The 456,239-nt window shown below is 65.2% G+C and carries 421 protein-coding genes and 9 tRNA genes (2 of these 430 only partly in view); 202 read left to right on the top strand and 228 right to left on the bottom strand.

Annotated features, from left to right (window positions below):
* Positions 1-690: the 5' portion of an AEC family transporter gene (locus QTH91_RS05280; protein ID WP_286658959.1), read on the bottom strand. Its footprint begins 258 nt before the window's first position; the window shows 690 of its 948 coding nt (coding positions 1-690); the start codon lies at positions 688-690; its stop codon lies off the left edge, out of view.
* A gap of 163 nt (positions 691-853) precedes the next feature.
* Between QTH91_RS05280 and QTH91_RS05275 the strand changes: the two genes are divergently transcribed.
* From QTH91_RS05275 to QTH91_RS05250, 6 genes are read left to right on the top strand one after another with little or no spacing between them, the layout of a single operon-like run.
* A complete protein-coding gene (locus tag QTH91_RS05275) occupies positions 854-1,537 on the top strand; it encodes a TetR/AcrR family transcriptional regulator (RefSeq protein WP_286658958.1) in 684 nt (227 codons plus the stop codon).
* Positions 1,534-2,718, top strand: a complete 1,185-nt coding sequence (locus tag QTH91_RS05270) for an efflux RND transporter periplasmic adaptor subunit (protein WP_286658957.1) — start codon at positions 1,534-1,536, stop codon at positions 2,716-2,718. Before QTH91_RS05275 ends, QTH91_RS05270 begins: the two co-directional genes overlap by 4 nt.
* A gap of 24 nt (positions 2,719-2,742) precedes the next feature.
* A complete protein-coding gene (locus QTH91_RS05265) occupies positions 2,743-5,937 on the top strand; it encodes an efflux RND transporter permease subunit (protein ID WP_286658956.1) in 3,195 nt (1,064 codons plus the stop codon).
* Positions 5,938-5,966: 29 nt separating this feature from the next.
* Positions 5,967-6,638 (top strand): protein-L-isoaspartate O-methyltransferase family protein, encoded by a 672-nt coding sequence (locus QTH91_RS05260; protein ID WP_286658955.1) that lies wholly within the window; start codon positions 5,967-5,969, stop codon positions 6,636-6,638.
* Positions 6,639-6,658: 20 nt separating this feature from the next.
* Complete coding sequence (locus tag QTH91_RS05255; RefSeq protein WP_286658954.1) at positions 6,659-6,997, top strand: rhodanese-like domain-containing protein; 339 nt, start codon at positions 6,659-6,661, stop codon at positions 6,995-6,997.
* 23 nt (positions 6,998-7,020) lie between these two features.
* Complete coding sequence (locus QTH91_RS05250; RefSeq protein WP_286658953.1) at positions 7,021-8,514, top strand: TolC family outer membrane protein; 1,494 nt, start codon at positions 7,021-7,023, stop codon at positions 8,512-8,514.
* Here QTH91_RS05250 and QTH91_RS05245 read toward each other — a convergent pair.
* Both QTH91_RS05245 and QTH91_RS05240 read right to left on the bottom strand, forming a co-directional pair.
* Positions 8,477-9,877, bottom strand: coding sequence for a 3-deoxy-D-manno-octulosonic acid transferase (locus QTH91_RS05245; protein ID WP_286658952.1), 1,401 nt, complete (start codon positions 9,875-9,877; stop codon positions 8,477-8,479). The two genes, QTH91_RS05250 and QTH91_RS05245, sit on opposite strands and share 38 nt — an antisense overlap.
* Positions 9,878-9,882: 5 nt before the next feature.
* A complete protein-coding gene (locus QTH91_RS05240) occupies positions 9,883-11,265 on the bottom strand; it encodes a phosphomannomutase/phosphoglucomutase (RefSeq protein WP_286659624.1) in 1,383 nt (460 codons plus the stop codon).
* A 135-nt stretch (positions 11,266-11,400) separates the two neighbouring features.
* Here QTH91_RS05240 and QTH91_RS05235 point away from each other — a divergent pair, with 135 nt between their 5' ends.
* The 5 genes from QTH91_RS05235 to QTH91_RS05215 all read left to right on the top strand — a co-directional run bounded on the left by QTH91_RS05235 (position 11,401) and on the right by QTH91_RS05215 (position 16,579).
* Positions 11,401-12,954, top strand: coding sequence for an Ada metal-binding domain-containing protein (locus tag QTH91_RS05235; protein WP_286658951.1), 1,554 nt, complete (start codon positions 11,401-11,403; stop codon positions 12,952-12,954).
* Complete coding sequence (locus QTH91_RS05230; RefSeq protein ID WP_286658950.1) at positions 12,951-13,454, top strand: methylated-DNA--[protein]-cysteine S-methyltransferase; 504 nt, start codon at positions 12,951-12,953, stop codon at positions 13,452-13,454. Before QTH91_RS05235 ends, QTH91_RS05230 begins: the two co-directional genes overlap by 4 nt.
* Positions 13,451-14,413, top strand: a complete 963-nt coding sequence (locus tag QTH91_RS05225; protein WP_286658949.1) for a DMT family transporter — start codon at positions 13,451-13,453, stop codon at positions 14,411-14,413. Before QTH91_RS05230 ends, QTH91_RS05225 begins: the two co-directional genes overlap by 4 nt.
* Before the next feature lie 78 nt (positions 14,414-14,491).
* Entirely contained in the window at positions 14,492-15,283 is a 792-nt protein-coding gene (locus tag QTH91_RS05220) for a c-type cytochrome (RefSeq protein WP_286658948.1), read from the top strand.
* 9 nt (positions 15,284-15,292) lie between these two features.
* On the top strand, positions 15,293-16,579 hold the full coding sequence (locus QTH91_RS05215; RefSeq protein ID WP_390368722.1) for a c-type cytochrome: 1,287 nt from the start codon (positions 15,293-15,295) through the stop codon (positions 16,577-16,579).
* Between the two features lie 14 nt (positions 16,580-16,593).
* Here QTH91_RS05215 and QTH91_RS05210 read toward each other — a convergent pair whose 3' ends face one another.
* The 15 genes from QTH91_RS05210 to folC all read right to left on the bottom strand — a co-directional run bounded on the left by QTH91_RS05210 (position 16,594) and on the right by folC (position 30,492).
* On the bottom strand, positions 16,594-17,781 hold the full coding sequence (locus QTH91_RS05210) for a thiolase family protein (protein ID WP_286658946.1): 1,188 nt from the start codon (positions 17,779-17,781) through the stop codon (positions 16,594-16,596).
* A 17-nt stretch (positions 17,782-17,798) separates the two neighbouring features.
* On the bottom strand, positions 17,799-19,610 hold the full coding sequence (locus QTH91_RS05205; protein WP_286658945.1) for a feruloyl-CoA synthase: 1,812 nt from the start codon (positions 19,608-19,610) through the stop codon (positions 17,799-17,801).
* Between the two features lie 135 nt (positions 19,611-19,745).
* Positions 19,746-20,366: a TetR/AcrR family transcriptional regulator gene (locus QTH91_RS05200; RefSeq protein WP_286658944.1), complete on the bottom strand. Its 621-nt coding sequence runs from the start codon at positions 20,364-20,366 to the stop codon at positions 19,746-19,748.
* A gap of 123 nt (positions 20,367-20,489) precedes the next feature.
* On the bottom strand, positions 20,490-22,538 hold the full coding sequence (locus QTH91_RS05195) for a TonB-dependent siderophore receptor (RefSeq protein ID WP_286658943.1): 2,049 nt from the start codon (positions 22,536-22,538) through the stop codon (positions 20,490-20,492).
* Between the two features lie 352 nt (positions 22,539-22,890).
* A tRNA-Asp gene (locus QTH91_RS05190) sits at positions 22,891-22,967 on the bottom strand.
* Positions 22,968-23,033: 66 nt separating this feature from the next.
* Positions 23,034-23,109 (bottom strand) — tRNA-Glu (locus QTH91_RS05185).
* Between the two features lie 49 nt (positions 23,110-23,158).
* Positions 23,159-23,235, bottom strand: a tRNA-Asp gene (locus QTH91_RS05180).
* 68 nt (positions 23,236-23,303) lie between these two features.
* Positions 23,304-23,379 (bottom strand) — tRNA-Glu (locus QTH91_RS05175).
* A gap of 48 nt (positions 23,380-23,427) precedes the next feature.
* Positions 23,428-23,503, bottom strand: a tRNA-Ala gene (locus QTH91_RS05170).
* Between the two features lie 109 nt (positions 23,504-23,612).
* Positions 23,613-25,007: a glutamate--tRNA ligase gene (gene gltX, locus QTH91_RS05165; RefSeq protein ID WP_286658942.1), complete on the bottom strand. Its 1,395-nt coding sequence runs from the start codon at positions 25,005-25,007 to the stop codon at positions 23,613-23,615.
* A 14-nt stretch (positions 25,008-25,021) separates the two neighbouring features.
* Positions 25,022-26,236 carry an O-succinylhomoserine sulfhydrylase gene (locus QTH91_RS05160; protein ID WP_286658941.1) on the bottom strand — a complete coding sequence of 405 codons (1,215 nt, stop codon included), beginning with the start codon at positions 26,234-26,236 and terminating at the stop codon, positions 25,022-25,024.
* A gap of 14 nt (positions 26,237-26,250) precedes the next feature.
* Positions 26,251-27,771, bottom strand: coding sequence for an amidophosphoribosyltransferase (purF, locus tag QTH91_RS05155; RefSeq protein WP_286658940.1), 1,521 nt, complete (start codon positions 27,769-27,771; stop codon positions 26,251-26,253).
* A 13-nt stretch (positions 27,772-27,784) separates the two neighbouring features.
* Positions 27,785-28,270: a CvpA family protein gene (locus QTH91_RS05150; RefSeq protein ID WP_286658939.1), complete on the bottom strand. Its 486-nt coding sequence runs from the start codon at positions 28,268-28,270 to the stop codon at positions 27,785-27,787.
* 15 nt (positions 28,271-28,285) lie between these two features.
* A complete protein-coding gene (locus tag QTH91_RS05145) occupies positions 28,286-29,119 on the bottom strand; it encodes an SPOR domain-containing protein (RefSeq protein ID WP_286658938.1) in 834 nt (277 codons plus the stop codon).
* A gap of 77 nt (positions 29,120-29,196) precedes the next feature.
* Entirely contained in the window at positions 29,197-30,492 is a 1,296-nt protein-coding gene (gene folC / locus QTH91_RS05140) for a bifunctional tetrahydrofolate synthase/dihydrofolate synthase (RefSeq protein ID WP_286658937.1), read from the bottom strand.
* 48 nt (positions 30,493-30,540) lie between these two features.
* Between folC and QTH91_RS05135 the strand changes: the two genes are divergently transcribed.
* The 5 genes from QTH91_RS05135 to QTH91_RS05115 all read left to right on the top strand — a co-directional run bounded on the left by QTH91_RS05135 (position 30,541) and on the right by QTH91_RS05115 (position 34,199).
* Positions 30,541-30,894 carry an ArsC family reductase gene (locus QTH91_RS05135; RefSeq protein WP_286658936.1) on the top strand — a complete coding sequence of 118 codons (354 nt, stop codon included), beginning with the start codon at positions 30,541-30,543 and terminating at the stop codon, positions 30,892-30,894.
* A 94-nt stretch (positions 30,895-30,988) separates the two neighbouring features.
* A complete protein-coding gene (locus QTH91_RS05130) occupies positions 30,989-31,381 on the top strand; it encodes a hypothetical protein (RefSeq protein WP_286658935.1) in 393 nt (130 codons plus the stop codon).
* A gap of 83 nt (positions 31,382-31,464) precedes the next feature.
* A complete protein-coding gene (ppnP, locus tag QTH91_RS05125; RefSeq protein ID WP_286658934.1) occupies positions 31,465-31,791 on the top strand; it encodes a pyrimidine/purine nucleoside phosphorylase in 327 nt (108 codons plus the stop codon).
* 183 nt (positions 31,792-31,974) lie between these two features.
* Positions 31,975-32,922 (top strand): alpha/beta fold hydrolase, encoded by a 948-nt coding sequence (locus QTH91_RS05120; protein WP_286658933.1) that lies wholly within the window; start codon positions 31,975-31,977, stop codon positions 32,920-32,922.
* Between the two features lie 44 nt (positions 32,923-32,966).
* The gene (locus QTH91_RS05115; RefSeq protein ID WP_286658932.1) at positions 32,967-34,199 is read left to right on the top strand and encodes a sterol desaturase family protein; all 1,233 of its coding nucleotides are present in this window, start codon (positions 32,967-32,969) and stop codon (positions 34,197-34,199) included.
* 41 nt (positions 34,200-34,240) lie between these two features.
* On the opposite strand, the gene murB is transcribed toward QTH91_RS05115, so the two are convergent.
* The gene (gene murB / locus QTH91_RS05110) at positions 34,241-35,293 is read right to left on the bottom strand and encodes a UDP-N-acetylmuramate dehydrogenase (RefSeq protein ID WP_286658931.1); all 1,053 of its coding nucleotides are present in this window, start codon (positions 35,291-35,293) and stop codon (positions 34,241-34,243) included.
* 54 nt (positions 35,294-35,347) lie between these two features.
* Here murB and QTH91_RS05105 point away from each other — a divergent pair, with 54 nt between their 5' ends.
* On the top strand, positions 35,348-35,833 hold the full coding sequence (locus tag QTH91_RS05105) for a YajQ family cyclic di-GMP-binding protein (protein ID WP_286658930.1): 486 nt from the start codon (positions 35,348-35,350) through the stop codon (positions 35,831-35,833).
* Positions 35,834-35,850: 17 nt separating this feature from the next.
* Positions 35,851-36,498 carry a retropepsin-like aspartic protease family protein gene (locus QTH91_RS05100; RefSeq protein ID WP_286658929.1) on the top strand — a complete coding sequence of 216 codons (648 nt, stop codon included), beginning with the start codon at positions 35,851-35,853 and terminating at the stop codon, positions 36,496-36,498.
* Between the two features lie 42 nt (positions 36,499-36,540).
* On the opposite strand, the gene QTH91_RS05095 is transcribed toward QTH91_RS05100, so the two are convergent.
* From QTH91_RS05095 to QTH91_RS05080, 4 genes are read right to left on the bottom strand one after another with little or no spacing between them, the layout of a single operon-like run.
* Positions 36,541-36,894 carry a RidA family protein gene (locus tag QTH91_RS05095; RefSeq protein WP_286658928.1) on the bottom strand — a complete coding sequence of 118 codons (354 nt, stop codon included), beginning with the start codon at positions 36,892-36,894 and terminating at the stop codon, positions 36,541-36,543.
* A 23-nt stretch (positions 36,895-36,917) separates the two neighbouring features.
* Positions 36,918-37,565: a glycerol-3-phosphate 1-O-acyltransferase PlsY gene (gene plsY / locus QTH91_RS05090; protein ID WP_286658927.1), complete on the bottom strand. Its 648-nt coding sequence runs from the start codon at positions 37,563-37,565 to the stop codon at positions 36,918-36,920.
* A 26-nt stretch (positions 37,566-37,591) separates the two neighbouring features.
* Complete coding sequence (gene ybaK, locus QTH91_RS05085) at positions 37,592-38,083, bottom strand: Cys-tRNA(Pro) deacylase (RefSeq protein ID WP_286659623.1); 492 nt, start codon at positions 38,081-38,083, stop codon at positions 37,592-37,594.
* A 20-nt stretch (positions 38,084-38,103) separates the two neighbouring features.
* Complete coding sequence (locus QTH91_RS05080) at positions 38,104-39,177, bottom strand: aldo/keto reductase (protein WP_286658926.1); 1,074 nt, start codon at positions 39,175-39,177, stop codon at positions 38,104-38,106.
* A gap of 60 nt (positions 39,178-39,237) precedes the next feature.
* On the opposite strand from QTH91_RS05080, the gene QTH91_RS05075 reads away from it, so the two are divergent.
* The 7 genes from QTH91_RS05075 to QTH91_RS05045 all read left to right on the top strand — a co-directional run bounded on the left by QTH91_RS05075 (position 39,238) and on the right by QTH91_RS05045 (position 46,127).
* A complete protein-coding gene (locus QTH91_RS05075; protein ID WP_286658925.1) occupies positions 39,238-40,155 on the top strand; it encodes an alpha/beta fold hydrolase in 918 nt (305 codons plus the stop codon).
* A gap of 76 nt (positions 40,156-40,231) precedes the next feature.
* Entirely contained in the window at positions 40,232-40,744 is a 513-nt protein-coding gene (locus QTH91_RS05070; protein ID WP_286658924.1) for a hypothetical protein, read from the top strand.
* A gap of 71 nt (positions 40,745-40,815) precedes the next feature.
* Positions 40,816-41,920, top strand: a protein-coding gene (prfB, locus tag QTH91_RS05065) for a peptide chain release factor 2 (protein WP_286658923.1) whose coding sequence is annotated in 2 segments (ribosomal slippage) — positions 40,816-40,896 and positions 40,898-41,920 — 1,104 coding nt in all. Because the reading frame shifts where the segments join, the coding sequence is not laid out codon by codon here.
* Between the two features lie 62 nt (positions 41,921-41,982).
* Positions 41,983-44,640, top strand: a complete 2,658-nt coding sequence (gene pepN / locus QTH91_RS05060; protein WP_286658922.1) for an aminopeptidase N — start codon at positions 41,983-41,985, stop codon at positions 44,638-44,640.
* 32 nt (positions 44,641-44,672) lie between these two features.
* Positions 44,673-45,686: a class 1 fructose-bisphosphatase gene (locus QTH91_RS05055; RefSeq protein ID WP_286658921.1), complete on the top strand. Its 1,014-nt coding sequence runs from the start codon at positions 44,673-44,675 to the stop codon at positions 45,684-45,686.
* A gap of 19 nt (positions 45,687-45,705) precedes the next feature.
* A tRNA-Thr gene (locus tag QTH91_RS05050) sits at positions 45,706-45,781 on the top strand.
* A gap of 79 nt (positions 45,782-45,860) precedes the next feature.
* Complete coding sequence (locus QTH91_RS05045; protein ID WP_286658920.1) at positions 45,861-46,127, top strand: hypothetical protein; 267 nt, start codon at positions 45,861-45,863, stop codon at positions 46,125-46,127.
* Between the two features lie 9 nt (positions 46,128-46,136).
* On the opposite strand, the gene QTH91_RS05040 is transcribed toward QTH91_RS05045, so the two are convergent.
* The 5 genes from QTH91_RS05040 to QTH91_RS05020 form a co-directional block, all read right to left on the bottom strand.
* Positions 46,137-46,898 (bottom strand): ABC transporter ATP-binding protein, encoded by a 762-nt coding sequence (locus tag QTH91_RS05040; RefSeq protein ID WP_286658919.1) that lies wholly within the window; start codon positions 46,896-46,898, stop codon positions 46,137-46,139.
* Positions 46,895-47,650: an ABC transporter ATP-binding protein gene (locus QTH91_RS05035; protein WP_286658918.1), complete on the bottom strand. Its 756-nt coding sequence runs from the start codon at positions 47,648-47,650 to the stop codon at positions 46,895-46,897. The genes QTH91_RS05040 and QTH91_RS05035 overlap by 4 nt, the downstream gene beginning before the upstream one ends.
* Before the next feature lie 4 nt (positions 47,651-47,654).
* Positions 47,655-48,935, bottom strand: a complete 1,281-nt coding sequence (locus QTH91_RS05030; protein ID WP_286658917.1) for a branched-chain amino acid ABC transporter permease — start codon at positions 48,933-48,935, stop codon at positions 47,655-47,657.
* Complete coding sequence (locus tag QTH91_RS05025; protein ID WP_286658916.1) at positions 48,936-49,952, bottom strand: branched-chain amino acid ABC transporter permease; 1,017 nt, start codon at positions 49,950-49,952, stop codon at positions 48,936-48,938.
* A gap of 81 nt (positions 49,953-50,033) precedes the next feature.
* Positions 50,034-51,374, bottom strand: a complete 1,341-nt coding sequence (locus tag QTH91_RS05020; RefSeq protein WP_286658915.1) for a substrate-binding protein — start codon at positions 51,372-51,374, stop codon at positions 50,034-50,036.
* A 225-nt stretch (positions 51,375-51,599) separates the two neighbouring features.
* Between QTH91_RS05020 and QTH91_RS05015 the strand changes: the two genes are divergently transcribed.
* The 4 genes from QTH91_RS05015 to QTH91_RS05000 all read left to right on the top strand — a co-directional run bounded on the left by QTH91_RS05015 (position 51,600) and on the right by QTH91_RS05000 (position 56,705).
* Positions 51,600-53,189, top strand: a complete 1,590-nt coding sequence (locus QTH91_RS05015) for a helix-turn-helix domain-containing protein (RefSeq protein WP_286658914.1) — start codon at positions 51,600-51,602, stop codon at positions 53,187-53,189.
* 150 nt (positions 53,190-53,339) lie between these two features.
* The gene (locus tag QTH91_RS05010; RefSeq protein WP_286658913.1) at positions 53,340-53,711 is read left to right on the top strand and encodes a response regulator transcription factor; all 372 of its coding nucleotides are present in this window, start codon (positions 53,340-53,342) and stop codon (positions 53,709-53,711) included.
* A gap of 4 nt (positions 53,712-53,715) precedes the next feature.
* Positions 53,716-54,000 carry a hypothetical protein gene (locus tag QTH91_RS05005; RefSeq protein WP_286658912.1) on the top strand — a complete coding sequence of 95 codons (285 nt, stop codon included), beginning with the start codon at positions 53,716-53,718 and terminating at the stop codon, positions 53,998-54,000.
* Positions 53,997-56,705, top strand: coding sequence for a sodium:solute symporter family transporter (locus QTH91_RS05000; RefSeq protein WP_286658911.1), 2,709 nt, complete (start codon positions 53,997-53,999; stop codon positions 56,703-56,705). Before QTH91_RS05005 ends, QTH91_RS05000 begins: the two co-directional genes overlap by 4 nt.
* Before the next feature lie 9 nt (positions 56,706-56,714).
* On the opposite strand, the gene QTH91_RS04995 is transcribed toward QTH91_RS05000, so the two are convergent.
* From QTH91_RS04995 to QTH91_RS04970, 6 genes are all read right to left on the bottom strand, one after another.
* Positions 56,715-57,173, bottom strand: a complete 459-nt coding sequence (locus QTH91_RS04995; protein WP_286658910.1) for a hypothetical protein — start codon at positions 57,171-57,173, stop codon at positions 56,715-56,717.
* A gap of 5 nt (positions 57,174-57,178) precedes the next feature.
* A complete protein-coding gene (locus tag QTH91_RS04990; protein ID WP_286658909.1) occupies positions 57,179-57,643 on the bottom strand; it encodes an EVE domain-containing protein in 465 nt (154 codons plus the stop codon).
* 125 nt (positions 57,644-57,768) lie between these two features.
* Positions 57,769-58,611 carry a carbohydrate ABC transporter permease gene (locus tag QTH91_RS04985; protein WP_286659622.1) on the bottom strand — a complete coding sequence of 281 codons (843 nt, stop codon included), beginning with the start codon at positions 58,609-58,611 and terminating at the stop codon, positions 57,769-57,771.
* Positions 58,612-58,637: 26 nt separating this feature from the next.
* Positions 58,638-59,543 carry a carbohydrate ABC transporter permease gene (locus QTH91_RS04980; protein WP_286659621.1) on the bottom strand — a complete coding sequence of 302 codons (906 nt, stop codon included), beginning with the start codon at positions 59,541-59,543 and terminating at the stop codon, positions 58,638-58,640.
* Between the two features lie 196 nt (positions 59,544-59,739).
* Complete coding sequence (locus QTH91_RS04975) at positions 59,740-61,071, bottom strand: ABC transporter substrate-binding protein (protein WP_286658908.1); 1,332 nt, start codon at positions 61,069-61,071, stop codon at positions 59,740-59,742.
* A 69-nt stretch (positions 61,072-61,140) separates the two neighbouring features.
* On the bottom strand, positions 61,141-62,214 hold the full coding sequence (locus QTH91_RS04970; protein ID WP_286658907.1) for an ABC transporter ATP-binding protein: 1,074 nt from the start codon (positions 62,212-62,214) through the stop codon (positions 61,141-61,143).
* Between the two features lie 162 nt (positions 62,215-62,376).
* Between QTH91_RS04970 and QTH91_RS04965 the strand changes: the two genes are divergently transcribed.
* The 4 genes from QTH91_RS04965 to QTH91_RS04950 are packed head-to-tail and all read left to right on the top strand — an operon-like array spanning position 62,377 to position 66,674.
* A complete protein-coding gene (locus QTH91_RS04965; RefSeq protein WP_286658906.1) occupies positions 62,377-63,216 on the top strand; it encodes a FadR/GntR family transcriptional regulator in 840 nt (279 codons plus the stop codon).
* Positions 63,213-64,229 carry a D-erythronate dehydrogenase gene (denD, locus tag QTH91_RS04960; RefSeq protein ID WP_286658905.1) on the top strand — a complete coding sequence of 339 codons (1,017 nt, stop codon included), beginning with the start codon at positions 63,213-63,215 and terminating at the stop codon, positions 64,227-64,229. Before QTH91_RS04965 ends, denD begins: the two co-directional genes overlap by 4 nt.
* Positions 64,230-64,282: 53 nt before the next feature.
* Positions 64,283-66,133 (top strand): IlvD/Edd family dehydratase, encoded by a 1,851-nt coding sequence (locus QTH91_RS04955; protein ID WP_286658904.1) that lies wholly within the window; start codon positions 64,283-64,285, stop codon positions 66,131-66,133.
* 25 nt (positions 66,134-66,158) lie between these two features.
* The gene (locus QTH91_RS04950) at positions 66,159-66,674 is read left to right on the top strand and encodes a thermonuclease family protein (RefSeq protein ID WP_286658903.1); all 516 of its coding nucleotides are present in this window, start codon (positions 66,159-66,161) and stop codon (positions 66,672-66,674) included.
* A gap of 18 nt (positions 66,675-66,692) precedes the next feature.
* Here QTH91_RS04950 and QTH91_RS04945 read toward each other — a convergent pair whose 3' ends face one another.
* Together QTH91_RS04945 and QTH91_RS04940 are read right to left on the bottom strand one after the other, a co-directional pair.
* The gene (locus QTH91_RS04945; protein WP_286658902.1) at positions 66,693-66,965 is read right to left on the bottom strand and encodes a hypothetical protein; all 273 of its coding nucleotides are present in this window, start codon (positions 66,963-66,965) and stop codon (positions 66,693-66,695) included.
* Between the two features lie 124 nt (positions 66,966-67,089).
* Positions 67,090-68,403 carry a hemolysin family protein gene (locus tag QTH91_RS04940; protein WP_286658901.1) on the bottom strand — a complete coding sequence of 438 codons (1,314 nt, stop codon included), beginning with the start codon at positions 68,401-68,403 and terminating at the stop codon, positions 67,090-67,092.
* Between the two features lie 109 nt (positions 68,404-68,512).
* Between QTH91_RS04940 and QTH91_RS04935 the strand changes: the two genes are divergently transcribed.
* The gene (locus QTH91_RS04935) at positions 68,513-69,361 is read left to right on the top strand and encodes a symmetrical bis(5'-nucleosyl)-tetraphosphatase (RefSeq protein ID WP_286658900.1); all 849 of its coding nucleotides are present in this window, start codon (positions 68,513-68,515) and stop codon (positions 69,359-69,361) included.
* A gap of 31 nt (positions 69,362-69,392) precedes the next feature.
* On the opposite strand, the gene QTH91_RS04930 is transcribed toward QTH91_RS04935, so the two are convergent.
* The 4 genes from QTH91_RS04930 to guaD all read right to left on the bottom strand — a co-directional run bounded on the left by QTH91_RS04930 (position 69,393) and on the right by guaD (position 73,912).
* Complete coding sequence (locus tag QTH91_RS04930) at positions 69,393-70,856, bottom strand: DEAD/DEAH box helicase (RefSeq protein ID WP_286658899.1); 1,464 nt, start codon at positions 70,854-70,856, stop codon at positions 69,393-69,395.
* A 134-nt stretch (positions 70,857-70,990) separates the two neighbouring features.
* On the bottom strand, positions 70,991-71,863 hold the full coding sequence (ypfJ, locus tag QTH91_RS04925; RefSeq protein WP_286658898.1) for a KPN_02809 family neutral zinc metallopeptidase: 873 nt from the start codon (positions 71,861-71,863) through the stop codon (positions 70,991-70,993).
* A 113-nt stretch (positions 71,864-71,976) separates the two neighbouring features.
* Positions 71,977-72,543 (bottom strand): dCTP deaminase, encoded by a 567-nt coding sequence (gene dcd, locus QTH91_RS04920; RefSeq protein ID WP_286658897.1) that lies wholly within the window; start codon positions 72,541-72,543, stop codon positions 71,977-71,979.
* A gap of 79 nt (positions 72,544-72,622) precedes the next feature.
* On the bottom strand, positions 72,623-73,912 hold the full coding sequence (guaD, locus tag QTH91_RS04915; protein WP_286659620.1) for a guanine deaminase: 1,290 nt from the start codon (positions 73,910-73,912) through the stop codon (positions 72,623-72,625).
* A gap of 109 nt (positions 73,913-74,021) precedes the next feature.
* Between guaD and QTH91_RS04910 the strand changes: the two genes are divergently transcribed.
* The gene (locus tag QTH91_RS04910; RefSeq protein ID WP_286658896.1) at positions 74,022-75,200 is read left to right on the top strand and encodes a glycosyltransferase family 4 protein; all 1,179 of its coding nucleotides are present in this window, start codon (positions 74,022-74,024) and stop codon (positions 75,198-75,200) included.
* A gap of 16 nt (positions 75,201-75,216) precedes the next feature.
* On the opposite strand, the gene QTH91_RS04905 is transcribed toward QTH91_RS04910, so the two are convergent.
* From QTH91_RS04905 to QTH91_RS04845, 13 genes are all read right to left on the bottom strand, one after another.
* On the bottom strand, positions 75,217-76,326 hold the full coding sequence (locus tag QTH91_RS04905) for a BMP family ABC transporter substrate-binding protein (RefSeq protein ID WP_286658895.1): 1,110 nt from the start codon (positions 76,324-76,326) through the stop codon (positions 75,217-75,219).
* 120 nt (positions 76,327-76,446) lie between these two features.
* The gene (locus QTH91_RS04900) at positions 76,447-76,905 is read right to left on the bottom strand and encodes a hypothetical protein (RefSeq protein ID WP_286658894.1); all 459 of its coding nucleotides are present in this window, start codon (positions 76,903-76,905) and stop codon (positions 76,447-76,449) included.
* Positions 76,906-77,060: 155 nt separating this feature from the next.
* Positions 77,061-78,110, bottom strand: a complete 1,050-nt coding sequence (locus QTH91_RS04895; protein ID WP_286658893.1) for an adenosine deaminase — start codon at positions 78,108-78,110, stop codon at positions 77,061-77,063.
* Positions 78,111-78,224: 114 nt separating this feature from the next.
* Positions 78,225-79,397, bottom strand: coding sequence for a BMP family ABC transporter substrate-binding protein (locus tag QTH91_RS04890; RefSeq protein WP_286658892.1), 1,173 nt, complete (start codon positions 79,395-79,397; stop codon positions 78,225-78,227).
* 55 nt (positions 79,398-79,452) lie between these two features.
* On the bottom strand, positions 79,453-80,373 hold the full coding sequence (locus QTH91_RS04885) for an ABC transporter permease (RefSeq protein WP_286658891.1): 921 nt from the start codon (positions 80,371-80,373) through the stop codon (positions 79,453-79,455).
* Between the two features lie 8 nt (positions 80,374-80,381).
* On the bottom strand, positions 80,382-81,536 hold the full coding sequence (locus QTH91_RS04880) for an ABC transporter permease (RefSeq protein ID WP_286658890.1): 1,155 nt from the start codon (positions 81,534-81,536) through the stop codon (positions 80,382-80,384).
* Positions 81,523-83,067, bottom strand: a complete 1,545-nt coding sequence (locus tag QTH91_RS04875; protein ID WP_286658889.1) for an ABC transporter ATP-binding protein — start codon at positions 83,065-83,067, stop codon at positions 81,523-81,525. Before QTH91_RS04875 ends, QTH91_RS04880 begins: the two co-directional genes overlap by 14 nt.
* A 61-nt stretch (positions 83,068-83,128) precedes the next feature.
* The gene (locus QTH91_RS04870) at positions 83,129-84,430 is read right to left on the bottom strand and encodes an NCS2 family permease (RefSeq protein ID WP_286658888.1); all 1,302 of its coding nucleotides are present in this window, start codon (positions 84,428-84,430) and stop codon (positions 83,129-83,131) included.
* A 38-nt stretch (positions 84,431-84,468) separates the two neighbouring features.
* A complete protein-coding gene (locus QTH91_RS04865) occupies positions 84,469-85,410 on the bottom strand; it encodes a LysR family transcriptional regulator (RefSeq protein ID WP_286658887.1) in 942 nt (313 codons plus the stop codon).
* A 105-nt stretch (positions 85,411-85,515) separates the two neighbouring features.
* A complete protein-coding gene (gene xdhB, locus QTH91_RS04860; RefSeq protein WP_286658886.1) occupies positions 85,516-87,939 on the bottom strand; it encodes a xanthine dehydrogenase molybdopterin binding subunit in 2,424 nt (807 codons plus the stop codon).
* A gap of 2 nt (positions 87,940-87,941) precedes the next feature.
* Positions 87,942-89,564 (bottom strand): xanthine dehydrogenase small subunit, encoded by a 1,623-nt coding sequence (xdhA, locus tag QTH91_RS04855; RefSeq protein ID WP_286658885.1) that lies wholly within the window; start codon positions 89,562-89,564, stop codon positions 87,942-87,944.
* Between the two features lie 217 nt (positions 89,565-89,781).
* The gene (locus QTH91_RS04850; protein WP_286658884.1) at positions 89,782-90,858 is read right to left on the bottom strand and encodes an OmpA family protein; all 1,077 of its coding nucleotides are present in this window, start codon (positions 90,856-90,858) and stop codon (positions 89,782-89,784) included.
* Positions 90,859-91,131: 273 nt separating this feature from the next.
* Positions 91,132-92,043 carry a LysR family transcriptional regulator gene (locus QTH91_RS04845; RefSeq protein WP_286658883.1) on the bottom strand — a complete coding sequence of 304 codons (912 nt, stop codon included), beginning with the start codon at positions 92,041-92,043 and terminating at the stop codon, positions 91,132-91,134.
* A gap of 104 nt (positions 92,044-92,147) precedes the next feature.
* On the opposite strand from QTH91_RS04845, the gene QTH91_RS04840 reads away from it, so the two are divergent.
* The 8 genes from QTH91_RS04840 (at position 92,148) to QTH91_RS04805 (ending at position 101,422) form a co-directional block, all read left to right on the top strand.
* Positions 92,148-93,356 carry a PQQ-dependent sugar dehydrogenase gene (locus tag QTH91_RS04840; RefSeq protein WP_286658882.1) on the top strand — a complete coding sequence of 403 codons (1,209 nt, stop codon included), beginning with the start codon at positions 92,148-92,150 and terminating at the stop codon, positions 93,354-93,356.
* On the top strand, positions 93,353-94,000 hold the full coding sequence (locus QTH91_RS04835; protein ID WP_286658881.1) for a c-type cytochrome: 648 nt from the start codon (positions 93,353-93,355) through the stop codon (positions 93,998-94,000). Before QTH91_RS04840 ends, QTH91_RS04835 begins: the two co-directional genes overlap by 4 nt.
* Before the next feature lie 105 nt (positions 94,001-94,105).
* Positions 94,106-96,259, top strand: coding sequence for a thiamine pyrophosphate-dependent enzyme (locus tag QTH91_RS04830; protein WP_286658880.1), 2,154 nt, complete (start codon positions 94,106-94,108; stop codon positions 96,257-96,259).
* Between the two features lie 10 nt (positions 96,260-96,269).
* A complete protein-coding gene (locus QTH91_RS04825; protein WP_286658879.1) occupies positions 96,270-97,961 on the top strand; it encodes an indolepyruvate oxidoreductase subunit beta family protein in 1,692 nt (563 codons plus the stop codon).
* Positions 97,962-98,059: 98 nt separating this feature from the next.
* Entirely contained in the window at positions 98,060-99,109 is a 1,050-nt protein-coding gene (locus tag QTH91_RS04820) for a TRAP transporter substrate-binding protein (protein ID WP_286658878.1), read from the top strand.
* Positions 99,109-99,654 (top strand): TRAP transporter small permease, encoded by a 546-nt coding sequence (locus QTH91_RS04815; protein ID WP_286658877.1) that lies wholly within the window; start codon positions 99,109-99,111, stop codon positions 99,652-99,654. The genes QTH91_RS04820 and QTH91_RS04815 overlap by 1 nt, the downstream gene beginning before the upstream one ends.
* Positions 99,651-100,949 (top strand): TRAP transporter large permease, encoded by a 1,299-nt coding sequence (locus QTH91_RS04810; protein ID WP_286658876.1) that lies wholly within the window; start codon positions 99,651-99,653, stop codon positions 100,947-100,949. The genes QTH91_RS04815 and QTH91_RS04810 overlap by 4 nt, the downstream gene beginning before the upstream one ends.
* Positions 100,950-100,993: 44 nt before the next feature.
* On the top strand, positions 100,994-101,422 hold the full coding sequence (locus QTH91_RS04805) for an acyl-CoA thioesterase (RefSeq protein WP_286658875.1): 429 nt from the start codon (positions 100,994-100,996) through the stop codon (positions 101,420-101,422).
* Positions 101,423-101,650: 228 nt separating this feature from the next.
* Here the strand turns inward: QTH91_RS04805 and QTH91_RS04800 are convergent, their stop codons facing one another.
* From QTH91_RS04800 to QTH91_RS04790, 3 genes are read right to left on the bottom strand one after another with little or no spacing between them, the layout of a single operon-like run.
* Positions 101,651-102,628 (bottom strand): Bug family tripartite tricarboxylate transporter substrate binding protein, encoded by a 978-nt coding sequence (locus tag QTH91_RS04800; RefSeq protein WP_286658874.1) that lies wholly within the window; start codon positions 102,626-102,628, stop codon positions 101,651-101,653.
* Between the two features lie 26 nt (positions 102,629-102,654).
* Positions 102,655-103,026, bottom strand: coding sequence for an AtuA-related protein (locus tag QTH91_RS04795; RefSeq protein WP_286658873.1), 372 nt, complete (start codon positions 103,024-103,026; stop codon positions 102,655-102,657).
* Entirely contained in the window at positions 103,023-104,441 is a 1,419-nt protein-coding gene (locus QTH91_RS04790; RefSeq protein WP_286658872.1) for an acyclic terpene utilization AtuA family protein, read from the bottom strand. Before QTH91_RS04790 ends, QTH91_RS04795 begins: the two co-directional genes overlap by 4 nt.
* Before the next feature lie 81 nt (positions 104,442-104,522).
* Between QTH91_RS04790 and QTH91_RS04785 the strand changes: the two genes are divergently transcribed.
* Positions 104,523-105,437 (top strand): LysR family transcriptional regulator, encoded by a 915-nt coding sequence (locus tag QTH91_RS04785; protein ID WP_286658871.1) that lies wholly within the window; start codon positions 104,523-104,525, stop codon positions 105,435-105,437.
* Here QTH91_RS04785 and QTH91_RS04780 read toward each other — a convergent pair whose 3' ends face one another.
* From QTH91_RS04780 to xdhC, 5 genes are all read right to left on the bottom strand, one after another.
* The gene (locus QTH91_RS04780; RefSeq protein WP_286658870.1) at positions 105,438-107,264 is read right to left on the bottom strand and encodes an ABC transporter ATP-binding protein; all 1,827 of its coding nucleotides are present in this window, start codon (positions 107,262-107,264) and stop codon (positions 105,438-105,440) included.
* Between the two features lie 20 nt (positions 107,265-107,284).
* A complete protein-coding gene (locus QTH91_RS04775; RefSeq protein WP_286658869.1) occupies positions 107,285-108,676 on the bottom strand; it encodes an NUDIX hydrolase in 1,392 nt (463 codons plus the stop codon).
* Between the two features lie 63 nt (positions 108,677-108,739).
* Positions 108,740-110,080 carry a glycerate kinase type-2 family protein gene (locus tag QTH91_RS04770; RefSeq protein WP_286658868.1) on the bottom strand — a complete coding sequence of 447 codons (1,341 nt, stop codon included), beginning with the start codon at positions 110,078-110,080 and terminating at the stop codon, positions 108,740-108,742.
* A gap of 150 nt (positions 110,081-110,230) precedes the next feature.
* A complete protein-coding gene (locus QTH91_RS04765; protein ID WP_286658867.1) occupies positions 110,231-111,436 on the bottom strand; it encodes a urate hydroxylase PuuD in 1,206 nt (401 codons plus the stop codon).
* 198 nt (positions 111,437-111,634) lie between these two features.
* Complete coding sequence (gene xdhC, locus QTH91_RS04760) at positions 111,635-112,462, bottom strand: xanthine dehydrogenase accessory protein XdhC (protein ID WP_286658866.1); 828 nt, start codon at positions 112,460-112,462, stop codon at positions 111,635-111,637.
* A 59-nt stretch (positions 112,463-112,521) separates the two neighbouring features.
* On the opposite strand from xdhC, the gene QTH91_RS04755 reads away from it, so the two are divergent.
* Complete coding sequence (locus QTH91_RS04755) at positions 112,522-113,040, top strand: hypothetical protein (RefSeq protein ID WP_286658865.1); 519 nt, start codon at positions 112,522-112,524, stop codon at positions 113,038-113,040.
* Between the two features lie 16 nt (positions 113,041-113,056).
* Here the strand turns inward: QTH91_RS04755 and uraH are convergent, their stop codons facing one another.
* On the bottom strand, positions 113,057-113,407 hold the full coding sequence (gene uraH / locus QTH91_RS04750) for a hydroxyisourate hydrolase (protein ID WP_286658864.1): 351 nt from the start codon (positions 113,405-113,407) through the stop codon (positions 113,057-113,059).
* Between the two features lie 119 nt (positions 113,408-113,526).
* Here uraH and QTH91_RS04745 point away from each other — a divergent pair, with 119 nt between their 5' ends.
* From QTH91_RS04745 to QTH91_RS04730, 4 genes are read left to right on the top strand one after another with little or no spacing between them, the layout of a single operon-like run.
* Entirely contained in the window at positions 113,527-114,195 is a 669-nt protein-coding gene (locus tag QTH91_RS04745; protein WP_286658863.1) for a GntR family transcriptional regulator, read from the top strand.
* Between the two features lie 26 nt (positions 114,196-114,221).
* Positions 114,222-115,175, top strand: a complete 954-nt coding sequence (gene puuE, locus QTH91_RS04740; RefSeq protein WP_286658862.1) for an allantoinase PuuE — start codon at positions 114,222-114,224, stop codon at positions 115,173-115,175.
* 26 nt (positions 115,176-115,201) lie between these two features.
* On the top strand, positions 115,202-116,998 hold the full coding sequence (uraD, locus tag QTH91_RS04735) for a 2-oxo-4-hydroxy-4-carboxy-5-ureidoimidazoline decarboxylase (protein WP_286658861.1): 1,797 nt from the start codon (positions 115,202-115,204) through the stop codon (positions 116,996-116,998).
* Positions 116,999-117,008: 10 nt separating this feature from the next.
* Positions 117,009-118,235, top strand: coding sequence for a M20 family metallopeptidase (locus QTH91_RS04730; RefSeq protein WP_286658860.1), 1,227 nt, complete (start codon positions 117,009-117,011; stop codon positions 118,233-118,235).
* Between the two features lie 67 nt (positions 118,236-118,302).
* Here QTH91_RS04730 and QTH91_RS04725 read toward each other — a convergent pair whose 3' ends face one another.
* On the bottom strand, positions 118,303-120,000 hold the full coding sequence (locus tag QTH91_RS04725; protein WP_286658859.1) for a SulP family inorganic anion transporter: 1,698 nt from the start codon (positions 119,998-120,000) through the stop codon (positions 118,303-118,305).
* 59 nt (positions 120,001-120,059) lie between these two features.
* On the opposite strand from QTH91_RS04725, the gene QTH91_RS04720 reads away from it, so the two are divergent.
* Both QTH91_RS04720 and QTH91_RS04715 read left to right on the top strand, forming a co-directional pair.
* Positions 120,060-120,758, top strand: coding sequence for a hypothetical protein (locus QTH91_RS04720; protein WP_286658858.1), 699 nt, complete (start codon positions 120,060-120,062; stop codon positions 120,756-120,758).
* Between the two features lie 110 nt (positions 120,759-120,868).
* Positions 120,869-123,559 carry a winged helix-turn-helix domain-containing protein gene (locus tag QTH91_RS04715; protein WP_286659619.1) on the top strand — a complete coding sequence of 897 codons (2,691 nt, stop codon included), beginning with the start codon at positions 120,869-120,871 and terminating at the stop codon, positions 123,557-123,559.
* Between the two features lie 19 nt (positions 123,560-123,578).
* Here the strand turns inward: QTH91_RS04715 and QTH91_RS04710 are convergent, their stop codons facing one another.
* From QTH91_RS04710 to QTH91_RS04700, 3 genes are read right to left on the bottom strand one after another with little or no spacing between them, the layout of a single operon-like run.
* On the bottom strand, positions 123,579-124,730 hold the full coding sequence (locus QTH91_RS04710; RefSeq protein WP_286658857.1) for an acyl-CoA dehydrogenase family protein: 1,152 nt from the start codon (positions 124,728-124,730) through the stop codon (positions 123,579-123,581).
* 57 nt (positions 124,731-124,787) lie between these two features.
* Complete coding sequence (locus tag QTH91_RS04705) at positions 124,788-125,894, bottom strand: CaiB/BaiF CoA transferase family protein (protein WP_286658856.1); 1,107 nt, start codon at positions 125,892-125,894, stop codon at positions 124,788-124,790.
* A gap of 8 nt (positions 125,895-125,902) precedes the next feature.
* Entirely contained in the window at positions 125,903-127,546 is a 1,644-nt protein-coding gene (locus QTH91_RS04700) for a long-chain-fatty-acid--CoA ligase (protein WP_286658855.1), read from the bottom strand.
* Between the two features lie 145 nt (positions 127,547-127,691).
* Between QTH91_RS04700 and QTH91_RS04695 the strand changes: the two genes are divergently transcribed.
* From QTH91_RS04695 to QTH91_RS04680, 4 genes are all read left to right on the top strand, one after another.
* A complete protein-coding gene (locus tag QTH91_RS04695; protein WP_286658854.1) occupies positions 127,692-129,245 on the top strand; it encodes an acyl-CoA synthetase in 1,554 nt (517 codons plus the stop codon).
* A 398-nt stretch (positions 129,246-129,643) separates the two neighbouring features.
* Positions 129,644-130,252: a hypothetical protein gene (locus tag QTH91_RS04690; RefSeq protein WP_286658853.1), complete on the top strand. Its 609-nt coding sequence runs from the start codon at positions 129,644-129,646 to the stop codon at positions 130,250-130,252.
* A complete protein-coding gene (locus QTH91_RS04685; RefSeq protein WP_286658852.1) occupies positions 130,236-131,318 on the top strand; it encodes a helix-turn-helix domain-containing protein in 1,083 nt (360 codons plus the stop codon). The genes QTH91_RS04690 and QTH91_RS04685 overlap by 17 nt, the downstream gene beginning before the upstream one ends.
* Positions 131,319-131,487: 169 nt before the next feature.
* Positions 131,488-132,453 (top strand): hypothetical protein, encoded by a 966-nt coding sequence (locus QTH91_RS04680; RefSeq protein ID WP_286658851.1) that lies wholly within the window; start codon positions 131,488-131,490, stop codon positions 132,451-132,453.
* Positions 132,454-132,535: 82 nt separating this feature from the next.
* Here the strand turns inward: QTH91_RS04680 and QTH91_RS04675 are convergent, their stop codons facing one another.
* The 6 genes from QTH91_RS04675 to QTH91_RS04650 form a co-directional block, all read right to left on the bottom strand.
* Complete coding sequence (locus QTH91_RS04675; RefSeq protein ID WP_286658850.1) at positions 132,536-133,051, bottom strand: hypothetical protein; 516 nt, start codon at positions 133,049-133,051, stop codon at positions 132,536-132,538.
* A gap of 127 nt (positions 133,052-133,178) precedes the next feature.
* On the bottom strand, positions 133,179-133,610 hold the full coding sequence (locus QTH91_RS04670; protein WP_286658849.1) for a hypothetical protein: 432 nt from the start codon (positions 133,608-133,610) through the stop codon (positions 133,179-133,181).
* A gap of 810 nt (positions 133,611-134,420) precedes the next feature.
* Positions 134,421-135,110: a DUF8453 domain-containing protein gene (locus QTH91_RS04665; RefSeq protein WP_286658848.1), complete on the bottom strand. Its 690-nt coding sequence runs from the start codon at positions 135,108-135,110 to the stop codon at positions 134,421-134,423.
* A gap of 238 nt (positions 135,111-135,348) precedes the next feature.
* Entirely contained in the window at positions 135,349-135,477 is a 129-nt protein-coding gene (locus tag QTH91_RS04660) for a hypothetical protein (protein WP_286658847.1), read from the bottom strand.
* A gap of 683 nt (positions 135,478-136,160) precedes the next feature.
* Positions 136,161-137,603, bottom strand: a complete 1,443-nt coding sequence (locus QTH91_RS04655; protein ID WP_286658846.1) for a heavy metal sensor histidine kinase — start codon at positions 137,601-137,603, stop codon at positions 136,161-136,163.
* Entirely contained in the window at positions 137,593-138,276 is a 684-nt protein-coding gene (locus QTH91_RS04650; RefSeq protein WP_286658845.1) for a heavy metal response regulator transcription factor, read from the bottom strand. Before QTH91_RS04650 ends, QTH91_RS04655 begins: the two co-directional genes overlap by 11 nt.
* A gap of 250 nt (positions 138,277-138,526) precedes the next feature.
* Here QTH91_RS04650 and QTH91_RS04645 point away from each other — a divergent pair, with 250 nt between their 5' ends.
* The 5 genes from QTH91_RS04645 to copD all read left to right on the top strand — a co-directional run bounded on the left by QTH91_RS04645 (position 138,527) and on the right by copD (position 143,460).
* Positions 138,527-140,416 carry a copper resistance system multicopper oxidase gene (locus tag QTH91_RS04645; RefSeq protein WP_286659618.1) on the top strand — a complete coding sequence of 630 codons (1,890 nt, stop codon included), beginning with the start codon at positions 138,527-138,529 and terminating at the stop codon, positions 140,414-140,416.
* 74 nt (positions 140,417-140,490) lie between these two features.
* On the top strand, positions 140,491-141,432 hold the full coding sequence (locus QTH91_RS04640) for a copper resistance protein B (RefSeq protein WP_286659617.1): 942 nt from the start codon (positions 140,491-140,493) through the stop codon (positions 141,430-141,432).
* Between the two features lie 50 nt (positions 141,433-141,482).
* Entirely contained in the window at positions 141,483-142,058 is a 576-nt protein-coding gene (locus QTH91_RS04635) for a DUF411 domain-containing protein (protein ID WP_390368398.1), read from the top strand.
* A gap of 91 nt (positions 142,059-142,149) precedes the next feature.
* The gene (gene copC, locus QTH91_RS04630) at positions 142,150-142,536 is read left to right on the top strand and encodes a copper homeostasis periplasmic binding protein CopC (RefSeq protein ID WP_286658844.1); all 387 of its coding nucleotides are present in this window, start codon (positions 142,150-142,152) and stop codon (positions 142,534-142,536) included.
* Positions 142,537-142,542: 6 nt separating this feature from the next.
* Positions 142,543-143,460: a copper homeostasis membrane protein CopD gene (gene copD / locus QTH91_RS04625; RefSeq protein ID WP_286658843.1), complete on the top strand. Its 918-nt coding sequence runs from the start codon at positions 142,543-142,545 to the stop codon at positions 143,458-143,460.
* Positions 143,461-143,490: 30 nt separating this feature from the next.
* Here the strand turns inward: copD and QTH91_RS04620 are convergent, their stop codons facing one another.
* From QTH91_RS04620 to QTH91_RS04600, 5 genes are all read right to left on the bottom strand, one after another.
* Entirely contained in the window at positions 143,491-145,737 is a 2,247-nt protein-coding gene (locus tag QTH91_RS04620; RefSeq protein ID WP_286658842.1) for a copper-transporting P-type ATPase, read from the bottom strand.
* 44 nt (positions 145,738-145,781) lie between these two features.
* Positions 145,782-146,063 (bottom strand): heavy-metal-associated domain-containing protein, encoded by a 282-nt coding sequence (locus tag QTH91_RS04615; protein WP_286658841.1) that lies wholly within the window; start codon positions 146,061-146,063, stop codon positions 145,782-145,784.
* Positions 146,064-146,176: 113 nt separating this feature from the next.
* Positions 146,177-147,040 carry a methyltransferase, TIGR04325 family gene (locus QTH91_RS04610; RefSeq protein ID WP_286658840.1) on the bottom strand — a complete coding sequence of 288 codons (864 nt, stop codon included), beginning with the start codon at positions 147,038-147,040 and terminating at the stop codon, positions 146,177-146,179.
* 607 nt (positions 147,041-147,647) lie between these two features.
* Positions 147,648-148,112, bottom strand: coding sequence for a DUF305 domain-containing protein (locus tag QTH91_RS04605; RefSeq protein WP_286658839.1), 465 nt, complete (start codon positions 148,110-148,112; stop codon positions 147,648-147,650).
* A 675-nt stretch (positions 148,113-148,787) separates the two neighbouring features.
* A complete protein-coding gene (locus QTH91_RS04600; protein ID WP_286658838.1) occupies positions 148,788-149,627 on the bottom strand; it encodes a terminase small subunit in 840 nt (279 codons plus the stop codon).
* Positions 149,628-150,050: 423 nt separating this feature from the next.
* On the opposite strand from QTH91_RS04600, the gene QTH91_RS04595 reads away from it, so the two are divergent.
* The 4 genes from QTH91_RS04595 to QTH91_RS04580 are packed head-to-tail and all read left to right on the top strand — an operon-like array spanning position 150,051 to position 152,641.
* Positions 150,051-150,281, top strand: coding sequence for a helix-turn-helix transcriptional regulator (locus tag QTH91_RS04595; protein ID WP_286658837.1), 231 nt, complete (start codon positions 150,051-150,053; stop codon positions 150,279-150,281).
* The gene (locus QTH91_RS04590) at positions 150,278-151,030 is read left to right on the top strand and encodes a phage antirepressor KilAC domain-containing protein (protein ID WP_286658836.1); all 753 of its coding nucleotides are present in this window, start codon (positions 150,278-150,280) and stop codon (positions 151,028-151,030) included. Before QTH91_RS04595 ends, QTH91_RS04590 begins: the two co-directional genes overlap by 4 nt.
* Entirely contained in the window at positions 151,027-151,956 is a 930-nt protein-coding gene (locus QTH91_RS04585; protein WP_286658835.1) for a YdaU family protein, read from the top strand. Before QTH91_RS04590 ends, QTH91_RS04585 begins: the two co-directional genes overlap by 4 nt.
* Positions 151,943-152,641, top strand: coding sequence for a DUF6475 domain-containing protein (locus tag QTH91_RS04580; protein ID WP_286658834.1), 699 nt, complete (start codon positions 151,943-151,945; stop codon positions 152,639-152,641). The genes QTH91_RS04585 and QTH91_RS04580 overlap by 14 nt, the downstream gene beginning before the upstream one ends.
* Positions 152,642-152,751: 110 nt before the next feature.
* On the opposite strand, the gene QTH91_RS04575 is transcribed toward QTH91_RS04580, so the two are convergent.
* From QTH91_RS04575 to serS, 4 genes are all read right to left on the bottom strand, one after another.
* A complete protein-coding gene (locus QTH91_RS04575; protein WP_286658833.1) occupies positions 152,752-153,693 on the bottom strand; it encodes a hypothetical protein in 942 nt (313 codons plus the stop codon).
* 97 nt (positions 153,694-153,790) lie between these two features.
* Complete coding sequence (locus tag QTH91_RS04570; RefSeq protein ID WP_286658832.1) at positions 153,791-155,011, bottom strand: tyrosine-type recombinase/integrase; 1,221 nt, start codon at positions 155,009-155,011, stop codon at positions 153,791-153,793.
* 175 nt (positions 155,012-155,186) lie between these two features.
* A tRNA-Ser gene (locus QTH91_RS04565) sits at positions 155,187-155,277 on the bottom strand.
* A gap of 49 nt (positions 155,278-155,326) precedes the next feature.
* Positions 155,327-156,658 carry a serine--tRNA ligase gene (serS, locus tag QTH91_RS04560; RefSeq protein ID WP_286658831.1) on the bottom strand — a complete coding sequence of 444 codons (1,332 nt, stop codon included), beginning with the start codon at positions 156,656-156,658 and terminating at the stop codon, positions 155,327-155,329.
* Positions 156,659-156,736: 78 nt separating this feature from the next.
* Between serS and QTH91_RS04555 the strand changes: the two genes are divergently transcribed.
* Positions 156,737-157,138, top strand: a complete 402-nt coding sequence (locus QTH91_RS04555) for a VOC family protein (RefSeq protein WP_286658830.1) — start codon at positions 156,737-156,739, stop codon at positions 157,136-157,138.
* A gap of 24 nt (positions 157,139-157,162) precedes the next feature.
* On the opposite strand, the gene QTH91_RS04550 is transcribed toward QTH91_RS04555, so the two are convergent.
* Genes QTH91_RS04550 through QTH91_RS04540 form a run of 3 tightly spaced genes read right to left on the bottom strand, consistent with a single transcriptional unit; the run spans position 157,163 to position 159,533 of the window.
* Positions 157,163-158,098 (bottom strand): threonine/serine dehydratase, encoded by a 936-nt coding sequence (locus QTH91_RS04550; protein ID WP_286659615.1) that lies wholly within the window; start codon positions 158,096-158,098, stop codon positions 157,163-157,165.
* 38 nt (positions 158,099-158,136) lie between these two features.
* Positions 158,137-159,102 carry a 4-hydroxy-3-methylbut-2-enyl diphosphate reductase gene (ispH, locus tag QTH91_RS04545; RefSeq protein ID WP_286658829.1) on the bottom strand — a complete coding sequence of 322 codons (966 nt, stop codon included), beginning with the start codon at positions 159,100-159,102 and terminating at the stop codon, positions 158,137-158,139.
* On the bottom strand, positions 159,099-159,533 hold the full coding sequence (locus tag QTH91_RS04540; RefSeq protein ID WP_286659614.1) for an FKBP-type peptidyl-prolyl cis-trans isomerase: 435 nt from the start codon (positions 159,531-159,533) through the stop codon (positions 159,099-159,101). Before QTH91_RS04540 ends, ispH begins: the two co-directional genes overlap by 4 nt.
* Positions 159,534-159,673: 140 nt before the next feature.
* Between QTH91_RS04540 and radC the strand changes: the two genes are divergently transcribed.
* From radC to QTH91_RS04510, 6 genes are all read left to right on the top strand, one after another.
* Positions 159,674-160,354, top strand: a complete 681-nt coding sequence (gene radC, locus QTH91_RS04535) for a RadC family protein (RefSeq protein ID WP_286658828.1) — start codon at positions 159,674-159,676, stop codon at positions 160,352-160,354.
* Between the two features lie 160 nt (positions 160,355-160,514).
* Positions 160,515-162,314 carry a ShlB/FhaC/HecB family hemolysin secretion/activation protein gene (locus tag QTH91_RS04530; RefSeq protein ID WP_286658827.1) on the top strand — a complete coding sequence of 600 codons (1,800 nt, stop codon included), beginning with the start codon at positions 160,515-160,517 and terminating at the stop codon, positions 162,312-162,314.
* Positions 162,315-162,325: 11 nt separating this feature from the next.
* Complete coding sequence (locus QTH91_RS04525; protein WP_286658826.1) at positions 162,326-171,172, top strand: hemagglutinin repeat-containing protein; 8,847 nt, start codon at positions 162,326-162,328, stop codon at positions 171,170-171,172.
* Positions 171,173-171,191: 19 nt separating this feature from the next.
* Positions 171,192-171,905 (top strand): response regulator transcription factor, encoded by a 714-nt coding sequence (locus tag QTH91_RS04520; RefSeq protein WP_286658825.1) that lies wholly within the window; start codon positions 171,192-171,194, stop codon positions 171,903-171,905.
* 113 nt (positions 171,906-172,018) lie between these two features.
* Positions 172,019-173,788, top strand: coding sequence for a sensor histidine kinase (locus tag QTH91_RS04515; protein WP_286658824.1), 1,770 nt, complete (start codon positions 172,019-172,021; stop codon positions 173,786-173,788).
* Between the two features lie 93 nt (positions 173,789-173,881).
* Positions 173,882-174,559, top strand: coding sequence for a Smr/MutS family protein (locus QTH91_RS04510; RefSeq protein WP_286658823.1), 678 nt, complete (start codon positions 173,882-173,884; stop codon positions 174,557-174,559).
* A 49-nt stretch (positions 174,560-174,608) separates the two neighbouring features.
* Here the strand turns inward: QTH91_RS04510 and QTH91_RS04505 are convergent, their stop codons facing one another.
* Complete coding sequence (locus QTH91_RS04505) at positions 174,609-175,835, bottom strand: NAD(P)/FAD-dependent oxidoreductase (protein WP_286658822.1); 1,227 nt, start codon at positions 175,833-175,835, stop codon at positions 174,609-174,611.
* A gap of 38 nt (positions 175,836-175,873) precedes the next feature.
* The gene (locus QTH91_RS04500) at positions 175,874-176,296 is read right to left on the bottom strand and encodes a group II truncated hemoglobin (protein ID WP_286658821.1); all 423 of its coding nucleotides are present in this window, start codon (positions 176,294-176,296) and stop codon (positions 175,874-175,876) included.
* A gap of 154 nt (positions 176,297-176,450) precedes the next feature.
* Here QTH91_RS04500 and QTH91_RS04495 point away from each other — a divergent pair, with 154 nt between their 5' ends.
* Both QTH91_RS04495 and QTH91_RS04490 read left to right on the top strand, forming a co-directional pair.
* Positions 176,451-176,978, top strand: coding sequence for a hypothetical protein (locus QTH91_RS04495; protein ID WP_286658820.1), 528 nt, complete (start codon positions 176,451-176,453; stop codon positions 176,976-176,978).
* Positions 176,979-177,148: 170 nt separating this feature from the next.
* Positions 177,149-177,955: a phosphate/phosphite/phosphonate ABC transporter substrate-binding protein gene (locus tag QTH91_RS04490; protein ID WP_286658819.1), complete on the top strand. Its 807-nt coding sequence runs from the start codon at positions 177,149-177,151 to the stop codon at positions 177,953-177,955.
* 9 nt (positions 177,956-177,964) lie between these two features.
* On the opposite strand, the gene QTH91_RS04485 is transcribed toward QTH91_RS04490, so the two are convergent.
* The 3 genes from QTH91_RS04485 to QTH91_RS04475 form a co-directional block, all read right to left on the bottom strand.
* Positions 177,965-180,499: an ABC transporter permease gene (locus tag QTH91_RS04485; RefSeq protein ID WP_286658818.1), complete on the bottom strand. Its 2,535-nt coding sequence runs from the start codon at positions 180,497-180,499 to the stop codon at positions 177,965-177,967.
* 110 nt (positions 180,500-180,609) lie between these two features.
* Complete coding sequence (apbC, locus tag QTH91_RS04480; RefSeq protein ID WP_286658817.1) at positions 180,610-181,701, bottom strand: iron-sulfur cluster carrier protein ApbC; 1,092 nt, start codon at positions 181,699-181,701, stop codon at positions 180,610-180,612.
* A 177-nt stretch (positions 181,702-181,878) separates the two neighbouring features.
* The gene (locus QTH91_RS04475) at positions 181,879-182,346 is read right to left on the bottom strand and encodes a GNAT family N-acetyltransferase (RefSeq protein ID WP_286658816.1); all 468 of its coding nucleotides are present in this window, start codon (positions 182,344-182,346) and stop codon (positions 181,879-181,881) included.
* Between the two features lie 150 nt (positions 182,347-182,496).
* Here QTH91_RS04475 and metG point away from each other — a divergent pair, with 150 nt between their 5' ends.
* Genes metG through QTH91_RS04460 form a run of 3 tightly spaced genes read left to right on the top strand, consistent with a single transcriptional unit; the run spans position 182,497 to position 185,726 of the window.
* Entirely contained in the window at positions 182,497-184,602 is a 2,106-nt protein-coding gene (gene metG / locus QTH91_RS04470) for a methionine--tRNA ligase (protein WP_286658815.1), read from the top strand.
* A 51-nt stretch (positions 184,603-184,653) separates the two neighbouring features.
* Complete coding sequence (locus tag QTH91_RS04465; protein ID WP_286658814.1) at positions 184,654-184,860, top strand: DUF3460 family protein; 207 nt, start codon at positions 184,654-184,656, stop codon at positions 184,858-184,860.
* Positions 184,861-184,883: 23 nt separating this feature from the next.
* Complete coding sequence (locus tag QTH91_RS04460; protein WP_286658813.1) at positions 184,884-185,726, top strand: segregation and condensation protein A; 843 nt, start codon at positions 184,884-184,886, stop codon at positions 185,724-185,726.
* 3 nt (positions 185,727-185,729) lie between these two features.
* On the opposite strand, the gene QTH91_RS04455 is transcribed toward QTH91_RS04460, so the two are convergent.
* The 4 genes from QTH91_RS04455 to QTH91_RS04440 form a co-directional block, all read right to left on the bottom strand.
* Positions 185,730-186,758, bottom strand: coding sequence for an NAD(P)H-dependent glycerol-3-phosphate dehydrogenase (locus QTH91_RS04455; protein WP_286658812.1), 1,029 nt, complete (start codon positions 186,756-186,758; stop codon positions 185,730-185,732).
* A 33-nt stretch (positions 186,759-186,791) separates the two neighbouring features.
* Positions 186,792-187,250 carry a protein-export chaperone SecB gene (gene secB, locus QTH91_RS04450; RefSeq protein ID WP_286658811.1) on the bottom strand — a complete coding sequence of 153 codons (459 nt, stop codon included), beginning with the start codon at positions 187,248-187,250 and terminating at the stop codon, positions 186,792-186,794.
* Between the two features lie 175 nt (positions 187,251-187,425).
* A complete protein-coding gene (gene grxC / locus QTH91_RS04445) occupies positions 187,426-187,692 on the bottom strand; it encodes a glutaredoxin 3 (RefSeq protein WP_286658810.1) in 267 nt (88 codons plus the stop codon).
* A 90-nt stretch (positions 187,693-187,782) separates the two neighbouring features.
* Entirely contained in the window at positions 187,783-188,133 is a 351-nt protein-coding gene (locus QTH91_RS04440; RefSeq protein ID WP_286659613.1) for a rhodanese-like domain-containing protein, read from the bottom strand.
* A gap of 209 nt (positions 188,134-188,342) precedes the next feature.
* On the opposite strand from QTH91_RS04440, the gene gpmA reads away from it, so the two are divergent.
* The 4 genes from gpmA to QTH91_RS04420 all read left to right on the top strand — a co-directional run bounded on the left by gpmA (position 188,343) and on the right by QTH91_RS04420 (position 191,940).
* Complete coding sequence (gene gpmA / locus QTH91_RS04435; protein WP_286658809.1) at positions 188,343-189,089, top strand: 2,3-diphosphoglycerate-dependent phosphoglycerate mutase; 747 nt, start codon at positions 188,343-188,345, stop codon at positions 189,087-189,089.
* An 82-nt stretch (positions 189,090-189,171) separates the two neighbouring features.
* The gene (locus QTH91_RS04430) at positions 189,172-190,608 is read left to right on the top strand and encodes a S41 family peptidase (RefSeq protein ID WP_286658808.1); all 1,437 of its coding nucleotides are present in this window, start codon (positions 189,172-189,174) and stop codon (positions 190,606-190,608) included.
* 7 nt (positions 190,609-190,615) lie between these two features.
* The gene (locus QTH91_RS04425) at positions 190,616-191,395 is read left to right on the top strand and encodes a HesA/MoeB/ThiF family protein (protein ID WP_286658807.1); all 780 of its coding nucleotides are present in this window, start codon (positions 190,616-190,618) and stop codon (positions 191,393-191,395) included.
* Positions 191,396-191,532: 137 nt separating this feature from the next.
* Positions 191,533-191,940, top strand: a complete 408-nt coding sequence (locus tag QTH91_RS04420) for a response regulator (protein ID WP_286659612.1) — start codon at positions 191,533-191,535, stop codon at positions 191,938-191,940.
* Between the two features lie 80 nt (positions 191,941-192,020).
* On the opposite strand, the gene QTH91_RS04415 is transcribed toward QTH91_RS04420, so the two are convergent.
* The gene (locus QTH91_RS04415) at positions 192,021-192,653 is read right to left on the bottom strand and encodes a response regulator (RefSeq protein ID WP_286658806.1); all 633 of its coding nucleotides are present in this window, start codon (positions 192,651-192,653) and stop codon (positions 192,021-192,023) included.
* Between the two features lie 119 nt (positions 192,654-192,772).
* Between QTH91_RS04415 and QTH91_RS04410 the strand changes: the two genes are divergently transcribed.
* The 6 genes from QTH91_RS04410 to QTH91_RS04385 all read left to right on the top strand — a co-directional run bounded on the left by QTH91_RS04410 (position 192,773) and on the right by QTH91_RS04385 (position 196,481).
* On the top strand, positions 192,773-194,230 hold the full coding sequence (locus QTH91_RS04410) for a CHASE3 domain-containing protein (RefSeq protein WP_286658805.1): 1,458 nt from the start codon (positions 192,773-192,775) through the stop codon (positions 194,228-194,230).
* 122 nt (positions 194,231-194,352) lie between these two features.
* On the top strand, positions 194,353-194,517 hold the full coding sequence (locus QTH91_RS04405; protein ID WP_286658804.1) for a DUF1328 domain-containing protein: 165 nt from the start codon (positions 194,353-194,355) through the stop codon (positions 194,515-194,517).
* Between the two features lie 75 nt (positions 194,518-194,592).
* Positions 194,593-194,967 carry a hypothetical protein gene (locus QTH91_RS04400; RefSeq protein ID WP_286658803.1) on the top strand — a complete coding sequence of 125 codons (375 nt, stop codon included), beginning with the start codon at positions 194,593-194,595 and terminating at the stop codon, positions 194,965-194,967.
* 119 nt (positions 194,968-195,086) lie between these two features.
* Positions 195,087-195,467, top strand: a complete 381-nt coding sequence (locus QTH91_RS04395) for a hypothetical protein (RefSeq protein ID WP_286658802.1) — start codon at positions 195,087-195,089, stop codon at positions 195,465-195,467.
* The gene (locus QTH91_RS04390; protein WP_286658801.1) at positions 195,457-195,930 is read left to right on the top strand and encodes a hypothetical protein; all 474 of its coding nucleotides are present in this window, start codon (positions 195,457-195,459) and stop codon (positions 195,928-195,930) included. The genes QTH91_RS04395 and QTH91_RS04390 overlap by 11 nt, the downstream gene beginning before the upstream one ends.
* Positions 195,927-196,481 carry a ferritin-like domain-containing protein gene (locus tag QTH91_RS04385; RefSeq protein ID WP_286658800.1) on the top strand — a complete coding sequence of 185 codons (555 nt, stop codon included), beginning with the start codon at positions 195,927-195,929 and terminating at the stop codon, positions 196,479-196,481. Before QTH91_RS04390 ends, QTH91_RS04385 begins: the two co-directional genes overlap by 4 nt.
* Positions 196,482-196,551: 70 nt before the next feature.
* On the opposite strand, the gene QTH91_RS04380 is transcribed toward QTH91_RS04385, so the two are convergent.
* The 18 genes from QTH91_RS04380 to serA all read right to left on the bottom strand — a co-directional run bounded on the left by QTH91_RS04380 (position 196,552) and on the right by serA (position 215,341).
* A complete protein-coding gene (locus QTH91_RS04380) occupies positions 196,552-197,049 on the bottom strand; it encodes a BON domain-containing protein (protein ID WP_286658799.1) in 498 nt (165 codons plus the stop codon).
* 123 nt (positions 197,050-197,172) lie between these two features.
* Positions 197,173-198,021 carry a DUF429 domain-containing protein gene (locus QTH91_RS04375; protein ID WP_390368416.1) on the bottom strand — a complete coding sequence of 283 codons (849 nt, stop codon included), beginning with the start codon at positions 198,019-198,021 and terminating at the stop codon, positions 197,173-197,175.
* Between the two features lie 24 nt (positions 198,022-198,045).
* Complete coding sequence (locus QTH91_RS04370; protein WP_286658797.1) at positions 198,046-198,468, bottom strand: BLUF domain-containing protein; 423 nt, start codon at positions 198,466-198,468, stop codon at positions 198,046-198,048.
* A 4-nt stretch (positions 198,469-198,472) separates the two neighbouring features.
* Entirely contained in the window at positions 198,473-199,204 is a 732-nt protein-coding gene (gene folE, locus QTH91_RS04365; protein WP_286658796.1) for a GTP cyclohydrolase I, read from the bottom strand.
* Positions 199,205-199,284: 80 nt separating this feature from the next.
* Positions 199,285-200,046 (bottom strand): endonuclease/exonuclease/phosphatase family protein, encoded by a 762-nt coding sequence (locus tag QTH91_RS04360; protein ID WP_286658795.1) that lies wholly within the window; start codon positions 200,044-200,046, stop codon positions 199,285-199,287.
* Entirely contained in the window at positions 200,043-200,516 is a 474-nt protein-coding gene (gene nudB / locus QTH91_RS04355) for a dihydroneopterin triphosphate diphosphatase (protein ID WP_286658794.1), read from the bottom strand. The genes QTH91_RS04360 and nudB overlap by 4 nt, the downstream gene beginning before the upstream one ends.
* Positions 200,517-200,634: 118 nt before the next feature.
* Positions 200,635-202,440, bottom strand: coding sequence for an aspartate--tRNA ligase (aspS, locus tag QTH91_RS04350; protein WP_286658793.1), 1,806 nt, complete (start codon positions 202,438-202,440; stop codon positions 200,635-200,637).
* A gap of 55 nt (positions 202,441-202,495) precedes the next feature.
* Positions 202,496-203,113, bottom strand: coding sequence for a DUF502 domain-containing protein (locus QTH91_RS04345; protein ID WP_286658792.1), 618 nt, complete (start codon positions 203,111-203,113; stop codon positions 202,496-202,498).
* A gap of 20 nt (positions 203,114-203,133) precedes the next feature.
* Positions 203,134-203,490 carry an FmdB family zinc ribbon protein gene (locus QTH91_RS04340; RefSeq protein WP_286658791.1) on the bottom strand — a complete coding sequence of 119 codons (357 nt, stop codon included), beginning with the start codon at positions 203,488-203,490 and terminating at the stop codon, positions 203,134-203,136.
* A gap of 143 nt (positions 203,491-203,633) precedes the next feature.
* Positions 203,634-205,073 carry a high affinity choline transporter 1 gene (locus tag QTH91_RS04335; protein WP_286658790.1) on the bottom strand — a complete coding sequence of 480 codons (1,440 nt, stop codon included), beginning with the start codon at positions 205,071-205,073 and terminating at the stop codon, positions 203,634-203,636.
* A gap of 40 nt (positions 205,074-205,113) precedes the next feature.
* Entirely contained in the window at positions 205,114-206,679 is a 1,566-nt protein-coding gene (gene ubiB / locus QTH91_RS04330) for a ubiquinone biosynthesis regulatory protein kinase UbiB (protein ID WP_286658789.1), read from the bottom strand.
* The gene (locus tag QTH91_RS04325) at positions 206,676-207,227 is read right to left on the bottom strand and encodes a ubiquinone biosynthesis accessory factor UbiJ (protein WP_286658788.1); all 552 of its coding nucleotides are present in this window, start codon (positions 207,225-207,227) and stop codon (positions 206,676-206,678) included. Before QTH91_RS04325 ends, ubiB begins: the two co-directional genes overlap by 4 nt.
* 128 nt (positions 207,228-207,355) lie before the next feature.
* Positions 207,356-208,387 carry a Tim44 domain-containing protein gene (locus QTH91_RS04320; protein WP_286658787.1) on the bottom strand — a complete coding sequence of 344 codons (1,032 nt, stop codon included), beginning with the start codon at positions 208,385-208,387 and terminating at the stop codon, positions 207,356-207,358.
* 28 nt (positions 208,388-208,415) lie between these two features.
* Positions 208,416-209,147 carry a bifunctional demethylmenaquinone methyltransferase/2-methoxy-6-polyprenyl-1,4-benzoquinol methylase UbiE gene (gene ubiE / locus QTH91_RS04315; protein WP_286658786.1) on the bottom strand — a complete coding sequence of 244 codons (732 nt, stop codon included), beginning with the start codon at positions 209,145-209,147 and terminating at the stop codon, positions 208,416-208,418.
* A gap of 82 nt (positions 209,148-209,229) precedes the next feature.
* The gene (locus QTH91_RS04310) at positions 209,230-209,655 is read right to left on the bottom strand and encodes a gamma-butyrobetaine hydroxylase family protein (protein WP_286658785.1); all 426 of its coding nucleotides are present in this window, start codon (positions 209,653-209,655) and stop codon (positions 209,230-209,232) included.
* A 2-nt stretch (positions 209,656-209,657) separates the two neighbouring features.
* The gene (locus QTH91_RS04305) at positions 209,658-210,086 is read right to left on the bottom strand and encodes an HIT family protein (RefSeq protein WP_286659611.1); all 429 of its coding nucleotides are present in this window, start codon (positions 210,084-210,086) and stop codon (positions 209,658-209,660) included.
* Between the two features lie 44 nt (positions 210,087-210,130).
* Positions 210,131-214,027 carry a DUF3683 domain-containing protein gene (locus QTH91_RS04300; protein ID WP_286658784.1) on the bottom strand — a complete coding sequence of 1,299 codons (3,897 nt, stop codon included), beginning with the start codon at positions 214,025-214,027 and terminating at the stop codon, positions 210,131-210,133.
* 84 nt (positions 214,028-214,111) lie between these two features.
* Positions 214,112-215,341 (bottom strand): phosphoglycerate dehydrogenase, encoded by a 1,230-nt coding sequence (gene serA / locus QTH91_RS04295; RefSeq protein ID WP_286658783.1) that lies wholly within the window; start codon positions 215,339-215,341, stop codon positions 214,112-214,114.
* 144 nt (positions 215,342-215,485) lie between these two features.
* Here serA and ugpB point away from each other — a divergent pair, with 144 nt between their 5' ends.
* The 6 genes from ugpB (at position 215,486) to QTH91_RS04265 (ending at position 223,090) form a co-directional block, all read left to right on the top strand.
* Complete coding sequence (gene ugpB, locus QTH91_RS04290; RefSeq protein WP_286658782.1) at positions 215,486-216,796, top strand: sn-glycerol-3-phosphate ABC transporter substrate-binding protein UgpB; 1,311 nt, start codon at positions 215,486-215,488, stop codon at positions 216,794-216,796.
* A 125-nt stretch (positions 216,797-216,921) separates the two neighbouring features.
* Positions 216,922-217,803, top strand: a complete 882-nt coding sequence (ugpA, locus tag QTH91_RS04285) for a sn-glycerol-3-phosphate ABC transporter permease UgpA (protein WP_286658781.1) — start codon at positions 216,922-216,924, stop codon at positions 217,801-217,803.
* Between the two features lie 11 nt (positions 217,804-217,814).
* Complete coding sequence (gene ugpE, locus QTH91_RS04280) at positions 217,815-218,663, top strand: sn-glycerol-3-phosphate ABC transporter permease UgpE (protein WP_286658780.1); 849 nt, start codon at positions 217,815-217,817, stop codon at positions 218,661-218,663.
* A gap of 71 nt (positions 218,664-218,734) precedes the next feature.
* Positions 218,735-219,748 carry a sn-glycerol-3-phosphate ABC transporter ATP-binding protein UgpC gene (gene ugpC, locus QTH91_RS04275; RefSeq protein WP_286658779.1) on the top strand — a complete coding sequence of 338 codons (1,014 nt, stop codon included), beginning with the start codon at positions 218,735-218,737 and terminating at the stop codon, positions 219,746-219,748.
* Positions 219,749-219,760: 12 nt separating this feature from the next.
* Positions 219,761-220,498, top strand: a complete 738-nt coding sequence (gene ugpQ / locus QTH91_RS04270) for a glycerophosphodiester phosphodiesterase (RefSeq protein ID WP_286658778.1) — start codon at positions 219,761-219,763, stop codon at positions 220,496-220,498.
* Between the two features lie 54 nt (positions 220,499-220,552).
* A complete protein-coding gene (locus tag QTH91_RS04265) occupies positions 220,553-223,090 on the top strand; it encodes a DUF3772 domain-containing protein (RefSeq protein WP_286658777.1) in 2,538 nt (845 codons plus the stop codon).
* Positions 223,091-223,112: 22 nt separating this feature from the next.
* Here the strand turns inward: QTH91_RS04265 and QTH91_RS04260 are convergent, their stop codons facing one another.
* The gene (locus QTH91_RS04260; RefSeq protein WP_286658776.1) at positions 223,113-223,388 is read right to left on the bottom strand and encodes a hypothetical protein; all 276 of its coding nucleotides are present in this window, start codon (positions 223,386-223,388) and stop codon (positions 223,113-223,115) included.
* A 94-nt stretch (positions 223,389-223,482) separates the two neighbouring features.
* Here QTH91_RS04260 and hemA point away from each other — a divergent pair, with 94 nt between their 5' ends.
* The 7 genes from hemA (at position 223,483) to paeA (ending at position 230,277) form a co-directional block, all read left to right on the top strand.
* Positions 223,483-224,754 carry a glutamyl-tRNA reductase gene (gene hemA, locus QTH91_RS04255; RefSeq protein WP_286658775.1) on the top strand — a complete coding sequence of 424 codons (1,272 nt, stop codon included), beginning with the start codon at positions 223,483-223,485 and terminating at the stop codon, positions 224,752-224,754.
* Between the two features lie 105 nt (positions 224,755-224,859).
* A complete protein-coding gene (prfA, locus tag QTH91_RS04250) occupies positions 224,860-225,945 on the top strand; it encodes a peptide chain release factor 1 (RefSeq protein ID WP_286659610.1) in 1,086 nt (361 codons plus the stop codon).
* Entirely contained in the window at positions 225,942-226,787 is an 846-nt protein-coding gene (gene prmC, locus QTH91_RS04245) for a peptide chain release factor N(5)-glutamine methyltransferase (protein ID WP_286658774.1), read from the top strand. Before prfA ends, prmC begins: the two co-directional genes overlap by 4 nt.
* Positions 226,788-226,814: 27 nt before the next feature.
* On the top strand, positions 226,815-227,141 hold the full coding sequence (gene grxD, locus QTH91_RS04240) for a Grx4 family monothiol glutaredoxin (RefSeq protein ID WP_286658773.1): 327 nt from the start codon (positions 226,815-226,817) through the stop codon (positions 227,139-227,141).
* A 19-nt stretch (positions 227,142-227,160) separates the two neighbouring features.
* On the top strand, positions 227,161-227,643 hold the full coding sequence (locus tag QTH91_RS04235) for a cupin domain-containing protein (protein ID WP_286658772.1): 483 nt from the start codon (positions 227,161-227,163) through the stop codon (positions 227,641-227,643).
* A gap of 164 nt (positions 227,644-227,807) precedes the next feature.
* Positions 227,808-228,803, top strand: a complete 996-nt coding sequence (locus QTH91_RS04230) for an AAA family ATPase (RefSeq protein WP_286658771.1) — start codon at positions 227,808-227,810, stop codon at positions 228,801-228,803.
* A 103-nt stretch (positions 228,804-228,906) separates the two neighbouring features.
* Positions 228,907-230,277 carry a polyamine export protein PaeA gene (paeA, locus tag QTH91_RS04225; protein ID WP_286658770.1) on the top strand — a complete coding sequence of 457 codons (1,371 nt, stop codon included), beginning with the start codon at positions 228,907-228,909 and terminating at the stop codon, positions 230,275-230,277.
* Here paeA and QTH91_RS04220 read toward each other — a convergent pair.
* From QTH91_RS04220 to QTH91_RS04205, 4 genes are all read right to left on the bottom strand, one after another.
* Positions 230,232-230,810, bottom strand: coding sequence for a GAF domain-containing protein (locus QTH91_RS04220; RefSeq protein WP_286659609.1), 579 nt, complete (start codon positions 230,808-230,810; stop codon positions 230,232-230,234). The genes paeA and QTH91_RS04220 overlap by 46 nt on opposite strands.
* Positions 230,811-230,957: 147 nt before the next feature.
* On the bottom strand, positions 230,958-232,139 hold the full coding sequence (locus tag QTH91_RS04215) for an MFS transporter (protein WP_286658769.1): 1,182 nt from the start codon (positions 232,137-232,139) through the stop codon (positions 230,958-230,960).
* A 146-nt stretch (positions 232,140-232,285) separates the two neighbouring features.
* A complete protein-coding gene (locus QTH91_RS04210) occupies positions 232,286-232,924 on the bottom strand; it encodes a lytic transglycosylase domain-containing protein (protein WP_390368428.1) in 639 nt (212 codons plus the stop codon).
* Positions 232,925-232,987: 63 nt separating this feature from the next.
* Entirely contained in the window at positions 232,988-234,733 is a 1,746-nt protein-coding gene (locus QTH91_RS04205; protein WP_286658768.1) for a proline--tRNA ligase, read from the bottom strand.
* A 154-nt stretch (positions 234,734-234,887) separates the two neighbouring features.
* Between QTH91_RS04205 and QTH91_RS04200 the strand changes: the two genes are divergently transcribed.
* Together QTH91_RS04200 and QTH91_RS04195 are read left to right on the top strand one after the other, a co-directional pair.
* Complete coding sequence (locus tag QTH91_RS04200; protein WP_286658767.1) at positions 234,888-235,562, top strand: RNA pyrophosphohydrolase; 675 nt, start codon at positions 234,888-234,890, stop codon at positions 235,560-235,562.
* Positions 235,486-236,055, top strand: coding sequence for a CNP1-like family protein (locus QTH91_RS04195; RefSeq protein WP_286658766.1), 570 nt, complete (start codon positions 235,486-235,488; stop codon positions 236,053-236,055). The genes QTH91_RS04200 and QTH91_RS04195 overlap by 77 nt, the downstream gene beginning before the upstream one ends.
* A 22-nt stretch (positions 236,056-236,077) precedes the next feature.
* Here the strand turns inward: QTH91_RS04195 and proB are convergent, their stop codons facing one another.
* From proB to rplU, 4 genes are all read right to left on the bottom strand, one after another.
* Positions 236,078-237,214 (bottom strand): glutamate 5-kinase, encoded by a 1,137-nt coding sequence (proB, locus tag QTH91_RS04190; RefSeq protein ID WP_286658765.1) that lies wholly within the window; start codon positions 237,212-237,214, stop codon positions 236,078-236,080.
* An 82-nt stretch (positions 237,215-237,296) separates the two neighbouring features.
* A complete protein-coding gene (cgtA, locus tag QTH91_RS04185) occupies positions 237,297-238,361 on the bottom strand; it encodes an Obg family GTPase CgtA (protein ID WP_286658764.1) in 1,065 nt (354 codons plus the stop codon).
* 75 nt (positions 238,362-238,436) lie between these two features.
* A complete protein-coding gene (gene rpmA, locus QTH91_RS04180; RefSeq protein WP_286658763.1) occupies positions 238,437-238,697 on the bottom strand; it encodes a 50S ribosomal protein L27 in 261 nt (86 codons plus the stop codon).
* Positions 238,698-238,712: 15 nt separating this feature from the next.
* On the bottom strand, positions 238,713-239,024 hold the full coding sequence (gene rplU, locus QTH91_RS04175) for a 50S ribosomal protein L21 (protein WP_286658762.1): 312 nt from the start codon (positions 239,022-239,024) through the stop codon (positions 238,713-238,715).
* A gap of 420 nt (positions 239,025-239,444) precedes the next feature.
* Here rplU and QTH91_RS04170 point away from each other — a divergent pair, with 420 nt between their 5' ends.
* Together QTH91_RS04170 and QTH91_RS04165 are read left to right on the top strand one after the other, a co-directional pair.
* Complete coding sequence (locus QTH91_RS04170; protein WP_286659607.1) at positions 239,445-240,374, top strand: polyprenyl synthetase family protein; 930 nt, start codon at positions 239,445-239,447, stop codon at positions 240,372-240,374.
* 46 nt (positions 240,375-240,420) lie between these two features.
* Positions 240,421-240,497, top strand: a tRNA-Pro gene (locus QTH91_RS04165).
* Positions 240,498-240,661: 164 nt separating this feature from the next.
* On the opposite strand, the gene QTH91_RS04160 is transcribed toward QTH91_RS04165, so the two are convergent.
* Together QTH91_RS04160 and orn are read right to left on the bottom strand one after the other, a co-directional pair.
* Complete coding sequence (locus tag QTH91_RS04160) at positions 240,662-242,473, bottom strand: DEAD/DEAH box helicase (protein WP_286658761.1); 1,812 nt, start codon at positions 242,471-242,473, stop codon at positions 240,662-240,664.
* 327 nt (positions 242,474-242,800) lie between these two features.
* Entirely contained in the window at positions 242,801-243,412 is a 612-nt protein-coding gene (orn, locus tag QTH91_RS04155) for an oligoribonuclease (RefSeq protein ID WP_286658760.1), read from the bottom strand.
* A 37-nt stretch (positions 243,413-243,449) separates the two neighbouring features.
* Here orn and QTH91_RS04150 point away from each other — a divergent pair, with 37 nt between their 5' ends.
* Genes QTH91_RS04150 through rsgA form a run of 3 tightly spaced genes read left to right on the top strand, consistent with a single transcriptional unit; the run spans position 243,450 to position 246,046 of the window.
* Positions 243,450-244,709 carry a M48 family metallopeptidase gene (locus QTH91_RS04150; RefSeq protein WP_286658759.1) on the top strand — a complete coding sequence of 420 codons (1,260 nt, stop codon included), beginning with the start codon at positions 243,450-243,452 and terminating at the stop codon, positions 244,707-244,709.
* A gap of 25 nt (positions 244,710-244,734) precedes the next feature.
* On the top strand, positions 244,735-245,073 hold the full coding sequence (locus tag QTH91_RS04145) for a 4a-hydroxytetrahydrobiopterin dehydratase (RefSeq protein ID WP_286658758.1): 339 nt from the start codon (positions 244,735-244,737) through the stop codon (positions 245,071-245,073).
* Between the two features lie 22 nt (positions 245,074-245,095).
* Positions 245,096-246,046 (top strand): ribosome small subunit-dependent GTPase A, encoded by a 951-nt coding sequence (gene rsgA, locus QTH91_RS04140; protein ID WP_286658757.1) that lies wholly within the window; start codon positions 245,096-245,098, stop codon positions 246,044-246,046.
* A gap of 1 nt (position 246,047) precedes the next feature.
* Here the strand turns inward: rsgA and hisC are convergent, their stop codons facing one another.
* The 7 genes from hisC to rpsP form a co-directional block, all read right to left on the bottom strand.
* The gene (hisC, locus tag QTH91_RS04135; RefSeq protein ID WP_286658756.1) at positions 246,048-247,139 is read right to left on the bottom strand and encodes a histidinol-phosphate transaminase; all 1,092 of its coding nucleotides are present in this window, start codon (positions 247,137-247,139) and stop codon (positions 246,048-246,050) included.
* Entirely contained in the window at positions 247,139-248,140 is a 1,002-nt protein-coding gene (locus QTH91_RS04130; protein ID WP_286658755.1) for a CobD/CbiB family protein, read from the bottom strand. Before QTH91_RS04130 ends, hisC begins: the two co-directional genes overlap by 1 nt.
* A gap of 73 nt (positions 248,141-248,213) precedes the next feature.
* Complete coding sequence (locus QTH91_RS04125; RefSeq protein ID WP_286659606.1) at positions 248,214-248,918, bottom strand: CoA pyrophosphatase; 705 nt, start codon at positions 248,916-248,918, stop codon at positions 248,214-248,216.
* Between the two features lie 149 nt (positions 248,919-249,067).
* On the bottom strand, positions 249,068-249,445 hold the full coding sequence (gene rplS, locus QTH91_RS04120) for a 50S ribosomal protein L19 (RefSeq protein ID WP_286658754.1): 378 nt from the start codon (positions 249,443-249,445) through the stop codon (positions 249,068-249,070).
* Between the two features lie 109 nt (positions 249,446-249,554).
* Positions 249,555-250,304: a tRNA (guanosine(37)-N1)-methyltransferase TrmD gene (trmD, locus tag QTH91_RS04115; RefSeq protein WP_286658753.1), complete on the bottom strand. Its 750-nt coding sequence runs from the start codon at positions 250,302-250,304 to the stop codon at positions 249,555-249,557.
* 29 nt (positions 250,305-250,333) lie between these two features.
* Positions 250,334-250,900 (bottom strand): ribosome maturation factor RimM, encoded by a 567-nt coding sequence (gene rimM, locus QTH91_RS04110; RefSeq protein WP_286658752.1) that lies wholly within the window; start codon positions 250,898-250,900, stop codon positions 250,334-250,336.
* A gap of 24 nt (positions 250,901-250,924) precedes the next feature.
* Positions 250,925-251,188 carry a 30S ribosomal protein S16 gene (rpsP, locus tag QTH91_RS04105; protein ID WP_286658751.1) on the bottom strand — a complete coding sequence of 88 codons (264 nt, stop codon included), beginning with the start codon at positions 251,186-251,188 and terminating at the stop codon, positions 250,925-250,927.
* A gap of 156 nt (positions 251,189-251,344) precedes the next feature.
* Here rpsP and QTH91_RS04100 point away from each other — a divergent pair, with 156 nt between their 5' ends.
* On the top strand, positions 251,345-251,872 hold the full coding sequence (locus QTH91_RS04100; RefSeq protein WP_286658750.1) for a GNAT family N-acetyltransferase: 528 nt from the start codon (positions 251,345-251,347) through the stop codon (positions 251,870-251,872).
* The gene (locus QTH91_RS04095) at positions 251,869-252,315 is read left to right on the top strand and encodes an NINE protein (protein WP_286658749.1); all 447 of its coding nucleotides are present in this window, start codon (positions 251,869-251,871) and stop codon (positions 252,313-252,315) included. The genes QTH91_RS04100 and QTH91_RS04095 overlap by 4 nt, the downstream gene beginning before the upstream one ends.
* A gap of 45 nt (positions 252,316-252,360) precedes the next feature.
* Here QTH91_RS04095 and QTH91_RS04090 read toward each other — a convergent pair whose 3' ends face one another.
* From QTH91_RS04090 to hda, 5 genes are all read right to left on the bottom strand, one after another.
* Positions 252,361-253,371 carry an inorganic phosphate transporter gene (locus QTH91_RS04090; protein WP_286658748.1) on the bottom strand — a complete coding sequence of 337 codons (1,011 nt, stop codon included), beginning with the start codon at positions 253,369-253,371 and terminating at the stop codon, positions 252,361-252,363.
* Between the two features lie 13 nt (positions 253,372-253,384).
* On the bottom strand, positions 253,385-254,029 hold the full coding sequence (locus tag QTH91_RS04085; protein ID WP_286658747.1) for a DUF47 domain-containing protein: 645 nt from the start codon (positions 254,027-254,029) through the stop codon (positions 253,385-253,387).
* A gap of 167 nt (positions 254,030-254,196) precedes the next feature.
* Positions 254,197-254,679, bottom strand: a complete 483-nt coding sequence (gene folK / locus QTH91_RS04080; RefSeq protein ID WP_286658746.1) for a 2-amino-4-hydroxy-6-hydroxymethyldihydropteridine diphosphokinase — start codon at positions 254,677-254,679, stop codon at positions 254,197-254,199.
* 11 nt (positions 254,680-254,690) lie between these two features.
* Positions 254,691-256,334, bottom strand: coding sequence for a polynucleotide adenylyltransferase PcnB (gene pcnB, locus QTH91_RS04075; protein ID WP_286658745.1), 1,644 nt, complete (start codon positions 256,332-256,334; stop codon positions 254,691-254,693).
* A 39-nt stretch (positions 256,335-256,373) separates the two neighbouring features.
* Positions 256,374-257,060 carry a DnaA regulatory inactivator Hda gene (gene hda, locus QTH91_RS04070; protein WP_286658744.1) on the bottom strand — a complete coding sequence of 229 codons (687 nt, stop codon included), beginning with the start codon at positions 257,058-257,060 and terminating at the stop codon, positions 256,374-256,376.
* A gap of 134 nt (positions 257,061-257,194) precedes the next feature.
* Here hda and purM point away from each other — a divergent pair, with 134 nt between their 5' ends.
* The 5 genes from purM (at position 257,195) to QTH91_RS04045 (ending at position 261,638) form a co-directional block, all read left to right on the top strand.
* Entirely contained in the window at positions 257,195-258,235 is a 1,041-nt protein-coding gene (gene purM / locus QTH91_RS04065; protein WP_286658743.1) for a phosphoribosylformylglycinamidine cyclo-ligase, read from the top strand.
* Positions 258,236-258,261: 26 nt separating this feature from the next.
* Positions 258,262-259,326, top strand: coding sequence for an AI-2E family transporter (locus QTH91_RS04060; protein ID WP_286658742.1), 1,065 nt, complete (start codon positions 258,262-258,264; stop codon positions 259,324-259,326).
* A gap of 120 nt (positions 259,327-259,446) precedes the next feature.
* Positions 259,447-260,022 carry an isochorismatase family protein gene (locus tag QTH91_RS04055; RefSeq protein WP_286658741.1) on the top strand — a complete coding sequence of 192 codons (576 nt, stop codon included), beginning with the start codon at positions 259,447-259,449 and terminating at the stop codon, positions 260,020-260,022.
* Positions 260,023-260,031: 9 nt separating this feature from the next.
* A complete protein-coding gene (locus QTH91_RS04050) occupies positions 260,032-260,652 on the top strand; it encodes a DJ-1/PfpI family protein (RefSeq protein ID WP_286658740.1) in 621 nt (206 codons plus the stop codon).
* Positions 260,634-261,638 carry a GlxA family transcriptional regulator gene (locus QTH91_RS04045; protein WP_286658739.1) on the top strand — a complete coding sequence of 335 codons (1,005 nt, stop codon included), beginning with the start codon at positions 260,634-260,636 and terminating at the stop codon, positions 261,636-261,638. The genes QTH91_RS04050 and QTH91_RS04045 overlap by 19 nt, the downstream gene beginning before the upstream one ends.
* A gap of 10 nt (positions 261,639-261,648) precedes the next feature.
* On the opposite strand, the gene QTH91_RS04040 is transcribed toward QTH91_RS04045, so the two are convergent.
* The 7 genes from QTH91_RS04040 to murJ form a co-directional block, all read right to left on the bottom strand.
* Complete coding sequence (locus tag QTH91_RS04040) at positions 261,649-262,077, bottom strand: universal stress protein (RefSeq protein ID WP_286658738.1); 429 nt, start codon at positions 262,075-262,077, stop codon at positions 261,649-261,651.
* 21 nt (positions 262,078-262,098) lie between these two features.
* Positions 262,099-262,815: a TerC family protein gene (locus tag QTH91_RS04035; protein WP_286658737.1), complete on the bottom strand. Its 717-nt coding sequence runs from the start codon at positions 262,813-262,815 to the stop codon at positions 262,099-262,101.
* Between the two features lie 147 nt (positions 262,816-262,962).
* Positions 262,963-264,348, bottom strand: coding sequence for a sensor histidine kinase (locus QTH91_RS04030; RefSeq protein WP_286658736.1), 1,386 nt, complete (start codon positions 264,346-264,348; stop codon positions 262,963-262,965).
* The gene (locus QTH91_RS04025) at positions 264,341-265,009 is read right to left on the bottom strand and encodes a response regulator (protein WP_286658735.1); all 669 of its coding nucleotides are present in this window, start codon (positions 265,007-265,009) and stop codon (positions 264,341-264,343) included. The genes QTH91_RS04030 and QTH91_RS04025 overlap by 8 nt, the downstream gene beginning before the upstream one ends.
* A gap of 73 nt (positions 265,010-265,082) precedes the next feature.
* A complete protein-coding gene (locus tag QTH91_RS04020) occupies positions 265,083-265,556 on the bottom strand; it encodes a bleomycin resistance protein (RefSeq protein ID WP_286658734.1) in 474 nt (157 codons plus the stop codon).
* Positions 265,553-266,416: a SirB1 family protein gene (locus QTH91_RS04015; RefSeq protein ID WP_286658733.1), complete on the bottom strand. Its 864-nt coding sequence runs from the start codon at positions 266,414-266,416 to the stop codon at positions 265,553-265,555. The genes QTH91_RS04020 and QTH91_RS04015 overlap by 4 nt, the downstream gene beginning before the upstream one ends.
* Positions 266,417-266,489: 73 nt before the next feature.
* Positions 266,490-268,055, bottom strand: coding sequence for a murein biosynthesis integral membrane protein MurJ (murJ, locus tag QTH91_RS04010; protein WP_286658732.1), 1,566 nt, complete (start codon positions 268,053-268,055; stop codon positions 266,490-266,492).
* Positions 268,056-268,159: 104 nt separating this feature from the next.
* Between murJ and rpsT the strand changes: the two genes are divergently transcribed.
* A complete protein-coding gene (gene rpsT / locus QTH91_RS04005; RefSeq protein ID WP_286658731.1) occupies positions 268,160-268,459 on the top strand; it encodes a 30S ribosomal protein S20 in 300 nt (99 codons plus the stop codon).
* A gap of 206 nt (positions 268,460-268,665) precedes the next feature.
* On the opposite strand, the gene QTH91_RS04000 is transcribed toward rpsT, so the two are convergent.
* Positions 268,666-269,019 (bottom strand): DUF3579 domain-containing protein, encoded by a 354-nt coding sequence (locus QTH91_RS04000; protein WP_286658730.1) that lies wholly within the window; start codon positions 269,017-269,019, stop codon positions 268,666-268,668.
* Between the two features lie 200 nt (positions 269,020-269,219).
* On the opposite strand from QTH91_RS04000, the gene QTH91_RS03995 reads away from it, so the two are divergent.
* Together QTH91_RS03995 and argF are read left to right on the top strand one after the other, a co-directional pair.
* Positions 269,220-270,413 carry an aspartate aminotransferase family protein gene (locus QTH91_RS03995; RefSeq protein ID WP_286658729.1) on the top strand — a complete coding sequence of 398 codons (1,194 nt, stop codon included), beginning with the start codon at positions 269,220-269,222 and terminating at the stop codon, positions 270,411-270,413.
* A 9-nt stretch (positions 270,414-270,422) separates the two neighbouring features.
* Positions 270,423-271,352, top strand: a complete 930-nt coding sequence (gene argF, locus QTH91_RS03990) for an ornithine carbamoyltransferase (protein ID WP_286658728.1) — start codon at positions 270,423-270,425, stop codon at positions 271,350-271,352.
* A 1-nt stretch (position 271,353) separates the two neighbouring features.
* Here the strand turns inward: argF and QTH91_RS03985 are convergent, their stop codons facing one another.
* Positions 271,354-273,303 (bottom strand): S9 family peptidase, encoded by a 1,950-nt coding sequence (locus QTH91_RS03985; protein WP_286659605.1) that lies wholly within the window; start codon positions 273,301-273,303, stop codon positions 271,354-271,356.
* A gap of 94 nt (positions 273,304-273,397) precedes the next feature.
* On the opposite strand from QTH91_RS03985, the gene QTH91_RS03980 reads away from it, so the two are divergent.
* The 6 genes from QTH91_RS03980 to kynA all read left to right on the top strand — a co-directional run bounded on the left by QTH91_RS03980 (position 273,398) and on the right by kynA (position 278,668).
* A complete protein-coding gene (locus QTH91_RS03980) occupies positions 273,398-274,054 on the top strand; it encodes a response regulator (RefSeq protein ID WP_286658727.1) in 657 nt (218 codons plus the stop codon).
* The gene (locus tag QTH91_RS03975; RefSeq protein ID WP_286658726.1) at positions 274,051-275,451 is read left to right on the top strand and encodes a sensor histidine kinase; all 1,401 of its coding nucleotides are present in this window, start codon (positions 274,051-274,053) and stop codon (positions 275,449-275,451) included. Before QTH91_RS03980 ends, QTH91_RS03975 begins: the two co-directional genes overlap by 4 nt.
* Positions 275,448-275,786: a YkgJ family cysteine cluster protein gene (locus tag QTH91_RS03970; RefSeq protein ID WP_286658725.1), complete on the top strand. Its 339-nt coding sequence runs from the start codon at positions 275,448-275,450 to the stop codon at positions 275,784-275,786. Before QTH91_RS03975 ends, QTH91_RS03970 begins: the two co-directional genes overlap by 4 nt.
* 95 nt (positions 275,787-275,881) lie before the next feature.
* The gene (gene kynB, locus QTH91_RS03965) at positions 275,882-276,535 is read left to right on the top strand and encodes an arylformamidase (protein ID WP_286658724.1); all 654 of its coding nucleotides are present in this window, start codon (positions 275,882-275,884) and stop codon (positions 276,533-276,535) included.
* 1 nt (position 276,536) lies between these two features.
* A complete protein-coding gene (gene kynU, locus QTH91_RS03960) occupies positions 276,537-277,814 on the top strand; it encodes a kynureninase (protein WP_286658723.1) in 1,278 nt (425 codons plus the stop codon).
* On the top strand, positions 277,811-278,668 hold the full coding sequence (gene kynA / locus QTH91_RS03955; RefSeq protein WP_286658722.1) for a tryptophan 2,3-dioxygenase: 858 nt from the start codon (positions 277,811-277,813) through the stop codon (positions 278,666-278,668). The genes kynU and kynA overlap by 4 nt, the downstream gene beginning before the upstream one ends.
* A 128-nt stretch (positions 278,669-278,796) precedes the next feature.
* On the opposite strand, the gene QTH91_RS03950 is transcribed toward kynA, so the two are convergent.
* Positions 278,797-279,612 (bottom strand): IclR family transcriptional regulator, encoded by an 816-nt coding sequence (locus QTH91_RS03950; RefSeq protein WP_286658721.1) that lies wholly within the window; start codon positions 279,610-279,612, stop codon positions 278,797-278,799.
* A gap of 135 nt (positions 279,613-279,747) precedes the next feature.
* On the opposite strand from QTH91_RS03950, the gene QTH91_RS03945 reads away from it, so the two are divergent.
* From QTH91_RS03945 to QTH91_RS03890, 12 genes are all read left to right on the top strand, one after another.
* Positions 279,748-281,502: an FAD-dependent oxidoreductase gene (locus tag QTH91_RS03945; RefSeq protein ID WP_286658720.1), complete on the top strand. Its 1,755-nt coding sequence runs from the start codon at positions 279,748-279,750 to the stop codon at positions 281,500-281,502.
* A gap of 29 nt (positions 281,503-281,531) precedes the next feature.
* The gene (locus QTH91_RS03940) at positions 281,532-282,305 is read left to right on the top strand and encodes an SDR family NAD(P)-dependent oxidoreductase (protein ID WP_286658719.1); all 774 of its coding nucleotides are present in this window, start codon (positions 281,532-281,534) and stop codon (positions 282,303-282,305) included.
* A 73-nt stretch (positions 282,306-282,378) separates the two neighbouring features.
* Positions 282,379-283,572 (top strand): ABC transporter substrate-binding protein, encoded by a 1,194-nt coding sequence (locus tag QTH91_RS03935; RefSeq protein ID WP_286658718.1) that lies wholly within the window; start codon positions 282,379-282,381, stop codon positions 283,570-283,572.
* A 59-nt stretch (positions 283,573-283,631) separates the two neighbouring features.
* On the top strand, positions 283,632-284,555 hold the full coding sequence (locus QTH91_RS03930) for a branched-chain amino acid ABC transporter permease (protein WP_286658717.1): 924 nt from the start codon (positions 283,632-283,634) through the stop codon (positions 284,553-284,555).
* Positions 284,552-286,342 (top strand): branched-chain amino acid ABC transporter ATP-binding protein/permease, encoded by a 1,791-nt coding sequence (locus QTH91_RS03925; protein WP_286658716.1) that lies wholly within the window; start codon positions 284,552-284,554, stop codon positions 286,340-286,342. The genes QTH91_RS03930 and QTH91_RS03925 overlap by 4 nt, the downstream gene beginning before the upstream one ends.
* A 10-nt stretch (positions 286,343-286,352) precedes the next feature.
* Positions 286,353-287,063 carry an ABC transporter ATP-binding protein gene (locus QTH91_RS03920; protein WP_286658715.1) on the top strand — a complete coding sequence of 237 codons (711 nt, stop codon included), beginning with the start codon at positions 286,353-286,355 and terminating at the stop codon, positions 287,061-287,063.
* A gap of 40 nt (positions 287,064-287,103) precedes the next feature.
* A complete protein-coding gene (locus tag QTH91_RS03915; protein WP_286658714.1) occupies positions 287,104-288,060 on the top strand; it encodes an MBL fold metallo-hydrolase in 957 nt (318 codons plus the stop codon).
* 68 nt (positions 288,061-288,128) lie between these two features.
* Complete coding sequence (locus QTH91_RS03910; RefSeq protein ID WP_286658713.1) at positions 288,129-289,316, top strand: MFS transporter; 1,188 nt, start codon at positions 288,129-288,131, stop codon at positions 289,314-289,316.
* Between the two features lie 47 nt (positions 289,317-289,363).
* On the top strand, positions 289,364-290,245 hold the full coding sequence (locus QTH91_RS03905) for a DMT family transporter (protein ID WP_286658712.1): 882 nt from the start codon (positions 289,364-289,366) through the stop codon (positions 290,243-290,245).
* 20 nt (positions 290,246-290,265) lie between these two features.
* Entirely contained in the window at positions 290,266-291,441 is a 1,176-nt protein-coding gene (locus QTH91_RS03900) for an NADH:flavin oxidoreductase/NADH oxidase (protein ID WP_286658711.1), read from the top strand.
* Between the two features lie 11 nt (positions 291,442-291,452).
* A complete protein-coding gene (locus QTH91_RS03895) occupies positions 291,453-292,148 on the top strand; it encodes an EthD domain-containing protein (RefSeq protein WP_286658710.1) in 696 nt (231 codons plus the stop codon).
* Positions 292,149-292,166: 18 nt separating this feature from the next.
* Positions 292,167-292,811, top strand: coding sequence for an EthD domain-containing protein (locus QTH91_RS03890; protein ID WP_286658709.1), 645 nt, complete (start codon positions 292,167-292,169; stop codon positions 292,809-292,811).
* A 59-nt stretch (positions 292,812-292,870) separates the two neighbouring features.
* Here QTH91_RS03890 and QTH91_RS03885 read toward each other — a convergent pair whose 3' ends face one another.
* Together QTH91_RS03885 and QTH91_RS03880 are read right to left on the bottom strand one after the other, a co-directional pair.
* Entirely contained in the window at positions 292,871-293,110 is a 240-nt protein-coding gene (locus QTH91_RS03885; RefSeq protein WP_286658708.1) for a hypothetical protein, read from the bottom strand.
* A 55-nt stretch (positions 293,111-293,165) separates the two neighbouring features.
* The gene (locus QTH91_RS03880; protein WP_286658707.1) at positions 293,166-293,783 is read right to left on the bottom strand and encodes a DUF4136 domain-containing protein; all 618 of its coding nucleotides are present in this window, start codon (positions 293,781-293,783) and stop codon (positions 293,166-293,168) included.
* Between the two features lie 156 nt (positions 293,784-293,939).
* Here QTH91_RS03880 and QTH91_RS03875 point away from each other — a divergent pair, with 156 nt between their 5' ends.
* Positions 293,940-295,166, top strand: a complete 1,227-nt coding sequence (locus QTH91_RS03875; protein WP_286658706.1) for an SMI1/KNR4 family protein — start codon at positions 293,940-293,942, stop codon at positions 295,164-295,166.
* Positions 295,167-295,175: 9 nt separating this feature from the next.
* Here QTH91_RS03875 and QTH91_RS03870 read toward each other — a convergent pair whose 3' ends face one another.
* From QTH91_RS03870 to QTH91_RS03855, 4 genes are read right to left on the bottom strand one after another with little or no spacing between them, the layout of a single operon-like run.
* Complete coding sequence (locus tag QTH91_RS03870; RefSeq protein WP_286658705.1) at positions 295,176-296,372, bottom strand: FAD-dependent monooxygenase; 1,197 nt, start codon at positions 296,370-296,372, stop codon at positions 295,176-295,178.
* 8 nt (positions 296,373-296,380) lie between these two features.
* Positions 296,381-296,698, bottom strand: coding sequence for a DUF6587 family protein (locus tag QTH91_RS03865; protein ID WP_286658704.1), 318 nt, complete (start codon positions 296,696-296,698; stop codon positions 296,381-296,383).
* A 15-nt stretch (positions 296,699-296,713) separates the two neighbouring features.
* Positions 296,714-298,591 (bottom strand): ferrous iron transporter B, encoded by a 1,878-nt coding sequence (gene feoB / locus QTH91_RS03860; protein ID WP_286658703.1) that lies wholly within the window; start codon positions 298,589-298,591, stop codon positions 296,714-296,716.
* Positions 298,584-298,874: a FeoA family protein gene (locus tag QTH91_RS03855; protein ID WP_286658702.1), complete on the bottom strand. Its 291-nt coding sequence runs from the start codon at positions 298,872-298,874 to the stop codon at positions 298,584-298,586. The genes feoB and QTH91_RS03855 overlap by 8 nt, the downstream gene beginning before the upstream one ends.
* Positions 298,875-299,190: 316 nt before the next feature.
* Here QTH91_RS03855 and QTH91_RS03850 point away from each other — a divergent pair, with 316 nt between their 5' ends.
* Positions 299,191-300,099, top strand: a complete 909-nt coding sequence (locus QTH91_RS03850) for a peptidoglycan-binding domain-containing protein (protein WP_286658701.1) — start codon at positions 299,191-299,193, stop codon at positions 300,097-300,099.
* 6 nt (positions 300,100-300,105) lie between these two features.
* Here QTH91_RS03850 and QTH91_RS03845 read toward each other — a convergent pair whose 3' ends face one another.
* A complete protein-coding gene (locus tag QTH91_RS03845; RefSeq protein ID WP_286658700.1) occupies positions 300,106-302,970 on the bottom strand; it encodes an aconitate hydratase in 2,865 nt (954 codons plus the stop codon).
* Positions 302,971-303,121: 151 nt separating this feature from the next.
* Here QTH91_RS03845 and QTH91_RS03840 point away from each other — a divergent pair, with 151 nt between their 5' ends.
* Positions 303,122-303,958, top strand: a complete 837-nt coding sequence (locus tag QTH91_RS03840) for a helix-turn-helix domain-containing protein (protein ID WP_286658699.1) — start codon at positions 303,122-303,124, stop codon at positions 303,956-303,958.
* Between the two features lie 61 nt (positions 303,959-304,019).
* On the opposite strand, the gene QTH91_RS03835 is transcribed toward QTH91_RS03840, so the two are convergent.
* The 6 genes from QTH91_RS03835 to QTH91_RS03810 form a co-directional block, all read right to left on the bottom strand.
* A complete protein-coding gene (locus tag QTH91_RS03835) occupies positions 304,020-305,231 on the bottom strand; it encodes a serine hydrolase domain-containing protein (RefSeq protein WP_286658698.1) in 1,212 nt (403 codons plus the stop codon).
* A gap of 123 nt (positions 305,232-305,354) precedes the next feature.
* Positions 305,355-307,949 (bottom strand): bifunctional aconitate hydratase 2/2-methylisocitrate dehydratase, encoded by a 2,595-nt coding sequence (locus QTH91_RS03830; RefSeq protein WP_286658697.1) that lies wholly within the window; start codon positions 307,947-307,949, stop codon positions 305,355-305,357.
* An 89-nt stretch (positions 307,950-308,038) separates the two neighbouring features.
* Positions 308,039-308,620: a hypothetical protein gene (locus QTH91_RS03825; RefSeq protein ID WP_286658696.1), complete on the bottom strand. Its 582-nt coding sequence runs from the start codon at positions 308,618-308,620 to the stop codon at positions 308,039-308,041.
* A gap of 64 nt (positions 308,621-308,684) precedes the next feature.
* Positions 308,685-309,677 carry an HpcH/HpaI aldolase/citrate lyase family protein gene (locus QTH91_RS03820; protein ID WP_286658695.1) on the bottom strand — a complete coding sequence of 331 codons (993 nt, stop codon included), beginning with the start codon at positions 309,675-309,677 and terminating at the stop codon, positions 308,685-308,687.
* Positions 309,674-310,456, bottom strand: coding sequence for a trans-aconitate 2-methyltransferase (tam, locus tag QTH91_RS03815; RefSeq protein ID WP_286658694.1), 783 nt, complete (start codon positions 310,454-310,456; stop codon positions 309,674-309,676). Before tam ends, QTH91_RS03820 begins: the two co-directional genes overlap by 4 nt.
* A 13-nt stretch (positions 310,457-310,469) precedes the next feature.
* The gene (locus QTH91_RS03810) at positions 310,470-311,456 is read right to left on the bottom strand and encodes a malate dehydrogenase (protein ID WP_286658693.1); all 987 of its coding nucleotides are present in this window, start codon (positions 311,454-311,456) and stop codon (positions 310,470-310,472) included.
* Between the two features lie 235 nt (positions 311,457-311,691).
* Here QTH91_RS03810 and QTH91_RS03805 point away from each other — a divergent pair, with 235 nt between their 5' ends.
* The 19 genes from QTH91_RS03805 (at position 311,692) to accD (ending at position 331,412) form a co-directional block, all read left to right on the top strand.
* Positions 311,692-312,453 carry a GntR family transcriptional regulator gene (locus QTH91_RS03805; RefSeq protein ID WP_286658692.1) on the top strand — a complete coding sequence of 254 codons (762 nt, stop codon included), beginning with the start codon at positions 311,692-311,694 and terminating at the stop codon, positions 312,451-312,453.
* Positions 312,454-312,580: 127 nt separating this feature from the next.
* Positions 312,581-313,024: a succinate dehydrogenase, cytochrome b556 subunit gene (gene sdhC / locus QTH91_RS03800; protein ID WP_286658691.1), complete on the top strand. Its 444-nt coding sequence runs from the start codon at positions 312,581-312,583 to the stop codon at positions 313,022-313,024.
* A gap of 18 nt (positions 313,025-313,042) precedes the next feature.
* Positions 313,043-313,408, top strand: a complete 366-nt coding sequence (sdhD, locus tag QTH91_RS03795) for a succinate dehydrogenase, hydrophobic membrane anchor protein (RefSeq protein WP_286658690.1) — start codon at positions 313,043-313,045, stop codon at positions 313,406-313,408.
* A 5-nt stretch (positions 313,409-313,413) separates the two neighbouring features.
* Positions 313,414-315,225, top strand: coding sequence for a succinate dehydrogenase flavoprotein subunit (gene sdhA, locus QTH91_RS03790; RefSeq protein WP_286658689.1), 1,812 nt, complete (start codon positions 313,414-313,416; stop codon positions 315,223-315,225).
* 31 nt (positions 315,226-315,256) lie between these two features.
* Positions 315,257-315,958 (top strand): succinate dehydrogenase iron-sulfur subunit, encoded by a 702-nt coding sequence (locus QTH91_RS03785; protein WP_286658688.1) that lies wholly within the window; start codon positions 315,257-315,259, stop codon positions 315,956-315,958.
* A gap of 21 nt (positions 315,959-315,979) precedes the next feature.
* Positions 315,980-316,264, top strand: coding sequence for an FAD assembly factor SdhE (locus QTH91_RS03780; protein WP_286658687.1), 285 nt, complete (start codon positions 315,980-315,982; stop codon positions 316,262-316,264).
* A 58-nt stretch (positions 316,265-316,322) separates the two neighbouring features.
* Entirely contained in the window at positions 316,323-317,633 is a 1,311-nt protein-coding gene (gene gltA, locus QTH91_RS03775; protein ID WP_286658686.1) for a citrate synthase, read from the top strand.
* A gap of 174 nt (positions 317,634-317,807) precedes the next feature.
* Positions 317,808-317,948 carry an entericidin A/B family lipoprotein gene (locus tag QTH91_RS03770; protein ID WP_286658685.1) on the top strand — a complete coding sequence of 47 codons (141 nt, stop codon included), beginning with the start codon at positions 317,808-317,810 and terminating at the stop codon, positions 317,946-317,948.
* A 155-nt stretch (positions 317,949-318,103) separates the two neighbouring features.
* Positions 318,104-319,075, top strand: coding sequence for a LysR family transcriptional regulator (locus QTH91_RS03765; RefSeq protein ID WP_286658684.1), 972 nt, complete (start codon positions 318,104-318,106; stop codon positions 319,073-319,075).
* A 52-nt stretch (positions 319,076-319,127) separates the two neighbouring features.
* Positions 319,128-320,549, top strand: a complete 1,422-nt coding sequence (gene leuC, locus QTH91_RS03760) for a 3-isopropylmalate dehydratase large subunit (protein WP_286658683.1) — start codon at positions 319,128-319,130, stop codon at positions 320,547-320,549.
* A gap of 16 nt (positions 320,550-320,565) precedes the next feature.
* On the top strand, positions 320,566-321,216 hold the full coding sequence (gene leuD / locus QTH91_RS03755; protein WP_286658682.1) for a 3-isopropylmalate dehydratase small subunit: 651 nt from the start codon (positions 320,566-320,568) through the stop codon (positions 321,214-321,216).
* A gap of 35 nt (positions 321,217-321,251) precedes the next feature.
* Positions 321,252-322,322 carry a 3-isopropylmalate dehydrogenase gene (gene leuB / locus QTH91_RS03750; protein WP_286658681.1) on the top strand — a complete coding sequence of 357 codons (1,071 nt, stop codon included), beginning with the start codon at positions 321,252-321,254 and terminating at the stop codon, positions 322,320-322,322.
* Positions 322,323-322,678: 356 nt separating this feature from the next.
* Positions 322,679-323,809 carry an aspartate-semialdehyde dehydrogenase gene (gene asd, locus QTH91_RS03745; RefSeq protein WP_286658680.1) on the top strand — a complete coding sequence of 377 codons (1,131 nt, stop codon included), beginning with the start codon at positions 322,679-322,681 and terminating at the stop codon, positions 323,807-323,809.
* A gap of 165 nt (positions 323,810-323,974) precedes the next feature.
* The gene (locus tag QTH91_RS03740; protein ID WP_286658679.1) at positions 323,975-326,782 is read left to right on the top strand and encodes a FimV/HubP family polar landmark protein; all 2,808 of its coding nucleotides are present in this window, start codon (positions 323,975-323,977) and stop codon (positions 326,780-326,782) included.
* A gap of 26 nt (positions 326,783-326,808) precedes the next feature.
* On the top strand, positions 326,809-327,621 hold the full coding sequence (gene truA, locus QTH91_RS03735; RefSeq protein ID WP_286658678.1) for a tRNA pseudouridine(38-40) synthase TruA: 813 nt from the start codon (positions 326,809-326,811) through the stop codon (positions 327,619-327,621).
* A gap of 12 nt (positions 327,622-327,633) precedes the next feature.
* Entirely contained in the window at positions 327,634-328,311 is a 678-nt protein-coding gene (locus QTH91_RS03730; protein ID WP_286658677.1) for a phosphoribosylanthranilate isomerase, read from the top strand.
* Positions 328,312-328,372: 61 nt separating this feature from the next.
* The gene (gene trpB / locus QTH91_RS03725) at positions 328,373-329,650 is read left to right on the top strand and encodes a tryptophan synthase subunit beta (RefSeq protein WP_286658676.1); all 1,278 of its coding nucleotides are present in this window, start codon (positions 328,373-328,375) and stop codon (positions 329,648-329,650) included.
* Positions 329,647-330,492 (top strand): tryptophan synthase subunit alpha, encoded by an 846-nt coding sequence (gene trpA / locus QTH91_RS03720; protein ID WP_286658675.1) that lies wholly within the window; start codon positions 329,647-329,649, stop codon positions 330,490-330,492. Before trpB ends, trpA begins: the two co-directional genes overlap by 4 nt.
* Positions 330,493-330,539: 47 nt before the next feature.
* On the top strand, positions 330,540-331,412 hold the full coding sequence (gene accD, locus QTH91_RS03715) for an acetyl-CoA carboxylase, carboxyltransferase subunit beta (RefSeq protein ID WP_286658674.1): 873 nt from the start codon (positions 330,540-330,542) through the stop codon (positions 331,410-331,412).
* A 53-nt stretch (positions 331,413-331,465) separates the two neighbouring features.
* Here the strand turns inward: accD and QTH91_RS03710 are convergent, their stop codons facing one another.
* On the bottom strand, positions 331,466-332,023 hold the full coding sequence (locus QTH91_RS03710) for a YggT family protein (protein ID WP_286658673.1): 558 nt from the start codon (positions 332,021-332,023) through the stop codon (positions 331,466-331,468).
* Between the two features lie 53 nt (positions 332,024-332,076).
* On the opposite strand from QTH91_RS03710, the gene QTH91_RS03705 reads away from it, so the two are divergent.
* The 4 genes from QTH91_RS03705 (at position 332,077) to QTH91_RS03690 (ending at position 336,291) form a co-directional block, all read left to right on the top strand.
* Positions 332,077-332,724, top strand: coding sequence for an LON peptidase substrate-binding domain-containing protein (locus tag QTH91_RS03705; RefSeq protein WP_286658672.1), 648 nt, complete (start codon positions 332,077-332,079; stop codon positions 332,722-332,724).
* Positions 332,725-332,948: 224 nt separating this feature from the next.
* On the top strand, positions 332,949-334,484 hold the full coding sequence (gene lysS, locus QTH91_RS03700; protein WP_286658671.1) for a lysine--tRNA ligase: 1,536 nt from the start codon (positions 332,949-332,951) through the stop codon (positions 334,482-334,484).
* 125 nt (positions 334,485-334,609) lie between these two features.
* Positions 334,610-335,773 (top strand): Hsp70 family protein, encoded by a 1,164-nt coding sequence (locus QTH91_RS03695; protein ID WP_368389455.1) that lies wholly within the window; start codon positions 334,610-334,612, stop codon positions 335,771-335,773.
* On the top strand, positions 335,770-336,291 hold the full coding sequence (locus tag QTH91_RS03690; protein WP_286658670.1) for a YgjP-like metallopeptidase domain-containing protein: 522 nt from the start codon (positions 335,770-335,772) through the stop codon (positions 336,289-336,291). Before QTH91_RS03695 ends, QTH91_RS03690 begins: the two co-directional genes overlap by 4 nt.
* Here the strand turns inward: QTH91_RS03690 and nagZ are convergent.
* The 21 genes from nagZ to QTH91_RS03585 all read right to left on the bottom strand — a co-directional run bounded on the left by nagZ (position 336,288) and on the right by QTH91_RS03585 (position 355,731).
* Positions 336,288-337,376: a beta-N-acetylhexosaminidase gene (gene nagZ / locus QTH91_RS03685; RefSeq protein ID WP_286658669.1), complete on the bottom strand. Its 1,089-nt coding sequence runs from the start codon at positions 337,374-337,376 to the stop codon at positions 336,288-336,290. The two genes, QTH91_RS03690 and nagZ, sit on opposite strands and share 4 nt — an antisense overlap.
* The gene (acpS, locus tag QTH91_RS03680; RefSeq protein WP_286658668.1) at positions 337,373-337,768 is read right to left on the bottom strand and encodes a holo-ACP synthase; all 396 of its coding nucleotides are present in this window, start codon (positions 337,766-337,768) and stop codon (positions 337,373-337,375) included. The genes nagZ and acpS overlap by 4 nt, the downstream gene beginning before the upstream one ends.
* On the bottom strand, positions 337,765-338,517 hold the full coding sequence (locus QTH91_RS03675) for a pyridoxine 5'-phosphate synthase (protein WP_286658667.1): 753 nt from the start codon (positions 338,515-338,517) through the stop codon (positions 337,765-337,767). Before QTH91_RS03675 ends, acpS begins: the two co-directional genes overlap by 4 nt.
* Positions 338,514-339,284, bottom strand: a complete 771-nt coding sequence (recO, locus tag QTH91_RS03670; protein WP_286658666.1) for a DNA repair protein RecO — start codon at positions 339,282-339,284, stop codon at positions 338,514-338,516. The genes QTH91_RS03675 and recO overlap by 4 nt, the downstream gene beginning before the upstream one ends.
* Positions 339,285-339,290: 6 nt before the next feature.
* Complete coding sequence (gene era / locus QTH91_RS03665) at positions 339,291-340,241, bottom strand: GTPase Era (protein WP_286659603.1); 951 nt, start codon at positions 340,239-340,241, stop codon at positions 339,291-339,293.
* 119 nt (positions 340,242-340,360) lie between these two features.
* Positions 340,361-341,056 (bottom strand): ribonuclease III, encoded by a 696-nt coding sequence (rnc, locus tag QTH91_RS03660; RefSeq protein ID WP_286658665.1) that lies wholly within the window; start codon positions 341,054-341,056, stop codon positions 340,361-340,363.
* 26 nt (positions 341,057-341,082) lie between these two features.
* The gene (locus QTH91_RS03655) at positions 341,083-341,445 is read right to left on the bottom strand and encodes a DUF4845 domain-containing protein (RefSeq protein ID WP_286658664.1); all 363 of its coding nucleotides are present in this window, start codon (positions 341,443-341,445) and stop codon (positions 341,083-341,085) included.
* 38 nt (positions 341,446-341,483) lie between these two features.
* Entirely contained in the window at positions 341,484-342,455 is a 972-nt protein-coding gene (gene lepB, locus QTH91_RS03650; protein ID WP_286658663.1) for a signal peptidase I, read from the bottom strand.
* 8 nt (positions 342,456-342,463) lie between these two features.
* Entirely contained in the window at positions 342,464-344,275 is a 1,812-nt protein-coding gene (lepA, locus tag QTH91_RS03645; protein ID WP_286658662.1) for a translation elongation factor 4, read from the bottom strand.
* Positions 344,276-344,784: 509 nt separating this feature from the next.
* Positions 344,785-346,263 (bottom strand): DegQ family serine endoprotease, encoded by a 1,479-nt coding sequence (locus QTH91_RS03640; protein WP_286658661.1) that lies wholly within the window; start codon positions 346,261-346,263, stop codon positions 344,785-344,787.
* Between the two features lie 62 nt (positions 346,264-346,325).
* Entirely contained in the window at positions 346,326-347,378 is a 1,053-nt protein-coding gene (locus tag QTH91_RS03635; RefSeq protein ID WP_286658660.1) for a MucB/RseB C-terminal domain-containing protein, read from the bottom strand.
* 25 nt (positions 347,379-347,403) lie between these two features.
* Entirely contained in the window at positions 347,404-348,012 is a 609-nt protein-coding gene (locus QTH91_RS03630) for a sigma-E factor negative regulatory protein (RefSeq protein ID WP_286658659.1), read from the bottom strand.
* Positions 348,013-348,028: 16 nt separating this feature from the next.
* A complete protein-coding gene (gene rpoE, locus QTH91_RS03625) occupies positions 348,029-348,682 on the bottom strand; it encodes an RNA polymerase sigma factor RpoE (protein WP_286658658.1) in 654 nt (217 codons plus the stop codon).
* 491 nt (positions 348,683-349,173) lie between these two features.
* Positions 349,174-350,418, bottom strand: coding sequence for a beta-ketoacyl-ACP synthase II (gene fabF, locus QTH91_RS03620; RefSeq protein ID WP_286658657.1), 1,245 nt, complete (start codon positions 350,416-350,418; stop codon positions 349,174-349,176).
* Positions 350,419-350,508: 90 nt separating this feature from the next.
* A complete protein-coding gene (gene acpP, locus QTH91_RS03615) occupies positions 350,509-350,748 on the bottom strand; it encodes an acyl carrier protein (RefSeq protein ID WP_286658656.1) in 240 nt (79 codons plus the stop codon).
* 100 nt (positions 350,749-350,848) lie between these two features.
* Complete coding sequence (fabG, locus tag QTH91_RS03610) at positions 350,849-351,595, bottom strand: 3-oxoacyl-ACP reductase FabG (RefSeq protein WP_286658655.1); 747 nt, start codon at positions 351,593-351,595, stop codon at positions 350,849-350,851.
* 4 nt (positions 351,596-351,599) lie between these two features.
* Positions 351,600-352,550 (bottom strand): ACP S-malonyltransferase, encoded by a 951-nt coding sequence (gene fabD, locus QTH91_RS03605; RefSeq protein ID WP_286658654.1) that lies wholly within the window; start codon positions 352,548-352,550, stop codon positions 351,600-351,602.
* Between the two features lie 55 nt (positions 352,551-352,605).
* Positions 352,606-353,583 (bottom strand): beta-ketoacyl-ACP synthase III, encoded by a 978-nt coding sequence (locus QTH91_RS03600; protein WP_286658653.1) that lies wholly within the window; start codon positions 353,581-353,583, stop codon positions 352,606-352,608.
* Complete coding sequence (gene plsX, locus QTH91_RS03595) at positions 353,583-354,674, bottom strand: phosphate acyltransferase PlsX (RefSeq protein WP_286658652.1); 1,092 nt, start codon at positions 354,672-354,674, stop codon at positions 353,583-353,585. The genes QTH91_RS03600 and plsX overlap by 1 nt, the downstream gene beginning before the upstream one ends.
* 59 nt (positions 354,675-354,733) lie before the next feature.
* On the bottom strand, positions 354,734-354,916 hold the full coding sequence (gene rpmF, locus QTH91_RS03590) for a 50S ribosomal protein L32 (protein ID WP_286658651.1): 183 nt from the start codon (positions 354,914-354,916) through the stop codon (positions 354,734-354,736).
* Between the two features lie 257 nt (positions 354,917-355,173).
* Entirely contained in the window at positions 355,174-355,731 is a 558-nt protein-coding gene (locus tag QTH91_RS03585; RefSeq protein ID WP_286658650.1) for a YceD family protein, read from the bottom strand.
* Between the two features lie 59 nt (positions 355,732-355,790).
* Between QTH91_RS03585 and QTH91_RS03580 the strand changes: the two genes are divergently transcribed.
* Both QTH91_RS03580 and QTH91_RS03575 read left to right on the top strand, forming a co-directional pair.
* On the top strand, positions 355,791-356,375 hold the full coding sequence (locus tag QTH91_RS03580; RefSeq protein WP_286659602.1) for a Maf family protein: 585 nt from the start codon (positions 355,791-355,793) through the stop codon (positions 356,373-356,375).
* Positions 356,372-357,136, top strand: a complete 765-nt coding sequence (locus tag QTH91_RS03575; RefSeq protein WP_286658649.1) for an SAM-dependent methyltransferase — start codon at positions 356,372-356,374, stop codon at positions 357,134-357,136. Before QTH91_RS03580 ends, QTH91_RS03575 begins: the two co-directional genes overlap by 4 nt.
* Positions 357,137-357,193: 57 nt before the next feature.
* On the opposite strand, the gene QTH91_RS03570 is transcribed toward QTH91_RS03575, so the two are convergent.
* The 4 genes from QTH91_RS03570 to QTH91_RS03555 are packed head-to-tail and all read right to left on the bottom strand — an operon-like array spanning position 357,194 to position 360,350.
* On the bottom strand, positions 357,194-358,225 hold the full coding sequence (locus tag QTH91_RS03570; RefSeq protein WP_286658648.1) for a S49 family peptidase: 1,032 nt from the start codon (positions 358,223-358,225) through the stop codon (positions 357,194-357,196).
* A 7-nt stretch (positions 358,226-358,232) separates the two neighbouring features.
* Positions 358,233-358,607, bottom strand: a complete 375-nt coding sequence (locus QTH91_RS03565) for a Rieske (2Fe-2S) protein (RefSeq protein ID WP_286658647.1) — start codon at positions 358,605-358,607, stop codon at positions 358,233-358,235.
* Positions 358,608-358,630: 23 nt separating this feature from the next.
* Entirely contained in the window at positions 358,631-359,305 is a 675-nt protein-coding gene (locus QTH91_RS03560; protein ID WP_286658646.1) for an HAD-IIIA family hydrolase, read from the bottom strand.
* Positions 359,292-360,350 carry an RluA family pseudouridine synthase gene (locus QTH91_RS03555; protein WP_390368483.1) on the bottom strand — a complete coding sequence of 353 codons (1,059 nt, stop codon included), beginning with the start codon at positions 360,348-360,350 and terminating at the stop codon, positions 359,292-359,294. The genes QTH91_RS03560 and QTH91_RS03555 overlap by 14 nt, the downstream gene beginning before the upstream one ends.
* Positions 360,351-360,892: 542 nt before the next feature.
* On the opposite strand from QTH91_RS03555, the gene QTH91_RS03550 reads away from it, so the two are divergent.
* The 7 genes from QTH91_RS03550 (at position 360,893) to QTH91_RS03520 (ending at position 370,961) form a co-directional block, all read left to right on the top strand.
* Positions 360,893-363,850: an Rne/Rng family ribonuclease gene (locus tag QTH91_RS03550; protein WP_286658645.1), complete on the top strand. Its 2,958-nt coding sequence runs from the start codon at positions 360,893-360,895 to the stop codon at positions 363,848-363,850.
* A gap of 393 nt (positions 363,851-364,243) precedes the next feature.
* On the top strand, positions 364,244-364,969 hold the full coding sequence (locus QTH91_RS03545) for a sugar transferase (protein ID WP_286658644.1): 726 nt from the start codon (positions 364,244-364,246) through the stop codon (positions 364,967-364,969).
* Between the two features lie 96 nt (positions 364,970-365,065).
* Positions 365,066-366,049 (top strand): GDP-L-fucose synthase, encoded by a 984-nt coding sequence (gene fcl / locus QTH91_RS03540; RefSeq protein WP_286658643.1) that lies wholly within the window; start codon positions 365,066-365,068, stop codon positions 366,047-366,049.
* Positions 366,050-366,070: 21 nt separating this feature from the next.
* On the top strand, positions 366,071-367,081 hold the full coding sequence (locus tag QTH91_RS03535) for a hypothetical protein (RefSeq protein ID WP_286658642.1): 1,011 nt from the start codon (positions 366,071-366,073) through the stop codon (positions 367,079-367,081).
* On the top strand, positions 367,078-368,427 hold the full coding sequence (locus QTH91_RS03530; protein WP_286658641.1) for a hypothetical protein: 1,350 nt from the start codon (positions 367,078-367,080) through the stop codon (positions 368,425-368,427). Before QTH91_RS03535 ends, QTH91_RS03530 begins: the two co-directional genes overlap by 4 nt.
* A 7-nt stretch (positions 368,428-368,434) precedes the next feature.
* Positions 368,435-369,631, top strand: coding sequence for a glycosyltransferase (locus QTH91_RS03525; RefSeq protein WP_286658640.1), 1,197 nt, complete (start codon positions 368,435-368,437; stop codon positions 369,629-369,631).
* Entirely contained in the window at positions 369,624-370,961 is a 1,338-nt protein-coding gene (locus QTH91_RS03520) for a glycosyltransferase WbuB (RefSeq protein WP_368389454.1), read from the top strand. Before QTH91_RS03525 ends, QTH91_RS03520 begins: the two co-directional genes overlap by 8 nt.
* A gap of 93 nt (positions 370,962-371,054) precedes the next feature.
* Here the strand turns inward: QTH91_RS03520 and QTH91_RS03515 are convergent, their stop codons facing one another.
* The 6 genes from QTH91_RS03515 to hemC all read right to left on the bottom strand — a co-directional run bounded on the left by QTH91_RS03515 (position 371,055) and on the right by hemC (position 378,679).
* Positions 371,055-373,319, bottom strand: a complete 2,265-nt coding sequence (locus QTH91_RS03515; RefSeq protein WP_286658639.1) for a polysaccharide biosynthesis tyrosine autokinase — start codon at positions 373,317-373,319, stop codon at positions 371,055-371,057.
* On the bottom strand, positions 373,316-374,362 hold the full coding sequence (locus QTH91_RS03510; RefSeq protein WP_286658638.1) for a polysaccharide biosynthesis/export family protein: 1,047 nt from the start codon (positions 374,360-374,362) through the stop codon (positions 373,316-373,318). The genes QTH91_RS03515 and QTH91_RS03510 overlap by 4 nt, the downstream gene beginning before the upstream one ends.
* 265 nt (positions 374,363-374,627) lie before the next feature.
* Entirely contained in the window at positions 374,628-375,908 is a 1,281-nt protein-coding gene (locus tag QTH91_RS03505; protein ID WP_286658637.1) for a heme biosynthesis HemY N-terminal domain-containing protein, read from the bottom strand.
* Between the two features lie 7 nt (positions 375,909-375,915).
* Positions 375,916-376,989, bottom strand: a complete 1,074-nt coding sequence (locus tag QTH91_RS03500; protein WP_286658636.1) for a uroporphyrinogen-III C-methyltransferase — start codon at positions 376,987-376,989, stop codon at positions 375,916-375,918.
* Positions 376,986-377,768: a uroporphyrinogen-III synthase gene (locus tag QTH91_RS03495; protein WP_368389453.1), complete on the bottom strand. Its 783-nt coding sequence runs from the start codon at positions 377,766-377,768 to the stop codon at positions 376,986-376,988. The genes QTH91_RS03500 and QTH91_RS03495 overlap by 4 nt, the downstream gene beginning before the upstream one ends.
* Positions 377,765-378,679, bottom strand: coding sequence for a hydroxymethylbilane synthase (hemC, locus tag QTH91_RS03490; protein WP_286658635.1), 915 nt, complete (start codon positions 378,677-378,679; stop codon positions 377,765-377,767). The genes QTH91_RS03495 and hemC overlap by 4 nt, the downstream gene beginning before the upstream one ends.
* Positions 378,680-378,798: 119 nt before the next feature.
* Here hemC and ppc point away from each other — a divergent pair, with 119 nt between their 5' ends.
* On the top strand, positions 378,799-381,642 hold the full coding sequence (gene ppc, locus QTH91_RS03485) for a phosphoenolpyruvate carboxylase (protein WP_286659598.1): 2,844 nt from the start codon (positions 378,799-378,801) through the stop codon (positions 381,640-381,642).
* Positions 381,643-381,680: 38 nt separating this feature from the next.
* On the opposite strand, the gene QTH91_RS03480 is transcribed toward ppc, so the two are convergent.
* From QTH91_RS03480 to QTH91_RS03455, 6 genes are all read right to left on the bottom strand, one after another.
* Positions 381,681-383,045, bottom strand: a complete 1,365-nt coding sequence (locus QTH91_RS03480; protein WP_286658634.1) for a UDP-glucose dehydrogenase family protein — start codon at positions 383,043-383,045, stop codon at positions 381,681-381,683.
* A complete protein-coding gene (locus QTH91_RS03475) occupies positions 383,042-384,061 on the bottom strand; it encodes a UDP-glucuronic acid decarboxylase family protein (RefSeq protein WP_286658633.1) in 1,020 nt (339 codons plus the stop codon). Before QTH91_RS03475 ends, QTH91_RS03480 begins: the two co-directional genes overlap by 4 nt.
* A gap of 8 nt (positions 384,062-384,069) precedes the next feature.
* Positions 384,070-385,020 carry a glycosyltransferase family 2 protein gene (locus tag QTH91_RS03470; RefSeq protein ID WP_286659597.1) on the bottom strand — a complete coding sequence of 317 codons (951 nt, stop codon included), beginning with the start codon at positions 385,018-385,020 and terminating at the stop codon, positions 384,070-384,072.
* Between the two features lie 9 nt (positions 385,021-385,029).
* Positions 385,030-385,596 carry an LbetaH domain-containing protein gene (locus tag QTH91_RS03465; RefSeq protein WP_286658632.1) on the bottom strand — a complete coding sequence of 189 codons (567 nt, stop codon included), beginning with the start codon at positions 385,594-385,596 and terminating at the stop codon, positions 385,030-385,032.
* Between the two features lie 140 nt (positions 385,597-385,736).
* Entirely contained in the window at positions 385,737-386,486 is a 750-nt protein-coding gene (locus QTH91_RS03460) for a LytR/AlgR family response regulator transcription factor (protein ID WP_286658631.1), read from the bottom strand.
* Between the two features lie 22 nt (positions 386,487-386,508).
* A complete protein-coding gene (locus QTH91_RS03455) occupies positions 386,509-387,588 on the bottom strand; it encodes a sensor histidine kinase (RefSeq protein ID WP_390368491.1) in 1,080 nt (359 codons plus the stop codon).
* An 84-nt stretch (positions 387,589-387,672) separates the two neighbouring features.
* Between QTH91_RS03455 and argH the strand changes: the two genes are divergently transcribed.
* From argH to QTH91_RS03415, 8 genes are all read left to right on the top strand, one after another.
* Positions 387,673-389,082, top strand: a complete 1,410-nt coding sequence (gene argH, locus QTH91_RS03450) for an argininosuccinate lyase (RefSeq protein ID WP_286658630.1) — start codon at positions 387,673-387,675, stop codon at positions 389,080-389,082.
* Positions 389,083-389,109: 27 nt separating this feature from the next.
* Positions 389,110-390,357 (top strand): glycosyltransferase family 4 protein, encoded by a 1,248-nt coding sequence (locus QTH91_RS03445; protein ID WP_286658629.1) that lies wholly within the window; start codon positions 389,110-389,112, stop codon positions 390,355-390,357.
* Between the two features lie 67 nt (positions 390,358-390,424).
* Entirely contained in the window at positions 390,425-391,084 is a 660-nt protein-coding gene (locus QTH91_RS03440; protein ID WP_286658628.1) for a response regulator, read from the top strand.
* Positions 391,081-392,409, top strand: coding sequence for an ATP-binding protein (locus tag QTH91_RS03435; protein ID WP_286658627.1), 1,329 nt, complete (start codon positions 391,081-391,083; stop codon positions 392,407-392,409). Before QTH91_RS03440 ends, QTH91_RS03435 begins: the two co-directional genes overlap by 4 nt.
* 64 nt (positions 392,410-392,473) lie before the next feature.
* Entirely contained in the window at positions 392,474-393,967 is a 1,494-nt protein-coding gene (locus tag QTH91_RS03430; RefSeq protein WP_286658626.1) for a DegQ family serine endoprotease, read from the top strand.
* A gap of 122 nt (positions 393,968-394,089) precedes the next feature.
* Complete coding sequence (locus QTH91_RS03425; protein WP_286658625.1) at positions 394,090-394,371, top strand: DUF2277 domain-containing protein; 282 nt, start codon at positions 394,090-394,092, stop codon at positions 394,369-394,371.
* A gap of 92 nt (positions 394,372-394,463) precedes the next feature.
* Positions 394,464-394,820, top strand: coding sequence for an SHOCT domain-containing protein (locus QTH91_RS03420; protein WP_286658624.1), 357 nt, complete (start codon positions 394,464-394,466; stop codon positions 394,818-394,820).
* A 17-nt stretch (positions 394,821-394,837) separates the two neighbouring features.
* The gene (locus QTH91_RS03415; RefSeq protein WP_286658623.1) at positions 394,838-395,353 is read left to right on the top strand and encodes an SHOCT domain-containing protein; all 516 of its coding nucleotides are present in this window, start codon (positions 394,838-394,840) and stop codon (positions 395,351-395,353) included.
* Positions 395,354-395,417: 64 nt separating this feature from the next.
* Here QTH91_RS03415 and QTH91_RS03410 read toward each other — a convergent pair whose 3' ends face one another.
* From QTH91_RS03410 to QTH91_RS03400, 3 genes are read right to left on the bottom strand one after another with little or no spacing between them, the layout of a single operon-like run.
* Entirely contained in the window at positions 395,418-397,979 is a 2,562-nt protein-coding gene (locus QTH91_RS03410) for a branched-chain amino acid ABC transporter ATP-binding protein/permease (protein WP_286658622.1), read from the bottom strand.
* Positions 397,976-398,854, bottom strand: coding sequence for a branched-chain amino acid ABC transporter permease (locus QTH91_RS03405; protein ID WP_286658621.1), 879 nt, complete (start codon positions 398,852-398,854; stop codon positions 397,976-397,978). The genes QTH91_RS03410 and QTH91_RS03405 overlap by 4 nt, the downstream gene beginning before the upstream one ends.
* Before the next feature lie 43 nt (positions 398,855-398,897).
* Complete coding sequence (locus tag QTH91_RS03400) at positions 398,898-400,082, bottom strand: ABC transporter substrate-binding protein (RefSeq protein WP_286658620.1); 1,185 nt, start codon at positions 400,080-400,082, stop codon at positions 398,898-398,900.
* A gap of 202 nt (positions 400,083-400,284) precedes the next feature.
* Between QTH91_RS03400 and QTH91_RS03395 the strand changes: the two genes are divergently transcribed.
* Together QTH91_RS03395 and QTH91_RS03390 are read left to right on the top strand one after the other, a co-directional pair.
* Positions 400,285-401,226, top strand: coding sequence for a polysaccharide deacetylase family protein (locus tag QTH91_RS03395; RefSeq protein ID WP_286658619.1), 942 nt, complete (start codon positions 400,285-400,287; stop codon positions 401,224-401,226).
* Positions 401,227-401,228: 2 nt separating this feature from the next.
* Positions 401,229-401,978 carry a GntR family transcriptional regulator gene (locus tag QTH91_RS03390; RefSeq protein WP_286658618.1) on the top strand — a complete coding sequence of 250 codons (750 nt, stop codon included), beginning with the start codon at positions 401,229-401,231 and terminating at the stop codon, positions 401,976-401,978.
* Positions 401,979-402,007: 29 nt separating this feature from the next.
* Here the strand turns inward: QTH91_RS03390 and panE are convergent, their stop codons facing one another.
* Positions 402,008-402,952 carry a 2-dehydropantoate 2-reductase gene (gene panE / locus QTH91_RS03385; protein WP_286658617.1) on the bottom strand — a complete coding sequence of 315 codons (945 nt, stop codon included), beginning with the start codon at positions 402,950-402,952 and terminating at the stop codon, positions 402,008-402,010.
* Between the two features lie 132 nt (positions 402,953-403,084).
* On the opposite strand from panE, the gene QTH91_RS03380 reads away from it, so the two are divergent.
* On the top strand, positions 403,085-404,242 hold the full coding sequence (locus tag QTH91_RS03380) for an alpha-hydroxy acid oxidase (protein ID WP_286658616.1): 1,158 nt from the start codon (positions 403,085-403,087) through the stop codon (positions 404,240-404,242).
* A gap of 101 nt (positions 404,243-404,343) precedes the next feature.
* Entirely contained in the window at positions 404,344-405,675 is a 1,332-nt protein-coding gene (locus tag QTH91_RS03375; protein WP_390368497.1) for an MFS family transporter, read from the top strand.
* A 14-nt stretch (positions 405,676-405,689) separates the two neighbouring features.
* Here the strand turns inward: QTH91_RS03375 and QTH91_RS03370 are convergent, their stop codons facing one another.
* Positions 405,690-406,604: a LysR substrate-binding domain-containing protein gene (locus QTH91_RS03370; RefSeq protein ID WP_286658615.1), complete on the bottom strand. Its 915-nt coding sequence runs from the start codon at positions 406,602-406,604 to the stop codon at positions 405,690-405,692.
* Between the two features lie 182 nt (positions 406,605-406,786).
* On the opposite strand from QTH91_RS03370, the gene QTH91_RS03365 reads away from it, so the two are divergent.
* Positions 406,787-407,779: a Bug family tripartite tricarboxylate transporter substrate binding protein gene (locus QTH91_RS03365; protein ID WP_286658614.1), complete on the top strand. Its 993-nt coding sequence runs from the start codon at positions 406,787-406,789 to the stop codon at positions 407,777-407,779.
* A gap of 34 nt (positions 407,780-407,813) precedes the next feature.
* Positions 407,814-409,136: a sulfatase family protein gene (locus QTH91_RS03360; RefSeq protein WP_286658613.1), complete on the top strand. Its 1,323-nt coding sequence runs from the start codon at positions 407,814-407,816 to the stop codon at positions 409,134-409,136.
* Between the two features lie 8 nt (positions 409,137-409,144).
* Here the strand turns inward: QTH91_RS03360 and QTH91_RS03355 are convergent, their stop codons facing one another.
* Positions 409,145-409,789 carry a putative glycolipid-binding domain-containing protein gene (locus tag QTH91_RS03355; protein ID WP_286658612.1) on the bottom strand — a complete coding sequence of 215 codons (645 nt, stop codon included), beginning with the start codon at positions 409,787-409,789 and terminating at the stop codon, positions 409,145-409,147.
* Between the two features lie 48 nt (positions 409,790-409,837).
* Here QTH91_RS03355 and QTH91_RS03350 point away from each other — a divergent pair, with 48 nt between their 5' ends.
* The gene (locus QTH91_RS03350) at positions 409,838-411,022 is read left to right on the top strand and encodes a Y-family DNA polymerase (RefSeq protein ID WP_286659594.1); all 1,185 of its coding nucleotides are present in this window, start codon (positions 409,838-409,840) and stop codon (positions 411,020-411,022) included.
* A 10-nt stretch (positions 411,023-411,032) separates the two neighbouring features.
* Positions 411,033-411,680 (top strand): TIGR02117 family protein, encoded by a 648-nt coding sequence (locus QTH91_RS03345; protein ID WP_286658611.1) that lies wholly within the window; start codon positions 411,033-411,035, stop codon positions 411,678-411,680.
* Between the two features lie 55 nt (positions 411,681-411,735).
* Here QTH91_RS03345 and QTH91_RS03340 read toward each other — a convergent pair whose 3' ends face one another.
* The 5 genes from QTH91_RS03340 to yaaA form a co-directional block, all read right to left on the bottom strand.
* A complete protein-coding gene (locus tag QTH91_RS03340) occupies positions 411,736-412,419 on the bottom strand; it encodes a hypothetical protein (RefSeq protein WP_286658610.1) in 684 nt (227 codons plus the stop codon).
* Positions 412,420-412,492: 73 nt separating this feature from the next.
* Positions 412,493-413,350: an NADPH-dependent 7-cyano-7-deazaguanine reductase QueF gene (gene queF, locus QTH91_RS03335; RefSeq protein ID WP_286658609.1), complete on the bottom strand. Its 858-nt coding sequence runs from the start codon at positions 413,348-413,350 to the stop codon at positions 412,493-412,495.
* Positions 413,347-414,255 carry an alpha/beta fold hydrolase gene (locus tag QTH91_RS03330; protein ID WP_286658608.1) on the bottom strand — a complete coding sequence of 303 codons (909 nt, stop codon included), beginning with the start codon at positions 414,253-414,255 and terminating at the stop codon, positions 413,347-413,349. The genes queF and QTH91_RS03330 overlap by 4 nt, the downstream gene beginning before the upstream one ends.
* Positions 414,252-415,142, bottom strand: a complete 891-nt coding sequence (locus QTH91_RS03325) for a 2OG-Fe(II) oxygenase (RefSeq protein ID WP_286658607.1) — start codon at positions 415,140-415,142, stop codon at positions 414,252-414,254. Before QTH91_RS03325 ends, QTH91_RS03330 begins: the two co-directional genes overlap by 4 nt.
* Entirely contained in the window at positions 415,139-415,927 is a 789-nt protein-coding gene (yaaA, locus tag QTH91_RS03320) for a peroxide stress protein YaaA (RefSeq protein WP_286658606.1), read from the bottom strand. The genes QTH91_RS03325 and yaaA overlap by 4 nt, the downstream gene beginning before the upstream one ends.
* Before the next feature lie 197 nt (positions 415,928-416,124).
* Between yaaA and QTH91_RS03315 the strand changes: the two genes are divergently transcribed.
* Both QTH91_RS03315 and galU read left to right on the top strand, forming a co-directional pair.
* A complete protein-coding gene (locus tag QTH91_RS03315) occupies positions 416,125-419,007 on the top strand; it encodes a valine--tRNA ligase (RefSeq protein ID WP_286658605.1) in 2,883 nt (960 codons plus the stop codon).
* A gap of 68 nt (positions 419,008-419,075) precedes the next feature.
* Positions 419,076-419,966 (top strand): UTP--glucose-1-phosphate uridylyltransferase GalU, encoded by an 891-nt coding sequence (gene galU, locus QTH91_RS03310; protein WP_286658604.1) that lies wholly within the window; start codon positions 419,076-419,078, stop codon positions 419,964-419,966.
* Here the strand turns inward: galU and QTH91_RS03305 are convergent.
* Genes QTH91_RS03305 through cysM form a run of 4 tightly spaced genes read right to left on the bottom strand, consistent with a single transcriptional unit; the run spans position 419,947 to position 422,811 of the window.
* Positions 419,947-421,068 carry a GDSL-type esterase/lipase family protein gene (locus tag QTH91_RS03305; protein ID WP_286658603.1) on the bottom strand — a complete coding sequence of 374 codons (1,122 nt, stop codon included), beginning with the start codon at positions 421,066-421,068 and terminating at the stop codon, positions 419,947-419,949. The genes galU and QTH91_RS03305 overlap by 20 nt on opposite strands.
* Before the next feature lie 3 nt (positions 421,069-421,071).
* Positions 421,072-421,311, bottom strand: coding sequence for a sulfurtransferase TusA family protein (locus QTH91_RS03300; RefSeq protein ID WP_286658602.1), 240 nt, complete (start codon positions 421,309-421,311; stop codon positions 421,072-421,074).
* Between the two features lie 29 nt (positions 421,312-421,340).
* A complete protein-coding gene (locus tag QTH91_RS03295) occupies positions 421,341-421,892 on the bottom strand; it encodes an NUDIX domain-containing protein (protein ID WP_286658601.1) in 552 nt (183 codons plus the stop codon).
* A gap of 16 nt (positions 421,893-421,908) precedes the next feature.
* The gene (gene cysM / locus QTH91_RS03290) at positions 421,909-422,811 is read right to left on the bottom strand and encodes a cysteine synthase CysM (protein ID WP_286658600.1); all 903 of its coding nucleotides are present in this window, start codon (positions 422,809-422,811) and stop codon (positions 421,909-421,911) included.
* A gap of 43 nt (positions 422,812-422,854) precedes the next feature.
* Here cysM and QTH91_RS03285 point away from each other — a divergent pair.
* Positions 422,855-422,939, top strand: a tRNA-Leu gene (locus QTH91_RS03285).
* A 48-nt stretch (positions 422,940-422,987) separates the two neighbouring features.
* Here QTH91_RS03285 and QTH91_RS03280 read toward each other — a convergent pair.
* Entirely contained in the window at positions 422,988-424,001 is a 1,014-nt protein-coding gene (locus QTH91_RS03280; RefSeq protein ID WP_286658599.1) for an SDR family oxidoreductase, read from the bottom strand.
* A gap of 158 nt (positions 424,002-424,159) precedes the next feature.
* On the bottom strand, positions 424,160-425,107 hold the full coding sequence (locus QTH91_RS03275) for an SDR family oxidoreductase (RefSeq protein WP_286658598.1): 948 nt from the start codon (positions 425,105-425,107) through the stop codon (positions 424,160-424,162).
* 36 nt (positions 425,108-425,143) lie between these two features.
* Here QTH91_RS03275 and QTH91_RS03270 point away from each other — a divergent pair, with 36 nt between their 5' ends.
* Together QTH91_RS03270 and QTH91_RS03265 are read left to right on the top strand one after the other, a co-directional pair.
* A complete protein-coding gene (locus tag QTH91_RS03270) occupies positions 425,144-426,205 on the top strand; it encodes a CDP-6-deoxy-delta-3,4-glucoseen reductase (protein WP_286658597.1) in 1,062 nt (353 codons plus the stop codon).
* A 38-nt stretch (positions 426,206-426,243) separates the two neighbouring features.
* Positions 426,244-427,224 (top strand): Bug family tripartite tricarboxylate transporter substrate binding protein, encoded by a 981-nt coding sequence (locus QTH91_RS03265; protein WP_286658596.1) that lies wholly within the window; start codon positions 426,244-426,246, stop codon positions 427,222-427,224.
* Between the two features lie 84 nt (positions 427,225-427,308).
* Here the strand turns inward: QTH91_RS03265 and QTH91_RS03260 are convergent, their stop codons facing one another.
* From QTH91_RS03260 to QTH91_RS03240, 5 genes are all read right to left on the bottom strand, one after another.
* Positions 427,309-428,028 (bottom strand): ABC transporter ATP-binding protein, encoded by a 720-nt coding sequence (locus QTH91_RS03260; protein ID WP_286658595.1) that lies wholly within the window; start codon positions 428,026-428,028, stop codon positions 427,309-427,311.
* 3 nt (positions 428,029-428,031) lie between these two features.
* Entirely contained in the window at positions 428,032-428,802 is a 771-nt protein-coding gene (locus tag QTH91_RS03255; protein WP_286658594.1) for an ABC transporter ATP-binding protein, read from the bottom strand.
* 15 nt (positions 428,803-428,817) lie between these two features.
* A complete protein-coding gene (locus tag QTH91_RS03250) occupies positions 428,818-430,008 on the bottom strand; it encodes a branched-chain amino acid ABC transporter permease (protein WP_286658593.1) in 1,191 nt (396 codons plus the stop codon).
* Positions 430,009-430,021: 13 nt separating this feature from the next.
* Positions 430,022-430,951, bottom strand: a complete 930-nt coding sequence (locus tag QTH91_RS03245; RefSeq protein ID WP_286658592.1) for a branched-chain amino acid ABC transporter permease — start codon at positions 430,949-430,951, stop codon at positions 430,022-430,024.
* A gap of 256 nt (positions 430,952-431,207) precedes the next feature.
* Positions 431,208-432,521, bottom strand: coding sequence for a replication-associated recombination protein A (locus tag QTH91_RS03240; RefSeq protein WP_286658591.1), 1,314 nt, complete (start codon positions 432,519-432,521; stop codon positions 431,208-431,210).
* A 162-nt stretch (positions 432,522-432,683) separates the two neighbouring features.
* On the opposite strand from QTH91_RS03240, the gene QTH91_RS03235 reads away from it, so the two are divergent.
* Positions 432,684-433,349 (top strand): dihydrofolate reductase family protein, encoded by a 666-nt coding sequence (locus tag QTH91_RS03235; protein WP_286658590.1) that lies wholly within the window; start codon positions 432,684-432,686, stop codon positions 433,347-433,349.
* A gap of 15 nt (positions 433,350-433,364) precedes the next feature.
* On the opposite strand, the gene lolA is transcribed toward QTH91_RS03235, so the two are convergent.
* The 3 genes from lolA to QTH91_RS03220 form a co-directional block, all read right to left on the bottom strand.
* Positions 433,365-434,009 carry an outer membrane lipoprotein periplasmic chaperone LolA gene (gene lolA, locus QTH91_RS03230; protein ID WP_286658589.1) on the bottom strand — a complete coding sequence of 215 codons (645 nt, stop codon included), beginning with the start codon at positions 434,007-434,009 and terminating at the stop codon, positions 433,365-433,367.
* A gap of 10 nt (positions 434,010-434,019) precedes the next feature.
* Positions 434,020-436,422, bottom strand: a complete 2,403-nt coding sequence (locus tag QTH91_RS03225; RefSeq protein ID WP_286658588.1) for a DNA translocase FtsK — start codon at positions 436,420-436,422, stop codon at positions 434,020-434,022.
* 254 nt (positions 436,423-436,676) lie between these two features.
* Positions 436,677-437,354 carry a Crp/Fnr family transcriptional regulator gene (locus QTH91_RS03220; protein ID WP_286658587.1) on the bottom strand — a complete coding sequence of 226 codons (678 nt, stop codon included), beginning with the start codon at positions 437,352-437,354 and terminating at the stop codon, positions 436,677-436,679.
* 176 nt (positions 437,355-437,530) lie between these two features.
* Between QTH91_RS03220 and trxB the strand changes: the two genes are divergently transcribed.
* The 3 genes from trxB (at position 437,531) to rpmG (ending at position 439,132) form a co-directional block, all read left to right on the top strand.
* On the top strand, positions 437,531-438,481 hold the full coding sequence (gene trxB / locus QTH91_RS03215) for a thioredoxin-disulfide reductase (RefSeq protein ID WP_286658586.1): 951 nt from the start codon (positions 437,531-437,533) through the stop codon (positions 438,479-438,481).
* A gap of 218 nt (positions 438,482-438,699) precedes the next feature.
* Positions 438,700-438,933, top strand: a complete 234-nt coding sequence (gene rpmB / locus QTH91_RS03210) for a 50S ribosomal protein L28 (RefSeq protein ID WP_068640873.1) — start codon at positions 438,700-438,702, stop codon at positions 438,931-438,933.
* A 25-nt stretch (positions 438,934-438,958) separates the two neighbouring features.
* Complete coding sequence (rpmG, locus tag QTH91_RS03205) at positions 438,959-439,132, top strand: 50S ribosomal protein L33 (RefSeq protein ID WP_007830291.1); 174 nt, start codon at positions 438,959-438,961, stop codon at positions 439,130-439,132.
* Positions 439,133-439,390: 258 nt separating this feature from the next.
* On the opposite strand, the gene QTH91_RS03200 is transcribed toward rpmG, so the two are convergent.
* The 4 genes from QTH91_RS03200 to purN form a co-directional block, all read right to left on the bottom strand.
* Positions 439,391-440,608 (bottom strand): DesA family fatty acid desaturase, encoded by a 1,218-nt coding sequence (locus tag QTH91_RS03200; RefSeq protein ID WP_286658585.1) that lies wholly within the window; start codon positions 440,606-440,608, stop codon positions 439,391-439,393.
* A 145-nt stretch (positions 440,609-440,753) separates the two neighbouring features.
* The gene (locus tag QTH91_RS03195) at positions 440,754-442,025 is read right to left on the bottom strand and encodes an RsmB/NOP family class I SAM-dependent RNA methyltransferase (RefSeq protein WP_286658584.1); all 1,272 of its coding nucleotides are present in this window, start codon (positions 442,023-442,025) and stop codon (positions 440,754-440,756) included.
* Between the two features lie 49 nt (positions 442,026-442,074).
* Complete coding sequence (locus tag QTH91_RS03190; RefSeq protein WP_286658583.1) at positions 442,075-443,934, bottom strand: M48 family metallopeptidase; 1,860 nt, start codon at positions 443,932-443,934, stop codon at positions 442,075-442,077.
* 110 nt (positions 443,935-444,044) lie between these two features.
* Positions 444,045-444,635: a phosphoribosylglycinamide formyltransferase gene (gene purN / locus QTH91_RS03185; RefSeq protein ID WP_286658582.1), complete on the bottom strand. Its 591-nt coding sequence runs from the start codon at positions 444,633-444,635 to the stop codon at positions 444,045-444,047.
* A gap of 88 nt (positions 444,636-444,723) precedes the next feature.
* On the opposite strand from purN, the gene QTH91_RS03180 reads away from it, so the two are divergent.
* The 3 genes from QTH91_RS03180 to gltS all read left to right on the top strand — a co-directional run bounded on the left by QTH91_RS03180 (position 444,724) and on the right by gltS (position 448,408).
* Positions 444,724-445,905: an acyl-CoA dehydrogenase family protein gene (locus tag QTH91_RS03180; protein ID WP_286658581.1), complete on the top strand. Its 1,182-nt coding sequence runs from the start codon at positions 444,724-444,726 to the stop codon at positions 445,903-445,905.
* 14 nt (positions 445,906-445,919) lie between these two features.
* On the top strand, positions 445,920-447,035 hold the full coding sequence (locus tag QTH91_RS03175) for an acyl-CoA dehydrogenase family protein (RefSeq protein ID WP_286658580.1): 1,116 nt from the start codon (positions 445,920-445,922) through the stop codon (positions 447,033-447,035).
* Positions 447,036-447,199: 164 nt separating this feature from the next.
* A complete protein-coding gene (gene gltS / locus QTH91_RS03170; protein ID WP_286658579.1) occupies positions 447,200-448,408 on the top strand; it encodes a sodium/glutamate symporter in 1,209 nt (402 codons plus the stop codon).
* Positions 448,409-448,463: 55 nt separating this feature from the next.
* On the opposite strand, the gene QTH91_RS03165 is transcribed toward gltS, so the two are convergent.
* Positions 448,464-449,021, bottom strand: a complete 558-nt coding sequence (locus tag QTH91_RS03165; protein ID WP_286659593.1) for an HNH endonuclease — start codon at positions 449,019-449,021, stop codon at positions 448,464-448,466.
* A 152-nt stretch (positions 449,022-449,173) separates the two neighbouring features.
* Here QTH91_RS03165 and QTH91_RS03160 point away from each other — a divergent pair, with 152 nt between their 5' ends.
* The 4 genes from QTH91_RS03160 to QTH91_RS03145 all read left to right on the top strand — a co-directional run bounded on the left by QTH91_RS03160 (position 449,174) and on the right by QTH91_RS03145 (position 455,466).
* Complete coding sequence (locus QTH91_RS03160) at positions 449,174-450,199, top strand: bifunctional riboflavin kinase/FAD synthetase (RefSeq protein WP_286658578.1); 1,026 nt, start codon at positions 449,174-449,176, stop codon at positions 450,197-450,199.
* A gap of 195 nt (positions 450,200-450,394) precedes the next feature.
* Entirely contained in the window at positions 450,395-453,256 is a 2,862-nt protein-coding gene (gene ileS / locus QTH91_RS03155; RefSeq protein ID WP_286658577.1) for an isoleucine--tRNA ligase, read from the top strand.
* Positions 453,253-453,771 (top strand): signal peptidase II, encoded by a 519-nt coding sequence (gene lspA / locus QTH91_RS03150; RefSeq protein ID WP_286658576.1) that lies wholly within the window; start codon positions 453,253-453,255, stop codon positions 453,769-453,771. Before ileS ends, lspA begins: the two co-directional genes overlap by 4 nt.
* Before the next feature lie 36 nt (positions 453,772-453,807).
* Positions 453,808-455,466, top strand: a complete 1,659-nt coding sequence (locus QTH91_RS03145) for a Na/Pi cotransporter family protein (protein ID WP_286658575.1) — start codon at positions 453,808-453,810, stop codon at positions 455,464-455,466.
* A 32-nt stretch (positions 455,467-455,498) separates the two neighbouring features.
* Here QTH91_RS03145 and QTH91_RS03140 read toward each other — a convergent pair whose 3' ends face one another.
* A complete protein-coding gene (locus QTH91_RS03140; RefSeq protein ID WP_286658574.1) occupies positions 455,499-455,798 on the bottom strand; it encodes a hypothetical protein in 300 nt (99 codons plus the stop codon).
* 338 nt (positions 455,799-456,136) lie between these two features.
* On the bottom strand, positions 456,137-456,239 hold the 3' end of the coding sequence (locus QTH91_RS03135; RefSeq protein ID WP_286658573.1) for a hypothetical protein. It continues 134 nt past the right edge of the window; 103 of the gene's 237 nt are visible here — the last part of the coding sequence; its start codon lies off the right edge, out of view — the gene reads right to left on this strand; the stop codon is at positions 456,137-456,139.

Genomic DNA, 456,239 nt, shown 5'->3' with positions numbered 1-456,239 from the left:
GCGCCAGTAGGTACCGACCGGCGTATAGGCCAGCGTTACGCCGACCATCACCAGCGCAATCGGCCCGAAGGCCTGGCCCAGAAGCATCAAGGGCTTGTCGACCCAGCCGGGCAAGGCCAGGCCCGTCTGCGCGAACAGCAGCCCCGCAATGATCGGCAGCGGCACCGGATGGATGATGGCGTTGCGCAGCGCCTGTGCCACCGTGCTGGTCATGGGTCGCTTCTCGCGCTTGCCGGAGCGCGTCTCCTCGTTGGCGACAGCCAGTTCAATCACCACCGTGGCGCTGGTCAGGAGGATGAGCGAGTGCAGCGAAATCAGCGTCAGCAGCACCACCATGCCTGGCGGCCCATAGGCCAGGCCGACGAGCGGAATGCCGATCATCACGCTGTTGCTGTAGGTGTTGGACAGCGCCAGCACCGCGGCCGTGCGGTTGAAGCCGCGAAGCGCCATCGTCAGGCCGAAGAGCAGGAACGAGCCGGCGAAATACGCGGCCACCGGCTTGAAGTGCAACTGCCCCACGTCCACCGTGCTCATGGCGCGAAACAGCAAGGCCGGCGCCAACAGCAAGAAGATGAGGTTGGCCAGGTCCTTCACCGACGCAGACTTGATCCAGCCCAGGCGGCCCGCCATGAAACCGGCGCCGATCAGCAGCACGACCGGCAGCAGCGAACCGGCAACCACGCCGTTCATGGACATCCTCCCTCGCTCCATTGCTGGCAGCCGGTCGGTTTGGAGGGAAGGGTCATCGCATGCGTTCCGTGGCATCCCTCCAACGAGGGCAAACCCGGCATTGTCGCGGCTTGACGCTGCGGATGCGGCTCACTACATTACTAACCCGCCAGTCATTAAAAACATGCCCGCCTCGAAGTTCCTCAGCGACAAGTTCTGCGCCGTGCGCGCCAAGCGCGAGCGGCGCAAGGAAGCGCGGCCCGGCGAACTGCTCGATGCGGCGCTCGACCTGTTCGTCGAGAAGGGCTTCGCGGCCACCAAGTCCGAAGAAGTGGCAGCTCGTGCCGGCGTCTCGAAGGGCACGCTCTTCCTGTATTTCCCGAGCAAGGAAGAACTCTTCAAGGCCGTGATCAGCGAAAACCTGGCCGGCCGCTTCGACGACTGGAATGCGCGATTTGCCGCGTTTCAGGGCGGCACGCCCGAGATGCTGCGCGAATGCATGAACATCTGGTGGGATCACATCGGTTCCACCAAGGTCTCGGGCATCACCAAGCTGATGCTCTCGGAAGGCCGCAATTTTCCGGAACTGGCCCGGTTCTATCGCGAGCAGTTCGTGTCCCCGGCGCACGTGCTGCTGCGCCGCGTCCTGCAACGCGGCATCGACCGCGGCGAATTCGCGCCGGTCGACGTCGACCAGGCCGTCTACACGGTCGTGGCCCCCATGGTGTTTCTCATGCTCAACAAGCACTCCGCCGACGTCTGCGGCACCGCCGACGCACCGCTCGACCCCAAGCGCTTCCTCGATCTCCAGACCGACTTCATCCTGGCTGGCCTGGCTGCCAAGCCGGCGCAAGGTCGCGCATCATGAAGCGCTGGATGGGCTGGACCATCGCGCTGCTGGCCATCGTTCTGGTCATCGGCGGCGGACTGCGCGCGGTGAAGGCAAGGCAAGCGCAAAAGCAGGCGGCAGCGCAGCCGCTGGCGGAAGCAACGCTGAGCCTGCTGCCGTCGGACGTGCTGTCGGCGCAGACACGCGAACTGGCCCGCAGCCTGCCCATCTCCGGCAGTCTGCGCGCGGTCGAGTCCGCCATGATCAAGGCCAAGGTGGCCGGCGAGATCATCGGCCTGTCGGTGCGCGAGGGCGATACGGTCAAGGCTGGCCAGGTGCTCGCCCGCATCGACTCGGCCGAATACGCCGCTCGCGTGCGCCAGGCCCAGCAGCAAGCCGACTCGGCTGCCGCACAGGCGCAGGTGACGCAGCGCAACTACGACAACAACAAGGCGCTGGTGGAGCAAGGCTTCATCTCGCGCACCGCGCTCGACACGTCGCTTTCGAACCTCAACGCGGCGCAAGCCACGCATCGCGCCGCGCAGGCGGGCGTGGAAGTGGCCCGCAAGTCGCTGGACGACACCACCGTGCGCAGTCCCATCGATGGCCAGGTGGCCAGCCGGGTGGTGCAGCCGGGCGAACGCGTCGGCATCGACGCCAAGCTGCTCGAGGTGGTGGATCTGCGCCGCCTCGAACTCGAAGCCACGGTGTCGGCGGCGGACTCCGTCGCCGTGCGCGTCGGCCAGCGCGCCTTGCTGCAGATCGAAGGCGGCTCACCGGGCTCTGCCAACGATTCGCGCAGGCAGGTGGGTGCGGTGGTCACGCGCATCAATCCCAGCGCGCAGGCCGGCAGCCGGAGCGTGCTCATCTACCTGACGCTGGACCGCGCCGAAGGCTTCAGGCAAGGCCTGTTCGCACAAGGCGCGCTGGAGATCGAGCGCGATCAGGCTCTGGCGCTACCGCTATCGGCAGTGCGCGTCGACCAGCCCCAGCCTTACGTGCAACTGATCGAGGACCAACGCATCGTGCATCGCAAGGTCACGACGGGTTGGCGCGCTCAACTCGACGGCCAGACCTGGGTCTCGGTCGAGGGCATCGCCCCTGGAGCGCAGGTCCTTTCCGGCAGTGTCGGCACGGTGCGGGAAGGCAGCGCGGTGCGCTTGGCCCCTGAAGCGCCGGCCGCGCCTTCCGCGCCGGCCGCGACGCGCCCCGCCGCCTGAGGCGCCCACCGGACACGCACGACCATGTGGTTCACCCGCGTCAGCCTCAAGAACCCGGTCTTCGCCACGATGGTGATGCTGGCCCTGGTCGTACTGGGCGCCTTTTCCTACCAGCGGCTGAAGGTCGACCAGTTCCCCAACATCGACTTCCCGGTGGTGGTCGTCCTGACCGAATACCCCGGCGCGTCGCCCGAGATCGTCGAAAGCGAAGTCAGCAAGAAGATCGAGGAAGCGGTCAACTCCATTGCCGGCATCAATGCCCTCACCTCTCGCAGCTACGAGGGGCAGTCGGTCGTCATCATCGAGTTCCAGCTGTACGTGGATGGCCGCCGTGCGGCCGATGACGTGCGCGAGAAGGTGGCCTCGGTGCGACCGCTACTTCGCGACGAGGTCAAGGAGCCGCGCGTGCAGCGCTTCGATCCAGCGTCGCGGCCGGTGTGGTCGGTGGCGGTGCTGCCCGATGCGCAGGGCAATGGCCGCGCACCTGATGCGGTGGAACTCACCAACTGGGCCGACCAAGTGCTCAAGAAGCGGCTAGAGAACGTGCGCGGCGTGGGCTCGGTCAACCTGGTTGGCGGCACCAAGCGCGAGATCAACGTCTACCTCAATCCTCAAGCGATGGAGGCCTACGGCATCGGCGCCGATCAGGTCGTCAACGCCGTGCGCAGCGAGAACCAGGCCCTGCCTGCCGGCGCGCTGCGCTCGGCCGAGCGCGAGCGCGTGGTGCAGATCGACGCGCGCATGGAGCGACCGGAAGATTTCGGCCGCATCATCGTGGCGCGAAAAGCCGGAGCGCCGGTGCGCGTCGACCAGCTGGCCCGCGTCAGCGACGGCGCGCAGGAACTCGACAGCCTGGCCCTCTACAACGGCCAGCGCACCCTCCTGCTGACCGTGCAGAAGGCGCAGGACGAAAACACCATCGAGGTGGTCGACGGGCTGAACGCCGCGCTGGGCGAGCTGCGCGCCCAACTGCCTGCCGGCGTCAAGCTCGAGGCCATCGGCGACACCTCGCGCCCCATCCGAGTGGCCGTCCAGAACGTGCGCCAGACGTTGATCGAAGGCGCGGTGCTGACGATCCTCATCGTCTTCCTGTTCCTCAACTCCTGGCGCTCGACCGTCATCACCGGGCTGACCTTGCCCATTGCGCTGATCGGCACGTTCTGGATCATGCAGATGTTCGGCTTCTCGGTGAACATGGTCACGCTGATGGCGCTGTCACTGTGCGTGGGCCTGCTGATCGACGACGCCATCGTGGTGCGCGAGAACATCGTGCGCCACGTGCAGATGGGCAAGTCGCCCTACCAGGCCTCGCTCGAGGGCACGCAAGAGATCGGGCTGGCGGTACTGGCCACCACGCTGTCGATCGTCGCCGTGTTCCTGCCCATCGGGTTCATGGGCGGCATCATCGGCAAGTTCTTCCACGAGTTCGGCATCACCATCGTGGCAGCGGTGGTCATCTCGATGTTCGTCAGCTTCACGCTCGATCCGATGATGTCCAGCGTGTGGCACGACCCCGCCATCGACCGGCATGGCAAGCCCAAGGGGCCGCCGGTCGGCTTCTACGACCGCACCATCGGCCGTGTGACGGGCTGGTTCGACAGCGCGACCGAACGCATGGCCGAAGGCTACCAATCCATCCTGCGCTGGTCGCTGGCCCACAAGCTTTCGACGCTGATGATCGCGGCGGGCATCTTCGTCACCAGCATCTTCATGGTGCCGCTGCTGGGCACCGAGTTCGTGCCCAAGGCCGACTATTCGGAAACCACCATCAGCTTCTACACGCCGGTCGGCTCCTCGCTGGAGGTAACCGAACAGCGCGCCCGCCAGGTGGAAACGGTGCTGCGCGAGATGTCCGAGGTGCGCTACACGCTCACCACCATCAACAGTGGCGACGCGCAGGGCAAGAACTACGCAAGCGTCTACGTGCGCCTGGTCGACCGCAAGGCGCGGGCGCGCAGCGTGGACCAGATGTCGGTGGTGCTGCGCGAGCGGCTGCGCGCGGTGCCCGGCATCACGGTCACGCACGTCGGCCTGCGCGACGCGGTGGGCGGCAACAAGCCGATCGAGTTCTCCTTGCAGGGCCCCGACCTGGGAGAACTGCAGCGGCTCACGCAACTGGTGAACGAACGCATCCGCCACATTCCCGGCCTCGTCGATCTCGATTCCAGCCTCAAGGCCGACAAGCCGACGGTGAGCGTGGTCCTGCGGCGCGATGCAGCCTCCGACCTCGGCCTGGGCGTGGCACCCGTGGCCGCCGCTCTGCGCACCCTGGTGGCCGGCACCACGGTCGGCAACTGGCGCGCGCCAGACGACCAGACCTACGACGTGAACGTGCGCCTCGCGCCGGAAGTGCGCAACACGCCGGCCGATCTGGTGCGGTTGCCCTTCATCAGCGCCGCCGCCGGCGCCAATGCCGATGGATCGAGCCGCATCGTGCGCCTGTCGCAGGTGGCCGAGGTGCGCGAATCCACGGGGCCCAACCAGATCAACCGCCGCTCGCTGGCGCGCGAGGTGAGCATCAATGCCAACACGGCCGGTCGCTCGGCCGGCGAGGTCTCGGCAGACATCCGCAAGGTGCTCGAAGGCATTGCCTTCCCTCCAGGCTACGGCTGGCAGTTCAGCGGCTCGACCAAGAACATGCAGGAATCCTTCGGCTACGCGATGTCGGCACTCGCGCTGGCGGTGATCTTCATCTACATGATCCTGGCCAGCCAGTTCAAGAGCTTCCTGCAGCCGCTGGCACTGATGACGGCGCTGCCGCTCACGCTCATCGGCGTCGTGCTGGCGCTGATGGGCTTCGGCTCGACGCTGTCGATGTTCTCCATCATCGGCGTGGTGATGCTCATGGGCCTGGTGACCAAGAACGCCATCCTGCTGGTGGACTTCGCCATCCGTGCCCGCGAGGGTGAGAAACCTCTGCCGCGCGAAGAAGCCCTCTTGCTGGCGGCCCGCGTGCGCCTGCGACCCATTCTGATGACGACGCTGGCCATGATCTTCGGCATGGTCCCGCTCGCGTTCGCGCTCAGCGAAGGCGCCGAGCAGCGCGCGCCGATGGGCCAGGCCGTGATCGGCGGCGTCATCACCTCGTCGCTTTTGACGCTGGTGGTGGTTCCCGTGGTCTATTGCTACCTGGACGATCTCGCAAATTGGCTTCGCCGCAAGCGAGGCGCCCAGCCGGATCGGGCCGCCAGCCTGCCTAAAATCGAAGGTTTGCCCTGATACGGCCCCCAGAACCCGGAAGGAAGCCCATGAACACCCCCCAAGACCTGGAGCGCCTGCGCTTCAACATGATCGAGCAACAGATCCGCCCCTGGGACGTGCTCGAGCGCGACGTGCTGGACCTGCTTGCCAACATCCGCCGAGAAGACTACGTGCCGGCCGAGCACCGCGCCCTGGCCTTCTTCGACATGGACATCCCCCTGGGCGATCTGCCCGGCGAAGTCATGCTCTCGCCCAAGGTCGAGGCCCGCATGCTGCAGGACCTGCACATCCAGAAGCACGAGTCCGTGCTCGAGATCGGCACCGGCTCCGGCTTCATGGCCGCCTTGCTGGCCCACCGCGCCGCTCAGGTGCTGACCCTCGAAATCAACCCGAAGCTGGCAGCGACCGCCGCCGACAACCTCAAGCGCAATGGCGTGACCAACGTCGAGGTTCGCACGGCCGACGGCGCCAAGCCGCTGCCCAGCGGCCCCAGCTTCGACGTCATCGTGCTCAGCGGCTCGGTGGCGCGCGTGCCGCAGAACCTGCTGGGCTCGCTCAAGATTGGCGGACGCCTGGGTGCCATCGTGGGCAACGAACCCATGATGCGCGCCCACTTCATCACCCGCACGAGCGAAGGCCAGTGGGATACGCAGCAGCCATGGGACATCGTCGCCCCGCGCCTGCTGAACTTCCCCGAGCCCTCGCGCTTCAACTTCTGAATCCGCAGGCAGCCAAAGTCATGATCGAGCAAGTCCTCCCTGCGAATCTTGGCGACTGGTTCGCCCGCGACGCGCAGGCGAAGCCGTTGCTGCTGGATGTGCGCGAGCCCTGGGAAGTGCAGACGGCCAGCGTCAAGCCCTTGGGCTACACGCTGCTGGCCATTCCCATGAACGAGATCCCTGCCCGGCTGTCGGAACTCGGGCCCTACGACCGCATCGCCTGCCTGTGCCATCACGGCACGCGCAGCCAGCACGTGGCCTCATTCCTGCATCAGCGAGGCATTTCGAGCATCGCCAACGTGGCCGGCGGCATCGACGCCTGGTCGCGGCAGGTCGACCCCTCGGTACCGCGCTACTGAATTCCATCAACCCAAGGACGCTCATGCCCCGGCTCCGGCTTGTTTCCCTCTGCTGCGCACTCATTGCCCCTCTTTGCGCCGCAATGCCCGCGCAGGCCCAGAGCCTGATCGAACTCTACGAAGCAGCCCGGGGCTTCGACGCCACCTACCAGAGCGCCCGCTCGGCCTACGACGCCGGGGTCGCCCGCGCCGAGCAGGCCCGTGCCGGGCTGCTGCCGCAGGTGGGCCTGTCGGCCAGCGCATCGCACACCGACCAGGAACTGCGCACCGACATTGGGCCGGTGCAGGGCCGAATCGACCGCAGCATTCCGCAGGAATCGGTGGGCATCAACGCCACGCAGCCGCTCTACCGCCCGGCCAATTGGGCCACCTGGGAACAGAGCCGCCGCCAGCTCGACATCTCCAAGGCGCAGCTTGACCTGGCCGAGCAGGACCTCATCGTGCGGGTGAGCCAGGCGTACTTCGACGTGCTCGCCGCGCAAGACGCACTGGCCCTGGTGCGTGCGCAAAAAGCAGCCACAGCCGAGCAATTGGCCTTTGCCAAGCGCAACTTCGAGGTGGGCACCGCCACCATCACCGACACCCGCGAAGCCCAGGCCCGCTACGACCTGGTGCTGGCACAAGAGATCGCCGCGCAGAACGACCTGCAGATCCGCAAGGTCGCGCTCGACCAGTTGGTGGGTCGCGTCAACGCCACGCCGACGCCGCTGGCCGCGCCGGTGCAGCTACCCGCGCTGGCACCCGCCAATCTCGATATCTGGGTGCAGCAGGCGCAGGACGGACATCCGTCCATCCTCACCGCCGAGCGCAACATGGAAGTGGCCAAGCTCGAGGTCGACAAGGCCCGCGCCGGCCACAAGCCCACGCTGGATGCGCAGCTTGGCTACAACGTCACCAACAACCCGAATGGCACCTCGACCAGCACCACGCCGGCCGGCGTGCGGGTGAACGCCGCCAGCATCGGCTTGGTGTTCAACATGCCGCTGTTCGCCGGCTTCGCCACCGAGAACCGCATCAAGGAAACGCTGGCGCTCGAAGACCAGGCTCGCTCGCAGCTCGACTTTGCGCGCCGCAACGTGGCGCAGTCCACGCGCACGGCTTACCTCGGCCTGGTTTCGGGCATGGGCCAGGTGAAGGCGCTGGAAGCGGCCGAAGCCTCCAGCCAGAGCGCCTTGGAAGCCAACCGCCTGGGCTACCAGGTGGGCGTTCGCATCAACATCGACGTGCTCAATGCGCAGAGCCAGTTGTTCCAGACTCGGCGCGACCTTGCCCAGGCTCGCTACAACGTGCTCTTGGGCAACCTGCGGCTGCGCCAGGCCACCGGCTCGCTGACGCCGCAGGATCTTCAGCCGCTCAACAGCGTGCTGGCCAGCGCGGGCAACAGCGGCAGCGCCGCATCGGCGGATCAGCCGTCCGCCGCCACGGTCAGCCCCATCGCCCCGCCGCCGGTGCAGGGCGTGACCCCGCCGGCCAGCGGCGCTACGCCTCCCGTTCGACCGGCGACCCCGACTCGCTGACCGTCGCCTCGGGCGCCAGGGCCGGATCCTGTCCGGCGCTCGCTTCGGTGCGGGCTACCAACGCCAGGATGGCGGCGGCCGTGCGCGCGCCAGCACCGCGATGGGCCGACGAGAACGCCAGCGCCGCCTGGACCATCGCGTTCTGGCGAGCCGGATCGGCCACCAGCATCAGGGTCTGCGTGATAGCCTGCTCCATGTCTTCCACGCGCAAGGCGGCGCCGCCTTCGAGCGCCAGTTCCGACGCTTCCGCAAAGTTGAAGGTGGATGGGCCCATGATCACCGGGCAACCGCAGGCGGCCGCCTCGATCAGGTTCTGCCCGCCCAGCATGGCGAAACTGCCGCCAAGCAGGGCGATGTCGGCCAAGCCATAGTAGAGCGCCATCTCGCCCAGCGAATCGCCGAGCCAGATGCTTTCGCCCTCGCCCGACGGCGAGCCGGCGCTGCGGCGCGCCACCGCAAAGCCGCAGGATTCGATGAGGGCGGCGACTTCGTCGAAGCGCTGCGGATGGCGCGGGACGATCATCCACTGCACGTCCTGCACAGGCAGGCGCACCTTCTTGGCCGCAGCCGGCGACCAGCCCACCGGCGGCGAATGCCGCAGGTGGCGAAGCGTCTCGAGGAACATGCGCTCCTCGCCCTCGCGCGAGCTGGCGAACACCACCACCGGCTTGGGCAATTGCTCGCGCAGTCGGGCCGCCCGGCCCAACTGGACGGTATCGGGCGTGGCGTCGAACTTCAGGTTGCCGAACACGCCCTCGACCCGTGCGCCGGCAGAAACCAGGCGATGTGAATCGGTCTCGGTCTGCGCCCACACCGCCGCCAGCGACCCATAGGCCGGGCGCGAGATCCAGGCCAGCCGCTTGGCGCCGGCCAACGATTTCTCGTTGAGTCGCGCATTGGCCAGTGCCAGCGGAATACCCCGCTCCGCGCAGGCGGCGGTGAGCTCTGGCCAGACCTCGGTTTCCATCAGGATGCCGATGCGCGGTCGGAAGCGATCGAGAAAGCGCCGCACCACCACGGGCGTGTCCCATGGCTGCCAGACTTGCATGTCATCCGGGCCCAGCAGGCGAGCGCCCTCCTCCCGGCCGGTGGCGGTGCCGTGCGTGAGCAGGATGCGGATGCCCGGCACCTCGCGCCGAAGCGCGTCGATCAGCACGCCGGCGGCGCGGGTCTCTCCGAGGGAGACGGCATGGATCCAGCACCAGCCGGCGCCGTGCATGGCTTCGTCATAGTGGCCGAAGCGCTCTTCCACGGCGACGCCGTAGCCGGGTTCGGCCACGGCACGACGCCGCAGCTTGCGACGAAGCAGCGGCTGCAAGAGCCAGGTGGTCGCGCCATACAGGCGCAGCGACAGGGACCGCACGAAACTCAGTGGGCGGCAGCGGCCAGTTGCGCGTCCGGCTTGACGGACCTGAGCAGGGCCAGCATGTCGTGCTCGATGCGCTCGAGCGCCTGCTGCGTCTGACCTTCGAAGCGCAGCACCAGCACCGGCGTAGTGTTGGAAGCACGAACCAGACCGAAGCCGTCTGGCCAGTCGACGCGCACGCCGTCGATGGTGAGCACCTTGGCCGGTGCCGGGAAGCTGGCTCGCTTGACCAGTTCTTCCACCACGCGGTGCGGCTCGCCCTCGGCGCAGGCCACGTTGAGTTCTGGCGTCGAGAAGCTGGTCGGCAGCGCGTTGAGCACTTCGCTCGCGTCGGGCGAGCGGCTGAGGATCTCGAGCAGTCGGCAGCCGGCATAGGTGCCGTCATCGAAGCCGAACCAGCGTTCCTTGAAGAAGATGTGGCCGCTCATCTCGCCGCCCAAGGGCGAATCGACCTCTTTCATGCGGGCCTTGATGAGCGAATGGCCGGTCTTGTAGATCTCGGCGACACCGCCCGCGGCCTCGATGGCCGGCGCCAGGCGCTGCGAGCACTTGACGTCGTAGATGATCGAGCCGCCGGGCACGCGCGACAGCACGTCCTTGGCGAAAAGCATCATCTGGCGGTCGGGGAAGATGTTGTTGCCGTCCTTGGTGACGATGCCCAGGCGGTCGCCGTCGCCGTCGAAGGCAAGGCCAAGTTCGGCATCGCCCGCTTGCAGCGCGGCGATCAGGTCGCGGAGGTTCTCGGGCTTGCTCGGGTCCGGGTGGTGGTTGGGGAAGTTGCCATCGACTTCGCTGTACAGCTCGGTCACCTCGCAGCCGAGCGCGCGGAAGATCGCGGGCGCCGACGCGCCGGCAATGCCGTTGCCGCTGTCCACCACGATCTTCATCGGGCGCGCCAGCTTCACGTCGCCGACGATGCGCTCGGTGTAAGCAGGCAGCACATCCACCTTGCGCACGCTGCCCCCTTCGGCCAGCGGCGCGCTGTCGGCTTCCATGACGCGGCGAAGACCCTGGATCTCTTCGCCGTAGATGGCGCGGCCGGCCAGCACCATCTTGAAGCCGTTGTAGTCCTTGGGGTTGTGGCTGCCCGTGACCTGGATGCCGCTGGTGCACAGGGTGTTTGCCGCAAAGTACAGCATGGGCGTGGTCACGGTGCCGACGTCGATCACCTCGAGCCCGGTGGCCATCAGGCCGCGAATCAGGGCCTCGCTGAGCGCGGGGCCCGACAGGCGCCCGTCGCGACCGACGGCCACCGCCTTCTCGCCGGCGGCACGCGCAGCGGCGCCGAAGGCCTTGCCCAGCGCTTCGGCAACGCGGGGGTCGAGCGTGCTCGGCACCACGCCGCGGATGTCATAGGCCTTGAAGATGGACGCGCTGAGCTGCATGGTCACCTGTTCTCTCTTGCGAAATTGAGTCAAAAGTGGGACTGGCCATTGTAGGGGCCGCATCGGCCGTGACATCCCGTCCGCATGTCCGAAAATGGCCAATGGCCTTGTCGGACGAACCTATGATGGGCAGTCATGAACAGCACCCTCACGCCCCAGACTGGCCTTGACGCAGATGCCTGCTACCTGGCGCTCAAGGCCCATGACGCGCGTTTCGATGGCAGCTTTTTCACCGCTGTTACTTCCACTGGCATTTACTGCCGTCCGGTCTGCCGCGTGAAGACCCCGCGCCGCGAGAACTGCCGCTTCTTCCAGCACGCGGCCCAGGCCGAAGCCGCGGGCTTTCGGCCCTGCCTTCGCTGCAGGCCCGAACTGGCTCCGCGAGCGGGCGCCTGGACCACCGAGGATGCGACTCGCACGCTGGCGCTACAGGCGGCGCGGCTGATCGACGAACCCGACACCTGGAGCGGCAACGGCGGCGATGAGGACGATGCGCCGGCCACCGCGCGCATTGCCCAGCGGCTGGGCGTGAGCGATCGTCACTTGCGGCGGCTCTTCGAGAAGCATCTGGGCGTTTCGCCGCTGCAGTATCTGCAGACCCGCCGCCTGCTGGCTGCCAAGCAACTGATCGCGGACACGCAACTGCCCATGGCGCAGGTCGCCCTGGCCAGCGGCTTTGCGAGCGTGCGGCGCTTCAATGCGGCATTCACGGAACACTACGGCCTTAACCCCTCCGCCATGCGGCGCAGCAGCGATGCGGCCGACGGCAACGCCCAGGGACAGCCCGTGCGCGTGCGCATCGGCCTGCGCCCGCCCTACGACGCGGCACAGATGATGGCGTTCTTCGGCCGGCGGGCCCTGGGCAGCGTCGAACTCGTTCAAACCGGCGGGACCGGCGCCACCGCCAGCTATGCGCGCACGCTGGGTCTGGCGCACGGCGGCCACGAGCACCACGGCTGGCTGCGCATGCAGATCGACGAAGCGCGCGAGCAGGCGCAACTCGAAGTCAGCCCGTCGCTGGCGGGCGTTCTGCCGATCGTCATCAGCCGATGCCGTGCCCTGTTCGACCTGGATGCCGACCCGCTGGCCATCAATGCCGTCCTGCACGACGCATTCCCGAGCGGCGACGGGCTGCGCGTGCCGGGCACAGTGGACGGCTTCGAACTGGCCGTGCGCGCCGTGCTCGGTCAGCAGGTCACGGTCGCGGCGGCACGAACCTTCGGCACGCGGCTCGTCCAGGCCTTCGGCAAGTCGGTCGACACGCCCATCCCCGGACTCGACCGGCTGTTTCCGGCGCCCGAGGCCCTCGCCGAGGCCGACGGCGATGCGCTCGGGCAACTGGGCATCGTGCGCCAGCGCCAGGCGGCATTGCAGGCACTGGCTCGGGAAGTCGCCGCCGGAAGACTCGTGCTGCGGCCCGGCGCAGAACTGGATGCCACGCTGGCGGCCTTGCAGGCGCTGCCCGGCATCGGCGCCTGGACGGCGCAGTACATCGCGATGCGCGCCCTTCGCTGGCCCGACGCCTTCCCCGCCGGCGACGTTGCGCTGCAGAAGGCGCTGGGCGTCGGCACCGCACGCGCCGCAGAACTGGCCTCTAGCGCCTGGAAGCCCTGGCGCAGCTACGCGGTACTGCGCGCCTGGCACGGCGCCGCCGCGCCTTCAACCCTTGCAGCAAAGGCTCCAACATGAAAATCCACAAAACAATGGCCGTCTACACCACATCCATCACCAGCGCGCTGGGCGGCATCACCCTGGCCGCCACCGATCGGGGCCTGGCCGGCGTCTGGTTCGACGCGCAACGCCACTCGCCCGACACCACCGGCTGGATCATTTCGGACGATCACCCGGTGCTGCGCCAGGCCGCTGCGCAACTGACCGACTATTTCGCCGGCACACGCCAGCGCTTCGACGTGCCGCTGGACCTGTCGCACGGCACGCCATTCCAGCAATCCGTGTGGCAGGCCCTGCTGCGCATTCCACACGGCGCCACGTCGAGCTACGGAAGGTTGGGCACCGAGATCGGCCGTAGCGCCGCCGTACGCGCCGTGGGCGCCGCCGTCGGGCGCAATCCGCTGAGCGTCATCGTGCCCTGTCATCGCGTGCTGGGTGCCAATGGGTCGCTCACCGGCTACGCGGGCGGGCTGGACCGCAAGGTGCGCCTTCTCGCGCTCGAAGGCATCGCTGCATGAGCAATGACCGTTCGTCGGCTCAGACCATCGGCAAGATCACGGTGAACTCGGCGCGGCCAGGCGGATGGCTGGTCGACCTGCTGCTGCTGGGTGCCCTGTGGGGCTCTTCCTTCCTGTTCATGCGCATCGGCGCCGCAGAGTTCGGCGCGCTGCCGACCGCGGGCGTTCGCGTGATGATCGCGACGCTGGTGCTGCTGCCGCTCATGGTGCTGCGCGGCCAAGGCCCCGAACTCGTGCGGCACTGGAAGGCAGTATTGCTGATCGGCGTCAGCAACTCGGCCATTCCGTTCGCGCTGTTCTGCTATGCGCTGCTCACCATTAACAGTGGCCTCGCCGCCGTGCTGAACGCCGCGGTGCCGATGTTCGGCGCGCTGATTGCCTGGGCCTGGTTCCGCGAGCGACCCAGTGGCTCGCGCATCGTCGGGCTGCTGATCGGCTTCGCCGGCGTGGCATTGCTGGCAGGCCATGACGCCGGCTTCAAGGAGGGAGACCGTCTTTCCGGCGTGCTTGCGGTGCTGGCCTGCCTGGGCGCGTGCCTGAGCTACGGCATCTCCGCCAACGCCACCCGACGCTTTCTGACCGGCGTGCCGGCCTTCGCCACCGCGGCCGGCAGCCAGCTCGGAGCCAGCCTCGCACTTGCGATCCCGACCTGGTACTACTGGCCGGCGCAAATGCCGAGCGGCAAGGCCTGGCTCGCCATGCTGGCCGTGGGCGTGGCGTGCACGGGACTGGCCTACGTCCTCTTCTTTCGCCTGATCGCAACCGCCGGGCCTTCGCGTGCCCTCACGGTCACCTTCCTGGTGCCGGTATTCGCGGTGTTCTATGGCGTGATCTTCCTCGGCGAGGAAGTCACGGCGTGGATGCTGATGTGCGCGGCCATCATCGCGTGCGGCGTGGCGCTGTCCGTAGGGCTCATCCGCTTGGGCCGGCGTGGCCGCTCGGCGCCACCCGCTCGCTGAATGGCCCACGGCGCATGGGCGTGGACACTTTGTCCAGCCCTGCGCCACGCGTTGCCCGATGTGGTCGAATCGGGATCGATGAAAACTCGCGCACCCACGCCGCCGCAGAGGCAACGCGGTCGATCCATCGCCTCGGCCTTGCGGCCGGCCTCGGTGCTCGTCCTGCTTGCCTTTTCCGTGGGCGCCGTGGCTGCGGCCGAAGCCAATGCCGGACACAATACCGGGGCACGAGCCACCATCGAGCAACGCGTGGCGCCTTGCATCGCCTGCCACGGTCGGCAAGGGTCGAGCAGCAATGCCGCCTACTACCCTCGCCTGTCAGGCAAGCCGGAGGGCTACCTGTTCGATCAACTGCAGAGCTTCAGGGACGGGCGGCGCTTTCATCGCGACATGGTCTACCTGGTGCGCCACATGTCCGACGAGAACCTGCGTGACATGGCCCGTTACTTTGCCCGCCTGGACCTGCCCTATCCGGCGGTCGGCACCACCACCGATGCGGACGCGAACGTGCTCGCGCGCGGGCAGCAGCTGGTGCGCGAAGGCGATGCGGCGCGTGGCATACCCGCATGCGCAAGCTGCCACGGCGATGCACTGATGGGCGTGGAGCCCGGCATTCCGCCATTGCTGGGCCTGCCCCGGCTGTACATCGCATCGCAGTTGGGCGCCTGGCTGACAGGCGACCGAAGCGCACCCGAGCCCGACTGCATGTCCCAGGTCGGACGCAAGCTCGACACCGCCGACATCAACGCCGTCGCGGCATGGCTGGCCATTCAGCCCGTGCCGCAGGAATCGCGCGCTGCGGCGCGTTCCGCCCCATTGCCCACGCCATGCCACGCCATGCGGGCGCAACCGCTGGCGACCGCGCGCTGAAGCCGCATCATCATGCTCAAGCGGCTCATCACACTGCTCGCCATCCTGATCCTGTTCGCGGCATTGGGCGTCGCCGCGCTGCTCACGCTCAACATGCGCGGTGAAGACCCTGTCTCGGATGCCGCTGCGCCCAACCACTACAGCGCGGCCCTGGTCGATCGGGGCCGCTACCTGGCGCTGGCAGGCAATTGCGCGGGCTGCCACACCGAGCGCGGCGGGGCGCCCTACGCGGGCGGCGTGGGCATCGACACGCCGTTCGGCACCATCCGCGCATCCAATATCACGCCGGACAAGCAACACGGCATCGGCGGGTGGAATGCCGACCACTTCTGGCGCGCCCTGCACAACGGCCGCTCGCGCGACGGACGGCTGCTCTATCCGGCGTTTCCCTATCCGAGCTTCACGCGGATCACGCGAGAAGACTCCGATGCGCTGTTCGCCTATCTGCGCACCGTGCCGCCATCGCCGCAGGCCAATGCGCCGCATGCACTGCGCTTTCCCTACAACACGCAACTGGCCCTGGCCACATGGCGGGCGCTTTTCTTCAAGCCGGCCGAATTCGCTCCCGACCCGCAGCGATCGGCATCGTGGAACCGCGGTGCCTACCTGGTGCAGGGCGCCGGGCACTGCGTGGCTTGCCACGGCGCCCGCAATTCGCTCGGTGCCACCATCGATTCGAGAGGTCTGGGCGGCGCCGTCATTCCTGGCGAGAACTGGTATGCCCCTGCGCTCGACGACCCGGCGGAGGCAGGCGTGGGCCACTGGTCTGCCGAGGAAGCCGTCGCGCTGCTCAAGACGGGCAAGGCGCCGCATGCATCGGCCATGGGCCCCATGGCCGACGTGGTATGGGGCAGCACCCAGCACCTGAGCGACACCGACCTGCTGGCCATCGCCACGTACCTGCGTGAACTGCCGCCCTCCTTGACGAGCGGAGCGAAGAATCCACCGGCGCTGAGCCGACACGTGCGCGACGCAGCCACCTTGGCCCGTGGCCAGGCCATCTACGACCGGCAATGCGCGTACTGCCACGGCGAGCAAGGTCAGGGGCAGGATGGCGCCTTTCCTCCACTTCGCCAGCGCCGCGCCGTCGTCATGACGGACGCGAGCAACCTCGTGCAGGTGGTGCGGCATGGCGGCTACCTGCCCACCACCGCAGGCAACCCGCAGCCAGCCGGAATGCCGCCATTCGGGCAGGTGCTCGACGATGCCGACATTGCGGCCGTGCTCACCTATGTGCGTGCGTCCTGGGGCAACGACGCACCGGCCGTGAGCCTGCAGGATGCCATGCGACGCTGACGCGCCAGCGTCGGCTACAGCACTTCCAACACCACCGCAGCGCCCATGTCACCGGCCGCACAGCCGGTGAACAGCCCGATGCCTCCACCTTGCAGGGTGAGCGCATGCGCCAGTTCGGCGATCGCCCGCATCCCGGTCGGCGCTTGCGGATGACCATAGATCAGGCTGCAACCCATCGGGTTCATGCGCTCTAGCGGAATGCCTGTTTCGCAGTGCAGCCAGAGATCGTTCACGGCAAACGGGTTGTGAGTCGTCACGACCTTCAGGTCTTCGGCCCGCCGGCCGGCATCGCTCAACGCTTTCTGTGCAGCGATGGCGGGTGCCTTGGGCATGCGGCCCTTCTCGGCCCGAGCGAATGCCGCGGACAGCAGGCGCACCACGGGCTGGCCGGCGGACAGGCGTGCAGCGGTCTGATGGCTGGACACAACGGCGCCGGCTGTGCCGTCGGCGGGATGCGTCTGCGTGCCGGGCGTGTGGGCACCGCCCGGTTTGACGGGTGACAGCTTGGCCAGCCCCGCCGCGCTGTAGTCGCTGATGCCTTCGTCCGCCTCCAGAACGGTGTTCGACTTGCGCGACTCGATGACGATCGGCCGGAAGTAGCGTCTTTGCATGGCGCGATCGTCGCGCAGGGCATCCTGGTATTGCGAGAAGCGAAGCAGCGTCAGTTCATCGCACTGCTCGCGTGTGAACCCGCCATCGGAGGCGGTGCACTCGGCCGTGTAGAGCATGGATTCCGACGTCCAGGGGTCCGCCGCGAACGAATCGAGCACCCAGTTCGTTGTGACAGGCGCGCCGCCCATCGACTGGCTGCGCGGGTAGATCAGCAACGGGCCATTGCTGGTGCGGTCCGCGGTGATGACGAGCTGCGTCTGCCCATCGCTGAGCTGCGACGCGGCAGCCGCCTGGGCCAGGCAGGCCACCGCCGTGGCGCAGGCCTGGGCGATGGTCGGGCCGCCGATACCGCTCATGCCCAAACGGGCCGCGATCCACGGCGGCGCATAGAAGGTGTTGAGTTGCGGAATGGTGGTGCCCAGCACAAGCTGGCCCACATCGGCAGGATCGAAGTTTGCGAAGGCGAGTGCGTCGCGCGTTACCTGGGTCGCCAGATCCAGCGCCGACACGTCAGCCGCCGCGCCCTGCCAGCGGATGAATGGAGAGCTCCACAGGAGCGGCAGGGGGATACAAGCATCATCGAATTTCATGGAGATTCACTCAAGGCTCAAAGTGCGACCACGCGTGGGTCGGCTCGGTTGGCATGGAGGGCTTCGACCTCAGCCGCTCGCCGTTGCAGCACCGCGCGCTGGTTGATGTAGCCCTTGTCGGTGATCTCGCCGGCCTCCATGGCCGGCATGTCGTCGAGCAACAGTGCCCGGCCCGGGCTCTGAGAGGACCCCGTCCCCACCGCACGCATCGATCGCAATGCGCCCAGGATCGATTCGCACAGCGTGTCCCGATCAGCTTGGCGGCCTTGCGGTGATAGGAAGAGCAGCAGGCCGATCTCGTCGCGGTCATGCCCGGTGACCACCGCATCCGCCACGTAGGGCGACATCGCGGTGACGGCCTTCAGCCTCAGGCCGCCGACGGACACCCAGGTGCCCGTCGTCAGCTTGAAGTCCTCCGCCACGCGGCCATCGAAGGCGATGCCTTTGGACGGATCGTGCGCATCGACCAAGCGCCCTGCGTCGCCGATGCAATAGAAGCCTTCGTCGTCGAAGGCCGCAGCGGTCAATGCGGGCGCATTCCGATAGCCTGGGAAGACCTGCGGACCCTTGACGCGCATCTCGAGCTTCTCGCCGTTGGGCACCAGCTTGACCTCGCAGCCGGGCAGCGGTGCACCGATGCAGCCGGCGCGCTCGATGTGCCAATGGACGGTCGTGATCGCCGGCGCGGTCTCGGTGGCGCCCCAGGCCGAAGTGAACCAAACGGGCCGTTCCCGCACCGAACGTGCCACGGCCTCCAGCCGTTCCCACGTACTCTGTGGCAGTGCAGCGCCGGCATAGAACAGGCCATCGAGTCGCTCGAACACCTCGTGCGCAGCCTGGGCGTCCTGCTCCAGGAACGGCAACAGCATGTCGAAGCCCTTGGGCACGTTGAAGTGAAAGTTGGGCCGCACATCTCGAAGGTTGGCCAATGTCTTTTCGATCAGGCCGGGCGCCGGTCGGCCTTCGTCGATGTAGAGCGCGCCGCCATGCTTGAGCACCATGTTGAAGTTGTGGTTGGCGCCGAAGGTGTGGCTCCATGGCAGCCACTCCAGCAGCACCAGGGGCCGCTGGCCCAGGAAGGGCCACACCTGCGCGATCTGCTGCTGATTCGCGCACAGCATGCCGTGCGTGTTGATCACCACCTTGGGCATGCCTGTCGAACCGCTCGTGAGCAGGTATTTCGCGGGTGTCTGGGGCCGAACATCGGCGGCAAGGCGGGCGACCATCGGCCCTTCATTGACCGACTCGAGATCGGCGAACGATCGCACTTGGTTCGAGGTCCCCTGGCGGGCCGCGTCCAGCCGGCTGAAGTAGCGCGGTGCCGAACCGGCCCAGGCCTGCAACGCGGGGCCGTACACCGCCTCGTCGGACGCATAGACCATCGCCGGCTCGAGCATGTCCAGGATGCCGTGGATCTTTTCCCACGACTTGGCCAGGCGCGTGTACGCGCTCGAGACCGTGCAACTCACCCGACCGATGTACATGGCCGCGAGCGAGAGCAAGGCATGGTCGATCGCGTTGTCAGAGACGATGACGATGGGCTTGTCGGCAGGCAGGTCCTGCTGCAGAAGACCTTGCGCGATGCGGCCCACCCGCTCGCGCGTGACACCGTAGTTCAGGCGAATCCATTGCCCGTCCGCGCCGCGCTCGGCAAGAAAGAGCGCGTCAGGACAGTCGATGCGCCAGTGGTCGAGCCAGTCGCCGATGCAGCGGTCGAAGGGCTGCAACGGCTGCTCGTTGCGAAGGATGAAGCTGCCGTCCGCGCGGTCTTCGCGCACGACGCCGGGCGATGCGAGGGCACCTTCGAAGCCCAGGAGGGAGTGACTCATGCGGGGGCTCTGCTCTTGGCCGCCGACGGAGCATGCTCAGTCATCGACCCAACTTTCCGTACACTTGTGTATGGACAGTTTAGGCTTTGCCCGACGGGTCCGTGCTAGGGTTTGCCCGCGCACCGGCGGGCACGCTCAGTCGAGCAGCGTGCGGGCGACGAACTCGCGCCGCTGGGTCTTCTCGTCCGTTGAGCCCTGGTTGCGAAACAGCGACTCGGACTGCATGTAGCAGTACAGAAGGAATGCGCGCGCCTTCGCGTCAGGCAGCACGAAGCCCAGGTTCGAGAAGCATTCCTCGAGGTAGGCCAGTCGCTTGGCATCCACCGCGTCCACCACGCGGCGCGCCATCTCGTCCCGGCGCGCCCAGGCGCGGATGGCCAGTTCCACCGACGCACCCTTCATCGCCGCTCGCCCGTGAAAAGGAAGCGCGACCAACTCCTTGATGAGCTCGGCCGACTGAACGCCCTGCTTGCGGTAGCGCGCAATGATCTGCTCGGTCTGCTGTTCCTGCCAATCGAGCAGCACCTGCTTGAGCAAATCGTCTCTATCGGCGAAGTGCCAGTAGAAGCTTCCACGGGTCACTTCGAGGATCTTGGCCAGAACGTCCACCCGCACGGCGTCGATGCTTCGGTGGATGAGCAGCTCGGTGGCGGCGCGGATCCAGTCTTTCGGCGTGAGCTGATTGCGATCGGCCTTCGCGGCCTTGGTGGAAGCGGCGGCAATGCGCTTGGCGCTGGGCGTCGATGTGGCGGGCATGCGCGATCATAGTGATGGACTGCCGCCAGGCTAGAACAAACATGAGTGTCTGGACATCTAAACACCGGTACGAACGGCCCCGGAGCGCGCCCGCTCGACCCCGGGGCTTCGACGCTACGCCGCTTAGAAGCGGTAGTTCATCGTCAGCGTCGCGCTGCGCGGCTCGGCGTAGGTGATCTGGTCATAGGCGTCGAACATGCCGTAGTACTTCTTGTCCGTCACGTTGTTGATGTTCAGTTGCAGCGACAGCTGCGGGCTGAAGTCGTAGCGCGCCATCAGGTTCACCAGCGAATAGGCGCCCTGCTCGATGTCCGTCGGCACGCCCAACGGATTGATCGCGGTCGTGTAGGTCTTGCTCTGCCAGCTCACGCCGCCCCCGAGGGTCAGGCCGCTGAGGGCGCCCGGCAGGCGATAAGTGGTGAACACGCGCAACAGCTTGCGCGGGTAGATCGTGTTGACGTCCGTCCCGTCCTCGTCTTCCAGCGTGTATTGGCTGTAGCCTGCCGTGAGGTTCCAACCGGTGGCCAGCTGGCCGGTCAGCTCCATCTCGAAGCCCTTGCTGGTGGCGCCGTCCGCCGCACGGTAGGCCGTCTCGGGCAAACCACCGATGCCGACGAGCTGATCGGTCGTGGCAATGGCCAGGTTCTTTTGCTTGATCTGGAACAGCGCTGCCGACGCGTTCAAGCGGCGGTCGAGGAATTCCGCCTTCATCCCGACCTCTCCGCTGTTGCCCTTGATCGGCTCGATGTAGTTGCCATTGATATCGCGGGCCACCTGAGGCAAGAAGATGTTGGTGTAGCTGGCATAGGCCGACAACTGCGGCGTGATGTCGTAGGTCAGGCCAACAAAGGGCGTGATCTCGTTGTCGTACTTGAGCGAGTACGGGTTCGAGTAGATGTCACCGCCGTCGCGCTTGTAGTAGTTGGCGCGCATGCCCAGGATGACCTTGAGCGGATCGGCCAGATGCAGCCGGGCCGCGCCATACAAAGCGTCCTGGCGGGTCGTGCCGTCGCCGTAGTAGCTTTCGGCGCTCCAGGCAGGCTGCGCATACCCGAAGCCGTCCCACGTGTTGAAGTTGGGCAGCATGCCGCCGGCAGGCGTGGCCGTGCGGGCGTTCGCAAGAAACTCCTGACGCGAGGCGACGTAGCCGAAGCCCAGTTCGTGCTTGCGGCCCAGGGCCTCGAAGCTGCCGCTCGCGCGTATCGCGAAGTCGTCCTGCGTCGTCTTCACGTCGTAGGAGCCCGGGAAGGTGAACACGCCCAAGCCGGTCGTCGCGTCGGGCGCGCCGAAGGCGTAGAGCAGGTACGAATCGGCCTTGCGCTCGCCGCGTGTGTAGTCGAGCTTGAGCTTCCAGTCGGTGCCCAGGCGCTGCTCGAGCGATGCGAAGTAGGTCTGATAGCTGGTCGTCCAGTTGGTCCAGTCGGCGGCCGCCGTCTTGGACGTGTCCCAGTCGGTGAAAGAACCGTCGGCATAGAACACGGGCAAGCCGCCCCACATCGGTCCCTTGGCCTTGTTCTTCTGATAGCTCAGGCCAGCGGTGAGCAACGTGTCGGGCGTCAGGTCTGCCTCGATGGTGGCAAACAACGTCTGGCTCTTGCTGGAAAGGTTGTCGGTCCAGCTGTCCTTGTCCTGGAACTCGCCCACGATGCGCGCACGCAGCGTCTTGGCCTCGTTCACCGGCGTATTGAGATCGATGAGCGCCCGCTTCTGGTTCCACGACCCCGCTTCCAATTCGAGGTTGCCCTGGAACTGCGTCGCGTTGGCGCGCTTGCGTACGAGGTTGATGGCGCCCGACGGCTCACCCGCGCCGCTGGTCAGGCCCGTGGCCCCGCGCACGAGTTCGACGTGGTCGTACATCGCAAGGCTGGTGAAGATTTCGCCGGAGCTCCACGGCTGCTCCCACGTGGTCGGGACGCCGTCGATCATCAGCGTGTTGAGCTCGAATCCGCGCGAGATGAACGAGCCGCGATTGGTCTCGTACTGGTTCACCGCCATGCCCGTCGAATTCTTGACGACGTCGGAGATGGTGCGCATGCCCTGGTCGGCGATTTGCTGCTGCGTCACGACGGACATCGACTGCGGTGTTTCCCGCGGGCTAAGGTTCAGGGGCGTCGCGGTGCTGGTCTGGCGCGTGACGTAGGCGCCCGTTCCTTCGGTAGCGCTGCTGGTCACAGGCGCCGCCTCGACCGTCATCGACGGCAGTGCACCCGTCGATTGCTGCGCGTTGGCAAGAACTGGAATCGCGAGCGCGATGCACGCAGTCAGTTGTTGGAGTGGTCCAGGGACGGACGAAGTATTCCCTCGATGAAGAGATTTCATGTTTTGAGTCTGGAAGATGGTCAGTGCGCAAGTTGGAACAAACTCGCAACCATCGACCTTAATGCGAATCATACGCATTTGTAAACCCATTGTTAGCAATGTGTTGGGTTCTTGCGGTACCGCCGCTCGGCAATCAGGCTTTGGCCAAGCAAATGAAAAACGGGCTGCAACCTTGCGATTGCAGCCCGTGATCAGTTTGGAAATCTGGCGGAGTGGACGGGACTCGAACCCGCGACCCCCGGCGTGACAGGCCGGTATTCTAACCAACTGAACTACCACTCCTGGTAGACAGCTTCGCTTCCTTTGAAGCCAAGTGCTGCCACTTGTGCCGCTTCACTTGCGTGAAACTGGCGACCCTACGGGGATTCGAACCCCGGTACTCACCGTGAAAGGGTGATGTCCTAGGCCTCTAGACGATAGGGTCAAAATAAAACCGCTGCAAACCAAAGACTTGCAGCGGCTAGCGCTTAACTTGGCGGAGTGGACGGGACTCGAACCCGCGACCCCCGGCGTGACAGGCCGGTATTCTAACCAACTGAACTACCACTCCTGGTAGACAGCTTTCGCTTCCTTCGAAGCCAAGTGCTGCCACTTGTGCCGCTTCACTTGCGTGAAAACTGGCGACCCTACGGGGATTCGAACCCCGGTACTCACCGTGAAAGGGTGATGTCCTAGGCCTCTAGACGATAGGGTCAAAACCTTAGGAACAAACCGCGAACTCGCGTTCGTTTTTCGACTCGATTGGTGGAGGTAAGCGGGATCGAACCGCTGACCTCTTGCATGCCATGCAAGCGCTCTCCCAGCTGAGCTATACCCCCATTGCCGCTTGCGTTGCCGTCAGAGTTTTAGCTCTTCTGACTCGTCTTGCGACTCGCTTCGAATTTCTTCGTTTGCGTCGGTGTCGAGCCTCGCATTGTATAACGATTTTCAGACGCTTTTCAAGCGCTGCAGAATTTTTTGCTTTGATGCGAGCGCCAGAACGGCATCGAGCGAGGGGGTCTGCGGCGTGCCCATGACGAGCACGCGCACCGGCATCGCCAACTGCGGCATCTTCAGGCTTTGCGCAGCCAAAACTTCCTTGATGGTGGCGGCTATGGAAGCCTTGTCCCATGTGCTCAGCTGCTCAAGCTTTTGCGCCAGCAGCGTGATCGCCGGCTTCACCGCAGCGGTGAGATGCTGGGCTCGATCTTCAGCGCTTGCTTGCACCAACTCGTCGGAATAAAAGCGCGATGACCAGTCTGTGAGCGCGACAGTCGTGTCGCAGCGGTCCTTGAACAAACCGCAGATCGCCGGAAGGTGTTCGTCGCCGGAAAGGGCGCGCTTGGCGAGCTGCTCGGCCACGAGCACAGCCAGCGCATCGTCCGACATGGCCTTGAGGTGCTGGGCATTGACCCAGCGCAGCTTGGTCTCGTCGAATTGCGCGGCGCTGCGGCCCAGGTGGTCGAGGTCGAACCACTCGAGAAACTGTGCGCGTGAGAACAGTTCGTCGTCACCATGGCTCCAGCCGAGGCGAGCCAGGTAGTTGACCATGGCATCTGGCAGGAAGCCCTCGTCGCGGAACTGGGTGACGGGCTTGGCGCCGTTTCGCTTGCTCATCTTCTCGCCCTGCTCGTTGAGCACGGTGGGAAGGTGCGCATACACCGGCGGCTCCTTGCCGAGCGCGCGAAAGATGTTGATCTGGCGCGGCGTGTTGTTCACGTGATCGTCGCCGCGAATCACGTGAGTGATGTTCATGTCGATGTCGTCGACCACCACGCAGAAGTTGTACGTTGGCGTGCCGTCGGGGCGCGCAATGACGAGATCGTCCAGCTCCTCGTTGGCGACCTCCACCCGCCCCTTGACCTTGTCATCCCAGACGACAGTGCCGGTTTGCGGGTTGCGAAAGCGAAGTACCGGCTGCACGCCTACCGGCACAGGGGGCAGTTGCTTGCCGGGCTCCGGACGCCAGGTGCCGTCGTAGCGGGGCTTTTGCTTGGCAGCCATCTGGCGCTCGCGCAGAGCGTCGAGTTCTTCCACGCTCATGTAGCAGGGATAGACCAAGCCTTCGGCCTGCATCTGCGCCAGCACCTCCTTGTAGCGAGGCATGCGCTGCATCTGGTAGTACGGGCCCTCGTCATGATCGAGACCCAGCCAGGCCATGCCCTCGAGGATCACATCGACGGCGGCTTGCGTGGATCGCTCCACGTCGGTGTCTTCGATGCGCAGGATGAAATCGCCGCCCGTGGAGCGAGCGAAGGCCCACGGGTAAAGGGCCGAGCGGATGTTGCCCAGGTGAATGAACCCCGTGGGAGATGGCGCGAAGCGCGTGCGTGTCTTGCTCATTTGTCTTGCGATGCTCAGGCGCCCAGCGTGGCCAGTCCACGCAGCAGGTCGTCCTGAATGTCTTCATGATGCTCCAGCCCAACGGCCAGGCGGATGGTGCCTTGGCTGATGCCGGCGGCCTGGCGCTGTGCTTCGGTGAGTCGCCCGTGCGAGGTGGTCGCCGGATGGCTGATGATGGTCTTGGTATCGCCGAGGTTCGTGGCGATGGAAAGCACCCGGCAGCTGTCGATCACGTGAAAAGCCTTGGCCCGTGCCGCCTCGGGCGTGTCGCCCGCCAGTTCGAAAGAGAGCACACCACCGCCGAGTCCGCTTTGCTGGCGCATGGCGAGCTCATGTTGCGGATGCGATGGCAGACCTGGGTAATAAACACGCGCAACGTTGGACTGCGCCTCGAGCCAGCGTGCGATGGTGAGCGCGTTGTCGCAGTGCGCCTTCACGCGCACGCCGAGCGTTTCCATGCCCTTGAGCACGACCCATGCGTTGAATGGCGACAGCACCATTCCGGCCGTGCGGACGACCGGCGCGAACTTCTCGGTGATGAGCTGTCGGCTGCCGCACAGGGCACCGGCCATCACGCGCCCCTGGCCATCCAGGTACTTGGTTCCCGAATGCATGACCAGATCGGCGCCGAGTTCGGTCGGTCGTTGAAGCAACGGGGTCGCAAAGGCGTTGTCCACCGCCAGCAGCGCACCGGCCGCGTGGGCGATTTCGGCCAAGGCGGCAATGTCGCACACCTCGGTCAGCGGATTGGTCGGTGTTTCGGCAAACAGCAGCCTGGTGTTGGGCTTGACTGCGGCGCGCCACTCGTCCACGTCGGTCTGCGAGCAAAAGGTGGTCTCGACGCCGAACTTGCCGAACTCCTTGGCAAACAGGTTGAGCGTCGAGCCGAACATCGAACGCGAGAGCACCACGTGATCGCCCGCCTTGAGCAGGCCCATGATCATCATGAGGATGGCGCCCATGCCGCTCGATGCACCGATGGCCGCTTCCGTACCCTCCAGCGCCGCCAGGCGCTGCTCGAACATGGTGACGGTGGGATTGGAGGTTCGCGCGTAGGTGTAGCCCTCGCCGCTGGCGAACCGCTCGGCCGAGGTGGCGGCGTCGGGTTGGACGAAGCCGGTGGTGAGATAGAGCGCTTCCGAGTTCTCGCCATATTGGCTGCGCTCGATGGACGTGCGAACCGCCAGCGTCTCCGGGCGCAGGCCCTTGGGCAGGGATTGGTCTTTCATGTCAGCGCCGTCGTTCAGCTCAGATTGGGCAGCGTCAGCCTTGAGGTGTCTTCGTCGCCCTCCTCGCTGCTGCCTTGGGGCCGGCTGCTCTGCATGCGCGATATCGAGTCGGTGTCGATGTCACCGGTGATGTACACGCCGTCGAAGCACGAGGCTTCAAACCCGGACAAGGTGCCCGCAGCCGACGGCGAGGCGGCCTTCATCACGGCGCGCTTCATGCCTTCGACGTCCTGGTAGATCAATGCGTCGGCGCCGATCAGTTCGCGCACCTCTTCGATGGTGCGGCCATGCGCCACCAACTCGTCCTTCGTCGGCATGTCGATGCCGTAGACGTTCGGATAGCGCACCGGCGGCGCGGCACTGGCCAGATAGACCTTCTTGGCGCCGGCGTCGCGCGCCATCTGCACGATCTCGCGGCTCGTGGTGCCACGCACGATGGAGTCGTCCACCAGCATCACGTTGCGGCCCTTGAACTCGCTGACGATGACGTTGAGCTTTTGCCTCACCGACTTCTTGCGAACGCCCTGCCCCGGCATGATGAACGTCCGGCCCACGTAGCGATTCTTGACGAAGCCCTCGCGGTACGGAATGCCCAGCAGATGCGCCAACTGCGTGGCGCTGGGGCGGCTGGATTCCGGAATGGGGATGATCACGTCGATCTCGCTCGGCGGCACGGTGGACACCACGCGCTTGGCCAGCGTCTCGCCCAGATTGAGTCGCGCCTGGTAGACCGAGATGCCGTCCATCGTCGAATCGGGCCGGGCAAGGTAGACGAACTCGAAGATGCACGGGTTGCGCGTGGCGCCTTGTGCGCACTGCTGCGATTGCACGTTGCCCTGGAGGTCGATGAACACCGCCTCGCCAGGTGCGATGTCGCGCTCGAGCACAAAGCCCGAGCCTTCGAGCGCCACCGATTCGCTGGCCACCATGGCGGAACCATCGGCGCTGCGGCCGATACACAGCGGACGGATTCCGTACGGATCACGGAAAGCCAGCAGGCCGTGGCCCGCAATGAGCGCCACCACGGCATACGACCCGCGCAAGCGCTGGTGCACATTGCGCACCGCTGCGAAGATCTCCTTGGCTTGCAATGGCACGCCGCGCGATGAGCGCTCCAGTTCGTGCGCCAGCACGTTGAGCAGCACCTCGGAATCGCTCTCGGTATTGGTGTGGCGATGGTCGGTCGAGAACAGTTCGGCACGCAGCGTCTGCGCATTGGTCAGGTTGCCGTTGTGCGACATCACGATGCCGAACGGGGCGTTCACGTAGAAGGGCTGCGCCTCTTCCTCGCTGTAGGCGTTGCCCGCCGTGGGATAGCGCACCTGGCCCAACCCGACGTTGCCCGGCAGCGCGCGCATGTTGCGCGTGCGAAACACGTCGCGCACCATGCCCTTGGCCTTGTGCATGAAGAACTTGCGCTCCAGCAAGGTGACGATGCCGGCAGCGTCCTGTCCGCGATGCTGCAGCAGCAGCATGGCGTCATAAAGCAATTGGTTGACCGGCGCGTTGCTGACGACACCAACGATTCCACACATGGGTGATCCTTCACTAAGGCAGATAGCTTGCCAGTTTTTCCGGCAATGCGGGCTTGGCATTGAGCAAGGCCGCGTCGAGCAAGGTGGCGCTGCTCGATTCGCGCCACCAAGCACTTTGTTCCAACGAAAACAGGTGGACCGCCACGGCCACCATCAACAAGGCAAGCACGCCCCGAGCCAGGCCGAAAACCGCACCGAGGGTGCGATCGACGGGGCGCAGTCCGACGGCCTTGACCAGCGCCCGGATCAGGCTGGCCAGAAGGCCGATCCCGAATGCGACGGCAACGAAGATCAGCACGAAGGCCGCGGCGTAGCGCCAGGGTGCATCCGGCGTACCCATCGGCAGGATTTCGGCCAGGTCGGACGCGAACCATTGCGCCACGAAAAAGGCCGCTATCCAGCCGCACAGCGAGATCACTTCAAACAGCAGCCCCCGCCAGACTCCGACCAGCACCGACAGGCCAAGCAGCGCAACGGCGATCCAGTCCAGCGCAGACACGCGTTGGGCTTTCGGCTACAGCGTCAGCACCGCAGCCGGAAGGGACAGCCCCTTCACCTTGTCTGCTGCCTTGTCGGCATCGGCGCGCGAAGCGAACGGGCCGACGCGGACGCGGGTGCGGTCGCCCTGGGGCGTCTTTGCCACGTTGGTGTAGGTCTTCAGACCGGCCTTTTCCAGCCTTTGCCGTACCTCCTGCGCCTTGGACGCGTCGGCAAAAGCGCCCACCTGCACCACGAAGCGCGACGTGTCTTCTGCCGGCGCGACCGAGGTGCCCGACGGTATATCCGCCGGCTTCTTGCCTTGCAGCAGCGCCAGGGCCCGCGTTCCATCATCGCCAGCCGGCTTCTTGCTCGCGGCCTTGTTGTCCTTGTCCTCGTGCTTCGGTTCCGGCTTGGGCTCGGGCTTCGCCTCCGCCTTCACTTCGGGCTTGGGCTCCGACTTGGCCTCTGACTTGGCATCGGGCTTGGGCTCGGGCGGCTTGGCCGTCGCCGGCGCCTCCGCCACGTTGATCTCGGTACCGTCCGCCGCCTCGGTAATCATTTCACCGGAGGAGCCACGGCCCTCGCCGACCTTGCCGGTGGCCGCAGCGGGAGCCGAAGCAGAAGCCAGCGGACGCGTCTTGTTGCGATCGGGAATCTCGATGCGCACGTCACCGGACAAAGGACGCGGCTGGCTGTCGAACAGAAGCGGGAAGCCGACCACGCCCAGCAGCACCAGCACGGCTGCTCCGAGCAGCCGATGACGGGCCCGGCGGCGCATCGTCTCGACGCTCTCGGCCGGTGCGCCGGAGGGCGCGTTGCGCTTCTCGTTGGTCTTCTGGCCCGAGGAGCGGAACTTGAAAAACGCCATGAACGTCGATCCTGATGCTGCGGTCGCGCAAAGTCGAAAGATGAATGCGGATCGTCGAAACTCAAGGCCCCGACGCTTCAGACCCTCGGCGACAAGTGCCTGGCGCGCAAACGAGGCGTTCCGTGCTCAAGCACGCCCCCGACTGTGAAGAAAGATCCGAAGACGACGATTCTATCAGTGGGTGCTGCTGCGGCGACCGCGCTGTCCAGTGCTTCCTGCGGCGTGGCGTGGACGCTCGACGACGCATCCCGGCGCTTGTTCTGAGCCTGCCAGAGCGCCTGCAAGTCCGATGCGCGGGCGGCCCGCGGCGTGGGCAGATCGCAGAAGTGCCAGTGGTCGACCAAAGGCCCCATGCGCGCGAAGATGGGGCCCACGTCCTTGTCGGCCATCACGCCGAAGACGCCATGCGTGGCGGGGTAGAAGCCCATCGCATCCAGATTCTCGGCAAGGGCGGCCACCGCATGCGGGTTGTGGGCCACGTCCAGCACCAAGGCCGGCTCTCCCGGAACAATCTGGAAGCGGCCAGGCAATTCGACGCTCGCCAAGCCGATCCGGATTGCCTGGGCGGTGACGGGCAGGCGCTGGCGCAGCGCCGTCAGCGCGGCCAGCACGCCGGCGGCATTGACCAATTGATTGGCGCCGCGCAACGCCGGATAGGCCAGCCCGCTGTAGCGGCGGCCGCGGCCCGCCCAGTTCCATTGCTGCTTGTCGCCCGAAACATTGAAATCCTGCCCATGACGCCAGACGTCGGCACCAATTTCTTGGGCGTACGAAAGAACGCTGGCGGGCGGAACAGGATCGCTCACGATAAGCGGGCGCCCCGCCCGTGCGATGCCGGCTTTTTCCCGTCCGATGCTCTCGCGATCCGGTCCGAGGAAATCCATGTGGTCGAGGTCGATGCTGGTGATCACCGAGCAATCCGCGTCGATGATGTTGACCGCGTCGAGGCGCCCGCCCAGCCCAACTTCGAGGATGGCCACGTCCAGGCCCTGCGCCGCCATGCAGCGCAGGATGGCAAGCGTGGTGAATTCGAAGTACGTGAGCGTCACCTCGCCCCGGGCGAGTTCCACCGCCTCGAAGTGAGGGAGCAGCACTTCCGCCTCCGCGGGCTGGCCAGCCAGGCGCAGTCGCTCTTCGAAATGCACGAGGTGCGGCGAACTGTAGACGGCGGTCTTGTAGCCGGCGCTCTGCAGGATCGATTCGAGCATGGCGCAGGTCGAGCCCTTGCCATTGGTGCCTGCCACCGTGATTACCGGACACGCAAAGGCCAGACCCAGGCGTTGCGCAACCTGGCGCACGCGCTCCAGGCCGAGCTCGATGTTCTTGGCGTGCAATTGCTCGCAATGCGCGAGCCAGTCACTGAGGGATTTCATGGAGCCTTCGATTGTCGCCGACCGCGGCCGACGGCATGATTCGCCCTCATGACCACCCTGTACGGAATCCCCAATTGCGACACTGTCAAGCGCGCCCGCGCCTGGCTCGATGAACACGGCGTCGCCTACACCTTTCATGATTTCAAGAAACAAGGCGTTCCGGAAGCCGAGCTCGATCGTTGGTTGGCCTCGGCCGGCTGGGAGACTGTGGTGAATCGGCGCGGCACCACGTGGCGCCGGCTCAGCGAAGAGGCCCGGGCCGCCGTTGTCGACACCGCCAGCGCCCGTCAGGCACTGATCGACAACCCAAGCCTGATCAAGCGACCCGTGGTGCAGTGGTCGGGCCGGTCCGGCGCCACAGTCGGATTCGACGCTCAGGAATGGGCATCGCTGGCCAGGTAGCCCGCGGCCGCGCCTGCGCAAAGGCGTGAACCTTCCGGGCGGCCGCGCGCTCCAACCCTGTCGGAACTTCCGAAACATCAATAGGTACAGAGAGATGACGCTTTTCCGAAGTATCAAGACCGTCGCCATCGCATGGGTCTCGCTGGCGGCCCTGAGCACCCAGGTCGGCACGGCGTGGGCCCAGCAAGCCGCGCCCGCCCCGTCCCTGCCCGCCTCCAACGGCGCGGATGCGCCCTGGCGAAACGTCACGCCAGAACCGGGCATCGTCGTCAGTGGCGACAGCGGCTCACCGGCGCCCGCAGTCGGCTACCCCTTGCCGGCGCCGGCCTATGTGACGCCGCCACCCGTGTATGTCGCGCCTGCCCCGGTTTATGTGGCGCCTGCCGTCTACCCGCGTCCGTGGGGCTGGGGATGGGGTGGCTACGGCTATGGGTACGCGCCGCCGGGCATCTCGCTCAATCTGGGCTACACGTATCACAGGCGCTGAGCGATCGGGCTCTTGATGGATGGCGCGCCTGCGCAACCTAAAATTGCGGCCCTATTCTTTCGAAGCATTCACCCGATTCACCCATGAGCAACGCCACCGCACACATCGACAACGTCCAGGTCGCCACCAAGGCCAACGTCTACTTCGACGGCAAATGCGTCAGTCACAGCTTGCTGCTCGCCGACGGCACCAAGAAATCGGTGGGCGTGATCATGCCCGCCACGCTCACCTTCACCACCGGCGCGCCGGAAGTGATGGAGTGCACGAGCGGCGCTTGCGAATACTTGCTGACCGGCGCAACCGAATGGCAGCGCTCCGGCATTGGCGAAAAGTTCAGCGTGCCGGGCAATTCCAGCTTCCAGATCCGCGTGACGGGGGAGCCCTACAGCTACATCTGCAGTTTCGGTTGAACACTCGGCAAACCAAGAAAGGGGCTGCTTCGGCAGCCTCTTTTTTTTGGGCGAACAGGTAGCAACAAGACGTAAGCAAGATGAGATAACAACACAAAAACCGCTTACAAGATCGAGCCGGTCAATAGGGGGCGGCGAATTTGCTGCTTGCGCAGCCAATACAGCAAATACAACGATCAAAAAATGCAGTGGATCAAGCGCGCCATCGGTGGACTGGGCATCACACTGGTGCTGAGTCTGGGGGCTTTGGCGGCGTACGCCTACTACCCCGAGCAAGAAGACATTACGTCTTTAGAGAAAAAATATTCTCTACCTGGGTCACACTTTGAAAATATTGCAGGCTTGCGTGCGCACTACAACATCCAAGGCGCTGGCCCGGACTTGATCCTGTTGCATGGCAATTCCAGCAACTTGCATGAGTTCGACGCTGTCAGGCCGATCTTGGCCGAGCGTTTTCGCGTCATCACCGTCGACCTGCCGGGACAAGGTCTGACGGCCGAGCCCGCCGGCCGCGACTACAGCATTGAGACTTTCAACCGCTTCATTGCTGCCTTCGTGGAAAAGGTGCAGGCCGACGCGAAGGTCAGCATCGTTGGCTCATCGATGGGTGGCTACTGGGCCATGCAGTACGCCCAAGCGCATGCCGAAAATGTCAGCAAGCTGGTTCTGGCCAGCAGTTACGGCGGAATATGCGCGGGACGCGACTACAGCCGCTCGACCCCACTTGACGAAATGCCAGTCATCAGGGACGTGGTGGCTTATTTTGTACCCAAATTCGTGGTGCGGCAAATCTTGGAAGCCGACTATTACCGACCACCCGCTCCGGATCATCTGGTGCAAATGTTCTATGACATGCTGCGCAAGCCGGGCCTACGCACGTTTGAGGCCAACTTCTCCAAATATCCGAAGGACCGCCTCGCGATCGACGCCGATCGCCTGCTTCCTGTGAACAAATTGATCATCGGAGGCGAATTCGATCAATCACACGACACCTGCGAAACAAGAAACCTGCAAGAGCGTTTGCAAAATGCCGAATTTACCCAGATCAAGAACGTCGGCCATGTGCCATTCCTGGAAACCCCGGATGCCATGCGAACATTGCTGATGGACTTCCTGACCCGCACGCCATAACTTTATTCGAACTCGAAGCCATCAAAAAAAAGGGAGGCAAGGCGTTGAAAAAACTATGGGACTACGATTTCAACAACGCGAGATTTAAATGGTTCACCTATTTCCTGCCGTTGTTCATCATCTTGTTTGTCGCATTTGATGTCCTTGGCGACACGGGAGCCAAACTAACGGCGCTGCTCCTTTCGGAAATTGATCCGGAAACGCGCAAATACGCGGATGCCTTCCCGAGCCAATCAGGCTACACCGTACTGGGCGTGGCGGTCTTGTCCTTCATCTCGCTCTACGTGGCGCTGCACGCGTGGCTGGCCATGGTCAAGGCCTACCCGGTCTACGGCAGGCACAGGACGCAGGTCTCGGTGTGGACGCATGCCTGCGTCAATGTCATCGACTTTGCCGTCTCCGCTCTTTTGATCGGCGGAATCTGGGCCGCGTTGGCGATGGCGGGCGAACTCGACCTTGGCGTTCCCACATGGCTGCAGCCGGAACTCGTGGCCCCCAAGGTGGAAGCGTGGGTGGCAGCGCATGTCCCGACGCTGGTTTCCCTGCCCTATCTGCTCGCCGTGTTCGCCAGCATCGTGCTGGCGGATCTGGCCACGTTTCTTCGGCACTACCTCGTGCATTGGTCGCGCCTGCTGTGGTACGTGTCGCATCGCGTTCACCACACCGCCGAGGTCCTGCACCCTGCAGGAGTAGGCCCGGCGTATGCCCTGGGCTTCTTGACCAAGGCTGTGGAATTCATGGTCCTGCTCATGGCGTCGAAACTCTTCCACCATGAACCCCTGCTGATGGAGGTACTTGTCTTCCAGATGCTGACCATCATGACGGAGAAGTTCAATCACGCCTCGGCCTTCTACGACTGGGTATGCGCCAAGCCTTGGCTGAAGGTCGTGTTTCATTTCTTTGGCGCGGGCCCGTACCACTACATGCATCACTCTGCCGTCGAGGGAGAGGAGATCAACAATCTCGGCGGCGGCGGCTTCATGCTGTGGGACAAGTTGTTCGGCACCTACGTGGCGCCACGGGCAACCAAGCCGCCGGTCGGGTTGACCAACCAGCCAAAGATCAGGATGAATCCGCTGGCGATGTATTTCTCAGGCTGGGCCACCATCGCGTACGAGTTGCGGCACAACTCGGTGCGCCACTGGTTCTTCATCCTGTTCGGGTCGGTGAACTACAAGCCGCCGCGGTCGAAGGAATATCTGATCATGAACTACTCCCCGCCAGCCGAGCCCGCGCGGCACGTGTCGCCCATGACCGGATTGGCCGCGAACGAATGACCCGATCTGGTGCAGGGCAAGCATGCCTGCACCGGTCCGATTCAGATCACGACCGGCTCCGGCTCGAGCAGGATGCCGAACCGTTCATAGACACTCGTCTGGATCGCCTTGGCCAGCGTCATCACTTCGCCGCCCGTCGCCGGATGGGTCCGCCCGCCGCGGTTGACCAGCACCAGCGCCTGGCGCTCGTAGACGCCCGCGTTGCCGACCGACTTTCCCTTCCATCCGCACGCGTCGATCAGCCAGCCTGCGGCGAGCTTGATGCTGCCGTCGTCCATCGGGTAGTGCACGATCTTCGGATCGCGCGCGATGATGTCGGCGCACTGCTCGGCCGTGACGGTCGGGTTCTTGAAGAAGCTGCCGGCGTTGCCCAGCACTCGCCAGTCGGGCAACTTGTTTTGGCGGATCGCGCACACCCAGTCGAAGATCTGGCGCGCGTCCGGCTCCGCGACGCCGGTCTCGGCCATCTTGCGCTCCAGATCGAGATAGCCCAGTTCGGGCTTCCAGGGCTTGGGCAAGCGCAGGCGGACTCGGGTGATCAGGGCTCGGCCGGCAAGGCCAAGATCCTTCGGGCCGCCGGGCGCATGCTTGAACACCGAATCTCGATAGCCGAAGCCGCATTGCGCAGCATCCAGCGTGAAGGTCTCGCCGGTCTGCAAGTCGATGGCATCGAGCGAATCGAACCTGTCCTGGAGCTCGACGCCGTAAGCCCCGATGTTCTGCACCGGCGCGCCGCCCACCGTCCCCGGAATGAGCCCCATGTTCTCCAGCCCGGGCCAGCCCTGGTCGAGGGTCCAGCGGACCATGTCGTGCCAGATCTCGCCCGCCCCCACCTCCACGACGGTGGCGCGAGGACCGTCTTCGATCAGTCGCCGCCCCATGATCTCGACCTTGAGCACCAAGGGCTTGACGTCGCCCGTCAGCACGATGTTGCTGCCGCCGCCCAAGACGAACTTGGGCGTGTCGTGCCAGCGCGCATCAGCCAGCAGCGCCGCCACATCGGCCTCGTCGCGAATGCGGACCAGATGCTGGGCTCGCGCGACGATGCCAAAGCTGTTATAGGGTTGCAGCGGGACGTTTTGCTCCACGATCATGGGAGAATTGTCGCATTCCCAATCTGACACTCGCGCATCCCGGAGAGCCTCGCCATGCCGTCTTTCGATACCGTCTGCGAACCCGACCTGCCAGAAGTGCGCAATGCCGTCGACAACACCGCCAAGGAAATCTCGACGCGGTTCGACTTCAAGGGCACGTCCGCCGCGGTCGAACTCAAGGACAAGGACATCACCCTCACCGGTGACGCCGAATTCCAGCTGACCCAGATCGAGGACATCCTGCGCAACAAGATGACCAAGCGCAATGTCGACGTGCGCTTTCTCGACAAGGGCGCCGTGCAGAAGATCGGCGGCGACAAGGTCAAGCAGGTGTTCAAGGTCAAGAGCGGCATCGAGGCCGAGCAGGCCAAGAAGATCACCCGGCTGATCAAGGACAGCAAGATGAAGGTGCAGGCCGCCATCCAGGGCGACGCGGTGCGCGTCACCGGCGCCAAGCGCGACGACCTGCAGGCCGCGATGGCCCTGATCCGCAAGGACATGGACGATCTGCCCCTGAGCTTCAACAACTTCCGCGACTGAAGAAGCGAGCCGCGCGCGTGAAGCGACTCTGGCTTGTCCCTGTGGCCGCGTTCGCGCTGGCGTCGGGCCTGGCGCACGCCGGTGCCGTGACGTTGACGGGCACCATCGGCAACCGTGCCATCCTGATGATCGACGGCGGTGCGCCACGCACCGTGGCCCCTGGCCAGGTGATCGACGGCGTGCGGCTGATTTCGGTCCAAGGCGACCAGGCGGTCGTCGAGATGGGCGGCCAGCGATCCACCTTGCGCATGGACACACCCACCATCGTGGGCGATGGCGGCGCCAGTGCCAGCGGCGGCAGCCGCATCGTCTTGCCGGCCAACAGCGGCGGACACTTCATGACGCTGGGCGCCATCAACGGCCGATCGGTCAACTTCATGGTGGACACGGGCGCCACGGTGGTGGCCATCTCGGCCGCCGATGCGCTGCGCATCGGCCTTCAGTACGACAAGAAGAACCCCGTGCGCGTGAACACCGCCAACGGCGTGGCGGCCGCGTGGCGCGTCAGGCTCGATTCGGTGCGGGTCGGCGACGTGGAAGTCACGGGCGTCGATGCACTCGTCTCCGAGCAGCCCATGCCCTACGTGCTGCTCGGCAACAGCTTCATCAGCCGCTTCAACATGCAACGCGAAGGCGACCAGATGGTGCTGACCAAGCGCTATTGAGGCCTTCTTTGCACGCCCCGCGCCGCGGGGCAGGGACGGTCGTCAGGGCTTGGCCGCCGTCACCACGATCTCGATGCGGTATTGCTCGTTCGCCATGGCCGCCTGCACCGTCGCCCGCGGTGGCGTGTGACCAGCGGGAATCCATGCGTCCCAGACCTCGTTCATCTGGCCGATCTCGCCGATGTCCTTGAGGAAGATCTGGGTCATCAGAATCCGCGTCTTGTCGCTGCCCGCCTCGGCCAACAGACGGTCGACCATGGCGAGCACCTCAGCCGTCTGGCCCTTGATGTCCTTGCTCGGATCGTCCGGCACCTGTCCGGCCAGATAGATGGTGCCGTTGTGCACGGCCATTTCGGACAGGCGCGGACCGACGTGAAAGCGTTGAAGTTCTGCCATGGAAGGTCTTGATTCGGTTGGGTTCAGGACGCGGCGGACTTGGACTTCGAGCCGAGCTTGGACTCGGTGCCCGCCAGCAGTCGCCGGATGTTCTCGCGATGGCGCCAGACCAGCAGCAGGCTCATCACGACGAGGGCCACCAGTGCCAGCGGCACCAGCGGCCAGGCAATGCCGCCGCCGATCAGGTAGTAGGCAGGCGCGAAGAAGGCCGCCACCAGCGAAGCCAGCGACGAATAGCGAAAGAACACGGCGATGATCAGCCAGGTCAGCCCCGTGGCAAGCCCCAGCCAGGGCGTAAGGCCGAGCAGCACACCGGCCGCCGTCGCCACACCCTTGCCGCCCTGGAAGCGAAAGTACACCGGATAGAGGTGGCCCAGGAATGCAGCCAGTCCGGCCAGTGCCGCAATGCCTGCATCGAGCCCCCACGCGGCGCCGTAGCGTTGAATCAGAAACACCGGGAGCCAGCCCTTGGCGGCATCCAGGACCAGAGTGGCCAAGGCGGCACCCTTTCGGCCCGAACGCAGCACATTGGTGGCTCCGGGGTTCTTGCTGCCATAGCTGCGCGGGTCGTCCATGCCCATTGCCTTGCTCACGATCACCGCGAACGACAGCGAACCGATGAGGTAGGAAGCCACGATGGCCAGCAGGGCGGGAAGGGAAAAAGAACTCAACGCGCGCTCCAGGGAGAAAGGGCTGGCTATTCTGCCAGCGCGCACTGCACCGGCTTGGCGTGAAGCAGCTTCACGCATGCCTGAGGATCGATGCCCACCAGATAGCCGCGACGCCCGCCATTGATCGCGATACGCGGCAGTTCGAGGATGCTCGACTCGATGTAGACGGGCATCTCGCGTCGCGTGCCGAAGGGCGAGGTGCCACCCACCAGATATCCGCTGTGGCGATTCGCCACCTCGGGCTTGCAGGGCTCGACCGACTTGGCACCGATCTGCCGCGCCAGGTTCTTGGTCGAAACTGTGCGGTTGCCATGCATCAGCACCAGAAGCGGCTTGGCGTCCTGGTCCTGCATCACCAGCGTCTTGACCACAGCGAACGGGTCCATTCCGAGCACCTTGGCGCTGTGCTGCGCGCCGCCGTGCTCCAGGTATTCGTACGGATGCTCGCTGAACGCGATGCCGTGCGCACGCAGCATCTGCGTGGCCGGCGTCTCGGAGACATGCGTCTTCTTGGCCATGGCCATCGACGGGCTTGGATTCAGGCGCTCGGGTCGCGCGCGTCCCAGCGGATCTTGTCGATCTCCGCCAGCAATTCGGGCGAGAGCGTCGTGCCCCATGCGTCGAGGTCTTCGTCCAATTGCACCACGCTGGTCACGCCGATGATCGTGCTGGCCACCTGCCAGCGGGTGTAGTCGAAGGCCAGGGCCATCTGGGTTGGCGTCAGGCCGTGCTCGCGAGCCAGCGCGTTGTAGCGGCGGGCAGCCTTCAGCCCATCGGCGCGCCCCCAGCGCTGGTTGCGCACCGATTCGTACTTGGCGATGCGCGCCTCCTTCGGCGCATCGGGGCCGGTGGTCCCGCTTTCGTCGTACTTGCCCGTCAGCAAGCCGAAACCCAGCGGCGAATACGCCAGCAGCGCGACGTCGAGGCGATGCATCGTCTCGTCCAGACCGTTCTCGACCGTGCGGTTGAGCAGGCAGTAGGCGTTCTGCACCGTTGCCACGCGGGCCAGGCCGTGCTGCTCCGCAAGGCGCACGAACTCGTGCACGCCATAGGGGGTTTCGTTCGACAGGCCGATGGCGCGCACCTTGCCGGCCTTGACAAGGCCGTCGAGTGCCTCGAGTTGCGCCAGGATGGGTGTGGCGGAGCGCTCCAGGCTGGGGTCGTAGACCATCGATCCGAAGGCGGGCACATGGCGCTCGGGCCAGTGGATCTGGTAGAGATCGATCACGTCCGTGCGCAAACGGCGAAGGCTGGCTTCGCAGGATGCGACGATGTCTTGCGGCGTCATCCCCTGCCCATCGCGAACCCAGGGCATGCCGCGCGATGGACCGGCGACCTTGGTGGCGAGCACGACCTTGGATCGAACCTCGGGCCGCTTGGCAAACCAGCTACCGATGATGGCCTCGGTGGCGCCATAGGTTTCCTTGCGTGCCGGCACGGCATACATCTCGGCCGTGTCGATGAAGTTCACGCCACGCTCCAGCGCGCGATCGAGGATCGCATGGGCTTCGCCTTCCTGGACCTGCTCACCGAAAGTCATGGTGCCCAGGCAGATGGGCGTCACTTGGAGCTCGCTGCGGCCGAGCCGCACGTTGGGGTTGAGTGCTGTCATGGGCCGCGATTCTAGAAAGAGCATGCGTTTCGCGTGGCGCGGCTTCGTATCATCCCTGTCATGTACCAGCCACTCAGACACAGCCGCAGTGAGTTCGTGCCGCTACGCGGCCTCTCGCACCACGTCCGCATCTGGGGCGACCTGGCCGCCGGCCAGGCGCCTGTCGTCATGCTGCATGGATGGATGGACGTGGGCGCTTCTTTCCAGTTCGTGGTGGACGCGCTCGATGCCGGCCGCCCGGTCATCGCGCCCGACTGGCGCGGCTTCGGACTGACCGACGCCAAAGGCACCGACAACTTCTGGTTTCCCGACTACCTGGCCGATCTGGACGGCCTGCTGGACCACTACCTGCCGGGCCAGAGCGTGGACATCGTCGGACACAGCATGGGCGCGAACATCCTGATGTTTTATGCCGGCGCCCGGCCAGAGCGCGTGAGGCGGCTGGTCAATCTCGAAGGCTTTGGCATGCCGCAGACGCAACCCGAGCAAGCACCCGCTCGCTATGCGCAATGGATGGACCAGCTCAAGTCGCATGCGCGCGGCGAACTCGAACTGCAGACCTATGCAGAACTCTCCGGCGTGGCGCGACGCCTCATGCGCACCAACCCGCGCCTTTCCGAGGACAAGGCGGAATGGCTCGCCGGTCATTGGGCAGGGCCCTGCACGCGAGCGGACGGCACGGCGGGCTGGGCCATTCGCGGCGACTCGGCGCACAAGATCGTCAACGCCAATTTGTACCGGGTGGATGAGGCGATCGAGCTCTATCGCGCCATCAAGGCTCCAGTGCTGGTGGTCGAAGGTACGGAAGGCATCGTGAAGACCTGGAAGGCGCGCGGCCACCAGGACGACCTTCTCGCGCGCCTGCGAGAAGTTCCCGACGTCGCTTTCACGCAGTTGAACGATGCCGGCCACATGATGCACCACGACCAACCGGAGGAGGTCGCACGCCTCATAGAGGTTTTCCTGAACGGGAGCTGAACGCGGGCTCTGAGAGAATCCCGGCGCATCGCCCTCCGGATACAAAAACGTCGGACCACCGACAGGGAAACCCACAATGAAGATGTCGTTGCGCACCGGTGCCGCCGGGCTGCTGCTGGCCCTCGGCGGCCTGACTCAGTCCCCTGCCCTGCATGCACAGGAAGCGCGCTCGCCGCTCATCCCGACCGAAGATGCCTGGGAACTGACGCTGGCACCCTATGCCTACCACTTCAGCAGAAATCCCGACCACCGGGACGTCTACCTGATCGGTCTCGAGCGCCACTACGCCTCCAACTGGCTGTGGGGCGGCGCCTACTTCAGCAATTCCTTCGGCCAGGATTCCGGCACGGCCTACGTGGGCTACATGTGGAACAACCTGTTCGATGTCCCTGCGCTGTACGTGAAGCTGGTCGCGGGGATCATGTACGGCTACGTCGAGCCGTACGAGGACAAGGTTCCGTTCAACAAGAACGGCTGGTCGCCGGTCCTCATCCCTGCCGTTGGATGGCGCTTTACCCCAAAGGATTCCGTTCAGGTGTCACTGTTGGGCTCGGCGGGCCTGCTCTTTTCGTACAACCGCCGCTTCTGAGCCCCGCCTCGGCGGGGTCGGCCCGCGCCATGAGAAAATGCCCGGTTTGATTTCCACCGGCAGGACACCTCATGGACGCAGAACAGATCAACCAGATTGGCGCAACCCTCCAGGATCTGACGCAGCGCGCGGTGGATCTTCGGAGGTATCTTTGACTTCGATGCCAAATTCGAACGGCTGCGCACGGTCAACGCCTCGCTAGAAGATCCGACGGTCTGGAACGACCCCAAGCGTGCCCAGGAACTGGGCAAGGAAAAGAAGTCGCTCGACGACATCGTGCTCGTGCTCGAGCGCATCGGCTCCGAGCTGGCCGACAACACCGAGCTGTACGAGATGTCGAAGGACGAAGGCGACGTCGATAGCCTTCAGTCCATCGCCGACGAGACCAGCGGACTTGCGCAGGAGATCGAGAAGCTCGAGTTCCGCCGCATGTTCAACAACCCGGCCGATCCCAGCAATGCCTTCCTGGACATTCAGGCCGGCGCCGGCGGCACCGAGGCCTGCGACTGGGCCAGCATGCTGCTGCGCCAGTACCTGCGCTATGCCGAACGCAAGGGCTTCAAGACCACCGTCGAAGACGAGTCGCCCGGCGACACCGCCGGCATCAAGGGCGCGACCATCAAGATCGAGGGCGAGTACGCCTTCGGACTGCTGCGCACCGAGACCGGCGTGCATCGCCTGGTGCGCAAGTCACCCTTCGATTCCTCGGGCGGCAGACACACGAGCTTTGCCAGCGTCTTCGTCTATCCGGAAATCGACGACTCGATCGAGATCGAGATCAATCCGGCCGACGTGCGCACCGACACCTACCGTGCCAGTGGCGCGGGCGGACAGCACATCAACAAGACCGATTCGGCCGTGCGTCTGACGCACATTCCCACCGGCATCGTCGTGCAGTGCCAGGATAGCCGCAGCCAGCACAGCAATCGCGACGTCGCCTGGCGACGCCTGCGCTCGCGCCTGTACGACCACGAGATGCGCAAGCGCATGGAAGAGCAGCAGAAGCTCGAGGACGGCAAGACCGACGTGGGCTGGGGTCATCAGATCCGCAGCTATGTGCTCGACCAGAGCCGCATCAAGGACTTGCGCACCAACTTCGAGACCTCGGCCACGCAGAAGGTGCTCGACGGCGACCTCGACGCGTTCATCGAAGCCTCGCTCAAGCAGGGCGTCTGAGGCATACGCCTCGCGCCCGACGACCATCATGATCCGAAACCGCAGAAGCCTGGAGACACCGGATGCAACTTCGTGACATTCAGGGCCAACCCGTGGCCATCCACCGGGAAGACTATGCGCCGCCGGCGTATTGGATCGACACCGTCGATCTGACTTTCGACCTCGATCCGGCAAAGACGCGCGTGCTCAACCGCATGCGCATCCGCCGCAATGCCGACGCGTCCAACCAGCCGCTGCGCCTGCACGGCGACGAGCTGAACCTGGCCCGCGTGCTGGTCGATGGCCAGGGCGCGTCGTTCCGCATCGAGGGTGACCAGCTCGTGCTGGAGAACCTGCCCGATGCCTTCGAACTGGAGGTGTTCACCACCTGCCAGCCGGCCAAGAACACCAAGCTCATGGGCCTGTTCGTGAGCCAGGACACTTTCTTCACGCAGTGCGAGGCCGAAGGCTTTCGCCGCATCACCTACTTCCTGGACCGTCCCGACGTGATGGCCAGCTACAGCGTGCTGATGCGCGCGAGCAAGGACCAATACCCCGTCCTGCTTTCCAACGGCAACCTGGTCGAAGAAGGCGATCTGGCAGACGGCCGGCACTTTGCCAAGTGGGTCGATCCGTTCAAGAAGCCCAGTTACCTGTTCGCACTGGTGGCCGGCAAGCTGGTTGCGCGCGAGCAGCGCGTGAAGGGACGCAGCGGCCGGGACCACCTGCTGCAGGTCTACGTGCGTGCCGGCGATCTCGACAAGACCGAGCACGCGATGAATTCGCTCATCCGCTCCATCGTCTGGGACGAGGCACGCTTCGGCCTTTCGCTCGACCTCGACCGCTTCATGATCGTCGCCACCAGCGACTTCAACATGGGCGCGATGGAGAACAAGGGCCTGAACATCTTCAACACGAAGTACGTTCTGGCCAACCAGGCCACCGCGACGGACGCGGACTACGCCAACATCGAAAGCGTGGTGGGCCACGAGTATTTCCACAACTGGACCGGTGACCGCGTCACCTGCCGCGACTGGTTCCAGCTCTCGCTCAAGGAAGGGCTGACGGTCTTTCGCGATCAGGAATTCAGCCAGGACCTGTGCGCCGAGGCATCGGCACGGGCCGTCAAGCGCATCGAGGACGTCCGTGTCCTTCGCAGCGTGCAGTTCCCGGAAGACGCCGGCCCCATGGCCCATCCGGTGCGGCCCGACAGCTACATCGAGATCAGCAACTTCTACACCGTCACCATCTACGAAAAGGGTGCGGAGGTGGTGCGCATGATGCAGACGCTGGTGGGGCGCGAAGGCTTCGCCGCCGGCATGAAGCTGTACTTCGAGCGGCACGACGGCCAGGCCGTGACTTGCGACGACTTCGCACAGGCCATCGCAGACGCCAACCCGCATTCCGACCTGACGCGCCTGCTGCCGCAGTTCAAGCGCTGGTACAGCCAGGCCGGCACGCCGCGCCTGAAGGCACGCGGCACCTACGATGCCGCCGAGCGTGTCTACACCCTGCACTTCGACCAGAGCTGCCCGCCCACGCCGGGCCAGTCGAACAAGGATCCGTTCGTCATTCCGGTGAACGTGGGCCTGATCGGTGCCAGCGGGCGTGAGCTGCTTGCGACGCAGACGCTGGTGGTCACGCAGGCTGGCGAGACCTTCGACTTCGCCGGCGTCGACGAAGAGCCCGTGCCTTCGATCCTGCGCGGATTCAGCGCGCCGGTGGTGCTGGAGTTCGACTACAGCGACGAACAGCTGCTGACGCTCCTAGCCCACGACACCGACCCCTTCAACCGCTGGGAAGCCGCGCAGCGGCTGGGTTTGCGCGCTGCCATGGCAGCGATCGATGCCGCGCCTGGCGCGGGAGCGCCTGTACTGAGCAATGACTTCATCGAGGCCATGCGCCGCGTCCTGACCGACACGTCGCTCGATGCCGCGTTCAAGGAACTGGTGCTCACGCTGCCGTCGGAAACCTACATCGCCGAGCAGTTGGAAACGGTGGATCCGCAGCGCGTGCATGCGGTGCGCGAAGCCATGCGTGCACGCCTGGCGACCGCGCTGCATGCCGAATGGCAGCAGGCCTTCGAGGACAACCGCGATACCGGCGCCTACTCGCCCGATCCGCGCTCGGCCGGTCGCCGCGCGCTGGCTGGCATGGCGTTGGTAAGCCTGTGCCTGGCCGCCCGCGAAAGCGGCGACACCGTCTGGCCTGGCAAGACGCTCCAGCGCTTCAAGGACGCGGGCAACATGACCGACCGCTTCAACGCCCTGCATGCGCTGGTGTCTTCCGGCCACGCCCTGGCGGCACAGGCGCTGGCCAGTTTCCATGCCATGTTCAAGGACGAGGCCCTGGTCATCGACAAGTGGTTCGCGCTGCAGGCGGGTGCGCCCGACCGCGGCGGCGACGTGCTGCCGCTGGTGCGCCAGTTGATGAAGCACCCCGACTTTTCCATCAAGAACCCGAACCGCGCGCGCAGCGTGATCTTCAGCTACTGCAGTGCCAACCCCGGGGCCTTCCACCGCCCCGACGCGGCCGGCTACGTGTTCTGGAGCGACCGCGTGATCGAGCTCGATGCCATCAACCCGCAGGTGGCGGCGCGACTGGCGCGCGGACTGGACCGCTGGAGCAAGCTGGTCGAGCCCTATCGCGGCGCGGCACGAGAAGCCATTGCCCGCATCGCCGCCCGCCCTGACCTGAGCAAGGACACGCTGGAAGTCGTCACCCGCGCCCTGCAAGGCTGACGCACCACAGCAACGAAGCTAAAGACACACCCATGTCAACCCAGAAGATTTCACTCACCCGCTACCTCGTCGAACAGCAGCGCAACGACGGCTCCATCCCGTCGCAGCTTCGCTTGCTGCTCGAAGTGGTGGCCCGCGCCTGCAAGGGCATCAGCCAATCGGTCAACAAGGGCGCCCTGGGCGGCGTGCTCGGCTCGGCGGAGTCCGAGAATGTGCAGGGCGAAGTCCAGAAGAAGCTGGACATCATCGCCAACGAGGTTTTGATCGAGGCCAACGAATGGGGCGGCCACCTCGCGGCCATGGCCAGCGAGGAAATGGACAGCATCCACCTCGTGCCCAATCGCTATCCACAGGGCGAATATCTGCTGCTGTTCGATCCGCTGGACGGCTCGTCGAACATCGACGTCAATGTCAGCATCGGCACCATCTTCAGCGTGCTGCGCAAACCGGAGGACAACGGCCAAGGCGTGCAGGAATCCGACTTCCTGCAGGCGGGCAGCCAGCAAGTGGCGGCCGGCTATTGCATCTACGGGCCGCAGACCACCCTGGTGCTGACCGTGGGCAACGGCGTGGCCATGTTCACGCTCGACCGCGAGCAAGGCTCGTTCGTGCTGACGCAGGAGCGCATCCAGATCCCGGCCGACACCAAGGAATTCGCCATCAACATGAGCAACCAGCGCCACTGGGCCGAGCCGGTGCAGCGCTACATCGGCGAATGCCTGGCCGGCAAGGAAGGCCCGCGCGGCAAGGACTTCAACATGCGCTGGATCGCCAGCATGGTGGCGGATGTGCACCGCATCCTGATGCGCGGCGGCGTGTTCATGTACCCGTGGGACAAGCGCGAGCCCGAAAAGGCCGGCAAGCTGCGCCTGATGTACGAGGCCAACCCCATGAGCTGGATCGTCGAGCAGGCCGGCGGGGCCGCCACCAACGGCCACCAGCGGATCCTGGACCTCAAGCCGGCCAAGCTTCACGAGCGCGTCGCGGTTTTTCTGGGATCGAAGAACGAAGTCGAGCGCGTCACCAGCTACCACGACGCAGCTTGAGGCTATAATTCGAGGCTTCGCCGGAATAGCTCAGTTGGTAGAGCAGCGCATTCGTAATGCGAAGGTCGGGGGTTCGACTCCTCTTTCCGGCACCAATTCAAGGCAAAAGGCCCCGTTGTCACCAGCGGGGCCTTTTGCTTTTTGGCAGGGCGCAAGTGCGGCAAGATCCTGCCCATGAAGTGGCTCAAGGCGCTGTGGTGGCTCTATGCCGTCCTGGGAGTGGTCTCTCTCCTGGTCATTCCTGCAAGTGCCTTCGGCTGGCTGGGACTCGCGCCGGACCCGATGGCCAGCGACTACGCGGTCTTGATGGCCCTGCCCTGGTCGCTGTTGCTCGGCGGTGTGGGCACCATCTCCATGGAGGCCGCGATGATGCTTCTGGGCGCGGGCATCACGATGAATCTGTTGCTGCTCGATCTGCTGATGCGATGGCTGCGGCGCTGACGGCCGCCCTCAGATCGCCAGGTACTGTTGCCGAAGCTCCTGGTTGTCGATCACTTCCTTCGCGGTGCCATCGAACACGATCTCGCCCATGTCAAGGATCAGCGCTCGGTCCGACAGGTGCAGGGCGGCAATCGCGTTCTGCTCCACGATGATGGTGGTAAAGCCCAACTGCTTGATCTGCTCCAGGATCTTCTCGATCTCGCGCACGATCACGGGGGCCAGCCCTTCGTAGGGCTCGTCGAGCAGCAGCAGCTTGACGTCGCGGGCCAAGGCCCGCGCCACCGCCAGCATCTGTTGCTCGCCCCCGGAAAGCGTCACTGCCTCCTGGCGGCGACGCTCGGCCAGACGCGGAAAATGCTCGTAGATCTGCTCGATCGGCCAACCCCGCGGCTCCTCGATCTGCGCCAGTTGCAAGTTCTCTTCCACGCTCAGGGCGGGAATGATGCGGCGGTCTTCCGGCACCAGACCCACGCCCAGGCGTGCCGCCTGCCAGGCGGCCATGGTGTGCAGCGGCTTGCCGCCCAGCCAGATCTCGCCGGCCTCGAGCTGCGGATCGGCCAGGCGCGCAATGGTGCGCAGTGTCGACGTCTTTCCAGCGCCATTGCGTCCCAGGAGAGCGACGATCTCGCCTTCGTGCACATCGAAGCTCACACCTTGCACCACGTAGCTTTCGCCGTAGTAGGCATGGATGTCCCGGCAGGAGAAGAAGGGCTGCGGTACGGCGGCAGGCGCCGTCGACGGGCTCAGGGCAGCCAGTGCGGAATCGTTCAAAGGTGTGCTCCTCCCAGATAGGCTTCCTGCACGCGCGGGTCGCCTCGGATGGCTTCGGGCTCGCCCTCGGCAATCACGGTACCTTGGGCCAGCACGCTGATGCGGTCGGCCAGCGAGAACACCACGTGCATGTCGTGTTCGATGATGATCTTGGTGACCTTGCCGCCACCGATGCGCTGCAGCAGGTCGATGGTGCTGTTGGTGTCGGCCCGCGACATGCCCGCCGTGGGCTCGTCGAGCAGCAACAGTAGCGGGTCCTGGACCAGGCACATGGCCAGTTCCAGCCGGCGCTTGTCGCCGCGCGACAGATTGCCGGCCTGAAGATGGCGCTTGTCGGCCAGTTCCACGTCTTCCAGCATGTGCAGTGCGCGATCGCGCAATTCATGCTGCTGGTCGGCACGGCTCCAGCCGTTGACCGCAAAGGCACCGTCGCGCCGCGCCAGCGCCGGAATGATCACGTTGTCCAGCAGGTTGAGTTCGGGAAAGATCTCCGGCGTCTGGAATACGCGCGCGACACCCGCCTGATTGATCTCGTGCGGGCTCAGCCCGATCAGCGAGCGGCCGGCGAAGGTGACGGAGCCCGAGTCGGGCGTGAGTCGGCCGACGAAACAATTGAGCAGCGTGGACTTGCCTGCGCCATTGGGGCCGATGATCGCGTGCACCCCGCCCTCCTCGACGGAGAGGTTGACATCGTTGAGTGCGCGCAATCCGGCGAAGTTCTTGCCGACGCCCTTGACGTGAAGAATGGCCATCGCTTCAGCCCTCCGTCACCGGTCGTACGCTTGACGCAGCGCCGCTGGACGTTGCCGATGAAGGCGGATGCGCCGCAGTGCGCCGCGCCTGGGCCTGGGCCGGACCGGCGGCCTGGAAGTGCGGTCGATGCCCCTTGCCGTGTCCCACGTGCCTGGGTCGCCGTCCATGGCGGATGCGCGCCCACACCCGGCGCACGCCTTCCATGATGCCGCCGGGCAGGAAGATCACCAGCACCATGAACAACACGCCCAGCGTCAGTTGCCAGCCGTCTCCCACGAAAAGGCCAGCCACCGCCACAACCGGCTTCTCGATGGCATCGGGCAAAAAGCCGAACACATGGTGCAACGTCTGCGCATTGAACGACGAGAAGATGTTCTCGAAGTACTTGATGAAGGCCGCGCCGATGACCGGACCGACCAGGGTACCGACGCCACCGAGGATGGTCATCAGCACAACCTCACCAGACGCGGTCCACTGCATGCGTTCGGCGCCGGCCAGCGGATCGGTCACGGCCAGCAACGCGCCGGCCAGGCCAGCGTAGGCGCCCGAGATCACGAAGGCTGCCAATGCATAGGGCCGGGTGTTCACGCCCGCGTACTTGAGCCTGTTCTGGTTCGACTTGATGGCTCGCAGCATGAGCCCGAAGGGCGAGCGCGCAATGTGCATGGCGATATAGAAGGCCACGATCAGCAGCACGGCGCAAAAGTAGAAGCCGCTGTAGCCGTACATCGGCAGCCCGAACAGCTCGGGCGATGGCAGCGCCGCTGGCGCCGGTCCGAACAGGCGATCGATCACGCGCGGATCGGAGCGCGCCAGCTGAAGTCCGGTTTCACCGTTGGTGATCGGCGTGAGCACCGAGTACGCCAGGTTGTAGGACATCTGGGCGAAGGCCAGCGTGAGGATCGAGAAGTAGATGCCCGATCGGCGCAGGCTCAGGTAGCCGATGAGCAGCGAGAACAGCGCCGCCATGGCCACGCCCAGTGCCACCGCCGGCAGCGCATTCATGCTCAGCAGCTTGAACGACCAGACGGCTGTGTACGAGCCCACGCCGAGGAAGGCCGCATGCCCGAACGACAGGTAGCCGGTCAGGCCGAACAGGATGTTGAACCCGATGGCGAAGATGCCGTAGATGGCGAACTTCTGCATCAGGTCCGGGTAGGCACCGCCGATGGGCCGCAGCCAAACCGGCATGGCCAGTATCGCGATGGCGAATGCCACCAGCAAGATCAGATCGCTGCGGCGCGAGACGCCGGCATCGGCGGGGCGAGAAGGCGCGAGTTCCATTCAATCCTCCATGACGCCCTTGCGCCCCAACAGTCCGCGCGGCCGCACCAGCAGGATGACGACGGCGACGAGGTAGATGATGATCTGGTCGATGCCCGGCACGATGTTCTTGACCTCGTTCATCGAGGCGAATGACTGCAAAACACCCAGCAGGAAGCCCGCCGCCACCGCGCCGGCCAGCGAGCCCATGCCGCCGACGACCACCACGACGAAGGACAGCACCAGGAAGTCCATGCCCATGTGGTAGTCGGGCGGCAGGATCGGCGTGTACATGACGCCGGCCATGCCCGCCACGATCACGGCAATGCCGAAGACGATGGTGAAGCGCCGCTCGATGTGGATGCCCAGCAGGCCCACTGTTTCGCGGTCGCGCATGCCGGCTCGCACCACCATGCCGAACGTGGTGAATCGCAGGAATGCGAAAACCAATGCGATCACCAGCAGCGAGAAGCAGAAGTACACCAGTCGCCACCACGGATACACCACGCTGTCGCCCAGGCCCAGCAGCGCCCCGACGTTGAGGCTGCCCGACACGATCTCGGGCGCCGCCTGCGGTATCGGGTTGGCGCCGAAGTACGCCTTGACCACCTCCTGCAGCACGATGGCCAGGCCGAAGGTGACCAGGATCTGATCGGCATGCGGCCGGCGGTAGAAATGGCGGATCAGGCCGCGCTCCAGCGCCACGCCCACGCCCCACATGATCGGGATGGCCAGCAGGATCGACAGCGGCACCGAGTAGTCGATGATCTTCATGCCGAAGTCGCCCCACCACAGCTTGAGGTAGGGAACGTCGGTGTAGCTGTCGAAGAAGGTGACGCTCGGATCCTTGATGTGGGCCGACAGCGTGAGGATCTTCTGCAGCGTCACCGCGCAAAAGGCCCCGAGCATGAACAGCGCCCCGTGCGCGAAGTTCACCACGCCCAGCGTGCCGAAGATCAGTGTCAGCCCCAGGGCGATGAGCGCGTAAGCGCCGCCCTTGTCCAGGCCGTTGAGCAGTTGCAGGAAGAAAGCGTCCATCGCAGTCGCATCGATGCGCCACGCCCGCCGTGCTGCACCGCCCGCAGGCTGGCGCAGCGCCCTGCGGGCGCCGCGTGTCTGTCAGGAAAGAACGGCCGGCCCGAGGTTGCCGCCGAACATGGTCGGGTCGTAGTCGACCTGGGCGCGAGGCACCACCTGCACCACTTCGAGCAGGTCGAACTTGTTGGCTGGCTTTTCCTTGCCGCGCACCACCAGCACGTCCTTCATGCACTGATGATCGGCAGCGCGATATTCGGTCGGGCCGTTGCCCATGCCATCGAACTTGAAGCCCTCCAGCGCCTTGATGACTTCAGGCGGGTAGAACGTGCCGGCCATCTCGCAGGCGTTGGCATACAGCAGCGCCTGCACGTAGCACGTATGCGCGGCTTGCGACGGTGGCTGGCCGTAGGCCTGGCCGAAGGACTTCGAGAAGTTCTTGCTAGCCTCGTCGGGCAGCTTCCAGTCCCAGTTGGCCGTGCCCAGGATGCCCTTGATGGCATCGCCCGCGCCCTGCGCCATCAGTTCGGAGAACAGCGGCACGACGACCTCGAACTTCTTGCCGTTGGCCATCTTGTCGCGCAGGCCGAACTGCACCGCCTGTGTGAGCGAGTTGATCATGTCCTTGCCGTAGTGGTTCAGGATCAGCACGTCCGCGCCCGAATTGAGCACCGGCGTGATGTACTGCGAGAAGTCACCCGCGCCGAGCGGCGTGCGCACGGCGGCCACCGTCTTCCACCCCAGCGCCTCGGTGGAGTTCTTCATCGACTCCTCCTGCGTCCAGCCCCAGGTGTAGTCGGCCGTCAAGTGATAGGCCTTGCGGTCCTTGCCGTACTCCTTGGCCAGCACCGGGCCCAGTGCCTTGCCCGACATGTAGGCGTTGAAGAAGTGACGGAAGCCGTAGCGGCGCCGATCCTTGCCGGTGGTGTCGTTGGAGTGCGTCAGGCCGCACATGTAGATCACGCCCATCTCCTGCGCCAGCGACTGGATCGCCACTGCCACGCCGGAAGACGACGATCCGCTGTACATGATCACACCGTCTTTTTCGATCATGCGCTTGACCGCTGCGCGGGCCGCGTCGGACTTGGTCTGCGTGTCGCCCGTCACGTACTCGACCTTCTTGCCCAGAATGCCGTTGCCCTTCAGGGACAGCGGCTTCATCGTCTTGAGCATGCCGCCGTCACCCTCGCCGTTGAGGTGCTTGACGGCCAGCTGGAACGCCTTGAGCTCGTCCGCGCCCTCGTCGGCATAGGGGCCCGTCAGCGGCACCGTGAAGCCCAGCTTGACCGTCTTTGTCTTGGAAGGGTCGTTGCGGAAGTCCGCCGCCCAGGCGTTGCGCATGAAGAAGGTCGGCGCTGCCAAGCCGGCGCCGGCGATGGCCGCGCTCTTGAGCAACTGGCGGCGGATGATGCTGTCGATGTCCATGGCATGTGTCTCCTGTGCGTGTGGTTGCGAGAGGGACTTGACCCCTCGGCAGGTTGCCCCTGCCTTCCGACACAGTTACACACATGTGTCAATAGTTCAATAACTCATTGATCTGAAAAGGAATTTCTGTCAATTTAGAAGCCTCGCCGCCTGTCAATCCGTCAATCATTGACATTGCGGCGCAGCAGAACCAAGGGTTGGCACGGAGCCAACGATAGGAAGACCATGGCACGCATGCTGATCGGCACCAAGGTGCGCGAACAACGCAAGGCAAGTGGATTCACACAGGCCGCACTGGCCGAGCGTGTGGGCATTTCAGCCTCGTACCTCAACCTCATCGAAGGAAACCGTCGCAACATCGCCGGCGCACTGCTCAAGCGCATTGCAGATGCGCTCGCCCTGCCCGTCGAACGATTGGATGGCGCCGCCGAGCGGCGCCTTGCCGACGAACTGAGGGAGTTGTCGTCCCTGCCGCTGCTGGCGCCGCTGGGCCTGGGGCATGACGGCGCCGAGGAACTGGCCGCGCGCCAACCCGACTGGGCGCGCGCCGTGGTCAACCTGCACCGCGCCTTCGTCGATCGGGGCGAAGCCGTGAATGCGCTGTCGGACCGGCTGCACCTGGACCCCATGCTTCGCGATTCGGTGCACACGCTGATCACGCACGTGGCCGCCATCCGGTCGGCCGCCGAGATCCTGGAAAGCGATGACCGGCTCGAACTGGCTGATCGACAGCGGTTCGTCTCGATCGTGGCCGGCGACAGCCGCCGACTTTCTTCCGTGTCCCAGACGCTCGCGAGCTTCTTCACCCGCGCGCAGGCGCACACCCGCTCGCTCTCGCCGGCAGAGGAAGTCGACGACTTCGTTGCCGCGCACGACAACCACTTTCCGACGCTCGAAGCCGTTGCCGAATCCCTGCGGCGCGAGGCGCGACTACAGCCCGGCCAGGAGGGGGCGCGGCTGGCCGCCTGGCTGAGCAAGACGCACGACGTGCGTGTGGTGCTGGAGGACGCACCCGGCAGCGGCAAGCATGCCGCAGGGTTCGATCCCGAAGCACGCACCGTCACGCTGGGCGCCTTTTCCAGCGGGTCGAGCCGCCGCTTCCTGCTCGCCCGCACGGCCGCGCTCCTCGGCGCACAGGTGCCCATCCAGGCCATCGTCGACCAGGCGCCCGAGCTCGCCACCGATACGGCACGCGAACGGGCATGCATCGCGCTGGCGGCCTACGTCGCCGCGGCGGTGCTGATGCCCTACGAAGATTTCCGTACCTTCGCCACGTCGACCCGGCACGACATCGATCGCCTGTGCAGACGCTTTCGCTGCAGCTTCGAACAGGCAGCGCACCGCTTGACGACGTTGCGGCGACCCGGCGCCGAAGGTCTGCGCTTCGGCTTCCTGCGCGCCAACGCCGCCGGCCACGTGAGCAAGCGCTTCGCGCTGCCGAACCTGACGCTGCCACGACACGGCGCCGCCTGCCCCCTGTGGCCGGTGCACGGCGCATTCCAGACGCCCGGCAGCGACCTGCGTGCCATGGTGGAGTTTCCGGGGGGGGAACGCTTCCTGATGATGGCGCGGGCCATCGACAAGGACACCCCCCGGGGGCCGTTGCCGCGCCGCCTGCTGTCGGTCATGCTCGTCTGCGACGCCCTGCACGCCGATGCGCTGGCCAGCGCCGACGGGCTGGACTGCTCGAGTCATGCACCGCACCTGCCGGTCGGCCACGGCTGCCGCATCTGCCCACGGGCCGACTGCGCGTGGAGGCAGGAGGCCCCGATCGTGGACGCCGGACACAAGGTGGCTGCACGCGATGTCCACTAGGGCAATTCGCAGTCAACACGGCGCCCGGCGGGCTCTAAACTGAAAGCCGAACGTGAATGCAGGGAGGCAAAGCTGCGCACGGCGGGAAACGACAACACCGCGACAGCGCCGGCAATCAGGCCGGGCAACGCCGTGCACGAAGGAGACCACTTGGGCTTGCGTGTCCTGATTGCCGAGGACGAGGTGAACATCGTCGAGTCGCTCGACTTCATCCTGCGCCGCGAAGGCTATGACGTTGACAGCGTCGGTGACGGTGAAGCAGCGCTCGCGGCCATGCGCCATAGCAATCCGCCGAACGCACTCATCCTCGACGTGATGCTGCCGCAGCGCAACGGCTTCGAAGTGCTCAAGGCGCTCAAGGGCGATGCGCGGCTGGCCCACATCCCGGTCTTGATCCTGACGGCGAAGGCGCAGGCGCACGACCGCGAACAAGCGACCGCGATGGGCGCCGACGCCTACATCACCAAGCCCTTTTCCAATCGCGAGCTGCTCGAGGTGGTGGGCCGGCTGGTCGGCCGTTGACGGCATGGAACGGCGCACGCCCTCGCCGCGCGCACGCAATCTGGCGGCCTTGCTGCCCGTCGTCGGACTGCTGTTGCTCACGCCGCCGCTGGTGACGCTCTTCACTGGGCGCATGCTTTTCGGCATCCCTCTGATCGTGCTGTACCTGTTCGGCATCTGGGGCGTGCTCGTGCTTGCGGCGGGTGTGCTGTCGACCCGCTTGCGGGACTCGCCCCCACCCGAAGGCGCGCAACAGCCGCAGGGCGAGCCGCCCGTCGACAGCGCACCGCCCGTCGCACGACGGCCGTGATCGCCGCCAACGTCGTTCTCACCACCGCGCTGCTCTATGTGGCGCTGCTGTTCGTCGTGGCCTTCGTCGGCGACCGCCGCGCGCGGCGCGACCAGTTCGGCTGGTTGCGGTCGCCGGTGGTCTACACCTTGTCCACCTCCATCTATTGCACGTCCTGGACTTTCTACGGGGCCGTCGGGACGGCGGCGCGCAGCGGCCTCGAGTTCGCGACCATCTACCTCGGCCCGACGCTCGTCTTCGTCGGTTGGTGGTGTCTCTTGCGGAAGATGGTACGCATCGGCCAGTTGCACCGCATCACATCCATCGCGGACATGATCTCCTCGCGCTTCGGCAAGAGCGCCTGGATCGCGGCACTGGTCACACTGATCGCGGTGGCCGCCTCCACGCCCTACATCGCGCTGCAGCTCAAGGCGATGACCAACAGCTTCCAGGTCATCAGCGGCTCCGGCCCGGAGGCGCTGCAGGGGATTCCGGCCACACGGCCCAACTTCCAACTGGCCTTCTGGATCGCCGCCGGCATGGCGCTGTTCACCATACTCTTCGGCACGCGCAACATCGACGCCAACGAGCGGCACCACGGCGTGGTGGCGGCGATCGCGCTGGAGGCCATCGTCAAGCTGCTCGCGCTGGTGGTCGTGGGACTGCTGGTGGTGGTGGGCATTGCCGGCGGCCCGGCCGAGGTCTTCGCGCGGATGCCTCCTGGCATGCTCCGAGAAGACCAGGTCTTCGGCGCGCGGTGGATCACGCTCACCTTCCTGGCGGGCGCCGCGATCATCTGCCTGCCGCGCCAGTTCCAGGTGACGGTGGTCGAGGCCACCAATGAAGACCACCTGCGCACCGCCTCGTGGCTGTTTCCGCTGTACATGCTGCTGCTGACGCTGTTCGTGCTGCCGATCGCTATCGGCGGGCTTCACTGGCTGCCGGCCGGCGCCAACCCCGACATGTTCGTCATCACGCTGCCCATCTGGGCCGAACATCATGGCGTAGCGCTGCTGGCATTCCTTGGCGGCTTCTCCTCGGCCACCTCGATGGTGATCGTGGCGTGCATCGCGCTGTCGACCATGATGTCCAACCACATCCTGCTGCCGATCGCGCTGCGGCTGCCTTGGTTTCCACTGCGGGCCAGCGGTGAGGTGCGTCGCTTCCTGCTGGGCTCGCGGCGCCTGTCCATCTGCTTCATCCTTGCGCTGGCCTTCCTGTACTTCCGGCTGTCGGGCAAAGGTGACGCGCTAGCTTCCATCGGCGTGATCGCCTTTGCCGGCGCGGCGCAACTGCTGCCCAGCCTGGTGGGCGGCCTGTTCTGGCGGCGTGCCACCGCTCGCGGCGCCATGGCGGGCCTGCTGGCGGGTGTGGCGGTGTGGGCCTACACGCTGTTCCTGCCGAGCTTCAAGGGTGCCTTCTTCCTCAGCGCAGCAGACCTGGCGCAGGGTCCCTGGGGGATCTCGCTGCTGCGGCCCTACGCCCTCTTCGGACTGACGGGCCTCGACCCGCTGGTGCATTCGGTGTTCTGGAGCATGCTGCTCAATACCGGTCTGTTCGTGATCGTCTCGGCGCTGGGCGAGCCCAAGCCGCTGGAGCACCTGCAGGGCAGCCTGTTCGTGGATGTCTTTCGACACCAGGGCGTCGATACCTCGCGCGTGGTCACCCGCTCGGCCGCCGCCTATGACCTCAACGTGCTGGCCCAGCGCCTGATCGGCGTGAACGAGGCGCGAGCGCTCTTCGCCGGCCGCGAACGCACCGCCCACGACCTGCAGCCCCATCACCCGATGGCCGACGACGCGATCATCACCGAACTGGAGCGCAAGCTGGCGGGCAGCGTGGGTGCGGCGACGGCGCGCGCCATGGTCTCGCAGGTCGTGACCGGCGAGACCATCAGCCTGAACGAGTTGGTGAAGATTGCCGACGAGACGCAGCGCGTGCGCGACTACAGCGCCAAGCTCGAAGCTCAATCGCGCCAATTGGCCGCCACCGCCGGCGAATTGCAGGCAGCCAACGAACGGCTTCGCCGCCTGGACAGCCAGAAGGACGACTTCCTCAGCCAGGTAAGCCACGAGGTGCGCACGCCGATGACGTCGATCCGTTCGTTCTCCGAGATCCTGCTCGACACTCGCGAGCCCGATCCGCAGCAGGCCCAGCGCTTCCTTCGCATCATCCACGACGAGAGCATCCGCATGACGCGGTTGCTCGACGGCATCCTCGACCTGAGCGTGCTCGAGGGTTCCGACGCCCAATGGCAGCTGCGGCCGGTCGCACCGCGCGAAGCGCTGTCCAACGCACTGGCTGTTTGCGAGGGCCTGGTGGCTGCAGGCGGCGTCCGCCTTCAGGATCACAGCCGCCTCGAAGGCGTTCAGGTGATGGCCGACGCCGATCGCTTGAGCCAGGTGTTCATCAACCTGATCTCGAACGCCATCAAGCACAACACGAATCCGGCGCCTGAGGTGCGCATCGTCAGCGCCGTGCACGAGGGCATGCTGGACGTGATGGTGCAGGACAACGGCCCGGGCCTGCGCGCCGATGAACGGGATCGCCTGTTCCAGAAGTTCTCGCGTGGCTGGACACAGACCTACAGCGCATCGCAGGGCGCGGGCCTCGGGCTGGCAATCAGCTGGCAGATCATGCGTCGCATGGGTGGCAGCCTGGCGCTGGTCGACAGTGCCTCCGGGGCGTGGTTCCGCGTTCGGCTTCCGATCCGGGTCACCGGGTGAGCCGGTACGTCACTCGATGCGTATGGCGCGCACACCGGCGTGGTGCAGACACTCGCGCAGGATCAGCAGGTATGCGGCCTGCCGGGCATCCAGGGGAACAGCCCCCGCCCAGCTTCCAAGCGCCGATGCGCGGGCCATGGCATTGAAGAGGCGCTCCACATCGTCAATGGTCGCAACGCCCGGCGGAGTAAAGCCCAGCGCATTGATCGCCAACTCGCGTGCCGCTTCGTCCCGCGTGCGCCAGACGGCTGGAGACGGCAGTTTCTGCAGCACCGGCATGAGCGCGTCCTCGACAACGGCAATGGCCTCTTCGATCTCGATCTCTGCCGGCGGATTGCGCCGGAAGCCACCGGCCCCCATGCGGCGCGTACCCAACGTGATCTCCACGTCGTCGCCGGCGACGCACGTGAAGCGCATGTCCTGTTCGGAGATTTCGAGCCGGATCGCGGGCGTCGGATCGTCGGCCATGACCATCAAGCCAGCAACCGATTCACGATCAGCGACCAGTGAGCCGGCTCCACCGGCGTGATCGACAGCCGGTTTCCGCGCCGCAGGACCACCATATCGGCCAGCTCCGGTGTGGCGCGCATCTCGGGCAGCGACAGCATGCGCGTCTTGCGCAGGGCCTTGACGTCCAGAAGCAGCCAGCGCGGTTCTTCCGGCTTCGAATCGCTGTCGTAGTAGGGCGACGAAGGGTCGAACTGGGTCGGATCGGGACGCGTGCCCGACGCGATCTCCGCCACGCCGTAGATGCCCGGCTGCGGGCAGCTGGAGTGATAGAACAGCACACCGTCACCCACCTGCATCTGGTCGCGCATGAAGTTGCGCGCCTGGTAGCTGCGCACGCCGGTCCAGGGCACGGTGGAATCGGGTGCAGCCAACGCGTCGTCGATCGAGCATTCGTCGGGCTCGGACTTCATCAGCCAGTAACGGGGCATGGCGAAACCTCAGGGTGCTTGCGTGAACGGGGGAGCAACGATGGTCGCATAAGGCCGGGCACTTGCGTAGCCCTGCGCGGGTGATCCGGCGCATGTACACGCCCTGTGCAGTCGCCCGCAGGGCGCTACTCCTTGACCGAACCCGTCAGCCCCGAGACGTAGTACTCGACGAAGAAGGAATAGACGAACGCCACCGGCAGCGAGCCCATCAGCGCGCCGGCCATCAGTGGCCCCCAGTGGTACACGTCGCCTTCCACGAGCTCCGTCACCACGCCCACCGGCACTGTCTTGTTTTCGGACGACGAGACGAAGGTCAGCGCATAGATGAACTCGTTCCACGACAGCGTGAAGGCGAAGATGCCGGCGGAGATCAACCCCGGCACCGCCAGCGGAAGGATGATCTTGATGAGGATCTGCCAGCGCGTGGCGCCGTCGATCAGCGCGCACTCTTCCAGCTCGAAGGGGATCGAGCGAAAGTAGCCCATCAGCAGCCAGGTCGCGAACGGAATGAGAAAGGTGGGATAGGTGAGGATCAGCGCCCACCGCGAATCGAACAGGCCCAGGTTGACCACGATCGACGCCAGCGGAATGAACAGGATCGACGGCGGCACCAGGTAGGCCAAAAAGATCGCGCCGCCCGAAGGCTTGGCGCCGGTGAATCGCAGCCGCTCGATGGCATAGGCCGCCAGGACCGCGCACGCCAGCGAGATGAACGTTGACACGACCGAGACGACGATGGTGTTCCACAACCACGCCGGGTACTCGGTGTGGAAGAACAGCTTCTCGAAGTGCGCGAGCGTGGGCGCCATGATCCAGAACGGATTGCCGTCGCGCGACAGCAGTTCGTTGTCTGGCTTGAACGATGTCACGCCCATCCAGTAGAACGGGAACAACAGAATGAACACGAAGGCGGCCATCGGGATGTACAGCGTCACCCACCGCCGCGGCATGGACTGCAGGAAGTCCATGCCCTTGCTTTCGTCCTTGCCCTCTTTCACTTGTCGCCCCCTTGCTGCCAGGCACGGCGCTGAAGGCCGAAGTAGCTGAACATGATGGCCGCCAGCAGGAACGGCACCATCATCGTCGCGATGGCGGCCCCTTCGGCCAGCGCCCCGCCCGAAATGGCGCGCTGGAAAGCCAATGTGGCCATGAGGTGCGTGGCATTGAGCGGGCCGCCGCGCGTGAGCACGTAGATCAGCTGGAAGTCGGTGAAGGTGAACAGCACCGAGAACGTCATCACCACCGCGATGATCGGCGACAGCAGCGGCAGCGTGATGTGGCGGAACTGCTGCCACGGCGTCGCGCCGTCGATGGCCGAAGCCTCGTAGTACGACGGCGAGATGGTCTGCAGCCCCGCCAGCAGCGAGATCGCCACGAAGGGAATGCCGCGCCAGACGTTGGCGATGATGGTGGAGATGCGGGCGTTCCACGGATCGCCCAGGAAATCGATGTAGTGGTCGATCAGCCCCAGCTTGACCAACGCCCAGCTGATGATCGAGAACTGGGCGTCGTAGATCCACCAGAAGGCAATGGCCGACAGCGCCGTCGGCACGATCCAGGGCAGCAGCACCACGGCGCGGAAGAAGCTCTGGAACGGCAGTCGCTTGTTGAGCAGCAGCGCCAGCCAAAGGCCCAGCCCGAACTTCGCGATGCTGGCGATCACCGTGTAGAAGATCGTGTTGAACAACGCCAGTTGCGTGACGCTGTCGCCCGCCAGGAAGACGAAGTTCTCGAGCCCGATCCATTCGCCGGCCCGGCCGATCTTGGTGTCGGTAAAGCCAAGCCAGGTGCCCAGCCCGAGCGGATAGGTCAGGAACAGCAGCAGCAGCACCGCCGCCGGCACCATGAACGCCCAGCCCAGCGCGTTGCGGCTGTTCTGGAAGCGCTGCATGAGGCTCATCCGCGGCGGGGCATCCGCTTGCGCAGCCGCAGCCCGGCCCATCGTCTCAACAACAACCTTGCTCAAGATCTACTCCTGCAAGTCCGACAACCCGACCCTTCTGTCTCCGTCGCCCGGCGAAGGCGAGGCACTTCGCGGCTCCCGCGCAACTGGATTTGCCAGGCAAACGCAGCGAGACGGATCGGGGGTGCTGCGATCACACCTTGTAGTAGCGCTCGGCGCGCTTCTGGGCGCGCTCCATCGCCTCCTGTGGCGTCTTGGATCCGCTGATGGCCTCTGCCACCATGTTGGCGACGATGAAGTCGGCGCCGGCACCCGCCGAGGCATACCCCAGCTTGCCGGCGTAGCCGGTGGGGCGCATGTTCTTCACGCAGTCGCGATAGGCCATGTGCTTGGGATCGGAGGTCCAGATCGGGCAGCTTTCATAGGCTGCCAGCGGTTGCGCAACGTACCCGCCGCCGCCGATGAGCCACTTGTCGAACTGCTCGCGCTCCATCATGAAGCGCAGGAACTCCTTGGCCGCATTCGGGTACTTGGTGTACTTCATCACCATCTGGTTGAAGAACAGGTGCGACTCCGTCGGCACGCCCACCGGCCCGATCGGGAACGGCGCGTGGAAGATGTCGGCCGCCATTTCCTTGATCTTCGGGTCCTGCGAGTTCTTGGCCGCGTAGTAGATCGATATGCCGTTGTTGGTCACCGCGATCTGGCCGTCGAGGAACGCCTTGTTGTTGTTCGGGTCAAGCCACGACAGCGTGCCCGGGATGAAGTTGGGATAGAGCTGCTTGCCGTATTCCAGCGCCTTGAGGGTTTCGGGGCTGTTGATCACGACCTTGTTGCTCTTGTCGACCAGCTGGCCGCCATGCGACCACATCAACCAGTTGGTCCACAGGCTGTCGCCTGTCGCGTTGCCCAGTGCATAGCCGCCAGGCGTGCCCTTGTCCTTGAGCGCCTTGTGCAGGGCGAGGAACCCGGCCGTGTCCTTGGGAAACTCCTTGAAGCCGGCTGCCTCCACCATGCTCTTGCGATACACGATCATCGAACCGGCAGCGCCAAGGCCCAGGCCGATCCACTTCTTGCCGTCAGGCCGCAGATATTGCTGCACGGCCGGGTACCAGCCGCCGTACTTCTTGCCCAGGTACTCCGCCAGATCGGTGACGTCGAGCAGCTTGTCCGGATAGAGGTTGGCATCGTCGTTGGTCGACAGGATGATGTCCGGGCCGGCGCCGGTGTTGGCCGCCACCGCCGCCTTCGGACGCACGTCTTCCCAGCCTTCGTTGTCCACGCGCACCTCGACGCCCGTCTTCTCGGTGAACGCCTTCACGTTCGCCATGTAGGCATCGATGTCACCCTGAACGAATCGACTCCAGCGCAGCACGCGAAGCTTGGCGCCTTTTTCCGGCTTGAAGGTCAGCGCGGACTGGGCGTTGGCGGACGTGGCGAACATTGCCCCGCCCACGCCGAGCGACGCGGCCGCTGCCATGCCGGCGGAACCCTCCAGAAACTTGCGGCGATTGAACTCGTTCATTCGTGTCTCCTGTTTCGTGTGTTGAACTACTACTTCCCGGAACCTTCGAAAGACAAGGGGGTGCTGGAATCAGGCCACCAGCCGCTGGCCAGTGGCCGCATCGAACAGATGCGCGCGCTGCAGATCGGGCTGCAGATGGATGACGGTGCCGGGCGCAAAGGCATGGCGCTCACGGAACACGGCTGAAAGCTCGGTGCCGGCATGGCGGCAGGCCACGAAGGTGTCCATGCCGGTCGGCTCGAGCACCGCCACCTGCGCCGGTATGCCCTCGGCGCCAGCCAGCATGAGGTGTTCCGGCCGAGTGCCGTAGACGACCGGCTGGCCATCCTGCCCGCCCGCGTTGCGCGGCGCGGCAAGCCGCGTACCGTCGCTCAGCTCGACATGTGCCTGCCCACCGCTCGTGCGCAGCACACCGGGCAGGAAGTTCATCGCCGGCGAACCGATGAAACCCGCCACGAACTGGTTGGCCGGATGGTCGTAGAGCGACAGCGGGTCGCCGGTCTGCTCGATCCGCCCGTCGCGCATCACCACGATCTGGTCTCCCATCGTCATCGCCTCGATCTGATCGTGCGTCACGTAGATCGACGTCGTGCCAAGGCGCTGGTGCAGTTCCTTGATCTCGCTGCGCATGGCCACGCGAAGCTTGGCGTCCAGGTTGGACAGCGGCTCGTCGAACAGGAAGACCTGTGGATCGCGCACGATGGCACGGCCCATCGCCACCCGCTGGCGCTGTCCGCCAGACAGCTGCCGTGGATAGCGCGCGAGCAGCGGCGACAGTGCAAGGATCTCGGCCGCACGGCCTACCTTGGCTTCGATGGTGGCCTTGTCCGCCTTGGCCAGCGCCAGCGAGAAGGCCATGTTCTCGCGCACCGTCATGTGCGGATACAGCGCGTAGTTCTGGAAGACCATCGCGATGTCGCGCTGCTTGGGCGGCAAGTCGTTCACGCGGCGCTCGCCGATCAGGATGTCGCCACCGTTGATCTCCTCGAGCCCCGCTATGAGCCGCAGCAGGGTGGACTTGCCACAGCCCGATGGACCGACCAGGACGGTGAACGAGCCGTCCGGGATGTCGATGTCGACGCCATGCAGGATCGGCACTTCGCCAAAGCGCTTCTTGACCGACCGGATCGTGACACTTGCCATGCGATGCAATCTCCAGGAAAACCAGAAAGCGGTTTCACCCACGGGGAAGCCGCACCGGCCCCCGTTCGATGCGAGGCAGTATCCGCACTGGTCAGGCCACTTGCCATCCGGGCAAACCAATACGTGTCAACCCTGAGAAATTTGTATGATGACCTGATTACCGTGCTCCAAACGCCCCGAAATCCACCGCCCGCCGTACTGTCGCCGCTGCCCTTGCGGCAACCGGCAGACCGCCTCTCCGACCGTCTGGCGCAGCGCCTGGCCGGCCTGATCGAATCCGGCAAGCTGGCGCCGGGCGAGCGGCTGCCCACCGAGCAGCAGTTGGCTACGGCGCACGGCGTGTCGCGCACCGTGGTGCGCGAGGCGGTTCACCAACTCAAGTCACGCTCGCTCGTCTCTGCCCGGCAGGGCTCCGGCGTCTATGTGATGGCCGCGCCCAGCAACCTGCCGCTGGCGTTCGATCCCAGCGTTCTCGATTCGGTCGAGGCGGTGGTGCACGTGGTGGAGGTTCGCCGCGTGCTCGAGGGCGAGATCGCCGCGCTGGCCGCCGAGCGAGCCACGCGCGCCCAGGTGGCGGCGATCCGCCGCGCGCTCAAGGCCATCGACGCGGCGGTGGCGCAGGGCAGCGACGGCGTGGCCGAAGACCTGGCCTTTCATCGCGCCATCGGCGAGGCCAGCGGCAATCCGCAGTTCGGCCTGCTGCTGGGCTTTCTCGAACAGTACCTGCGCGAGGGCATGCGCATCACGCGCGGCAACGAAGCACGCCGGCTCGATTTCATGCAGGAAGTGCAGCTAGAGCATCGCGCCATCGTCGACGCCATTGCAGCGCGCGACCCCGACGCGGCTCGCGCGAGCGCCCTGCGCCACATCGGCCGCGGCCGTCAGCGCCTGGTCGAAGGCGGCGTGCTGACGCCGGCCCCCGCCCCCCGATCCCCGGCTCGCGCACGCCCGGCCGTGCGCGCCGACCGACAATCCAAGCGAATCAAGGAGAACACCCGATGAAACTCATGATCACAGGCGGCGGCGGCTTCGTCGGCGCAAGGCTGGCCAGGGCCCTGCTGGCGCGCGGCGAGCTGACAGGCCGGCGCATCGAACGCATGGTGCTGACCGACATCGCGCCGCCACCGGCCGATCTGCTGGCCGACCCGCGCGTGGAAGCGCGCACCGGCCCGCTGCTTTCGCAGACCGAAGCGCTCAAGACCGAAGCCTTCGATGGCATCTTTCACCTGGCGTCCGCCGTATCGGGCGAATGCGAAGCCGATTTCCAGCTCGGCCTGACCTCCAACCTCGACAGCACGCGTGCCGTGCTCGACGCGCTGCGCGCCCGCACCGAGGCCGGCGGCACGCCGACGCGGCTGGTCTTCTCCAGCTCGATCGCGGTATTCGGGCCCGATCCGGCCGTGGCCTTCCCCAAGGTGGTGGCAGACGACACGCTCCCGACGCCGCAGACTTCCTACGGCACGCAGAAGCTCATCTGCGAGCACCTGATCGCCGACTACACGCGCAAGGGCTACATCGATGGCCGCGCCGCTCGCCTGATGACCGTCACGGTCCGCCCAGGCCGGCCCAACGGCGCGGCGTCTTCGTTCTTCAGCGGCATCATCCGTGAGCCGCTGGCAGGCGTCGAAGCCATCTGCCCGGTCTCGCCCGATGTCTCGCATCCCATGTCGTCGCCCGCGCACACGGTCGACGGCCTGATTGCCGTGTACGAAGCCACGCGCGAAGCCTTCTGCGGCCGCACCGCCCTGAACCTGCCGGCGCTCAACATCCGTGTCGCCGACATGCTCGATGCACTGGAAGAAGTGGCTGGCAGCGCGGTGCGGGCGCGCGTGAAATTCGAGCGCGACGAGCGCATCGCCAACATCGTCGCCAACTGGCCCACCGGTGCATCCGGCGCGCGCGCGGAGCGCCTGGGGCTCAAGCCGCACAAGACCTTCGCGGAGATCATTCGCCAGTACATCGACGATTGCCGCGCCCTGCCCAACGCCGACCAGACCCTCAAGGGACTGAACTGACGCCCACCACAGCTCCAAAGCACGCCCCAAACCGCCCAAGACATCCGACCGCCATGAAGAAAACCGCCAGCACCAAGTCACGGCCCGCCAATGCAGCCGGGAAGAAGAGCAAGAGCGCCAAGGCCGGCCAGCGCTTTCGCTCCCAAGCCTGGTTCGACAATCCGGCCAATGCCGACATGACCGCGCTCTACATCGAGCGCACGATGAACTTCGGCCTGGGCCTGGAAGAACTGCAATCGGGCCGGCCGATCATCGGGATTGCGCAATCGGGTTCCGACATCGCACCCTGCAACCGGCACCACCTGGTGCTGGCCGAGCGCATGCGCGAAGGCATCCGCGACGCCGGCGGCATCGCCTTCGAGTTTCCGCTGCACCCCATCCAGGAGACCTGCAAGCGCCCCACCGCCTCGCTGGACCGCAACCTTCAGTACCTCTCGCTGGTGGAGGTGCTCTATGGCTACCCGATCGACGGCGTGGTGCTGACCACCGGCTGCGACAAGACCACGCCGGCGCAGATCATGGCCGCGGCCACGGTCGACATTCCGGCCATCGCGCTCAATTCAGGGCCGATGCTCAATGGCTGGTACGAAGGCCAGCGGACCGGCTCGGGCACGATCGTGTGGCGGGCGCGCGAGATGATGGCGGCCGGCGAGATCGGCTACGAAGGCTTTCTGAAGCTGGTGGCCTCTTCGGCGCCATCGACCGGCCACTGCAACACGATGGGGACGGCCAGCACCATGAACGCGCTGGCCGAAGCGCTGGGCATGACGCTGCCAGGCAGCGCCGCCATCCCCGCGCCCTATCGCGACCGCCAGGAGATGGCCTACATGACGGGCAAGCGCATCGTCGAGATGGTGCGCGAGAACCTCAAGCCGTCCGACATCCTGACGCGTGCGGCCTTCGAGAACGCCATCATCGTCAACTCCGCCATCGGCGGATCGACCAACGCGCCCATTCACCTCAATGCCATCGCCCGCCACATCGGCGTGCCGCTGTCCAACGCCGATTGGGAAAAGCTCGGCTACAAGGTGCCCCTGCTGGTCAACCTGCAGCCGGCCGGCGAATACCTGGGCGAGGATTTCTACCGCGCCGGTGGCGTGCCCGCGGTCGTTGCCGAACTGGTGGCCAAGGGCAAGATCCAGCCCGCCCTCACCGTCAACGGAAAGACGCTCATCGAGAACTGCGAAGGGCATTTCGCGAGCGACCGCAAGGTCATCCTGCCCTACAACAAGCCGCTCAAGAAAGACGCCGGCTTCCTCAACTTCAGCGGCAACCTGTTCGACTCGGCCATCATGAAGACGAGCGTGATCACGCCCGAATTCCGCCAGCGCTACCTCGAGAATCCGGCCGACCCCATGGCCTTCGAAGGCCGCGCGGTGGTGTTCGACGGGCCGGAGGACTATCACAAGCGCATCGACGATCCCAAGCTCAAGATCGATGCGCATTGCGTGCTCTTCATGCGCGGCGTCGGCCCCATCGGCTATCCCGGTGCGGCCGAGGTGGTGAACATGCGTCCGCCGGCCTACCTGCTCAAGAAGGGCATCACTGCCCTGCCCTGCATCGGTGATGGCCGGCAGTCGGGCACATCGGGCTCGCCGTCCATTCTCAACGCCTCGCCCGAAGCCGCCACCGGCGGCGGCCTGGCACTGCTCAAGACCGGCGACCGCGTGCGCTTCGACCTGAAGAAGCGCAGCGCCAACATGCTGGTGCCCGATGAGGAACTCGCACGCCGCCGTACCGAACTGGAAAAGGCCGGCGGCTATGCCTACCCGCCCAGCCAGACGCCCTGGCAGGAGATCCAGCGCGGCATGGTGGACGAACTCTCCAACGGCATGGTGCTCAAGCCGGCGGTGAAGTACCAGCGCGTCAACGAGACGATGGGCCTGCCGCGCGACAATCACTGACCCTGTCGTCGCGTTCGCTTCCTGCATGTCCGTTTTCGCTGCTGCGCTCTTCTGTGTCGTCATTGCCGTCTCGGACGGCGACACCCTCAAGGCGCGCTGCGACTCGGAGGCGGAGGTTCAGACGGTGCGGCTCGCCGGCATCGACGCGCCCGAGTACCGCCAGCCCTTCGGCCGGCGCTCGCGGCAAAAGCTGGCGGACCTCGCGCTCGAACGGCCCGCGCGGCTGGAATGCCAGACGCGGGACGATCGCTACGGCCGCCGCGTCTGCCGCGTCTGGGTTGCGCCCAGCCATTGCCGGGATGGCGACGACGCCAAGGTCTGCCCGCAGACGCTCGACGCCGGCCACGCCATGCTCACCGTCGGACTGGCTTGGTGGGACGAACGATTCGCGCACACCCAGCCCCCCGAGATGCGCAGTGCCTATGCGCATTCGCAGCAAGAGGCGCAGGCCCGTCAAGCGGGGCTGTGGAGCGACAGCGACGCGGTGCCGCCGTGGCTTTGGCGGCAGTTTCATCCCTCCGTCTACGGTCGCAGCCGCTGACGCGACATCTTCGGCGCCTCAGTGGTGACGCGGCCGCCCGCGTTGCTCGTCGGCGGGCGCTATGAAGGCCGCGACGACCGGCACGCCGCCGCCTTCGGCCTTTGCGTCCACGCGGCGCTGCAGCGCGGCAATACCCGCCATCATGGCCGGCGCGTATCCGGGCAGCGGCCCCGGCGCGCAATCCACCACCTGCGGGTGATGCTCGGCGTCTTCATGACGCAGCAGCATCCAGTAGAAATGGCCCGGGATGGGCTCGTCGACCATCAAGGCGATTTGGTGATCCTGGCTCACGGCGACATCCTTCGAAAACCCGGCTTCGCCCAACGCGAAGCGCGCCCATGTAGGCCAGACGAACCAATGGCAATGAGTTTGAAAAGCCGTGAGGGCCTTCGGCCGTGGGTGGTAGGCCGGTTTGTCAGCCGCCCGAATGCATTTCGGAATCGATGGGCTTCGCCAGCACGCGGTCGATGCGGCGTCCGTCCAGCGCCAGCACCTGGAAGCGCCAGTCGGCCGCCTCGATGACCTCGCCCACTCCGGGCAATTCGCCCGACACCGAGAGCAGCAGGCCGGCCAGGGTGTTGTAGCGGCCCCTGTCTTCGTCGGGCAGGCTGCGGATGTTCAGCCGCGCGCGCAGTTCCGACACGGGCATGAGGCCGTCGAGCTCCCAGCTGCCGTCGGGCTTGGCCGTGGCCCACGCGTCCTCCTGCAGGCCTGGCTGCAGCTCCCCGGTGATGGCTTCGAGCAGGTCTCGCGGCGTCATCAGGCCCTGCACCACGCCGTACTCGTCGACCACGAACACCAGCCGGCCGGCACGCACGCGGTATTGCTCCAGCAGTTCCATGCCGGTGAGCGTTTCCGGCACGAAGGAAGCGGGCTGGGCGGCGGTGGACAGCGGACGATCGTACGAACGGCCCAACTGCAGCAGGCGTGCCACGCTGATCACACCGACGACGTCGTCCAGCGAACCACGGCAGACCGGATACCAGGAATGCACGAGCCCCAGTTCTGCGGCGCGTGCCACCTTGTCCAGGCATTCGGCAACGCTCAGGCTGCCGTCCATCCACTCGATGTCGGCACGCGGGATCATGAGCGACGTCAGGCGTCGATCGTCCAGGTGGAACACGTTGCGCACCATCTGGTGCTCGTGCTGTTCGATCACGCCGGCATCCACGCCTTCTTCGAGGCTGGCGGAGATTTCTTCCTCGGTGACCGCGCGCGAGCCGGTCGAATCGATACGCAGCAGCTTGAGCAACGCCGCTGTCGAACCCGACAGCAGCAGCACGAAGGGCCGCGCCGCCTTGGCGAGACCCGCCATCGGGCGCGAGACCCAGCGCGCCACGATCTCGGGATAGAGCTGTCCGATGCGCTTGGGCACCAGTTCGCCCACCAGGATGGTGAAGAACGTGATGAAGGCCACGACCACACCGGTCGAGACGATGCTGGAGGCGCCCTCGCCCATGCCGTGAGCTTGCAGCCAGATCGCCAGCGGGCCGGCAAACGCCGCCTCACCGACGATGCCGCTGAGCATGCCGATCGAGGTGATGCCGATCTGCACGGTGGACAGGAACCGGGTCGGGTCCTCCATCAGGCGCAGCGCAGCGCTCGCGCCAGCATCGCCTGTTTCAGCCAAGGCCGCGAGCCGGGCGCGCCGCGCGGTCGACAAGGCCATTTCGGACATCGCGAACAACGCGTTGCAGGTCGTCAGCAGGGCCAGTAAGACGACATCCATGTCAAGCGACCCCGTCCGACGCAAGGCAAGGCCGCGCGTGCCTGTCCAACGGGATGGGGCGCAAGAACGAAGGCGGGGGCTTCATGAACTCCGAGGGAAAATGACGAACATGCCACTTTACTTGATCGGCGATATACAAGGCTGCGACGCTCCGCTGGGGCGCCTGCTCGAACGCATCGACTTCTCGCCCAGCCGCGACACGCTGGTGGTGCTCGGCGACCTGGTCAACCGCGGCCCCGAATCGGCTGCCGTGCTGCGCCGGCTGCACGCACTGGGCGCCAGCGCCCAATGCCTGCTGGGCAACCACGACCTCCATCTGCTCGGCGTGGCCAACGGCGCCCGCTCGGCCGGCAAGCGGGATACGCTCGGCGAAATCCTCCACCTGCCCGATCGGGACGCAGTTCTGGACTGGCTGCGCCACCAGGCAATGGCCCTTCGCCGGACGATCGGCGGACATGACCTTCTGATGGTGCATGCCGGCGTGCCGCCGCAGTGGACGGTCGACGACACCATGCGCCATGCCGGCGAGCTCGAACGGGTGCTGCGCAGCAGCCACTACGCCGACTTCCTGAATGAGATGTACGGCAACGAACCCGCACGCTGGGACGATGCCCTGGAAGGCCCGGCGCGACTTCGGTTCATCGTCAACGCGCTCACGCGCATGCGGTTTTGCACCGAGGACGGACGGATGGAGTTCGAGACCAAGGACGGCGCCGCGGATCCGCCGAAGGGATACATGCCCTGGTTCGACGTGCCCGGGCGTCGTACGCACGAAGCCGGCACCGTCGTCGCTTTCGGTCACTGGTCCACGCTGGGCTGGAAGTCCAGGCCGGACCTGATTTCACTGGATACCGGCTGCGTCTGGGGTGGATGCCTGAGCGCCGCACGCATCGGCAGTACCCTGGCCGAGCGGGAATTGATCCAAGTGAAGTGCGAGCAGTCCCAGAGGCCAGGCTGAAGCCGCGCCAGCCGGCTGCCCCGGGTGCTGGTCAAGGCGTGGGGGTTGCCTTGAACAGCGCCGCGACCTTGCGCTTGGCGCGGATGTTGGTGGACATATTGCGCTGCGCCGGCGAAGCGCTGCGCGCAGCGGCCTCCCAGGCTGGCGGGTTCTCGCTGTCCTGACCAGCCTCGTAGGGCTTGTCGAAGAACGGATCGCGCGGAGCGGCCGCCGGGCGGTACGGACGGGGCGCACGGCGCCCTTCAGGGGCGCGTTCGCGCGGCATGTCGAGCACGTCGCGCGCATCGCCCGCCTCGCCCTCTTCGCGCCAATGGCGACGGCCGTCGTTGATGCGACCGCGCGGGCGATCTTCCTCGAACTCGATCGGCTCGAGCTCGATCTTCATCTTGATGAGCTTCTCGATGTCGGCGACCAGGCGGGTGTCGTTGCCGCCGCCTGCAAAGCTCATGGCCAGGCCCGAGGCGCCAGCGCGGCCGGTACGGCCGATGCGGTGAACGTAGTCCTCGGCGTTGAACGGCACGTCGAAATTGAAGACCGCCGGCACGTCCTTGATGTCCAGGCCGCGCGCGGCCACGTCGGTGCACACCAGCAGGTCGACTTCGCCGGCCTTGAAGGCATTGAGCGCCTTCAGGCGCTCCTCCTGGCTCTTGTCGCCATGCAGCGCGGTGGCACGAAGGCCCTCGCGTTCCAGCGAGCGGGCCAGGCGCGCACAACCGAGCTTGCTGTTGACGAAGACGAAAGCCTGGGTGATACCGCGTTCGCGGATCAGTTGCTTGAGCGCACGGCGCTTGTCGTCATCCGGCACGCTGTAGAAGCGCTGCTCCACGGTGGATGCCGTCTGGTTCGGACGCGCCACCTCGATGGTGACTGGGTCCTGCAGGTAGCTCGACGCGAGGCGTTTGATCTCCGGCGAAAAGGTGGCCGAGAAGAGCAAGGTGGTGCGTTGCTTGGGCAGGTAGCTCAGGATGCGCTGCAGATCCGGCAGGAAGCCGATGTCCAGCATGCGGTCTGCCTCGTCGAGCACGACGTATTCGACCTGGTTGAGCACCGCGTTCTTCGCTTCGATGTGATCGAGCAGGCGCCCGGGCGTGGCGACCAGGACTTCGACGCCCTTCTTGAGTTCCGCCGTCTGCGGCTTCATGTCCATGCCGCCGAAAACCACAGCACTGCGCAACTGCGTGTACTTGGCGTAGAGCTCCACCTGCTGGGCCACCTGGACCGCCAGTTCGCGCGTCGGCAGGAGCACCAGAGCCCGCACGGGATGCCGCGCCGGCGAGGTCGAAGGGTTTTCGTGCTTGAGCATGCGCTGAAGCAACGGCAGCGAGAATGCGGCCGTCTTGCCGGTACCGGTCTGGGCGGCCCCCATCACGTCCCGTCCCGTCAGGACCACCGGAATGGCCTGCTCCTGGATGGGTGTCATGGTTTCGTAGCCCATTTCGGCTACGGCGCGCGCCAGCGGTTCGGCCAGCGAAAGATTGGAGAAAGATGCGGTCATGAAGCCCTCTATTGTCGCATCCTCATGAAAAACGCTCGTGACAGCGCGAAATCCCGCCTGTTTGGCGGGATTCATGGCGGTTCGTGCCCGGGCTTAGGGACGACCGCGAATCGGGCCGCGGCGACGTACGGCGGCTAGAGGGCCTTGGCCGCGAACGTATCGCAATCCTGGACGCGCCCGCTTCGGAACCCGTTGCCGAACCAGCGCTGGCGCTGCGCGCTGGTGCCGTGGGTGAAGCTGTCGGGAACGACAGCCCGTCCGGCGGAGCGCTGCAGCGCGTCGTCACCGATCTTCTGGGCTGCATTCATCGCTGCCTCGATGTCGCCCGCGTCCAGCCACTGCTTGGACTGTTGCGAATGATGGGCCCAGATGCCGGCGAAGCAATCGGCCTGCAGTTCGACTCGCACGCTCATTGCGTTGGCCTGCGCCTGACTCATGCGGCTGCGGGCCTGATCGACCTTGCCCGTGATGCCCAGCTCGTCCTGCACGTGGTGGCCGACCTCGTGGGCGATGACGTAGGCACGGGCGAATTCACCGGGCGCGCCCAGTTGACGGGATAGGGTGTCGAAGAAGCTCAGGTCGATGTAGACCTTCTTGTCGCCTGGGCAGTAGAACGGCCCCATGGCCGACTGACCGGCGCCGCAGGCCGTCTGCGTGTAGCCGCGAAACAGCACCAGCCTGGGCGCTTGATAGGTCGCGCCTGCCTGCCGAAAGACGCCGCTCCACACTTCCTCGGTATTTCGCAGCACAACCGAGACGAATTGGGCCTCGCGGTCCTCGGCCGGGGGCGGCGGTGCCGGGCCTTGCTGCACCTGTGGCGCGGGGCCGCCGCCACCACCCAACAGGCCCAGGATGGTCAGGGGGTTGATGCCGAAGATCCAGCCTGCCAGCACGGCCACCACAACCGTGCCCAAGCCGATGCCGCGTCCGCCGATGAAGCCCCCGCGCCCACCTTGGCCACGGCGGTCTTCAACGTTGTCCGATCCCTCGTTGCCTTCCCATCTCATGTCGGTCTCCGCGTTGCGCCTCATTGGCGCGAGCCGAATGCTAATGCCGCCGCGCCACCGATGTTGTCAGCGGCGATGCCGTCAGGTGGCGCCTGGAACGGCGCCGACTGCGCTCAGGCCTTGGGCAGCGTCACGCCGCGCTGGCCCTGGTACTTTCCGCCGCGATCCTTGTAGCTCGTTTCGCAGACCTCGTCACTTTCGAAGAACAGCACCTGCGCACAGCCCTCGCCAGCGTAGATCTTGGCCGGCAGCGGCGTGGTGTTGGAGAACTCCAGCGTCACGTAGCCTTCCCATTCGGGCTCGAAGGGCGTGACGTTGACGATGATGCCGCAGCGGGCATACGTGCTCTTGCCCAGGCAGATGGTGAGCACGTTGCGCGGGATGCGGAAGTACTCGACCGTGCGCGCCAGCGCGAAGCTGTTGGGCGGAATGATGCAATGGTCACCGTGCATGTCCACGAAGCTCTTCTCGTCGAAGTTCTTCGGATCGACCACGGTGCTGTGGATGTTCGTGAAGACCTTGAATTCGGGCGCGCAGCGAATGTCGTAGCCGTAGCTCGAGGTGCCATAGCTGATGATGCGCTGACCGTCCACCTCGCGCACCTGCCCCGGCTCGAAGGGCTCGATCATGCCGTTCTTCTCGGCCATGCGCCGGATCCACTTGTCACTCTTGATGCTCATTGCGCGTCCTTGCTGGGGGTCGCCATTCTAGTGGGGCGAAGGCGGGCCCGACGAGGTGGCACGGCGCCCCTTGCGGGCCTCAGGCGCCAGCCTGGCCCACCACGGCGCGCTCGACCACGCGGTCGTCGCCCAGGACGATGAGGGCGAACAACATCTCTTCCAGGCTGCCCGCCAGCGCGGTCTTGCGAGCCAGCAGCGGCGTGGCGGCAGGATCGAGCACCAGGAAGTCGGCTTCGCAGCCGGGCTGCAAGTTGCCGATCACGCCACCCAGGCCCAGCGCCTGCGCGGCCGCGCCGGTGTGGCGCCACCAGAGTTGCGACGGCGCCAGGCTCAAGCCCGGCTTGGTCTGGCCCTCGCGTCCGACGTAGTAGGCCGCCAGCATGGTGTGAAAGGGGCTGAAGCTGGTGCCGCCCCCCACGTCGCTGGCCAGACCATGGTGGTACCCCACCCGCTGAGCACCCTCGAAATCGAAGAAGCCGCTGCCCAGGAAGAGGTTGCTGGTCGGGCTGACGGCGGTGGCTGCGCCCGTCTCGCGCATCAAGGCACGATCGTCGTCATCGAAGTGAATGCAGTGGGCATACACGGCCCGCTCGCGCATGAGGTGGAAGCCCCGGTACACGTCCAGGTACGACCTGGCATTCGGGAACAGCTCGCGCGCCCACTTGATCTCATCCTTGTTCTCGGAGACGTGGGAATGGATCCAGGTGTCTGGGTAGGCCTGGGCGATCTCGCCGGCGCCACCGAGCTGGCGGTCGGTGCTCGTGGGTGCGAATCTGGGCGTGATGGCGTAGCCCAGGCGATCGACACCGTGCCAGCGGCGGATCAGGGCCTCCGTGTCGAGCAGGCTCTGCTCGGTGTCGTCGCGCACGCCGTCGGGCGAATGGCGGTCCTGCAGCACCTTGCCGGTGATCATGCGCATCTTGCGCCGCTGGGCCTCACCGAAGAACGCGTCCACCGACGCCGGATGCGAGGTCGCGAATGTGAGTGCGGTGGTCACGCCGTTGCGCAGCAGTTCGTCGAGGAAGAAGCTGGCCACGCCAGCGGCATGCGCGGGGTCGGCAAAGCGGCTTTCCGCCGGGAAGGTGTAGTTCTCCAGCCAGGGCAGCAGGCCATCGGCGGGCGCGCCGATGATGTCGGTCTGCGGATAGTGCACGTGCATGTCGACGAAACCCGGCGCCAGGATCTTGCCCGGCAGGTGCTCCACCGGCACCTGCGCATATCGGGTCTTCAGGTCGTTCCACGCGCCCGCGGCCTGCACCACCTGGCGGCCCGTGGCGTCCGGCCCCACCACCAGCAGGCCGTCGGTTTCGTACAGGGGCTGGCCATTGGCCTCGTCGAATCGCAGCAGCGCCGCGCGGTAGGCGTTCATCGTCATGGTCCGGCGAGCGTAGTTCATGCGCCACGCTTTGCAATGCGCGTGGCCATATACCACCCATACAACGTGCCCTTGCGCGCTCGCGACCGGATAATTCCCGGGGATGAAGGTCCTGCTGATCGGCAACTACGCGCCCGACGACCAGAAGAGCATGGTGGCGTTCACCGGAATGCTCGAACGCGAGTTGCCGCGCCTGGGCTGCGAAGTGCGCGTGCGGGTGCCTCCGCCGCTGGCCACGCGCCTGCCCATGCCCCGGCCGCTGCGCAAGTGGGCCGGCTATGTCGACAAGTTCGTGTTCTTCCCACCCACGCTGGGCGCCGACGCCCGATGGGCCGATGTGGTGCACGTCTGCGACCATTCGAACGCGATGTATCTGCCGCGCCTGGCAGGGCACCCCACGGTGCTGACCTGCCACGACGTGATCGCCATCCGTGCCGCCCGCGGCCTGGTGACCGATTGGCACACGGGATGGACAGGCCGCATCTTCCAGCGCCTGATCGCCAACGGCATTGGCCACGCCGAGCGGGTGGCGTGCGTTTCCGAATCGACGCGCAACGACGTGCTGGCCCTGAACCTGGCACAGCCCGAACGGCTCTCGCTGGTGCCGCTGGGGCTGAACAATGAATTCGGCCCCCTGCCACCCGATCGGATCCGCGAGAGCCTGACCGGTCTTGGCGTGTCGCCCGACGAGGCCTACCTGCTCCACGTCGGCCACGAGCATCCACGCAAGAACCGCATGGCGGTGTTGAAGGCCTTCCTCACCATCCAGCAGGAGGGCGGCGACGCGGCACCGGTGCGCTCGCTTGTCTTCGTCGGCTCTGCCTTGACACAGGAAATGATCGCGCTCGCGGCGCAGCATCCCGACGCCGCCAAGCGCATCCACGTGCTGCGTGACGTGCCTCACGACAGGTTGCGTGCGCTTTACTGTGGCGCCACCGCCCTGCTCTTTCCCTCGCTGCAGGAGGGCTTCGGCTGGCCCATCATCGAGGCGCAGGCCAGCGGCTGCCCCGTGTTCGCGTCCGATCTGGCACCCATGAACGACATCGGCGGCGACGCAGCCGAGTACATCGACCCGCACGACCCGGATGCCATCGCCCGAAGCATCATGGACTCGGCCTCACGACTGGCGCGGATGCGGGAGCGCGGCCTGGAAAACGCGGCCCAATACACGGCCGCGCGCATGGCAGCCCGTTACCTTGACCTGTATCGGGGCGTGCTGGCAGCGCATGCCAGCGCAAAGGGCTCGCCCGAAGACCGCCTGCACGCCGCCAGCCGACATTGATCCAGCGGCGGCTGGCTCAGCGCACGCGGCCCTGAACGCCTTCGGCGAGCCAGTCGATCTGCAGGATCTGCGCGTCGTCCAGTGCCTGGCCTGCCGCAATACGGACCTTGCCGGCGTTGTCGCGGATGTCGGCGCTCCCGGCTCGAAACGGCTGCAGCCTTCCCTGGGCCATGTCGCCCTGACGGGCCAGAAGCTCTTCTTGCACCGACTTCGGGACCTTGGTGCCGAAGTCACCGACCCGGATCATCCCTTCCTTGACGCCACCCCACAGGCTGGCGCTCTTCCAGGTGCCATCCAGGACGGCGCGGGCGCGGCGCGTGTAGTAGTCGCCCCAGAGATGCTGCACCGCGACGATCTGCGCGTCGGGCGCAACCTTGCGCATGTCGGAGTGATAGGCCACCGCCAGCTTGCCGCGCTCCTGCGCGGCCGCCATCACGGCGCTGGACCCGGTGTGGAAGGCCAGGACGTCCACACCCTGGTCCATCAGCGTCATCGCCGCATCACGCTCGCGCGGCGGGTTGAACCATTCGTCCAGCCAGACCACTCGCACGTGCGCCTTCGGGTCGACCGAGCGCATGCCGAGCGCGAACGCATTGATGCCCTGCAGAACTTCTGGAATCGGCAGGCCGGCCACATAACCGGCCTGATGGGTGCGCGTCATGCGGCCGGCTGCGACGCCAGCCAGATAGCGGCCTTCGTAGTAGCGCGCATTGGCCGTCGCGACATTGGGTGCGGTCTTGTAGCCGGTGATGGACTCGAACTTCACGTCCGGGAAATCGCGCGCCACCTTCAGGGTGGGCTCCATGTAGCCAAAGCTGGGGGTGAAGATGAGTCCGCAGCCATCCCTGGCCAAGTCGCGGATCACCCGCTCGGCATCCGGACCCTCGGCCACGTTCTCCACGAAGCGGGTCTGCACCTTGTCACCCAACGCCGCCTGAACGGCCTGGCGCCCCAGTTCGTGCTGGTGAACCCAGCCGGCATCGGTGACGGGCGTGACATAGACAAAGCCGATCTTCAGCGGGGTGCTGGTGGCGGCCAGCACATGACGGATCGGCAGAAGCGAAAGGCCGCCGAGCGCTAGCCCACGGCGAAGCACGGCACGACGCCGCACGAGGTTTTTGTACATGGTGTTCCTCTACATGGCCCCAATGGATTCCTTGAGCACAGACAAGGAAGGGCGGACAAATGAATACGGCGCTGCGGGGCGGCAGCGCCGGGGCGATATTGTAGGCGGCGCGCCTGCCGCTCAGTCGAGGTGCGGCGCGAACATCGGGATCACGTCGCGCAGGAAGTTGACTTCCGCGTCGTCGATCTCGCGCGGTTCCAGGTCGAAGTGGATGAAGGTGCCCCATGGCGTGCCATCGGAGCCGCGCAGGACTCGGCCGAAGTAGGACTCGATCATGCCGCTGTAGGGCCGTTGCGTGAGTCGGCCGTCGGCGGAGGCGTGGCGGGTCATGAACTCGCCCTGTCGCATGGCGTACTGGCAGAAGCTTCGGTCGAGTGGCACGGCCACCAGCCAGGTGCGGTATTCGCTGGTCCGGTCGTAGGCATGCACGGCATGCATCAGTTCGCCCCGGCGCCGATAGAGCGCCGAGAACCGGTAGTTGGTGCGGTCGTTGAGGAGCGCCAGCGCCGCTCGCGGACCGCCGCTGGCCAGCGCATGCCGTACGGCTTGGACCTGTGAGGAAGGGTCGAGGACGAGCATGAGGCCTTTCTTCCTACTTTCGGTGAAGGGCCCGACGCGCCGATTTGACAGTCGGGAAATCATTCTAGGCAAGCAAGCCCATGGGTTCGATGAAACCAGGCTTAAAGGCCTTGGCCAACCGTCGGTCAACGGGGCGTCACACGCCTCCTGGGCCCTCAGCCCGCAGCGAATCGCGCGTACACCTCGTTCAGCCGTTCCATGTAGGCCTGCTTCTGCGGCGGCTCGATGAAACTGGCCTCGAAGCTGTTGGCTGCCAGTTGCCACGCATGCCGTGCGTCCAGGCCGGTCGCTGCAAAGGTCTGCACCCAGTTCTCGTTCATGTAGCCGCCGAAGTAGGCCGGATCGTCCGAGTTGATGGTGGCCACGAGGCCGGCGTCCAGCAGCGACTTGATGTTGTGCGCCGCCAGATCGGGAAACACGCAGAGCTTCAGGTTCGACAACGGGCACACCGTGAGGGGAATGCGCTCCTCGGCCAGGCGCTGCATCAATGCCGGGTCCTTGCTGCTTTGCACGCCATGGTCGACGCGTTCCACCTTGAGCACGTCGAGCGCGCTCCACACATAGGCAGGCGGCCCTTCTTCGCCAGCATGAGCGACCAGATGCAAACCCAGTTCGCGGCAGCGCGCGAACACGCGTGCGAACTTCTCGGGCGGATGTCCAACCTCGCTCGAGTCCAGCCCCACGCCGATGAACTTGTCGCGATGCGGAAGCGCTTCTTCCAACGTGGCGAACGCGTCTTCCTCGCTCAGGTGGCGAAGAAAGCACAGGATGAGCGAGGCGCTCACGCCCAGTTGCCGGCCCGCGTCCACGCAGGCACGGTGCAAGCCGTCGATCACCGTCTTGACCGGAACACCGCGCGCGGTGTGGGTCTGCGGATCGAAGAACATCTCGGTGTGCACGACGTTGTCGGCCTGGGCGCGCTTCAGATAGGCCCATGCCATGTCGTAGAAATCCTGCTCGGTGATCAGCACGCTCGCGCCGGCGTAGTAGATGTCCAGGAAGCTTTGCAGGTTGGTGAAGGCGTAGGCATGCCGCAGCGTCTCGACGTCGGCGTAGGGAATCTCCACCTTGTTGCGCTGAGCCAGGGCGAAGATGAGTTCGGGTTCCAGCGAACCCTCGATGTGCATGTGCAGTTCGGCCTTGGGCAGCGCACGCACCAGTTCGGGCAGTCGGTCTGCGGCGACCGGGGGAAGTGAAGGGCTCATCGTCGACTCCTTGGGAGATGCGCTTTCTGGAAATGAAAAAGGGTTGCCCAGGGCAACCCTCGATGCAAGAACCGGGCAGGCGGGCTGCCTGCGATGGCAGCGCGCCCGTCGGCCTTACTTCTTCTCGCCGCCCGGCACCTTGCCTTCGACGCCCTTGACGTAGAAGTTCACGCCCGAGAGGAACTTGTCGTCGGCCACGGCGCCGGCTGCCACCAGCTCCTTGCCGTCCTGGTCGGCGATCGGACCCTTCCAGATGTTGTAGCTGCCATCCTTCAGGCCCTTCTTGACTTCCTCGACCTTGGTCTTGATGTCGGCAGGCACGTCGTCGGCGATGGAGACCAGATCGATCGCGCCTTCCTTCACGCCCCACCAGCTCTGGCCGGTCGTCCACTTGCCGTCGAGCTCATCCTGCACGGCCTTGATGTAGTACGGACCCCAGTTGATGATGGCCGAAGCCAGGTGGGCCTTCGGGCCGTAGGCGGTCATGTCCGAATCCCAGCCGAAAGCGCGCTTGCCCTTTTCCTGGGCGGTCTTGAGAACGGCGGGCGAATCGGTGTTCTGGAACAGCACGTCGGCGCCACCGTTGATGAGGGCCGTGGCCGCTTCGGTTTCCTTGGGCGGGCTGAACCATTCGTTGACCCACACCACCTTGGTCGTGATCTTCGGATTGACCGACTGGGCGCCCATGGTGAAGCTGTTGATGTTGCGCAGCACCTCGGGAATCGGCACCGAGCCGACCACACCCAGCACGTTGGACTTGGTCATGGCACCGGCGATGATGCCGGCCATGTAGGCGCCTTCGTAGGTGCGGCTGTCGTAGGTGCGCATGTTGTCGGCCGTCTTGTAGCCGGTGGCATGCTCGAACTTCACGTCCTTGTTGTCGTTGGCGACCTTGAGCATCGGCTCCATGTAGCCGAAGGTGGTGCCGAAGACCATCTTGTTGCCCTGGCCGACCATGTCGCGCAGCACGCGCTCTGCATCGGCGCCTTCGGGCACGCTCTCGACATAGCCGGTCTTGATCTTGTCGCCGAACTGCTTTTCCAGTGCCTTGCGGCCGTTGTCGTGCGCGAAGGTCCAGCCACCGTCACCCACCGGGCCGACGTAGGCGAAGGCGATGTTCAGCGGCTTTGCCGCGGCCGGAGCCGGAGCGGCAGCCACGGGTGCCGAGGTGGCGGGCGCGGCGGCCGGCGCGGGCGCCTCTTCCTTCTTGCCGCAGGCCACCAGGGCGGATGCGGCGGCGGCAACTGCCGCCAGCTTGAGCATGGAGCGCTTGTTCAGGTCAGTCATGTATCGAAGTCCTCAGTGGCTAAAGAGCAAGAAAGCAAAAATTGTGAACCGCAGATTATGAGCCGGGGTAGAACGGCTTTCCGATCGAAGCGGGCATGTTGACCCGGATGAACGCCGGATTGCGCGAGATGATGGCCAACACCACGATCGGGGCGATGTATTGCAGCATGCTGAGGAACTGGCTGGGCACGTCGACCCCCACGCTCTGCAGGTGAAAGCCCAGCATCGTCACGCCGCCGAACAGATAGGCGCCAAGCAGCACCCGCACGGGCCGCCAGGTGGCGAAGGTGGTCAGGGCCAGCGCGATCCAGCCGCGGCCGGCGACCATGCCTTCGACCCACAAGGGCGTGTAGACGGTCGACAGATAGGAGCCGGCCAGCCCGCAGAGCGCCCCGCCCGCCAGCACGGCCATGAAGCGAATGCGCCGCACCGGGTAGCCCAGCGCATGCGCCGACTCCGGCGATTCGCCCACCGAGCGAAGCACCAGCCCGGCACGGGTGCGGTACAGGAACCAGACCATCGCGAAAGTAAGGAACACCGCGAAGTACACCATCGGGTGATGCTTGAAAAGCGCAGGCCCGACGAAGGGAATCTCGGCAAGCCCGGGGATCTCCCAGCTCTGGCCCTGCGGCAGCTTGGCCTGCACGTACTTGATCCCGACGAAAGCCGAGAAGCCCACGCCGAACAGGCTCAGCGCCAATCCCGTGGCGTACTGGTTGGTGTTGAGCCAGATCACCAGCACACCGAAGAACGCCGCCATCAGCGCACCGGCGGCCATGCCTGCGGCGAAACCGAGCCAGGGGTTGTGCGTGTGCACCACCACGGCGAAGCCGGCGATGGCGGCGCACAGCATCATGCCTTCGGCGCCGAGATTGACGATGCCGGCCTTCTCGTTGATCAGCAGGCCCAGGGCGGCGATGGCCAGCACGGTGCCGGCGGAAAGGGTCGAACCCAGGAGCAGCGCGTAGGTTTCCATGTCGATGCTCAGCCTTCGGATCCGTGAGGGGTGGCCAGCGGCGTCTGTTGCGCCGTGAGCGGCGTGCTCGCCTGCAGGGAGGTCGCGCCCGACAGTTGCGGCCTCGGCTGGGCCTTGCGGCGAATTCGGTAGACGATCAGCGTGTCGCAGGCCAGCAGCGTGAACAGCAGCAGGCCCTGGAACACCCCCGTGAGCGATTTGGGCAGCCCCAGCCGCGACTGCGCCAGTTCGCCGCCGATGTAGAACATGCTCATGAGAATGGCCGAGAAGATCATGCCGATCGGATGCAGCCGTCCGACGAAGGCCACGATGATGGCGGCGAAGCCGTAGCCGGCCGGTACGTACGGATTGAGCTGGCCGATCGGGCCGGCCACTTCCAATGCGCCGGCCAGCCCGGCGGCACCACCCGAGGTGAGCAAAGCGACCCAGATGGCGCGCCGTGCCGAAAAGCCCGCATAGCGCGCCGCCGCAGGCGCCAGCCCGCCCACCTGCTGCGCGAAGCCGGCGCGGGTGCGGAACAGGAACACCCACAGCGCGCCGACGCCCAGGAGCGCCAGCACCAGGCCGATGGACACCCGAGAGCCCTTGAACAGCCGGGGGATCTGCGTGATCGATTCGAAGGTCTTGGTCTGCGGGAAGTTGTAGCCCTGCGGGTCTTTCCAGGGGCCATAAACCATGTAGCTCAGAAGCAGCGTCGCCACGTAGACCAGCATCAGGCTCACCAGGATCTCGTTGGCGTTGAACCTTTCGCGCAGCAAGGCCACGATGCCGGCCCACACCATCCCGCCGAGAACCCCGGCCAGCAGGATGATGACGACGATCCAGCCGCCGGTGCTCTTGTCCGCCATGAGGGCGACGCCGCCGGCGCAGATGGCCCCGAACACGAACTGCCCCTCGGCACCGATGTTCCACACGTTGGAGCGAAAGCACACGGCCAGCCCCAGCGCGATGATGAGCAGCGGCGTAGCCTTGACCATCAGCTCGCCCAACGCGTAGGGGCTCTTGATGGGCTCCCAGAAGAACACCTGAAGACCGCGCAACGGATCCTTGCCCAGGGCCTCGAACATCACGACGCCGATCAGCACGGTGATCAGCAGCGCCAGGATCGGCGAGCCGTAGCTCCAGAAGCGCGACAGCTGCGGACGGGGCTCAAGCTTGAGCATGGGCCACCTCCTTGCCGGCAGCCGCCGAGGCGCCATCCCACAAGCCGCTCATCCACTGCCCGATCTGGGCCACCGTGGCGTTCGCCCGGTCGATGGAAGGCGACATGCGCCCCTTGGCCAGCACGTAGAGCCGATCGCTGATTTCGAACAATTCGTCCAACTCCTCGCTGACCACCAGCACGGCGCAGCCGGCGTCGCGCAACTTGAGAATCTCGCCGCGGATCAACGCCGCGGCCCCGACGTCGACGCCCCAGGTCGGCTGCGAGACGACGAACACGCGGGGCCCCGCGTCGATCTCGCGCCCGACGATGAATTTCTGCAGATTGCCGCCCGACAGCGAACGCGCCGCCGCGCCCGGTCCGCCGGCCTTGACCTTGAAGCGGTCGATGATGGCCGTGGCCTGGCGCTCCAGCACACCCAGCCGGATCCAGCCACCGCGCCCCACCGACTCGCCGCGGGTGAGCAGCAGGTTGTGCGCCAGCCCCAGCGTCGGCACCGCGCCGCGACCCAGGCGCTCCTCGGGCACGAAGTGCAGGCCCAGCGCCCGGCGCTGTCTTGGATGCAGGCGACCGGCCGCCTTGCCCAGCACTTCGACGGCACCGGGCTGCGCCCGCGTGTCCTCGCCGGAGAGCGCATAGAGCAGCTCCTTCTGGCCGTTGCCCGAAACGCCCGCGATGCCCACCACCTCGCCCGCGCGCACTTGCAGCGAGATGCCGTCCAGGTCGACCCCGAACTGGTCCTCGCGCGGCAGGCTCAGCTTGTTGACCGCCAGGGCCACGTCGCCGGCGTGCACCGCCCGATGCTCCAGCGGCGGCGGCTCCGCGCCGATCATCAGGCGCGAAAGCGACTCGTTGCTCTCCTGCCGCGGATCGCATACGCCGGTCACCTTGCCGCCGCGCAGCACCGTGCAGGCCGTGCACAGCTCGCGGATCTCGTGCAGCTTGTGGCTGATGTAGAGGATCGAGCAGCCTTCGACCGCCAACTGCTTGAGCACCACGAACAGCTTCTCGACCGCCTGCGGCGTCAGCACCGAGGTCGGTTCGTCGAGGATCAGCAGCTTCGGATCGGTGAGCAGCGCGCGGATGATCTCCACCCGCTGCATCTCGCCCACCGACAGCGTATGCACCGGTCGGGTGGGCTCGATGTCCAAGCCGTACTCGGCCGCCTTGGCGACGATGCGGCGCGTCACTTCCGCCAATGTGAGGTGGCGGTCGAGCCCCAGCCAGACGTTCTCCGCCACCGTGAGGGTGTCGAACAGGCTGAAGTGCTGGAACACCATGCTGATGCCCAGCGCCCTCGCCTCCTGGGGATTGCGGATCAGCACCGGCCGGCCATTGAAGTGCACCGAGCCTTCGTCCGGCTTGACCGAGCCGTAGATGATCTTCATCAACGTGGATTTGCCGGCGCCGTTCTCGCCGAGCACGGCGTGCGTCTCGCCAGGCGAGACGGTCAGCGACACATCGCTGTTGGCCACCACCGAGGGGTAGCGCTTGGTGATGTTCGCAAGCTGGAGTCTGGGCGTGGTCGTCATTGGCGGCGATTATCGGTGTGTGTCGGTAGGGGACGTTCGCGAGTCTTTCGCCACAGGTGTGTCAGTGGCCCCCGATGTAGATGAACTTGAACAGGAAGATCGCGGCAATGATCCACACCATCACATGCACTTCGCGTGCCCGCCCGGTGCACAGCTTGATGGCCGCATAGCTGATGAAACCGAAGGCCAGGCCATTGGCGATCGAATAAGTGAACGGCATGACCAGCGCCGTGACCACGGCGGGCACAGCCTCGGTGACCTCGCCCCAGTCCAGTTCGGTCAATTCGCGCAGCATCAGGCAGGCCACGTAGAACAGCGCCGGCGCGGTCGCATAGGCCGGCACCGAGCCCGCCAGCGGCGAGATCACCAGGCAGGCCAGGAACAGCGCGCTGACGGTGAGGGCCGTCAGACCCGTGCGGCCGCCCGCCTGAACGCCGGCTGCGCTTTCCACATAGGCCGTGGTGCTCGACGTGCCCAGGAGCGAGCCGGCGAAGATGGCGCCGCTGTCGGCCAGCAATGCGCGGTTCAACCGGTTCATCTTGCCCTCCTTGAGCAGACCGGCACGCTTGGCCACGCCCATCAACGTGCCGGTCGCGTCGAACAACTCGACCAGGAAGAACACCAGGATCACGTTCAGGATGCCGCCCTTGAGCGCGCCCATGATGTCCAGCTGGAACAGCGTCGGCTCGATCGACGGTGGCGCCGAGAACACGCCGCCGAACTTGTTGCCGCCGAAGAAGAACGACAGCACCGTCACGACCAGGATGCCGATGAGGATGGCGCCGCGCACGCCCAGCCGGTCGAGAGCGACGATGACCAGAAAGCCGATGGACGAAAGCACCACCGGCGCCGTGTGCAGGTCGCCCAGCGTCACGAAGGTGGCGGGCGACGCGGCGACGATGCCTGCGCCCTTGAGTGCGATGAGCGCGAGGAACATCCCGATACCCACCGTGATCGCGACTCGGATCGACACCGGTATGCCGCGCACGATCAGTTCGCGCAGTCCGGTGATCGTGACCAGCAGGAACAGACAGCCCGACACGAACACCGCGCCCAGCGCCGTCTGCCACGAGTAGCCCATCTGCCCCACCACGACGAAGGCGAAGTAGGCATTCAGGCCCATGCCAGGAGCGAGCGCGATCGGGTAGTTGGCGTACAGGCCCATGATCAGCGTGCCCAGCGCGGCGATCAGGCAGGTGGCCACGAACACCGAGCCCTTGGGCATCCCCGCCTCGCCCAGGATGCTGGGGTTGACGAAGATGATGTAGGCCATCGTCAGGAATGTGGTCAGCCCCGCCACAAGTTCGGTGCGCACGGTGGTGTTGTGCTCCTTGAGCTTGAACACCTTCTCGATCAGGTCCATTTGCTTGTCTCCGTCTTTCGTTTGTTGGAATGGAATCGCTAGCTCGGGTCGGGCGGTCGCAGCGAGGCCGCGACCGACTTGATTCGCTCGCGCAGCCATCGCGCGGCACTGGAGGAATGGGTGCGCTCGTGCCAAAGCTGGTAGTACTCCAGCCGCGGCAGCGCGATGGGGCAATCGAGCATGGCCAGCGGAAGGCGCTGCGTGAAGCGTTCGCAGAACTGGCGCCCCGTGGTCAGCACCAGCAGGCTGGTCGCCACGATGTCCGGAATGAGGCTGAAGTGCGCGCAGCGCGCCGCGATGTTGCGCCGCAGGCCCATGCCGTCGAGCATCTGGTCGACGATGCCGCGCGCCCCGGGGTGCAGCGGCGTGGGCGCGATGTGGTCCAGCGCCAGCCAGGTGTCGACGTCCCAGCCGCGGCGCGTGGCCGGGTGGTCGCGGTTGACCAGCGAGACCAGCTCGTCGTCGAACAGCCGTGCCATGTGCAGATCTTCAGGCGGCCTGGCCCAGTTGCCGACGACCACGTCCAGTTGGCCTTGCGCCAGGTGCGCGTGGTAGTCGGCGTCGGAGCTGAGCGGATAGACCTCGATGCAGGCTGAGGGCGCCTGCGCCTTCACCTGCGCCACCAGCTGCGGCAGGAACTGCGGGTCCAGGTAGTCGCTGGCGGCAATGCGGAAGGTGCGGTCCGAGTTGGCCGGGTCGAAGCCGCGCGCGTCAGAGAAGAGCATTTCCGCCGCGCGCAGGATGGCCGCGCTGGGCTCGATCATCCGCAGTCCCGCGTCGGTGGGCACCATGCCGCTGCCCGATCTCACCAGCAGCGGGTCGCCGGCCAGGTCACGCAGCCGCTTGAGCGCCGCCGACACCGCCGGCTGGTACATGCCCAGCCGTATGGCGGCGCGGGAGACACTGCGATCGGTCAGCACGGTATGCAGCACGCGGATCAGGTGGAGGTCGATCTTGTCGAAAAGCGCTTGTTCTCTCATGGCGGCCCGCATCGATCAAATTGGCGGCCAGTTATACAGCGCGCTTCCAAGCTCCCCGCCCGGACATGCCGGGACGAAGGCTGCTTGCGGCAATCTCGAACGGGGTTAGTGGGTGGCCCTGACCGCGGTGACGGCGTTCAGGATGGCTTCGCAGGTGGCCGGCGCACGCAGAGGCGGGTCGACCTTGTGATCGCCCGCGGCCGAGACCGCGTCGCGAATCGCGTAGAACACCGAGAACGGCAGCAACAGCGGCGGCTCGCCCACGGCCTTGCTGCGGTGGATGGAGTCCTCGAAGTTGTCGCCCTCGAACAAGCGCACGTTGAAGACGGGCGGGCAATCGTTGGCCGTCGGAATCTTGTAAGTGCTGGGCGCGTGCGTCGACAGCATGCCGGTCTTGGGATGCCAGACCAGCTCCTCGGTGGTCAGCCAGCCCATGCCCTGGATGAAGGCGCCCTCGACCTGGCCGATGTCCACCGCCGGATTGAGCGAGCGGCCGGCGTCGTGCAGCACGTCGGCGCGCAGCAGCTTCCATTCGCCCGTCAGCGTATCCACCACGACCTCGGCCACGGCGGCGCCGTAGGCGAAGTAATAGAAGGGATGGCCGGTCATGCTCTCGCGGTCCCAGTGCAGGCCGGGCGTGGCATAGAAGCCGTCGGACCACAGCTGCACCCGATCCATATAGGCCTCGGCCACGAGGGTCGAGAAGTCGAACTCCCGGCCGTTGACCTGCACCTTGTCGTTGGCAAAGCGCACGTCGTCCTTGCTGCCGCCATGGCGAGCGGCCGCGCACGCCGCGAGACGCTCACGGATCTGCCGGGCTGCGTCCTGGGCCGCCTTGCCGTTCAGGTCGGCGCCGGTGGACGCCGCGGTGGCCGAGGTGTTGGCCACTTTGCTCGTGTCGGTGGCGGTGGCACGCACGCGCTCGAAGCGCACGCCCAGTTCATGCGCCACCACCTGGGCCACCTTGGTGTTCAAGCCCTGCCCCATCTCGGTACCGCCGTGGTTCACCAGGATCGAGCCATCGGTGTAGACATGCACCAGCGCGCCGGCCTGGTTGAAGTGCGCCACGTTGAACGAGATGCCGAACTTGACCGGCGTGAGCGCCACCCCGCGCTTGAGGATCGGGCTCGTCGCATTGAATTGCGCCGCCGCCACCCGCCGGGCGCGGTAGTCGCTGCTCGCCTCCAACTGGCCCACCAGATCGTCGACGATGTTGTCCGTCACCGGCTGCAGGTAGGGCGTGACGTTGCGCTCGCCCTTGCCGTAGAAGTTGGCGCGGCGTACGTCCAGCGGATCGCGGCCCAGCTTTCGGGCCACGGAGTCCATGATGTTCTCGATGGCGATCGCGCCTTGCGGCCCGCCGAAGCCACGGAACGCGGTGTTGCTCTGCGTGTTGGTGCGGCCGGAATAGCCATGCATGTCGACGTCCGGCAGCCAGTAGGCATTGTCGAAGTGACACATGGCGCGGGTCATGACCGGGCCCGACAGATCGGCGGAATGGCCGGCGCGCGAGACCATCGTGACCTCCACGCCCAGGATGCGGCCATCGTCGTCGTAGCCCACTTCGTACTCGTACCAGAAGCAGTGGCGCCGCCCGGTGATGAGGAAGTCGTCGTCGCGATCGGGGCGCAGCTTGACGGGCCGGCGCAGCTTGTGGGCCGCCACGGCTGCAACGCAAGCGAACAGGCCAGACTGCGACTCCTTGCCGCCGAATCCGCCGCCCATGCGCCGGCATTCCACCTGCACCTCGTTGGCATGCAGCGCCAGCGCGTGCGAGACCAGGTGCTGCATCTCGCTCGGGTGCTGGGTGGAGCAGTGCACCAGCATCGTCCCGCCTTCCTTGGGGATCGCATAGCTGATCTGGCCTTCCAGGTAGAACTGCTCCTGGCCGCCGACGTCGAAGGTGGTCTTGAACTTGTGCGGCGCGCGGTCGATCGCAGCGCGCGCCCCACCCTCGTTCGTGCTGCGCGACAGGTGCATCGGCGGCAGTACGTACCGGCCTTTCTCGTGCGCCTCGCGCGGCGTCAGCACCGGCTCCGCCGGCTCGACCTGAAGCACTTCCTTGGCGCGCGCTGCGGCGCGGCGCGCCTCGTTGCGCGTGGTCGCGATCACGGCGAAGACGGGCTGGCCGAGGTGCCGGATGTCGCCGCTGCACAGGATCGGATCGTCATGGATGATCGAGCCGCAGTCGTTGGTGCCGGGAATGTCGCTGGCGGTGATGACGTCCACCACGCCCGGCATGGCGCGGATCACGTCGAGCGACATGCCCGCGAGCCTGCCTGCCGCCACCGGCGACAGGCCCAGCGCGCAGTGCAAGGTGCCAGTGAGCTCGGGAATGTCGTCGACGTAGGTGGCTTCGCCCGCCACGTGAAGCGCCGCTGATTCATGCGGGCGGCTGATGCCCACGCGCTTGCCCTGAGACAGGGCCTTCGCCTCGGCGTCGGCGTCGATGCGCGCGGCCGTGTTGGCGAGGTAGTCGGCAAAGGCCTCGGCGTTCTGCAGCAGGCGGGGATCTACGGGCTTGTTCATGTTCAGGCTCCTTCCACACCGGCGACGGCATGCGGCATCACGCTCCACACACTGGTCGATTGCACGGGCAATGCATCCTGCGAGCGGGTTTCCATCCACAGGCGAGTGATCAGGTTGCTCGCCACCTGCAGGCGATAGGCGGCGGATGCGCGCATGTCGCTCAAGGGGGTGAAGTCTTCGGCCAGCGCCACGCGGGCCACATCGACCGATGCCTGGGTCCACGGCTGTCCGAGCAGCGCCGCCTCGGCACGTGCCGCGCGCTTGACCGTCGCGGCCATGCCGCCGAAAGCCAGGCGGACCTGCTTCACGCAGTCCTTGTCATCGAGTTCCAGCGAGAAGGCGCCACACAACGCCGAGATGTCGCAGTCGAAGCGCTTGCTGATCTTGTAGGCGCGCACACGGCGCGATGCCACCGACATCGGCACGGCCACCGCCTGCACGAATTCGCCGGGCTCGAGCTTGTTCTTCATGTAGTCGACGTAGAAGTCGCACAGCGGCATGCGGCGCACCCGACTACCTTGCCGAAGCTCGATCTGCGCATCCAGCGCCATGAGCACCGGCGCCGAGTCGCCGATGGGCGAGCCGTTGGCCACGTTGCCGCCCATGGTGCCAGCGTGGCGGATGGGCGGCGAGGCAAAGCGCAGCCAGACGTCGGTCAGCCCTTCGAAGCGGCTGGCCAATGCGGACCATGCCGCCTCCAGCGAAGCACCGGCACCGATGTAGAGCTCGTTGCCCTGCTCGCCCTGTCGTTCTTCCACGCGCTTGAGCTCGGCCACATCGCCGACGTAGATGATGTCGCCCAGATCGCGGAACTGCTTGTTCACCCACAGGCCCACGTCGGTGGAGCCGGCCAGCACCTGGGCGCGCGGGTGCTGCTCGCGCAGGGCGGCCAGTTCGTCCAGCGTTCTGGGCGCATGGAAGCGGTCGGTCCGCGCACCCAGCGGGGCGCTGTACTCGAAGCCCGACTCGGCCCGCAAGCCCTGCAGCGCCGCCACCACCGGGCGCGTATCCAGGCGCACGGCAGGCAGGTCGAACATGCGCTGGCCGGCATCGAGGATGGGGCGGTAGCCGGTGCAGCGGCACAGGTTTCCGGACAACTCGTCGGCCAGCGCCTGGCGGCTGGGCCGGGTGCCGTCAGCTTGGTGATGCTCGTAGGACGACCAGAGCGACATCACGAAGCCCGGCGTGCAGAAGCCGCATTGCGAGCCGTGGCACTCCACCATGGCCTGCTGCACGGGGTGCAGTGGCACCGTCGGCCGCTTGGTGCCGTTGGCGTGCGCGGCAGGCGGCTCGACCGTAGCGCATTGCCGCTTGAGGTCTTCCACCGTGAACAGCGCCTTGCCGTTGAGCGTAGGCAGAAACTGGATGCAGGCGTTGACGGTCTGCAGTGCCAGTCCGTCGATGGCGCCGGCGGTGCCGGGTGCGGCCAGCTCGCCGATCACCACGGTGCAAGCGCCGCAATCGCCTTCGTTGCAGCCTTCCTTGGTGCCGGTGCAGTGCGCATCGTCGCGCAGCCAGTCGAGGACAGTTCGGGTGGGATGGACGCCGCTGACATCCACCACCCTGCCCTGGTGGTAGAAGCGGATCGGCTGCGTCGCGGTGCTGTTGGAAGAATTGGTGCTCATCGTGGCGGCTCTCGTGCCGGTTTGTCCGGCCACCCCGACCATAGCGGGCAGCGCATCCGGCGTCATAGCACTGTGCCAATACCGCCTATCCGGGCGCCTCTATGGAAGGAGCGGGTTAACCCGATGCTGCGACGAGCAATTCTCGCGCCAACGCGCTCGCGCACCAAGGCGAGCGGCGCCGGGCAGGGGCCGGCACATGCCGGCCCGGTTCTCTCACTTACTGCGGCGCCATCTCACCGACCGCGCGGATTTCCACGCGCCGGTTCGGCTGCAGGCAGGCGATCAGGGCCGAGCGGCTCCTCGCGCCTTGCGAACGGCATTCGGCCTCGGTGATCTTCAGGTCCGACTCGCCGCGGCCTTCGGTCTGGATCACGCCGGCTGGCACACCGGCGCGCACCATGTGGTCACGCACGGCATTGGCCCGCGCCACCGACAGCCGCTGGTTGTATTCGGTGCTGCCCAGCGGATCGGTATAGCCCACCACCGAGATCTGGCGCGCGCGGAAGTTCTGCGCACTCAGGTCTCGCATCGCAGCGTCGATGCGATTGCGCCCTTCGGCGGTCAGCACGGCCTTGTCGAACTGGAAGGTTCCGTCGCCTTGGACCGTGATGTTGCGAGTCGGCGGCGGGGGCGGCGGCGCCATCGCGGGTGCAGGTGCCGGTGGCGGGGGCGCCGCGGCAACCATGGGCGCCGCACCGAACGGGATCTGCAGGCCGACGCTGAAGATCCAGTCGTCGTAGTGGCCATCCGCCAGAAACACGCGGCGGTTGCTGTTGTCGTCGTAGCGATAACGCGCATCCGCCGTCAACCGGCCCCAACTGGCGAAGGGCCAGACGAAGCCGACGCCAGCGTTGGCGATGAAGCTGCCCTTGCTGAAGCTGCCGCCGGGCGTGCTGACCTTGTCCTCGATGTAGCCGACGCCACCCACCAGGTAGGGCTGGATGCTGCGCGCCTTGTCCCAACCCTGGCGGCCCAGGAAGAACCACTGAGCGTCGAGCGTCCCGCTCCAGTTCTTCCACTTGGCGTCCGCGGCCAGAAGCGACGTGTCGAGCTCCTCGTACATCCCGCGCAGCTCGATGTTCCAGTACGGGCTGATCGGCTTGCCGATGGCCAGGCCGGCGCCCCATCCGTCATCGGCGCGTCGATCGCTGTCCGGATTCACATACGCGCCGAATGGCGTGATGTACGGACGATCGTCGAAATACGTCGCGGAGGTGTAGCTCGTCTGCGCAAGGCAGGCGGCATACGGGACAGCAAGCGCAATGCAAGTCGCTAGGGTGCGTCGGACGGACATGAAGAAGCCTCGCTCAGAACGTTGTTGAAAGGAGCCCCAGCCAAGTCTCGGCCGAAGCCAAACGAAGCTGAAAAATAGACCCCGCCCATCGCTCCGTTTGGCACAAGCGCAATCAAATGTGTCAACTGTGCCTAGGGTCCCCACGCGCCGTTGCACTTTTTGCAGGGGCGAATTGCGCTGGTTGCAGTGCAGCAACGTTTTGTCCGGAACTTTTTTGGATCGGCCTTGAAGGCGGCATGTCAGTGGCGAGCCGCGCGCGCAATTCGGAGCAAGTCAAGCCTCCTTGAAAGTGGTGACGATGAACTCCCGCAGCCAGAGATTGGCAGGGTCATCCTCGAATCGCCTGCTCCAGTGCAGCGCGACCTCGAAGTCGCGCAGCGGAAAGGTCGGCTCCACCACTTCGTAGGCGCCCTCCAGCGCAAAGCCGCGGGCGATGTTGCGCGGCATGACTACCGCCAGGTCGGTAGCGCGCACGATCGCCGGCAGCACCATGAAGTGCTCGGTGGTCAGGCGCACCCGATCCTCGAGCTTGAGCAGATGCAGGATCCGCAGCGTCTCCGCATGCGTTCGCACCGCCACGTACTCCAGCGAGCGAAGTGCCTCGAGCAAGGCCGCGCCGCGCCGCCGGGGCCCGACGAAGGGATGATTAGCGCGCAGCAGGACGATGTAGCGGTCCTTGAGCAGCAGGCGGCGCTGCGTGTCCTTCACCTCGGGCAGAAAGCCGAAGGCGAAGTCAAGCCTTCCGCTGTCCAGCGCCGGCGCGATCTCCGACGGTGCCAGCGCCATCGTCTCGATGCGAACGCCCGGCGCCTTGGGTGCCAACGCTGCCATCAACACGGGCAGGAATCGGCCTTCGCCGATGTCGCTCATGTGAATGCGGAACGTCTTGCGCGACTGCGCAGGGTCGAATCGATCGGGCTCGTTCAGCGCATCCTCGATGGTGGCCAGCGCCGACTGCACCGCGACGGCCAGTCGCTCCGCGCGCTTCGTCGGCGCGACGCCGCCCGCAGCCCGCGTGAACAGCGCGTCGCCCAGCAGCAGGCGAAGGCGGCCCAGGCCGTGGCTGGCCGCCGGCTGCGTCACGCCCAGCACCTCTGCCGCCCGGCTGACGCTGCCCGTGCGGTAGACCGCATCGAACAGGCGCAGGAGGTTCAGATCGATCGCTTCAGTATGAATTTCATGCATATGACTTAGGCGGCTTATTTTATTGATCGATGTCTCTTGCGCACGCACACTTTCGCCCGGCGGCAATTCGCCGCTATATCGAGCAAAGAACCGAGGAGACACGTATGCCACGGATTCCGAAGTTGATTCCCGCCCTCGCGGCGCTCCTCCTGTGCACGGCGGGCGCGGCGCAGGCACAACAGAAGCCCGAGGCGGAGCCGGGCTGGGCCAAGGGCCGTCCCAAGACGGACGAGGCCATGCGCATGGCCCCGGTGCCGGCATTCCCCATTCCCACGGCGGCCGACAAGCTGCCGACGATGAAATTCAAGCTGCCGCCCGGCTTCAAGGTGGAGACATGGATGCCCGGCGTGCTCGACGCGCGCGAGTTGCGACAGGGCGCCAACGGTACGGTGTTCGTGAGCACGCTGTTCGTGGGCAACAAGGTCTATGCCGTGACCGACAAGGGCGGCAAGCGCGAACTCAAGACGGTGATCGACAAGATGCCGCTGGCTGCCGGCATCGCCTATGACAAGGGCACGCTGTTCCTGGCGACCAACACCAAGATCATGCGTTACGACGGCATCGACGGAAAGCTCGACAACCCGGGCGAGCCGAAGGTGATCTACGACAAGCTGCCCGGCGGCGAAGACCACAGCTGGAAGTTCCTGCGCATCCACAACAACAAGCTGTACTTCCCGGTCGGCGCCCCTTGCAACATCTGCGACCCGGGCGAGTGGGCCAAGATCTATCGCATGGACCTGGACGGCAGCAATGTCGAGACCATTGCCGCTGGCGTTCGCAACACCGTGGGCTTCGACTTCGATCCGAAGACGGGCGACCTCTGGTTCACCGACAACGGACGCGACTGGTTCAGCGAAGAGTTGCCCAACGACGAACTCAACCGCGTCGACATGAAGGCCAAGCTGGGCCAGCACTACGGCTATCCGTACTGCCACCAGGGCAACATCCCCGACCCCGAGTTCGGCTGGGGCAAGAAGTGCAGCGACTACGTCAAGCCCGCCGCTCTGCTCGGGCCGCACGCCGGCTCGCTGGGCCTGAAGTTCTACGACGGCAAGATGTTCCCGGCCAAGTACCGCGGCGCGATGTTCATCGCGCGCCACGGCCCCTGGAACCGCTCGGTCAAGTACGCGGACGTGTCCGTGGCCTGGCCTGACGGCAAGGGCGGCGCGAAGGTCGAACCCTTCATGACCGGCTTCGTCGAGAACAACACCTACCTCGGCCGCCCGGTCGACTTCCTGGTGATGAAGGACGGCTCCTTGCTGGTCAGCGACGACCACGCCGGCGCCATCTACCGCATCAGCTACGGCAAATGAAGCAACGCGCTCGCATCGCCGCCCTCGCCGCGGCCGCCGCCCTCACGACAAGCATCGCAGCGCCTGCGGCGGCGCAAGGCAAGGTCGACTATGCGAAGCGCTATGAGCAGACCTGCGCCGCCTGCCACGGTGCCAAGGGCGTCAGCACGATGCCCGGCGCGCCGTCGCTGGCCGGCCAGCATTCTTTCTATGCAGTGACGCAGCTCTTTCTCTACCGCGAAGGTCGCCGGTCCAACGAGATGATGAGCGCGGTGGCCAAGACACTCACCGACGACGACCTGCGCGGCTTCTCGGACTTCATCGGCACACTGCCGCCGGTGCCTGTAGCGCCGCCCGCGGGGCCCGTAGACGCCGATCGCATGGCGCGCGGCAAGGCCCTGTCGAGCGAGCACAAATGCGTGTTCTGCCACGGCGCGGATTTCAGCGGCGGCCAGCAGGTGCCGCGCCTGACCGGCCAGACCGAGGACTACCTCAAGGGCGTGCTGCAGGGCTACAAGAGCGGCAAGCGCGTGGGCTACACGATGGCGATGATCGAGGCGGTGAGCCGCACGACACCCGAAGACCTGGACACCCTCGCCTACTACCTCGCACGCTTCAGCGCCGCGTCGCCGGCGCCGGCCGCAGGAGCGCCTGCCAAGAAGTAGCAGCCGCGCCCTTCGATCACATCGGCCCGGGAGCAGCGAGCGCGGGCCATCGCAGCAACAGCCATGCGCGGACCGCCCGCGCCAAGCCACTCGGGAGACACAGCGTTGGAAGTTTCGTTTCGCAAGGACATCGAGGCCTTGCGCCTTGGCGCGGGCCAGGTTTTTCACGGCGAGGGCATTCTTGCCATCACCAAGGGACTGCTGCAATCGGGCGTGGCCTATGTGGGCGGCTACCAGGGCGCGCCGGTGTCGCACCTGCTGGACGTGATGGTGCAGGCCAAGCCCTACATGGATGAGCTGGGCGTGCATGTCGAGGCCTGCGCCAACGAGGCATCGGCCGCGGCGATGCTGGGGGCTTCCATCCACTACCCGTTGCGCGGCGCGGTGACGTGGAAGTCGATCGTCGGCACCAACGTGGCGGCCGACGCGCTGTCGAACCTTTCTTCGCCGGGCGTCAAGGGCGGCGTGCTCATCGTGGTCGGAGAGGACTACGGCGAAGGCGCCAGCGTGATCCAGGAGCGCACCCATGCCTATGCGCTCAAGTCCGGAATGTGCCTGCTCGATCCGCGCCCCGACCTCGGCCAGATGGTGCGCATGGTCGAGCACGGCTTCGCGCTGTCCGAAGCCTCCAACATGCCCTGCATGATGGAATTGCGAATCCGCGCCTGCCATGTACGCGGCAGCTTCGAATGCCGCGACAACCGTGCACCCGCCGTGTCGACCCGCGCGCTGATGGAAGAGCCTGCCGGCTTCGACTACATGCGGCTGGCGCATCCGCCCGTGACCTTCCGGCAGGAAAAGCTCAAGGGCGAGGAGCGCATTCCCGCCGCGCGCCGCTACGTGGTGGAACACGGACTGAACGAGCTGATGCCGGGCCGGCACGCCGACCTGGGCATCGTGGTGCAGGGCGGGCTGTACAACGCGCTGCTGCGCAGCCTTCAGCAGATCGGCCTGGCCAACGCCTTCGGCGAAAGCGCGATCCCGCTGCTGGTCCTCAACGTCACTTGTCCGCTCGTTCCCGAGCAGTTGGCCGACTTCTGCGACGGCAAGCGTAGCGTGCTGGTGGTGGAGGAAGGCCAGCCCGAGTACATCGAGCAGGAGATCGCCACCCAGTTGCGCCGGCGCGGCATCACCACGCCGCTGCACGGCAAGGACATGCTGCCGCTGGCCGGCGAACTCGGCGTTGAGGTGATGGCCGGCGGCCTGTCGACGTGGGCGCGCCAATACGTTCCCGGCCAGACCGCGCAGCAAGGCGAGTGGATCGACGTCAACCGTCAACGTCGCGAAGAGGTAGCCCGCATGCTGGCCAGCCAGCCGCTGCCCAACCGGCCGCCCAGCTTCTGCGTGGGCTGCCCCGAACGCCCCGTTTTCTCGGCGCTCAAGCTCGCGCAGCAGGAGACCGGCCCGGTGCACATCGCCGCCGACATCGGCTGCCATGCCTTCGGCACCTTCGAGCCTTTCTCGATGGGCCACTCCATCCTCGGCTACGGCATGAGCCTGGCCAGCAGAGCCGGGGTGTCGCCCGTGATGCAGCGACGCACGCTGTCGGTGATGGGCGACGGCGGGTTCTGGCACAACGGGCTGCTGACCGGCGTGCAAAGCGCCATCTTCAACGGCGACGATGCCGTGCTGCTCATCTTCAAGAACGGCTACACCTCGGCCACCGGCACGCAGGACATCATCTCCACGCCCGACGAGGCCGTGAAGGAAGCGGCCGTCGACAAGCAGCAGAGCCTGGTCGACAAGAACCAGACCATCGAGACCACGCTCAAGGGCATGGGCGTGCAATGGCTGCGCACGGTGCACAGCTATGACGTGGCCCGGATGCGCAAAACGCTGGTCGACGCGCTGACCAGCGACTTCCAGGGCCTGAAGGTGGTGATCGCCGAAGGCGAATGCCAGCTCGAGCGGCAGCGCCGCATCCGCCCGTGGATCGCCCAGTTGCTCAAGCGCGGCGAACGCGTGATGCGCGTGAAGTACGGCGTGGACGAAGACGTGTGCAACGGCGACCATGCCTGCATCCGCCTTTCGGGCTGCCCGACGCTGACGCTCAAGGACAACCCGGATCCGCTCAAGGTCGACCCGGTCGCCACCGTGATCGACGGCTGCGTGGGCTGCGGCCTGTGCGGCGCCAATGCGCATGCGGCCACGCTGTGCCCTTCCTTCTACCGCGCAGAAGTCATCACCCACCCGAAATGGCACGAGCGACTGGTGCATGGATTGCGCTCTCGCATCGTGCGCGCACTGCAGCCCGCCTGAGCCGAACATCATGCAGACAACCCAACCCATCTGCGTGCTCGTGTGCGCGCTCGGCGGCGAAGGCGGCGGCGTGCTGACCGAATGGCTGATCGAAACCGCGCGCATTGCCGGGTATGCGGCGCAAAGCACGTCCATTCCGGGCGTGGCACAGCGCACCGGCGCCACGACGTACTACCTGGAAGTCTTCCCAAGGCCGCTTCATGAACTGCAGGGCCGGCGCCCCGTGTTCAGCCTGAGTCCGGTGCCGGGCACGCTGGATCTGCTGGTCTCTTCCGAGTTGCTGGAGACGGTGCGCCAGATCGGCAATGGCATGACGCATCCGGACCGCACGCAGATCATCACCTCGTCGGCGCGCACCCTCACGACCGCCGAACGCATGGTTCCGGGCGACGGGCGTGCCGACGTGCAGCGGCTGCTCGATGTGGTGCGCCTGTTCAGCCGCGAGCACCAGATTTTCGACATGAGCCGCATGGCGCGCGATTCCGGCACCATCGTGAGCAGCGTGATGCTCGGTGCCATTGCCGGCTGCGGCGTGCTGCCGTTCCGACGCGAGCACTACGAGCAGGCTGTGCGCGGCGGTGACACCTCGCCCGAGCCGCAGAACCGCCAGACTCGTGCCAGCCTGGCCGCATTCGCGCAGGCGTTCGACCGAGTGCAGTCGCCGCGCCAACAGGCCAAGTGGGTGCGCGAGGTGGTGGACAAGGTGGTGGACGACGTCGCCAGGTCGCCCGATGGCGAAGCAGGCACTGCGCTTCCCGAAGCCGCGCGCAAGCGCTTTCCCGCAGCGGTGCAGGACGTGCTGGCGCTCGGCTATGCGCGGCTGGTGGACTATCAGGACGAGCGCTACGCAGCCACCTATCTGGACCGCTTGTCGCATGTCCTGGAGGCAGAGTCGAAGCGCGACCCTGCCGGCGAGAAGGACTGGGCCATCACCCGCGAGACGGCGCGCTGGCTGGCGCTGTGGATGGCCTTCGACGACATCGTTCGCGTGGCCGACCTGAAAAGCCGCGCTCAGCGCGCTCAGCGCGTGCGGCGCGAAGTCAAGGCGGGCGACGAGGACATCCTGAAGGTGTACGAGCACTTCAAACCCGGCGTGCCCGAGTTCGCCGCGCTGCTGCCCGCCGCTTTCGCGTCGCGGCTCAAGGCGTGGGACCGCCGGCGCATCGCCCATGGCAAGCCCGCGTGGGAGCTGGCGCTGAAGGTCGGCAGCCATTCGGTGCTGGGCATGCTCTCGCTGCGCGTGCTGGCCGGACTGCGCGGCCAGCGGCGTCGGGGCAGCCGCTTCGCGGAAGAGCAGGCGCAGATCGAGCGCTGGCTTGCCGCGGTCGTGGCCGGCACCAGCGACGGCAGTTGGGACCTGGGCCATGAGATCGCCTGCTGCGGCCGGCTGATCAAGGGCTACGGCGCCACGCTGGAGCGCGGCAAGCGCAACCTGATCCACGTCATCGAAACCTTGGCCACCGCGCAAGGCTCCGACGCGGATGCGCAGCCGCAGGCGCGCGCCCAGGCGATTGCCGCAGTGCGCACCGCCGCACTGGCCGACGACAGCGGCAAGGCGCTCGATGCTGCGCTGATCCGCCATGGTGCGCCGGCACGCCCCGTGCAGGCCCAGCCGATCCGCTGGATGCGCAAGCCCGATGCGGCCCATCCCACCGAAGGCGGCGCGAGGAACACACCCAGCACACAAGGCAAATCAAGGTAAACGCCGATTCTGAAGTGGCGACCATTTATCAAGAATAACGATCTGCACGCGCCGCGAATGGCCACGCTTTTCAGCCGTTGAACCACAGGAGACAAAACATGCCCAGCATTCTTCATCGCCGCCTTCGCGCATCGCGCGCGGCACTGGCCCTCGCCGCCGCGCTCGCGGCGCTTGCGTGCGCGCCCGCAGTCGCACAAGACAAGCCCGTGAACCTGAAGATGTCGAGCTGGGTGCCCGCTCAGCATCCGCTCAATCCTGCATTGCAGGCGTGGGCCGACGACATCAAGAAGGCTTCGGGCGGGACCATCACGGCGACGCTGTTCCCATCGGAGCAGCTGGGCAAGGCCTTCGACCACTACGACATGGCGCGCGACGGCATTGCCGACCTGGCCTACGTCAATCCCGGCTACCAGCCCGGCCGCTTCCCGATCATGGCGGGCGCCTCGCTGCCGTTCCTGTTCTCCAACGGCAAGAGCGGCTCGGCCGCCATCGATGCCTGGTATCGCCAGTACGCGGCCAAGGAGATGAAGGACATCAAGGTCTGCTTCGCGTTCGTGCACGACCCCGGCACCTTCCATGCGCGCAAGAAGATCACGCTGCCCACCGACATCAACGGCATGAAGATCCGTCCCGCCACCAGCACCATCGGCCAGATGGTGACGCTGCTGGGCGGCACCAACGTGCAGGCCTCCGCGCCGGCCGCGCGCGATGCGCTCGAAAAGGGCGTGGCCGATGCCATCACCTTCCCGTGGGGCTCGATCATCCTGTTCGGCATCGACAAGGTGGTCAAGTACCACATCGACGTGCCGCTGTACGTCACGCCCTTCGTCTGGGGCATGAACAAGGACAAGTACGAATCGATGTCGGCCGCGCAGAAGAAGGTGATCGACGATCACTGCACCAGCGAGTGGGCCGAAAAGGTCGCGGCCAACTGGGCCGACTACGAGGCCGCCGGCAAGGGCAAGATCGCCGCCGAGGCCGGCCACGAGGTCTACAAGCTCACGCCCGAGCAACTCGACGCCTGGCGCAAGGCCGTGGCGCCAGTCGAAGGCACCTGGGCCGAAGGCGTGAAGAAGACCGGCGAAGATCCCAAGGCCGTGCTCGACAACCTGAAGGCCAGCCTGGTCAAGTACAAGGCCGCGCTCTGATGCAGCAAGCCACCACGCCCAACCTGACCGATCGGATCATCGGCACCATCGAGTGGCTGGCCGCCATCTCGGTGGGGGTGGTGGCGCTGAACATCTTCGTGTCGGTGGTGCTGCGCAAGTTCTTCAGCACCTCCATTCCCGACGCTTACGATTTCGGCCGGATGCTCCTGTCGATCCTGATCTTCTGGGGCATCGCGGCCACCAGCTATCGCGGCGGCCACATCACGGTCGACCTGCTTTGGAGCGCCGTGGGTCCGCGCGCGAAGCGGGCGATCGACGTGTTCGCCACGCTGATGCTGCTGGTGTTCGTGATCATGCAGACCGCCATGCTGTTCGACAAGGTGCGCCTCACCCGCATCGACAACGTGCTCACCTATGACCTGAACCTGCCCACCTGGCCGTTCTACGCCGTGGCATGGACAGGCGATGCCTGCGCCGTGATCCTGATCGCGGTGCGGACCTGGCGCCTGATCTTCGCGCCCGACAAACTGCACGACGAAGGCTACGAAACCGCCCACCCGTCCATCGAGGAAAGCAAGTCTTGAGCACTGATCTGGTGGCCGTCATCGGCTTCGTGGCGCTGTTTGCGCTGATGCTTCTGCGCGTGCCGGTCGGCATGGCGATGGGCCTGGTGGGCGTGGTGGGCTACAGCTATGTGGTGGGTGTGTGGCCCGCCCTCAAGCTGGTGGGCCAGACGTCGCTGCGCACCGTGTCCGACTACACCTTCGGCGTCATTCCCATGTTCATGCTCATGGGGGCGATCGTCACGGTGTCGGGCGTGAGCCGGGAGCTTTTCAAGGCGGCCAACTCGATGATCGGCCACATGCGCGGCGGCCTGGGCGCTGCGACGGTGCTCGCCTGCGGCGGCTTCGCGGCGATCAGCGGATCGTCGGTGGCTACCGCCGCCACGTTTTCCAACGTGGCCTATCCGGAGATGCGCCGCTTCAAGTATCCGGAGTCGTTCTCCACCGGCGTGATTGCCGCTGGCGGCACGCTGGGCGCGATGTTGCCGCCCTCGACCGTGCTGGCCGTGTACGCCATCCTGACCGAGCAGGACATCGGCAAGCTGTTCATGGCGGGCATCATTCCGGGCCTGCTGGCCATGGCGATGTACGTGCTGACCATTGCCATCATCGTGCGCGTTCGGCCCGACTGGCTGCCGCGCGGCGAACAGAAGCCCTGGCGCGAACGCTTCGCGGACCTCAAGAGCGTGTGGGCCCCGCTCGCCCTTTTCATCTTCGTGATCGGCGGCTTGTATGGCGGCTTCTTCACGCCCACCGAGGCTGGCGGCGTCGGCGCCACCGGCGCCTTTCTGCTCGGCATCGCGCGCCGAAGGCTCGACCGCGCCAAGATCCGCGAGGCGCTTCTGTCGGCCACGCGCACTGCGGCGGCGGTGTTCACCGTGCTCATCGGCGCGCTGCTGTTCGGCTACTTCCTGACCGTCACGCAGACGCCGCAGAAGATCACCGACTTTCTCGTGCACCTGGGCATCGGGCGCTACGGGGTCCTGGTGGTGCTCATGCTCATGTATCTGGCCCTCGGATGCCTGATGGACGCAATGGCCATGATCATCCTGACCGTGCCCATCGTCTTTCCGGTGATCACGCACCTGGGCTTCGATCCGATCTGGTTCGGCATCGTCATCGTGATGACGGTCGAGCTGGGCCTGATCACGCCGCCTGTGGGCATGAATGTGTTCGTCATCAAGAGCGTCGTCGACCGGGTGAGCTTTGCCACCATCTTCCGCGGCGTCGCGCCGTTCGTGCTGACCGACATCATTCGACTGGCCATCATCATCGCCTTCCCGGTGCTGGCGATGTGGTTGCCTTCGCGCATGTAGATATACCGGCCCGGGCGCAAAGCCATGCGCGGGACAATGTGCAAATGACGAAACAGATCATCTACACGGTTCGCGTGGAATTCGGCGACTGCGACCCGGCCGGCATCGTCTGGTTTCCCAACTTCTTTCGCTGGATCGACGCCGCCTCGCGCCACTACTTCACCGAATGCGGCGTGCCGCGGTGGGAAGAAACCACCAGGACGCTCGGCGTGATCGGCACGCCGCTGGTGGACACGCAGGCGCGCTTCGTGTCCACCGCAAGCTATGGCGACACGCTCGAAGTGCAGACCACGATCCGCGAGTGGCGCGCCAAGAGCTTCGTGCAGGCCTACCGCGTGATGCGTGGCGACACGCTCATCCTCGAATGCGAAGAAGTGCGGATCTTTGGCGGCAAGCATCCCGACGGTCGACTCAAGGCCATGCCCGTGCCCGACGAGATCGCCCGCGCCTGCGGCCGCGACGAGCCCGCCTGAGGCTCACCGCCTGCACCAACTTCGGCTTGATGCGCCGCAGCAACCTGCGGCCCGCGCACCACCGTGTCGCAATTGCTATACAACAATCCGAGACACTGTTTGCCCGCCGCATTGAAGATGTCCCCTACGAACGGGGACAAGCTTGTGGACAACTATCGGAAGAACTTTGAAAGCCCTTGTCCCACAAGGGCTGGCGCCAGATTGCCTACTTGCTGAGCAGGCCTTGGCCTACTCCGCCTCGATGCCCGCCGTCTTGATGATGCGTGCCCATTTCCGAGACTCATCCGACTGGAACGTCGCCAGTTGCTCGGGCGTGGTGGTGAACACCTCCGTGCCGGTTGGCGCGTAGAAGCTCTTGCTGGCCGCCTCGCTGCGCGCGGCCTTGACAAGCAATTCGTTCAGTCGCTTGACCACCGCCGGCGGCGTGCCGGCCGGCGCATACGCGGCGAACCAGTAGCCCATCTCGTAGCCCTTCACCCCGGCCTCGGCGATCGTCGGGATCTCGGGTGCCAGCGGCGAACGCGCGGCGCTCGAATAGCCCAGGGCGCGCAGCTTTCCGGCCTTGACCTGCGGCAGGCCGGTGGCGCTGTCGGTGATCATCATGTCGATCTGCCCGCCCAGCAGATCGGTGACGGCCAGCGTGTTGCTTTTGTAAGGCACATGAAGCAACTTGACATCCGCCATCTGCTGCAGCAACTCGCCCGCCATGCGGCTTGAGGAACTGCCGCTGCCGAAGCTGTACTTGCCCGGCTCCTTCTTGGCCATGCCGATGAAGTCCATCACCGACTTGGCCGACGACGACATGTTGACCACCATGAACTGCCCACCCTTGCCCAGTCCCGTGATCGGCGCGAAGTCTTTCACCGGGTCATAGGGCAGCTTCTTGTAAAGGTGCTCGTTGGCCGCGTGCGTGGTGTTGGTCGTGATGAGCACGGTGTAGCCGTCGGGCGCAGCCTTGGCCACCTGTTGGGCCGCAATCATCCCGCTGGCACCGGCCTTGTTGTCGACCACGACGGGCTGCTTGGCTTCTGCCGAAAACTCGTTGCCGATGGCGCGAGCCAACTGGTCCGTGGCGGTGCCGGCAGCAAACGGCACGACGAAGGTGACCGGCTTGTCGGGGAAGGCCTGCGCAGCGATCGGCGCACCGGCCAGCAGTGCCGATGCTGCGCCCGCGATGGCAGCGCTCAGGAAGTTCTTGCGGTTCATGGTGGCTTTGTCTCCTTGGTTTGAAATCAGTCGTCCGTGCCCGCCAGGTGGTGGGCAAGCTCGCGCGGGACGCGCAGGCGCATGTCCAGCAGCAGGAAGGACAGGGTCTTGCCGTGCGTGTCGAGGTTGAGCGCATCGTTCACGCCTCCGTCGAGCACGCCGTCGAGCACGAAGTTCATCGCGTGCAGGCCGGGCAGCAGGAAGCGCTGGACCCGCTGCGGATGCCGATGACCGAACTGCGCACCCACGGCCTGCTCGTCAATCTGCTCGACGATGGTCGGATACAGCGCCGGATGCCAGGCGATGACGCTGATGTTGGAGCGGTCGCCCTTGTCGCCAGTGCGTCCATGTGCGGCGCGATAGAGCGGTACGACGAGATCGCTGGTCATCTGGCTCATGTCGGTTGCTCCTGGACCAGAGTCACACGCGTGGGCACCGCACTGCGCGGCACCAGGCCCGAGAGCGTGTTCAGCCGTGCGGTGATCGCGGTACGTACGCCGCCGCCGCCGGCTGGGCCGCAGGTGTAGAGCGCCGTGACCTCGCGCACGAGCTTCTCGGCCTCACCCCGGTCGGCATCTGCTGCGGCCACGCGAAGGCGCACGTCTCGCAAGCCCTGAGGGGGCGTCGCGGCCAGCGCGGCGCCGGCGTCGTCGGCCAGGATGCTGACGGCGCCGATCAGGTCGACGCGCAGCGCAAGCCCGGGCAGGCGTTCGCGCAGCACCTGGGCCGCGAGGCGCGCTCGATCTTCCGCGCGGGGGCCGGCGTAAGAGATCTCGCCTTCGGCCAACCAGCCGCCTTCGTGGCAGACATTGACCTTGAGCTGCTCGGGGCGCTCATGCCCCGTCACACCGGTGAGCCGGACCCGATCCGGACCGACGGTCTGCACTTGCGCCATCGACAGATCGGCCCGCACGTCGGGCGTGAGATAGGCGGCGGGGTCGTGCACCTCGTAGAGCAGTTGCTCTTTCACGGTCGCCTCCGTCACCATGCCGCCGGTGCCGTCGGCCTTGCCGATGACGCAGCCGCCCTCGGCGTCGATTTCCGCAATCGGAAAGCCCAATGTCGCCATGCCGGGCACGTCCTTGAATCCAGGGTCGGCAAAGTAGCCGCCCGTGACCTGCGCGCCGCATTCCAGCAAATGGCCGGCCATCGTCGCGCGGCCGAGGCGAGGCCAATCGTCCGAGCGCCAGCCGAAGTGCGACATGGCCGGCCCGACCGTCAGCGATGGGTCCGCCACGCGGCCGCACACGACGATCTGCGCGCCTTCGCCCAAGGCCTGAGCGATCGCTTCGGCACCGATGTAGGCATTGGCGCTGACGACCTTCAGCTTGTTGAAAGCTGGGCCCATCTGCTCGCGCAGCAACGCCCGCTGCGATGGGGCGGCCAGGTCGTCGCCCTCGACCGCCATCACCTTTGGCACCGGTGCGCCCAACTCGCGCGCCATGCGCAGGATGTGCCGCGCCGCCGCCTGGGGATTGGCCGCGCCGAAGTTGCTGACGATGCGAATGCCGTGAGCCAGGCACCGCGCAAGCACCGGACGAAGCATGTCGTCCAGCAAGGGTTCATAGCCCGCATTGGGGTCGGCGCGGCGCCGCAGTTGTGCCAGGGCCAGCGTGCGTTCGGCCAGCGTCTCGAAGATGAGGAAGGCCTGCTGCCCGGCGGGCCCTTCGCGAAGACGCGCGATCAGCGTGTCGACCACGGCGCCGGCGGCATCGGTGCGGTCGCCCGAGAAGCCGGCGGCGCAACCCACGAGCAAGGGCGCCACCGCCGCAGCGCGCTGGTTCGAATCGATAGAGGTGGACGGCAAGGCCATGCGCCGCACTCTAGGCCCGGATGCACAATCCGTGAAATTGAAAGATCGGATCAATTGATCCAACAATCAGATAATCGACCGATGCGCCAGCCCGAGCTTTCCACGCGCCAGTTGCGAGCCTTCCTGGCCCTGGCGGAACAGCGCAACTTCACGCGGGCGGCTGCGCAATGCCACTTGTCGCAGCCCGCATTCAGCGCGTTGATCCGCACCCTGGAAGACAGCCTGGGCGCCCGCTTGTTCGACCGCGATACACGCCGCGTGGTGCTCACGCCCGAAGGCGAACTGTTCGACGCTTCTGCCCGTCGCCTGCTCGAAGACATGGGCACTGCCCTGCTCGATCTGGCCGAGCATGTGCAATTGCGCAAGGGCCGCGTTCGCGTTGCCGCCCTGCCCTCGCTGGCCGCGGGATGGCTGCCCGGCGTGTTTGCAGAATTCATGCAAATGGCGCCGGGCATTCGCGTCGACCTGAAGGACGCGCTCTCCGATGCCTGCATCGCCATGCTGCGCGCCGGCGATGTCGACTTTGCATTGGCAGCCACGGGCGCGGATACCTCGGCCCAGGGCGATCTGCGAGCGCGGCGACTTTGCGCCGACAACTTTCATCTGGTGTGCCGAGCCGATCATCCGCTCGCGAACGAGACACGCCTGACCGCGCGCAAGCTCGCGCCGTGGCCCTTCATCCAGATGGCGCGCAACAGCAGCGTGCGCCAGGCTCTCGACGCCGCACTGCATCCCATGCGCATGAATGCCGTGTTCGAAGTGGAGCATCTGGCGACCGTGACCGGCCTGGTCGAAGCCGGCCTGGGCATCAGCGTGGTGCCGGCCCTGACGCTGTTCCACTTTCGCCGCGAAGGCATCGTCACCCGGCCGCTGGCATTGCCTGGGCTCAAGCGCACGCTCTACCTGGTGCAGCGGCGCGAAGGCAGCCTGTCGGTGGCTGCGCAGGCCCTGGCCGATCTGGTCGTCGCGCGGCTCGGCGCGCTCAAGATCGGTTGATCAACGTGAAGGCGTCGGCGGGCCGCCGCGGACCATCGCGGCCAATGCAGGCCGGCGCGCCAGCACTTCGTCACGCGGCCCACTGTCGACGAGCTTGCCCGCCTCTACCAGCAAGATCGCGTCGAACTGCGCGATGAGGCTCAGTCGGTGCACCGATGCCACCACGCACGCATCTGGAAAGGCCTGGGCGATGTTGTGCAGCACGCGCTGTTCGGTCAATGCATCGAGCGCGCTGGTGGGCTCGTCGAGCAGCAGCAGCGAACTGCCGCGCGCCGCCAGCACGCCGCGCGCCAAGCCCAGGCGCTGCCGCTGTCCGCCCGAGAGATTGCTGCCCCGCTCGGCCAGTGGCGTCTCGAGCGAGCCGCCGATGCCGGCGATCACGTCGTCGAAGGTGCTGCAGCGCATGGCGGCCCAGAGTGCTTCGTCTGCCTCGCCCTGGCCGAAGTCCAGGTTCTCGCGAACGCTGGCTTCGAACACTTCCGTTTCCTGAGGAATGAGCGTGGCGACCTCGCGCAGCGACGACCACGGACGGGCGTGCCCATCGAACAGCAACTGGCCCTCGTCAGGGCGATACAGCCCAGCCAGCACACGCAACAAGGTGCTCTTGCCGCCGCCGCTGGGGCCGACTAGCGCCACGCGTTGCCCGCGGCAAAGCGACAGCGTCATGCCCTGCAGGCCGCTCGGCGGCGGCGATGCGACATCGGCCGCAGCGGGCCCGCCACCGCGCGGCTTGTAGCGCAGCACCAGATCCTTGGCGTCCAGCCGCCGCCAATCGGCTGCAGCATCGATGCGCTCGTCTTCCGGCGGCAGGTCGCGCGCAGGTGCATCCCAGATCGGGCCGGCACTACCCAGGTCGGTGTGCATGCGCGCAAAGGACTGGAAGTTCATGGCCATGGAGCCCACCACGCCTGCGGCCTGCTGCGCGTATTGATAGATCATGAACACGGAGCCCAGCATCACCGCCTGCCCGGGCTCGCGCGATTGCCACACGTAGACCACCACCAGGCCCCAGGTCAGCGCCAGTCCCATCAGGTCGACCGCGCACCACTTGCCCTCGTTGAGCACCACGGTGCGCTTGAGCGGCACCGAGATCGCCGCCATGCGCCCGGCCAGCAACTTGCGCGACGCCGCCGACAGGCGCAGGCCGATGACGGTCTGCGCGTTGGACAGAAAGTCGAGCAGCGCCGACACGTAGCGCCGGTCGGCATCGTTCTCGCGCCAGGCAAGCTTCATGAGCGCGCGGTCGAAGTTGACGATGACGAAGGCGATGACCACATAGCCGACGACGGCCAGTGCCCCGCTCAGGCGCGACAGCAGCATCAGCGCCACCAGCGGCCCCACGAGATTGACCACGCTTTGCAGGTAGACGAACTGGTTCTGCGCGAAGTCCGACAATGCGCGGCTGGCCTGATGCACCCGGTGCTGCATCTGTCCGGAGTGATGACCTTCGTGCCAAGCCAGCGGCGCCGCGGCGATGCGCGCATAGAGCTGGTCCGCCAGCCCCTCGCGCACGCGAAGCGCGACGTTGCGTTCGAGGATGCGGCCAGGCCCGTGCAGGCACCAGGCCAGCACATACACAAGCGCCAGCGCGGTGATCCAGCGGCCCGAGATACCGAAGTTCTGGGCCTGCAGCGCGTTGATGGCCTGCCCGGCCAGCCAGGGGATCGAAAGCCGAAGCAACTGCGATCCGACCAGCAAGCCCATCGCACTGAGCAAGGTGCCGCGCACGCCCTCGGCCTGGCGCCACAACGCGCCATAAAGATCGCGAAATGGATGGCGGCCCGGCCCGTCGACGGTGGTGGCGGCACCCGGACTGCTGGAGGTCATGGCAGACGTGGCCTTGCCGATCAGTGGGCGACGGGGCGTGCCGCCTGAAGGAAGCCTTGGGCGCCAGCGACCCAGGCGGCATCCGGAGGCAGTGCGTCCGGGGCGGCCAACAATCCTTCGCCGACAAACACCAGCCCCTCGGGCCGCAGCATGTAGGCACGCGCATCGTCGCGCGCACCCGCGCCGCTCAGGACTTCAAACTGGGCACCACCCGCGAGTGCGATCACGTCACCCGCGCTCGGCTGCGCCAACTCGGCGCCGGGCCAAGCCTGACGCAACAAGGCCAACTCGGCGTCACGCCAGGGCCCGCGTGTCGACCACACGCGCACGACCTGGTTGCTTGCGACATCGCGCAGGCGCGCCATCTGGTCGGCATCGCCCGGGAGCGGATCGATGAGCGTCCAGCCCTGTTCGGCGTCGCCCACCGCATAGCTGTGATGACCGGCCGGCAAGGCGCCGTCCTCGCCCGAATGCGGCTCTGTAGCCACCGAAGTGACGCGCCATACGCGTGGTGCCAGCGCCATGACGAGGCCGCCTTCCAGGGTGTGGCGCGCGTCGCCGCGGCCGTCCGGATCGAGAAAGCCGATCTCCGCCCATGCTGGCTCCTCGATGTTCACCGGCCGCTTGCCGCCCGGCCCGCCGGCAAGCCGCGGCATGTTGAGCGCGACGCGCGTCTGGGCGCGCGCATGCGCCACGCACTCGGCCACGGTCGCGAAGCCGTCAAGATGCTCGAGGATGCGCCGCGTCACGTTCATCAGCTTGAGGCCACGCTCGGGTGACACCGCCTCGCTCGGCGTGAGCCATGCGTGTTCGACGATCTCGACCGCGTCGACCAGCACCTCTTGATCAGGCGGCATGGCAGCAAGGAAGAAGCGCGTATCGAAGCGGCGCGGCATGCCCGGTGGCGTGATCCAGTGGGCGAAGTATTCGAGTCGATCCATGGCAAGCCGCCACCCCTGCGCGTCGCACAGCGACAGCAGCGCATCGGTGCCGGCGGCAGCGGCTGAACGCATCGCCTTCAGCGTTTCGTGCGGCAGGCCGGTCAGCGGCACCAGTTGATCGCGCGCGTCGCAGGCCAGAAGCAGGCCCGCTTCCTCGAAGCATTCGCGCACGGCGGCCGCATAGAAATCCAAGCCGCCCGTGGGTACGGCCAGCCGAAGGCTGGCGCCCGCATCATCGAGGCCCGCGCAATGGGCATGCAATCGCCGGTCGTGCGCATCGAGCAGCCCGCCAGGAAACACCGACGCGCCGCTGTTCTGGTCGTTCGGCTTGTCGGCACGCCGCAGCAGCAGCACTTCCAATCCCTCGGCCCCGTCGCGCAGCACGACCAAAGACGCCGACTGCCGGATCGAACGGGGAACAGGCGAGCCAACCGGCGTGGCCGCGGGATTCAGCGATGGGGAAGACGACATGGCCGTCGATGGTAGCTCGGCCGGCCAATCGCGGGCGGGGTCAAGGCAGGCATCAGCCCACCTTCAAAGCACCAGAAGCGCGCGGAAGTCGTTGACGTTGGTATGCGTCGGGCCGGTGACCAGCAGGTCGCCGATGGCATCGAAATAGCCATAGGCGTCGTTGCGGTCCAGGTGCTCCGACAGCTTCTTGCCGACCTGGCTCGCGCGTGCCAGCGTGTCGGGCGTGACGAAGGCGCCTGCGTTGTCCTCGACGCCGTCAATGCCATCGGTGTCGGCAGCCAGCGCCCAGACGCCTGCCTGCCCCATCAAAGCGCCGGCCAGGCCCATACAGAACTCGCCGGCACGTCCGCCCCGGCCCTTGGGCTGGCCCGGCTGACGAGGCCGGATGGTGACCGTGGTCTCGCCCCCGGAGAGGATGACGCAAGGGCGCGCAAAGGGGGCGCCACGATGAGCCACCGCGCGAGCGAGAGCCGCATGCACCTTGCCCACTTCGCGCGATTCGCCTTCGATCTCGTCGCTGAGGATGTGCGCCTCGATACCCGCCGCACGCGCCGCCTCGGCGGCGGCTTCGAGCGACTGTTGCGGCGTGGCGATCAGATGCACCTCGTGGTTGGCGAACACCTTGTCAGATGGGTCCGGCGTTTCCAGCGCGCCGCTTTCCAGGCCTGCACGCACGGGCGTTGGAATTTCGATGCGGTAGCGATCGAGGATGGCCAGCGCATCGGCGCACGTGGTTTCGTCCGGCACGGTCGGGCCGCTGGCGATGATGGCCGGGTCGTCGCCCGGCACGTCGCTGATCGTGAGCGTCACCACCTTGGCCGGCCCGCAGGCAGCCGCCAGGCGTCCGCCCTTGATGCGCGACAGGTGCTTGCGCACGCAGTTCATCTCGCCGATGTTGGCGCCGCTTTCCAGCAGGGCCTTGTTGATGCGCTGCTTGTCCTCCAGCGTCAGGCCCTCAGCGGGCAACACCAGCAGCGAAGAGCCGCCACCCGAGATCAGGCACAGAACGAGGTCGTCGGCGGTCAAGCCTTGGGTCAGGGCAAGAATGCGCTCGGCCGCCTGCATGCCGGCCGCGTCGGGTACCGGATGCGCCGCCTCGACGATCTCGATGCGCTGCTTCAGTCCGTCGGGGCGTGGGGGGATGTGGTCGTAGCGGGTGACTACCAGGCCCGACATCGGTGCGTCGGAAGGCCAAAGGGCTTCGAGCGCCTGCGCCATCGACGCACCTGCCTTGCCGGCACCCAGCACCAGAGTGCGCCCCTTGGGCGGCGGGGGCAGGTGCCGACCCAGCGTGGACAGCGGCAGCGCGCGATCGACGGCCACCCGATACAGATGTTCGAGAAAGGCGCGCGGCGCCTGGCGCGCGTCGGGCGCAGGGCCCAACCCGGAGTGCGAGGATGTCATGGCAATAGTGTCCAACATTCGCGGCCGTTGGCCTGTTGACTCAGGGCAAGGCGTCGCCCGGTTGCCTGGCAGGCGGCGCCACGGCTGCCGCCGATGCCTGCGCCCGAAGTAGGCCCGAAGTGGGCCCGAAGTGGCCTCCCACAAGCGGGCCTAGTTCGTCTTCGCGCCTTCCTGGAACCACTTGCCGAGCAAGGCGCGCTCGGCATCCGTCATGCCGGTGGCATTGTTCATCGGCATGATCTTGGCCTGCACGGCCTGTTGGAAGATGCCCTGGGCATGCACCGCCACCTGGTCGGGCGAGTCCAGCCGCACGTTCTTCATCTGCACTGCGGCGCCGTGGCACATGTAGCAGCGCTGCTCCAGCACCTTTTGAACTTCGCCGTAGCTGACCTTCTTGACGGCCTCGCCGGGGGCAGGCGCGGGCGCAGGCTGGGGCGACATCCACGCGATGGTCAGGCCCAGGATGACGATACCCAGCAGCGCATACGGCAGCGGGTTCTTCGCGTTGCCGAGCTTGAAGCGGTGGCGAACCACGAAGAACTGGCGGATGGCGGCGCCACCAGCCATGATCAGCAGCAACACGATCCAGTTGTACTGGTGCGTGTACGTGAAGCTGTAGTGATTGCTCAGCATCGCGAACAGCACCGGCAGCGTGAAGTAGGTGTTGTGCACGCTGCGCTGCTTGCCACGCTGGCCGTGGATCGGATCGACCGGCTTGCCCTCGCGCAGCGCCTTCACGCTCTTGCGCTGGCCGGGGATGATCCAGAAGAACACGTTCGCGCTCATGGTGGTGGCCATCATGGCGCCCACCAGCAGGAACGCCGCGCGACCAGCGAACCAGTGGCAAGCCAGCCATGCCGCGAATGCGACGAACAAGGCCACCAGCACACCGACGATGGTGTCGCCGTTCTTGCGACGCCCGAAGATCTGGCAGATGCCGTCGTACACCATCCAGAACACGACGAAGAAGGCGAGCGCCACCGCGATGGCCGCGCCCGGCTGCCAGTCCATCTTGGATTTGTCGATCAGGTAGGTGCTCGCGTTCCACAGATAGGACATGGTGAACAGCGCAAAGCCGCTCAGCCAGGTGGAATAGCTTTCCCAGAATGACCAGTGCAGATGGTCCGGGATCTTCTTTGGCGCCACCGTGTACTTCTGCATGTTGTAGAAGCCGCCGCCGTGCACCGCCCATTGCTCGCCGCCGACGCCCTTGTCCAGGGATTCCTGGTCCTCGGGCTTCTCGAGGCTGTTGTCCAGCATGACGAAGTAGAAGGAAGCGCCGATCCAGGCGATGGCGGTGATGACGTGCAGCCAGCGCAGCAGCAGGTTGGCCCAGTCGAGGTAGTAGCTTTCCATGGATTCACTCCACCCTGGTGCGGCACTGGCGTGGTGCCACTTTGTAATGTTTTGGCCTGCTCACCACTGCGGGGCGCTGTGAGCAGATGAAATTGCCGCGAACGCAGACGGTGGGGACGTCTCGCTCCGCTGCGGCACTTTGTGGACTGAAGTGTATACACTTCGGTCGCCGTTGGTTGGCTCCGATGCTAAGGGATATCACTTAGGCTCCGGCGCCGCTTCGAGCGACTGCAACAACTGTGCCGCCACCGCGACGGCGATCACTTCGGGCTCCTTGCCGCCAATGCCCGGCACGCCGATCGGACAGGTGACGTGATCCATCTCGGCTTGCGTGAAGCCGCGGGCTTCCAGCCGATGCCTGAACGTGGCCCATTTCGTCTTGCTGCCGATCAGGCCGATGTAAGGCAGGTCGCCCCGCTCGCGTTGTCGCCTGAGGCAGGCAATGACGATGTCCAGGTCTTCGGCGTGCGAAAAGCTCATGATCAACACGCGCGAGCCCGCCGCAAGTTGGGCGACTGCATCGTGCACGGGTTCGGAATGCTCGGTCTCGATCTGCGCAGGCAGATGCTGCGGAAAGACGCCGTCCCGGCTGTCGATCCAGCGCACCTTGAAAGGCAGCGTGGACAGCAGCCGAGCCAGCGCCGCGCCGACGTGGCCGCCTCCGAAAAGTGCCACGGGATTCAGGCTGGCGCCCAATTCGGTGCGCAGTGCCGCCGCGTCTGCGCGGCCGATGCGCCGATAGGCGAGGAACACCACGCCACCACAACACTGCCCCAGGGTCGGCCCGAGTGGATATCGCCGCACCTCGTCGATGGCGGACCCGCCCGCGAGCCATGAACGCGCGGCCTGCTCGGCCTGGAACTCGAGTTGCCCACCACCGATGGTGCCGGTGATCGCGTCGTCCCAGACGGCCATCCAGGTGCCGGCCTCGCGCGGGGCCGAGCCCTGCGTGGCATGCACCATGACCAGCACGCCCTGGCGGCCTGCCTGCAGTTGGCTGAGCAGTTGATCGAGCAATCCGTTCATTCGCATTCCTTTGCCGGCCAGGCGCCGGCGGCCGGCTGCGGCACGGTATAAATCCGCCGATGCATGCCACCGAACGAACGACACATCGCCCTTTTGCCGATCGCCGACTCCTGATGGGCGGCCTCGTCGCCGCGAGCCTTTGGCTGGCCGGCTGCGCCGGCACCGGCGGCTCGGTGCCCGGCCAGTTGAGCGACGCTCGCGCCTCGCAATCGCAACGGCCGGCGCCGCAGGCATCGCAGGCCGTCGACGTGCGCGGCTACCGGCGTGATGCCGCGCAGCACGTCTACACGATCAACCGCGGCCGCATCTATGCGGGCAAGTTGCCGCCGCTGTTGTATGCCATCGGCACGCTGCGCGTCGAGCTCGACGGCGGCGGGCGCGTGACCACCATGCATTGGCTGCGCGCGCCCAGCCATGCGCCCGAAGTGATCGCCGAGATCGAGCGGACGGTGCTCGAAGCCGCGCCCTACCCGGCGGCGCCGCGCATCGGCAAGCTGAGCTGGACCGACACCTGGCTGTGGGACAAGGGCGGCCGATTCCAGCTCGACACGCTCAGCGAAGGCCAGCTTCAAGATTGAATCCGCCGCGGCCGCATCACGAGCCGCGATAGGTGCTGTAGCTCCAGGGGCTGACCAGCAGGGGCACGTGATAGTGCTGGTCGGCATGGGCAACCCCGAAGTCGAGCGCGACCTTGTTCAGGAAGTTGGGCTCGGGCAACTGCACGCCGCGCCGGCCGAAGTAGCCGGCCACGTCGAACACCAGGCGATACGTGCCGGCCTTGAGGCTGGCGTTGTCGTAGAGCGGCCCGTCGCTGCGGCCGTCCGAATTCAGGTTGAAGCGCTTGACCAAAGTGGCCTCGTCGCCGCTCGTCGTGTACAGAGCGACCTCCATGCCGGCGGCGGGGCAGCCGTGCATCGTGTCCAGTACGTGTGTGCTCAATCCCATGTGCTCTCTCCTTGATGTGGTGTGCCTTGCGCGGTCCCGGCGATGCGCGGAATCGGTCCGGGAAAATCCGGTCGACAAAAGTGTATACAGTTCTTGTCTTTAGGGCTATCATGAATTTCATGGAGACCACCCCGACCCGCGCCATCGTGGAAGCGCTCACGCGTGCCATCGTGGACCACCGTCTGCAGCCCGGCAGCAAGTTGGCCGAGCAGAAGCTGGCCGATCACTTCGGCGTCTCGCGCACGCTGGTGCGGCAGGCGCTGTTCCAGCTTTCCCAGAACCGGCTGGTGCGGCTGGAGCCCGCCCGCGGCGCCTTCGTCGCGGCTCCGGCGGTGGACGAGGCAAGACAGGTGTTCGCCGTGCGCCGCATGCTCGAAGCGCAGATGGCCCGCGAGTTCGCCGCCAGCGTCACGCCGGCCAAGATCAAGGCACTCAGGGAGCATGTCGCGCTTGAAAAGGCTTCGGTCTCCGCCGGCAACGACATCACCGGCCGCACCGAATTGCTGGGCGACTTCCATGTGCGCATGGCCGAACTCATGGGCAACCAGGTGCTCGCGCAACTGCTGGGCGAACTCATCTCGCGCTGCGCGCTCATCACGCTCATGTACCAGAGCGCCTCGGCGGCCGAGCATTCCAACGACGAGCATGCCGACATCGTCAAGGCGCTGGCCGCGCGCGACGGCGAGAAGGCCGCGCAGCTCATGACCGAGCACCTGCTGCACGTCGAGGCCAACCTCACCTTCGACCGCAAGATTCCCACCAGCGACATCGCGCTCGCACTTTCCTGAACCCTTCCCGCTTCGACTCGCGTTCAATGTCTCAAGTCTTCGACACCACCCTGCCCTACCCGCGCGACCTGATCGGCTACGGGCGAAATCCGCCGCATGCCCAGTGGCCCGGCAAGGCACGCGTGGCGGTGCAGTTCGTCCTCAACTACGAAGAAGGCGGCGAGAACTGCGTGCTGCACGGCGACCCGGCTTCGGAGCAGTTCCTGTCCGAGATGTTCAACCCTGCCGCCTACCCCGACCGGCACATGAGCATGGAAGGCATCTACGAGTACGGCTCGCGCACCGGCGTGTGGCGATTGCTGCGCGAATTCGAGAAGCGTGGCCTGCCGCTGACCGTGTTCGGCGTGGGCATGGCGCTCCAGCGGCATCCTGAACTCACCGCCGCCTTCAAGGAACTCGGCCACGAGATCGCCTGCCACGGCTGGCGCTGGATCCACTACCAGAACGTCGACGAAGCCACCGAGCGCGAGCACATGCGCCTGGGCATGGAGGCCATCGAGCAGCTCACCGGCGAGCGCGCCGTAGGCTGGTACACCGGGCGCGACAGCCCGCGCACCCACCGCCTGGTCGCCGACTACGGCGGCTTCGAATACGACAGCGATTACTACGGCGACGACCTGCCCTTCTGGATGAAGGTGCAGAAGACCGACGGCAGCGTGGCGCCGCAACTCATCGTGCCCTACACGCTCGACGTCAACGACATGCGCTTTGCGCTGCCGCAGGGCTACTCGCACGCCGACCCCTTCTTCCAGTACATGAAGGACACCTTCGACGTGCTGTACGCCGAAGGCGACCCCAATGGCCACGACCGCCCGAGCATGATGTCCATCGGCATGCACTGCCGGCTGCTTGGCCGGCCGGGGCGCATCGTGGCGCTGCAGCGCTTTCTGGACCACATCGCCGCGCACGAGCATGTGTGGGTGTGCCGCCGGGTCGACATCGCCCGCCACTGGAAGGCGACCCATCCCTTTTCCGAATGATTGATAGCACCGGGGAGACGAACACCATGACGCTGACGATCGAACAGATCAACGCCGGGCCCGCGGCCGAAGCCGCCGCCCTTCTGGACGGCACCTACGAGCATTCGCCATGGATCGCCGAACGCGCCATGGCCGCGCGGCCCTTCCGCTCGCTCACGCACCTCAAGCATGCGCTGGTGCAAGTGGTCGCCAAGGCAAGCCCGGACGAGCAACTGAGCCTGATCCGTGCTCACCCGGAGCTGGCCGGCAAGGCCATGGTCAGCAAGACGCTGACGGCCGAGTCCACCAATGAGCAGGGCAAGGCCGGCCTGACCGACTGCACGCCCGAAGAGTTCGAGAAGATCCAGCAGCTCAACGCGGCCTACAACAGCAAGTTCGGCTTCCCGTTCATCCTGGCGGTGCGGGGCCCGCGCGGCCTGGGCCTGAACAAGCGCGAGATCATCCAGACCTTCGAGCGCCGGGTTCATCACCATCCGGCCTTCGAACTGGCCGAAGCGCTGCGCAACATCCACCGCATTGCCGAGATCCGCCTGAACGACAAGTTCGGCGTTCAACCCGACGTGGGCAACGAGGTCTGGGACTGGCACGAGCAACTGGCGACGCACACCGACCCCGGCTATGCCGAGAAAGGCCAGCTCACCGTCACCTACCTGACCGACGCACACCGCGCCTGCGCGGCGCAGATCGCGCGGCTCATGCAAGAGGTCGGCTTCGACAGCGTGCAGATCGATGCCGTGGGCAACGTGGTCGGCCGGTACGAAGGCAGCCAGCCGGGCGCCAAGGCACTGCTCACCGGCTCGCACTACGACACCGTTCGCAATGGCGGCAAGTACGACGGCCGGCTTGGCATCTTCGTGCCCATCGCCTGCGTGCGCGAACTCAAGCGCCAGAACAAGCGCCTGCCGTTCGCCTTCGAAGTGGTGGGCTTTGCGGAGGAAGAAGGCCAGCGCTACAAGGCCACGTTCCTGGGTTCGGGTGCGCTCATCGGCCACTTCGATCAAAGCTGGCTGGACCAAAAGGACGCCGACGGCATCACCTTGCGCGAAGCGATGAAGCACGCCGGGCTCAAGCTGGAAGACATTCCCGCCATCCAGCGCGATCCTTCCAAGTATCTTGGCTTCGTCGAAGTGCACATCGAGCAAGGGCCCGTGCTCAACGAACTCGACATTCCGCTGGGCATCGTCACGTCCATCAACGGCGGCGTGCGCTTCGTGGGCGAAGTGATCGGCATGGCCAGCCACGCCGGCACCACGCCGATGGACCGCCGCCGCGATGCCGCATGCGCGGTGGCCGAACTGATCCTGTTCACCGAACAACGCGCCGCCAAGGACGCCGACTCGGTGGCCACGGTCGGCATGCTCGAAGTGCCGAGCGGTTCGATCAACGTGGTGCCCGGGCGCTGCAAATTCAGCCTGGACATCCGCGCCCCCAAGGACCCGCAGCGCGACGCCGTGGTGGCCGACGTGCTGGCCGAACTGGCCGCCATCTGCGAGCGCCGAGGCCTGCGCTACACCATCGAGGAAGCCATGCGCGCCGCGGCCGCGCCGAGCGCGCCGCAATGGCAGCAGCGCTGGGAAAAGGCCGTCGACTCGCTCGGCATCCCGCTGTTCCGCATGCCCAGCGGCGCCGGCCACGACGCCATGAAGCTGCACGAGGTGATGCCGCAGGCCATGCTCTTCGTGCGCGGCATCAACTCCGGCATCAGCCACAACCCGCTGGAGTCGAGCACCAACGACGACATCGATCTCGCCGTCAAGGCCTTCTCGCGCCTGCTGGACGATCTTGCCCAAGACCTCCAGACGCCCTCGCCCACCAACGCCTGACGCCATCGCCATGACCGACTACACCAAACTCGACGCCTGGATCGACGAACACTTCGACGAGCAGGTCAAGTTCCTGCAGGCCCTCGTGCAGGTACCGACCGACACGCCACCCGGCAACAACGCTCCGCATGCCGAGCGCACCGCCGAACTGCTGCAGGACCTCGGCCTGGTGGCCGAGAAGCATCCCGTCCCGGCCCAGGAAGTCCAGGACTACGGCCTCGAATCCATCACCAACCTGATCGTTCGCCGCAACTATGGCGCGGGCGGCCGCACCATCGCGCTCAATGCGCACGGCGACGTCGTGCCCCCCGGAGAGGGCTGGACGCATGATCCGTATGGCGGCGAGATCGTCGACGGCCAGTTGTTCGGCCGCGCGGCCGCGGTGAGCAAGAGTGACTTTTCGACATTCACCTTTGCACTGCGCGCGCTCGAAGCCGTGGCCAAGCCCACCAAGGGCAGCCTGGAACTTCATTTCACCTACGACGAGGAATTCGGCGGCATCCTCGGCCCGGGCTGGCTGCTCAAGAACAAGCTGACCAAGCCCGACCTGATGGTCGCCGCCGGCTTCAGCTACGAAGTCGTCACGGCCCACAACGGCTGCCTGCAGATGGAAGTGACGGTCCACGGCAAGATGGCGCACGCCGCCGTGCCCGAAACCGGCGTCGACGCGCTTCAGGGCGCGGTGCACATCCTCAATGCGCTGTACGCCCAGAACATCGAATACAAGAAGGTCACATCGGCCGTCGAGGGCATCAACCACCCCTACCTCAATGTGGGGCGCATCGAGGGCGGGACCAACACCAACGTCATCCCCGGCAAGGTCGTCTTCAAGCTCGACCGCCGCATGATTCCGGAAGAGGACCCGGTTCAGGTCGAAGCCACGATCCGCCGCGTCATCACCGAATCGGCGGCGCAGAAGGACGGCATTTCCGTCGAGATCAAGCGCTTACTGCTCGCCAATTCCATGAAGCCGCTAGCCGGCAATCAGCCGCTGGTGCAGGCCATCCAGAAGCATGGCGAACAGGTGTTCGGCCAGCCCATTCCCGCGATGGGCACGCCGCTGTACACCGACGTGCGCCTGTACGTCGAACAGGGCATTCCCGGCGTGATCTACGGCGCCGGCCCACGCACCGTGCTCGAATCGCACGCCAAGCGGGCCGACGAGCGCGTGTCGCTGGAAGACCTGCGCCGCGCCACCAAGGTGGTGGCACGCACGCTGGCAGACCTGCTCGTCTGAACCCCCTGGCGCCGGCGCTGCGCGGAGTTGGCGAACCCGACTCCCGCACGCCGCTGCGGCGCCACCGTCAAGCGCGGCCCCGCTCGTGGGTGGCCACCGCCTCTTCCACCGTCGCAAAGAACGCCTGTGGGCCCAAGCGCGCGAACAGGCCGAAGCGCTTGAGCTTGTCCTTCACCGGGTCTTTCATCTCTGCGAAGCACAACTCGATGCCTTCGGCCTGAAGGCTTTCGTGGAGTTCGGTCAGGATGTCGGCAGCGGTCACATCCACGCTGGTCACCGGCTCTGCCGCGACCACCACTCGACGCACCGGCGTGGGTGACGCTCTGAGCGCATCCATCAGCCGATCGCGGAACAGTTCCGCATTGGCAAAGAAGAGCGGCGCGTCCCATCGGAAGATGACCAGACCCGCGACCAGCCGGGCGTCGGGATAGCGCTTGATGTCGTGGAACCCGTGCACGCCATCGGGTTGGCCGAGCACCGCAAAATGCGGTCGCCAGCCGTCCCACAGGAACTCCAGCACCGCGATCACGACCGCAATGCCGATGCCCGGAATGGCCCCGAACACCGCCACGCCGACCAGGCAGGTCATCGACAGCCAGAACTCCCATTGCTGGATGCGGTAGATGCGGCGCAGATCCCTGATCTCGATCAGCCCCATGGCCGAAGCGATGACGACCGCCGCCAATGCGGCGCTGGGCAGGTCGTGCAGCAGATCGGGCGCGGCCACCAGCAGCAAAGCAATGGCCAGTGCGCCTACCACCCCCGTCACCTGCGTGCGCGAGCCCGCGGCCTCGGCCACCGGCGTTCGCGACGCGCTGCTGCTGATCGGAATGCCCTGGAAGAAGCCAGCTGCCAGATTCGCAGCGCCAAGCCCCACCATCTCCTGATTCGGATCGACCTTGGAACGGGTCTTGGCGGCGTACACGCGCGACAGCACGCTCGTGTCCGCAAACGAGACCAGTGCCACCGCCAGTCCACCCAGCAGGATGGGCTGGATGTCCTGCAGCCCGATCAAGGGAACCGAAGGCAGCGGCAGCCCTTGTGGCAGCGCCCCCAGCACCGCCAGGTTGGCCCGCTCGGCCAGATCGAAGAAGGCGGCAGCCAGCGTTGCGCCCACCACGGCGACCAGCACGGCAGGCACGCGAGGAATGTGCTTGAGCGCGAAGATGGCCGCCAGCGAACCGAGCCCGATCATGACCGTGACCGCGTGCCATTGGCCGGCCACGACGCCCTGCACGATGGCCCAGGCCTGATAGAGCGGCCCGCCCTCGCCTTCGATGGAGAAGCCCAGCAGCTTGGGCACCTGGCTCAGGATGACCGTCAGCGCGATGCCGTTCATGTAGCCGTAGCGGATCGGCTTGGAAAGCAGTTCGGTCACGAAGCCCAGCTTGGCAAGGCCGGCTGCGATGGACACCAGCCCCGAGACGACAGCCATCGCGCTGGCAACCGCGATGGCGCGCATCGGATCGCCGCCCGAAAGCGGGAGGACCACCGCCAGGATCAGCGCGGCCAACGCGGAGTCAGGACCCAGCACCAGGATCCGACTCGGGCCGAACAATGCGTAGGCCAAGAGCGGAACGATGGTGGCGTACAGCCCATAGATGCCGGGCACGCCCGAAGCCTGGGCGTAGGCAATGCCAACCGGTACCAGCATCGTCGTCAGGACCAGGCCGGCGACCACGTCATGCCGGAACGTTGACAGGTCGTAGCCTTCCAGGTTGCGCAGGCCTGGCAGCCAACGGACGAGCGGGTTCGGCGAAGACATGGGCAGCCAGCTTACGCGACCTGCGAAACTTCGCGTACCCCCTATACCCCGTGATCCCGATGAGCGCTGCCGATTTCCTTCTCGCCCCTGAAGTTCAGAAGATCCTGACCATCCTCTATGCCTCGCCGCAGCAGCCTTTGGCCATCAAGGACCTGGCCAGGCAGGCCCGCCTGGAACTGGACGACGCGATCCGCACTGTGGAGCACTTGGCCCGCAGCGGCGTCCTGAAGACCGCTCACGAGCCCGAAGACGCCGACACATCGAGCCATGCCGCCAACGATGAGGACGATGCAGCCAACGCCGATGCCGGCGCAGCCCGGGTCATGCTCGACGAGCAGTTCGTGTTCTACCGGGAGTTCCGAAGCATGGCGCTCAAGTCCTTCGCCGGCGCCGAGCCCATTCGCAAGATGCTGATGTCCAAGTTCAAGACATCGGTTCTTCGCGCCTTCATCCTCGGCGAGCAGGCGGACGGCCAGATCGAGCTTCTGGTCGTCTACGGCCAAAGCGCTCCGGACCGCCATGCCCTGCAGGCCGCCTGCCAGAAGCTGTCTTCGACCGGCATCCGGCGAAGCCTGCAGGTGCAGGTCGTGTCCAGCAAGCAATTCGACAATCTCAAGCCCTGGGACAGCACGAGCGTCAAGCTCGCATCTGGTTGGGCCGTGGAACTGATTGCGCCAGGCCAAACCAAGGCGGCACCGCCGGCGCCTTGGCAGGGCCTCAGGCAGCTGGGGCAGCGCGTTTCGCGGATGATCGGATAAAGCGAGTGCCACCTAGAATCCGCCGTCGATAGTCGTCCCGCTGTCCCGATCCAGCTGCCGTGCCCTCTTCCGCCCGCATCCTCGAGACCAAGCTCAATCCGCCGGTCTTCATGGCCACGCAGGTGCCGCGCACGGCGATCCGCCAGCAGGTGTGCACGTCGACGGTCAAGCTGGTGCTGGTACGCGCGCCGGCCGGCTTCGGCAAGACCACGGCCATGTCGCAGATCCGCGATGGCATGGACGCACAAGGCATCGCCACCGCGTGGCTCACGCTGGACCGAGCCGACAACGATGTCTCGCGCTTCCTCAGTGGCCTGGCCGAGGCGATTCGGCGACTGGGCGCCGACGCGATGGACCATCAGGCCCCCTTCGACGCCGTGGCCGCGCTGGGCGCCTTCGACGCGCCGTTCGCGCTCTTCCTCGACGACTTCGAGATGGTTCAGGAGCCGGCCGTGCTCGGGCTGGTCCGCGAGCTGATCGAGCATCTGCCGCGCCAGGGGCAGGTCGTGCTGGGTTCGCGCAGCCTGCCCGACCTCGGCCTGGGACGGCTGCGCGCACGTGGTCAGCTGATCGAGATCGACACCGATCGCCTGCGCTTCTCGCTGGACGAGGCGCGCGACTTCTTTGCGCTTCGCCAGACGCAGGCCGCGCATGCCTCTGCGCAAGTGCCGCAACACGCACGACAGGCGCAGCAGTCGCTGCCCGTCGACCTGCTCTCGCGGCTTCACAGCAAGACCGAAGGTTGGCCGGCGGCGCTGTGGCTGGCGTCCCTGGCGCTGGAACGCCATGGCACCGAGACCGGCTTCATCGAACACTTCTCGGGGTCCGACCGAGCCGTGGCCGACTACCTGGCCGAAGATGTGCTCGCCCACCAGCCCGACGAGATCCGCGACTTTCTGCTGCGCACCAGCATCCTCAGGCAGCTCGATGCGTCGGTGTGCCAGGCGCTGAATCCACGCAGCGACAGCGCGGCCATTCTCGAGCGGCTGGCCTCGGCCAACCTGTTTCTCACGCCGGTGCGCAGCGATGCCGGCAGCGAAGCAGGCGCATGGCGTTATCACAGCCTGTTCGCGGACTTTCTTCGGGCTCAGCTCTCACGCGAGCACCCCGAGGAACTTGCGCGGCTGCACCTCGCGGCCTCCGGCTGGTACGAGTCGCATGGCAGGCCCGTGCCCGCGATCGACCATGCCATCGAAGGCGGCGACCATCCGCATGCGCTGGCGCTGCTCGAGCAATTCGCCGAACAGTTCCTCGAACAAGGCCGCATGCGCATGCTGGCGCGTTGGTTCGCCGCCATTCCGGATTCGCTGTTGCGCGAGCGCCCATTGCTGCAGCTGATCGCGCTGTGGGCCATCTGCTTCACCCACGGCCCCTGGGATGCGATGCGCCTGCTGCAACAGTCGGGTTGCCTCGACAGCCCCATGCCCCAGGTGCGCAACAACGCCCACACGCTCATTCCCCTGCTGCTGGCCATGCAGGACAAGCACGACGAAGCCTACGAAGCCGGCCGCCAGAGCCTGGCACGGCTGCCTACCGGCCTGCCGTTCGCAGAAGTGGTGCTGCTCAATGCCATGGCCCACATCCTGTCGGTGCGCGGCGACCCGCGCGAGGCGCAGCGCCTTCTGGAGGCGGCACGGCGCGAACAGGGCAACAGCACCTTCAACCGCATGTACACCGAGTCGCTGGCCGGCCTGTTCGACCTGCACGAAGGACGGCTGCGGCAGGCCACGGCGCGCCTGCGCATGGCGGTCGATTCCACGCATGCGGTGAGCTACAACCACAGCCACGGCAACGCGTGGGCCGGGGTGCTCTATGCCGGCGCGGTGTACGAGACGCACCAGATGGCCCAGGCCGAGCACCTGCTGAACGTGTACCTGCCGCTGGCCCGCGATGTGGGTCTGCCGGACCACATGATCCTCAGCCACGTCATGCGCTCGCGCATCGCCTTTCATGCGGGTGACGTGGATGCGGCCTTCCAGGCGCTGACCGAACTCGAGTACCTCGGTCATCAGCGCCAGTTGCCGCGCGTGGTCGCCAGCGCCAAGCTCGAACGGTCTTTGCTTCTGCTGCTGCAAAACAATGGCACTGCTTCGCACGATGAGCTGCAGCGCGCGGACGACGCGGCGCTCTGGGAGCGCGAGCGACGCCAGCAGTTGCCCGCGCACGACCTCGACTACTTTGCGCTGGCCAAGGCGCGCTGGGACATCGCGTTCGGCGATGCGAAGGCAGCGCTCGGCGTGATCGATGCCGAACTGCATGCGGCACGCGCGGCCCATCGCCATCGCCGCGCGCTCAAGCTGCGCGTGCTGCGTGCGCTGGGCCTGCAGCGCTCGGGCGACGGACAGGACGCGCTGGACGAGATCGGCGCCGTCCTCTTGACGGCCAGCCAGGAAGGCTTCGTGCGCATCATCCTGGACGAAGGCTCTGCAGTGGGCGGGCTGGTGCATCGCTATGCCCATGCCGCGCGCCAGCACGAGAACGGCAGCGCCGCGGCAGCCTTGCGCAACGACCCGATCCTGGCCGACTACGTGCAGCGGCTGTTGCAGATCATCGGGCCGGTTGCCATGACGGCCGACACGGACCGGCCGCAGATCGATCCGAACGCCGAGCCGCTCACGCGCAAGGAGATCCGCGTGCTGCAACTGCTGGCCGAGGGCTACTCGAACAGCGCGATGGCCGAAAAGCTGTTCGTGTCCGACAGCACGGTGCGCACGCACTTGCGCAACATCAACATGAAGCTCGATGCCAAGAGCCGCACGCAGGCGGTGGCCATTGCGCGCAAGCTCGGCGCGATCCGCTGAAGCCCGCCGCAGCCGGCAGCTACAACGCGCGCGAGATCACTTCCTTCATGATCTCGTTGGTGCCGCCGAAGATGCGCTGCACCCGGCCGTCCGCATACATGCGCGCCACCATGTATTCGCTCATGAAGCCGTAGCCGCCGAAGAGCTGGAGGCATTCGTCCACCACGCGGCCCTGGGTCTCGCTGCCCCACAGCTTGGCCATCGACGCCGTGGCGGTATCCAGCTTGCCGGCCACCAGGTCTTCCACGCAGCGGTCGATGAAGGCCCGGCCCACCTTGATCTGCGTGGCGATCTCGGCCAGCTTGAACTTGGTGTTCTGGAATTCGGCCACTGGCTTTCCGAAGGCGCGCCTGTCTCGCACGTAGTCGAGCGTGGCCTGGTAGGCGCCTTCCATCGTTGCCAGCGCGCTCACGCCAATGATCAGACGCTCGTAAGGCAGGTCGCCCATCAGTTGGAAGAAGCCCTGGCCTTCGCTCCCGCCGAGCAATGCGTCTTCGCTCACATGCACGTCGTCGAAGAAAAGTTCGGACGTGTCCTGCGCCTTCATGCCGATCTTGTCGAGCACACGGCCGACGCGGTAGCCCGCGCAGTTTTCGGTCTCGACGATGAAGATGGAAATGCCCTTGGCACCCTGCGACGTGTCGGTCTTGGCCACCACCAGCACCACGCCAGCGAGGAAGCCGTTGGTGATGAAGGTCTTGGAGCCATGGATGCGATAGCTGCCGTCGCCTTGCCGCTCGGCGCGAGTGCGCACGGCCTGCAGGTCGGAACCGGCACCCGGCTCGGTCATGGCAATGGCGCCGACGAGTTCGCCACGCGCCATGCGCGGCAGATAGCGCTGCTTCTGCGCCTCGGTGCCGTGGTTCAGAAAGTAGTGCGCCACGATGGTGTGCACCGAATTGGCCATGCCGCTGAGCGCGCGGCGCGCCATCTCCTCGTAGAACACGGCCTCATGGCGAAAGTCGCCGCCAGCGCCGCCGTAGGCCTCGGGAATGTCGGTGCACAGCAGGCCCAGCGCGCCGGCCTTGCGCCACACCTCGTGCCCAACGTGGCCGCGCCTGCGCGCCTCTTCGTCGTGGGGCAGGACCTCGGTCTCGATGAAGCGCACCACGTTGTCGCGGTACAGCTCCAGGTCATCGTCGCTCCAGGAGCGGCGGAAGTCGATGGACATGATGGCCTCTATCGGTTGGTTCGGTCTTGCGGCATTTGCGGCCTGGATTCTGACGGCTCAGCCAGCCTCGCTCGCCTGGCCAGCGCCCACGCCCCAGCGGCGCAGCAGGGCTGGCGCGCCGCCGGCAAGGGCGCCCTCTGGCATGACAGGCAGGGAACGGCTGAATCGCGGTGCCGGCGCGGGCTGGACCACGCCGCCCACTTCGGCAAAGGTGCCCCGCGCCACGTTGTGCGGATGGCGCGGCGCCTCGTCCCAATCGAGCACAGGCGCGAAGCAGGCGTCGCTGCCTTCGAGCAAGGCGCACCATTCGTCGCGCGTGCGGGTGCGAAACACGTCTGCCAGCCGCAACTTGAGAATGGGCCAGCGCGCCGCGTCCATCTGCGCGTCGAACGCGGTGTCATCGGCCAGCCCGCAGCGCTCGCGCAGCAGCGCGTAGAACTGCGGCTCGATGGCGCCCACCGCCACATGCTTGCCATCGGCGCAGGCATAGGTGTCGTAGAAATGGGCGCCGCCGTCGAGCATGTTCTCGCCGCGCTGGTTGCTCCACAGGCCGGACGACCTGAAGCCGTACATCATGGCCGACAGCAGCGCGGCACCGTCGGACATGGCTGCATCCACGACCTGGCCTTCGCCGGACGACCTGGCTTCGTGCAGCGCGGCCAGCAGGCCGAAGGCGAGCAGCATGGCGCCGCCACCAAAGTCGCCCACGTAGTTCAGCGGCGGCACCGGCGACTCGCCGGGCCTGCCGATGGCATGCAGCGCGCCGCTGATGGCGATGTAGTTGATGTCGTGACCCGCGGCGTGCGACAGCGGTCCGTGCTGGCCCCAGCCCGTCATGCGGCCATAGACGAGCCGCGGGTTGCGCGCGTGGCATTCGGCGGGACCGAGGCCCAGGCGCTCCATGACGCCGGGACGGAAGCCTTCAATCAGCACGTCGGCCTGCGCGATGGCGTCCAGCACGCCGGCCGCGGCGCCGGGCGCGCGCAGGTCGACCTCCCAGTGGGCACGCCCGCGCGCCAGGATGTCGTGCGGATCCTGCACCGTACCGGGACGGTTCACGCGTAGCACTTCAGCGCCCATGTCGGCCAGGAGCATGGCGCAGAACGGCCCCGGACCGATGCCGGCAATCTCGACGACCCGAAGGCCCTTGAGCGGTCCTGCCATGCTGCGCCTCAGGCCCCCTTCGCAGAGGCCACGTAGTCCTTGAACTGCTCGCGCAACTTCGTCTTGAGCAGCTTGCCGGTGGCCGTGTGCGGCAGGCTGTCGACGAAGACCACGTCGTCGGGCAGCCACCACTTGGCCAGCCGCTCGGTCAGGTAGGCACGCAGGTCCTCGGCACTCACCTGCGATCCCGCGCGCCGCACCACGATCAGCAGCGGCCGCTCCTGCCACACAGGATGCGCAATGCCGACCACCGCGGCCTCCGCCACGCCCGGGTGCGAACTGGCGGCGTTCTCCACGTCGATCGACGAGATCCATTCGCCGCCGGACTTGATGACGTCCTTGGCGCGGTCGACCAACTGCAGAAAGCCGTCTGGGTCGATGTTGGCCACGTCGCCGGTCGAGAAGAAGCCCTCTTCGTCGATGGGCGAGCCGCCCTCGCCCTTGAAGTAGCCGCTGGCGATCCAGGGCCCACGCACGCGCAGGTGGCCGAAGGCCTGGCCGTCCCACGGCTGAACCTTGCCCTCGTCGTCGACGATCTTCAGGTCCACGCCCCAGACGCCGCGCCCTTGCTTGAGCTTGACCTTCACCTGCTCTTCCTCGGACATGCCGTCGTGCTTGGGCAGCAGCTTGCTGATCACGCCGATGGGGCTGGTCTCTGTCATGCCCCAGCCCTGCATCACCTCGGCGCCGAATTCGCGCTCGAATCGATCGAGCATGCCGCGCGACACTGCCGCACCGCCGATCCCGATGCGCTTGACGCCCAGTGCCCTCGGGTCGATCTGCGGGTTGGCATCCAGGTACTGGAAGAGCATCAGCCACACCGTGGGCACGCCTTGCGAGAAGGTCACCCTTTCGTCGCGCATCAACTCGTAGACGCTCTGGCCGTCCAGGTGCGGACCTGGAAAGACCAGCTTGGCGCCGACCATGGCGGCTGCGTAGGGCGTCCCCCAACCATTGGCGTGGAACATCGGCACGATGAGCATCACTGTCTCGCGCGAGCTGATGCCGAAGGTGTCGGGCGCCAGTTCCATGAGGGTGTGCAGCATCGTGGAGCGGTGCGAATACAGAACGCCCTTGGGGTTGCCGGTGGTGCCCGAGGTGTAGCAAAGCGACGAGGCGTTGCGCTCGTCGAACTCGGGCCATGTGTAGGCGTCGCTCTGCCCGCCCACCAGTTCGTCCCAGCAATGCAGATGGGGCACGTCGATGGAGGGCATGTGCTCGGGCGCGGTCATGCAGACGTAGGCCTTCACCGTCTTCAGTTGCGGGGCCAGCTTTTCCACCAGCGGCGCGAAGGTGGTGTCGAAGAACAGGACCTGGTCCTCGGCGTGGTTGATGATGTAGGCGATCTGCTCCGGGAAGAGCCGCGGGTTGACCGTGTGCAGCACGGCGCCGCTTCCAGACACGCCGAAATACATCGCCAGGTGGCGCCAGCTGTTCCAGGCCAGCGTCGCCACGCGTTCCGTCGGCCGGATGCCCAGCGCCTCGAGGGCATTGGCGACCTGGCAGGCCGCGCGGCGGATGCCCGCCCAGTCGGTGCGGTGCGTGCCGCCCTCGGGCAGGCGCGAGACGATCTCCGTCCCCGGATGAAAACGCGCCGCGTGCTCGATCAGCGAAGAGATCATCAACGGGCGGTCTTGCATCAATCCGTGCATGGCTTGTCTATGGTCGGTCTGTGGCGCGCAGCCCGTGCGACTTTGGCGCCATCGTAGGCAGCGCGCCCAAGCGTCACATCGTCGGAACAGACGATTGAGAACGCAAAGGGTCCGACCCTAGGATGCCTGCGCGGAGACCCAAGCCATGCACCTGACCCAGCCCTTGCACAAGGCCCTGCAGGAACGCCCGGACGCCACCGCGCTCGTGTGCGGACAGCGGCGCCAGACCTTCACTCACGTCGTCGACCGCGTGGCGCGCCTGGCCGCGGTATTGCGCGATCTGGGCGTGCGGCCGGGCGACCGCGTGGGGCTGCTGGCATTGAACGCCGACCGCTACGTCGAATACCTCTACGCCACCTGGTGGGCCGGTGGCGTGATCAACCCCGTCAACATCCGCTGGAGCGCGCGCGAGATCGCCTATTCGCTGGACGACTGCGACACGCGCATCCTGCTGGTCGACGCGAACTTCGTGGAGCTTGCGCGGCAGCAGCTGGAGCTTTCACGCTCGCTGAAGACACTGGTGCACTTCGGCGACGGCCCCGCACCGAATGGCCTGGAGGATGCCGAGGCGCTCATGGCGCTGGCACAGCCCATCGCCGACGCACGGCGCGGCGGCAGCGACCTGGCCGCGGTGATGTACACCGGCGGCACCACCGGCCTGCCCAAAGGCGTGATGCTCACGCACGGCAATCTCTACGTCGGCCAGCTATCGGCCAATATGGCGGCCAAGCGCCCCGACGAGGCCGTGGGCCTGAACATGGCGCCCATGTTCCATGTGGGCGGCACGGGCCTCGCGCTGCAGTTGATGCAGCGCCTGTGCACGCAGGTCATCATTTCCGCGTTCGACGAGATCAAGGTGCTGGAGGCGATTCAGAACGAACAGGCCAGCGAGACCTTCATGGTGCCCACCATGCTCAAACGGCTCATCGAGCACCCTCGCTTCGGCGACTACGACACCTCGAGCCTGCAACTGGTGCTGTACGGCGCGGCGCCGATCGACGACACCTTGCTGCTACAGGCCATCGACAAGCTGCCGCATGCCAGCTTCTGCCAGCTCTACGGCATGACCGAGCTGTCGCCCGTCGTCACCGTGCTGCCCGCCTGGTGCCATCGGCCCGATCAGCCGCGCGACCGCCGACGCTCGGCGGGCCGCCCGGTGCCCATTGCCGAAGTGCGCATCGTGGCCCCAGACGGAAACCCCGTGCCCACTGGCACCGTCGGCGAGATTGCCGTGCGCGGACCGATGGTGATGGATGGCTACTGGAACAAGCCCGAACAGACTGCCGAAGTGCTGCGGGATGGCTGGATGCACACCGGCGATGGCGGCATGATGGACAAGGACGGATTCGTCTACGTGGTGGACCGCCTGAAAGACATGATCGTGACCGGCGGCGAGAACGTGTACTCCGCCGAGGTGGAGAACGCCATCACCCAGCTGCCCGAAGTGTCCATGTGCGCGGTGATCGGCGTGCCGGACGAGCGCTGGGGCGAAAGGGTGCATGCCGTCGTGGTGCTGCGCCCCGGCCAAGCCCTGGACGAAGGCACCCTGCTCGCGCACTGCAAGGCGCAGATCGCTGGCTACAAATGCCCGCGCAGCGTGGAGTTCCGAGACCAGATCCCGCTGTCGCCAGCGGGGAAGATGCTCAAGTACAAGCTGCGCGAGCCGTATTGGGCCGGGCGGGATCGGAAGGTGGGGTGAGGCGCCCGAAGCGGGCAAAAGAAAACCCGCACGAGGCGGGTTGTTCTGGAGGGAGGGAGGCGTCCGAATATCGGGCTGGAAGGCGCATGGATGCTGCTTTTAGCCCAGGCTTCTCACCTTCCGTTCCCCCACCGATGCCCCCATTTCGATTTGCTGGCCGCGTCGACGGCCATGCGCGATCACCGATCAGCACCCAAACTCGATCCGTCGCAAACATGCCACGCCCGACAATGCTGTCAGGCGACACGACAACTGCCCCCTGACGAATTTCATGCCCGCAAGGCCCTGCAAAGTGGCATCGCACCGATTTGGAATAATTTTAGGAATAATTTGTTGTTTGTTTTGTAGTTTACTGGGATACTTGAAGCCTCCCAGTTCCAGGCTCTAGCCCGACAGTCATGCCATTCGCCCGCGAATCTCAGGTCAATGCCATCCTGAAACCCCACTTCGGCACCCTCGTTGACTTGGTGCAGACGGCACATTCGGATTTCCGGAATTCGATCTTGGCCGCATCTCTCCAGGCGCCCCGGGTACGCGCCAACTTCATTTGGAATCAGTTTCTTTTTCACGCAAAGGCGCGTTTCGAGGGCTCCAGCGAGATCGATGTCGACAACCGTCGGCACTGGCAAGGCTTGATGGTCGGAACCGCCTACTTCATCCGGATGAAGAAGGGCACTGCGCAACTGCTGTCGAGGAACTACCCAACCCAGGCGGCACTGGATTTCAACGATGCCAGTGTTGATCTCTTCGAAGGCGTGGCCCGCCTGGAACTCATCTACACGCTTGATGAATTGGAAACGGGTATTGACCGAATCGTGCTCGCCCAACGCCATCACAACCGAATCGTCTGGGCTATTGATCTGCTCGACAGCGCAGAGGACCACGGCCAAACGGTGATCCCCCTTCCGGTCGCACCGAATGGCGGCTCGCCCGCGGCTCGTTTGCTCAAGCCGAAGAAGGCGAAGGCGGCCCCAAAGAAACAAGGAACCAATGATGCAGGAGCTTGAGGGCTTCTTCCGACCAGAAATGGTCGGCTTGAGGCGGCGCATGCTCGGGATGAGCCAGGCTGACTTGGTGTTGGCGACCGGGATCTCCCAGGGGATGATCTCCAAAATCGAGCAAGGGGTCAAAGCGCCAAGCGGCGAACACCTTGAGAAACTGGCGACAGCGATGGACTGTCGCCTTAGCTTCTTTTTCCAGGCGGAGCGTGAATATGGCCCGCCGATGAGCGCGCACCCGATGTATCGAAAGAAGGCATCGGTTGGGCAGAAGGTGCTCGACAAGGTCATTGCTGAACTCAGCGTGCGTCTCGGGCACGTGCGCGTGCTTTTGAATGCGGTCGAGTTCACGCCTGAACTGCCGCTTCCTCAATACGACGCGGACGAGTATGCCGGCCAGATTGAAGAAGTAGCCGCCATGGTTCGGCGCGCGTGGTACGTGCCGCGAGGGCCAATCAGATCCCTGATCGAGTTCGTTGAGCGCGCCGGAATTCTGGTGGTCCTCTCGGACATGGAGGCGGCCCATATTGACGGCGCCAGCTATCAGGTGGCGGGCATGCCGCCCGTGATCTTCCTGAATCGCAGTCTCCCGTCAGATCGACTTCGTTTCAGCCTCGCGCATGAACTCGGCCACATCGTTCTGCATCGCTTCCCCTCCCCGGAGATGGAACAACAGGCAAATGAGTTCGCAGCAGCGTTCCTGATGCCTCGTGAGGACATTGCTGGCGAGTTGAAGGGCATGACTCTCACCAAGGCGGCGCAGCTCAAACCTTACTGGAAAGTCTCAATGGGCGCCCTCATCGTTCGGGCAAAAATTTTGGGGAGGGTCGATGAGGGTAGTTATTCGTGGCTGTGGCGGCAGATGGCGATGCAAGGTTATCGGACCAGGGAGCCAGCATCCCTCGATTTCGCTCCAGAGCAGCCTTCGCTTGCGCCCGCCTTGCTGGCCAACTTGACTGAGAACATGGGTTACGAACGCGAGGACGTTGAGCAAGCTCTCCACCTTTCGTTCGATGAGATCAGCAGACTTTACGGAATCAAACCGCCGATCAGCGGCCTTCGTCGCGTGAAGTAATCTCCATTCTCGGCCCGCTTCGGCGTGGGCATTCCCTCTGCCCGCCATCGAACCTCACCCCACAGGACCCTCCAGCTAACCAAGACAGGGCCTATCGACTCTTCGATTAGCTCCATCCACAAACAGTATCCCACCCTGCGAATTTTGGGACAGACCCTTCCATCAAAGCATGAGTACGACTGACACCATAAAGGCGAACGCAGTTTCGTCGCTACAGATTGCCGTCGAGGACTTCCAGTCCGACGATCCGCGGCGCGCTCTGTCGACAGTCAGGAACATGGTGGCGGGAATTCTGCTTCTGTTTAAAGAAAAGCTACGAGATCTCTCACCCCCCAACTCCGATGAGGTGCTGATCAAGAAGGACATTGTCCCAAAGATGACCGCCCACGGCATAGAGTTTGTCGGTCAAGGGAAGAAGACAGCTGACGTGATGGACTTGAAGGTCCGGTTTAAGGCATTAGGGATCAATGTCGACTGGGCGACCGTCGACAAAATCGTCGAACTGCGCAACCGCCTGGAGCACTACAAGGACTCAGCGACTGCAGCAGAGATGAAAAAAATGGTCGCCGATACTTTCACCGTAATCAGCAGCTTCATTTCCAATGAACTGAAGGAGGATCCGCGCTCCCTATTGGGAGACGTAACTTGGTCCGTTTTGCTTGAAGAAGCTGCTGTGTATCAGGCAGAGAAGGATGCATGCAAGCTCGCGATGGGCGAGATCAAATGGGAGTTTCAGGCGCTTGGCGCCATCTCGGAAAAGTTCTGTTGCACGGAATGCGGCGCCGACCTACTCAAGCCGCTCGACGTTGAAGTCGAACATCAAGAGTACCTTGAATTCAAGTGCGTCAGTTGCGGCCATGAATCGAGCTTTGGCGATCTCATTGAGGACGCATGCAATGAGACATACGACTCCGACAACTACAGCGCCGCGAAGGACGGGGGGGAGCCAGCTACTACGACCTGTCATGAGTGCAGCTTGGAGACATTTGTGTTCCAAGAAGGCGCATGCGTCAATTGCTCCGCCAGTCTCTCACACACCGAGTGCGTGGTATGTGGCGAGGCGCTCGGCCCCTTCGACCAAGAGAACAATGGCCTGTGCGGATACCACGCCCATCAGTGGAACAAGGATGACTGAGGCGCAATGTTGGCTGCTCAAGCCCCGCCAGCGACGGCTGGGCGGCATCGCGGATGGCGCCAAGTTGATCATCGGATGACGGTTAGCATCCTGACCTGAACTGCTGGTCCCGTATCTCCTTCCGCCGCTCCGCGACCCATCCCTGCGATACGCTGCTTTGCGGCCGGCGCGCCAGCCGGTCGTAGTAGTCCACTTGCTGGTTAAAGTGCGCGCAGCGCGCTGGGTCTCGACCCGTGGTCCCAGCTGTCGCTCCGCCCCGCTGCTCCATATTCTTGCGCTGGATCGCGTAGCCCTGTCGCGTCTGCTGGTCTGCGATTTGCACCTGCTGATCCCATGGCAGACCGGCCGGCACCGACTCGATCCGGTCAATCTGGGCGCCGCGTTCGCGGCAGTGCTCGGAAGACCAGAACCGCGAGCCGCTGTTGCTGACGCAGAGGAAGACCTGGGCGGAACCTGCAGCATCAGGACTACGTACGGCCGGCGAGACATCGACCACCTTCCCGCCGCCGCATGGCTCGCTGCTGTACTGGTTGCCGCAGCGGTAGACCTGCTGGGCATGGGCCGCCGCAGCAAGCATCACGAGGGGAATGAAAAACAAGCGCATACGCGAATGCTAGCCGCGCCTCGACGATTGGCCGCGCTGGGCCAGTCTGTGGCGGACCACCTGGATCCAATGCTCAGCGCGCGCGGAAGATAGCGGGGCCTCGCGCCGCCAATCAACTGCTCTAGGCACAGAAGCACATGAAGCGCTCCCAGCGGGTCAGAGTGAGGCCAGGGTAACCATGCTGGCGCAGGGCTTGATGTTCTGCAGGTCGAAGCAGCGATTGGAACCCACGCGGAGCATCGCGCCGCAGTGTCTCCAACCTTCGATCCAACGTCGCGAGATCGAGTCTTGCGGCGTCCATGTTCAGGTCCTCGAACTGACGGCGCGCATCCCGAAATGCAATCGAGCGCTCGCGCGGCTTCAAGCCAGCCTGGACACCGCTGATTGCCGCCAACACCACACCGGCAAGTGCCGTGAGCGCCCCCCCTGGGACAAACACCCCGGCAAGTGCCAGCGATCCCGAGATGGCTTGGACGACAGTGAGGAGCGTGTCGAATTGACTCCAGAACCGCTCATTCAATTCGCCATAGCAAACAGCGAATCTGACTTCCATAAGCGCGTGCCCATGAAGTCGAACCGGAGGCCCGTCCGCCATAGGCGGCCTACTTCGGCGCGGGCGCCGGAGCTGGCGCTGGCGCAGCAGGCGGCATTGGGGAAACTGGCTTCCAATCCTTAAACACAGGCACTCGGTTGCTCATTGTGTCAATCTCCACAAGCCTCAATGGTACTTCCAGCCACAAACTTACCTCACCCCTTCATTGGACGAGAACGATGGTGTGAAGCCTTGACCGTCAAGCCAGGCCCCTACAGCTGAGCAAACCCAGAATCGCCGGAATGCGGGCGAGTCACGTAGTCCGACAGCCATTGCGCAATGCGACCGTGGCAGGCCTGTACCGCGGAAGCCTCGTCTCTGCCGACACCGGACAGGCTCATGCGGCACCGCAATTTGTCGCCCTCAAAAAGCTCCACCTGGCCACCCCAGGTCCCTTGCCTGTCCTGGGTCACCTTGATCGACGCCCTCCAGCCAAGTGGTGGCCGGAGCGACGGCACATCAGCGTCGCCGGAAAATGGTTCTCCGCCCATGTTCAACCTCACTGAAGGGGCGACGATATCACCTGCCATCGCGAATCAGGAGCTCTGCGCCGGCGTATGCAGACGGGCGCCCAAGCCGTGCGAGGCGGGCGAAGGGCGAGCGGCGTGGCTGGAGTTTGGCTGAAGCGTCAATGTCGAGTTTTGACAGGTTCTCGCTAGCCATTGCCGCTGCCCCTCGCTGACGCCAGTATCTGGGCGATCCCGGGTGATTGGCACCGACGGGAGAACTGCCGAGACGATGGTCCCCGCATCGTCTGCAGATGAACGAGCCTCAAATGCCAGAGTCTTTTTTCTCCTCCTGGCGCCGTTTCCACTCTCGACGTTTTCGTTCGAGGTTGCGGCGCTCACGCAGCCTATCCAGGCTCATGAACACATCGACCTCGGCGCGCCGCGATCCCCGCGCAACTGGCGACAAGCTCGCCTCCAGCTTCCCAATGTGCTTGGCGATCTCAAGGAGCGGCTCGTCGCCAAGGCGGACGGTCCCGTCGTGATCCGCAATGCTGAGGGTGTACTCGTTGTGCTGGCGCTCGGCCCGCGCGGCATCACGCTTCCAGCTGATGGACACACGAAAGCTCTTTCCGTCCAGCAATCGATACTCGCTCAGATAGCTGGATAGCCCCTGGCCGGGCTTCAGGACGCTGATCTTTTGGAATGGCACTTCAGAGGCATGTCCGCGCCCTTCCCCGCCGATCAAAGGAGGTTCAAAGGCAAGGATGACATCGTAGGCAGTGGCATTGCCGGTGTTGTCGACGTGAAGGTCGAAATGAATCATGGACCAACGATTGGGGGCCAAGGTCGCCACAACATGGGGCTGGGCCGAGGCCTCTGCCATCCGGGTGGTTTCTCGCGCCAGCGTTTTCGTCACTCGCCACAAGAAGAACGTCGCGACGGCCGTCACGAGCGTTCCAATCGCACCACCGATTGCGATGACCGCATTGGCCCAGCCAGGCAATTGATCCACCGAATCCCTCCGTCTCATGGCCACATGAGTTTGGCTGAATACTGCCTTTCGCAACGGAGTCGGCTCCGCACCTCTGGGCGACTCACCGGAAGCGCCACCACGGGCCGTCGGTGTTTGCGCTGCGCCAGCGGTCGCAGGTCAAGGCGATCGACCATGTCAGCCGCTGTGCCGAAGCGGCTTGGCCGGCCGGCGGCGGCCGAACGGGCTCAAGGGTGCCAACGCCGAGCGCGCGCGGCACTCATCCGGCCACCGATTTCTTGTGCAAGTTCGAATATCCCTCGAATAGCGCCCCGACGCGCTGCTGCGCCAGCGCAAGCAGTCGCAGCGCGGCTCGGAGGGCAAGGTCCTCCTGTTTGTCGAGCACCATGTTTTGCCGGCATGGTGTTGCGCGATGGATGCCCCGGATGGGGCGACTATCGGGATAGCCATTGCAGGTCCCGTCCGGGGTGTGCGTTGTGGTTAGAACGGTTTGCACGTCTGACCACCTGGCCGCCATCGTAGTCCGTGGTCGCCGAGTGCCGGCGAGCCCATCCCCGAAACAGCCGTGAACCTGAGGATTTCCAAGGGTCGCGCGCCCCAATAGATGGGAAGGCCCTGAGACCCCGTTCCTGTAGCCATATAGCCTGCTGCGGCACATGACGCCAGTACACTCACACCCAGCCCGCGCGCTGACTGAACCAAATATGGGAACTGGACCCGGACTTTCGTAGACAGTGCGCGGGCCTCGGCGACGCCGGAAAACACCCCAGATTCCCCAGCGGCCCGCTAATTGCCCATGGGCCTAGCTTGCATTGAACCCAGGCTCGGAGGACCGCCCGCCAACAAAACCGGCTTCGCTCGTTTTCATTGGCAGAGCCCATGACCGGCGGAATCGGGCCGCCTGCTACGGTCGTCCAACTGCCGCAGTCGGCCACGAACGGCCATCCGCGTAGCGCCATCTGAGTGGCCGCTACCCCACCGTTTGCAGACCAAGAGGCAAGTCGTATTGCGATGCTCGCAGTTTGGCACTGACAGGGTGATTGCCCTTGCGGTTGCCCCCCAACCTTCGACTCACAAGGTTGTATGCGTTCGGGTCTCTTGAGGCAGCACCAACTCGAAGCGAGTCAGCGTCTCTGTAGAGAAGGCTGCAACGGTGCCACCATGGGCCTCGACGATCGACTTCGCAATTGCCAAGCCCAGCCCCGCTCCGGCATTTTTGCGTTGCCGCGACGGGTCCACCTGATAGAAGCGATCAAACAGCTTGGGAAGGTGCTCTTGCGGAACAATCTCCCCACAGTTTTCGACACTGATGAAGGTGAGGCCATGGTCCTGCCGAAGTCGAACAGTGACAGAAGTGCCACGCGCCGCGTGGCGAACGGCATTCGATACAAGGTTTCCGATGGCCCGCATGATCATGTCGCGATCCGCTTGAATAGGCCCTGTCTTCCCCACTGCGCGCAATTCGACACCGGCCTCTTCCGCCAGGGCCCCAAAGTAGTCCGTCAACACTTCTACCAATTCGTCAATGCGAACTGGGCCTAGCCGCAGATTCTTCGGATCGTTCTCCGTCTGGGCCAGAAAAAGCATGTCACCGATCATTCGCCCCATTCGTTCGAACTCCTCCAGGTTGGAGTAGAGCGCCTCTCGGTAGTCTTCCTGAGACCGTGGCTGACTCAGCGCTACCTGTGTCTGAATGGTCAGGTTGGTTAGCGGCGTGCGGAGTTCGTGGGCGATGTCGGCAGAGAAGTTTGAAAGCCTTTCAAAGCCTTCCTCGATCCGACCGAGCATCTCATTAAACGAGTTTGCCAAGTCCCGTAGTTCGACGGGAACGGCGAGGGGGTCCAACCGCGCGTCGAGTCGCGACGAGCGAATGGCGCCGATGTCTTCGGTAACCTTGCGTATGGGCCGATGCCCGAGTTGGACTGCCAGCCAGGCCGCAAGAAAGGCAAGCGAAGCGAGAAGCGCGGTTGAAAGCCACAGCATGTGCTTGAAGCTGCGCAGGAAGGCCACATGAAAATCGATGTCCATCGCCACGACGACCCGATAGTCTCGATTGTTCGAACTTGCACGGCTTGCCGTGCCGAGAACAACGCCGCGATAGGTCTTGCCCTGTAGATGCCAAACGGCAAGATTGTTCGAATCGATGCGCTGAACTGGCGCTTGCTGGCGAGCGATTGGCCCGAGATCCGGTCCGACCCCACGAAATACGATCCGCCCTGCATCATCGAATACGCTGTAAGCGATGCCGTGATGGCCCACACCGATGGCAGACAGGTCTTGCTGTAGTTGATCTTCTCCAACCTCTCTGTCGCGCTGCGCAAGAACGCCGAGCACGGCCTCTGCGATTGCCTGTAGTTCCCCTGCGTCCTGATCGGCAAAGTGTTGCTCCATCGCCCGAGCTACAAGCCAACTGAAAGCGAGAAACACAAGCAACGTTGATACTCCCACGAGCATCGTCACGCGCAAGGACAGGGATGCCGGCCGCGCCGACTTGATGCCGGTCCTACTCACCATCTGGCGGCTCCAGGGTGTAGCCCATTCCCCGCACTGTTTGGATGAGTTTCGGTTCAAAAGCGTCGTCGATCTTTGCGCGAAGGCGCCGGATGGCGACGTCAATGACGTTACTGTCGCTGTCGAAGTTCATATCCCAGATCTGCGAGGCGATCAACGATCTTGGCAAGACCTCTCCTTTCCGGCGGGCCAGCAGTTCGAGAAGCGCGAACTCCTTGTGGGTCAGGCTGATGCGTTGGCCGCGGCGAGTCGCACGTCGTCGAGCAAGATCAAGCACCAGATCCGCAATCTGCACCTGATCGGGTTGTGCGGGAGATTGCCCGCGCCTGAGCAGCGTGCGTACTCGCGCAAGTAGTTCGGAGAAGGCGAACGGCTTGACCAGATAGTCGTCCGCGCCCAACTCCAGTCCCCGGACCCGGTCGTCGACGCTGCCTCGCGCAGTGAGGAACAGGACGGGCATCTGCTTGCCGGCTTGGCGCAGGGCCTGAACGATTCGCCAGCCGTCCACATCAGGAAGCATCACATCCAGCACGACGAGGTCGTAGGACTCATTCATGGCCATGTGATGGCCATCCAAGCCGTTGCGAGCCAGGTCCACGACAAACCCGGCTTCAGTCAGTCCTTGCCGCACGTAGTCGGCTGTTTTGTTCTCATCCTCGACGACCAGCAGCTTCATCGTTTTCCCTTTGCCTATGCGACCCTGCATGGGAGATGAGGCCCCGGCGGTCACCCAGTCACGCAGGGCGAACGACCTTACCGAAATCAACCTTCCGAGAAGATGACGCCAACGTTGCGTGAATGTAATGCGCGGGTCATTCGAGGGAAAGCGCCGGCTCCTTAAGGTGCTCCCCGATGCGCGACGGCAGGCGTCCTTGAAGGCGCCAAAAGGCAGTGCCGCTCGCAACGACATCGAAAAGAAAATCGACATGGCAGCTCCAAACACACTTCCCTTCCCGATGGCCAACTTGAGCAGGCGCCGATTCGTCCAGGGGCTGGCCGCTGGCGGCGTTCTCGGCAGCCTGTCGCTGCCGGCCATGAAGGCTCTCGCCCAAACTGAGCGTCTCAGCCGTGGCACGGCGCCCGTTCTGCGCGGCAACACGTTCGACTTGGTGATCGCCCAGACTCCAGTTAACTTTACCGGCCAACCTGGCATCGCCACGACGATCAACGGGTCGCTGCCGGCGCCGACCTTGCGCTGGCGCGAGGGCGAAGAGGTGACGATCCGTGTGACGAACCGCTTGCCCGAGGCAACCTCGATTCACTGGCACGGGATCATCTTGCCCTTCCAGATGGACGGCGTTCCGGGGATCAGCTTCAAAGGCATCGCGCCCGGGGAGACCTTCACCTACCGCTTCAAGGTCCAGCAAAGCGGCTCCTACTGGTACCACTCCCATTCCGGATTTCAGGAAATGACCGGCATGTATGGCGCCATCATCATCGATCCGGCCGGGCCTCAAACCATCCAGGCCGACCGGGACCATGTCGTTCTCTTCTCGGACTGGACCGACGAAGACCCGATGCGAGTCCTGAGCAAGCTCAAGGCGCAGGGCGACTACTACAACTACAACCAACCCACCGCCATCGATTTCTTCCGTGACGTGTCCCAAGATGGACTGCAAGCGGCGTTGGCCAAGCGCAAGATGTGGAACGAGATGCGCATGAGCCCGACCGACTTGGCCGACCTCTCCGCGAAGACTTTGACCTATCTTGCCAATGGCGTAGCGCCGGCCGGCAATTGGACCGCTCTGTTCAAGGCTGGCGATCGCGTGCGGCTGCGCATGGTCAATGGCGCTGGCAACACCTTCTATGACGTGCGTATTCCCGGCCTGAGGCTGAAAGTCGTGCATGTCGACGGAGTGGACGTTGAGCCGATCACAGTGGACGAGTTTCGCTTCGGCCCCGGAGAGACAATCGATGCGATCGTCGAGCCCCGAGACGACGCCTACACGATCTTTGCTCAGGCGATGGACAGGACTGGCTACGCGCGCGCCACGCTGGCCGTACGCGAAGGCCTGCAGGCACCTGTCCCCGCGCTCGATCCGGCGCAGTGGCTGACCATGGCCGACATGATGGGCGGCATGAACCATGGTCCTTCAGCCAGCGACGACATGGAGATGACCGGCATGACCGGCATGACCGGCATGAGTGGGAAGGATCACAGCGCCGTGCCCGCCATCAACCACGGCTCCATGGGCGGCATGAATCATGGTGCCATGCAAGGCATAAATCACGGTGCGATGGCCATGGATCACAGCAAGCACGCCGCTGCATCGGACGGTCTCGCAGTGCCCTCGGCCCGCGCGCGCCATGCACGAACTGAGTACGGCGCTAGCACCGACATGCGTGTCGATATGGCGCGTACCAATCTGGATGACCCTGGCATCGGCCTACGCAACAACGGACGTCGGGTGCTGACGCTTGCCGACTTGCACACGCCGGGTGGGCCCATGGACAGCCGTGGGCCTGGGCGCGAAGTCGAATTGCACCTGACCGGAAACATGGAGCGCTACACCTGGTCGCTCGACGGGCTTGAGTTCGGCAATTCCACGCCCGTGCACTTCCGCCACAACGAGCGGCTTCGGGTCATCCTGCACAACGACACGATGATGACGCATCCCATGCACTTGCATGGCATGTGGAGCGAGCTGGAGAGTGCTGACGGGAAGTTCCTCGCGCGCCGACACACATTGTCCGTGCAGCCTGCGCAGCGCATCAGCTTCCTCGTGACGGCCGACGCGCTCGGACGCTGGGCCTGGCACTGCCATCTGATGTTTCACATGGACGCAGGTATGTTCCGCGAGGTCGTGGTGTCGTGAGCCCAAGCCAGAACAGGAACACCCAAATGTTCAATCCAGGACATCTGCCGGCGCTGGCCGTGCTTGTTGCCTCCATGTTTGCTGTGAACGCCCGAGCTCAAGGGGTCACGCCCAAAGATCATCGTGCGCACTATGGCGCAACTGCGGCGCAGCCGCAGGCGCCTGCCGCGCCCGCGGCGACGGTTCCACACGACGGACATGAGGCGGCCTCCGCCTCATCCGCAGCCCCGGCTCCGGCTCCGGCAATGGAACACGGCGACATGAAGATGCAGGGCGGTTCGGCCCCTGTGGATGCGCGCGACCCGCATGCCTATTCCAACGGCCTGAAGCTTGGGGAAGGGGACTACGCGGTGCCTGGGGTTCCCCGTCTGATGCTGGCCGACGAGCACCACTTCGGTGCGCTTCTCGGCGAGACACTGGAGCAGCGGTTCGCACGCAAGGGCGAGGACAGCATGGGCTACGATCTTCAGGGCTGGTACGGCACGACCTACAACCGTGTGGTCGTGAAGGCAGAAGGCGATGTCGCCGATGGCAAGCTGGAAGAGTCGCGTACAGAACTGCTCTGGGGCCATGCCATCGCGTCGTACTGGGACGCTCAGCTCGGAGTTCGACTGGACAATGGCGAAGGCCCCAGTCGCCAATGGTTGGCCTTCGGAATTCAGGGCTTGGCCCCTTACTGGTTCGAGTTAGACGCCACGGCCTATGTCAGCAACGGTGGCAGGACGGCCCTTCGGCTCGAAGCAAGTTACGAACTGCTGATCACGCAAAGACTGATCCTCGAACCGAAGATCGAAATGCAGTTCTACGGCAGCGACGACCCTGAGCGGCGGATCGGCAGCGGCCTGGCAGAGGCGTCCGCCGGACTGAGGTTGAGGTATGAAATCAGCCGTCAGTTTGCACCATACGCCGGCATCGAGCGCGCTGGATCGTTCGGCACGACGGCTGACTATGTTCGGGCCGATGGCGGACGAGCACAGCAGACACGCTTCGTGGCCGGTGTTCGCTTCTGGTTCTGACAACGTTTTCCTGCCATGCTCATGCAAGACCTGCAGCTCATTGGACCTCCATGAAGAAAGCGCGCCCCATCTCCACAGTCTCCGCCGCTCGATCACTCTCGAACGATTGGCGTCCCGGCACGGCCCTCGCTCTGCGGCAGCGGCAGCGACGGCGCGACGCGGCGAGCATTTGGGCTGCAGTGCTCCGCTGCCTTTCTGGCGTGCTGCTGGCATCCGTGGCGGCTACCGGCATGGCCGAGACGCACAACCAAGTCGTGAGGGTCTGGAAGGATCCAAACTGCGGATGCTGCAACGACTGGATTGCCTACCTCAAGAGGGAAGGCTTCCAGGTGGAAATCGCTGATGAGGGCAACAACGTTGCACGGGCGTCCCTGGGCATTCCCCGCCAGTACGGTTCGTGCCACACCGCTTCGGTCGGTGCCTACGCATTGGAGGGCCACGTGCCTGCCGATGAGATCAAACGCCTTTTGAGACAGGCCCCCAACGCGCGGGGCCTCGCCGTCCCTGGCATGCCGGTTGGCTCTCCGGGAATGGACGGTCCCGCCTACGGTGGGCGCAATGACCCCTACGACGTCCTTTTGATTCAGAAGAACGGGACCAGTGAAGTCTACCGTTCGTACCGTTGACCGAAGCGTCTCAGCGGATTCGCACGACACCGTCGGGCACCCGGGTCGTTACGCAACCCTCATTCCCCTACCAACAAACAAAGGATTCACCATGAAGTATTCACGTACCTACGTTGGTGCGGCCATAGCGGTCGCCGCCGCGATGTTCGCCACCGCGGCGTTTGCCCACCCGGAACTGCTCTCAAGTTCTCCTGCCGACAAGTCTGAAGTGGCGGCGCCTGCCGCCATCGAACTGAAGTTCTCTGAGACGCTGACTGCGCAGTTCTCAGGCGCGACGCTGACGATGACCGGGATGCCCGGCATGCCGGATCACGGCGCGATGAAGGTTGGGGTCAGCGTCGCCGCCGCGGGAGACGGTAAGACGATGGTCATCAGGCCGAACAGTTCTCTGGGCGCCGGCGACTACAGGGTGGATTGGCGCGCGGTCTCTTCCGACACCCATCCGGTAACAGGCCGGCTGACCTTCAAGGTGAAATGAGCCCTCGTGGAGGACTGGATCACCATCTCGCTTCGCTTCGCGCTTTACCTTGCGCTGGCCGCGACGTTCGGCATCGCGTTGTTCGGCGTCTATGCATTTCGTATGGAAAGCCGCTGGGTCTCGGTCGCACCGCGCTTTGCCCGCGCGGCAACATTGGGTGCGCTGCTGGCAATGTTGCTCTCCATTGGCGCGCTGGTGGCACTCGCCAAGACTCTGGTAGGCGTCGAGACCTTCGGTGAGCTGAACGACCAAGTATTCAGAACCATCCTATTTCAGACGCCTGTTGGGGCCAGTTGGCTCGTTCGCCTGTCGGCCCTTGCGGCATTCGTCGGGATCGGGCTCCTGAGCGTTTCCCTTAAAGGTCGCCTGACTGTGATGAGCGGCCTGGGCGCTGTCGCACTAGCTACGTTGGCATGGTCGGGCCATGGCGCCATGAGCGAAGGTATGCAAGGAAATTTGCACCTGATCGCCGATGTTGTGCACCTCTTGGCGGCCGGAGCCTGGGTTGGGGCCCTTTTCGCCTTCGTCATGCTGGCCGGGCCCCGACGGGCCACGCCTCAATCTGTGGAGGTGCTGCGCACGCTGTCAAAGGGCTTTTCGAGCGTTGGCACGACCATCGTGGTCGCTCTCGTCGTGACCGGGGTCTTAAACTATTTGGCGATTGTGGGCGCGAACGTCGAGCCGATCTTCAACACGCGCTACGGTGCATTGCTCGGGTTGAAATTGGTGCTATTTGCCGGAATGGTTGTTCTTGCAGCTGCCAATCGCTTCGCGCTGACCCCACAGCTCGAACTGGCCCTCACCACCGGCAAGCATCTTCGGGCCTTCAAGATGCTACGTAGGAGCCTGTTCGTTGAGGCAGGTTTGTCAACACTGGTCATCGCGTGTGTTGCATGGCTCGGCGTGCTGTCTCCCGGCCGTTGATGGCACGCAAGGCGAGTGCGAGCGCAAGCCTCAATCGACCTCCGCTGCCCGAAGGCGAAGTGAGTTGGCGATGACGCTGACGGAAGATAAGGCCATCGCGGCAGCTGCGACGACCGGCGACAGCAGCAGGCCGAACAACGGGTAGAGCACCCCCGCTGCCAAGGGGATGCCAGCGACGTTGTACGCAAAGCTGAGGAACAGGTTCTGCCGAATGTTGCGCATCGTCGCTTGCGAGAGCGTGCGTGCGCGCACGATACCCAACAGGTCGCCTTTGAGAAGGGTGATGCCCGCGCTTTCCATGGCCACATCCGTGCCTGTGCCCATTGCAATGCCTACCTGGGCTTGCGCTAGTGCGGGCGCGTCGTTCACCCCGTCCCCTGCCATGGCGACCACTCGTCCTTGCGACTGCAGGCGCTTGACCACCGCGGCTTTGTCCTCAGGGAAAACTTCCGCAACGACATCGTCGATTCCCAGTTCCCGGCCGACCGCTTCTGCCGTGGTCTTGCCGTCCCCCGTCAACATGACGACATGCACTCCCGCCGCCCTCAGGCTTTTGAGCGCTGATGGCGTGGTGGGCTTGATGGGGTCTGCAATGGCAACGAAACCGGCCAACTTGCCGCCAATGCCGACGAAGATGACCGTGGCCGCCTTGGTGCGCTGATGCTCCGCCGAGTCGGCGAGGGAGCCGGTGTCGATGGCGTTCTCCGCCAGGAACTTTGCACTTCCCGATACGATGGGTTGACTGTCGACCACGCCGACAACGCCCTTCCCAACAGGTGAGTCGAAATCCGTTACCGGCGACAGCGTCAGTTGGCGCTCGAGGGCGTCGGCCACAACTGCCATCGCCAGCGGGTGTTCGCTCGCGCGCTCGACGCTCGCCAGGTTCTGAAGGACTTCTTTCGTGTCGAAACCCGGCGCAGCTTCGATGTGCACAACCTTGGGACGCCCTTCGGTCAGCGTGCCCGTCTTGTCGACCACGAGGGTGTCGACCTTTTCCATCTTCTCGAGCGCCTCGGCGTCGCGAATCAGGACGCCAAGTTGGGCGCCCTTGCCGACGCCGACCATGATCGACATCGGCGTTGCCAGCCCCAATGCACAAGGGCAGGCAATGATCAGTACTGCCACAGCGGCAATCAGTGCGTAGCTGAACGCGGGCGATGGCCCCCAGACCAACCAGGCCAGAAAGGTCAAGGCAGCCACCGCGATGACCGCAGGCACGAACCAGCCCGCCACCTGATCAGCCATGCGTTGGATGGGCGCTCGGCTTCGCTGCGCCGCCGCCACCATGTGAACGATCTGAGACAGCAGGGTGTCGGCGCCCACCTTCTCAGCGCGCATGACGAAGCCACCCGTCTGATTCAGCGTGCCTGCGGTGACCTGCGAACCGATGGTCTTGGCGACGGGCATGGGTTCACCGGTCACCATCGACTCGTCCACCGTCCCCTTGCCTTCGGTCAGTTCACCATCCACGGGCACCTTTTCGCCGGGGCGAACGCGAAGATGGTCGCCCACTTGAATGCTGTCGACCGGGACAGTTTCATCGCTGCCGTCCGTCTTGACCTTCACGGCAGACTTTGGTGCAAGTCCCAGCAGTGCTTTGATAGCGCCCGAGGTCTTTTCCCGTGCCCGCAGCTCTAGCACCTGCCCAAGCAGGACCAGTACGGTGATGACGGCCGCGGCCTCGAAGTAAACCGCCACCGCGCCACCTTCAAGCCGGAGGTTGCTCGGGAACAATTGGGGCGCCACCGTCCCGACGATGCTGTAGAGCCAAGCGGCTCCCGTGCCGAGCGCGATCAGCGAGAACATGTTCAGACTGCGGTTCTTCAGCGAAGCCGCTGCTCGGACGAAAAACGGCCAACCTGCCCACAGGACCACGGGCGTCCCAAGAATCAGCTGAACCCAGTTCGACAACTGCTGACCGAGGAAGTGGTTGAGATTGGTAAGGTGCCCCCCCATTTCCAGCACGAAAACCGGAAAGGTCAGCGCTGTGCCGATCCACAGTCGCCGCGTCATGTCCTTCAATTCTGGACTCGGTCCTTGCTCGGCTGTTGCGAGCACGGGTTCGAGGGCCATGCCGCAGATTGGACAGTGGCCCGGCCCGATCTGACGCACCTGCGGGTGCATGGGGCAGGTGTATTCCGCCTCATCGCCGGGCGACGCCTTGGCCAACGGCATTGATCCGGGTGCCCTGCGGTCCATTTCAGGGGCCGGGCGGTGGTGATGCCCGCCATGGTCGTGAGTGGGATGGTCGTTGCGCTGCGGGCCAAGGGTGGGCATCTGATTGGTCTCCTGTTATCGAGCGAGCATTGCTGCGCGCGAGGTCAACCGTTCGACGCGGTCGCGCCGCAGCCGCAGCAGCCTCGACTGGCGCCCGGAGCTTCGCTGGGAATCGGTTCCGAGACAGCAACGGGGACCGCAGAATAGCCAGCACCTGAAATTGCTTTGCTGATCGCGTGGACATCTGCGCGAGTTGACTCTACGTGAACCAAGCGCTCGGTCAGGACGACCTCAATTTTTGCGGAAGCGTCGATTCCGAGAACAGCGTTCTTGATGACGCTGGCGCAGTGCCCGCACGTCATGTCGTCGATACGCAAGGATGGCATGGGAAGGTATCCTTTCAAGTTGAGAACATCAGTCTCAACCTTGCCATCATGTCAATGTCAAGAGGCGATGTTGCTTGGAGCGAAATATCGAGCATGACTGGCGTTGACGCGGATCATCGGGACGCTGGCGAAGTAGTAGGCGCTTGCGCGGGGACACCAACCTTGCCCGTGTCAACGAAGTAGAGACCAGAGAACGTAGCAAATGATCGCGTGGGATGACCAGGTATGTACATGGATCTCTCATGAACGTCCCAACAGTCCTCCAATTTGTATCCCTGTGCTTCGATGGCTCTGACAAAGCGACATCGATCGAAGATATGGACAGGCGAGAACGACCCGAAACCGAGATTCTGAGTTGTGACGAAGGCCTCGCCGTTGTGAAGAGGCAGCTTGTTCAAGAGGATGTGGGCGGGCCGTTTGGCACTCAAGGCGAGAAGCGTCGCAGGGTAAGCATCCTCGAAGTACTGGATTGCGCCGCACGACAGCCAAACCTCAGCACTGGAGCTCAACGCCGCCTGCAGATCCGTTGTGAAGTGAAGCGCCTTTGCTGAGTTGGTTCGAGCCAGTTGACGGCCGATCGCGGCGATTTCCGGAACTTCGACGATTTCCCAAGTCAACCCCGCTGGCATCGTCAGATAGCGACGATAGGCGTAGTAATGCACCCCTACCGATCCGCCAATGTCGAGTACATGGGTTGCGCCCATCCGAAACGCCCCTTCCAGCCAGTGCATGATGGCGTAGTCATACTCAAATACTCGCTTTGTGCGTACGTCAACGTACTCGTGCACCAGCGCATCCGTGTTGAAGCCAGGACTTTGCGGGAGCGCTCGCCATGCCTCTGCGAAGTCCCGATAGACGCCGAAGTGAGCACCGAGATTTTGTGGTGAAAGAAACTGCGATCGCTCCCACTTCAGCCTGGAGGATCGAAACAACGGGCCGTTGACGATCGCGCGCGAGGCCCGGACGAATTCATACATTGACATCGAGTACTCCTCGGCAGGCAGCCGCGCAAAAGGCCTGCGCGCTTGTGTGCGAGCAGGTATTCGACGTGGATGCACGCAGCGTGAACGAATGAGCGCCTGAGCGCCGCTTCCCGATACGGGCGAGAAGCGCCGACTGGTTCCGGACGGGCGCTAAGCAGCAGGAAATGCGGCAACCGAATGTGCCGCCAGCCGAGGAGGCCGCATGAGTCCGGAAGGATCGGGATCCGTTGCCATCACGGAGATGGGGCGGATCGGTCGTGCGCTGGGAAGGGATGGCAACGGCGCGGGGACGAACGAAGCCACGCCCGGAGCAGTCAAGATATGGTCCACCAACCGATGCTGCGTTGAACTCTCAGAGTCATCACTCGCCAGGGATCCGTTCTCGAGATGATGATGTGAAATGCCCTGCCAATGCATAACCAAATGCGCGTCGTTGTCCTCGTGGGCAAGCGCGTCTCCTCGGCCCGAAATCCCAAGGGCCTGAGAAGCGGTCGCAATGACAATCATCAGCACTACGACAAGGCGGCGCATGCTTCAGTGTAGTGATCGCGTTTGCCCAGATCAAGTGCGGCAACCGGCCCGCCGGTGAAAGCCAAATCGCCTAATTCTTTCGTTCGGATAGCTCAGCAATGAGCTGCTTCATCTCGGCAATCTCCCGAACTTGTGCGTCGATGATGCCGTCGGCCAACTTGCGTACGCGAGGATCCTCAATCGTGGCGCGTCGACTTGTCATGATGGCGATGGAATGGTGCGGGATCATGGCTTTCATATAGCTCACCTCGCCGACTGTGGCCTGGCTGCGCACCAGCCAGAGCGAAGCGGCAAAAACCAACGTTGCGCCAATGGCGATGGCCATGTTCAGCGACCGGTTTTGAAGCATGTGCGTCATGAACGCCAGCATGACAAGCGCCATGACCGCACCCATCAGGAGGGCCATGTACGCTCTTGTCTCACTGAAATACACATGGTCAAGTTCGTAGGTGTTCAAGTACATCAGACCGAACATCACGACAGTCGATGCACCAACCATCGCGGCAAAGCGAACATAAGGGTTTGTCTTAGTCATCGTATGGTCCTTCCAGGCGGTGAGAGTGCCCCTGGAAAAGTACTCTTTACGGATGTCTTTCAAAGTAGGAGGACACCGGTAGATCCAGACACGGCCTTGGACAGAAGGCTTGCGCTAGCCCCAAGGCGGGAGGCGATGCAAAGGAAACGCCGGCTTCCGGTGATGAACCGGTCACTTCTTCAGCGAACAGCCGCCGTCGGCTCGGGGCCCGTTCCTGCCATTCGCAGTCCGCACGCAAGTTCAAGCGCCGCGATATCGAAGTCCATTCGGTCCGCCCCGGCTGCAATTGATGGGTACAACAATTGCCACAACATGTCTGCTGACGCAGGTTGGCGGGTCCGACAACAATCGAAGCCGGCCGGGGCGGCACACGGCGGCCTTTCTTTGCCTACGTTTTCAGCTGGCATTGCGGGCTTGAGCATCGCATCCCCATCGTGGAGAGAGCCACTTGGCGATCCTTAAGTATGGCCCGCCCCTCCGCTCTTGCTCAACCTCGTAGGTCCGCACCTCTACGTGGGCCTCAGCCGCTGCGTCGACCGTGTGCTCAAAGTCCTGTGTGAACTCGCCACAATCCCCCACTCGTCGTCCTCCTGGCTACTACGCATCGACCTTTGGTTGTCGCGTGCCATTCCCCTCCGAGGCATCGCCTTGTCGGGGCGGCCAGGGAGCGCGCGGTCAGTCATCGCGCGGCGGCTCCTTCACCACGGGCAGCGCCGAGCGGCCGATGGCAGCCAGCAGCGAGCCCAGCGGGTCGGCCTTCTGCTGGTTGTGCTTCTCATACAGGCCGATGTGCTTGGCTACCTTCTCGAGCGCGTCCAGCTTCGAGTGCATCTTCACCTCGAAGCCTTCCTTGGACTCCTTCACGCCAGCGTAGAGCGCAGCCGCGGCCGCCGACAGCTTGCGGGTGTCACCCAAGAAGGTCCGCCCGTGGCCCCTGCCGAAGCACTCGGGACACTCGGGATTTGGCGCCTTGCGTGGATCGAAGCCGATGCCGCCGTGCTCATCGAATTCCGCCCCGTCATTGCCCTTCTCCAGCCAGACCGCGCGGTCGCGTTGCATCTCGCCCACCGTGCGCTGGTGCCTGAACCTCTCGCCATGGCAATGCCGGCAGCAGCCGACGATGTGCTCTACCAACTCTCGCGGATCTGCACTGGCGATCGCCCACAGTTCCTGCAGCACGCGCTCGGCCGTAATGCCGGTCTTCACTGAGCGCTCGGCCATCAGCCTTGTGATTCGGGCGGCCACCTGCGGATTTCTAAGGAGCTTCGCCCCCTCCACGCTGGAGGTGGTCACTTTCACGCCTGGCCGCGCGCGCATGTAGGCCTGCGTGGCATTGAGGTCGATCAGGTATTCCTGGCAGAAGCGCTCTTCATTGGCGGTTAGCAGGCGCTCGGCCTCTGAAGGACGTGCGGGGGATTCACCATTCACGCGCTTCCACTTCGAGAAGGGCGGCGCTGGCGCTGCTGAGACCTTGCAATTGGTTGCTGGATTTGGGACGCCCTTGTCCTTCGGCATCTTCGCCTTTCTCTCGCTTTGATTGGGTGAACGCTTCTTGGATACCAAAGTGGTCCACTAGCAGGCGATGGGGTGAGAGGCTCGCCGGTCGAGCTAAAGCTTGTGGTGAAGGGTGATCATTCACATGGCCAAGCTTCTCGCATACTGAGATCGTCCGCAAGGGAGGTCGCTCCACCGGCGAGCCTCGGTCGACCCATTGACGTATCTCCTGTACTGTCCCGGGGGCGCTGGGTGGTGCCCTGGTGCGTACCTGGATGGTCTGCGTAGGAAGGCTTGGCCCCAACCCTAGGGGGGCGACGCCCAGGGTCCTGTCAATTGGCGATTCTGCGAGAACCGAAGATCTCGCATAGTTCTCGCTCGAATCTCTCAAACTACTCGCAAGCAGCGTTTGTTTTTCCAATGCGCATCTCTTAGAGGCCGCATATGGACACACCCGCACAAGCCAAGAGATCGCGTTTCAAGCAACCCGTCGAGGCCGCATCCAACCCTGCCGCGCTGCTGCGCATCGAGACGGTTCAAGCTCTGACTGGCCTCGGCCGCTCGTCGATCTACGCCCGCGTCAAGGAAGGCTCCTTCCCCCATCAAATCTCGCTGTCGACGCGCTGCTCTCGTTGGCGCGCCGGCGATGTCGCCGCCTGGCTGGAGTCGCAATGACGAACGGCAACAAGATCATCATCGCCGCCACCGGCAAGCCTTTGGGCAATCCGACCGGCGCGCTCCTGCTGACGATGAGCAGTCGCGAGATCGCGGATCTGGTCGAGTCGCGGCACGACAGCGTCAAGCTGACCATCGAGCGGCTCGCCGCGAAGGGCGTGATTCAACTTCCGCCAATGGTGGAAGTTAAGAACCATCTCGGCCAGGCCGTTGGCGAGTACTCGGTGGGCAAGCGCGACAGCTGCGTGATCGTCGCACAGCTTTCGCCCGAGTTCACGGCCCGTCTGGTCGATCGCTGGCAGGAGCTGGAAGCTGCAGCGACACCTCGCGTCCCCCAGACCATGGCGCAGGCGCTGCGCCTCGCCGCAGAACAGGCCGAGCAGATCGAACGGCAGACTGCCGCGCTGGTGGCTGCCGCGCCCAAGGTCGAGTTCCACGACCGATACGCCGTCAGCACCGGCAACAGGGGCGTGCGCGAGGTGGCGAAGCTGCTCGGCGCCAATGAGCGGCAATTCATCGAGTGGCTGACGCGCGAGGACGGCCCCATGTACCGACTCGCGGGCGTGCTCACCCCAAAGGCCCAGCACCTGGATGCCAAAAGGTTCGCCGTAAAGGCGGGTACCGCCGAACACGGCAACGGCATCAGTCATGCATTCAATCAGGCGAAGTTCACCCCGAAGGGCGTTCAGTGGATTGCTGGTGAGTGGGGCAAACGCAATGTCCTGGTGCAGATCGGAGGCTCCGCTTGAACTTCTTCGAGCACCACATCGGCGACTACGCAGAGGCAACGGCGCACCTGTCAATCCTCGAAGACGGTGCCTACAGCCGCCTGATCCGCAAGTACTACGCCACTGAGCGCGCGCTTCCGGCTGAGATTGATCGCGTGCAGCGTCTGGTCGGCGCTCGGTCCGACGAGGAGCGCGCGGCGGTGGACGCCGTGCTGCACGAATTCTTCGAGTTGCGCGCAGACGGTTGGCACCAGGACCGCTGCGACGAGGCCATCGCCGCCTATCAGGCGGGCGAGCCGGAGCGCGAGGCCAAGAAGGCAAACGAGGCGACGCGCCTGAAGCGTCACCGCGACGAGCGTTCAATGCTGTTCGCTCAGCTCAATGCCGCCGGTCAGCACGCCCCGTGGAACATCCCGACGAAGGACCTGCGCGAGTTGGTGGCGTGCATTCCCGCAACGCGACCTGCAACGGCACCTGAAACGTTGCAGGCGTTGCAGGTGTCGGGAACTGCAACGCCACCAGCAACGGCACCAGCAACGCCTGCAACGGCTACCCAATACCCAGTACCCAATCCCCAGTACCCACTCCCCAATACCCAACCTCCTTATTCCGAACCTATCGGTTCGGGCGGCAAGCCGCCGCTGACGCCGGACGAGATCATCTTCGGTTACGGCGTGCCGCTGCTGATCAACGCAGGCACGCCAGAGAAGCAGGCCCGCTCGTTCCTCGGCGGGCTACGCAAGGGTCATGGCGATGAAGCCCTGGTCAATGCCTTGCGCGACTGCCTGCGCGAGAAGCCGCTGCAGCCGCTCGAGTGGCTGGCCGCAGCCATGCCGCCGGCCGGCGCGCCGAAGTCCAAGCCCAACGCGCTGGAGGCGCTGGAAGCCTCGAATCAAGCCGTTGCACAACGATTTCTTGCAAGGGAGGCCATCAATGCGCCCCGATGACAAGCCCGCGCTCGTAGCGCTGGTAGCCGATGCGCTCGCCTACTACCGCCAGCCAGCGAGCGAGTTCACCCTTTCCGTGTGGTGGCAGGCGTGCCAGCCGTTTGAGCTGGAGCAGGTGTCTAAGGCGATGACGGTACACGCCACCCACCCCGAGCGGGGCCAGTTCGCACCGAAGGTGGCCGATATCGTGCGCATCCTGCAGGGCACGCACACCGACCGCGCCAACCTCGCCTGGGGCAAGGCTCTTGACGCGATGGCCCGGGTTGGCGCGTACACCGATGTGGTGTTCGATGACCCAGCCATCCACGCTGTGATCGAGGACGTAGGCGGATGGCCGAAAGCGTGCCGCACGGAAATGAAGGATCTGAGCTACCTGCAGCATCGTTTCTGCCAAGCCTACACCGCCTACATTGGCCGGGGCGCTTTCGATCACCCCCGCCGGTTGATGGGCGATCGCTCGCCTGATCACGAGTACGAACGCAAGGGCTTGCCGGTCCCGAAGCCTGCTATCGTGGGTGATCCGAAGCTCTGCGCGCTTGTCTACCAGGGAGGCAAGTCCAACGGCAAGACACCGATCACCTTTGCCTCCCTCGGCGCGTTGACCGCGCTGGCGCTGCCGCACCGCCGACCCGGCAACGATGACATGATCGAAGTAACGCCGGACCGCGCGGAGGGCACGTCATGACGAGCGTCCACGGTGCTGACACCGAGACGCCGTGCGCCAACTGCCGCCACTACCGCGCTGTGCTGTGCGGCGGCCCGCCGCCGGGCGGCGCGCGCAAGGGACGCGGGGCATCAATGCGAGATCCTATGTTTCCGCGTTGGTAGGCCCACCAGCGTGCAGGACTCCTTGTATTTGCCTCTCTCCCTCGCCCAAGTCACCGCCTGGTCTTCATGCCAATTGCGCGCACCGGCCTTGGCGGCGGAGAGTCCGTTTGTAGCCGCGTGGCTTAGGTCGGATTCGATCGTCGACCAACGGTCCTTGTGAAGCTCAACCAGTCGCTTTCTGGAAATCCCTCTGTCCACTCTGTCGGAACTTGGCACGACGGCGGTAATTGGAGAGTGCGGATTGGGCGCATCACTCTCTGCCGAAAGGTCGGGGCGCCGGTAGATCGCGCGCGCCATGCGGTTGAGCCAATCGATCTTGTGTTCGTCGGCCTGTCGACGGGCGGCCTGGAGCCCCTTCTTTAACCGCTCCACGTGAGCGTTGACCCTACCGATTCGCTCTCGATACTCATCGTCTGCGAAGCCGTTGGTTGCCACGTTCGAAATTGCCAAGAGGCCACGGTCCAGATCGCGGCGTTCGTTGTAGGCATCGGCCCACCGATTGGCTTTGTCCTCCGGCGCGCTATCAAACTCGCCCACCACCTGCTGCGCCCGCTTGAGTTCCATGTCGGCCCCATTCACTGCGCGGAGGACTACAACGTCTTGGACGTCCGTCAGGCACTCCCTAAGCTCCTGGCAACCGCGCCCTCCCCCTTGGACGATGGGGCACAGCAGGAATGCCGCCAAATCCGTCGCAGAGAACGGGATGGGGAGCAGCAGCGCCTCCTGCGGGTCCAAATCCTGTAGCGCACATTGAGGATTCCAGCGCAAATCCGGGAGCGCTGCTGCCGCATCGAGAAAGGTCTGGCGCGCAAATATTCCATCTGCGCGACGCTCCATGTCCTCGCCGATGACCACAAGCTCAAATATCCGCTCGGCCGCCTTAGCCCCGTACAGTTTTTCGTCTGACACCGGCACTCCCGAAGTGCTCCCCCGAAGAAGAAGCCCCAGCGGACGGGTCAGGGAAACCCGCCTTCGGCCCGTCGGCCTACGCTGGGGCAAAACTGTTCTACGCGGCCTTGAAGGGGATCACCTTCGCCCCAGCGCGCAGCATGTCAAGGTGATCAGCCCAAGCCTGCATCATCTTCCGGCGCTGCGGCAAGTAGGTCGCGAAGTTGTAGGCCGCGCTGACGTCATCGCGCTCCTGGTGCGCCAGCTGCAGTTCGATGATGTCGTGGCGGTGGCCCAGCTCGTGGAGGATCGTCGAGGCAACACCACGAAAGCCGTGGCCTGTCATGCGGCCGCCGTAGCCCATGCGCTTCAGCGCGGCCAGAATCGTGTTGTTGCTCATGGGCTTGTCGTGGTCGCGCTCACCTGGAAATAGCAGGCCCGACAGCCCGCGCAGCTCGTGGATGGTTTGCAAGACCTCGATCGCCTGCTTCGACAACGGCACGATGTGCGGCGTCTTCATCTTCATACGCTCAGCCGGGATCCGCCACTCCTTGGCCTTCTCCAGATCAAACTCATCCCAATGGGCTCCGATCAACTCTCCGGTGCGCACGAAGGTCAGCGCCATCAGCTTCATGGACAGCCGCGTGACAGGCGTGCCGGCATAGGCCTCGATCTTGCGCAGCAGCTCTGGCATCTCCTTGGCGTCGAGCCGCGCGAAGTGGGCCTTCTTCCTCGGCTTGAGGGCATCGGACGGCTTCACGTCCGTTGCGGGGTTGCGCTCCAGCAGCCCGTGGGCGAGACCGTAGCGAAAGATCTGGCCACAGGTCTGCCAGGCGCGCTTGGCGATGTCGACCGCGCCTCTGCTCTCGATCTTCTTGGCCACCGCGAGCAACTGCGGCGCCGTGATGTCGGCAATAGGCCGGCGGCCGAGCTCAGGGAACACGTCGGCCTCCAGGCGGCGCAGCACGTAGTCGGCGTGCCGCGGAGACTTCGATCCCTTCCAGTGGTCATACCAGGCACGCGCCACCGACTCGAAGGTGTTCTCCAACTTCACGCGGTCGGCCAGCTTGCGGTCCGCCTTGGCCTGCACCGGATCGGTGCCCGCCTTTAGCAGGTCGCGCGCGTCATCGCGGGCCCGGCGCGCCTGCGCCAGCGAGATTTCGGGATACATGCCGATCGCGAGGCGCTTCTCCTTTCCGTTGAAGCGGTACTTCCAGCGCCAGAGCTTGCTTCCCGCCGCTGTGACCTCAAGGTACAGGCCACCGGCGTCCGAGAATCGTTGATAGGGTCGATCTTCGCCGCAACGGGCGTTCTTGCAGGCGGTGTCCGTGAGGGCCATTTGGGGGCATTTTCTGGAGGCACGGCATAAAAGTGCCGGGAATGCCCCCAATCGTGCCCCCATTTTGCGTAGGCTGTCAAAGAACGTTTGCGGACAACCGTGCACAAAAAAGCCCCGTCTGGCGGGGCTCTTAGGAGGTTTCGTGGTCTTTGGTGGACTACCTTGGACCGATACCTGGAGGAGAGGGAGGGATTCGAACCCTCGGTGGGCTATGAACCCACGCCTGATTTCGAGTCAGGTACATTAGACCACTCTGCCACCTCTCCGGTGTTTGGTCGAGCCTGCGATTCTAACAGGATTTTCGCCCAAGTCTTTTCAGACTTTGATCACTTCCAGCCCGCCCAGATAGGGCTGCAACGCGGCCGGAACCCGGATCGAGCCATCAGCCTGCTGATGGTTCTCCAGCACCGCCACCAGTGCCCGTCCCACCGCCAGGCCGGAACCATTGAGCGTGTGGACCAGTTCGTTCTTGCCCTGCGCGTTCTTGAACCGCGCCTGCAGACGGCGCGCCTGGAAGGCTTCGCAGTTCGACACCGAGCTGATCTCGCGGTAGGTATCCTGCGCGGGCAGCCACACTTCCAGGTCGTAAGTCTTGGTCGCGCCGAAGCCCATGTCGCCGCTGCACAGGAGCACCACCCGGTAAGGCAGTTCGAGCGCCTGCAGGACGGCCTCGGCGTGGCCGGTCATCTCTTCCAGCGCCTGGTAGCTCTTTTCGGGGTGCGTGATCTGCACCATCTCGACCTTGTCGAACTGGTGCTGGCGGATCATGCCGCGCGTGTCGCGACCGGCGCTGCCGGCCTCCGAACGGAAGCAGGGGCTGTGCGCCGTCAGCTTGATCGGCAGCGTGGCCTCGGGCACGACCTCGTCGCGCACGAAGTTGGTCAGCGGCACCTCCGCCGTGGGAATGAGGTAGAGCGCGTTGGCCTCCGAAGTGGCCTCCCCTTCCTGCCCGCCCTTGTTGGCGGCGAACAGGTCAGCCTCGAACTTGGGCAGCTGGCCGGTGCCGCGCAGCGTCTCGGCCGTGACGATGTAAGGCACGTAGCACTCGGTGTAGCCGTGCTTTTCGGTCTGCGTGTCGAGCATGAACTGCGCCAGAGCACGATGCAGCCTTGCGATCGGGCCCTTCATGGCCGTGAAGCGCGAGCCGGAAAGCTTGACCCCGGTCTCGAAGTCCAGGCCCAGCGGCGCTCCCAATTCGACATGGTCCTTGGGCGTGAAGCCCAGCGGCGTCGCGCTGCCGCCGATGCCATCTTTAGGGCTCCAGCGTCGCATCTCGACATTGCCCTGCTCGTCCTCGCCAAGCGGCACGCTCTCGTGCGGCAGGTTGGGCACCGCCAGCAGCAATGCGTGCAACTCGGGCTGGATGCGCTCCAGTCGCTGTGCGCCGGCTTCTTGTTCGGCCTTGAGCGCGTTGACTTCGGCCATCAGGGCATCGACCGATTCACCCTTGGCCTTGAGCGGGCCGATCTGCTTGTTCAGCGCATTGCGCTTGGCCTGGATCTCCTCGGTGCGCGTCTGGAGGCGCTTGCGCTCCGATTCGAGCGACGCGAACGCATCCACGTCGAGATAGGGCTGGGGGTTCTTGCGCTTCTGCAGGCCTGCCTCGACGCTGGGCAAGTCCTTGCGTAACAAAGTGATATCGAGCATGTTTGCGATTTTAGGTGGGGCGAGGCAAGGCTAGGATCGACGGCTTTCGTCGTTTGGAATTTCGATCAGGAGCAAGCCATGCAAGCCTATCTGACCTTCAACGGAAACGCCGCCGAAGCGCTCGCCTTCTACGCCAAATGCCTGGACGGCAAGGTCATCTTCTCGATGACTTTTGCAGAAAGCCCGATGGCCGATCAAACGCCGGACAGCCACAAGAACAAGATCATGCATGCCACGCTGGAGGCCCGCGGCCACCAGCTCATGGCTTCCGACCTGCCGCCCAATTTTCCGTTCGATGGCTACAAGGGGTTTTCGCTGTCGGTACAGGCCAAGTCCGTGGACGAAGGCAAGCAGCTTTTCGAGGCGCTCGGCGCCGGTGGACAGGTGACGATGCCCTATGGCGAGACCTTCTGGGCCAAGGGTTTCGGCATGCTGGTCGACAAGTTCGGCGTGGCCTGGATGGTCAACGCCGAGCACTGAACGCAGCGGCCCGCGGCCGCAGCGTCAGGCGTTGAGCGTCGCGGGATCGACGTTCGCGCCGCACACGATCAGGCAGACCTGCTCGCCCTCGCTCGGCCGGTAGCGCCCCGACTGGAGCGCCGCCAGCGGCAGCGCAGCGGCTGGTTCGACCGCCAGCTTGAGTTCGCGCCACAGCCAAAGCTGCGCCGCGCGGATGTCTGCATCGGACAGCAGGATCGCGTCGTGCAAATGGGACTGCGTGATCTCCCACGCCAGCGCGCCGATGCGACGCGCACCCAACGAATCGGCAGCCACACCGCCCACGTCCACATCGACCGGCTCGCCCGCAGCCCGGGCGCTGTGCAAGGTGGGTGCGAGTTCGGGTTCGAGCGCCACGACACGGGCACGTCGCTCAAACCAGGCAGTCAGCCCGCCGACAAGGCCGCCGCCGCCCACGCTCACGAGCACGCTGTCGGGCAAGCCGCCCTGGGCCTCGACCTCGCGGCCGAGCGTGCCTGCGCCGGCCACCACCTCGGGCTGGTCGTAGGCATGCGTCAGCAACGCGCCGGTTTCCTTCTGACGCGCCAGGCAAGCCGCCAGGGCATCGGCATAGGCCGCGCCACCGACGACGACGCGCGCACCGAGCGACGCCAGCCGCGCCTGCTTGGCGGGGCTGGAGATCTCGGGCAGGAACACTTCGCAAGGCACGCCCAGGGCCTGTGCCGCGCCGGCCGTTGCAATGCCTGCGTTGCCGCCGGAAGCGACGATCACGCCGCGCTCGGCAGCCTGCGGATGGGCCAGCAGCCGATTCATCATGCCGCGCGCCTTGAAGCTGCCGCTGGCCTGCAACTGCTCCAGCTTCAGCCAGACCTGCACGCCAGGCTGCGTGACGCCCAGGGCGTCGCCCGGCAGCTTCCACAACGGCGTCTGGCGGACATAGCCCCGCCCTTGCTCGGAAAGGCGCGTTGCCGCCTGCTCGATCGCGCCGCGCCAATCGACGCGGCTGGCTGATGCCGCGCTCACGAGATGTGGCCCGGCAGCGGCCCGTCCGACAGCTTCAGGCCCTTGGGCAGCGGGAACTTCACGGTTTCCTCGATGCCATCCATCTTGCGCACGGACACGGCGCCCAGCGCACGGATGCGCTCGATCACCTGGGTCACCAGAACTTCGGGCGCGGAAGCGCCGGCGGTCAGCCCGACGCGCGTCTTGCCCTCGAACCAGGCGGGCTGCAGTTCGGTTGCCGAATCGACCATGTAGGCTTCGGTGCCCAGACGCTGCGCCAACTCGCGCAGACGGTTGCTGTTGGAACTGGTGGGACTGCCCACGACGATCACCAGGTCGACCTGCGGGCTCAACAGCTTGACGGCGTCCTGCCGGTTCTGCGTCGCATAGCAGATGTCCTGCTGCTTGGGTTCGCGCACCTTCGGAAAGCGTGCGCGCACGGCGGCGGCGATCTCGGCGGCGTCGTCCACGCTCAGCGTGGTCTGGGTCACCACGGCGAGCTTGTCGACCTGCGAGGGCTGTACCTTTGCCACGTCGTCCACGTCTTCCACCAGGTGGATGCCATGGTCCAACTGGCCCATGGTGCCTTCGACTTCAGGATGGCCCTTGTGGCCGATCATGATGAACTCGTAGCCTTCGCGGGCAAGCTTGGCCACTTCGACGTGCACCTTGCTCACCAGCGGACAGGTAGCGTCGAAGATCTCGAAGCCGCGTGCCTTCGCCTCGTTCTGCACCGCCTTGCTGACGCCGTGGGCGGAGAAGACCAGCGTGGCGCCGGGCGGCACCTCGGCCAGGTCCTCGATGAAGATCGCGCCCTTGGCCTTGAGCTCGTTGACCACGTAAGTGTTGTGCACGATCTCGTGGCGCACATAGATCGGCGCGCCGAACTTCGCGAGGGCGCGCTCGACGATCTCGATCGCGCGGTCCACGCCGGCGCAAAAGCCGCGCGGCTCCGCCAGCAGGATTTCTTCGACCTTGCTCATAGCACCCCGATCAGGCGCACCTCGAAGGTCACCGGCTGCCCTGCCAGGGGATGGTTGAAGTCGAAGCGCACGGCGCTGTCGCTCAGCTCGATGACCGCGCCGGCGTAGGTGCCCTGGCCGTCCGGCGTGGGAAAGCTCACCACGTCGCCCACCGAATAGCGCTCCAGCGGGTCGCCCAATTGCGTCAGCAGCTTGCGCGCCACCCATTGCTGCATGTCGGGGTTGCGCTCGCCGAAGGCTTCGCCCGGTGCCAGTTCGAACGTGGTGTGCGTGCCTTCGGCCAGCCCCATCAGGCGCTGCTCGACGGCGGGAGAAAGCTCCCCATTGCCCAGCGAAAGCGTGGCCGGCTTGCCTGAAAAGGTGTTGATCACGTCGCCCGAAGGCCCGGAAAGCCGGTAATGCAGGGTCAGGAAAGCACCCGCCGTGACCACCGCTGGCGCGGCGTCGGATGGCTTGGATGCGGGGGATGAATCGACTGGGGCCGATGTGGAATTTGGCGCGGACAAGGTGGAGGGTCCCCTTACACTGAACCGGCTATTTTAGGGAGGGGGTCCGAAGAGACCCGAAGTGAATGTCTTTCCTGCAGGAATTGCCGGGCGAGTCGCGCCCGCGCGAAAAGCTTCTGGCGCGCGGTCCCGGCGCCCTGGCCGATGTCGAACTCCTCGCTCTTCTGCTGCGCACCGGCATTGCCGGCAAGCATGTGCTGCAACTCGCGCAGGAACTGCTGGATCACTTCGGCGGCATCAGCGGGCTGCTCCACGCCAGCCTGGCGGAACTCGGCGCCATCAAGGGCTTGGGCGGCAGTGCCAAGCGCGCCGAGCTGGCTGCCGTGCTCGAACTCTCTCGCCGGGCGCTGGCCGAGCGCCTGAAGGCGCGCAGCACGCTCGATTCGCCGGACGCGGTGCGCGACTACCTGCGCCTGCACATCGGCACCCGCGCGCACGAAGTGTTCTGCGTGCTGTTCCTGGACGCCCAGAACCGGCTGATCACGATGGAGGAACTGTTTCGCGGCACGCTCACGCAGACCAGCGTCTACCCGCGCGAGGTAGTCACCCGCGCGCTGCACCTGGGCGCGGCGGCGGTGGTGCTGGCCCACAACCACCCCAGCGGCAGCGCGGAACCCTCGCGTGCGGACGAGCACCTCACCCGCTCCTTGCAGGCAGCGCTGGCGCTGGTGGATGTGCGGGTGCTCGACCACTTCATCGTCACGCGCGATCAGGCGCTTTCGATGGCCGAGCGCGGCCTGCTTTGAGCGCCAAATTCTTCACGCCGTTGCAGATTGTTTAATCTTTCGTATCACTGATTTCGGGGATATCTAAGTTTGAAACTTTATGTAAAGTCCCGGTCCGACAAGGCGGAATAGCCCTTCGGCACGTTGCCGAGCGAGCGCGTTCACCCCCGCCCACTCGGACATGCCCCAAGACAACTTTCCATTGCCGCACCGTCGCGGCTGCCGCCTCCGGCCTGCCTCACCTCGCGCCCAGTTCGCAAGGCCCACGGCCCTGACGGCCCTCCTCACGCTGGCCTGGCCGCTCATGGCCGCGGCGCAAGCCAACCCCGGCGCCGACGCCCTGCGCAGCCTGGAACGGCAGAACACCATCATCGAGCGCCAGCAGCAGGAACGCCTGCGCGACGACCAGCAACGTGCCCTGCCCCAGCCCGGCGCGCCCGGCGGCGCCGATCTGAATAACCTGCAGCCCCAGGTCAAGGTGCCGGACCTGGGCACCTGCCGCGACGTGAAAGAAGTGCGCATCGAAGGCGCCGTCCATCTGCCCGCCGACGTGCGCGGCGAGATCGAGCGCGGCAACGCCGGCCGCTGCCTGGCCGCGAAGGACCTCGAAGCGATCCTGGCGAACATCACCCGCAGCTACATCGAGCGCGGCTTCGTCACCACCCGGGCCTACCTGCCGGCGCAAGACCTGACCAGCGGCGTCCTGAAGGTCGCGGTGGTCGAAGGAACGATCGAGCGCATCGAGCTCCAGAACACCGGCCGCCCTGGCGCGAAGGTGAATCTGGCGGGCGCCTTCCCCGCAGCCGCCGGCGACCTGCTGAACCTGCGCGACCTGGAACAGGGCGTGGACCAGATCAACAGCCTGCTGTCCAACTCGGCCACACTGGATCTGCAGCCCGGCACGCAGCCCGGTCAGAGCGTGGTGCTGGTCAACAACCAGGCCAGCTTTCCGCTTCACCTCTATCTCAATTGGGACAACCTGGGAACGCCGAGCACCGGGCGCTACGGCCTGTCGGCCACGCTGAGCGCCGACGGCCTGCTGGGCCTGAACGAGAACATCGCGTTCACCCGCCGGCAGTCCTTCCCGTATGACAGCGAGCACCACTCGGAACTGTCGGCGCTGCATGTGGCGGTGCCCTTCGGCTACAGCACCTTCAGCTACGACATCAGCGAAAGCACGTACACCAATGCCCTGTACCTGCCCAGCGGAACCCGGCTCGATTCCGAAGGCCGCACGCTCAGCCAGTCGCTGGGGCTGGACCGCGTCGTGTTTCGCGATCAGGCCAGCCGCATTTCGCTGGGCGCGCGCCTGTCCAACCAGGACAGCCGCAGCTTCCTCGGGGGCGAGTTCCTCGGCGTGGCCAGCCGCAAGCTCAGCGCGCTGGACCTGGGCGCCACGGCCTTCACGCAGATGGGCGGCGGCATCCTCAATGGCCGCCTGGCCTACGTGCAGGGGCTCACCGCCTTCGGGGCCCTGAACGATCCCAACTACCTGCCCGAGGACTACCCGCACGCGCAAGGCCGCAAATGGGTGACCGACCTGGGCTACAGCCGGCGGTTCGAAGCCGGCCCCGTGCCACTCATGTGGACCAGCCAGTTCAGCGGCCAGTACAGCGATGACGTGCTCTACGGCCTGCAGCAGATCCTGGTGGGCGGGCCGTCTTCCGTGCGCGGTTCGCTCGTCAATGCACTGTCGGGAGACAGGGGCTACTACCTCCGCAACGACCTTTCGCTGCCCTGGCAACGAGCGTTGGGCAATCAGGCCTTCTCTGGCCGCTTCTACGTCGGCTACGACTTCGGCGCCGTGCGCAACAACGCGCCCGGCGTGCCATCCGGCTCGATGTCGGGCATCACCCTGGGCGCGGCGCTGCAATGGCGCACCGCGAGCGCGGAGGTGTTCGCCTCGCGTGCTCTGCACCTGCCTGGCTTCTTCACCCCCGAAGGCACGCTCTGGGGCGTGCGTCTTTCCTTCGCGCTGTAGGACTCGTCACCATGAATCACGTCTATCGCATCGTCTGGCGCGCAGCCCTCGGTACCTGGGTCGCCGTTTCGGAGACCGCCCGCGGAAAAGGCAAGGCATCGAAATCGGCGCCTGCCGCCAAGTCGCGCGCACGGCGCCACCTGGCCCGACGTGCGCTGCCGCTGCTCGGCCTCGTGGCCGCAGCCGGCGCCATGGCGCAATCGGCGGTGGTGGCGCCGGGCGGACAGACCAACGTCTTCGTGGCCCCCAACGGCGTGACCGTGGTGAACATTGCCGGCGCCAACGGTGCTGGCCTGTCGCACAACCGCTACCAGCAGTTCAACGTGGATCCGAAGGGTCTGGTGCTGAACAACACGAGCACCGGGCAGATCCAGTACCAGTCGCAACTGGCCGGCCAGGTCATGGCCAACTACAACACGACCACGCCCGCAAGGGTCATACTCAACGAGGTTGTCGCCAACAACCGGAGCGTGCTGGCCGGCTACACCGAAGTGCTGGGCGGACGCGCCGACGTGGTGCTGGCCAATCCGTACGGCATCACCTGCGGCGGCTGCGGGTTCATCAACACCGACCGCGTGACGCTCACCACCGGCCTGCCCAACATCCGGCCGGACGGCTCCCTCGGCGGCTTCACCGTCAACCAGGGCGACATCCTGATCCAGGGCAACGGCCTCGACGGCACGGCGCAGCAGATCCTCGACCTGGTTTCGCGCTCGGTGAAGATCGACGGCCAGATCAACGCGCAAGACCTGGGCGTCACGACCGGCACCAACAACTGGGACTACGCCACCCGCAGCGTGACCGGCCCGGCCGCCGCGAGCGGTGCCGCACCCACCTACGCCGTCGACAGCTCGGCGCTGGGCGGCATGTACGCCAACCGCATCCGCCTGGTGGCGACCGAAGCGGGCGTGGGCGTGCGCATGCTCGGCGACGCGGCAGCCAACGGCGATGACTTCACGCTCTCGGCCGCGGGGCGGATCGAGCTGGCGAACAACAGGATTTCGGCGCAGCGCGATGTGCTGCTGGCCAGCACCGACAGCGCGGCTGCCGCGATGGCGTTGAACAACGCGACGGTCACTGCGGCACGCAACGTGTCGGCACAAGCCGGCTCTGGTGGACTGACGCTCGACAACGGCATGCTGGTGGCCGGCGCCGACCTGCAAGCGAGCGCGACTCGCATCGATGCGAGCGGCGCTTCGCGACTGCAGGCCGGCGGCGCAGCCACCGTCGACGCCACGGCCGGTGACCTGGCATTGAGCACCGCGGCTGTTCGCGCGGGCGGAGACCTGCAGATCAGATCGACGGGTGCCGTGAGCACCGCCGCAGGCGATGGCCAAGGCGTGCAGAGCACCAGCGGCAACATTGCGATCGAAGCTGGCGGCGGCCTGAACAACGACGGCACCGTGAGCGCCGATGCCGGCACACTGAGCCTTCGCACCGGCACCTTGTCCAACGGCGGAACGCTCAATGCTGGGCAGTCCGTGGACCTGAAAGACATTTCCGGCGCGGCAAGCCAGGCGCTCGACAATCGCGGCAACATCATCGCCGGCACCTCGATCGTCGTGCAGGCCGATACCGTCGGCAACACAGGCTGGATCCAGTCTGGCACCGACAACCTCATCGAGGCCGGCAACCTGAACAACACCGGCAAGATCATTGCCGCGACCGGTTCGGCCACGCTGCGTGTGGACGGAGCCCTCACCAACGCCGGCAGCGTGCGCGCCGGGCAGGACATCTCCATCGGGGGCCGACAGGGCGCCCAGGCCCAACAGCTCACCAACAGCGGCGACCTGCTCGCCGCGCGTGCGCAGAAGATCGAGGTGCAGAACCTCGTCAACCAGCAGGCCGGCTGGATTCAAGCGGCCGCGGGCAGTACCGTGCATGCCACGACGATCGACAACGCCGGCACCTGGCTGACATCGCAACAGGCAGGCGCGACCGACGAGATCGACGCCATCGGCGCCTTGATCAACTCCGGCGCCCTCCAGTCGGCGGGTGACCTGGGCGTCGCTGCGGGTTCGCTGGACAACCGCCAGGCGATCGCTGCCGCGGGCCGTCTGGGCGTCGACACGACGACGTTCCTGCGAAACGAAGGCGTGCTGCAGGCCGGCGCGGCGCTGGCGCTCAGCAGCGGCACAACGCTCACCAATACCAACGGCGCCGTTGCCACCGGCGGCGCCAACGTCGACATCACGGCCAGCCAAGGGCTGGCAAACGCCGGCCTCTTGAACGCCGGCGGCGCGGCCACGGTGAGTGCGGGCAACAGCATCGACAACGGCGGCACGATCCAATCGGCGGGTGCGCTGGACATCGCCGACGCCGACGGCGGTGCCGCGACGACCCTGACCAACAGCGGCAAGCTGCTGACCGACAGCACGATGTCGATCAAGGCATCGACCCTTGGCAATACCAACACCGGAACGGTGCAAGCGGTAGCGGGCAGCACCGTGCAGGCAAGCAACCTGAACAACCAGGGCGTGTGGCTGCTCTCCAGCCAGGCCGGCGCTCCCCAAAGCACGGTGACGGTCAGTGGATCGCTGGTCAACGCCGGTGTCCTGCAGGCGCAGCAGGATGCACGCCTGTCGGCGCAACGCATCGAGAACCAGACCGGCGGCCTGATCCGCACAGGCGGAAACCTCCAGGCTCAAGTCGGCACTGGCGGCCTTTCCAACGCCGGCGGAATGCAGGCCGGCAACGGCACTGCAGGCAACGGGGCCACCCTTGGCATCGACGGCAGCGGCGCGGCCTTGGTCAACACCGGCGTGATGCTCGGCGACCGGCTCGATATCGCCGTGAACAGCGTGGACAACAGCGGAACGATCCAGGGCGGCGGCAGTGCCTCGTCGCGCATCGCCGCCAGCGGCGCCGTCGACAACCGCGCCGCCGGTGTGATCACCATGGCGAGTGCGGCGGGCGGCGCAGGCACCTTGTCGGGCAATGGCATCGTCAATGACGGCGCCATCCAGTCGCTGGGTGCGCTCACGCTTTCTGTCGGCAGCGCGGGCCTGCAAAGCCGGGTGGACGGCACGAGCGGCCACGGCGACATCCTGGCCGACGAGAACCTGACCATCCAGGGTGAAGGCGGTGCCAACTACACCGCCACCATCGACGGACGCCTGCAAAGCGGCGGTCAACTCGCGGTGACCGGCGCCAACTCGAACCTGACGCTCAACGGGAGCGCATCGGGCAATACCGTGGCCATCAATCTGAGCAATGTCACCGTCGGCGCCAAAGGCACGTTGGCATCCCAGGGTGACTTGTCCGTCGACGCGAAGACGTTGTCGATCGCAAGCCAGACCACTGGCAGCGTCGTCGAGTCAGGGCGAATCCTCGCCGCACTCGGCAGCACCGGCAGCGCCACCGACACTGCCAAGGGCAGAGTGACCGTCACCCAGACGCTGAACAACCAGGGCTTGATCTTCTCGGCCAACGACCTGGCGGTGCAGGCACCGTCGATCACGGTCGGCTCGACCAGTGCGTTGTCGGCCCTGCGTGATCTGAACGTCTTCGCCAATGCGGGCGAGCTTGACCTGTCGCTTGCCGCACCCGCCGCCGGCGCCGGCAACCTCGACGTGCAAGACGGGGGCCTGCTCTACGCCGGCCGCGACCTCACCGCCCGCGCCAATGGGCAACTGACCAACCGTGGCCAGATCCTGGCGGGCAACAAGGTGGACCTGCTGGCCAATACGGTCGAGAACAACAACGAGATCAACAGCGACGGTGACATCCGCATCGTCGCCGGCACGCTGCTGAACCAGCCCCGCGGTGGCGACACGCGCGTGTTCTCCAGCAACGAAAGCACGGCCGCCTCCGTCAAGGAAGGTGGCGAGTACGACGACGGCGGCAAGGGCGGCAACCTCAACATCGCCCAGAACTGGAAGAAGGAGTACACCGAGACGCTGGCCTTCGCCAACGGCCAGACGCCCACGGACAAGCCGCAGATCACCGGTGCGCGCAACGTACAACTGGTGTTCCACACCGCCAAGAACCTGGGCGGCCTGATCTACGGCGGGCAGAGCGTGGATCTCGTCGGCTTCAGCGTCGACGGCAGCGCAAGCACGACGGCCATGCAAGGGTACGGCGTGGTCGACGGCAAGCACGGCTACAAGATCGGCGGAGCGACCTTCACCAACGACTCGCTGGCCAACCGCACCTGGAACAAGGTGATCCGCTGGACCCAGCACCGCGAAGAAGCGGGACCGGCGGGCGGCATCGAGAACTTCGACTGGACCCTGTGCAGCCGGTCAGGCGAGTGGGACAACGTGTGCGACTACGACGGCTACCAGGCTCCGGTCGTCAACAGCAGCCCCACCACGGAGACCATGACTGCAGGCGTCTACACGAACTCGCTGACGGGTAACGGCTTCGCCCTCTACAACCAGGGTGGCACCAACCCCGCATCGACCGTGCAGGAGGCCAAGACTGGCACCAGCACGGCGCGCGACAGTATCGACAAGGAAAGCAAAGAGGCAGGCCCGGCGACAGCCATTGCCCAGGGCGGCCCGGCCTATGCAGGCGGAGCCGGACTTGCAACCCGCGCAGCTCCCGGCAGCGCAACCATGCTGACGGGCATGTCCTTCCTGGATGCCAACGCCGCCAACGGCGTGAAGGGCACGTCGTTCGGGGGCATCGACATCACGCTGCCTGGCAACCCGAACGGGTACTTCGTGGTTTCGCGCGATCCGGGCTCCAAGTACCTGGTCGAGACCAACCCGCTGTACCTGTCCGGCGGCGCCACGGTCGGGTCGGACTACTTGACCAAGCTGCTGGGCTACAGCCCGGACCAGATCGGCCTGCGCCTGGGCGATGCGAGCTACGAGGCATGGCTGGTCAAGCAGCAACTCATCAAGCAGACCGGCAATGCGGTGCTGGCCAGCTATGCGGACGCTGGCACCCAGATGCAAGGTCTGATGGAAAGCGCGGCCAAGGAAAGCCTGCCGCTGGGCCTTCAGTACGGCAAGGCGCTCACGCCCGAGCAGCAGTCGCAGCTCAAGCAGGACATCGTCTGGATGGTCCAGACCGAGATCGAAGGCCGCACGGTGCTCGCGCCGGTGGTCTACCTTGCGCAAAGCACCAAGAACAACATTGCCACCGGCGCGGTGATCTCGGCGCAGAACGCCAACCTGAGCCTCACCTCGCTCACCAACACCGGCGGCACCATCGTCGGCAGCAAGTCGCTGGTGGTGGCGTCCACCGGCGACATCACCAACTTGTCGGGCACCATCCGAGGCGGCGACGTCAGCCTGACCTCCACGCAAGGCAGCATCGTCAACCAGACGTTGGCCGAAGGCAGCGGCGGCGACAAGTTCTACAACACGGTGATCGGCCGGACTGCAGGCATCGAATCGACCGGCTCGCTGACGCTGGACGCAAAGAAGGACATCAGCAACATCGGCGCCACCATGAGCGCCGGAACCGACGCGACGCTGAAGGCCGGCAACAACATCACCTTCGACACGATCGAAGACAAGAAGACCCATTCGACCTCGGGCGAGTTCAAGCAGGACGGCGGCAGCGGCCGCACGCGCACCACCGGGACGACCATCACCCAGGTCAAGTCCGGCCTGACGGTGGGCGGGAACCTCGATGCCAAGGCGGGCAACGACATCACCCTCGCCGGCACGGACGCCAAGGTAGGCGGCAATGCGACGCTGGATGCCGCCAACAACGTCAACATCGTGGCGCGAGAAAACAGCACCACCTCGCACACCGAGAGCCAGGCCAGCGGGTTCGGCATGAACAACTCGCTGTACGGCTCGACCACGACCACTACCGACAGCACATCGGTCCGCAACGTGGGCAGCACCCTGACCGTCGGCGGCGATGCGACGCTGAAGGCCGGCAACGACATCACCTTCCAGGGCTCCAGCGCCGATGTGAAGGGCAGCGGCGACCTCCAGGCGGGCAACAACATCAACGTGCTGGCCGGCCGCAACTACGACGAGACGAACACCACCACCAAGAAGACCGGCGTCATGCAGGTCAGCTCGGGCAGCGGCAAGTCGAAGGAATCCGAAGCATCGGCGCAGGCCGCCAGCGGCCGCGGCCTGGCTTCGGCATCCGCGGGTGCCTCGGGCTCGGCAGGCGGCCAGGGCTCGGCGGGGCTCGCATTCAGTTCGACCACAACCACGACGTCCAACAGCACCGACCTCGTGCATGTGGGCTCGACGCTCAACTTCGGCAAGGACGTGAGCGTGAAAGCCGGACAGGACGTGAACCTGCAAGGCTCGACCATCAACGCCGGCGGCAACGCCAGCGTCGACGCCAAGAACGTCAACCTGCTGGCCGCAGAAGACGTGCACACCACCAGCACGACGACGACCACCGAACGCATCGGCCTCATGGCCAGCACCGATAACAAGGTGGGCGGGCAGGCGCAGGCAGCGGCTTCGGCGCAAGGCGGCAAGGGCACGCCGGGGGCCAGCGCGTCGGCCAGCGCCGGCGCCGAGGCCACATCGGAGAACAAGGTCGACCTCTACCAGCGCGAGAAGACCACCAACACCACGCTCGATACAAGGAACCAGGGCTCCGCCATCAACGCTGGCGGCAACCTGAGCGTGACGGCCAGCGACACGCTGACGCTGCAGGGTTCGAGCATGAGCTCGGGCGGCAACATGGACCTCAAGGCCACGGACATGCAGTTCCTGGCCGCCACCGACAAGCACGAAACCACCAGCAGCAGCGACGTGACCACGGCGGGCCTGTACGCCGACGCCAAGGCGCAAGGCTCGGCCAATGCGAATGCAGACGTCGGGCTGGGCGCGCAGGCGGGCGCGAAGGCCGGTGGTTCCGCCGGCGTGGAGGTGGGGCTCTATGGCTCCAACACGAAGAGCAACTCGGTCGAAGGCTCCACCACCGCCGTGACCTCGTCGCTGAAATCCGGCGGCGACATCAACCGCACGGCGACGAACAACATCACCGACGTGGGCACGCAGATCGAGGGCGCGGGCAACCTCAACCAGTCCGCGCAGACCATCGACAGCTTCGCGGCGCGCAACACCACCTACAGCTCCTCGGACAGCACCACCCACACCGCGAAGATCGGCGCCTATGCCGAAGCGGGCGCCGAGTTCAGTGCACAGGGCCAGGTGGGGCCGAACGCCAACAAGCCCAAGAAGGAGAGCAGCGCCGGCGCGGGCATCCGGGCCAGCTACGAGTACGAGAACAGCACCAGCTCGTCCAACAGCAGCGAGGCGGTCACGTCGAGCATCCGCATGGGCGGCAACGTCAATTCAAAGTCCAGCGGTGCGACGACGATGGAGGGCACGCAGATCGCCGCAGGCGGCGACGTCACGCTGGGGGCCAGCTCGCTCGACTACCGCGCCGCGCAGAACACCTACAGCGAATCGTCGACCGACAAGAGCGCCAGCGCCACGGTCAGCGTCGACCTGGTGAAAAAGGAGGTGGGCGCGGAAGTCGGCTACGAAGGCAACAAGAGCAGCGCCAGCGGCAGCACGGCCGTGGTTGGCGGCATCAGCGCCGGCGGCAACCTCAACGTGACGACCACCGGCGACGCCCGCTTCGAAGGCACGAACCTTGCCGCCGGCGGCGCGGCCACGGTGGACGCGGGTGGCAACGTGAAGTTCGATGCAGCCAAAAACACGGCCTCCGCGCACAGCGAAGGGTTGGCGGTGGATGTGTCGGCCAGCGGCGGCAAGAGCGGTGGCGCGGCTGCGGCGGCGGTGGGCGTGAGCAAATCCAACTACAGCCTCGACCAGGATGTGGCGGGCAGCATCACCAGCGGCAGTGGGCCATTGACCATCAAGAGCGGCGGCGACGCCAGCTTTACCGGCACGCAGATTGCCAGCACCAGCGGCGACGTGACGGTAGCGGCCGGCGGCAACATCGACATGAAGGCGGCACGGACCGTGGAGCACAGCGATTCGCTCGGCGTGGATGTGTCGGCCAGCGGCTCGGCGGGCAAGGCTTCGAAGGGCGGCACCAAGAACGCCACCACCGGCAAGAAGACCGGCCAGACCGAGGTCGACCAGCGATCCGGCGCGGCATCGTTCGGCGTCGCCACGTCCAAGTCCGACAGCAACACGGCCAGCGTCGGCTCCATCAGCAGTGGCGGCGGCACCATCACGCTGAGCTCCGGCGGCAACACGAAGCTGGAAGGCACGCAGGTGAGCGCTGCCAGTGGCATCGGCGTGAGCACCGGCGGCACGTTCGAGATGAACAACGCGGTCAGCACGCACAGCTCTTCCACCTTGGGCGTTGCGGCATCGGCATCCGGCTCCAGCCAGACGCCCACGAAGAAGACGGGAACGAGCGGCAGCAACACGACGGGCAACGCCGGCACGACGCAGGGTGGCAACTCGGGGACCGGGACTGGCAACGGAAGCGGAACCGGCAGCACCTGGAAGAGCGCCAAGCCCAGCACCAGCACGGGGACCGGGACCGGGACCGGGACCAGCACTGGCACTGGCACCGGCACCGGCACCGGCACTGGCACCGGCAACGCCAAGCCAGCCCGCAATCCGCTCGACCAGAAGGGTGGCAGCGGCGTCGCCAGCGTATACGTCGACAACCAGAGCGGCACCACGGTCCAGGGCACGACGCTCAACGGCGGCAGCGGCGCCGTCGTCATCCAGCAGGGCGTGAAGCCTTCGGGCGGCGCGCCAGCCGCGGTCAGCGCTTCGGTGCCGCTGGTGGCCAACGCTCCCAAGGGCAGCAAGCCCGTCGCCACCTTGAGCGACGGCAAGCCGCTGCCCTCCTGGCTCAAGTTCGACGCCGCCACCGGCAAGCTGCAAGGCACCCCTCCGGCGGATTTCAAGGGCGACGTCAAAGTCCAGGTGAAGGTGCCGCAGGCCGATGGCTCCACCAAGGCCGTGCCTGTGGTCTTCAGCGGCCAGTGAGTCGCCCCACAATCCACGCATGACGAAGGCCGCCCCACCCCTCAGCGCCATCCTGGTCGTGGACGATGACGCCGCGTTGCGGCGACGCTTGCGCGGCGTCGTGGCCGAAGTCGCACCGGCGGCGATGTGCGACGAGGCCGAGAACCTGAACCAGGCCCGGATGCGCCTTCAGTCCGGGCACTTCGACCTGGTGCTGCTCGACGTGGGCCTGCCCGATGGCAGCGGCCTCGATCTGCTGCCGTGGCTGTCCGAGCACGCGCCGCAGAGCGAAGCGGTGGTGGTCTCCAGCCTGGGCGACGACGCGACCATCCTGCGCGCCATCCAGGGCGGCGCCGTGGGCTATCTGCTCAAGAACGGCGGCGACGAAGAACTCGCGCTCTCGCTGGCCAGCCTGCAGCGTGGCGGCTCCCCCATCGATCCCGTGATTGCGCGGCGGATCCTGCGGTTGATGAGTAACCCCGCCAACGATGGGAAACACGAAGACCAAACGTTACCTAATGTTGCTAGGATCGGGTCCCCGCCTTCCCCTGCCAAGCGCTCGGTGCTGAGCGACCGCGAGGTTGAAGTCCTGCGCCTCGTGGCGCAAGGGCTGACCAACCGCGAGATCGGCCGCGAACTGGCATTGTCGGTACACACAGTCGAATGCCACGCCAAGAACATCTACCGCAAGTTGGCGGCGCGATCCCGCGCCGGCGCGGTCTACACCGCTCGAGAGCTGGGGTTGCTGGGCTAGGCGCCATTTCCGGCGCGATCGTTCTCGCGCTGACGTTCCTGTGGCTGGCCGCCATCGCCGCGCCGGCGCATGCCGCGACGACCGGCGTCCCCTCCTTCGATGCCGTCGAGGCCGTGCGTGGCGCTTCCTGGACCGAAGAGGTGCCGCCGGAGGCAGGCTGGACGCCCGTCACCCTCCCCGACATCTGGACCAGTCGCTGGCCCGCGCACACCGGCGTGGCCTGGTACCGCCTTCGCTGGCACGAAAGCGGTCCACCGGCACCGCTCGGGCTCTACCTGCGCGACATGACCATGGCCGGCGCCATCTACCTCAACGGCACCGAGATCGACCGCGACGCCCAACTCGTCGAGCCCCTGTCACGCTCCTGGAATGTGCCGCGCTTCTTCCGGCTCGATGCGCCCATGCTCCGGGAAGGCAACAACGAACTGCTGGTGCGCGTCTCGGGCCTCGCGAACTTCCAGCCCGGACTGGGCAAGGTCACGATCGGGCCGCCGGACCTCCTGCACGCCGAGGCCGAGCGCGACCATCTCGTGCGGCGTTCGCTTCAATGGGTGAGCATCGGCATCACGGCCATGATGGCGGTCCTCTTCGGCATGCTTTGGCTGCTGCGCCCGAGCGAGATCACCTACGGCTGGTTCAGCCTCTTTTGCCTTTTGTGGCTGCCCTTTTCGTACAACTACGTGGCCCTGTCCGCGTGGCCCTTTGCCAGCACCGACACCTTCCAGCGCGTCAATCATGTGTTCCTGCTGGCCAGCCTTGGGGCCTTCTTCATGTTCGCCCTGCACTTTTGCCAACGCAGCGCCGAATGGCTGCGGTTTCTGGCCGGTGCGCCGCTGGCGGCCTTTGCGCTCGCACTGTTGATCGCGCCGGAAAACGTGCTCGTCGACGTGCGCAATGCCACGGTGCTGGGCGGCATGACCGTCTACAGCATCGCCTGCGTCCTGATCCTGCACGACGCACTCGTGCATCGGCGACCGGAGGCCGTGGTTCTGGCCGGCGCCCTGGCGCTCACCGTGGGCACCGGCATTCACGACACGCTGGTGTTCCTGGAGTTCCTGCCCGGCAACAACTACTACGCCTCGCTCGCCTCTGCGGCCACCGTGGTCGGCATCTCGTTCGCCCTGACCTGGCGCCTCGTGCGCGGGCTGCGCATGGTGGAGAACTTCAACCAGGAGCTTCGCGCGCGGGTCGAAGAAGCCTCGGCGCGCCTGGCGCAGACGCTGCGTCGGCAGCATGAAGTCGAACTCGTGCAGACGCGCCTGGCCGAGCGGCTCAACCTGGTGCGCGATCTGCATGACGGGCTGGGCATGACATTGACCGGCCACATCAGCGCGCTCCAGAAGGGCGCGCAGATCGGCACGGACCGCAGCCGTGGCGAGCCGGGCGCTGAGGCGCTGTGGGCCTTGCGCGAAGTCAACGACGACCTGCGGCTGATCATCGAAAGTTCGGCATTCGACGACACGGACGAGTTGTCCGAACGAATCGTGCCGCTGCGCCACCGTTGCACCCGCTTGCTGGAAGCCGCGGGCATCGAATGCCGATGGCAGGTGGAACGGCTGACCGACTGCAGGATGGATGCGCGCCGAGGCCTGGACTTTCTGCGCCTGCTGCAGGAAGCGCTGACCAACGTCCTGCGGCACAGCCATGCCACGCAGGTGAACGTGCGCATCGCGCTGGCTGGCCAGCAGTTGGTGCTGTCGGTGCACGACAACGGACGCGGAATAGACGCCGGCCTTGGTGACGGCAGCGGCACGCCGCGCGGCATGGGCCTGTCGAACATGCGCGCTCGCGCCCAGCGGCTGGATGGACAGCTCGACATCCACTCCACGCCCGGCAGCACACTGCTGGAACTGCGCTGCCCGACAACGCTCGAACGGGCCTGATACCCTTCCGGTCATCCGGCCCAGTCGATTCGGGCGTCTGCATCCGCGCAGCGCCCGCCGCCAGCATGGGGCCCGCACGCATCCGCCTTTCTCATGCCTTCCACTCCCCGCCGTCCATCCAAGCCCACCGCATTGAAAAGCCTGGGTGACCTGAAGAACCTGGCGTCCGAGCTCGCCGAGCAGCGGGAGCGAGAGGCGGCCAGGCGTGCTGCAGAGGCGGCTCTGGCCCTGAAGCGGCAGGCGGAGCAGAACCTGTTCGCCCGCGCCATCGGCGCCACGCAGCCGCTGCGCAAGCGTCAGCAAACGGTGGCACTTGCGCCCGAGCCGCCGGCACCGATCCCTTTCCAGCATCAATTGGACGAGCAGCGGGTGCTGATCGAATCGCTTTCCGACGAGTTCGACGTGGGCACCTTGCTCGATGCCGACGACGCGATGAGCTTTCGCCGCCCCGGCATCGGCACGGACGTGACGCGCAAACTGCGCGCCGGCGAATGGAGCATCCAGCGCGAACTCGACCTGCACGGCCTGCGCAGCGACGAGGCGCGCGAGGCGCTGGCACGCTTCATCCGCACGGCCCACAAGCATGGCATCCGCTGCGTGCGCGTGGTTCACGGCAAGGGCCTGGGCTCACCGGGCAAGCAGCCGGTGCTCAAGACCAAGACGCAGCGCTGGTTGATCCAGAAGAACGAGGTCCTGGCCTTCGTGCAGGCCAAGCCGGCCGAAGGCGGCGCCGGTGCCCTGGTCGTGCTGCTGGCGCCGGTCGCGCGCTAAGCCCGGCGGCCGGCGAGCACCGAACGCCGTCAGGTGCTTCTGGCGCGCATCAAGCCAGCAGGCTCTTGAGCGGCACCGCCGGGTCCGACGCCACCTCGGGCGCGGGATGGCGTCCGGCCTCGAGCAGCTTGCGGCTCATCATGTGATCGACCGGCGCGTTGACCGACTCGACGCACACAAGTTGGCCGTCGACGTAGTGCAGCAGCGAGAAGGCGCTCTCGTTCGCGCCGGGCCGGCGCACAGTGCTCAGGCCGGGCGTGCCTTCAGCGGGCATCAGGCCGGCCATCTGCAGCCGCAGGCTGCCCTGGTCGGACCAGAACCATGGCAAGGCATCGTGGTCCTTCGCCGCGCCGGTGAGCGTGGCCGTCGCCGTGCGCGCCTGGTCGTTGGCGTTCTGAACCGATTCAAGCCGCAGGCTGCGGCCCGCGCGACGGTCCGGAAACCGGGTGCAGTCGCCGATCGCCAGAATCGCAGGATCGCTCGTGCGCATGTGGGCGTCCACCACGATGCCGTCGGCGCACTCCAGGCCCGCAGCCTGCGCCAGCGCGGTCTCGGGCGTTCCGCCGATGCCCAGCAGCAGCAGGTCGACCTCGCGTCGCTCGCCATTCAGTTGGAGCGACACGAGGCGCGCATCCTTCACCTCGAAGGAATCGGTGCGCGCGCCCAGGACGATCTCCATGCCGGCGGCCCGATGCGTCTGCAGCACGTGCTCGGACAGCTGCGGCGAGACCGCACGGCCGAGCAGGCGGGGCGCGCTCTCGATCACGAGCACCTTCTTGCCCAGCGCCAGCGCCGTGCAAGCGACTTCCAGGCCGATGAATCCGCCGCCCAGAACCGTGACCGATTGCGCCTGCGTCAAGCGCTCGCGCAATTGCATGGCTTCGTCGGCAGCGCGCAGCGACAGCACGTTGTCCAGCGGCGCGTCGCCCAATCCGGCAAGTCGGCGGGCGCGGCTACCGGTGGCCAACACCAGTTCGCCCCAAGGCAGGACCTGCCCCGAACGCAGCGTCACGGTCCGGGCCTGTCGATCGATGGCCACCGCCGGATCGCCCAGGTGCACGTGCACGCCGGCCTGCGCGTACCAATCGGCGGGACGATGCGCCTGCACGGTCTGGTCGGCGCCCTTGAGGAAGGCCTTGGACAGCGGCGGACGGTGATAGGGCTCGCAGGCTTCCTCGCAAACGAGGTGGACGCGCGAAGCCTGTCCGGCCTCGGCCAGGCTTGCACACAGTTGAGCCGCGGCGTGGCCGCCGCCAATGATGACGATGGAATTCATGGGCTGTTGTCTCCCGGCAGATTTGCGTTGGTTCGGATTCAGGCGCCGGCGCGATTGCGCATCCAGTCCGCCGTCTGGAAAAAGCTCTTGGCCAGGCGCTGGTGCAGGTCGTGCGGCACGCCGGTCTCGCGCATCGCCTGGTCCATGCAGGCCAGCCATTCGTCGCGCTCGCGAATGCCGATGGTGTGGCCCCCAATGCTTTGCGGCAGATGGCGCGCACGCAGCATCGGATGGCCGAAGCGGTCGGTGTAGTAGGACGGGCCGCCGAGCCAGCCGCAAAGGAACCAGAACAGGCGCTGGCGCGCGTTGTCCAGCGAACTGCCGTGCACCGCGCGCAACTGCGCATAGGCCGGCTCCAGTTCCATCAGGTCATAGAAGCGCTCCACCAGCGCCTTGACTTTGTCTTCGCCGCCGATCCATTCGAAAGGGGTGGCAAACGGTGGCTTTTCCTCGATCTGCATTCCCCGAGTATCCCCTGCCGCCGCATCCCGGCGCCTCTGGCCGGGGTTTCGTGCAATTGTGCGCAGCGCGACTCGCGCACTTGCGCCCGGAACAATGCCGCGCGGGACGCTTTTGGCAACAATCTCAGTAACACTTTTGCCTAAGAGTCTCTCCATGACGAGCCAGCACCTCCTCGGTCGACTGATCCGGTTTCTGAACCAGCCGTTGTTCGCGCCCAAGGCGCGCATTCACCGGCGTGCGGCGATGGACCAGCGGCCCAGCGTGAGGGACACGATCCGCTTCCAGGATTCGGTTCGGGCTTCGGAGCCCACGCTTGGCAGCAAGGTCACGTTGCCGATGTCGCTGCAGGCCGAAACGGCCATCCGTGTCCCCGCCGCGACGCAAGAAGCGCCTGCGGCGACCCAGGCCCTGCGCACGCTGGAAGAAGTCCGCTCCGATCTGGCTCGCCTGCGCGAGCACACCACCCGCCGCCGCGAGGCCGCCCGGCAGGCCCATGCGGCCCATCTGCGCGCGATGCGGGAGGCAGCCGAAGCCGAGTTCGACCCGACCGACCTGCAATCTTTCGACTTGCCGGTCGATCCCATTCCAGAGCCGCCTGCACCGCGGCGGGAGCGCGCAGCCTCGCCTTCGGGCTTCATGCCGACGGACTTCCTCGAACTCCCCGTTCTTCGCCAGCCCTGATTCGTGAAAAAGCTCTCGATTGGCAACGATCTGAAACCTTTTGGCTGACTCGCCGGGTTAGACACATCAACTTACACTGATTTGCAATTGGGGCGACGCCTTCCAGGGTTTCGCCCCTTTTTTTGTGTGTCGACGCCGCCATGACGAGCGGCGCAATCAGGAGACAAGAGATGAAGCTCGCCTTGCTGCCCATCGCGCTTGGCCTGTGGGCCGCAGGCTCGGCGCATGCGCTGGTGATCGGCGTGACCGAAGGCGTGACCTATCGCGCCACGGACAACCAGATCGAGGAGCGCTTCGCGCCCATCGCCGAGGCGCTGTCGAAGTCGCTGCGCCAGCCGGTCACGATCAAGGTGCTCAGCTCGTACAAGGCGGCCCGCGAGGCGCTCAAGACGCAGTCGGTCGACGTGGCCTTCCTGCATCCGGCGCACCTGGCTTTCGAGGCCAGCAAGTCCGGCGGCTACAAGGCATTGGCCTGGACGTCCGGCTATACCGAATACAAGGTGTCGCTGCTGTGCAAGGAAGCGCAGCCCATCACCGACTGGAAGACCATCACCGGCAAGAGCCTGGTCACCCCCGATCCCGACTCGATCACCGCCGTCGTCACCCGGGCCATGCTGCGCGAAAAAGGGCTTGCGGAGTCAGCGGTGAAGCTCACCACCACCCGCTACCAGGACGCCGTGCCCTTCTACGTGCAAAACGGCTTCGCGGTATATGGCGCCACCGCCTCGGCGGGCGTGGTGAAGGCATGGAAGGCCGAAGGCGGCAAGACCTGCGCCGAGTCGCGACCCGTGCCGATCAAGCAGTGGCTGTCGTCGACCAAGCTGGATGCGACCACCACGGCGCAACTGCGCGAGTCGCTGCTGGATCTGTCGGGGAACGACACGGGCAAGCGCGCATTGGCGGCGTCGGGCTACAGCGGCTTTGTCGCGCCGTCGGCCGAGACCGAGCGCACGCTGACGGCGTGGCTCGGCTACTAGGCCCGCGCCTTATTCCGTCGCCTGGCGCAGCGTCGCCACCACCGGCCTGCGCAGCACCTCGCGCAAGCTCCACCAGCCGGCGCCCAGCGCCAGCAATGCACCGGCCACCGCGCCCACCAGCGGCACCCAGGGCGAACTGGTCCAGGTGAACTCGAACACGAAGCGTGCAAGCGCCCAGCCGATCACCGAAGCGACCAGGCTGGCCAGCAAGCCTGCGAGCAGTCCGACACCCGCCAATTCGGCACGCTGCACCTGGCGCAGCAGGCGTGCCTGAGCGCCGACCGCCCGCATGATGGCGAACTCCCGCGCCCGCTCCTCGCGCGTGGCGCTCACCGCCGCAAACAGCACCACCAGGCCCGCCGCGAGGGTGAAGCCGAACAGGAACTCGACCGCTCGAATCACCTGATCCAGCACACGCTGCACCTGCGAGATGGTCGCACTCATGTCCACGCTGGTGATGTTGGGAAAGCTGCGCACCAGATCGTTGTCGAATCCCGGCACGCTCGGCGCGCGGTAGGCGCCCATGTAGGTGATCGGCACATCCGGCACTTCGGCCACGGTGTACATGACGAAGAAGTTGGCGTGCATCGAGCCCCAATCGACCTTGCGCAGCGAGGTGACGCGCACGTCGCTCGTCACGCCGCCAATGTCGAAGCGCAGGCGGTCTCCCAGCTTCATGCCGAGCGTCTCGGCCAAGCCCTCTTCCACGCTGGCTTCTCCGGGCGCGTCCGGCGTCCAGCGGCCGGCGACGACCATGTTGTACGACGGCGCCTCCCGGCTGTTGCTGAGGTTGAACTCGCGATCGACCAGGCGCTGAGCCCGGTCGTCGGTGTAATCGTCGGGCGACACCGGCTTGTCGTTGATGGCGACCAGGCGACCACGGAACATCGGATACCAGTCGTAGCGCGCAACGCCTGCTGTTTCCAGCTTCTGACGGAAGGCCTGGCTCTGGTCGGGCATGACGTTGATGACGAAGCGGTTGGGTGCGTCCGGCGGCGTGGCGCGGCGCCAGCTCGAGACCAGGTCGGTGCGCAGCAGCACCAGGAGGATGAGCGCGAGCAGGCCCACCGCCAGTGCACTGATCTGCACCACGGCGTACACCGGCCGCGCCGAGATCTGCCGGGTGGCCAGCACCAGCCAGCGCGGCGCGGTGGTCTCGCGCACGCTGGCGCGAAGCAGCCGCACCGCCAGCCAGCCGAGCAGGGCGAACACGGCCACCGCCGCCGCGAAGCCGCCCACGGCGATCAGGCCCAGCTTCACATCGCTGCTGGCCGCCAGCAGCAGCGCGGCAAAGCCCGCCACACCGACGCCCAGCACGAGCAACGATGCGGGCTTGAGCCCGCCCACGTCGCGCCGGATGACGCGCAGCGGAGGCACCTGGGCCAGTTGAAGCACCGGCGGCAATCCGAAAGCGCCCAGCAGCGTCAGGCCCATGCCCATGCCGAACGCCACCGGCCATGCGGTGGGCGCGGGAAGGCTGCTTTCCACCAAGCCGGCCAGCAGCAGCACGAACACGTAGTGCACCACGAAGCCCAGCGCCACGCCGATCGCGCTGGCCACCACGCCGATCAATGCGAATTCCACCGCATAGGCGCCGGCGATGGTGCGCTGGGGCAGGCCCAGCACACGCAGCATGGCGCAGTCGTCCAGGTGGTTGGCCGCGAAGCCACGTGCGGCCAGGGCCACGGCAACTGCGGACAGCAGTGCAGCCAGCAGCGCCACGAGGTTCAGGAACTTCTCTGCGCGGTCCAGCGTCTGGCGCATTTCGGGACGTCCGCTTTCCAGTGATTCGAGCCGGGCGCCTCGCAGTTCGCCCTTCTTGATCTGCTCGTCGACCCAGGCGGTAAAGCTGCGCACCGCACGAGGCTCGCCCGCCACGGCAAAGCGATAGCGCACACGGCTTGCGGGCTGGACGAGGCCGGTGGCCGGAACGTCTGCGTCGTTGATCATCACCCTGGGCGCGAAGCTCATGAAGCCAGCGCCGCGGTCCGGCTCGAGCACCAGCACGCGACCAATGCGCAACTGGCTGTCGCCCAGCAGCACCGGGTCGCCGGGCTTGAGAGACAGGGCCTCCAGCAACGCGGCATCGACCCAGGCTTCGCCGCGGGCCGGTACGTCCTGCGTGGGCTGACCGCGTTCGCCGGTCTGCGCGGCCGTCTGCAGAACGCCGCGCAACGGGTAGCCCGGTTGCACCGCCTTGAGCGCCACCAGCCTCGTCGCCCCGCCCTGCGCATCGCTGGCACGCGCCATGGTGGGGAAGTTGTAGTTGAGCGTGGTCTGCAGACCCAACGCCTTCGCGCGTTCGACAAAAGCGGACGGCGTGGGGTTGTCCGTGGCCAGGACAGCGTCGCCCCCCAGCAGTTGGCGGGCATCGCGCTGCAGCCCACCCTGGAGTCGATCGGCGAAGAAGCCGACCGCCGTCAATGCCGCGACGGCCAGCAGCACGGCCACCATGAGCAGCCGCAGTTCACCGGCGCGCAGGTCGCGCCACAGGGTGCGCCAGCCCAGGCGCCAGGCCGAAGCCGATTCGGTACTTTGTTGCATGGCGCGGACCATAGCCCAATCCGGCCAGCCGCCCGCCAATAACCCCGTCGCCGCGTGGCTGTGGCCTCAGTGCTTCCTGCGCCGCGCGACGGCTGGGGCGTCTGCCCGCTTCAGGTGCCCTTGCTGATCGTGATGGTGGGGAACTTGGCCGAGAAGTCCTTGGCCGTCTCGGCGATGCCCACGGCCACGCGGCGCGCCACGTCCTTGTAGATCGCGGCCACCTCGCTGTCGGGCGTCGCGGCCACCGTGGGTGTGCCGCTGTCCGCCGCCAGGCGGATCTTCATATCCAGCGGCAGCGCGCCCAGGTAGGGTGTGTTGTACTGCTCGGCCATCTTCTTGCCGCCGTCGGCGCCGAAGATGTGCTCGGCATGCCCGCAGTTCGAGCAGACGTGTACCGCCATGTTCTCGACGATGCCGAGAATGGGCACCCCCACCTTCTCGAACATCCGGATGCCCTTGCGCGCGTCGAGCAGGGCGATGTCCTGCGGCGTGGTGACGATCACGGCGCCCGTCATCGGCACACGCTGGCTCAGCGTGAGCTGGATGTCGCCGGTGCCGGGCGGCATGTCGACGATCAGGTAGTCCAGGTCTTTCCAGTTGGTCTGGCGCAGCAGTTGCTCGAGCGCCTGCGTGGCCATGGGGCCGCGCCAGATCATGGCCTCGTCCGGATCGATCAGGAAGCCGATGGACATCACCTGCACGCCGTGGTTTTCCAGCGGCTCCATGGTCTTGCCGTCTTCGCTTTCGGGACGACGCGAAATGCCCAGCATGACCGGCTGACTGGGGCCATAGATGTCGGCATCCAGCAGGCCGACGCTGGCGCCCTCGGCGGCCAGCGCCAGGGCCAGGTTGGCCGCGGTGGTGCTCTTTCCGACACCACCCTTGCCCGACGCCACGGCGATGATGTTCTTGACGTTGGGCATGAGCTGCACGCCACGTTGCACCGCATGCGACACCACCTTGGTGGCGATGTTGACCGACACGTTCTGCACACCAGGCACCTTGCGCGCAGCCGCCACCAGCGCCGTGCGCAGCGCAGGAATCTGGCTCTTGGCCGGGTAGCCCAGTTCGATGTCGAATGAGACTTCGCCGCCGTCGACATGCAGGTTCTTCAGAGCGCGGGTGCTCACGAAATCCTTGCCGGTGTTGGGGTCTGCGGCGCTCTTGAGGGCCTCGGTCAGCGCTTCGGGAGTGACTGTCATGTTGGGTTGGAAGTGGGGGCTCTGGCGGCCGATGGCCGTACTTTTCGGATGAGTGCTTGGCGCAGCGGGATCCGCGCAAACATTCGCAAGGATGCCAGAACCATCGCCAATGCAGAGCGGGCGTCTACCCGAACGCGCACCGGCGGCAGGGTCGGGCCGCGTGCCCAGTTGCGCCGCTCAGCCGGTCGCCAGGCGCTTGGACATCCGGAAGGCGTCTTCCAGACCTTCGTAGTAGCCGGTGCGGATGCCGGATTCGACAAAGCCCATCCGGGCATAGAAGGCCATGGCGCCCAGGTTGGAGGCTCGGACTTCCAGCCGCAAGGTCTGGATGCCGGCCACCCGGGCCGAGGCTTCCAGCCACTCCAGCAGCGCCGACGCGACCCCGTGACGGCGAGCGGATTCGCGAACCGCCAGCAAAGACAGATGCGCCGTCTCGTCGCCGTACTGCATCACGGCAAAGCCATGGAGTGCCGCCGCGGCGCGGCGCGCCACCAGCACGTTGGTGCTGCGATCGCGGATGGCCACGGACACGCGCTGCGGCGTCCAGCGCCAGGGCAAGCCGTACTCGATCGCGTCGCGAGACAGCTCGGCAATGGCCTGCGCATCCTCCAGCGTGGCCAGGGTGATTTCGTGGTCGGTGATCACGCCGTTCCCCAGGGTTGAAAGCGACTATAGCCCTCGCGCACTTAAAATGCCTGTCCCTTGGCCGGCGCAGACCGGCCCGTGCGGCCTGTGTCCTTTTCGCGGGCCGCCGCCCCCTCCGACCCACCAGCACCCGAGAAAAGCGCCATCGCGATGTCCCAGCGCAAACTGTTCGTCACCACGGCCCTGCCCTACGCCAACGGCAACTTCCACATCGGCCACATCATGGAATACATCCAGGCCGACATCTGGGTGCGCTTTCAGCGAATGAACGGCGCCGCGGTGAATTTCGTCTGCGCCGACGACGCGCACGGCGCGGCCATCACCATCGCAGCCGACAAGGCGGGCGTCACGCCCCAGCAGTTCGTGGCGAACATCGCCGCCGGCCGCAAGCCCTATCTCGACGGCTTCCACATCGCCTTCGACAACTGGCACAGCACCGACGCGCCGGAAAACCACGAACTCGCCCAAGCCATCTACGTCGACCTGAAGAACGCGGGCCTGATCGAGACCCGCAGCGTCGAGCAGTTCTACGACCCCGAAAAGGGAATGTTCCTGGCCGATCGCTTCATCAAGGGCGAATGCCCGCGCTGCCATGCCAAGGACCAGTACGGCGACAACTGCGAGGTGTGCGGCGCGGTCTATGCCCCCACCGAGCTGATCAACCCCTACTCCGCGCTCTCCGGCGCCAAGCCCGAGCTGCGCAGCTCGGACCACTTCTTCTTCAAGCTCAGCGACCCGCGCTGCGAGGCCTTCCTCAAGGAATGGACGACCGCGCCGGGCCACGTGCAGCCGGAGGTGCAGAACAAGATCCGCGAATGGCTGGTGAAGAAGGAAGACGGCACCGGCGGCTTGGGCGACTGGGACATCAGCCGGGACGCGCCCTACTTCGGCATCGAGATCCCCGACGCACCCGGCAAGTACTTCTACGTCTGGCTGGACGCGCCCGTCGGCTACCTGGCCTCGCTCAAGAACCTGCTGGACAAGGCGCGCATCGAGACCGATGTCGACGAGGACACGCCCAACCCGGTGGCCATGACCTACGAGCAGTACATGGCCCAGCCCGATCTGGAGCAGGTGCACTTCATCGGCAAGGACATCATCACCTTCCACACGCTGTTCTGGCCCGCCATGCTGCACTTCTCGGGCCGCAAGGCGCCCGACGCCATCTACGTGCACGGCCACCTGACGGTCAACAACGAGAAGATGAGCAAGAGCCGCGGCACGGGCATCGATCCGCTCAAGTACCTCAGCCTGGGCCTCAATCCCGAGCACCTGCGCTACTACCTGGCCGCCAAGCTCAACGGCCGCAACGAAGACATCGACTTCAACCCCGAGGACTTCGTGGCCCGCGTCAACAGCGACCTGGTGGGCAAGTTCATCAACATCGCCAGCCGCGCTGCCGGCTTCATCGCCAAGCGCTTCGGCGGCAAGCTGGGATCGCCCAGCGAAGACGGCGCGGCGCTTCTGGCCGCACTGCAGTCGCAAGCGGCGGCCATCGGCGAGCTGTACGACGGCCGCGACTTCGCTCGCGCACTGCGCGACACGATGGCCCTGGCCGACAAGGTCAACGAGTACGTCGACGCCAACAAGCCATGGGAGCTGGCCAAGAAGGAAGGTCAGGACGCCCGCCTGCAGGACGTTTGCACCACCTGCATCGAGGCCTTCCGCCTGCTGGCGATCTACCTGTCGCCGGTGCTTCCCGCGCTGGCCAGTCAGGTCGAAGCTTTCCTGGCCTGCCCGCCGCTGGCCTGGAAGGACGCGCAGCAACTGCTGGGCGCCGGCCATGGCATTGCCACCTACCAGCACCTGATGCAACGGGTCGACCCCAAGCTCCTCGACCAATTGCTGGAACCGCCGCCCGAAGCGCCGGCCGCAGCGGAGCCGTCGAACCTGCCCGGCGGCGAGGCCTTGGCCGACACCATCACCATCGACGACTTCGCCAAGATCGACCTGCGCATCGCCAAGATCGTCGCGTGCGAGAGCGTGGAAGGCTCGACCAAGCTCTTGCGCCTGACGCTCGACGTGGGCGAAGGCAAGACGCGCAATGTCTTCAGCGGCATCGCTTCGGCCTACAAGCCGGAGCAGTTGGTGGGCAAGCTCACCGTGATGGTGGCCAACCTGGCGCCTCGCAAGATGAAGTTCGGCGTGTCCGAAGGGATGGTGCTGGCGGCCAGCCACGCCGACGAGAAGGCCAACCCCGGCATCCACGTGCTGGAGCCGTGGCCGGGCGCGACCCCGGGCATGCGGGTGCGCTGACCCCACGGCCCCGCCGGTAAAATCCACCTCAGAACAAGGCTTGCCCCAACCATGAACATCTTCCGTCGCCCCCACTACAACTCCGAGATCACCGATTTCATCGAGCAGATGCGCAAGCAAAAGCCCACGCTCGAAGCCGAGCAACGCGCGGGCCGCGCCCTGCTGTGGGACAAGCACCTCGACCCCGAGTCCCAGGAAGAGTTCAAGCAGGCTCGTGTGTCCCAGCAGGCCTACGTCTACCAGACGCAAGCGAAGTAGACAGGCGCACGCACGGCGCCCAGATGCCTCATCCGCAGGACGAAGACGACGCCTCGGTCGTCACCCAGATGCCTGAGGTGGTCGACCAAGTCGCCCTGGCGCGGCTCTACGGCGAGCCGCTATTCGCCCTGCCCAACGACCTGTACATCCCGCCCGAGGCGCTGCGCGTCTTTCTGGAGGCCTTCGAAGGCCCCCTCGATCTGCTGCTCTACCTGATTCGCAAGCAGAACTTCAACATCCTCGACATTCCCATGGCGCCGCTGACGCGCCAGTACCTGGCGTACGTCGACGAGATCCGCCAGACCCATCTGGAACTGGCCGCCGAATACCTGCTCATGGCCGCGATGCTGATCGAGATCAAATCGCGCATGCTGCTGCCGCCCAAGAAGACGGCCGACGGCGAAGAAGCTGAAGACCCGCGCGCCGAGTTGGTTCGCCGCCTGATGGAGTACGAGCAGACCAAGCTGCAGGCCGCCTCGCTCAGCGCCCTTCCGCAGTTCGGTCGCGACTTCTGGCGCGCGCAGGTCTACATCGAGCAGTCGGTCAAACCGCGCTTCCCGGACGTGAACGTCGTCGACCTGCGCGAAGCCTGGGCCGACATCATGAAGCGTGCGCGACTGGTGCAGCACCACAAGATCTCGCGCGAGGAACTGAGCGTTCGCGAACACATGGGCATCGTGCTGCGAACCTTGCAGGGCCGCCGTTTCGTGGAGTTCGAGCACCTGTTCGATGTGAAGCGCGGATCGGCGGTGATGGTCGTCACCTTCATCGCCATGCTCGAGCTGGCCAAGGAAAACCTGGTCGAGATCACGCAGGCCGAGGCCTACGCACCGATCTACGTGCGGCTGGCCTATTCGCCGGCCTGAATCTCACCCTGCTTGGTTCAGCCCGCTCTCGGGAGACTCCTGCGTCGGATCGCGGCGCATCAGGGTGGCAACCACCTCGTCCGGGCGGCTGGTGCCGTCGAGCAGCGCCACCACGCCGGCGCTGATGGGCATCTCAATACCCAAGCCCTGGGCGCGCTGGACCACGGTGCGGGCGCAATAGACGCCTTCTGCCACATGGCCGAGCGAAGCGACCGCCTGTGAAAGGCTCATGCCCTGCGCGAGCAAAAGTCCCACCTTGCGGTTGCGCGACAAGTCGCCGGTAGCAGTGAGCACCAGATCGCCCAGCCCCGACAGGCCCATGAAGGTTTCGGCCCTGGCCCCTAGCGCGATGCCCAGGCGCGTCATTTCCGCCAGACCACGCGTGATCAGTGCAGCTCGGGCGTTGAGGCCCAGCGCCAAGCCGTCGGCCAGCCCGGTGGCGATGGCCAGCACGTTCTTCACGGCGCCGCCCACCTCGACGCCGACCAGGTCATCGTTGGCATAGACCCGCAGGCTCGGCCCGTGAAAGGCCGACACCAGCGCATCGCGAACGGCGGCATGCGCGCTGGCGGCCACCAGTGCAGTGGGCTGTCCCTTGGCCACTTCCTGTGCAAAGCTGGGACCCGACAGCACGCCAGCCAGCAACTGCGGCGCCACCTGGGCCTGAATCTCGTGGGCGAGGAGACCCGGTGCCGAGCTGGCACTGGTCTCGACCCCCTTGCACAGCCACGCCAGCGGCACACGCACGTCGCGCAGCCGCGTGAGCTGTTCGCGCAGCGCAGCCATGGGCGTTGCCACGATGATCAGGTCTGCGTCAGAGGCGGCCTCGCGGGGGTCGGCGGCGCTCAAGTGCACCGCAGGAGGCAGCGCGAAACCCGGCAGATAGCGGGTGTTTTCTCGCGCGGCGGACATTGCATCTGCCTGGGCCGCGTCGCGGGCCCACAGCGTCACGGCATGCACAGCCGGATTCGCGGCAGCGTTGACGGCCAAGGCGGTGCCCCAGGCACCGGCCCCAAGGACGCAGACCTTCATTCGCGAACCGCGAGGATGCCCAGCCGCTTGCGTTTACTGCGTCACTGCAGGAGCGGCTTGGCCAGCCGCCTGGGCTTGCTGCTGCTCGAACATCGCCTGGAAGTTGATCTCGGCCAGATGCACCGGCGGGAAGCCTGCGCGCTGGACGGTATCGGCCACGTTGCCGCGCAGATAGGGATAGACGATCTGCGGGCAGGCGATGCCAAGGATCGGGCCCATCTGGTCTTCCGGCAGGTTGCGAATCTCGAAGATGCCGGCCTGCTTGGCTTCGACCAGGAACACGGTCTTGTCGCCGATCTTGGTCTGCACGGTGGCCGAGACGCTCACCTCGAAGATGCCGTCATTGACCGGTTGTGCGTCCACACCCAGCTGGATGTCCACGGTGGGGGCGGTCTGCTCGAGCAGGATGGCCGGCGAATTGGGCTGTTCCAGCGACAGGTCCTTGAGGTAGACGCGCTGAATCTGGAAGACGGGATCTTGGTTGTCGGCCATGGTTTCTCTTTTCTAGGCAATGAGGGCGTGTTTGAACGGACGGCAAAGGCTCGCACTGGAGACCCGGATTGCCGATCCTTGTGCAGCAAGGCTTGAGCGACGGGCTGCCCGCCTTGGCGAGCACGCCGGCCGAGTCTGCCCCGATGCGCGAAAGGACGATTATCGCCCGGCGAACTCAGGCGGCAGTGCCGGCCAACAGCGGGACCAGGCCGCCTCTGCCATCGAGTGCGACGAGATCGTCGCAGCCGCCCACGTGCGTGTCGCCGATGAAGATCTGCGGCACGGTGCGGCGCTGGGTGGTTTCCATCATCACGGCGCGGGCGGCCGGATCGGTGTCGATGCGGATTTCCTCGATCTGCTCGACACCCTTGGACTTCAGGATCTGCTTTGCGCGGATGCAAAAAGGGCAAACCGCGGTGGTGTACATCTTGACGTGCTGCATGGTCGTTCAGTTGACGGCGCGAACCGCTCGTTTCAAGTCAAAAAAGCCTAGTGTGGGCGTTCGGCCTTACCGATGCCCACGTCAGGCTTTTCAGGCCTTGGTCAATGGCAGGTTGGCATCTTTCCAGGCCTTGAGGCCGCCGGCGAGCGCCTGGGCTTGCTCGTAGCCCAGCTTGCGGGCAGTGGCGACCGCCCGATTGGCGCGCGCGCCACTGGCGCAGACGATCAGCAGCGGCAGAGACTTGTTCTTCACGGTGCCGGCGAGCTTGGCTTCAAGCTGGTTGAGTGGAACGTTGCGCGCGCCGGTCACGTGGCCAGTGGCGAATTCTTCGGGTTCGCGAATGTCCACCACCACGGCGCGTTGCCGATTGATGAGCTGAACGGCGCCCTCGGCCGTGAGTGCGCCACGGTTGGCCCCTTGCAGCATGGGCCAGAAAAGCATCGCCCCGGAGCTGAGCACGATCAGGAAAAGCACCCAGTTGGCGATGACGAAGTCGAAGAAGAATTTCACGAGAATCCTCGAATGGGAAACCCGGATTTTAGAATGGTGGGCTTTGCAGGGCATCAGGCCCGCTTCGTCACACCATCGGCTGCGCAGCGCGCACGCCTTTTCCCCTGACGAAATCCCATCTCCAACGAATAGGGCTGAACATGTACAAACTGGTTCTGATCCGCCACGGCGAATCAACCTGGAACCTCGAAAACCGCTTTACCGGCTGGACCGACGTCGACCTGACGCCCACCGGTGTAGAACAGGCCAAGCAGGCCGGGCGGCTGCTCAAGGCAGAGGGCTACGACTTCGACGTGGCTTACACCAGTGTGCTCAAGCGCGCCACGCGCACCCTCTGGCACGTCCTCGATGAACTCGATCGCACCTGGCTGCCAGTGGTGCACTCGTGGCGCCTGAACGAGCGCCACTACGGCGGCCTGCAGGGCCTCAACAAGGCCGAAATGGCCAAGGAATACGGCGAGGAACAGGTGCTCGTCTGGCGCCGCAGCTACACCACTCCGCCGCCGGCCCTGGAACCCAGCGACCCTCGCTGCGAGCGCAGCGACCCGCGCTACGCGAAACTCTCTCCCGAGCAGGTGCCGCTGACCGAGTGCCTCAAGGACACGGTCGCCCGCGTGATGCCCTTCTGGAACGAATCGATGGCCCCGGCCATCCGTGCCGGCCGCCGCCTGGTCGTGGCTGCACACGGCAACTCGATCCGCGCCCTGGTGAAGTATCTCGACAACATCTCCGACAGCGACATCGTGGGCGTCAACATCCCGAACGGCATTCCGCTGGTCTACGAGCTGGATGACGATCTCAAACCCCTGCGCCACTACTATCTGGGCGATGCCGAAGCGGTCGCGGCGGCCGCGGCGGCTGTGGCGAGCCAAGGCAAAAAAGCCTGAGTCGCGCTAAGGCTTGGAACTGTGGCCACGCGCCGCGTTCCAAGCTGTGTATATTGCTTCGAAACGCCAACTGGACTTCTCAATGGGCCACAAACTCAAGATCACGGGCTGGGTCGCTGCGGGCGCAGTGGCCGGTGTCCTGACCACCGTCTCTCTTCAAACCGTGGCCCGAGGCTCCCTGGCGCCCCTGCCTCTCGAAGAACTTCAACAGCTCGCCGCCGTCTTCGGCATGATCAAGAGCGACTATGTCGAGCCGGTCGATGAGAGCAAGCTCATCTCGGACGCCATCTCGGGCATGGTGTCCGGGCTCGATCCGCATTCGCAGTACTTCGACAAGAAGTCGTTCAAGGAATTCCGCGAAGGCACCTCCGGAAGGTTCGTCGGCGTGGGCATCGAGATCACCCAGGAAGACGGGCTGGTCAAGGTGGTCTCGCCCATCGAGGGCTCCCCTGCCTTCCGCGCAGGGCTCAAGCCCAACGACCTGATCACCAAGATCGACGACACGGCCGTGCGCGGGCTGACGCTGAACGAGGCCGTCAAGCGCATGCGTGGCGACGCCAACACCAAGGTGCGCCTGACCATCTTCCGCAAGGACGAGAACCGCACCTTCCCGGTCACCATCACCCGCGAGGAAATCCGCACCCAGTCGGTCCGCGGCAAGGTGGTCGAGCCTGGCTACGCCTGGATCCGTCTTTCACAGTTCCAGGAACGCACGGTGGACGATTTCGTCAAGAAGGTCGACGAGATCTACAAGGCCGAGCCCAACCTCAAGGGCCTGGTGCTCGATCTGCGCAACGACCCGGGTGGCCTGCTCGATGCAGCCGTGGCGGTCTCGGCGGCATTCCTGCCCGAGAACTCCACCGTGGTGACCACCGACGGCCAGTTGGCCGAAAGCAAGGCGGTCTACAAGGCGGCGCCCGAGTTCTACCAGCGCCGCGGTGGTTCCGACCCGCTTCGCAGCCTGCCAGCCGCACTCAAGTCGGTGCCGTTGGTGGTGCTGGTGAACGAGGGCTCGGCCTCGGCCAGCGAGATCGTCGCGGGCGCGCTGCAGGATCACAAGCGCGCCACCGTGATGGGCAGCCAGACCTTCGGCAAGGGCTCGGTGCAGACGGTGCGTCCGCTCGGCCCGGACACGGGCCTGAAAATCACCACGGCCCGCTACTACACCCCCAGCGGCACTTCGATCCAGGCGCGCGGCATCGTTCCGAACGTCATGATCGACGACACCGCGGAAGGCAGCCCCTTCGCCGTGCTGCGCATGCGGGAAGCCGACCTGGACAAGCACCTGTCCAGCGGTCAGGGCCCGGAGAAGAAAGACCCCGAGCTCGACAAGCTGCGTGAGGAAGCCCGCAAGCAGCTCGAGGCCGAAGCACTCAACCCAGGCTCGACCAACAAGACGCCCGAATACGGCTCGGGCAAGGACTTCCCGTTGCAGCAGGCATTGGCTCAGCTCAAGGGCCAACCTGTGCTGGTGAGCAAGACGCAGGTCGAGCGCAAGGAAGAGAAGAAAGAAAACTAAGCGCTCGATGGACGACGAGCAGCTGCTGCGCTATTCGCGGCACATCCTGCTGGAAGAGTTCGGCATCGACGGCCAGGCACGCGTCAGCGCGGCGCATGCCCTGGTCATCGGTGCGGGTGGACTGGGCTCGCCGGCCGTCCTCTATCTGGCCGGCGCTGGCGTCGGCCAGATCACGCTGGTCGATGACGACGATGTCGACCTGACCAACCTGCAGCGACAGATCGCACACACGTCCGATCGCGTTGGCCTACCCAAGGTCGAATCGGCGGCGCAAGCGATGCTCGCGCTCAACCCCGGGATCGAGGTGCGGACGTTGGTGGGCCGCGCCGATGCGGCGCTGCTCGACCAATGGGTTCCGAAGGCGGACGTGGTGCTGGATTGCTCCGACAACTTTGCCACCCGTCAGGCCGTCAATCGCGCGTGCGTGGCGCATGCCAAGCCCCTGGTGGCTGGTGCGGCCATCCGCTTCGACGGCCAGCTGTCGGTGTATGACACGCGTCGCGACGACGCGCCCTGCTACGCCTGCGTCTTCCCGCCCGACGCGCAATTCGAAGAGACCTTGTGTGCCGTGCTCGGCGTGTTCGCACCGGTGGTCGGCGCCATCGGTACGCTGCAAGCGGCAGAGGCGCTCAAGCTGTTGGCGGGCATGGGGGAATCCTTGGCAGGCCGCCTTCTGATGTTCGATGGTCGCACCGGCCGCTTCGACGAGATGCGCGTGCGGCGCGACCTACATTGCCCTGTTTGCGCCCACAGGGCAGCCGCAAGCGACGCTGAACGACGCGAATAAGCAAGCCGTCGGAGTCGTCCTACAGCGCGACGCCCCACCTACTTGCACACTGCACCCGGGGCTCTCGCTACGATCCGAAAGTGCCATCGCTCATCGAATCTCACAACGCGATGTCCACCCGGGAGTCGTCTTTCGACATGCCACACGTACTCAGGACTTACATCGTCGAAGACAACGCCACGATCCGCGAGAACCTGATAGGAACTCTGGAGGAACTCACGCGCGTCAATGCCATCGGGCATGCAGACGGCGAGGCCTCCGCACGAGCCTGGCTCTCGGCCAACGCGCCCGAATGGGACTTGGCGATCGTCGACCTTTTTCTGAAGCAAGGCAGTGGCTTGGGGGTCTTGCAAGGCTGCGCTCAGCGCCAACGCCGCCAGAAGGTCATCGTGTTGACCAATTACGCTACGCCCGATATCCGCCAGAGATGCGCACAACTGGGTGCAGACGCGGTGTTCGACAAATCCAATGAGATCGACGCGCTCGTCGACTATTGCGCCCAGTTGTCGGGCACCAACGACGCGCAGGCCAGCGGGCCGGCCTGATGAGGAACATGCAAGCGCCTGCCGCGAGCGCCCGCAGATGCGGCAGCCGCGCCAGGCGTGGCGCGCTGCCCTCGAGCAAATCAATCGATCAGCTTGTTCTTCAACGCGTAGTAGGTCAGGTCGCTGTTGGAAGAGAGGTTCATCTTTTCCATCAATCGCGTACGGTACGTGCTGACCGTCTTGACCGACAACGACAGTTCCTTGGCGATGTCGCCTGCGGTCTCGCCCTTGGCCAGCTTCAGGAAGACCTGGAACTCGCGTTCGGACAATTGCTCGTGCGGCGGGCCTTCGGCGTTCCGGTCAAGCTGTCGAGCCAGCAGGTCGGCGACTGCCGGTGTGATGTGGCGTCGGCCCAGGGCGATGGTGCGGATCGCGTTGACGATCTCCATCGGGTCGCATTCCTTGTTCAGGTAGCCGCTGGCCCCCTGACGGATGAGGTTGAGCGCATAGTGCTCTTCGGGATATGCGCTCAGGATCAGGATGCCCACGTCGGGGGCCTTCGCACGGATCATCGCCAAGGCGTCGATGCCGCTTTGCCCCGGCATGGACAGATCCATCAAGAGGACGTCCATCTCCGTATTGCGCACCAGATCGATGGCTTCGCGGCCGCTGGCAGCCTCCCCGACCACTCTCAGATCCACGTGTTCGGAAAGAAACTGGCGCAAGCCAGAGCGCACGATCGCATGGTCGTCCACAATTCCGATTCTGATCATTCTTTGGCTTCTTCCTGTGTTTTCGCGCTCTGGGCGCGGGGATTCTTGACCTTTAGAGGTCCATGACAATTATTCACGGATCATCGCTGCGCTCTGTCGGACGACACCTTCAAAACTGGATGGCAACTCGTCCTACAGCGTTGACGCTGGGACTGGCGTTGCTGGCGGCTCTGGTATTGGTGGGCATCAACGAGGCCGGCTACAGTCAGTCGAGCCGTGCACTTGCCGCCATCGGAGAAGCGCAAGGCGAGCGTCTGGTGCTCAATTCCCTCGTCCAGAGTCTGCTGGACGCCGAAACCGGGCAACGGGGCTATCTGTTGACCGGTGAGCCGCGCTACCGCGAACCTTACGACGAGGCGGTCAAGCAGATTTCCAATCAGTTTGCCGCCTTGCGCAAGCTCTATGCGGACAAGCCGGTGGAGGCCGCAAGGCTCGCGTCGCTTTCCGAGCATGTGTCGCGCAAACTCGCCGAGATGGAGATGAGCGTGCGCCTGCGCACCGCCGGCAATGAGGACGCCTGGAAGTTCGTTCTCACCACCGACGTCGGGCGCGAGGAGATGGCCGCGATTCGCGCCGAAACAGCCGGTCTGCTGGCGCTGTCCGACGATTCCCTCCGCGCGGGGCAGACGCAGATCGGCCGATCGCTTCGGATGGCGCGGCTGGGCATTGCACTGGTGGCGCTGGCAGGCATCTTTGCCTTCTACCTTTACTTGCGACAGACGCATCGGTTGCGCGAAATCGACCAGCGCCAGCAGGAGGCCCTGCAGCAGGAGCGGAACGCGCTGGAGGGCGAAGTTCGAGAGCGGACAGCCAGTCTGCGGGAACTGGCGACGCACCTGCAAGACGTGCGTGAGCACGAACGCGGCTTCCTGGCGCGCGAACTGCACGATGAACTGGGCTCGCTGCTCACCGCCGCCAAGTTGGACGCAGCGCGGCTGAAGTCGCGCTTGACCGATTCGCCCGAAGCCAGCGAACGCCTTCAGCACTTGGTGGACCAGCTCAACAGCGGCATCGCGCTCAAGCGCCGCATCATCGAAGACCTTCGCCCGTCTTCCCTGTCCAACCTGGGTCTGGTCGCCTCCCTGGAGATCCTGGGCCGCGAATTCGCCGAACGCGCCGGTATCGAGGTCGAGATGCTGCTGGAGCCCGTCTCGCTCGACGAAAGTCGCCAGCTCACCGTCTACCGCCTGGTGCAAGAAAGCCTGACCAACATCGGCAAGTACGCCAAGGCCACGACCGCCACGATCGTGCTGAAGGACTACGGAAGGCACGTCGAGGTCGAGGTCACCGACGACGGCCAGGGCTTCGATGTGGAGCACATGCGGCCTGCCACCCATGGACTGGCCGGCATGCGCCATCGGGTGGAAGCGGCAAGGGGAACGCTGCGCATCACCTCGGCGCCGGGAAAAGGTACGCGTCTTTGGGCCATGCTTCCGTCAACCTCCCAGATCGCCGGTTCGCTTGGGTCCGAAGTCGTGCCTCCGTCGCGCGAGGTTCGCGAGGCTGTGGGCGCCATCGTCGAACCCGAGGCAGCGGTCATTGGCCTCAATCCTACGCAGCGCACCCCTGGCGACTGACACTTCGACACAAGGGCGGTCGGTATGGTCATGGACAAGCCACTCGGGTTCTCATACGACCCGAATGGCGATCAGATCACCACGCTTGAACATGTCCGGGTTCAGTCCCGAAGGAGTCGAAGATGCTGCACTACGCCGTCGTTTTTCTCGTCATTGCATTGATTGCAGCCGTTCTGGGCTTCGGCGGGATCGCGGCCAGTGCGGCGGGAATCGCCAAGCTGCTGTTCGTCATCTTCGCAGTGCTGGCGCTGGCTGGCTTCATCGCAGGCTTGCTGCGCCGCGGGTGACGGGACTACGATCCTTACGCTTGATCTGCAATCTTGCAAGACCGCCTCAATCTTGATTCTGAAAGGGAAGTCATCATGAACTCTTCTACCTCCAAGTCCGCCGCCGAATTGGCCGACGAACTGCGCAGCACGGCCAACGACGCTGTCGAAAGCAGCCGCAGCTACGCACAGAACGCGGTCAACGCCGCTGGCGAAAAGGTGCGCGATCTTCGCCGCGACGCTGAGCCTGCCATGGAACAGTTGGCCGCACGCGTCCAGCAGGCCGTGCAGCGTGGGCTGGAATCGGCGTCGCGCACCAGCGCCCGCGCTCAGAAGCAGTTCGAAACCGCTGCCGATCGCACTGGCCAATACATCGCCGACCAACCCGTGCGCTCTATCCTGCTCGCCGCCCTGGCAGGCGCTGCCGTGACGGCACTGCTGGTCCTCGCAACGCGCGGCCAGGACGACTGAACGTCCAGCAGGGCGGCACCCGCCCTGCCCGGCCAGCACCCTGGCCGTTCGCTCGCCCGCCGAGCCTGAGCTTCCTGACTTCAACTCGTTCGCAACGCGTTCGGCGAATTGCGTGGACCATGCTGCATCCCATCTACACAACCCTGTTGAGCCATCCCGAGTTGGTCGCAGACCATCTGGCCAACTATGCGATGCTGGTTCGTGAGGAGGCAGGCCAGACGGGCAAACGCCTCATTGGACGCACGATTGCGGGAGTCACGGCAGTCATCAGTGCGCTGATGGCTCTGGGGCTGATTGGCATCGCCGTGATGCTCGGCGTGATGCACGGGCAATTCCATTGGGTGTTGGTGATCGTGCCCGCGATTGCAGTCCTCGTCGCGCTCGTTGGCGCGTATGTGGCGACCCGTCACACTGATTTGGCGGGCTTCGAAGAAGTCAAGGCTCAGATCGATGCGGACGTCGAAGCCCTTCACCTGATCGGAGAAGAACGTGGCCGCTGATCATTCATTCGAGGCTCATGAGCCCAGCGCGCAGGAGCGCCTTGCGATGTCGCGCCATGCGCTCGTCGAGACCTTGCGCGGCGACCGTCCGGCGAGGAACGCACGCGACCCTGCGCGCGCTGCTCTACGTTCAACGCTCCCGAATCCTTCACGCAAACGCGCCCCCCGCTTCGTCTGGTTGCCGATCGCCCAGCGCCTGCTGGGGCACTGGTGGCAACGTCATCCCCTCCACGCCGCAGTGCAGATGGCGCGACCGCTGGCAGAACGCGCGGCGCACGAAAGGCCTGTCGCGCTGATGGCTGCCTCGGCCGGCGTCGGCGCCCTGGTGGTGCTGACCCGTCCTTGGCGTCTGTTGACCCTGTCTGCCGCCATCGCAGCATTGCTGAAAACCTCTGAACTCGCCGGCGTCGTCAACACGCTCATGACTCGAAGTTCATCCCCCACGAAAGGAAGCACACCATGAAGTCCGCTCCGCAAAGCCGAGACAACGGCGCCGAACGCCTCCAACTCGACCAAGAGGCCCTCAAGGCCGCCGCCAAGCAATTGGACGATGGCGCCGTCACGCCGAGCTATGGCCCCTGGCGCGATGACATCGTCAAGTTGTTGAACGATGCCCTCGCCACCGAGCTTGTCTGCATCCTGCGTTACAAGCGCCACTACTTCACCGCCCACGGCGTCTCGTCGCCCGCCATCGCGGACGAGTTCCTCGTTCATGCCAATGAGGAAAGCGCTCACGCCGACAAGCTTGCCGAGCGCATCGTCCAGCTCGGCGGCGAACCCGACTTTTCTCCGGCCACGCTGCTCGAACGCAGCCACGCCGATTACGACGAGTCGAGCGAGCTGCGCGACATGGTTCGCGCCAACCTGATTGCCGAGCGCGTCGCCGTCGAAAGCTATCGCCAGATGATCGCGTTGATCGGTGACAAGGACCCGACCACCCGTCGCATGCTCGAAGAGATCCTCGCCGACGAGGAAGAACACGCTGACGAGCTGAAAGACTGGCTGGACAACTGACCGGTCACCGAGCGGCAAAAAAATGAAGCCCTGGCGTGCCAGGGCTTTTTTTCGCGGCGAGGATCGGAAACTACATCGACTTCACTTCAAGCCGGTTGTCGACCGAGCTCACGCCTTCGACATTGCGGGCGATCTGTTCGGCACGTTCCTTGGCCTGGGCGGTCGGCGCGGGTCCGCTGAGGGTGACCTTGCCGGCGTTGGTATCGACGTCGATGCGCAATGCACTCAACTGGGGGTCCTTGGCCAGGTCCGCGTTGACCGAAGCGGTGATGGTGGCGTCGTCCGTGGCCTTGGCGACCGCCTTGCCCGCGTCGCGCGCGGCGTCGGCCATGCGTTCGGGAAGGTTTGAATTTTCCACATGCTGTTTGGCTTCGCTGGCGATGCGGGCTGTCTTGTCCGCCACCTCGTCAGCCGCCTTCTCGGTGCGGGCAATGGTGTCGTCGAGCTTTTGGCCGGCAGTGCGGTTGTCGGCGTTGTCGCATCCCACGATCGCGAGCGACAAACCAGCGAGGGCTACGGCGCAGCCAGCGCGTCGGAAGCTCATTCCTGCAAATGGATATCGGGGCATTTCATTTCTCCTTTTCTTTCGGCCGCGCGAAGCGCGCGACCTTGGAGTGCACATTAGGGTGATCGAGCCGAGGCACGCGTCTGTCGCCGCTGCCAGGCGATGTAGGAGCAAATCGGATCCGTATTACGGACGCTTCGCGCAGAGGATCCACCCTTCGACCGGATCGATGTCGGGCGGCAAGCCGTAGCCTGGGCCTGGCGTGTCTTGATGGCGCAGCGCCCAGGCCGCCTGGACCAGGCACAGCACGGCATCGAGCGCGTCGCCACTGCCGTCTTCGACGAGCGCATTCGCCTGCGCGGTGTCGATATCAAGCTTGAGGCCCAGCTCAGTGCGTCCCTCCAGAAGCGCCGTCAGCATCTGCTCGCGAGCCTGCCGGCGCTCGATGGTCTGGCGACCCGCCTCGTCGCTCTTGTAGCTGGTGCGGCCGATGAGTTGCCGAGCCAGAAGGCCTGGGTAGGCTTCCAACGCGATGCGTGGCGGTGTGCGCTCGGGAATGGGCTGATGGGCCGGGAAATGCGCGCCGATTGCCAGCAGGCGCGGCACACCGGCATGCAGCATCCACGCCACCGGCGGATTGACCCATTTCATGGATGGGCTTGAGCCAGCCGGGCCATCGGTGGCTCGATGCGCGAACTTGCCACCCGCCGGCCGCGATGCGCAGAAGCCGGAGAATTGCCGGCGGATTTCGGAGCGCTCCAACTGGCCATAGTGCGCCATCAAAGCGGCCCATTGTCCGGGCCAGTGCAGCGTCTCGACCAGCTCCCGCGGCAAGCCGAACGGCAAGTCAAAGCCCCCTACCCAGGCACTCTGGGCCGCCAGCCAGGCCGACCAGTCATCGAGCGAAGAGAAGCGGTGAAGCGCCGAGAGGCGCACGGCGTCTTCGGCCTGCCGTGCTCCGACGGCCACGACGATGTTCTTGCGCTTTGTCGGCGCGCTGGAGAAATCGCAGCCGAGCAGGATGCGCGTCGGCATGCGCATGCGGAAATGCTCAGGGACTCAGCTGCGCCCGACGATGGATGCGGTGGCCATCAGTTCCTCGAGCAGCGCCATCGAGACCTTGCCGGAGACGACGTACGGATCGAGGACGGGCCGCTCGGAATAGCGCAAAAGGATGGACGCATGGACCTTGGTCAGGTTGACCTGTCCCATGGTCCAGCCGCCGAATCGCCGCTCGCTGATTTCCTCGTAGTGCAGCAGTTGCACGTCCTTGTGGCGAGAGTCCGCCACGATGTGTGCGTAGAGCTCGTTGATGGCCGCACGCCCGCCTTCGATCGCCTGCAGGAACACGCCACCGCCGTAGCACAGGATGCCGGTGATGCCGCACGAGGTGTTGTGTTGCCTAGACTGCGAAAGGATCGCCTCAATGGCTTCCGGGCTGGCATCGACCGCACGGCTGGCGTAGAGCAGGCGAACAAGCATGGCGTCAGGCCTTTCGAGGCAGCAGCGACAGGAATTCGCGTCGCAGCGACGCGTCCTTGAGGAAGGCGCCTCGCATGACGGAGTTGATCATCTTGCTGTCCATCTCCTTGACACCGCGCCACTGCATGCAGAAGTGCTCGGCCTCCATGACCAGCGCAAGGCCGTCGGGCTGGGTCTTTTCCTGGATCAGGTCGGCCAACTGCACCACCGCTTCTTCCTGGATCTGCGGACGGCCCATGACCCATTCGGCCAGGCGCGCGTACTTGGACAGGCCGATCACGTTGGTGTGCTCGTTGGGCATCACGCCGATCCACAGCTTGCCGATGATCGGGCAGAAGTGGTGCGAGCAGGCGCTGCGCACCGTGATGGGGCCGACGATCATCAACTCGTTGAGCCGCTCGGCGTTCGGGAACTCGGTGAGCGAAGGCGCCGTGACATAGCGCCCGCGGAACACTTCGTTGACGTACATCTTGGCCACGCGCCGCGCGGTGGCACTGGTGTTGTGATCGTTCTCGACGTCGATGACCAGGCTGTCGAGGACGCCCTTCATCTTTTCCTCGACCTCGTCGAGCAGGGCTTCGAGTTCGCCAGGTTCGATGAACTCCGCGATGTTGTCGTTGGCGTTGTAGCGTCGGCGCGCGGCTTTCACCCGCTCGCGGATCTTCACGGAAACAGGCGTGCCTTCATCGGCGCCGCTTTCAACGGGGCGCAGCTTGGCGTCGATCTTGGTCAGCATGCCCGGATGGTATCAGGCAACGCTTTGCCCGCGCACTGGGCGGGAGAATCAACCACGGCGCGGATCTTCTGCTACTGAATTCATAGCGAGAAGTCGCTGACGAGCGGCAAGTGGTCCGACATGCGAGCCCAGATCGCACCCCGCGGCACCGCGCATTCGGTCACCGACATGTGGCGGGCGTAGATGAAGTCCAACTGCGTCAGCGGCATGCGGGACGGATAGGTCAGGATGCGCGGCCCGCGCAGGTCGCCGGAATCGCGCAGGCCCATGGCATTCATGGCATAGCGCATACGCGCGCCCCAGTCGTTGAAGTCGCCCGCCACCACGAGGCGCTCGTCGGGCGGGATTTCCTTCTCGATGAAGTCGCGCAACTGGGCCACCTGGCGCACGCGGCTGCCCTTGATCAGCCCCAGGTGCACCACGATGGCGTGCACCGGAACCCCCTCCACCTCGATGACCACATGCAGGAGGCCTCGCTGCTCGAACCGATGATCGGAGATGTCCCGATGCGACTTGTGCAGCACCGGCCAGCGCGTCAGCAGCGCATTGCCGTGCTCGCCGTGGCGGGTGATCGCATTGGTCTCATAGACCGCCGTGTAGCCTTCCGGGGCCAGGAAATCCGCCTGGGGCAGTTCGGGCCAGCGCGGAAAATGGATGGCGGCCTTGCGGTTCATCTTGCGCACTTCCTGGAGGCACACGATGTCGGCATCGAGTTGCTCGATGGCATGGCCCAGGTTGTGGATCTCCAACCGCCGCACCGGCCCGACGCCCTGCACACCCTTGTGGATGTTGTAGGTTGCGACGCGAAGCCTGTTGGCTGGATGTTCGCTGGGTTCGCTCATCCCATAAATTGTGGCAGCAAGAGAATGGCTTCGGCGTTCGACGGCGAATAGCATGCATCGGCCGCCTCGCGCCAGGGCAGCCACCGCCAGGCCGTGTGCTCGCGCGGGCTCAGCACGGGCGTCACGGGCTCGGGCACGCACAGTCCGAACAGGTGCTCGCGATTGCGCAGAACGCCCGGTGCGTAGCGATGCAGGTAGCGCGGATAGATGTCGTACTCGTTGACGATGCCCCAAGGCCGCAGACACTGGGCCAGCGGCGTTCCTTCGGCGCAATGGATGCCGGTCTCTTCCCAGACCTCACGCGCTGCGGTGAGCGCCAGTGGCTCGTCCGGATGGTCCTTGCTGCCGGTCACCGACTGCCAGAAGCCAGGCGCATCGGCCCGCTCGATCAGCAGCACCTCGCGTCGCGGGGTGTGGACGACCACGAGCACGGATTCAGGAATCTTGAAAGGCCTGGCTTGATCACCCATGTCTGCGTTTTGGTTCAGCGGCTGGGACTCGACAAGGCAGCATAGATGAAAAAAAGCGCCCTGCCCTGCCGCTTTGGTCAAGCGACACGGCAGGGCGCATTTTGGGCGCCGCTGCGGTTTATTCCGCCTTGGGCGTGTTGCGCAAGCGGATGTGCAATTCGCGCAGTTGCTTCTCGTCGACAGGGCTAGGGGCCTGCGTGAGCAAGTCCTGAGCACGTTGGGTCTTGGGAAATGCGATCACGTCACGGATGGACTCCGCGCCGGTCATCAACATGACCAGACGGTCCAGGCCGATGGCGATGCCGCCATGAGGCGGCGCGCCGTACTGCAGCGCGTCGAGCAGGAAGCCGAACTTGGCCTGCGCGTCCTCGGCGTTGATCTTGAGGGCGCGGAACACCTTGCTCTGCACTTCCTCGCGGTGAATACGCACCGAGCCGCCACCCATCTCGATGCCGTTGAGCACCATGTCGTAGGCCTTGGCCAGGCATTGATCGGGAGCCGAGTCCATCAGGTCTTCGTGACCGTCCTTCGGCGAGGTGAACGGATGGTGAACCGCGGACCAGCGCTGGCCTTCCTCGTCGTACTCGAACATCGGGAAGTCCACCACCCAGAGCGGCGCCCAACGGTCGTCGAACAGACCGGCCTTCTTGCCGAAGGGGCTGTGGCCGATCTTGACGCGCAACGCGCCGATGGCGTCGTTGACCACCTTGGCCTTGTCGGCACCGAAGAAGATCAGGTCGCCATCGCGAGCGCCGGTGCGCGCAATGATCTCGGCCAGCGCGGCATCGTCGAGGTTCTTGACGATGGGGCTTTGCAGGCCGTCGCGGCCGGCCGCCGCGTCGTTGACCTTGATGTACGCCAAGCCCTTGGCGCCATAGATCTTGACGAACTCGGTGTAGCCGTCGATCTCGCCGCGCGAAAGGCCGCCCTCGGCACCGCCGCCAGGGATGCGCAGTGCGACGACGCGACCGCCCTTCATGTTGGCCGCGCCGGAGAACACCTTGAACTCCACCGAACGCATCACTTCGGTCAACTCGGTGAACTCGAGCTTGACCCGGAGGTCAGGCTTGTCCGAACCGTACTTGAACATCGCGTCGCCGTAGGTCATGGTGGGGAACGGGGGCAGGTCGATGTTCGCGGCGGCGCGGAACACCTTGCGGATCATGCCCTCGAACATCTCGCGGATCTCGTCCTCGGCCAGGAAGGAGGTCTCGATGTCGATCTGCGTGAATTCGGGCTGGCGGTCGGCGCGCAGGTCTTCGTCGCGGAAGCACTTGACGATCTGGTAATAGCGGTCGTAGCCGGCGACCATCAGCAGCTGCTTGAAGAGCTGGGGCGATTGGGGCAGCGCGAAGAAGCTGCCGTCATGCACGCGGCTGGGCACCAGATAGTCGCGGGCACCCTCGGGCGTGGACTTGCCCAGCATGGGCGTCTCGATGTCGATGAAGCCATTGGCATCGAGGAACTTGCGCACTTCCATCGTGACCCGGTAGCGCGTCATCAGGTTGTTCTGCATGACGGGCCGGCGCAGATCGAGCACGCGGTGCGTGAGGCGCGTGGTCTCGCTCAGGTTGTCGTCGTCGAGCAGGAAAGGCGGCGTGACCGAGGGGTTGAGCACCTTCAGTTCATGGCACAAGACCTCGATCTTGCCGCTCTTGAGGTTGTCGTTGGTGGTGCCGTCAGGGCGGCCGCGAACCAGGCCGGTGACCTGGACGCAGAACTCGTTGCGCAGACCTTCCGCCACGGCGAAGCTGTCGGCGCGATCGGGGTCGCACACCACTTGGACGTTGCCTTCGCGATCGCGCAGGTCGATGAAGATCACGCCGCCGTGGTCGCGTCGACGATTGACCCAGCCGCACAGAGTGACGGTTTGGCCCAGCAGGGCTTCGGTCACGAGACCGCAGTATTGTGTTCGCATCGGCATGGCTGTTGTGGCGCCGACTGGGGCGCCTACTCCTTCTTCTCTCTCGTTTCGTCGGTCAGGCGTGCGCGAGCGCTTCGGGGCCACCTGGCACCACGACGCCCATCGACACGATGTACTTGAGCGCCTCGTCGACGCTCATCTTGAGTTCAATGCAGTCCGTGCGCCGCAGCATCACGAAGTAGCCGCCCGTCGGGTTCGGCGTGGTGGGCACATACACGCCCAGGTATTCGCCCTGCAGGTGGTTTCTCACGTCGCCGCCCGGCGTGCCGGTGACGAAGGCGATGGTCCAGACGCCCGGACGCGGCCATTCGATCAGGACCGCGGTGCGAAAGGCGTTGCCGCTTTCCGAGAACAGCGTATCGGAAACCTGTTTGACGCTGGAATAGATTGACCGCACCACCGGAATGCGGCGCACCAGCGCATCGCCCCAACCAAGAAGGCGCTTGCCGATGAAGTTGCTGGCGACGGCGCCGACGCCGAGCAGCACGGCCAGCGTGAGCAGAACGCCAAGGCCCCTGACTCGATGCTGCGCCAGCCACTGTTGCCAGTCGGTCGGCAGAAGCCACAGGGTCTGGTCCAGCGTGCCGATGATCCAGTCGAGCACCCACAAGGTGATCGCCAAGGGCACGATGACCAACAGGCCGGATAGGAACCACTTGCGCAAAGCGAGCATGGCGGGGCGCAGTCCTTCGATCAGGAAGAGTTGCCGGCCGAAGGGGCCGCGGCTGCCGGCGCCTGAGCCGGAGCGGCGGCAGGCGCGGCAGCGGGTGTCGCCGCCGGTGCGGCGCTTGCGCCAGCCGAACTGTCGGCAGTAGCCCCATCCGACTTCGCGGCGGTGGCCGGCGTGCTCTTGCCCGTGTTGCTGCCACCGTCGCGGAAGTCGGTGACGTACCAGCCGGAACCCTTGAGCTGGAAGCCCGCCGCCGTCAGCTGTTTGCTGAACGCGGGTGCGCCGCAGGCGGGGCAGTCAGTCAGCGGAGCGTCGGACATCTTCTGCAGCACGTCCTTGGCATGGCCACAGGCACTGCACTTGTAGGCGTAGATAGGCATTTGGGATGAAAAGCGTGGAGCGAGGCGGGCTAAAACCACGGGATGGGCCCCGCCAGCAAAGCCTTTGATTATAAAGGGCGCCCCTGGAATTCTCCGGGGTGCGCGGGCACGGCATGGTCGCTCGCCCGCGCCGATACGCTGCTTCAGGCGGCCAGGGGCCGGTGCGGCGTGCGCACGTTGGACACCCATTGCGGCGCCAGGGATCCCGCCACCATGCCGGCAAGCGACGCGAGCAGGCCTGCCAGTTGCGCGGGAAACTCCTCGCCCCAGGGCATGGCCAGCCCCGCCAGCCAGACCCCGATGCCCAGCAGCACGGCGAACACCGCCCCCTGCGTCGTGGCGCGCTGCCAATAGAGGCCGCAGACCAGCGGCACGAAAGCGCCGACCAGGGGCACCTGATAGGCACCAGAAACCAGTTCGTAGATCGGGGTGCCCTGCATCCGGATCGAATAGGCCAGCACCGCCGCGCTGAACACCAGGACGGTGATGCGCATGGTGCGCAGGTTGGCCTTGTCGGAGCCAGCCGGCCGGAACTGCCGCCAGATGTTTTCGGTGAAGGTGACGCTCGGCGCGAGCAAGGTAGCGGAGGCGGTGGACTTGATGGCCGAAAGCAGCGCGCCAAAGAACATCACCTGCATCACGAAGGGCATCTTCTCGAGGACCAGCGTCGGCAGCACGCGCTGCGGATCGTCCTTGAGCAGTTGTGCCGTGGTCTCCGGCATGATGAGCAGCGCGCTGGCCACCAGGAACATGGGCACGAAGGCGAAGAGGATGTAGGCCACGCCGCCGATGACCGGACCGCGCGTCGCCGACTTGACGCTGTTGGCCGACATCACGCGCTGAAACACGTCCTGCTGCGGAATGGACCCCAGCATCATCGTCAAGGCCGCGGCCAGGAAGAAGACCATGTCCTTGAAGCTCGGCTCCGGCCAGAAGCGGAACAGGTCCTTGCTGGCAGCGAACTCGATCACCTTGTCGGCCCCGCCAGCCATGTTGCCGGCAAAGACGGCCAGCAGCGCCAGGCCCAGCACCAGGATGATCATCTGGATGAAATCGGTCACCGCCACCGACCACATGCCGCCAAAGAGCGTATAGGCCAGGATCGACAGCACGCCGATGACCATGCCCATCGAGATGCTCACCACGCCGCCCGAAAGCACATTGAACACGAGCCCCAGAGCGGTCACCTGCGCCGAAACCCAGCCCAGGTAGCTCAGCATGATGATCAGCGAGCAGGCCACTTCGACCAGGCGCCCGTAGCGTTCCCGGTAGTAGTCGCTGATCGTCAGCAGCGTCATGCGGTAGAGCTTTCCGGCGAAGAACAGGCCCACGAGGATCAGGCAGGTGCCAGCACCGAACGGATCCTCGATGACACCGCCCAGTCCGCTGTCGATGAACTTGGCGGGAATGCCCAGCACCGTTTCCGAGCCGAACCAGGTCGCGAAGGTGGTCGTCACGATCATGAACAGCGGCAGGTGACGGCCCGCAATCGCGAAGTCCGTTGTGTTCTTGACGCGGCGCGCCGCATACAGGCCGATGGCGATGGTGACCAGGAGGTACAGGATGACCAGGGACAGCAGCACGGGGTGATCTCCTCGCGTCTTCGAAGTTGGAATGAAAAAGTCAGAACAGGCGGATACGCACTAGCAATTGCATTGCCAGCAACCCGAGCACGAAGCCGATGCCCGAGTAGATGATGGTCTGAAGCAGCCGGTTGGTTCGCTTTTGCGCTGCCAGCAATTCCTGTACCTCGCGTCGATGATCGGCCGGACGCTGCTCCAGGTAGTCGTGCAGCAGCCGCGGCAGTTGCGGGAGGAGCTTGGCCAGACGGGGAGCCTCGGCACGCAGCTGTTGCAGCAGCTTCTTGGGGCCGAGCTGGTCGACCATCCACTTTTCCAGGAAGGGCTTGGCGGTGGCCCACAGGTCGAGATCCGGATCGAGCTGCCGGCCCAGCCCCTCGATGTTGAGCAGGGTCTTTTGCAGGAGCACCAGCTGCGGCTGGATCTCGACGTGAAAGCGCCGGGACGTCTGGAACAGGCGCATCAGCACCATGCCCAGCGAGATCTCGCGCAGCGGCCGGTCGAAGTAAGGCTCGCAAACGGTGCGGATGGCCGCCTCGAGTTCGTCGACGCGGGTACCCATGGGCACCCAACCGCTTTCCAGATGCAGTTCGGCCACCCGCTTGTAGTCACGCCGGAAGAAGGCGGCGAAGTTCTGCGCGAGGTATTCCTTGTCGACCTCGGTGAGCGTGCCGATGATGCCGAAATCCAGGGCGATGTAGCGGCCGAACGTGGCCGGCTCCAGGCTGACCTGGATGTTGCCCGGATGCATGTCGGCATGAAAGAAGCCGTCGCGGAACACCTGCGTGAAAAAGATGGTCACGCCGTCGCGCGCGAGCTTGGGCACGTCCACGCCGGCGGCGCGTAGCCGGTCGAGTTGGGCGATCGGCACGCCCTTCATGCGCTCCATGACCATGACTTCCGGGTGGCAATAGTCCCAGAACATCTCGGGGATCATCACCAGCTCCAGCTTGCTCATGTTGCGCCGCAACTGCGCCGCGTTTGCAGCTTCGCGCACCAGGTCGAGTTCGTCGTGCAGGTACTTGTCGAATTCCGAAACCACCTCGCGCGGCTTCAGACGCTTGCCGTCTGCCGAGAGGCTCTCGACCCAGCCGGCCATCATGGCCATCAGCGCCAGGTCTTTTTCGATCACGTCCCTCATGCCGGGACGAAGCACCTTGACCGCCACTTCGCGCAGGCTTCCGTCCGCCTTGCGCAAGGTGGCGAAGTGCACCTGGGCAATGGACGCGCTGGCGACCGGAACGTCGTCGAACTGCTCGAAGATCTGGTCGACCGGACGGTGAAAGGCGCGCTCGATGGTCTTGCGTGCCACTTGCGATTCGAACGGCGGCACCCGGTCCTGCAGCCAAGCCAACTCGTCGGCGATGTCGGCCGGCAGCAGGTCCCGCCGTGTCGAGAGCACCTGGCCGAACTTGACGAAGATGGGGCCGAGCCGCTCCAGGGCTTCGCGCAGGCGTTGGCCACGCGGCGCGTCCAGCCGGCGCCCCGTCGACACCAGCCGCGCCAAGGCATGCAGCCAGGGCTTCTGGAAGCTGTTGAGGACCAGTTCGTCCAGGCCGTAGCGCAGCGCGATCCAGACGATGAACGCGCCTCGATAGAGACGGCTCATTCGGATTTCGCTGGGCTGCCGGTTCGTGCCGCCTTGTCAATGAACTGGCGCAGCGTGCCCACTACCTTGCGCGCCGTTTCGGCGATGGTGTGCGCCGGAACGTCACCAATCAGCCTCGCCAGGTCTTCTTCCACGTCCCAACGCACATGGTCGACCAGCCAATTCACTTCGGCAGCCAGTTGCACGTCTCCCACGATGCGCACTGGCGGCTTGTCACCGCGCATGGCGGACTGCGCGAGTCCAACGGGCGAGTCTTCGGCAATGCAGAGCGTCAAGTCGGGCGTGGCGCCCTCTGGCGCCAGTTCGAGCAGGCCGGCCGGCGTGGCCGAAATCCGCATGAGGATGGTGCGCCAACGCACTTCCACCACCCGCCCCTGCTGGCGCGCCAGGCGCTCTTGCGCCTCGGGTTCCTGCTGAAGCACATGATTGAGAAACAGCACCGCGCGATGCTGGATCTCGTGGATCGCCCAAGCGGGTGGCTGCAAGCGGCTTCCGAGCTTGTCGGCGAGTTCGCCCAGGAATGCGAAAGGAGACGAGGAGGTAGCCATCGCGCAATTATCCCGCGCCGGCTCGGCAAAACCGCCTGCGGCGTGCATCGCCGGTCACAAATTATGCAAATGCCGCCGCGCCGGCCCCAGGCCAGCGCGGCGGCATCTCGCTTTTCGGTTCGCAGGCTCTACTGCAGAGCCTGCACGCCCGCCACCAGCCAGCCGGACTTGCCGGAGACAGGGCGCGTCATGTTCCAGACTTCGCGGAACGGGCTCGGACCGGCAGACATGTCTTCGCGAATCATTCCGGAGAACTCGACGCTGGCCATGTAGACGTCGGGCAGTTCTTCAATACCCAGCAGATGCGCCTCGAGCATGACCACCTCGGTCTTGTTCGGCTGGCCACCGGTGTGGGCCTCACGTTCGGCCAACTGGCTGCGAATCTCTTGCACCATCTCGTCGGTCATCATGGAGCGCAGCATGGAGATGTCGCTCTTGTCCCAGGCATCTTGAAGGGTCACGAAATTCCGCTTGGCCGCGGTGAGAAAGCCTTCGGTGTCGAAGCCCGCCGGCACGCCCCAGGTCTGTCCGCCCGACAATGCCGAGCCGATCAGGCTGCCGGTGCCGCTGCTCGCCGTCACGGATTCAAACGCCGTGCCGTGGCGTTCCCAAGGACGAGCGGAAGCGTCGTTGCCCACGTTGTTCGGGCTGTACTGCGCCGGAGCATTGGCGTGGGTCGGCCCGCCAGCGCCCTGGAATGCCAAGCCGCCCTGGCGCGACCCGCCCTTGGCTTGCCCGCGAGCGCTGAACATGCGCCAGATGAACAGGCCGGCCATCACCACCAGCAGGATCAGGAGGATATTGGCAAATGCCGGCCCCAGGCCAAGCGCGTTGGCCAACCAGGCCAGACCCAGACCGGCAGCCAAGCCGCCGAGCATGGCGCCCCACGGGCGCTTGGGAGCAGCCGCTGCAGCGGTGCCGGCAGCGGTCGCTGGCTTGGCAGCGGCAGCCGATGCCGGCGCAGCCGCCGCACCGCTGCCGGGTGCCGCAGCGCCGCTGGCGGTGTTGCCAGGCGCCGTCGGTGGCGCGGCTTCGCGTTGCGTCACGTTGCCCGACTGGCGGCCAAAGGATTTGCCGCCGCCGCCCATGCGCTTGGCTTCGGCATGAACGCTGGCCAATGCAAGCGCACAGCTCAGTAGAACGGGAATCAGCTTCTTCATATCGTCTCCTCGTCGATGTGCAGATTGCTCAGCACTTGATTCCAACATGCAGCGCGACAATTCCGCCTGTCATGTTGTGATAGTCCACGTGACCGAAACCGCCCTCCTTCATGAGGGTTTTCAGTTCTTCCTGGCTCGGGTGCATCCGGATGGACTCGGCCAGATAGCGGTAGCTGGCGTCATCGCCAGCGACCAGCTTGCCCAGACGCGGCAGAACCTGGAACGAATACCAGTCGTAGGCCTTCTCCAGCGGCTTGGCCACCTTCGAGAATTCGAGCACCAGCAACTTGCCGCGCGGCTTGAGTACGCGGTTCATTTCCTTGAGCGCCGCGTCCTTGTGCGTCATGTTGCGCAGGCCAAAGGCCACGCTCACCACGTCGAATTCGTTGTCTGCAAATGGCAGGTGTTCGGCGTCGCACACCAAGGTGGGCAAGGCAGCGCCGGCATCGATGAGGCGATCGCGGCCCACGCGGAGCATGGCTTCGTTGATGTCGGTATGCACCACCACGCCCGACGCACCCACCTTGCGCGAGAAGGCGAGCGACAAGTCTCCCGTGCCGCCGGCGATGTCCAGCACACGCGAGCCTTCGCGCACGTTGGCGACCATGAGCGTGTAGGCCTTCCAGGCACGATGCAGGCCTGCCGACATCAGGTCGTTCATGACGTCGTAGCTCGGTGCTACGGAGTCGAAAACTCCTCTGACGCGCTTGGCCTTGTCGTGTTCTTCGACTTGCTCGAAACCGAAATGTGTGCTTCCCATGCACCGATGTTAGGCCGAAAGCCCACAGCAAGGCCCGACGACCCCGCAACCTCACCGGGCATTTGGTTTTTGGAAAGCCTTGTCAGTGCCCGCCGCAGGCATGCGCGCCACCAGCGGCCGCCTTGTCGGGCATCGGGGCGTCGCGATCGGCGCCGGCTTGCGCCAGACGCGCCTCGTAGTCAGCCCACCGCTGGGCCTGGTGGGCGCCCAGGTCGTAGAGCAGGTCCCATGAGTAGATGCCCGAGTCATGCCCGTCGCTGAAGGTGGGTTGCACGGCATAGTTGCCCACGGGCTGCAGGTCGACCAGTTCCACCATGCGCTTGCCGGTCTGGAGGATCTCCTGCCCCGGACCGTGGCCTTGCACTTCGGCCGAGGGTGAATGGATGCGCATCAACTCGAATGGGATGCGGAACGTCGCGCCATCGGAAAAGCTCACCTCCAGCACGCGCGACTGTCCGTGGACCACGATGTTCACCGGCGTCGGTGCGCCAGACTGCAAACCTGCCATGCTCAAAGACTCCTCAATCGCTCGACCATGAGCGATTCCAGCGCCGCCAATCGCAGCGCGATCTCGGCTTCACGCGCCACGTCGCGTTCACGTTGGGCGGTCGCCCAGACGGGTGCAGGAAAGTGCGCGTCCCATTCGAAACGCGCAATCACATGCCAATGAAGATGCGGCACCACGTTGCCCAGGGTAGCCAGATTGATCTTGGCCGGCGCAAGCTGTTCGCGCAGGCAGGTCTCGATCAAGGCCACGGCCTCCATGCACAGCGCGCGCAGGGTCGGGGCCAGGTCGGAAAACTCGCGCACGTGGTCGCGCCACACCAGCCTGTAGAACGCAGGAAAACCCGGCTCGTCCGCATGGATCACGCGAAACTGCGGGTGCTCGAACACCAGCCGACCGCCGACGGCCTCGCAAAGCGGGCAGCCGGCATTCATCACCGCACTGCCCGGCGTGCCGGCGGCGACTGCGGCGGCTGCGCTCACACCAGCACCCGCTCGATTCCGCCTTGATTCGCGGCGTCCACGTATTGCGGCATCCAGTCGCTGCCCAGGATTCGGCGGGCCATCTCGACCACGATGTAGTCGGCCTCCAACAAGCCGTTGTTCAAGTCCTGGCCATATCGCGACAGGCCTTGCAGGCAGCTTGGGCAGCTGGTGAGGATCTTGACGTCGTCAGCCGGCCCAATGCGACCGCTCTGACGCAACGCCGCCTCGCCCTTCTTGAGCTCTTCCTCCTTGCGGAAGCGCACCTGCGTCGAGATGTCCGGCCGCGTCACACCCAGCGTGCCCGACTCGCCGCAGCAACGCTCGCTCTTGAGCACGCTATCGCCGACGAGGGCCTTGACCGTCTTCATCGGCTCCTGCTGCTTCATGGGGCTGTGGCAAGGGTCGTGATAAAGGTAGGCCCCGGCGCCGCCTGGGGCGTTGTCGAGCGTGATGCCCTTTTCAAGCAAGTATTCGTGGATGTCGACGATGCGGCAGCCCGGGAAGATCTTGTCGAACTGGTAGCCCTGGAGCTGGTCGAAGCAGGTACCGCAGCTCACCACGACCGTCTTGATGTCCAGGTAGTTCAGCGTGTTGGCCACGCGGTGGAACAGCACGCGGTTGTCCGTGATCATCTTGTCGGCCTTCTCGAACTGGCCGCTGCCGCGCTGCGGATAACCACAGCACAGGTAGCCCGGTGGCAGCACGGTCTGCACGCCGGCGTGCCAGAGCATGGCCTGCGTGGCCAGGCCGACCTGCGAGAACAGGCGTTCGGAGCCGCAACCGGGGAAGTAGAACACCGCCTCGGTGTCGGTGGTGGTGGCCTTCGGGTTGCGGATGATCGGCACGTAGTCCGCATCCTCGATGTCCAGAAGCGCACGGGCCGTGCGCTTGGGCAGGCCGCCCGGCATCTTTTTATTGATGAAGTGGATGACCTGCTCCTTGATCGGCGCAGGTCCCAACGTGGCCGGAGGCGCCGCCGTCTGCTTCTTGGCCAGCCCCTTGAGGAGGTCGTTGGCCATGCGCTGGGCCTTGAAGCCCACGCCCACCATGCCCGCGCGCATCGCCTTGATGGTCTGCGGATTGGTGGCGTTCAGGAAGAACATGGCCGCCGCGTTGCCGGGGCGGAAGCTCTTCTGGCCCATCTTGCGCAGCAGGTTGCGCATGTTCATCGACACGTCGCCGAAGTCGATCTTCACCGGGCACGGCGTCAGGCATTTGTGGCAGACGGTGCAATGGTCGGCCACGTCCTCGAACTCTTCCCAGTGCTTGAGGCTGATGCCGCGACGGGTCTGCTCCTCGTACAAGAAGGCTTCCACCAGGAGCGAGGTGGCGAGGATCTTGTTGCGCGGGCTGTACAGCAGGTTGGCGCGCGGCACGTGCGTGGCGCAGACCGGCTTGCACTTGCCGCATCGCAGGCAATCCTTGACGCTGTCCGCAATGGCGCCGATGTCGCTTTGCTGCATGATCAGCGACTCGTGCCCCATCAGCCCGAAGCTCGGGGTGTAGGCGTTGGTCAGGTCGGCGTAGATCGGGCCATCGCCGGCCTCGCCGCCCTGCGCTGCCGGACGCAGCAGCTTGCCCTTGTTGAAGCGGCCCTCGGGATCGATGCGACGCTTGTACTCGGCGAAGGGCGCCAGTTCCTCGTCGGTCAGGAACTCCAACTTGGTGATGCCGATGCCGTGCTCGCCCGAGATCACGCCCCCCAGGCTGCGCGCCAGCACCATGATGCGGGCCACGGCGGCATGCGCCGTCTGCAGCATCTCGTAGTTGTCGCTGTTGACGGGAATGTTGGTGTGCACGTTGCCGTCGCCGGCATGCATGTGCAGCGCCACCCACACGCGGCCCTTGAGCACACGCTGGTGAATCGCATTGCACTCGGCCAGGATCGGCGCGAAAGGCGCACCGGCAAAGATCTGCTGCAATGGCGCGCGAATCTGCGTTTTCCAGCTGGCGCGCAGCGAGTGGTCCTGCAGGTGCGGGAACAGGGCATCCACGTCGCGCAGCCAGCCCGCCCAGCGCTCGCGAACCTCCTGCACCAGCGCCACAGCCTGGGCGACGCGGTCTTCGAGCAGTTCGGCCGATGGGATGTCGTTGGCGTCATCCGTCTTGCCCAGCGGCAGGTTGCCGCGCATGAGGAATTCGATGAGCGCGTCGGCCAGCGCGAGCTTGTTGGCCAGGCTCAGTTCGATGTTGATCCGCTCGATGCCGTCCGAATACTCGGCCATGCGCGGGAGCGGAATCACCACGTCCTCATTGATCTTGAAGGCGTTGGTGTGACGGCTGATCGCCGCCGTGCGCTTGCGGTCGAGCCAGAACTTCTTGCGCGCCTCGGGGCTGATGGCGACAAAACCTTCGCCACTGCGCGAATTGGCCAGGCGCACCACCTCGGACGTGGCGCGAGCCACCGCATCGGCGTCGTCGCCCACGATGTCGCCGATCAGCACCATCTTCGGCAGCCCACCATGCTTCTTGCTCTTGGTGGCATAACCCACCGCCTTGAGATAGCGGTCGTCCAGGTGCTCCAGGCCCGCTAGCATCACGCCCGAACGCACCTGCTCGGCAAACATGAAATCCTTGATCTCGACGATGCTCGGCACGGCGTCTTTGGCATTGCCGAAGAACTCCATGCACACCGTGCGAGTGTGCTCGGGCATGCGATGAACAACCCAGCGACAGCTGGTGATGAGGCCGTCGCAACCTTCTTTCTGGATGCCGGGCAAGCCGGAAAGGAACTTGTCGGTCACGTCCTTGCCCAGGCCTTCCTTTCGGAAGGTTCGCCCCGGGATCTCGAGCCGCTCGCTGCGCAGATGGGTCTTTCCATCGGCCGCGAAGTAGTTCAGGTCGAAGACGGCGCTCTCGACGTCATGGATCTTGCCCAGGTTGTGACCGACGCGGGTGACCTCGAGCCACTCGGCCTGCGGCGTCACCATGCGCCACGACGCCAGGTTGTCCAGCGCGGTGCCCCACAGCACGGCCTTCTTGCCGCCGGCGTTCATCGCCACGTTGCCGCCGACGCATGAGGCTTCGGCAGAGGTCGGGTCCACGGCGAACACGAAGCCGGCACGCTCGGCGGCATCGGCCACGCGCTGGGTAACGACGCCAGCTTCCGTATAAATGGTCGGAACCGGCGCATCGACGCCCGGTAGAGCGACCATCTCGACCTCGGTCATTGCCTCGAGCTTCTCGGTGTTGATGACCGCGCTGTTCCAGGCCAGCGGCACCGCGCCGCCGGTATAGCCCGTGCCGCCGCCGCGTGGAATGATGGTCAGGCCCAACTCGATGCAGCACTTGACCAGAAGCGCCATCTCTTCTTCGGTGTCGGGCGTGAGCACCACGAAGGGATATTCCACCCGCCAGTCGGTGGCGTCGGTGACATGAGACACGCGCGACAAGCCGTCGAACTTGATGTTGTCCTTGGCCGTGACCCGGCGCAGCGCCCGACTGGCCTTGCGACGCATGGCCGCCACCTCGCGGAACATCGTGTCGAAGGCATCGATGGCGCGCGACACGGCGGCCGACAACTCGCCGACCAATGCGTCGCGCTGTGCGTCGGCATCGGGTGTGCGGCGCTTGCCCACTTCGGCCATGCGGTGATGCAGCGCTTCCACCAGTAACTGGCGGCGACGCGGGTTGTCCAGCAGGTCGTCCACCAGATAGGGATTGCGCCTGACGACCCAGATGTCGCCAAGCACCTCATAGAGCATTCGGGCCGATCGACCCGTACGGCGCTCGGCCCGCAAGGTCTGCAGAAGGTCCCAGCCGCGCTCGCCGAGCAGGCGAATCACGATCTCCCGATCGGAGAAGCTGGTGTAGTTGTACGGGATCTCACGAAGTCGCACAGGCTCGGCGGCCTGCGACAACAACGCGGTCAACGCGGTCGGAGCATTCATCGGAGGGGTCTCGGCCGGGCGCGTCGCGCCCTAGAACCAGGGAGGGTCGATTTTAGGGCAGCGCCCCGCAAGGCGCCCGCAACGCTAGAACAAGACCCGGCTGCGGATGGTCCCGGGCACCTGCGCCAGCTTTTCGAGCGCGCGCTCGGACGAGGCCGCCTCGATGTCCGTCACCACGTAGCCCAGGTCGCCCCGGGTCTGCAGGTATTGGGCGCAGATATTGGTGCCGGCTTCGGCAAACACCTTGTTGATCTCCGACATCACGCCCGGCACGTTGCGGTGAACGTGCAGCAGCCGGTGCTGACCGGGGTGGGCCGGCAGGGCCGCTTCCGGAAAGTTGACCGAGGTGGTCGTCGTGCCGTTGTCGCTGTACTTCACCAGCTTCTGCGCCACCTCCAGGCCGATGTTGGCCTGGGCCTCCATGGTGGAGCCGCCAATATGCGGGGTGAGGATCACGTTGTCCAGCCCGCGCAAGGGAGAGACGAATTCATCCTTGTTGGTGCGCGGCTCGACCGGGAACACATCCACGGCGGCGCCGAGCAGGCGCCCTTCCTTCAAGGCCGCGGCAAGGGCGTCGATTTCCACCACCGTGCCGCGCGAGGCATTGATCAGGATGGCGCCGGGTTTCATTGCAGCGATCTGCCGGGCGCCGATCATCCATTGCGTGGAAGGCAGTTCGGGCACGTGCAGGCTCACGATGTCGCTGGCCGAAAGCAGTTCTTCCAGGTCTCGCACCTGCCGCGCGTTGCCCAGCGGCAGCTTCGTGACCACGTCGTGGAAAAGCACCTGCATGCCCAGGGCCTCGGCCAGCACCGACAACTGCGCGCCGATCGAGCCGTAGCCGACGATGCCTAGCACCTTGCCGCGGATCTCGAAGGCGTTGTCCGCCGTCTTGAGCCACTGGCCGCGGTGCGCGGCAGCGCTCTTGCCGGGTACGCCGCGCAGCAGAAGGATGGATTCGCCCAAGACCAGTTCGGCCACCGACCGGGTGTTGGAATACGGGGCGTTGAACACGGCCACGCCGTGCGCACTGGCAGCGAGCAGGTCGATCTGATTCGTGCCGATGCAAAACGCTCCCACGGCAACGAGCTTGTTGGCGGCCTCGAACACCGAAGCCGTCAGCTGGGTCCGCGAGCGGATGCCCAGAAAATGAACATCCGCGATCTTGGCCTTCAGCTCTTCTTCGGGCAGCGCGCCGCTCAACGCCTCGACCTGCGTGTAGCCTTGGGCGTGCAGCAATTCAACCGCCGAAGGGTGGATGCCTTCCAGAAGAAGAAAGCGGATGCGGGACTTGTCCAGCGAAGTGCGCGTCATGGCTGTGCCTCTGCGCATGTCAACTGAAGAAGGGTTTCCCCGCTGGCCTGAATATGACAGAAATGTGACAAACACTGACTCCGCTTCGTAACAAGAGCGACATAGCCTATCCGGTTTACTAATTTCCAAGCAGGAGTGTTATTTATGCGATTCAAAGCCCTTGCGACGGGCGCTGCCCTGTCTGCCGCGCTGATCGCCCCGACCCACGCGCAGACCGAAATCCAATGGTGGCATTCGATGAGCGGCCCGCTGGGCGAATGGGTCAATGATCTGTCCAAGCAATTCAACGAGAGCCAGAAGACGTACAAGGTCGTCCCCACGTTCAAGGGCGGCTACGACGAATCGATGACGGCCGCCATTGCGGCCTTCCGTGCTGGCAATGCGCCGGACATCCTGCAGGTTTTCGAGGTGGGCACCGCCACGATGATGGCCTCCAAGGGCGCGATCAAGCCGGTGGCCGAAGTGATGAAGCAAGGCGGCGTGAAGTTCGACCAGAACGCCTACGTGCCCGCCGTGGCCGGCTACTACACCGCGCCCAACGGCCAGATGCTGAGCTTCCCGCTCAACAGCTCGACCACCATCTTCTATTACAACAAGGACGCCTTCAAGGCAGCCGGCCTGGACCCCGAAAAGGCGCCCAAGACCTGGCCTGAAGTGATGGCCGCCGCCGACAAGCTCAAGGCATCCGGCCACAAGTGCGCCTTCACCACGAGCTGGATGAGCTGGACCCAGCTCGAAAGCTTCTCGGCCTGGCACAACACCCTGTTCGCCAGCGAGAACAACGGCTTTGGCGGCACCAAGGCACGCCTGGTGTTCAACCAGCCGCTGCAGCTCAAGCACTTCGAGAACCTGGCCAAGATGGCCAAGGACGGCACCTTCGTCTACAAGGGTCGCGGCAACGCCGCAGACGCCTCCTTCCCGGCCGGCGAGTGCGCGATGATGACCGGCTCGTCCGGCCTGTATGCCCGCGTTTCCAAGGACGCCAAGTTCGCCTACGGCATCTCCACCCTGCCCTATTACCCCGACGTGAAGGGCGCGCCGCAGAACACCGTGATCGGCGGCGCCAGCCTGTGGGTGATGTCCGGCAAGTCGGCCGATCAGTACAAGGGCGTGGCCCAGTTCTTCGACTTCCTGTCGAAGGCCGATGTGCAGTCGGCCAGCCACAAGCGCACCGGCTACCTGCCGGTCACGATGGCGGCCTACAAGCTGACCGAGGATTCGGGCTTCTACAAGGAAAAGCCGGGCACCGACGTGGCCGTCACGCAGATGATCCGCAAGACCACCGACAAGTCGCGCGGCATCCGCCTGGGCAATTTCGTGCAGATCCGAACCATCATCGACGAGGAAACCGAGCAGATCTGGGCCGGCAAGAAGTCGCCCAAGGAAGCCCTGGACGAAGCCGTCAAGCGCGGCAACGAGCAGCTGGAACGCTTCCAGAAGGCCAACAAGGGCTGATGCTGGGCGGAGCGGCTACGGCCGCCTCAGAGGGACACGTCTGCAAAACAACGTGACCAGCCCTTAAACTGCGGCCCGCCGAACCTTCCCTGGATCGGCGGGTTTCTTCTTTTTCGCAGGACCTCATGGAAAAACGCGTCCTCTTCCGATCGGCCTGGCTACCCTGGCTGTTGATCGCCCCCCAGATGGCGGTGATCCTCGTCTTCTTCTTCTGGCCCGCCAGCCAGGCCATCGTGCAGTCGGTGCAAATGGAGGACGCCTTCGGCACCTCCACCGAATTCGTCGGGCTCGAGAACTTCAAGACCCTGTTCGAAGACCCGGCCTACATCGATTCCTTCAAGGTCACCGCGCTGTTCTCGGTGCTGGTGGCGGGCATCGGCATCGTGCTGTCGCTCATCCTGGCGGTGTTTGCCGACCGCATCCTTCGCGGCGGGTTGTTCTACAAGACCTTCCTGATCATTCCGTATGCCGTGGCCCCGGCCATCGCCGGTGTGCTGTGGGTCTTCATGTTCTCGCCCAGCATCGGCATCGTGGCCTATGCGCTCAACCAGATGGGCGTGGGCTGGAACCACGTGCTCAACTCGAACCAGGCACTCACGCTGATCGTGGTGGCCGCGGTGTGGAAGCAGATTTCCTACAACTTCCTGTTCTTCCTGGCGGGCCTGCAGTCGATTCCGAAGGCATTGATCGAAGCCGCGTCCATCGACGGCGCGGGGCCGCTGCGGCGCTTCCTGACCATCCAGTTTCCGCTGCTGTCGCCCACCACCTTCTTCCTGCTGGTGATCAACATCGTCTATGCCTTCTTCGACACCTTCGCCATCGTGCACGCCACGACCGAGGGCGGACCGGGCCGCGACACCGCGATCCTCGTCTACAAGGTCTGGCATGACGGCTTCCGCGCGCTCGACCTGGGCGGCTCGGCCGCTCAGTCGGTGGTGCTGATGCTGATCGTGGTGGGCCTGACCATCATCCAGTTCCGCTATGTCGAGAAAAAAGTCCAGTACTGAAAGGCCGAGCCATGGTTGAACGACGCCCCGGCCTGACGATCCTGTCGCACATCGTGCTCCTGCTGGGCATTGCGCTGGTCGTCTTCCCGATCTACCTGGCCTTCGTGGCCTCCACCCACACACGTGACGAGATCCTGAAGGTGCCGATGCCGATCACGCCCGGCGCGCACATGATCGAGAACTACTCCGCCGCCCTGCTGGGCACCGAGACGCAAGGCGCCAAGGTGGTCGTGGGCCGGATGATGTGGGTGAGCTTCGTCACGGCGATGGTCATTGCGGTTGGCAAGATTGCCATCTCGCTGCTTTCGGCCTTCGCCATCGTCTACTTCCGCTTCCCGTTCAAGAAGCTGGTGTTCTGGATGATCTTCGTCACCCTCATGCTTCCGGTGGAGGTGCGAATACTGCCCACCTACAAGGTGCTGGCGGACCTGAACATGCTCAACACCTATGCGGGCCTGACCGTGCCGCTGATCGCGTCGGCCACCGCCACGTTCCTGTTCCGGCAGTTCTTCCTGTCGGTGCCCGACGAGTTGGTGGAGGCGGCGCGCATCGACGGCGCCGGGCCCATGCGCTTCTTCAAGGACATCCTGGTCCCCCTGTCGCAGACCTCGATCGCGGCGCTGTTCGTGATCCAGTTCATCTACGGCTGGAATCAGTATCTCTGGCCATTGCTGGCCACGACCACCGAAGACATGTACCCCATCGTCATCGGCATCAAGCGGATGATCGCCACCGGCGACGCGGCGGTGGACTGGAACATCGTCATGGCCACGGCCATCCTGGCGCTGGTGCCGCCGTCGATCGTGGTCATCCTCATGCAGCGCTGGTTCGTCAAGGGCCTGGTGGACACCGAAAAATGACCGCGCGTCGCTCCACCCCCGTCCGCCCGCACCGTGGCACCCAACGCAGCATCTGACGTCGCAAGAACAACATGGCAGTCATTCACTTTCGCAACATCATCAAGCGCTACGGCAAAGGCGCCAAGACCAACCAGGTGATCCACGGCGTATCGGCCGAGGTCAAGGACGGCGAGTTCGTCGTGATCGTCGGACCGTCGGGCTGCGGCAAGAGCACCCTGCTGCGGATGGTCGCCGGCCTGGAGGAGATCAGTTCGGGCGAGATCAGCATCGGCGACCGCGTGGTCAACAACGTGGAGCCCGCGCAGCGCGACATCGCGATGGTGTTCCAGAACTACGCGCTCTATCCGCACATGAGCTGCTTCGACAACATGGCCTACGGCTTGCGCATCCAGGGGGTGCCCAAGGCGGAGATCCGCACCCGCGTGGACAAGGCGGCCAAGATCCTCGAACTGTCGCACCTGCTCGAGCGCAAGCCGCGCGAACTGTCGGGCGGACAGCGCCAGCGCGTCGCCATGGGCCGCGCCATCGTGCGCGAGCCGCAGGTGTTCCTCTTCGACGAGCCGTTGTCCAACCTCGACGCCAAGCTGCGCGCCCAGACCCGCCTGGAAATCCAGAAACTGCACCGCGAGTTGGGCATCACGTCGCTGTTCGTGACGCACGACCAGGTCGAGGCCATGACGCTGGCCCAGCGCATCATGGTGATGAACGCCGGTGTGATGGACCAGTTCGGCACGCCCGAAGAGGTCTACAACACGCCGGCCACCACCTTCGTGGCCAGCTTCATGGGCTCGCCACCAATGAACCTGCTCAAGAACGCGCCGGGCGTGCGGCCGGGCACCATCCTGGGCATCCGGCCCGAGCACCTGAACTTCTCGGACGAGGGCTGGCTCGTGAAGGTTGAACAAGTCGAAATGCTGGGTGCGGAGCGCCTCGTGTATGCGCGCCTTGGCGAAGAGCAGCTGGTGATGCGCATCGACGAAAGCGTGCCGGTGCCTGCGCTGGGCGCGTCCGTTCGCGTGGCCGCCGACGAAAACCGGCTGCACTGGTTCGACGCCGGCTCGGGCAAGCGGCTGGCCGATGCCTGAGCGGCTTCGAGCATGAAGGCCTGGCCCTACCCCTTCTGGATCGCCCACCGGGGCGCCGGCAAACTCGCGCCCGAGAACACGATGGCCGCCTTTCGCCTGGGCGCCCGGCACGGCTATCGCATGTTCGAGTGCGACGCCAAGCTCAGTCGCGACGGGGTCGTCTTTCTGATGCACGACGCCACGCTCGACCGCACCACCGACGCCCACGGCATCGGCGGCGAACGCACGTGGTCCGACCTGGCCCAGCTGGACGCCGGCGGCTGGCACTCGCGCGCCTATGCGGGTGAAGCGCTGCCCACGCTGCGGAACCTGGCGCGCTTCTGCCTGGCCAGCGGCCACCTGCTGGACATTGAGATCAAGCCGACGCCGGGCCTGGAGCGCGAGACCGGCGAAGCCGTGGCGCGCGAGGCCGCTCGCCTGTGGGCGGGCGCCACTGTTCCGCCGCTGCTGACCTCCTTCAAGCGAGACGCTTTGGCAGCAGCACGCACCGTGGCGCCCCATCTGCCGCGCGGTTTGCTGCTCGATCGCCTGCACGACGGCTGGCTGCAAGCCGCAAAGGACCTGGACTGCGCGGCCGTCATCTGCAACTACGCGCTGTGGAGCCGCGAACACGTCGATGCGGTGCATGCGGCCGGCATGCGGACACTCAGCTACACCGTGAACGACGAATGGGCGGCGCAGTGGCTGAAGGATCTGGGCACGGACGGCATCGTGACCGACCGGGTCGACCTGTTCGGCCCGGGCGCCTAGCTCGCGCCGCTTGCCTACGCCCCTCCGCCCGGCACGCTCACTATGATGCGGCCGATGTTCCGCATCCGGCACTTCATCTTCCTGCTCCTGGCCGCGCTGCTCTTCGCAGGAAGCGCCTCGGCCCAGACTCCGCCGAAAACGGCGGCGCCTGCCGATGCGGCAGCACCCGCGCCGGCACAGCCCGCGCCCGAAATCACCATGGCCACGCTGCGCGCGCAGGCCGCGCTGCTGCCCGACACCGTCAATGCCGACGAAGACCTGGCCAAGCTCAATGAGGTGACCGACCAGCTCAGCGGCCAGGTCGAGCGCTTCGTCGCACAGCGCACGGCACGGCTGGCCGACCTGAACGCCCGGCTCGGAGAGCTGGGCCCGGCGCCCAGCAGCGCCAACGCCGAAGACGCCGACGTCACCCGCCAGCGCAACGCGCTGACCAAGGAACGCAACGGCATCGATGCCGATATCCGCCTGGCCCGTCTGCTGGCCGTCAACGCCCAGCAGCAACGCAGCGAACTGCTCGCCGAACGGCGCGCCGTGTTCGAGGCACAACTGTTCGAGCGCTCCGAAACGCCTCTGCGCTCAGGCTTCTGGGACAAGGCAATCGCCCAATGGCCCACCGACCGGGACCGGCTGCAGCACCTCTTCGACGGCGTCATGCGCGGCTTGTCCGGCGCCGGAAAGCAATGGCAACTGGGCCTGGGTGCGCTGGCGTCTGCGGCGGCCGCCGTCCTCTTGCTGTGGCTGCTCGAACGCGGCCTGACCTCGGTGGCCGCGCGCTTCTTTCCCGCGGGCCGACTGCGACGTTCGCTGCTCGCTTTGCTGACGGTCGCCGTCTACGTGGTGGTCGTGGGCGGCATCGCCACGCTCACGTGGAGTTGGCTCGAGGAGTCGGGCGACTGGAACACGCAGAGCACGCGCCTGGGCGTCAACCTGGTGCGGCTTTCTATGTACCTGGCGTTCGTCGTCGGACTGGGGCGCTCGCTGCTGTCCAATGCCAGGCCCTCGTGGCGGCTGCCCCCCATCTCCGACGATCTGGCCGCCCGCCTGGGGCCCCTGCCCTGGCTCATGGTGATCGCCACCCTGGCCTTCGGCCTGCCCGTCATCGTCAATGACGTGATCGGCGCACCGCTCAATAGCGTGCTGACCAACCTGTTGCCGACGGCCACCTTCATGCTGGCGAGCCTCGCGGGGCTGCTTTTGATGCGCGTGCGAACCGTTTCGGTCGAGAAGGACGCCTCGCCCGACGCGAGCGCGCAGGACAGATCCGGCGCTTCGGCAGCGGCCAGCGCGCCGACTCCCGCCGAGCGCCCGGTCTGGGTCGGCCTTCTGCTGGGGCTGGTCGCCGTGCTGCTGGTCGCGCTGGTGGTGCTCGTCCTCGTCGGCTATCTGGCCTTTGCGCGCGTGCTTTCCGGCCAGGCCGCATGGACAGGCGTCGTGGTGGCGTCGGCGTACCTGCTGTTCAAGTTCGCCGACGACCTGTGGATGGCGCTGCTGTCGTCGCGAAGCCACTCCGGGCAGCGGTTGCAGCGAGCGACCGGAATCGCGCCCCAGCTGCTCGACCAGATCGCCGTCCTGCTGTCGGCGCTGAGCCGGGCCGCCGTTTTCTTCTACATGCTGATCGCGTTCGTGGCGCCGCTGGGCAGCAGCCCGGGCCAGTTGCTCGAACGCAGCGGCCGAGTAACCGGCAGCCTGAAGATCGGCGAGTTCGTCATCGTGCCCACAGCGATCGCCACCGCCGTCGCCGTGCTGGTGCTGGGCGTGATCGGACTGCGCCTGTTCAAGCGCTGGCTCGAGAACAGCTTCCTGCCGCACACGCAGTTCGAGCCGGGCATGCGCAGCTCGATCACCACGCTGATGGGCTACGTGGGCCTCGTGGTGGTGGTGGCCTTCGCACTTTCGGCCCTGGGAGTCGGCGTCAATCGGATCGCCTGGGTCGCCAGCGCACTGTCGGTGGGCATCGGCTTCGGTCTGCAGGCCATCGTGCAGAACTTCATCTCCGGCCTCATCCTGCTGGCCGAACGCCCGGTCAAGGTGGGCGATTGGGTGGTGCTCGACACGGCGGAGGGCGACATCCGGCGCATCAACGTGCGCGCCACCGAGATCGAGTTGTGGGACCGCTCCACGCTCATCGTCCCCAACTCGGAATTCATCACCAAGACCGTGCGCAACATGACCTTGGCCAATCCGGACGGCCGGGTGCTGATCCGCCTTCCGATGCCGTTGACCACCGACGCGCGAGCCGCGCGCGACCTGATGATGAGCGCCTGCGTCGAGCATGAATCGGTGCTCGAGGACCCCGCTCCGCTCGTGCGCCTGGACGCGGTGGAAAACGGCCTCCTGGTGTTCGTGATGATCGCGTACGTGGCCAGCCCTCGCATGGTGGCGGAGGTCCGAAGCGATCTGCTGTTTGCCGTGCTCGACCGGCTGCAGGCAGCGCAGTTGCCGCTGGCCGTCTTCGTGGCGCAGCCCGGCACGGCGGCCGCGATTCAGCCCATGCCGCCCCAGGCAGTGGCAGAGCCATCGCCCACGCCGCCGCTGTCCGCGGCGGCACCGACTTCCGCCACTGCGGGGCGAGCCGGACCCGGGGTCGCCTGACACCGGACCCAAGCCAGCGCGGTTAGCGGCCAGAGCGGGCGGCCATCCCCCATTGCAACGTGGCGCACACGAGCACCATGGCGCTGTAGGTCGCCATGGCGCCGTCGCGGCCAAAGAACACCAGGCCGCCCACGAGAACGGCCACGCCGGCCCCGAACTGCAGCGCCGCCTGGCGCCACCATGGCATGCGCGGGCTGGCGCCGGGCATGAACCGGGCCATCAGCGGCAGAACCAGCGCCAGGAAAATGGCCGGAGCGACGAAGTTCGCCAGGTGGACGATGAGGGCAATTGGAGACATGGAAAGCGGAGCGTTTTGACATAGCGCAAGGCATCGCGCCACACGCAAACCCCACCTGCACCCTTGGGGAGCCGCAAATTTTATAATCCGGTGCATGGCAGTCTGGGCCCTGGGCTTGAATCACACGACCGCGCCGCTCGATCTGCGCGGTCGTTTTGCGTTCGCCCTCGATCAGTTGGTGCCCACCCTGCACAGCCTGCGCGGATCTTTCGGCACCACGCGCCACCCGAATGTCGAGGCCGCGATCATCTCCACCTGCAACCGCACGGAGATCTATTGCGCGGCCGACGACCCGGCCCTGGAGCACACCGTCGGCTGGCTGGCGCAGAGCGGCGGCGTCGCACCGGCGCTCTTGCGTTCCCACGCTTACACGCTGGCTGACGACCACGCCGCCCGCCATGCCTTCCGCGTGGCGAGCGGGCTCGACTCCATGGTGCTCGGCGAAGCACAGATCCTGGGCCAGATGAAGGACGCCGTGCGTGCCGCCGAGCAGGCCGGCTCGCTGGGCAGCACGCTCAACCAGCTGTTTCAGCGCTCGTTCGCCGTGGCCAAGGAAGTGCGCACCGCCACCGAGATCGGCGCCCACTCCATCAGCATGGCTGCCGCCGCCGTGCGGCTGGCCGGCCAGCTTTTCGAAGACCTGCAGGAGACGCGGGTTCTCTTCATCGGCGCGGGCGAAATGATCGACCTGGCCGCCACGCACTTCGCGGCTCGCCGCCCCCGCTCGCTCGTCATCGCCAATCGCACGCTCGAGCGCGGCGAAAAGCTGGCTTCGCGCTTTGGCGGCGAGGCGATGCGGCTGGCCGACCTGCCCGGCCGGCTGGCCGAATTCGACATCGTCGTCAGCTGCACGGCCAGCAGCCTCCCGCTGATTGGCCTGGGCGCGGTGGAGCGTGCGGTCAAGCAACGCAAGCATCGACCGATGTTCATGGTCGACCTGGCGGTGCCGCGCGACATCGAACCCGAAGTGAAAGACCTGTCCGACGTGTACCTCTACACCGTCGACGATCTGGCCCAGGTGGTGCAGCAGGGCCACGCCCAGCGCCAGGCCGCCGTGGCCGAGGCCGAGGTCATCATCGATGCCGGCGTGCAGAGTTTCATGCATTGGCTGGGACAACGAAGCAGCGTGCCCCTGATCCAGCAACTCAATGCGCAGGCCGACAGCTGGCGCGCCGCCGAACTGGCCCGAGCCCGCAAGATGCTGGCCAAAGGCGAAGACCTGGACGCCGTGCTCGAATCCCTGTCGCGCGGGCTCACCCAGAAGATGCTGCATGGCGCCATGGCCGAGTTGCACGCAGGCGACGCCACTTCGCGCGAGCAGACCGCGCAGACCATTTCCCGGCTGTTCCTGCGCAAGGAACGCTAGCGGCGCCAGTCGCGCCGATCGTGCAGACTGCGGCAGCGGTTTGCACAAACCGCCCCAATGGGGCCTTCTCCAAACATCCAACCGCCCGATCCGACGGGCTCCGCCGTGAAGACCTTCCTGCGCCAACAACTCGAACGCTACGTGCAACGCCTCGGCGAGCTGGATTTCCTGCTGTCGCGCGAGGACATCATGTCCGACATGGCGCAGTACCGCACCATCTCGCGCGAGCATGCGCAAGTGACGCAGGTGGCGGGCCGCTATCAGCGCTACCAGCAAGTGGAGGCCGACGTTGCCGCCGCGCGCGAGATGCTCGAAGACCCGGACATGGCCGAGATGGCCGCCGAAGAAATCGCCAGCGGCGAAGCCGAAGTGCTGCAACTGGAAGACGAACTGCAGCGCCTGCTGCTGCCCAAGGACCCGGACGACGAGCGCAACGCCTTCCTGGAAATCCGCGCCGGCACAGGCGGCGACGAGTCTGCCCTCTTCGCTGGCGACCTGTTTCGCATGTACACCCGCCACGCCGAGCGGGCCGGCTGGCGCGTGGAGATCGTCAGCGCCAACGAAAGCGAGCTGGGCGGCTACAAGGAAGTGGTGCTGCGCGTCGAGGGAGATGGCGTATTCGGGCAGCTGCGCTTCGAATCGGGCGGACACCGCGTCCAGCGCGTGCCGGCCACCGAGACCCAAGGCCGCATCCACACCAGCGCCTGCACTGTCGCCGTGCTGGCCGAGCCCGACGAGGCGCAAGCGGTGCAGATCAATCCGGCCGATCTGCGCATCGACACCTTTCGCGCGAGCGGCGCTGGCGGTCAGCACATCAACAAGACCGATTCGGCCGTGCGGATCACGCACATTCCGACCGGCATCGTGGCCGAATGCCAGGACGACCGGAGCCAGCACCGAAACAAGGCCAAGGCGTTGCAGGTGCTGGCTGCGCGCATCCAGGAAAAGGAGCGTGTCGAGCGCGCCGCCAAGGATGCCGCACTGCGCAAAGGGCTGATCGGCAGCGGTGACCGCTCCGACCGAATCCGCACCTACAACTTCCCCCAGGGCCGCCTGACGGACCACCGCATCAACCTGACCTTGTACAAGCTGCTGACCATCATGGAAGGCGACCTGACCGAAGTTCTCGCCGCGTTGCGTGCCGCCCGTGAGGCAGAACAACTGGCGGAGCTGGAGGCCAGCCTCGCGTGACGGCCGAATGCCCTTCGACCGTGCGCGAGGCACTCGCGCAAGCTGCCCGGCTCGGCCTGGAGCGACTCGACGCGCAGTTGCTGCTGCTGCATGCGATGGGTCGGCCCGTGCACGATCGGGCCTGGCTGATGGCGCACGACGATGCATCGATCCCGCCGGATGGCGCTCAGGCCTTTGCCGATCACGTCCGACGCCGATTGGACGGCGAGCCGGTCGCCTACCTCCTGGGCGAGAAGGAGTTTCGCGGCCTGTCGTTGCAGGTGGACGCCCGCGTGCTGGTGCCGCGTCCGGATACGGAAACCCTGGTCGATTGGGCATTGGCGTGCCTGGCCGGCCAGCCCACTGCCAAGGCGATCGACCTGGGCACGGGCAGCGGCGCCATCGCACTGGGGCTCAAGCACGCGATGCCGCAACTGCAGATTCAGGCGGTGGACGCCAGCGCCGATGCATTGTCGGTGGCGCGAGCCAATGCTCAGCGCCTGGGCCTCGAAATCACGTTTCGGCAGGCCGATTGGCTGGCCGGCGCCGGGCTGGGCCATGCGCTGATCGTTTCGAACCCACCCTATGTGGCGCAGGATGATCCGCATCTGCCGGCGCTGCGCCATGAGCCCCTTTCGGCCCTTGCCGCCGGCCCCGACGGCCTGGACGACATCCGCCGCATCGTGCACGACGCGCCCGCCCATCTGGCCCCCGATGGATGGCTGCTGCTGGAACACGGTCATGACCAGGCCGGCGCCGTCCGAGCGCTGCTGGCGGCGCGTGGATTCGAATCCGTCCAAAGCCGTACCGACCTCGCCGGCATCGAACGGTGCTCCGGCGGATCCTGGCCAGCAGTGAAATAATCGCCCAAACTTTTTGCAGGAGTCCCCATGTCCGACGCTCAACAACGCATCGACGAACTGGTCAAGAACAACGAAGTCCTACTGTTCATGAAAGGAAGCGCCAGCTTCCCGATGTGCGGTTTCTCCGGTCGCGCCATCCAGATCCTGAAGGCCTGCGGCGTCGACCCCAAGGCGCTCAAGACGGTCAACGTCCTGGAAGACGACGGCGTGCGCCAGGGCATCAAGGAATACAGCAACTGGCCCACCATTCCGCAGTTGTACGTGCGCGGCGAATTCGTTGGCGGCTCGGACATCATGATGGAGATGTACGAGTCAGGCGAACTGCAGCAGATGCTGGCCACGCCTTCGAACTGAGTCGCCACAGCGCTTCGCCATGGCCCACGACCATTTTCATTCCACTGATTGGAAGCACGATGGCGTGCGGGTGATTCCCGGCAACCAGTTGGACGTCAACACGGCCCAGACGCCCGGCATGAACCGGGCGGCGGCAATCAATTTCGCACGCGTGGGCGCGCAGAAGCTCTGGGCCGGCACCGTCACCATCCGTGCCAACGCCAAGACCGGCGCCCATCACCATGGACACCTCGAGTCGGTGATCTACGTGGTGCGTGGCCATGCGCGCATGCGATGGGGTGACAAGCTCCAATTCACTGCCGAGGCCGGGCCTGGCGACTTCATCTACGTGCCGCCGTACGTACCGCACCAGGAGATCAACGCCAGCAGCACCGAGCCGCTCGAGTGCGTGTTGTGCCGCAGTGACGGCGAGGCCGTCGCCGTCAACCTGGACATCGAGCCGGTCGAAAAGCCCGACACCGTGCTCTGGGTCGACCCCACCCATCCAAGCGGCGGCGTCTGAGCGCCACAGGCCCTGCGGCGCCTTGCCGGGACCGGCCGCACCGGTCAATTTGTCACGGCACTGAAGGCTGCGCCGGCTGCGGGCGGGGAAACTCCTGACAGGCAGGCCCGGCGGGCACGCCTTATGCTCGTCGCGAGTATTCCGACTTTGTGGAGGTGCCATCCATGAATTCCAGTCTCGTTCCAGCCGCTGCTGGCCTGACATTGCCCATTGCCCAGATGCGCCATGTGTTCGCACCCGAGGATGTGGAGCGCAGGCTGGCCAAGCTGCCCGAGCGCGAACACGAACACCTGCGCAGCACCTACGAACGCATGCTCGAACGCGGCCCCGAGCGTTTCCAGGTCAAGCCATGCGGAGTGCCCGAGATGGCCTCGCTCTATGCCCAGTTGCCCAACTTCACGGAAGTGATCGACGACGTGCGCCGCCATGTCGCGCTGGCGCAGGACAGTCGGGACGGACTCGAGGTCACGCCCATGTTGCTGCTCGGTCCACCGGGCATCGGCAAGACCCACTTCGCACGCAAGCTCGCTGAACTGCTGGGCACCGGCATGTCGCTGGTGCCGATGAATTCCATGACCGCCGGCTGGCTGCTCTCGGGCGCGTCGTCGCAGTGGAAGGGCTCCAAGCCCGGCAAGGTTTTCGAAGCGCTGGTCGAGGGCCAGTACGCCAATCCGGTGATGGTGGTCGACGAGATCGACAAGGCCGGCGCCGATGCCCAATACGATCCTTTGGGCGCTCTATACAACCTGCTCGAGCATGACACCGCCCAGGCCTTCGTCGACGAGTTCGCGGAAGTGGCAATCGACGCCAGCCAGGTCATCTGGATCACCACGGCCAACGACGAGCGCGCCATTCCAGAGCCCATCCTCAACCGGATGAATGTCTTCGAGATCGAACCGCCCTCTCTCGACGAGGCTCGGCGCATCGCGCACAACCTCTATGCATCGATTCGCGCCGAGCATGATTGGGGACGCCTGCTGGCGCCGGAGCCCTCCGACGAAGTGATCGATGCACTCGCCAGCCTGGCTCCGCGCGAGATGCGGCGGGCGCTCATGACGGGTTTCGGAAACGCGCGCCTTGCGCGGCGCGACGCCGTGCGGGTGGAAGACCTGCCGCGCAGCGCCGGCAGCGGGCGCGGCCGCATGGGATTCATGCAGTAACCGGGCCGGACGTGGCCATGATGGTCGCGTTCACTGCATCTGCCGGCGCCCGCCAATCGGGCTGCCGCCGGCTCGTGGCAACATGCGGCATCCCCGAGGTGCCATGACCCTTTCCGAAAGCCTGCTCATCATCGTTGCGCTGATCGCCACCAGCGCCTTCTTCTCGCTCGCAGAAATCTGCCTGGCGGCAGCGCGCCGCCTGCGCTTGCGGCAGATGGCCGATGAAGGCGATGCCCGCGCCGAAAAGGTGCTGCTGCTGCAGGAAAAGCCTGGCCACTACTTCACCGTGGTGCAGATCGGCCTGAACGCGGTAGCCATCCTCGGCGGGGTGGTGGGCGACGGAGCACTCAGCCCCTACTTCGCGGCGGCGCTGCAGCATTGGGTGAGTCCCGAGAACGCGCAACACATCGCCTTCGTGCTCTCGTTTCTGACCATCATCGCGGTGTTCCTCGTCTTTGCCGACCTGTTCCCCAAGCGCTGGGGGATGAACGCACCGGAGCAACTGGCCGTGCGACTCGTGGGGCCCATGCAGTTCCTGATCACCGCGCTAAAACCGGTGGTGTGGCTGTTCACGCAGAGTACCGACCTGCTCTTCAAGATGTTGGGCATGCCGACCCAGCGCGAGGAACAGATCACCTCGGCCGACATCCTGGCGATGACCGAGGCCGGCGCGCGCGCCGGTGTGCTTGCAGAACGCGAGCATCGCGTGATCGCCAACGTTTTCGAACTGGACACCCGGATGGTCAGCAGCGTCATGACACCGCGCGATCGCGTGATCTGGTTCCACAAGGACGAGCCGGAGCAAGTGCTGCGCGCGCGCATCGTGGCCGAGCCTTTCTCGGCCTACCCGGTGTGCGAGGACGACATCGATCATGTCCTCGGCTACGTCGATGCCAAGGACATGTTCCAGCGCGTGCTGGGCGGGCAGCCGCTCTCCTTCGACCAAGGCCTCCCATTGCGCAAGGCGCTGGTGATTCCCGACCGAATTTCGCTGACCGAGGTGCTCGAGCAATTCCGGCAGGCGCACGAGGACTTCGCCATCGTCGTGAACGAATACAGCTTGGTGGTAGGCGTGATCACGCTCAACGACGTGATGAGCACTGTCATGGGCGATCTGGTGCCGCCGATGGACGAAGAGCAGCAGATCGTGCGCCGCGACGACAACTCCTGGCTGATCGACGGCGTCACCCCCATCCAGGACGTCTGCCGCGCCCTGTCGATCGACGCCATGCCTCAGATGGACGAGTACGAAACGCTGGCGGGCTTCCTCATGTTCATGCTGCGCCGGGTACCTCGGCGCACCGACACGGTCAAATGGGCTGGCTTCACCTTCGAAGTGATGGACGTGGACAGCCACCGCATCGACCAGGTGCTGGCCAGCCGGCCGGCCTTGTCGGCCAGCGGCGTTCCGCTCTCGGCAACGGCTGCTCAGGCCGGGGCAGGCTCGTCCGGAAGCGAAACGCCTTCCGCTTGAGCCAGAAGCCTCGCCGCGGCGCGCGCGGCCACCTGAAGGCGCAGGACCTCGCGTTCATCCAGGTCATGCCGAGCATGCAGACAGAACCCGCACAGCACGCCATACAAGCGACCATCTGGCAGACGCACAGGCACGCCGACATGCGCGCCCATGATGTCGTAGACCGCCGGAAGACCATGCGCCACACGCACGGCGCTCACATCACCAACCACCGGGGGAATGCGGCCGTCCGCGATGCGCTTGCACAGCGTCAGCTCGAGCGGATGCGATTGGCCGGGCGCGATCAGGGCTGGTTCGCGAGCCGACGAGATGTAGCGAAAGACGCGCGCATCTCCAACGATCTCGCCCACGAACACCGCCTCCAGTTCCAACTGCTCGCGCACCAGGCGCAGCAAGGTCGAGATGGCGCTTTCCAGGAAGCTGCCGCTACCGTCCGCGGTGATCGTCGACAGATGCCGCTCCAGGCTTTCGTCGTCGGCCAAGAGGGAGCCGGGCAGCGGGCTCGACACCTGGGCTGAGAAGGCGGGAGACATATCACCCAAGGCTAACCCATCCCGGGGTCCTGCGTCGGGGTCTGTTTCACACCCTCACGCCGCGGTTGGCCTGCGGATGTCGATGCGAATACGTTTGCCTTATCCAAGGCCGGAGCTTGGCGCTTGACGTGTCGCGCCCCAGCGACGTCAGGCGGCGCGCCTCGCCGGATCGTCGGCCGCCGCAATGGCGGCGCGGGTGCCGGAACGGGTGGCGGCGACGCTCGTGACCATGGCAAGAACAAGAAGAACGAGTCCAGCCATATGCAGGCTTCCCATGCCCTGCTGATCGATCAACCATCCACCGGCAGCCGCGCCGATGGCCTGGCCGGCATACATGGCGGAAGTGTTCAGAGCAATCGACCCGCTTGCGAGCGATGGCGCCAGCGCCACCAGACGGGCCTGCTGCGCCGAGTTGGCGGAAAAGCAGCCCAACGCCCAGGGAATGGCGACGATGGCCGCGAGCACGATGGTCTCGCCTACGGGCCAAAGCAGAAGGCTGAGCGCCATCCCCACCATCGCGATCATGGCGCCGCGCGGTGCCCCGATGCGATCGATGAAGCGCGACATGAGCACATTGCCGACAAGTCCGAAGGCGCCGAAACACAGGAACAAGGCTCCCAACTGCTGGGCACTGGCGCCCAAGGTGGTCTTGAAGTAAGGCGCGAAGTAGGCAAACAGAACGAACTGCCCGGCAGCGCTCAGCAGCGTGACGGCAATGCACAGCATCAATGGCTGGGACCGCAATGCGGCGCCCCAGTTCGAGAGCGCAAAGCGCGGCGGGCGCACGTTGGCAGGCATCGCGTACCACAACCAGCCAGCCGATGCAAAGGACAGCGCTGCAACCATCAAGTAGGCGCCTTGCCAGCCAAACGCGCCGCTGAGCCAGGCGTTCAGCGGCATGCCCAGCACCGATGCCAGCGACCAGCCGACAAAGACGAAGGTGATGGCCCGTCCCCGCTGCGCCAGAGGTACCAGCATGCCCGCGCACGCCGCCGCCTGTGGCGTGAACACCGCCGCCGGCACCACGGCCAGAACACGCAGCACGAGCAGCCACCCGAAGCTGGGCGCCAGCGTGCAAAGCGCGTGCATGGCGCCGTACCAGAGCATCGACAAGGCGAGAAGGTGGCGCCGGTCGAAGGGCGCCACCACGCTGGCCAGCGCTGGCGCACCGACGCAGACGACCACGCCAGCCGCGGTAATCAGATAACCAGCCACCGAAACGGAAACACCGAAAAACGCGCTGATCTCGTTGAGCGTTGCGGCGGCCGCCATGACGCCGGTACCGATGGCGAAGTTACCGGCCAGCAAGGCCCAGAGCATGAGAGGCATGAAACGCTAAACTGACTGGCGGAGGGGAAAAGGAGCGCGCGCGAGCATGCGCCCGCTTGGGCAATGTAACCGTGGGCCCTGGCTGGCTCAACCGACGATTTGGAACTCTTTGCATGCGCCGCGCGCATGCGACTGGCATTGGCAGGTCAGTCCTGCCGGTCGACGAAGGCCCAATTGCGCTGGTTGGCGAACACGGCGTCGGGGTATGGCGAGCGGCCGCGACTGCCGTTGTAGCGGCCCAGCGCCATGAACAGGTCGCCTCGCTCGCGGTCGAGGTAGTGGCGCAGGATCACGCAACCGAAGCGCAGGTTGGTCTGCATGTGGAAGAGGCTCGCCGGATTGCCATCGCCAATGGCCTTGGTCCAGAAAGGCATCACCTGCATGTAGCCCCGCGCGCCCGCGCTGGAAATGGCCCATCGACGAAAGTTGCTTTCGACCTGGATCAGACCCAGGACGAGGCTGATGTCCAGGCCAGCACGCTTGGTCTCGTACCAGAGCGTCTGCAGAAAGTCCGTGCGCGCGATCAGCGTCGGAATGCGCTTTTGCAGCTTCTCGCCCATCGTCACACGCCAACGCAGGTAGGCCATGCGACTCTGGGTGTCCTGGAACTCGGGCACGGGCGGGGCGCTGTTGTGAATGGCGGCGCTCAAGGCTGAACGGACGGAGTCGATCAGCGGCTCCTCGATCTGCGCGCCCGCCAGAGCCGGACGGCAGAACCCCAGCGAGACCGCCCCGGTCGCAGTGCCAAATGCTGCGCCCAGGCACTGACGTCTGGAGAGACTCAACCTGCCACCCTATCTTTCGACCTGCCAGATGGGCGAGCCATCGTCACCGCGCGCCCTCTGCGCTCATGCCGCCAGCCTGCCGCGGACCAGGCCTGCCACTTCCTGCACGGCCACCTTCGTGGCTGCCGTATCGCGGCGATGCTGGTACTCGACGGTTCCTTCCTTCAATCCACGGTCGGAGAGAACCACGCGATGCGGCACACCGATCAGCTCCCATTCGGCGAACATCACGCCGGGGCGCTCGCCCCGGTCGTCGAGGATCACATCGACGCCAGCAGCCAGCAACTCGTCGTAGAGCTTCTCGGCGGCAGCCTTGACCTCGGCGCTGCGGTCCATGCCGATGGGGCACACCACCACCGTGAACGGCGCAATCGCGTCGGGCCAGATGATGCCGCGCTCGTCATGGTTCTGTTCGATGGCGGCGGCAGGCAGGCGCGTGATGCCGATGCCGTAGCAGCCCATCTCCATCGGCTGGGACTTGCCGCCTTCGTCCAGGAACGTGGCGGCCATGGCCTTGCTGTATTTGGTGCCCAGGTAGAACACGTGGCCCACCTCGATGCCGCGCTCGATGGCCAAGACGCCTTTGCCGTCCGGTGAGGCGTCGCCGGCCACGACGTTGCGGATGTCCGCCACGAGGTCAGGCTCCGGCAGGTCGCGACCCCAGTTGACGCCGGTGATGTGGAAGTCGGGCTCGTTGGCACCGCAGATCCAGTCCGCCATGACAGCGACGTCGCGGTCCGCCACCACCTTGACCGGCAGCTTGAGGCCCAGCGGGCCCAGGTAGCCAGGCTTGCTGCCAAAGTGCGCCTCGATCTCGGGCACTGTCGCAAAGCGGAAGCCCTGCTCGAAACCCGGCAGCTTGCCAACCTTGACTTCGTTCATGTCGTGGTCACCGCGCACCAGCAGCAGCCAGATCTGCACCTTCTTCACCGTGCCCTGATCGTCCACCTCTTCGGTCGCCAGCACCAGCGACTTGACGGTGGTCGACAGCGGCACGCCGAGCAGTTCGGACACGTCCTCGCAGGTGCTTTTGCCGGGCGTCGGCGTCTTGACGGCGTCCTTGCCGGATGCCGGCCGCGTCGCCTGGGGCGCCAGCGCTTCCGCCTTTTCCATGTTGGCGGCGTAGTCACTGTCGGGGCAATAGACGATCGCGTCCTCGCCGGTTGCCGCAATGACCTGGAATTCCTCGGACAGATCGCCACCGATCGCGCCGCTGTCGGCCGCCACGGCGCGATAGCGAAGGCCGAAACGGTCGAAGATCGCGCGGTAGGCCTTCGCCATGACCTGGTAGCTCGCCTTGGCGCTCGACACGTCGCGGTCGAAGCTGTAGGCGTCCTTCATGATGAATTCCCGCCCACGCATCAGCCCAAAGCGCGGCCGACGTTCATCCCGGAACTTGGTCTGGATCTGATAGAAGTTCTTGGGAAGCTGCTTGTAGCTCTTGATCTCCTGGCGCGCGATGTCGGTCACGACCTCTTCACTGGTGGGCTGCACCACGTAGTCGCGCTCGTGCCGATCCTGAATGCGCATCAGCTCGGGCCCCATCTTGTCGAAGCGTCCGGTTTCCTGCCAGAGCTCGGCCGGCTGGACCACCGGCATCGTCAGCTCGACGGCTCCGGCGCGCTCCATTTCTTCGCGCACGATGGCTTCCACCTTGCGGATCACGCGCAGCCCCATCGGCATGTAGGTGTAGATGCCGGCGCCCAGCTTCTTGATCATGCCGGCACGCGTCATGAGTCGGTGACTCACGACTTCGGCGTCCGCCGGCGCTTCCTTCAGGGTGGAGACAAAGAAACGAGACGCTTTCATGCGGTTGGCAGCTATTGAATAGGGAGGGAAGGGATCGTGCGAGAGAGCCGAGAATGCCGGGCAAAGTCGCCCGATGCGGGGTCTAGAGACAGTCCCCTTGCCGAGCCCCCCTCGGCATGCATAATCGAATCAGTTCAAAAATTGAGGTTTGATTATGCTCGACCGAGACGGCTTCAGGCCCAACGTCGGCATCATCCTGCTCAACCAGCGCAATCAGGTTTTCTGGGGCAAACGCATACGCACCCATTCCTGGCAGTTCCCGCAAGGCGGCATCGATCGCGGCGAAAACCCCGAGCAAGCGATGTTCCGGGAATTGCGAGAAGAAGTCGGCCTCCTGCCGGAGCATGTGCGCATCGTGGCCCGTACCCGCGACTGGTTGCGCTACGAGGTGCCGGATCGGTACATCCGTCGCGACGCTCGCGGCCATTACAAGGGCCAAAAGCAGATCTGGTTCCTGCTGCAGTTGGTGGGTCACGACTGGGACCTCAACCTGCGCGCTACCGACCATCCCGAGTTCGATGCCTGGCGTTGGCATGATTACTGGGTGCCACTCGACGTGGTCGTCGAGTTCAAGCGCGGCGTCTATGAAATGGCGTTGACCGAACTCGCCCGCTACCTGCCTCGGCAGGATTTTCGCAACCGTTTCTTGCGTGGCAATGTCCGTGGCCGCGAGTTCGATCGGCACCCTTCCGGCCATGGCCGGGAGCCGGGATTCGAGCTTCCTCCGGGCGCCACCTTCGAGCCTGATCCCAATGCTTCCGCGCCTACTCAGCCTGCCACTCCCGAAGCTTCGGCTTCAACGCAATCCATCCAGGCCACCCGGACTTGACCGGCGGCTGCTCGCCTTCCTTCTGGGCGTCGCGCTGACCGGAGGCGCCGCGCAAGCAGCGCTGTTCGAAAATCCGGACTGGAAAGAAAGCGAAGCTCCGCCTCCGCCGAAGTTCGAGGTCAGTCGCATGCTGGAAATCGACATGCCACCGCAACGCGAGCTGCGTTACGGCGTCGATCCGCAAACCATCCGGATTACCGGCGACGGCGTGGTCCGATATGTCGCGATCGCCACGCGTGGCGGTGGGCAGAGAGGCCCCGTCAATGCGTTCTACGAAGGCCTTCGCTGCGCGACCGGCGAAGTCAAGACCTACGCCCGCTTCACCGGCGACAGCTGGCACGAGGCCAAGGATCCGCAATGGCAGGACGTGGGCAGCCTGCGGTCGACCCACACACTCGCCCTGGCGCGCCAAGCCATATGTCGCAGCGCCGCGCCTCGCGACTCCGTGGACGAGATGGTCCGCCTGCTGAAGAACCAGAAGCCGCTGGACTGAGACGCCCGCGCGCGTCTGCGCTTCAGCCCGTCAACACCATGTTGTCGCGGTGGACCATTTCGGGCTCGGCCACGTAGCCGAGCAGGCGCTCGATCTCCGCGGACGGCTTGCGGCACAGCAACCGGGCCTCTGCGCTCGAATAGTTGGCGAGGCCACGCGCCAGTTCTTTTCCGTCAGGACCGCGCACGGCGATCACATCGCCACGCGAGAAGTCGCCATCGACTGCAGTCATGCCGATCGGCAGCAGGCTCTTGCCCTCCCCGCGCAGCTTGGGTACGGCCCCTGCGTCGACGGTGACCGCACCTCGCAATTGGAGGTGATCCGCCATCCAGCGCTTGCGCGCCTGATGTTTGGGCGTCTGTGCGACGAGCAAGGTGCCGATTGACTCGCCTTGCGTCAAGCGCAGCAATGCATCAGGCTCGCGTCCCCATGCGATGACCGTGGAGGCCCCCGAACCCGCGGCGCGCTTGGCTGCGAGGATCTTCGTGATCATGCCGCCGCTGCCGATCGAGCTGCCGACGCCGCCGGCCATCGCCTCCAGCGCCGGGTCACCCGCCTGTGCCTCGTGCACGAACTTGGCATCGGGATTCTTGCGTGGGTCAGCGGTGTACAGACCCTTCTGGTCCGTGAGGATCACGAGCGCGTCGGCCTCGACCAGGTTGGCCACAAGGGCGCCGAGCGTGTCGTTGTCGCCGAACTTGATCTCGTCGTTGACGACGGTGTCGTTCTCGTTGATGACCGGCAGCACACCCAGTCCAAGCAAGGTCAGCAGCGTCGTGCGTGCGTTGAGGTAGCGTTCGCGGTCTGCCAGGTCGGCGTGCGTGAGCAGCACCTGTGCACTGCCCAACTGGTTCTCGCGCAACTTGCTCTCGTACATCTGGGCCAGGCCCATCTGGCCCACGGCCGCAGCGGCCTGAAGTTCGTGCACCTCGTGTGGCCGGCGGCTCCAACCCAGACGCTTCATGCCCTCAGCAATGGCGCCGCTGGAGACCATGACCATCTCGCGTCCATCGCGCGCCAAAGCCGCGAGTTGCCGGCACCACTCCCCGATCGCCTCCTCGTCCAGGCCACGTCCCTCGTTCGTGACGAGACTGGAGCCGACCTTGACGACGATGCGACGTGCATCGCGCAAAACGCTGGAGGCGGACTTGACTGACATCGGGCAGAGGGCCTTGGAAGAGAAGGAGAAGGTATTTGATTGGGCTGCGCGTTCCGATCGGGAGCGCAAGCCGCACAGGTTTTCAGCCTGGTTCTGAGAACCGGGGATCGTGCTCGACCGGAGGCTGGGCGGCCAGTTGCTGAGCGCGCACCTGCTGGTAAACGGCTTGGACGAGGTGTTCGCATCCCTCGCGCGTGAGCGCCGAGATCTCGAACACGGGGCCCTTGAACTTCAGTCGCTTGACGAAGTCCTTGACCTTGACCGCACGCTCTTCGACCGGAATCATGTCGAGCTTGTTGAGCACAAGCCAGCGCGGCTTTTCGTAGAGTTGGGGGTCGTACTTCTTGAGTTCGCCCACGATGGCCTTGGCCTGTGCGACCGGATCGACGCCCTCGTCGAATGGTGCCAGATCCACGACGTGCAGTAGCAGTCGTGTGCGCTGCAGGTGACGCAGGAAGAGGTGGCCGAGACCAGCGCCCTCGGATGCACCCTCGATCAGCCCCGGCAGATCGGCCACCACGAAGCTCTGCTCCGGCCCGACGCGCACCACACCCAGGTTGGGGTGCAATGTCGTGAAGGGATAGTCCGCGATCCTTGGCCGCGCGTTGGACACGGCGCTGATCAGCGTCGACTTGCCCGCGTTCGGCATGCCGAGCAGACCAACGTCGGCCAGCACCTTGAGTTCGAGCTTGAGATTGCGACGCTCGCCCGGCCAGCCTGGCGTCTTCTGACGGGGAGCGCGGTTGATGGCACTCTTGAAGCGCAGGTTGCCAAAGCCACCGTCACCGCCCTTGGCGATGATGATCTTCTCGCCGGGCTCGAGCAGTTCGAACAAAACCTCACCGGTCTCTGCATCGCTCACGATGGTGCCGACGGGCATCTTCAATGTGATGTCGGACCCGGCCGCTCCGAACATGTCGGAACCCTTGCCGTGCTCTCCGCGCTTGGCTTCGTGCCGACGCGAGAAGCGGAAGTCCACCAGCGTGTTGAGATTGGGATCGGCCACCGCGTACACGTGGCCCCCGCGGCCACCGTCTCCGCCGTCCGGACCACCAAACTCCTTGAATTTTTCGTGCCTGAACGACACGCAGCCATTGCCGCCATCGCCGGCGGCAATGTCGATGAACGCTTCGTCAACGAACTTCATGGTGGATCCGCAGTGTACAAATGAAGAAGCCCCGACGAGTCGGGGCTTCGGGTCGGGTGGCCGTGCCGAAGTGGCTTACTCGGCCGGCGTCACGCTCACGATGTGCTTGTTGAGCGCGCCCTTGGTGCTGAAGCTGACGTGGCCGTCAACCAGGGCGAACAGCGTGTGGTCCTTGCCGACGCCGACATTGACGCCGGGGTGGACACGGGTTCCGCGCTGACGAACGATGATCGAGCCTGCGCTGATCAGTTCACCGCCAAACGCCTTCACGCCGAGCATCTTGGGCTTGGAATCGCGCCCGTTTCGCGTTGAGCCGCCGCCTTTTTTCTGTGCCATGGTGTCTGCTCCTTATCAGGCCGAGATCGCACCGATTTGCAGTTCGGTGAACTGCTGGCGATGGCCTTGACGTTTCTGATAGTGCTTACGGCGACGCATCTTGAAGATGCGCACCTTGTCGTGCTTGCCGTGCGAGACGACCGTTGCCGTCACGGTGGCGCCAGACACCAGGGGCGTGCCGACCTTGATTTCGCTGCCGATACCGACAGCCAGAACCTGATCGATCACGATTTCCTGGCCGACGTCCGCAGTAATCTGTTCTACCTTGATCTTTTCGCCGGAAGCAACGCGATACTGCTTGCCGCCGGTTTTTATGACCGCGTACATATTCAACCTCTTGGAATGCGTGGTGAGTGCGTTGCGACAAGCTGACAAGCCAGCCAGCGCGCCACACCCGGGCTACGAACTCCGCAAAACCCAAGCCGCTCGGTGCTGCCTTGCGAATCAGCTCCAGAGGGTGACACCTCCGAACCCGTCGAATTGGCGAGCTGCGGCTCAAACAATTTTGCGAAGCCAAATATTCTAGCACGGACAGGCCAATTGTGCGCTCATCCTGGCACCCCCGACAGCCACGCAATCGGGACTTGTTCCGGCGGCTCCCTATAATTCCAGGTTCGACTCCGGCCGAGCGATCAGTCCCATCAGCCGCGAGCCCGCTCATCCTGTTGTCCTGCGATCGGCCCACTTCTCTTGTCAGCATCTGCCGCCCACAACACCGCGTCCGTGCTCGGCCTCATTGCCGGCGACATGGACGAAGTTGATCGAGTCATCGCGCAACGTCTGTCCACCGGCGTGCCACTGGTGGCTGAGGTTTCCCGCTACATCATCTCCGCCGGCGGCAAGCGACTGCGTCCGGCGCTCCTGCTGCTCATGAGCCGTGCGCTCGGTTACCAAGGGAACCAGCACCATAACTTGGCTGCCGTGATCGAGTTCATCCACACGGCGACCTTGCTGCATGACGATGTGGTCGATGAATCGACGCTGCGCCGCGGCCGGCCCACTGCCAACGAGTCCTTTGGCAATCCGGCCAGCGTACTCGTCGGCGATTTCCTCTACTCAAGAGCGTTCCAGATGATGCTGGATGCGCACGATGTTCGTGTGATGGAGATCCTGGCTGACGCCACCAACGTGATCGCCGAGGGTGAAGTCCTGCAGTTGATGAACATGCACGACCCCAGCCTCGATGAAGAAGGCTATCTGCGGGTGATTCGATCCAAGACTGCCAAACTGTTCGAAGCCAGTACTCGACTGGCCGCGGTGCTGGCCAAGGCCTCGCCCGAAACCGAACAAGCGTGCGCCACCTATGGCCAAGCTCTGGGCACGGCATTCCAGGTGATCGATGACGTGCTCGACTATGCCGGCGATGCGCACGAGACTGGCAAGAACCTGGGCGACGACCTGCGCGAAGGCAAGACAACGCTGCCGCTGATTCTGGCCATGCAGCGCGGCAGTCCGGCAGAGCGCGATCTGATCAAGAGTGCAATCGAAGCCGGTGACAGCTCGCAACTCCAAAAGATCGTGGCGATCGTGAAAGAGACCGGCGCCTTGGACGCAACACGCCGAGCGGCTGCAGCTGAGGCGCAACGCGCCATTGAAGCATTGAACGGGTTTCCGGCCAATGAACACGCTGAAGGTTTGCTACAATTAGCGGCTCAGCTGACTGAGCGACGCGCCTGACGCAGCATATGCAAAAGGATCACGCGCAAAGTTCAATGCGACACATCGGGGTGTAGCTTAGCCTGGTAGAGCGCTACGTTCGGGACGTAGAGGCCGGAGGTTCGAATCCTCTCACCCCGACCAGATTCCAAGCCCAAAAAGAAATCCCAGGACCGCGAGGTGCCTGGGATTTTTGCGTATTCGTCGATCGAGCGCCCTGGCTCGATCCGTGGGCGAAGCATTTACAAACGAATTCGCCCGACACGCGCGCGAGGGTGCCACGTTGGCAGCGCCCTCGCCTTCATGCGTCAGCGGCTGGGCTTGAAGGCGCGTCCGCGTTGCTGCGTCGCCTCCCTTGCAGGGCCGCCCGGGCGTGCAGCTGGTGCGCCCGCGTGGCGGCGCGGCGCATCACCCCAACCGGTCTTGCGGCCATACCCACCGCCAGCGTCGCGCTCGCGCGAAGCGAAGCCACCTTCGTGGTGACGACCACCGAAATGGCCTTCTCCGCGAGCACCGAAACCACCTTCCGGACGGCCCCCTGCAAAGCCACCCTCGGAACGACCGCCGAAGCCACCTTCGCGACGACCGCCGAAACCGCCGCCATTGCCCCCATTGCCGCCACCAAAACCGCCGCGACTGCCGTTGCCACCACGACCGTGTGACGGACGGCTATCACGGCTATCGCGTCCGCCGCCACGAGGACCGCCGAAGGCGGGTTGCGGCGGGCGTTGACGCGGCTCGAGGCCTGCGATCACGGAAGGTTGGAACCGCTGGCGCGTATAGCCTTCGATGTCGAAGATGCGGCGACGATCGCGGAACTCGGCGAACGTGATCGCCAGACCGTCGCGGCCCGCGCGGCCGGTGCGGCCGATACGGTGCGTGTAATCCTCCGCCTTCATCGGCAGGCCGAAGTTGAAGACGTGGGTGATCGTGGGCACGTCGATGCCGCGTGCCGCCACATCGGTGGCAACCAGGATCTGCACTTCACCTTGCCGCAGAGCGCGCAGGCGACGGTTGCGCAGGCCCTGGCTCAGGGCGCCATGCAAGGCGACAGCCGAGAAGCCGGCTTGCTGCAGGTCGTTCGCGAGTTCGTCACATTCGACCTGCGTGCTGGCGAAAACGATCGCCTGGTCGATGGTGGTGTCACGCAGCCAGTGGTCGAGCAACTGGCGCTTGTGGCCTGGGTTGTCTGCCCAATACAAAGATTGCGTGATGTTGGTGTGCTGCTCCTGCGGCGAGTCGATCTGCAGTCGCTGCGGCTCGCGCATGACCCGTGCGGCCAGTTGCTGGATGCGCGGCGCGAAGGTGGCGCTGAACATCATCGTTTGGCGGCGAGCAACGGTGAGCTGGTTGATCTCGGCCAGGTCGTCCGAGAAGCCCAGATCGAGCATGCGATCGGCCTCGTCGACGACGAGGAACTGCACTTGATCAAGGCGGATCTGGCCCGAGCGCTGCAAGTCGAGCAGACGGCCCGGGGTTGCCACCACCAGGTTGGCGCCTTGCAGGCGGGCGATCTGCAGTTGATAGGGCATGCCGCCGACGACGTTGGCGATGCGCAGGCCACGGCAGCGGCGCACGAGCTCAATGGCGTCCTGGGCCACCTGCTGGGCCAATTCGCGGGTCGGGCACAGCACAAGCGCACCGGGTTCGGCCGGACGGAAATTGCGCGGGTCGGCCGGATTGCGGCGACGCGGACGCTTGGGCGCCACTTCGCCACGCTCGGCGGCCTCGGCTGCCAGACGTTGTTGTTCGGCGCGGCGGTCGGCTTCGGCCTTGGCTTCCTGTTCCAGCAGCGTGTGCAGGACAGGCAGCAGGAATGCCGCTGTCTTGCCGCTGCCAGTGCGGCTCGAAACCATGAGATCGACGAAGCGGTCATCGCCGCTGCCCATAGCCAAGGGAATGGCGCGGGCCTGGACTTCGGTGGGCTTCAGAAAGCCCAGATCGGTCGTTGCGGCAACCAGTTCTGGGGCCAGGCCCAAACGCACGAAGCCGTTCTCGGCGGGCGCTTCAGCGGTTTCGGCGACGGCACTGGGCGCGGCAACCTGCTCGGAAAAAGAAGAAGAGGAATCGGATTGGGCAGGCGCGAGCGCGCCCTGCACCGTGTCAAAGGTGTCGGTCATGAGAATGCCTTGGCGAGCCGCTCGAATGCGGCGCGCTGGATGGTTCAGGAATACATCCTCCATCCAACGACGTTCAGCGCGAGAGCGCTGCGGGCCAATTCAACATGTACTCGACATGCACTTGCAGGCTGAGCATGAAAGATCATGCGTCGCAACCGACAAAGACGGGGCCCAGTGAAAGAAGGGAGATGCGCGAAAAACTAATCTTGGCCGTTGTCACTCCCGGCCAAGCTCTCGATTATGGCATGTACCGCCTAACTTGTCACGCAAACTTTTCAAGCGGGTTTTCCCGAGGGGCAGCGTCCATCGACCGTGCACCCCTTCGTTTCACCGTAGGAAATGCTCTCGGTAGTGCTCAAGTTCGTCCAGCGATTCATGAACATCCGCGAGGGCGGTGTGCGCCTGCTGCTTCTTGAAAGCCGCATAGACCTCTGGCTTCCAGCGCCGTGCCAGTTCCTTGAGGGTGCTGACGTCCAGGTTGCGGTAGTGGAAGAAGGCTTCCAGCTTGGGCATGTACTTGACCAGGAAGCGCCGGTCTTGCCCGATGGTATTGCCGCACATGGGCGATGCACCCTTGGGCACATAGCGAGACAGGAATTCAATGAGTTGCTTCTCCGCCGAGGCTTCGTCCGTCGTCGAAGCCTTGACCTTGTCGATGAGCCCGCTGCGTCCGTGGGTGCCCTTGTTCCAAGCGTCCATGCCATTGAGCACCGAGTCATCCTGGTGGATCACCAGCACCGGACCTTCGATACGGGGCGTCAGTTTGGGGCCGGTGACGACCACGGCGATTTCGAGCAGTCGCTCCTTATCGGGGTCGAGCCCGCTCATCTCGCAGTCCAGCCAGACCAGGTTCTGATCGCTCTTGGTCAACGTGGCTGGGATGTCAGGCGTGCTTGCGTCAGTGGTCGCGGCGGTGGTCGGGTCAAAGGATTCGGGCATCAGGCGATTGTCGTCGATGGCCTAAACTGCGCCCCGCATGTCCCCCTCGATCGCTCTGACCTACCTGTTCGCGGCCGCGCTGGTCGCCGGCCTCCTTCTCAAGTTCTGGCTGGCCAGTCGCCAGGTGAGGCACGTCGCCCGTCATCGCGACGCCGTGCCAGCAGCTTTCGCGCAAACGATTTCGCTCGCCGCGCATCAGAAGGCAGCCGCCTACACCCTAGCTCGCAGCCGCTTCGGGCTGGTCGAAATGAGCTGGTCCGCTGCGGTTTTGCTTGGCTGGACGCTGCTTGGCGGCCTCGACTTGCTCAACCAGGCATTGCGGGCATGGCTAGGCACCGGCATGTGGCAACAGCTGGCATTGCTGGCCGCGTTTTCCGTCATCGGCGGCCTGCTCGAACTGCCATTCTCCCTGTGGCAGACGTTCAAGCTCGAAGCCAAGTTCGGCTTCAACAACATGACGCTCAAACTTTGGCTCGTCGACGGCCTGAAGGGCATCGTGCTGGGCGCGCTGATCGGCCTGCCGCTGGCCGCGCTGATCCTGTGGCTGATGGAGGCCGCCGGCCAAGCCTGGTGGTTGTGGGCGTGGGCAGTATGGGTGGGATTCAACCTGCTGTTGATGCTGATCTACCCGACCTTCATTGCGCCGCTGTTCAACAAATTCCAGCCGCTCGAGGATGTCGAACTCAAAACCCGGGTAACTTCGCTCATGGACCGATGCGGCTTCGCCGCCAAGGGCTTGTTCGTGATGGACGGAAGTCGTCGCAGCGCGCACGCCAATGCCTACTTCACCGGTTTTGGGGCCAGCAAGCGCGTGGTGTTCTATGACACGCTGCTGCGCCAGCTGAGTCCCGGCGAGGTCGAAGCCGTCCTGGCGCACGAGTTGGGGCACTTCAAGCACCGGCATGTGGTCAAACGCATGGCCACGATGTTCGCGATCAGCCTTGCAGGTTTTGCCTTGTTGGGCTGGCTGACCACACGCGTCTGGTTCTACACGGGCCTGGGAGTGCAGCCGAACATGGACGCTCCCAACAGCGCTCTCGCGTTGCTTCTGTTCATGCTGGCGGTGCCCGTGTTTGGCGTTTTCCTGTCGCCGCTTGCAGCGATGCTGTCACGCCGGCACGAGTTTGAAGCCGATGCCTATGCCGTCGCGCAGACCAGCGGCAGCGACCTCTCCGCGGCCCTCATCAAACTCTACAAGGACAATGCGTCGACGCTCACGCCCGACCCGGTCTTCGTGAAGTTCTACTATTCGCATCCTCCCGCCTCCGAACGCCTGGCGCGCATGGCCCCGGGCTGATCCGCAAACTCGACTCAGGCTCATCATGACCAGCATGTTCCAACCCAAGGTCTGGCAAGGCCAGACGCGACGCGCCCTCACTGCCACCGAAACCGTTTCCGCATTGGCCAAGCTCAATGGCTGGACGCTGTCTGGCGACGGCGCGGCCGTGGCCATCGAGAAAACCTTCAACTTCGCCAACTACTTCGAGACCATCGCATTCGTGAATGCGGTGGCCATGGTGGCGCATGTGCAGGACCATCATCCAGACTTGTCCGTTCACTACAACCGCTGCGTCGTTCGCTTCAACACGCACGACGTCGGTGGAATCTCCTCGACCGACATCGAATGCGCGGCGCGGGTAGACGCCGTGTTGGCCGCGTGAGCCCTTTGCCTGGCAATTCCTGATGGCACGCCGCACGCCTGAATCGATCAAGGCGGCCGACGATGCGCTGCGTCCCGGTCTTGTGGTGGCCAGCCACGGCAGACATTGCCTGATCGAAACGCCCGAAGGCGAGCGACGCATTTGCCATCCACGCGGCAAGAAGAGCCAGTGCGTGGTTGGCGACCGTGTGTTGTGGCAGCCCAGCGAGGACGAAGGCACCGTCGAGCGCGTGCAATCGCGCCGCAACCTCTTCTATCGGCGCGACGAGATTCGGACCAAGTCGTTCGCGGCCAACCTGGATCAGGTACTGATCCTGGTCGCGGCCGAACCGGAGTTTTCGGAGCACCAGCTTGCGCGCGCACTCATCTCGGCGCGTGCCGAAGGCATCACACCCCTGATCGCGTTGAACAAGAGCGATCTGGTCGTGCCTTTCGAGCGCGCCTGGGCACGCCTGGCGCCATACCGCCGCATGCACCATGGCGTGTTGCCGTTGTCGCTCACGTCATCTGGTGAAGCCGATGCTCTAGCGCTTGACAAACACTTGGCCGGCAAGACCACTCTGGTGCTCGGCCCGTCCGGCGCGGGTAAGAGCACGCTGATCAACCTGCTCGTTCCAGGCGCAGACGTCCTGACCGGCGAGATTTCACAAGCCCTCAACTCCGGACGGCACACGACCACCAGCACGACCTGGTACTGGGTGAACCGCAATGCAGGCACTGCTCTGATCGATTCGCCGGGTTTTCAGGAGTTCGGCTTGCATCACATCGAGCCCACTCAGTTGGCCACGCTCATGCCCGATATTGCCGAGCACGCGGGCGAATGCCGCTTCTACAACTGCACCCATTTGCATGAGCCGGGCTGCCAGGTCATCGCGCAGGTGGCCACCGAAGACCACGACGGATCGATCGCGGCGTCGCGCTACAAGATCTATCGCGAGTTGTTCGAAGAGTTGGAGCAAGCACCTCGCTTCTGAACTAGGTGGCCAGCACCTTGCGCAAGGCCTCCTGCAGCCGCGTGCATTGGTCGCGCGTGCCAACCGTGATGCGCAGGAACTGGTCGATACGCGGCTCGGCAAAGTGCCGCACGAGCACCGCTTGCTGGCGCAGGCGCGCCGCCAGGTCGGCGGCGTCGCGCCCGCGATGCCGCGCGAACAAGAAGTTGGCCTGCGAAGGAAGCACCTCGAAGCCTAAGTCCTCCAGCGCCAGCGTCAGACCCTCGCGGGTATCGATCACTGCCTGACGTGTTTTTTCGAACCACGCCTCGTCACTGATGGCCGCCTTGGCCCCAGCCTGCGCCAGTCGATCCAGCGGGTACGAATTGAAGCTGTTCTTCACGCGCGCCAAGGCGGCAATCAGATGCGGCTGCGACAGGACGAAACCCACGCGCAGGCCCGCCAAGGAACGCGATTTGGACAGCGTCTGCACCACGAGCAGATTCGGATATTTGTCGATCAGCGCAATGGCGCTCTCGCCTCCGAAATCCACGTAGGCCTCGTCCACGAGCACGACTCGTTGGGGGCACGCTTCGAGCAGGCGTTCGATGTCGGACAAGGGCAGGCCGCAGCCAGTCGGCGCGTTCGGATTGGCCAGCACGATGCCCGCGCAGTCTTGCGCCGCACGCGATTCGAATGCCGAAAGGTCGATCCGAAGGCCTGCGTCGACCGGCACGAGATCCACCTCGATCCCGAACAGCCGCCCGTAGACGCGATAGAAGGTGTAGCTCACGTCAGGCATCAAGAGCGGCGCAGCCTGCTGAAAGAACGCATAGAACGCCAGCGCCAGCACCTCGTCGGAGCCATTGCCGACAAAGACATGCTCGGGCGTCAGGCCGGCCCTTGCCGCGATGGCTCGACGCAGATCGGTGGATTCGGGATCCGGATACAACGCCAGGCCGTGATCCTTGGCCGCGTCGTGGATGGCCGTGATCACCGCTGGGGAAGGTGGATACGGGTTCTCATTGGTATTGAGCTTGACCAGGCCTTCGATGCGGGGCTGCTCGCCGGGCACGTAAGGCTTGAGCGCATTGACGCGGGGGCTCAGCAGGGCCTGCGGGTCGAACCGGGTCATCAGCCCAACAGCCGAGCCAGCGTGAGCAACGCAAGGAGCACCAGCCACATCACGACCGAACGCCACACCAGCCCGACCACACTGCGAAGATGAGCCGGTTCCGGCTCCCGGCCCGGAGTACTGCCACTTTCCGGCGGCAGCCCACCCATGAGCGAATCGCCCGCCTGCGCACTCTGAAGCGAATCGACGACCAACTGGCTGCGAAGTTCCCCCCCGCCCAGGCGCACGCCGAGCGCGCCTGAGGTTGCGGCCAGGATCACACCGTCATTGCCCACCGGGAATCGCTCGGCATCATTGCGCCAGCAATCGATGGCGTCCTCGAAGCTGCCAACCACCGCGAAGCCCACTGCGGTAAATCGGGCTGGAAGCCAATCGACAATCTCCCAAGCGCGATCTGCGGCTTCCTTGACATGCGAGCTGGCCGGCTGCGTCGTGCGTGCATCCTTGTGAGCCCAGTAACGCGCCACGAACTCACTCATCCTGTAGAAGACCGCGCCCGCCGGGCCCAGTCCGACAGCCGCGAGGATGGAAAACCAAGCCAGCACGCCGAAGACATGCCGATGCGCCGCAATCACCGAATGCTCGATGACGTGGCGAACGATCTCGCTGCGCGGGAGATTGCGAGCGTCGATGTGGCGCCAATGCGCCAGCAACGAGCGAGCTAGCGGCTCGTCGCCTTCTTCGAGCGCGTCGCGAATGCCGGTGAAATGGTGGCTGAACTGGCGAAATCCCAGCGTGACATACAGAAGTGCAATGTTCCACAGCACGGCAAAAGGAACACCCAGCGTGGCGATCAGCGCCCAGTGCACACCCAGCGCCAGGAGCGTGGGCACCATGACTGCCAGAGTCCAGGCCACCCACCCATGCTGGGGCTTTCCGGCGTCGAAATTGCGGCTGACCCATCGCGTCCATCCCAGCACGCCCTCATAGACCGGGTTGTGATAACCCAGTGGGCGAACCTGCTCGATCAGCAGTGCGCACAGGATGGCGAAGAAGCTCATCCCCGGATGATAGCGACACTCAATCGCGCGGTGCCAGGGCCCACGCCCCCTTGCGGCTTAAGTCCCAACGGCGTCAGGCAATGAGAAAGCGATAGAAGTTTCGAAGCATCGCGGCTGTCGCGCCCCAGACGAAACGCTCCTGATCGGCATCCTGATAAGGCATTGAAAACCATTGCCGCGCGTTCAGCCCCTCCCCGACCATCGCGTGACGCCGGTGGTTTGCGGGGTTCATCAGAAAATCCAGAGGCACTTCGAACGCATCCGCCACTTCGTCAGGATTAAGTTCCAGTTCAAATCCAGGGCGCACCAGAGCGACGACAGGCGTGACGACGAAGGCGGTGATGGTGGTGTAGACCGGCAACACCCCGAGGACCTCGATGAACTCGGGAAGCAACCCGACCTCCTCCAACGCTTCGCGCTTGGCAGCCATGACGATGTCGGCGTCTTCCGGATCGACGCGGCCGCCAGGAAAAGCGACCTGGCCCGAATGCGAGCGCATCCGCGTCGAGCGCTCGGTCAAGAGCAAGGTTGGACGCTCACGCTGCACGATGGGCAACAGCACGGCGGCCTGCGCCGGCTCCCGATCGACGAGACGCGGATCGCGCCGGATCTCGGGTGTCCAGGCTGGAGGGTTGGCAAAGCGTCGACGTAGTGCGTCGGCCGTGAGTCGTTCCGAAGCGACCGCCGGAAGATCGCTGTCGACCCGAATCACCGGGACGGTGCGGGGGTCGAAGATGGGAATGGATACCGCGTTGATCTGCTCCGGGCTGGCGGGCAACTCGTCGGGGGCTTTTTCGGATGCTGGCACGCGATTCAGGATGAGAAGTTCGTCGGGAGGAATGGCAAGCAAACGGCATCGTCGCCCAAAAAGCAAAAAGCCGCCCAAGGGCGGCTTCTTTCGTCAGGAAACGACGTGGCGAGGAATGATCACTTCGCGACGGCGTTGGCCTTGCCGGGCAGCTTTTCCTTGATGCGCGCCGAGCGACCGCTGCGTTCACGCAGGTAGTACAGCTTGGCGCGACGCACGTCGCCGCGACGCTTGACTTCGATGCCAGCGATCAGCGGGCTGTAGGTCTGGAAGGTACGCTCCACACCTTCGCCGCTGGAGATCTTGCGCACTGTGAAGCCGCTGTTCAGGCCACGGTTACGCTTGGCGATCACGACGCCTTCGTAAGCCTGGACGCGCTTGCGGGTGCCTTCGACAACGTTGACGCTGACGATGACGGTATCGCCGGGGCCGAAATCGGGGATCTTCTTGCCCAGGCGGGCGATTTCCTCTTGCTCGAGGGTCTGGATGAGGTTCATGGGTTTCTACCTTCGATCTTGTCCGCGCTGCACTAAAGGCGACTTTGTTGCGTCAGGGCTATGCCCAGTACGCGCGTCGCGGCCGGCCAGAGGATCGGGAAACCACGCATTATAGCTTTTTCTTGAGTGCGGTTTCATCAGCTGGGCTCAGGCGGCCAGCGGAACGTGCCGCCTGCACCAGTTCCGGCCGCCTCTTCGCTGTCGCCTGAAGGCGCTGATCGCGCCGCCACCGTTCGATCTGGGCATGGTTGCCAGACATCAACGGCGTAGGCACGTCGAGACCGCGCCAGTGTTCAGGCCGCGTGTAGTGGGGGCAGTCCAGCAGACCATCGAGGGCCGGATTGAAGCTGTCCTGCACATGGCTTTCGGCGTCGCCGAGCACACCGGGCTGAAGTCGCGCCACGGCATCCAGCAGCGCCATTGCCGCGACTTCCCCCCCCGAAAGAACGAAGTCGCCCAGACTCAGCTGGTGCGTGACCCGCGCATCTACGAAGCGTTGGTCTATGCCTTCGTAGCGGCCACAGACCAACACGGCCCCGGCGCTCCCAGACCATTTTTCAACGACTTCATGGCGAATCAACTCGCCTTGAGGCGAAAACAGGATCACAGGCGCATCCGGCTCGCCGCGTGCCGCCAGCGCCGCATCCAGGCAGGCCGACATCGGCTCGGCCATCATGACCATGCCCGGCCCGCCACCAAAGGGCCGGTCGTCGACGCGACGGTAGTTGCCGTCGGCGAAATCGCGTGGATTCCAGAGCGCGACCTCGACCTGCCCCGATTCATACGCGCGTCGCGTCACGCCGCTCGAAAGAAAGGGCGCAAACAGTTCCGGGAAAAGGGTGAGGATGTCGAAGCGCATGGTGCAGGGCCGGCGGCGGGCACCAGGGCTCAATAGTCGGGCTGCCAGTCGACGCGGATCAGGCGCCCTGGAAGGTCGACCTCGTCCACGAAAGCCGCGACGAAAGGCACCATGCGCTCGATCGGCTTGGCACCAGCCTCAGTGGCTTCGTGCTCGATGACCAGCGTCGTCTGCGGGCCAGTAGCCAGCAGTTCACGCACGATGCCGAGCACAACACCTTCGCGGTTGACGACAGACAGTCCGATCAGATCGACCCAGTAGTACTCGTCTTCGCCGACGGAAGGGAAGCTCGAACGCGGCACGAATACGCGCGATCCGCGAAGCGCCTCGGCGGCATTGCGATCGGGCACCTCGGGCGAGGCGGCAACGACGCAATCGGAGTGCTCCTTGGCCTCTCGGATCGGCAAGCGAAAAGCGCCAGCACCGTCAGCCGCACCGGGCGGCATCAGGAACCAGCGCTTGGAAGAAAAAAGCGCCTCGGGTTGGGCGCTGTGGGGCAAGACCTTGAACCAGCCCTTGATGCCCCACGCATCGGCAATGCGTCCGACTTCGATGGCGTCCGCCGGCAATTCGGCGGCTTCGAGGCCGGGCAACATGACCGATGGAAAGCGCGTACCGCCTCAGGCGGCAGCTTGGGGTGCTGCGGCGGCAGCTTGCTTGATCAGGCGAACGACGGTCGGGGAAGCTTGTGCGCCAACGCTCTTCCAGTAAGCCAGGCGGTCCTGGGCGATGCGGATGCTTTCCTCGGCGCCACGGGCGCCAGGGTTGTAGAAGCCCAGACGCTCGATGAAGCGGCCGTCACGGCGCTCACGCTTGTCCGAAACGACGATGTTGAAGAAAGGACGGCCCTTGGAGCCGCCGCGGGAAAGTCGAATGACGACCATGAATTATCCTTGGGTGGTACCGGCGGGCCGCCTTCATTTTTGAAATGCTGCCCTCTGATCCGGCGAGTTTTCCTTCCAGCGTTGAGACACGCGACGTGGCCACCCGGCCAGCGCACGCTAGAAAAGCCCGCGATTATAGCTCGACACTGCCCAGACATGCCAGAAATCACCATTCGGCCCAGCCAAGACAGCGATGTGCCTGCCATTGCCGCCATCTATGCCCATCACGTCCTGCACGGTACCGGCACCTTCGAAACAGAACCGCCCAGCGTGACCGACATGGCGGCCCGCCGAGCCGACGTGCTCTCCCGCGGCCTGCCTTATCTCGTGGCCGAATCGGAAGGTCGCGTGGTCGGCTTTGCGTATTGCAACTGGTTCAAGCCGCGGCCGGCCTATCGCTTTTCGGCCGAGGATTCGATCTACGTGGATGACGCAATGCGCGGGCAAGGTCTTGGCATTGCACTCCTGAAGGCGCTGGAGCTCGAGGCCGAAGCCGCCGGCGTGCGCAAGCTGATCGCAGTGATCGGCGATTCCGCCAATGCAGGCTCCATCGGTGTCCATCGCAAGCTTGGCTTCAGCGATGCGGGGGCGATCCGCAACTGCGGATGGAAGTTCGGTCGCTGGCTCGACATCGTGCTGATGGAAAAAGCCATTGGCGAAGGCAGCAACACGCACCCCGAATGAAGAACAAGACTGTCGCGGCCTGGCTGGCCTTTCTGGGCGGGCCGCTGGGCCTGCATCGCTTCTACCTCAAGGGACCGGGCGACACGATCGGCTGGCTGCTCCCGATTCCCACTGCCCTGGGCTTCTACGGGATCGAGCGCGCGCGCGAATTCGGCATGGACGACGGCGCGAGCTGGATCCTGATTCCGTTTCTCGGCTTCACCGTTGCCGCCTGCGCGCTGACGGCAATCGTCTACGGCCTGATGACGCCGGAAAAGTGGAACACCCGCTTCAACCCTCATGCGCCGATCGATGCGGCGGCTGGGGCGACGGGCTGGCTGACCATCGGCGCAGTGGCTCTGGCGCTGATGATCGGCGCCACGGTGCTGATGGCCAGCATTGCCTTCAGCTTCCAGCGCTACTTCGAACACCAGGTGGAACTGGGCCGCCAAATCTCGCAGTGAACGCGATGGGCGCGGCTTGCTGGCGGCGCGCATGTCGGCTTCGACTCAGAAGAGGCTCAGGCTGATCCAGTAGGCGATGGCCGCCACGAAGGCCGACGCGGGAATGGTGAAGATCCACGCCCAGACAATGTTGCCCGCCACACCCCAGCGCACCGCGCTCATGCGCTGACTGGCGCCCACGCCGACGATGGCGCCGGTGATCGTGTGCGTGGTCGACACCGGAATCCCCAGGAACGTCGCGAAGAACAGCGTCAGCGCCCCACCGGTCTCGGCACAGAACCCGCCCACAGGCTTGAGCTTGGTGATCTTCTGCCCCATGGTCTTGACGATGCGCCAGCCACCGAACATGGTTCCGAGCGCGATGGCCACGTAGCACGAGACGATGGTCCAAACCGGCGGCGAAGCGTCGGTGGGCGAGCTGTAGCCCGTGGCGATCAACAGCATCCAGATGATGCCGATGGTCTTCTGCGCGTCGTTGCCGCCGTGGCCGAGACTGTAGGCACCGGCCGAAACCAGCTGCAGTCGTCGGAACCACTTGTCGATGCGCGAAGGCGTGGCATGACGGAACACCCAAGCGACCAGCACCATCATCAAGGCGCCAAGCAGGAAGCCCAGCAAAGGCGACACAAAGATGAAGGCCACCGTCTTGAGAATGCCGCCTGCCACGAGCACGCTCGAGCCGGCCTTGGCCATCACCGCACCGACGATGCCGCCAATCAGCGCATGCGAGGAACTGCTGGGAATGCCGTAGTACCACGTCAACAGGTTCCAGGTGATTGCTCCGATGAGCGCCCCGAACACCACGTGCACATCCACGACACCGGGCTCGACAATGCCCTTGCCCACGGTCGCGGCCACGCTCAGGTGGAACACACCGATGGCCAGGAGGTTGAAGAAGGCGGCAAAAGCCACCGCCTGAAAGGGTTTGAGCACCCCGGTCGACACCACCGTTGCGATGGAATTCGCCGCGTCGTGGAAGCCGTTCATGAAGTCGAACGCGATCGCCAACCCGACGAGCACGATCACCATCCACAGGCTCGCCTGCATGGTCGTCATGGCGCGGGCCCGATCAGGAGTTCTCGAGGACGATGCCCTCGATCACGTTGGCGACGTCCTCGCACTTGTCGGTGATGGTCTCGAGCAGCTCGTAGATGGCCTTGAGCTTGATGACCTCTCGCACGTCCGGCTCTTCGCGAAACAGCTTGCTCATGGCGCTGCGCATGACGCGATCCGCGTCGGACTCCAGGCGATCGATCTCCTCGCAGGCCTTGAGCGTCGCCTCGGCCGTGGCCGGATCGGTGATCTTGCCCAGGTACTTGACCGCGTCCTTGACGCGCTCGCAGCACTTGACACACAGCGTGGTCAGGCGGGTGATCTCCTCGGTCATGTGGCGAACGTCGTACAGCGCCATGGTCTCGGCCGAGTCCTGGATCAGGTCTGCCACATCGTCCATCGTGTTGATGAGCTTGTGGATCTGCTCCCGGTCAATCGGCGTGATGAACGTCTTGTGCAACAAGCGATTGACGTCGTGCGTCACGCGGTCAGCCGCGCGCTCGGCATTGTCGACATCGCGGTTGTACTGCTCGCGCAGATGCAGGTCGTTGTAATGCGCCACCAGTTGTTCGAAGGCGCGGCTGGCCTCGACGATGCGCTCGGCATGCTGGTTGAACATCTCGAAGAAATTGCCCTCGCGGGGCATCAGCTTGCCGAACATGAATCGAGCTCCCTTTTTTGAAGGTGTAGGCGTGTGGGATGCAGACGCAGGCCAGGTACGGCCCAAGCGTGACAGTCGCGTGTCAGTTATGTGACAAAAACGACGAAGGTGCGGATTTTAGGCAAATCTCGCGACAGCCTGTCCGATTCGGTTTTTCGAAGCGGCATTCACAGCCGTTCAATCTGTTGCCCGGCCACTGCCTGGAGCTGGTCTGCGCTCACCCGCTCCGGCGCGATCTCCGCCAGCGGCAAAAGGACAAAAGCGCGCTGATTCATGCGCGGATGCGGCAGGGTAAGCCGCTGTGTATCCAGAGCCACCCCTTCCATGTCGAGCAGGTCGAGATCAAGCGTGCGCGGTGCATTGCGGTAGGGGCGTTCGCGCCCGGCGCGCTGCTCGATGGCCTGCAGTTGCTCCAGGAGGGCCAAAGGCTCCAGAGCCGTTTTCAGTTCGACGACGGCATTGATGAAATCGGGCCCCTTCGCGTCGACGGGCGCGCTGCGGTAAAGGGATGAGCGAGCAGCGACGCTGGAGGCCGTAATGTTGTCCAACGCCGCGATGGCATCTTCCACGGCCCGGCACGCGTCCCCCAGGTTTGCTCCGATCGCCACGAACGCGGCACGCGTCGCCGGGCCGGTGCCGCTTCCGGTCATGCCAAGTGCGGCTATTCGCCGGACGACGCGCCCGCCGCACCGCCGGCGCCACCAGCACCACCGGTGCGCGGCTTGCGGCGGCGCCGCCGCTTTCGGGGCGCGCTGGTGGAAGCTGACTCGTCCGCGCTTGCATCGTCGCCATCCTGGGACGGGTCATCGCCGGACTCCGGTCCGGCCGAATCGGATTCGCCGGTATCAGACGCACGTCCCTTCTGATTGGACCCGCCATCTCCACGCCGTGGCGCGCGCGTGTGCACCCGCTTGCCTTTTTGCTGCTCGTCCCGTACCTGGTCGAGCAGATCTTGCCGACGGACATCGTCCGCCGTGCTGAACTCCTGCCACCACTCGGCAATGGCCTCGCTCACTTCGCCAATGTCGGCGCGCAGGCGCATGAAATCGAATGCGGCGCGGAAGCGCGCTTGTTCCACCAGGCTGTACGGCGTGGCTCCGCTTCGCTTGTCGAAGCGCGGCTGCATCATCCAGATCTCGCGCATGTCGGTGCCGAGCTTGCCTCGGCCGGACACATCGCCGATTCGCGCGTTGAACACTTCGTCGATGGCATCCTGCAGCGCTGGGAACGGCGCCATGCCGCGCTGGCCGTTGCGGCCTTCCGTGCGACGCGCCCAGCCTTCGCGCACGTCGTTCCACAGCACGCAGGCCAGCAGGAAGCTGGGCGCGACGGTCTTGCCCTCGCTGACGCGGCGGTCGGTGTCAGCCAGGGCTGCCTTCACGAACGGCTGGTCAGCCCGCTCCACCACAACGTCGAGCAAGGGATAGATGCCCCGCTGCAGACCGAGGAAGCGCAATTGGGCGATCGTCGCAGCCGCATGGCCGGTCTGCAGAAGCTTGAGCATCTCGTCGAACAGCCGGCTTTGCGGCACGTCGGCGAGCAGTCGGCTCATCTCGACCAGGGGCGCGGCCGTCTTGGGCTCGAGCGTGAAGCCGCGCGCCGCCAACTTGGCCGAGAACCGAACGGCGCGGATGATGCGCACCGGATCTTCGCGATAGCGGGTGGCCGGATCGCCGATCATGCGCAGCACGCGCTTTTTCGCATCCTTGATGCCGTTGTGATAGTCGACGACGATCTGGCGCTGCGGGTCGTAGTACATGGCATTGACGCTGAAGTCGCGTCGGGCGGCATCTTCTTCCTGCGGGCCCCAGACGTTGTCGCGCAACACGCGTCCGCTGGCATCCACCGCATGCTTCATGGCGGCCAGTTCACCCTTGCTGGTGCGCTCGTTGCCCGTCACCTGGCCTGCGGCCGCGTTGTCCATGTAGGCGCGGAACGTCGAGACTTCGATGACTTCATGCTCGCGCCCGCGGCCATAAACCACGTGCACGATGCGAAAACGCCGCCCGATGATGAAGGCGCGACGGAAAAGCTGCTTGACCTGCTCCGGCGTGGCGTTGGTGGCCACGTCGAAGTCCTTGGGTCGCAGACCCAACAGGAGGTCGCGCACCGCGCCGCCCACGACGTAGGCCTCGAAGCCGGCGTCCTGCAGCGTGCTCACCACGTTCTTGGCGCGCTCGTCCACCAGGGCCGGGTCGATGCCATGGACTTCGACCGAATGTTCCTGGCGCTTGCCGAAGCGGCTCTTGCTGCCGCTCGCGGTGCCGGACTTGCCCAGCAGCTTGTCGATGAGTTTCTTGATCATTGTGTTGTTGTGTAGGAACGGGCATAGGCCCGCGCCAGGTCATTCATTCTCGAGCATTGCCCGGATCAGCGGGATCGTGATGGCACGCTGCGTGCGCAGCGCGTAGCCGTCGAGTTCGCGCAGCAGCTCCATCAGGCTGGCGAGATCCCGGCTGAAGCGATGCAGCATGTAGTTGAGCACTTCGTCCGTCAGCATGAGGCCGCGGTCGTCGGCCGCCTGGCGCAGCACCGCCCTTCGCTCGTCTTCGCCCAGCACCTGCAAGGCAAAGACATGTCCCCAGCCAAGTCGGGTCCTCAGGTCCTCGCGCAGTCCCAGATGCGCCGGTGGCAGGCTGCCGGCAGCGATCACCCCGCGCTGCAGGCTCTGCGCATTGACAAACCAGTTGAAGGCCGCATGCTGCTGAACAGCGTTGTAGCGCTCCACGTCGTCCATCACCACCGCGTCCCAGATTTCGTTGAAAGGCGGCGGGTCGTGCAGGCCCGCATGCAGCCACCCCACCCGCCCACCCTGCGCGGTCAAGGTGCCGCGCACCGCTTCGAGCAGATGCGTCTTGCCGCAGCCGCTGTCTCCCCAAAGGTAAGTGGGCACGGGCGAGTGCACGGCGACCGTGTCGCCGCTGCCGAGCCAGAGTTGGAGGTGACTGACGGCGGCTTCGTTCGGTCCCGCGAAGTAGCCTTCGAGCGTCGGACCCGTGGCCAAGCCGATGTCGAGCGCGAGCTGCTTCATGCGATGGGGGTTCGGGGCAGGGCCATGGCTGGCCCTTAAAATCGTGCGGAATTCTATCGGCCCAGCTCGCATGCCTCCTCATTCGACCTGGTGCAACCCTCTTCCCTCCTGTCCTTTCCCGCCAAGATCCCACCATGACCTCCGCCACTCCTGCACCCCTTAGCTACAAGGACGCCGGCGTCGACATCGACGCGGGAGACGCGCTGGTCGACCGCATCAAGCCCCTGGCCAAGCGCACCATGCGCGAAGGCGTCCTGGCCGGCATCGGCGGCTTCGGCGCCCTCTTCGAGGTACCCAAGCGCTACAAGGAGCCGGTGCTGGTTTCCGGCACGGACGGCGTCGGCACCAAGCTCAAGCTGGCCTTCGAATGGAACATGCACGACACGGTGGGCATCGACCTGGTGGGCATGAGCGTCAACGATGTGCTGGTGCAAGGCGCCGAGCCGCTGTTCTTCCTGGACTACTTCGCCTGCGGCAAGCTCGACGTCGAGACCGCAGCCGCGGTCGTCGGCGGCATTGCGCGCGGCTGCGAGTTCTCCGGCTGCGCGCTCATCGGCGGCGAGACGGCCGAGATGCCTGGCATGTATCCGGCCGGCGAGTACGACCTGGCGGGCTTTTGCGTCGGCGCGGTCGAGAAATCGAAGATCCTGAGCGGCGCCGACGTCAAGCCGGGCGACGTAGTGCTGGGCCTGGCCTCCAACGGGGTCCATTCCAACGGCTTTTCGCTGGTGCGCAAGGTGATCGAGCGCGCGGGCGCCGACCTGCCCGCCGCGCTGGACGGCAAGCCGTTCCGCGAAGCCGTGATGGCGCCGACTCGCCTGTACGTCAAGCCGGTGCTGGCAGCATTGGCGGCGCATCCGATCAAGGCCCTGGCGCACATCACCGGCGGCGGCTTGCTCGAGAACATCCCCCGCGTGCTTCCCGAAGGCACTGCGGCCCATCTCAAGAAGGGCAGCTGGCCCCAGACCGAGCTGTTCGCGTGGCTGCAGAAGGTGGCCGGCATCGACGACATCGAGATGAACCGCACCTTCAACAACGGCATCGGCATGGTCGTGGTCATCGCGGCCGAGCAAGCGGCCGCATGCGCAGCCGCCTTGCGTGAAGCCGGCGAGACCGTGCATCAGATCGGCGTGATCGCCGCGCGCGGCGAAGGCGCCGCGGTGGTCGTCGGCTGAACTCCTCCTCGCCCGACCGGCTGCCGATGGAAAGCCCACCCCGTGTCGCCGGCGCGGCCGTTCCGCGCCCGGTGCAGATGGCCAGCTATGCACTCATGGGTGCGGGACTCTTGCTGGTTCTGCACGTGCACCTGCTGGTGGCTTTGCTGGCGGTCTGCGTTGGATTCCTGAGCGTACGGTGGTTCACGCGCTGGACGCTGGCCGGAGCGCACCGCATCGGCCTGCGGCGTCAGCTTCCGCCGCAGCGCATGCGCTCGCTGATGCAGACGGTGGGCGCGACACTGGTTGCGCTCGCGCCTGTGGCCATACTCACCGGAACGCTCAGCCAATCGCGCGAGCTGCTGCTTGATGCCCCGGCCCAATACCGCGAACTGCTGGACTACACGGCCCGCACGGTCCTGGAGTTGCGCCTGAAGCTGCCGCCTGAAATCGCCATCTACCTGCCGGCCGGTTCGGACGATCTGCAATTGGTGGTGGCCAAGTACCTGCGTGAACAGGCCGGCGCCCTGGCCTTGGCCGGCCGCGCCTGGCTCAATGCCCTGCTCTTCGGCTACGTGGGCCTGATCGTGGGCGCGCTGGCCGCCAACAGCCGGCGCCCCGCCGGCTCGGGTCCGCTGACGCAGGCCATGCGCGAGCGCATCACCCTGTTCGGCGAGGCCTTCCGGCAAATCGTTGCCGCCCAGTTCTGGATCGCCGCCTTCAATTGCGCGCTGACCGCCGTATTTCTCCTGTTCGTGCTGCCGCAGTGGGACATTCACCTGCCCTATACGCCAGCACTGATCACGCTCACCTTCGTGGCCGGCCTGGTGCCGATCGTGGGCAACCTGATCTGCAACGGCGTCATCACGGTGGTGGGCCTCTCCGTCTCACCGCTGACCGCCCTGGCATGCCTGGCCTTCCTGATCCTGATCCACAAGGCCGAATATTTCATCAACGCCAAAGTGGTGGGCAGCCGCACGCAGATGGCCGTCTGGGAACTGCTGGCCGCCATGTTCGCGGCCGAGGCCATCTTCGGGCCTGCGGGACTGGTGGCAGCGCCCCTGTTCTACGCCTACCTGAAAAAAGAGTTGCAGGCCGCCCGGCTGGTCTAGGCGCCTGCCGGCATTCATGTCCTGATCTGATCGAATCTGGTCCGCCAGAGAATGGATCGATCCCGCTTGAAGGGCACAAAATCAATGCCTTCCCCATTGAACGGCCGATGCCGCCCGGACATGAACACCTGTCTCATAGTGATCGATGCACAAGAGTCGTTTCGCCATCGCCCCTTCTTCACCGAGCGGGACATGCCCGCCTGGCTGGCTGCACAGAATGCACTGATCGAAGGCGCCCGTGCCGTCGGGATGCCGATGGCGCGCGTTTTCCACGCGGACGGCCCGGAGCAGGCGTCCAATCCTTTTGCCCTGGCCTCCGGCCACGTCCGCCCTATCGAAGGCCTGGCGGACTTCGACGCTGACACCACCGTGTACAAGCGCCGTCACAGCGCTCTGGTCGGCACCGGGCTCGATGTCTGGCTCACGCAGCGCGGCATCGGCCGGCTGATCATCAGCGGCATCCGTACCGAGCAGTGCTGCGAAACCACTGCCCGTCACGCCAGCGACCTGGGGTGGTCGATCGACTTCGTCGCCGACGCCACCCTCACCTTCGACATGCAGCAGCCGGATGGCGCTCCGCTTTCCGCCGAGGCGATCAAGGCGCGCACCGCCACCGTGCTCAGCGGCCGCTTCGTGACGCTGTGCACCGCCGAACAGGCATTGGCGCGGGCGACCGATGCCGCCGGCAACCACTGAAGCCGTCGCATGCCTGCCACCTTGCGTGTGCTGATCCTCGCCTTCGACGGGGTCGAGGCGCTGGATTTCGCCGGGCCCTTCGAGGTCTTCACCACGGCCAGCCGGGTGAACTCACGTCGACGCGCCAACGACGCGACCCCGCTGTTCGACGTCAGGAGCGTCGCGGCCGATGCGTTCGTTCAGGCCCGCGCCGGGCTGAAGCTGCAGGTCGACTATCGCTTCGCGGACGCACCACAGGCCGACGTGCTCGTCATTCCTGGCGGCGTGGTCGACGATGCCTGCGCTGACGACGCGACGCGCCAATGGATCGCCACGCAGGCAAGCCGTGCCCAACGCATCGCTTCCGTGTGCACCGGCGCCTTTCTGCTGGCAGCCAGCAAAGTCCTGCGCGAGGGGCAGGCCACCACGCACTGGGAGGATGTCGCCGACCTGAGGGCGCGCTTTCCCGCACTGGATGTTCTTGAAGGGCCGCGCTGGGTTGCCAATGATCCGGGCGAACGCCTGCTCACCTCCGCCGGCATCAGCGCCGGCATCGACATGAGCCTGCATCTCGTCGAGTTGCTCGCCGGCCGCTCTCTCGCCCTGGCAACCGCGCGCCAGATGGATTACGCATGGACCGAGAACCAATGACGCGCCCCTATCGCGTCGTCTTCGCCCTGCTGCCGCACAGCCTCGCGCTCGATTGGGCCGGCCCGGCCGAAGCCTTGCGCATGGCCAACCAGATCCTGGCCGCCAACGGCCAGCCTGAATGCTTCCAGCTCGAATTCGTCGGCCCCAGCGCTTCGATGGCCACATCCGTCGGGGTGCAGTTGAGCGGCCTGTCGCCACTGCCAGTAGATCTCGCGACCCGTGGCCCGGCATGGGTCGTGTTGGTCGGCCTGCCCGGCAAGACCATCGACGTGCGCAGCGAGGCGGCCCAGAGGCTCAACGGCTGGCTGCAAAGCCTGAGGCTGGCGACAGGTCAACTCGAGTTGATCTGCGTCTGCGCGGGCGCGCTGCTGGCGGCGCAAGCCGGCTTGCTCACCGGAAAGCGCGCGACCACCCATCACCACCATCTGGACGAACTTCGAAACGCCGACGCGCGTTGCGACGTGGTGTCGAACCGGGTCTTCGTGCTCGACCCACCGGTCTACAGCAGCGCCGGCGTGACGACGGGGATCGATCTCATCCTGCACCGCATCGGCGAGGTCTGCGGCCCGGCACTGGCCGCTCGGGTGGCGCAGGGACTGGTCGTTGCCCAGCGGCGGGGGCCGAACGATCCGGAACTCTCGCCGTTCCTGGCTTTCCGCCATCACCTGCATCCAGCCTTGCATCGCGTGCAGGACGCGGTGAGCGAGCGGCCGGACGAAGACTGGAACGTGGCTCGAATGGCCGAGCTCGCTCACGCTTCACCACGGCACCTGACACGACTCTTCCTGGAGCATGCGGGTGTGGCGCCACTGGCCTACCTGCGCCAGCTGCGCCTGGCCAGCGCGCAAGTGGCGCTGCGTGGCGGCGCCAGCGTCACGCGTGCCGCCCAGCTTGCCGGTTTCAGTTCAGACACTCAGCTCAGACGTGCCTGGCAGCGCTTCGGTCCTGGCGGCTCACCACGAGCCCTGCGGCCCACGACCGACTGAAAGCGCCGGATCAGGACCCCAGCACTTGGTACCAGTGCGTGGGCAGCAGTTGACGCACTTGCTCGGCCAGCGAGCCGAACATCCGGCCCGCCAGGCTGGCCTCGGGTTCGCCGAACACGATCCGGTCGCAGCAGAACCTGCGCGCCGCCTCGGCGATCACTTCCGCGCTTCGGCCTGTGAGCACGGTGCTGGCATAGGGAATGCCGGCATCGTCGAGCATGTCCTGCGCGGTGGCCAGTGCATCACGACCGGCCTCTTGCTGCAGCCGGCGCAGCTCCTCGACGCCGAAATACATCGCCACGTGCCCGTTCAACTGAGGCTGCACGTTCACAAGCCGAAGCTGGACCGGCTCTGAGCGATAGATGCGGATCGCCTGGGCGACGGCGCTGCGGGTGCGCGCCGGCTCGCCCTCATCGATCGGAATCAGGATCTGACGCATGACACACAGCCGTTGCCGCGATCAGGCCGCGTCCACCGCCGCAGACTCCGTGCGGGACGCGGCAGCCTGCCGCGCCGCACGCTTGGCAAGCCACAAGCCCACCGCAACCACCAGCACGGCACCGGTCGGCGGCAGCACGTTGTGCATGAAGTGATGCGTTTCCATCCAGCCAACCACCGACGGATCGGTCAGGGCCATTTCACCGGCCACCCAACCCAAAAGCGCAGCGCCGGCAGTGACGATGATCGGGAAGCGGTCCATCAGCTTCAGGATGATCTGGCTGCCGAAGATGATGAGCGGAATGCTGACGACCAGGCCGATGACGAGCAGAGGCACGTTGCCCTTGGCAGCCGCGGCCACGCCGATGACGTTGTCCAGGCTCATGACCAGGTCGGCAATGATGATCGTCTTGATGGCAGCGGCCAGGCCGGTGTGCCCTTCCATCTCGTCGTCGTCTCCGTCGCCCTTGAGCAGGCCGACGCCGATCCACAGCAAGAGCGCAGCGCCGATGAGCTTGAGATAGGGCAGCGACAGCAGGTAGACGGCAAAGAAGGTCAGCACCACGCGCAACACGATGGCGCCGACGCTCCCGAAGATGATCGCCTTCTTCTGCTGCTGAGGCGGCAGGGAGCGGCAGGCCAGCGCGATGACGACCGCGTTGTCGCCCGACAAGACGATGTTGATCAGAATGATCTGCGACAGCGCGACCCAGAACTCGGTACTGGCCAGCATTTCCATGGGGTTGTCTCCTAGGCAGGGAAAAAAACGCGCGGCCACTGCGGCCGCGCTTCAACCCCGAGCCTAGAGAGCTGGCCTGTCAGGCTTCTGGCGTTGGGCTGTCAGGAAACTGATGCCAAGCTGTCAGCCAGCTGACAGCGCTCGCCCTCAAGCCTTCGGAAAGATCACGCTGAACGTGTTGCCCACCCCGTCGCTGTCCTCCTCCAGGGTGATTCGCGCCTTGTGCAAGGTGGCGATTTCGCTGGCGATCGCCAGGCCCAGGCCGGACCCATCTTCGGGCGTTCCCAGCAGTCGGTGGAAACGCTCGAAAACGCGGGCTCGCTCCACCACGGGAATCGCCGGTCCGTCATCGCTGATCGCCAGTTGCACGTGGTCGGCGTCGGTCTCGCTCACGCGGACCGTCACCCGGCCGTCGCGTTCGCTGTACCGGATGGCGTTGTCGATCAGGTTGTTGATGAGTTCGCGCAAGCGGTCGGGCTCGGCGGCAATCATCATCGGCCGGCGCACGCCCTCGAAGCCCAGGTCGATGCCCCGGCGGATGGCCTGCGGCACCCAGTCCATGCCCACCTGCAGCGCAAATGCATCCAAATCGAGCGGCTGCAGCTGTACCGCATCGAGGGCGCCCGGCTCGTTGCGGGCCAGCGAGAGCAGCTGGCGCACCAGTCTCGATAGCCGGTCCGCGCTCACGTAGAGCTGGGCGATGGCATGTCGCAGGCGTTCAGGATCCGACTCGCGCAAGGCCAGCTCGATCTGCGCCTTCAGGCCGCTCACGGGCGTCTTGAGCTGATGGGCCGCATCGGCCACGAAACGGTTCTGGAACTCGAAGGTGCGGCCCAGGCGCGACATCAGGTCGTTCACTTCGTCGACCAACGGGCGAACCTCCCCCGGCACGTTGTCGGTGGCCAGTGGGCTGAGGTCGAGATGCGAGCGATCCGAGACGGCGCGGCGCAAACGCGCCAGCGGCGCGAGCCCGCGCTTGACGCCGAACCAGACGATGAACGTGGCGATGAGGATCAGCAGCAACTGCGGCGCCACGATGCTCAGCAGCATTTCCCAGGCCAGGGTGTTGCGCTTGTTGAGCGTCTCGGCCACCTGAATCAGCACGCGAGGCGACGCGGCGCGCTCCGAGGCCGGCATCCACGCTTCGACAAAGCGCACCGGCTCGTCATGAAGTTGGTCGCCGAAGTAGCGCGGGGGCGCCCCCGGCGCGAGCAGCGCAGGAACGATGTCGGGGTCGCCGCCCAGCACGGTGCCGTCCTCCGCGGCCAGCCTGAAGCTCAGGCGGTCCTGCGGATCGCGCAGCAGCACGTCGGCCGCGCCTTGCGACAGATCCAGGCGAGGCCGGCCGTCTTCGACACGCACGTGCAGCACGATCTCTCGCGCGATCTCATGCAGGGAGCGGTCATAGGCCAAGTTGGCCAGGCGCACCGATGTCCACCAGGCCGCGGCGGCATCCAGGGCCAGCAGCGCGAGCAGCGGAACGAGCAGCAGCACCAGCAGCTTTCGCTGCAGCCGCGGCTCGGGTTTATGCATCGGCGCGTTCCATCAGATAGCCCATGCCGCGCACGGTGCGGATCTCGCAGCCCAGCGGCTCCAGCTTCCTGCGCAGCCGATACACATGCACCTCGATCGCGTTGTCACCGACTTCGTCGGCCCACCCGTAGAGATGATTGACCATCTGTTCCTTGCTGACCACGCGGCCTTCGCGCATGAGCAGCAGTTCGAGCACCGCCAGTTCGCGAGGAGAAAGCTCCAGCGGCTTGCCGTCATGAAAGACGCGCCGGCCCACCGTGTCGAAGCGCAGCGCACCGTGCTCCAGCCAAGGGGTCGAATTGCTGCCGCGCCGCAGCAGCGCACGCACGCGTGCTTCCAGCTCCGGCAGGTCGAAAGGCTTGGCCAGGTAGTCGTCGGCGCCCAGGTCCAGGCCTCGTACACGGTCCTCGAGGCGGTCAAACGCAGTGAGGATCAACACCGGCATGGTGGAGCGTCGCTCGCGCAGGCGACGCAGCACGTCCAGGCCGCTCAGGCCCGGCAGGCCGATGTCCAGGATGGCGAGGTCGTAGGTGGCCGCCGCCAGCGCGCCATCGGCCTCTTCTCCGGTGGCGGCCAGATCGACCGCATGGGCGGCCTGGCTCAGTGCCCGCGAAAGCACGTCGGCAAGCACCTTGTCATCCTCGACCACAAGAATTCTCATGACGGGATGCTAGTTCACAACCGGCCCACAATTGCTGGAGTTGCAGCGGGCCCGGCCCGATCCCGGGCAACGCCTAGAGATAGCCGCAAAAGCGCAACAGATGTCCGTCCGGCTCCCGGATGGCAAATTCGCGCAGCCCCCAGGGTTGCGAGGTCGGGGCTTCCACCACCGTCACACCTCGGCTGACGTAGGCGTTGTGCAGGCCGTCCACATCGCGGCCCACATGGATCACGATCTCGCCTTTCCAGCCCGATGCACCGCCGCTGCGGCACTGCCAGAGGCGGATGTAGACCGGGTCGCCGTGCCGCCGATCGGTACCCTTCTTGACGCGGGCGTAGCTCGGTGGTTCGCCGGCGATGAAGTCGATCTCGAATCCCAGCACGTCGCAGAAATAGCGGGCGGCACGAGTGACATCGGCCACCGGAAGGACCGGCTGGACACCATGGAACTGGTGGCGCGTGCCCAGGTCCGGAGTCACTCCTTGAGGCGACGCAAGGGCGCCCGGATCGGCATGGCCCGGACCGCTCGGGTCGGCAGGATCGCTCATGGAGCGCCTCGGCGCGCTGCGCGCCGAAGCGCCGCACAACGCTCGCCGATCACCTCGACATCGAGCGCATCCTCGGCATGAGCCATGTAGGTTTCGAGGTCGCGCAGGGCCTGGGCCGTGCTGCCTTGGGCGGCGTGGGCCAGACCGCGGTCGCGGTATTCCGCCCACGCCTGCGGCATCAGCACCACCAGCCTGTTCTGCACCGCGATCGCGCGCGGCCAGTCTTCCTGCGACTGATGCACTTCCTTGAGATTGCGCAGCATGCGGGCGATGATCTCGCGCGGCGTGGCTGGCTGGAGGTAGATGCCCAGCGGGACGTCGAACTCGCCCACCAACCCGTGGCTACGCTTGTACGGTTCCAGGCGCTCGACCAGCTCTTCGCGCGACAGCGAATGACCGGTGAAGGGGTCGAGCACGACCTGGCCCTTGGGCATGGTCACCTTGATCATGAAATGCCCCGGAAAGCTCACGCCGCAGGCATGCAGGTTCAGCCCCTGCGCCAACTCCAGCCACAGCACCGCCAGCGAAATGGGAATCCCGCGCCGGGTACGAAGCACCGCATTCAGATAGCTGTTGTCGGGGTCGTAGTAGTCGTTGACGTTGCCGCCAAAACTCAGGTCGTGAAAGAAGAACTGGTTGAGCACCCGCAGGCGCTGCAGCGGCGCCGCATCTGCGGCAAGTCGTCGGCGCAGGCGGGCGAGCAACTGATCCACATCGCCGAGCACCTGTTGAACATCCAGGTCGGGGTATTCATCTTGCGCCAGGCTGGCGGCGGCCTCCAGCAGGGGAAACTGCTCGTCGCTTTGGACGAGCATGCCGAAATACTCGAGTGCGGTCGGCGCAGAAATACTCAGAGACATGAGGCTTTTTAGTGGAGCCGACCGGGGGCGTCAAGGCGCAGCGGGCATTGACAAGCGCCGCCACGGTGCGCCGCTACTGGCGCAGCATCCGCCGAAGATTCATCCCGGTGGCCAGCAACACACCGAAATAGCTCACGGCCGCGCCGACCAGAAGCGCCGCCAACAGGCCTATGCGCGACAGGGGCCGGGCGCGCAAGGCCACCCAATCGAAATGATGCGCCCCCCAATAGAGCAAGGCGCCCAGCGCCAAGGAAGCCAGCAGTACCCGAGCGATGAACATCGGCCAGCCCGCCAAAGGACGGAACAGCTTCGCGCGCAACAGGCCGAACAGGAGCCACAGCGAATTGACCAGCGCACCGATTCCGATGGACAGCGTCAACGCTGCGTGCTGCAGGTGCGGCACCAGGAAAAAGTTGAGCACCTGGGTCAGGATCAGAACGCACACGGCGATTCGCACCGGCGTTCGCATGTCGTGCTTGGCGTAGTAACCGGGCGCCAGAACCTTGATGGCCACGATGCCCAGCAAACCCACGCCGTAACCCAGCAGCGCTGCCGTTGTGCGAGCAACGTCGCTCGCCTGGTACTGGCCGTAGTGAAAAAGCACGGCGACCAATGGCCCGGCAAACACCAGCAGGGCCACCGCCGCCGGCACGGAAAGCAGCACCACCAGGCGCAGGCCCCAGTCGAGCAATTGCGAATAGCGAGCGTCGTCGCCCTTGGCGCGAGCGCCCGCCAATTGCGGCATCAGCACCACGCCCAGAGCCACCCCAAGCAGCGCTGTAGGAAATTCCATCAGCCGATCTGCATTCGTGACCCACGTGACGCTTCCCGGCGCCAGGTGAGACGCGATCTGCGTGTTGATGAGCAAAGACAACTGCGCCACGCTGACGCCCAGCAAGGCGGGCAACATCAGGCTGGCGACCTTGCGGGTGGTCGGATCCGCCCAGGCCGCGCGCACCGCGCTCAGGCTGGCGCCGATGCGAGGCAGCAATCCCAGGCGACGCAAGGCCGGCAATTGCAGCGCCAGTTGCAAGATCCCGCCCAGCATGACGCCGACGCACTGGGCGTAGATGGGCTCGATGCCCATGCGCCGAAATGCAGGCGCCCCCAACACGATGGAGCCGATCAGGCACAGGTTGAGCAACACCGGCGACGCGGCCGGCACCGCGAACTTCTTCCAGGTGTTGAGCACGCCGCCGGCGAGCGCCACCAGCGACATGAAGCCGATGTAAGGAAACATCCAGCGCGTCATGACGACAGCGGCATCGAAGCCGTGGTCGGTCTGCTTCAGGCCGCTGGCCATCGCCCACACCAGCAGCGGCGCCGCGATCACGCCGGCCACGGAGAGCAGCACCACCGCCCAGGTCAGCAACGTCGCGACGTGATCGATCAGCACCCTCGCACCGCTCTCGCCCTCCTCGGCCTTGCGGGCAGCCAGAACTGGCACGAACGCCTGACTGAAAGCGCCTTCGCCGAATACGCGGCGAAACAGGTTGGGAATGCGGAAGGCGACGTTGAAGGCGTCGGTCAGGGCGCTCACGCCGAACACCGATGCCATGAGAACGTCGCGGATCAACCCGGTGATGCGCGAGGCAAGGGTCAGGAGCGAGACGGTGGAGGCGGACTTGAGCAAAGACACCGCCCGAGTGTAGGGGAGCGCAGGTCACCAGCGCCCGGAAATGCGGTTTGCCCTATAATAGAAGGCTTTGCTGCAACATCCTCAAACACAAGGATCAGATCACCATGGCCACTAAGCCGAAGAAAAAGAACCCACGCCTGGCGTCGGGCCGCAAGCGCGCCCGCCAGGACGTCAAGCTCAACGCCGCGAACTCCTCGCTGCGCTCCAAGTACCGCACCGCCGTCAAGAACGTCGAAAAGGCCGTCGTGGCCGGCGACAAGACGAAGGCTCAAGAACTCTTCGCCAAGGCGCAGAGCATCGTGGACACGATCGCCGACAAGGGCATCTTCCACAAGAACAAGGCTGCTCGCGACAAGAGCCGCCTGGCTGCCAAGGTCAAGACCCTGGCTCAAGCCGCCGCCTGAAGCTCAACTTCCAGGCAACACCCGCCCGGACTGGCTCGCCAGTCCGCCGTTTGAACGGGGTGCGCTGCAGCAAAGAAAACGAAAAAGCCGCCTTCGGGCGGCTTTTTTCATGGGCGATTGTTTGGCGAGATCGCCGGTGCTTTCATCAAACGCGATAGTGTGTGCGTCGCGAAAGCACGCCCGGGCCGAACTGGGCTCAGCGGCGGCTACTTGGTCTTCTGGGCCGGTGCGCCGGCGGCGCCGGCGGGCTGTGCGGCATCGGGCACGAGGCAGGCCTCGGCCACCTGAAGGTTGTTGTCGCGCGCGAAGTTGAGCACGAAATCCCACGCCATGGGTTCGTAGTCGCGCAACGCGCGATTGACCACCACACACTTGATGCCGTTGATCACCGTGGGCACGCACCAGGGGGAATAGCTCAGGTGGCTGCCTGGCTGGGCCCCGCCTGGGCGGAAGGAGCACATCACGCCCGCCAGCCGTTCGGCCCAGTCGCTGGGACGGAAGGTCCGGCCATCTTGCGTGATGCCTTGAATGAAGACTTCTTTGGCGCTGGGAGAAACCATGTTGAGGGGGGAGCTGCAGCCTTGCTGCGGCGCACAAGGATTCTACCCGCGCGCCAGGGATGCGCCGCTGCGCAAGGGCATTGCCGCGGGTCGCCGGCTGCCTCATTGCTGTAATGCGCAATCGTCACGGAACGACGCGGGCCCGGCGCCTAGAATTTGCCTTCATATTCCGTTATCCCAAGCCCTGAATGGAGCCCCGCATGAGCGACACCGCCCAGCCCACTTCGCCCCACGTCATGAACACCTACGGCCGCCTGCCGATCGCGCTGACGCACGGCCAAGGCTGCCGCGTGTGGGACACCACGGGCAAGGTCTACCTCGACGGGTTGGGCGGCATTGCCGTCAACACGCTGGGCCACAACCACCCCGAACTCGTGCCGGCGCTGCAGGATCAGGTGGCCAAGCTGATCCACAGCTCCAACTACTACCACGTGCCCGGCCAGGAAACGCTGGCGGCCAAGCTGGTCGATCTGTCCGGCATGACCAACGCCTTCTTCTGCTGCACGGGCCTTGAAGCGAACGAAGCGGCCCTCAAGCTGGCGCGCAAGTTCGGCCATGACAAGGGCATCGAGCGGCCCGAGATCGTCGTCTACGAAGCCGCCTTCCACGGCCGCAGCATCGCCACCCTGTCGGCGACCGGCAATCCGAAGGTGCAGGCCGGATTCGGTCCGCTGGTGGAAGGCTTCATCCGCGTCCCGCTCAACGACATCGAGGCCTTGAAGAAGGCCACCGAAGGCAACCCCAACGTCGTGGCCGTGTTCTTCGAGACCATCCAGGGCGAAGGCGGGATCCACCCGATGCGCTGGGAATACCTGCGGCAGGTGCGCCAGCTGTGCAACGAGCGCGACTGGCTGATGATGATCGACGAAGTCCAGTGCGGCATGGGCCGCACGGGCAAGTGGTTCGCGCACCAGTGGGCCGGCATCGTGCCCGACGTGATGCCGCTGGCCAAGGGCCTGGGCTCCGGCATGCCCATCGGCGCCGTGGTGGCCGGCCCCCGGGCCGCCCACATCTTCGGGCCCGGCAACCACGGCACCACCTTCGGCGGCAACCCGCTGGCGATGCGCGCAGGCATCGAGACCATCCGCATCATGGAAGAGCACAACCTGCTCGACAACGCGGAGAAGGTCGGCGCCCATCTCAAGAGCACGCTGCAGCATGAACTCGAAGGCGTGGCCGGCGTGAAGGAAGTGCGCGGCCAGGGCCTGATGCTCGGCATCGAGCTCGACCGCCCCTGCGGCGTGATCCTCAACCAGGCGTGCGAGGCCGGCCTGCTGCTCTCGGTCACGGCCGACAGCGTGATCCGCCTGGTGCCGCCGCTGATCCTCACGCAGGCCGAGGCGGACGAGATCGTGGCCATCCTCGTGCCGATCATCAAGCGCTTTCTGGCTTAAATTGCGGTCATGAGCACCAGCGCCCCCTCCATCCGCCACTACCTGCAGTTCTCCGACTTCACGGCGGACGAATACGCCTACCTGTTCGAGCGCGCGGCCATCATCAAGCGCAAGTTCAAGGCCTATGAAAAGCACCAGCCGCTGGTCGATCGCACGCTGGCCATGATCTTCGAGAAGGCATCCACCCGCACGCGGGTCAGCTTCGAGGCCGGCATGTACCAGTTGGGCGGCTCGGTGGTGCACCTGACCACGGGCGACAGCCAGCTGGGCCGGGCAGAGCCCATCGAGGATTCGGCCAAGGTGATCAGCCGCATGGTCGACCTGGTGATGATCCGCACCTTCGAGCAGACCAAGATCGAATCGTTCGCCGCGCACTCGCGCGTGCCCGTCATCAATGGCCTGACCAACGAGTTCCACCCCTGCCAGATCGTGGCGGACATCTTCACCTACATCGAGCATCGCGGCTCGATCAAGGGCAAGACGGTCGCGTGGGTGGGCGACGGCAACAACATGGCCAACACGTGGCTTCAGGCGGCAGAGATCCTGGGCTTCACGGTCCACGTGAGCACGCCAAGCGGCTACGAGGTCGACCAGGACGTGGCCGGCATTCGGTCAAGCGACAGCTACAAGGTCTTCAAGGACCCGATGGAAGCCTGCCGCGGCGCGGACCTCGTCACCACCGACGTCTGGACCAGCATGGGCTACGAAGCCGAGAACGAGGCACGCCGCAAGGCTTTCGCCGACTGGTGCGTGGACGAAGAGATGATGCGCGCCGCCAAGCCAGACGCCCTGTTCATGCACTGCCTGCCCGCACACCGCGGCGAGGAAGTGCAGGCCGAAGTGATCGACGGCCCGCAGTCGGTGGTCTGGGACGAGGCGGAAAACCGCATGCACGCCCAGAAGGCGCTGATGGAGTTCCTGCTGCTGGGCAGGCTTTGATTCAGAACGCCCAGGCGGCCAGCTGGTAGTAGTCGAAACCGCCGCTGCGCCCGCCCAGGCACTGGGCGAAAAAGTCCTCGGTGTGGCGGTACATCGCCAGGTTGTTGGTCCACTTGCGATTGCCGTGGCCGTCGTCCTTGAAGGTGACGAACTCCACCTGCTTGCCGTGCTTTTCCAGCGCGGCCACCATGCGCTGCGACTGGGAATATCGCACTCGCGGATCGTTCACGCCATGCATGATCAGCAGCGGCCCCCTGACGTTCTCGACATGGTGGATGGGCGACTTTGAGTCCAACACTTTGCGCTGCGCCGGATCTGCCGGGTCGCCGATGAAGCGCCGCCACCACGTCAGGCCCATGTCCCAATAGGGCGGCGTTTCCTCATACCAGGTGGCCAGGTCGGCAATGCCCACCACATCGACCGCGCAAGCGAAGACATCGGGCGTGACTGTCGCGCCCAGGAGCGCTGCGTAGCCGCCGTAGCTTGCGCCGTAGATGCCGACGCGCTTCGGATCGGCAACGCCCTCTGCGACGGCCCAGCGCACGCCGTCGATCAGATCGTCGTGCATCCTGCCTGCGAACTCGCCCACCGCCTTGTCGGTGTGCTCGCGGCCGTAGCCACTGGAGCCGCGGTAGTTCACCTGCAGCACCGCGTAGCCGCGATTGGCCAGGAACTGCTGCATGCTGCGGTTCGTGCCTTGATAGGTCCACGAATCCCGGCCCCACGGACCTCCGTGGACCAGCAGAACGGTCGGCAGCGGACGCCCTTGAACGCCCTCCGGCACCGTGAGGTAGCCATGAATGCGCAGACCATCCCGCGCCGCATAGGTGATCGGCCGCGTCGCGGAGAGCGATGACGCAAACCCGCCGGTATTGCTCTGGCCCAGCAATTGAGGCGCGGCGCCTACACCGGGCAGCAGGAAGTACTTCCACCCCTTGTCGGTGCCGACGCTGACCGTCATGACCTGCCCGTCCTGCGACATGCTGGTGACGTTCACCGAAGCAGGTCCCTCGCCCCGCAGCGCCTCGAGCCGCGCCGCCAACGCAGCGTCGAAGAACTTGGCCTTGGGATACCCCGGCATCGACTGCGCCATGAGCGGCACCCCGCCATTTGGGCTGATGAGGACCGAATCGATGTCCACGTCCGGATCGTCGTAGATCACTTCCTCGCGGCCGGACTCCAGATCGATGCGCACCAGGGCCCGCTTGTCTCGGCCACGATTGGAAATGGCCAACGCAGAATTGCCGCCAGGCAGGTGGTCGACGATCCACCAACCCTCGTCCAAGCGCCAGCGCATCGTCGTGCGCCATTCGTCGCCCTGGGGCAACTGAAGATAGCGCTCGGCGCCATCGAAGACCGTACGCGTGCGAAGCCGGCCCTGCCGGTCGACCGACCAATTGGGCACGTTGCCAGGATTGAGCGCGGCGAGCTCGCGCTTGCCCGACGCGGCGTCGATCCGGTAGAGATCGAACACCTTCTTGTCGCGCTGGTTGGTTGCCACCAGCAGTTCGGAGGTGCCTTCGACGCGCCGAATGATGCTTGACTTTGTGCCGGCGAATGGCGTCAGGTCCGACGGCGCCGAGTCGGTGCGACTCACGTCGACCGCGAAAACATGCGTGTTCTCGTCCCCGGTGGCATCCACCGGAAGAAACAGGAAGCGGCTGTCGCCCGACCAGACGATGGCATCGGCGCGAATCGAGATGGCGCGCATCTGTCCGCTGGCCAGGTTCCTGACCCACACGGCGGGCTTCAAGGCATCGACGCCTTTCCAGGCCAGGGACTTGCCGTCCGGCGATATCCGGTAAACGCTGGTGCCGTCCAGGTTGGCGACGAAGTCACGCACGGCAATCAAGGGCGGCAACGCCTCGTCCTGCAAGGCGGGGTGGGTCGGCGCCAGCGCGCACCCACCCAACGCAACCACGAAGCCGAGGACCAACACTCTCATGGTCATGAATCGCACGGGCACTCCTCCTTGTTTGAGTAGGCGCCATTGTGCGAAGGCAAACCTTTGGCTTTCCCAAAGGTCGCGCCTTCAAAATGCGCGCATGCACCTTTTGCTGATCGAGGACGACCTGGAACTGGGCCGAGCGCTGCATGCGGCGCTCAAGGTCGAACACTTCACGACCGAATGGGTGCGGCTCGCCAAGGACGCCCCCCACACGATCGACGGCGCCAGGGTCGATGCCGTGCTGCTGGACCTCACGCTTCCCGACGGCAGTGGCATGGACCTGCTTCGCCGTTGGCGCCGGGCCGGCGTGAAGGTGCCGATCATCGTGATCACCGCGCGTTCGGCACTGGACGACCGTCTGGCCGGTCTGGACAACGGCGCGGACGACTTCGTCATCAAGCCCTTCGAGACGGCCGAGCTGGTTTCGCGCATCCGCGCCGTCGTGCGCCGAAGCGCGCGGCAAGCCAGCGCGCGCTGGACCGTGGGCGCACTCGAAATCGAACCAGGGCGCCGCGAAGCATGGCTGGACGGTCAAGCCTTGTCGCTGTCGCCGCGCGAATTTCAGCTCGTCATGGAACTGGCTCGCGAGCCCGGGTCGGTCGTTGCCAAGGACGTTCTGTCCATGCGGCTGGAGCCACTCGGCGAGCCGGTGGACTTTGCCGCCATCGAGGTGCACGTGTCCAACCTTCGCAAGAAGATCGGCGCACAGCGCGTGCGGACCGTTCGCGGCATCGGCTACCTGCTCGAGCCATGAATCGCGCGCGCGACCTCTGGCGCCGGATGGCCGAGCCGTCGCTGGTGCGCCGCAGCACGTTGGCGATGATTCCGGTTTTCTTGGTGATCTGGCTGACCCTGCTGGGCTATGTCTACTGGGACAACCGCACCTACCTGGCCGAGGCGCCGGGTTTGAAGAGCTACGGCGATTCGCTGCTCACGGCCGTGGACGACCTGCCCGAAGAAGCCGAAGCGCGCGCTTTCATTGCGGCGACGCTGCGCTCCACCAACCTCCGGCGCAAGGACGATCGCCGCCTGAGCGGCTCGTTGTCCTTTGAGCTGGCGCGGGCGAACGGCGGCATCGCCGTCTTCACCTCGCCAGGCTGGCGCTGGGAGGAAGGCGAAGCCACCACACGCCCCGAGATCACCACGACGCAGCAGCATTGGCGCTACGACAAGACCCGAGGGGAATGGCGCCTGCGCATCCTGAATCCGCGCCGCACCCACCAGGCCTTCCTGAGCTACAACGCGCGCGGCCTCGTGCCATACCTGTTGATCGCGCTCCCACTGGTGATGCTGGCGATCGCGCTCACGATGCGACGCAGCCTGCGGCCTCTCAGCCAGTTGGCGCAGCGCATCGACGCCCGCTCGGCCGATGACCTCCGCCCCGTCGGCATCCAGACGCGCCACCACGAACTCGCGCCACTGGTGCAAGCGCTCGACGCGCTCCTGCTGCGCCTTCGCGCCACGGTGGAACGCGAGCGCGCCTTCGTGCAAGACGCCGCGCATGAAATGCGCACGCCGTTGGCGGTCATCGGCGCGCAAGCACATGTGCTGGCACGCTCGAACGATTCCGCTGCACGCGCCGAAGCCGGACAGCACCTCGACCAGGCCATCGCCCGCGCGGCACACCTGTCGAACCAGCTGCTGACCCTGGCCGCGCTCGACGGCGCGCAGGATCGCCAAGCTCGAACGCTCGACTTGGCCAGCTGGCTTCGGGATGCTTTGGCACGCAGCGCGTCCGCCGCTGCCGCCAGGGGTATCGATCTCGAATTGGACAGCCCCGACGCGCTATCGCGAAACGTCGACCTCCCGGCCTTCGATTCGATCCTCCAGAACCTGCTCGAGAACGCCGTGCGTCACGGACGCCAAGGCGGACGGGTGCTCGTCAGACTGCTGCCCAATGGCCCCAACGGGTGGCGCCTGTCGGTCCAGGATGACGGCGCCGGCGTTGCTCAGGCCGACCGCCCGCACCTCTTCGAGCGCTTCTTCCGCAGCCCAACCGTGCAGGCTTCTGGCACTGGCCTGGGCCTTGCGATCGTGCGCCAGGCGGCCCAGCGCATGGGCGGAAGCGCCAGCCTGATCGAAGGCCTTGCCGGGCGCGGCCTTGGCGTTCTGGTGGAAACTTCGGGTCCCGCCGAAGCGCCTCGAGCATGACCACGCCCGCCACCAACCCCTGCCAAAGCTGCGGCGCCTGCTGCGCGAGCTATCGCGTCGACTTCAGCGTCTTCGAACTCGACGACCGGGGCGGCCGCGTGCCCGGCGGGCTGGCGGTCGATGTGAACGACACCATCGCCCGCATGCGTGGCACCGACCATGCGCGACCCCGCTGCGCAGCGCTCACCGGGCGGATTGGCGAGAAGGTGGCCTGCGGCATCTACGAATGGCGCCCGAACCCCTGCCACGAACTGCAGGCCGGCAGCGATGCCTGCGAGCGCGCTCGGGCCCGCCATGGCCTGCCGGCGCTGGGTGACGCCATCCGCTTGCTCTGACGGCCGCGCTGCCCGCCCTACCCTGCAGCAATTGGATGCGCAGACGTTGGAAATAACCGACACCACAGTGTTTCTGCCGGCGCTACCTTAGCGCCATGCCCCATCAACACCCATCGCCACGCATCTGGGACATCTCGCCCCCGGTGCATGAAGGCGCGCCGGTGTTCCCCGGCGACACGCCCTACCGGCAACGCTGGGCGGCCGCCATCGGCCCCGGCTGCCCCGTCAACGTCAGCGAGATCACGCTCTCGCCGCACGTCGGCGCGCATGCCGACGCACCGCTGCACTACGACGCCGGCGGCGACACCATCGGCACCGTCAGCCTCGTGCCCTTTCTCGGGCCCTGCCGCGTGATCCATGCGATCGACTGCGGGCCGCTGATTGAATGGCGCCACATCGAACACGCCCTGGCCGAGTTGCCGCCCCGCGTGCTCGTGCGCACCTACCGCGCCATGCCCGTCGACCGCTGGGACGGCCAGCTCAGCGCCTATGCCCCCGCCACCATCGAACGCCTGGCCGACCTCGGCGTGCAGCTGGTGGGCATCGACACCGCCAGCATCGACCCGGCCGACAGCAAGACGCTCGACAGCCACCAGGTGATCCGCCGCCGAGGCCTGCGCGTGCTCGAGAACCTCGTGCTCGACGACGTGGCCGAAGGCGACTACGAACTCATCGCCCTGCCGCTCAAGCTGACGACGGCAGACGCTTCCCCCGTGCGCGCCATCCTGCGCGAACTCTCCTTCCAGTGACATGACTCTCGACGACTGCAAGTGCCTCGATGCACAAGACCCGCTCGCGCCGCTGCGCGATCAATTCACCCTGCCCGACGGCGTGATCTATCTCGACGGCAACTCGCTGGGCGTGCTGCCGAGCGCCGCGCCCGCACGCATCGCCGAAGCAGTGAGCCACGAATGGGGCCAAGGCCTCATCCGCTCGTGGAACAGCGCCGGCTGGTTCGACCTGCCCCAGCGCCTGGGCGACAAGGTCGGCCGCCTGATCGGCGCCGCACCCGGCGAAGTGGTGTGCACCGACAGCACATCCATCAACCTCTACAAGGTGCTCTTTGCCGCCATCGCGCAGGCCAAGGCCGACCCCAAGCGCCGGCTCGTGGTCAGCGAGCGCAGCAATTTCCCGACCGACCTGTACATCGCCGAATCGCTGTGCGAAAGCCATGGCCTGCAGTTGAAGCTGATCGACGCCAGCGACCTGCCTGGCGTGCTGACGGAAGAAGTGGCCGTGCTCATGCTCACCCACGTCAACTACCGCACGGGCGCCATGCACGACATGACGGCCATTACCGCCGCGGCGCACGCTGCAGGCGCATTGACCGTGTGGGACCTGGCACACAGCGCCGGCGCAGTGCCGGTGGCCCTCAACGAAAGCAATGCCGACTTCGCCATCGGCTGCGGCTACAAGTACCTCAACGGCGGCCCGGGCGCACCGGCTTTCGTGTGGGTGCACACGCGGCATGCGGGCCAGTTCCGCCAGCCGCTGTCGGGCTGGTGGGGCCATGCGGCTCCCTTCGAGTTCACGCCGCACTACCGCCCCGCGCCGGGCGTTGGCCGCTACCTGTGCGGCACGCAGCCGATCCTGTCGCTCACTGGGCTGGAATGCGGCCTCGACACCGTGCTCGCGGCCGAACCTCTTGGCGGCATGACGGCGCTGCGCAAGAAGTCGCTGGCGCTCACCGATGCGTTCATCAACTTGACCGAGCAACGTTGCCCGGGCCTGTTCAACCTGGTCACGCCGCGCGAACACGCACAGCGCGGCTCGCAGGTATGCCTGTCGCTGGCCGACCAGCGCACGCCCACCCAGGCCTATGCCATCGTCCAGGCGCTGATCGCACGCGGCGTGATCGGCGACTACCGCGGCGGCGACGAACAGATGCCCGACATCCTGCGCTTCGGCTTCACGCCGCTGTACCTGGGCTTCGAGGACGTGTGGAACGCCGTCGAGCATCTGGTGCAGGTCATGACGCTCGAAGAGTGGCGCAAGAGCGAGTTCAACCAGATCAACGCCGTCACATGACCACGAGCAACGACAAGAGCGCCACCGAGCGCATCGTGGAAGAAGAAAAGGCCAAGCTCGACTTCAGCACGTCGATGAGCTATGGCGACTACCTGCATCTGGACCAGGTGCTGAGCGCACAGCATCCGCTCTCGCCGGCGCATGACGAGATGCTCTTCATCGTCCAGCACCAGACCAGCGAGCTGTGGATGAAGCTGATGGTGCACGAGCTGCGCGCCGCCATCGGCTGCATCCGCGAAGACCGGCTGCCGGATGCTTTCAAGATGCTGGCGCGAGTGAGCCGCATCATGGAGCAACTGGTCGGCGCCTGGTCGGTCCTCGCGACGATGACGCCGCCGGAATACACCGCCATGCGGCCCTACCTGGCCAGCTCCAGCGGCTTCCAGAGTGCGCAGTACCGCTGCATCGAGTTCATGCTGGGCAACAAGAACGCGGCCATGCTCAAGCCCCATGCGCACCGGCCCGACCTGCTGGAGATGGTCGAGGCCGCCTGGCGCGCGCCATCGCTCTACGACGAAGCGCTGCGCCTGATCGCGCGCAACGGCATCGAGGTGCCGGCCGGCTACCTGCAGCGCGACTGGACCCAACCCTACGTGGCCAGCGACGGCGTCGAAGCCGCATGGCTGACCGTGTACCGCGACCCGAAGGCACACTGGGACCTCTACCAACTGGGCGAGAAGCTCACCGACATCGAAGACGCGTTTCGCCTCTGGCGCTTCCGCCACGTCACCACGGTGGAACGCGTGATCGGCTTCAAGCGCGGCACAGGCGGCACAGGCGGCGTGAGCTACCTGCGCAAGATGCTCGACGTGGTGCTGTTCCCCGAGATCTGGAAGCTGCGTACCGACTTGTAGGCCGCAAGGATGGTGTTCATATCACGCCGTCCTTCTTCATGTGCTCGATCAGGACCTTGTCGACCGCATGCGGCTGCGAGCCGACTTTGGATCCTGAAGCTCCCATAGCGGACGTTCCTGCTTGCTGACTAGCGCAGCGTTTGATGTCCGAGGCGGCGAGACACCTCCACACCGCATTCCTTTGCAGCTTTGGCCTGCACGCCTGTCCAACTCGTGTCGAACGACCGGGACCGGCCCATCAGCGTGATGCCAAGCACGATGTTCCCTGAATAGTCGAACACTGGTGCCGCGAATGAGCAGACGCCCGGCGTCGGATTGTTCACGGAGCGGGACACACCGTGCTTGCGAACCTCGTTGACCATGGTCTGAAGCTCTTCTCGGTCGATCGGCGTGGCGATGTCAGGTCCCAGTCGGCGTTCATCTTCGAGCAGTGATTCTTCAATGAGCTTGGCCGGCAGGTACGCCGCGAACAGCCGGCCTGTCGCTGTTCCCGCCAGCGACATGACGGTTCCGGTGCGGATGTTGGTGTGCAACGGGTAGATCGCATCGAACAAGAACACGATGGTCGGACCCTGATTTCCCCACACCGACAACGCAACGCTGTGGCCGGTTTCCCGAGCCAGGTTCTCGGCAAACGGCGTAGCTTCACGCACGGGATTGAGCATCCTCAGCGTCACCAGTCCCAACTGCATCGCGGTTGGACCCAGCCAGTAGTAGCCGGTCGACGCCTCCTGCGTCACCAGCCCCAGCTTGCCGAAGCTGACCAGGTATGGGTGAGCCTTCCCCGGAGCCATGTCGGCGGCCTTCGCCAGATCTCTGAGAGGCAAAGGGCGGCCTTGAGCCCCCAGCGCGAGAAGCAATTGACCACCCGCTTCAATCGATTGAATGCCGCGCCGCTCCTTTTCAGAACCAGCGTCTCCCGTTTCAGCTTCGAGTGCGCTCATGCGTGTCTCCTAACTTTTTGATTCTAACTACATCATTAGTGTAGGGTAAACCATTAGCATAGATCAGATTCGTTAGCACAATACTAACGCTACTGGGCCGGCAGATGCGGCCCCCATCTCAAGGAGTGCAGGTCAATGAGCAAGCAGGAAACCGAATACGACGTGCTGGTGGTGGGCACCGGGGCGTCCGGAATGTCAGCTGCAGTCACCGCCGCCTACGAGGGCTTGAAGGTGCTGGTCGTGGACAAGGCGTCTCTGTACGGGGGCACGACCGCGCGGTCTGGCGGCTGGCTATGGATTCCCAACACCAAGCTGGCCAAGGCCCAGGGCATCAATGAGCCAGCCGGCGCCGCACGCGCTTACCTGGAGCATGAAGCGACCACGCATTTCGACCCGGCCCGCGTCGATGCATTCCTGGAAAACGGCCCCAAGGCCATCGACTTCTTCACCAGCAAGACCTGCGTGCAGTTCGAAATGCCGCCGGTCTTTCCGGACTACCACGCGGAAGCGCCCGGGGGGCAACCCGGCGGTCGCTCGATGGTCACCGCCCCTTTTGACGCGCGAGAACTCGGCGACCGCGTCAAGAAGCTGGCCCCGCCCGTTCCCGAGCTCACCGTCTTCGGAATGATGCTGGGCTCCGGCAAGGAGCTGTGGCATTTCCTTCGCGCGTTCAAGTCTTTCGAATCCTTCTGGTACGTCGCAAAGCGATTTGGCGGACACCTGCTGGACGTCGTCCGCCACGGCCGCGGCATGACGCTCACCAATGGCAACGCCTTGGCTGGACGGCTTGCCAAGGCTGGCATGGATCTGAATGTCTCGGTCTGGCTCGACTCGCCGGTCAAGAAGCTCATCGTGGAGAACGACGTCGTTGTTGGCGCAACCGTCGTTCACGAAGGAGCACCCATCGAAGTGCGCGTTCGCAAGGGCGTGGTGCTGGCCTGTGGCGGGTTTCCGTACGACATCGAGCGCCGCAAGCAACTGTTCCCGCACGCCCCGACCGGCCATGAGCACTTCACCCCGTCGCCCGCGCTCAATACCGGCGACGGCCTGCGCTTGGGCGAATCGGTAGGCGGATGGGTCGATCCCACCATCCCGAACGCAGCAGCCTGGTGCCCGACATCGGTCACGAAGCGGGCCGACGGCTCGGAGGGCGTGATGCCCCACTTCATCGACCGTGCGAAGCCTGGTGTCATTGCAGTCACCCCGCGCGGTCATCGCTTCACGAACGAAGCGCTGTCGTACCACGACTTCATCCAGGACCTCGTGAAAGCCTGCGCCGGTCTGAACGAAGTGACGTGCTGGCTCATCTGCGACCACAAGCATCTGCGCGAATACGGCCTGGGCGCCGTCGCTCCCTTCCCTCTGCCCATTGGCAAGTACCTGCGTAGCGGCTACCTCAAGCGCGGCCAGACGCTGCAAGAACTGGCCAAGTCGATTGGCGTTTCCTACGTCGCGCTGCAAGAGGAAGTGCAGTCGTTCAATCGCGATGCCGCCTCGGGGAAAGACTCCAAGTTCAGCAAGGGCAGCACGGCCTACAACCGCTTTCAAGGTGACTCGCTGGTCAGCCCCAATCCTTGCATGGCCCCGATTCAGCAGGGACCGTTCTACGCCATCAAGGTGGTCGTCGGCGAAATCGGGACGTTTGCCGGGCTGGCGACCAATGAGCACTGCCAGGTGCTGACGCAAGACCGCCAGCCCATCCCCGGCCTGTATGCCGTCGGGAATGACGCCGCCAGCATCATGGGCGGGAACTACCCGGGCGCGGGCATCACTCTGGGCCCCGCGCTCACCTTCGGCTACGTCGTGGGCCAGACCCTCGCCAAGCAACCCGCTCTTTCGAGCATCTCCGCAATTCAAGCGCCGCAACGCCAACACGCCCGCGCCGCGTGATGCGGACACCGGCAAGCGAGGAAAGACAGATGGAAATCACCGAACAGATGGCTCCGCAAGTACTGAGTGGACGCATTGCATTGGTCACCGGTGCTGGTCAAGGCAACGGGAAGGCCATTGCGAAGGGATTGGCCAAAGCCGGCGCAACGGTCATCGTCACCGACCTCAACGAGGCCAACGCGAAGTCGGCCGCCGCTGAAATCAATGAGGTTGGCGGCAAGGCCTATGCGTACAAGCTTGATGTCACGTCTCGCGACGAATGCGAAGCACTCGCCCTGGTTACCGCAACCGAAGTCGGCAACGTAGGCATCCTTGTCAACAACGCCGGAATCATCATCCGCGAGGGCATGGACAGCCCGAAGGTGGCTTCGAACCTCCAGAAGACCCTGGACGTGAATGTCATGGGCACCTTCCATCCGACCCATTCGTGGCTCAGTGCGCTGCGGAAAACGAAGGGCGTCATCATCAACGTTGGCTCCATTGCCTCGACCACTGGCATTGCCAATGTCGTTGGCTACTCGCCTTCCAAGGGTGCCGTGAAGATGCTGACCCAAGCCTTGGCGGTCGAGTTGGCCAAGGATGGAATTCGCGTCAATGCAATTGCACCTGGGGTCATCGAGACACCCATGACCTCCTACACCCGGGAAGCCCCTGAGCGCCTGGACAAATTCATGATGCGCACGCCCATGGCGCGCGTCGGACAGCCTGAAGAGCTCATCGGCCCTGTGGTGTTCCTTGCCTCTGACATGGCGAGCTACATCACCGGCGTCACGCTCCCCATCGATGGTGGCTTCCTGGCCTGAAGCAGAAGCGAGCCTTCCTTAGTCCGCAACCCCGAACTCGAAGAGTTCAACAACATCTCAACTGGAGACAACAATGAGCATTCCTTCGTTCTTCAAGCGCGCCATCCTGGCCGCCAGCCTGGTGGCCGCAGCGGCCGCGAGCGCTCAAGTCAAGGTGGGCTACAACGGCGACTTGTCTGCTTCGCCTTCGGCACAGAGCGGGCAGGCGGCAGTCCTGGGCATGGAAGCGGCAATTGCCGACATCAACGCCAACGGCGGCCTTCTGGGGAAGAAGCTGGAGCTGGTAACGCGCGATGACACTTCGGCGCCGCCCAAGTCGATTCAGAACATGAGCGAACTCATCGACAGTGAAAAGGTTGCCGCGGTGTTCGGTCCGACAAACTCTGGCAACGCCATGGCCTGGAAGCACATCGCAAACCAGAAGAAGGTTCCGGTAATCGGCAATGTCAGTTCCGGCACCGACATCACCAAGCCCATGAGCCCGGGTGCGGACAACTACATGTTCCGCGTTTCGATGGTCGACCGCGAGCAGATCGCCGCTCTGATGGCCTACGTCAAGAAGAACACCGAGAAGTCGAAGGTCGTGGGCCTGATGGTCGAAACGACAGGCTACGGCCAGGGTGGTCTGAAGGACATGGAAGAAATTGCCAAGCTGCAGGACATCAAAATTGCAGCAACTGAGAAGTTCGGCGTGGGCGACACGGACATGACCTCTCAATTGAGCAAGATGAAGTCTGCTGGTGTGGATACCGTCGTCGTGTGGGCGCAGGGCACCCCCATCGCCCAGCTGGTTCGCAGCATGGAGAAGATCAACTACTTCCCGCTTGTGCTGAGCTCCTGGGCAGCCGACAACATCACGTTCTACGATGCCGCGGGCAAGACGCTGGCCGAAAAGCCGATCTTCATGCGCACTGTCAGTGAATCGAAGACCCCGGCTCAGCAGACGCTCTACGACCGCGTCGGCGCCAAGCTGAAGGCGCCGGGTTCGTTTTCCTTTGCCCTGCACGGCTATGACTCCATCCTGCTGTACGCCGCTGCGGTCAAGCAGGCCAACAGCTTCGACGGCAACGCCGTGCGCCTGGCACTCGAAGACCTGAAGACCCCTGTCCAGGGCGTTCTGAAGACGTACGACAAGCCGTTCAGCAAGACCAAGCACGAAGCCTTGACGGCCGAAGACCTGGTCTGGATTCGTTGGAAGGACGGCAAGCTGCTTCCCTACACCGACCCTATCGTCAGCTCGCTGAAGACGGCTGACTTCAAGCAATAACGCACTCGGCATAAGCGGAGCCGCATTCCGCGGCTTTGGCATTCATCTCGGAGGCAATCATGGTAGAGGCGCTCTTACAAGCGATTCTCAGCGGCTTGGCCGTGGGCGGAGCCTACGCGCTGGTGGCTCTGGGCTTCAGCATCACTTTCACGACGACCAAAACGCTGAACTTCTCACACGGCGAGTTCGTGTCGGCCGGTGCATTCATTGGCATGAGCGCTCTCTTCCTGGTTCTCGGCCTCCCGGTCAGTTCAACGACTTTCGGTTCGGCCCTTCCGGGTTCCGGCGCTCAACTGCTCGCCCTGGCCGCAGCACTTGGCGTCATGGGACTGCTGGGCTGGGTCCTGTATCTCGTGGGCGTCCGCCCATTCGCCGGCCGCCCCGGCATGGCCTGGGTCATGAGCACGCTGGGCTTTGGAGTCATCCTGCAGAGCATTGGCCTGGCGATCTGGGGCCCCAAGCCGGTGGTCGTGCCGGGCCCGGTCGGCGACGAGGTCATCCGCATCATGGGCGTTGGGGTTCGACCGCAGGAGCTGCTGACCCTTGCGGTGGCCATCGTCATCATGATCGTGTTCGACTGGGTCATGAATCGCACCATGGTCGGCAAGGCAATGCGTGCTGTGGCTGCCAACGGAAACGTCGCCAGCCTGATGGGCATCAACACGAACGCCGTGATGATCGGCGCATTCATTGTCAGTTCCGCACTCGCCGGTCTTTCTGGCTTCCTGCTTGCTCCCATCGCACAAGCATCGCTCTTCATGGGATTGACGGTGGGGCTCAAGGGCTTCTCCGGCGCAATGATTGGTGGGCTGAGCAATCCGCGTGGCTGCGTCATTGGCGGCTTTGCACTGGGGGTACTCGAATCCCTGGTGAACCTATGGTCGGCGCAATGGCGTGAAGTTGCAGTGTTCGCACTCGTCATTCTGGTCTTGGCCTTTCGGCCGACCGGCCTCTTCGGCAAGCCCATGGTGGAAAAGGTATGAAGCGCGGTCAACACTTCGTCGGCGTAGCGCTTGCCGCTGCTGCCGTCATCGGCGCCACTTCCCTGTTTGGCAACGACTACTACTTCCGCATCATCTTCATGATGTGCGTCTACTACATGTGCGCGGCCGGCATGAACGTGCTGGTCGGCTTTGCCGGTCAGAAGTCTCTGGGGCAGGCCGGCCTGTTCGCTGCGGGAGCCTATTCGGTGGCCCTGCTGACGAGCAGGACGGACATCAGCCCCTGGCTTGCACTGGTCGCCGCGGCTGCAATCTCCGGGGTGTGCGGCGTCCTTATTGCGCTGCCGTCGCTGCGCGTCAAGGGCCCGTATCTGGCCATGGTGACGCTGGCATTCGGCATCGTGGTGGAGAAGCTCGTTGGCGAATGGACGGACGTTTTCGGCGGCGCGCAAGGCATCTACGGCATCCGCCCCATCACCTGGAACGGGCAGCCACTGACGACGCAACAGTGGGTCTGGTTTGGTGTGGTGCTGTGCGCCGTGACTCATCTGCTCCTTCGCAACCTGTTGAACGGGCGCTTCGGCCGCGCTTTGCTCTCCTTGCAGGCCGATGAGATTGCATCCGCGTCAGTGGGTGTGCGTGTCTACCGCGCGAAGGTCATTGCCTTCGTCGTCGCCGCCGTGACCTGCGGGATTGCAGGGGCGCTCGTCGCGCAGCAGAACCAGTACATCAACTCGGACTTCATTACCTTTCACCTCTCGATCTTCATTCTGCTTCTGGTCCTCTTCGGTGGGTCGGGCTCCATGTACGGCCCACTGGTGGGAACCATCGTCCTGACCTCCATCGACGCTGCCTTGGCTCGCTGGCCGTCGGCGCAGCACTTCCTGTATGGCTTCCTGCTGCTGTTTGCCTTGTACGTGATGCCCAACGGCGTGACGGGCGTCCTGAACTCGTTGTTCAAGCGCCGAGCGAAGGTCGTGCCCGCCAAGGCGGCAACCCAATCCAAGCCCACGCGCATCGGCCCTGATGCCAGTGGCGACTTGCTCGAGGTGGAAGGCGTCACCAAGGCATATGGCGGTGTCAAGCCTGCGCAGGACGTGTCGTTTCGTCTGAAGCGAGGCCACATCCACGCTCTCATTGGTCCCAACGGCGCCGGCAAGAGCACGATGATCAACATGTTGACGGGCGTGGTGAAGCCCTCCTCCGGGTCCATCAAGTTCCTGGGCGAAGAGATATCGGACACGCCCGCTCACCAGATCTGCCGCATGGGCATGGGCCGCACATTCCAGAACTTGCGCTTGTTCTCCGAACTTTCGGTCCTGGACAACGTCATGCTCGGCCGCCATACACGCATGACCAATGGCTTCCTGCCGTCTCTGATGGCCATGCCCGGCGCGACGAAGCAGGAAGTCATCACCCGGGACCGAGCGCTCCAACTGCTGGAGTTGGTCGACTTGGCCCACCTCGCGCACCAGCCGGCAGGAAGCCTTCCCTATGGCTTGCAGCGGCGCGCCGAACTGGCACGCGCGCTTGCCACCGAACCTCAACTGCTCCTGCTGGACGAACCTGCGGCCGGTCTGAACCCGCAAGAGACCGCCGAACTGGGTCAGCTCTTGCTGCGAATCGGCAAATGCGGTGTGAGCATCCTGATGGTGGAACACCACATGGACTTGGTCATGTCGGTGTCCGACCACGTCATCGTGCTCGACTACGGCATCAAGATCGCCGAGGGCAAGCCTGTGGATGTGCAGTGCAACCCGCGTGTTGTCGAGGCGTACCTCGGCGTCGATGAAGAGGCCGAGCCTGTCGAGGCGCTGGTCGCTGCTTGAGGACATTGCCATGTTGAAACTCGAATCCGTCAAGGTGTCCTACGGCGCGATTGAAGCCGTGAAGGGCGTGAGCCTCGAAGTTCGCAAAGGCGAAGTGGTGACGATCATCGGCGCCAACGGTGCTGGCAAGAGCACGCTGCTCAAGAGCATCGTCGGCCTCGAGCCCGTCAAGGATGGCAAGGTCTACATCGACGGCAAGGACTGCACCTATGTCGCGCCGCACAAGCGCGTCGGCCTGGGTGTGGCGATGTCGCCGGAGGGCCGTGGGGTTTTCGCCGACCAGACGGTACGCGAGAACCTCATGCTGGGCGCCTACTCCCGCAAGAGCGACCCGCGGGCCATCGAAGAGGCCATCGAAAGGGAGTTCAAGCGATTTCCCCGTCTGAAGGAACGCCAGCACCAGCTGTCGGGCACGCTCTCTGGTGGAGAGCAGCAGATGCTCGCCATTGCACGGGCATTGATGAGCGAGCCAAGGCTGCTGCTTTTGGACGAGCCTTCGCTCGGCCTGGCGCCGCTCATCATCAAGGACATCTTTGAGGCCATACGGCAACTGCGTCACTCGGGCCTCACCATCCTGCTCGTGGAGCAGATGGCAAAGCAAGCGCTGGGCGTCGCCGACCGCGCCTATGTCTTGGAGACGGGGCTCATCACCCTCGAAGGCTCTGGGAAGCAGCTTCTCAACGACCCGAAGGTCAAAGCGGCCTACCTGGGCGCGCATTGAGCCTTTCCGCTTTTTATTCGACACACCCCAAGGAGGTCCCATGACCGAAAAGAAGTTCGCAAGCCACGCCGACACCGAAGAAAAGAAAGTCACGTTTAGTCAGATCTCCGAGCACGCTTGGGCCTACACCGCCGAGGGCGACCCGAACACCGGGATCATCATTGGCGACGATGCCGTGCTGGTAGCAGACACCCAGGCAACTCCTGCGATGGCTGCCGACGTGATTCGCCGCATTCGCGAGGTGACCGACAAGCCGATCAAGTACGTGGTGCTCACGCATTACCACGCTGTCCGCGTACTGGGTGCCAGTGCTTACAAGCCGCAGGAGATCATCTCGAGCCAGGACACCTACGACCTCATCGTCGAGCGTGGCGAGCAGGACAAGGCCAGCGAGATCGGGCGCTTCCCGCGCCTGTTCAGCAATGTGGAGACCGTACCGCCCGGCATGACCTGGCCCACCATGACCTTCACAGGCAAGATGACCCTTTGGCTTGGCAAGCTGGAAGTTCAACTGCTGCAGGTTGGTCGCGGCCATACCAAGGGCGACACCATCGTGTGGCTGCCGGGCGAAGGCGCGCTGCTTTCAGGCGATCTGGTTGAGTTCGGCGCCACCCCCTATGCCGGCGATGCGTATTTCAAGGACTGGCCGCAGACGCTGAACAACCTGGCTGCTCTCAAGCCCAAGGCGCTGGTTCCGGGCCGCGGAGCAGCGCTGACCACCCCCGAAGACGTGGCCAAGGGCCTGAGCGAGACGCGCGACTTCATTGCGGACGTGTACTCGAATGTGCAAAAGGGCGTGGCCGCTGGCAAGGACCTGAACGCCGTCTACAAGGAAACCTTCGCTGCGCTGAAGCCGAAGTATGGCCACTGGGTCATCTTCGACCACTGCATGCCCTTCGACGTGACCCGTTGCTACGACGAGGCGACACAGTACACCGACCCGCGCATCTGGACCGCCGAACGCGATCTGGAGATGTGGAAGACGCTCGAAGGTTGACTCAAGGTTCGCGCGACTGCTTGAACTGCCCTAAACAACGGCCAAGAGCGCGCGCGCGTGGAGAAGGCATGCAGAAGTCGGAGCTCGTTTCCTCAACGGATTGGTCGGCGAAGCTCTGGCTGGTGAGCTGCTGCGCGTTCACGAGCATGGCCTCGATGCGCATCTGCGACGCAATGCTCCCCGCGCTTGCCCAGGAGTTCACTGCGTCCGCAGGAGAAGCAGCCAGAGCCATCTCCGCATTCGCGTTGGCGTATGGGCTTCTCCAGCTCTTCTACGGGCCACTGGGCGACCGTTACGGCAAGGTCAGGGTCATTGGCATGACTACCTTGGCATGCACGGTTGGCAGTGCCTTGGCCGCCGCGTCCACCCGTCTCGAATGGCTCGTCGCGAGCCGCGCCCTTTCCGGCGCCGCCGCAGCTGGAATCATCCCGCTTGCCATGGCCTGGATTGGTGACAGCGTCAGGTATGAAGACCGCCAGGCCGTCCTCGCGCAACTTCTTGGAGCGACCGTCTTCGGGATGATTGCCGGGCAATGGGCAGGTGGGCTTCTCGCCGACATCCTCGGATGGCGCTCTGCGTTTGTCGCGCTGGCAGTCATCTTTGCGGCCAGCGGAGCCCTGCTCGTTGTCCGCGGCGTGTCCGAGCCAGTACAAAGGAATAGCTCTCAGATTGGCCTGCTTCAGGGCATTCGGTCGGTTGTCGGCTCGCGCTGGCCGAAGATTGTGCTCATGGTCACGGCCATTGAGGGGGCTCTGGCCATCAGCGCGCTCGCGTTCATTCCTAGCGACCTTCACCTTCGCTTTGGGCTCTCGATGCCGGCCGCCGGAGGCTTGGTCGCGCTCTACGGAGTCGGGGGACTCGCTTACGCCCGCACCGCGCGGCAGATGCTGCGGCGTTGGGGTGAGGCGGGCCTTGCACGAATTGGCGGCGTTGGAACTGCAGTGGCTTTCGGCACGATGGCAGCCACCCCGAACTGGTACTTCGTTCCGCCCGCATGCTTCCTGGCTGGCTTTGGTTTCTATGCGCTGCACAACACGCTGCAAACCAACGCGACACAGATGGCTCCCTGGGCTCGAGGTACTGCGGTATCGCTGTTTGCCTGCAGCCTTTTTCTGGGCCAGTCGGTTGGCGTCCTCGGGGCGGCCTGGGTGGTCGACCGCTTTGCAGCTCCTGCAGTGTTTTCGATTTCTGCCCTTGGATTGCTGATCCTCGGGTTTTCGTTGTCGGTGCTCATTGGCAAGCGGGTTCACCCATGAGCGTCGAGACTTCAAACACTGCTGGCCGTCAAGCGTACACCGTACAGATGACGCTCATCGCCGCGATGGCGATCTGGGGCCTGAACGTCGCTGTCGTGAAGCAGCTCACGCACACCTTCGACACGTCGATGCTGGCCGCATTGCGGATGGTCGTTGCGCTTCTCGTGCTGTCCGCGATCGTGCTCTGGAAGCGCTGCGTAGTGCGAGACATGAGTTGGAAGCAGATGCGCACGCTCCTCGTCGCCGGTGTGTTGATGGTCTACCTGAACCAGCTGTTGTTCGCCGAGGGGCTGCAGAGGTCGACGGCTACCAACGGAGCGCTCATCATGGCACTCAGCCCGTTGGTGTCGGCGGTGCTTGCCGCTCTCATGTTCCGCGAGACGCTGTCGTTGCAGCGCCTGCTCGGTGTCGCACTGGGTTTCTGCGGAGTCGCTGCTGTCGTCCTGAGTCATCCCGGCGCCGGACTTTCCCACGCCAGCACAGGCGACCTCATGCTCGTGGCAGGCGTCGTCAGCTTCGCAACCGGAGGTGCGCTTGTGCAGCGATTGGCACGTTGCCTTCACCCGCTGACGATCAGCTGGGCCATTTACCTGGTCGGCACGGCCATGCTGGTCGTGCAGGCCGCCGTCGGAAGCCCGTCCATAGATATGGGGGTGCTCTTTCCCGGTTGGTGGCCATGGGCTCTGATTCTCTTCTCCGGCGTGATGGCCACTGCGTTGAGCAATCTGCTTTGGAACAAGGCGATTGCCACCATCGGCGTGGCGCGCACGGCGGTGTTCCTTTACTGGGTCCCAGTCTTTGGCGTCCTCTTCGCCGCAATCCTCCTTGACGAGCGTTTGACGGCTTGGCACCTGGCCGGCTTCGCCGCTGTGATGGCAGGCACTTTCCTCGGCACACGGCAGCCTGCCTCCCGCTCGCCGGATTCCTGACTCTTCTTCCCTTTTTAATCATGACCACTGCCCACCCGCTGCTGTTCCAGCCCTTGACGCTTCGCGAGCTGGCGTTGAAGAACCGCATCGTGATCTCTCCGATGTGCCAGCATGCGGCGGACATGGGGCGAGCCACGCCATGGCACCTGGTTCATCTTGGCAAGTTCGCACTGGGAGGCGCTGGCCTCATCCTGACGGAGAGCACGGCGGTAGACCCGCGAGGCCGCATTGGCACCGCAGACCTGGGCCTTTGGAACGACGGCCACATCGAGCCGCTGAAGGCAGTCGTCGACTTTGTGCATGCCAACGATGGCGCCATCGGCGTGCAGTTGGCCCATGCCGGCCGCAAGTCGGGCAGCCAGCCGCTGTGGGAGGGCGGCGCGGCTCTCAGCGACGAGGCGATGCAAGCTGACGCTGAGCCTTGGCAGCGCCTGGGCCCCAGCGAAGTGGCCGCTGGACCTGGATGGTCGGCGCCGCATGCAATGAATGCCCACGAGATCGAGGACGCCATCCAGCGGTTCGTCGATGCCACGGTGCGAGCGGACAAGGCGGGCTTTGATGTCGTGGAGCTGCATTTCGGCCACGGCTACCTCGTCGCCAGCTTCTTGTCGCCGAACTCGAACCATCGGAATGACGAGTGGGGCGGAAGCCTGGAAGGTCGAATGAGACTGGCGCTGGAGGTGGCGGCTCGGGTCCGCGTCGCCTGGCCTGGGCACAAGCCGCTCTTTTGCCGTCTATCCGCAGTCGACGGCAGCATAGACGGCTGGAGCCTGGACGACTCTGTGATCTTGGCGCGGGAACTTGCTCAACTCGGCGTCGACGTCATCGATTGCTCGTCTGGCGGCCTGACCGAAGAAACCCGCGCCCTGCCCGTGCCCCGAGGACTGGGTTTCCAGGTCCCGTTCGCTGAACGCATCCGCCGAGACGCCAATGTTCACACCCAGGCGGTAGGGATGATCGTCGACGCCAGTCAGGCGGAAGCGGTTCTTCGAGAAGGCAAGGCCGACCTCATCGCGTTGGGCCGGGAAGCCCTTTTCGACCCCTACTGGCCTCACCACGCAGCGATGGCGCTCGGCGTCGACCCGAAATATGAACGCTGGCCCGTTCGTCATGGCGTGTGGCTGGCCAAGCGCGCCCCCGGCTTGGCGCGGGCTCGGGCGCAGGCTGCTGAGCAGCTCGTCTCTCCCTCCAATTGAAAGGACACTCTATGACCGTGCGCATGGGCTTGATCAGGAAGAAGGTCGATTGGAACTTCGACCAATTCAACTCGTACTGGCGCAATAGCCATGGCGCTTTGGCCCGCCGTGCACCCAATCTGCGCGAATACTGGCAAAACCTGGTCGTGGATCGGCTGCAGCGCGGCATCGACTTCCCCAGAGGTCCTTGGGAGTTCGACGGCTTTTCGCAGTTGTGGTTCGACGATGCCAGTCAGTCCAAGCATGCCTTCCAGGAGAGTGGGATGGCCGCCGAACTCATCAAGGATGAGCAGCATTTCCTCGGCGATCTCCACATCGTGACTGCTGAGCCATCGGTGGTCATTCCGACGCCCTCCAAAGAGCAGCGCTCTGCGCTTCTGAAGCGGATGTCCATCATCAAGCGGCTTCCTTCAATGAGCGAAGAGGACTTTCGTCGCGAGTGGAAGATCCACGGAGACTTTGTACGGAAGATGTCTGGCGTCAGCGCCTACCGACAGAACGTGATCGTAGGGCGCGAGCGGATCAAGGGGCAGCCTTGCGGATACGACGACCTTCCTATCGATGGAATCGTCGAGCTGTGGTTCAAGGATGTGCCGACGCTCGAGGCTGCATTCGGCTCCGCCGCTGGCCAGGAGACCATGGCGCACGCAAAGAGCTTCCTGTCTGAAATCACCGCGTTCGTCGTGGCCGAGCGGCAGATTCTCTAGCGTCGAGGAGCACGCCAGATGATGAAGCGAATGACCCTCCTGGCCAGGAAGGAAGGGATGTCGACCAGCGACTTCAGGGCTTACTGGGCAGGGCCCCATGCCAAGCTTGCCCTCGGAATGAACGGCATCACCAAATACACCCACAACCGGGTCGACAAGGTTCTGTGGACCGCCGGTGACCACGGTCCAGCGTTCGACGTCGACGGAATCGTGGAGCTTTTCTTTGCAGACGCCGAGGTCATGCGCATGGCGCAGGCATCCTCTGTGGGCAAGAAGTTCATACCCGAAGACGAACCTGGATTCCTGAAGGGTTGGACCTTGTGCGTCGTCGATGAGGACGGCGACGAACCTGGCGACGCGGCCGTGAAGGTGATGATTCCATTTCACGCGGAAGCAGATGTACGTGACTCTCTTTGGCGAAGCCTGAAGCATGCCGCCGAAGCGCTCAACGCCAAGGTCACTTTGAATTGGACTGTCTCGACCGCTCGTCGCGAGCGGCTGTGGGCAGAGCCCGCGCCACCGACTGGATTTGTTGGCGCTTGGTTCGATAGCGTCGCGGCGGCTCACGAGGCCTTCGAGCCGTCGTGTGAGTTGCGCAGGGTACTTGAAAGCAGCACCGTCGATGGCGCGGCCTATCTCATCGACCAGCTACGAATCAGGTAGTACGCCCACAACGACAGCGATCGCCTCGCCGCTCTGTCGGCCGACCATCCACCTTGCCATCAAGGGAAGGTCATGTCCAAGCCGAGCATCCTGCTCAGGCCGAAGGTGAAGAGCAAAAGGGCCAGTAGCGATACCACCAGCACTGCGGCCACCTTGCCGCCAGCGCGTAGCACCGTGCTCGGCTTGTCTTTTCCCTTCCCCTTCTTGCCTTGCTCATAGTGCCATTTGATGGCAAAGAACATGCCCGTGCCGAACACGAGAACCTTGAACGTCGCGAGGAATACAGGGACCCAATCCATCGCTTTGAGTGTAGCTGGCTGGTTCTATTGACGTTGGGTCACGCCGTACCAACGTTCAGATCACGCCGTCCTTCTTCATGCGCTCGATCAGGACCTTGGCCATGTCGGCCGACGCCTTGGCCACGTTGGACGACTCGATGGCTTCGGTTGTGCCCGACCAGATCACGGACTCGCGCTTCTCGTCCCAAAGCGTGGTCTCGAAGGAGACCACGTTGTAGGTATCCACCATCGCAGGCGCCGCCCATGCCGAGCCGTACCAGCCGTAATAGCCACCGCGAAAGCCCATCGGCATCGGCGGCGCCATCACATCGACTTGCTTGTCGACGCGCACCAGTCGCGTGATCAGCACGCCTTCGGCTCCCGATTGACGAATCGCCGCTTGCAGCCGCTCCTTCGACACCTTGCCCGATTCCTGCAACAGCCCGTACGAGGTGGCCGCGGCGACGCCGGAAGCCTGCAGCGCCTTCGCGAAGCCGTCCTCGAAGATGCGGCGGCTCGTTTCGTTGCTGCTCACACCCACCACGAGGACCTTCGCCACCGGCGGGCCCTTGAAGTCCGGCGAACGCCACACGTTGGTGAGGCTGAAACTGGCGCAGGCCGCCAGGCCTGCCGCCACCAGCAACAGGGCAGCCAAGCGCTTCCAGGTTGATATCGACGAGCGTTGAATTTGCATGGAGAGATCCTCGCGCAGACACGGTATCGGGGGCCCTTGACGCAAACCCCTTGTTGAGAACAATTCTTAAATAGCGCTTATACCACTGCGTCTCGCGGCGGCACCGGGTTAAGCTCGATTCATCTGCGCCACGGCGCGACTGCAGGAGGCTCCCGGATGGATGACGCTTTCTTCTCCCCAGACGAACTGGCGCAACTGCGTGCTCACGGCATCGTGATCTTTGCAGGCCGCATCATCTTCGACGCGCGTGCGCCGATGAGCGCCGAGCAGCTTTCCAACATCGAAGCCGCCTGCGCCGGCCCTTTGCCGGCATCGCTGCGCGCGCTGTGGCAACTCACGGACGGCGGTGCGATGGATTACGACCTGTCCGTGCGCATGAACGGTTGCGAAGAGCCGGTGAACCTCGCGGAGCTGTTCGGCCATGGCGTCGATGGCCTGCGCAGCCTGCCGGAGTGGATCGACTGGGAACGCGAGCACGGCGCGGCGCCGGCCGAGCGGCTTGCAGCGGTGCCCTTCGGTGGATTCGAGGACACAGACCGCCTGTATGTCGTGACGGCGCCTGCTGAGCAGGCCGGACACGTGCTCGCCTGGAAAGCCGGCCTGCCCGCGGCCTGGTTGCATGCCATGCATGAAGACGGCATCGCCACCATCGCAACGAACCTCGAAGCCGCGTTTGCCGCGCTGCACCTGAGCGAAGACCCGCTGGAGCCGACCGGCGACTATTTCACCGGCCAGGCCCTGCTCGACTACCTGGACGAGCGCCACGGCGATCACGATCTCGATCTGGACCTGGCCGACAAGGTGGTCGACTACTACCGACGTGCACTGGTCGACTGGCGCACGCCGTTGGCGGCTGGCCGCCTTGCGCAGGAATCTCCGCTGGTCGGGCAGGTCGCACTGCGTCATGCGGTGGCCGCCGACGACGCGGAACTGGTCAGGGAGCTGGCCGCTGCCGGCATGGTCTTCGATGCGCCGCTGCACGGCAGCGCGCTCGCGACCGACCTTGCCTTGGGGCATGGCGCCTACTCGGCAGCAGCCGCTTTGGTCGAAGCTGGCGCGCCGGTGAGCAGCGACGCGCTGGATTCGGTCGAAGGCGCGATCTCACCCGAACTGGCGGACCGCCTGCTCGAACGAGGCGCGAAGCCGACCATGCGAGCCATGGCGCTGTGCGTGGCTTTCGGCGCTCCGGCAGCCGCACGCCAGATCGGACAGGCCTACGCCAGCAGCCATGACGACCTGCCCACTGCTTTCGAATCAGCGCGCAGCGATCTGCTCGGTGAACTGGAAGTTGCCCTGGCCGAGTCGCGCAAGGAACCGGCTCCCCCTGAACCCGCCGAAGCGCTGGCCGAACGCATCGCGCACCTGCAGGACTTCGCGCTCTAGGAAAGGCGACTAACCGCGGTAGAGCCAGGGCGCATCCAGAAGATGCGTGCCCAGCACGCGCAATGCCGCATCCCGCGCCAGGCGCATGGCACCGCCGGCATGAAAGATCTCGGCGTTGGCGAGCGAACGTTGTTGCACGCGGGCGTTGCGTTGCCAGCGCATGGCGGCGTAGCGGGCGAAGGCATCGGGCAGGCTGATGGCGTTCGCGTCGCGCAGGCATTCGCCCAACGTGGCCGCATCCTCGATCGCCATGCCTGCGCCCTGGGCAAGATATGGAAGCATGGGGTGCGCCGCATCTCCCAGCAGCGCCATGCGCTCGCGCGCCATTTCCTTTGCACCCCGAAGCGGAGGCCGATCGTGCAGGCTCCATGCCCGCCATCGGGGAATGGCGTCGATCAATGGCCGCACGCCTTCGCATCGATGGCCGACGGCGCTGCGCAACGCATCCAGGTTGGCCTGCTGGTCCCAGTCGCGCGGACTGCCTGCCGCCTCGACGCGATGCGCCGGCTGGTCTTCGGCGAGCACCACCACATTGAGCGAGTCGCCACCGCGTACCGGATAGGCGACGGCATGCATGCGTTCGCCCAGCCACACACGCACATCGGTGCTGCGCAGCGATGGCGGGAGGTCGGCCATGGGGTACAGCGCGCGCCACGCCGTGTGGCCGGTGGCGTTCGGCGCAACGGCCGCCTCCAGCACATGGGGGCGCACGGTACTCCAGAGGCCGTCGGCGCCGAGCAGGCCGTCGCCCTCCCAGGCGCGCATGTCTTGCGTGCCCACGGCCACGTTGTGCTCCCGCATGGCCACCTGGGTGATGCAAGCGCCCGTGTTGAGCGTGACGCCTGCATGGACCATCGCGGCGTCGAGCAGCACCCGATGCAGGTCCGCGCGATGAATACACAGATAGGGGCTGCCGTATTTGCGCAGGGCCTCGTCGGCCAGCGGCAGGCGCGCCAGCAGCCTGCCGGAGTCGGCGCCATGAACCGCCAGCGCCTGCGGTGTTGCAGCCAATGACTGCGCCTGCTCGAGCACCCCCAGCTCGCGAAGGCGACGCGTGACGTTCGGTCCCAGCTGGATGCCGGCACCCACCTCCGAGAACTGGGCCGATTGCTCGAGAACCTCGACGCGATGCCCGCGGTGCGCCATCGCGATGGCCGCCGCAAGGCCGCCGATGCCGCCACCGGCAATCAGGACATCCGCCGCCATGAGAGCGCTCAGCGCAGGCGCATCAGCCGCACTTCGGATTGCGCGCTGCGCCCGGAAGCGGGTCGCCCCGCCTCATGGCCCGTCGCCGTGCCGGCGCCCTTGCTCGCGCAGGTGGGCGAGCAGCTTGCGCAGGCGCCGCAGCCGCGGTCCTTGGCGAGCGATTGGGCCAGCAACTGCGCGCCTTCCGCGTCCACCAGGCCGGCTCGCTGGGAACCAGCCGCCACCTGCCCGGCCGCGGCGCGGCGCCAGCGCTTGGGCATCCAGCGCCATGCGAGGTAGGCCGCGGCCAGAACGACGATCAGGGCAACGATGGCTTCTTGAATCATGGTGGGCAGTACGAATCAGCCGGCGCCCATGGCCAGCGCGATGCGGTAGGTGATGAAGCAGGCAACATAGGCCAGGGCGAACAGATAGCCGGCCATGATCCAGACGTAGCGCCACGAGTTGGTCTCGCGTTTGACCGCAGCCAGCGTCGACAGGCATTGCGGCGCAAACACGAACCACACCAGCAGCGACAGCGCGGTGGCCAGGCTCCAGGTCTGGGCGATCAGCGGCTGCAGCTGGCCTGCCACGTCGTCGCCTGCCGCCGACAGCGCGTACACGGTGCCCAGGGCGCTCACCGCCACCTCGCGCGCGGCCATGCCGGGCACCAGCGCAATGGAAATCTGCCAGTTGAAGCCGATCGGGGCGAAGATGTATTCGAGCCCGCGCCCCAGCATGCCCGCCAGGCTGTATTCGATGGCCGGGCCGGTCGCACCTTCGGGCGGGGACGGGAAGGTGGACAAAAACCAAAGCACGACCGTCAGGCTCAGGATGATGGTGCCCACGCGGCGCAGGAAGATCCAGGCGCGCTCGTACAGGCCCATCAGCAGATTGCGCGGGCTGGGCCAGCGGTAGGCCGGCAGTTCCATCATCAGCGGCGATTGCACGTTGCCGCTGCGAAAGCGCTTCATGACCCACGCCACGGCCATGGCCGAGACGATGCCGAACACATACAGCGCAAACAGCACCAACCCCTGCAGGTTGAACATGCCGGCCACCGTGCGTTCGGGGATGAATGCCGCGATGAGCAGCGCATACACCGGCAGGCGCGCCGAGCAGGTCATGAGGGGCGCGATCATGATCGTGACCAGCCGATCGCGCCAATTGCTGATGGAGCGCGTGGCCATCACGCCGGGAATGGCGCAGGCGAAGCTCGACAGCAGCGGAATGAAAGATCGGCCCGACAAGCCCACCGTGCCCATGAGCCGGTCGAGCAGGAAAGCCGCACGCGGCAGGTAGCCCGAATCTTCCAGCGCCAGGATGAAGAGGAAGAGGATCAGGATCTGCGGCAGGAAGATGACGACCCCGCCCGCGCCGGCAATGATGCCGTCCACCAGCAGGCTGCGCAGCAGGCCGTCGGGCATCGCGGCGCCCACCCATTCGCCCAGCTTTGCGGTGCCGGCGTCGATCGCATCCATCGGCACGGACGCCCAACTGAACACCGCCTGGAACATCAGGAACATCGCCACGGCGAGCACGAGCATGCCCCACACCGGATGCAGCACCACGCGGTCGATGCGGTCGCTGGTGTCCAGGCTGCCGGCCGGTTCGCGCACCGCGATCGACAGGATGCGACGCACTTCGCGCTGGGTGGCCAGCACGTCTTCGAAGCCAGGCGCTGTCCAGGTCGATGCGCGGGCCTCGGCAACAGGCGCGTCGAGCGCGGCCAGCAGGTCACGCGCGCCATCGGCGCTGACGCCGACGGTCTCGATCACCGGCACGCCCAGTTCGCGCTCCAGCGCGGCCCGGTCGACGGCGATGCCCTGCTTGCGCGCCATGTCGCTCATGTTCAGCGCAACCACCATCGGCAGGCCCAACGCGCGCGCTTCGAGCACCAGGCGCAGGTTCAGGCGCAGGTTGGTGGCATCGGTCACGCAGACCAGCAGATCGGGCAGTGCTTCGGTGCTCTTGCCGGTGACCACGTCGCGCGTAACGGCCTCGTCGGCGCTCAGCGGATTGAGGCTGTAGGCGCCCGGCAGGTCGAGCAGGAACACGCGTCGGCCCGACGGGGTGCGCAGCAAGCCTTCCTTGCGCTCGACCGTCACGCCCGCATAGTTGGCCACCTTGGCCCGACTGCCGGTCAGCAGGTTGAAAAGCGCGGTCTTGCCGCAATTGGGGTTGCCCAGGAGCGCAATGCGCGACGGCGCTTGCAAGGCTGCGGCCTGACCTTCAGCCATGGTTCTTCGCTCCCGGGGTGACGTGGATCAGTTCGGCCTCGTGGCGGCGCAGCGCAAAGGTGGTATGGCCCAGCCTGACCGCCAACGGCTCGCGGCCGGGCACGCCGCTGGCGACGATGCACACGGCCTCGCCAGGCACGAAGCCGATCTCGGTCAGACGAAGGGCCAGCTCGCGCATCTCGGGCGCGTCGCGCCGCTCGACATCCAGAACGGTGGCCCACTGGCGGGTAGGAAGCTGGTCAAGGCTCAGCGTGGCGGTGGCAGTGCCGGTCAATGTGGTCACCCGGAGGCTCTTCTCATGTACAGAAAAATGAGAATTATTCTCGAAAAGAGTTCCCAAGGGAATTGATGGCCCTTCGGCCCCTCGTCGGTCACCCTGAATCCGGGCGCACGAAAGGCCAGGCGAGCGCTGTCGTGACTGCACTTGCGCCCTACCCGGATCGGCAGGCCCGGATGGCCGGATGGCCGCCAGCGGGCCATTGGCAGCACTTCCGGTGGACCCACCACCGCACAGCCGGCAGATTCACGCCAGCCGCTTGCGCGCCTAAAGTGGCCTGATTACGCATCAGGAGGCGGCGCAGCCGCCAGGGAGATTGCACATGGCCAGGACCATTTCAGCTTCTGTCGGCACCGGCGGCGCCAACCGGGCGGACGACGTCCACACGGCGCAGTCCATGCTCAACCAGGTCGACACCGCACAGGGCGGCCCGGCGCCCAAGCTGGAAACGGACGGAAAGTGCGGTCCGCTCACGGTGGGCGCCATCCGCCAGTTCCAGTGGGTGCAGTTCAAGTTCTCCGATGGCCGCATCGACGTGGGCCAGCGCACGCTGGAGCGCCTGCAGACCTTCGACCAGGCCCCTGCCCCAGCGCCGCCACCGCCTGGCGGAGGCATCCTGCCGCAGGTGGTCGTGCCGCCTGGGCTCGTTCCCGGTCCGCCGTCGCCTTCTTCGCCACCTGGCGGCTCAGCGCCGCCCCTGGCGCCCGGCCTGTCGCCGCTGCGCCGCCGCATCTGCGAACTCGCGCTGGCCGAGGCCTTGCCGCAGCCGGCCGTGAGCGACCTGATCACCCAGCGCGAAGACAACGTGACCGTGCGCGCCGGCTGGCGGCGCCTGAAGCAGTATTTCGACGAGGGCGTGAAGGGCTGGACCCAAGACAAATGGAAGGACAAGGCCACGCTCGACGGTGTACGCATTCCGGGCAAGCGCGTGCCGCAGGGACCCAACTCAGGCGTGAGCTGGTGCGGCATCTTCGCCACCTGGGTCGTGCGCAACTCGGGCGTGGACACCCAGTGGCGCATGGGCCTGGGTCCGAGTGCACTGCAGATCCGATTCAACCGCGACTGCAAGCCCGGCGACATCTGCGTGATGGAAGAGCAGGTCCATCACTTCATTCCGATCTCCATTGACGGCGACCAGATGGTCACCGTCAATGGCAACTCGACCAACCAAGCCATCCTGGTCAAGACGAGACCGCTGAGCAGCGTGCGCTACTACTACAGCGTCGAATAGCTGCGATCAGTCGAGCAGCTGCCGCAGCACGAAAGGCAGGATGCCGCCGTGGCGGTAGTAGTCGACCTCGATCGGCGTATCGATGCGCAGGCGCACCGCCACCTCCTGCACCGCGCCGGCGCTGCGATGGATCATCAGGCGGACGTCCATCTGAGGCTCGATCTCGCCATCGACCACGACGTCGATCACTTCGCTGCCCGTCAGGCCCAGCGACTCCCATGAGTCGTTGCCTTTGAGCTGAAGCGGCAGCACGCCCATGCCGACCAGGTTGGCGCGGTGGATGCGCTCGAAGCTGCGCGCCACCACGGCCTTGATGCCCAGCAGTTGCGTGCCCTTGGCCGCCCAGTCGCGCGACGAGCCGGTGCCGTATTCCTCGCCTCCGAAGATGACGGTGGGGACGCCAGCCGCCATGTACTTCTGCGCCGCGTCGTAGATGAACATCTTCTCGCCGCTGGGTTGCATGAGGGTCACGCCGCCCTCCTCGCGCGTGCCGTCCGGCAGCGCGGGGATCATCAGGTTCTTGATGCGCACGTTGGCGAAGGTGCCGCGCATCATCACCTCGTGGTTGCCGCGCCGCGAGCCGTAGCTGTTGAAGTCGGCCTTCATGACGCCGTGCTCCTTGAGCCAGCGGCCGGCGGGCGAATCTTCCTTGATCGAGCCAGCGGGCGAAATGTGGTCGGTGGTGATCGAATCACCGAACAAGGCCATGATGCGCGCGCCTTTGACGCCCGCCGCCGCTTCGGGCGGCGACATCGCGAAGCCCTCGAAGAAGGGCGGCTCGGCGATGTAGGTGGAGGTCGGCCAGTTGTACACCTGCCCGGTCACGCCCTTGATGCTGGTCCACAGCTTGCCGGGCTCGCTCCTGACCTTGTCGTAATTGGCGCGAAATGCCTTGGCATTCATTGCCAGGCGCAGGTTGGCGTCGATCTCCTTGGCGCTCGGCCAGATGTCGCCCAGGTACACATCCTTGCCACCCTTGCCCTTGCCGACCGGCTGGGTCATCAGGTCGACCATCACGTTGCCCGCGATGGCATAGGCCACCACCAGCGGGGGCGAGGCCAGGAAGTTGGCCTTGAGGTTGGGATGGATGCGCGCCTCGAAGTTGCGGTTGCCCGACAGCACCGCCGCGCAGACGAGGTTGTTCTCGGTGATGACCTCGTTGATCTCCGGCGCCAGGTCACCCGCGTTGCCGATGCAGGTGGTGCAGCCGTAGCCGGCCAGGTAGAAGCCCAGTTGCTCCAGATAGGTCAGCAGCCCAGCCTTCTCCAGGTATTCGGTGACGATGCGCGAACCCGGGGCCAGCGACGTCTTCACATGAGGCTTGACCTTCAGGCCAGCCAGCACCGCCTTCTTGGCCAAAAGGCCGGCGGCCAGCAGAACGCTCGGGTTGGACGTGTTGGTGCACGACGTGATGGCCGCGATGAGCACATCCCCGTTGCCGATGGTGACGGCCGACGACGGCGCCGACTTGGCCGTGTCGCCCACGTGTGCGGCGGCCGGCGACGGCCGGTTGGCTTCCATCTCGACCACGGGCATCGGCGCGCCGGGCTGGGTTGGCTTGGGATCTTGCTCGGCAGATTCGCCCACCAGCGGGAGCACATGGCGCTGCCGCAGCTGCTCGGCGGGCTGGCCGAAGCCGTTGGCGGAGACAGGCTGGCTGTACAGGTCGGCGAATTTGTGCGCCAGCGCGCCCAGGTCGATGCGATCCTGCGGGCGCTTGGGGCCGGCGAGACCGGGCGTGACGCTGCCCAGGTCGAGCTTGACGATCTGCGTGTAGTTCAACTCGCCCGGGGCAGGCATTCCGAACAGGCCCTGCGCCTTGTAGTAGGCCTCGAAGAGTTCGATTTCCTCGTCGGTGCGGCCGGTGCCGCGGAAGTATTCCACCGTGGCCTCGTCGACCGGGAAGAAGCCCATCGTCGCGCCGTACTCGGGCGCCATGTTGCCGATGGTGGCGCGATCGGGCACCGGAATCGAAGCGGCGCCCGGCCCGAAGAATTCGACGAACTTGCCCACCACCTTGTGCGCGCGAAGGATGTTGGTGACGTACAGCACCAGGTCGGTGGCCGTCACGCCTTCGCGAAGGCGACCGCTCAGCTCGAAGCCCACCACATCGGGCGTGAGGAAGTAGACCGGCTGCCCAAGCATGGCGGCCTCGGCCTCGATGCCGCCCACACCCCAGCCCACGACCCCAATGCCGTTGATCATGGTCGTGTGGCTGTCGGTGCCCACCAGCGAGTCGGGGAAGTAGACCGGCGCCTTGGCCATGTCGTTCGCGTTCTTGTACACGCCGCGCGCCAGGTATTCGAGGTTGACCTGGTGCACGATGCCGAAGCCCGGCGGCACGACTCGGAAGGTGTCGAACGCCTGCATGCCCCACTTCATGAACTGGTAGCGCTCGTTGTTGCGCTGGAATTCCAGTTTCATGTTCAGGTCGAGCGCCTTCGGCGTGCCGTAGTGGTCGACCATCACCGAGTGGTCCACCACCAGGTCCACCGGCACCAGCGGCTCGATCGTCTTGGGCGACTTGCCCAGCGAATGCGCCACGCTGCGCATGGCAGCCAGGTCTGCCAGCAGCGGCACGCCCGTGAAGTCCTGAAGCACCACGCGGGTCACGACGAAGGGAATCTCGTCGGTGCGCTCGGCATTGGGTGCCCAGTGGGCCAGCGCCTCGATGTTCTGGGGATTCACGCGCTGGCCGTCGCAGTTGCGCAGCACCGATTCGAGCACGATGCGCAGCGACACCGGCAGGCGGCCGACGTTGGGGTATTTCTTGGCCAACTCGGGCAGCGAGTAGTACTGGCCGGTCTTGCCGGACTTGGTCCGAAACGACTTGAGCGTGGCGGCGAAGGGATGCGCCGATACCTGGGACATGAGCAACTCCTTTTCTTCTTGGTGCTGCCGTGGGGTCACGGTTGCGAACGACGATAGCAAAGAACGATGAAACCCGGGTGATCCCGCGCGAGGGCTGGCATGACCTGCAAGGTCATGTCGCACATGACTTGCAGGCCCTAGCATTCGGGCCATGTCACCGCATGCCGCATCGCCCTCCGCCACCGACCCCTTCGGACTGCACCTTCGGCACTGGCGCCGCCAGCGTCGATTGAGCCAGCTCGACCTCGCCCACGAGGCGGAGGTGTCCACCCGCCATCTGAGCTGCGTGGAGACCGGTCGCGCCATGCCCAGCCGCGAGATGGTCCTGCGCCTGGCCGATCGCCTGGAAGTGCCGCTGCGCGAGCGCAATGCCTTGCTGGTGGCCGCCGGCTACGCCCCCATGTACCGGCAGCGCAAGCTGGACGATCCGGCGCTGTCGGCCGCCCGCCGCGCCATCGACCGCCTGCTGCAGGCACATGCGCCCTTCCCCGCCCTGGCGATCGACCGGCAATGGCAACTGGTGGCGGCGAACGAGCAGGTGCCGCTTCTGCTGGCGGGCATCGATGCGGCCTTGCTCACGCCGCCGGTCAACGTGCTGCGCCTCAGCCTGCATCCGAAGGGACTGGCGCCACGCATCGCCAACCTGGTCCAGTGGCGGGCCCACCTGCTCGAACGTCTGGCGCAGCAGATCGCCGCGACCAGCGACGTCTCGCTGGCTGCGCTGCGGGACGAATTGGCCGCCTACCCGGTGCCGCCCGCTGCCGGGCCGGTCGACATGCACGCAGAGGCCAATGGTGCCGACGGCGAATTGGCCGGCGTGCTGGTTCCGCTGCACCTGAACACCGAGCACGGCCAGCTTCGCCTGATCAGCACCACGACCATCTTCGGTACGCCGGTGGACGTCACCTTGCAGGAGCTGGCGATCGAATCCTTCTTCCCAGCCGATGCCCAGACGGCCGAGATCCTTTCGAGGATGTCGGCGCGCTGAGCCTGGCCGGCCAGACTCAAGCAGACCCGGGGCTGCGCGCCGGGGTGCGATCGGCTGTGACTCAGCCTGGCTTACCCGTCGGCGCCCGGTCGAGGGCTTGCTGAACGGTCCGGTAGAACGCCTCGCGGGCCGCGCTGGCCCTGGCGTCGCTCGCGCCGCCAGCCCAGTTGGCGTTGCTGGCGATGACCAGCTTGCGCTTCGGATCGATGAAGATGCCTTGGCCGAAGATGCCCTGCGCCGCGAAGCTGCCGTCGTCGTAGGTCCACCACTGATAGCCATAGCCGCGCCCCGCCTTGCCGATGTCGGCCTGTCGAGTGGTGGCCTGGGCGAGCCAGTCGTCCGGCACGATGGGCTTGCCGTTCACGCGCGCGCCATCGAGGATGAGCTGCCCGAAGCGGGCGTAGTCGCGCGTGGCCGCCTGGATGCAGCATCCGCTGATCTCCTGGCCTGTGCGGGCCAGGATCCACGTGGCCTGCTGCTCCATGCCAGCAGGGACCCAGATCTTTTCGGACAGGTACGAAGCCAGCGGCTTGCCGGTCGCTCGGGCCAGGAGCACGCCGACCAGGTTGGTTTCGCCAGTGCTGTAGTTCCAGCGGGTGCCGGGCGGCGCGGCACGCGGCAGGCGCCGCATGTAGCTCACCAGCGCATCAACGCCCTCCTCGGGCTTGTGATTGTTGAAGCGGGCCACGTCCGATTCGGGGTTGCCGTAGTCCTCGTTCCACTGGACGCCCGAGGTCATGGTGAGCAACTGGCGCACGCTCACTTGGTCGTAGGCCGAGCCCTTCATCTCGGGGATGTAGTCGCTGACCTTGTCGTCCAGGCTGCGGATACGACCGTCGCGCACCGCCGCGCCGAGCAAGGTCGAGGTGATGGACTTGGCGACCGAAAAACTGGTCCAGCGGCCGGCTGCGTCGAAGCCCAGGCCATAGCGCTCCAGCCGCACCTTTCCTTCGTGCAGGATGACGAGCCCCGCGGCGCGCTGGCCGGCCATGTAGGCATCGACATCGACGGGCAGCGGCAAAGGCTCACCGGTGGGCAGGGGCGATGGCGTGGGGCCGGCAGGCACCACCCGCGCCTTCGCCAACACCGGTAGCCGGTCGAGGGCACGAAAGGCCGCATCCCTTTGCGGCTGGCTCCAGAACAGCAGGTCCCGGTTGGTGGGCAGCGTAGCCAGCAGGCCGCGCGTTTCCTTGTCGAGCGTGAACCAGAAACCTGCGCCGACAACGATGGCCGCCACCAGGAGTCCGAGAATGACTTTGCCGAATTTCTTCATGCGGCGATTGAACACGATGCGGCGATGCTTGCCGCATCGGTCGAACCCGACCAGACGTGCAAAAAAAAGACCCGCCGAAGCGGGTCCTTGCGACGGCCGCCTGGCGGCAACCTGCGATGCGGATCAGGCCGACACGGTCGCGGCCACCTCGGTGTAGTCGTCGATCTTGTCGAAGTTGAGGTATTGGTAGATCTTGTCGCCGTTCTGGTTGATCACGCCGATGTCGGCCATGTACTCGTCCTTGGACGGGATCTTGCCCAGCTTGGAGCAGATCGACGCCAGTTCGGCCGAGCCCAGGTACACGTTCGTGTTCTTGCCAAGGCGGTTCGGGAAGTTGCGCGTGCTGGTCGACATGACCGTCGCACCTTCGCGCACCTGGGCCTGGTTGCCCATGCACAGCGAGCAGCCGGGCATCTCGGTGCGCGCGCCGGCATTGCCGAACACACCGTAGTGGCCTTCTTCCGTGAGCTGCTGCGCATCCATCTTGGTCGGCGGCGCAATCCACAGCTTGACCGGGATGTCGCGCTTGCCTTCGAGCAGCTTGGACGCCGCGCGGAAGTGACCGATGTTGGTCATGCAGGAACCGATGAACACTTCGTCGATCTTGGCGCCGGCGACTTCGGACAGCGTCTTCACGTCGTCCGGATCGTTCGGGCAGGCCACGATGGGTTCGTGCACGTCGGCCAGGTCGATCTCGATCACGGCGGCGTACTCGGCGTCGGCATCGGCCTTGAGCAGTTGCGGGTCCTTGAGCCAGGCTTGCTGTGCGGCGATGCGGCGCTGCAGAGTGCGGGCGTCGGCGTAGCCCTCGGCGATCATCCACTTCATCAGCGTGATGTTGCTGTTGATGTATTCGATGATCGGTTCCTTGTTCAGGTGCACCGTGCAACCCGCGGCCGAGCGCTCGGCCGAGGCGTCGGAGAGCTCGAAAGCCTGTTCCACCTTCAGGTCGGGCAAGCCTTCGATCTCGAGGATGCGGCCCGAGAAGATGTTCTTCTTGCCCTTCTTCTCGACGGTCAGCAGGCCCTGCTTGATGGCGTACAGAGGAATCGCGTTGACCAGGTCGCGCAGCGTGACGCCCGGTTGCATCTTGCCCTTGAAGCGCACCAGCACCGACTCGGGCATGTCCAGCGGCATGACGCCGGTCGCGGCGGCAAATGCCACCAGCCCCGAGCCCGCCGGGAAGCTGATGCCGATGGGGAAGCGCGTGTGCGAGTCGCCGCCGGTGCCCACGGTGTCGGGCGTCAGCAGGCGGTTGAGCCAGCTGTGGATCACGCCGTCGCCCGGACGCAGCGAGATGCCGCCACGGGTGCTGATGAAATCGGGCAGCTCGTGGTGCATCTTGACGTCGACCTTCTTCGGGTAGGCCGCCGTGTGGCAGAACGACTGCATGACCAAATCGGCCGAGAAGCCGAGGCAAGCCAGGTCCTTGAGTTCGTCGCGCGTCATCGGGCCGGTGGTGTCCTGGCTGCCGACCGACGTCATGCGCGGCTCGCAGTAGGTTCCAGGACGCACGCCTTGGCCTTCAGGCAGTCCGCAGGCGCGGCCGACCATCTTCTGGGCCAGCGAGAAGCCCTTGCCGCTGTCCACAGGTGCTTGCGGCAGACGGAACAGCGCGGAAGCCGGCAGGCCCAGCGCCTCGCGTGCCTTGGCCGTGAGGCCGCGACCGATGATCAGCGGAATGCGGCCGCCGGCGCGCACTTCGTCGAACAGCACTTCGCTCTTGACCTTGAATTCGGCGATGACCTTGCCGTCCTTCAGGGCCTTGCCTTCGTAGGGACGCAGCTCGACCGTGTCGCCCATGTTCATCTGGCTGACGTCGAGCTCGATCGGCAGGGAGCCGGCGTCTTCCATCGTGTTGTAGAAGATCGGGGCGATCTTGGTGCCCAGGCAGATCCCGCCGAACTTCTTGTTCGGGATGAAGGGGATGTCCTCGCCCGTCCACCACAGCACGCTGTTGGTGGCCGACTTGCGCGACGAGCCGGTGCCGACCACGTCACCCACGTAGGCAACGGGCAGGCCGCGCGCGACCAGGTCCTGGATGAACTTGACCGGGCCGCGCTTGCCGTCTTCCTCGGGCACGAAGGGGGCGCCGTCGCGCTTGTTCTTGAGCATGGCCAGCGCGTGCATCGGAATGTCAGGGCGCGTGGTGGCATCGGGTGCCGGCGAGAGGTCGTCGGTGTTGGTTTCGCCCGGAACCTTGAACACGGTGAACGTGATGCTCTGGGGCACTTCGGGGCGGCTGGTGAACCACTCGGCGTCGGCCCAGCTTTGCAGCACGGCCTTGGCGTTGGCGTTGCCCTTGTCGGCCAGTTCCTTGACGTCGTGGAACTGGTCGAACATCAGCAGCGTCTTCTTGAGGCCTTGCGCAGCCACGGCGCCGACTTCGGCGTCGCCCAGCAGGTCGATCATCGGGCCGATGTTGTAGCCGCCGAGCATGGTGCCCAGCAGTTCGGTGGCATGGGCGCGCGAGATGAGCGCGGTCTTCTCGGTGCCGTGGGCCACGGCGGCCAGGTAGCTGGCCTTGACCTTGGCCGCATCGTCCACGCCAGCCGGCACGCGGTGCGCGAGCAACTCCAGCAGGAAGGCGCCTTCGGCGTCGGCGTTGGCGGACTTGACCAGGTCGATCAGTTCGCTCGTTTGCTGGGCGCTCAGGGGCAGCGGCGGGATGCCCAGCGCAGCGCGCTCGGCGACGTGTTCACGATAGGCTTGCAACATATTCTTCTCTCCGGGGGACTTGAGGTGTGGGCGGCCTGGAAGCAAAAGGCGGGCCGCCGTCGCCGTGGGGCAAATTCAGTTTCGCGCTGTTACTTCTTGGGAGCGTCGGCGCCTTCGAACAGGGCCTTGGGCGGGTTCTTCTTCATTTCTTCCTCGACCGCTACCTGCGCCGCAGCCTTGCATTCGTCAGCCAGGCGTTCGCCCTTCTTCTGGCTCATCAACATGGACTTGTTGCCCAGTTGCAGCCACATGGCTTCCTGGCGGGGATCTTCGAGGCGCACGGCGCCGGTGCGGCTGCTGACCGGATGCATGCGATAGCGCACCTTCTCGTGGGTCAGGGTGAAGTAGCCTTCCTTGGCGGGGTCGGCCACGATGTCGACGCTGGAGCCCAGTTCGCAGGGGATCTTTCCGGTGATCACTGCGCGCGCGGCTTCCAGGTCTTCCGGGGTCAGCACCACGTTGGGGTCGTCGGCGATCGGCTTGTTCTCTTCGAGCGACTTGATGATCGGCTTGGGCACGACCTTTTGCGTCGCCTGCTTGGCCTTGGTCGGCGGCTTGTAGGGTGCGGGCTTCGCGGACTTGGCGGCGGTGCCGCTCGTGCTGCCGGATTGAGCCATGGCCGAGAACGGCAGTGCGGCGGCAAGCGCAGCAACGAGGAGAAGCTTCTTCATGGGTCGGATTTCCTTCTTCGAGAACAGGCTGGGCCTGAAATTTTGATGCGGTAGGTCGGATTGATCAAAGGAACCAGGCTTGCGCCACTTCGGGCAGCTTGCGGCCGGTCGCGTGCGCGCGTTCGAGTACCTGCCAATACAGCCGATAGCTCGCACGATCGTGCAGCACTCCCTGGAAACTGATGGGCGCCCAATCTGCCCGGATCGCGGCATCCATGATGCTCACGGCCTCGTCGATCTGCCGCTCGCCGGGCGCGAACGCTTCGAGGATGGGGCGGATCTGGCTGGGGTGGATGCTCCACATGCGGGTGTAGCCGAACTCATCGGCGGCGCGACGGGCCGCGGCGCTCATGGCGTTGGCGTCGCTGAACTCGGTGACCACGCAATGCGACGGCACTTTGCCGAACGCATGCGCAGCAGAGGCGATCTCGAGCTTGGCCCGAACCACCAGCGGATGGCTGAACTGGCCAGCCGAGCCCATGCCATCGGCGGGAATCGCACCGGCATGGGCGGAAACGAAATCCATCAAGCCGAAGCTGAGCGACTGCACTCTCGGATGCGAGGCGATGTCGAAGGCATTGCGAACGGCCAGGGGCGATTCGATCAGCACCTGCAACGGCAACTGCGAAGCGCCGGCCGCGTCGAGGGCTTCAGCGGCACGCACCACATCGGACAGCGAATCCACCTTGGGAACCATGAGGTGACAGAGGCGCTGGCCGGCTCGCCCGACGATGGCAGCCACGTCGGCATCGAATGCCGGATGGTCGACCGGATGCACCCGCACGGCGACGCGCATGCCTGGGGCTGCGGCAAGCGCCAGTTCGGTCACCAGTGCGGCATGTTCAGCCTCGCCGCCCACCGGTGCACCGTCCTCGCAATCGAGCGTGACGTCGAAGACGCAGGCGCCGAACTCGGCGGCCATCTCGGCCTGCAAGGCAAGGCTCTTCTTCATCCGCACTTCGACGCCGCTGTAGTGGTCGCAGACGGGCAGCGCCACGGCGCCAGCCTGAGCACCCAGCAGCACCTGGCGGGGATGGTGGAAGACAGCTTCAGTCATGCGGCGCTCGAACGGGTGGCGACGATGAACAGGCGCGGAAAAGCCAGCAGACGCTGGCCATCCGCACGCACCGGATAGGCATCGGCAACGCGGCGTTCGTACTCGGCGAGGAATCGCTCGCGCAGCGGCGGCGAGAGCGGGTCGATGAAAGGACGCAGGCCCGTGCTGCGCACCCATTCGACGATCGAAGCGGCGGAAGCCATGGGATGCTGATAAGTGGTGCGCCAGATGTCGAAGTGCTCGGCCATTGGCGCCAGCAGGTCGTAGTAGCCCTGCAGCCCGAGCAGTTCGGTACGCAGGCGGGTGTAGTCGCCGATCTGTTGCGCGAACTCTGGCAAGGCCGCCACTTCGCGCATCAGGCGATGGGTCGGCTCGTCGCGGTTGTCTGGCATCTGGATGGCCAGCACGCCGCCCGGGGCCAGCGCGTCGAGCAGGCGAGGCAGAAGCGTCGCATGGTCGGGGACCCATTGAAGCACCGCATTGGCGTAGATCAGGGTCGGGCGGACTTCGGGCCGCCAGGAGGCGATGTCGCTCAACTCGAAGCGCGCCTTGGGCACGCGCTCGCGCGCGGCATCGAGCATGGCGGGGGAATTGTCGGTGCCGACCACGTCGGCATCGGGAAACCGTTCGACCAGCAATTCGGTCGAGTTGCCTGGGCCGCAGCCCAGATCAAAGGCCAGCGCGGCCGACTGGAGCGGCACGCGCGCGAGCAGGTCGCGCGCCGGGCGGGTTCGCTCGTCCTCGTAACGAGAGTAGAGCGAGGGGTTCCAGTCGGCCATGCAGGCGCTTGGCTTACAGCAGATGCTTGACGCCGTCTTGCTCGCCTTGCAGCTCGGCCAGCGTCTTGTTGATGCGCTCCTGGCTGAACGCGTCGATCTCGAGGCCTTCGATGATCTTGTACTTGCCGTTCTCGGTGGTGACCGGGAAGCCGAAGATCACGTCCTTGGGAATGCCGTATTCGCCATTCGAAGGAACACCCATCGTGACCCACTTGCCGTTCGAGCCCAGGGCCCAATCGCGCATGTGGTCGATGGCGGCGTTGGCGGCCGAGGCTGCCGACGACAGTCCGCGTGCGTCGATGATGGCTGCGCCACGCTTGCCCACGGTGGGCAGGAAGGTATCGGCGTTCCAGACCTGGTCGTTGATCAGGTCCTTGACGCTCGCGCCGCCGATGGTGGCGAAGCGGTAGTCGGCGTACATGGTGGGCGAGTGGTTGCCCCACACGGTCAGCTTCTCGATGTCGCCCACGGCCTTGCCGGTCTTGGCGGCAATCTGGCTCGCAGCGCGGTTGTGATCCAGGCGCAGCATGGCGGTGAAGTTCTCGCGCGGCAGGCTGGGCGCGCTCTTCATGGCGATGTAGGCGTTGGTGTTGGCCGGATTGCCGACCACCAGCACCTTGACGTCGCGGCTGGCAACCTGGTCCAGAGCCTTGCCTTGGGCCGTGAAGATCTGGGCATTGGCGGCCAGGAGGTCGGCGCGTTCCATGCCGGGGCCGCGCGGACGGGCACCCACGAGCAGGGCGTAGTCGGCATCCTTGAAGGCCACCAGCGGGTCGCCCGTGGGGATGACGCCAGCCAGCAGCGGGAAGGCGCAGTCCTCGAGCTCCATGATCACGCCCTTGAGCGCCTTCTGAGCCTTCTCGTCTGGGATTTCCAGCAGTTGCAGGATGACGGGCTGGTCCTTGCCGAGCATTTCGCCCGAGGCAATACGGAACAACAGGGCATAGCCGATCTGGCCGGCGGCGCCGGTGACGGCAACGCGAACGGGCTTCTTGCTCATGGGAGGCACTCCAGAAGTGATGGGAAAGAGGGCATTTCGATCAGCGGGAGGCCCCAGGCACTTCGCATCCGAGCATGCATTTCACACATGCCGCCGATGCATCCGCGCATGCCCCGGGGCACCCGGCGCGAAAAGACTGCGATTCTATGCCGATTCGGCCCAAGGGTGGCGCCTGTCTTATGTCTTATATAAGATACGCCCTGTTGCGCGCGCCGCCGGCGCTGCAGACTCCTTCATGTCGAACGTCCCCTCCCCCCTGGCCGAGCCTTCGGCGCCCTCCTTCAGTCCGCTGTATCAGCAGATCAAGGTGCTCATCCTGCGTCTGCTGCAGGCGGGCGAATGGAAGCCGGGCGAGCCGATCCCCAGCGAATCCGACCTGGCTGCACGATTCGGCGTGAGCCAGGGGACGATGCGCAAGGCGATCGACGAACTGGCTGCCGAGAACCTCGTGGTGCGGCGCCAGGGCAAGGGCACCTTCGTCGCCACACACGCCGAACATCACATGCAGTACCGCTTTCTCAAGCTGGTACCGGATGACGGCGACGTCACGGCAGAAGGCCCGGCCGTGCGCACCATCATCGAATGCCGGCGCCTGCGCGCATCCGCAGACGTGGCGCGGGCATTGACGCTGCGCACCGGCGACACCGTCGTGCAGGTTCGCCGCGTGCTGGCCTATGGCGGCGTTCCCACCATCCTCGAAGACCTGTGGTTGCCGGGCAATGCCTTCAAGGGCCTCACGGCAGAGCGACTGGAAGAGTGGCACGGCGCGATGTACGCCTTGTTCGAGACCGAATTCGGCGTGCGCATGGTGCGCGCCACGGAAAGGCTGCGCGCGGTACTGCCGGATGCACAGCAGGCTTCATTGCTCGCGGTTGACACGTCCACGCCGCTGCTGAGCGTGGAGCGCGTGGCCTTCACCTACCACGACACGCCGATGGAATTGCGGCGCGGCCTTTATCGCACCGACACCCATCATTACCACAATGAACTCGGATGAACATGAGCGAAGGACTCGGGCTGTCACACACGAACGTGCAGTCCGATGGTGCATTGCAATAGAATTTTAGGTTGGTTACTTCTCAGCGAAGACAAGCCGTCCCTCGAAAAAAGCCACGAAAGTCCCCATGACAGAGCTTGCAAATCCCCGATCGCCGCGGCGCGAATTCAGAAACATCAACGTCTTCACCGACGTTCGCACGTACCGTCTGCCGCCCGCCGGCATCGTCTCGATCCTGCATCGCGTCAGCGGCGTGATCATGTTCATCCTGATGCCCTTCATCATCTGGATGTTCGATACGTCCGTGTCATCTGAAGTCTCGTTCGAGCGATTCAAGGCCGTCTTCAACAGCGGCTTTTCTTTTGTTCCGGGCTGGTTCGTCAAGCTGGTGGCACTCGCGCTGATCTGGGCCTACCTGCATCACTTCATCGCCGGCCTGCGCCACCTGTGGATGGACATGAGCCACAGCGCGGTCACCAAGCAGTTCGGCCGCAGCTCTGCCCTCTTCACCCTGGCCGCGAGCGTGCTGCTCACGATCGTGCTGGGCCTCAAGCTGTTCGGCGCCTACTGAGCCCAAGGAGACACCGACATGGCAATCAACTACGGCTCCAAGCGCACCGTCGTCGGCGCGCACTACGGCTTGCGTGACTGGCTCGCGCAGCGCGTCACCGGCGGCCTCATGGCCATCTTCACCCTCGTGCTGCTGGCACAGGTGCTCTTCTCGCGCGGCCCGATCGGCTACGACAAGTGGGCGGGCATCTTCTCTTCGCAATGGATGAAGGTGCTGACCTTCTCCGTGATCGTTTCGCTTCTCTACCACGTGTGGGTGGGCATGCGCGATGTCTGGATGGACTACGTGCAGTCCGTCGGCATGCGGCTCGCCCTGCAAATCTTCACCATCGTCTGGCTTGTCGGTTGTGCGGGTTGGGCCATTCAAGTGCTCTGGAGAGTCTGAACCCCATGACGAACTACACCAAAGACCAAATCACCACGCGCAAGTTCGACGTCGTCATCATCGGTGCCGGCGGCTCGGGCATGCGTGCCTCGCTGCAGCTGGCCCGCGCCGGCCTGAATGTCGCCGTCCTCTCCAAGGTGTTCCCCACCCGCTCGCACACCGTCGCTGCGCAAGGCGGCGTCGGCGCATCGCTGGGCAACATGAGCGAGGACAACTGGCACTACCACTTCTACGACACGATCAAGGGCTCCGACTGGCTGGGCGACCAGGATGCGATCGAGTTCATGTGCCGTGAAGCACCCAAGGTGGTCTACGAGCTCGAGCACTTCGGCATGCCCTTCGACCGCAATGCCGACGGCACCATCTACCAGCGCCCGTTCGGTGGCCACACCGCCAACTACGGCGAAAAGCCCGTGCAGCGCGCCTGCGCCGCAGCCGACCGCACTGGCCATGCCATGCTGCACACGCTCTACCAACAGAACGTGTCGGCCCGCACCCAGTTCTTCGTGGAATGGATGGCGCTCGACCTGATCCGCGATTCCGAAGGCGATGTGGTTGGCGTGACCGCGCTAGAGATGGAAACCGGCGACCTGCACATCCTGCAGGCCAAGACCGTGCTGCTGGCCACCGGCGGCGCCGGCCGCATCTTCGCCGCCTCGACCAACGCGTTCATCAATACCGGCGACGGCCTGGGCATGGCCGCTCGCGCCGGCATCCCGCTGCAGGACATGGAGTTCTGGCAGTTCCACCCCACCGGCGTGGCCGGCGCGGGTGTTCTGCTGACCGAAGGCTGCCGTGGTGAAGGCGCCATCCTGCTCAACAGCAACGGCGAGCGCTTCATGGAGCGTTACGCGCCTGTGCTGAAGGACCTCGCGCCACGCGACTTCGTCTCGCGCTCGATGGACCAGGAGATCAAGGAAGGCCGCGGCTGCGGTCCCAACAAGGACTACGTGCTGCTCAAGCTGGACCACCTGGGTGCCGACACCATCCACAAGCGCCTGCCCTCTGTGTTCGAGATTGGCGTGAACTTCGCCAACGTGGACATCACCAAGGAGCCGATCCCGGTGGTGCCCACCATCCACTACCAGATGGGCGGCATCCCGACCAACATCAATGGCCAGGTCGTGATCCAGGACGCCTCCAACGCCAGCGTGGCGGTCAACGGCCTCTATGCGGTCGGCGAATGCTCTTGCGTGAGCGTGCACGGCGCCAACCGTCTGGGCACCAACTCGCTGCTCGACCTGCTGGTGTTCGGTCGCGCGGCTGGCAACCACATCGTGCAGTTCCACGAGAAGAACAAGGAACACAAGCCCCTGCCGGCCGATGCCGCGGACCGGACGCTGGAGCGCCTGAACCGCCTCGAGAACTCGAGCGACGGCATCTACGCGCAGGACGTGGCCGGCGAGATTCGCGCCACCATGCAATCGCACGCCGCCGTGTTCCGCACGCAGGCTTCGATGGACGAAGGCGTGGCCAAGATCGCCGAGGTGCGCGAGCGCGTGGGCGGCATCACGCTCAAGGACAAGTCCCGCGTGTTCAACACCGCCCGCATCGAGGCGCTTGAGGTCGAGAACCTCATCGAGGCCGCCCAGGCGACGATGGTTTCGGCCGCCGCCCGCAAGGAGTGCCGAGGCGCCCACACGGTCGAAGACTACGAGCGTCCGGCCGACGATCCGGTCGCGCCGCTGGGCCGCGACGACGCCAACTGGATGAAGCACACCCTGTGGCACAGCGAAAGCAACAGCCTCAGCTACAAGCCGGTGAAGCTCAAGCCCCTGACGGTGGACTCGGTTCCGCCCAAGGTCCGCACCTTCTGATGCCGCACGACCAAGAACAAGGTTCCCAACGATGAAGCGCACTTTCCAGATCTACCGCTACGACCCGGACAAGGACGACAAGCCGTACATGCAAACCATCGAGATCGAACTCGATGGTCACGAGCGCATGCTGCTGGACGCCCTGATCAAGCTCAAGGCACAAGACCCGACTCTGGCCTTCCGCCGCTCCTGCCGCGAAGGCGTGTGCGGTTCGGACGCCATGAACATCAACGGCAAGAACGGTCTGGCCTGCCTGACCAACATGAACACGCTCACGGGCACCGTCGTGCTCAAGCCGCTGCCGGGCCTGCCGGTGGTGCGCGACCTGATCGTGGACATGACGCAGTTCTTCAACCAGTACCATTCGATCAAGCCGTATCTCCAGAACGACACGCTGCCCCCCGAAAAGGAGCGCCTGCAGTCGCCCGAGGAACGCGAAGAGCTCAACGGCCTCTACGAGTGCATTCTGTGCGCGAGCTGCTCCACCAGCTGCCCCAGCTTCTGGTGGAATCCCGACAAGTTCGTGGGGCCCGCCGGCTTGCTGCAGGCTTACCGGTTCATCGCCGACAGCCGCGACGACCACACCGGCGAGCGCCTGGACAACCTCGAGGATCCCTACCGCCTGTTCCGTTGCCACACCATCATGAACTGCGTGGACGTTTGCCCCAAGGGCCTGAACCCCACGCAAGCCATCGGCAAGATCAAGGAACTGATGGTGCGCCGCGCCATCTGATCCGAAAGACCCACCACCATCATGCAAGCGCAAGCCGCCTCGCCCCTTGACCAGCCGATCGACGTCCGTGCGTTGAGCCGGCTCAAGTGGCGCTGCCGGCGCGGCTTGCTGGAAAACGACCTGTTCATTGCCCGGTTCTTCGAGCAATACGAAGCCTCCCTCACCATGGGCCAGGCGCAGGCGCTGGAGACATTGATGGATCTGTCGGACAACGACCTTCTGGATCTCTTGCTGCGCAGAAAGGAGCCCGAGCCAGACCTGGCCGGTGCCGGCGTGGTGCAAGTCTTGCAGATGCTTCGCAATTGATCCGCATCCCTCCATCCAGTTCTTCCAGTTCACCCCTTCCCGAGAGAAAGACCCAGCCATGAAAGCCTCCGATACCAAGGCCACCCTGTCGTTCAGCAACGGCGGCCAAAACGTCGACCTGCCGATCTACAAGGGCACGATGGGCCCCGACGTGATCGACATCCGCAAGCTGTACGCGCAGACGGGAATGTTCACCTACGACCCGGGATTCATGTCGACCGCGTCGTGCGAGTCCGCCATCACCTTCATCGATGGCGACAAGGGCGAACTGCTGTATCGCGGCTACCCGATCGAGCAGTTGGCGACCAACTGCGACTTCCTGGACACCTGCCACCTGCTGCTTTACGGTGACCTGCCCAACGCCGAGCAGAAGACCAAGTTCGACGACCTGGTGACGCACCACACCATGGTCAACGAGCAGATGCAGTTCTTCCTGCGCGGCTTCCGCCGCGATGCGCACCCGATGGCCATCATGACCGGCCTGGTGGGCGCTCTGTCGGCCTTCTATCACGACAGCACCGACATCAACAATCCGAAGCACCGCGAGATTGCCGCCGTGCGCCTGATTGCCAAGATGCCGACGCTCGTGGCGATGGCCTACAAGTACACGATCGGTCAGCCGTACATGTACCCGCGCAACGACCTGAGCTACGCCGGCAACTTCCTGCACATGATGTTTGCCACCCCGTGCGAGGAATACAAGGTCAGCCCGGTGCTCGAGCGCGCGCTCGACCGCATCTTCATCCTGCACGCCGACCACGAGCAGAACGCTTCCACCTCGACCGTGCGCCTGTGCGGCTCGTCGGGCACCAACCCCTTCGCGGCCATCGCTGCCGGCGTGGCATGCCTGTGGGGCCCCGCTCACGGCGGCGCCAACGAGGCGGCGCTCAACATGCTCTACGACATCCAGAAGGCGGGTGGCGTCGAGAAGATCGGCGAGTTCATCAAGCAGGTCAAGGACAAGAACAGCAGCGTGCGCCTGATGGGCTTTGGCCACCGCGTGTACAAGAACTACGACCCGCGCGCCAAGCTCATGCAGGAAACCTGCAAGGAAGTGCTGGGCGAACTGGGCCTGGAAAACGACCCGCTGTTCAAGCTGGCCATGGCCCTGGAGAAGATCGCGTTGGAAGACGAATACTTCGTCTCGCGCAAGCTCTACCCGAACGTCGACTTCTACTCCGGCATCGTGCAGCGCGCCATCGGCATCCCGGTGCCGCTGTTCACCGCCATCTTCGCGCTGGCCCGCACTGTGGGCTGGATCGCCCAGCTCAACGAAATGATCGGCGACCCAGACTACAAGATCGGCCGCCCCCGCCAGTTGTTCGAAGGCTCGCCGCGTCGCGACGTCAAGCCGATGGCACAGCGCTGATCGGCCGCGGCAGCGGGCTCGCCAAGAGCCCGTGTAGGCCGCGACCACCTTTGCAAGAAGGCTGCCCACGGGCAGCCTTCTTGCGTTTTGGCTGACAAGCAAGCGGCTGTTTGATCGGTAACTTTCAGGGCATGCGCGAATCCCGCGCTGACCATCCCAAACAAGGAGTTCCCGATGAAGAAACTGACCGCTCTGGTTGCCCTGGCCTTTACCCTGGGCATTTCGCTCACCGCCTGCAACACGATGGAAGGCGCTGGCCAAGACATCCAGAAGGGTGGCCAAAAGCTCGAAGACGCCGCGCAGAAGAAAAAATAAGAACCTCGCGGGCACCGGGGAGGCCCTCCAATCTGCAGGTCCTTCGTCCAACTCGTCGCCCTGCGGCATGTCAGCCATCGCAGTCCGCGATGGCTGACGCCATTTTTCGGTAGCAAAATGACGGTCTTCATCGCCAATCGCGATGACTTCCGTCCATGTCCCAGCCTGAACGCAATTTTGTCCGCCGCGTCGACCTCACATCGCTTCAATTGTTCGTGGCGGTGTGCGAGCTCGGCAGCATCGGCCGGGCAGCAGAGCGCGAATTCATCGCCGCTTCTGCGATCAGCAAGCGCCTTTCCGACCTGGAAGCCGCGCTTCACACGCCGCTTCTTTATCGACACACCCGCGGCGTCGACCTGACGCCCGCCGGCGAAAGCCTTCTGCACCACGCCCGATCGGTGCTCTACAGCCTCGAGAAGATGCAGGGCGAACTCAGCGAGTACGCCGACGGCGTGCGCGGCCACGTGCGCGTGCATGCCAACATTTCGGCCATCGTCCAATACCTGCCCGAAGACCTGGGCTCATTTGCCCGCCAGCACGAAGCCATCAAGATCGATCTGGAAGAGCATCTGTCGAGCGAGGTGCTGCGCGCTGTCCAGGAGGGCGCGGCTGACCTGGGCATCTGCCACGTCGCCGATGGCACCCACGAACTGCAGAGCCTGCCCTACCGCAAGGATCGCCTGGTGCTCGTGGTGCCGGCCGGCCATGCCTTGGCGGGCTCAAATCCAGTCGATTTCGTCGATACGCTGGAGCACGATCACGTTGGGCTGCACACCAACAGCTCGATCTACGTCGCGATGCACCAGGCCGCGCTTCGCGCTGGCCGCACCATCAAGCTTCGCATTCACGTCACCGGCCTCGACGCCATGTGCCGCATGATCGACAACGGCCTGGGCGTGGGCATCATGCCTGCGCGCGCCTTCGAACTGATGCGCGGCGGGATCGGGCAACGCCTCGTTGGCGTGAACCTGTCCAACCCCTGGGCCGAGCGCGACATCCGCCTCGTCGCTCGCGATTTCTCGACCCTGCCCGTGGCGGCACGATCGCTCGTCGAGCACCTCAGTCCTGCCGCCCACGATCAGGCCAGGCTGCCGAGGAACGCCGCCTCCAAGGCACTCGCCGCGTGAGCGATCTGCGCTCGTCGCTCATTCGAACAACCATTCCCCACGAAAGACCTCCATGTCACGCACCCTCTACGACAAGATCTGGGACGAGCATGTCGTCCACACCGAAGAAGACGGCACGGCCGTGCTCTACATCGACCGTCACCTCGTCCACGAGGTGACCAGCCCGCAAGCCTTCGAAGGTCTGCGCGTGGCGGGCCGCAAGCTTTGGCGCATCAGCTCGGTCGTGGCCACAGCCGACCACAACACGCCCACCACGGGTTGGGAACGCGGCTACGACGGCATCGACGACCCCATCAGCAAGGAGCAGGTCACTACGCTGGACAGCAACATCAAGGAATTCGGCGCTGCCGCCTTCTTTCCGTTCCTGTCGAAGCGGCAGGGCATCGTCCACGTCATCGGTCCGGAAAGCGGCGCAACGCTGCCGGGCATGACGGTGGTCTGCGGCGACAGCCACACCTCCACGCACGGTGCCTTCGGTGCGCTGGCCCACGGCATCGGCACCAGCGAAGTCGAGCACGTCATGGCCACGCAGACCCTCTTGGCCAAGAAGGCGAAGAACATGCTGATCAAGGTCGAAGGCAAGCTCCCCGCCGGCTGCAACGCCAAGGACGTGGTGCTGGCGATCATCGGACGCATCGGCACGGCTGGCGGCACCGGCTACACCATCGAATTCGCCGGCTCGGCGATCCGCGACTTGTCGATGGAAGGCCGCATGACGGTATGCAACATGGCCATCGAAGCAGGTGCGCGCGCGGGCCTGGTTGCCGTGGACCAGAAGACCATCGACTATGTCAAAGGCCGCCCGCTTGCACCCAACGGCGTCGAATGGGACCAGGCGGTCGCCTACTGGAAGACGCTTCATTCGGATCCAGGCGCCAGTTTCGACACCGTCGTGGAACTCGATGCCACGCAGATCAAGCCGCAGGTGACGTGGGGTACGTCGCCCGAAATGGTGCTGCCCATCGACGGCCGCGTGCCCGATCCCGACAAGGAAAAGGATGCGAACAAGCGCGGCGCCATCGAACGCGCCCTGACCTACATGGGCCTGGAGCCCAACAAGCCGATGAACGACATTTTCATCGACAAGGTGTTCATCGGCAGTTGCACCAACAGCCGCATCGAGGACATGCGCGAAGCCGCCGCCGTGGTAAAGAAGCTCGGCCAGAAAGTGGCCAAGAACGTCAAGCTGGCCATGGTGGTTCCAGGCTCGGGCCTGGTGAAAGAGCAGGCCGAACGCGAAGGCCTGCACGAGGTGTTCAAGGCCGCGGGCTTCGAATGGCGCGAGCCTGGCTGCTCGATGTGCCTCGCGATGAACGCCGACCGGCTGGAGCCCGGTGAGCGCTGCGCGTCCACCAGCAACCGCAACTTCGAAGGTCGCCAGGGCGCTGGCGGCCGCACGCATCTCGTCAGCCCAGCGATGGCTGCCGCGGCCGCCATCAACGGCCATTTCGTCGACGTGCGCACGATCGCCTGATCGAGAGGAAAACACCATGCAGAAATTCAACGTGCACCAGGGCCTCGTCGCCCCCTTGGACCGCGAGAACGTCGACACCGACGCCATCATTCCCAAGCAGTTCCTCAAGTCGATCAAGAAGACGGGCTTCGGCCCCAACCTGTTCGACGAATGGCGCTACCTCGACCATGGCGAACCAGGCATGGACCCGGCCAGCCGCAAGCCCAACCCGGACTTCGTGCTCAACCAGCCGCGCTACGCGGGCGCATCCATCCTCTTGGCGCGCAAGAACTTCGGCTGCGGCTCGTCGCGCGAGCACGCCCCTTGGGCGCTGGACCAGTACGGCTTTCGCGCCATCATCGCGCCCAGCTTCGCCGACATCTTCTTCAACAACAGCTTCAAGAACGGCTTGTTGCCCATCGTGCTGCCCGAAGCCACCGTGGCGCAACTGTTCGACGAGACGCTGGCCTTTCCCGGCTACACGCTCACCGTCGACCTGGAGCGGCAGGTGGTCGTCAAGCCCGACGGCGCCGAGATCGCCTTCGAGGTCCAGGCATTCCGCAAGTACTGCCTGATCAACGGCCTGGACGACATCGGGCTGACGCTGCGCCACAAGGACAAGATCAAGGCCTTCGAGGCGGAGCGCCTGGCAACCAAGCCCTGGCTCGCGCACCAGATGATCGCCTGATCCCCATTTCCACTTCCTGAAGAAACAACGAAACCATGAAGATCGCAGTCCTTCCCGGTGATGGCATCGGCACCGAAATCGTCGAGCAGGCCGTGCGCGTGCTCGGCGCTCTCGACCTCAAGTTCGAGATGGAAACCGCCCTTGTCGGCGGCGCCGCCTACGAGGCCCACGGCCATCCGCTGCCCGAATCCACGCTCAAGCTGGCCAAGGAAGCCGACGCCGTGCTCTTCGGCGCCGTCGGCGACTGGAAATACGACAAGCTCGAGCGCCAGTTCCGGCCCGAGCAAGCCATCCTCGGCCTGCGCAAGAACCTCGGCCTGTTCGCCAACTTCCGGCCGGCCATCTGCTACGAGCAGCTCACCCACGCCTCCAGCCTCAAGCCCGAACTCGTGTCCGGGCTGGACATCCTCATCATCCGCGAGCTAACGGGCGACATCTATTTCGGCCAGCCTCGCGGCAAGCGCACTTCGCCCGACGGCAATTTCCCCGGTGCCGAAGAAGCCTTCGACACGATGCGCTACACCCGTCCCGAGATCGAACGCATCGCCCGCGTGGCTTTCGAGGCCGCGCGAAAGCGCAGCAAGCGCGTGACGAGCGTCGACAAGGCCAACGTCCTCGAGACCTTCCAGTTCTGGAAGGACGTCGTGACCGAGGTGCACAAGGACTACCCCGATGTCGAGCTCGACCACATGTACGTCGACAACGCCGCCATGCAGTTGGTGAAAGCCCCCAAGAAGTTCGACGTGGTGGTCACCGGCAACATGTTCGGCGACATCCTCTCGGATGAAGCCGCGATGCTCACTGGCTCGATCGGCATGCTTCCTTCTGCAAGCCTCAATGCGAGCCGGCAGGGCCTGTACGAGCCGAGCCACGGCAGTGCTCCGGACATCGCGGGCAAGGGCGTGGCCAATCCGCTGGCAACCATCCTGTCGGCGGCCATGATGCTGCGTTTCTCCCTGGATCAGGAAGAAGCCGCGCAGCGCATCGAGAACGCGGTCAAGAAGGTGTTGGCACAAGGTCTGCGCACGCCCGACATCTACAGCGAAGGCACGACCAAGGTCGGCACGCGCGAGATGGGCGATGCGGTGCTTGCGGCACTGGGTTGAGCACGGTCGCGGCGGATCCGTCCGCAGTCGCGTCGACCAAGGGCGGCTACGGCTGCCCTTTTTGTTGCGCGATGCGGCGTCCGTGCCACAGCAGAGGCCCTTCGAGGGCTCTCGCAGGTATTGGTTCCGCTACAATTGAGGGCTATGTGTGCCGCAAGACTTCTCGTTCTGAACACCGCGCCGGCCGGCGCGGCAAAGCGCGCATGCATCATCGTTTCCTCCTCCAAAACCACGACCACCATTAAAGGCTGACCCAGCCTGGTTCGTCGTGCGCCTTTCCCTGGCCCCGGACGAGCCAGGCGGGGGCAGTCCCTTCGTCGCGGTCTTCGCTGTTTGACATTGAAAGGGCATCCGAAATGAGCAAGTTGGTAGGGTTGGTCGGCTGGCGCGGCATGGTCGGCTCCGTCTTGATGGACCGCATGGCCGAAGAGCGCGACTTCGACCTGATCGAACCCCTGTTCTTCTCCACCTCGAACGCGGGCGGCAAGGCCCCCGCCATGGCCAAGAACGAGACCACGCTGCAGAACGCCTTCGACATCGAGGCCCTCAAGCGCTGCGACATCATCGTTACAGCCCAGGGCGGCGACTACACCTCCGAGGTGTTCCCGCGCCTGCGCGCCGAAGGCTGGAAGGGTCACTGGATCGACGCCGCCTCCACGCTGCGCATGAAGGACGACGCCATCATCGTGCTCGACCCGGTCAACATGCCGGTCATCAAGAATGCCCTGGCCAAGGGCGGAAACAACTGGATCGGTGGCAACTGCACGGTCAGTTGCATGCTCATGGGCGTTGGCGCGCTCTACAAGGCCGGCCTCGTCGAATGGATGAGCAGCATGACCTACCAGGCCGCGTCTGGCGGCGGTGCGCAGCACATGCGCGAACTTCTGACTCAATTCGGCACGCTCAACGCCGAAGTGCGCGATTTGCTGCACGACCCCAAGAGCGCCATCCTCGAGATCGACCGCAAGGTGCTGGCGAAGCAGCAATCGCTGTCGGCACAGGAAACCGCCAACTTCGGCGTGCCACTGGGCGGCTCGCTCATTCCCTGGATCGACAAGGACCTGGGCGACGGCTCCAGCAAGGAGGAATGGAAGGGCGGCGCGGAGACCAACAAGATTCTTGGCCAGGGCGCCGGCTTCGGCACCCCTGCCACCCCCGTCGACGGCTTCTGCGTCCGAATCGGCGCCATGCGCTGCCACAGCCAGGCCCTGACCTTCAAGCTGAAGAAGGACGTCCCGCTGGCCGACATCGAAGCCATGATCGCCGCCGACAACGCCTGGGTGAAGGTGGTGCCCAACACGCGCGAAGCCACGATCCGCGACCTGACCCCGGTGTCCGTCACCGGCACGATGACCATCCCGGTCGGCCGTCTGCGCAAGATGGCGATGGGCCCTGAATATCTGGGCGCCTTCACGGTGGGCGATCAGTTGCTCTGGGGCGCTGCCGAACCGCTGCGCCGCATGCTGCGCATCCTGCTCGAAGACTGAAATGCGCGTGGGCGTCGTCGTTCAGGCGCCCACGTTGCGAGCGAGCAACGACCGGGGTGCACGTAAATTCGTACTCCGCATATTCCCAAGGCCTGTTGCCTTGTCAGTGCTGGGTGATGGTGTTACCGTCCACTTACATTTTTGGGCAATGGCGCCCCCATCAGCATGACAAGACATCTTCTGCCTGCCGTGGACACGGCGACGACCAGCCCAAACGCCCCAACGGGCAGCATGCCGGTCGGTCGTAGTCAGCTGACGATCCTGGGCGCATCAGTCGCCCTGGCCCTGGCGACGTTCAGTTCCGGCGCGAACGCGCTCGCACTTGGCCCTCTCAAGGTCATCTCCTCACTCGGCGAACCGCTGCGCGCCGAGATCGAAATTCCCCAGATCACCGCCGACGAAGCCGACAGCATGCGCATCGGCATGGCGTCGCCGGGTGCTTTCAGCGCCGCCGGCGTCAGCTACAACCCTGCCCTGGCCGACGTACGCGTCAACCTCGAGCGCCGTGGCGGCCGCTATGTGATCACGCTGCGGGGAACGCGATCGCTCAACGATCCCTTCCTTGACGTCCTGCTCGAGGCCAACTGGCGCTCCGGCCGCATGGTTCGCGACTACACGGTGCTGCTCGATCCGCCAGGCAGTCCCAAATCGCAACAGGCCATTGCACCCGTCGCGCCCCAAGTGAGCACGCCGCGGCCCTTGCCGCAGCCATCGACCACGCCCTACGCCGGATCGTCGAGCACGGCTCGTAGCGCGCCGGCGGCGCCGGCTCCGGTCGTGCGCCCGGCACCCGCGCCGGCGCCAGTCGCTCCAATGGAAGCACCTTCCAGCGCTGGCGCCTCGGACAATGGTGGCCAACAGGTCACGGTTCGTCCGGGCGACACGGCCGGCGCAATCGCCCGAGCCAACAAGGCGCCCGAAATCTCGCTCGACCAGATGCTGGTGGCGATGCTTCGGTCCAATCCGGACGCATTCATCGGCAAGAACGTAAACCGCGTCAAGGCCGGCGCCGTTCTGACGATGCCGAGCGCGCGCGAAGCCGCCGAAGTCTCCCCCAAGGAAGCCAAGCAGATGCTTGTCGCGCAAAGTCGCGACTTCAACCAATACCGCCGCAACCTCGCGGAAGCAGCCCCGACATCGAGCGTGGCGGAGGCCGACCGCTCGGCTGGCGGCACGTTGCAGGCCAATGTTCAGGATCGCAACGCCGCAGCGCAATCGCCCGACAAACTCACCATCACCCCCGGTGCTGCGGCCGGCAGCAAGGCCGCGGCCGACGAAAGCCTGGTCAAGGGGCGCCAGGCTGCTGCCGACGCTGCGCGAGTTGCCGAACTGTCGCGCAACCTGAACGAACTGAACAAGATCCAGTCGGCGGGTGGCACCGGTGCAGCGGCGCCGGCGGGCTCGCCTTCCGCGCCGACAGGCACGACCGGCGCACCGGTCGCACCGGCCGCCGTCACGCCTGGCATTGCCGTTCCAGTTCCGGGCGCAGCTCCTGCGGCGACGACGCCGTCGGCCACAACGCCAGCGGCCGCTGGAAGCGCGGCGCCTGGCGCCGCCGCTCCGGCAGCCAGCAACACGGGCACTGCCACAGGCGGCGCAGCCACACCGGCCGTTACAGCGGGCACCGCGGGCGGCTCTGAATCCGCGACCTCAGCCGCCGGCGCCGCGGCTCCGACGCCAACGCCGGCCCCGGCTCCTGCAGCCGCTACGCCAGCCAAACCCAAGCCCAAAGCCCCGCCACCGCCCCCTCCGCCGAAGAGCTTCTTCGAGGAATTGATGGACAACCCCATCATCCTCGGCGCGATCGGGCTCATCGTATTGCTCCTGGCCTTCCTGGGCCTGCGCGTCTTCAATCGCCGCAAGGCTTCTTCCAGCGAAAGCGTCTTCCTGGAAAGCCGCATTCCCAAGGATTCGTTCTTCGGCTCCAGTGGCGGAGAGTCAGTCGACACGAAGAACCAAGGCGCCGCCACCTCTTCCATGTCGTATTCGCCGAGCCAGTTGGACACGGGCGACGTCGACCCGGTGGCCGAAGCCGACGTCTACCTGGCCTATGGCCGCGACCTGCAGGCCGAGGAGATTCTTCGCGAAGCTCTGCGCATCAATCCTGACCGCACCGCGATCCACCTCAAGCTCCTTGAGATCCACGCCAAGCGCCGTGACCTGCGCGCTTTCGAAGCCCAGGCAACCGAAGTGCGCAAGCTGACCGGCGGCACCGGGAGCGATTGGACTCGCGCCGTGGAACTCGGCCGCGACCTGGATCCTGGCAACCCCCTGTACCAGAGCGCTCCCACTCCGGCGCGCGCACCGGCTGCCGACATGACGCCGGCCGTCGCAGCCGTGGCGGGCGCCGCTGCAGCTGGCGCTGCCGCTGTCATGTCGCCGGCCCAGGCTCCGGCTGTCGCCGCAGAGCCTCCGCCGCCCGAATTCGTGCCTTCTGTGGCCCCGCTGGATTTCGACCTGGAGCTCGACAGCAAGCCCACGCCCATGCCCGATACGGCGCCGATGCCGGTCAGCGCAAGCCTGCCGCCTGTGGCGCCAAAAGCATCTCCGGTCGCGGCACCTGCTTTCGAAATCCCCGCCAGCCTGGACTTCGGCTCCCTGGAAAACGATTTCGACACCGCGCCCGCCGCACTGGAACCGTCCCTGCGGCCGCGCTCGCGATTGGCCGACGACGAAGAACACACCCAGCCGGCGACACTGCGCGCCGGACTGCCCGGTGATTCGGGCTTCGTCGAGTTCGACGTCAGCACCCGCTCTGGACTGTTGGGTGGCAATACTTCGCCCGCTGCGCTGGAGCCCCTCACCGGCGACGACGGCTCCGAGAATCCCCACGCCGTCAAGCTGACGCTGGCGCGCGAACTCCACGCCCTGGGCGATGCCGAGGGTGCGCGCTCGCTGGTCGAGGAAGTGGCCGCCGAAACCTCCGGCGACCTGCACGCCCAGGCACAGCAGTTGCTGACCCAACTGCGCTGAATCGGCGCGGGTCAGGGCATGAATCGGTGAGGCTGGCCCTCGGCATTCGCTACGACGGGCGAGCCTACGACGGCTGGCAAAGCCAGTTGTCGGGCCGGACGGTGCAGGACAAGCTCGAGGCTGCGCTCGCGCAACTGGCCGGTCAGCCGATCCGTACCTTGTGCGCCGGACGCACCGATGCTGGCGTCCACGGCCTGACCCAGGTCGTGCATTTCGACACTGAGGTTCAGCGCGCGCCCTTCTCCTGGGTGCGCGGCACCAACCGCTATCTGCCGGACGATATTGCCGTGCAATGGGCGCAGGAGGTCCCGGCTTCGTTCCATTGCCGGGCGAGTGCCCAATCCCGCCGGTACCTCTACGTGCTCTCCCAATCGCCGGTGCGACCCAGTCTCGATACCGGCAAGGTCGGCTGGTCGATCCATCCCCTCGATGGCGATGCCATGCGTGCCGGAGCGCAGTACCTGCTGGGCACGCACGATTTCAGTTCGTTCCGGGCGTCGGCCTGCCAAGCCCTCTCGCCGGTCAAGGACATGCGGCACATTGAAATCCTTCGTCTCGGCGCCGGGGAACGTTGTCGCTGGTATTTCCGTTTCGAGGCCGATGCGTTCCTGCACCACATGATCCGCAACATCATGGGCTGCCTGGTGCGTATCGGCCAGGGCAACGAATCGCCCGATTGGATGCAGAACGTGCTGGACGCCCGCAGCCGACTGGTTGCCGCACCGACCTATTCCGCGGCCGGGCTCTACTTTCTAGGCCCGCAGTACGGCGCGCATTGGGGCCTGCCAGCCGAAGTGACCTCCGGAAGCAGTTGGGATTCATACGACGGCCTGCCCTGAGACAATAGCGGGATGTCTGCCTCTCGCACGCGAATCAAGATCTGCGGCCTGACCCGCGAACAGGACGTGGACGCCGCGGTCGACGCCGGTGCCGACGCGGTGGGTTTCGTGCTTTACCCCAAGAGCCCTCGGGCCGTCAGCCTGGAGCGGGCCGCGGAGCTGGCGCGCCGGCTTCCACCTTTCGTGACACCGGTACTGTTGTTCGTCAACGAAAGCCCCGACGTGTCGACCCACGCCCTTTCGGTGGTGCGAGGGTCCCTGGCGCAATTTCACGGCGACGAGACACCCGCACAGTGCCGCGCCGGCAGCGGAAGCGGGATGCATGCCTACCTTCGCGCTGCCCGGATTCCGGTCGGGCCAGGTGCGGCTGACTTCGACCTCGTAAAATACGCGAACGATTTCTCGGACGCCCAGGCCATCCTGCTCGACGCTCATGTCGAGGGATTCGGCGGGGGCGGCAAGGCATTCGATTGGTCACTCCTTCCACACGTCGCAAACGCTCACCTCGTCTTGTCTGGTGGGTTGACGCCTGCCAACGTCGGCGATGGCATCCGTTGGCTGCGGCCGCGCTGCAAGGCGCCGGCCGTTGACGTGAGTTCCGGCGTCGAAGCCTCCAAGGGCATCAAGGACGCCGGCAAGATCCGCGAATTCGTGGCTGCCGTGCGGGCGGCCGACGCCTTCGCCTCCTAGCTCTCTTCCGCCGACTGCTTCACCGGAGCGGTCCGGCGGACCTCCATCGAGGCACCGAATCATGTTCGACTACCAACAACCCGACGCTACCGGCCACTTCGGCAATTACGGCGGCACATTTGCCAGCGAAACGCTTACGCACGCGATCAACGAACTGCGCGCTGCCTACGACAAATACAAGAATGACCCGGAGTTCCAGGCCGAATTCCGCTACGAGCTGGCCCACTTCGTCGGCCGTCCCTCGCCCGTGTACCACGCCGCGCGCACCAGCCGAGAACTCGGTGGCGCACAGATCTACCTCAAGCGCGAGGACCTGAACCACACCGGCGCCCACAAGGTGAACAACACCATCGGCCAGGCGATGCTGGCCCGCCGCATGGGCAAGCCCCGCGTGATCGCCGAGACGGGCGCCGGCCAGCACGGCGTCGCCACCGCCACCATCTGCGCCCGCTACGGTCTGGAATGCGTCGTCTACATGGGTGCCGAAGACGTCAAGCGGCAGAGCCCCAACGTCTATCGCATGCACTTGCTGGGCGCCAAGGTCGTCCCGGTGGAATCGGGCAGCCGAACGCTCAAGGACGCACTTAATGAAGCGATGCGCGACTGGGTGACCAACGTGGAAGACACCTTCTACATCATCGGTACGGTCGCTGGGCCGCACCCCTACCCGACGATGGTGCGCGACTTTCAGAGCGTCATCGGCGAAGAATGCATCGACCAGATGCCCGAAATGCTCGCCGCCCAAGGCATCACGGGGGAGGCGCAGGGCAAGCAGCCGGATGTGGTCGTTGCCTGCGTGGGCGGCGGCAGCAACGCGATGGGCATCTTCTACCCCTACATCCCGTTCTCGTCGACGCGTCTGGTCGGCGTCGAGGCGGCAGGGCAAGGCCTGGACAGCGGCAAGCACTCGGCGTCCATCCTGCGTGGCAGTCCCGGCGTGCTGCACGGCAACCGCACTTATCTTCTGCAGGATGAGAATGGCCAGATCACCGAGACGCACAGCATCAGCGCTGGCCTCGACTATCCCGGCGTGGGCCCGGAGCATGCCTACCTGGCCGACATCGGGCGGGCCGAGTACGTGGGCGTGACCGACGCCGAAGCGCTCGAAGCCTTCCACCACCTGTGCCGCACCGAAGGCATCATCCCGGCGCTCGAATCGAGCCATGCAGTGGCGCACGCGCTCAAGCTGGCGCCGACCATGCGCCCGGACCAGTCGATCTTGGTCAACCTCTCCGGTCGCGGCGACAAGGACATCGGCACCGTCGCCGACCTCTCCGGGATCGACTTCTACGACCGCCCTTCCATGCGCGGTCACACGGTGAAGGGAGGCAAGGCATGAGCCGCATTGCAGCCACCTTCGCGAAGCTCGGCGAACAAGGTCGCCGCGCACTCGTCCCGTACGTGACGGCGGGCTTCCCGCAGGCCGACATCACGCCCGAGTTGATGCACGCCATGGTCCGCGCCGGCGCCGACGTGATCGAACTGGGCGTCCCCTTCTCCGACCCGATGGCGGATGGCCCGGTGATCCAGAAGGCGGGCGAGGCCGCCCTGGCCCTCGGCGTGGGAATGGTGCAAGTGCTGTCCATGGTCAAGGAGTTCCGCACCAGGGACGCGACCACGCCCGTCGTGCTGATGGGCTACGCCAATCCGATCGAGCGCTACGAACAGACCCACAGCAAGGATGCGTTCGCGCGGGACGCGGCCAAGTCCGGCGTCGACGGTGTACTGGTGGTCGACTACCCGCCAGAGGAATGCGAAGCCTTCGCGCAAGCGCTGCGCTCGCAGGACATCGACCTCATCTTCCTGTTGGCACCGACGAGCACCACGGAGCGCATGAAGCAGGTGGCGCGCTTGGCTTCGGGCTACGTCTATTACGTCTCGCTCAAGGGCGTTACCGGCGCCGGCCATCTGGACACCGAGGCGGTGGGACGAATGCTGCCGCGCATCCGCGAGCACGTGAAAGTCCCGGTGGGCGTAGGCTTTGGCATTCGCGACGCCGCATCGGCCCAGGCCGTCGGCAGCGCAGCCGACGCCGTGGTCATCGGCACGAAGATCATTCAGCTGGCCGAGAACCAGCCTCGCGAACAGGCAATTGCGAACGTCTCTGCCTTCCTGGCCGAGATCCGTTCGGCACTGGATGCCCTGCCCGCCAACACACCCAAGAACGCATCCGGGCGCTGAAAAGCCCGCCTGCTGCACAATACTGCCCGCACCAGGAGCGAAAGAACATGAGCTGGCTTGAAAAACTGCTTCCCCCGAAGATCTCGCAGACCCCGCCCAGCGAGCGGCGTCAAATGCCTGAAGGCCTGTGGATCAAGTGCCCGAGCTGTGACACCGTCCTCTACAAGACCGACCTGGAGCACAACCAGAACGTCTGCCCGAACTGCGCACATCACCATCGCATTGGCGCACGCGCGCGGCTCGACGCCTTCCTCGACGCGGAAGGCCGCTACGAGATCGGCCAGGAAGTGCTACCGGTGGACGCTCTGAAGTTCAAGGACAGCCGCAAGTACCCCGAACGCCTCAAGGAGGCCCTGGAAAACACCGGGGAAACCGACGCGCTGGTGGTGATGGGCGGCTCAGTCCACACCATCAACGTGGTGGCCGCCTGCTTCGAGTTCGAGTTCATGGGCGGCAGCATGGGCAGCGTGGTGGGCGAACGCTTCGTTCGCGGGGTGGAGACGGCCATCGAACAGAAGGTTCCTTTCCTGTGCTTCACCGCCACCGGCGGCGCGCGGATGCAGGAGGGCCTGCTCTCGCTCATGCAGATGGCCAAGACCAACGCTGCACTGACCCGCCTCGCCAAGAAGGGCCTGCCCTACATCAGCGTCCTGACCGATCCGACGATGGGCGGCGTGAGCGCCGGCTTTGCGTTCATGGGCGACGTCGTGATCGCGGAACCGAAGGCGCTGATCGGCTTCGCGGGCCCGCGAGTGATCGAATCCACCGTTCGCGTGAAGCTGCCCGAGGGCTTCCAGCGCGCCGAATTCCTGCAGGAGAAGGGCGCCGTCGACTTCATCTGCGATCGGCGGGAACTGCGCAAGACCATCGCCAGCACGCTGGCCATGCTGCTTCGCCAACCGGCAGACGCGGTGTCCTGATCAAGACTGCATCAAGAACGTGCCAAGCCCCGCCCTGAGCGGGGCTTGTCGCATCAGCCCAACGAAAAGGCCCAGGCTTCGGCGTTGCGCAGCACGATGTCCAGGATCTGCAGCAGGACGATCACCACGACCACCGACAGGTCGACCCCACCCACCAGCGGCACAACCTTGCGCATCGGGCGCACCAGCGGCAGCGCAAGCCGTTCGAGCAGGTCGTGAAGCATCGAGGACGCGGTGGGCACCCAAGACAGGATGGCGTAAACCACCAGCAGCGCAGTCAAGCCCGACACGGCCAGTCGCAGCAACCCGATCAACGAAAGCAGGGGCAACGCGGCAAAGCGAACGCTTGCTCCAACGAGCAAGAAGAACAGCAGGAACTTGACAAGCACCAGCAGCCAAGCGGCGATCAGGCTGGCCAGGTCCCACCGCCGGAATGCGGGCACCACACGCCGCAGCGGCAGCACGATCCAGTCGGTAATGGCGAAGACGAAGCTCCCGAGCGGGTTGCCGAAGGGCACCCTGTGGTACTGCATGTAGAGCCGCAGCAGGCAGGCACCGCCAAGCAAGCCTGCAACCACATTGAGAATAAGCGAAGTGATTTCGTCGAACATGAGGGGGCCGCTGATGGAACCGGGTGCGATGATAACGACGCTGAAAGCTCTTGATGACCCCCACCGACCTGATTGCCCTGCCGCTGTTCCCTCTTGGGAGCGTTCTCTTTCCCGATGGCTTGCTGCCGCTTCGGGTTTTCGAGCTGCGCTACTTGCAGATGGTGAACCAGGCCCATCAGTTGCAATCGCCGTTTGGCGTCGTGGCGCTGACGCACGGATCCGAGGTGCGCGTGGCCGGCGCCGAGGTTGAACGCTTTTCGGACGTCGGCACGCTGGCGGAGATCACCCACTATGAAGCGCTGCAACCCGCACTGCTTCGCATCGAATGCCGCGGCACGCGTCGGTTTCGCATCCATGAAAGCGAGCAACAGAAGAACGGCCTGTGGATCGCCAAGGTGCAATGGATGGCCGACGACGTGGCGGTGTCCATCCCCGAAGATCTCCTGCCCTGCGCTCAAGCCTTGCGTCAGGTGATCGCAACGCTGGAAATGCGCGAGCAGGCGCCAGCGCAGGATGCGGTGCGCTCACCGATTCCAACGCCGCATCGGCTCGACGACTGCGGCTGGGTGGCCAATCGCTGGTGCGAATTGCTGCCCATGCCCCCTGAGCTGAAGCAACGCATGATGGCGCTCGACAACCCATTGATGCGACTGGAACTGGTCGACGACCTGCTGGCGCGCAGCGGCATCACCAAAGGTTGACGCCGCACTGGCATCGCTAGTCGACACGCCCTGGCGCTCGTTCGCCGCAGTCCAAGCGGCGCCGGCCCTTTAAAATGGATGGTTATGCATCTGCCGACAGGCTTTTCGGCCGCTAGCCGGCAGAACACAGCATCAGCCGCCCAGCTTTTTTCTGAACGCGTCTTTCTGAGCGACCAAGTCTGCTCGCGCGCTCAGGCAATGCCCTTTTCGACTCAAGAACTCTCATGACTCAAGTCACGCCCCCCGCCGCAGCACCCGCGTCCGATGACAACCAGTTGATCGCCGAGCGCCGCGAAAAACTGAAGCTGCTGCGCGCTGCCCAGGCCGACGGCAAGGGCGTGGCGTTCCCCAACGATTTCAAGCCGGAACAGCGCGCAGCAGCGCTGCTGGGGACGCACGGCCAATCGACGGCGGAAGCGCTGCAGGAGCAGCCGGTTGCCGTCAGCGTCGCCGGGCGCATGATGCTCAAGCGCGTCATGGGCAAGGCGAGCTTCGCCACGGTGCAGGACGCCACCGGCCGCATTCAGCTCTACGTGACGCGCGACGCCATCGGCGAAGAGGCTTACGCCGACTTCAAGCGATGGGACCTGGGCGACATCGTCGGCGCCGAAGGCACGCTGATGAAGACCAAGACCGGCGAGTTGTCGATCCACGTCACTCGCCTGCGCCTGCTCACCAAGAGCCTGCGCCCACTGCCCGACAAGTTCCACGGCATGGCCGATCAGGAGCAGAAGTACCGCCAACGCTACGTCGACCTGATCACCGACGAATCAGCCCGCGAGCGCTTTGCGCGCCGTAGCCGTGCGGTGAGCGCCCTTCGCGAATTCATGGTGGCCAACGACTTCCTGGAGGTCGAGACGCCCATGCTGCATCCCATTCCTGGGGGTGCGAACGCCAAGCCATTCAAGACGCACCACAACGCGCTCGACCAGGAGATGTTCTTGCGCATCGCGCCCGAGCTGTATCTCAAGCGCCTGATCGTTGGCGGATTCGAGCGGGTGTTCGAAATCAATCGGAGCTACCGCAACGAAGGGATCTCGGTTCGCCACAACCCCGAGTTCACGATGATGGAGTTCTACGCGGCCTACTGGAACTACCGCGACCTGATGGACTTCACCGAATCGCTGATCCGCACGATCGCGCAAAAGACAGTGGGCAGCTTGCAGCTCGAGTACCAAGGCAAGGCCGTGGATCTGGCCGCCCCGTTCGCGCGCCTGACGATCCGCGAAGCCATCCTCGCCCACACGGACGCGGGCGAGCGTGTCGACGACGCCGACTGGCTACGCGCCGAGCTGAAGAAGCTCGGGCTTTCCGAGGAAAAGGACAGGCTGTCCGGCCGCACGCTGGCCAGCCTCCAGGTCATGTACTTCGAAGAAAAGGTGGAAGAAAAGCTGTGGCAGCCCACCTTCATCATGGAGCATCCGACCGAAATTTCGCCCCTGGCGCGCGCGAATGACGAGCGGCCCGAAGTGACGGAGCGCTTCGAGCTCTACATCACCGGCCGCGAGTTCGGCAACGGCTTCTCTGAGCTCAACGACGCCGAGGACCAGGCCGCGCGGTTCAACGCCCAGGTCGCGGCCAAAGACAGCGGCGACGACGAGGCCATGTTCTTCGATCACGACTTCGTGCGCGCACTCGAATACGGCATGCCACCCACCGGCGGCTGCGGCATCGGGATCGACCGCCTCATGATGCTGCTGACCGATTCGCCAAGCATCCGCGACGTCATCCTCTTTCCCGCGCTGCGCCGCGAAGCTTGAACGACGCCCGCGCAGCCGTGGCCACGCCCATCGGTGTCGATTTCGGCACATCGAATTCGGCGGTGGCCTTCGCCCCGGCCTCGGCAACGGCCCGGCTGCTGCCCATAGAAGGAGAAGCGACGGCCATGCCGACCGCTCTCTTCTTCAATGCCGAAGAGCGGCGTACACACTTCGGCCGCGACGCAATCGCCCAGTACCTCGCCGGCACCGAAGGCCGCCTGATGCGCTCGCTCAAGAGCCTGCTGGGAACGCCACTCATGCAGGAGACCACGGCCGTGTACGACGGTCTGGTGAGCTTCCAGGACATCGTCGCACGCTACCTGCACGAGCTGTGCAGTCGCGCCGAGGTCGAGCTGGGCCAACGTCCTTCGCAGGTGGTCATTGGCCGCCCGGTCCATTTTGTCGACGACGATCCGAAGCGCGACGCGCGAGCGGAAGAAGGTCTGCGCCTGGCCGCGCAAAGCGCAGGTTTTCGCGACATTGCCTTTCAGTTGGAGCCGATCGCAGCGGCTTTCGACTACGAACAACGCGTGACGCGCGAAACGCTGGTCCTGGTCGTCGACATCGGCGGCGGCACCTCTGACTTCACCGTGGTTCGCCTTGGGCCCGAGCGCGTCGCTCAGGAAAGCCGTACCCATGACATCCTGGCCACGACCGGGGTTCACATCGGCGGGACCGACTACGACCAGCGCCTGAACCTGGAAAGAGTGATGCCCCTGCTGGGCCATCGCCACATTGGGCCGGACGGGCGCGAAGTGCCCAGCGGCGTGTTCTTCGATCTCTCGACCTGGCACCTGATCCATTGGCAGCAGACGCCCAAGGCGATTGCTCAGGCACGTCAGCTGCGAACCAATTACAAGGATCGACGGCTGCACGACCGACTGATGACGGTGCTGGAAGACCGCCAGGGCCACCGGATCGCCAACGAGGTCGAACAGGCCAAGATCCAGACCTCGATCACTGGCCAACCCACGTCGATCGACCTTGATGTCGTGGAGCATGGACTGGCCGCTCTGCTGACCTCCGAGGACATGGATCAGCATCTGGCCGCGCTGCTGGAGGGCGTGACGGCATGCGCGCACGCGTGCGTGCGCAATGCGGGACTGCGAACTGGCGACGTCGCGGCCATCTACCTGACCGGTGGCTCGTCTGCATTGCGGCCGTTTCAGCACGCACTGCGCAAGACATTTCTTGGCGTACCCATCGTCGAGGGTGACCTGTTCGGCGGCGTCGCCTCCGGCCTTGCCTACGCGGCACGCGCTCGCTTCGGCGCCACGGCAAGGCGATGAAGTACTTGTCTGGCTATCCTGCGGGATTGCTGGCCCAGGTGCGCGATTGCATCGCTGGCGCGGGGCTGGGTAGGCTGCTGTCGAGGCGATATCCAACGGCCCACGACGTACGCAGCGACCGTGCGCTTTTCCAGTACGTCGACGCCTTGAAGAACGAGGCCATGCGAAATGCCGGGCCGCTGTCGAAAGTGGCTTACGACAACAAGCTGCATGTGATCCGACATGCCCTGGGCACCCACACCACCGTGACGCGAGTACAAGGTGGCAAGCTCAAGGCCAAGCGCGAGATCCGGGTCGCCAGCATCTTCCGCAACGTGCCCGTCGAATTCCTGCGGATGATCGTTGTGCACGAACTGGCTCACATGAAGGAAGGCGCGCACGACAAGGCCTTCTACGCGCTTTGCACGCACATGGAGCCAAGCTATCACCAATACGAGCTGGATCTTCGGCTCTACCTGACGCACCTGGACGTGGGTGGCGAAGCGCTTTGGGCGCCGCCGAATCCTGAGCCGGGCTAGCCAACCTGCGCCGCGAGCGCCTGCACCTGAGCAGCGGCGCGACGGTAAATGGGCATGTCATGCAGTTCGGCCCACTCTGGCGCCGGGCCTACCGGCAGCAAGGCGCGACGACGCGACTCGCTCGCGCGGTCCGGTTGCCAGCGACCGTCTCTTGCGGCGCTGGTCATGTCGTGCAAGAAGGCATCGAGCACCGCGCCATCGCCCACGCTGCGATTGCACAGCAATGCCATGTCGCAACCCGCGGCCAACGCCGTCAGGGCCGCGTCCGCAAAGCCGAGTTGCTCGCCTTTCAGGTGCCGCGCGGCCTCCATGTTCAGGTCATCGCTGAAGATGACGCCTTCGAAACCGAGTTTGCCGCGCAGGATCTCCCGCAGCCAACGCGGCGAGAAGCCGGCCGGCAGGCCATCCACCTTGGCATAGATGACATGTGCCGGCATCACGGCCGGCAGGGTCCCGGACATCCATTCGAAAGGCCGGGCATCGTCGGCGAGGATGACCTTGAGGCTGCGCCGATCGACCGGAATTGCCACGTGCGAATCGGCCTTGACGAACCCGTGCCCCGGGAAGTGCTTGCCGCAGCTGGCCATGCCCGCCTGGAGCATGCCATGCGCCACACTCTTGGCCAGCAGCGCCACCACGCGCGGGTCGCGGTGAAAGCTGCGGTCGCCGATGACACCGCTGCCGCCGTGGTCCAGGTCGAGCACCGGCGCGAAGCTGAAGTCCACACCACACGCGCGCAGTTCCGCGGCCATGACGAATCCGCAGGCGGTCGCGGCCCGCACGGCCTGCATCGCGTCCGACATCCACAGCTGCCCCAGAGCGCGCATTGCCGGAAGCCGCGCGAAGCCGTCGGTGCGGAACCGCTGAACCCGGCCTCCTTCCTGGTCGACGCAGATCAGCATGTCAGGCCGCAATGCCTTGATCTCGCGGTTGAGCGCCGACAGTGCGGCGCGGTCTTTCCAGTTGCGAGCGAAATGGATCACGCCACCGACCATCGGGTCCTGGATGCGACGCCGGTCAGCGTCGCTCAACGCGGTGCCCGCGACGTCGATCACGAGCGGCGAATGGTGGGTCTGTCGATTCATGCTTGGCGTTCAACCACCACGAAACTGGCGGCGTAGTCAGATTCGTCGGTCACGGTAACGTGGGCGGACAGGTGGCGTTCATCGAACCATTCCTTGAGCGCGCCATGCAGGACGATCTGCGGTTGGCCGCTGGGTTGATTCAGGATCTCGCACAGCCGCCAGCTCATGGGCGAGCGCATGCCCTTGCCGATGGCCTTGCTGAAGGCCTCCTTGGCGGAAAAGCGCGTTGCCAGGTAACGCAGCCCGCGTTGGGGCCAGCGCGTGCTGCGACTGCGCCACACGGCCAGCTCAGCGTCACCCAGCACGCGGGTTGCGAATCGCTCGCCTTGCCGCTCGAAGGTGGCGGCGATGCGCCGGATGTCGCAGATGTCGGTACCGATCCCGTAGATCACCGGGCATCCTCGATGCAGCGAAGGTACTCACGCGTCGTGGCGGCGTAGCCAAGTTCCAGCGCATCGGCAATGAAGGCATGGCCGATGGACACCTCGCGCACGCCCGGCACGGCGCGCAGGAAGTCAGTCAGGTTGTCGCGGCTCAGGTCATGGCCGGCGTTGACCTCCAGGCCCGCAGCCTGCGCTGCCTGAGCCGCCTGGGAATACAGCCCGAGCACGGTGCCTGCCCGGGAAGTGCCACGGGAGGCGGCATAGCCTTCGGTATACAGCTCCACGCGATCCGCGCCCACGGCCTTGGCACCGGCCATCATCTCTGCGGCGGGGTCCATGAACAGGCTCACGCGCACGCCGAGGGCCTTGCACTCCTCGATCAAGGGCCGCAGGCGCTCTGCATCGTCCGGGAAGGTCCACCCGTGGTCGCTGGTGAACTGGTCCTCGCTGTCCGGCACGAAGGTGGCCTGATGCGGACGCAGCTCGCGCACGAATTCCATGAGGTTGTGAAACGGGTTGCCCTCGATGTTGAACTCGGCATCTGGCCAGTCGCGGCGAAGCAGTTCGGACAACTCGCGCACGTCATGAGGCCGGATGTGGCGCTCGTCCGGCCGCGGATGGACTGTGATGCCCTGCGCCCCCGCATCCAGGCACATGGCCGCTGCGAGCGGCACGCTGGGAATGCCCAGGTGGCGCGTGTTGCGCACCAGGGCGACCTTGTTCAGGTTGACCGAAAGGGCTGTGGTCGGATGGCTCATAGTGCTTGAAGGTCCCGCATCAGTTGCCGCGTGCGCAGCGTCGCGACGCCGCAATGGTAGTTGAGCAAGACGCGCAACTGATGGCGCAAGGCAGCGTTGCCGCCCGCGGCCAGCCCTGCGATTTCACGCAAGGTGCTGGTGAAAGACAGGCGAGCATCCAGCGCCACCTGCAGCGCCAGCCATTGCGCGCCCGACAGTGCGTTTTCGGACTCATCCGCGTCGCGCAGGCCGGCTTCGGGCACCAGCGCATAAGGATGCTGAGCTTCCAGCGGCGCCAGCGTCGATGTCTGCGCGTCGAGCGCGGGCAGGAACCCGATCTCGCGCAGCAGGATCAGTTCGAACGATCGCAGCGCCGACGACTGCGCGGCTCCGCGCGCGCCAGCATGGTCGCCCGCCAGCACCTCGACGGCGCCCGCGTAGGCGTCGAACAACGCGGGATGCGGGTCGTCGCGAGCCAGAAGGCGCATCAGCAATTCATTGAGATAGTAGCCAGCGAGCAACGCCTCGCCGGTGGGCATCACGTGGCCGCCCATCCATTCGGCGGACTTCAGCGTGCGGATCTCCGCATCCCCGCCAAAGCTCACGTGCAAGGGTTGCAGCGGCAACAGCACCGGCCGGAAGTTGGACGACGGCCGTTTGGCGCCTTTGGCGACCAGTGCGATGCGACCGTATTGGCGGGTGAAGGTCTCAAGGATGAGACTGGATTCGCTCCAGTCATAGCGATGCAGCACGAAGGCCGGCTCGTGCGCGACACGATGCGTGGCCATGGCGAATTACTCGTAGCCGAAGGAGCGCACCCGCGCCTCGTCGTCGGCCCAGCCGGATCGCACCTTGACCCACATCTCCAGGAAGACCTTGGCGTCCATCAGCTTCTCGAGTTCCTGCCTCGCTTCGGTACCGATGCGCTTGATGCGCTCGCCCTTGTCGCCGATGACCATGGCCTTGTGGCCGTCGCGCTCCACCACGATGGTGGCCGCGATGCGCACCAGGCGCTTCTGGCCCTTGCGCTGCGGCGGTTCTTCCTCGAACTTGTCGATCACGACGGTGGAGGTATAGGGCAACTCGTCGCCAGTCAGGCGGAACAGCTTCTCGCGCACCGTCTCACTGGCGAGAAAACGTTCACTGCGGTCAGTGAGCTCTTCTGCGTCGTACCACCAGTTCTGCTCGGGCAAGAACTTTTCGCACAGGTTGAGCAGGCGCCGGACGTCGCCGGCATTCTTGGCCGACATGGGCATGTACTCGGCAAATGCATGGTCCTGCTGCATCTTGGCCAGCCAGGGTGCAAGGTCGGCCCGGCGATGGACGTTGTCGAGCTTGTTGGCAATCAGCAGGACCGGTATGCCCTGGCCGAGCAGCGACACCACCTTGGCGTCGGCCGGCGTGAAGCTGCCGGCTTCTACGACAAAAAGGATCAGGTCGACGTCGCCCACCGCACCCAGCACGGTCTTGTTGAGCGAGCGGTTGAGCGCGTTGGCGTGGCGCGTCTGGAAGCCTGGCGTGTCGACGAAAACGAACTGCGTGCCGGTGCCATCAGCCTGCTCCAGAGTCCGGATGCCGGTGATGCGATGGCGCGTGGTCTGCGCCTTGCGCGAGGTGATGCTGATCTTTTGGCCCACCAGCGCATTGAGCAACGTCGACTTGCCCACGTTGGGCTTGCCCACGATGGCCACCAGACCGCAGCGGCGGCCAGGCACGCTCTCTGGCAGCGCGGGCATGGGTGGCATTGCCGGCAAGTCGCCCTGTTCCGGGGGCGAGCCATCCGGAGACGCGTTGATTGGATCGGCCACGCCTTGCGGCTCGCCTTCCGGCGTTGCGGGTGGCGGCTGCTTGGGGGTTTGCTGACTCATTTCTTTCCCTGGTTGCGCGCCTTCAGGCGCAGGAGCATGGCGGCGGCGGCGGCCTGCTCGCCGGCCCGGCGCGATGCACCGATGCCGCGCTCGCTCCATCCAAGCTCTTCCACCGTGCATTCGACCTCGAAGGTCTGCTTGTGCGCGGCGCCGAGCGTGGCGGCCACCCGGTAGGCGGGTAGCTTCATTCTGTGGCCCTGGAGCCATTCCTGCAATTCGGTTTTCGGATCTTTCGCGGCAGCATCCATGCTGGCGCTGATCTTGACCGGCTCGTACAGTCGGTGAACCAGGGCCTGAGCGGACTCGTAACCGGCATCGAGGTAGACCGCACCAATGACGGCCTCGAGGGCATCCGCCAATATCGATGGCCGATTCTGGCCGCCAGAGCGGGCCTCGCCCTCGCCCAGGCGCAAGAGCGAAGGCAGCGCCAAGTCGAGGGCCAATCGGTGCAGGGTGTCCTGCTTGACCAGATTGGCGCGCACCCGCGAAAGATCGCCTTCAGGCAGTTGCGAAAGGCGGTTGTACAGAAGGTGAGACACCGCCAGGTTCAACACCGAGTCACCCAGGAATTCGAGGCGCTCGTTGTGATCGGCAGAAAAACTTCGGTGCGTGAGTGCGCGCTCGAGCAGGCGCACATCGGAGAACCGATGCCGAATGCGCGCTTGGAGCGCGGCCAGAGCGCTTTCCGACACAGTCCAGAGACGACGGCTTGCCGAGACTAGCTCGACCTACCCTCGTACTTGAGCAAAAGGAATGCCGGTCCGAAGAGGTGAATTTCCTTCTCGTAATTGAAGGACACCACGACCTTGTCGCCGACCTTCTGGACGACGAGATCCTTGCCCGCGACGGCATTGAAATCGTCGATGGCCTGCGCCCGATCGAAGATGGCGCGCACTTCGGGGACCGTTGTCCCTTCCGCTGCCTTCTTGGATGCTTTGAGGATGGCCTGGTACTCGATCAGCGTCGGGATCACCTGCGCGACGACGACGCCTACGCAACCGATGACCACCGCCACGAACAACAGACCGATGAACGAGATACCACGCTGACGCGCGGCGCGACCCCAACGCAACACCCTCATGCCATTGACCCTCTAAATATTGTTTTGCGGAATTTCAATTACTGAAACGATCCGATGCGCCCGAAATTCCCAAAGTTCATCCAGATGAAGAACGCCCTGCCGACGATGTTCTTGTCCGGAACGAAGCCCCAATAGCGCGAATCCAGCGAATTGTCCCGGTTGTCGCCCATCATGAAGTAATGACCGGGCGGCACCTTGCAGACAACGCCTTCAACACTGTAACGGCAATTGTCACGATTCGGGAACTGGGAAACCTCCGCTTCGGACAATCCCGCCCGGCGTGTCTCGTCATTGAGAATCTTGTGTTCGACGCCTGTCAGGTTTTCGTTGTATTCCTTGAGGTAGCGCATCGTCTCCTCGTCGAAATAGTCGGGCATCGCGTCCTTCGAAACCGCTTGCCCGTTGATCGTGAGCCGCTTGTTGAGATAGGCCACCTCGTCGCCCGGCACACCCACAACCCGTTTGATGTAGTCGAGGCTTGGCTTGGGCGGATACCGAAAAACCATCACATCGCCCCGCTTCGGAGGCGTGCCATCGGTGATCTTCTTGTCGATGATCGGCAGGCGCAGACCGTAGGTGAACTTGTTGACCAGGATGAGGTCGCCGGTGAGCAGCGTCGGCATCATCGAACCTGAAGGAATCTTGAAAGGCTCGAACAGGAACGAGCGCAGCAGGAACACGGCCAGGATCACCGGGAAAAGCCCTGCCGTCCAATCCAGCCACCAGGGCTGCATGAGCAGTCGCTCTTGCGCCTTCGGGTCGACCGTGTCGGTTTGCCTGATGCCTTGGCGCGCGAGCTCGTCAGTGCGCTCGGCGAGGTTGCGCTCGTAGTTGCTGGCCGCCTTGCGACGGCGCGGCAGGAAATAAAGACGCTCTGCCAACCAGTAAAGGCCCGTGACCACGGTCGCCAGGAAGAGCAGCAGCGCGAAGTTGCCTTCGACGGCACCGAAATACCACGCGCCGATATAGCCAGCGAACGCGGCCAGGATGATGGAAGTGATGAAGGGCATTGTTCTTCTTAGTCTTCGACTTGCAGGATCGCCAGGAAGGCCTCTTGGGGCACTTCGACCGAACCGATCTGCTTCATGCGCTTCTTGCCGGCTTTCTGCTTTTCAAGCAGTTTTCGCTTGCGGGTGATGTCGCCACCGTAGCATTTGGCCAGCACGTTCTTGCGAAGCGCCTTGATTGTCTCACGCGCGATGATGTTGGCTCCGATGGCAGCCTGGATGGCGACGTCGAACATCTGACGCGAAATGATCTCTCGCATCTTGCTCACCACCGCCCGGCCGCGGAACTGGGCCTGGGTGCGGTGCACGATGATGGACAGGGCATCCACCTTCTCGCCATTGAGCAGGATGTCGACCTTCACCACGTCGGATGCACGATATTCCTTGAACTCGTAGTCCATCGAGGCGTAGCCGCGGCTGACCGACTTCAGCTTGTCGAAGAAGTCGAGAACGATCTCGCCCAGCGGCATCTCGTAGGTCAGCATCACCTGCCGCCCGTGATAGGCCATGTTGATCTGCACACCACGCTTGAGGTTGGCCAGCGTCATCACCGGACCCACATAGTCCTGCGGCATGTAGAGGTGGACGGTCACGATCGGCTCGCGAATTTCCGCCATGCGGCCAACGTCAGGCATCTTCGATGGGTTTTCGACCATGATCACTTCGCCGTCGACCTTGGCCACCTCATACACCACGCTGGGCGCGGTGGTGATCAGATCCTGGTCGAACTCACGCTCCAGGCGCTCCTGCACGATTTCCATGTGCAGAAGACCAAGGAAACCGCACCGGAAACCAAAGCCGAGCGCTTGGCTCACTTCTGGCTCATAGTGCAAGGAGGCGTCGTTGAGCTTGAGCTTTTCCAGCGCGTCGCGCAGTTGGTCGTACTCGCTCGCCTCGGTCGGGTATAGCCCTGCGAAGACCTGCGGCTGGATCTCCTTGAATCCAGGCAGCGGCTCGGTGGCAGTGGCAGCAGCGCCACCGGTGCCGGTCTTGACCAGTGTGACGGTATCGCCCACCTTGGCCGCCTGAAGCTCCTTGATGCCAGCGATGATGTAGCCCACTTCGCCAGCTTCGAGCGAATCGCGTGGCGAGTTGCCTGGTGTGAAGACACCGAGGTTGTCCGCGTTGTAAGTGGCACCCGTCGCCATCAGTTTGATGCGCTCGCCCTTGCCCAAGCGGCCGTCGACGACGCGCACGAGCATCACGACACCGACGTAGGGATCGAACCAACTGTCGATGATCATGGCGCGCAGCGCTGCATCGGGGTTCCCGCGCGGCGCTGGCACCTTGGCAACGATGGCCTCCAGAATTTCGTCGACGCCCATGCCGGTCTTGGCCGAGCAGGGAATCGCCTCCGATGCGTCGATGCCGATTACGTCCTCGACTTCGGCCTTCGCGTTGTCCGGATCGGCTTGCGGCAGATCCATCTTGTTGAGGACTGGCAGGACTTCGACACCGAGGTCGAGCGCCGTGTAGCAATTGGCCACCGTCTGTGCTTCAACACCTTGCGATGCATCGACCACAAGGAGCGCGCCCTCGCAGGCAGAAAGCGAACGAGACACCTCGTACGAGAAGTCCACGTGACCCGGCGTGTCGATGAGATTGAGGTTGTAGACCTTGCCGTCACGCGCCTTGTATTGCAGCGCTGCGGTCTGCGCCTTGATGGTTATCCCACGCTCGCGCTCGATGTCCATCGAGTCGAGAACCTGCGCTTCCATCTCGCGATCGGACAAGCCGCCGCAGCGTTGGATCAAGCGATCGGCGAGCGTCGACTTGCCATGGTCGATGTGCGCAATGATCGAAAAGTTTCTGATGTGATTCATCAACGGGAAGGCTTAAGTACTTGAATTGGCTTGCAGCACAGGCGAGCAGGCAAGAAAAAAGGGCGCGTCCTCTGGGAGACGCGCCCTGAACCAACAAGCAATGGCAACTGCAGTAGTTGGAGCTTCATTGTAGGGAAAAAGGCGCCGGAGTACAGCCAAGAGCATCCACCGAAGCCCTCGTTGCAGCCCCACAACATCGAACTTATATACATCTTATCCACAGGACGATGGCGAAGCTTAGGGGACAACTTGTGGGCGATCTGTGGAGTGTCGGTGGACTGTCACATCCCATCTCGCATGGTGAACATCCCCGAAAGCTATATATGCCCTGCCATCGGGAAAAGCAGGCGATTCTAACAAATCGTGTCGTTGCAGAATCTCGAAGTAAGTTTGCGCAGACTTACTTGACGCAATCTCGTCCAAGGATTTTTTTGTCGCACGTGGCCAAAGGCGCATAAAAAGTGACCCCAATCCCGACTGGAAGTTGGGGCCACTTGACGGCGCCGAGATCAGCGGGACGGCCGAACCAGAGCGTACTGGGCCCAGTCTCCACGGCGGAACAACATGTTGACTGGCTTGGATTTGTCGGCCTTCGACAAGGCGTTGTTGAACTCCTTGACGTTGCTGACCTCCACGTTGCCCACGGCAAGGATCACGTCGCCTTCACGAAGGCCGGCACGTGCAGAAGCGTCGCCCGCAGCTTCCACCAGCACGCCACCCTTGACCTTCAATTCGCGTTTCTGCTCTTCGCTGAGGTCCGCCACCTGCAAGCCCATGGCCTTGGCCACGGGGGACGCAGCAGACTCGGTCGGCGTCGGCTCTTTCGGTGCCTGAGCCTTCGCTTGCTGCTCGGTTTCGAATTCACCGACGGTCACCTTCAGTTCGATCGTCTTGCCGCGACGGAACACCGAGACCGTGCTGTTCGAGCCCGGCTTGGTGTTGCCGACCAACCGGGGCAGATCGCTTGGCCGGTCGACCTTCTTGCCGTCGAATGCCGTAATGATGTCGCCCGCCTGGATGCCCGCCTTTTCGCCCGGCGAACCTTCTTCGACGCTGCGTACCAGTGCGCCCTCGGGCTTGCCTAGGCCGATGGATTCAGCCACGTCCTTGGTCACTTGATCGATCTGCACGCCAATACGTCCGCGCGAAACGCGGCCGGTGGCGCGCAATTGATCGCTCACTCGAGCCGCTTCATCGATGGGGATCGAGAACGAGATGCCCATGAAGCCGCCAGAGCGCGAATAGATCTGGCTGTTGATGCCGATCACCTCGCCTTGCATGTTGATGAGCGGCCCACCTGAATTTCCGGGATTGATGGCAACGTCGGTTTGGATGAAAGGCAGGTAATCCCCGGTGTCGCGCTGCTTGGCGCTGACGATCCCGGCCGTGACGGTGTTGTCCAGGCCGAACGGCGAGCCAATGGCCATGACCCATTCGCCCACCCGCAACTTGGAGACGTCGCCCACCTTGACGGCCGGCAATCCGGACGCCTCGATCTTGACGACGGCAACATCGGTACGCTTGTCCGCGCCCACGATCTTGGCCTTGAACTCCCGCTTGTCCGGCAGAGTGACCAGGACCTCCGATGCGCCGTCCACGACGTGGGCGTTGGTCATGACGAAGCCATCGGTCGTCAGGATGAAGCCAGAGCCGACACCGCGAGGGCGTTCTTCTTCCCGGGGCTCCGAACGACCTCGAGGGCCTGGCCCACCAGGATTGGGATTGCCCGGGAATGGCTGACCGAAGAAGCGGCGGAAGAACTCCTGCATCTCTTCGTCCATTTCGGGACCGCCTCGCCGCGTGACTCGTTCCACGGTCCGGATGTTCACGACCGACGGCCCGACCTTGTCGACGAGGTCCGTGAAATCGGGAAGCGCGCGGGTTTGCGCGGCTGCTGGCGTCACCGGTGCGAAGCCCAGGGTGACCCCCAAGCTGAGCGCGCCGACCATCAGCAGTGTGCTGACTTTTCCTTCAACTCTTGAAAGCATGATCTTTTTTCGATTGACTAAAAGTGACAGTCCGCGAGGGTAAGCGGCAGTTGCGCTCTGCATCAGCGAGCAATGCGCTCGATCGTGGCCGCGAAGCGCTCGAGCGTCTGTGGCGGAACTTCGCCCACCGCTGTGAGCCACCAGTCCCCTCCACCGTCCGACAGACGCCGCGTAAGCGTATAGGTGGCCCCCAACGCAAGCAAGCCCTCTTTGGCAGCACGGTCCGGGTCGTAGGGCTCGAGGAACAGCGACACCGAGGCCAGACCATCCGAGAAGATGCACTGAGTGGTGCGTGGCGTTTGACCACTGGCGCCCATTGCCCGGCGCAGACACCGCATCGACCGGAAGCCGGGAACCGGCTCCTTCAATGCCCACCCTTCGGCCTGCGCCGACGTGCGTTCTACCTGTACTTTTTCCATTCGGTAGCCCTCGGTGCGCGTCATCATCTGCGACAACTGGGCCACGCTCACAGGTGCATCCAGCTCCAACTCTGAAAACGCGGATTGCTCGACGACTCGTCCGTCGACGGCAAGGGTTTGCAATTTGGTCAGCAGGCCTGTTCTCTTCTCGACCCAGATGCGATAGCCGAAACGCAAGCTGTCGCGCGGCACCAGTTGAATGACGTCGGTGGCATAGCCAGCAACGCGTCCCTTGCCCAACTGCTTGACCTCGTAATGCTGAGCAATGTCGTCATCGGGCTTCCCGACGCTGGGAAACTGTTCGAAGTCGCTTCGCTTTTCCCTGCGCACCACGCGGCTGTCTTCAAAGAACGTCACCACCTGGTCGTCATGCCGGAAGGTAGAGCGCGGTGGCCCCGTCAGGGTCTCGACGCGTTCGACCTGCGTGTTCGCGATGCGATCGCAGGCGTGCCAGATGCGTGCACTGGACAAATCACCGCCTGGCGCAGACACGACGAACGTCCCGATATAGGAATTGGCACGCGATGCCTCGTGCATGCGCTTGAGCCACGCCACAAGCCCGCTTGATGCGCCCGGTCCAGCCGCCCCTTCTTCCTGGATAGCAGGCGACGACTGCGCATGCGCGGCAAGCGCAGCGCCCAACGCCAAGGACATCCACAAGAGCCATCGAAGGGACGAGCGCGGGAGATAGATCATGCGGCGCGGCGTGACGACTGAACGATCAGCGGCTGGGAGCTTCGAAGGTGGCGTTGCGCAGGAATGAGGAAGGCATGGTCGACGCGCCGCCTGCCTGCTGATGCGCCTCCAGCAACGCATCGAGGCGCGGATCCCGCAGCATTACCTGTGGGCGCTGCCCATCGCCCACCAGGACGCGCGCGCCGGGCACCAGTTGAGGTGAAGAAGCCGCCGGGACTTGTTGTGCCAATTGCGCCGAAGCTGGGCCCTGTGAGGAAACGCCGGTCCAATTCCAAGCCACGGCCGCCACGGCAGCAAGCGACGCCACGCCGGCCAGCATCTTCCAGCGAAAGACCGGTTCGTTGGCGGCTTCCTTGGGCTCGATGACACCCCCCTGGCTTGAAGCAGGCGCGACCACCTCTGCGGTAAGCCGCGTGCGAAGGCGCGTCGTGAATTCGGCCGAATCCGCACAGACCGTGTGAGCGCCCGTCCGCAGGACGTCACCGATCAAGTGATAAGTGCACCAGGCCTGCCGCAACTCGTCCGCAGAACTGATCTGCCCGACCAAGCGGGCGACGGCCTGAGCGCTATTGGCGTGTATTTCCCCGTCCGCCAGAGCGGAAATCTGCTCGCGCGTGCTGTCATCGTTGTTCATGTCTTCACCTGACGTGCTACCACCGTTTGCCGGATTGGCTGTCCAAGAGAGGTTTAACCCGGGCCGAAATCGCCTCTCGGGCACGAAAAATACGCGAACGTACCGTCCCGATCGGGCAATTCATCACCTCAGCAATCTCTTCGTAACTCAGGCCCTCGATCTCGCGCAGCGTGATCGCCTGGCGCAATTCGGTAGGCAAAGCGTCCATCGCGTCGTTGACTGCGGCCGCAATTTCCTTCGCGGCGAGGATGGTGTCGGGGCTTTCGTCCGTGGTTGGTTCGTTTCCAGGCCGGTAAGTTTCATCATCGTCGTCACTCGGACGCAGGGCGGCTTCGCTGACCGTCGGGTCGCGCTTCATGTCGACCAGGGCCTTCTTGGCGGTGTTGACGGCAATGCGATAGAGCCACGTATAGAACTGAGCCTCGCCCCTGAACTGATGCAAAGCCCGATACGCACGGATGAATGTCTCCTGGGCGATGTCCTCGACCAAGTCGACGTCGCGCACCATGCGACCGATCAGTCGCTCGATGCGACGCTGGTACTTCACGACCAGGAGCTCGTAGGCCCGGCTATCTCCGGCAAGAACCTGTTGAACGAGTTGGTAGTCGGCGTCCGCCGGCCGGGGCGCCGGCTCCTCGGATGGAGGCGGGGGAGGCGCTTCCGCACTCATGGCGAGGCTCGGGATATTGCAGCAGCCTTGGCCCGACCTGCCGCTCCGCCATAGAGCGCCCGCCTAACGTCGGGCCAACGCGCTGGGTGTGCAGCACGTTCCACCCACACCCAATGCGTCCTGCCCGCTTCAGACCTCAGGCGTGCCAGCATGAGCGACTGCAGATCAAGGTGGACCACGGCGGTTGTTGCACGCAATCGCGCTCCGCTGCCTTGTTCGATGTGCCAGCAGCGGCCATCCCACAGCAAGCGAGAGGCGCGGCCCGCGAAGACGGCACGCCATGCGCCGGCAGCCGCGGCGAACAGCGCCAGTGCCAACAAGCCAGCCCGCCATGGAGTGCCTTCGGCCGATACACACCAGAGTGCACAAGACCCTGCACCCATTGCCCAGAGGCAGAGCAAAAGGCGCTCGGCCAAGGTCGAGCGCCCCACCGGATAGTTCACCGATGGGGCGCTTCGCATGGAGGGCCTGGATTCAGTCAGTTGCGAAACTCAGGCGCGCTTGAGCACCAGCGTGCCATTGGTGCCACCGAACCCGAAGTTGTTCTTGACCGCGACCTCGACCTTCAGGTCGCGCGCCTCGTTGGCGCAATAGTCGAGATCGCACGCCGGATCCTGATTGAAGATGTTGATCGTGGGCGGGCTCTTCTGATGATGAAGCGCCAGCACCGTGAAAACCGACTCGATGCCACCCGCGCCACCCAAGAGGTGGCCCGTCATCGATTTGGTGGAATTCACGATCATCTTCTTGGCTTGATCGCCGAAGGCAGCCTTGATGGCATTGGTTTCGTTGACGTCTCCGAGCGGCGTCGACGTGCCGTGCGCATTGACGTAACCCACTTGATCGGCATTGACACCGGCGTTGGCCAGCGCATTGACCATCGAGCGGCGAGGTCCATCTACGTCTGGCGCAGTCATGTGATAAGCATCGCCGGACATGCCGAAGCCAGAAAGCTCGGCGTAGATCTTCGCGCCGCGCGCCTTGGCGTGTTCGTATTCCTCGAGCACCATGACACCCGCGCCCTCGCCAAGCACAAAACCGTCTCGGTCCTTGTCCCATGGGCGCGAAGCCGTTTTTGGATCGTCGTTGCGCGTGCTGAGCGCGCGCGCTGCCGCAAAACCACCGATGCCCAGCGGGGACACGGTGGACTCTGCGCCACCGGCAATCATGACGTCGGCGTCGCCATATTCGATCATCCGGGCTGACATACCGATGGCGTGCAAGCCGGTCGTGCAGGCCGTCACGACGGCAATGTTCGGGCCCTTGAAGCCGAACTTGATCGATACATGGCCCGAGATCATGTTGATGATCGAGGCAGGAACGAAGAATGGCGAAATGCGGCGAGGACCGCGATTGGTCAACTCAGCGTGCGTCTGCTCGATCATCGGCAATCCGCCGATGCCCGAGCCGATGTTGCAACCAATGCGAAGCGCCAAGTCCGGCGACAGCGCTTCGCCGGTGGGCAGACCGCTGTCTTGCACCGCCTGGACGGCCGCGGCCAACCCAAGGTGAATGAAGCGGTCCATGTGACGCGCTTCCTTCTCGGGAATGTATTGGGTGATGTCGAAGCCCTTGACCTCACCGGCAAAGCGGCAAGTCAAGTTCGAGGCATCGAAACTGCTGATCGTGTCGATGCCGGAGCGACCGGCCAACAGGTTGGTCCAGGCCTCCGCGACGGTATTTCCGACCGGAGCCAGGCAACCCAGCCCGGTCACGACAACGCGGCGTTTGGTCATGCCGGCAAACCTTTCTGGGGAAAAGACACCCGCTTTTGCGTCGCACTCGATGGGATTGGAGGCGCCGCAAGCGGATTTTGGCGAGGCCGCTCAGGCCTTCTGATGCTTGACGGCGTAGTCGACGGCGTTCTGCACAGTGGTGATCTTCTCGGCGTCTTCGTCGGGAATCTCGATACCGAACTCGTCTTCGAGCGCCATCACCAGTTCGACCGTGTCCAGCGAGTCGGCACCCAGATCGGCAACGAAGGCCTTCTCATTGGTGACTTGGGACTCTTCGACGCCGAGTTGCTCGGCGATGATTTTCTTGACACGTGCTTCGATATCGCTCATTTGGTTCCCTCTGAGGGTTGTAAGTAAACCGATGGATTTTAGCGGGACAAGCACCTGATGCCGTTGCCCGCTGCTTGGGAGAAACCTGACCCTGTCAGGGCTACATGTACATGCCGCCGTTGACGTGCAGTTCCTGGCCCGTCACATAAGCGGCTTGCGGAGAGGCCAGATAGGCCACGGCATGTGCAATGTCAGCTGGTTTGCCCAGATGCCCGAGCGGAATCTGTGACAAGAGAGCTTGCTGTTGCGCCTCGGGCAGCGAGGCGGTCATGTCCGTCTCGATGAAGCCCGGAGCCACACAATTGACCGTGATATTGCGGCTACCGAGTTCGCGTGCCAATGCGCGCGTCATGCCGGCCACGCCCGCTTTCGCCGCGGCATAGTTGGATTGACCAGGGTTGCCAGACGCACCCACCACGCTGGTGATGTTGATGATGCGTCCATATCGCTGCTTCATCATCGGTCGAATGACCGCGCGCGACAGGCGGAAGACCGCCTTGAGATTGGTGTCGAGCACAGCGTCCCAATCGTCGTCCTTCAGACGCATGGCCAGCGTGTCGCGCGTGATGCCGGCATTGTTGACCAGCACGTGCAGACCGCCGTGAGCCTTGACGATCTCGTCGATGAGCGCATCGGTGGCCGCCAGGTCGTTGACATTGAAGGCACGGCCTTCGCCACCGTAGGGCGCAAGCCCAGCGGCAATGGCGCCGGCGCCCTGCTCCGTCGTCGCGGTGCCGATGACCTTGTAGCCGCTACGCGCCAACTCCTGGGCGATGGCGGAACCGATGCCACGGCTGGCTCCGGTCACCAGCGCGACCTGACCTTGAATGGAAATCGTGTTGCTCATGAATTCAGGCCAGTTGCTGGCGGACATCGGCCAAGGAGGCCGGATCAAAGATGGCGCCCGAAACCAACTCGGGTGCAATGCGTTTTGCCATGCCAGCCAGGACTTTGCCCGGACCGCATTCGATGATGGCCTGCGCGCCTCGTGCCTGCAAGGCCTGTACGGTCTCGACCCAGCGGACCGGACCCGCGGCCTGGCGCACCAGCGCATCGCGGATTCGAGCCGGATCGGTCTCGACCTGCACGTCGACATTGTTCACCACAGGAATCTGTGGAGCAGCCAGTTCGACCGACTCCAAGCGCTCACGCAGCGCATCGGCAGCCGGCTTCATCAAGCTCGAATGGAAGGGAGCGGATACCGGCAGCAGCAACGCACGTTTGGCGCCATTGGCCTTGAGCAGTTCGCACGCCTTGTCCACGGCGGCCTTGCTGCCAGCAATGACGGTCTGCATCGGATCGTTGAAATTGACGGCCTCGACGACCTCGGAGGAACCGTCGCCGAACGATGCCATCGCCTCGGCGCAACCGGCGACAACCTTGGAAGAATCCATGCCCAGCACGGCCGCCATGGCCCCGACACCAACCGGTACAGCTTGCTGCATGGCCTGTGCACGAAAACGCACCAGCGGCGCCGCCTGCGACAACGTCAAGACGCCAGCGGCAACGAGGGCCGAGTATTCGCCCAGCGAATGGCCCGCGAGCATCGCTGGCTTGGAGCCGCCTTCGGCCAGCCACACGCGCCAGGCAGCAATCGCGGACACCAGCATCACAGGCTGAGTGTTGGTGGTCAGAGCAAGCGCTTCCTTGGGGCCTTCGTGAATCAGGCGAGCGACATCTTCGCCAAGCGCCTCGGAGGCCTCTTCCAGAGTCGCACGCACCTCGGGATGATCGCCCCACGCGTCCAGCATGCCGACGGACTGCGAGCCTTGGCCCGGAAAAACAAAGGCAAACGAATTCATTGTGTTGATGTCTCCAATCCGGCGCCGCGGCCATCGGTCGCAAGCGCCGCAGAACTCACATGTCCAGGAGCACGGCACCCCAGGTGAAACCTCCGCCAACTCCCTCGAGCATCACGGTTTCGCCCGGCTTGACCTTGCCGCTGCGTACTGCTTCGTCGAGTGCCAGGGGAATGGATGCCGCCGACGTATTGCCGTGCTCGTGCACCGTCACCACCAGCTTTTCAAGCGGGAGCTTCAGCTTCTTCGCCGTCCCTTCCATGATGCGGATATTGGCCTGGTGAGGAATCAGCCAGTCGATGTCGGCATCGGTGCGACCCGCCTTTTGCAGCGTAGCTCGAGCAGCCTCTTCGAGCACCCGCACCGCGAGCTTGAACACAGCCTGGCCATCCATGTGCAGGAGCGGCTTGCCGAGCACTTCGCCACCGGAGACGTGTCCAGGCACGCAAAGAATGCCGACGTGCTTGCCGTCAGCATGCAGGTCGCTCGCCAGGATGCCAGGAGTTTCGCTCGCCTCGAGCACTACAGCGCCGGCGCCATCGCCAAAGAGCACGCAGGTGGTGCGGTCATTGAAATCGAGGATGCGGGAAAACACCTCCGCACCAACGACAAGGGCGCATTTGACGCCATTGGCTCGGATCATGGCGTCGGCCACCGTCAATGCATAGACGAAGCCGCTGCACACGGCCTGCACGTCGAATGCCGCGCATCCAGCAATGCCAAGCTTGTTCTGCAAGATCGCCGCAGTGGACGGGAACACCATGTCGGGCGTGGAAGTCGCGACGATGATGAGGTCGACATCTTGCGCGGTCTTGCCGGCGGCCTCGAGCGCGTGTCGTGCCGCCTCGAAGCCAAGATCACTGCTGCTGACATCGGCTGCGGCGAAATGGCGCGCTCGGATGCCCGTGCGCTCGACGATCCATTGATCAGATGTTTCGATTCCACGTTGCGCCAACTCGCGCGCAAGGTCATCGTTGGTAACGCGGCGGGGTGGCAAAAAACTGCCGGTGCCGGTGATTCTTGAATATTTGGCCATCAATCCTGGAGCGCTGTCACTTCGGTCTGCGCGTCGGCGTCCGCGCGCCCCAGCAGCGGAGCGGCATGTGCAATGCGGGCACGAACGCGTTCGAGAAGGTTGTTGCGGGCGGCATCATAAGCGCGATCGAGCGCGTATCCGAAAGCCAGTGCATCGGCCGACCCGTGGCTCTTGAAGACGAGCCCACGCAAGCCAAGCAGTGCTGCTCCGTTGTAGCGCCGATGATCCAATCGCTTTTTCAAGGCACTTAAGACCGGATAAGCCAAGATGCCAGCCAGTTTGGTCAGTAGATTGCGCGAAAACTCCTGCCTCATGTAGCCGGAAATCATCGAGGCGACGCCTTCACTCGCCTTCAACGCCACATTGCCGACGAACCCATCGCAAACCACAATCTCGGTCGTACCTTTGAAGATGTCATTGCCTTCAACGTTCCCGTAGAAGTTGAGATCCTGGGATTGCCCTGCCTCGCGCAGCAATTGAGAGGCTTTCTTGATTGTCTCGCTGCCCTTGATGGCTTCTTCGCCGATGTTTAGCAACCCAACAGATGGAGACTCATTGCCGGTCAAGGCAGAAACCAGCGCGGAGCCCAGCACGGCGAACTGCAAAAGATCTTCGGCGTCGCAGTCGACATTGGCCCCAAGGTCGAGCACCGTCGTGGCACCACCCTTCATGTTGGGCAACTGGGGCGCAATGGCTGGCCGATCGATGCCATCCATCGTCTTGAGCAGGTAACGTGCAATCGCCATCAGCGCGCCGGTATTGCCGGCAGAGACGGCCGCTTGAGCTGCACCATCCTTGACTTGCGCGATGGCCACGCGCATCGAAGAATCCTTCTTCCTCCGCAGCGCGACCTCGACAGGATCGTCCATACCCACAACCTCGCTCGCCGTCACGACGCGGCAGCGCGGGTGGGAAAAATTCGACAAGGCCTCGGGCTTCCCCACGAGGACCAACGCAGCCCGCTCATGGCGCGCGAGAAATGCTTCGCACGCCGGCAGGGTCACCGATGGGCCGAAATCGCCGCCCATGCAGTCGACAGCCAAGGTGACCGTCGAAAGAGGCGCCGATTCAAAAGGGGAAGGCGTAGCCATCAAAACAAAGGCCCGACGCTACAACCTGGGTAGCCTCGGGCCTGCGCCTGTAGATACGATCAGGCTTCGGACTTGGTCTTGAGCACCTTGCGACCACGATAAAAGCCATTGGGGCTGATGTGGTGACGCAGATGCGTTTCGCCCGTAGTGGGCTCGACGGCGATGCCGGGAACGCTCAGAGCGTTGTGCGAACGGTGCATGCCGCGCTTGGAGGGCGACTTCTTGTTTTGCTGGACGGCCATGGTCGGCTCCTGGAATTCGGTTGGTTGCTTGAAGTGAACTCGGTGCTCGTGGGGCGCGCTTTCGACAGCAATCTGCCATCGATTTCGGCTGATTCGGCATTACCTTAATCGGCATTGCCTCGCTTGACTAGCTTCTTTGAATCAGAAACCGCCACTGTCCCGGGAACTTCCCGGCGCCTTTTTGCAGCCACTTGGCACGAACGAAGCCTTCGATTATAGCGCATGCGAGGTATTTGGGCCAGATGCTCCAATGCACCTCACTTCTTTTCTCGGCGAAGCTTGTCCAATGCGGCAAACGGGTTGGGCTTTTTCTGTTCCGCCTCTTCGAAGTCGGCATCAACGGCGGAGGCCGGAAGCGACTCCGGACAGACGTCGTGAGTCGGAGTGACGGGCAACGACATCAGCAGTTCGTCCTCGATCAAGCCCTTCAAGTCGAATTCCCGGCTGACGACGAGGACATCTTCCTCGACTTCCTCGTCCAGGGCGGCGGCCGTTTCTTCGTCCGCCACAAAGCGGAACCAGCGGTCGACTTCGAGAGGCACGCCCACGGGTCCGAGGCAACGCTGACAAACCAGGGGAACGATCGCCTCTGCGAAAAGGTGCAACCACGGCTCGGAACGCCCGGCACTGTCCCGACGGGATTCTCCAGCCGCCTCCCATTGCACTTCCGACTGCTCCAATGAAGCATCCGCTGGCTGTACGGTTTCGGCCGACAGGCGCGGAAAGCGCGACAACGAGTCCTGTCCGGCCAATCTGGCAGAGGCGTCGGCAAATGCGGCGACGTCCAGGCGCTCCGGTGCGAAAGCTCTCTTCATGGGAGGCAGTCTACCGCCTCGAGTACACAAATCGGCCCGTTCGCGCACAATCGTCCGCCATGCCAAACAGGTCCGTCATCCTCGCATCCACGTCGCGCTACCGGCGCGATCTCCTCGAACGTCTTGGCATCCCTTTCGAGGTTCAGTCTCCTGGCGTTGACGAGACCCCTCTTGAAAACGAATCGCCACGCCAACTGGCCGAACGCTTGGCGTTATCCAAGGCCGAAACCGTGGCGACGCGATTTCCCGCCGCCGTCGTCATCGGCTCAGATCAGGTTGCCGATCTCGATGGTGTTGGCCTCGGAAAACCGGGAACCCATGAACGAGCGGTGGCGCAGTTGCGCCAGATGCGTGGCCAGACGCTGGTTTTCCAGACCGCCGTTGCCGTGGTCTGCCAGGAGGCCAATTTTCGCCAGCGCGCCATCGCACCCGTACGCGTGGTGTTTCGCGACTTGAGCGACGAAGCCATCGAGCGGTATCTACGGGCCGAGCAGCCCTATGACTGCGCTGGAAGCGCCAAGAGCGAGGGCATGGGCATCGCTCTGCTCGATGCGATCGAGAGCGACGACCCCACGGCTCTGGTCGGGCTGCCCTTGATTCGCACCTGCCGAATGCTGCGCGCCGCCGGGGTGGCCCTGCTTTGAACACCACCGGCACTCTCTATCTCGTGCCTGCTCCTTTGGACTTCGGTTGCGAAGTCCAAGTCCCCTTGCAGGAGACCCTTCCCGCGGGAACATTGGCGACTGCCGCTCGCATCACGAACTGGGTCTGCGAGAACGCCAAGTCTGCACGGGCTTACCTCAAGCGAGTGAACGAACTCCACCCGCTGGCAGCGCCCTTGCAGGCGCAATTCCTTCAGGAGTTGCCCCGGGAAGTTCACAAGAAAGGCGACCAGGCCGTGCAATTCGATGCGCGGGCGTTGCTGGCGCCGGCTCTGGCAGGTCATGACATGGGACTGCTCAGCGAAGCCGGCATGCCGGCAGTGGCCGACCCAGGAAGCTCGGTCGTGCGGGCAGCCCATGACGCAGGAGTGCCCGTCGTGCCTTTGTCAGGGCCCGTGTCGCTGCTGCTCGCACTCGCGGCCAGTGGCTTGAACGGCCAGAACTTCGCCTTTGTCGGCTATGTGCCCCAAGACACGGCGCAGCGGGCTCAACGGATCAAGGAACTGGAGTCGCTGGCTCTGCGCACTGGTCAGACGCAACTGTTCATCGAAACGCCCTACCGCAATGGCGCCCTGCTCCAGGCGCTGATTCAAACCTTGCAGCCCGGCACACGGCTCGCGCTCGCCACCGGACTAACGCTTGACGGGGGCAAGGTCAGTTGCAGCACCGTCAAGAATTGGCGCGCACGTCAGGAAGCGGCAGACCCGGGTCGCCTTCCGACTGTGTTTGCCATTGGCGCTTGACCTTCTTCCTATCAACGACTTGCCGCGGCGCGACGCTTGGCGCCAAAGATGGACCGGTCAGCGCAGCGAATAGCCACTGCGACCCATCGCGCCTACGGCCGAGTCGGCAAGCGTGGCGCCGAAGCGGCGAACGAGGCGTTCCGCCACGTTTTCATGCCGGGTGTAATCCTCCACCTTCTCGGCCTTGACGACTTCGCGCGCCACATAGTCGAGGCTGCCCAATTGATCGGCCAAGCCGATCTCGACGGCTTGCTCTCCTGTCCAGAACAGACCGCTGAACAGCCCCGGCGTCTGTAGCTTCAGGCGATCGCCGCGGCCGGCCTTCACCACGCTGATGAACTGCTCGTGGATCTGATCGATCATCTTCTGGGCATGAGCGCGCTGCTCGTCGTTCATCGGGCTGAAGGGGTCGAGAAAGCCCTTGTTCTCACCTGAGATGATGAGGCGGCGCTCCACGCCAACGCGATTCATGATGCCCGTGAAGCCAAATCCGTCGATCAGCACCCCAATGCTTCCGACCAGACTGGCCTTGTTCACGAATATCTTGTCGGTGGCCGAAGCGATGTAATAGGCCGCCGACGTGCAACTCTCCTCGACCACCGCATAGACGGGCTTCTTGTACTGCGCCTTCATGCGCCTGATTTCATCGGCGACGATGCCCGCCTGAACCGGACTGCCGCCCGGAGAATTGATCAGCAAGACCACCGCCTTGGCAGCGCTGTCCTCGAAGGCGCTCTTCATCGAGGCGACGATGGCCTGCGCGCTGGCGTCCGCGCCATCCGAAATTTCACCCTTGATCTCGATCATGGCCGTGTGCGGCGCGGTGGACGCGGCCGTCGTTGTCGCACTGCGCGACATCCCGACCCAGATCACGACGGCGATCAGCACCAACCAGGCAAGCCGGATCCCGATCTTCCAGCGGCGCGCCGCCCGCTGTTCGGTCAATGCCGCAAATGCCAGCCGCTCCAGCGTGTCTCGCTCCCAAGCCCGCCGCGAATGGCCGTCGCCGCCCGAAGTGGAACTGCCGGTTGCCACCGTGGCGGCATGAGGATCGAGCCCCCTGGGCTCGGTGCGGGTCGATTCGGTCATGGGGTGGTCAGAATGCGAGAGGCTTGAGGTTCCAGTCAGTATGCCAGTGCACCACGCCATCGCGCTCGCTCATGGCAATCTTGACCAGTCCCCCTCGGCAAGGGCCGCCAGCGCATTCGCCCGTATCCGGACGGTAGACGGCGCCATGCGTGGCACAAAGAAGCCACTGGCCGGAGTCATCGAAGAATTGATCAGGCCTGAAGTCCATTTCCATCGCGACATGACTACAGCGATTGAGGTAGGCATGAGGCGCACCGTCGAAGCGCACCGCGAAAGCGCGGCAGCTTTGTCCACCGTAGACCACGTCGAATGAGACGGCAATGCCGCCCTCCGAAAGATCAGCTGAGTTGCACAGCGGGATCGCTTCGGGGTCGAGGCTCATTTCAACGGCTCCTGTGCCAGCGCTCAGGCGTGGCGGACCAACCAATCGTGCAGGCCGGCCACTGAATGCGCCACAAACAAAGGCCCGTGCTCGTCGAAGCTGTCGGGCTCGTGCGCGCCGTAGCTGACGCCGACACTCGCACAACCAGCGTTGCGCGCCAGCTGAAGGTCGTGGGTGGTGTCCCCGATCATGAGCGTGCGCGCCGGGGAGACGCCCTGCTCTTCCATGAGTTCCAAGAGCATGCGCGGGTGGGGCTTGCCTGCCGTCTCGTCGGCAGTCCGGGAGCCGTCGAAGCGGCCCTCCAAGGCGGTCGTCGCCAGCGCTGCATTCAGGCCGGTTCGCGATTTGCCCGTTGCCACAGCCAGCTTGAAACCCCGCGCGCGCAAGGCATCGAGCATGGGCAAGACACCGTCGAAGAGCAGCAACTCATCTTGATAACGCGTGTAGTGGAAGCGGTAACGCGCGCCCAGTTCGGCATAGCGTTCGCGCGGGAGGCCGGGCGCGACCTTCGCCAGCGCTTCGGCAAGACCAAGGCCAATCACCCACGAAGCCTCCCGGTCTCCGGGCCGTGGCCCTCCCACATCGACCACCGCAGCCTGGATGCTGCGAACAATGATGGCGGTCGAGTCGAACAGAGTCCCGTCCCAGTCGAAAGCAATGAGATCGAAGCGGCGATCGACGCGTTCAGGCAGAGGCATAGATATCGGTGAGGATGGCGGGATCCAGCAATGTCGCAAGCTCTGAAGGAAGGACGGCCTGGAGCTTCATTGTCTCGCCGCTGACCGGATGCGTGAAGCGCAGGCGCCAGGCGTGCAAAAACATGCGCTTGAGGCCCGCCTTCTGCAAAGCGCGGTTGAGCGCAAAGTCGCCGTATTTTTCGTCGCCGGCGATGGGGTGACCTGCGGACGCGAGATGCACACGGATCTGGTGGGTCCGCCCCGTCTTGATGGTCACAGCCAGAAGACTGAGGGGCAGGGCCTCATCGCCCAATTTTGTGCGAGCGACCACGCGCACCAGCGTCACGGCTCGCATGGCGTCCGGGTGGTCCTTTGCGACGACCCGCACCCGGCGCTCACCCTCGGCCTTGCCGTCCGCTGCACCAGCGACCAGGTATCGGGCCAGCGAGGCGTCGAGCACCTTCTTGTTGTCGGGCCAGTCGCCCACGACCAGCGCGAGGTAGACCTTTCCGGTCTCGCGTTCACGGAACTGTTCCTGAAGATTGGTCAGCGCGCTGCGCTTCTTGGCCACCAGCAAGATGCCCGATGTTTCCTTGTCGAGGCGGTGCACCAACTCCAGAAAGCGAGCCGCAGGGCGAGCCGAGCGCAATTGTTCGATCACGCCGAAACTGACGCCGCTGCCGCCGTGCACGGCGACGCCGCATGGCTTGTCCACAGCGAGCAGGGCGTCGTCTTCATGCAACAGGGCAAATTCGCGCGCGGGCGCCGCGGGGGCCACTTCGGTCGAACGCGCCGATACGCGCATTGGCGGCAAACGAACGAGGTCGCCCTCTTCTACGCGGGTTTCGGCCTGCGCCCGTCCCTTGTTCACACGCACCTCGCCCGAGCGAATGATGCGATACACATGGGTTTTCGGAACGCCCTTCAGTGATCGGAAGAGGAAGTTGTCCAGCCGCTGGCCGGCACCGGATTCGTCGACCGTCAGATGCCGGACAGCCTGCGCATCCGAACCCGTTCGCGCCTGCGATGTCGCAGGCCCTGGCTTCCCACCTATAATGTTCTTCACCAGCGCGGTCTAGTAAGTGCTTGATTTAAGCGAAGAAGTTTAGAGCACAAGGAGGGGTCGCGCCGGAGGTCGATGCCGCTTTTCCAGCGTGATTGCAAGCCTCGTGCCCCAGCACCGCAGGTGGCAGTTGCGCCGGACGAGCCAAGGCGACGCCCACGAAACACCTTACGGAATTCCCAGCCGGTAGAAGTCTTCTGCCGGCGGATCGAAGCGAGCAATTTGTGTTGATGATGCTGATTCAATGGGTGCTGCACCGGTTCAGACCGGTGGTGGCGGCCATGGAGTCGGCGTTTGTGCGAGCGCAAAGCGCGACGCCCAAGGCCGCCCGACCGGCAGTCCATCGGCACGACATCTGGCTTGTGCCCATCCACGCGCCCCCACTTCGGTTGACGAGCTAGCGCTCGGCAGCCGGCATGTCCGCATGCCGGCGTGCAACGCGCAACCGTGGTCCAGGGCAATCCCGTCGTTTCGCGAGTGGTCGTCCGTGCATCGTTGGCCCGTCATGGGCATGTGACAGCGATACAAAACAAGGACAACGCATCATGAAACGGATGCTGATCAACGCCACGCAGGCCGAAGAGCGCCGCCTGGCCATCGTCGACGGGCAAAAGCTGCTCGACTACGAAATCGAGATTGAGGGGCGCGAACAGCGCAAGGGCAACATCTACAAGGCGGTCGTCACGCGCGTCGAGCCATCGCTCGAAGCCTGCTTCGTCGACTACGGCGAGGACCGCCACGGCTTCCTGCCGTTCAAGGAAATCTCCAAGCAGTACTTTGCCGATGGCGTCTCGTCCAATTCGGCGCGCATCAACGAGGCGATCAAGGAAGGTCAGGAACTGATCGTCCAGGTGGAAAAGGAAGAACGCGGCAACAAGGGCGCCGCACTCACCACCTTCATCTCGCTGGCCGGACGCTACGTCGTGCTGATGCCCAACAACCCGCGCGGAGGCGGCGTGAGCCGCCGAATCGAGGGCGACGACCGGGCCGAACTCAAGGAGGCGATGGACCAGCTCGAGTACCCCAAGGGCATGAGCATCATCGCCCGCACGGCTGGCATCGGCCGTAGCGCCGCCGAACTGCAGTGGGACCTGAACTACCTGCTGAAGCTGTGGAGCGCCGTCGACGGCGCGGCCAAGGGCACCAAGGGCGCCTTCCTGATCTATCAGGAGTCGAGCCTGGTGATCCGCGCCATCCGCGACTATTTCAACAATGACATCGGCGACATCCTGATCGACACCGACGACATCTATGAACAGGCCAACCAGTTCATGGCGCACGTCATGCCGGAGCACGCAAACAGGGTCAAGCGCTACCGCGATGACGCCGCCCTGTTCTCGCGCTTCCAGATCGAGCACCAGATCGAATCGGCCTATGCCCGTACGGTGCAGCTGCCCAGCGGCGGCGCCATCGTGATCGACCACACCGAGGCCTTGGTGTCCATCGACGTCAACTCCGCCCGCGCGATCAAGGGCGGCGACATCGAGGAGACCGCCACGCGCACCAACCTGGAAGCCGCCGACGAAGTGGCACGCCAGATGCGCCTGCGTGACCTGGGTGGCCTCATCGTCATCGACTTCATCGACATGGATGAGTCGAAGAACCGCCGCGAGGTTGAGAACCGCCTTCGCGACGCACTGCGCCAGGATCGCGCGCGGGTGCAGTTCGGCTCGATCAGCAAGTTCGGCCTCATGGAAATGAGCCGCCAGCGCCTGAAGCCGGCGCTGAGCGAAGGTGCTTCGGTGCCCTGCCCGCGCTGCGGCGGATCGGGCCACATCCGCGATACGGAATCGAGCGCGCTCCAGATCCTGCGCATCATTCAGGAAGAATCGATGAAGGACAACACGGCGGCCGTGCATGTGCAGGTGCCGGTGGAAGTCGCGTCCTTCCTGTTGAACGAAAAGCGTCCCGAGATCGCCAAGATCGAGTTCAAGCAGCGCGTCACCGTGCTGATGGTGCCCAACAAGACGCTCGAGACGCCCAACTACCGGCTTGAGCGCCTCAAGCACGACGATCCGCGCCTCGACCATGTGAAGGCCAGCTACAAGATGGCCGAGGACCTGGAAGATCAGGCCGACGTCACCCGTCGCTCGCAAGAGCCGACCAACCGTCAGACCCCCGTCATCAAGGGTGTTCTGCCCGACGCGCCAGCACCGGTCGCCACACCTCGCCCTCAGGCGCCGGTCAAGGCACCCGAAGCCCCCGCGGCAGCACCTGCGGTGGCAGCAGCGATTCCGGCCGAGACCGGCTTCATCGGCTGGCTCAAGAGCCTGTTCGGCGGCAAGCCCCAAGCGCCCGTCGCCGCACCAGTCGCACCCGCCGAAGAGTCCCAGAAACCCGGTCGCGCCGAGGGCCGCCCTGGGCGCGAACGCGCCAACCGCGGTCGCGATGGCGAACAGCGTCGGGGTGGACGTGATGGCGAAGGCCGAAGCAGCGAAGGTCGTGATGGCCGCGGCGAACGCCGGGGTCGCAACGGCGACGCCCGCCGTGAGGGGCAAGGCGCCAGCCGCGACACGCGCGAACAACAACCTCCCCGCGAGGCGCGCGAAGGCGCAGAGGGCCGAGACCGCCGTGAACCCCGTGCTCCGCGTGAAGGTCGTGAGGGCCGCGAAGGTCGTGAAGTCCGCGAAGGTCGTGAAGGCGAGCGTCGCAATGGGCGCGGCGAGCGTCGCAACATGGGCGAGTCCCGCCCCGCCCAAGGTCTGGCGGACCCGTCTGCCGAAGCACCTGCGGAGCTCTTGAACAGCACCCCCACGCAGGTCGACGACGCGGTGGAGCAGAACCGCGGCGAACGCGGTCAGCGCCCTCGCAGGGAGCGAGCTGAACGCGGCGGCGGCGAGCGCGGAGATCGTCCGGCGCGCCAGGAACGACGTACGGACAATGCAGTCGAGTTCGCCGAGCCGCAAGACGGCGTCCAGGCAGCTATTTCGGCGGATGCGGAAGGTGCAACTGAAATTGCTCCTGGCGCAGACCAGGATCGTGAACCGCGCCGCCCCCGTTCGCGTGACCGCTACGGCCGCGACCGCCGCGAGCGTTCACCGCGCGAAGGCGACGCTGCGCCTGGGTTCGATGCCGCGGCGCAAATGCCTGAGGCCGACGCGCCGGCTGCATTGACCTCGGAGGCGCCGCTCGCGGCGGCATCCGTGCCTGTCGTGCCGGAGTTGGACCGCCGCGCCGCGACACCCATCCAGGTTCCGCCACCAGCGCAGCAACCCGACCCTCGCGCCGGCATGCCCCGCGTGACACCGTTCGAGCTGCCCCTGGCCGATCTGGCCCAGATCGCTGAAGGGTCCGGACTTCATTGGGTGAACTCGGACGCCGAACGCGTCGCCCAAGTCCAGGCAGCCATTGCCGCCGAAGTGAAGCCGGCGCACATCCCGCGCGAGCGTCCCGCACCAGTCCAGATGGACTTCGGCAAATTGATCCTGGTGGAAACGCGTCGCGACCTGTCCGACGTCATCCTTCCGTTCGAGGGACAGGCCTCCGCCGACCCTAGAGTCTGAGGCCAGTGCCAGCGGCTTTTACGCCGCCTCAAACGCAAAGCGACCAGAAGAAATTCTGGTCGCTTTTTCTTTTGCCGCTTGCTGTGCCACCCAACGTACTGGGTAACGTTTTTTCATAAGTTGGCGCATACAAACCACAAACATGAGCAGATTGTCGTTACTCGTGATAGAAACCAAAGGACTACTTTTTGCGCGCACTGTTTTGGGGCAATCGGGCACGTTTCAGCACAGATTCCCTTGGTGGCCAGGTCATATTCCCCATTTGGCTTACACCGTTAGAAAGCAAGACAAAGGTTCGCATTTATGTTCAAATTCTTTCCCGTAGTAGCAAAGCGTTACATCACCCTTGGTTCCCGCTGAATGCTGCCTCGCCGACCCGTATAAGGAAGCTGCATGTTCCGCCCTGATTCCAGTGCACATGTTCACATCGACCGCCAGTTCCCGTCCGATGGAGGCAGCCATTCATCGCCTTATGTGGCGCCGGCAACTGCTCGCCGTCTGAACCTGGTTGAACGATTTGCCAAGCGCACGGTGGACATCATTGGCGCACTGCTGTTCTTTGTCCTGCTCGGCCCGATCTACCTCGCCACCGCCCTTTGCATCCGCTTGAGCATGGGCAGCCCCGTCCACTTCGGCCAGGTGCGTCTCGGACAGGGCGGCCGACGCTTTCGCTTCTACAAGTTCCGCTCCATGCTGGCCGACTCCGACGCGGTGCTCGAGCAATACCTGAGCAAGAACGACGTTGCCCGCACGGAGTGGGACACGTTCCAGAAGCTGCAGAAGGACCCGCGCATCACGCCGATGGGCAACTTCATCCGCCGGCTCAGCCTGGATGAACTTCCCCAGTTCTGGAACGTGCTCAAAGGCGACATGAGCCTGGTCGGACCGCGCCCGTGCATGGAACGCCAGCGCACACTCTATGGTCGCAACTGGCCCCAATATTGCGCTATGAAGCCCGGCATCACCGGCTTGTGGCAGGTCAGTGGACGCAACCGACTGCCCTATGCCAAAAGGGTGGAGCTCGACGCATACTACGTGACGAACTGGTCCCTCTGGCTGGACTTCAAGATTCTGCTCAAGACCTTCATCGTGGTCCTGAAGCAGGACGGCTGTCATTGATTCGATCGGCGGCGCGCCGCCCAGGGCGAGCCGGGCCGACGCCTCTGACGTCGTAGCAGCCCGATTGCCTACCGTTCAACGCAAGTGCGAGGCGCCATGACCCAAACAAGCAAACGCATCTTCGTCGCCGGCCACAAAGGCATGGTGGGCAGCGCCATCGTGCGGTCTTTGCAGCGACAAGGCGCGGAAATCATTACGCGGAGCCGTTCCGAACTGGATCTGACGGACCAGGCGGGCGTGCGCGCATTGTTCGCGGACGAAAAGCCGGACGAGGTCTACATGGCGGCGGCCCGGGTAGGTGGCATCCATGCCAACAACACGTACCCGGCGGAGTTCATCTACTCCAACCTCATGGTTCAGAACAACGTGATCCACGAAGCTTGGCGTGCGGGCGTGCAGAAGCTGCTCTTCCTGGGTTCGAGTTGCATCTACCCACGCCTGGCAGCACAGCCGATGGCGGAGTCCGCTTTGATGGAAGGCAAGCTGGAGCCGACCAACGAGCCCTATGCCGTGGCCAAGATCGCCGGCATCAAACTGTGCGAGAGCTACAACCGCCAATACGGCTGCGACTATCGCAGCGTCATGCCGACCAACCTGTACGGACCGGGCGACAACTACCACCCCGACAACAGCCACGTCGTGCCGGCGATGATCCGGCGCTTCCACGAAGCGAAGGTGGCCGACGCGCCCTTCGTGACAATCTGGGGCACCGGCAAGGCCCGTCGTGAGTTCCTCTTCGTGGACGACATGGCCGAGGCCTGCGTCCACGTGATGAACCTTGCGCACGGCGACTATGCCGCGCGCACCACACCCATGCAAAGCCATATCAACATCGGCACGGGCGAGGACCTCTCGATCGCCGAACTGGCCGGCGTGGTGGCAGAAGTGGTGGGCTACCGCGGTGGGCTCAAGTGCGACACGTCCAAGCCCGACGGCACGCCTCGAAAGCTGCTCGACGTCTCCTTGCTCAGCAGCCTTGGCTGGCACGCGAGTACGCCGTTGCGCGAGGGATTGCGCCTGGCTTACGCGGACTTCCTCGCCCGCCAGGGGCAATCGGCCCCTACCCTCGCCCCTGCCTGAGGCGCCGCATTGCTTCGGCCGGTGAACATGGTCCCTACGCAGGAACCCACGCGCATCGCAAGCACGGAAGTGGTGTCGCTCATTCCGCCGGGCCGCGGCGGCGTGCGCGACTACGCGGAGATCCTGGGGCCTCACCTGCAAAGCCGCATCCTTGCACCGACCGCCGCGACGGCGCTGGCGGAATTCGGGCGCGGCGACATCGTGCTGAATTTCAGCGGCTATGGCTATCAATCACGCGGCGTGCCGCTGTGGCTGGTCGACCGCATCCGCCAATTGCGCCAGCAAGGTGCCCGCATCGGCATCTACTTCCATGAGCTCTTCACGCAATCGGAGCCACCTTGGGGGTCGGCATTCTGGCTTGCCCCTCTGCAACGGCGGATCGCGCGCGATCTCGGCCAAATGGCGCACTATTGGCTGACCAGCCGCGACACGTCTGCGCAATGGCTGCGCCGCCACTGCCCGCCGGTGCCCCACCGCGTGCTGCCGGTCTACTCCAACGTCGGGGAACTCGACGGGCTGCCGCCTTCACGCAGCGACGACATCGTGGTGTTCGGCGGCCCGCACGTCCGCTCGCTGACCTACGAGAGCCTGGATGACTCGTTCTGGGATTGGGTGCGCGTCAACGGCCTCAAGGTCCATGACATCGGCCCGTTCGCAGACTCCGCCGCGTTCAAGCGCCTTCGCAGTGCCGGCCAGATCGAGGTTCACGGCAGCCTCCCGGCGCCGCAGGTGAGCAAGCTGCTCGCCCAGGCACGCTTCGGCTTGCTCAACTACGCGCCCGAGGCTGCGGCAAAGAGCGGCGTGTTTGCCGCCTTCTGCGCACACGGCGTGTGTACTGTGCTTTGCGCCGACCGCTACGGCACGCACGACGACCTCGTCCCCGGCACGCATTACCTCGCCGGTACCCGGGCCCTGATGCGCGAAAAGGCCGACCACGACGCCATCGGCCGCGCAGCGTTCGACTGGTACCAGCCGCATCGCGTGGCGGCGCATGCCCAGGCGTTCAGGGAACTCATGGACACATCGACATGATCTCCTCGCAATTTCCCGGCCACGCCGCGCGCACCGCCATGCACGTGAATCCGGCGACCCGCACACGCGTCTCGACCAGCGGCAGGCTGTTCATGGCCGTCATGCTCATCGTCATCTATGAAGGTGCGATCCGCAAATGGGTGGCCGACTCCAGCACCCTGCCGCTCATTCTCCTTCGCGATGGCCTGGCAGCCTACGCCGTGCTCCGGGCTTTCTGGCTTGGTCACTTCAGGCGCGAGCGCCTTGCGACGCAGGTTGCTGTGATGTGGAGCTTTTGCGTGATCGGCTGGGGCCTGCTGCAGTTGATGCTCGGCGAGAGCACCTTCCCGATCTACCTGATCGGCCTTCGGTTCTGGCTCCTCTATCTGTGGTTCGCCATTGCGGCAGTGGCCGGCATGAACGAGCGGGACTACATCGTGTCACTGCGCGTGCTGCTCTACAGCCTCGTCCTGATGGCGCCGCTGGCGGTGATTCAGCAGCAGTCGCCACTGGACAGCCCGTTCAACAAGACGCTCGACGACGATCCGTCCAACGTGTTCACTGTGGTGGCCGGCGTCGCCCGCGCCACTGCCACCTTCAGCTTCACGGCAGGCTTCACCACCTTCCTCGCGCTGTGCGCCCCATTCGCGCTGGGCGTGCTGGAGGCTCGCAAGCGCAAGCCTTCGCATCAACTCATGGCGCTGGTGATCTTCGGCTCGCTCATCATCTGCGTGCTGGTCAGCGGCGCGAGGTCGGCCTTTGTCTTCATCGGCGGATTGCTGTGCATCTATCTCGCGGGCAACCTCATCTTCTCGCCGGTAAAGCGAAAGGGGTGGGCCATCTTTGCGGCAGTGCTCACGATCTGCGTCGTCCTGGCGCTGGGCTTCGTGTTCCAGGATGCCTTGATGGACACCCAGGAGCGCTTCAAGGTGGCCTCCGAGCACGAGGATTTCATGGGCCGCGTGCTCACCATCCTGCTCGGAGAAGGGGGCACGGTCGATCGCGTCACTTGGCTGGGCGCGGGCATCGGCATCGGCTCGAACCTGGCGCAGTACGTCCGCTCCGGAAGCACGGCGTACTTCGTGTTCGGCGAAACGGAGGCGGGTCGCACGCTGATCGAAGCCGGCCTGCTGGGCGGGGTGTTCGTGCTGCTCAAGCTGGGAGTGGCCGTGACCGGCCTGCTGGCAAGCCTGCGACGTGCGCGCCAGACCCGAGCCATCTATCCCGTCGTGGTCTGGATCACCCTCGTGCTGGCCATGCAGACCTGGCAGACCACCGGCCAGTTGTCTGCCAACGGCCTGTTCGCCCTGATGTTCGCCCTCGGTATGCTGAGCCTTCGCTATCCGGTCGTGCGCCTTTTCAACTGAAGCGCCGATGAAGTTCCTGCACGTCATCGCCTCGGTCGATCCCGCCGGGGGTGGGCCTATCGAAGGCGCAACTCAACTCCATCGCGCCTTGTCGGCTCTGGGGCATACGGGCGAATTCGTTTCGCTGGATGAAGCCGACTCGCCCTGCGCCAAGGCGTTTGCCGAAACCTTGCATCCGCTGGGCCCCGGCCGTGGCCGCTTCGGCTACAGCCCGACGCTTTTGCCTTGGCTCGAATCGAATGCCGCCTCGTTCGATGCGGTGATCGTCAATGGCCTGTGGCAATACACCGGACTGGCCACCCGCCAGGCCCTGCGTGGCAGCAGCACGCCCTACTTCGTCTTTCCGCACGGCATGCTCGACCCCTGGTTCAAGCGCCGGTATCCCGTCAAGCATCTCAAGAAATGGATGTACTGGCCGTGGGCCGAGTACCGCGTGCTTCGCGACGCGAGGCGCGTGCTCTTCACATGCGAAGAGGAGCGACTGCTGGCACGGCAGTCGTTCTGGCTCTATCGGTGCAAGGAGGCGGTGGTTTCCTTCGGCACCACCGCTCCGAACGATGTACCCAGCCGATCCATCGAGGCCTTCCGGGCATCGTTTCCCCAGTTGCAGGACAAGCGACTGCTCCTGTTTCTGGGCCGCATCCATCCCAAGAAGGGATGCGATCTGCTCATCGAAGCATTCGCACGCGCCTGCGCCCTCCATCCGGACGTCTGCCTCGTGTTCGCGGGACCGGATCAGGAGGGATGGCAGCCAGAACTGGAGCGGCTCGCTCAGCGCCTGGGCGTCGCCGATCGGATCTGCTGGGCCGGCATGCTGCAAGGCGATCTCAAGTGGGGTGCGTTCCGGTCGGCCGATGCGTTCTGCCTGCCATCGCACCAGGAGAACTTCGGCATTGCCGTGGTCGAGGCATTGGCCTGCGCATGCCCGGTGTTGGTCAGCGACAAGGTCAACATCTGGCGCGAGATCGAGCAATCGGGTGCGGGCTATGTCTCTCAGGATACGGTGGAAGGCACCCAGGCATTGCTGAGTCGCTGGCTTGCCACACCCGAGCCTCAATGGAAGGCAATGCGCGCAGCCGCATCGCGCTGCTTCGAAACCCAGTTCCGGATGGAGCAGGTGGCGCGAAACCTCGTTGCCACGGTCACGGATTCCTGCGCCGAACGCGCCATGCACCTGCCGGATGAAAGCAAGGCCCATGTCTGACACCCAACGCAGCGCGCTGGACGCGCCTCTCCGGAAGACGGGGCAACCCAGCCGAGCCGAGCCATTGCAGCCGGCCAAGCCCAAGCGGTTGAAGGTTCTCCTGTACGGCATCAACTTCGCACCGGAGCTCACGGGCATTGGCAAATACACCGGCGAAATGGCGCAGTGGCTCGCGGCCCAGGGGCACGAAGTTCGCGTGGTGACGGCGCCGCCCTACTACCCCGCGTGGTCTGTCTCGCCGGGCTACAGCGCGCGCGCCTATCGGCACGAAAGTTGGCAGGGCGTGGACGTGCATCGCACGCCCCTGTGGGTGCCGGCCAAGCCGACGGGGCTCAAGCGGCTTCTGCATCTCATCTCCTTTGCCATCGCCAGCGGCCCCGCGCTGCTGGCGCAATGGCGCTGGAAGCCCGATGTGGTCTGGATGGCTGCCCCCGCATTCGCCTGCGCGCCGGGGGCCCTCGCCCTTGCACGACTGGTCGGCGCACCGGCATGGATTCACATCCAGGACTACGAAGTCGACGCGGCCTTCCAGCTTGGTCTTTTGAAGGGTGAGCGGCTGCGCAATGCGGTCAGCGCTGTGGAGCGCGCCTTGCTGCGTCGATTCGACCGGGTCTCGACCATCTCGGGCCGCATGCTCGACCGCGCCCGCGAAAAAGGCGTGCGCGCAGCTCGCCTGCGCGCCCTGCCCAACTGGGTGGACATTTTGGCGGTTCGCCCCCTCGACCGCCCCAGCAGCTACAGGGCCGAACTCGGCATCGCCACCGATGCGGTGGTGGCCCTGTACTCCGGCAACATGGGGGCCAAGCAGGGTCTGGAAGTTCTGGCCGACCTCGCCCGCAAGCTGCAGCATCGACCCGACATCCAGTTCGTGTACTGCGGCGAAGGCTCCGGCCGGGCCCCGCTGGAGCAAGCCTGCCAAGGACTGCCCAACGTCCGCTTCCTGGATCTTCAGCCACTCAAGCGCCTGCCCGAACTGCTCGGCCTGGCCGACATCCATCTGCTGCCGCAGCGCGCCGACGCCGCTGACCTGGTCATGCCTTCCAAGCTCACCGGCATGCTCAGCAGCGGTCGCGCCGTCGTCGCCGGCGCTCGGCCCGAAACCGAACTGGGTCAGGTCGTTGCGAAGACCGGCATGCTGGCCGTGCCCGACGATGCCCAGTCGTTCGCGGAAGCCGTGCAGCAGCTTGCCGATCAGCCGGATCGCCGCCGGGAGCTCGGCCTGCGCGCGAGGCAGTGGGCCGAAGAGAACCTGTCGCGGGACGCCGTGCTGCGGCAATTCGAAGCGGATCTGCACGACTGCGTCGGCGCACTGCAACCGAGCCGCGCGTAAAGCGCAGGTCGATACAAGCAAGCAGGTGGGCCCTGGCAGGCAAGCCAGGGCGGCCGCGGCGTCCGGCACGCCGCAAGGCCACGCAGCAGAGCGCTACGTGTTGTCCGGCAGGATGCTCTCGTAGCTGTAGTCGGCCGAGCCATAGCGGCCGTACTTGTTGCCGCCGAACGAACGGCGCTTGCCGTCCACACCGTTGAGCAGCACGCCCGCCGCTGTCTTTCCACCCAGGGACAGGCGACGCACGGCCTCCTTGACCTCGCCCATCGTCGACAGGTCGGCCCGCGCGACGATCAACACGGTGCCCGCATGCGCCGCGGTCGCCGTGGCATCCGAAGCCACCAGCACGGGCGGGGTATCGATCACGACGATGTCGTACTGCTCGGACAGGTTCTGCAGCACGTTGGCAAAGGAGTCCGAGTTGAGCAACTCGCCCGGGTTGGGCGGCAACTGGCCGGTGGCGAGGAAGTCCAGGTTGTGAACGACCTGCTTGTGCACGGTCTTCTGCACCGTCAGGCTGCCGGCGATCAGCTCGGACAGGCCGCCATGGCGCTGCAGGCCCAGGTAATGATGCAGCTGGCCGCGCCGCAGATCGGCATCCACCAGCAAGGTCTTCTTGCCCGATGCGGCCAGCAGGGCCGCGAAGTTGGCGGTGACGAAGCTCTTGCCGACGCCCGGAGTAGCCCCGGTGATCACAACGCGGTTGCTCGGCGCCTCCAGCATCGCGAACTGCAGCGCGGTTCGCATGCTGCGCAGGCTTTCGACGGTCGGATCGTCGGGCGTATCGAGCGCCAGCAGACGTGTGCCGGACGGCCCCGTCAGTCGACGCTGCGCGATCGGCGATTGGCGAGCGCTGGTGGGAATCGTCGAGAACACGGCCATGCCGGTTCCGGCTTCCACCTCGTAGGGGTCGCGGATGCGCTTTTCCACGAACAGGCTGCGCACCAGCGCGATCGCCACACCCAGGAACAGCCCGAATGCCAGGCCGGCGGCAACGATGCGCGTCCGGTTCGGCTTGAAGGGGTAGTTGGGCAGCACGGCTTCGTCGAGCACGCGAACATTGCCGACCTTGCCTTCCTTGACCAGGCGCAGCTGCACCGCGTTATTGAGCAGTGACTGGTAGAGCTCCGAGTTGACTCGCACATCGCGCTCGAGGCGCACAGCCTCCTGCTGGATTTGCGGCAGGGCGCGGATGCGTCGTTGCGTCTCCGCCAGATCGGCCTTCATGGAGGCGATTTGCGTGTCGAGCGTGCGGACCAGGGGATGCTGCGCGGTGAAGCGTTGCGACAACTCGGTGCGCTTCTGCTCCGCCTGGAACAGCTCAGTCTGCCGCGTGACCGAACGCGTCAACGTGGCGGTGGTTTCGTCGGTGACCGACACGGTGCCGTTGCGCACCCGGAAGCGATTGAACGCGTCTTCGGACTGTTCGAGCTGCTGCTTGAAGGCGGGCAGTTGCACATCCAGGAACGCCAGCGATTTCTGCGCCTCGGCCGCGCGGCGGGCAATGTTCTGCTGGACGTACTGATCGCCAATGGCGTTGAGCACGGCCACCAGCCTGGACGGGTTCTCGCCTTGCAAGCCGACGTTGATCACACCCGACTGGCGGGTCGTCTCCGACAGCGACAACGCGCCGCGAATGCCGTCGATGGACGACTGGCGCGAGCCGCGGACCAGGAAGAACTGGGCGCCCGGCTTGCCCTGCAGCACGCTCAGCATGAGGTCGATGGGTCCCTCGGGCGTGTCCGCCTTCAAAGCTTCGCCAACCTGGCCTTCGATCTCCGACGTCCACCACGGTGCGCGCAGTCCATAGCGTCCGTTGCCCTTGGCGGTGACGACCAGTTGAACGCCCTCCAGGGCCGGGGGCGCGTTGAAGCGGGCGACGCCGATGCGTTCGGTACCGGTGACATACCCCGGCATGCCGAGGAAGCCTGGCTCGGACAGTCCGGTGGCACGCCGCGCCAGCCAGCCACCGACATAGGGCGCATAGCGCGGCGTCGCGTCGATATTGGCGCGGGTTGCATCGACGGCGGCACCGACGACGGATCGGGAACGGATGATCTCGATTTCCGCCGAGGACGGCGTCTTCAGGTCGGCCAGCGTGCTGGCCTGCCCCAGCACGTCACGCGTGGTGCCGCCCGATTCCTCCACCTGGACCAGGAGATTCGTCGCATAGACCGGCCGCTGAAGCGCGGCATACACCGCCGCCAGCGACGTGGTCACCACGACGATGAACAGGATCAGCCACTTGTGGGTGACCAGCGCTTCGACATAGCGGCCCAGGTCGACCTCGCCTTCGGGCGGAGACTCCGAGACCACGATGGCGGAACTGGGCCCCAGGCCGGAATGCAGGTTCGGGTTCATGGCTTGTTGATGTTGGACACCGAGGTGTAGGCCGCGGTCGTCGGGAGGATCAGGTTGGCAACACGGCTCCACATCACCAGCGGCACCGGGTCGACGAAGACGACGTCGCGCGGCCGCAGCGGGAACCCGTCGGCCAAGGCCAGCGCCGTCGCCGTGCGCGCGTCCAGGTGGAAGATGGTGTAGCCGCCTTCGGGCTGGTTGCGGATCACGAAGATCTGGCGCGGGTTGGACGTACCGAGCAGCACGCCGCCGGCCTCGCCCAGCGCGTCGTTGAGCGTCAGGCGTCCATTTCGCATCATCATGGCCTGCTGGCTGGCCACTTCGCCCATCACGAACACCTTGCGTTCGTCCCGGTTGTGAACGAACACGACATCGCCGCTCTTCAGCGGAATGCGGGCAGGGTCGGCTCCGGCCGCGACCATGCGCATGAGGTCGATGTTGGTCGTCACGCCCTTGCGCGTGAGGCTGACGTTCGAGCGATCCCCGGCCGGCCCGACGCCGCCAGCACGGTTGAGTGCCTCCGCCAAGGTCATCGGAATGTCGGAGATGACCATGATGCCGGGCGTCCGGACCTCACCTTCCATATAGATGCGCTTGCTGCGGAACGCCTCGACGCGCACCTGCACCTGCGGATCGCGGAACACCCGGGCAAGACGCTTCACGAGCACGTCATTGAATTCCTGGATGGTCATTCCTGCGGCCTGGATCGCGCCCACATACGGAAATGTGAGCGTGCCCGTGCTCGAAACGAGGTACCCGGGGGCCGGCGACACGCTGTTCGGATCGGCGCCGGTGCTCGGAGGCGTGGCGCTGTAGACCAGTTCGGGATGGTCGAACACGACGATGCCGATGGAGTCGCCGATGCCGATGCGATAGGGCTCGGGTTCGCCCATCAAGGCTTGCACCTCCGGGCTGATGCCCGTCGAGAACGCAGCGCGCATCTTGGCGTTGAGTTCCGGCGTGATCTGCGTCATTGCACCATCGGGCGGCGCATCTCCGGGCGCAAGCGGCAACGGCGGCGCCGTCGACTTGTCACTGCCCATCAAGTCGTAGCCAGGAACGATGGCACACCCTTGTACAAGGGCGAAAGAAAGAAGGAGTGCGGCGCGTAACACCAAAGACTTCAAAATGATTCTCCGGTCACAAAGTAATTAATACTTTGGCAATCGTTACCGAATGTACTTCACTTGTCCGGCGTGTGCCAGCCCTCCTTCCGGGGTATCCCGATTGGAAGGGTCGCCAAGTGAATTTCGGGAACTGACGCAACGTCTGTGCCGCAACGGGCACAGACCCGGGAATGGGCCCGTTTCAGCGGCCGGAGTCGCTTTCGGCGGCGCGTTTCCAGGCCATGGCAGCCTGCTCGGGATCGCCGCGCTCCTCCGCCAGGCGGGCCAGTGCCTGCCAGGCCTGGCGGTGCAGGCCAGGGTCCTTCAAGCCAAGACCAGCCTGGGTGAGCAGCTGTTGCGCCTTGCCCCAGAGCTGGCGTTTCAGGCAGGCCATGCCAGCCAGGTACTGGAGATTGGGGTCGCGAGGATCATTGCGCTGCGCAGTCTCGATGCGCGCCAGCCATTCGGCATCCACCGAATCCAGGCCCACCTCGAGCGCCCGGGTGAGCTTGACCCGCAGGCTGTCGCTCAGCCGATCGGGATGCGCCGTCATCCGATCCCAGATCGGCAACAGCCAGTTGCGCGCCACGGCAGGGTCGCCGCGCAGCAAGACCTGCCGCTGGGCTGCATGCAGGGCCACTTCGGGCATCTCGCGCTCCATGGCATCCAATTCGGACCAGGCGTGCTGCAACTGCGACGGGTCGTGCGCCTCGCTCAACAGATCGGTCGCCAAGCCCCGGATGATGCTGTGGGCGGCAGTCTGCGAAAACGCGCGGTGCTTGGCCAGAAGGCGTGCCGTTTCCAACGCCTGCAGCGTTCGGCCGTCGAGACGCGCCGCCTTCAGCCAAAGCCGCAGGGCCAGCGTGCGCCGCTGGGCACCGTGGGGAAGTTCCTGCAGGCGCGCGAGGGCCGCTTGCGCATCGCGATCCTGCAGCGCCCAATAAGCCGCACGCAGCTGTACCCCCTCGCGGGTCTCGGGACTCACGCTGCCTTCGCCGCTTTCGGACAGGGCATGCTGCAGATGCGCATCGCGCGAAGGCTTGTCCTGCAGCGAGTTGGCGCTTTCCGCAGCCAGCAGGTGCGAGAGGGTGCGCACCTGCGCGGCCATGGGCAGCCTCGCGTTGAGCGCTTCGAGCGTGCGCTCTTGTGCCAGCGCGGATTGCGCGGCCTTCGCCGCCCGCGAGAAGCGGCCGGCCAGCAGTTGGACGATGGATTCGAGCAGCGCGGTATGCAGGGCGCGTTCCTTTTGCTGCATGCGCCATTGACGGGCCTGGGCCGGCAAGGAAAGCAGCGCCCCCAGGCCGCGCAATGCCAGGTGCAGCACCACGAACAAACCCAGCGCCAACATCAGCACTAGGTTGAGCGAGAGGTCGATGCGCCACGGCGGCCAGAACACGGTGATCGTGCCCTCGTTGCTGCCTGCAAACAGCGCCACCCCGGCGGCGATGCCGAACAGTGCCAGAAGCCAAAGAGCCGCGCGCATGTCGGGATCAGCGCCCGGCGGCGGCGGCGGTCAGCGCGGCCAGCGTGTTGTCGATGTTCAGCGCTGGCGCCTCTTTGATCTGCGCCTGAAGTTGCTGGATCAGCGTGGCCGCACTCTGGGTGCGGCGCGAGCGCGGGTCGAAGTAGCGATTGAGCGATGCGGTGACGCTGGCCAGTTCGGCACGCGCGTTGCTCATCTGCCGCGAGAGCAGGGACAAACGGACCGTGAGCAGCTTGAGCTTGAGGTTCTCTCGCAGGAAGAAGATCTGGTCCTGGCTCACCAGCACTGCCTCGGGGCGATCGACGCGGCCGACGCGCACCAGCGAGCGCGCTTCCTGCAGCACCGCTGCCCAGATCTCCTGCCACCACGGCGCGTCCGCAGGCAAGGGCTCGGCCGCCAGCAGACTGCCGCCACCGGGGGCCGCGACCGCGTTGGCTGCCGGCAGTTCGTCCACGAGGCGCATCAGGTCGTCCAGCTTGTGCAGCGAATCTGCAATGCCGCCTCCAGCCGTCGATTGCAACTGGTCCAGGTCGCGTGCCATGGCGCGCTGCAGCGGAGCCAGCCGCGGCTGGACCGAGCGGGCCACGCGCTGCTCGCCGAACTTGAGGGCCACCAGCAACGGCTCGATGTTGCCCGTGGCCTGCGCCTGCTGCAGCCCCAGTCGGACGGCCGAATCGATCTCGACCACCATGCTCTCGTCGCGCGAGCGCGACAGCGTCTGCATGACTTCTTCCAGCTGCGCCCGCTGCAAGGCAAGTTCGGCGATGCGCGATTCGTTCAGGGCGATCTTGCCGGCGGCATCGCGCACGACCTCGCTGGCCTGCCGCGCAAGCGTGCGCGCCTCTCCGGCCTGCGCCAGCGCATCGGCGCTCTGGCGCGCCAGCTGCTCGCGCATGCCGTTCACGTTCTGCCAGAGCAGAAAAGCCATCAGCAGGGCCACGAAGGCGACGACCGCAACCACCGCGAGGACGATGCGAGTCAGTCCACCGCCGTTTTCGACAGCCGGCACCGCGACGGGCGAGGGCACGGCCCGATTCACGGGCATCGCCACGGCGTCGTTGGTCAATGGGGCCTCGCTCATGCGAACGATTCTATCGACGCGGCGAGGGCCTTCAGGGGCGCATTGGCCACCTGCACACGACCAAAACCGGCAGCGCTCGCGGCGTCGCCGATGCGCGGGTGGGTACAGATGGCGCAGGCGGCCTTCCAGTCGACGTCGGGCAGCAGCTGTCGAAGGTTGGCGACCGCCTGCGAACTGCTGAACAGCCAGATGGTCCCGTCGCTGCTCGCCGAGCGGGCCAGCTCTGTCAGTGCCTCGTCCCAGCTTGGCGCAGTGCGCCGATAGGCGGCGACCGCATGGGCTTGCCCGCCGGCTGCCTCGATCTGCCCAGCCAGCCAGTCGCGACCTGCCGGCAGGTCATCTTCGCCCGCACCACGAACGAGCAGCACTCGCGTGCCGGCACTCACCTGCTGGGCCACCAGCGGCCACAGGGCTTCGGAATCGAAACGTGGGGATGCGTCATCCGGGGCATCGATCCGATGACGCGGCACGCCGGCATCTCGCAGTGCCGCCACGGTCCCAGGGCCGGTGGCCCAGCAACGCGGTCCGTCCGAGGCGACGAGCCGTGCGTCACCGTTCAAGAAATGCCTGACCGCCGCGGCGCTGACAAACATCCATGCCTTGAAGTCCAAGGCGTCGGCGCGAACCGCATCGAGCCGGGTCGTGTCTTGCAGTGGTGCGATGGTGATGAGCGGCAGGGCCTGCGCATCGAAGCCTTGCGCGCGCAAGCCATCGAGCCAGCGCCGCGCCTCGTGCACGGGGCGCGTGACCAGCACCCGCCTCTGTGGCACGGCGCTCACCCGGGAACGCGGGCGCCGGCTTCGCGCAACGCGCGCGCAGCTTCCTGGCCCAGCGCCTGGGCCTCGCCCATCGTCGACACCGCCGCGCTCGCGTGCACGCGCAACAGGTCCGCCTGTCCTTCGGCGTCACCCCAGGCGGCGTCAATGCGCAGGTTCTCTGAATCCTGCCAGCGCGCGTGCGCCGCCAGCGGCACGGAGCAGCTGCCGCCCATGGCCCGGCTCACCGCACGCTCGGCCGCCGTCGCCAGGAAATCGGCTTGCGAAGCGAGCGGGGCCAGCGCGGCCAGCAGGTCGGCACGGTCGGTGCGCACCTCGATGCCGAGCGCGCCCTGCCCCGCTGCGGGCAGCATCTCGTCGGGCTCGAACACGGCGCGGATGCGCTCTTCGAGGCCCAGCCGCTTCAGGCCCGCCGCCGCCAGCACGATGGCGGCGTATTGACCTTCGTCGAGCTTGCGAAGGCGCGTGTCGAGGTTGCCGCGCAGGGGCTCGATCTGCAGGTCCGGACGCAATGCACGCAGCAACACCATCCGCCGCAGGCTCGATGTACCCACCACGGCCCCTTTGGGCAGCGCTTGGAGGCTTGGGAAGTCGGGCGAAACGAGCGCATCGCGCGGGTCTTCGCGGGTCAGGACGCAGGCGAGGCTGAAGCCTTCCGGCAGGTCCATCGGAACGTCCTTCAGGGAATGGACCGCCAGGTCGGCGCGGCGTTCTTCCAGGGCGAGTTCGAGCTCCTTCACGAACAGGCCCTTGCCGCCGACCTTGCTGAGCGATCGGTCGAGGATCTGGTCACCGCGCGTGGTCATGCCCAGCAGCGATACGGTGTGGCCCCGGGCTTCGAGCAGGCCCTGAACGTGTCGTGCCTGCCACAGTGCCAGCCGACTTTCGCGGGTGGCGATCACGAGAGGGGTCAAACCAGTCTCCGGCTCTTACAAATATGTCGTCGGATGCTAGCATGCTGCGACGCAGCAACCGTGCTGGCAATCGCCTCCCCGCAACCTGAGGAACGAGAGACGTGAAGAACACCAAGAGCATGCCCTCCCCCACGGTCCGCAAGAAAAAGCGGGACACGGACGACGAAACCCTGGTGGCCGACATCCGCTTGCTTGGCCGCATTCTCGGCGACGTCATTCGCGAACAGGAGGGCGAAGCGACCTTCCAGCTCGTCGAGAAGATTCGCCTGCTGTCGGTGGCCTTCCGGCGCGATGCCGACCACTCGGCCGATCGGGCGCTCAAGAGCCTCCTCAAAGGTCTGAGCGCTGCCGAGACGGTCCGCGTGATCCGCGCCTTCACCTATTTCAGCCACCTCGCCAACCTGGCCGAGGATCGGCACCAGATCCGCCGGCGCACCAACGCCGAACGATCCGGAGAAAGCATCGAGGGCAGCCTCGCCGTCGCATTGACGCGCATCCGCAAGGCAGGCGTATCGACCGAGGCGGTGGTGCAGACGCTGGCGCGAAGCTATGTCTCCCCGGTCTTGACGGCCCACCCGACCGAGGTGCAGCGCAAGAGCATCCTGGACGCAGAGCGCGGCATCAGCCAGCTGCTGGCGGCGCGCGACGACATCCTGTTGCGACGACGCGCCTGGGCCAGCCAGGGCGAAAGCCGTGTCGATGCCCTGACCCCCATCGAGCTGGCGCAGAACGAGCAGCAGCTGCGCGTGCGCGTGACCCAGCTGTGGCAAACCCGTCTGCTGCGCTTCATCAAGCTGACCGTGGCCGACGAGATCGAGAACGCGCTGAGCTATTACGAGGCGACCTTCCTGCGCGAGATTCCTCACGTGTACGCCGACCTCGAAGCCGCGCTGGGCCATGCGGGCGTGGCGCCGTTCCTTCGCATGGGCCAATGGATCGGCGGCGACCGCGACGGCAATCCCAACGTCACGGCCGAGACGCTGCAGTACGCGCTGCGCCGGCAGTGCGAGATGGTGCTGCGCTTCTACCTGACCGAACTGCACTACCTGGGCGGTGAGCTTTCGCTGTCCGCCTCGCTGGTCGACCTGACCGCCGAGATGCACGCCCTGGCCGAGCGCTCGCCCGACACGAGCGAGCATCGCCGCGACGAGCCCTACCGCCGCGCCCTCACCGGCATGTATGCGCGACTGGCCGCCACGCTGCAGCAACTGACCGGCGGGCAGGCCGCGCGCCATGCCGTGGCCCCGCAGAACCCCTATCTGAAGGCCGAGGACCTGCTTGCCGATCTGCGCACGATCGAAGACTCGCTGCTCGAAAAGCACGGCGGCGCACTGGTTTCGAACCGGCTCGCGCCCTTGATCCGTGCGGTCGAAGTCTTCGGCTTTCACCTGGCCACCGTGGACCTGCGCCAAAGCTCGGACAAGCACGAAGCCGTGGTTGCCGAACTCCTGGCCACGGCGCGCGTCGAACCTTCCTACGCCAGCCTGGCCGAGGAAGCCAAGCAGACCCTGCTGCTGCGCCTGCTCGACGAAACGCGGCCCCTTCGCGTGCCCGACGCCGAATACTCGCCGCTGGCAAAAAGCGAACTGGCCATCTTCGCCGAGGCACGCCGCGCACGCGCCGCATTCGGCAACCAGGCCATCCGCCACTACATCATCAGCCACACCGAGACCGTGAGCGATCTGCTCGAGGTGCTGCTGTTGCAAAAGGAAGTGGGCCTCATGCGCGGCACGCTCGACAGCGACGCCGTGTGCGACCTGATCGTGGTGCCACTGTTCGAGACCATCGAAGACCTGCGCAATGCCGCGCCCATCGTGCGCGCCTTCTACGAGTTGCCCGGCATCGCCGCGCTGGTACGGCGCTCTGGTGGCGAACAGGACGTGATGCTTGGCTACTCCGACAGCAACAAGGACGGCGGCATCTTCACCAGCAACTGGGAGCTCTACCGCACCGGCGGCGCCCTGGTGCAACTGTTCGACGAGATGGCCAAGCAGGCACCGGCCGGCGAGGCGGTGCGCCTGCGCATGTTCCACGGCCGAGGCGGCACCGTGGGGCGCGGCGGTGGACCGAGCTACCAGGCCATCCTGGCCCAACCGCCGGGCACCGTGCGCGGCCAGATCCGCCTGACCGAACAAGGCGAGGTGATCGGCTCCAAGTACGCCAACCGCGAGATCGGCCGGCGCAACCTCGAGACCCTGGTCGCCGCCACGCTCGAAGCCACGTTGCTGCCGTCCGCCAAGGCGGCGCCGGCGGACTTCATGAGCGCGGCGGACGAACTTTCTGCCGCCAGCATGGCCGCCTACCGCGACCTGGTCTACGGCACGCCCGGCTTTGGCGACTACTTCTTCAGCTCCACCCCGATCCGCGAGATCGCCGAATTGAACATCGGCTCAAGACCTGCCTCGCGCAATCCCAGCCACCAGATCGAAGACCTCCGTGCCGTGCCCTGGAGCTTCAGCTGGGGCCAGTGCCGGCTCACGCTGCCGGGTTGGTACGGCTTCGGCTCGGGCGTGGAAGCCTTTCTGGACAGCGCCGGCAGCCCGACCGCGCGAAAGGCGCGCGTGGCACTGCTGCAGCGCATGTATGCGCAGTGGCCGTTCTTCCGCACGCTGTTGTCCAACATGGACATGGTGCTGGCCAAGAGCGACCTGGCGCTGGCGTCGCGCTACGCCGAACTGGTCGAGGACCGCAAGTTGCGCAAGAAGGTCTTCTCGATGATCGACACCGAGTGGCACCGCACGTCCGACGCACTGACGCTCATCACCGGCGCGAAAGCGCGGCTGGAGGGCAACTCGGACATGCAGCGATCGGTCCGCCATCGCTTTCCCTACATCGACCCGCTGCACCACCTGCAGGTAGAACTGATGCGACGCTATCGAGCCGGCGACGGCGGCGAGCGGCTGCAGCGCGGCATCCACCTGTCGATCAACGGGGTGGCGGCGGGCCTGCGCAATACCGGCTGACGGCTGTTCGGGCCGGCCGCCCCCGGGCCCCTGCGGGCCTAGGCGCGCCGGCCGATGCCGACGTATTCGACGCCGGCGTCCTGCATGTTCCAGGGCTCGTAGAGGTTGCGGCCGTCGAAGATCACCGGACGCTTCATCAGCGCCTTGAGTCGATCGAGCTGCGGGCTCTTGTAGGCCTTCCACTCCGTCACGATGACCAGTGCATCCGCGTCTTCCAGCGCGTGCAGGGGGTTGGTCGCGAAGCTCAGGTGCTTCAGCAGGTGCGGCGCATCGGCAAAGTCCAACTGCAGGGCGCGCTTGGCCTCCGACACGGCCACCGGGTCGTGCGCGACAACGTGCGCGCCGGCCCGAAGCAAGGCGTCGATCAGCACGCGGCTGGGCGCCTCGCGCATGTCGTCGGTGTTCGGCTTGAAGGACAGGCCCCAGAGCGCGAACCGGAGACCGCTCAGGTCACGGCCGAAGCGCTGGAAGATCTTCTGCACCAGCACCAGCTTCTGATCGTCGTTGACGGCCTCCACCGCCTCCAGCACGCGCAGGCGCTGGCCGAACTCCTGCGCCGTGTGCGTCAGAGCCTGCACGTCCTTGGGAAAGCAACTGCCTCCATAGCCGGTGCCGGCATAGAGGAAGCTGTAGCCGATGCGCGGGTCGGAGCCGATGCCCTGGCGCACCAGTTCGATGTCGGCGCCCACGCGGTCGGCCAGGTTGGCCAGTTCATTCATGAAGCTGATGCGCGTGGCCAGCATCGCGTTGGCCGCGTACTTGGTGAACTCGGCGGAACGCAAGTCCATCACGCGCATGCGCTCGTGGTTGCGGTTGAAGGGCGCGTAGAGCTTGCGCATGATGGCCAGCGCCTGCTGGCCAGCTTCGTCCTCGCCCACGCCGAGCACGATGCGATCGGGGCGCATGAAGTCGTCGACCGCGGCCCCTTCCTTGAGAAATTCCGGGTTGCTCACGACCGCGAAGCCGTTGGGGTCCAGCCCGCGCGCCGTCAGCTCCTCGCGGATCACCGCGGCCACCTTGTCGGACGTTCCCACCGGCACGGTGGATTTGTCGACCACGACCTTGAAGCCATTCATGTGGCGAGCGATGTTGCGCGCGGCTTCCAGCACGTACTTCAGGTCGGCGCTGCCGTCCTCGTCGGGCGGCGTGCCCACGGCGATGAACTGCACGTCGCCATGCGCGGCCGCGGCAGCCACGTCGGTCGAGAAGATCAGCCGCTCGGCCGCGATGTTGTTCTGGACCAGTTCGGCCAGACCCGGCTCGTAGATCGGGATCTCGCCGCGCTTGAGCATGTCGATCTTGGCCTGATCGACGTCCAGGCAGAAGACGTGGTTGCCCAGGTCAGCCAGGCAGGTGCCGGTCACCAGGCCAACGTAGCCGGTGCCGATGATGGTGATGTTCATGGAAGGCTGGCGACGTGGGCGGCGGCCACGGGGCGCGGAAACTCCAGCACCGTTGCATCCCTGGAGAGCAACGCGTCGAAGTAGGCCACCGTGTTGGCCAGGCCCTGGTCGAGTTGCGTCTTCGGCTGCCAGCCGTCCAGATGTTCGCGCGCAAGCGAAATGTCGGGGCGGCGCTGCTTGGGATCGTCGGCGGGCAGAGGCATGAACACGAGTTTGCTGCGCGATCCTGTCAGTTCGATGACTTTGCGGGCAAGCTCCAGCATGGAAAACTCGCCCGGGTTGCCGATGTTGATCGGCCCGGTCACGTCGTCGCCCGTGCCCATCAGGCGCAGCATGGCTTCGATCAGGTCGTCCACGTAGCAGAAGCTGCGGGTCTGGCTGCCGTCGCCATAGATGGTGATGTCCTGCCCGCGCAGCGCCTGGACGATGAAGTTCGACACCACGCGCCCGTCGTTGACGTGCATGCGGGGGCCGTAGGTGTTGAAGATGCGCGCCACCTTGATGCGCAGCTTGTGCTGGCGGTGGTAGTCGAAGAACAGCGTCTCGGCGCAGCGCTTGCCCTCGTCGTAACAGCTGCGCAGGCCGATCGGATTGACACGCCCCCAGTACTGCTCCACCTGCGGGTGGATCTCGGGATCGCCGTAGACCTCGCTGGTGGAGGCCTGCAGGATCTTGGCGCGCACGCGCTTGGCCAGCCCCAGCATGTTGATCGCACCGTGCACGCTGGTCTTGGTGGTCTGCACCGGGTCGTGCTGGTAGTGGATCGGCGAAGCCGGGCAAGCCAGGTTGAAGATCTCGTCCACCTCCACGTACAGCGGGAAGGTGACGTCGTGGCGCATCAGTTCGAAGCGCGGGTGCGCCAGAAGATGCTCCACGTTGTGCCGGGTGCCGGTGAAGAAGTTGTCGACGCACAGGACGTCGTGGCCTTCGTTGAGCAAACGCTCGCACAGATGGCTGCCCAGGAAGCCGGCGCCGCCGGTCACGAGCACGCGTTTGGACGGGTTGTATTGGCGCATGGAGACTCTCAAGCTTGGAAGTTGGAAGATGGCTTGGCCAGGGGCTGATGGCTCGATGGCGGCGGCGGACTGGCCTGGGACATCTCCCACAGCTTGGCGTCCACCAGCATCCGGAACCACAGCGCCTGGAAAAAGGCGAAATAGAAGCCGGCGCGTCCATCCAGGAAGCCACCGCGCAGCACGAATCGGTAGAAAAAGTAGAGCAGCGACCGCATGCCGATGGGCAGGCGGTAGTAGATCTGCTTGATGAAGCGGGTGCGCTCGCGGGCATCGCCCATCAGGCGGGGCTGAAGCACGTCGCTCTGCGGCGCCTGCTGCGGCTGGAATTTCTCGCGCGCCTCGGCATCGCTCCAGCGGTTGTGCCGACCGATCCAGTCGGCCAGGCCGAGCGCATTCTTGTCATGCATGAAGCCGTCGATCCGGCCGACCCTGCCCTGCGCCGCAGGTGCGATGAAGTGCTGGTCATACAGGCGTGCCTCGCACGCGCCCACCCCGGAGCGGAACAGTCGCAGGTGCCAGGGGTTCACGCCCGAGAAGCGCAGCATCCGGCCCATGAAGTAGTCGCGCCGGCGCAGCATGTAGGCGTCTGCCTTGGCGCCGCCGTGGATCAGGGATCGAATCTCCTGCACCGACCTGTCGTCGAGCACCTCGTCGGCATCCAGGTGCAGTTGCCACGCATAGCGGCCCTCGACCTGAGAGATGGCCCAGTTGCGTTGATCGCTGTAATTGGAAAAAGGCCGCTGCACAACGGTGCAGCCCAATTCCTGCAGGATGCGGTCGGTACCGTCGGTCGAACCCGAATCGACGGCGTAGACGTGCGGGCTGACGCGCAGCGCTGCGCTGGCCGTCTCGCGGATGATGCCGGCCGAATTGAAGGTCAGCAGCACCACGACGCAAGGCGGGTCGCCCGCCTCAGCCCTGGCGCCCACCGGGGGCTCGATTGCGGGAATGTCTTGCATGCTCACGGGTCAGCGCCCCTCTCGACGCCGAGGGCGGATGACGCGGGCAGGGTTGCCGGAATAGATGGTCCAGGGCTGCAGCTCGCCAAACACCACGGCACGGGCGCCGACCACGGCGCCCTCGCCAACGTTGGCGCCCGGCCCGACAAAGGCCTCCGCCGCGACCCACGCATGCGCGCCGATGCGGATCGGCTTGGCCACCAGCTGGAACTCGGGCGAATCGCTGTCGTGCGAGCCCGCGCACAGATGCGCGCCTTGCGAGACCAGGGCATCGTGCCCCACCTCGATCAGGCCCATGGAATAGACATTCACCTGGGGGCCGATCACGGCGCGCTCATCCATGCTGAGATTGGCCGGATACCAGACGCGTGCGCTGGCGCGCACATCGCTGCCGGGCGCCATCCGGGCCCCGAAGCAACGCAGCAGTAAACGCCGCCACGGCGCCAGCTGGCGAGGCGTCCAGGACGCAGCCACGGCCCAGACGACCAGCCATGCCGCGCGAACCAGGCGGTTTGAAAGGGAAAAGCTCGGCCCCCCTTCCGAGGGCGCCGAGACGCGAGCATCGAGAATCGTCACAACAGTAAGAAAGTGGTACAGATTCGGTGAGGTGGAGGTTCCCCTACACCGGCAGATCTGTCAACACAATTTCTTACATACGTCATTAGATATGTAACCCGGCCAGTCCCCGACCGGTTGGCGCCGATTCCGGCCGCGGTTCAGCGTTCCTTGAGCGCGTCCCGGACCACTGGCAACTGCCGCCGCGACACCATCACGGGCTCGGCAATGCCGTGCAGGCGGAGCACCCAGCCCTCTCCCTCACCCAGGTCGTCGTGCTTTTCCAGCGACCGGATGGCGTCGCGCGCCACGAGGGCATTGCGATGCACCCGGACGAAACGGCGGGGGTAGCGCTCCTCGAAGTCGGTCAAGGCGCCATCCAGGATGTGGCTGCGCAGCGCCGTGCGCACCGTCAGGTATTTCAGTTCGGACTTGAGGTACAGCACCTCCGACAGCGCCACCCGCTCCGCCCGCCCGCGGTCCTGGATCAGCAGGTGCTCCTGCGCCTCGTCGCCAGGCTCCGCCCGGTGGGCCGCCATCAGGCGCTTTGCCTTGGCCAGGGCCTGAGCCAGGCGCTCGGCGCGTACCGGCTTGGTCAAGTAATCGGCCGCCTCCACCTCGAAGGCGGTCAACGCATGCTCGGTGTGCGCGGTCACGAACACGATGACCGGTGGGCGCGCCTGCAGGCGCAGCGTGCGTGACAACTCCAGCCCATCCAATCCGGGCATGCGGATGTCCAGCAGCACCACGTCCACATTACCGCCGTCGAGCATGCGCAGCGCCTCGTGGCCATTGGCCGCTTCGCCCATCACCAGGGTGGCGGGCTCGTCGAAGTCGCCCAACAAGGTGCGCAAACGGGCCCGGGCCAGCGCTTCGTCATCGACGATCAGGATGCGAAGTGGATCTGTCATGGCTGCATCGCGCGTGGGTGGTCTATGCCTCCGCGGGCGCGGGGATGTCGATGCGCACGCGGTAGTGGTCTTGATCGGGGCCGGCGCGGAACTGCGCCTGCACGTCGTGCAGAAGCCGCAGGCGGTCCCGCACGTTGGCCAGCGCGATGCCGTGCCCGCGCGGCAGCGGCTGCTCGGCCCAGGCCAAGGGCGGAAGGGTGTTGATGACCTCGATCACCACCCGCGGACCGCGCCGTTCGGTACGCACCCGCAGCCGTCCGCCCTGCGCGCTCGGCTCCACGCCGTGCTTGACGGCGTTTTCCACCAGCGGCTGCAGCAGCAACGGCGGCACGCGTGCGCTGCCCGCCTTGACGTCCAGGTCCCACCGGATGCGCAGACGATCACCGAAGCGGATCTGCTCGATGGCCAGATAGCGTTCGGCCAGGCCGATCTCGTCGGCCAGGGTGACCGACTCGCGCGGATCGGCAAGCGCCTGGCGGAACAGTTCGCTCAGGTCTTCGAGCAGCGTCTCCGCCTTGGCCGGTTCGGCGCGCACCAGGGCGATGGCGCTGTTGAGCGTGTTGAACAGAAAGTGCGGGCGGATGCGCGACTGCAGATCTTCCAGCCGCGCCGCGGTGTCGGCCGGCATGTGGCCGCGCGCCCGCAACACCAGCCAACCCATGGCGACCAGGGCGAACATGACGCCGGCCAGGGCGCTGGCGAGCCACGGCGCCGTGGAGATGGCGCCGGTCAGGCGCAGCATGCCGCAGCCGTAGAGGCCGGCCAGTGCCCCCATCCCGGCGCCGGCCACTTGCTGCCACGCCGGCCGCCAGTTCCCCATGCGCCGATGCAAGGCGCAAAGGCCGACCAGCCACAGCAACGTGGCCGGCAGCGCCCCACCGGTGAGCATGGCCAACAAGCCCAGCCAATCGGCCGGTCCCGTGGCCGAAAACAACGCCAGCACCGCCAGCAATGCCTCGACGAAAAGCACTGCGCGCAGCACCACACCCACCTGACAAACGTCGTAGGCGGCCATCGGCGCTGCCGATGGCGATGACGCATCGTTGCCGGCTTCGGCAGCCGGCGCCTGGCGTATGGCCGATAAAATCGACAGGTTGCGCATCAATCTATGAAAGGGGTGGCGCCGCCCGCTCCCGCCGCCATTGGCGAACGGGCCCGATCGTGCGGCGGCCCATTATTGCTTCCCATGTCCCAAAACCAACTCGACAAGAAGTCCGAAGCCTGGTCCGCCCTGTTCTCCGAACCGATGAGCGAGCTGGTCCAGCGCTACACCGCCAGCGTGTTCTTCGACAAGCGCCTGGCGCATGCCGACATCGAAGGCTCGCTCGCGCACGCCGGCATGCTGGCGGCGCAGAAGATCATCAACGCACAAGACCTCGCCGACATCCAGCGCGGCATGAAGCAGATCCGCGAAGAGATCGACGCCGGCACCTTCGAATGGAAGCTCGCGCTCGAAGACGTTCACCTCAACATCGAGGCGCGACTGACCCAGCTGGTGGGCGATGCCGGCAAGCGCCTGCACACCGGTCGCAGCCGCAATGACCAGGTCGCCACCGACGTGCGCCTGTGGCTGCGCGGCGAGATCGACCTCATCGGCGGCTTGCTGACCGACCTGCAGAAAGCGCTGGTGGAAATCGCCGCGAAGAACGCCGACGTGATCCTCCCGGGCTTCACCCACCTGCAGGTGGCGCAGCCGGTGAGCTTCGGCCACCACATGCTGGCGTATGTCGAAATGTTCAGCCGCGACGCCGAACGCATGCAGGACGTGCGCAAGCGCCTGAACCGGCTTCCGCTGGGCGCCGCCGCCCTGGCCGGCACCAGCTACCCGCTCGATCGCGAGATGGTGGCCCGGACGCTGGGCATGGACGGCGTCTGCCAGAACAGCCTGGACGCCGTGAGCGACCGCGACTTCGCCATCGAATTCACCGCCGCGGCCTCGCTGGCCATGGTGCACATCAGCCGCCTGAGCGAAGAACTGGTGCTGTGGATGAGCCAGAGCTTCGGCTTCATCGACATTGCCGACCGCTTCTGCACCGGCTCGTCGATCATGCCGCAGAAGAAGAACCCCGACGTGCCCGAACTGGCCCGCGGCAAGGCGGGCCGCGTGGTCGGCCACCTGATGGGCCTCATCACCTTAATGAAGGGCCAGCCCCTGGCCTACAACAAGGACAACCAGGAAGACAAGGAGCCGCTGTTCGACACCGTCGACACGCTCAAGGACACGCTGCGCATCTTCGCGGAGATGGTCGGCGGCATCACCGTCAAGCCCGAAGCCATGGAACGCGCCGCGCTGCGCGGCTATGCCACCGCGACCGACCTTGCCGACTACCTGGTCAAGAAGGGACTGCCCTTCCGCGACGCGCACGAGACCGTGGCCCACGCGGTGAAGGCCGCGATCTCGCACCAGTGCGATCTGTCCGAACTTCCGCTGACAGTGCTCAAGGGCTTTCATGCCAGCATCGAGAAGGACGTTTTCGACGTGCTGAGCCTGCGCGGCTCGCTCAATGCCCGCAACGTGCTCGGCGGCACGGCGCCCACCCAGGTGCTGGCGCAAGTGGATCGGCACCGCAAGCGGCTCGAGCAACAGGCCGGCTGACGGGCGCGGAACCTGCATCACCCGACGATGCTCGTCCTGTCGCACCCCACCGGAAACGCCAACTCCAGAGCCGCCGCGTTGGCCCTGGCCCAGCGCGGCCAGCTCGCCGCGTTCCACACCTGCATCGCCACCTTTCCCGGCAGCGCGCTGGACCATCTCGGCGGCCTGCCCGGCCTGCGCGAGCTGCGGCGGCGCGAACTCCCCGCTGCGCTGCGCGGCCTGACCCACCTGTGGCCCTGGCGCGAGGCAGGCCGGCTGCTGGCGTCGCGACTTCGCATGCATGCGTGGACCGCCCACGAAACGGGCGCGTTCTCGGTGGACGCGGTCTATCGCAGCCTCGACGCGCACGTGGCCGCCGCACTGCGGCAACGGCGCGGGCGCGGCATCACCGGTGTCTACGCGTACGAAGACGGGGCGCAAGCCTCGTTCGAGGCCGCCAAGGCACTGGGCCTTGCCTGCTACTACGACCTGCCCATCGGCTACTGGCGCGCCGCGCGCCGGCTGCTCGCCATCGAACATGAGCGCTGGCCCGAATGGGCCTCGACGATGACCGGCTTCATCGACTCCGACGAAAAGCTGGCCCGCAAGGATCGCGAACTCGAACTGGCCGACCGGATCTTCGTGGCCAGCAGCTTCACGAAGAAGACGCTGGAAGACTTTCCCGGCCGTCGTCTGCAGGTCGAGGTGATTCCCTACGGATTTCCGCCAGCGGCCCAGTCCAAGCCCGAAGGCCCCGACGGGCGGCAGCCGATCAGGCTGCTCTTTGTCGGCGGGCTGTCCCAACGCAAGGGCATTGCCGACTTGTTCGCCGCGGTCGATGCGCTGGGCGATGCCGTGCAGCTGACCGTCGTCGGCGGAAAGGCCGGCCCGCCCAATGCCGCGCTCGATGCCGCGCTGCAAAAGCACCGCTGGATCCCCAGCCTGCCGCATGCCGAAGTGCTGGCCCAGATGCGCGCGCATGACGTGCTCGTCTTTCCCTCGTTGTTCGAAGGCTTCGGGCTGGTCATCACCGAAGCCATGTCGCAGGGCACGCCGGTCATCACCACCGACCGGACCGCCGGCGCCGACCTGATCGAACACGGCAGGAACGGCTGGCTGGTCGAAGCAGGCAGCACCCAGAGCCTGCGACAAGCGATCGAAGCGCTGGTGGCGCAACCCGCACAGATTGCACAGGCGGGAGAGGCCGCGCTGGCCACCGCGCGCCAAAGACCCTGGGCCGTGTACGAGCAAGAACTCGCCGCGGCCCTGGCGGCTGGCCGAGCCGCTCCGGCTTGATGGTTTCTTTCAGGCAGATTTAAGCGGCGGCCAGACAATCGACCCTTCACCCTCGAACCTGCCCACCATGCGCCTACTGCTTGTTGAAGATGATCCGATGATCGGCGAAGCCGTGCTGGACCTGCTTCGCGCCGAGCACTACGCCGTCGACTGGGTCCGTGACGGCGAGATGGCCGACACCGCCTTGCGTTCGCACCAGTACGACCTCGTCGTGCTCGACCTGGGCTTGCCCCGGCGCGACGGGCTGGATGTGCTTCGCGCCCTGCGCCAGCGGCGCGAACGGGTGCCGGTGCTGGTGGCCACGGCGCGCGATGCCGTCAGCGACCGCGTGGCCGGGCTCGACGCCGGCGCCGACGACTACGTGCTCAAGCCCTTCGACACCGACGAACTGCTGGCCCGCGTTCGCGCCTTGCTGCGCCGAGGCGCCGGCAATCCGGAGCCGGTGTTCTCGCACATGGGCGTGACGCTCAACCCAGCCACGCGCGAGGCCACCAGCAACGGGCAGGCGGTGGCGCTGTCGGCCAAGGAATGGGCCGTGCTCGAACCCTTGATCGCGCGGCCGGGCATGGTGCTGTCGCGCGCCCAGCTCGAGGAAAAGCTCTACAGCTGGAAGGACGACATCAACAGCAACGCCATCGAGGTCTACATTCACGGCCTGCGCAAGAAGCTGGGCAGCGGCTTCATCCAGACCGTGCGCGGGCTGGGCTACCTGGTGCCGCGCGAATGAGTGTGGCAACCCGGGGCTTCTCGCTGCGCCGGCGCCTGCTCGGCTTCGTGCTGGCGTCGATCCTCATTGCCACCTCGGTGCTGGGCGTGACCGCCTACCGCAGCGCGCTGCGCGATGCCGATGCCATGTTCGATCTGCACCTGCAGCAGATGGCACATTCGCTGCGCGGCGGCCTGCCCTTGGGCCTGGGCATCGACCCCAGCGAAGACGGCCGCGAAGGCTACGACCTCTTCATCCAGATCTGGGGCCCTGATGGCCGCCAGGTCTTTCGCTCCGCGCGCTCTGCCCTGCCGCCGCAGGCCGTGCTGGGCTTTTCCGATGCCACGGTGAACGGCCGGCGCTTCAGGCTCTATTCGCTGCAGACGCCGGTGCAGACCGTGCAGATCGCGCAGGACATGGATGCGCGCGAGGCGCGAGCGCGTGGCCTCGCGTTGCGCGCCACCATCCCGATGGCATTGATGGCGCCGCTGCTCATGCTGGCCGTGGGCTGGATCATCAACCGATCGCTCGCCCCCATCGACCGCATGCGCCGCAACGTTGCCGGCCGGGCGGACGACGATCTCTCTCCCCTGCCGCGTGAAGGCCTGCCGGACGAAGTGCAGCCGCTGGTGCGCGAACTCAACCTGCTGTTCGATCGCGTCCAGTCGGCCTTCGCGGCGCAGAAGAACTTCGTGGCCGATGCCGCGCACGAACTGCGCTCGCCGCTCACGGCGCTCAAGCTGCAGGCCGAGGCATTGCGCCGCGCCAACGATCCCGCCAGCCGCGACGCCGCCATTGCCCGGCTGCAAGGCGGCATCGAGCGCGCCATTCACCTCGTCGCGCAGTTGCTGCTGCTGGCCCGGCAGGAGTCCGGCACGACGGGCGCCCAGGCAGCGGATGGGCCCGTGGCGCTGGAAGAAGTCATGGCGCAATGCGTTGCGGCGGCCCTGACGCAGGCACAGGCACGGCACATCGACCTGGGCGTGGCCGAAAGCGCGCCCGCCACGGTGCGCGCCGACAGCGCAGCGCTGCGCGTGATGCTGGGCAACCTGATCGACAACGCCGTGAAATATGCACCCGAGGGTGGCCGTGTCGACGTGTCGCTGCACGTGCAGGATGGCGCGGCGGTCCTCACCGTCGAAGACAACGGCCCCGGCATTGCCCCGGCCGAGCGCGAGCGCGCCTTCGACCGCTTCTATCGCGTGCCGGGCAGCGTCGGCGAAGGCAGCGGGCTTGGCCTGGCGATCGTGCAGACCATTGCGCAGCAGCAAGGTGCGAGCGTGCGGCTGGGCGAATCCTCGTCGCTGGGTGGGCTGAAAGTCACGGTCCGATTCGCCGCCGATTAAGTCCTGGCTAAGCGGTGGTCCTCACCATGGAGGCTGTTCCATACCTCCATAGCAAAGGACTGCCATGCGACTCGATTCCCTGACCCCCTCGCGACTGGTTGTCGCGCTTCTGGCATCTGGCGTCATTGGCGGCGCCAGCGTGTCTGCCATCAACATGCACGAGGCTCACGCGCAGACACCACCGGTGGCCACCGCCACCACGACCACCGGCGTGCCGGTGGCACTGCCCGACTTCTCGCAGATCACGCGTCAGGCCGGCCCGGCCGTGGTCAACATCAGCGTGGTGGGCAAGGCGAAGAACCGCGACGCCTCATACGACGAGGGCGACGATTCGCCCTTCGGCGGCGATCCGTTCGCGCAGTACTTCTTCCGCCACTTCGGCCCCGGCATGCAGCCGCAGATGCCGCGCCGCGGCGGCGGCAGCGCGCCGGTCGTGCGCGGGCAGGGCTCGGGCTTCATCGTGAGCGCGGACGGCATCATCCTGACCAACGCCCATGTGGTGCAGGACGCCAAGGACGTCACCGTCAAGCTCACCGACCGACGCGAACTCAAGGCCAAGGTGCTGGGCAGCGACCCGAAGACCGACATCGCCGTGCTCAAGATCGAGGCGAACAACCTGCCCGTGGTCAAGCTGGGCAGCGCCGACAGCCTGAATGTGGGCGAATGGGTGCTGGCCATCGGCTCCCCCTTCGGCTTCGACAACACCGTGACGGCCGGCGTCGTCAGCGCCAAGGGCCGCTCGCTGCCGGACGACAGCGCCGTGCCCTTCATCCAGACCGACGTGGCGATCAACCCGGGCAACTCGGGCGGGCCGCTGTTCAACGCGCGCGGCGAGGTGGTGGGCATCAACTCGCAGATCTACAGCAAGAGCGGCGGCTACCAGGGCGTCTCGTTCGCCATCCCGATCGACCTGGCGAACAAGATCAAGGACAAGATCGTCGCGCACGGCAAGGTCGACCATGCCAAGCTCGGCGTGGTCGTGCAGGAGGTCAACCAGACCCTGGCCGACTCCTTCAAGCTGCCGCGCCCTGAAGGCGCGCTGGTGGCCAGCGTCGAGAAAGGTGGCCCCGCCGACCAGGCCGGCCTGAAGACGGGCGACGTGATCATCGGCCTGGGCGACAAGTCCATCGCCTCCTCGGGCGACCTGCCTGCCGCCATCAGCCTGGCATCGCCCGGCGACAAGGTCGAAATGAAGGTGTGGCGCGACGGCGGCGCCAAGGAGATCACCGCGCGCCTGGGCAGCCTGAGCGACAAGGGCGAGCAGGTGGCCAGCGCCGGCGGCGACGCCAGCCAGGGCCGCCTGGGCCTGGCACTGCGCCCGCTGCAGCCGCGTGAACGCAGCGAGGCGGGCCTGGATGCGGGCCTCGTCGTCGAAGACGTGGACGGGCCCGCTGCCCTGGCTGGCGTGCAGCCCGGCGACCTGCTGCTGGCGGTGAACGGCACGCCGGTTCGCAGCGTGGCACAGGTGCGCGAGGTGGTGTCCAAGTCGGACAAGTCGGTAGCCCTGCTGGTTCAGCGTGGCGACGACAAGATCTTCGTGCCGGTGCGCATCGGCTGATTTCGCGAGAGATTGAAGACTCCGGGCTTGCGCGCGCCGCGCGCAAGGTGGGGCGCAATGGCGGACACTCCGCCTTGCGCCTCTTTTTTTGTCCCTGCCAACCGTACTGGGAGAAACGCCCGATGTGCCGCAGCATCAAGACGCTCTACAACTTCGCGCCGCCCGCCACCGACGAGGAGGTGCGCGCCGCCGCCTTGCAATTCGTGCGCAAGCTCAGCGGCTTCAATTCACCGTCGAAGGCCAATGCCGCCGCGTTCGATCTCGCCGTGGAAGAGATCGGCGCCAGCGCAAGGCGGCTGATCGACTCGCTGGTGACCACTGCCGATCCGAGGGATCGGGAAGAGGAAGCGGCGAAGGCGCGGGAGCGGGCGGCGTTGCGATATGGACATAGCCCCGTTGCCTAGCGGGCATCTTGAAACAATCCTGGCGTTGCTCCATCCGACGCTGGGCAGCAAACTCTGGCCTGCTTTGCGAATGCTGCCCAACGAGGAAAAGCATGAAACACGCCCTGGTGTCCGCCTGCGTCGCATTGGCTTTAGCTGCGTGCGCATCACCTCCTGAAGCAGATCCCTCCCTCGTTGAGGCAGGCTGCGCTCAACAGTGTTCGGTGAACCTGAGTAGCTGTAGCAGCGGATTCAAGATGTTTCCCGTCGTGCAGCAGAAGCAATGCAACGACACTTACGATGTTTGCATCAAGGGCTGCCCGGCCAGAAGCGCGGCCGCGCCTGCCGCATCAATGCCCAATCAAAGTGCAGCGGACCGACTCAAGGCCGTGGATGACTTGTATCGGTCGGGCGCCATTTCGAAGGACGAGCATGCGCTCAAGCGCAAGCAGATCCTGGATTCACTCTGAAAAATCGGTTCGTCGCCATGCAAGAACAGGCAAAGGTCTTGGCCGTAAGCTTCTCGTTGGTCCCGGTGCTGGTACTGATCGGCTGCGGCCAAACCTCGGCGATCCAAGCTAGCGACAAATCTACTTCGCACTTCGCGAATGCAACGTTCAAGGGCGAAACGACAGTCTTGGCAGAGGCAACGAAAGGCAGCGAGCAATATCGTTTGTTTCAGCAAGGCGCCACGGGCTATGTTTCACTTCAATCCGTGAGAGACGACGTCGAACTTCGCGCCTCGCAGTTTTGCGATCGCAAGGGTCAGTCGATGAACGCACTGCGTGAAACAACGTCGGTCCCACCACACATACTCGGCAACTTTCCACGAGCAGAGCTCGAATTCGAATGCGTTCCAAAGCCTATGGCGGCAGCGGCCTCGGCCCAAACCGACGATGCCAAGTTCAACAAGTTAAGCAATCTCAAGAAGTTGCTCGACAACGGAACGCTGACTCAGGCCGAGTTCGAGCAGGAAAAGAAGAAGGTGCTGGCGCAGCCTTAGGTCGTGCCGGAACGCATCGGTCTCGCGAGGTGCTTCGAGCCCGAGGCCCCCTCCGCCCTGTGCTCTAAGCCCCCAGATAAGCCTTCGCCAGCGAATCATCCGCGGCAATCTCGGCCGCAGTTCCTTCGGCAACGATCCGCCCGCCTTCGATCACGTAGGCCCGATCGGCCAGCGCCAGGGCCAGGCTGGCCATCTGGTCGACGAGCAGGATGGTCATGCCTTCGGCGCGCAATGCATCGAGCGCCTCGAACAGCTCCGCGATGATCTTGGGCGCCAGGCCCAGCGACGGTTCGTCCAGCAGCAGGATGCTCGGGCGCGCCATCAGTCCGCGCGCAATGGCCAGCATCTGCTGTTCGCCGCCCGACAGCAGACCGGCGCGATGGTCCTTGCGCTCGGCCAAACGCGGGAAGCGCTGCAACATCTGCTGCGCCCGCGCTTCGCGATCTTGTGGCGACAGGAAGGCGCCCAGACGGATGTTGTCCATCACGCTCAGTTCGGGGAACACTTGCCGCCCTTCCGGCACCAGCACCAGGCCGCGCGAGACGATGCGCTCGGCCGACATGCGCGTGAGGTCCTTGCCATCGAAGTGAATGCCGCCCTGCACCGGCCGATGCAGGCCGGCGAGCGAACGCATCAGCGTTGACTTGCCACTGCCGTTGGCCCCCAGCAGCGCCACCACCTGGCCGCGACGCACCTGCAAGTCGATGCCGTGCAGCACCGGCTCGGCGCCGTAGCCGGTGACCAGCGCGCCGACGCCCAGGATCTCCGCCTGCTCGGCCTGCGCAACGCGCTCGCGCGCCGCTTGGCCGGGCCCGCCCATCGCCTCGCCGAGGTAAGCCTGCCGCACGCGCGGGTCCGCCTGCACCTGCGATGGCGTGCCAGCGGCCAGATGCTGGCCGGCGTCGAGCACCACCACCTGCTGCGAGATGCCCATCACCAATTCCATGTCGTGCTCGACCACCAGCACGCCGATGCCCGAGTGCGCAATCCGTTCAAGCAGTTCGCCCAGCCGCTCCTTGTCTTCGCGCGAGAGGCCGGCGGCGGGCTCGTCGAGCAGGAGCATCTGTGGCCGCGTGGCCAAGGCGCGGGCGATCTCCACCAGACGGCGATCCACATGCGGCAAATCCGCGGCGGGAATGTCGAGCGGGCCGCGATAGCCGCAAAAGGCCAACAGAATCCGGGCATGCTCGCGCACGGCTGCGGCGCCGAACAGGCCGGTGCCGAACAGCGGGCCGAGCGCGCCCCGGCTGGCGGCCAGTGCAACGTTGTCCTCCACACCCAAGGTGGCGAAGAGTTGCGAGCTTTGATAAGTGCGCGCCACGCCACGCCTCGCGATGGCATGCGCCGCCAGGCCCTGGAGTTCGTCAGTGCCCAGCCTGAAGCTGCCACCGGTCGGCACATAGAAGCCGCTGAGCATGTTCAGCGCCGTGGTCTTGCCGGCACCGTTGGGCCCGATCAGGCTGGTGATGGCGCCCGATGGCGCTGCAAAGCCGAGGTCGCTGACAGCGCGCACGCCGCCGAAGTGCATCGTCAGCGACTGCGCCGAGAGCGATGCGCCGACGCCCTGCCCCAGCAGCCTGCCGGCCTCGCCCAGGGGTGTCACCGGTGGCGTCGATTCGTGCCCGCGCGGCGCGCCAGGACGCAGCCTGCGCCACAGGCCGATGGCCCCGTCCGGCGCGGCCCAGAGCACCACCAGCAGCAAGGCGCCGAAAAACAGCAGCCGGTATTCCTCCAGCCCCGCCAGAAGCTCGGGCAGCAAGGCCACCACCAGCGCCCCGATGATCGGCCCCGAGACCGCGCCCGCGCCTCCGAGCACCACCACCAGCACGAAGAGGATGGATTGGCCGAAGCCGAAGCTGCTCGGCGCAATGAAGCCCGACAGCGGCGCGGACAGCCCGCCGGCCAGGCCCGCAGCCACCGCCGACAACGCAAAGGCCACCGTCTTCACCTGCAGCGGATGAATGCCGATCGATTCGGCCGCCGTCTCGCTGTCGCGCACTGCGCGCATCGCGGCGCCCCAGGTGCCGCGCGACAGCCACGCATACAGCGCCAGCGCCACGCCGGCGGCCAGCACGGCCAGCATCGCGACCGCGCGCTCTCCGGTCACGAGCCCGGCCAGGGATGGCGCGGCAATGCCCATGATCCCGTTCTGCCCGCCAGTGAGCGAACCCATCTCGATCACGCCGTGCTCGACGATGAAGCCGAAGGCAATGGTCACCATCGCGAGATAAGGCCCTTTGACGCGCAACGCGGGCAAGGCCAGCAGCGCGCCCACGGCGCCGGAGATCACCGCCGCCGCAGGCCATGCCGCCCAGAAGCTCCAACCGGCCTTCGTCATCAGGATGCCGACCGTGTAGGCCCCGATGGCATAGAAGCCCACATGGCCGAACGAAACCTGCCCCGTCAGGCCCTGAAGGACGTTCAGCCCGATGCCGACGATGGCGAACAACGCCACATTGGCCAGCACGAAGACGTAGTAGCCATTGACGGTGCCCGCCGCCGCCAGGCCGGCCGCCAGCAGCGCGAGCACGCAGCCGATCTGCGCCGCGGTACCCAGTCCCAGGCGAACCGGTGAGGTGCGCAGCCGCGACGCAGTTGGATCGACCATGGGCATCACGACGCTCATACCTTCTTGACCTCTGCCCGTCCGAACAGGCCATTGGGACGCAGCGCCAGCGCCACGATCACCAGCGAAAAACTCAGGATCTGCGTGTAGCCCGAACCCAGCGTGCTGGTGATGCCGGCTTCGAGCATGCCGAAGATCAACCCAGCCGCCATCACACCCCAGGCGCTCCCGATGCCGCCGAGGATGGCGACCGCGAACGCCTTGAGGCCGAACACGGTGCCCATGTCGGCGTTGACGTTGAACAGTGGCGCGATCAGCACGCCGGCCACGCCCGCGAAGAGCGCCGAAAGCGCGAACGCCAGCGCCACCACCCGCTTGATGGGAATGCCCATGAGACGTGCCGCGTCACGGTTCTGCACGACGGCCAGCATGGCCACGCCCCAGCGCGTGCGGCGCGCGGCAAAGTGCAGCGCGGCCGCCAACACCAGCCCCACCACCGGAATCAGCACCTGGAGCGGGTACACGCCCAGCCCCTGCCCGCCCACCGACAGCGGCGACACGGCCAACGGCGAAGGCAGGCTGCGTGGCTCCTTTCCGAAGGTGAACAGCACCAGGTTGTCGAGCACGATGCCCAGTGCCACGGTGGCAATGAGCCACGCATTCGAGCCACGGCTGGCGAACGGCCGTACCGCCAGGAACTCCACCACCAGCCCATAAAGCGCGCACAGCGCCAAGGCCAGCGCGATGGCCAGGGGCATCGGCCAGCCCAGCGTCTGGGCGAAGGCGAAGGTCAGCACCGCGCCGAGCATCATCGAACTGCCCTGGGCGAAGTTGACCGTGCCCGACACGGCGTAGGTGACATGAAAGCCAAGGGCCATCAGGCCATACATGCTGCCCAGGCCGAAGCCGGCGAGCAGAGGCGATATCCATTCCATGACGTGCCGATGTCCTTCGCTTCCAGAGCCTGCGTGAGTGCGATCAGTTGGCCGTGGCCACCGGCACGATGCGGTTGTCGATGAACTGCGCCCACACGTAGTCGTTCGGGCCCAGCGCGTCGTGCTGGTCCGGCGTGAAGGGCTTGTCGTAGGTCTTGATCAGGCCTTCGTAGCGGCCGATCTTGTAGAAGCCCTGGCGCACCGCATCGCCTTCGGTGGAACCGGCCGCGGCAATCGCCAGCGCAGACAGGTGCACGGCGTCATACGCATTGGCCACGCCCACGGCGGGCGTGATGTCGTCCGGGCCCTTGATCGCCGGGTACTTGGCCATCAGCTCCTTCACGACCTTCTGGCCGACCGGCGACTGCTTGCCGAAGAAGCTGTAGGTCTGCACGAAATGCACTTCCTTGGCGTTCGGGCCGGCCAGTTCGGAGAAGCGTCCGCCGGCAGGGCCCCAGTGCGACACCACCGGCACCTTCCAGCCCATGCGGTCGAGCGACTTCACCACCTGCGCCGAGGGGCCGACGTTGCCCACCAGGAACAGCGTGTCGGCACCGGCCGCCTTCAGGCGCGTGAGCTGCGGCACCATGTCGAGGTCGTTGCCTTCGTATTTCTCGATGCCCGCCGGCGTGACGCCCTTGGCAGCCATCGCGGCCTTCAGGCCCTTCTCGTTCGATTCGCCCCAGGGGTTGTTGACCAGGATCAAGCCGGGCTTGGTCGTCTTGAAGTTCTTCTGCGCGTACTGGAGCATCGCCACGTCGACGATCTCGTCCATGGCCGACACGCGGAAGGCGAAGTTCGGATTGCCGCTGTTCTTGGTGATGCCGGTGCCAGCCGCCCAGGGACCCATGAAGGGCACCTTCTCCTGGTTGGCCAAAGGCACGATGGCCATCGAAACCGGCGTATCGAGCCCGCCGAAGAGCACCGCCACCTTTTCCTTGAAGATCAGTTCGCGCGCGGCGATGACGCCCTTGGCGGGATTGGCTTCGTCGTCGCGGCGCACCAGTTCCAGCTTGCGGCCGCCGAGCAGGCCGCCCTTGGCGTTGACCTCGTCGATCGCCACCTGCATGCCGCGGCTGATGGCCTCGCCCGCCAAGGCAGACTGGCCCGACATGGCCGTGACCAGGCCGATCTTGATGGTGTCAGCCGCAAGTGCGGCACCAGACAGGGTCGCGGCGGCCAGCGCAATGGCGCTGGAGATCAGGGTGCGGCGTGCAAGCATGGACATGGCAGATTCCTCCGGTTGAATGGAACTCGGAAGGTTTGCAAGGGCCGTGCCAGTGTCACCAATGTTCACAATATCTGGTGGACATTGCGATCCAGTTCTTGTCAACAATCGGCACGCGTCTTGCAAACTCGAAAGCACCGCGCTGCTCATGCACTGTCTTGTGGCGCCGCGCACCAGACTGGATTCATCGCCGCCCCAACCTATGCCTGCACGCACCTTCGCGCCCCTGGCGCATCACGGACGTTTCGACTACCAGCCCATTCATCGGCACATCGACCACGACTGGCCTGGCGGCGCGCGGCTGGCGGTGTACCTGGGCTTCAACCTGGAGCACTTCGCGTTCGGCGAGGGGCTGGGCGCCATGATCGGCCCCGCGCATCCGCACCCGGACGTGCTGAACTATTCGTGGCGCGAGTACGGCAACCGGGTTGGCGCATGGCGCTGCCTCGAACTGTTCGACAGCCTCGGCCTGCCGGCGGCCACCCTGCTGAACACGGCCCTGTACGACCACTGCCCCGAACTCATCGCAGCCTGTGCAGCGCGTGGCGATGAACTCGTGGGCCACGGCCACAGCAATTCGGTGCGGCAGGCCGACCTGGACGAACCCGACGAAGCCGCGCTGCTCGTGCATTGCCGCGAACGCATCGAGGCGGAAGGCGGAACCGCCCCGCAAGGCTGGCTGTCTCCCTGGATATCGGAAAGCCGCCTCACGCCCGACCTGCTGGCCGAGGCCGGCTACAGCTACAGCCTCAACTGGGCGCACGACGACCGGCCCGTGCCCATGCGAACGCGCAGCGGCCGCACCTTGTGGTCGATGCCCTATCCGCAGGAGCTCAACGACATCCCGATGATCATCGCGCGCCAGATGGACGCCAAGGACTTTGCGCAGATGGTGATCGACAACGCCGACGAGATGGTGGAACAGTCGCACGGCCAGGCCCTGGTGATGGGCCTGGCGCTGCATCCCTACATCGTCGGCCAGCCCTACCGGCTGCGGCATCTCCGGCGCGCGCTGCAACACCTGGCGAGGCTGCGCGATGCGGGCCGGATCTGGTTCGCCACCCCAGGGGCCATCTGCGCGCATGCCGCACAGGTGCACGAGGAGCCTGTGGCAAGCTCGGGCCTTCCCACCTCCAACGCCTGACCATGGCCCGACCTGCCACCCAAGCACCGTTCATCGAACCCGAGGCGCCGCGCCCGAGTGGCGCATTGGCGGCGGTGGACGACGGCGATGAGGTCGAGTCGCGCATCTACCGCACCATCTTCGAGAGCGTGATGAACCAGCGGCTCACGCCCGGCACCAAGTTGCCCGAAGCCGCGCTGTGCGAACTGTTCGGTACCTCGCGCTCTGTGGTGCGCAAGGTGCTGCAGCGATTGGCCCACGACCACATCGTTCAGCTGCGGCCCAATCGCGGCGCCATCATCGCGGTGCCCACCGAAGAGGAAACGCGGCAGATCTTCGAGGCACGGCGCGGACTGGAAGCAGTGATCGTCAACCTGGCCACCCAGAACGCGAGCGAAGCCGACATCGCTTCGCTACGCCGGCAACTGCAGACCGAACACGAGGCCATGCATCGCTTCGAGCAGCCCGCATGGGCGCGGCTGGCGAGTTCGTTCCACCTGCAACTGGCGGCGCTGGCTCGCAACCCGATCCTCGAGCGCTACCTGGTCGAGATGGTGTCGCGCTGCTCGCTCATCGTGGCGCTCTACGAGCCGCCGGGCAATGCGTCTTGCGAGCACGAGGAGCACGAAGGCATCGTCGACTGCATGGCGCGCGGCGATGCCGCCGGCGCCGTCCAATTGATGGACAACCACCTGAAGACGCTGGAGCGCAACGTGTCGGTCAAGCGCGCCGGCGGCGACCGCAGCCTGGCCCATCTCCTCGGGCTGAGCTGAGGGCCCGCGCGGCCAGCGTCCGGCGCGGGCTATTGGCCGGCGCCCTCTTTCGATTCGCGTGCGCGCCGCGCCTCGTAGGCCAGCAGGTGCGCCTGCACCGTGCGCAGCGTGTCGAAGGAGGCTGATTCGGGCGCGCGGCGCAGCAGGTCGCTGATGATCTGGTCGGCCTCGATGCGCAGCCCCCGCTCCATGTCCTTGAGCATCGACGCGGTCAGCGTCGACCCGGCGCTGGCCAACGCGGCCTTGTTGCGCGCCAGCGCCGCACTGCTCGGCGCATGTCCCTGGTGCGCGGCGATGGCGGCGCATTCATCGACCAGCCTGGCCGCAATATCCTTGCCGCCGGCTTGCACGATGTCGCCCACGCTGGCTCGCATCAGGCAGGTCATGCCGGCCAGCGATGCGATGAACACCCACTTCTCCCACATGGCCTGCAGGATGTCTTCGGAAACGTGGTGCTGGAAGTTGGCGCGGGCGAAGGCCTGGCCGATCGCATCCACCCGCGCCGACCGGCCACCGCCCGTTTCGCCGAAGTTCAGCGCATGCAGGTCGTTGAGGTGGATCACCCGGCCGGCATCGTCCAGCACCGCCGAGATCATGCAAAGGCCACCGAGCACCCGATCGGCGCCGAAGCGGCGACCGAGTTCGTCCAGATGCCGCAGGCCGTTGAGCACTGGGATGATGACCGTGCCCGGACCGACCGCCGGCGCAAACGACTCGATCGTGGCGGGCAGGTCGTACGCTTTGCAGCCGACGATGACCACGTCGTAGTGGCCGTCGATGTCCTCCGAGCGCACCAGCGGCGGATGCTCGATCGTGGCGTCGCCAAAGGCGCTGCGGATCACCAGGCCCGTCTGGCGCAACTGTTGTGCGCGGCGGGCGCGCACGAGAAAGGTCACGTCCTCGCCGGCCTGCAGAAGCCGCCCTCCGAAGTAACCGCCCAGCGCTCCCGCGCCAACCATCAGAAACCGCGTCATCGACTTCTCCGTCTACCCAGGTCAAGCATCGATTCTGCATGGCCTGCGGCAAATCGACAGCGCGCGCGTCGGGCCTCCTCATAATGCGCGGACCTTCCATACAACGACCTCGAAACCCAGGAGACCGAGTCCGTGTCCGACCTTTCCAAGATTACCTGCATCGAAGACCTGCGCCGCGTGGCCCGGCGGCGTGTGCCGCGCATGTTCTACGACTACGCCGATTCGGGCGCATGGACCGAGGGCACCTACCGGGACAACGAATCCGCCTTCCAGAAGATCAAGCTGCGCCAGCGCGTGGCGGTGAACATGGAGGGCCGCTCCACGCGCACCACCATGATCGGCCAGGAAGTGGCCATGCCCGTCGCCATCGCGCCGACGGGCCTGACCGGCATGCAGCACGCCGACGGCGAGATCCTGGGCGCGCGCGCGGCCAAGGCCTTCGGCATTCCGTTCACGCTGTCGACCATGAGCGTGTGCTCGCTCGAGGACATCGCGGAAGGCACGAATCGCCACCCCTTCTGGTTCCAGCTGTACGTGATGCGCGACCGCGACTTCATGCAGCGCCTGATCGATCGCGCCAAGGCCGCCAACTGCTCGGCGCTGCAGGTCACGCTGGACCTGCAGGTGCTCGGCCAGCGTCACAAGGACATCAAGAACGGCCTGTCGACGCCGCCCAAGCCGACCATCGCCAACCTCATCAACCTGGCCACCAAGCCGCAGTGGTGTCTGGGCATGCTGGGCACCAAGCGCCGCACCTTCGGCAACATCGTGGGGCATGCGAAGAACGTGAGCAACGTGTCGTCGCTGTCGGCCTGGACGGCCGAACAGTTCGATCCGTCGCTCAACTGGAAGGACATCGAATGGATCAAGCGCGCCTGGGGCGGCAAGCTGATCCTCAAGGGCATCATGGACGAGGAAGATGCGCGGCTGGCCGCCGAGACGGGCGCGGACGCGATCATCGTCTCCAACCACGGCGGGCGCCAGCTCGACGGCGCGCCGGCCTCGATCGATGCGCTGCCCGCCATCGCCGATTCGGTGTGCAACAGGATCGAGGTCTGGATGGACGGCGGCATCCGCAGCGGGCAGGACGTGCTCAAGGCCCGGGCGCTCGGCGCGCGCGGCACGCTGATCGGCCGCAGCTTTCTGTACGGCCTGGGCGCCTATGGCGAGGCCGGCGTCACGCGCGCCCTGCAGATCATCCACAAGGAACTGGACGTGACCATGGCGTTCTGCGGCCGCACGCAGATCGACACGGTGGACAAGAGCATCCTGCTGCCGGGCACCTACTGAACGCCCGCCGCGAGCGGGGACAAGGCGACGGCCTACTGCAGGATGCGCGGCGGCGGGGCAAGATGTCGGGAGCCAAATTCCAACATCAAGAGGCCCATCGCATGAGCGCTATCACGCCCGCAGCGGTGGCCTCGGACGCCATGTCCGAGCCCCGCGCCTATACCGCAGCCGAAAAGCGGCACCGCATCTTCTCCATCATCGGAGCGTCGTCCGGCAACCTGGTGGAATGGTTCGACTTCTACGTCTACGCCTTCTCCGCCATCTACTTCGCCGGCGCCTTCTTTCCCAAGTCGAACCCGACGGTTCAGTTGCTCAACACCGCCGGCGTGTTCGCGGCGGGCTTTCTCATGCGGCCCATCGGTGGCTGGCTCTTCGGCCGCATTGCCGATCGCGTGGGGCGCAAGACGTCGATGCTCATCTCGGTGAGCATGATGTGCGCCGGCTCGCTGGTCATCGCATGCCTGCCCACCTACGCGCAGATCGGCGCGTGGGCGCCTTTCCTGCTGCTCATGGCCCGGCTGTTCCAGGGCTTGTCGGTGGGTGGCGAGTACGGCACCACGGCCACCTACATGAGCGAGGTGGCCCTGCGCGGCCAGCGAGGCTTCTACTCATCGTTCCAGTACGTGACCCTGATCGGCGGGCAGTTGCTGGCGGTGCTGGTGATCGTGGTCCTGGAGCAGTTGCTCAGCGAGGCGGAGTTGCGCGCCTGGGGCTGGCGCATTCCCTTCGTCATCGGCGCCGTGACGGCGGTGATCGCCATGTTCCTGCGCCGCGCACTGACCGAAACCCACGGCGCCCAGGGCGACAAGAACAAGGAAGCCGGCACCATGGCCGGCCTGTTCAGGCATCACAAGGCCGCCTTCTTCACCGTGCTGGGCTACACAGCCGGCGGCTCGCTGATCTTCTACACCTTCACCACCTACATGCAGAAGTTCCTGGTCAACACCGTGCACCTGCCGATCAAGACGGCGAGCTACGTGATGACCTGCGCCCTGTTCGTCTATATGTGCATGCAACCGGTGTTCGGAGCGCTGTCGGATCGCATCGGCCGGCGAACCAACATGCTGCTGTTCGGTGCGCTCGGCGCGCTGTTCACGGTGCCGATCCTCACTGCGCTCCAGCATGTGACCAACCCATACCTGGCCTTCGCGCTCATCGTCGCGGCCCTGGCGATCGTGAGCTTCTACACCTCGGTCAGCGGCATCGTCAAAGCGGAGATGTTCCCGCCCGAGGTGCGCGCACTGGGCGTGGGCCTGGCCTATGCCGTGGGCAACGCGATCTTCGGAGGCTCGGCCGAGTACGTGGCGCTGGCGCTCAAGTCGCAAGGCCACGAGAGCAGCTTCTACTGGTACGTGACCGTGATGATGGTCGTGGCCTTCCTGGTCGCGCTGCGCCTGCCGCGGCAGGCGAGCTACCTGCACCACGACCACTGACGGTTCGGCCCGGTTCAGCGGGCGCGGGCCACTTCCTGGATCACCTGGATCAGGCGCTGCGCCCCCTCGCCGGGTTCGCCCGTGCGCCGCAGCGTGATGCCCACCGGGCCCTCGGTGCTGCGGGTGTCGAAGTCCAGGCGCGCCAGCTCGCCGCTCTGCAGCGACGACAAGGCGGCACCGCCGGGCGCAAACCACACCGCGTCGCTGCGCCGCAGCAGCCCCAGCACGAAGCTGGTGTCGGTCGCCTCGATCACCGAGCTGGGCAGGTAGCTGCCACGGGCAAAGAGGTAGGCATCGGCGGTGTCGCGCACCAGCGTGCCGTGCACCGGCACCACGAGCGGGTAGGCCGAGAGCGCTTCCAGCGTCGGCTGTGACACCCCTGCCAACGGATGCCCGGGCCGCGCGACGAGCAACAACGATTCGCTGTAGAGCTGCAGGAAGCTCAGGTCCGCCATCGCAGAAGGCTGCGCCAGCCGGCCGACCACCAGATCGATCTCGCCCTGGCGCAGTTGGGTCATGAGCTGCGCGTTGGTGCCGCTGACCACGCGCACGCGCAGCGGGTCGCGCCGCCGCAGCAACTCGGCAGTCACCTCCGGCAACAGCCCGGCGGCCGTGTTGGGCAGCACCCCGACGGCGACGCGCAACTGTTCGCCTTCGGGCTGGTCCAGGGCCAGCGTCAAGCCTTCGCGCAAGCCGCGCAGCGTGGCGACGGCATGGCGCACCAGCACTTCGCCGGCGGGCGTCAGGTCGACGCCGCGCCTGCGGCGGACCAGCAACTGCCGCCCCACGATGTCCTCCAGCTCGGCAATGGTCTTGGACACGGCAGGTTGCGTCAGAGCCAGTGCACCCGCGGCGCGCACCAGGTTGCGCTCCTGCCCGACCAGGGCCAGGCAGCGCAGGTGCCGCAGCTTGATTCGATCAAAGTTCATGGCTGGATGGGTGCCGGCAACTGAGCACCCCTTCAAAGCAGGGCGACCAGCTATTCTGTTCGGTTATAGCAGGCCGATGAGCTTTCAGTTGTGACGCCTGGGGGTCGGGCCTACAGTGGGTTGAAACGTCCGCGGGACTGGTCCCGCCGGACGCCCGACAAACGACCCAGGAGACAAGACCCATGAGCGCCCATTTCCGCGCCTCTCGCCGGCATGCCCTCGCCGCCCTGCTGTGCACCGCCTCGCTGATGGCGCTCGCACCGGCCACCGCCGATGCGCAAGACAGCTATCCCGACAAGCCCGTCAAGCTGATCACCAACTTCCCCGCGGGCGGCCCGCTCGACATCCTGGGCCGGGCTCTGGCCGTTCCGCTGCAGTCGGAGCTCAAGCAGCCGTTCGTGGTGGACAACCGGCCCGGCGCCGGCGGCAACATCGGTGCCGACGTGGTCGCCAAGGCGGCGCCGGACGGCTACACCGTGCTGCTGTCGATCGACACGCCTTTCACCATCAATCCGCATGTCTACCCGACCATGCCGTTTGCCGAGAAAGACCTCAAGCCGCTGATGATCTTCAGTTCCTCCGGCCTGGCCTTCGGCGTGAACCCTTCGGTCGGCGCCAAGACCTTGCCCGAGTTCGTCGAGCAGGCCAAGAAGAAGGAGATGAGCTTCAGCTCCGCCGGCAATGGCAGCCCCGGCCACCTGGCCGCCGAGATCTTCGGCACTGCCACCGGCGCCAAGATCCTGCACGTGCCTTACAAAGGCAATGCGCCTGCCGTCACCGCCCTGCTGGCGGGCGAAGTGCAGGCCGGCATCCTGGCCACGCCGGGCCTGCTGCCGCACATCCAGGCCGGCAAGGTCAAGCCCTTGGCCGTGACGGGCCGCCAACGCGCGCCGCTGCTGCCCGATGTCCCCACCGTGGGCGAGCTGGGCCTGCCGAAGATGGAGTTCGAGGTCATGTACCTGGCGATGGTGCCGGCAGCCACGCCGGAGCCGATCGTCGCCAAGCTTCAGAAGGCCATGGCCGCCGCGCTGGCCCTGCCGGACGTCAAGCAGCGTCTGGCCAGCCTGGACATGAACGCCCTGGGCGAAACCGGCAAGGCCGCCACCGAGCGCCTGGCCAGTGCCAAGGCCCGCTACGGCGCCGTCGTGAAGGCGACCGGCATGAAGGCCGAATAGCGGTTCGTCCGCATCAGCGAATTAGGATAGGCGCATGAGCACCCAACGCCCCAACGTCATCTTCATCGTGGCCGACGATCTCGGCTTTGCCGACCTGGGCTGCTACGGAGGGCGCGATGCGGCCTTCGGCCCCGTCTCGCCGATCCTCGACGGCCTGGCCGCTGCCGGCATGCGCTTCACGCAGGGCTATGCCAATTCGCCCGTGTGCTCGCCCACGCGCTTCGGCATGATCACCGCGCGCTACCAGTACCGTCTGCGCGGCGCGGCCGAAGAGCCCATCAACAGCAAGAGCCGCGGCAGCGCCACGCTCGGACTGCCGCCCTCGCATCCCACCGTGCCGTCGCTGCTGCGCGCGTCCGGCTACCGCACCGCGCTGATCGGCAAGTGGCACCTGGGCTCGCAGCCGCACTTCGGCCCGCTCAAGTCGGGTTACGAGGAATTCTTCGGCCCGATGTCCGGCGGCGTCGACTACTTCACCCACTGCGACTCCACCGGCCAGCACGACCTTTGGCTGGGCGACGAGGAACAGAAGACCGAGGGCTACCTGACCGACCTGCTCTCGCGCCGCGCCGTCGACTACGTGCATCGCATGGCCAAGGAAGATGCCCCCTTCTTCCTCAGCCTGCACTACACCGCGCCGCACTGGCCCTGGGAAACGCGCGAAGACGCCGACCGCCCCGCCCGCATCCAGAACAAGCTGTTCGACCTGGCGGGCGGCAACATCCACACCTACCGCCGCATGATCCATCACATGGACGAAGGCATCGGCTGGATCATGCAGGCGCTGCGCGAAACCGGTCTGGAGCGCGATACGCTGGTCGTCTTCACCAGCGACAACGGCGGCGAGCGCTTCTCCGACAACTGGCCCCTGGTGGGCGGCAAGATGGACCTGACCGAAGGCGGCATCCGCGTGCCATGGATCGCGCACTGGCCGTCGACCATCGCACCCGGCGGCACCAGCGCGCAGCTTTGCATGACGATGGACTGGAGCGCCACCGTGCTCGATGCGGCAGGCGTCGCCGCCGACCCGCAATACCCGCTCGACGGCGTCTCGCTCATGCCGGTGCTGCGCGATGCGGATCACACCTTCCCTCGCCCGCTTCATTGGCGCATGAACCACCGCGGGCAGCGAGCCCTGCGCGACGGCGAATGGAAGTATCTGCGCGTCGACGGCAACGACTACCTGTTCAACATTCCGCAGGACGAGCGCGAGCGCGCCAACAAGGCGCCGCTGGAGCCGCAGCGCCTCGATCAGATGCGCGAAGCTTGGGAGACGTGGAACGCCAGCATGCCGCCCATCCCGGAAGACGCGACGGTCAGCCTGGGCTATTCGTACAAGGAAATGCCGCAGCGTTGAGGCAGGCCTCAGGCACTCACTTCCCACAGGCCGGGGTAGTGCGTGACGAAGCTCTCGCCGTTGACCTTGAGCGTGTCCTTGTAGTCGAAGCGCGGCGCGTGATAGTCGTAGTCGCCGTTGTTCTTGCGCTCGTAGTGCTGCATCAGTTCGCTCAGTGAGTCGCCGTCGAGGTCGACCCATGCCGCCGCCACCTGCGCCGACTGCCCCTTGTCCAGGTGAACGCGGCGCAGCTGCACCAGGTTGGTCGCCGGGGTAAAGCCCAGGTCGAGGTCGATGCAGTGGCCAAGTTCGGGCACCACCTCGTCGTTGAGCGTCCAATCGCCGCGCGCGTTGCGCGCGATCGCGAAGTCGATGGCCGATTCCCCGATCCATCCGCGCACCCGGCCCCACTTGGTGTGCCAGGCCTTGTCGCAGAACACGCGATAGTCGAGCCGCGCGGGACGGCCATCGGTGTGCCGGAACACGGCAGCGCCGTCGAGTTGCCATGACTCGCCGTGCCGCTCCAGGCGGCAGGCATCGTGACCTGGCGAGTCAAGCCGGCGCCAGAAAACCGTGGCGATGGTCTGCATGGCGCGAATGATGGCATCGAAGCGCTCGCCGCACCAGAGGGGCTTGCCAGCCGGCGTGACGAGCGCGCCGGCGCCGCACTGCACAATCGCCGCGTGACCGCCCCACCCCGCCGCCGCATCGCGCACCTCGACATGGATGCCTTCTATGCCTCCGTCGAGTTGCTGCGCTATCCGCAGCTCAAGGGCCTGCCGGTGGTCATCGGCGGCGGCCGGCGGCGAGAGGACGAGGTGCTGCGCCAGGTGCCCGAAGGCGGCACGCTGGCCGACATCCCGCTCGCGTCGTTTCCGCTGCTCAAGGACTATGCCGGCCGCGGCGTGATCACCACCGCCACCTACCCGGCAAGGGCCTTCGGCGTGGGCTCGGCCATGGGCCTGATGAAGGCGGCGCGGCTGTGCCCGCAGGCCATCCTGCTGCCGGTGGACTTCGACGAATACCGGCGCTTCTCGCGGGCCTTCAAGAAGGTCATCACGGACATCGCACCCTTGATGGAAGACCGGGGCGTCGACGAGGTGTACATCGACTTCACCGACGTGCCCGGCGGCCAGCGCGAAGGCGGCCGGGTGCTGGCCCGGCTCATCCAGAAATCGATCCTGCAGGCCACCGGGCTGACCTGCTCCATCGGCGTTGCACCCAACAAGCTCATCGCCAAGATGGCCAGCGAATTCGACAAGCCCAACGGCATCTCGGTCGTGTACGAGGAAGACCTCCAAACGCGCATCTGGCCGCTGCCGTGCCGCAAGGTCAATGGCATCGGCCCCAAGGCGGACGCCAAGCTCCAGCAACATGGCATCCACACCATCGGCGAGCTGGCCGCTCGCGAGCGAGACTGGCTGATCGGCCACTTCGGCAAGGCGACCGGCGCCTGGATGCACGAAGTCGCCTGGGGACGCGACGACCGCGCAGTCGTCACCGAAAGCGAGCCCGTCTCGATGAGCCGCGAGACGACGTTCGAGCGCGACCTGCATGCGGTGCGCGATCGCAGCGAGCTCGGCAGCATCTTCACCCACCTGTGCCACAAGGTGGCCGAGGACCTGCGCCGCAAGGGCTACAAGGGCCGCACCATCGGCATCAAGCTGCGCTACGACGACTTCAAGATTGCCACGCGCGACCAGACGCTGGGCCACTACACCGACGACGGCCCAGCCATCCGACAGGCGGCCGGGCAATGCCTCAGGCGCGTTCCGCTGGAACGCCCGTTGCGCCTTCTGGGTGTACGCGTGGGCGGGCTGGTGCGCGCCGACAGCGCCGAAGCCGGCCGTGCCGTGCCAGGGCCGCACACCGGCGAATCCGCCGGCGCCACCGGTTCGCTCTTCTGAGCGGCTGCGCATGCGCATGCTGCGTCGCTTGCTGCTGGTGTCGTGCGGGGCCGTGGCCGCGATCGCCTTGCTGGCACTTGGCTACGTCGGCCTGGCCTGCGCATTGATGCTCTGGCATGCGGCGTCCGCACCCGGCACCGATGCGCCTCCCCAAGCGCAGCAGGTGCCCGCCTGGGTGCTCAGCAACGGCGTGCACACCGACCTTGTCTTTCCGATCCGGGGCCACGGCGTCGACTGGAGCGAGGTGTTCCCCCCGTCCGACCTGGCTGCGCCGCTGCCGCCCGAGGCGCAGTTCATTGCCATCGGCTGGGGCGACCGCGAGTTCTACCTGCACACCCCGACCTGGGCGGACCTGACCGTCGAGCGCGCATGGGGTGCCGCCCTGGGCCGCAACCCGGCCTTGCTGCACGTGACCTATCTGCGCCGAGCGGAACTGGCGGCCGCCCACCGGCTGCCGCTTTCTGAGGCGCAATACGCGCGACTGCGAACCCATGTCGTCAGCGCGCTGCCCGAGGCGAAAGCCCGAGCAGTGACGGGCGCGCACTACAGCGCCTTCGATGCCTTTTACGAAGCACGCGGCCGCTACAGCCTATGGTTCACCTGCAATCAGTGGACGGGCACAGCGCTGCGCAGCGCCGGCGTCGCCATGCCGCCATGAACGCCCTTCGACTTCAACGTGACTTGGCACCTCGAAGGCCCGAAGCACCGCTGACTCAGTCTTGGACGAGCCGTAGCCGCACTTTTCCGGCGTCGTCGTGCGCCACGTCGAAGCCCAGGTCATCGGCCAGGCTCTGCAACGCCACGGCGTCAATCGCCAATTGGCGAGGCGCCGGGTTGACCGCGCCATCGGGACCGTCCAGGCCGTCGTCGCGCGGTTCGCAAACCAGGAGCAGAGCGCCATCTTCAGGCGCCGTGATGTGGATGCGGCGCCGCCCCTGTTCCAGATCATGCAGGTAGCACATCGCGCACAACAGCAGATAGCGCAACGCGCCGCCGCGCGGCAACGACTGTCCATCGACTTCGCTTTCGATGTCCGCATCCACCTGAAGCTGCACGCCATGCAAATCGAATGCGGGACGAAGCAGGGACACGCATTGATCCACCAGCGCCGAGCGGGTGATGCTCTCGCCGGTCGGCGCCAGCTCCCAATCACGCAGGGCTCGCACACGTTGGGTGAGTTCGCCGAACTGGTCGTCGAGCAGCGCCACGCGATCGAGGCAAGCCTGGGCGTCGATGCTGCTGGCGGCCAGCTGACGCCGCAAGGTCAGCAGCGCCATGCGCACCACCGAGACCGGCGCGACCATGTCGTGCCGCAAGGCGGGCAGGACGCGGGACATGAGTTCATGGCGCACGCCAGCGGCGATCCAGCTGCGCGCGCCGGGCGAGGCTTTCATCATCGGGCGAGTATCGGGGCCGCGCCCGGCCCGGCGTGTAGGAGCAGGTCTACAGCCGCGCGGGCAGTCGCCACGTCTACTGCCGCGCGGTGCGGACGTTCGGCGGCAGCGTTTGCGGCCAGCTGGTGCGGAAGGGATTGATGTCCAGCCCGCCGCGCCGCGTGTAGCGCGCGTACACCGACAGCTTGGTTGGGCGGCAACGCGCCGTGATGTCCTGGAAGATGCGCTCGACGCAATGCTCGTGAAAGTCGTTGTGCCCGCGAAAGCTCACGATGTAGCGCAGCAACCCGGCCTGGTCGATCTGCGGACCGCTGTAGCGGATCTGCACGCTGCCCCAGTCCGGTTGGCCGGTCACCGGGCAATTGCTCTTGAGCAGGCGGCTGGTGAGGGTCTCGGTCACGGGCGCTTCGGCCGTGCTGGCGCTCAGCAGCTCGGGCGCCGGATGCTGGTGCGTGCATTCGAGGTCGAGCCGGTCGATGTCCAGACCGTCCAGCTCATGCACCGGCTCGCGGTCGAACATCTCCGGGGCCAGCAGCTTCACACCCACCCGGCCACTGCGCTCGCTGCCCTGCCACACGGCCAGGCTGAGGTCTTCGACCAGCCGCTCGCGCACCGCCTGCGCATCGGCGAACACGCTGTTGTTGAAGCTGTTGAGGTAGAGCTTGAAGGACTTGCTCTCGATGATGTTGGGCGTCTCGCACGGGATGGTGAAGTGCGCAATGGCCAGTTGCGGCTTGCCGCGCGCGTTCAGCCAGGACAGCTCGAAGGCCGTCCAGAGGTCGGCGCCGAAGAACGGCAGCGCGTCGCCTCGAACGCCCAGCGCCTCGCGCTGTGCGGCGCGCGCGATGGGAAAGAGCAGCGAAGCGTCGTAGCGCTCGGGGTAGACGGTGGCGTGGCCCAGCGGCGATTGCTCGGGCGTGTTGGGAGGGTTCATGACGTGCGTTCCTGCGACTCGCGCAAGAAGGGAATGATGTGGCCGAGCAGGAGTGTGTTGACAGGCGGCGGCAGGTCGTGCCCCATGCCGGCGATGCTGACGAAGCGCGCGCCGCTGATGCGGCGGGCCGTGTCGCGCCCCGCGGCGATGGGCACCAGCCGGTCCGCCTCGCCATGCAGCACCAGCGTCGGGCAACGGATTGCGGCCAGAACCTGGGGCCGGTCGGCGTCGGCACCGATCGCGAGCATCTGGCGCATGAGGCCGGAAGGCCGATAGGCACGGCGCAGGGCCTGGGTGAGCCGCTGCCGCAGCATCGGCTCTTCGCAAGGATAGGCCGGGCTTTCGATCAGGCGGATGAATCCCAGGCTGTAGTCGACCAGCGCCTGTTCCGTCCTGGCTGGCAGCGGCCGCATGAGCCGCGCCGCCACCTGGGGATGCGGGCCGGGCAGTCCGCGCGCGCCGCTCGAACTCATGATGCTGGTGAGCGAGAGCACGCGCTCGGGCGCGCTGGCGGCGACCCGCTGGGCGATCATGCCGCCCATCGAGGCGCCGATCACATGCGCTTGGCGAATGCCCAGCGCATCGAGCACGCCCAACGAGTCGTTGGCCATGTCCTGCAGCGTATAGGGTGTGCTCACCGCCAGGCCGACGCGCGCGCGAAAGGCCTGCCACATGAGGTTGCGGCGCGGCGCGTGGTCGAAGCCTTCGCTCAGGCCGATGTCGCGGTTGTCGTGGCGCACGACCCGAAAGCCCGCCGCCACCAGCGGTTGCCAGAAGTCGTCGGGCCAGCCGATCAGCTGCATGCCCAGGCCCATGATGAGCAGCACCACGGGGCGGTCGGCCTGGCTGCCATCGGCGCCGCTGTCCTCGACCTCGATGTCGATGCCGTTGGCGCGCACCTTCATTTGAACTCCCGTTCGCGCAGCCACTTGGTCGCCACCCATTTTTCGCCGGCCAGCACCGGCGAGCCGCCGTGCAGGCTGCGGGTGCCCGGATCGGGGCGGTCGTAGCCGAAGAACACGCCGCACCCGCGCTTGGCCGCGATTTCCACGCCCACGTCGGGAAAGACGGTTCCGCCGCCCTGCTCGGGCGCCCGCAGATACATGAGCAAGGTGCCCAGGCGCTGACCGCCCCGGCGCAGGATGGTGGGCGTCCCGGGCTCGCCGGGATCGAAGTAGTCGTAGTGGGGGCGGTACTGCGCGCCGGGCCGGTAGCGCAGCACTTGCAGGCCTTCTCCGTACTCGACCGGCCAATTCAGCAGACGGGCGATGCGCGCCTCGATGCGGTGCACGATCTCGTTTTCGCCGCGCTCGAAGAACATGCCATCGCTCGTGCGGTCCTGGTTGACGGCCTCTCCGCCCGTCTTGGTCTCGACCGTGAGCGAACGCGACAGGCGCGAGTCGGCCGCCGCGATCAGGCCGTCGCACTCTTCGTCCGACAGCAGGTTGCCGAACATCACCACACGCGGATCTTGCAGGGTCATCAGCACCTCGACCCGGCGGTCGCCGACATCCAGGTAAGCGGGGTTTCCCTCAAGGTCGGGGCCAGGCCTTGGCGACCTCGCCGGCTGCCTGGCCAGCGAGGCCGGGGCAACGCTCGACTGCGCGGCAGGCGAATCTGCGGGAACGGCGAACAGGGCCACGTCGATCGCATCCTCGTGCCAGCCGGACTTTCGCATCGACTGGCGCAGCGACTCGACCGAATGACCGGCACCGAGCTGCTCGATGACCCAGCGGCGCAGGTCGGCGCTGATGGGCTGGGAGGTGGAAGAAGTCGCCTTGTTCGAACTCATGTGGAGGTCCTGCGAAACACCATTCGATGAGGCTGCGAGGCCGCAGCATCGAAAGAATAGCCTTCCGCATCGAAACCCTCCAGTGCGTGCGGGGTCGCCGCGCGATGTTCGGCCGCCCAGCGCGCCATCAGGCCGCGCGCACGCTTGGCGAAGAAGCTGACGATCTTGTAGTCGCCCCCCGGGCGCCGCTCTTCGAACACGCACTCGACCACGCGAGCCTTGAGCGCCTTGCGGTCGACGGCGCGAAAGTACTCCTGCGACGCAAGGTTGACGACCACCGGCGTGGCGTCGGCGGCGGCGCGGCCGTTCAGGTAGTCGGCGATTCGGGCGCCCCAGAAGGCGTAGAGATCCTTGCCGCGCGGGTTGGCCAACGCGGTGCCCATTTCCAGCCGATAGGGCTGCAGCAGGTCGAGCGGGCGCAGCACGCCGTAGAGGCCACTGAGGATAACGACATGCTGCTGGGCCCATTCGAGGTCGGCGCGCTTCATCGACGGCGCGTCGAGGCCGCCGTAGACGTCGCCGTCGAACGCGAAGGCCGCCGGACGGGCGTTCTGCGGCGTGCTGCGCGTGCGCCATGCGGCGTAGCGCCCCACGTTCAGCGCGGAGAGCTTGTCCGACAGGCTCATCAATTCGGCGATGTCCTGCGGCGACTTCTGGCGCAGGATGCGGATGAGCTCGACCGAGGGGCCACGCGCGCTTTCGAAGTGCGGCACCGTGGCCGGCAGGTCGCTGGGCAGCGGGGTTTCGTAGTCGAGCGACTTGGCGGGGGACAGCAGGAAGAGCATCTCTCGGAGGGGAATCGAGCGTCGAAGGTAGCGGGGAATTATCGTGGTCGGGCCATGGCCCTGCCCCGTCGCGACGGGCAGCCGGTCGAATAAAATGTCCGGCAACTCCCTCCCCTCACCAGCGGCATCCTGCGGGATGCCGCTCTTCTTGGCATTGTCCGCCCCTGGCCCACATTGCCATCACTGCCAACACTGCCATGAGCGACACCGTGAACCAGCCCGGCCTCGACAGCCTCGCCAAATCGTTTGAACCCGCCGCCCTGGAGGCGCAATGGGGACCCGAATGGGAGCGCCGGGGCTATGCCAAGGCCGGCTTCCGGGGCACGCAGCAACCCAAGGAAGGCGCTGGCAACTTCGCGATCCAGCTGCCACCCCCGAACGTGACCGGCACGCTGCACATGGGCCACGCCTTCAACCACACCATCATGGACAGCCTGACGCGCTATCACCGCATGAAGGGCGAGAACACGGTGTGGATTCCCGGCACCGACCATGCCGGCATCGCCACCCAGATCGTGGTGGAGCGCCAGCTGCAGGAGCAGAACATCAGCCGCCACGACCTGGGCCGCAAGAACTTCGTGGCGCGCGTGTGGGAATGGAAGGAGCAGTCGGGCAACACCATCACCCAGCAGATGCGCCGCCTGGGCGACACGGTCGACTGGAGCCGCGAGTACTTCACCATGGACGACGCGCTCTCCACCGTCGTCACCGACACCTTCGTCAAGCTGTACGAGGAAGGCCTGATCTACCGCGGCAAGCGCTTGGGCAACTGGGATCCGGTGCTCAAGAGTTCGGTGAGCGACCTCGAAGTCGAAAGCGAGGAAGAAGACGGCTTCCTCTGGCACATCGCCTATCCGCTCGAAGACGGATCGGGCACGCTCACCGTGGCCACCACGCGGCCCGAGACCATGCTGGGCGACGTGGCTGTGATGGTCCACCCCGAAGACGAACGCTACACCGCCCTGATCGGCAAGAAGGTGCGGCTGCCGCTCGTGGGCACGCTGATCCCGATCATTGCCGACGACTACGTGGACAAGAGCTTCGGCACCGGCGTGGTCAAGGTCACGCCCGCGCACGACTACAACGACTACGCCGTCGGCCAGCGCCACAAGCTGCCGATGATCGGCGTGCTGGCGCTGGACGCCACCATCAACGACAACGCGCCCGAGAAATACCGCGGCATGGACCGCTTCGTCGCGCGCAAGGCCATCGTCGCCGACCTCGATGCGCTGGGCCTCTTGGTCGAGACCAAGAAGCACAAGCTGATGGTGCCGCGCTGCGCACGCACCGGCGCCGTGGTCGAGCCGATGCTCACCGACCAGTGGTACGTGGCGATGACCAAGCCGGGCCATGACGGCCAGACCATCGCGCAGAAGGCCATCGACGTGGTCAAGTCGGGCGAAGTGCGCTTCGTGCCCGAGAACTGGGTCAACACCTACAACCACTGGATGGAAAACATCCAGGACTGGACGATCTCGCGCCAGCTCTGGTGGGGCCACCAGATCCCTGCCTGGTACGACGAAGCGGGCAACGTGTACGTCGCCCGCGACGAAGCCGCCGCGCAGGTCCAGGCCGACAAGGTCAACCCCGGCGCCAGGCTCACGCGCGACGAGGACGTGCTCGACACCTGGTATTCGTCGGCCATGGTGCCCTTCTCGTCGCTCGGCTGGCCCGAGCAGACGCAGGACCTCTCGCTCTACCTACCCTCGACGGTACTCGTGACCGGCTACGACATCATCTTCTTCTGGGTCGCCCGGATGATCATGATGACCAAGCACTTCACCGGCAAGGTGCCGTTCAAGGACGTCTACATCCACGGCGTGGTGCGCGATTCGCACGGCAAGAAGATGAGCAAGTCCGAGGGCAACGTGCTCGATCCGGTCGACCTGATCGACGGCATCGCTCTTGAGCCGCTGCTGGCCAAGCGCACCACCGGCCTGCGCAAGCCCGAGACCGCGCCGCAGGTGCGCAAGAACACGCAAAAGGAGTTCCCCGAAGGCATTCCGGCCTATGGGGCCGATGCGATGCGCTTTACTTTCGCGTCGCTGGCTTCGCTGGGCCGCAGCATCAACTTCGACAGCAAGCGCTGCGAGGGCTACCGCAATTTCTGCAACAAGCTGTGGAACGCCACGCGCTTCGTGCTGATGAATTGCGAAGGCCAGGATTGCGGCCTGAAGGAGCACACCAAGGAAGAGTGCCAGCCCGGCGGCCCGTTCCACGGCTACATGCAGTTCAGCCAGGCCGACCGCTGGATCGCATCGCGCCTGCAGCGCGTCGAGGCCGACATCGCCAAGGGCTTCGAGGAATACCGGCTCGACAACGTCGCCACCGCGCTCTACCAGTTCGCCTGGGACGAGTTCTGCGACTGGTACCTGGAAATCGCCAAGGTGCAGATCCAGACCGGCAGCGAAGCGCAGCAGCGCGCCACCCGCCGCACACTGATCCGCACGCTCGAAGCGTTGCTGCGACTGGCGCATCCGGTCATCCCATTCATCACCGAGGCGCTGTGGCAGAAGGTGGCGCCGGTGGCCGGCATCAGCGGCGAATCAGTCATGATCGCCCCGTACCCGGTCAGCCAGCCCAACAAGATCGACGAGAAGGCCGAGGCCCACGTCGCCCGCCTCAAGGCGCTGGTCGACGCCTGCCGCACGCTGCGCGGCGAGATGAAGGTCTCGCCCGCCACCCGCCTGCCGCTCTACGCCCTGGCCGAGAACGCCGAGGAAGCCCAGTTCCTGCAGGGCAGCGCACCGGTGCTGGCCGCGCTGGCCAAGCTTTCCGAGGTCAAGGTGTTCGACGACGAGGCCGCCTGGACCGCCGCGGCTCAGGCCGCGCCGGTGGCCGTGGTGGGCCCGGCCCGCCTGTGCCTGCACATGGAAGTGGACGTCGCTGCCGAGAAAGCGCGCATCTCCAAGGAAATCGCCCGCATCCAGGGCGAGCTTGCCAAGGCCAACGCCAAGCTGGGCAACGAAGCCTTCGTGGCCAAGGCCCCGCCGGCGGTGATCGACCAGGAAAGGCAGCGCGTGGCGGACTTCTCGGCCACCGTGGCACGCCTTCAGGAGCAGATCAAGCGTCTTGGCTGACAGGACCAGGTCAGGCAGGGGTTTACGATAGGGGTTGCATCCACTACCCATCGTGAATGAAGCCCAGCATGTCTGCATCCACGCCAAAGGTCCGCAAGGCCGTCTTCCCCGTTGCCGGTTTCGGCACTCGCTTCTTGCCCGCCACCAAGGCGCAGCCCAAGGAAATGCTGCCGGTGGTGGACAAGCCACTCATCCAGTACGCCGTCGAAGAAGCCTACGCGGCAGGCATCCGCGACATGATCTTCGTCACCGGCCGCAACAAGCGCGCCATCGAGGATCACTACGACACCGCCTACGAACTCGAAAGCCAGCTCGAGGCCAGCGGTAAGGACGCGCTGCTGAACATCGCCCGCTCCGTGTCGCCCGAGGACATGACCTGCTCTTACGTGCGCCAGCCACGCATGCTGGGCTTGGGCCATGCCGTGCTCTGCGCGGCGCACCTGGTGGGCAACGAGCCTTTCGCCGTGCTGCTGGCGGACGACCTGATGGTCGGCCCGGCCGGCGGTGACGGCGTGCTCGCGCAGATGGTCAAGAGCCACGCCGAGCATGGCGGCTCCATCCTGGCCGTTCAGGAAGTGCCACTGGAGCACGTCAAGCGCTACGGCATCGTGGCCGGCGATGCCGAAGGCGACCGCCTGACGCGTGTGCGCCAGATGGTCGAGAAGCCCAACCCTGAGAAGGCGCCTTCGCGCCTGGGCGTGGCCGGCCGCTACATCCTCTCGCCTTCGGTGTTCGAACAGATCCGCAATCAGCCCAAGGGCGCCGGCGGAGAGATCCAGCTGACCGACGGCATCGCCGCGCTGCTCGACAAGGAGCCCGTCTACGCCTACGCCTACGAAGGCGTGCGCTACGACTGCGGCAGCAAGGAAGGGTTCCTGCAGGCAAGCGTCGAACTGGCGCTGCAGCACCCCGAGGTGGGCGACACCTTCCGCGCTTACCTCAAGAGCCTGGCGCTCTGACTCGCTGCGGCCGCACCAGCGGCTGCAGGAAGCGCCAGAGCTCATCGTCGGCAATGGGCGTGAGCGCCACCCCGAAGGCATCCCTGAGGCGCTGCACCATCGCCTGGACGATCAAGGCGCTCCAGACCGTGCCGGCGTGGTGGTCCGCCAACAAGGCGTTGTGCGGATCGTCCCCTGCCGTGTTGTTGACCTCGAACTCGCCGCCCACGGTGACCGTCCTGTAGCGGGGCACCCCGTCTTCGCTGCGCGCCCCCCACAGGCGCTGGAACCATCCATCGACGTCGAAGTAGGCCGCGCCGGGCGTGCGCTCGGCCAGCGCACGAATCGCGCCGTTGAAGCGATCCAATGCCATCCGGATGTTGCGTGTCTCTGGCGCGGACTGGAAACGGTCGAACTGCCCCGGGTCGTCGACTTCGTTTGCGATCCCGACCAGCAGGAAGCGCAGGCCCGGCACGTGCTGGCGCAACAATGCCATGGCCTCCTCGTACCGCGTTGCGCAGCGGCTGATCGCGGCATTCACTTCTGCGGCGTCCGGATTCTCGGCCTGTACGCCGAGAAGCTTCATCCAATCGTTGAGCCCGATCCGGATGACCACGATGCCGCCTTGCCAGCGCTGCGGCTCCTTGCCCATCAACTCCGCCAGCCAGGGCGCCTGCCGGAAGGGGCCGGTCATCAAGTCATCGCAGGCCGCCCCGGAGTTGGCAAAGTTGTAGAGATAGTCTTCCTTGCGAGGAATGCGGCCCACCGGCAGCCCGAGCCTGCGCCTGACGGATGACTTGATGCCCGACGTGCCCCATTCGAGCCACGGCCCCGGATCCACTTCGTCAGCACGAAGACGCGCGAGGATCTCGAGCCAGCTGAAAGTGCGTTCGCGCAGCGGGCCGCCGCGGCTGTCTGTGCCCGGCGGGAAGCTCAGGCGGTCCTGGTACGAATGGCTGTCGGAATCGCCCATGACGGCGATGGGGAGGGCCTTCGGCGGCCTGCCTGCCGACAAGACCTCCGGCGCCGGGCCCGGGCCATCCAGCAGCATGTACCAGGCAGCACCCGCGACGACAACCAGCGCCAATCCGAGCAGCAGCCAAGGCCCGCCCGGTATGCGCATGTCTCAGCGCCGACGCAGCACGTGGATGAACTGGGCGCCTGCCGTCTGCTGATCGACCAGCTCGTTGCCGGTCTGGCGCGCGAAAGCCTGGAAGTCGCGCAGCGAGCCCGGATCGGTGGCAATTACCCGCAGCAGTTGCCCGCTCTGCATTTCGTTGAGTGCCTTCTTGGCCTTGAGGATGGGCAGCGGACAGTTCAAGCCGCTGGTGTCGATTTCCATGTCGACCGTGGTCGGGGCGTTCATCAGTTCTTCTCCAGGCGCAGGTCGGGCGCTCAGTTGTTCAGGCCGCGGCGGCGTTCTTCGTTTTCTTGTGCCGTGAAGAACACCGGCTCGTGCCCTCGCGTGCGCAGCCAATCGGCCAGCGCATAGCCGGTGCCGGCGGGCCAGCACTTGAGGTCCTTCAAGTCGTACAGGCGCCAGTCCACCAGTTCGGGCGACAGGCGGACTTCTCCGTGCGCCACGACGTGGTAGGCGATGATTACCTGGTTCATCCGCTGGAAGTCGTAGGCGCCGACGATGTTGACTTCGCTCACATCGAGGTTGGTTTCTTCCTTGACCTCACGGGCGATGCCTTCCTGGGGCGTCTCGCCCGCCTCCATGAAGCCGGTGATGAGCGCAAACATCTTGGCCGGCCACGCGGCATTGCGCGCCAGGAGGACCTGCCCGCCATATTCGACGATCGCCGCCAAAACCGGCGTCGGGTTGTTCCAGTGCGTGTAGTCGCAATCCGAACAACGCAGGCGCGACTTGGGTCCGCCGTCTTCGAGTTGCTCGCGCCAGGACAAGGGAGCCGCGCACTGCGGGCAGAAGCGGGGATGGTTCACGACGAGGGCCTCGAACTCAGGCGGGGAACACGCCGGTGGAAAGATATCGGTCGCCCCGGTCGCACACCACGAACACGATGGTGGCGTTCTCGACCGTGCGCGAGATCGTCTGTGCGACCCACAACGCTCCGGCGGCCGAGATGCCGGCGAAGATGCCTTCCTCCCGCGCGAGGCGGCGGCACATCTCTTCGGCGTCGTCCTGACTCACGTTGACCACCTGGTCGACGCACTTCGGATCGAAGATCTTGGGCAGGTACTCCTCCGGCCACTTGCGGATGCCCGGGATGCGCGAGCCGTCTTCGGGCTGCGCGCCGACGATCTGCACCGCAGGGTTCTTCTCCTTGAGGAAGCGCGAAACACCGGTGATGGTGCCCGTCGTGCCCATGGCGCTCACGAAGTGGGTAATACGCCCTTGGGTCGCTTCCCAGATCTCGGGGCCGGTGGTTTCGTAGTGGATGCGCGGGTTGTCGCCGTTGGCGAACTGGTCGAGCACCCTGCCCTTGCCCTGCGCGACCATCTGCTCGGCCAGGTCGCGCGCGTACTCCATGCCGCCGCTCTTGGGAGTGAGGACAAGCTCGGCACCAAAGGCCTTCATGGTCTGTGCGCGCTCGATGGAAAGGTCTTCCGGCATGATCAGCACCATGCGATAGCCGCGAATCGCGGCCGCCATCGCCAGAGCGATGCCGGTGTTGCCCGACGTGGCTTCGATCAGCGTGTCACCCGGCTTGATCTCGCCACGCTCCTCGGCGCGCTTGATCATCGACAGGGCCGGCCGATCCTTGACGGAACCAGCAGGATTGTTGCCCTCCAGCTTGCCCAGGATCACGTTGCCACGCTTGGCATTTTCTTGAGCGTCGATGCGTTGCAGGGCCACCAGCGGCGTGTTGCCGATGGCATCTTCGATCGTCAGGTACTTCATGGCGTTCACTGTGCCATAATTTTGGTCTTTCCCGCCCAACGCTGCCGGAGTGGTGAAATTGGTAGACGCAGGGGACTCAAAATCCCCCGCCGCAAGGCGTGCCGGTTCGATTCCGGCCTCCGGCACCACGGTTTGCGCCATGCAAGCCGCACAGTTCGCGGGTTCCCCACCAGACTTCAGATCGCACCGACGTTGCCCGTGATCGGCAGCACCAGGCCGGTGATGTAGCTCGCGCATGCCGGCGCGGCCAGAAACACGAAGGCCGGCGCGATTTCCTCAGGTTGCGCAGGCCGACCCATGTCGACCTGGCTGCCGAAATCGCGCACCTTGTCGGCAGGGCGGTCGGCGGGGTTCAGGGGCGTCCACACCGGACCGGGCGCAACCGCATTCACGCGGATGCCCTTGGGCAGCAGGTTGCTGGCCAGCGACTTGGTGAAGGCGTGGATGGCGCCCTTGGTTGCCGAATAGTCCAGCAACTGCGCACTGCCCTGCAGGCCCGTCACCGAGCCGGTGTTGATGATCGATCCGCCTTCATGCAGCAACGGCACCGCGGCGCGGGCCATCTGGAAATAGCCGTAGATGTTGGTGCGCATGGTCATGTCCCACTGCGCGTCGTCGATGTCCTCGATGTCGTTGGCATGCAGTTGGAAGGCCGCGTTGTTCACCAGGATGTCCAGTTGGCCGAACTCGTCGGCTGCCCGCTTGACGGCGCGCCGGCAAAAGGCCGGGTCTCGCACGTCGCCGATGATGGACAGGCACCGCCCTCCTTCCTTCTGCACCTCGGCGCAGGTCTGGTCCGCATCCGCCTGCTCCGAGGGCAAATGGATGATGGCCACGTTGGCCCCTTCGCGCGCGAACAGCACCGACACAGCGCGCCCGATGCCGGAATCGCCGCCGGTGACGATGGCGCTCATGCCTTCGAGCTTGCCGCTGCCGCGGTACGCCAGCGCAGCGAACCTCGGCTGAACCTCGAGTTGCGACTCGAGCCCGGGCTTGGCCAAATGCTGGGCCGGCAGCGGGTTGACCGGCTCCTTGCGTTCGCCCGCCTGGACGGCGCGTTTCTTGGAAGACTTGCCGGCGGCGGTCGCCTGCGCATCCGCCGCGTCGCGCTTGCGCTGCAAAGCGCGCTGCGCTTGTGTGGTCGGGTCGCTGTCAGTCGGGCTGGCGCTTCGCTTCTTGCTGGCATTCATCGAGTGTTCCCTTCGTTCGTCGGGTGGCTGGACTGCTCATCCATTGAACGACCGGCTCTTTCGCCGGCACATAGGCACTCGACCTGCCATGCCCGCCGCAAGCAATGCCACTTGGCGTCGGCGCAGTCCGACATCCGGGCCGTCGGCGACGGCCTCGTCTAACCGGGCTCGTCGACGCGCAAGCCTTCGCGGACCGTTGGATAGCGCAGCCGCATCCTCAGTTCGCGCTTGAGCCGCGTGTTGTCCAGCCGACGCGACTCGCCCATGAAGCTCAGCAGTTGCGACGGCAACTGCGCCTGCGCCTCCTCGCGCGAGATTCGATCTGGACGCGGTAGGCCATAGAGATCGGCCGCCAGATCGAAGTAGTCGCCCATCTTCATGGGACCGTCGTCGCTCACATGAAATGCGCGTGGCGCTCCGCCTCGCCAAAGCGCGATCACGCAGGCGCGCGCCAGATCGTCGGCATGGATGTGATTGGAATAGGCGTCGTCCTGTTCGCGCAGCGCCGGCGTGCCCCGCAGAAGGCGCTCGCGCGGCGTGCCGCCCTGCCGGTCCGGTGCGTAAATGCCGGGGATGCGCAGGATGCGCACCTGGGTGCCCGACCGCCCCAGCCAACGCACCGCCCGCTCGGCATCGACGCGTCGATGGGCGCGCGGCGTGGCGGGCCTGAGCGCATGCAATTCGGCGACCCACGCCCCGTTGCAGTCGCCGTACACGCCGCTCGTCGAGCCATACACCAGCGCCTGCGGCAGGCTGCGCCGCTGCAAGGCGCGCACCAGCGCCGTGGTACGTGCATCGCGCCACCACGCACCCGAGTGCGCAGCGCCTTCGACGCGAGGCGGCGGTGCCAGGTGCAATACACGGGTGGCAATGCCCGCCAATCGCGCGATGTGCCCGGGCTCGTCGAGGTTGCCGATCAGCGGCGTGATCCCGGCGGCGCGCAGTTCTTCCGCGCGTGCGTGTTGAGAGGTCAGCGCCAGCAAACTGACGCGCCCGCGCAAGATGCGGGCCGCGCGCAGCCCGACGTCGCCACAGCCGACCACGAGCACGCGTTCGCGTCGAAAGCGCGACGGCAGCGCACCAAGAGGGGTTTGGAATGCGGGCAAAATCGGTCCTTTGTCTCTCAGCGAAGAATAGCGATCATGACTGCAGGCGCGCAGGCTGCGACCCATTCCATCATCGTCGAGCCCAGTGGCCGCAATTTTCCGGCGGCGGACGATGAGACGATCCTGTCGGCCGCCATTCGCCAAGGCATCGGCCTGCCCTACGGCTGCAAGGACGGGGCCTGCGGCTCCTGCAAATGCAGGAAGCTTTCGGGCGAGGTCGAGATGGGGCCTCACCAGAGCAAGGCGCTGAGCGCCGAAGAGCAGGCCAAGGGCTATGTGCTCACCTGCTGCGCCCGTGCTCGCAGCGACGTGGTGCTCGAATCACGCCAGGTCACCGAGGCCGGCGCACATCCCATCCGCAAGATGCCGGTGCGCGTGCTGGCCCTCACACGCCTGTCCCACGACGTCATGGGCATCCGGCTCCAGCTGCCGGCGGGTGAGCCACTGCAGTTCCACGCGGGGCAATACATCGAGTTCATCCTGCAAGGTGGCGTGCGCCGCAGCTATTCGATGGCCAATGCGCCGCACACGCTCGCTACGCCCGGAACGGGCCTGGAGCTGCATGTGCGCCACATGCCGGGTGGCCGGTTCACGGACCATGTGTTCGGCGCCATGAAGGAAAAGGAAATCCTGCGCGTGGAAGGACCCTACGGCAGCTTCTTCCTGCGCGAGGAATCGGCCAAGCCCATCGTGCTGCTGGCCTCTGGCACCGGCTTTGCGCCGATCAAGGCGCTCCTCGAGCACATCGCGCACAAGGGCATCGACCGGCAGGTCGTGCTCTACTGGGGCGGTCGGCGCCCGCAAGACCTCTACATGGACGAGTGGATGCGCGAGCAGCTCGCCGCGATGCCGCAACTGCGCTACGTGCCGGTCGTGTCCAACGCCGTCCCGGAGGACAACTGGAAGGGCCGTACCGGCTTCGTCCATCAGGCGGTGCTCGAAGACCTGCCGGACCTCTCCGGACACCAGGTCTACGCCTGCGGCGCACCCATCGTCGTCGAGTCGGCCCGGCGTGACTATGTGGCCAAGGCCGGGCTTCCTGAAGACGAATTCTTTGCCGACGCCTTCACGACCGAGGCCGACAAGGCGCTGCCCTGAGACGCAACGCCATCCGTTTGACAACAACGAGGAAGACAATGAAGACAAACAACCGACGCCTGCTGCTTTCCGGCGCTGCGGCCGTTCTCGCCGCTGCTGCGCTGCCGCTGCACGCCCAAGGCGGCAGGCCGATCCGACTGGTGGTGCCTTACGGCGCTGGCGGTCCGATCGACGTCACGGCGCGCGCTCTGGCCGAGCAGGTCAAGGACTCGCTGGGCCCCGTCATCATCGATAACAAGCCGGGCGCAGGCGGCAACATCGGCGCCGATGCGGTCGCCAAGGCTGCGCCGGACGGCATGACCATCGGGATCGCCGCCACGGCGACCCATGCGGTCAACCCGTGGCTCTACGCCAAGATGCCGTTCAACGCCGCAACCGATTTCGCGCCGATCACGCAGATGGTTCGCGTGCCCAACGTGCTGGTGATGAACGCAGAAGCGGCCAAGCGGCTCGACATCCGAAGCGTGAAGGACCTGATCGCCTACGGCAAGGCGAATCCCGGAAAGCTCAACTACGGCAGCGGCGGCAACGGCAGTGCCGGTCACCTGGCCGGCGAGATGTTCAAGAAGGATGCGGGCATCTTCGCCGTGCACATCCCCTTCAACGGTGGCAACCCGGCGCAGTTGGCGCTGTTGTCCAACCAGGTCGATTTCAACTTCGACAACCTGGCCACGGCCGCGCCCAACATCCGTTCGGGCAAGCTGGTGGCCCTGGCAGTGACCACGCCCACGCGCAGCCCCATGCTGCCCGACGTGCCGCCGGTGGCCGACACGATCAAGGGCTTCTCGATCGACACGTGGTGGGGTCTGGTGGCACCTGCCGGCACGCCCAAGGACGTGCTCGATCGCCTGAGCAAGGCGTTCGTGGACGCCTTGCATTCACCTCAGACCAAGCAGCGCTTCGAAAGCCTGTTGGCCGAACCCGTGGGCAACACCCCGGAGCAGTTCGGCGCCTTCATGAAGGCCGAACTGGCGAAGTACAAGGACGTCGTGGCGGCCAGCGGCGCCCGAGTCGACTGATCGCCAAAAGCACAAAGGGCGGCCCTTCCGGTGCCGCCCTCGACGTGCAGGCGGGGGCAGGCACCCTCCGCACTCTCGGACTGCTTATTCCCCGAGGTAGGCTGCGCGCACCTTGGGGTCGGTGAGCATGGCCTTGGCGTCACCGCTCATCGAGATGACGCCCGACTCCATCACATAGCCGCGATCGGCCAGTTGCAATGCCCGGCTGGCGTTTTGTTCAACCAGCAGGACGGTCACGCCCTGCTTGTAGACGTCCTGCACCACTTCGAAGATCTTGTCGACCATGATGGGCGACAGGCCCATCGAGGGCTCGTCCAGCAGCAGGACCTTGGGCCGGGCCATCAATGCGCGGCCCATCGCCAGCATCTGTTGCTCGCCGCCGGACATGGTGCCGGCCAACTGCGTGGCTCGCTCCTTCAAGCGCGGGAAGATGCCGAAGATGCGGTCGATGTCGGCCGCGATGCCGGCCTTGTCGTTGCGGATGTAGGCGCCGATCTGCAGGTTTTCGGTGATGGTCATGCGTGCGAACACGCCGCGCCCCTCGGGCACCATCACCAGTCCTTCGGCCACCAGGTCCCAGGCGCCGCGGCCCTTGATGCTCTTGCCCAGGAACTCGATGTCGCCCGCCATGACCGGTAGGGTTCCGGTGATGGCCTTCATCGTGGTGGTCTTGCCGGCGCCGTTGGAGCCGATCAGCGAAACGAGTTCACCCTCGCGCACCTCGAAGTCCACGCCCTTGACGGCCTGGATGCCGCCGTAAGCGACCTTCAGGCCGCTGACTTTCAACAAAGCTTTAGCGCTCATGGCTCAATGCCCTCCGGTGCCGAGGTAGGCCTCGATCACTTTTTCGTTCTTCTGTACGTCCGCGGGCGTGCCTTCGGCGATCTGCTTGCCGTAGTCGAGCACCGTGACCCGGTCGCAGAGCCCCATGACCAGCTTCACATCGTGCTCGATCAGCAAGATGGTGCGGTTGTCGTTGCGAATGCGGTCGATCAGCTCGCGCAATTGCATCTTTTCGGTGGCATTCATGCCGGCGGCGGGCTCGTCCAGGGCGATGAGTTGCGGATCGGTCGCCAGGGCGCGTGCAATCTCCAGCCGGCGCTGGTCGCCGTAGCTGAGCGTGCGTGCCTTGTAGTCGGCGTAGTGGCCGACACCCACGTATTCGAGCAGTTGGTGTGCGCGCTCGGCAATCGCCTCTTCCTCGGCCTTGAAGGACTTGGTGCGAAGCACCGCGCCCAACACGCCGGAATGCGTACGCACGTGGCGGCCCACCATGACGTTCTCCAGCGCCGTCATGTCGGCGAACAGCCGGATGTTCTGAAACGTGCGGGCGATGCCGGCCTTGGCAACCTCATGGACCGCGCTGGGCGTGTAGGGCTTGCCGCCGAGCTGGAAGGTGCCGCTGTCTGGCGTGTACAGGCCCGTGATGACGTTGAAGAACGTGGTCTTGCCGGCACCGTTGGGGCCGATCAGGCCGTAGACCTGGCCACGCTGGATGGTGATGCCGACGTCAGACAGGGCTTGCAGGCCGCCGAAGCGCTTGGAAATGCCCCGGACGTCGAGGATGGTTTCAGTCATGTACTGTGACCTCGATCAGGGGTTGATGGACATCGGACGGGAGGAATCGCCGGGGACTTCGTCCGCCGGGTTGTCGACGCCGGGCTTGATCGCTTGCGCCGAGCCGGGCACCGGGTCGGGCGCCTGGCGCTTGTCGAGCGACTTGCCGTGTTCGGGCGAAGGCCACAGGCCACGGGGACGCAGCAGCATGATCACGATCATGGCCAGCGCGATGAACAACTGGCGCAGGATCGACGCATCGAGACGACCGCCGGTCATCTGTTGCAACGGGCCGGCCACATAGCGCAACACCTCTGGCAGGGCCGCGAGCAGCACGGCACCCAGGATCACGCCGGGCAGGTGCCCCAGGCCGCCCAGGACGACCATTGCGACGATCATCACCGACTCCATCAGGCTGAAGGACTCCGGCGAAACGAAGCCCTGGAAAGCCGCGAACATCGATCCGGACACGCCGCCGAAGCTGGCCCCCATGCCGAACGCCAGCAGCTTGAGGTTGCGGGTATTGATGCCCATCGCCTTGGCGGCGATCTCATCCTCGCGGATGGCCATCCAGGCGCGGCCGACGCGCGAGTTCTGAAGGCGGTGCGAGATCACCACCGTGATGATCACCAGCGCCAGGAAGAGGTAGTAGTACAGCGAAACCGAAGAGATGGTGAAGCCGTCGAGCTTGAGCGGCCGCCCGAGGTCCAGACCGAAGATCTTGACCGAGTCGATGGCGGTGATGCCCTTGGGCCCGTTGGTGATGTTGACCGGATGGTCCAGCGTGTTGAGAAACACGCGGATGATCTCGCCGAAGCCCAGCGTCACGATGGCCAGGTAGTCGCCGCGCAGCTTGAGTGTCGGCGCGCCAAGGAGCACGCCGAAGATCGCCGCCAGGATGAAGGCGGCCGGAATCACCCAGAACAGCGACACGTGGACACCCGTGGGGAACGCCGCCTTGAATGCGGCGAAGGTGTCCGTCAGGTGCGGCGACGCAGCCAGCGCGTACAGGTATGCGCCGATGGCAAAGAAAGCCACATAGCCCAGGTCGAGCAGACCGGCGTAGCCCACCACGATGTTCAGGCCCAGGGCCAGCAGCACGTAGAGCAAGGCGATGTCGACGATGCGCACCCATGCATTGCCCTGGGTCTGCAGCACCAGCGGCAGCGCCAGCAGCAGCACGGCGCAAACCAGAAAGACCGAAATCTTCTTGAAAGAGTCGTTCATGCGGTCCTCCGACTCAGGCTCGATCCGCCACGCGCTCGCCCAGCAGGCCAGAGGGCCGCACGGTGAGCGTCAGGATCAGGATGATGAAGGCAAAGATATCGCTGTGCTGGCTGCCCAGAAGGCCGCCCGTGACATCGGCCAGATAGCCGGCGCCGATGGCCTCGATCAGGCCCAGCAGGATGCCGCCGACCACGGCGCCGGCAAGGTTGCCGATGCCGCCGAACACCGCAGCGGTGAAGGCCTTCAGTCCGGGAATGAAGCCCATCGCGTGCTGCGCAATCCCGTAGTTGGACGCATACATCACGCCGGCAATGGCCGCCAGGACGGCGCCGATGATGAAGGTGGCCGAGATCACCATGTCGGGGCGGATGCCCATCAGTGCCGCCACGCGCGGGTTCTCGGCCGTCGCGCGCATGGCACGGCCCAGCTTGGTGAAGTTGACGATGAAGGTCAGCACCGCCAGGGATACCGCCGTCATCACGAGGATCATGATCTGCGTCGGCGAGATCGACGCGCCGGCAACTTGAATCGATTCGCTGGGCAGCAGCGTCGGATACGCCTTGTTGGTGGGACGCCAGATGATCATGGCCAGCGTCTGCAGCAGGATCGACATGCCGATGGCCGTGATGAGCGGCGCCAGCTTGGGGCTGTTGCGCAGCGGCCGGTAAGCCACCTTCTCGATCACGAAGTTCAATGCCGCCGCCACCACGCAAGCGATGATCAGGGCCAGCAGAAGGATCAGCCAGCCCGGCGCGTTGGGCATGCTTTCGCGCATCATGCCGATGACGGTCCAGCTGGTCAGCGCGCCGACCATCAGGACTTCACCGTGCGCGAAGTTGATGAGGTTGATGATGCCGTACACCATGGTATAGCCCAGGGCTATCAAGGCGTACATGCTGCCTAGGACCAGACCGTTGATGATCTGCTGCAGCAGGATGTCCATATGGGGGTTCCCTTTAACGGACGACCTTTGGGGTCGACTTTGTTATTGCCAAAGACGCCGGGTCGGCGCCATGACAGCTCTTTAGCAAAAAACCCGCCAGCGTTTGTTGGCTGCGGGTTGAGTGGGCAGGATTTTAGACAAGTGTCATCCCCCTTTTGCGGCGCTTCGGACCGGGTTTTCCCGCTGGCCTTGTGTGCTAGGAAAAGGCGTCATGGCACCCCAGTCGCCGCAAGCGATCTGGATTCCGGAACGCTTGCTACTGGCGATTGCGTTCTGCCTCATCGTTGAGACGCCTGAGCTCGCGCAGCTTCTCGGCGATGCGCAGTTCCAGCCCGCGATCGACCGGCTGGTAGAAGCCAGGCGGCTCCATGCCTTCGGGGAGGTAGTTCTCGCCAGCGGCGAAGCCACCCTCCTCGTCGTGCGCGTAACGGTAGCCCTTGCCGTAATCCAGCTGCTTCATGAGCTTGGTGGGCGCGTTGCGCAGATGCATGGGGACCGGACGCGTGCCGTCTTGCCGAACGAAGGCGCGCGCGGCGTTGTAGGCGGCATAGACCGCATTCGACTTGGCGGCAACGGCCAGATAGACGACACACTGCGCCAGCGCCAGTTCGCCTTCGGGCGACCCGAGGCGCTCGTAGACCTCGGCCGCATCCAGGGCCAGCCGAAGGGCGCGGGGGTCGGCCAGGCCGATGTCTTCACTGGCCATGCGGACCAGGCGGCGCGCCATGTAGCGCGGATCGGCGCCACCATCGAGCATCCGCACGAGCCAATAGAGGGCGGCGTCGGGGTCGCTGCCCCGGACGGACTTGTGCAGCGCCGAGATGGTGTCGTAGAACTGCTCGCCGCCCTTGTCGTAGCGGCGCATGCGCTCGCCCAGCACGCGCATCAGCCAGGCATCGTCGATGCTGTCGCGCTTTTCGGTGCGGGCGGCGGTCGACAAGGTCTCCAGCGTGTTGAGCAGACGGCGCGCATCGCCGTCCGCATAGGCCACAAGGCGGTCGCGGGCTTGATCGTCCATGCCCGGGACGGCGCCGATCGCCTGGGCCTTGGCGACGATCTGGCGAAGCTCCAGTTCGCCCAGCGGCTGAAGCACGTAGACGGCGGCACGAGAAAGCAGTGCCGAATTGACCTCGAAAGACGGGTTCTCCGTCGTGGCACCGATGAAGGTGAAAAGCCCGCTTTCCACATGCGGCAGGAAGGCGTCCTGCTGGCTCTTGTTGAAGCGGTGGACTTCGTCGACGAAGACGATGGTGCGCTGTGCCATGAGACCATCGCGGACTGCCTGCGCGCGCTCGACGGCGTCGCGCACGTCCTTCACGCCACCCAGGACGGCGCTGATGGCGATGAATTGCGCATCGAAGGCGTCCGCCATCAGGCGGGCAATGGTTGTCTTGCCCGTGCCGGGCGGGCCCCAGAGAATGCACGAATGCGGCTCGCCCGACTCGAAGGCGATGCGCAGCGCCATGCCCTGCCCCAGCAGGTGCTGCTGTCCGATGACCTCGCCCAGGCTGCGCGGGCGCAGGCGCTCGGCCAGGGGCTGGTGGGGAACGGTCGGGTCGGACGCTTTCATGGCTTCGAGTGGATGCAGGTCGGTGACAGCAATGCCGATTCTTGCACCCCGCGGAACTGCCCGCCCCCGCAATGACATTCGCATTGCGCGTAGGCCTGCTCACACCTAATATCCGCCACCGCCACCGCCACCGCCGCTATCGGCCACCGCAGGAGCCTGCCGATGCCTCGCCTTCGCTTTCGCATCTCGATGTCGCTGGACGGCTTCGTCGCCGGGCCGCAGCAAGGACTCCAGCATCCACTGGGCATCGGTGGCGAACGCCTGCACGACTGGGCGTTCGAGACCTTGGCCTTCCGCCGCCACCTGGGGCTGGAAGGCGGCATCGTCAATGAGAGCAGCGCGATCATCGAGGAGCAGTTGGGCGGTGTCGGTGCGTCTCTGATGGGCCGCCACATGTTCGGCGGGCCACCCGGCTCATGGAACGTGGAAGACCCATGGAACGGCTGGTGGGGGGACAACCCGCCATTTCATCACCCCGTCTTCGTATTGACGCATCACGCGAGACCGCCCTTGGCCCTGCACGGGGGCACCACCTTCTATTTCGTGACCGACGGACTGTCGGCGGCAGTGGAACGTGCCAAGGCCGCGGCCGGCGGCCTGGACGTGCTGGTGGGCGGCGGCGCCAAGACAGCCCAGCAATGCCTGTCCACCGGCCGCGTGGACTGCATGGACATCAACCTCGCGCCGATCCTCCTGGGTGACGGCGAGCGATTGTTCGACGGCGTCGGCAGCCAAATGCATGGCCTGCAGCTGACACGGACCGTCACCACGTCCAAGGTCGTCCACCTGCGATTCGAGCGCGCCCAAGGACCGGGCGCAGGTGCCTGAATCGGGAACTGCCCGCTATTGCTTGACGACGTCTGCGCCGGCCGGCGGCTGAAAGCGGAAGGCGCCCTCCGCGAGCGTCGGATTGACCTGCACCTGATCGAACTTCAGCACCGAGCGCTGTCCGAAGCTGTCGAGGATCTCCAGAGCGGCCAGTGACTCGCCCTTGAAGCCGATCTGCACGAACTGCAGTTGCCCATCCTTGTTGCGCGGCGTTGCCTTTACCCATTGCAGGCCATCGCGCTCCGGCTGGGCCTCGAGGTTGAAGTCGCTCTGCAATGCCTTGAGGTCGGCCGCGGACGCGATCAAAGCCGCCGGGGTGGAACCGAGCGCCTGTGCCTGGCTGCGCTGCGTCACCTGATTGAGGTCCGCGTCGTACAGCCAGAGGGTCTTGCCGTCGGCCACGATGGTCTGGGCAAAGGGCTTCTTGTAGTCGAACTTGAATCTGCCTGGCCGCTGGAACTCGAAGGTGCCGGTCGAGACCCGATCGCGCTGCGCCTGCCCGTCCTTGGGCGGCGGCGTGACGGTCTGCGTGAACTGCGCGCGCCCTGAACGCACACCTTTCACGAAGCCCTCCAGGCTCGACATGCCGTCCGCCCAGGCCGTACCGGCCGCAGCCAGTGCCAACAAGAGAGCCGCAATGCGCGGCGCGCGAATGATCATCTTTTCTGCCTTATTCGGAACGTGCGGGAACGAGGATCTCTCGCTGGCCGCTGGTGCTCATGGCACTGACCAGCCCGGCCGTTTCCATGTCCTCGACCAGCCGCGCCGCGCGGTTGTAGCCAATCTTCAGGTGGCGCTGCACCAGCGAGATGCTGGCTTTGCGGTGCTTGAGGACGACCTCGACCGCCTGGTCGTACATCGGATCCTTTTCGCCGCCGCTGTCGCCGCCCTCGCCAGTGAGATCACCGTCGCCGTCGACGGTTCCCCCTTCGAGCACGCCGTCGATGTAGTCGGGCTCGCCCTGTGACTTGAGATACGCGACCACCCGATGCACCTCGTCATCAGAGACGAAAGCGCCGTGGACCCGAACCGGCAGTCCGGTACCGCTGGCCATGTAGAGCATGTCGCCCATGCCGAGCAGCGCCTCTGCGCCCATCTGGTCGAGGATGGTGCGGCTGTCGATCTTGCTCGAGACCTGGAAGGCGATGCGCGTCGGGATGTTGGCCTTGATCAGGCCGGTGATCACGTCCACGCTGGGCCGCTGGGTCGCCAGGATCAGGTGGATGCCGGCGGCGCGCGCCTTCTGGGCCAGGCGGGCAATCAGTTCTTCGATCTTCTTGCCCACCACCATCATCAGGTCGGCCAGCTCATCGATGACCACCACGATGTGCGGCTCGCGCTTGAGCGGCTCCGGATCGTCCGGAGTCAGGCTGAAGGGGTTGTAGATGAATTCACCCCTGGCCTTGGCGTCGTCGATCTTGGTGTTGTAGCCCGCGAGGTTGCGCACGCCCAGCTTGCTCATCAGCTTGTAGCGACGCTCCATTTCGGCGACGCACCAGTTCAGCCCGTGCGCCGCTTGCCGCATGTCGGTGACGACCGGAGCCAACAGGTGGGGAATGCCTTCGTAGACCGACATTTCCAGCATCTTCGGGTCGATCATCAGCAGCCGGACGTCATTCGCCTCAGCCTTGTAGAGCAGCGACAGGATCATCGCGTTGATGCCCACCGACTTGCCCGAACCCGTCGTGCCGGCCACCAGCACGTGCGGCATCTTGGCCAGATCAGCCACCACCGGGTTGCCGACGATGTCCTTGCCCAGCCCCATGGTGAGCATGGACTTGGCTTCGTTGTAGACCTGCGAGCCGAGGATTTCCGACAGCCGAATCGATTGGCGCTTGGCGTTGGGCAGCTCCAGCGCCATGTAGTTCTTGCCCGGGATGGTCTCGATCACGCGGATGGAAACGAGCGACAACGAGCGCGCCAGGTCCTTGGCGAGGTTGACCACCTGCGAGCCCTTCACGCCAGTGGCAGGCTCGATTTCGTAGCGCGTGATGACCGGGCCCGGCGAGGCCAGCACCACCCGCACTTCGACGCCGAAGTCCTTGAGCTTCTTCTCGATCAGGCGGCTGGTCATTTCCAGCGTGTCGGACGACACGGTTTCCTGGCGGCCCGGCGCCGCGTCGAGCAAGTCGACCTGCGGCAGCTTGCTGTCCGGCAGTTCGCGGAAGAGCGGCTTCTGGCGTTCCTTGACCACGCGGTCGCTCTTGGGCACTTCGGTCATCGCGGGCTCGATCTGAACCGGCGGCGCTGCGGGGCGCCGCTTTGCCGTGGGCTCGACGCGCAACTCTTCGTCCGGCGACTCGAGCACTTGGCTTTCGCGATCCCCGAGGATGGACTCTTCTTCCAGTGCACGTTCGCGCGCGGCTTGCTTGCCCAGGGCGATGTCCTGCGCCAGTTCGCGCTTTTCGCGACGTCGCTCGAACAACGAGTAAAGCCGCGAGCCGATCCGCTCGGCGATGTGGGCCCAGGAAAAGCGAAAGACCAGGGCCGAGCCGATCACGCCGGCGGCAATGGCGACCAGCGCGGAGCCGGTGAATCCCAGCCAGCGGACGCTGGCCGGCCCTACCAGATAGCCCAGCACGCCACCGCCATGCCCCGGCAGATGCGACTCGAGCCGGTACAGGCGCGACCATTCGAGCACGACGCTGGCGCACAGCAGCAAGATCAGGCCGCCCCAGAATGCCAGTCGACTGCGATTGAAGCGTCCCGTGGTGGCCGATGGCTGGCCATCGCCGCTGCCCGAGCCTTCTGCGCCGCGCAGCCAACCGGCCAGGGAAGCGAGCCAAACCCGCCAGCCCGCCGCCAGACACCACCAAACCGAATACCCGGCAAGAAAGTAACTGCCATCGGCCAGCCAGGCACCCAGGCGGCCCGCCCAGTTCTTGACTTCGCCACCGCTGCCCGAGGTGGACCACGCGGAATCCGACGGCGTGTAGCTGAGCATGGCCATCAGCCAGAACAGCAGCAGCACGAAGCTGACGATCAGCGTGATCTCATGAGCGAAGCGCAAGGCGCGCGAGCGGACAGGCTGCGCGGCGTTGGCGGAATTGAGTGTGTTCAGCGAATAGGACAAGTCAGGCCTCCCGCCGGACGGGGCCGGCAGGCGAGCGGCCCCATGGAGGGCGGCAAATACACAAAACGGGCAGCGTTGAATTCATTGGGGCGACGGCAACACGCCACCGAGGCGGCACAACAGAGCCCCGCCATCAGATTGAAGGGGCCCATCGAGGCTCGAAGGTCCCATTGTCACAAATTGGGCAACGCAAGGCATCGCCGACCCCGTCGCAGACGACTTGCCGTGGCGCCAGTACGTCGCAAGCAGGCAAGTCAGGCCAGCGAGGACAGGCGGTCCTTGACGATCATCGAGCCGTCCGCCTGCGTGTGAACGAAGCCCCGCTCTTCCAGGTCCTTCATGACACGGCTGACCATCTCGCGCGAGGCGCCCACCATCTTGGCCAGATCCTGGCGAGAGATCTTCTCGCGGATCTTGAGATTGCCCTGCCCATCTTCGGAGGCGAACTCGAGCAAGGAGCGGGCCACGCGGCCGTACACATCCATCAGGGCCAACGACTCGATCTTCCGATCCGCGTGGCGCAGGCGTCCCACGAGTCCCCGCAGGATGTTGTAGGGCATGGAGTTCACCTCGGGCAGGCAACGGGCGAAGCCGTCACGCCCGAGCATCAGTACGTCGGTCTGAACTTCGGTGCGCACCGTGGCGGAATGCGGCTCGTCGTCGATCAGGCTCATCTCGCCGAAGTAGTCGCCAGGCTGCAGCGTGGCCAGGATCACCTCGCGCCCCCGGTTGTCGGTGCTCATCACCCGGGCCCTGCCGGTCAGGATGATGTAGAGGGAGTCCGATTTCTTTCCCTGCTCGACGATCACCTCGGCGCGTTTGAATCGGCGCTTGACGATCGCATCGGCGATGCTGGCCGATTGCGACGCCGTCAGCGCCGAGAACAACGGCACGCGCCGCAGAAGGTCGATATTGGAAAGCATCGTCGACATTCAGATCCTCTTTTGTTGTGCGCAATCGCGGGCATCCATGGATTCCTACAATCGCGTGCATTGAAAACACCCCGGCTCCCTGCCGGAACCCGGAGCGGATACTTCGTATCCTTCAAGCTCGCTCCAAAATGTACACGCTCAGTGCGGGTATTTATCACGTATTACAGGCTTTCCCCATGTCGAACACACAACACGCCAAGGTTCTCATCCTCGGTTCCGGCCCTGCCGGCTACACGGCGGCGGTGTATGCCGCGCGCGCCAACCTCCAGCCGCTGCTCATTACCGGCATGGCTCAGGGCGGCCAGCTCATGACCACCACCGAGGTGGACAACTGGCCGGCGGACGTACATGGCGTGCAGGGACCGGATCTGATGCAGCGCTTTCTGGAGCATGCCGAGCGCTTCAAGACCCAGATCGTTTTCGACCACATCAACAAGGTCGACCTGGGCAAGCGCCCCTTCACCCTCACGGGTGACAGCGGCACCTACACCTGCGATTCGCTGATCATCGCGACAGGCGCTTCGGCAAAGTACCTCGGGCTGCCTTCCGAGCAGAACTTCATGGGCCGCGGCGTGTCGGGTTGCGCCACCTGCGACGGATTCTTCTACCGTGACCAGGAGGTCTGCGTCATCGGCGGCGGCAACACCGCCGTGGAAGAAGCGCTCTACCTGTCGAACATTGCCAGCAAGGTGACGCTCGTCCATCGTCGAGACAAGTTCCGCGCCGAGCCTATCCTGGTGGACAAGCTCAACGAAAAGGTCGCCCAGGGCAAGATCGAACTCAAGCTGCACAGCACGCTGGACCAGGTGCTCGGCGACGATTCCGGCGTCACCGGCGTGCAAATCAAGAACATGCAGTCCGGTGCGACTGAAAAGATCGAACTGAAGGGATGCTTCATCGCGATCGGCCACCAGCCCAATACCGAGATCTTCCAGGGACAGTTGGAGATGAAGGACGGTTACATCCTGACGAAATCTGGTCTGCAGGGGTTCGCGACGATGACCAGCATTCCCGGCGTGTTCGCTGCTGGCGACGTGCAAGATCATGTCTACCGCCAAGCCATCACCAGCGCCGGTACCGGCTGCATGGCGGCGCTCGACGCCCAGCGCTTCCTCGAGCAGGAGTAACGCCACCCGCCGATTCGCCGCGCCAGCGAGCTTCGGGCTATAATGCTTGGCTTTGCTGCAATTTGGCGACCTTCCTTGGGAGTTCGTTGATCGAAGGGCGGCATTGATGGGGAACCCGCCACCCCGGCTCAATTTGGCGAGGTCAAGCTGCAACCCACCGGCCGCCTTCAATGCGAATCAGCGCCCGGTGCCAGCTGTTCTAAGGAAAGAGTGTCCACATGGCACGCGTATGTGAAGTCACGGGCAAAGGCCCGATGGTCGGGAACAACGTCTCCCACGCCAACAACAAGACAAAGCGCCGGTTCATGCCGAACCTGCAATACCGCCGTTTCTGGGTCGAAAGCGAAAACCGCTGGGTGCGCCTGCGCGTTTCGAGCGCAGCCCTGCGCCTGATCGACAAGAATGGCATCGACGCCGTGCTCGCCGACCTGCGTGCGCGCGGCCAAGCCTGACCACGACTAGTTAAGGAGCGCAACCATGGCCACGAGCAAAGGCGGACGCGAAAAGATCAAGCTGGAATCCACTGCGGGTACCGGCCACTTCTACACGACCAGCAAGAACAAGAAGACGATGCCTGAAAAGATGTCGATCATGAAGTTCGACCCGAAGGCACGCAAGCACGTCGAATACAAGGAAATCAAGCTGAAGTAATTCGGCGCTTGTCTGGCGCGCAGCGTCAGGCTTCGACAAGCAAGCTCAAAAGCCCGTCAAGGTCCTCGGACCTGACGGGCTTTTTTCATGGACGCGAGCGTGGCACGTGTTGGCGCAAGCAATGATGCCGATGGTCGGGCAGCGCCCTTGCATAGGCCGATGTGTATGGGAGTTCACCCCTCGCCCTTCAGGAAAAAGAAAAGCCGCCCGAGGGCGGCTCTGTTTCGTGTCGCGGCAAGTTGCCTTGGTGCCGTCCAATCAGGCCATGCGTGCGGAGCGAAGGCGAACCGAGAACTCCTGCAAGGCCGCGATGCCGCTGGCTTCGGCGCGATGGCACCACGCCGCCAAGTCGGCCGCCAGTTGCTCGCGCGATTGGGAGGTATTGAGCCACATCTGACGAAGCTCTTCACGCATGGTGAACATCTTGTCGAGCACGGGGTGGGCCGCCCGCGCCTCCACCAGGGTTTGGCGAGCAGCAGCCGGAACCTTGTCGTCGTCGCGATGCAACCAGCGCTTGGCACCCTGCAACAGCGAAAGATCGGCACCCTTGGACTTGAGTTGCTCGATTTCAGCCTTGCAGGCGTGCCGCATTCCACGAGCGTAGCGGGCCATCACCTCGTAGCGATTGGCGATCACGGCTTCGAGCGTCTTCTCGTCCGGCACGGGCTGGATCGCGCCAAGCTGAAGCTTTGGCGGCACCTTCTTGACCTTGGCCCAGCCCAGCATCTCGAAAACGCGGATGTAGACCCAGCCGATATCGAACTCGTACTTCTTGACCGAGAACTTGGCCGATGTGGGATAGGTGTGGTGGTTGTTGTGAAGTTCTTCGCCGCCGATGATCAGGCCCCAGGGCGAAATGTTGGTGCTGGCGTCGGGCGCCTCGAAATTGCGATAACCCCAATAGTGGCCGATCCCGTTGATGATGCCGGCGGCGGTGATGGGAATCCAAAGCATTTGCACAGCCCAAACCGTCAGGCCCAATGCGCCGAACAGTGCCACGTTCAGAATCAGCATGAGGCCCACGCCCTGCCAGCTGTAGCGGCTGTAGAGGTTTCGCTCGATCCAGTCGTTGGGCACGCCATGGCTGAACTTGGCGATGGTCTCGGCGTTCTTGGCTTCCGCGCGATACAGCTCTGCACCGCGCCAAAGCACGGTGTCGATGCCGCGGGTCTGCGGGCTGTGCGGGTCGTCCTCGGTTTCGCACTTGGCGTGGTGCTTGCGATGGATGGCCACCCATTCACGAGTCACCATTCCGGTACCGATCCACAGCCAGAATCGGAAGAAATGCGACGGAATGGGCCCCAGATCCATGGCACGGTGTGCCTGGGTCCGGTGCAGGAAGATGGTAACGGCGGCAATGGTGATGTGCGTGGTGAAGAGCGTGTAGAGCACGATCTCCCACCAGCTCAAGTTCCAAAGGCCATTTGCCAGCCAGTCGACGGCCGAATTCAGGACCGCGGAATCAGGGAAAAACAACTTGGGTTCTCCATGGCCGCACAAAACGACGGCCTGTTCGTTCAAAGGCGTATTTTACCGGCCCACCTCATCAAAACCCTTGATTTTCCTTAAGGTTTTCAAGGATCTAGGTCTAAATCTGACCGATTAGGACAATTGGGGTCAACTAGCGACGTTTCCAGACAGCCGCAAAAAAACCATCCGTGTCGTGTTGATGCGGCCACAGGCGCAGATAGCGCTGGCCAGAATCGCCACCGCTGGCGAGGCCGGTAGCGCCTTCCACCTTGAGGCCCGCAAGGATTTCACCCGCATCGGCCGGCTCGAAATCCGGATGCGCCGAACCAAAGGCCTCGGCCACTGCTTCGTTCTCCTGCGCAAGGATGCTGCAGGTGGCGTAAACCAAGCGCCCGCCCGGCTTGACCAGGCGAGCCGCCGATTGAAGGATCGCCGCCTGCTTGGCCGTCAATTCCTCGATGGCCTGGGGGGACTGGCGCCATTTCAAGTCAGGATTGCGCCGCAGCGTCCCCAGGCCCGAGCAGGGAGCGTCCACCAGCACCCGGTCGATCTTTCCAGCCAGGCGCTTGACGCGCTCATCTCGCTCATGCGCAATGGCGGCGGGGTGCACGTTCGACAGACCGCTGCGCGCGAGCCGAGGCTTGAGGGCATCCAGGCGATGTGCTGAGACGTCGAATGCATAGAGGCGGCCCGTGTTGCGCATCGTGGCGCCGATGGCCAGGGTCTTGCCGCCGGCGCCTGCACAGAAGTCCACCACCATCTCGCCGCGCTTGGCGTCCAGCAGAAGCGCCAGCAGTTGGGAACCCTCGTCCTGCACCTCGATGGCGCCTCTTGAAAAAGCATCCAGTCGCGTAAGGGCCGGTTTGCCGTCGACCCGTAGCCCCCAGGGCGAATGAGGAGTCGGGACGGACTTGATGCCCGCCAATTCCAACTCCTTGCGCACGTCGGCACGCTTGTCGGCCAGCGCATTGATCCGCAGGTCCAAAGGTGCGGGCCGGAGAAGGGATTCGGCCAGGGGCCAGAACTGGGCCCCGAGCTGCTCCCGCAAAGGGCCCGCCAGCCATTCGGGCAGGTTGTGCCGGTGCCGCTCCATCAGGTCGCTGGCCGGAACCGAGTCGCAGGCGGCAAGCCAGGCGGCCTCGGTGTCGGTCAGCGCGCTTCGCAGGAAGTCGCGGGGACCGTGAAAGCCGAGGATCGCCAGCCGACGCTCGCGCGGGCCCGATCCGGATGCAGCCAAGTGCTCGAACTGCAATTTGCGACGCAGCACGTTGTAGGTCGTCTCTGCCAGCGTTGCTCGCTCGCGCTGGCCGAGTGAACGGTTCTCCCGAAAATGTCGAGAAACGATGGCGTCGGCGGGATGGTCAAGACGCAAGACGCGGCCGACGAGTTCCGCCGTCGCGTCCAACAAAGCTCTGGGATGCATTCCCCGATTGTCCCATCCGTGCGCTCGGCAGCGAGGGACCCGCGCAAAATCAGCGGGCGCTGCGTTGCCAGAACGGATGCTTCACATGACGTTCGATGTCCTGGGCCGTGGGCGAATTTCCAGCCCACAGGACAAGCGCGACGCCCGGAAGACTCAAAGTCTGCTCGAGGTGACGGCACAGCGAATATCGCTCGTCGTCGGCGAGCGTGGGCAGGTCCAGAAAAAGGATATACGCCCGGCGCCAGGGAAACTCATGCAGGTTCTTGCGGACCAGCCACGCCCGGGCGACCGGTTGGCAGCGCGCCAGGTCGACTCGCAGCTCTCCCGCCTCGAAATCGCTCAAGTCGTGGTGGGCAATCTGGCTGAAGAAGGGCGTATCGGTCAGCTCGTCCCACGCGCGCCGCTCAGCTTCTTCGGCGTCTCTGAGACGACCACGCCACAGCTTCAGAGCGACCTCGTCATGCGGCCCGGACTCAGGATTTTCCAGAAGCTCCACCGCCGATTTCGCTGCCCACCACCGGCTTCCGGAACCGGCCTCATGCAGACGCTCCAGAACAGGCAGGCGTGAGGCGCGATCCAGCGGAGGCAGCATCTGCACGTAGCCGCGCAGCGCGCCGGTGTGCTCCGGCGTGAGTGCCAGGGCGCGCTCGTAACGATCGCGAACGTCCGCGTTCACGTCGAGGTGACGCTGCAGATCCGCCCATTCGACCATCTCGTCCGCGTTGTTTCGACCTTGGCTTTCGGCCAGTGCCTGAACGCGCTCTCGGACCCTGGCCAAGTGCTGGGAATGCTGGCGCCAGTCGCTCGCGTGCTCCGTGCACCACTGGCGGTCGAAGTGCTTGATCCACCTCTCCCCCTTGTCGGCAAACATATGGAGCGCAGGCTTGACCGACCACTCGGGCAAGCCTGCTTTTTCCTCGAAGGCCTCCAGGCGGTCCCGCAGGACCGGATGCGTGTCGTCGACGTCGCTCACCTGGCGAAGGGCCTTGCGCAGCGCGTCTCGGGCGAAAGCGGCTTCCGGCGCCGCGCGCAGTTGAACCAGCAGCCCGGCAAAGGGCCCCACTGGTTCAGGCTCGTTGGCGGCGCGAGCCCAATGCGTCGCCCAGAACTGTTCCGAATACCAGTGCCCCTTGACCGCAATCTCTGTCAGCGCAGCCGCGGCAACTCCCGTTCCAAGAAGACGAGCTGAAACGCGGTCCGCCTCATATTCGTCCTGACGTGCCAATGCGAAGGTCTTGGCCGCAAATCTTGGGAAGTACCAGGTAAAGAATGCGCGTGATGCCAGCGCCATGACGCCTTCGCTGCGCTGAAGGCTTTCGTCCAGCTTGAGCCAGGAAAGGCGCGTGCGATAGATCCATGCGCTCAGCCGGCCATGGTTGCCGCGCAGGTGGCCGTACTCGTGAGCCAAGACCGACAGAAGTCGCCGACGATCGAGCGCCATCAACAGCGGCAAGCCGATATTCAGGTGATTGACCGCGCCTCCCAGGAACCCGAAGCGCGGCACCTGGCGGATGCTGGCATTGAAGTCATTGTCAAGATAGACGTGATGCACCGGCGGGCCATCGATGCGTTCGCGGATGCGGTCCAAGGCCTCAAACAAGCGCGGGGCGTCTTCTCGCTTGAGCGGCACCCCTTCCGGCGGATCAAAACGCACCCACAGCGCACGCAATGTCGCCCAAAGCAGGCCGAGGGCAAACACTGCCGCCCATCCGCGCGCGAAACTGAAGCGGGCCGAGCCCATCGGCATCGCCACCCACGCAAGCACGCCGAGGGCCAACGCCAAGCAGGAAATCACCCATGCGTAACCGAGCGCCGCAAACAGGGCGACGCCACGGCGATAGCGAGCGCTGTCATCGGCGCTGTCGTGCTCACTCAGGCGTACGAGGTGAACGAAGTCGGCACGGTCCAAGCAATACCTCGGAAAAGAGATGCCGAAATGTTAACGGGACTAATACAAACTGTTACTGAGCCAGGAGACTTCAACCCTCTTTCCGTGAACGAGTTTGTAGCGCCAAAGCCTCAACGCGCCATGCTTGCCAAATAGTTCTCGATGGCTCGCGGGTACAGACTGTGTTCCTGTGACAGGACGCGGGCAGCCAACTCTTGCGCGTCGTCGCCTGGAAGGATCGGGACCACGGCCTGGGCAAGGATCGGACCATGGTCGAGCTCAGCCGTGACCTGATGCACCGTGGCACCAGCAACACGGCATCCCGCCTCGATCGCCCGGCGGTGCGTGTCCAGCCCTGGAAAGGCGGGAAGCAGCGACGGATGGATGTTCAACAGGCGCCCTTCGTAGCGCGACACGAATCCGGGCGTCAGGATGCGCATGAATCCCGCCAGCACGACCAGGGCGGGCGAATAGCCATCGATGACGCCGGCCAGCGCTTCGTCGAACGATTCGCGGGACTCGAAGTCGCGGTGCGAAACCACCGCGGTACTCACCCCATGTTCGCGCGCCAAGGCCAGGCCGCCTGCGTCGGCCTTGTTGCTGATAACCGCCGCAACGCGCGCACCGAATCTGCGCTCCCAGTTGCCGCAGCGGGAGGCATTGACGACGGCCATCATGTTGGAGCCGGCGCCCGAGATCAGGATCACAATGTTCTGGTTCATTCCGGCCGGGATTATCCTGGGTGTCACCGGGCTGACTCGAGCACGCGAACGAGCGTGCTAAAAAAACGGATTCACTGGAGACGTCCTCATGGATTTGGCCTTTACCCCTGAAGAACAGAAGTTCCGAGAAGAAGTCCGCGCCTGGGTTGCGGAAAACCTTCCCAAAGAGATCTCCCACAAGGTCCACAACGCGCTCGAACTGACGCGCGACGACCTCCAGAACTGGGCCAAGATCCTGGGCAAGAAGGGTTGGCTGGGCTACGGCTGGCCCAAGCAGTTCGGCGGCCCGGGCTGGACCGCTGTGCAAAAGCACTTGTTCGAGGAAGAGACTGCGCTGGCCGGCGCGCCGCGCATCATCCCCTTCGGCCCCGTGATGGTGGCGCCTGTGATCATGGCCTTCGGCAACGCCGAGCAGCACAAGCGGTTCCTGCCGGGCATTGCCAGCGGTGAAGTCTGGTGGAGCCAGGGCTACAGCGAGCCAGGCTCGGGCTCGGACCTGGCATCGCTTCGCACCCGTGCCGAACGCAAAGGCGACAAGTACATCATCAACGGCCAGAAGACCTGGACCACCCTTGGTCAATATGGCGACTGGATGTTCAACCTGGTGCGCACCAGCACCGAGGGCAAGCCTCAGACCGGCATCAGCTTCATCGTTCTGGACATGAAGTCGCCCGGCGTGACCGTGCGCCCCATCAAGTTGATGGACGGCGGTTTCGAAGTCAACGATGTGTTCTTCGACAACGTCGAGGTCCCGGTCGAGAACCTGATCGGCGAAGAGAACAAGGGTTGGACCTACGCCAAGCACCTGCTCTCGCACGAGCGCACCAACATCGCAGACGTCAACCGCGCCAAGCGCGAACTGGAGCGCCTCAAGCGCATCGCCAGGCAGGAAGGCGTCATGGACGACGCGCGTTTTCGCGACGAGATTGCCAAGCTCGAGGTCGACGTCGTCGCGCTTGAAATGCTCGTTCTGCGGGTGCTCTCGGCCGAAAAATCCGGCAAGAACCCACTGGACATCGCCGGCCTGCTAAAGATTCGCGGCAGCGAGATCCAGCAGCGCTATTCGGAACTGATGATGCTGGCCGGCGGCCCCTACTCGCTGCCGCTCATCCGCGAGGCCATGGAAGCCGGCTGGCAGGGCGATTTCCCTGGCGGCCATCCCAACCTGGCGCCGCTGGCATCCACGTACTTCAACATGCGCAAGACCACCATCTACGGTGGATCCAACGAAGTGCAGCGCAACATCGTCGCGCAAACCGTCTTGGGCTGAGAAGGAGACAACAAATGGATTTCGATTTTTCCGACGACCAACAGCAACTGCGCGACGCCGTCGCCAAGTGGGTTGAAAAGGGTTACGACTTCGAACGCCGCCGCCGCATCGAGGCCGAGGGCGGTTTCTCTCGCGAAGCGTGGGACGAGCTGTCCGAATTGGGCCTGGGTGGGCTGTTCATTCCCGAAGACGAAGGCGGTCTGGGCATGGGCGCCGTCGAAGGCATGGTGGTCATGGAAGAGCTGGGCCGCGGCATCGTGCTCGAGCCGCTTGTCCAAAGCCTGATCGCCGGCGCCGTGCTGGCAGGTCATGCGGACGAAGACACCAAGGACAACTGGCTGCCCCGCATTGCTGGCGGTCAGGCCATCGTCGTGCTGGCCCATCAGGAGCGCAAGGCACGCTATCGCCTCGACGTCTGCGCCGCCGTCGCCAAAAAATCTGGCGACGGCTGGACCGTGACGGGCACGAAGAGCCTCGTTCCGGTGGGCGATCAAGCCGACGCCTTTCTGGTCCCGGCGCAGGCAGATGGCCGCATCGCCATGTTCCTGGTGGAACGCGCCGCCAGCGGGGTAGCGGCACGTGGCTACGGCACACAGGACGGCAGCCGCGCCGCCGAGGTCGTGTTCGACAACGCCTCCGCCACCTTGCTCGCCCAGGAAGGCCTGCCCGTGCTGGAGCATGCCGTGGACATCGGCATCGCCGCCACATGCGCGGAGGCAGTGGGCGTGATGGAGAAGATGCTGGCCGTCACGGTGGAGTATCTGAATACCCGCAAGCAGTTTGGCGTTCTCATCGGCACCTTCCAGGCGCTGCGCCACCGGGTCGCCGACATGAAGATGCAGTTGGAGCTGGCACGCTCCATGAGCTACTACGCCAACCTCAAGCTCAACGCGCCGGCCGCCGAGCGGCGCCAGGCCATGGCCCGCGCCAAGTATCAGTTGGGTCAATCGATGCGCTTCATCAGCCAGCAAGCCGTGCAGCTTCACGGCGGTATCGGCGTCACGGACGAGTACATCGCCAGCCACTACTTCCGAAAGCTCACGCAGCTGGAAATGACCTTTGGCGATTCGCTCCATCACCTGGGCGAAGTCTCCTCGCGCATGCAGGACACCGCAGGCGTATTCGCCTGATTGAGCCTGCGTGACTGCCCCGGCGCCGCCGCGCGCCGAGGGCATTGCCGCCCGACCAGCATGGCGGCGCTCCCGCACTTGTCGACCGTGCCAGAATGGCCGCGCCTTTCGCCCGCCAAAGGGTAGAAGGCGATTCAACGAGAGACAAAAAAAGGGAGCGCAACATGACGCAAGAGATCGTCAAACTCGACATCGCCCAGACGCTGGCCATTGCGGCCGTACTGCTGTTATTGGGCGAATTCATCAAGAAGCGCGTGGCCGTGCTGGAGCGCTTCTTCATCCCGGGCCCTGTGATCGGGGGGCTGGTGTTCTCACTGGTGGCCCTCGCGGGTCATCAGTCCGGAAGTTTCGAATTCACCTTCAACGCCGACATCCGCAACCTGCTGATGATGGTGTTCTTCACCACCATCGGCTTTTCGGCCAGCTTCGAGCTGCTCAAGAAGGGTGGCATCGGCGTTGTGCTGTTCCTGGTCTGCGCCACGTTGCTGGTGGTGCTTCAAAACGGCATGGGTGTGGCGCTGGCTTCGGCACTGGGTGTCCATCCGCTTCTAGGCCTTGCGGCTGGCTCAGTGTCGCTGACCGGAGGCCACGGCACCTCTGCTGCCTTCGGCCCGATCCTTGAACAGGCTGGCGCCACCGCCGCATTGCCCGCTGCGATTGCTGCCTCGACCTGGGGGTTGGTCACCGGCTGCCTCATCGGCGGACCGGTCGGCACCATGCTGCTACGCCGTCGGGGCGTGCGCTTTCAGGCTGGGTCACCGGACGCCGACTTCTACGAGAAAGACCTCTCCACCGCCCGCGAGACCAAGGTGACCGACCAGCGCACCGTCATGCAGGCGGTGATGCTGATCGTCTTCGCCATGGGTGCAGGCTCGTTCTTCGGGCCGTTCGTCAAGCAGTTCGGCATCACCCTGCCCGCCTACATCGGCCCCATGCTCGTGGCAGCCGTGCTGCGCAACATCATCGACTGGCGCAACCTCACGCTGCCCGTCAAGCAGATCGAAGTGACGGGCAACATCTCGCTCTCGTTCTTCCTGTGCATGGCGCTCATGTCCATGAAGCTGTGGGAACTGGCGGATATCGCCGGACCGCTGCTGATCATTCTCCTGGTCCAGACGACGATCATGGGGCTGTACGCCTATTTCGTGACCTTCAACCTGATGGGGCGCGACTATGACGCCGCCGTGCTGGCAGCCGGCCACTGCGGATTCGGGCTAGGTGCGACGCCCAATGCCATGGCCAACATGGAAGCCTTCACCGCACGCAATGGCGCCTCGGTCAAGGCCTTCTTCGTGCTGCCCATGGTCGGCGCGCTGTTCATCGACTTCGTGAACGCCACCATCATCACCGGCTTCGTGGGCTACTTCCACTGACACCAACGGCTCTGCTGGATCGGGAGCAGCACCCCGGTCTGGCACCGGATCGTCGCTAGTGCCGCAAGCGGGACGACTTCGGCAGGCCGCGGCTCAGGAACTCCATCTGATCGGCCAGGATGCGCCGATTGCGCAAGATGAAGTCTTCCCACAGTGTCGGCACATACGGCGTGTAGATCAGCGACATGCCGGCCTGCTCGGGCGTGCGATTCGCCTTGCGGTGGTTGCAAGCGCGGCACGCAGTGACCACGTTCATCCAGGTGTCGACGCCGTTTTGCGCGTAAGGCCGAATGTGCTCGCGCGTGAGGTCTTCGTCGGCGAAATGACCGCCGCAATAGGCGCAGATGTTGCGGTCGCGGGCGAACAGCTTGCTGTTCGTGAGGCCGGGGCGCATCTCGAACGGATTGATCTTGGGCACGCCCTTGGTGCCGATGATGCTGTTGATGGCGATCTGCGACTGCTGCCCGGTGGCAGCATTGTGCCCACCGCGGAATACGGCGACCTGCGCACCGACCTCCCAGCGCACTTCTTCCGCCGCGTAGTGAATCACCGCTTGTTCAAGCGAAATCCAGGATTGCGGCAGCCCTTGGGCCGACAGCTTCAACACCTTCACCACCAACGCCTCCTTCTCGATGGACGAGAGAAAAGGGAGAACAGTCAAAACGTTTCGTCGCAACGCGTCACAATATTACCCCGCTTTCATGACAACTCGCCTGCAATCGACCATCACCCTTGCTTGGCGTGCTATCAAAACCATAACTGCCGATGCAGATCTTCAGAGGATTTCGCCACCCCGGTGTCGCCAAGGCTTGCGCCTTGACCATCGGCAATTTCGACGGCGTACACCGCGGCCATCAGGCCATGCTGGGGCTGCTTGCCAATGAGGCTCGGCAACGCGGCGTGGCGAGCTGCGTGCTCACCTTCGAGCCCCATCCGCGCGACTACTTCGCCCAGATCATGCGAAAGCCTGAGCTGGCACCGGCGCGCATCGGCACACTGCGCGACAAGCTCAGCGAACTTGCGGCCTCCGGCGTTGCCCAGACCGTGGTTCTGCCCTTCGACGCGCGGCTGGCCTCGCTCTCGCCCGACGCGTTCATCCAGGACGTGCTGGTCGACGGCCTGGGCGCACGCTATGTCCTGGTGGGGGACGATTTCCGCTTCGGTGCCAAGCGGGCGGGCGACTACGCCATGCTGGACCAGGCCGGCGAGCGCCTCGGCTTCGACGTGGCCCGGATGATGAGCTACGAGGTGCATGGTCGCCGCGTCTCCAGTTCCGCAGTGCGCGAAGCCCTGGCCGCTGGCGACATGGCGCTTGCCCAGACCCTGCTCGGAAGACCCTATGCGATCTCCGGCCACGTCGTTCACGGACGCAAGCTCGGGCGCGCACTGGGGGCCAGTACGCCGGGCGGACTGGACGGATTTCGCACCCTCAACATGCGCTTCAAACACTGGAAGCCAGCCGCCAGCGGCATCTTCGCCGTGCTGGTTCACGGGCTTTCGGACGAACCGCTGCCCGGCGTTGCGAATCTGGGCGTCCGTCCTTCGCTCGACGCGAACGATGTCAATGGCGGCCGGGTGCTTCTTGAGACGCATTGCCTCGAGTGGCCGGCGCATCTGGGCGACGAGGGGGCCTACGGTAAAATTGCCCGCGTGGAACTCCTGCACAAACTGCACGACGAGCTGCGCTACACCAGCCTCGAGGCCTTGACGGCCGGCATCGCGAAGGATCGCGACGACGCGCGTGCGTTCTTCGCGTCCACGCATCGGCAGACCACCCGCGACCGAATTTGAGCGGCGGACGGTCTCCCTAGGCACCCGCTGGGCACACCGCCCCCGCCTGCCGAGCGAGTCTCTCCGCCGTTAGTCCCGACCAGCCCGAGTGCGCCATACGCGACAGCGTCGGCGGCTCGCCAAACGACCCCTGGCCCGCCAACTTACCGGCGGCGCCGCTCCGGCCCACCGGATGCCATCTTCGAACGAACCATCATGGCCGAAACTCCTGACGACGCGACCACCGACTACCGCGCCACGCTGAACCTGCCGGACACGCCCTTCCCGATGCGCGGTGACCTGCCCAAGCGTGAGCCGGGCTGGGTCAAGCAATGGAACGACGAAGGGCGTTACCAACGCCTGCGCGACGCGCGAATCGGCGCGCCCAAGTTCATCCTGCATGACGGACCGCCGTATGCCAACGGCCAGATCCACATGGGCCACGCGGTGAACAAGATCCTCAAGGACATGATCACCAAGGCGCGCCAACTCGAGGGCTTCGACGCCCTCTACGTGCCCGGCTGGGACTGCCACGGCCTTCCCATCGAGAACGCCATCGAGAAAAAGCATGGCCGCAACCTGAGCCGCGACGAAATGCAGGCCAAGAGCCGCGCCTATGCCACGGAGCAGATCGCCCAGCAGATGGTCGACTTCCAGCGCCTGGGCGTGCTGGGCGAGTGGACGCACCCCTACAAGACGATGGACTTCGCCAACGAAGCGGGCGAGATCCGCGCCTTCAAGCGCGTGATCGAGCGCGGCTTCGTCTACCGCGGTCTCAAGCCCGTGTACTGGTGCTTCGACTGCGGCTCGTCGCTGGCCGAGTTCGAGATCGAATACGCCGACAAGAAGAGCCAGACGCTGGATGTTGCCTTCAAGGCGCATGACCCTGCCGCCCTGGCGGCGGCCTTCGGCCTGCCGTCCCTTGCCAAGGACGCGTTTGTCGTCATCTGGACCACCACGGCTTGGACGATCCCGGCCAACCAGGCGCTCAACCTCAACCCCGAGCTCGAATACGCCCTCGTCGACACCGAACGCGGATTGTTGGTGATCGCGGCTTCGCTGGTCGAGATGTGCATGAACCGATGGGCGCTGGACGGCAAGGTGCTCGCCACGGTCAAAGGCGAAAAGCTGGGCGGCCTCGAGTTCGAGCATCCGCTGTACGACGTGGATGCCGGCTACCGCCGACTGTCGCCGGTCTATCTGGCCGACTACGCCACCGCCGACGACGGTACCGGCATCGTCCATTCCTCGCCCGCCTACGGCCTGGAGGATTTCAATTCCTGCATCGCGCACGGACTGTCCTACGACGAGATCCTCAACCCTGTGCAGGGCAACGGCAGCTACGCGGCAGACTTCCCGCTGTTCGGTGGCCAGAGTATCTGGAAGGCGGTGCCGGTCATCATTCAGGCGCTGCGCGATGCCGATCGGCTGATCGGCACCGAGGTCATCACGCACAGCTACCCGCACTGCTGGCGCCACAAGACGCCCGTCATCTACCGCGCCGCGGCGCAGTGGTTCATCCGCATGGACGAAGGCGAAGGCGTCTTCACCAAGCCCGGCGACAAGCCCGCGCAAACGCTGCGTCAGCTCGCGCTCGCCGCCATCGAGCAGACCGGCTTCTACCCGGAAAACGGCAAGGCCCGCCTGCACGACATGATCGCCAACCGACCCGATTGGTGCATCTCGCGCCAGCGGAGCTGGGGCGTGCCGATCCCGTTCTTCCTGCACAAGGATTCGGGCGAGTTGCACCCGCGGACGATGGAGATCCTCGACCAGGCGGCCGCGATCGTCGAACAAGGCGGCATCGAGGCCTGGAGCCGCGTGACCACCGAAGAAATCCTGGGCGCGGAGGATGCGCCCAACTACACCAAGAGCACCGACATCCTGGAGGTGTGGTTCGATTCCGGCTCCACCTTCTTCCATGTGCTGCGCGGCACCCATCCGAACGTTCACCACGAAAGCGGCCCCGAGGCCGACCTGTACCTCGAAGGCCATGACCAGCACCGCGGCTGGTTCCACTCCTCGCTGCTGCTGGCATGCGCCCTGGAGGGTCGCGCGCCCTACCGCGGCCTGCTCACGCACGGGTTCACGGTGGACAGCCAGGGCCGCAAAATGAGCAAGTCGCTGGGCAATGGCATCGATCCCCAGGAAGTCAGCAAGAAGCTGGGGGCCGAGATCATCCGCCTTTGGGTGGCCGCGAGCGACTATTCAGGCGACATCGCTGGCGACGACAAGATCCTGGCGCGCGTGGTCGATGCCTATCGCCGCATCCGCAACACGCTGCGCTTTCTGCTGGCCAACACCAGCGACTTCGACATCTCGCGCGACTGCGTTCCGCTGGAGGAAATGCTCGAGATCGACCGCTACGCGCTCAGCCGTGCCGCGCAGTTCCAGGCCGAGATCCTGGCCCACTACAAGGTCTACGAGTTCCACCCGGTGGTGGCCAAGCTTCAGGTCTATTGCAGCGAGGACCTGGGCGCTTTCTACCTCGACATCCTGAAGGACCGCCTCTACACGACGGCGGCCGGCTCGAAGGCACGCCGCAGCGCGCAGACCGCGCTGTGGCACATCACTCAGGCCATGCTTCGGTGGATGGCGCCCTTCCTGAGCTTTACCGCCGAAGAAGCCTGGGGCATCTGCGCGCCGGAGGCGAGCCGCGGGCAGTCGATCTTCGCCGAAACCTACCTCGACCTGGGCAATCCCGACGATGCCCTTTTGTCCAAGTGGGGCCGCATTCGCGAACTGCGCGACCTGGTCAACAAGGAAGTGGAAAACCTGCGCGCCGACGGCAAGCTCGGTTCGTCGCTTCAGTCCAATGTCCGCCTCACGGCCGGCGAGAGCGACTTCGCCTTGCTCTCCACCCTGGGCGAAGACCTCAAGTTCGTGCTGCTGACCTCGGTGGCCGAGTTGACGGCCGGTTCGCAATTCGAGGTCGACGTCAGGCCCAGCGCAGCCCTCAAGTGCGAACGCTGCTGGCACTGGCGCGACGACGTCGGCCATGACGTCGAGCGGCCGACCTTGTGCGGCCGCTGCACCACCAACCTCTACGGCGCCGGCGAAGTGCGCACCGTCGCATGAGCGCCGCCCCCGCAGCGAACCGGACGCCCGGCGGCAGCGTCTGGCCGTGGCTGATCCTTGCCCTGGTCATCATCGTCGCCGATCAATGGACGAAGGCACTGATCCTGGCCAACTACCAGTACGGCGACCAGACGTTCATCACCAGCTTCTTCAACATCGTGCGGGCCCACAACACGGGCGCCGCCTTCTCGTTCCTGGCCAGCGAGTCGGGCTGGCAGCGTTGGCTGTTCACGGCCATCGGTGTGGGAGCGGCGATCTTCATCGTCTGGATGATGCATCGCTATGCCGGCCAGACGCTGTTCATGCTGGCGATGGCGTTGATCCTGGGAGGCGCCATTGGCAATGTGGTCGATCGCACCATGCACGGCTACGTGGTCGACTTCCTCGATTTTCACTGGAGCGGACGGCACTTCCCCGCCTTCAACCTGGCCGACAGCGCCATCTCCCTGGGCGCGGTGCTGCTCATCTTCGACGAGTTGCGCCGGATGCGACGCGGTAGCACTTCTTCCGCCTGAGATAGCGCAAGCCCGGGCGTATAGTTACCGGGATTCATGAAGCATTTGTTGAACTTGCTGGCAGCCATCGCGCTGCTGGTATGGGGTACCCATCTCGTCCGCACGGGAGTCATGGGCGTCTTCGGTGCCGGCCTGCGCGAGTTCCTGGCTCGCAGCATGCGCAACCGATTCACCGCTGCGCTGTCGGGCATCGGCGTGACCGCGCTGGTGCAGTCCAGCACGGCCACGTCGCTGATGACGTCTTCCTTCGTCGGCCAGGGCCTGGTGGCGCTGCCCGCTGCGCTCGCGGTCATGCGTGGCGCCGATGTGGGCACGGCGCTCATGTCGGTGCTGTTCTCGACCGATCTGTCATGGCTTTCGCCCCTGTTCATCTTCGTGGGCGTGGTGCTCTATATCTCGCAAACTGCCACGCAGGCCGGGCGAGTCGGGCGCATTCTCATCGGTCTGGGACTGATGCTGCTGGCTCTGCAACTGGTGGTCGCGGCCACGGGACCCTTGTTCGACGCGCCACCCGTGCGCGCACTGCTGGCCTCGCTCACCAGCGACGTGCTGCTCGAGATCACGCTCGGTGCCGCGTTGGCCGTGCTCGCCTATTCGAGCCTGGCCGTGGTGCTGCTGGTGGCGGCGATGGCGGTGTCGGACGTCGTGCCCTTGGACGTTGCATTGGGCCTCGTGCTCGGCGCCAACCTGGGCAGCGGCGCCTTGGCCGTGCTGACAACCGCCAAGTCAGCGGTGACGGTGCGCCGTGTGACGGTGGGCAACCTGGTGTTCAAGCTACTGGGCGTGGCGCTGGCGGCGCCCTGCATCGGCCTGTGGATCCGCTATGTGCGGCCTTATCTTCCTGCGACGCAGGTCGTGGTGCTGTTCCACCTGGCCTTCAATGTGGTGATGAGCTTGCTGTTCATCGGCCTGACCGATTGGGTCGCGCGGGCCATGACCCGCCTTCTGCCCGAGCCGACGCAACCCGCTGGCAGCCGGCGTCCGCACCACCTGGACCCGTCCGCGCTCTCGACCCCCACGCTGGCCATTTCTAATGCAGCACGCGAGGCGATGCATCAGGCGGACCTCGTGGAGACCATGCTCATCGGCCTGCTCGAAGTCATTCGCAAGGATGACCTTCGCCTTGCGGCGGAGTTGCGCAAGATGGACGACGACGTCGACCGGCTCTACTCCGACATCAAGTACTACATGACCAAGATCTCGCGCGAAGCCCTTGGCGAGGCGGAGAGCAGACGCTGGACGGACATCATCAGCTTCACCATCAACATGGAGCAGATCGGCGACATCATCGAGCGCGTCATCATCGACATCGAAGACAAGAAGATCCGGCCACACCGCAAGTTTTCCGAGGCTGGAATGGGCGAGATCACCGAGATGCATGCGCGACTGCTTGCCAACCTCCGGCTGGGCATGAGCGTGTTCCTGAACGGCAACCTGCACGACGCGCAGCGCCTGCTGGAGGAAAAGGTGCGCTTCCGGGACCTGGAGCATCACTACTCCAACACGCACCTGGAGCGCCTGTCAGAGCGCACGACATCGAGCATCGAGACCAGTTCGCTTCACATCGACCTGATCAGCGACCTCAAGCGCATCAATTCGCACATCTGCTCGATCGCGTATCCGATTCTCGACACGGTGGGCGCGCTCGCGCCGTCGAGGCTTCGCACCTCGCGGCTTGGGGACCTTCAGGGCTGAAGTCTGGCGCGCCCCGGCAGGCGCTGTGAAGTTCAGGAAATGAGCCGGGCACGCGCCACGTGCGCGGCATGGTCCTTGAGCAGGTATTCGTGATAGAGCAGCAAGGGGATGCCGCCAAAGGCCAGGCCGATCACGAAGACCAGAAGACCCATCAACGGGAAATCGGCGCGGGAGATGTCGCCGGCAGCCAGCGCCAACGCGAGCATGCTCACCCCGACGATCGTTCCCACGAGTGCACGCGAGCAACGCTCGGCGCGCAAATAGCCGTCAGGGTCAAATCGCATTCCGTCGTCTTCCGCGCCTTGGCGCTTGTTGTCTCCGATGTTCTGCATGGCCTCTCCATCATGTGAACAGGCTCCCTGCGCGATTGATATCACGCTGCTTGCATGCAGATCAACTGAGCAGCTTCCCTAATGCGGAATTGGACGGACGCTGTTGGGGCGATGAGGCCAGTGCTTCTGGCCCGCCCGATGCGCTGGATGCGCTGGATGGTTTGAACGCGCGAAAACGGTCTCGACCGCTCGCGGGGTCAGACCGTTCGAAAAGAAAGGGAAAACCGGGGGAAAAGCCTAGTCCCGGCGCCCGCGAATATTGACCCCGGTCAAGCGGGCGCGGACTCCCGGCCTTCCAGAATGCGCCACAAGGCGACTGGAGATGGGATGCGACTGGCTCAGTTCAGACCAATGCGCGCTGCGCGAGCACGCAGGGCTTCGGCACGTGCCGGATCAGTCTGCTCCAGGGCATGGGCGGCGTTGAACAGCTTGCGCATCTGC

Source organism: Variovorax dokdonensis, assembly GCF_030316895.1.
Lineage (GTDB): Bacteria > Pseudomonadota > Gammaproteobacteria > Burkholderiales > Burkholderiaceae_C > Variovorax > Variovorax dokdonensis.
The sequence above is the reverse complement of the archived record's forward strand: the minus strand, read 5'-3'. Positions and strand labels throughout refer to the sequence as shown.

Coding starts and splice junctions, on each gene's coding strand:
- QTH91_RS05275 (WP_286658958.1), top strand. CDS start 854: ATGCCCGCCTCGAAGTTCCTCAGCGACAAGTTCTGCGCCGTGCGCGCC.
- QTH91_RS05270 (WP_286658957.1), top strand. CDS start 1,534: ATGAAGCGCTGGATGGGCTGGACCATCGCGCTGCTGGCCATCGTTCTG.
- QTH91_RS05265 (WP_286658956.1), top strand. CDS start 2,743: ATGTGGTTCACCCGCGTCAGCCTCAAGAACCCGGTCTTCGCCACGATG.
- QTH91_RS05260 (WP_286658955.1), top strand. CDS start 5,967: ATGAACACCCCCCAAGACCTGGAGCGCCTGCGCTTCAACATGATCGAG.
- QTH91_RS05255 (WP_286658954.1), top strand. CDS start 6,659: ATGATCGAGCAAGTCCTCCCTGCGAATCTTGGCGACTGGTTCGCCCGC.
- QTH91_RS05250 (WP_286658953.1), top strand. CDS start 7,021: ATGCCCCGGCTCCGGCTTGTTTCCCTCTGCTGCGCACTCATTGCCCCT.
- QTH91_RS05240 (WP_286659624.1), bottom strand. CDS start 11,265: ATGCAGCTCAGCGCGTCCATCTTCAAGGCCTATGACATCCGCGGCGTG.
- QTH91_RS05235 (WP_286658951.1), top strand. CDS start 11,401: ATGAACAGCACCCTCACGCCCCAGACTGGCCTTGACGCAGATGCCTGC.
- QTH91_RS05230 (WP_286658950.1), top strand. CDS start 12,951: ATGAAAATCCACAAAACAATGGCCGTCTACACCACATCCATCACCAGC.
- QTH91_RS05225 (WP_286658949.1), top strand. CDS start 13,451: ATGAGCAATGACCGTTCGTCGGCTCAGACCATCGGCAAGATCACGGTG.
- QTH91_RS05220 (WP_286658948.1), top strand. CDS start 14,492: ATGAAAACTCGCGCACCCACGCCGCCGCAGAGGCAACGCGGTCGATCC.
- QTH91_RS05210 (WP_286658946.1), bottom strand. CDS start 17,781: ATGAAATTCGATGATGCTTGTATCCCCCTGCCGCTCCTGTGGAGCTCT.
- QTH91_RS05205 (WP_286658945.1), bottom strand. CDS start 19,610: ATGAGTCACTCCCTCCTGGGCTTCGAAGGTGCCCTCGCATCGCCCGGC.
- QTH91_RS05200 (WP_286658944.1), bottom strand. CDS start 20,366: ATGCCCGCCACATCGACGCCCAGCGCCAAGCGCATTGCCGCCGCTTCC.
- gltX (WP_286658942.1), bottom strand. CDS start 25,007: ATGAGCAAGACACGCACGCGCTTCGCGCCATCTCCCACGGGGTTCATT.
- QTH91_RS05160 (WP_286658941.1), bottom strand. CDS start 26,236: ATGAAAGACCAATCCCTGCCCAAGGGCCTGCGCCCGGAGACGCTGGCG.
- purF (WP_286658940.1), bottom strand. CDS start 27,771: ATGTGTGGAATCGTTGGTGTCGTCAGCAACGCGCCGGTCAACCAATTG.
- QTH91_RS05145 (WP_286658938.1), bottom strand. CDS start 29,119: ATGGCGTTTTTCAAGTTCCGCTCCTCGGGCCAGAAGACCAACGAGAAG.
- folC (WP_286658937.1), bottom strand. CDS start 30,492: ATGAAATCCCTCAGTGACTGGCTCGCGCATTGCGAGCAATTGCACGCC.
- QTH91_RS05135 (WP_286658936.1), top strand. CDS start 30,541: ATGACCACCCTGTACGGAATCCCCAATTGCGACACTGTCAAGCGCGCC.
- QTH91_RS05130 (WP_286658935.1), top strand. CDS start 30,989: ATGACGCTTTTCCGAAGTATCAAGACCGTCGCCATCGCATGGGTCTCG.
- ppnP (WP_286658934.1), top strand. CDS start 31,465: ATGAGCAACGCCACCGCACACATCGACAACGTCCAGGTCGCCACCAAG.
- QTH91_RS05120 (WP_286658933.1), top strand. CDS start 31,975: ATGCAGTGGATCAAGCGCGCCATCGGTGGACTGGGCATCACACTGGTG.
- murB (WP_286658931.1), bottom strand. CDS start 35,293: ATGATCGTGGAGCAAAACGTCCCGCTGCAACCCTATAACAGCTTTGGC.
- QTH91_RS05105 (WP_286658930.1), top strand. CDS start 35,348: ATGCCGTCTTTCGATACCGTCTGCGAACCCGACCTGCCAGAAGTGCGC.
- QTH91_RS05095 (WP_286658928.1), bottom strand. CDS start 36,894: ATGGCAGAACTTCAACGCTTTCACGTCGGTCCGCGCCTGTCCGAAATG.
- ybaK (WP_286659623.1), bottom strand. CDS start 38,083: ATGGCCAAGAAGACGCATGTCTCCGAGACGCCGGCCACGCAGATGCTG.
- QTH91_RS05080 (WP_286658926.1), bottom strand. CDS start 39,177: ATGACAGCACTCAACCCCAACGTGCGGCTCGGCCGCAGCGAGCTCCAA.
- QTH91_RS05075 (WP_286658925.1), top strand. CDS start 39,238: ATGTACCAGCCACTCAGACACAGCCGCAGTGAGTTCGTGCCGCTACGC.
- QTH91_RS05070 (WP_286658924.1), top strand. CDS start 40,232: ATGAAGATGTCGTTGCGCACCGGTGCCGCCGGGCTGCTGCTGGCCCTC.
- pepN (WP_286658922.1), top strand. CDS start 41,983: ATGCAACTTCGTGACATTCAGGGCCAACCCGTGGCCATCCACCGGGAA.
- QTH91_RS05055 (WP_286658921.1), top strand. CDS start 44,673: ATGTCAACCCAGAAGATTTCACTCACCCGCTACCTCGTCGAACAGCAG.
- QTH91_RS05045 (WP_286658920.1), top strand. CDS start 45,861: ATGAAGTGGCTCAAGGCGCTGTGGTGGCTCTATGCCGTCCTGGGAGTG.
- QTH91_RS05035 (WP_286658918.1), bottom strand. CDS start 47,650: ATGGCCATTCTTCACGTCAAGGGCGTCGGCAAGAACTTCGCCGGATTG.
- QTH91_RS05030 (WP_286658917.1), bottom strand. CDS start 48,935: ATGGAACTCGCGCCTTCTCGCCCCGCCGATGCCGGCGTCTCGCGCCGC.
- QTH91_RS05025 (WP_286658916.1), bottom strand. CDS start 49,952: ATGGACGCTTTCTTCCTGCAACTGCTCAACGGCCTGGACAAGGGCGGC.
- QTH91_RS05020 (WP_286658915.1), bottom strand. CDS start 51,374: ATGGACATCGACAGCATCATCCGCCGCCAGTTGCTCAAGAGCGCGGCC.
- QTH91_RS05015 (WP_286658914.1), top strand. CDS start 51,600: ATGGCACGCATGCTGATCGGCACCAAGGTGCGCGAACAACGCAAGGCA.
- QTH91_RS05005 (WP_286658912.1), top strand. CDS start 53,716: ATGGAACGGCGCACGCCCTCGCCGCGCGCACGCAATCTGGCGGCCTTG.
- QTH91_RS04995 (WP_286658910.1), bottom strand. CDS start 57,173: ATGGCCGACGATCCGACGCCCGCGATCCGGCTCGAAATCTCCGAACAG.
- QTH91_RS04990 (WP_286658909.1), bottom strand. CDS start 57,643: ATGCCCCGTTACTGGCTGATGAAGTCCGAGCCCGACGAATGCTCGATC.
- QTH91_RS04985 (WP_286659622.1), bottom strand. CDS start 58,611: ATGGACTTCCTGCAGTCCATGCCGCGGCGGTGGGTGACGCTGTACATC.
- QTH91_RS04980 (WP_286659621.1), bottom strand. CDS start 59,543: ATGAGCCTCATGCAGCGCTTCCAGAACAGCCGCAACGCGCTGGGCTGG.
- QTH91_RS04975 (WP_286658908.1), bottom strand. CDS start 61,071: ATGAACGAGTTCAATCGCCGCAAGTTTCTGGAGGGTTCCGCCGGCATG.
- QTH91_RS04970 (WP_286658907.1), bottom strand. CDS start 62,214: ATGGCAAGTGTCACGATCCGGTCGGTCAAGAAGCGCTTTGGCGAAGTG.
- denD (WP_286658905.1), top strand. CDS start 63,213: ATGAAACTCATGATCACAGGCGGCGGCGGCTTCGTCGGCGCAAGGCTG.
- QTH91_RS04955 (WP_286658904.1), top strand. CDS start 64,283: ATGAAGAAAACCGCCAGCACCAAGTCACGGCCCGCCAATGCAGCCGGG.
- QTH91_RS04950 (WP_286658903.1), top strand. CDS start 66,159: ATGTCCGTTTTCGCTGCTGCGCTCTTCTGTGTCGTCATTGCCGTCTCG.
- QTH91_RS04940 (WP_286658901.1), bottom strand. CDS start 68,403: ATGGATGTCGTCTTACTGGCCCTGCTGACGACCTGCAACGCGTTGTTC.
- QTH91_RS04935 (WP_286658900.1), top strand. CDS start 68,513: ATGCCACTTTACTTGATCGGCGATATACAAGGCTGCGACGCTCCGCTG.
- QTH91_RS04930 (WP_286658899.1), bottom strand. CDS start 70,856: ATGACCGCATCTTTCTCCAATCTTTCGCTGGCCGAACCGCTGGCGCGC.
- ypfJ (WP_286658898.1), bottom strand. CDS start 71,863: ATGAGATGGGAAGGCAACGAGGGATCGGACAACGTTGAAGACCGCCGT.
- dcd (WP_286658897.1), bottom strand. CDS start 72,543: ATGAGCATCAAGAGTGACAAGTGGATCCGGCGCATGGCCGAGAAGAAC.
- guaD (WP_286659620.1), bottom strand. CDS start 73,912: ATGAACGCCTACCGCGCGGCGCTGCTGCGATTCGACGAGGCCAATGGC.
- QTH91_RS04910 (WP_286658896.1), top strand. CDS start 74,022: ATGAAGGTCCTGCTGATCGGCAACTACGCGCCCGACGACCAGAAGAGC.
- QTH91_RS04905 (WP_286658895.1), bottom strand. CDS start 76,326: ATGTACAAAAACCTCGTGCGGCGTCGTGCCGTGCTTCGCCGTGGGCTA.
- QTH91_RS04900 (WP_286658894.1), bottom strand. CDS start 76,905: ATGCTCGTCCTCGACCCTTCCTCACAGGTCCAAGCCGTACGGCATGCG.
- QTH91_RS04895 (WP_286658893.1), bottom strand. CDS start 78,110: ATGAGCCCTTCACTTCCCCCGGTCGCCGCAGACCGACTGCCCGAACTG.
- QTH91_RS04890 (WP_286658892.1), bottom strand. CDS start 79,397: ATGACTGACCTGAACAAGCGCTCCATGCTCAAGCTGGCGGCAGTTGCC.
- QTH91_RS04885 (WP_286658891.1), bottom strand. CDS start 80,373: ATGGAAACCTACGCGCTGCTCCTGGGTTCGACCCTTTCCGCCGGCACC.
- QTH91_RS04880 (WP_286658890.1), bottom strand. CDS start 81,536: ATGCTCAAGCTTGAGCCCCGTCCGCAGCTGTCGCGCTTCTGGAGCTAC.
- QTH91_RS04875 (WP_286658889.1), bottom strand. CDS start 83,067: ATGACGACCACGCCCAGACTCCAGCTTGCGAACATCACCAAGCGCTAC.
- QTH91_RS04870 (WP_286658888.1), bottom strand. CDS start 84,430: ATGGACCTGATCGAGAAGGTGTTCAAGCTCAAGGAGCACAACACCACC.
- QTH91_RS04865 (WP_286658887.1), bottom strand. CDS start 85,410: ATGAGAGAACAAGCGCTTTTCGACAAGATCGACCTCCACCTGATCCGC.
- xdhB (WP_286658886.1), bottom strand. CDS start 87,939: ATGAACAAGCCCGTAGATCCCCGCCTGCTGCAGAACGCCGAGGCCTTT.
- xdhA (WP_286658885.1), bottom strand. CDS start 89,564: ATGAGCACCAATTCTTCCAACAGCACCGCGACGCAGCCGATCCGCTTC.
- QTH91_RS04850 (WP_286658884.1), bottom strand. CDS start 90,858: ATGTCCGTCCGACGCACCCTAGCGACTTGCATTGCGCTTGCTGTCCCG.
- QTH91_RS04845 (WP_286658883.1), bottom strand. CDS start 92,043: ATGCATGAAATTCATACTGAAGCGATCGATCTGAACCTCCTGCGCCTG.
- QTH91_RS04840 (WP_286658882.1), top strand. CDS start 92,148: ATGCCACGGATTCCGAAGTTGATTCCCGCCCTCGCGGCGCTCCTCCTG.
- QTH91_RS04835 (WP_286658881.1), top strand. CDS start 93,353: ATGAAGCAACGCGCTCGCATCGCCGCCCTCGCCGCGGCCGCCGCCCTC.
- QTH91_RS04825 (WP_286658879.1), top strand. CDS start 96,270: ATGCAGACAACCCAACCCATCTGCGTGCTCGTGTGCGCGCTCGGCGGC.
- QTH91_RS04820 (WP_286658878.1), top strand. CDS start 98,060: ATGCCCAGCATTCTTCATCGCCGCCTTCGCGCATCGCGCGCGGCACTG.
- QTH91_RS04815 (WP_286658877.1), top strand. CDS start 99,109: ATGCAGCAAGCCACCACGCCCAACCTGACCGATCGGATCATCGGCACC.
- QTH91_RS04805 (WP_286658875.1), top strand. CDS start 100,994: ATGACGAAACAGATCATCTACACGGTTCGCGTGGAATTCGGCGACTGC.
- QTH91_RS04800 (WP_286658874.1), bottom strand. CDS start 102,628: ATGAACCGCAAGAACTTCCTGAGCGCTGCCATCGCGGGCGCAGCATCG.
- QTH91_RS04795 (WP_286658873.1), bottom strand. CDS start 103,026: ATGAGCCAGATGACCAGCGATCTCGTCGTACCGCTCTATCGCGCCGCA.
- QTH91_RS04790 (WP_286658872.1), bottom strand. CDS start 104,441: ATGGCCTTGCCGTCCACCTCTATCGATTCGAACCAGCGCGCTGCGGCG.
- QTH91_RS04785 (WP_286658871.1), top strand. CDS start 104,523: ATGCGCCAGCCCGAGCTTTCCACGCGCCAGTTGCGAGCCTTCCTGGCC.
- QTH91_RS04780 (WP_286658870.1), bottom strand. CDS start 107,264: ATGACCTCCAGCAGTCCGGGTGCCGCCACCACCGTCGACGGGCCGGGC.
- QTH91_RS04775 (WP_286658869.1), bottom strand. CDS start 108,676: ATGTCGTCTTCCCCATCGCTGAATCCCGCGGCCACGCCGGTTGGCTCG.
- QTH91_RS04770 (WP_286658868.1), bottom strand. CDS start 110,080: ATGACATCCTCGCACTCCGGGTTGGGCCCTGCGCCCGACGCGCGCCAG.
- QTH91_RS04765 (WP_286658867.1), bottom strand. CDS start 111,436: ATGGAAAGCTACTACCTCGACTGGGCCAACCTGCTGCTGCGCTGGCTG.
- xdhC (WP_286658866.1), bottom strand. CDS start 112,462: ATGAACGGATTGCTCGATCAACTGCTCAGCCAACTGCAGGCAGGCCGC.
- QTH91_RS04755 (WP_286658865.1), top strand. CDS start 112,522: ATGCATGCCACCGAACGAACGACACATCGCCCTTTTGCCGATCGCCGA.
- uraH (WP_286658864.1), bottom strand. CDS start 113,407: ATGGGATTGAGCACACACGTACTGGACACGATGCACGGCTGCCCCGCC.
- QTH91_RS04745 (WP_286658863.1), top strand. CDS start 113,527: ATGGAGACCACCCCGACCCGCGCCATCGTGGAAGCGCTCACGCGTGCC.
- puuE (WP_286658862.1), top strand. CDS start 114,222: ATGTCTCAAGTCTTCGACACCACCCTGCCCTACCCGCGCGACCTGATC.
- uraD (WP_286658861.1), top strand. CDS start 115,202: ATGACGCTGACGATCGAACAGATCAACGCCGGGCCCGCGGCCGAAGCC.
- QTH91_RS04730 (WP_286658860.1), top strand. CDS start 117,009: ATGACCGACTACACCAAACTCGACGCCTGGATCGACGAACACTTCGAC.
- QTH91_RS04725 (WP_286658859.1), bottom strand. CDS start 120,000: ATGTCTTCGCCGAACCCGCTCGTCCGTTGGCTGCCAGGCCTGCGCAAC.
- QTH91_RS04720 (WP_286658858.1), top strand. CDS start 120,060: ATGAGCGCTGCCGATTTCCTTCTCGCCCCTGAAGTTCAGAAGATCCTG.
- QTH91_RS04715 (WP_286659619.1), top strand. CDS start 120,869: ATGGCCACGCAGGTGCCGCGCACGGCGATCCGCCAGCAGGTGTGCACG.
- QTH91_RS04710 (WP_286658857.1), bottom strand. CDS start 124,730: ATGTCCATCGACTTCCGCCGCTCCTGGAGCGACGATGACCTGGAGCTG.
- QTH91_RS04705 (WP_286658856.1), bottom strand. CDS start 125,894: ATGGCAGGACCGCTCAAGGGCCTTCGGGTCGTCGAGATTGCCGGCATC.
- QTH91_RS04700 (WP_286658855.1), bottom strand. CDS start 127,546: ATGCACGGATTGATGCAAGACCGCCCGTTGATGATCTCTTCGCTGATC.
- QTH91_RS04695 (WP_286658854.1), top strand. CDS start 127,692: ATGCACCTGACCCAGCCCTTGCACAAGGCCCTGCAGGAACGCCCGGAC.
- QTH91_RS04690 (WP_286658853.1), top strand. CDS start 129,644: ATGCCATTCGCCCGCGAATCTCAGGTCAATGCCATCCTGAAACCCCAC.
- QTH91_RS04685 (WP_286658852.1), top strand. CDS start 130,236: ATGATGCAGGAGCTTGAGGGCTTCTTCCGACCAGAAATGGTCGGCTTG.
- QTH91_RS04680 (WP_286658851.1), top strand. CDS start 131,488: ATGAGTACGACTGACACCATAAAGGCGAACGCAGTTTCGTCGCTACAG.
- QTH91_RS04670 (WP_286658849.1), bottom strand. CDS start 133,610: ATGGAAGTCAGATTCGCTGTTTGCTATGGCGAATTGAATGAGCGGTTC.
- QTH91_RS04660 (WP_286658847.1), bottom strand. CDS start 135,477: ATGGTGCTCGACAAACAGGAGGACCTTGCCCTCCGAGCCGCGCTGCGA.
- QTH91_RS04655 (WP_286658846.1), bottom strand. CDS start 137,603: ATGGTGAGTAGGACCGGCATCAAGTCGGCGCGGCCGGCATCCCTGTCC.
- QTH91_RS04650 (WP_286658845.1), bottom strand. CDS start 138,276: ATGAAGCTGCTGGTCGTCGAGGATGAGAACAAAACAGCCGACTACGTG.
- QTH91_RS04645 (WP_286659618.1), top strand. CDS start 138,527: ATGGCAGCTCCAAACACACTTCCCTTCCCGATGGCCAACTTGAGCAGG.
- QTH91_RS04640 (WP_286659617.1), top strand. CDS start 140,491: ATGTTTGCTGTGAACGCCCGAGCTCAAGGGGTCACGCCCAAAGATCAT.
- QTH91_RS04635 (WP_390368398.1), top strand. CDS start 141,483: ATGAAGAAAGCGCGCCCCATCTCCACAGTCTCCGCCGCTCGATCACTC.
- copC (WP_286658844.1), top strand. CDS start 142,150: ATGAAGTATTCACGTACCTACGTTGGTGCGGCCATAGCGGTCGCCGCC.
- QTH91_RS04620 (WP_286658842.1), bottom strand. CDS start 145,737: ATGCCCACCCTTGGCCCGCAGCGCAACGACCATCCCACTCACGACCAT.
- QTH91_RS04615 (WP_286658841.1), bottom strand. CDS start 146,063: ATGCCATCCTTGCGTATCGACGACATGACGTGCGGGCACTGCGCCAGC.
- QTH91_RS04610 (WP_286658840.1), bottom strand. CDS start 147,040: ATGTATGAATTCGTCCGGGCCTCGCGCGCGATCGTCAACGGCCCGTTG.
- QTH91_RS04605 (WP_286658839.1), bottom strand. CDS start 148,112: ATGACTAAGACAAACCCTTATGTTCGCTTTGCCGCGATGGTTGGTGCA.
- QTH91_RS04600 (WP_286658838.1), bottom strand. CDS start 149,627: ATGCCGAAGGACAAGGGCGTCCCAAATCCAGCAACCAATTGCAAGGTC.
- QTH91_RS04595 (WP_286658837.1), top strand. CDS start 150,051: ATGGACACACCCGCACAAGCCAAGAGATCGCGTTTCAAGCAACCCGTC.
- QTH91_RS04590 (WP_286658836.1), top strand. CDS start 150,278: ATGACGAACGGCAACAAGATCATCATCGCCGCCACCGGCAAGCCTTTG.
- QTH91_RS04580 (WP_286658834.1), top strand. CDS start 151,943: ATGCGCCCCGATGACAAGCCCGCGCTCGTAGCGCTGGTAGCCGATGCG.
- QTH91_RS04570 (WP_286658832.1), bottom strand. CDS start 155,011: ATGGCCCTCACGGACACCGCCTGCAAGAACGCCCGTTGCGGCGAAGAT.
- serS (WP_286658831.1), bottom strand. CDS start 156,658: ATGCTCGATATCACTTTGTTACGCAAGGACTTGCCCAGCGTCGAGGCA.
- QTH91_RS04555 (WP_286658830.1), top strand. CDS start 156,737: ATGCAAGCCTATCTGACCTTCAACGGAAACGCCGCCGAAGCGCTCGCC.
- ispH (WP_286658829.1), bottom strand. CDS start 159,102: ATGAGCAAGGTCGAAGAAATCCTGCTGGCGGAGCCGCGCGGCTTTTGC.
- radC (WP_286658828.1), top strand. CDS start 159,674: ATGTCTTTCCTGCAGGAATTGCCGGGCGAGTCGCGCCCGCGCGAAAAG.
- QTH91_RS04530 (WP_286658827.1), top strand. CDS start 160,515: ATGCCCCAAGACAACTTTCCATTGCCGCACCGTCGCGGCTGCCGCCTC.
- QTH91_RS04525 (WP_286658826.1), top strand. CDS start 162,326: ATGAATCACGTCTATCGCATCGTCTGGCGCGCAGCCCTCGGTACCTGG.
- QTH91_RS04520 (WP_286658825.1), top strand. CDS start 171,192: ATGACGAAGGCCGCCCCACCCCTCAGCGCCATCCTGGTCGTGGACGAT.
- QTH91_RS04510 (WP_286658823.1), top strand. CDS start 173,882: ATGCCTTCCACTCCCCGCCGTCCATCCAAGCCCACCGCATTGAAAAGC.
- QTH91_RS04505 (WP_286658822.1), bottom strand. CDS start 175,835: ATGAATTCCATCGTCATCATTGGCGGCGGCCACGCCGCGGCTCAACTG.
- QTH91_RS04500 (WP_286658821.1), bottom strand. CDS start 176,296: ATGCAGATCGAGGAAAAGCCACCGTTTGCCACCCCTTTCGAATGGATC.
- QTH91_RS04495 (WP_286658820.1), top strand. CDS start 176,451: ATGACGAGCCAGCACCTCCTCGGTCGACTGATCCGGTTTCTGAACCAG.
- QTH91_RS04490 (WP_286658819.1), top strand. CDS start 177,149: ATGAAGCTCGCCTTGCTGCCCATCGCGCTTGGCCTGTGGGCCGCAGGC.
- QTH91_RS04485 (WP_286658818.1), bottom strand. CDS start 180,499: ATGCAACAAAGTACCGAATCGGCTTCGGCCTGGCGCCTGGGCTGGCGC.
- apbC (WP_286658817.1), bottom strand. CDS start 181,701: ATGACAGTCACTCCCGAAGCGCTGACCGAGGCCCTCAAGAGCGCCGCA.
- metG (WP_286658815.1), top strand. CDS start 182,497: ATGTCCCAGCGCAAACTGTTCGTCACCACGGCCCTGCCCTACGCCAAC.
- QTH91_RS04465 (WP_286658814.1), top strand. CDS start 184,654: ATGAACATCTTCCGTCGCCCCCACTACAACTCCGAGATCACCGATTTC.
- QTH91_RS04460 (WP_286658813.1), top strand. CDS start 184,884: ATGCCTCATCCGCAGGACGAAGACGACGCCTCGGTCGTCACCCAGATG.
- QTH91_RS04455 (WP_286658812.1), bottom strand. CDS start 186,758: ATGAAGGTCTGCGTCCTTGGGGCCGGTGCCTGGGGCACCGCCTTGGCC.
- secB (WP_286658811.1), bottom strand. CDS start 187,250: ATGGCCGACAACCAAGATCCCGTCTTCCAGATTCAGCGCGTCTACCTC.
- grxC (WP_286658810.1), bottom strand. CDS start 187,692: ATGCAGCACGTCAAGATGTACACCACCGCGGTTTGCCCTTTTTGCATC.
- QTH91_RS04440 (WP_286659613.1), bottom strand. CDS start 188,133: ATGCTTTTCTGGCCCATGCTGCAAGGGGCCAACCGTGGCGCACTCACG.
- gpmA (WP_286658809.1), top strand. CDS start 188,343: ATGTACAAACTGGTTCTGATCCGCCACGGCGAATCAACCTGGAACCTC.
- QTH91_RS04430 (WP_286658808.1), top strand. CDS start 189,172: ATGGGCCACAAACTCAAGATCACGGGCTGGGTCGCTGCGGGCGCAGTG.
- QTH91_RS04425 (WP_286658807.1), top strand. CDS start 190,616: ATGGACGACGAGCAGCTGCTGCGCTATTCGCGGCACATCCTGCTGGAA.
- QTH91_RS04420 (WP_286659612.1), top strand. CDS start 191,533: ATGCCACACGTACTCAGGACTTACATCGTCGAAGACAACGCCACGATC.
- QTH91_RS04415 (WP_286658806.1), bottom strand. CDS start 192,653: ATGATCAGAATCGGAATTGTGGACGACCATGCGATCGTGCGCTCTGGC.
- QTH91_RS04410 (WP_286658805.1), top strand. CDS start 192,773: ATGGCAACTCGTCCTACAGCGTTGACGCTGGGACTGGCGTTGCTGGCG.
- QTH91_RS04405 (WP_286658804.1), top strand. CDS start 194,353: ATGCTGCACTACGCCGTCGTTTTTCTCGTCATTGCATTGATTGCAGCC.
- QTH91_RS04400 (WP_286658803.1), top strand. CDS start 194,593: ATGAACTCTTCTACCTCCAAGTCCGCCGCCGAATTGGCCGACGAACTG.
- QTH91_RS04395 (WP_286658802.1), top strand. CDS start 195,087: ATGCTGCATCCCATCTACACAACCCTGTTGAGCCATCCCGAGTTGGTC.
- QTH91_RS04385 (WP_286658800.1), top strand. CDS start 195,927: ATGAAGTCCGCTCCGCAAAGCCGAGACAACGGCGCCGAACGCCTCCAA.
- QTH91_RS04380 (WP_286658799.1), bottom strand. CDS start 197,049: ATGCCCCGATATCCATTTGCAGGAATGAGCTTCCGACGCGCTGGCTGC.
- QTH91_RS04375 (WP_390368416.1), bottom strand. CDS start 198,021: ATGCCGACGCGCATCCTGCTCGGCTGCGATTTCTCCAGCGCGCCGACA.
- QTH91_RS04370 (WP_286658797.1), bottom strand. CDS start 198,468: ATGCTTGTTCGCCTGCTCTACGCCAGCCGTGCGGTCGATGCCAGCCCG.
- folE (WP_286658796.1), bottom strand. CDS start 199,204: ATGCTGACCAAGATCGACGCCAAGCTGCGCCCCGTTGAAAGCGGCGCC.
- QTH91_RS04360 (WP_286658795.1), bottom strand. CDS start 200,046: ATGAGCGAACCCAGCGAACATCCAGCCAACAGGCTTCGCGTCGCAACC.
- nudB (WP_286658794.1), bottom strand. CDS start 200,516: ATGGGTGATCAAGCCAGGCCTTTCAAGATTCCTGAATCCGTGCTCGTG.
- aspS (WP_286658793.1), bottom strand. CDS start 202,440: ATGCCGATGCGAACACAATACTGCGGTCTCGTGACCGAAGCCCTGCTG.
- QTH91_RS04345 (WP_286658792.1), bottom strand. CDS start 203,113: ATGCTCGCTTTGCGCAAGTGGTTCCTATCCGGCCTGTTGGTCATCGTG.
- QTH91_RS04340 (WP_286658791.1), bottom strand. CDS start 203,490: ATGCCTATCTACGCCTACAAGTGCAGTGCCTGTGGCCATGCCAAGGAC.
- ubiB (WP_286658789.1), bottom strand. CDS start 206,679: ATGAGCCGTCTCTATCGAGGCGCGTTCATCGTCTGGATCGCGCTGCGC.
- QTH91_RS04325 (WP_286658788.1), bottom strand. CDS start 207,227: ATGGCTACCTCCTCGTCTCCTTTCGCATTCCTGGGCGAACTCGCCGAC.
- QTH91_RS04320 (WP_286658787.1), bottom strand. CDS start 208,387: ATGAAGAAGCTGATTCCCGTTCTACTGAGCTGTGCGCTTGCATTGGCC.
- ubiE (WP_286658786.1), bottom strand. CDS start 209,147: ATGGGAAGCACACATTTCGGTTTCGAGCAAGTCGAAGAACACGACAAG.
- QTH91_RS04310 (WP_286658785.1), bottom strand. CDS start 209,655: ATGGCAGGTTTGCAGTCTGGCGCACCGACGCCGGTGAACATCGTGGTC.
- QTH91_RS04305 (WP_286659611.1), bottom strand. CDS start 210,086: ATGAATGCCGGCTGCCCGCTTTGCGAGGCCGTCGGCGGTCGGCTGGTG.
- QTH91_RS04300 (WP_286658784.1), bottom strand. CDS start 214,027: ATGAATGCTCCGACCGCGTTGACCGCGTTGTTGTCGCAGGCCGCCGAG.
- serA (WP_286658783.1), bottom strand. CDS start 215,341: ATGACGCGCACTTCGCTGGACAAGTCCCGCATCCGCTTTCTTCTTCTG.
- ugpB (WP_286658782.1), top strand. CDS start 215,486: ATGCGATTCAAAGCCCTTGCGACGGGCGCTGCCCTGTCTGCCGCGCTG.
- ugpA (WP_286658781.1), top strand. CDS start 216,922: ATGGAAAAACGCGTCCTCTTCCGATCGGCCTGGCTACCCTGGCTGTTG.
- ugpE (WP_286658780.1), top strand. CDS start 217,815: ATGGTTGAACGACGCCCCGGCCTGACGATCCTGTCGCACATCGTGCTC.
- ugpC (WP_286658779.1), top strand. CDS start 218,735: ATGGCAGTCATTCACTTTCGCAACATCATCAAGCGCTACGGCAAAGGC.
- ugpQ (WP_286658778.1), top strand. CDS start 219,761: ATGAAGGCCTGGCCCTACCCCTTCTGGATCGCCCACCGGGGCGCCGGC.
- QTH91_RS04265 (WP_286658777.1), top strand. CDS start 220,553: ATGTTCCGCATCCGGCACTTCATCTTCCTGCTCCTGGCCGCGCTGCTC.
- QTH91_RS04260 (WP_286658776.1), bottom strand. CDS start 223,388: ATGTCTCCAATTGCCCTCATCGTCCACCTGGCGAACTTCGTCGCTCCG.
- hemA (WP_286658775.1), top strand. CDS start 223,483: ATGGCAGTCTGGGCCCTGGGCTTGAATCACACGACCGCGCCGCTCGAT.
- grxD (WP_286658773.1), top strand. CDS start 226,815: ATGTCCGACGCTCAACAACGCATCGACGAACTGGTCAAGAACAACGAA.
- QTH91_RS04235 (WP_286658772.1), top strand. CDS start 227,161: ATGGCCCACGACCATTTTCATTCCACTGATTGGAAGCACGATGGCGTG.
- QTH91_RS04230 (WP_286658771.1), top strand. CDS start 227,808: ATGAATTCCAGTCTCGTTCCAGCCGCTGCTGGCCTGACATTGCCCATT.
- paeA (WP_286658770.1), top strand. CDS start 228,907: ATGACCCTTTCCGAAAGCCTGCTCATCATCGTTGCGCTGATCGCCACC.
- QTH91_RS04220 (WP_286659609.1), bottom strand. CDS start 230,810: ATGTCTCCCGCCTTCTCAGCCCAGGTGTCGAGCCCGCTGCCCGGCTCC.
- QTH91_RS04215 (WP_286658769.1), bottom strand. CDS start 232,139: ATGCCTCTCATGCTCTGGGCCTTGCTGGCCGGTAACTTCGCCATCGGT.
- QTH91_RS04205 (WP_286658768.1), bottom strand. CDS start 234,733: ATGAAAGCGTCTCGTTTCTTTGTCTCCACCCTGAAGGAAGCGCCGGCG.
- QTH91_RS04200 (WP_286658767.1), top strand. CDS start 234,888: ATGCTCGACCGAGACGGCTTCAGGCCCAACGTCGGCATCATCCTGCTC.
- QTH91_RS04195 (WP_286658766.1), top strand. CDS start 235,486: ATGCTTCCGCGCCTACTCAGCCTGCCACTCCCGAAGCTTCGGCTTCAA.
- proB (WP_286658765.1), bottom strand. CDS start 237,214: ATGTCAGTCAAGTCCGCCTCCAGCGTTTTGCGCGATGCACGTCGCATC.
- cgtA (WP_286658764.1), bottom strand. CDS start 238,361: ATGAAGTTCGTTGACGAAGCGTTCATCGACATTGCCGCCGGCGATGGC.
- rpmA (WP_286658763.1), bottom strand. CDS start 238,697: ATGGCACAGAAAAAAGGCGGCGGCTCAACGCGAAACGGGCGCGATTCC.
- rplU (WP_286658762.1), bottom strand. CDS start 239,024: ATGTACGCGGTCATAAAAACCGGCGGCAAGCAGTATCGCGTTGCTTCC.
- QTH91_RS04170 (WP_286659607.1), top strand. CDS start 239,445: ATGGACGAAGTTGATCGAGTCATCGCGCAACGTCTGTCCACCGGCGTG.
- QTH91_RS04160 (WP_286658761.1), bottom strand. CDS start 242,473: ATGACCGACACCTTTGACACGGTGCAGGGCGCGCTCGCGCCTGCCCAA.
- orn (WP_286658760.1), bottom strand. CDS start 243,412: ATGCCCGAATCCTTTGACCCGACCACCGCCGCGACCACTGACGCAAGC.
- QTH91_RS04150 (WP_286658759.1), top strand. CDS start 243,450: ATGTCCCCCTCGATCGCTCTGACCTACCTGTTCGCGGCCGCGCTGGTC.
- QTH91_RS04145 (WP_286658758.1), top strand. CDS start 244,735: ATGACCAGCATGTTCCAACCCAAGGTCTGGCAAGGCCAGACGCGACGC.
- rsgA (WP_286658757.1), top strand. CDS start 245,096: ATGGCACGCCGCACGCCTGAATCGATCAAGGCGGCCGACGATGCGCTG.
- hisC (WP_286658756.1), bottom strand. CDS start 247,139: ATGACCCGGTTCGACCCGCAGGCCCTGCTGAGCCCCCGCGTCAATGCG.
- QTH91_RS04130 (WP_286658755.1), bottom strand. CDS start 248,140: ATGAGCTTCTTCGCCATCCTGTGCGCACTGCTGATCGAGCAGGTTCGC.
- rplS (WP_286658754.1), bottom strand. CDS start 249,445: ATGAACCTCATCCAGACCCTCGAGCAAGAGGAAATCGCCCGCCTGGGC.
- trmD (WP_286658753.1), bottom strand. CDS start 250,304: ATGCGCTTCGACATCCTCACCCTTTTCCCGGAACTGTTTGCGCCCTTT.
- rimM (WP_286658752.1), bottom strand. CDS start 250,900: ATGTTGCCCGGCCTCGAAGCCGCCGAATTGCCGGCGGACGCCATCGAA.
- rpsP (WP_286658751.1), bottom strand. CDS start 251,188: ATGGTCGTCATTCGACTTTCCCGCGGCGGCTCCAAGGGCCGTCCTTTC.
- QTH91_RS04100 (WP_286658750.1), top strand. CDS start 251,345: ATGCCAGAAATCACCATTCGGCCCAGCCAAGACAGCGATGTGCCTGCC.
- QTH91_RS04095 (WP_286658749.1), top strand. CDS start 251,869: ATGAAGAACAAGACTGTCGCGGCCTGGCTGGCCTTTCTGGGCGGGCCG.
- QTH91_RS04090 (WP_286658748.1), bottom strand. CDS start 253,371: ATGACGACCATGCAGGCGAGCCTGTGGATGGTGATCGTGCTCGTCGGG.
- QTH91_RS04085 (WP_286658747.1), bottom strand. CDS start 254,029: ATGTTCGGCAAGCTGATGCCCCGCGAGGGCAATTTCTTCGAGATGTTC.
- folK (WP_286658746.1), bottom strand. CDS start 254,679: ATGACCGGAAGCGGCACCGGCCCGGCGACGCGTGCCGCGTTCGTGGCG.
- pcnB (WP_286658745.1), bottom strand. CDS start 256,334: ATGATCAAGAAACTCATCGACAAGCTGCTGGGCAAGTCCGGCACCGCG.
- hda (WP_286658744.1), bottom strand. CDS start 257,060: ATGAAGCAGCTCGCGCTCGACATCGGCTTGGCCACGGGTCCGACGCTC.
- purM (WP_286658743.1), top strand. CDS start 257,195: ATGACCTCCGCCACTCCTGCACCCCTTAGCTACAAGGACGCCGGCGTC.
- QTH91_RS04060 (WP_286658742.1), top strand. CDS start 258,262: ATGGAAAGCCCACCCCGTGTCGCCGGCGCGGCCGTTCCGCGCCCGGTG.
- QTH91_RS04055 (WP_286658741.1), top strand. CDS start 259,447: ATGAACACCTGTCTCATAGTGATCGATGCACAAGAGTCGTTTCGCCAT.
- QTH91_RS04050 (WP_286658740.1), top strand. CDS start 260,032: ATGCCTGCCACCTTGCGTGTGCTGATCCTCGCCTTCGACGGGGTCGAG.
- QTH91_RS04045 (WP_286658739.1), top strand. CDS start 260,634: ATGGACCGAGAACCAATGACGCGCCCCTATCGCGTCGTCTTCGCCCTG.
- QTH91_RS04040 (WP_286658738.1), bottom strand. CDS start 262,077: ATGCGTCAGATCCTGATTCCGATCGATGAGGGCGAGCCGGCGCGCACC.
- QTH91_RS04035 (WP_286658737.1), bottom strand. CDS start 262,815: ATGGAAATGCTGGCCAGTACCGAGTTCTGGGTCGCGCTGTCGCAGATC.
- QTH91_RS04030 (WP_286658736.1), bottom strand. CDS start 264,348: ATGCATAAACCCGAGCCGCGGCTGCAGCGAAAGCTGCTGGTGCTGCTG.
- QTH91_RS04025 (WP_286658735.1), bottom strand. CDS start 265,009: ATGAGAATTCTTGTGGTCGAGGATGACAAGGTGCTTGCCGACGTGCTT.
- QTH91_RS04020 (WP_286658734.1), bottom strand. CDS start 265,556: ATGAGCGATCCTGCCGACCCGAGCGGTCCGGGCCATGCCGATCCGGGC.
- QTH91_RS04015 (WP_286658733.1), bottom strand. CDS start 266,416: ATGTCTCTGAGTATTTCTGCGCCGACCGCACTCGAGTATTTCGGCATG.
- rpsT (WP_286658731.1), top strand. CDS start 268,160: ATGGCCACTAAGCCGAAGAAAAAGAACCCACGCCTGGCGTCGGGCCGC.
- QTH91_RS04000 (WP_286658730.1), bottom strand. CDS start 269,019: ATGGTTTCTCCCAGCGCCAAAGAAGTCTTCATTCAAGGCATCACGCAA.
- QTH91_RS03995 (WP_286658729.1), top strand. CDS start 269,220: ATGAGCGACACCGCCCAGCCCACTTCGCCCCACGTCATGAACACCTAC.
- argF (WP_286658728.1), top strand. CDS start 270,423: ATGAGCACCAGCGCCCCCTCCATCCGCCACTACCTGCAGTTCTCCGAC.
- QTH91_RS03985 (WP_286659605.1), bottom strand. CDS start 273,303: ATGACCATGAGAGTGTTGGTCCTCGGCTTCGTGGTTGCGTTGGGTGGG.
- QTH91_RS03980 (WP_286658727.1), top strand. CDS start 273,398: ATGCACCTTTTGCTGATCGAGGACGACCTGGAACTGGGCCGAGCGCTG.
- QTH91_RS03975 (WP_286658726.1), top strand. CDS start 274,051: ATGAATCGCGCGCGCGACCTCTGGCGCCGGATGGCCGAGCCGTCGCTG.
- QTH91_RS03970 (WP_286658725.1), top strand. CDS start 275,448: ATGACCACGCCCGCCACCAACCCCTGCCAAAGCTGCGGCGCCTGCTGC.
- kynB (WP_286658724.1), top strand. CDS start 275,882: ATGCCCCATCAACACCCATCGCCACGCATCTGGGACATCTCGCCCCCG.
- kynU (WP_286658723.1), top strand. CDS start 276,537: ATGACTCTCGACGACTGCAAGTGCCTCGATGCACAAGACCCGCTCGCG.
- kynA (WP_286658722.1), top strand. CDS start 277,811: ATGACCACGAGCAACGACAAGAGCGCCACCGAGCGCATCGTGGAAGAA.
- QTH91_RS03950 (WP_286658721.1), bottom strand. CDS start 279,612: ATGAGCGCACTCGAAGCTGAAACGGGAGACGCTGGTTCTGAAAAGGAG.
- QTH91_RS03945 (WP_286658720.1), top strand. CDS start 279,748: ATGAGCAAGCAGGAAACCGAATACGACGTGCTGGTGGTGGGCACCGGG.
- QTH91_RS03940 (WP_286658719.1), top strand. CDS start 281,532: ATGGAAATCACCGAACAGATGGCTCCGCAAGTACTGAGTGGACGCATT.
- QTH91_RS03935 (WP_286658718.1), top strand. CDS start 282,379: ATGAGCATTCCTTCGTTCTTCAAGCGCGCCATCCTGGCCGCCAGCCTG.
- QTH91_RS03930 (WP_286658717.1), top strand. CDS start 283,632: ATGGTAGAGGCGCTCTTACAAGCGATTCTCAGCGGCTTGGCCGTGGGC.
- QTH91_RS03925 (WP_286658716.1), top strand. CDS start 284,552: ATGAAGCGCGGTCAACACTTCGTCGGCGTAGCGCTTGCCGCTGCTGCC.
- QTH91_RS03920 (WP_286658715.1), top strand. CDS start 286,353: ATGTTGAAACTCGAATCCGTCAAGGTGTCCTACGGCGCGATTGAAGCC.
- QTH91_RS03915 (WP_286658714.1), top strand. CDS start 287,104: ATGACCGAAAAGAAGTTCGCAAGCCACGCCGACACCGAAGAAAAGAAA.
- QTH91_RS03910 (WP_286658713.1), top strand. CDS start 288,129: ATGCAGAAGTCGGAGCTCGTTTCCTCAACGGATTGGTCGGCGAAGCTC.
- QTH91_RS03905 (WP_286658712.1), top strand. CDS start 289,364: ATGACGCTCATCGCCGCGATGGCGATCTGGGGCCTGAACGTCGCTGTC.
- QTH91_RS03900 (WP_286658711.1), top strand. CDS start 290,266: ATGACCACTGCCCACCCGCTGCTGTTCCAGCCCTTGACGCTTCGCGAG.
- QTH91_RS03895 (WP_286658710.1), top strand. CDS start 291,453: ATGACCGTGCGCATGGGCTTGATCAGGAAGAAGGTCGATTGGAACTTC.
- QTH91_RS03890 (WP_286658709.1), top strand. CDS start 292,167: ATGATGAAGCGAATGACCCTCCTGGCCAGGAAGGAAGGGATGTCGACC.
- QTH91_RS03885 (WP_286658708.1), bottom strand. CDS start 293,110: ATGGATTGGGTCCCTGTATTCCTCGCGACGTTCAAGGTTCTCGTGTTC.
- QTH91_RS03880 (WP_286658707.1), bottom strand. CDS start 293,783: ATGCAAATTCAACGCTCGTCGATATCAACCTGGAAGCGCTTGGCTGCC.
- QTH91_RS03875 (WP_286658706.1), top strand. CDS start 293,940: ATGGATGACGCTTTCTTCTCCCCAGACGAACTGGCGCAACTGCGTGCT.
- QTH91_RS03870 (WP_286658705.1), bottom strand. CDS start 296,372: ATGGCGGCGGATGTCCTGATTGCCGGTGGCGGCATCGGCGGCCTTGCG.
- QTH91_RS03865 (WP_286658704.1), bottom strand. CDS start 296,698: ATGATTCAAGAAGCCATCGTTGCCCTGATCGTCGTTCTGGCCGCGGCC.
- feoB (WP_286658703.1), bottom strand. CDS start 298,591: ATGGCTGAAGGTCAGGCCGCAGCCTTGCAAGCGCCGTCGCGCATTGCG.
- QTH91_RS03850 (WP_286658701.1), top strand. CDS start 299,191: ATGGCCAGGACCATTTCAGCTTCTGTCGGCACCGGCGGCGCCAACCGG.
- QTH91_RS03845 (WP_286658700.1), bottom strand. CDS start 302,970: ATGTCCCAGGTATCGGCGCATCCCTTCGCCGCCACGCTCAAGTCGTTT.
- QTH91_RS03840 (WP_286658699.1), top strand. CDS start 303,122: ATGTCACCGCATGCCGCATCGCCCTCCGCCACCGACCCCTTCGGACTG.
- QTH91_RS03835 (WP_286658698.1), bottom strand. CDS start 305,231: ATGAAGAAATTCGGCAAAGTCATTCTCGGACTCCTGGTGGCGGCCATC.
- QTH91_RS03830 (WP_286658697.1), bottom strand. CDS start 307,949: ATGTTGCAAGCCTATCGTGAACACGTCGCCGAGCGCGCTGCGCTGGGC.
- QTH91_RS03825 (WP_286658696.1), bottom strand. CDS start 308,620: ATGAAGAAGCTTCTCCTCGTTGCTGCGCTTGCCGCCGCACTGCCGTTC.
- QTH91_RS03820 (WP_286658695.1), bottom strand. CDS start 309,677: ATGACTGAAGCTGTCTTCCACCATCCCCGCCAGGTGCTGCTGGGTGCT.
- tam (WP_286658694.1), bottom strand. CDS start 310,456: ATGGCCGACTGGAACCCCTCGCTCTACTCTCGTTACGAGGACGAGCGA.
- QTH91_RS03810 (WP_286658693.1), bottom strand. CDS start 311,456: ATGAGCAAGAAGCCCGTTCGCGTTGCCGTCACCGGCGCCGCCGGCCAG.
- QTH91_RS03805 (WP_286658692.1), top strand. CDS start 311,692: ATGTCGAACGTCCCCTCCCCCCTGGCCGAGCCTTCGGCGCCCTCCTTC.
- sdhC (WP_286658691.1), top strand. CDS start 312,581: ATGACAGAGCTTGCAAATCCCCGATCGCCGCGGCGCGAATTCAGAAAC.
- sdhD (WP_286658690.1), top strand. CDS start 313,043: ATGGCAATCAACTACGGCTCCAAGCGCACCGTCGTCGGCGCGCACTAC.
- sdhA (WP_286658689.1), top strand. CDS start 313,414: ATGACGAACTACACCAAAGACCAAATCACCACGCGCAAGTTCGACGTC.
- QTH91_RS03785 (WP_286658688.1), top strand. CDS start 315,257: ATGAAGCGCACTTTCCAGATCTACCGCTACGACCCGGACAAGGACGAC.
- QTH91_RS03780 (WP_286658687.1), top strand. CDS start 315,980: ATGCAAGCGCAAGCCGCCTCGCCCCTTGACCAGCCGATCGACGTCCGT.
- gltA (WP_286658686.1), top strand. CDS start 316,323: ATGAAAGCCTCCGATACCAAGGCCACCCTGTCGTTCAGCAACGGCGGC.
- QTH91_RS03770 (WP_286658685.1), top strand. CDS start 317,808: ATGAAGAAACTGACCGCTCTGGTTGCCCTGGCCTTTACCCTGGGCATT.
- QTH91_RS03765 (WP_286658684.1), top strand. CDS start 318,104: ATGTCCCAGCCTGAACGCAATTTTGTCCGCCGCGTCGACCTCACATCG.
- leuC (WP_286658683.1), top strand. CDS start 319,128: ATGTCACGCACCCTCTACGACAAGATCTGGGACGAGCATGTCGTCCAC.
- leuD (WP_286658682.1), top strand. CDS start 320,566: ATGCAGAAATTCAACGTGCACCAGGGCCTCGTCGCCCCCTTGGACCGC.
- leuB (WP_286658681.1), top strand. CDS start 321,252: ATGAAGATCGCAGTCCTTCCCGGTGATGGCATCGGCACCGAAATCGTC.
- asd (WP_286658680.1), top strand. CDS start 322,679: ATGAGCAAGTTGGTAGGGTTGGTCGGCTGGCGCGGCATGGTCGGCTCC.
- QTH91_RS03740 (WP_286658679.1), top strand. CDS start 323,975: ATGACAAGACATCTTCTGCCTGCCGTGGACACGGCGACGACCAGCCCA.
- QTH91_RS03730 (WP_286658677.1), top strand. CDS start 327,634: ATGTCTGCCTCTCGCACGCGAATCAAGATCTGCGGCCTGACCCGCGAA.
- trpB (WP_286658676.1), top strand. CDS start 328,373: ATGTTCGACTACCAACAACCCGACGCTACCGGCCACTTCGGCAATTAC.
- trpA (WP_286658675.1), top strand. CDS start 329,647: ATGAGCCGCATTGCAGCCACCTTCGCGAAGCTCGGCGAACAAGGTCGC.
- accD (WP_286658674.1), top strand. CDS start 330,540: ATGAGCTGGCTTGAAAAACTGCTTCCCCCGAAGATCTCGCAGACCCCG.
- QTH91_RS03710 (WP_286658673.1), bottom strand. CDS start 332,023: ATGTTCGACGAAATCACTTCGCTTATTCTCAATGTGGTTGCAGGCTTG.
- QTH91_RS03705 (WP_286658672.1), top strand. CDS start 332,077: ATGACCCCCACCGACCTGATTGCCCTGCCGCTGTTCCCTCTTGGGAGC.
- lysS (WP_286658671.1), top strand. CDS start 332,949: ATGACTCAAGTCACGCCCCCCGCCGCAGCACCCGCGTCCGATGACAAC.
- QTH91_RS03695 (WP_368389455.1), top strand. CDS start 334,610: ATGCCGACCGCTCTCTTCTTCAATGCCGAAGAGCGGCGTACACACTTC.
- QTH91_RS03690 (WP_286658670.1), top strand. CDS start 335,770: ATGAAGTACTTGTCTGGCTATCCTGCGGGATTGCTGGCCCAGGTGCGC.
- nagZ (WP_286658669.1), bottom strand. CDS start 337,376: ATGAATCGACAGACCCACCATTCGCCGCTCGTGATCGACGTCGCGGGC.
- QTH91_RS03675 (WP_286658667.1), bottom strand. CDS start 338,517: ATGAGCCATCCGACCACAGCCCTTTCGGTCAACCTGAACAAGGTCGCC.
- recO (WP_286658666.1), bottom strand. CDS start 339,284: ATGGCCACGCATCGTGTCGCGCACGAGCCGGCCTTCGTGCTGCATCGC.
- era (WP_286659603.1), bottom strand. CDS start 340,241: ATGCCACCCATGCCCGCGCTGCCAGAGAGCGTGCCTGGCCGCCGCTGC.
- QTH91_RS03655 (WP_286658664.1), bottom strand. CDS start 341,445: ATGAGGGTGTTGCGTTGGGGTCGCGCCGCGCGTCAGCGTGGTATCTCG.
- lepB (WP_286658663.1), bottom strand. CDS start 342,455: ATGCCCTTCATCACTTCCATCATCCTGGCCGCGTTCGCTGGCTATATC.
- lepA (WP_286658662.1), bottom strand. CDS start 344,275: ATGAATCACATCAGAAACTTTTCGATCATTGCGCACATCGACCATGGC.
- QTH91_RS03640 (WP_286658661.1), bottom strand. CDS start 346,263: ATGCTTTCAAGAGTTGAAGGAAAAGTCAGCACACTGCTGATGGTCGGC.
- QTH91_RS03635 (WP_286658660.1), bottom strand. CDS start 347,378: ATGATCTATCTCCCGCGCTCGTCCCTTCGATGGCTCTTGTGGATGTCC.
- QTH91_RS03630 (WP_286658659.1), bottom strand. CDS start 348,012: ATGAACAACGATGACAGCACGCGCGAGCAGATTTCCGCTCTGGCGGAC.
- rpoE (WP_286658658.1), bottom strand. CDS start 348,682: ATGAGTGCGGAAGCGCCTCCCCCGCCTCCATCCGAGGAGCCGGCGCCC.
- fabF (WP_286658657.1), bottom strand. CDS start 350,418: ATGACCAAACGCCGCGTTGTCGTGACCGGGCTGGGTTGCCTGGCTCCG.
- acpP (WP_286658656.1), bottom strand. CDS start 350,748: ATGAGCGATATCGAAGCACGTGTCAAGAAAATCATCGCCGAGCAACTC.
- fabG (WP_286658655.1), bottom strand. CDS start 351,595: ATGAGCAACACGATTTCCATTCAAGGTCAGGTCGCGCTGGTGACCGGA.
- fabD (WP_286658654.1), bottom strand. CDS start 352,550: ATGAATTCGTTTGCCTTTGTTTTTCCGGGCCAAGGCTCGCAGTCCGTC.
- QTH91_RS03600 (WP_286658653.1), bottom strand. CDS start 353,583: ATGGCCAAATATTCAAGAATCACCGGCACCGGCAGTTTTTTGCCACCC.
- plsX (WP_286658652.1), bottom strand. CDS start 354,674: ATGGCTACGCCTTCCCCTTTTGAATCGGCGCCTCTTTCGACGGTCACC.
- rpmF (WP_286658651.1), bottom strand. CDS start 354,916: ATGGCCGTCCAGCAAAACAAGAAGTCGCCCTCCAAGCGCGGCATGCAC.
- QTH91_RS03585 (WP_286658650.1), bottom strand. CDS start 355,731: ATGAAGAGAGCTTTCGCACCGGAGCGCCTGGACGTCGCCGCATTTGCC.
- QTH91_RS03580 (WP_286659602.1), top strand. CDS start 355,791: ATGCCAAACAGGTCCGTCATCCTCGCATCCACGTCGCGCTACCGGCGC.
- QTH91_RS03570 (WP_286658648.1), bottom strand. CDS start 358,225: ATGACCGAATCGACCCGCACCGAGCCCAGGGGGCTCGATCCTCATGCC.
- QTH91_RS03565 (WP_286658647.1), bottom strand. CDS start 358,607: ATGAGCCTCGACCCCGAAGCGATCCCGCTGTGCAACTCAGCTGATCTT.
- QTH91_RS03560 (WP_286658646.1), bottom strand. CDS start 359,305: ATGCCTCTGCCTGAACGCGTCGATCGCCGCTTCGATCTCATTGCTTTC.
- QTH91_RS03550 (WP_286658645.1), top strand. CDS start 360,893: ATGAAACGGATGCTGATCAACGCCACGCAGGCCGAAGAGCGCCGCCTG.
- QTH91_RS03545 (WP_286658644.1), top strand. CDS start 364,244: ATGTTCCGCCCTGATTCCAGTGCACATGTTCACATCGACCGCCAGTTC.
- fcl (WP_286658643.1), top strand. CDS start 365,066: ATGACCCAAACAAGCAAACGCATCTTCGTCGCCGGCCACAAAGGCATG.
- QTH91_RS03530 (WP_286658641.1), top strand. CDS start 367,078: ATGATCTCCTCGCAATTTCCCGGCCACGCCGCGCGCACCGCCATGCAC.
- QTH91_RS03525 (WP_286658640.1), top strand. CDS start 368,435: ATGAAGTTCCTGCACGTCATCGCCTCGGTCGATCCCGCCGGGGGTGGG.
- QTH91_RS03520 (WP_368389454.1), top strand. CDS start 369,624: ATGTCTGACACCCAACGCAGCGCGCTGGACGCGCCTCTCCGGAAGACG.
- QTH91_RS03515 (WP_286658639.1), bottom strand. CDS start 373,319: ATGAACCCGAACCTGCATTCCGGCCTGGGGCCCAGTTCCGCCATCGTG.
- QTH91_RS03510 (WP_286658638.1), bottom strand. CDS start 374,362: ATGGGCAGTGACAAGTCGACGGCGCCGCCGTTGCCGCTTGCGCCCGGA.
- QTH91_RS03505 (WP_286658637.1), bottom strand. CDS start 375,908: ATGCGCGCGGCTCTTTGGCTTCTGGCACTGTTCGGCATCGCCGCCGGG.
- QTH91_RS03500 (WP_286658636.1), bottom strand. CDS start 376,989: ATGAGCGAGGCCCCATTGACCAACGACGCCGTGGCGATGCCCGTGAAT.
- ppc (WP_286659598.1), top strand. CDS start 378,799: ATGCCCTCCCCCACGGTCCGCAAGAAAAAGCGGGACACGGACGACGAA.
- QTH91_RS03480 (WP_286658634.1), bottom strand. CDS start 383,045: ATGAACATCACCATCATCGGCACCGGCTACGTTGGCCTGGTGACCGGC.
- QTH91_RS03475 (WP_286658633.1), bottom strand. CDS start 384,061: ATGCGCCAATACAACCCGTCCAAACGCGTGCTCGTGACCGGCGGCGCC.
- QTH91_RS03470 (WP_286659597.1), bottom strand. CDS start 385,020: ATGCAAGACATTCCCGCAATCGAGCCCCCGGTGGGCGCCAGGGCTGAG.
- QTH91_RS03460 (WP_286658631.1), bottom strand. CDS start 386,486: ATGACAGATCCACTTCGCATCCTGATCGTCGATGACGAAGCGCTGGCC.
- QTH91_RS03455 (WP_390368491.1), bottom strand. CDS start 387,588: ATGCGCAACCTGTCGATTTTATCGGCCATACGCCAGGCGCCGGCTGCC.
- argH (WP_286658630.1), top strand. CDS start 387,673: ATGTCCCAAAACCAACTCGACAAGAAGTCCGAAGCCTGGTCCGCCCTG.
- QTH91_RS03445 (WP_286658629.1), top strand. CDS start 389,110: ATGCTCGTCCTGTCGCACCCCACCGGAAACGCCAACTCCAGAGCCGCC.
- QTH91_RS03440 (WP_286658628.1), top strand. CDS start 390,425: ATGCGCCTACTGCTTGTTGAAGATGATCCGATGATCGGCGAAGCCGTG.
- QTH91_RS03435 (WP_286658627.1), top strand. CDS start 391,081: ATGAGTGTGGCAACCCGGGGCTTCTCGCTGCGCCGGCGCCTGCTCGGC.
- QTH91_RS03430 (WP_286658626.1), top strand. CDS start 392,474: ATGCGACTCGATTCCCTGACCCCCTCGCGACTGGTTGTCGCGCTTCTG.
- QTH91_RS03425 (WP_286658625.1), top strand. CDS start 394,090: ATGTGCCGCAGCATCAAGACGCTCTACAACTTCGCGCCGCCCGCCACC.
- QTH91_RS03420 (WP_286658624.1), top strand. CDS start 394,464: ATGAAACACGCCCTGGTGTCCGCCTGCGTCGCATTGGCTTTAGCTGCG.
- QTH91_RS03415 (WP_286658623.1), top strand. CDS start 394,838: ATGCAAGAACAGGCAAAGGTCTTGGCCGTAAGCTTCTCGTTGGTCCCG.
- QTH91_RS03410 (WP_286658622.1), bottom strand. CDS start 397,979: ATGAGCGTCGTGATGCCCATGGTCGATCCAACTGCGTCGCGGCTGCGC.
- QTH91_RS03405 (WP_286658621.1), bottom strand. CDS start 398,854: ATGGAATGGATATCGCCTCTGCTCGCCGGCTTCGGCCTGGGCAGCATG.
- QTH91_RS03400 (WP_286658620.1), bottom strand. CDS start 400,082: ATGTCCATGCTTGCACGCCGCACCCTGATCTCCAGCGCCATTGCGCTG.
- QTH91_RS03395 (WP_286658619.1), top strand. CDS start 400,285: ATGCCTGCACGCACCTTCGCGCCCCTGGCGCATCACGGACGTTTCGAC.
- QTH91_RS03390 (WP_286658618.1), top strand. CDS start 401,229: ATGGCCCGACCTGCCACCCAAGCACCGTTCATCGAACCCGAGGCGCCG.
- panE (WP_286658617.1), bottom strand. CDS start 402,952: ATGACGCGGTTTCTGATGGTTGGCGCGGGAGCGCTGGGCGGTTACTTC.
- QTH91_RS03375 (WP_390368497.1), top strand. CDS start 404,344: ATGAGCGCTATCACGCCCGCAGCGGTGGCCTCGGACGCCATGTCCGAG.
- QTH91_RS03370 (WP_286658615.1), bottom strand. CDS start 406,604: ATGAACTTTGATCGAATCAAGCTGCGGCACCTGCGCTGCCTGGCCCTG.
- QTH91_RS03365 (WP_286658614.1), top strand. CDS start 406,787: ATGAGCGCCCATTTCCGCGCCTCTCGCCGGCATGCCCTCGCCGCCCTG.
- QTH91_RS03360 (WP_286658613.1), top strand. CDS start 407,814: ATGAGCACCCAACGCCCCAACGTCATCTTCATCGTGGCCGACGATCTC.
- QTH91_RS03350 (WP_286659594.1), top strand. CDS start 409,838: ATGGATGCCTTCTATGCCTCCGTCGAGTTGCTGCGCTATCCGCAGCTC.
- QTH91_RS03345 (WP_286658611.1), top strand. CDS start 411,033: ATGCGCATGCTGCGTCGCTTGCTGCTGGTGTCGTGCGGGGCCGTGGCC.
- QTH91_RS03340 (WP_286658610.1), bottom strand. CDS start 412,419: ATGATGAAAGCCTCGCCCGGCGCGCGCAGCTGGATCGCCGCTGGCGTG.
- queF (WP_286658609.1), bottom strand. CDS start 413,350: ATGAACCCTCCCAACACGCCCGAGCAATCGCCGCTGGGCCACGCCACC.
- QTH91_RS03330 (WP_286658608.1), bottom strand. CDS start 414,255: ATGAAGGTGCGCGCCAACGGCATCGACATCGAGGTCGAGGACAGCGGC.
- QTH91_RS03325 (WP_286658607.1), bottom strand. CDS start 415,142: ATGAGTTCGAACAAGGCGACTTCTTCCACCTCCCAGCCCATCAGCGCC.
- yaaA (WP_286658606.1), bottom strand. CDS start 415,927: ATGCTCTTCCTGCTGTCCCCCGCCAAGTCGCTCGACTACGAAACCCCG.
- QTH91_RS03315 (WP_286658605.1), top strand. CDS start 416,125: ATGAGCGACACCGTGAACCAGCCCGGCCTCGACAGCCTCGCCAAATCG.
- galU (WP_286658604.1), top strand. CDS start 419,076: ATGTCTGCATCCACGCCAAAGGTCCGCAAGGCCGTCTTCCCCGTTGCC.
- QTH91_RS03305 (WP_286658603.1), bottom strand. CDS start 421,068: ATGCGCATACCGGGCGGGCCTTGGCTGCTGCTCGGATTGGCGCTGGTT.
- QTH91_RS03300 (WP_286658602.1), bottom strand. CDS start 421,311: ATGAACGCCCCGACCACGGTCGACATGGAAATCGACACCAGCGGCTTG.
- cysM (WP_286658600.1), bottom strand. CDS start 422,811: ATGAAGTACCTGACGATCGAAGATGCCATCGGCAACACGCCGCTGGTG.
- QTH91_RS03280 (WP_286658599.1), bottom strand. CDS start 424,001: ATGAATGCCAGCAAGAAGCGAAGCGCCAGCCCGACTGACAGCGACCCG.
- QTH91_RS03270 (WP_286658597.1), top strand. CDS start 425,144: ATGACTGCAGGCGCGCAGGCTGCGACCCATTCCATCATCGTCGAGCCC.
- QTH91_RS03265 (WP_286658596.1), top strand. CDS start 426,244: ATGAAGACAAACAACCGACGCCTGCTGCTTTCCGGCGCTGCGGCCGTT.
- QTH91_RS03260 (WP_286658595.1), bottom strand. CDS start 428,028: ATGAGCGCTAAAGCTTTGTTGAAAGTCAGCGGCCTGAAGGTCGCTTAC.
- QTH91_RS03255 (WP_286658594.1), bottom strand. CDS start 428,802: ATGACTGAAACCATCCTCGACGTCCGGGGCATTTCCAAGCGCTTCGGC.
- QTH91_RS03250 (WP_286658593.1), bottom strand. CDS start 430,008: ATGAACGACTCTTTCAAGAAGATTTCGGTCTTTCTGGTTTGCGCCGTG.
- QTH91_RS03245 (WP_286658592.1), bottom strand. CDS start 430,951: ATGGACATCCTGCTGCAGCAGATCATCAACGGTCTGGTCCTAGGCAGC.
- QTH91_RS03240 (WP_286658591.1), bottom strand. CDS start 432,521: ATGAAAGCGTCCGACCCGACCGTTCCCCACCAGCCCCTGGCCGAGCGC.
- QTH91_RS03235 (WP_286658590.1), top strand. CDS start 432,684: ATGCCTCGCCTTCGCTTTCGCATCTCGATGTCGCTGGACGGCTTCGTC.
- lolA (WP_286658589.1), bottom strand. CDS start 434,009: ATGATCATTCGCGCGCCGCGCATTGCGGCTCTCTTGTTGGCACTGGCT.
- QTH91_RS03220 (WP_286658587.1), bottom strand. CDS start 437,354: ATGTCGACGATGCTTTCCAATATCGACCTTCTGCGGCGCGTGCCGTTG.
- trxB (WP_286658586.1), top strand. CDS start 437,531: ATGTCGAACACACAACACGCCAAGGTTCTCATCCTCGGTTCCGGCCCT.
- rpmB (WP_068640873.1), top strand. CDS start 438,700: ATGGCACGCGTATGTGAAGTCACGGGCAAAGGCCCGATGGTCGGGAAC.
- rpmG (WP_007830291.1), top strand. CDS start 438,959: ATGGCCACGAGCAAAGGCGGACGCGAAAAGATCAAGCTGGAATCCACT.
- QTH91_RS03195 (WP_286658584.1), bottom strand. CDS start 442,025: ATGCATCCCAGAGCTTTGTTGGACGCGACGGCGGAACTCGTCGGCCGC.
- purN (WP_286658582.1), bottom strand. CDS start 444,635: ATGAACCAGAACATTGTGATCCTGATCTCGGGCGCCGGCTCCAACATG.
- QTH91_RS03180 (WP_286658581.1), top strand. CDS start 444,724: ATGGATTTGGCCTTTACCCCTGAAGAACAGAAGTTCCGAGAAGAAGTC.
- QTH91_RS03175 (WP_286658580.1), top strand. CDS start 445,920: ATGGATTTCGATTTTTCCGACGACCAACAGCAACTGCGCGACGCCGTC.
- gltS (WP_286658579.1), top strand. CDS start 447,200: ATGACGCAAGAGATCGTCAAACTCGACATCGCCCAGACGCTGGCCATT.
- QTH91_RS03160 (WP_286658578.1), top strand. CDS start 449,174: ATGCAGATCTTCAGAGGATTTCGCCACCCCGGTGTCGCCAAGGCTTGC.
- ileS (WP_286658577.1), top strand. CDS start 450,395: ATGGCCGAAACTCCTGACGACGCGACCACCGACTACCGCGCCACGCTG.
- lspA (WP_286658576.1), top strand. CDS start 453,253: ATGAGCGCCGCCCCCGCAGCGAACCGGACGCCCGGCGGCAGCGTCTGG.
- QTH91_RS03145 (WP_286658575.1), top strand. CDS start 453,808: ATGAAGCATTTGTTGAACTTGCTGGCAGCCATCGCGCTGCTGGTATGG.
- QTH91_RS03140 (WP_286658574.1), bottom strand. CDS start 455,798: ATGCAGAACATCGGAGACAACAAGCGCCAAGGCGCGGAAGACGACGGA.